This window comes from Blastopirellula retiformator, assembly GCF_007859755.1.
In the GTDB taxonomy this organism is placed as follows: Bacteria; Planctomycetota; Planctomycetia; order Pirellulales; family Pirellulaceae; genus Blastopirellula; species Blastopirellula retiformator.
The window spans coordinates 633,909-1,050,701 of sequence record NZ_SJPF01000003.1 but is presented as its reverse complement, the minus strand read 5'-3'; the positions used below and the strand labels follow the sequence as shown (position 1 = coordinate 1,050,701).

General features: G+C 59.3%; 335 protein-coding genes, 8 tRNA genes, 3 rRNA genes and 1 pseudogene. 176 read left to right on the top strand and 171 right to left on the bottom strand.

Annotated elements, in window-relative coordinates; all coding sequences use genetic code 11:
- The first annotated feature begins 252 nt into the window (after window positions 1–252).
- A complete protein-coding gene (locus Enr8_RS16025; protein WP_146433295.1) occupies window positions 253–990 on the top strand; it encodes a hypothetical protein in 738 nt (245 codons plus the stop codon).
- A gap of 28 nt (window positions 991–1,018) precedes the next feature.
- Here the strand turns inward: Enr8_RS16025 and Enr8_RS16020 are convergent, their stop codons facing one another.
- On the bottom strand, window positions 1,019–2,599 hold the full coding sequence (locus Enr8_RS16020; RefSeq protein ID WP_146433293.1) for a S10 family peptidase: 1,581 nt from the start codon (window positions 2,597–2,599) through the stop codon (window positions 1,019–1,021).
- A 549-nt stretch (window positions 2,600–3,148) separates the two neighbouring features.
- Between Enr8_RS16020 and Enr8_RS16015 the strand changes: the two genes are divergently transcribed.
- Window positions 3,149–3,544, top strand: coding sequence for a beta-lactamase family protein (locus tag Enr8_RS16015; protein WP_246120102.1), 396 nt, complete (start codon window positions 3,149–3,151; stop codon window positions 3,542–3,544).
- 175 nt (window positions 3,545–3,719) lie between these two features.
- The gene (locus tag Enr8_RS16010) at window positions 3,720–4,652 is read left to right on the top strand and encodes a hypothetical protein (RefSeq protein WP_146433290.1); all 933 of its coding nucleotides are present in this window, start codon (window positions 3,720–3,722) and stop codon (window positions 4,650–4,652) included.
- 27 nt (window positions 4,653–4,679) lie between these two features.
- Here Enr8_RS16010 and Enr8_RS16005 read toward each other — a convergent pair whose 3' ends face one another.
- From Enr8_RS16005 to Enr8_RS15995, 3 genes are all read right to left on the bottom strand, one after another.
- A complete protein-coding gene (locus Enr8_RS16005) occupies window positions 4,680–7,772 on the bottom strand; it encodes a protein kinase domain-containing protein (protein WP_146433288.1) in 3,093 nt (1,030 codons plus the stop codon).
- Window positions 7,773–7,945: 173 nt separating this feature from the next.
- Window positions 7,946–8,182, bottom strand: coding sequence for a hypothetical protein (locus Enr8_RS16000; RefSeq protein ID WP_146433286.1), 237 nt, complete (start codon window positions 8,180–8,182; stop codon window positions 7,946–7,948).
- A gap of 27 nt (window positions 8,183–8,209) precedes the next feature.
- Window positions 8,210–8,653, bottom strand: coding sequence for a hypothetical protein (locus Enr8_RS15995; protein WP_146433284.1), 444 nt, complete (start codon window positions 8,651–8,653; stop codon window positions 8,210–8,212).
- Between the two features lie 368 nt (window positions 8,654–9,021).
- Here Enr8_RS15995 and Enr8_RS15990 point away from each other — a divergent pair, with 368 nt between their 5' ends.
- Together Enr8_RS15990 and Enr8_RS25835 are read left to right on the top strand one after the other, a co-directional pair.
- Window positions 9,022–10,155, top strand: coding sequence for an aminotransferase class V-fold PLP-dependent enzyme (locus tag Enr8_RS15990; protein WP_146433282.1), 1,134 nt, complete (start codon window positions 9,022–9,024; stop codon window positions 10,153–10,155).
- A gap of 129 nt (window positions 10,156–10,284) precedes the next feature.
- Window positions 10,285–10,767, top strand: a complete 483-nt coding sequence (locus Enr8_RS25835) for a sulfatase family protein (protein ID WP_222434875.1) — start codon at window positions 10,285–10,287, stop codon at window positions 10,765–10,767.
- A gap of 12 nt (window positions 10,768–10,779) precedes the next feature.
- On the opposite strand, the gene Enr8_RS15980 is transcribed toward Enr8_RS25835, so the two are convergent.
- Window positions 10,780–11,538 (bottom strand): class I SAM-dependent methyltransferase, encoded by a 759-nt coding sequence (locus Enr8_RS15980; RefSeq protein WP_146433279.1) that lies wholly within the window; start codon window positions 11,536–11,538, stop codon window positions 10,780–10,782.
- A gap of 337 nt (window positions 11,539–11,875) precedes the next feature.
- On the opposite strand from Enr8_RS15980, the gene Enr8_RS15975 reads away from it, so the two are divergent.
- The 3 genes from Enr8_RS15975 to lepB are packed head-to-tail and all read left to right on the top strand — an operon-like array spanning window position 11,876 to window position 13,784.
- A complete protein-coding gene (locus tag Enr8_RS15975; protein WP_186767689.1) occupies window positions 11,876–12,943 on the top strand; it encodes a radical SAM protein in 1,068 nt (355 codons plus the stop codon).
- A gap of 9 nt (window positions 12,944–12,952) precedes the next feature.
- On the top strand, window positions 12,953–13,219 hold the full coding sequence (locus Enr8_RS15970) for a hypothetical protein (RefSeq protein ID WP_146433275.1): 267 nt from the start codon (window positions 12,953–12,955) through the stop codon (window positions 13,217–13,219).
- Entirely contained in the window at window positions 13,188–13,784 is a 597-nt protein-coding gene (gene lepB / locus Enr8_RS15965) for a signal peptidase I (RefSeq protein ID WP_146433272.1), read from the top strand. The genes Enr8_RS15970 and lepB overlap by 32 nt, the downstream gene beginning before the upstream one ends.
- A gap of 27 nt (window positions 13,785–13,811) precedes the next feature.
- On the opposite strand, the gene Enr8_RS15960 is transcribed toward lepB, so the two are convergent.
- From Enr8_RS15960 to Enr8_RS15930, 7 genes are all read right to left on the bottom strand, one after another.
- Window positions 13,812–14,024, bottom strand: a complete 213-nt coding sequence (locus tag Enr8_RS15960) for a hypothetical protein (protein ID WP_146433270.1) — start codon at window positions 14,022–14,024, stop codon at window positions 13,812–13,814.
- A gap of 210 nt (window positions 14,025–14,234) precedes the next feature.
- Window positions 14,235–14,309 (bottom strand) — tRNA-Pro (locus Enr8_RS15955).
- A gap of 84 nt (window positions 14,310–14,393) precedes the next feature.
- The gene (locus tag Enr8_RS15950) at window positions 14,394–15,392 is read right to left on the bottom strand and encodes a ParB/RepB/Spo0J family partition protein (protein ID WP_246120101.1); all 999 of its coding nucleotides are present in this window, start codon (window positions 15,390–15,392) and stop codon (window positions 14,394–14,396) included.
- Entirely contained in the window at window positions 15,385–16,131 is a 747-nt protein-coding gene (locus Enr8_RS15945; RefSeq protein WP_146433268.1) for a ParA family protein, read from the bottom strand. Before Enr8_RS15945 ends, Enr8_RS15950 begins: the two co-directional genes overlap by 8 nt.
- Window positions 16,132–16,385: 254 nt before the next feature.
- A complete protein-coding gene (locus Enr8_RS15940) occupies window positions 16,386–17,723 on the bottom strand; it encodes a DUF1015 domain-containing protein (RefSeq protein WP_146433266.1) in 1,338 nt (445 codons plus the stop codon).
- Between the two features lie 143 nt (window positions 17,724–17,866).
- The gene (gene ahcY / locus Enr8_RS15935) at window positions 17,867–19,228 is read right to left on the bottom strand and encodes an adenosylhomocysteinase (protein ID WP_186767688.1); all 1,362 of its coding nucleotides are present in this window, start codon (window positions 19,226–19,228) and stop codon (window positions 17,867–17,869) included.
- 148 nt (window positions 19,229–19,376) lie between these two features.
- The gene (locus tag Enr8_RS15930; protein ID WP_146433261.1) at window positions 19,377–20,042 is read right to left on the bottom strand and encodes a phosphoribosylanthranilate isomerase; all 666 of its coding nucleotides are present in this window, start codon (window positions 20,040–20,042) and stop codon (window positions 19,377–19,379) included.
- A 179-nt stretch (window positions 20,043–20,221) separates the two neighbouring features.
- Between Enr8_RS15930 and Enr8_RS15925 the strand changes: the two genes are divergently transcribed.
- The 4 genes from Enr8_RS15925 to Enr8_RS15910 all read left to right on the top strand — a co-directional run bounded on the left by Enr8_RS15925 (window position 20,222) and on the right by Enr8_RS15910 (window position 25,817).
- Window positions 20,222–21,577, top strand: coding sequence for a hypothetical protein (locus tag Enr8_RS15925; protein ID WP_146433259.1), 1,356 nt, complete (start codon window positions 20,222–20,224; stop codon window positions 21,575–21,577).
- A gap of 150 nt (window positions 21,578–21,727) precedes the next feature.
- Window positions 21,728–23,176 carry an ExeA family protein gene (locus Enr8_RS15920; RefSeq protein ID WP_146433257.1) on the top strand — a complete coding sequence of 483 codons (1,449 nt, stop codon included), beginning with the start codon at window positions 21,728–21,730 and terminating at the stop codon, window positions 23,174–23,176.
- Window positions 23,177–23,196: 20 nt separating this feature from the next.
- Window positions 23,197–24,825 carry an SMC family protein gene (locus tag Enr8_RS15915; RefSeq protein WP_146433254.1) on the top strand — a complete coding sequence of 543 codons (1,629 nt, stop codon included), beginning with the start codon at window positions 23,197–23,199 and terminating at the stop codon, window positions 24,823–24,825.
- A gap of 41 nt (window positions 24,826–24,866) precedes the next feature.
- Window positions 24,867–25,817: an SDR family oxidoreductase gene (locus Enr8_RS15910; protein ID WP_146433252.1), complete on the top strand. Its 951-nt coding sequence runs from the start codon at window positions 24,867–24,869 to the stop codon at window positions 25,815–25,817.
- Here the strand turns inward: Enr8_RS15910 and Enr8_RS15905 are convergent.
- Window positions 25,784–27,100 carry an MFS transporter gene (locus Enr8_RS15905; RefSeq protein ID WP_146433250.1) on the bottom strand — a complete coding sequence of 439 codons (1,317 nt, stop codon included), beginning with the start codon at window positions 27,098–27,100 and terminating at the stop codon, window positions 25,784–25,786. The genes Enr8_RS15910 and Enr8_RS15905 overlap by 34 nt on opposite strands.
- A 105-nt stretch (window positions 27,101–27,205) precedes the next feature.
- Between Enr8_RS15905 and Enr8_RS15900 the strand changes: the two genes are divergently transcribed.
- From Enr8_RS15900 to acs, 4 genes are all read left to right on the top strand, one after another.
- Window positions 27,206–27,967, top strand: coding sequence for a polyprenol monophosphomannose synthase (locus Enr8_RS15900; RefSeq protein ID WP_246120100.1), 762 nt, complete (start codon window positions 27,206–27,208; stop codon window positions 27,965–27,967).
- 962 nt (window positions 27,968–28,929) lie between these two features.
- Window positions 28,930–30,168 (top strand): DUF6807 family protein, encoded by a 1,239-nt coding sequence (locus tag Enr8_RS15895; RefSeq protein ID WP_146433248.1) that lies wholly within the window; start codon window positions 28,930–28,932, stop codon window positions 30,166–30,168.
- Window positions 30,169–30,175: 7 nt separating this feature from the next.
- A complete protein-coding gene (locus tag Enr8_RS15890) occupies window positions 30,176–30,895 on the top strand; it encodes a 3-keto-disaccharide hydrolase (protein ID WP_146433246.1) in 720 nt (239 codons plus the stop codon).
- A gap of 247 nt (window positions 30,896–31,142) precedes the next feature.
- On the top strand, window positions 31,143–33,098 hold the full coding sequence (gene acs / locus Enr8_RS15885) for an acetate--CoA ligase (RefSeq protein WP_146433244.1): 1,956 nt from the start codon (window positions 31,143–31,145) through the stop codon (window positions 33,096–33,098).
- A 9-nt stretch (window positions 33,099–33,107) separates the two neighbouring features.
- On the opposite strand, the gene Enr8_RS15880 is transcribed toward acs, so the two are convergent.
- The 6 genes from Enr8_RS15880 to Enr8_RS15855 all read right to left on the bottom strand — a co-directional run bounded on the left by Enr8_RS15880 (window position 33,108) and on the right by Enr8_RS15855 (window position 40,626).
- Window positions 33,108–35,261: a type ISP restriction/modification enzyme gene (locus Enr8_RS15880; protein WP_186767687.1), complete on the bottom strand. Its 2,154-nt coding sequence runs from the start codon at window positions 35,259–35,261 to the stop codon at window positions 33,108–33,110.
- Between the two features lie 23 nt (window positions 35,262–35,284).
- Complete coding sequence (locus Enr8_RS15875) at window positions 35,285–35,998, bottom strand: hypothetical protein (RefSeq protein WP_146433240.1); 714 nt, start codon at window positions 35,996–35,998, stop codon at window positions 35,285–35,287.
- 142 nt (window positions 35,999–36,140) lie between these two features.
- Window positions 36,141–36,248: ribosomal RNA gene (rrf, locus tag Enr8_RS15870) — 5S ribosomal RNA — on the bottom strand.
- Between the two features lie 213 nt (window positions 36,249–36,461).
- A 23S ribosomal RNA gene (locus Enr8_RS15865) occupies window positions 36,462–39,338 on the bottom strand.
- A 684-nt stretch (window positions 39,339–40,022) separates the two neighbouring features.
- Window positions 40,023–40,460 carry a DUF1349 domain-containing protein gene (locus Enr8_RS15860; RefSeq protein WP_146433238.1) on the bottom strand — a complete coding sequence of 146 codons (438 nt, stop codon included), beginning with the start codon at window positions 40,458–40,460 and terminating at the stop codon, window positions 40,023–40,025.
- A complete protein-coding gene (locus Enr8_RS15855) occupies window positions 40,390–40,626 on the bottom strand; it encodes a hypothetical protein (protein WP_146433236.1) in 237 nt (78 codons plus the stop codon). The genes Enr8_RS15860 and Enr8_RS15855 overlap by 71 nt, the downstream gene beginning before the upstream one ends.
- A 179-nt stretch (window positions 40,627–40,805) precedes the next feature.
- Between Enr8_RS15855 and mfd the strand changes: the two genes are divergently transcribed.
- From mfd to Enr8_RS15840, 3 genes are all read left to right on the top strand, one after another.
- Window positions 40,806–44,039: a transcription-repair coupling factor gene (gene mfd, locus Enr8_RS15850; protein ID WP_146433233.1), complete on the top strand. Its 3,234-nt coding sequence runs from the start codon at window positions 40,806–40,808 to the stop codon at window positions 44,037–44,039.
- A 100-nt stretch (window positions 44,040–44,139) separates the two neighbouring features.
- On the top strand, window positions 44,140–45,873 hold the full coding sequence (locus Enr8_RS15845; RefSeq protein WP_146433231.1) for a peptidylprolyl isomerase: 1,734 nt from the start codon (window positions 44,140–44,142) through the stop codon (window positions 45,871–45,873).
- A 236-nt stretch (window positions 45,874–46,109) separates the two neighbouring features.
- Complete coding sequence (locus Enr8_RS15840; protein WP_146433229.1) at window positions 46,110–47,399, top strand: citrate synthase; 1,290 nt, start codon at window positions 46,110–46,112, stop codon at window positions 47,397–47,399.
- Between the two features lie 96 nt (window positions 47,400–47,495).
- Here the strand turns inward: Enr8_RS15840 and Enr8_RS15835 are convergent, their stop codons facing one another.
- The 5 genes from Enr8_RS15835 to Enr8_RS15815 all read right to left on the bottom strand — a co-directional run bounded on the left by Enr8_RS15835 (window position 47,496) and on the right by Enr8_RS15815 (window position 51,746).
- Complete coding sequence (locus Enr8_RS15835; protein WP_146433227.1) at window positions 47,496–47,690, bottom strand: hypothetical protein; 195 nt, start codon at window positions 47,688–47,690, stop codon at window positions 47,496–47,498.
- A gap of 190 nt (window positions 47,691–47,880) precedes the next feature.
- Window positions 47,881–49,191 carry a Gfo/Idh/MocA family protein gene (locus Enr8_RS15830; protein WP_146433225.1) on the bottom strand — a complete coding sequence of 437 codons (1,311 nt, stop codon included), beginning with the start codon at window positions 49,189–49,191 and terminating at the stop codon, window positions 47,881–47,883.
- Between the two features lie 131 nt (window positions 49,192–49,322).
- Window positions 49,323–50,411 (bottom strand): M14 family metallopeptidase, encoded by a 1,089-nt coding sequence (locus Enr8_RS15825; RefSeq protein WP_146433223.1) that lies wholly within the window; start codon window positions 50,409–50,411, stop codon window positions 49,323–49,325.
- 5 nt (window positions 50,412–50,416) lie between these two features.
- Window positions 50,417–50,938 carry a cation transporter gene (locus Enr8_RS15820; protein WP_146433221.1) on the bottom strand — a complete coding sequence of 174 codons (522 nt, stop codon included), beginning with the start codon at window positions 50,936–50,938 and terminating at the stop codon, window positions 50,417–50,419.
- 100 nt (window positions 50,939–51,038) lie between these two features.
- On the bottom strand, window positions 51,039–51,746 hold the full coding sequence (locus Enr8_RS15815) for a metallophosphoesterase (protein ID WP_146433219.1): 708 nt from the start codon (window positions 51,744–51,746) through the stop codon (window positions 51,039–51,041).
- Between the two features lie 270 nt (window positions 51,747–52,016).
- Here Enr8_RS15815 and Enr8_RS15810 point away from each other — a divergent pair, with 270 nt between their 5' ends.
- Both Enr8_RS15810 and Enr8_RS15805 read left to right on the top strand, forming a co-directional pair.
- Entirely contained in the window at window positions 52,017–53,051 is a 1,035-nt protein-coding gene (locus tag Enr8_RS15810; protein WP_186767686.1) for a WD40 repeat domain-containing protein, read from the top strand.
- A gap of 54 nt (window positions 53,052–53,105) precedes the next feature.
- Window positions 53,106–58,316, top strand: a complete 5,211-nt coding sequence (locus Enr8_RS15805) for an SdrD B-like domain-containing protein (protein ID WP_146433215.1) — start codon at window positions 53,106–53,108, stop codon at window positions 58,314–58,316.
- A gap of 64 nt (window positions 58,317–58,380) precedes the next feature.
- Here Enr8_RS15805 and Enr8_RS25505 read toward each other — a convergent pair whose 3' ends face one another.
- From Enr8_RS25505 to Enr8_RS15790, 4 genes are all read right to left on the bottom strand, one after another.
- Window positions 58,381–58,551 (bottom strand): hypothetical protein, encoded by a 171-nt coding sequence (locus Enr8_RS25505; protein ID WP_186767685.1) that lies wholly within the window; start codon window positions 58,549–58,551, stop codon window positions 58,381–58,383.
- 97 nt (window positions 58,552–58,648) lie between these two features.
- Entirely contained in the window at window positions 58,649–59,296 is a 648-nt protein-coding gene (locus Enr8_RS15800; RefSeq protein ID WP_146433212.1) for a hypothetical protein, read from the bottom strand.
- Window positions 59,297–59,388: 92 nt separating this feature from the next.
- Entirely contained in the window at window positions 59,389–59,913 is a 525-nt protein-coding gene (locus tag Enr8_RS15795) for a DUF1109 family protein (protein ID WP_146433211.1), read from the bottom strand.
- 78 nt (window positions 59,914–59,991) lie between these two features.
- Window positions 59,992–61,272 (bottom strand): CCA tRNA nucleotidyltransferase, encoded by a 1,281-nt coding sequence (locus Enr8_RS15790; RefSeq protein ID WP_146433209.1) that lies wholly within the window; start codon window positions 61,270–61,272, stop codon window positions 59,992–59,994.
- A gap of 108 nt (window positions 61,273–61,380) precedes the next feature.
- Here Enr8_RS15790 and Enr8_RS15785 point away from each other — a divergent pair, with 108 nt between their 5' ends.
- The 4 genes from Enr8_RS15785 (at window position 61,381) to Enr8_RS15770 (ending at window position 63,342) form a co-directional block, all read left to right on the top strand.
- On the top strand, window positions 61,381–61,716 hold the full coding sequence (locus tag Enr8_RS15785; protein ID WP_146433207.1) for a rhodanese-like domain-containing protein: 336 nt from the start codon (window positions 61,381–61,383) through the stop codon (window positions 61,714–61,716).
- Window positions 61,717–61,929: 213 nt separating this feature from the next.
- A tRNA-Leu gene (locus tag Enr8_RS15780) sits at window positions 61,930–62,015 on the top strand.
- A gap of 187 nt (window positions 62,016–62,202) precedes the next feature.
- The gene (locus Enr8_RS15775; RefSeq protein WP_146433205.1) at window positions 62,203–62,643 is read left to right on the top strand and encodes a hypothetical protein; all 441 of its coding nucleotides are present in this window, start codon (window positions 62,203–62,205) and stop codon (window positions 62,641–62,643) included.
- 219 nt (window positions 62,644–62,862) lie between these two features.
- Window positions 62,863–63,342, top strand: a complete 480-nt coding sequence (locus tag Enr8_RS15770; protein ID WP_146433203.1) for a hypothetical protein — start codon at window positions 62,863–62,865, stop codon at window positions 63,340–63,342.
- Between the two features lie 89 nt (window positions 63,343–63,431).
- On the opposite strand, the gene Enr8_RS15765 is transcribed toward Enr8_RS15770, so the two are convergent.
- The 4 genes from Enr8_RS15765 to Enr8_RS15750 form a co-directional block, all read right to left on the bottom strand.
- Window positions 63,432–66,695: an efflux RND transporter permease subunit gene (locus tag Enr8_RS15765; protein WP_146433200.1), complete on the bottom strand. Its 3,264-nt coding sequence runs from the start codon at window positions 66,693–66,695 to the stop codon at window positions 63,432–63,434.
- A gap of 5 nt (window positions 66,696–66,700) precedes the next feature.
- Window positions 66,701–68,143 carry an efflux RND transporter periplasmic adaptor subunit gene (locus tag Enr8_RS15760; RefSeq protein WP_146433198.1) on the bottom strand — a complete coding sequence of 481 codons (1,443 nt, stop codon included), beginning with the start codon at window positions 68,141–68,143 and terminating at the stop codon, window positions 66,701–66,703.
- A gap of 1 nt (window position 68,144) precedes the next feature.
- Window positions 68,145–68,831: a CerR family C-terminal domain-containing protein gene (locus Enr8_RS15755; protein WP_146433196.1), complete on the bottom strand. Its 687-nt coding sequence runs from the start codon at window positions 68,829–68,831 to the stop codon at window positions 68,145–68,147.
- A 175-nt stretch (window positions 68,832–69,006) separates the two neighbouring features.
- Complete coding sequence (locus tag Enr8_RS15750; protein WP_246120099.1) at window positions 69,007–70,296, bottom strand: outer membrane protein assembly factor BamB family protein; 1,290 nt, start codon at window positions 70,294–70,296, stop codon at window positions 69,007–69,009.
- Window positions 70,297–70,546: 250 nt separating this feature from the next.
- Between Enr8_RS15750 and Enr8_RS15745 the strand changes: the two genes are divergently transcribed.
- On the top strand, window positions 70,547–74,092 hold the full coding sequence (locus Enr8_RS15745) for a PVC-type heme-binding CxxCH protein (protein ID WP_146433194.1): 3,546 nt from the start codon (window positions 70,547–70,549) through the stop codon (window positions 74,090–74,092).
- Window positions 74,093–74,412: 320 nt separating this feature from the next.
- Entirely contained in the window at window positions 74,413–75,228 is an 816-nt protein-coding gene (locus tag Enr8_RS15740) for a transglutaminase-like domain-containing protein (protein ID WP_146433192.1), read from the top strand.
- Between the two features lie 47 nt (window positions 75,229–75,275).
- On the opposite strand, the gene Enr8_RS15735 is transcribed toward Enr8_RS15740, so the two are convergent.
- Entirely contained in the window at window positions 75,276–76,922 is a 1,647-nt protein-coding gene (locus Enr8_RS15735; RefSeq protein WP_186767684.1) for an alpha/beta hydrolase, read from the bottom strand.
- Window positions 76,923–77,237: 315 nt separating this feature from the next.
- Here Enr8_RS15735 and Enr8_RS15730 point away from each other — a divergent pair, with 315 nt between their 5' ends.
- The gene (locus Enr8_RS15730; protein ID WP_146433187.1) at window positions 77,238–85,442 is read left to right on the top strand and encodes a tetratricopeptide repeat protein; all 8,205 of its coding nucleotides are present in this window, start codon (window positions 77,238–77,240) and stop codon (window positions 85,440–85,442) included.
- A 233-nt stretch (window positions 85,443–85,675) separates the two neighbouring features.
- Here Enr8_RS15730 and Enr8_RS15725 read toward each other — a convergent pair whose 3' ends face one another.
- From Enr8_RS15725 to Enr8_RS15715, 3 genes are read right to left on the bottom strand one after another with little or no spacing between them, the layout of a single operon-like run.
- The gene (locus Enr8_RS15725; protein ID WP_146433185.1) at window positions 85,676–86,812 is read right to left on the bottom strand and encodes a hypothetical protein; all 1,137 of its coding nucleotides are present in this window, start codon (window positions 86,810–86,812) and stop codon (window positions 85,676–85,678) included.
- On the bottom strand, window positions 86,802–87,314 hold the full coding sequence (locus Enr8_RS15720) for an anti-sigma factor family protein (protein WP_146433183.1): 513 nt from the start codon (window positions 87,312–87,314) through the stop codon (window positions 86,802–86,804). Before Enr8_RS15720 ends, Enr8_RS15725 begins: the two co-directional genes overlap by 11 nt.
- An 11-nt stretch (window positions 87,315–87,325) precedes the next feature.
- Complete coding sequence (locus Enr8_RS15715; protein ID WP_146433181.1) at window positions 87,326–87,970, bottom strand: RNA polymerase sigma factor; 645 nt, start codon at window positions 87,968–87,970, stop codon at window positions 87,326–87,328.
- 684 nt (window positions 87,971–88,654) lie between these two features.
- Between Enr8_RS15715 and Enr8_RS15710 the strand changes: the two genes are divergently transcribed.
- From Enr8_RS15710 to Enr8_RS15700, 3 genes are all read left to right on the top strand, one after another.
- Window positions 88,655–90,325 (top strand): DUF1549 domain-containing protein, encoded by a 1,671-nt coding sequence (locus Enr8_RS15710; protein ID WP_146433179.1) that lies wholly within the window; start codon window positions 88,655–88,657, stop codon window positions 90,323–90,325.
- Window positions 90,326–90,418: 93 nt separating this feature from the next.
- Window positions 90,419–91,666, top strand: a complete 1,248-nt coding sequence (locus Enr8_RS15705; RefSeq protein WP_146433387.1) for a DUF1501 domain-containing protein — start codon at window positions 90,419–90,421, stop codon at window positions 91,664–91,666.
- Window positions 91,667–91,883: 217 nt separating this feature from the next.
- Window positions 91,884–92,312: a universal stress protein gene (locus tag Enr8_RS15700; RefSeq protein ID WP_146433176.1), complete on the top strand. Its 429-nt coding sequence runs from the start codon at window positions 91,884–91,886 to the stop codon at window positions 92,310–92,312.
- 41 nt (window positions 92,313–92,353) lie between these two features.
- On the opposite strand, the gene Enr8_RS15695 is transcribed toward Enr8_RS15700, so the two are convergent.
- The 3 genes from Enr8_RS15695 to Enr8_RS15685 all read right to left on the bottom strand — a co-directional run bounded on the left by Enr8_RS15695 (window position 92,354) and on the right by Enr8_RS15685 (window position 94,421).
- The gene (locus tag Enr8_RS15695; protein ID WP_146433174.1) at window positions 92,354–93,025 is read right to left on the bottom strand and encodes a DUF1559 family PulG-like putative transporter; all 672 of its coding nucleotides are present in this window, start codon (window positions 93,023–93,025) and stop codon (window positions 92,354–92,356) included.
- Between the two features lie 142 nt (window positions 93,026–93,167).
- Window positions 93,168–93,626, bottom strand: coding sequence for a DUF1559 family PulG-like putative transporter (locus Enr8_RS15690; protein WP_146433172.1), 459 nt, complete (start codon window positions 93,624–93,626; stop codon window positions 93,168–93,170).
- A 36-nt stretch (window positions 93,627–93,662) separates the two neighbouring features.
- Window positions 93,663–94,421 (bottom strand): DUF1559 family PulG-like putative transporter, encoded by a 759-nt coding sequence (locus tag Enr8_RS15685; RefSeq protein WP_146433170.1) that lies wholly within the window; start codon window positions 94,419–94,421, stop codon window positions 93,663–93,665.
- Window positions 94,422–94,630: 209 nt separating this feature from the next.
- Between Enr8_RS15685 and Enr8_RS15680 the strand changes: the two genes are divergently transcribed.
- Together Enr8_RS15680 and Enr8_RS15675 are read left to right on the top strand one after the other, a co-directional pair.
- Complete coding sequence (locus Enr8_RS15680) at window positions 94,631–95,239, top strand: RNA polymerase sigma factor (RefSeq protein WP_146433168.1); 609 nt, start codon at window positions 94,631–94,633, stop codon at window positions 95,237–95,239.
- Window positions 95,232–95,909: a hypothetical protein gene (locus Enr8_RS15675; protein WP_146433166.1), complete on the top strand. Its 678-nt coding sequence runs from the start codon at window positions 95,232–95,234 to the stop codon at window positions 95,907–95,909. The genes Enr8_RS15680 and Enr8_RS15675 overlap by 8 nt, the downstream gene beginning before the upstream one ends.
- An 8-nt stretch (window positions 95,910–95,917) precedes the next feature.
- Here the strand turns inward: Enr8_RS15675 and Enr8_RS15670 are convergent, their stop codons facing one another.
- The 5 genes from Enr8_RS15670 to Enr8_RS15650 form a co-directional block, all read right to left on the bottom strand.
- The gene (locus tag Enr8_RS15670; RefSeq protein WP_146433164.1) at window positions 95,918–97,063 is read right to left on the bottom strand and encodes a GNAT family N-acetyltransferase; all 1,146 of its coding nucleotides are present in this window, start codon (window positions 97,061–97,063) and stop codon (window positions 95,918–95,920) included.
- A 358-nt stretch (window positions 97,064–97,421) separates the two neighbouring features.
- A complete protein-coding gene (gene rimI / locus Enr8_RS15665) occupies window positions 97,422–97,937 on the bottom strand; it encodes a ribosomal protein S18-alanine N-acetyltransferase (protein ID WP_246120098.1) in 516 nt (171 codons plus the stop codon).
- A 160-nt stretch (window positions 97,938–98,097) separates the two neighbouring features.
- Window positions 98,098–104,454, bottom strand: coding sequence for a hypothetical protein (locus Enr8_RS15660; RefSeq protein ID WP_146433162.1), 6,357 nt, complete (start codon window positions 104,452–104,454; stop codon window positions 98,098–98,100).
- A gap of 1 nt (window position 104,455) precedes the next feature.
- Window positions 104,456–107,800, bottom strand: coding sequence for a hypothetical protein (locus tag Enr8_RS15655; RefSeq protein ID WP_146433160.1), 3,345 nt, complete (start codon window positions 107,798–107,800; stop codon window positions 104,456–104,458).
- Window positions 107,801–108,389: 589 nt separating this feature from the next.
- Window positions 108,390–108,821 (bottom strand): response regulator, encoded by a 432-nt coding sequence (locus tag Enr8_RS15650; RefSeq protein ID WP_186767682.1) that lies wholly within the window; start codon window positions 108,819–108,821, stop codon window positions 108,390–108,392.
- A 232-nt stretch (window positions 108,822–109,053) separates the two neighbouring features.
- On the opposite strand from Enr8_RS15650, the gene Enr8_RS15645 reads away from it, so the two are divergent.
- From Enr8_RS15645 to Enr8_RS15635, 4 genes are all read left to right on the top strand, one after another.
- Window positions 109,054–110,121 (top strand): tetratricopeptide repeat protein, encoded by a 1,068-nt coding sequence (locus tag Enr8_RS15645; protein ID WP_186767681.1) that lies wholly within the window; start codon window positions 109,054–109,056, stop codon window positions 110,119–110,121.
- 472 nt (window positions 110,122–110,593) lie between these two features.
- Complete coding sequence (gene fusA, locus Enr8_RS15640; protein ID WP_146433154.1) at window positions 110,594–112,681, top strand: elongation factor G; 2,088 nt, start codon at window positions 110,594–110,596, stop codon at window positions 112,679–112,681.
- A 169-nt stretch (window positions 112,682–112,850) separates the two neighbouring features.
- On the top strand, window positions 112,851–113,417 hold the full coding sequence (locus Enr8_RS25500; protein WP_186767680.1) for a hypothetical protein: 567 nt from the start codon (window positions 112,851–112,853) through the stop codon (window positions 113,415–113,417).
- A gap of 14 nt (window positions 113,418–113,431) precedes the next feature.
- The gene (locus Enr8_RS15635) at window positions 113,432–114,022 is read left to right on the top strand and encodes a 5-formyltetrahydrofolate cyclo-ligase (RefSeq protein WP_186767679.1); all 591 of its coding nucleotides are present in this window, start codon (window positions 113,432–113,434) and stop codon (window positions 114,020–114,022) included.
- Here the strand turns inward: Enr8_RS15635 and Enr8_RS15630 are convergent.
- Complete coding sequence (locus tag Enr8_RS15630; protein WP_246120115.1) at window positions 114,019–114,921, bottom strand: cysteine peptidase family C39 domain-containing protein; 903 nt, start codon at window positions 114,919–114,921, stop codon at window positions 114,019–114,021. The two genes, Enr8_RS15635 and Enr8_RS15630, sit on opposite strands and share 4 nt — an antisense overlap.
- Window positions 114,922–115,308: 387 nt before the next feature.
- Window positions 115,309–115,740 carry a chorismate mutase gene (aroH, locus tag Enr8_RS15625; protein ID WP_146433148.1) on the bottom strand — a complete coding sequence of 144 codons (432 nt, stop codon included), beginning with the start codon at window positions 115,738–115,740 and terminating at the stop codon, window positions 115,309–115,311.
- Window positions 115,741–116,234: 494 nt separating this feature from the next.
- Here aroH and Enr8_RS15620 point away from each other — a divergent pair.
- Window positions 116,235–117,745, top strand: a 16S ribosomal RNA gene (locus Enr8_RS15620).
- A gap of 202 nt (window positions 117,746–117,947) precedes the next feature.
- On the opposite strand, the gene Enr8_RS15615 is transcribed toward Enr8_RS15620, so the two are convergent.
- A complete protein-coding gene (locus tag Enr8_RS15615; protein WP_146433146.1) occupies window positions 117,948–118,697 on the bottom strand; it encodes an AraC family transcriptional regulator in 750 nt (249 codons plus the stop codon).
- Between the two features lie 221 nt (window positions 118,698–118,918).
- Between Enr8_RS15615 and panB the strand changes: the two genes are divergently transcribed.
- The 3 genes from panB to lysA all read left to right on the top strand — a co-directional run bounded on the left by panB (window position 118,919) and on the right by lysA (window position 123,226).
- Entirely contained in the window at window positions 118,919–119,728 is an 810-nt protein-coding gene (panB, locus tag Enr8_RS15610; RefSeq protein ID WP_146433143.1) for a 3-methyl-2-oxobutanoate hydroxymethyltransferase, read from the top strand.
- Between the two features lie 56 nt (window positions 119,729–119,784).
- Window positions 119,785–121,845, top strand: a complete 2,061-nt coding sequence (locus tag Enr8_RS15605) for a thioredoxin domain-containing protein (RefSeq protein WP_146433141.1) — start codon at window positions 119,785–119,787, stop codon at window positions 121,843–121,845.
- Between the two features lie 109 nt (window positions 121,846–121,954).
- Complete coding sequence (gene lysA, locus Enr8_RS15600; protein ID WP_146433139.1) at window positions 121,955–123,226, top strand: diaminopimelate decarboxylase; 1,272 nt, start codon at window positions 121,955–121,957, stop codon at window positions 123,224–123,226.
- A 183-nt stretch (window positions 123,227–123,409) separates the two neighbouring features.
- On the opposite strand, the gene Enr8_RS15595 is transcribed toward lysA, so the two are convergent.
- A complete protein-coding gene (locus Enr8_RS15595) occupies window positions 123,410–124,270 on the bottom strand; it encodes an HAD-IIA family hydrolase (protein WP_146433137.1) in 861 nt (286 codons plus the stop codon).
- Between the two features lie 440 nt (window positions 124,271–124,710).
- On the opposite strand from Enr8_RS15595, the gene nadA reads away from it, so the two are divergent.
- The 4 genes from nadA to Enr8_RS15575 all read left to right on the top strand — a co-directional run bounded on the left by nadA (window position 124,711) and on the right by Enr8_RS15575 (window position 129,852).
- Window positions 124,711–125,847, top strand: a complete 1,137-nt coding sequence (gene nadA / locus Enr8_RS15590) for a quinolinate synthase NadA (protein ID WP_146433135.1) — start codon at window positions 124,711–124,713, stop codon at window positions 125,845–125,847.
- A 207-nt stretch (window positions 125,848–126,054) separates the two neighbouring features.
- The gene (locus tag Enr8_RS15585) at window positions 126,055–127,182 is read left to right on the top strand and encodes an HlyD family secretion protein (RefSeq protein ID WP_146433133.1); all 1,128 of its coding nucleotides are present in this window, start codon (window positions 126,055–126,057) and stop codon (window positions 127,180–127,182) included.
- 4 nt (window positions 127,183–127,186) lie between these two features.
- On the top strand, window positions 127,187–129,394 hold the full coding sequence (locus Enr8_RS15580) for an ABC transporter permease (RefSeq protein ID WP_146433131.1): 2,208 nt from the start codon (window positions 127,187–127,189) through the stop codon (window positions 129,392–129,394).
- 182 nt (window positions 129,395–129,576) lie between these two features.
- Window positions 129,577–129,852 (top strand): hypothetical protein, encoded by a 276-nt coding sequence (locus Enr8_RS15575; RefSeq protein WP_146433129.1) that lies wholly within the window; start codon window positions 129,577–129,579, stop codon window positions 129,850–129,852.
- Window positions 129,853–129,909: 57 nt separating this feature from the next.
- Here Enr8_RS15575 and Enr8_RS15570 read toward each other — a convergent pair whose 3' ends face one another.
- The 8 genes from Enr8_RS15570 to Enr8_RS15535 all read right to left on the bottom strand — a co-directional run bounded on the left by Enr8_RS15570 (window position 129,910) and on the right by Enr8_RS15535 (window position 135,932).
- Complete coding sequence (locus tag Enr8_RS15570) at window positions 129,910–130,545, bottom strand: putative metallopeptidase (protein WP_246120097.1); 636 nt, start codon at window positions 130,543–130,545, stop codon at window positions 129,910–129,912.
- 158 nt (window positions 130,546–130,703) lie between these two features.
- On the bottom strand, window positions 130,704–131,351 hold the full coding sequence (locus tag Enr8_RS15565; protein ID WP_146433124.1) for a bL17 family ribosomal protein: 648 nt from the start codon (window positions 131,349–131,351) through the stop codon (window positions 130,704–130,706).
- 62 nt (window positions 131,352–131,413) lie between these two features.
- Window positions 131,414–132,400: a DNA-directed RNA polymerase subunit alpha gene (locus tag Enr8_RS15560; protein ID WP_146433122.1), complete on the bottom strand. Its 987-nt coding sequence runs from the start codon at window positions 132,398–132,400 to the stop codon at window positions 131,414–131,416.
- Between the two features lie 61 nt (window positions 132,401–132,461).
- Window positions 132,462–132,842, bottom strand: coding sequence for a 30S ribosomal protein S11 (gene rpsK / locus Enr8_RS15555; protein WP_146433121.1), 381 nt, complete (start codon window positions 132,840–132,842; stop codon window positions 132,462–132,464).
- 75 nt (window positions 132,843–132,917) lie between these two features.
- Window positions 132,918–133,289, bottom strand: coding sequence for a 30S ribosomal protein S13 (gene rpsM, locus Enr8_RS15550; RefSeq protein ID WP_146433383.1), 372 nt, complete (start codon window positions 133,287–133,289; stop codon window positions 132,918–132,920).
- Window positions 133,290–133,455: 166 nt separating this feature from the next.
- The gene (gene rpmJ / locus Enr8_RS15545) at window positions 133,456–133,569 is read right to left on the bottom strand and encodes a 50S ribosomal protein L36 (RefSeq protein ID WP_002655270.1); all 114 of its coding nucleotides are present in this window, start codon (window positions 133,567–133,569) and stop codon (window positions 133,456–133,458) included.
- A 213-nt stretch (window positions 133,570–133,782) separates the two neighbouring features.
- The gene (locus Enr8_RS15540) at window positions 133,783–135,201 is read right to left on the bottom strand and encodes a sulfatase-like hydrolase/transferase (protein WP_146433119.1); all 1,419 of its coding nucleotides are present in this window, start codon (window positions 135,199–135,201) and stop codon (window positions 133,783–133,785) included.
- Window positions 135,202–135,335: 134 nt separating this feature from the next.
- Window positions 135,336–135,932 carry a peptidylprolyl isomerase gene (locus Enr8_RS15535; RefSeq protein WP_146433116.1) on the bottom strand — a complete coding sequence of 199 codons (597 nt, stop codon included), beginning with the start codon at window positions 135,930–135,932 and terminating at the stop codon, window positions 135,336–135,338.
- Between the two features lie 292 nt (window positions 135,933–136,224).
- Here Enr8_RS15535 and Enr8_RS15530 point away from each other — a divergent pair, with 292 nt between their 5' ends.
- On the top strand, window positions 136,225–138,279 hold the full coding sequence (locus tag Enr8_RS15530) for a DUF1559 family PulG-like putative transporter (protein ID WP_146433114.1): 2,055 nt from the start codon (window positions 136,225–136,227) through the stop codon (window positions 138,277–138,279).
- 184 nt (window positions 138,280–138,463) lie between these two features.
- Here Enr8_RS15530 and Enr8_RS15525 read toward each other — a convergent pair whose 3' ends face one another.
- Entirely contained in the window at window positions 138,464–139,615 is a 1,152-nt protein-coding gene (locus Enr8_RS15525; RefSeq protein WP_186767677.1) for an LptF/LptG family permease, read from the bottom strand.
- A 310-nt stretch (window positions 139,616–139,925) separates the two neighbouring features.
- On the opposite strand from Enr8_RS15525, the gene Enr8_RS25495 reads away from it, so the two are divergent.
- The 20 genes from Enr8_RS25495 to Enr8_RS15425 all read left to right on the top strand — a co-directional run bounded on the left by Enr8_RS25495 (window position 139,926) and on the right by Enr8_RS15425 (window position 167,883).
- Entirely contained in the window at window positions 139,926–140,507 is a 582-nt protein-coding gene (locus Enr8_RS25495; RefSeq protein ID WP_186767676.1) for a ComF family protein, read from the top strand.
- Between the two features lie 85 nt (window positions 140,508–140,592).
- Window positions 140,593–141,567, top strand: a complete 975-nt coding sequence (locus tag Enr8_RS15515) for a DUF502 domain-containing protein (protein ID WP_146433108.1) — start codon at window positions 140,593–140,595, stop codon at window positions 141,565–141,567.
- Between the two features lie 156 nt (window positions 141,568–141,723).
- Window positions 141,724–142,650 (top strand): hydroxymethylbilane synthase, encoded by a 927-nt coding sequence (gene hemC, locus Enr8_RS15510; protein ID WP_146433107.1) that lies wholly within the window; start codon window positions 141,724–141,726, stop codon window positions 142,648–142,650.
- A gap of 326 nt (window positions 142,651–142,976) precedes the next feature.
- Window positions 142,977–143,744, top strand: coding sequence for a flagellar hook-basal body protein (locus tag Enr8_RS15505; RefSeq protein ID WP_146433105.1), 768 nt, complete (start codon window positions 142,977–142,979; stop codon window positions 143,742–143,744).
- A gap of 36 nt (window positions 143,745–143,780) precedes the next feature.
- Window positions 143,781–144,581 carry a flagellar basal-body rod protein FlgG gene (gene flgG / locus Enr8_RS15500; RefSeq protein ID WP_146433102.1) on the top strand — a complete coding sequence of 267 codons (801 nt, stop codon included), beginning with the start codon at window positions 143,781–143,783 and terminating at the stop codon, window positions 144,579–144,581.
- A gap of 30 nt (window positions 144,582–144,611) precedes the next feature.
- Complete coding sequence (gene flgA, locus Enr8_RS15495; RefSeq protein WP_146433100.1) at window positions 144,612–145,478, top strand: flagellar basal body P-ring formation chaperone FlgA; 867 nt, start codon at window positions 144,612–144,614, stop codon at window positions 145,476–145,478.
- Window positions 145,475–146,170 carry a flagellar basal body L-ring protein FlgH gene (locus tag Enr8_RS15490; RefSeq protein WP_146433098.1) on the top strand — a complete coding sequence of 232 codons (696 nt, stop codon included), beginning with the start codon at window positions 145,475–145,477 and terminating at the stop codon, window positions 146,168–146,170. The genes flgA and Enr8_RS15490 overlap by 4 nt, the downstream gene beginning before the upstream one ends.
- 14 nt (window positions 146,171–146,184) lie before the next feature.
- Window positions 146,185–147,333, top strand: coding sequence for a flagellar basal body P-ring protein FlgI (locus Enr8_RS15485; protein WP_186767675.1), 1,149 nt, complete (start codon window positions 146,185–146,187; stop codon window positions 147,331–147,333).
- A gap of 21 nt (window positions 147,334–147,354) precedes the next feature.
- Window positions 147,355–147,774 (top strand): rod-binding protein, encoded by a 420-nt coding sequence (locus Enr8_RS15480; protein ID WP_146433094.1) that lies wholly within the window; start codon window positions 147,355–147,357, stop codon window positions 147,772–147,774.
- A gap of 41 nt (window positions 147,775–147,815) precedes the next feature.
- Window positions 147,816–148,352, top strand: a complete 537-nt coding sequence (flgN, locus tag Enr8_RS15475; RefSeq protein WP_146433092.1) for a flagellar export chaperone FlgN — start codon at window positions 147,816–147,818, stop codon at window positions 148,350–148,352.
- 30 nt (window positions 148,353–148,382) lie between these two features.
- Entirely contained in the window at window positions 148,383–150,086 is a 1,704-nt protein-coding gene (flgK, locus tag Enr8_RS15470) for a flagellar hook-associated protein FlgK (RefSeq protein WP_146433090.1), read from the top strand.
- 125 nt (window positions 150,087–150,211) lie between these two features.
- Window positions 150,212–153,943, top strand: coding sequence for a flagellar hook-associated protein FlgL (gene flgL / locus Enr8_RS15465; RefSeq protein ID WP_146433088.1), 3,732 nt, complete (start codon window positions 150,212–150,214; stop codon window positions 153,941–153,943).
- Between the two features lie 282 nt (window positions 153,944–154,225).
- Entirely contained in the window at window positions 154,226–154,666 is a 441-nt protein-coding gene (gene fliW, locus Enr8_RS15460; RefSeq protein WP_146433086.1) for a flagellar assembly protein FliW, read from the top strand.
- A 246-nt stretch (window positions 154,667–154,912) separates the two neighbouring features.
- On the top strand, window positions 154,913–155,134 hold the full coding sequence (gene csrA / locus Enr8_RS15455) for a carbon storage regulator CsrA (protein ID WP_105339260.1): 222 nt from the start codon (window positions 154,913–154,915) through the stop codon (window positions 155,132–155,134).
- A gap of 517 nt (window positions 155,135–155,651) precedes the next feature.
- Complete coding sequence (locus Enr8_RS15450) at window positions 155,652–159,536, top strand: flagellin N-terminal helical domain-containing protein (RefSeq protein ID WP_146433084.1); 3,885 nt, start codon at window positions 155,652–155,654, stop codon at window positions 159,534–159,536.
- 198 nt (window positions 159,537–159,734) lie between these two features.
- Window positions 159,735–163,517, top strand: a complete 3,783-nt coding sequence (fliD, locus tag Enr8_RS15445) for a flagellar filament capping protein FliD (RefSeq protein WP_146433082.1) — start codon at window positions 159,735–159,737, stop codon at window positions 163,515–163,517.
- A gap of 96 nt (window positions 163,518–163,613) precedes the next feature.
- Entirely contained in the window at window positions 163,614–164,150 is a 537-nt protein-coding gene (locus Enr8_RS15440; RefSeq protein ID WP_146433080.1) for a flagellar export chaperone FliS, read from the top strand.
- Window positions 164,151–164,325: 175 nt separating this feature from the next.
- Window positions 164,326–165,186, top strand: a complete 861-nt coding sequence (locus Enr8_RS15435; RefSeq protein ID WP_146433078.1) for an MqnA/MqnD/SBP family protein — start codon at window positions 164,326–164,328, stop codon at window positions 165,184–165,186.
- 283 nt (window positions 165,187–165,469) lie between these two features.
- A complete protein-coding gene (locus Enr8_RS15430; RefSeq protein ID WP_146433076.1) occupies window positions 165,470–166,696 on the top strand; it encodes a M20 metallopeptidase family protein in 1,227 nt (408 codons plus the stop codon).
- Between the two features lie 50 nt (window positions 166,697–166,746).
- Window positions 166,747–167,883: a carboxylate-amine ligase gene (locus Enr8_RS15425; protein WP_146433074.1), complete on the top strand. Its 1,137-nt coding sequence runs from the start codon at window positions 166,747–166,749 to the stop codon at window positions 167,881–167,883.
- Window positions 167,884–167,897: 14 nt separating this feature from the next.
- On the opposite strand, the gene Enr8_RS15420 is transcribed toward Enr8_RS15425, so the two are convergent.
- The 14 genes from Enr8_RS15420 to Enr8_RS15355 form a co-directional block, all read right to left on the bottom strand.
- Window positions 167,898–168,494: a thioredoxin family protein gene (locus tag Enr8_RS15420; RefSeq protein ID WP_146433072.1), complete on the bottom strand. Its 597-nt coding sequence runs from the start codon at window positions 168,492–168,494 to the stop codon at window positions 167,898–167,900.
- 183 nt (window positions 168,495–168,677) lie between these two features.
- Complete coding sequence (locus Enr8_RS15415; protein WP_146433069.1) at window positions 168,678–169,463, bottom strand: TatD family hydrolase; 786 nt, start codon at window positions 169,461–169,463, stop codon at window positions 168,678–168,680.
- 17 nt (window positions 169,464–169,480) lie between these two features.
- Complete coding sequence (locus tag Enr8_RS15410) at window positions 169,481–169,915, bottom strand: hypothetical protein (protein WP_146433067.1); 435 nt, start codon at window positions 169,913–169,915, stop codon at window positions 169,481–169,483.
- Between the two features lie 19 nt (window positions 169,916–169,934).
- A complete protein-coding gene (locus Enr8_RS15405; protein ID WP_146433064.1) occupies window positions 169,935–171,674 on the bottom strand; it encodes an NADH-quinone oxidoreductase subunit N in 1,740 nt (579 codons plus the stop codon).
- Between the two features lie 18 nt (window positions 171,675–171,692).
- On the bottom strand, window positions 171,693–173,513 hold the full coding sequence (locus Enr8_RS15400; RefSeq protein WP_246120096.1) for a complex I subunit 4 family protein: 1,821 nt from the start codon (window positions 173,511–173,513) through the stop codon (window positions 171,693–171,695).
- Between the two features lie 54 nt (window positions 173,514–173,567).
- Entirely contained in the window at window positions 173,568–176,072 is a 2,505-nt protein-coding gene (locus Enr8_RS15395; RefSeq protein WP_146433062.1) for an NADH-quinone oxidoreductase subunit 5 family protein, read from the bottom strand.
- Window positions 176,072–176,407 carry an NADH-quinone oxidoreductase subunit NuoK gene (gene nuoK / locus Enr8_RS15390; RefSeq protein ID WP_146433059.1) on the bottom strand — a complete coding sequence of 112 codons (336 nt, stop codon included), beginning with the start codon at window positions 176,405–176,407 and terminating at the stop codon, window positions 176,072–176,074. Before nuoK ends, Enr8_RS15395 begins: the two co-directional genes overlap by 1 nt.
- Complete coding sequence (locus Enr8_RS15385) at window positions 176,407–177,138, bottom strand: NADH-quinone oxidoreductase subunit J family protein (protein ID WP_146433056.1); 732 nt, start codon at window positions 177,136–177,138, stop codon at window positions 176,407–176,409. The genes nuoK and Enr8_RS15385 overlap by 1 nt, the downstream gene beginning before the upstream one ends.
- Entirely contained in the window at window positions 177,135–178,439 is a 1,305-nt protein-coding gene (gene nuoH / locus Enr8_RS15380) for an NADH-quinone oxidoreductase subunit NuoH (protein WP_146433054.1), read from the bottom strand. Before nuoH ends, Enr8_RS15385 begins: the two co-directional genes overlap by 4 nt.
- 141 nt (window positions 178,440–178,580) lie before the next feature.
- On the bottom strand, window positions 178,581–179,786 hold the full coding sequence (locus Enr8_RS15375; RefSeq protein ID WP_146433051.1) for an NADH-quinone oxidoreductase subunit D: 1,206 nt from the start codon (window positions 179,784–179,786) through the stop codon (window positions 178,581–178,583).
- A gap of 54 nt (window positions 179,787–179,840) precedes the next feature.
- Window positions 179,841–180,368, bottom strand: coding sequence for an NADH-quinone oxidoreductase subunit C (locus Enr8_RS15370; RefSeq protein ID WP_146433049.1), 528 nt, complete (start codon window positions 180,366–180,368; stop codon window positions 179,841–179,843).
- Between the two features lie 45 nt (window positions 180,369–180,413).
- Window positions 180,414–181,043, bottom strand: coding sequence for an NADH-quinone oxidoreductase subunit A (locus Enr8_RS26630; protein ID WP_146433047.1), 630 nt, complete (start codon window positions 181,041–181,043; stop codon window positions 180,414–180,416).
- A gap of 210 nt (window positions 181,044–181,253) precedes the next feature.
- Window positions 181,254–181,697: a DUF2203 domain-containing protein gene (locus Enr8_RS15360; protein ID WP_146433045.1), complete on the bottom strand. Its 444-nt coding sequence runs from the start codon at window positions 181,695–181,697 to the stop codon at window positions 181,254–181,256.
- A gap of 116 nt (window positions 181,698–181,813) precedes the next feature.
- Complete coding sequence (locus tag Enr8_RS15355; RefSeq protein WP_146433043.1) at window positions 181,814–182,341, bottom strand: NuoI/complex I 23 kDa subunit family protein; 528 nt, start codon at window positions 182,339–182,341, stop codon at window positions 181,814–181,816.
- A gap of 612 nt (window positions 182,342–182,953) precedes the next feature.
- Here Enr8_RS15355 and csrA (Enr8_RS15350) point away from each other — a divergent pair.
- The 5 genes from csrA (Enr8_RS15350) (at window position 182,954) to Enr8_RS15330 (ending at window position 186,124) form a co-directional block, all read left to right on the top strand.
- On the top strand, window positions 182,954–183,163 hold the full coding sequence (gene csrA / locus Enr8_RS15350) for a carbon storage regulator CsrA (RefSeq protein ID WP_146433040.1): 210 nt from the start codon (window positions 182,954–182,956) through the stop codon (window positions 183,161–183,163).
- 168 nt (window positions 183,164–183,331) lie between these two features.
- Window positions 183,332–183,404 (top strand) — tRNA-Glu (locus Enr8_RS15345).
- 106 nt (window positions 183,405–183,510) lie between these two features.
- Window positions 183,511–184,530, top strand: a complete 1,020-nt coding sequence (locus Enr8_RS15340; RefSeq protein ID WP_146433038.1) for a ferrochelatase — start codon at window positions 183,511–183,513, stop codon at window positions 184,528–184,530.
- 22 nt (window positions 184,531–184,552) lie between these two features.
- Window positions 184,553–185,515, top strand: coding sequence for an aldo/keto reductase (locus tag Enr8_RS15335; RefSeq protein WP_146433036.1), 963 nt, complete (start codon window positions 184,553–184,555; stop codon window positions 185,513–185,515).
- A 12-nt stretch (window positions 185,516–185,527) separates the two neighbouring features.
- Entirely contained in the window at window positions 185,528–186,124 is a 597-nt protein-coding gene (locus Enr8_RS15330; RefSeq protein ID WP_146433034.1) for a pyroglutamyl-peptidase I family protein, read from the top strand.
- A gap of 27 nt (window positions 186,125–186,151) precedes the next feature.
- Here the strand turns inward: Enr8_RS15330 and Enr8_RS15325 are convergent, their stop codons facing one another.
- The 3 genes from Enr8_RS15325 to Enr8_RS15315 form a co-directional block, all read right to left on the bottom strand.
- A complete protein-coding gene (locus Enr8_RS15325) occupies window positions 186,152–187,960 on the bottom strand; it encodes a methyl-accepting chemotaxis protein (protein WP_186767674.1) in 1,809 nt (602 codons plus the stop codon).
- A 609-nt stretch (window positions 187,961–188,569) separates the two neighbouring features.
- A complete protein-coding gene (rpiB, locus tag Enr8_RS15320; RefSeq protein ID WP_146433031.1) occupies window positions 188,570–189,040 on the bottom strand; it encodes a ribose 5-phosphate isomerase B in 471 nt (156 codons plus the stop codon).
- Window positions 189,041–189,069: 29 nt separating this feature from the next.
- Complete coding sequence (locus tag Enr8_RS15315) at window positions 189,070–190,212, bottom strand: L-threonylcarbamoyladenylate synthase (protein ID WP_146433029.1); 1,143 nt, start codon at window positions 190,210–190,212, stop codon at window positions 189,070–189,072.
- A gap of 165 nt (window positions 190,213–190,377) precedes the next feature.
- Between Enr8_RS15315 and Enr8_RS15310 the strand changes: the two genes are divergently transcribed.
- From Enr8_RS15310 to Enr8_RS15290, 5 genes are all read left to right on the top strand, one after another.
- A complete protein-coding gene (locus tag Enr8_RS15310) occupies window positions 190,378–191,307 on the top strand; it encodes an NHL repeat-containing protein (protein WP_146433027.1) in 930 nt (309 codons plus the stop codon).
- Window positions 191,308–191,482: 175 nt separating this feature from the next.
- A complete protein-coding gene (locus tag Enr8_RS15305) occupies window positions 191,483–194,566 on the top strand; it encodes a VWA domain-containing protein (RefSeq protein WP_146433025.1) in 3,084 nt (1,027 codons plus the stop codon).
- Window positions 194,567–194,629: 63 nt separating this feature from the next.
- A complete protein-coding gene (locus tag Enr8_RS15300) occupies window positions 194,630–195,664 on the top strand; it encodes an AAA family ATPase (protein ID WP_146433023.1) in 1,035 nt (344 codons plus the stop codon).
- 65 nt (window positions 195,665–195,729) lie between these two features.
- Window positions 195,730–196,635, top strand: coding sequence for a DUF58 domain-containing protein (locus tag Enr8_RS15295; protein WP_146433021.1), 906 nt, complete (start codon window positions 195,730–195,732; stop codon window positions 196,633–196,635).
- Complete coding sequence (locus Enr8_RS15290; RefSeq protein WP_146433019.1) at window positions 196,635–198,605, top strand: vWA domain-containing protein; 1,971 nt, start codon at window positions 196,635–196,637, stop codon at window positions 198,603–198,605. Before Enr8_RS15295 ends, Enr8_RS15290 begins: the two co-directional genes overlap by 1 nt.
- An 82-nt stretch (window positions 198,606–198,687) precedes the next feature.
- Here the strand turns inward: Enr8_RS15290 and Enr8_RS15285 are convergent, their stop codons facing one another.
- The 3 genes from Enr8_RS15285 to Enr8_RS15275 form a co-directional block, all read right to left on the bottom strand.
- Window positions 198,688–199,884, bottom strand: coding sequence for a metallophosphoesterase (locus Enr8_RS15285; protein ID WP_146433017.1), 1,197 nt, complete (start codon window positions 199,882–199,884; stop codon window positions 198,688–198,690).
- Between the two features lie 93 nt (window positions 199,885–199,977).
- Complete coding sequence (locus Enr8_RS15280; protein ID WP_246120095.1) at window positions 199,978–201,705, bottom strand: hybrid sensor histidine kinase/response regulator; 1,728 nt, start codon at window positions 201,703–201,705, stop codon at window positions 199,978–199,980.
- 176 nt (window positions 201,706–201,881) lie between these two features.
- Window positions 201,882–202,889 (bottom strand): hypothetical protein, encoded by a 1,008-nt coding sequence (locus Enr8_RS15275; RefSeq protein ID WP_146433015.1) that lies wholly within the window; start codon window positions 202,887–202,889, stop codon window positions 201,882–201,884.
- A 424-nt stretch (window positions 202,890–203,313) separates the two neighbouring features.
- Here Enr8_RS15275 and Enr8_RS15270 point away from each other — a divergent pair, with 424 nt between their 5' ends.
- The 6 genes from Enr8_RS15270 (at window position 203,314) to Enr8_RS15245 (ending at window position 209,608) form a co-directional block, all read left to right on the top strand.
- Entirely contained in the window at window positions 203,314–204,177 is an 864-nt protein-coding gene (locus Enr8_RS15270) for a hypothetical protein (protein ID WP_146433013.1), read from the top strand.
- 161 nt (window positions 204,178–204,338) lie between these two features.
- Window positions 204,339–206,597, top strand: coding sequence for an FAD-dependent oxidoreductase (locus Enr8_RS15265; RefSeq protein ID WP_246120112.1), 2,259 nt, complete (start codon window positions 204,339–204,341; stop codon window positions 206,595–206,597).
- A complete protein-coding gene (locus Enr8_RS15260) occupies window positions 206,598–208,289 on the top strand; it encodes an FMN-binding protein (RefSeq protein WP_146433011.1) in 1,692 nt (563 codons plus the stop codon).
- A gap of 27 nt (window positions 208,290–208,316) precedes the next feature.
- A complete protein-coding gene (locus Enr8_RS15255; RefSeq protein WP_146433009.1) occupies window positions 208,317–208,613 on the top strand; it encodes a hypothetical protein in 297 nt (98 codons plus the stop codon).
- 199 nt (window positions 208,614–208,812) lie between these two features.
- The gene (locus Enr8_RS15250) at window positions 208,813–208,998 is read left to right on the top strand and encodes a hypothetical protein (protein ID WP_146433008.1); all 186 of its coding nucleotides are present in this window, start codon (window positions 208,813–208,815) and stop codon (window positions 208,996–208,998) included.
- A gap of 91 nt (window positions 208,999–209,089) precedes the next feature.
- On the top strand, window positions 209,090–209,608 hold the full coding sequence (locus Enr8_RS15245; protein ID WP_146433006.1) for a PH domain-containing protein: 519 nt from the start codon (window positions 209,090–209,092) through the stop codon (window positions 209,606–209,608).
- On the opposite strand, the gene Enr8_RS15240 is transcribed toward Enr8_RS15245, so the two are convergent.
- Window positions 209,605–210,087 (bottom strand): YfcE family phosphodiesterase, encoded by a 483-nt coding sequence (locus tag Enr8_RS15240; protein WP_146433004.1) that lies wholly within the window; start codon window positions 210,085–210,087, stop codon window positions 209,605–209,607. The genes Enr8_RS15245 and Enr8_RS15240 overlap by 4 nt on opposite strands.
- Window positions 210,088–210,122: 35 nt before the next feature.
- Between Enr8_RS15240 and Enr8_RS15235 the strand changes: the two genes are divergently transcribed.
- On the top strand, window positions 210,123–210,905 hold the full coding sequence (locus Enr8_RS15235) for a lysophospholipid acyltransferase family protein (protein WP_186767673.1): 783 nt from the start codon (window positions 210,123–210,125) through the stop codon (window positions 210,903–210,905).
- On the opposite strand, the gene Enr8_RS15230 is transcribed toward Enr8_RS15235, so the two are convergent.
- From Enr8_RS15230 to Enr8_RS15220, 3 genes are all read right to left on the bottom strand, one after another.
- Window positions 210,902–211,321, bottom strand: a complete 420-nt coding sequence (locus Enr8_RS15230; protein ID WP_146433000.1) for a hypothetical protein — start codon at window positions 211,319–211,321, stop codon at window positions 210,902–210,904. The two genes, Enr8_RS15235 and Enr8_RS15230, sit on opposite strands and share 4 nt — an antisense overlap.
- A 56-nt stretch (window positions 211,322–211,377) precedes the next feature.
- A complete protein-coding gene (locus Enr8_RS15225) occupies window positions 211,378–212,448 on the bottom strand; it encodes a DUF1559 domain-containing protein (RefSeq protein WP_146432998.1) in 1,071 nt (356 codons plus the stop codon).
- A gap of 112 nt (window positions 212,449–212,560) precedes the next feature.
- Window positions 212,561–213,676, bottom strand: coding sequence for an ATP-grasp domain-containing protein (locus Enr8_RS15220; protein ID WP_146432996.1), 1,116 nt, complete (start codon window positions 213,674–213,676; stop codon window positions 212,561–212,563).
- A 357-nt stretch (window positions 213,677–214,033) separates the two neighbouring features.
- Between Enr8_RS15220 and Enr8_RS15215 the strand changes: the two genes are divergently transcribed.
- The 4 genes from Enr8_RS15215 to Enr8_RS15200 all read left to right on the top strand — a co-directional run bounded on the left by Enr8_RS15215 (window position 214,034) and on the right by Enr8_RS15200 (window position 217,856).
- Window positions 214,034–215,701: a VWA domain-containing protein gene (locus Enr8_RS15215; RefSeq protein ID WP_186767672.1), complete on the top strand. Its 1,668-nt coding sequence runs from the start codon at window positions 214,034–214,036 to the stop codon at window positions 215,699–215,701.
- Between the two features lie 276 nt (window positions 215,702–215,977).
- Window positions 215,978–216,475 carry a formaldehyde-activating enzyme gene (gene fae, locus Enr8_RS15210; RefSeq protein ID WP_146432992.1) on the top strand — a complete coding sequence of 166 codons (498 nt, stop codon included), beginning with the start codon at window positions 215,978–215,980 and terminating at the stop codon, window positions 216,473–216,475.
- Window positions 216,476–216,566: 91 nt separating this feature from the next.
- The gene (locus tag Enr8_RS15205) at window positions 216,567–217,433 is read left to right on the top strand and encodes an NAD(P)-dependent methylenetetrahydromethanopterin dehydrogenase (protein ID WP_146432990.1); all 867 of its coding nucleotides are present in this window, start codon (window positions 216,567–216,569) and stop codon (window positions 217,431–217,433) included.
- A gap of 162 nt (window positions 217,434–217,595) precedes the next feature.
- Window positions 217,596–217,856: a hypothetical protein gene (locus Enr8_RS15200; RefSeq protein ID WP_146432988.1), complete on the top strand. Its 261-nt coding sequence runs from the start codon at window positions 217,596–217,598 to the stop codon at window positions 217,854–217,856.
- A 264-nt stretch (window positions 217,857–218,120) separates the two neighbouring features.
- Here the strand turns inward: Enr8_RS15200 and Enr8_RS15195 are convergent, their stop codons facing one another.
- From Enr8_RS15195 to Enr8_RS15155, 9 genes are all read right to left on the bottom strand, one after another.
- On the bottom strand, window positions 218,121–219,746 hold the full coding sequence (locus Enr8_RS15195) for a BamA/OMP85 family outer membrane protein (RefSeq protein ID WP_146432986.1): 1,626 nt from the start codon (window positions 219,744–219,746) through the stop codon (window positions 218,121–218,123).
- A gap of 60 nt (window positions 219,747–219,806) precedes the next feature.
- Window positions 219,807–221,348: a BamA/OMP85 family outer membrane protein gene (locus Enr8_RS15190; RefSeq protein ID WP_146432984.1), complete on the bottom strand. Its 1,542-nt coding sequence runs from the start codon at window positions 221,346–221,348 to the stop codon at window positions 219,807–219,809.
- 201 nt (window positions 221,349–221,549) lie between these two features.
- On the bottom strand, window positions 221,550–222,266 hold the full coding sequence (locus tag Enr8_RS15185) for an arginyltransferase (protein WP_146432982.1): 717 nt from the start codon (window positions 222,264–222,266) through the stop codon (window positions 221,550–221,552).
- Window positions 222,267–222,304: 38 nt separating this feature from the next.
- Window positions 222,305–223,738 carry a replicative DNA helicase gene (gene dnaB, locus Enr8_RS15180; RefSeq protein WP_146432980.1) on the bottom strand — a complete coding sequence of 478 codons (1,434 nt, stop codon included), beginning with the start codon at window positions 223,736–223,738 and terminating at the stop codon, window positions 222,305–222,307.
- A gap of 250 nt (window positions 223,739–223,988) precedes the next feature.
- The gene (gene rplI / locus Enr8_RS15175; protein WP_146432978.1) at window positions 223,989–224,519 is read right to left on the bottom strand and encodes a 50S ribosomal protein L9; all 531 of its coding nucleotides are present in this window, start codon (window positions 224,517–224,519) and stop codon (window positions 223,989–223,991) included.
- Window positions 224,520–224,606: 87 nt separating this feature from the next.
- Window positions 224,607–225,104, bottom strand: a complete 498-nt coding sequence (gene ssb / locus Enr8_RS15170; RefSeq protein WP_146432976.1) for a single-stranded DNA-binding protein — start codon at window positions 225,102–225,104, stop codon at window positions 224,607–224,609.
- Window positions 225,105–225,224: 120 nt separating this feature from the next.
- On the bottom strand, window positions 225,225–225,632 hold the full coding sequence (rpsF, locus tag Enr8_RS15165) for a 30S ribosomal protein S6 (RefSeq protein WP_146432974.1): 408 nt from the start codon (window positions 225,630–225,632) through the stop codon (window positions 225,225–225,227).
- Window positions 225,633–225,680: 48 nt separating this feature from the next.
- Window positions 225,681–226,235, bottom strand: a complete 555-nt coding sequence (gene pth / locus Enr8_RS15160; RefSeq protein WP_146432972.1) for an aminoacyl-tRNA hydrolase — start codon at window positions 226,233–226,235, stop codon at window positions 225,681–225,683.
- Between the two features lie 30 nt (window positions 226,236–226,265).
- Window positions 226,266–226,538, bottom strand: coding sequence for a hypothetical protein (locus Enr8_RS15155; protein WP_146432970.1), 273 nt, complete (start codon window positions 226,536–226,538; stop codon window positions 226,266–226,268).
- Window positions 226,539–226,898: 360 nt separating this feature from the next.
- Here Enr8_RS15155 and Enr8_RS15150 point away from each other — a divergent pair, with 360 nt between their 5' ends.
- On the top strand, window positions 226,899–227,876 hold the full coding sequence (locus Enr8_RS15150; RefSeq protein ID WP_146432968.1) for a DUF1559 domain-containing protein: 978 nt from the start codon (window positions 226,899–226,901) through the stop codon (window positions 227,874–227,876).
- 390 nt (window positions 227,877–228,266) lie between these two features.
- Here the strand turns inward: Enr8_RS15150 and Enr8_RS15145 are convergent, their stop codons facing one another.
- The 3 genes from Enr8_RS15145 to pilM all read right to left on the bottom strand — a co-directional run bounded on the left by Enr8_RS15145 (window position 228,267) and on the right by pilM (window position 234,445).
- The gene (locus Enr8_RS15145) at window positions 228,267–230,444 is read right to left on the bottom strand and encodes a hypothetical protein (RefSeq protein ID WP_146432966.1); all 2,178 of its coding nucleotides are present in this window, start codon (window positions 230,442–230,444) and stop codon (window positions 228,267–228,269) included.
- 113 nt (window positions 230,445–230,557) lie between these two features.
- Window positions 230,558–232,144 (bottom strand): hypothetical protein, encoded by a 1,587-nt coding sequence (locus tag Enr8_RS25490; RefSeq protein ID WP_186767671.1) that lies wholly within the window; start codon window positions 232,142–232,144, stop codon window positions 230,558–230,560.
- Window positions 232,145–232,147: 3 nt separating this feature from the next.
- Entirely contained in the window at window positions 232,148–234,445 is a 2,298-nt protein-coding gene (gene pilM, locus Enr8_RS15130; protein WP_146432964.1) for a pilus assembly protein PilM, read from the bottom strand.
- Between the two features lie 487 nt (window positions 234,446–234,932).
- Between pilM and Enr8_RS15125 the strand changes: the two genes are divergently transcribed.
- From Enr8_RS15125 to Enr8_RS15115, 3 genes are read left to right on the top strand one after another with little or no spacing between them, the layout of a single operon-like run.
- Complete coding sequence (locus tag Enr8_RS15125) at window positions 234,933–237,743, top strand: glycoside hydrolase family 38 N-terminal domain-containing protein (RefSeq protein ID WP_146432963.1); 2,811 nt, start codon at window positions 234,933–234,935, stop codon at window positions 237,741–237,743.
- A gap of 6 nt (window positions 237,744–237,749) precedes the next feature.
- Window positions 237,750–238,406 (top strand): (d)CMP kinase, encoded by a 657-nt coding sequence (cmk, locus tag Enr8_RS15120; RefSeq protein WP_146432961.1) that lies wholly within the window; start codon window positions 237,750–237,752, stop codon window positions 238,404–238,406.
- A gap of 1 nt (window position 238,407) precedes the next feature.
- Complete coding sequence (locus Enr8_RS15115; RefSeq protein WP_146432959.1) at window positions 238,408–239,070, top strand: lysophospholipid acyltransferase family protein; 663 nt, start codon at window positions 238,408–238,410, stop codon at window positions 239,068–239,070.
- A 6-nt stretch (window positions 239,071–239,076) separates the two neighbouring features.
- On the opposite strand, the gene Enr8_RS15110 is transcribed toward Enr8_RS15115, so the two are convergent.
- The 4 genes from Enr8_RS15110 to Enr8_RS15095 form a co-directional block, all read right to left on the bottom strand.
- Window positions 239,077–240,138 (bottom strand): suppressor of fused domain protein, encoded by a 1,062-nt coding sequence (locus tag Enr8_RS15110; protein ID WP_146432957.1) that lies wholly within the window; start codon window positions 240,136–240,138, stop codon window positions 239,077–239,079.
- Between the two features lie 22 nt (window positions 240,139–240,160).
- Window positions 240,161–240,682 carry an adenine phosphoribosyltransferase gene (locus tag Enr8_RS15105; RefSeq protein ID WP_146432955.1) on the bottom strand — a complete coding sequence of 174 codons (522 nt, stop codon included), beginning with the start codon at window positions 240,680–240,682 and terminating at the stop codon, window positions 240,161–240,163.
- Window positions 240,683–240,792: 110 nt separating this feature from the next.
- The gene (locus Enr8_RS15100) at window positions 240,793–241,683 is read right to left on the bottom strand and encodes a sigma-70 family RNA polymerase sigma factor (protein WP_146432953.1); all 891 of its coding nucleotides are present in this window, start codon (window positions 241,681–241,683) and stop codon (window positions 240,793–240,795) included.
- Window positions 241,684–241,916: 233 nt separating this feature from the next.
- Window positions 241,917–243,701, bottom strand: coding sequence for a 30S ribosomal protein S1 (locus tag Enr8_RS15095; RefSeq protein ID WP_146432951.1), 1,785 nt, complete (start codon window positions 243,699–243,701; stop codon window positions 241,917–241,919).
- Window positions 243,702–244,050: 349 nt separating this feature from the next.
- Here Enr8_RS15095 and Enr8_RS15090 point away from each other — a divergent pair, with 349 nt between their 5' ends.
- Entirely contained in the window at window positions 244,051–245,208 is a 1,158-nt protein-coding gene (locus tag Enr8_RS15090) for a hypothetical protein (protein WP_146432949.1), read from the top strand.
- Between the two features lie 86 nt (window positions 245,209–245,294).
- Here the strand turns inward: Enr8_RS15090 and Enr8_RS15085 are convergent, their stop codons facing one another.
- The 5 genes from Enr8_RS15085 to Enr8_RS15065 form a co-directional block, all read right to left on the bottom strand.
- Window positions 245,295–245,714, bottom strand: a complete 420-nt coding sequence (locus tag Enr8_RS15085) for a DUF4198 domain-containing protein (protein ID WP_146432947.1) — start codon at window positions 245,712–245,714, stop codon at window positions 245,295–245,297.
- 12 nt (window positions 245,715–245,726) lie between these two features.
- Window positions 245,727–246,728, bottom strand: a complete 1,002-nt coding sequence (locus Enr8_RS15080) for a DUF1559 domain-containing protein (protein ID WP_146432945.1) — start codon at window positions 246,726–246,728, stop codon at window positions 245,727–245,729.
- 653 nt (window positions 246,729–247,381) lie between these two features.
- On the bottom strand, window positions 247,382–248,452 hold the full coding sequence (locus Enr8_RS15075) for a DUF1559 domain-containing protein (protein ID WP_146432943.1): 1,071 nt from the start codon (window positions 248,450–248,452) through the stop codon (window positions 247,382–247,384).
- Window positions 248,453–248,834: 382 nt separating this feature from the next.
- A complete protein-coding gene (locus Enr8_RS15070; protein ID WP_146432940.1) occupies window positions 248,835–249,299 on the bottom strand; it encodes a hypothetical protein in 465 nt (154 codons plus the stop codon).
- A 24-nt stretch (window positions 249,300–249,323) separates the two neighbouring features.
- Window positions 249,324–250,178: a hypothetical protein gene (locus Enr8_RS15065; protein WP_146432938.1), complete on the bottom strand. Its 855-nt coding sequence runs from the start codon at window positions 250,176–250,178 to the stop codon at window positions 249,324–249,326.
- Between the two features lie 543 nt (window positions 250,179–250,721).
- Here Enr8_RS15065 and Enr8_RS15060 point away from each other — a divergent pair.
- Both Enr8_RS15060 and Enr8_RS15055 read left to right on the top strand, forming a co-directional pair.
- Entirely contained in the window at window positions 250,722–251,675 is a 954-nt protein-coding gene (locus Enr8_RS15060; protein ID WP_146432936.1) for a DUF1559 family PulG-like putative transporter, read from the top strand.
- 315 nt (window positions 251,676–251,990) lie between these two features.
- Entirely contained in the window at window positions 251,991–252,371 is a 381-nt protein-coding gene (locus Enr8_RS15055) for a hypothetical protein (RefSeq protein WP_146432934.1), read from the top strand.
- A 64-nt stretch (window positions 252,372–252,435) separates the two neighbouring features.
- Here Enr8_RS15055 and Enr8_RS15050 read toward each other — a convergent pair whose 3' ends face one another.
- From Enr8_RS15050 to Enr8_RS15040, 3 genes and pseudogenes are all read right to left on the bottom strand, one after another.
- Entirely contained in the window at window positions 252,436–253,209 is a 774-nt protein-coding gene (locus Enr8_RS15050) for an alpha/beta fold hydrolase (protein WP_146432932.1), read from the bottom strand.
- 15 nt (window positions 253,210–253,224) lie between these two features.
- Entirely contained in the window at window positions 253,225–254,367 is a 1,143-nt protein-coding gene (locus tag Enr8_RS15045; protein WP_146432930.1) for an LLM class flavin-dependent oxidoreductase, read from the bottom strand.
- 120 nt (window positions 254,368–254,487) lie between these two features.
- Window positions 254,488–254,709: pseudogene (locus tag Enr8_RS15040) on the bottom strand (DUF1559 family PulG-like putative transporter); the annotation flags it as partial.
- A 376-nt stretch (window positions 254,710–255,085) separates the two neighbouring features.
- Between Enr8_RS15040 and Enr8_RS15035 the strand changes: the two are divergent.
- Entirely contained in the window at window positions 255,086–255,892 is an 807-nt protein-coding gene (locus Enr8_RS15035; protein ID WP_146432928.1) for a hypothetical protein, read from the top strand.
- A 148-nt stretch (window positions 255,893–256,040) separates the two neighbouring features.
- On the opposite strand, the gene Enr8_RS15030 is transcribed toward Enr8_RS15035, so the two are convergent.
- Window positions 256,041–257,216 carry a glycosyltransferase family 4 protein gene (locus tag Enr8_RS15030; RefSeq protein WP_186767670.1) on the bottom strand — a complete coding sequence of 392 codons (1,176 nt, stop codon included), beginning with the start codon at window positions 257,214–257,216 and terminating at the stop codon, window positions 256,041–256,043.
- Between the two features lie 5 nt (window positions 257,217–257,221).
- Window positions 257,222–257,755, bottom strand: coding sequence for a hypoxanthine phosphoribosyltransferase (gene hpt / locus Enr8_RS15025; RefSeq protein WP_146432924.1), 534 nt, complete (start codon window positions 257,753–257,755; stop codon window positions 257,222–257,224).
- A 119-nt stretch (window positions 257,756–257,874) separates the two neighbouring features.
- Between hpt and Enr8_RS15020 the strand changes: the two genes are divergently transcribed.
- From Enr8_RS15020 to Enr8_RS15010, 3 genes are all read left to right on the top strand, one after another.
- The gene (locus Enr8_RS15020; protein ID WP_146432922.1) at window positions 257,875–258,630 is read left to right on the top strand and encodes an alpha/beta hydrolase-fold protein; all 756 of its coding nucleotides are present in this window, start codon (window positions 257,875–257,877) and stop codon (window positions 258,628–258,630) included.
- A gap of 81 nt (window positions 258,631–258,711) precedes the next feature.
- Window positions 258,712–259,815 carry a glycosyltransferase gene (locus tag Enr8_RS15015; RefSeq protein ID WP_146432920.1) on the top strand — a complete coding sequence of 368 codons (1,104 nt, stop codon included), beginning with the start codon at window positions 258,712–258,714 and terminating at the stop codon, window positions 259,813–259,815.
- 103 nt (window positions 259,816–259,918) lie between these two features.
- Window positions 259,919–260,842, top strand: coding sequence for a hypothetical protein (locus tag Enr8_RS15010; protein WP_146432918.1), 924 nt, complete (start codon window positions 259,919–259,921; stop codon window positions 260,840–260,842).
- A gap of 47 nt (window positions 260,843–260,889) precedes the next feature.
- Here the strand turns inward: Enr8_RS15010 and ggt are convergent, their stop codons facing one another.
- Complete coding sequence (ggt, locus tag Enr8_RS15005; protein WP_146432916.1) at window positions 260,890–262,584, bottom strand: gamma-glutamyltransferase; 1,695 nt, start codon at window positions 262,582–262,584, stop codon at window positions 260,890–260,892.
- A 256-nt stretch (window positions 262,585–262,840) separates the two neighbouring features.
- Between ggt and Enr8_RS15000 the strand changes: the two genes are divergently transcribed.
- The 4 genes from Enr8_RS15000 to Enr8_RS14985 all read left to right on the top strand — a co-directional run bounded on the left by Enr8_RS15000 (window position 262,841) and on the right by Enr8_RS14985 (window position 265,968).
- The gene (locus Enr8_RS15000) at window positions 262,841–263,389 is read left to right on the top strand and encodes a hypothetical protein (RefSeq protein ID WP_146432914.1); all 549 of its coding nucleotides are present in this window, start codon (window positions 262,841–262,843) and stop codon (window positions 263,387–263,389) included.
- A 157-nt stretch (window positions 263,390–263,546) separates the two neighbouring features.
- Complete coding sequence (gene thiS, locus Enr8_RS14995) at window positions 263,547–263,747, top strand: sulfur carrier protein ThiS (RefSeq protein ID WP_146432912.1); 201 nt, start codon at window positions 263,547–263,549, stop codon at window positions 263,745–263,747.
- Entirely contained in the window at window positions 263,747–264,613 is an 867-nt protein-coding gene (locus tag Enr8_RS14990) for a thiazole synthase (protein ID WP_146432910.1), read from the top strand. Before thiS ends, Enr8_RS14990 begins: the two co-directional genes overlap by 1 nt.
- 167 nt (window positions 264,614–264,780) lie before the next feature.
- A complete protein-coding gene (locus Enr8_RS14985) occupies window positions 264,781–265,968 on the top strand; it encodes an FIST signal transduction protein (RefSeq protein ID WP_146432908.1) in 1,188 nt (395 codons plus the stop codon).
- Here the strand turns inward: Enr8_RS14985 and Enr8_RS14980 are convergent.
- On the bottom strand, window positions 265,965–267,629 hold the full coding sequence (locus Enr8_RS14980; RefSeq protein WP_146432906.1) for a DUF2339 domain-containing protein: 1,665 nt from the start codon (window positions 267,627–267,629) through the stop codon (window positions 265,965–265,967). The genes Enr8_RS14985 and Enr8_RS14980 overlap by 4 nt on opposite strands.
- Complete coding sequence (locus tag Enr8_RS14975) at window positions 267,626–268,420, bottom strand: hypothetical protein (protein WP_146432904.1); 795 nt, start codon at window positions 268,418–268,420, stop codon at window positions 267,626–267,628. Before Enr8_RS14975 ends, Enr8_RS14980 begins: the two co-directional genes overlap by 4 nt.
- A gap of 194 nt (window positions 268,421–268,614) precedes the next feature.
- Between Enr8_RS14975 and Enr8_RS14970 the strand changes: the two genes are divergently transcribed.
- Entirely contained in the window at window positions 268,615–271,647 is a 3,033-nt protein-coding gene (locus Enr8_RS14970; RefSeq protein ID WP_146432902.1) for a vitamin B12-dependent ribonucleotide reductase, read from the top strand.
- 281 nt (window positions 271,648–271,928) lie between these two features.
- Here the strand turns inward: Enr8_RS14970 and ahr are convergent, their stop codons facing one another.
- From ahr to Enr8_RS14950, 4 genes are all read right to left on the bottom strand, one after another.
- Window positions 271,929–272,951, bottom strand: coding sequence for an NADPH-dependent aldehyde reductase Ahr (gene ahr, locus Enr8_RS14965; protein WP_146432899.1), 1,023 nt, complete (start codon window positions 272,949–272,951; stop codon window positions 271,929–271,931).
- Between the two features lie 105 nt (window positions 272,952–273,056).
- Window positions 273,057–274,391: a DUF1552 domain-containing protein gene (locus tag Enr8_RS14960; protein ID WP_146432897.1), complete on the bottom strand. Its 1,335-nt coding sequence runs from the start codon at window positions 274,389–274,391 to the stop codon at window positions 273,057–273,059.
- A complete protein-coding gene (locus tag Enr8_RS14955) occupies window positions 274,388–276,310 on the bottom strand; it encodes a DUF1588 domain-containing protein (RefSeq protein WP_186767668.1) in 1,923 nt (640 codons plus the stop codon). The genes Enr8_RS14960 and Enr8_RS14955 overlap by 4 nt, the downstream gene beginning before the upstream one ends.
- 265 nt (window positions 276,311–276,575) lie before the next feature.
- On the bottom strand, window positions 276,576–278,219 hold the full coding sequence (locus Enr8_RS14950; RefSeq protein ID WP_146432892.1) for a serine/threonine-protein kinase: 1,644 nt from the start codon (window positions 278,217–278,219) through the stop codon (window positions 276,576–276,578).
- Between the two features lie 418 nt (window positions 278,220–278,637).
- Between Enr8_RS14950 and Enr8_RS14945 the strand changes: the two genes are divergently transcribed.
- From Enr8_RS14945 to Enr8_RS14915, 7 genes are all read left to right on the top strand, one after another.
- The gene (locus Enr8_RS14945; protein WP_146432890.1) at window positions 278,638–279,729 is read left to right on the top strand and encodes a KpsF/GutQ family sugar-phosphate isomerase; all 1,092 of its coding nucleotides are present in this window, start codon (window positions 278,638–278,640) and stop codon (window positions 279,727–279,729) included.
- On the top strand, window positions 279,730–280,245 hold the full coding sequence (locus tag Enr8_RS14940; protein ID WP_146432888.1) for a KdsC family phosphatase: 516 nt from the start codon (window positions 279,730–279,732) through the stop codon (window positions 280,243–280,245).
- Window positions 280,246–280,307: 62 nt separating this feature from the next.
- Complete coding sequence (locus Enr8_RS14935) at window positions 280,308–283,370, top strand: hypothetical protein (RefSeq protein ID WP_146432886.1); 3,063 nt, start codon at window positions 280,308–280,310, stop codon at window positions 283,368–283,370.
- A gap of 173 nt (window positions 283,371–283,543) precedes the next feature.
- A complete protein-coding gene (locus Enr8_RS14930) occupies window positions 283,544–283,939 on the top strand; it encodes a hypothetical protein (RefSeq protein WP_146432883.1) in 396 nt (131 codons plus the stop codon).
- Between the two features lie 247 nt (window positions 283,940–284,186).
- The gene (locus tag Enr8_RS14925; RefSeq protein WP_246120093.1) at window positions 284,187–284,924 is read left to right on the top strand and encodes a GntR family transcriptional regulator; all 738 of its coding nucleotides are present in this window, start codon (window positions 284,187–284,189) and stop codon (window positions 284,922–284,924) included.
- A 14-nt stretch (window positions 284,925–284,938) separates the two neighbouring features.
- The gene (locus Enr8_RS14920; RefSeq protein WP_146432879.1) at window positions 284,939–287,815 is read left to right on the top strand and encodes a DUF1553 domain-containing protein; all 2,877 of its coding nucleotides are present in this window, start codon (window positions 284,939–284,941) and stop codon (window positions 287,813–287,815) included.
- A 26-nt stretch (window positions 287,816–287,841) separates the two neighbouring features.
- Entirely contained in the window at window positions 287,842–289,263 is a 1,422-nt protein-coding gene (locus tag Enr8_RS14915) for a DUF1501 domain-containing protein (protein ID WP_146432877.1), read from the top strand.
- Window positions 289,264–289,304: 41 nt separating this feature from the next.
- Here Enr8_RS14915 and Enr8_RS14910 read toward each other — a convergent pair whose 3' ends face one another.
- Entirely contained in the window at window positions 289,305–290,012 is a 708-nt protein-coding gene (locus Enr8_RS14910) for a sugar phosphate isomerase/epimerase family protein (RefSeq protein ID WP_246120092.1), read from the bottom strand.
- Between the two features lie 425 nt (window positions 290,013–290,437).
- Here Enr8_RS14910 and sppA point away from each other — a divergent pair, with 425 nt between their 5' ends.
- Window positions 290,438–291,487, top strand: coding sequence for a signal peptide peptidase SppA (gene sppA / locus Enr8_RS14905; protein WP_146432874.1), 1,050 nt, complete (start codon window positions 290,438–290,440; stop codon window positions 291,485–291,487).
- A gap of 149 nt (window positions 291,488–291,636) precedes the next feature.
- Here sppA and Enr8_RS14900 read toward each other — a convergent pair whose 3' ends face one another.
- Entirely contained in the window at window positions 291,637–292,950 is a 1,314-nt protein-coding gene (locus Enr8_RS14900) for a BBP7 family outer membrane beta-barrel protein (protein ID WP_186767667.1), read from the bottom strand.
- 501 nt (window positions 292,951–293,451) lie between these two features.
- Here Enr8_RS14900 and Enr8_RS14895 point away from each other — a divergent pair.
- The 10 genes from Enr8_RS14895 (at window position 293,452) to Enr8_RS14850 (ending at window position 304,918) form a co-directional block, all read left to right on the top strand.
- A complete protein-coding gene (locus Enr8_RS14895) occupies window positions 293,452–295,632 on the top strand; it encodes a hypothetical protein (RefSeq protein ID WP_222434874.1) in 2,181 nt (726 codons plus the stop codon).
- 281 nt (window positions 295,633–295,913) lie between these two features.
- The gene (gene hpf / locus Enr8_RS14890; RefSeq protein WP_146432867.1) at window positions 295,914–296,261 is read left to right on the top strand and encodes a ribosome hibernation-promoting factor, HPF/YfiA family; all 348 of its coding nucleotides are present in this window, start codon (window positions 295,914–295,916) and stop codon (window positions 296,259–296,261) included.
- A 73-nt stretch (window positions 296,262–296,334) separates the two neighbouring features.
- On the top strand, window positions 296,335–296,811 hold the full coding sequence (locus Enr8_RS14885; RefSeq protein ID WP_146432865.1) for a PTS sugar transporter subunit IIA: 477 nt from the start codon (window positions 296,335–296,337) through the stop codon (window positions 296,809–296,811).
- Between the two features lie 124 nt (window positions 296,812–296,935).
- Window positions 296,936–297,238 carry an HPr family phosphocarrier protein gene (locus Enr8_RS14880; RefSeq protein WP_146432863.1) on the top strand — a complete coding sequence of 101 codons (303 nt, stop codon included), beginning with the start codon at window positions 296,936–296,938 and terminating at the stop codon, window positions 297,236–297,238.
- Window positions 297,239–297,252: 14 nt separating this feature from the next.
- Window positions 297,253–299,001 (top strand): phosphoenolpyruvate--protein phosphotransferase, encoded by a 1,749-nt coding sequence (ptsP, locus tag Enr8_RS14875; protein WP_146432861.1) that lies wholly within the window; start codon window positions 297,253–297,255, stop codon window positions 298,999–299,001.
- A 492-nt stretch (window positions 299,002–299,493) separates the two neighbouring features.
- Window positions 299,494–301,245, top strand: coding sequence for an Rne/Rng family ribonuclease (locus Enr8_RS14870; RefSeq protein WP_146432859.1), 1,752 nt, complete (start codon window positions 299,494–299,496; stop codon window positions 301,243–301,245).
- A 206-nt stretch (window positions 301,246–301,451) separates the two neighbouring features.
- The gene (gene rplU / locus Enr8_RS14865; protein WP_146432856.1) at window positions 301,452–301,766 is read left to right on the top strand and encodes a 50S ribosomal protein L21; all 315 of its coding nucleotides are present in this window, start codon (window positions 301,452–301,454) and stop codon (window positions 301,764–301,766) included.
- A 299-nt stretch (window positions 301,767–302,065) separates the two neighbouring features.
- Complete coding sequence (locus tag Enr8_RS14860; RefSeq protein WP_146432854.1) at window positions 302,066–302,638, top strand: flavodoxin family protein; 573 nt, start codon at window positions 302,066–302,068, stop codon at window positions 302,636–302,638.
- Window positions 302,638–303,756: a YcxB family protein gene (locus Enr8_RS14855; RefSeq protein ID WP_146432852.1), complete on the top strand. Its 1,119-nt coding sequence runs from the start codon at window positions 302,638–302,640 to the stop codon at window positions 303,754–303,756. The genes Enr8_RS14860 and Enr8_RS14855 overlap by 1 nt, the downstream gene beginning before the upstream one ends.
- A 49-nt stretch (window positions 303,757–303,805) precedes the next feature.
- Window positions 303,806–304,918 (top strand): YcxB family protein, encoded by a 1,113-nt coding sequence (locus Enr8_RS14850; RefSeq protein WP_146432850.1) that lies wholly within the window; start codon window positions 303,806–303,808, stop codon window positions 304,916–304,918.
- A gap of 82 nt (window positions 304,919–305,000) precedes the next feature.
- Here Enr8_RS14850 and Enr8_RS14845 read toward each other — a convergent pair whose 3' ends face one another.
- Window positions 305,001–307,184, bottom strand: a complete 2,184-nt coding sequence (locus Enr8_RS14845) for a glutamine synthetase III (RefSeq protein ID WP_146433371.1) — start codon at window positions 307,182–307,184, stop codon at window positions 305,001–305,003.
- A gap of 326 nt (window positions 307,185–307,510) precedes the next feature.
- Entirely contained in the window at window positions 307,511–308,356 is an 846-nt protein-coding gene (locus tag Enr8_RS14840; RefSeq protein WP_146432848.1) for an outer membrane beta-barrel protein, read from the bottom strand.
- Between the two features lie 311 nt (window positions 308,357–308,667).
- Here Enr8_RS14840 and Enr8_RS14835 point away from each other — a divergent pair, with 311 nt between their 5' ends.
- The 10 genes from Enr8_RS14835 to Enr8_RS14790 all read left to right on the top strand — a co-directional run bounded on the left by Enr8_RS14835 (window position 308,668) and on the right by Enr8_RS14790 (window position 318,674).
- Window positions 308,668–309,240: a ClpP family protease gene (locus tag Enr8_RS14835; protein WP_246120090.1), complete on the top strand. Its 573-nt coding sequence runs from the start codon at window positions 308,668–308,670 to the stop codon at window positions 309,238–309,240.
- Window positions 309,241–309,298: 58 nt separating this feature from the next.
- Window positions 309,299–309,889, top strand: a complete 591-nt coding sequence (gene clpP, locus Enr8_RS14830) for an ATP-dependent Clp endopeptidase proteolytic subunit ClpP (protein ID WP_146432843.1) — start codon at window positions 309,299–309,301, stop codon at window positions 309,887–309,889.
- Window positions 309,890–310,016: 127 nt separating this feature from the next.
- Window positions 310,017–311,189: a tetratricopeptide repeat protein gene (locus Enr8_RS14825; protein WP_222434873.1), complete on the top strand. Its 1,173-nt coding sequence runs from the start codon at window positions 310,017–310,019 to the stop codon at window positions 311,187–311,189.
- A 291-nt stretch (window positions 311,190–311,480) separates the two neighbouring features.
- Window positions 311,481–312,359 (top strand): serine/threonine-protein kinase, encoded by an 879-nt coding sequence (locus tag Enr8_RS14820; protein WP_146432839.1) that lies wholly within the window; start codon window positions 311,481–311,483, stop codon window positions 312,357–312,359.
- Window positions 312,360–312,482: 123 nt separating this feature from the next.
- Entirely contained in the window at window positions 312,483–312,680 is a 198-nt protein-coding gene (locus Enr8_RS14815; protein ID WP_146432837.1) for a small basic protein, read from the top strand.
- Window positions 312,681–312,839: 159 nt separating this feature from the next.
- A complete protein-coding gene (locus Enr8_RS14810; protein ID WP_146432835.1) occupies window positions 312,840–314,111 on the top strand; it encodes a nickel-dependent lactate racemase family protein in 1,272 nt (423 codons plus the stop codon).
- Window positions 314,112–314,227: 116 nt separating this feature from the next.
- The gene (gene epmA / locus Enr8_RS14805) at window positions 314,228–315,217 is read left to right on the top strand and encodes an EF-P lysine aminoacylase EpmA (RefSeq protein WP_146432833.1); all 990 of its coding nucleotides are present in this window, start codon (window positions 314,228–314,230) and stop codon (window positions 315,215–315,217) included.
- A 226-nt stretch (window positions 315,218–315,443) separates the two neighbouring features.
- Window positions 315,444–316,295, top strand: a complete 852-nt coding sequence (locus Enr8_RS14800; protein WP_146432831.1) for a hypothetical protein — start codon at window positions 315,444–315,446, stop codon at window positions 316,293–316,295.
- A gap of 108 nt (window positions 316,296–316,403) precedes the next feature.
- Window positions 316,404–317,828: a class II fumarate hydratase gene (locus tag Enr8_RS14795; protein WP_146432829.1), complete on the top strand. Its 1,425-nt coding sequence runs from the start codon at window positions 316,404–316,406 to the stop codon at window positions 317,826–317,828.
- 84 nt (window positions 317,829–317,912) lie between these two features.
- Window positions 317,913–318,674, top strand: coding sequence for a hypothetical protein (locus Enr8_RS14790; protein WP_146432826.1), 762 nt, complete (start codon window positions 317,913–317,915; stop codon window positions 318,672–318,674).
- A 104-nt stretch (window positions 318,675–318,778) separates the two neighbouring features.
- Here Enr8_RS14790 and Enr8_RS14785 read toward each other — a convergent pair whose 3' ends face one another.
- The 3 genes from Enr8_RS14785 to Enr8_RS14775 all read right to left on the bottom strand — a co-directional run bounded on the left by Enr8_RS14785 (window position 318,779) and on the right by Enr8_RS14775 (window position 323,967).
- Window positions 318,779–319,240 carry a hypothetical protein gene (locus Enr8_RS14785; protein ID WP_146432824.1) on the bottom strand — a complete coding sequence of 154 codons (462 nt, stop codon included), beginning with the start codon at window positions 319,238–319,240 and terminating at the stop codon, window positions 318,779–318,781.
- A gap of 141 nt (window positions 319,241–319,381) precedes the next feature.
- The gene (locus Enr8_RS14780) at window positions 319,382–319,801 is read right to left on the bottom strand and encodes a DUF423 domain-containing protein (RefSeq protein WP_146432822.1); all 420 of its coding nucleotides are present in this window, start codon (window positions 319,799–319,801) and stop codon (window positions 319,382–319,384) included.
- A 143-nt stretch (window positions 319,802–319,944) separates the two neighbouring features.
- Window positions 319,945–323,967, bottom strand: a complete 4,023-nt coding sequence (locus Enr8_RS14775; RefSeq protein WP_186767666.1) for a general secretion pathway protein GspD — start codon at window positions 323,965–323,967, stop codon at window positions 319,945–319,947.
- Between the two features lie 870 nt (window positions 323,968–324,837).
- Here Enr8_RS14775 and Enr8_RS14770 point away from each other — a divergent pair.
- The 9 genes from Enr8_RS14770 (at window position 324,838) to cysN (ending at window position 337,506) form a co-directional block, all read left to right on the top strand.
- Window positions 324,838–327,297, top strand: coding sequence for an arylsulfatase (locus Enr8_RS14770; protein ID WP_246120089.1), 2,460 nt, complete (start codon window positions 324,838–324,840; stop codon window positions 327,295–327,297).
- Between the two features lie 227 nt (window positions 327,298–327,524).
- Window positions 327,525–328,484 (top strand): response regulator, encoded by a 960-nt coding sequence (locus Enr8_RS14765; protein WP_146432818.1) that lies wholly within the window; start codon window positions 327,525–327,527, stop codon window positions 328,482–328,484.
- A 3-nt stretch (window positions 328,485–328,487) separates the two neighbouring features.
- Window positions 328,488–331,217 carry a hybrid sensor histidine kinase/response regulator gene (locus Enr8_RS14760; RefSeq protein ID WP_146432816.1) on the top strand — a complete coding sequence of 910 codons (2,730 nt, stop codon included), beginning with the start codon at window positions 328,488–328,490 and terminating at the stop codon, window positions 331,215–331,217.
- A gap of 3 nt (window positions 331,218–331,220) precedes the next feature.
- Complete coding sequence (locus tag Enr8_RS14755; RefSeq protein WP_146432814.1) at window positions 331,221–331,697, top strand: chemotaxis protein CheW; 477 nt, start codon at window positions 331,221–331,223, stop codon at window positions 331,695–331,697.
- Window positions 331,698–331,753: 56 nt separating this feature from the next.
- Window positions 331,754–332,878 (top strand): protein-glutamate methylesterase/protein-glutamine glutaminase, encoded by a 1,125-nt coding sequence (locus tag Enr8_RS14750; RefSeq protein ID WP_146432812.1) that lies wholly within the window; start codon window positions 331,754–331,756, stop codon window positions 332,876–332,878.
- 6 nt (window positions 332,879–332,884) lie between these two features.
- The gene (locus tag Enr8_RS14745; RefSeq protein WP_146432810.1) at window positions 332,885–333,769 is read left to right on the top strand and encodes a CheR family methyltransferase; all 885 of its coding nucleotides are present in this window, start codon (window positions 332,885–332,887) and stop codon (window positions 333,767–333,769) included.
- Between the two features lie 162 nt (window positions 333,770–333,931).
- Window positions 333,932–334,420: a hypothetical protein gene (locus Enr8_RS14740; protein ID WP_146432808.1), complete on the top strand. Its 489-nt coding sequence runs from the start codon at window positions 333,932–333,934 to the stop codon at window positions 334,418–334,420.
- A 146-nt stretch (window positions 334,421–334,566) separates the two neighbouring features.
- Window positions 334,567–335,475 carry a sulfate adenylyltransferase subunit CysD gene (gene cysD, locus Enr8_RS14735; protein ID WP_146433367.1) on the top strand — a complete coding sequence of 303 codons (909 nt, stop codon included), beginning with the start codon at window positions 334,567–334,569 and terminating at the stop codon, window positions 335,473–335,475.
- 102 nt (window positions 335,476–335,577) lie between these two features.
- Window positions 335,578–337,506, top strand: a complete 1,929-nt coding sequence (cysN, locus tag Enr8_RS14730; RefSeq protein WP_146432806.1) for a sulfate adenylyltransferase subunit CysN — start codon at window positions 335,578–335,580, stop codon at window positions 337,504–337,506.
- Window positions 337,507–337,916: 410 nt separating this feature from the next.
- Here cysN and Enr8_RS14725 read toward each other — a convergent pair whose 3' ends face one another.
- Together Enr8_RS14725 and Enr8_RS14720 are read right to left on the bottom strand one after the other, a co-directional pair.
- The gene (locus tag Enr8_RS14725; protein WP_186767665.1) at window positions 337,917–338,375 is read right to left on the bottom strand and encodes a YbaN family protein; all 459 of its coding nucleotides are present in this window, start codon (window positions 338,373–338,375) and stop codon (window positions 337,917–337,919) included.
- Window positions 338,376–338,558: 183 nt separating this feature from the next.
- On the bottom strand, window positions 338,559–338,843 hold the full coding sequence (locus Enr8_RS14720; RefSeq protein ID WP_146432802.1) for a hypothetical protein: 285 nt from the start codon (window positions 338,841–338,843) through the stop codon (window positions 338,559–338,561).
- Between Enr8_RS14720 and Enr8_RS14715 the strand changes: the two genes are divergently transcribed.
- The 5 genes from Enr8_RS14715 to Enr8_RS14695 all read left to right on the top strand — a co-directional run bounded on the left by Enr8_RS14715 (window position 338,842) and on the right by Enr8_RS14695 (window position 345,361).
- Window positions 338,842–339,195 (top strand): hypothetical protein, encoded by a 354-nt coding sequence (locus Enr8_RS14715; protein ID WP_146432800.1) that lies wholly within the window; start codon window positions 338,842–338,844, stop codon window positions 339,193–339,195. The genes Enr8_RS14720 and Enr8_RS14715 overlap by 2 nt on opposite strands.
- Before the next feature lie 182 nt (window positions 339,196–339,377).
- Window positions 339,378–340,574, top strand: a complete 1,197-nt coding sequence (locus tag Enr8_RS14710; RefSeq protein WP_146432798.1) for a DUF3419 family protein — start codon at window positions 339,378–339,380, stop codon at window positions 340,572–340,574.
- Window positions 340,575–340,851: 277 nt separating this feature from the next.
- Complete coding sequence (locus Enr8_RS14705; RefSeq protein ID WP_146432796.1) at window positions 340,852–341,586, top strand: class I SAM-dependent methyltransferase; 735 nt, start codon at window positions 340,852–340,854, stop codon at window positions 341,584–341,586.
- 539 nt (window positions 341,587–342,125) lie between these two features.
- Window positions 342,126–343,406, top strand: a complete 1,281-nt coding sequence (locus tag Enr8_RS14700) for an AAA family ATPase (RefSeq protein WP_246120087.1) — start codon at window positions 342,126–342,128, stop codon at window positions 343,404–343,406.
- A gap of 734 nt (window positions 343,407–344,140) precedes the next feature.
- Window positions 344,141–345,361 carry an IS256 family transposase gene (locus tag Enr8_RS14695; RefSeq protein WP_146432794.1) on the top strand — a complete coding sequence of 407 codons (1,221 nt, stop codon included), beginning with the start codon at window positions 344,141–344,143 and terminating at the stop codon, window positions 345,359–345,361.
- A 168-nt stretch (window positions 345,362–345,529) separates the two neighbouring features.
- Here the strand turns inward: Enr8_RS14695 and map are convergent, their stop codons facing one another.
- From map to Enr8_RS14495, 40 genes are all read right to left on the bottom strand, one after another.
- Window positions 345,530–346,309 (bottom strand): type I methionyl aminopeptidase, encoded by a 780-nt coding sequence (gene map / locus Enr8_RS14690; protein WP_146432792.1) that lies wholly within the window; start codon window positions 346,307–346,309, stop codon window positions 345,530–345,532.
- A 61-nt stretch (window positions 346,310–346,370) separates the two neighbouring features.
- On the bottom strand, window positions 346,371–346,961 hold the full coding sequence (locus tag Enr8_RS14685; RefSeq protein ID WP_186767664.1) for an adenylate kinase: 591 nt from the start codon (window positions 346,959–346,961) through the stop codon (window positions 346,371–346,373).
- A gap of 104 nt (window positions 346,962–347,065) precedes the next feature.
- Complete coding sequence (secY, locus tag Enr8_RS14680) at window positions 347,066–348,436, bottom strand: preprotein translocase subunit SecY (RefSeq protein ID WP_146432788.1); 1,371 nt, start codon at window positions 348,434–348,436, stop codon at window positions 347,066–347,068.
- A 120-nt stretch (window positions 348,437–348,556) separates the two neighbouring features.
- Window positions 348,557–349,054, bottom strand: a complete 498-nt coding sequence (gene rplO, locus Enr8_RS14675) for a 50S ribosomal protein L15 (protein ID WP_146432786.1) — start codon at window positions 349,052–349,054, stop codon at window positions 348,557–348,559.
- Window positions 349,054–349,560, bottom strand: coding sequence for a 30S ribosomal protein S5 (gene rpsE, locus Enr8_RS14670; RefSeq protein WP_146432784.1), 507 nt, complete (start codon window positions 349,558–349,560; stop codon window positions 349,054–349,056). The genes rplO and rpsE overlap by 1 nt, the downstream gene beginning before the upstream one ends.
- 59 nt (window positions 349,561–349,619) lie before the next feature.
- On the bottom strand, window positions 349,620–349,985 hold the full coding sequence (rplR, locus tag Enr8_RS14665; protein ID WP_146432782.1) for a 50S ribosomal protein L18: 366 nt from the start codon (window positions 349,983–349,985) through the stop codon (window positions 349,620–349,622).
- 63 nt (window positions 349,986–350,048) lie between these two features.
- Window positions 350,049–350,594 (bottom strand): 50S ribosomal protein L6, encoded by a 546-nt coding sequence (gene rplF, locus Enr8_RS14660; protein WP_146432779.1) that lies wholly within the window; start codon window positions 350,592–350,594, stop codon window positions 350,049–350,051.
- A gap of 85 nt (window positions 350,595–350,679) precedes the next feature.
- A complete protein-coding gene (gene rpsH / locus Enr8_RS14655; RefSeq protein WP_146432777.1) occupies window positions 350,680–351,075 on the bottom strand; it encodes a 30S ribosomal protein S8 in 396 nt (131 codons plus the stop codon).
- A 16-nt stretch (window positions 351,076–351,091) separates the two neighbouring features.
- On the bottom strand, window positions 351,092–351,277 hold the full coding sequence (locus Enr8_RS14650; RefSeq protein WP_002655461.1) for a type Z 30S ribosomal protein S14: 186 nt from the start codon (window positions 351,275–351,277) through the stop codon (window positions 351,092–351,094).
- A gap of 48 nt (window positions 351,278–351,325) precedes the next feature.
- The gene (gene rplE, locus Enr8_RS14645; RefSeq protein WP_146432775.1) at window positions 351,326–351,916 is read right to left on the bottom strand and encodes a 50S ribosomal protein L5; all 591 of its coding nucleotides are present in this window, start codon (window positions 351,914–351,916) and stop codon (window positions 351,326–351,328) included.
- A gap of 93 nt (window positions 351,917–352,009) precedes the next feature.
- Window positions 352,010–352,375 carry a 50S ribosomal protein L24 gene (gene rplX / locus Enr8_RS14640; protein WP_146432774.1) on the bottom strand — a complete coding sequence of 122 codons (366 nt, stop codon included), beginning with the start codon at window positions 352,373–352,375 and terminating at the stop codon, window positions 352,010–352,012.
- Entirely contained in the window at window positions 352,375–352,743 is a 369-nt protein-coding gene (gene rplN, locus Enr8_RS14635; RefSeq protein ID WP_146432773.1) for a 50S ribosomal protein L14, read from the bottom strand. Before rplN ends, rplX begins: the two co-directional genes overlap by 1 nt.
- 45 nt (window positions 352,744–352,788) lie before the next feature.
- Window positions 352,789–353,100 carry a 30S ribosomal protein S17 gene (gene rpsQ / locus Enr8_RS14630; RefSeq protein WP_146432770.1) on the bottom strand — a complete coding sequence of 104 codons (312 nt, stop codon included), beginning with the start codon at window positions 353,098–353,100 and terminating at the stop codon, window positions 352,789–352,791.
- A 39-nt stretch (window positions 353,101–353,139) separates the two neighbouring features.
- Window positions 353,140–353,346 carry a 50S ribosomal protein L29 gene (rpmC, locus tag Enr8_RS14625; RefSeq protein ID WP_146432767.1) on the bottom strand — a complete coding sequence of 69 codons (207 nt, stop codon included), beginning with the start codon at window positions 353,344–353,346 and terminating at the stop codon, window positions 353,140–353,142.
- A gap of 51 nt (window positions 353,347–353,397) precedes the next feature.
- Window positions 353,398–353,829 (bottom strand): 50S ribosomal protein L16, encoded by a 432-nt coding sequence (gene rplP, locus Enr8_RS14620; protein ID WP_261342468.1) that lies wholly within the window; start codon window positions 353,827–353,829, stop codon window positions 353,398–353,400.
- Entirely contained in the window at window positions 353,777–354,499 is a 723-nt protein-coding gene (rpsC, locus tag Enr8_RS14615; protein ID WP_146432762.1) for a 30S ribosomal protein S3, read from the bottom strand. Before rpsC ends, rplP begins: the two co-directional genes overlap by 53 nt.
- Before the next feature lie 40 nt (window positions 354,500–354,539).
- Complete coding sequence (gene rplV / locus Enr8_RS14610) at window positions 354,540–354,893, bottom strand: 50S ribosomal protein L22 (RefSeq protein ID WP_146432760.1); 354 nt, start codon at window positions 354,891–354,893, stop codon at window positions 354,540–354,542.
- A 52-nt stretch (window positions 354,894–354,945) separates the two neighbouring features.
- Window positions 354,946–355,218, bottom strand: coding sequence for a 30S ribosomal protein S19 (gene rpsS, locus Enr8_RS14605; protein ID WP_146432758.1), 273 nt, complete (start codon window positions 355,216–355,218; stop codon window positions 354,946–354,948).
- A 52-nt stretch (window positions 355,219–355,270) separates the two neighbouring features.
- Window positions 355,271–356,131 (bottom strand): 50S ribosomal protein L2, encoded by an 861-nt coding sequence (gene rplB, locus Enr8_RS14600; RefSeq protein WP_146432756.1) that lies wholly within the window; start codon window positions 356,129–356,131, stop codon window positions 355,271–355,273.
- A 62-nt stretch (window positions 356,132–356,193) separates the two neighbouring features.
- Window positions 356,194–356,505 carry a 50S ribosomal protein L23 gene (gene rplW / locus Enr8_RS14595; protein ID WP_146432754.1) on the bottom strand — a complete coding sequence of 104 codons (312 nt, stop codon included), beginning with the start codon at window positions 356,503–356,505 and terminating at the stop codon, window positions 356,194–356,196.
- 48 nt (window positions 356,506–356,553) lie between these two features.
- Window positions 356,554–357,201 carry a 50S ribosomal protein L4 gene (gene rplD, locus Enr8_RS14590; RefSeq protein WP_146432752.1) on the bottom strand — a complete coding sequence of 216 codons (648 nt, stop codon included), beginning with the start codon at window positions 357,199–357,201 and terminating at the stop codon, window positions 356,554–356,556.
- Between the two features lie 67 nt (window positions 357,202–357,268).
- Entirely contained in the window at window positions 357,269–357,922 is a 654-nt protein-coding gene (gene rplC, locus Enr8_RS14585; RefSeq protein WP_246120110.1) for a 50S ribosomal protein L3, read from the bottom strand.
- Window positions 357,923–358,077: 155 nt separating this feature from the next.
- Window positions 358,078–358,395: a 30S ribosomal protein S10 gene (gene rpsJ, locus Enr8_RS14580; protein WP_146432748.1), complete on the bottom strand. Its 318-nt coding sequence runs from the start codon at window positions 358,393–358,395 to the stop codon at window positions 358,078–358,080.
- Window positions 358,396–358,645: 250 nt separating this feature from the next.
- Window positions 358,646–360,727 (bottom strand): elongation factor G, encoded by a 2,082-nt coding sequence (gene fusA, locus Enr8_RS14575; protein WP_146432746.1) that lies wholly within the window; start codon window positions 360,725–360,727, stop codon window positions 358,646–358,648.
- Between the two features lie 301 nt (window positions 360,728–361,028).
- Entirely contained in the window at window positions 361,029–361,499 is a 471-nt protein-coding gene (gene rpsG / locus Enr8_RS14570) for a 30S ribosomal protein S7 (RefSeq protein WP_146432744.1), read from the bottom strand.
- 37 nt (window positions 361,500–361,536) lie between these two features.
- The gene (gene rpsL / locus Enr8_RS14565; protein WP_002655479.1) at window positions 361,537–361,905 is read right to left on the bottom strand and encodes a 30S ribosomal protein S12; all 369 of its coding nucleotides are present in this window, start codon (window positions 361,903–361,905) and stop codon (window positions 361,537–361,539) included.
- 310 nt (window positions 361,906–362,215) lie between these two features.
- Window positions 362,216–366,637, bottom strand: coding sequence for a DNA-directed RNA polymerase subunit beta' (gene rpoC, locus Enr8_RS14560; protein ID WP_146432742.1), 4,422 nt, complete (start codon window positions 366,635–366,637; stop codon window positions 362,216–362,218).
- A gap of 97 nt (window positions 366,638–366,734) precedes the next feature.
- The gene (rpoB, locus tag Enr8_RS14555) at window positions 366,735–370,478 is read right to left on the bottom strand and encodes a DNA-directed RNA polymerase subunit beta (protein WP_146432740.1); all 3,744 of its coding nucleotides are present in this window, start codon (window positions 370,476–370,478) and stop codon (window positions 366,735–366,737) included.
- 394 nt (window positions 370,479–370,872) lie between these two features.
- Entirely contained in the window at window positions 370,873–371,280 is a 408-nt protein-coding gene (gene rplL / locus Enr8_RS14550) for a 50S ribosomal protein L7/L12 (RefSeq protein ID WP_146432738.1), read from the bottom strand.
- Window positions 371,281–371,402: 122 nt separating this feature from the next.
- Entirely contained in the window at window positions 371,403–371,924 is a 522-nt protein-coding gene (gene rplJ / locus Enr8_RS14545; RefSeq protein WP_146432736.1) for a 50S ribosomal protein L10, read from the bottom strand.
- A gap of 55 nt (window positions 371,925–371,979) precedes the next feature.
- A complete protein-coding gene (gene rplA / locus Enr8_RS14540; protein ID WP_146432733.1) occupies window positions 371,980–372,657 on the bottom strand; it encodes a 50S ribosomal protein L1 in 678 nt (225 codons plus the stop codon).
- A gap of 78 nt (window positions 372,658–372,735) precedes the next feature.
- Window positions 372,736–373,161, bottom strand: coding sequence for a 50S ribosomal protein L11 (rplK, locus tag Enr8_RS14535; RefSeq protein WP_146432730.1), 426 nt, complete (start codon window positions 373,159–373,161; stop codon window positions 372,736–372,738).
- 150 nt (window positions 373,162–373,311) lie between these two features.
- Window positions 373,312–374,172 carry a transcription termination/antitermination protein NusG gene (gene nusG, locus Enr8_RS25830; protein WP_246120085.1) on the bottom strand — a complete coding sequence of 287 codons (861 nt, stop codon included), beginning with the start codon at window positions 374,170–374,172 and terminating at the stop codon, window positions 373,312–373,314.
- Between the two features lie 27 nt (window positions 374,173–374,199).
- On the bottom strand, window positions 374,200–374,655 hold the full coding sequence (gene secE, locus Enr8_RS14525) for a preprotein translocase subunit SecE (protein WP_146432728.1): 456 nt from the start codon (window positions 374,653–374,655) through the stop codon (window positions 374,200–374,202).
- A gap of 113 nt (window positions 374,656–374,768) precedes the next feature.
- Window positions 374,769–374,841 (bottom strand) — tRNA-Trp (locus tag Enr8_RS14520).
- 62 nt (window positions 374,842–374,903) lie between these two features.
- A complete protein-coding gene (gene tuf, locus Enr8_RS14515; protein ID WP_146432725.1) occupies window positions 374,904–376,100 on the bottom strand; it encodes an elongation factor Tu in 1,197 nt (398 codons plus the stop codon).
- 72 nt (window positions 376,101–376,172) lie between these two features.
- Window positions 376,173–376,244, bottom strand: a tRNA-Thr gene (locus Enr8_RS14510).
- An 84-nt stretch (window positions 376,245–376,328) separates the two neighbouring features.
- Window positions 376,329–376,399 (bottom strand) — tRNA-Gly (locus Enr8_RS14505).
- A gap of 116 nt (window positions 376,400–376,515) precedes the next feature.
- Window positions 376,516–376,597, bottom strand: a tRNA-Tyr gene (locus Enr8_RS14500).
- A 111-nt stretch (window positions 376,598–376,708) separates the two neighbouring features.
- Window positions 376,709–376,781: transfer RNA gene (locus Enr8_RS14495), tRNA-Thr, on the bottom strand.
- Window positions 376,782–377,272: 491 nt separating this feature from the next.
- On the opposite strand from Enr8_RS14495, the gene Enr8_RS14490 reads away from it, so the two are divergent.
- Window positions 377,273–377,686 carry a hypothetical protein gene (locus tag Enr8_RS14490; RefSeq protein WP_186767663.1) on the top strand — a complete coding sequence of 138 codons (414 nt, stop codon included), beginning with the start codon at window positions 377,273–377,275 and terminating at the stop codon, window positions 377,684–377,686.
- A gap of 91 nt (window positions 377,687–377,777) precedes the next feature.
- On the opposite strand, the gene Enr8_RS14485 is transcribed toward Enr8_RS14490, so the two are convergent.
- Entirely contained in the window at window positions 377,778–379,448 is a 1,671-nt protein-coding gene (locus tag Enr8_RS14485; protein ID WP_146432721.1) for a sigma-70 family RNA polymerase sigma factor, read from the bottom strand.
- 539 nt (window positions 379,449–379,987) lie between these two features.
- Between Enr8_RS14485 and Enr8_RS14480 the strand changes: the two genes are divergently transcribed.
- On the top strand, window positions 379,988–381,400 hold the full coding sequence (locus Enr8_RS14480) for a hypothetical protein (RefSeq protein WP_146432719.1): 1,413 nt from the start codon (window positions 379,988–379,990) through the stop codon (window positions 381,398–381,400).
- 5 nt (window positions 381,401–381,405) lie between these two features.
- On the opposite strand, the gene Enr8_RS14475 is transcribed toward Enr8_RS14480, so the two are convergent.
- A complete protein-coding gene (locus Enr8_RS14475; RefSeq protein WP_146432718.1) occupies window positions 381,406–381,972 on the bottom strand; it encodes a hypothetical protein in 567 nt (188 codons plus the stop codon).
- 516 nt (window positions 381,973–382,488) lie between these two features.
- On the opposite strand from Enr8_RS14475, the gene Enr8_RS14470 reads away from it, so the two are divergent.
- Together Enr8_RS14470 and Enr8_RS14465 are read left to right on the top strand one after the other, a co-directional pair.
- Window positions 382,489–383,664, top strand: coding sequence for a hypothetical protein (locus Enr8_RS14470; protein ID WP_146432716.1), 1,176 nt, complete (start codon window positions 382,489–382,491; stop codon window positions 383,662–383,664).
- Between the two features lie 131 nt (window positions 383,665–383,795).
- A complete protein-coding gene (locus Enr8_RS14465; RefSeq protein ID WP_146432714.1) occupies window positions 383,796–384,815 on the top strand; it encodes an ROK family protein in 1,020 nt (339 codons plus the stop codon).
- 12 nt (window positions 384,816–384,827) lie between these two features.
- On the opposite strand, the gene Enr8_RS14460 is transcribed toward Enr8_RS14465, so the two are convergent.
- A complete protein-coding gene (locus Enr8_RS14460; protein ID WP_146432712.1) occupies window positions 384,828–385,259 on the bottom strand; it encodes a hypothetical protein in 432 nt (143 codons plus the stop codon).
- 73 nt (window positions 385,260–385,332) lie between these two features.
- Between Enr8_RS14460 and Enr8_RS14455 the strand changes: the two genes are divergently transcribed.
- From Enr8_RS14455 to scpB, 6 genes are all read left to right on the top strand, one after another.
- Window positions 385,333–385,941: a hypothetical protein gene (locus tag Enr8_RS14455; RefSeq protein ID WP_146432710.1), complete on the top strand. Its 609-nt coding sequence runs from the start codon at window positions 385,333–385,335 to the stop codon at window positions 385,939–385,941.
- On the top strand, window positions 385,919–386,359 hold the full coding sequence (locus Enr8_RS14450) for a hypothetical protein (protein ID WP_146432708.1): 441 nt from the start codon (window positions 385,919–385,921) through the stop codon (window positions 386,357–386,359). The genes Enr8_RS14455 and Enr8_RS14450 overlap by 23 nt, the downstream gene beginning before the upstream one ends.
- Before the next feature lie 74 nt (window positions 386,360–386,433).
- The gene (locus tag Enr8_RS14445) at window positions 386,434–387,474 is read left to right on the top strand and encodes a site-2 protease family protein (RefSeq protein WP_146432706.1); all 1,041 of its coding nucleotides are present in this window, start codon (window positions 386,434–386,436) and stop codon (window positions 387,472–387,474) included.
- A gap of 31 nt (window positions 387,475–387,505) precedes the next feature.
- Window positions 387,506–388,165: a hypothetical protein gene (locus Enr8_RS14440; RefSeq protein ID WP_146432704.1), complete on the top strand. Its 660-nt coding sequence runs from the start codon at window positions 387,506–387,508 to the stop codon at window positions 388,163–388,165.
- Window positions 388,166–388,207: 42 nt separating this feature from the next.
- Window positions 388,208–389,059 carry a sugar phosphate isomerase/epimerase family protein gene (locus tag Enr8_RS14435; RefSeq protein ID WP_146432702.1) on the top strand — a complete coding sequence of 284 codons (852 nt, stop codon included), beginning with the start codon at window positions 388,208–388,210 and terminating at the stop codon, window positions 389,057–389,059.
- 7 nt (window positions 389,060–389,066) lie between these two features.
- Window positions 389,067–389,828: an SMC-Scp complex subunit ScpB gene (gene scpB / locus Enr8_RS14430; protein ID WP_146432700.1), complete on the top strand. Its 762-nt coding sequence runs from the start codon at window positions 389,067–389,069 to the stop codon at window positions 389,826–389,828.
- A 115-nt stretch (window positions 389,829–389,943) separates the two neighbouring features.
- Here scpB and Enr8_RS14425 read toward each other — a convergent pair whose 3' ends face one another.
- Window positions 389,944–390,246, bottom strand: coding sequence for a type II toxin-antitoxin system RelE/ParE family toxin (locus tag Enr8_RS14425; protein WP_146432698.1), 303 nt, complete (start codon window positions 390,244–390,246; stop codon window positions 389,944–389,946).
- A gap of 117 nt (window positions 390,247–390,363) precedes the next feature.
- Entirely contained in the window at window positions 390,364–390,492 is a 129-nt protein-coding gene (locus Enr8_RS14420) for a ribbon-helix-helix domain-containing protein (RefSeq protein WP_146432696.1), read from the bottom strand.
- Between the two features lie 220 nt (window positions 390,493–390,712).
- On the opposite strand from Enr8_RS14420, the gene Enr8_RS14415 reads away from it, so the two are divergent.
- The 12 genes from Enr8_RS14415 to Enr8_RS14360 all read left to right on the top strand — a co-directional run bounded on the left by Enr8_RS14415 (window position 390,713) and on the right by Enr8_RS14360 (window position 403,441).
- Window positions 390,713–392,821: a hypothetical protein gene (locus tag Enr8_RS14415; RefSeq protein ID WP_146432694.1), complete on the top strand. Its 2,109-nt coding sequence runs from the start codon at window positions 390,713–390,715 to the stop codon at window positions 392,819–392,821.
- A 129-nt stretch (window positions 392,822–392,950) separates the two neighbouring features.
- The gene (locus tag Enr8_RS14410) at window positions 392,951–393,940 is read left to right on the top strand and encodes a prolipoprotein diacylglyceryl transferase (protein ID WP_146432692.1); all 990 of its coding nucleotides are present in this window, start codon (window positions 392,951–392,953) and stop codon (window positions 393,938–393,940) included.
- A gap of 75 nt (window positions 393,941–394,015) precedes the next feature.
- Complete coding sequence (locus tag Enr8_RS14405) at window positions 394,016–394,615, top strand: anthranilate synthase component II (RefSeq protein WP_146432690.1); 600 nt, start codon at window positions 394,016–394,018, stop codon at window positions 394,613–394,615.
- A 7-nt stretch (window positions 394,616–394,622) separates the two neighbouring features.
- On the top strand, window positions 394,623–395,828 hold the full coding sequence (locus tag Enr8_RS14400; protein WP_146432688.1) for a molybdopterin molybdotransferase MoeA: 1,206 nt from the start codon (window positions 394,623–394,625) through the stop codon (window positions 395,826–395,828).
- A 122-nt stretch (window positions 395,829–395,950) separates the two neighbouring features.
- On the top strand, window positions 395,951–396,388 hold the full coding sequence (locus Enr8_RS14395; protein WP_146432686.1) for an ester cyclase: 438 nt from the start codon (window positions 395,951–395,953) through the stop codon (window positions 396,386–396,388).
- A gap of 106 nt (window positions 396,389–396,494) precedes the next feature.
- A complete protein-coding gene (gene lnt / locus Enr8_RS14390) occupies window positions 396,495–398,213 on the top strand; it encodes an apolipoprotein N-acyltransferase (RefSeq protein WP_186767662.1) in 1,719 nt (572 codons plus the stop codon).
- Between the two features lie 418 nt (window positions 398,214–398,631).
- Window positions 398,632–399,456, top strand: a complete 825-nt coding sequence (locus Enr8_RS14385; RefSeq protein ID WP_146432682.1) for a coiled-coil domain-containing protein — start codon at window positions 398,632–398,634, stop codon at window positions 399,454–399,456.
- Complete coding sequence (locus Enr8_RS14380; protein WP_146432680.1) at window positions 399,434–399,646, top strand: hypothetical protein; 213 nt, start codon at window positions 399,434–399,436, stop codon at window positions 399,644–399,646. Before Enr8_RS14385 ends, Enr8_RS14380 begins: the two co-directional genes overlap by 23 nt.
- Window positions 399,647–399,741: 95 nt before the next feature.
- The gene (locus Enr8_RS14375; RefSeq protein ID WP_146432678.1) at window positions 399,742–400,761 is read left to right on the top strand and encodes a rod shape-determining protein; all 1,020 of its coding nucleotides are present in this window, start codon (window positions 399,742–399,744) and stop codon (window positions 400,759–400,761) included.
- A gap of 136 nt (window positions 400,762–400,897) precedes the next feature.
- The gene (locus Enr8_RS14370) at window positions 400,898–401,335 is read left to right on the top strand and encodes a universal stress protein (protein ID WP_146432676.1); all 438 of its coding nucleotides are present in this window, start codon (window positions 400,898–400,900) and stop codon (window positions 401,333–401,335) included.
- A gap of 50 nt (window positions 401,336–401,385) precedes the next feature.
- Entirely contained in the window at window positions 401,386–401,856 is a 471-nt protein-coding gene (locus Enr8_RS14365; protein ID WP_186767661.1) for a hemerythrin domain-containing protein, read from the top strand.
- 106 nt (window positions 401,857–401,962) lie between these two features.
- Complete coding sequence (locus Enr8_RS14360; RefSeq protein WP_146432672.1) at window positions 401,963–403,441, top strand: chemotaxis protein CheW; 1,479 nt, start codon at window positions 401,963–401,965, stop codon at window positions 403,439–403,441.
- 66 nt (window positions 403,442–403,507) lie between these two features.
- Here the strand turns inward: Enr8_RS14360 and Enr8_RS14355 are convergent, their stop codons facing one another.
- The gene (locus Enr8_RS14355; RefSeq protein ID WP_146432670.1) at window positions 403,508–403,945 is read right to left on the bottom strand and encodes a response regulator; all 438 of its coding nucleotides are present in this window, start codon (window positions 403,943–403,945) and stop codon (window positions 403,508–403,510) included.
- A 203-nt stretch (window positions 403,946–404,148) separates the two neighbouring features.
- Between Enr8_RS14355 and Enr8_RS14350 the strand changes: the two genes are divergently transcribed.
- Together Enr8_RS14350 and Enr8_RS14345 are read left to right on the top strand one after the other, a co-directional pair.
- A complete protein-coding gene (locus Enr8_RS14350) occupies window positions 404,149–407,214 on the top strand; it encodes a YCF48-related protein (RefSeq protein WP_146432668.1) in 3,066 nt (1,021 codons plus the stop codon).
- A 17-nt stretch (window positions 407,215–407,231) separates the two neighbouring features.
- Window positions 407,232–408,188, top strand: a complete 957-nt coding sequence (locus tag Enr8_RS14345) for a ribonuclease H family protein (protein ID WP_146432665.1) — start codon at window positions 407,232–407,234, stop codon at window positions 408,186–408,188.
- 7 nt (window positions 408,189–408,195) lie between these two features.
- Here Enr8_RS14345 and Enr8_RS14340 read toward each other — a convergent pair whose 3' ends face one another.
- Together Enr8_RS14340 and Enr8_RS14335 are read right to left on the bottom strand one after the other, a co-directional pair.
- Window positions 408,196–409,680, bottom strand: coding sequence for an oligosaccharide flippase family protein (locus tag Enr8_RS14340; protein WP_146432663.1), 1,485 nt, complete (start codon window positions 409,678–409,680; stop codon window positions 408,196–408,198).
- The gene (locus tag Enr8_RS14335) at window positions 409,680–410,537 is read right to left on the bottom strand and encodes a glycosyltransferase family 2 protein (RefSeq protein ID WP_146432661.1); all 858 of its coding nucleotides are present in this window, start codon (window positions 410,535–410,537) and stop codon (window positions 409,680–409,682) included. The genes Enr8_RS14340 and Enr8_RS14335 overlap by 1 nt, the downstream gene beginning before the upstream one ends.
- A 125-nt stretch (window positions 410,538–410,662) precedes the next feature.
- Here Enr8_RS14335 and Enr8_RS14330 point away from each other — a divergent pair, with 125 nt between their 5' ends.
- The 7 genes from Enr8_RS14330 to Enr8_RS14300 all read left to right on the top strand — a co-directional run bounded on the left by Enr8_RS14330 (window position 410,663) and on the right by Enr8_RS14300 (window position 416,576).
- Window positions 410,663–411,478: a carbon-nitrogen hydrolase family protein gene (locus Enr8_RS14330; RefSeq protein WP_146432659.1), complete on the top strand. Its 816-nt coding sequence runs from the start codon at window positions 410,663–410,665 to the stop codon at window positions 411,476–411,478.
- 630 nt (window positions 411,479–412,108) lie between these two features.
- Window positions 412,109–412,828: a 2-amino-4-hydroxy-6-hydroxymethyldihydropteridine diphosphokinase gene (folK, locus tag Enr8_RS14325; RefSeq protein WP_146432656.1), complete on the top strand. Its 720-nt coding sequence runs from the start codon at window positions 412,109–412,111 to the stop codon at window positions 412,826–412,828.
- 12 nt (window positions 412,829–412,840) lie between these two features.
- Window positions 412,841–413,722: a pantoate--beta-alanine ligase gene (panC, locus tag Enr8_RS14320; RefSeq protein WP_146432654.1), complete on the top strand. Its 882-nt coding sequence runs from the start codon at window positions 412,841–412,843 to the stop codon at window positions 413,720–413,722.
- Window positions 413,723–413,758: 36 nt separating this feature from the next.
- Entirely contained in the window at window positions 413,759–415,108 is a 1,350-nt protein-coding gene (locus tag Enr8_RS14315) for a prolipoprotein diacylglyceryl transferase family protein (RefSeq protein ID WP_146432652.1), read from the top strand.
- A 35-nt stretch (window positions 415,109–415,143) separates the two neighbouring features.
- Entirely contained in the window at window positions 415,144–415,509 is a 366-nt protein-coding gene (locus Enr8_RS14310) for a cupin domain-containing protein (RefSeq protein WP_146432650.1), read from the top strand.
- 181 nt (window positions 415,510–415,690) lie between these two features.
- On the top strand, window positions 415,691–416,263 hold the full coding sequence (locus Enr8_RS14305) for an RNA polymerase sigma factor (RefSeq protein WP_146432648.1): 573 nt from the start codon (window positions 415,691–415,693) through the stop codon (window positions 416,261–416,263).
- A gap of 112 nt (window positions 416,264–416,375) precedes the next feature.
- On the top strand, window positions 416,376–416,576 hold the full coding sequence (locus Enr8_RS14300) for a CDGSH iron-sulfur domain-containing protein (protein ID WP_146432645.1): 201 nt from the start codon (window positions 416,376–416,378) through the stop codon (window positions 416,574–416,576).
- Window positions 416,577–416,793 lie beyond the last annotated feature (217 nt).

Here is a 416,793-nt window from a genome sequence, read left to right as displayed (position 1 = left end):
AGCGTTTTTCTGATAGCAGTAGCGTTTCTGGCGTTGGTGAGGCAAGCTGGTCAAGGCGACCGAAGCAGGCGAATCCTCAAGATTCGTCGATGCAGGTCAACGCCGACCAGCGCGGCCACAACCAGCCACAACGATACAGATGGAGGAAAACCGCTCTAAGGCCCGGCTCGCCAAGAAAAACGATTGACTTTCCCGCCGTTGGTTGCCCTAATGGCCACACCGCCCCCCTCTCCAGAGAAGCGAGTTAGCGCCATGCATGAGACGTTCCCATCCCCTTCGATCGCCTTCCGCATACCTGGCGTTTGGGCGCATCCCGGCGAGCTAATCGAGCGATTGCCAGAGGGATTTCGTCTGACGCCGGATTCGATGTTCTTGCCTGACGGGACCAGCGTCGAGTTCATCCCGATGCCGCCCGATGATCGCTTCGCTCAGATCTTCGCCTCTTCTTATCGCGAGACGCCGACGGCGGAGGAGATGGAAACCGTCTCTCGTTACTCGGTCAATGTGGGGCTCAAAGGACCAGGCGGATCGCTCGAGGCGGCGCAAAAGATGATGGAGTGCGCCACCGCGATCATCGATGCAGGGGGTGCAGGCGTCTTCATCGACAATTGCGCTTTGGCTCATGGCGGCCGCGACTGGATCGAGATGACGGCCGCCGGTAACTCCGACGCACTCAGCTTCGCCTATGTCTCAATCATCCGTGGCGAGAGCGAGGCCCACACCATGGGGATGCACGCACTCGGTTATCCCGACCTGCAGATGTCGCTATCCGACATCAACGAGAACGGGGACGAGATTATCGAACTGCTGCGTTACGTCTGCCGCGGCGACAAGCCGATCGAAGTCGGGCACTTGATCGCCGATCTCAAGGGCTTTCGCTTGCAAGTTGTCGAGAACACGAGCGATGACTTTCCGCCCGACAGCCCGATGCACAATCCGTTCGGTCGGCTGCGGTTGGTCAACCTGCAAGACATCGCCGACAGCAACTAGTCGTCGGCGACGCTGCGAACGCGATCCTCTACTCGTATCGCGCCGGGGTTCCTTCCTTCGGCAGCGACGCTTTGATGAACTCCCGGATGTCGTCGTTCGCCAGCTCGATGTCTTCCGAACGCAGATACATCATGTGTCCGCCGCGATAGCCTTTATAGCTCAGGCGATCTTTCATCCGGCCGCTCGGATCCAAGTGCCACATCGTGTATTTGGCGTCAAAATACGTGCAGGCGCCGTCGTAGTAGCCAGACTGGATCATCACCTTCAAGTACGGGTTCATCGCCATCGCTTGCCGCAGGTTCTCGCCGGTGCGATCGCCATTGCGATCCCAACGCCCAACCGGGCCAAACATGTTGTATTTGACGTCGGTTTTGAACTTCAGTTCGTTGGGGAAGTACCAGTTGACGGCCGGGGTGAACGAGTGGAGCCACGACGCCAGTTCGGCGTTGAAATCGGGAGAGTTTCCGGCGTCCTGACGATCGATTCCTTTGTAGCGTGAATCCAACCGCCCGATCGTTTGCCCTTCGTCACGCAGCAGCTCTTTCCAAAAGAAGTTGGTCGGCACATCCAGATTGTGCTGGGCGACGACCGCTTCGCTGAGGCCCGAGTACTTCGCGTACGTCTTGATCGCTTCTTGGCGATCGTCGTCGCTCGCCCACGCGCCGCGGGTCATCGTCGGCAGCAGTTTGTCGATCGTAAACTTCTCGGCCTGTTCCAGCACTTCCAGCAAGTCTTGCTGCTGCAGCTTCTTCGACAGCTTGTTGTGGTACCAGGCGGTCGCCGCGTAGTAGGGCAAACGATTCGCGGCGCCGACCGGGCCTTCGCGATCGATCCCCAGGTCCGTCGGCGAGACCAGGATCACGCCGTTCAGATACATCCACTGGCTATCCTGCAGCTTGTACGCCAACCCCGACACCCGCGTCGTGCCGTAGCTTTCGCCGATCAGATACTTGGGCGACTGCCAGCGATTGACACGTGTGACGAACGTGTTGATCCATTCCGCCAGGTAAGAAATGTCTTGATTGACGCCAAAGAACTGGCTGGCGTTTACCTTTTCGCCTACCACCCGCGAATAGCCGGTGTTGACCGGATTGACGTAGACGATGTCGGCGACGTCCAAGATCGAGTGCGGGTTCTCATGCAGGCCATACGGCTGAACGGGGTAACCTTCGTCATCGATATTGATCATCCGCGGCCCGGTGTAGGCCAAGTGCATCCAAACCGAAGCCGAACCCGGTCCGCCGTTGAACGAAATCAACAGCGGCCGACGCTCGGCATCTTCGACATCGGTGCGGCGATAGTAGGTGTAGAACAACGTCGCGATCGGCTTCCCCTCGCCATCCCAAACCGGCAGCGTGCCGACGGTCGCCTCGTACGGAATCTTCTCTCCCTTGACCGTAACTTCATGCTGGGTGACGACGCGAGTCTCGACCGGGATCGAACGTCCGGCATCTTCCAGCTTCAGCGTCGTCGTCTCTTCTTTGACGCCGTCGGCCGGCGCCTCGTCTTTCGCCCAGCCAGCTTGCGGAGAGCCGAGGACCAGTTGGATCGTCAAGACAAACGGAATGCCGAGCCAGAGGCGCGACGGCGACGTACGAAAACGCGGCATGGGAGAGATTCCTGTGGGCGGAGAAAGGCTGCGGCTACCTTCCGTATTATAATTGCCGCTCTTGGCGAGACAGCGGTCGTCCCATTGTTATCTATTCTCTGTTTTTCCCTTGCGCATCTTTGCAATGGCCGACGGGGCCACTTTGACCAAAAGCACGCTCATTTTTCCCTAGAATTATCGCGAGACTCTTCGTCCGATCGACTTGCGACGACGTTTTTGGGGAGTTGAGAATGAACGCTCCCCCTTCCAATCGGTCGCCTGTGCGACTCCCGCCTATCTCGAAAGCTACTCCAATGCATCGTCGTCAAATCCTCAAGTGGAGCCTAGTCATGGGAATGAGCGGGCGTCTCTTCGCCGCCGTTCAGCCGCGTGGAATCGACGAAGCGGACAAGATCTTGACGAAAGCGACGACCAGCGGCCAGGTTAACTCGGCGACCCTGCATGTGGTCCGCAAGGGAAATACCTTTACCCGGGCGTACGGCGCCGATACGACCGCCGACTCGATGTATCTGCTCGGCGCAAGGACTTGGCAAGTTCTCGCTTGCCGAGATGGTTCCCAGTCAAACCGAATTCGCCGCGCCAGAAGCGGGGCGCGGCGACCCGACCGCCAAGACTTGGGACTGGAACAGTCTCTACTGGCGCAAACTTGGTTCGCCGTGGGGCACGACGCATTGTTCGGCGCCCGACACGGCCAGATTGATGCGGTCGAATCAAAACGGCGCCGGGATCAAGTCGCGCGGCCTTGGGTTCGACGTTGGAACTACACTTGGGGGCGTAGGATGCTCGGAAGAAACGTTTGGGCACTCTGGCTCGACCGGGACGCTGGCCTGGGCCGATCCCGACACTGAAACGATCTTCGTCGCGCTTACCTCGCTTCCGGCTCGCGCCGTCACGCCGCATCCCCGGCAGTTGGTTTCTGAGCAAGTCGCTGGCGACCGAGGCTAAAGCGCAAGTCCCTGCCCAAGCCGCCTGGACCCCGCAGATCGCCTGCGGTACGACTCAAACGCAGGCTTTCATACCCAGAACGGCTCTTCACTCAAGTCACGCTTGCAGCAAGGTCGATGGAACCAATGCTATCGACTTGAACGATCTAGCGCATATTCTTGAAGGCGGCTGTTCCATGGCGAGACCGATTTCGACAACTTGCTGGCTGATGTCTCTGCTAACGCTGCTATCCCTGGCAAGCGTGACGGCTGCGCAAGAGTTCTCGACGTCCGATACCAACGTCGGCTACATCGATTCAGCCTTCCCCGGTTCGCAACTTCGTTTCCGGTTCGATTCGGCCTACGACAACCCAACGCCTGACCGCGCCGAGTTCTTTTACCGTGCGTCGACCGCGGCAACCGGCGCACCGATCTCGCCTGCCGAAACCAACGTCGACTATCAAGAGTTCTGGACCTATCTAGAGCTGGCGGTCGCTTCCAACGTCTCCCTCTTCATCGATGCGCCGGTACGCATGGTCAACCCTGACATCTCCGCAAACACCGCCGGCTTCAGTGATCTGCAGGTGGGCGTTAAAGGCATACTGCTAGAAAGCGAATGCGACATCCTCACCGGCCAGATACGGGTCTACGCGCCGACCGGCGACGGTTCGCGGAAACTTGGCACAAGCCATGCGACCATTGAGCCTGCGTTGTTATACGCTCGCCGCCTTGGTCCGCAGACGATGCTCGAAAGCGAGTTCCGCGTCTGGACGCCGCTGGAGTCGACGGTCGTTCCGCAAGGGCGCTTCTCGGGTCCGATCCTGCGATACGGCGTCGGAGTGGGGCACGATCTGTTTCAGTTCTCGTCGCCCTGCGGATGCGAGACGAAGAAGCTGACGGCCGTCACCGAGTTCGTTGGCTGGTCAATCCTCGACGGCTTGGCGACTGTGCCTGCGACGCCGACCATGGCGACGATCATCGACGTCGATGGCGATACGATCGTCAACGGCAAGTTTGGCCTCCGCTACACGCAATCGCGCCATAGCGTCTACGTCGGCTACGGTCGCGCACTAACGGGCGACGTCTGGTACCACGATATCTTGCGAGCCGAATACGCGATTCGTTTCTAGCAGCCTGTTGAGAAAATCAACGGACTGCTAGTCATCCACGGTCGATCGCTCGGCCAGCAGTTGCTGGAATTCTGCTTGATCTTGCAGCGGCAGGAACGCCTCGGCGAGCGTCTCTCCCACCTGCAGCGAATCGAGCGGGTCGCCTAGTTCCCACGCCTTTCTTAGCTGGGCGACGGCGTTTTCTCGCAGTGCATCGGCAGAGAGCGCATCTTGCGCGTTCGGCGATGACGACTCTCGCTCTTGCAGCAGCAAAGCGCCGCTGGCCAGCCACTTTGCGGCCTGCAGTCGCGCCGCCGGATCATCAGGGAACGCCTGAAGATAGGCTTCGATCATCGTCATCATTGACGCGACGTCGCCGCTGGCCTGGTTCGATTTGACGGCCAGCACGAAGTCGTTACGCAAGCTCTGCGCGAACTCGTCGTTCTGGGTATTGGTCACAAAGGCCTTGATATGCAGCGGCAGCGCCTCATCTAACAGCGACTGAACTTCCGCCGGCTTCTTCTGGATATGAAACACCAAGGCGCGGTTGTACTTAGAATTACCGAGCCGCAGCCCATATCCGGCGTGATCGGGGTACTCGTCCGACAGCTGCGCCAGGATCGTCTCAGATCGCTTGAAGTAGTCGGCCGCCTGATCGAGTTCCCGCTGCCGTCCGGCGAGCGCTCCTCGGCTGTTCAAAGTGTTGGCAAGCTCGCTCTTGAGATGTACATACCGAGGGAACTGAATGACGAGACTCTCCAGCAGTTCAACCGCGTTCTCGTTCGCCATAACGGCGGCCGGCAAATCTCCCAATGAGGCCAACGTGTTGGAGAGATTGTTCTGGAAGATCGCCAGGTCTTCCTGCTCTTCGGGGCTCAGATCACCGCCGGCATGCAGCGTTACCGCTTCGCCAATCCGGTCGCGTGCCTCTTCCAGTCGCTCGGTCTTTTTCAACAGATTGCCGTAGTTGTTCAGCGTCCGGCCAAGATCGAGTCGTAGCTTGTCGTGGTCGACCGCCGTTTCGTCCTCAACGAGGCGCCGCAGTTTTTCAATCGCCGCCTGGTAGTCTTGCTCGGCGGCGGGCGATTCTCCATATTCGTCGAGCAACATACCGCGGTTGTAGAGCGCGCGGGCCAAACCATACTGGTCGGTCTCTTCGTTGCCCGCGGTCGACGTATTCGCCTCTTGAATCGCAACCGCCTTGTTGACCGCCTCGAGCGCTCCGTCGATGTCCCGCGGATTGAGCAGGACCGACAACCAGATGTAGCTTTCGGCAAGTTGGCGGCGATGCTTCGGGGCGGTCGGCTCTTCCGTCTGCAGATCGGTCAACAACTCAATAGAGGTCGCAAAGGCCTCTTCGGCGGAATCGAACTCGCCCAGTTGGCGAAAGAGGTTGCCCATCGATTGATGCAATACCGCCGTTTGATGACGTAGCCCGCTGTCGTTCGGCCGCTGTTGCACAAACCGCGTATAAAATTCGGTCGCTTTGGCGAGCAGCTCTTGCCGTCGCGTTTCGGCCCGGGGCACGTCGGCCAGCAACTTCGCCTGCTCCGCCATTTCGTTGACCGCCAACCGGGCGACGTCCAGCATCTCGGTCGCCTGTTCGCGTTCGGCGGCGACCAGCGTCCCTTGCTGCCGTGTGGTGGCGGCGAAGTAGAGCGTCGACGTTCCAAAAATCAACAGCGACGCGGCGAGTCCGGCCGACAGGGTCGCGATCAGCGGGCGACGTTTGCACCACCGGGCGATCCGTTGCCCTCGCGTCAAACGCCGGGCGAGAATTGGCTCGCCCCGCAGATACCGCCCCAGATCATCGGCCAGTTCTCCGGCCGATGCGTAGCGACGCTCGGGACTTTTGTCGAGGCACTTCATGCAGATCGTTTCGATATCGGTGTCGGCCAAGCGCGAGATCGAACGGAGCGATGGCGGTTCTTGCGTGCAGATCTGCGACAGCAGGCTAACGACGTTCTCACCGCTGAACGGAACGCGGGCCGCGATCAGCTCATACAAGATCGCCCCCAGCGAATAGACGTCTGACAATGGACCAACCTGCGACATGTTGCCGGACGCTTGCTCGGGCGACATGTAGGCAGGCGTACCCAGCAGCTGCCCCGTTCCGGTCAATTCCGATCGACCATCGAGCACCTTCGAAAGGCCGAAGTCGGTGATGCGGGGATTGCCATCTTCATCGATCAGAATGTTGGCAGGCTTAAGATCGCGATGAATGATCCCTTTGCTATGCGCGTACTGGATCGCGGAGGCGAGCGTGCGAATAATGTCGGCCGCCCCGCGGGTGCTGAGCGTCGAACTCCGCATCCGTTGGAACAGACTCTCGCCCGGGATGAAGGCCATCGTAAAAAAGTGATGGCCCATTTGCTGCCCGACATCGAAGATCGGCACGATGTTGGGATGATCGAGCCGAGCGGCCGCTTCCGCCTCGGTCTTGAAACGCTGAATCTCCTCTTGCCCCGCCAGTTGACCGCTGAGAATCATCTTGAGCGCCACGATCCGGTTGGCGTCGATCTGGCGAGCCCGAAACACCACCCCCATTCCGCCGCGGGCAATCACGTTCAGCAGCTCATAGCGACCGAACTGGGTGCCGCTCGCCAACAGCGGCTGACTGGCCAGCTCGCGTTCGTAATTGGAGTCGGCCGGCAGCGTCTCGTTAGCTTCGTTCGCTGCAGCGTTTTGCGGGGCGATAGTTTGATCGAGCAAGTTAAACAGCGCCAGACTGACGTCGGCCTGAAGTTCCGGATAGCGGACGGCCAGCGAGTCGTACCGCGGCGGCTCGCTCACTTGGCGGCGATGTTGGACGTCAATTTTCAGGAGCGCTACCAGCAGTCGCTTGCGCGTCTCTCCATCGACCCGTCCAAGATACTCCGCGATGTCAGGTCGCCGACCAATGCCCCACTGTTCCGCAAACTCTTGGCGGATGGCGTCGACCAACCGTTGTTTTGAATCAGAACCATCGTTGGCGGAGGAGAGGGTCGCGTCGCTCACTTCAATCAAGTCCTTCCACTCCGGCGCCGGAAGCGCCGAATTGGTTCCGCGCCCATCATCAGGCGGCGAAATCAAATCAGGAGAACGACTTCCCGGATCGACCAGAGTCGGCGACGAATAAAGTGGGGGAGGTTTATTCGACAAGGAGTCTCCCTGGCCTGCCAGCGAGGGAGAGTAAACAGTCGCCTAGGATTATAGAGCAGCAGTTGACGAAAAAAAGCGTCAAACCCGTTCGCCGCCAACAAGATGGCGGCGATTTTTTCTCGGGCAATCTATCTCTCTTTTTTCTTGCGCTGTCTCAACGGATCCGCTACTTCTTAATCCACAGCCAGCCACTGCAAAACGAATTGCGCATAGGCGTTCCAGATCTCGGGAAAGCGGGTCACGTTCGGAATGTGATTCACCTCCAGCAAATGCGGCTGTCCGTCGGGCGAAACGATATAGTCATTCGCCGCGATCTCGAGTCCGAACGCTTGGGCGACGCGCTGCGTATCTCGTACCAATCGTGGATCAGGCTTGATAATCTCCGCCGTCGGATGATGTATCGATTTCAACCAACCGTCCCCCTCCAGCTTGATCTGCTAGAATTGATCGCCGATGACGACGACCCGCACCGCGCCTCCGGCCAGAAACGGTTCGACAATCGACGACTCATCGGCTTGCCAGTCGCCGCTAAACTCCTGTTTATTTTCGCCACAGTGCCAATCCCCCCACTTGGCGACATGGTTCGATTCTGCGAAATAGGTCGCACCGGCCGAGGCAAAACCACGCGCAGGAGCAGCGAACTCCGAAAACCGCAGCGCCCGAACCAGGCACGGCAGTTTCAAGCGACAGTCCATCATCGCTTTCGCATTAGGCAAGCAAGGGCCTCCCCACACCGCGAGCCCTGCAATGAGATCATGGTCGTGTTCAAAGATGCCGTGGAACACCACCTTAGAAACGGCCGTCATCCCGAATCCGCTCGACGCGTCGACCAACAGGCGGCCCTGTTGAACGACGATCTTCGGCAGCATTTCATGGGCCACGACCGCTCCCGGAACCTGGGACAAGAAATACGCGTTCTGAGGCGCATCGAGACCAATAAAACAGATTCGACCTGACATCATCGCAACCTTAGGAAGGAAAGTCTTAAACGGCGCCGTCCGCCCCCGTTTGCTTGGCGGCCGCGCAAAATTTTGCACTCGTATTACCGACAGTTACGGCTGTTAGGGGGTTCAGGCAAAACCGCAGATGCGACCCTCCCATCGTTCAAGCGAAAATTGATCGCAACCCAGTTTTCTTCTATCTCGCCCCTACTCCGCGCCATGGGCCGAAACTGATTCAATGGGTTCGCCGTGCTAGCTGCCCGGCGAGTCGAACGAATCGAATCTTTGCAACCGCAACGGCCCAATTGATGCCTGACTTTCTGCTCGATCCTGACGTCATCTTTCTCAACCATGGCTCGTTTGGCGCTTGCCCGCGAGCCGTGTTCGACGAGTACGTCCGTTGGCAACGGGAACTAGAGCGACAGCCAGTTCGTTTCTTGCAGCGAGAGCTTCCGCCCCTGTTGGCTGACGCGCGACAGTTAGTTGGGGAATATCTTGGCGCACGATCGCACGAGATCGTCTTCGTCCCCAATCCAACCTTCGCCGCCAACACGATCGCCCGCTCGCTTGCTTTGGGACCGGGCGATGAGGTCCTGCTGACCGACCATGAATATGGCGCGTGTCAATTTGCGTTTGACTTCGCCGCGAAGCAAAAAGGGTTCCGCGTCGTCCAACAGCCGATCACGCTGCCGGTCGAATCGAACGAAGCGATCGTCGAACAGTTCTGGCAGGGAGTCACCCCCAACACCAAGCTGATCTTCATCAGTCAGATCACCTCGCCCACAGCGCTGACTTTGCCGGTCGCCCAAATCTGCCAGCGAGCCCGGGATGCGGGAATCTTGACGATGGTCGATGGCGCCCACGCACCGGGCCAGATCGACGTCAATTTGACCGAGATCGGCGCCGACTTCTACACGGCGACCTGCCACAAATGGATGTGCGCCCCCAAAGGCTCTGGCATCTTCTACGTCCGTGAAGATCGCCAGGCGATGATCGATCCGCTGATCGTCGGCTGGGGCTGGGGCCCCAACAAAACGTTCCATCGCGAGAACGAGTTCATCGAACATCATGAGTGGCTGGGCACCTACGACCCGGCCGCGTACCTGGCCGTTCCGGCGGCGATCGCCTGGCAACGAGAACAAGTCACGCCGGAGGTTCGTCAGCGGTCGCAAGACTTGGTGCGCCAGGCGGTCGAACTGGCGTCGCAAATTGAGGGGATTGAGCGAGTGCATCCTGACGAGTTCTTCCGTCAGATGGGGCTGATCGACGTCACGGCACGCTGCACAGATACCGACGCGCTGAAGTCGCGGCTGCACGACGAATTTCGAATCGAGATCCCAGTGATTCGCTGGCAGGATCGCGTCTTCATCCGAGTATCGGCGCATGCGTATACGAAGCGAAAGGATATCGAAGCGCTGGTGCAAGCGATCCAAGTGATCTAGCGGACCGGCGGATCCGTGGCGGCGCGATCGGCGAAGTTTGCACCCCATGCGGGCGGATACTAAACTCTGGCATTATCCCTCCCAATTTCCGCTGAGCCAAATGCCCTACCGATCTCGGGCTATAGCACCATGAAACGTCAAATTCTCGCGACCGTGGTCGGTCTGTTGGCCTGCGCCGGTTCCCCCGCCTTTGCGGTCGAGCAGCGTCCCAACGTCATCGTCATCGTCACCGACGATCAGGGCTTCAGCGACGCCGGCTTTCAGGGATGTCGCGAGATACCGACGCCTCATATCGATGCGCTCGCGCAATCAGGTGTGATCTTTGACGCCGGCTACGTGACTCATCCCTACTGCAGTCCCAGCCGGGCTGGTTTGCTTTCGGGACGCTACCAACAGCGATTCGGCCACGAGTGCAATCCTAACGGCAAAGAGATCGACGACCTTGCTAGCACCCGCCCCGAAAAAGCGAAACAGCTGGCCGACATGATCAAGAAATGGGATGCGGAAAACATCGCTCCCATCTGGCTCGACCCGCATGGCCCGAATGTCCGCAAGGAAGAAGCGGCCCGCACGCAGGCTGTTAATGCGGCGAGCCAAGGGGAGAAGAAGTAGTGGTAGCGACTACTACGGCGTCGCGTTCTGATTCCGCGGACGGCACACAAACCAGGCTTGGCTGCTGAACCAACCTCCTAAGAATCCGATGGGGGAGAAGAGAGTCCGTTCGATTTTCAAGTGGTTGCGAACTATCTGCCGCATCGCCCGCCAGTTGAACCCATAGTGCGAATGCGACGTACCGTAGACCGGACGATCGAACTCAGTCGACTTATTGGCGAAGATCATTCGTAGCGAATCGCGAAACGCGTACTTCTCGTAGTGGCGATAGTCGCTCAGGCCCCGCCAAGCCGCCATTCGCCGAACCGCCGACTTAAGCACAAACGTCGGCCCGATCTCGATCGGAACGCTAATGATCACCTTGCCCGTCGGAGCGACCAGGCGAGCCAAATCGCTCAGCACGATTTCGACGCTCGGCGCCGGGCAATGCTCCAGCGTTTCCATACAGGTCACGACCGAGTAGGCGCCCGCGTGACGCTCTTCGGCGAGATCGCTGATTTCATAAAACGAGAGGTTAGGAATCGACGCCAGTCGTTTTCGGCAGTCGACGATTTGCTCGACCGCGATATCCGCGCCGGCTCCTTCTTCGATTTGGTTGGAGGCCATCCCCAGAAACGTTCCGTCGCCGCAACCGTAGTCGAGCAACTTGGGAACCGACGACCCAACAAGATCTAGCCCTACGCGAAATCGGGACCGATGACTCCACGCGATAATCCCGCTCTTGCAATCGAGTTGCTTACGGTAGTAGTGACCATCGGAAATGGCGTCCACGAACTCTCCCTTGTGCGGGCCGAATCGGCGTTGCGGGAATCGAAACCGTCTACTTTATCAGACCAACTTTGGGCGAACAATCGCCGAAACGTCGTGCTGAACGGCTGAGTATGACCATCGACCGACTCAGAAAAAACCCATCCAATGGCGATCATGCGATGCGCAATGCATCAGCATTTCTATCGTAGCGGAGCGACGGCGAGAGTTCGCCCCATACTTGTTCGATCAAGGGCGCAAGATGCTTGCCCAAACCGCGACTTCCAGGATAATACACCTACCAAGGGGGAACGCACGCCAGCCTTTGGCGGAACCAATCCAGCGGGAAGGAGCAACGCAAATGCACGCAAAATTCGGCCTAACGCTGGTCGTCAATCACGCGTGCAACCTTCGTTGCTCGTACTGTTATACCGGCGCAAAAATCAAACGCCCGATGTCGGCGGGCGTCGGACGACAGGGGATCGACCGAGCCCTGTGTTCGATCCGCCGGGACGGAGCGATCGAACTCGCCTTCTTCGGGGGCGAGCCGTTGATCGAAGCGGAGCTGATCCTCGATCTGGTGCAATATGCTCGCGTGGCGACCGAAGAGCGGGGCGTGCAACTATCGCTCAGCATGACGACCAACGGAACGATCGACTCGCCGGCCGCTTGGCAGGTAATGACGCTGCCCGATCTGCATTTAGCGATCAGCCACGATGGTTTGCCGAACGTGCATGACGCCAAGCGTCTGACGGTCGATGGAACGCCTAGTTCGCAGCGCGTCGAAACAATGATGGCGCGACTGCGTGACGTGGGCAAAGAATTCAACGTCGTCATGGTGGTGGAGCCAAGCAACGTCGATTCGCTCTCCGCCGGTATGCAGCACCTTTATTCGCTCGGCGTCCGCCAATTCGATCCGTCGCTCAATCTGTGGACGACCTGGAATCAAGCCGATGGCGAGCGTTTGCAAACCGCGATTGCCGGCGCCGCTGACTTTTGGGCGTCGCGACTTCCCGACATCAGCGTCAGTTGGTTCGACGAAAAAGTAGTGCGGGCCTCCGGCGTGCCGATTTCCGACACAGCCCGCTGCGGATTTGGCCATGCCGAGATCGCGGTCGCTCCGGCGGGCAACCTTTATCCCTGCGAGCGTCTCGTTGGCGCCGATGAGCCTGACAATCCGATGCGGCTCTCCGGCGATGTTCACAGCGGCGACGATTTCCTCGACCGCCCTTCCCTACCGGGTATGCAGATCGCCGAGTGTACCCCCTGCGTCTTGCAATCAATTTGCAACACCAAGATCTGCCGCTGCAGCAACTACATTCGAACCGGTGACGTTAATCGCCCGGATCGCTTGCTCTGCCTGTTAGATCAGGCCTCTAGTCGCGAAACAAACCGCGTCCTACAGACGCATGTACTCACCACTTCGTAAGGTGCACCGATGGACGAAAAACCGACCGACGACAAGTCGCTAGCAGACCTGCCGCCTGTTGCTGAGACTTTGCCGCCATCCACGCCGCTGAAGAGCCGCGCCGTCGATGCGATACTGTTTATCATCGCTGGGGCCGGCGCCCTGGTACTGCTGGGGGGAACCTTGACTCCCTGCATGGGAGCGACCCGGTCAGCCAAGCTGAAGTGGGAAGAGCGACAAATGCAAATCGAACAAGCGGTCCGTGATGCTGAAGCCAGCCAGTCCGAAACCGAATAACGACGCGCCCGCCGGCAAACGTTACGCCGCCGCGGGTCGCAAAATGCTGCGCTATGTGGAGCGCGGTTTGGCGATCTTTGGCGCCATCGTCGGGTTCTACTGGCTGACGATGGATTACGCCGTCGTCATCTCGCCGTCGATGGCGCCGACGCTAGTCGGGACCAATCCGGACGACGGCGATCGCGTGATTACCGAGAAGGTCACCCGCTGGTTTCGCCGCCCGCGCCGCTGGGAAGTGATCACGTTCATCTCCGACATCGGCGACAAGCGAATGAAACGGGTCGTCGCCCTGCCGGGCGAAACGGTCCAAATGGACCGCTCCGGCGAACTGCTGGTCGACGGCAAACCGGTCGAATTTCCGCCGTCGCTCGACCTCAAGTATCTGAAGTTCGGCAACCTGGTCGACGGCCATCCAATCCCCTGCGGCGACGGCTATTATGTGCTGGGGGACGACCTCAAAGATTCCGACGACAGCCGCTTCAACGGGCCAGTACCGCCGCAGCGGATTGTCGGCCGGGCCTGGTTGATTGTCGGGCCGACGGATCGATTTGGTTGGGTGCGGTAGCGATACGCTGGGTATCACGCCGCCCCCTCAAAGCTCATCCGCCGCAAACACGCACAGATATCCCGCGGGTCCAAATGTGGTCAGGTGACCGAACATTTCTTCGTCCTCTTCTAAGATATCGGTGTAGTCGCCCGGTTTGAGCCATTGCAAATGCACGGTCGGGTCGTTTGGCTTGGCGTAGCGGACGATTTGGCATCGCGAGGGGGGATGTTGGAAGAGAGGTTTGAGATCGTAGGGCATGAGATATCCGAGGGGAGAAGAGATAGCGCGACGTTGTTGGTCTATGTGATGCTACTCGAAGAAGTGAGTAGAAAGGAGAACAGTAGACCGAGTAGAGTGGGAGAAAGCTGAGCGGCTAGATTTCGAGACAGCCCCGGCAATTTCGGCCGAGACCCCTTTCTTTCTACTGCTCTACTTTCTCCCCTCTACTCTCTACTTGCCGAAGGCAAGTCGGGGTGACAGGATTCGAACCTGCGACCCTCTGCTCCCAAAGCAGATGCGCTAGCCAGGCTGCGCTACACCCCGAGTTAGTCCCCGATCTTATCCGCCGAGCGGGAACCTGGCAATGACACGTACGCTATACATCCTTACACAAGCCGGCACGTTTTTCTAGCCGGCTTTCCGCAGTTCGGTCGCCCCGCCCAGCAAATGGTCCCGAATCCGGTCGAATTCGTCGTTCCCCTTGAAGTGCAACACAATCTTGCCGCCGCGGGCCGATTGCTTGATGTCGACCTTGGTCCCCAGGGCCATCCGGAACTCCTGCTCCAGCGAGGCGACCTGGTCGCTGACCACGCGCCCCTTTTTGACCGGCACCTTGATCGTGGCCGGGCCGTCGCTGGCGTGAATATAATCCTGGACCGCCTCTTCGGCGCCACGGACGCTCCAGCCCTCTGCAAAGATCCGCCGGGCGAACTCGACCTGGATTCCTTCTTCCCCCAGCGGCAGCAGCGCCCGGGCATGTCCGGCGGTCAGTTCACCGGTCATCACGGCGGTCATTACCGGCTCCGGCAGTTCGAGCAGACGCAGCAGGTTCGCCACGGTCGAGCGATCGACGCCGATCCGCTCGGCAAGTTCCGATTGGGTGCAGCCGTTCTCGTGCAGGTACCGCTCGAACGACATCGCCTTTTCAATCGCGTTCAGGTCTTTCCGCTGCAGGTTCTCCACGATCGCCAACTCGGCCACCGTCTGGTCGTCCGCCTCGAAGACGCGAACCGGCACTTCGTCCCAACCGGCGACGATCGCGGCCCGCAGACGACGTTCGCCCGAGATCAACTGGTAACGCCCGTCCACCTGGCGAACGGCGATCGGCTGCAGCATGTCATGCTGCTGGAGGCTTTGCGCCAGCTCGGCGATCTCTTCGTCGTTGAACTCTTGCCGCGGTTGGTACGGGTTGGCGTCGATCTCTTCGACCGGCAGCTTCAATAGCCGCTCGCCGCCAACCTCGGCCGGGGCCGCTGGAGCCTCAGCCGCTGGCTGTTCCTGATGGTCGGGGTTGTAGACGCGCGGCGAGCCCGCTTCGATCGGGGCTTCCATCGGAGCGCCATTCTCATCCATCGGCCCGCCCAACAGGGCCGCCAACCCACGTCCCAGCCGTTTTTGCTTAGTCACGCTCCAACACCTCCATGCATAGTTCAATGTAAGCCCGCGCTCCTCGTGAGCGGGGCGCATGATCAAGGACCGAACAACCGTGGCTGGGCGCCTCGCTAACGAGCACGTCCCGGGGCACCACGGTGTCGAAAACCACTTCGCCGAAAAAGTCGCGGACCTCGTCCTCGACCTCGGCGGTCAATTCCAATCGTGGATCGTGCATCGTCAGCACGATCCCGCCAAACGCCAATCGGTCCGGCTTCTTTTGCATGACGCTGCGGATCACCTGGATCATCTGCGTCAGACCTTCCATCGCGAAGTACTCGCACTGGATCGGCATCAGCACCTCGGTCGAAGCCGAGAGGGCCGTTTGCGTAAGCTTGCCGACCGACGGGGGACAGTCGATCAGGACGAAGTCGTAGCCCGCCATGCCGCGCTCCAGATGAGACTCCAGCACGGCAGCCTGCGGCTGATCGTCCGACGCCAACGTTTCGACATCCTGGAAGCTGCGGCTGCCCGGCAACAGGTCGAGCCCAGGAAGCGCCGTCGGCTGGATCGCTTCCCGCAGCGACTGCTGCAGGACCAGCGGATGCCGGTCGGTCGGCGTCAGGCTCAATCCGGTCGTCGCATTACACTGCGGATCGAGATCAATCAGCAACGTCTTCTGGGCAGACTTGGCCAGCGCCACGGCCAAGTTAATGGCGGTGGTCGTCTTGCCGACGCCTCCCTTCTGATTCGCGATGCAGATGATTCGAGCCACAGGTCCCCTCACGTTCGGTCGCTCACCGCCACTTGGCGATGTGCGGTTGGAGATTCTAGCGAGGAAGCGCGCAAACGCGGAATGTCATTTCCCCCGTGAAAAACGGAAATCGGCATGTTTCACGTGAAACGGAGATCCGGCACGATTTCGCCTGTTTCACGTGAAACGCCCAAATTACGCAAAAAGGGCGTCCCGAACATTTGCCCGGCACGCCCTTGTGTTGGTCGCGTTTCACGTGAAACGGTGACGATTGGCTAGGAGCTTGACGTCTTGGCAAGCGGATTGAAGACCAGCCCGCTGAGCAGCTTCGGATAGAAGTAGGTGCTCTTGGCGGGCATCCGTTCGCCATGTTCGCTGATGCTGCGAATGTGATCGATCGTCGCCGGCATGACGATCGCCGCCAACGGATAGGGCTGACCGCCGTTGTCGGGATCTCCCTTTTCGATCCCTTCCTCCACTTCGCTCACCAAGTGCACGTAGTTGGCTTTCGGCAGATCCTTGGCGCCCAGCAAGTTCTCAATCACCAACCCGTGCAGGATCGAAACGCCCAGTCCTTGCCAGTCCTCGCTATGCTCAGCGGCGATCTCGGCCATCTTGGTCATGCCCGCTTCGTTGATCGTCGCCATCACCCAGGTGTTGTCGATCGGACAGTAGAAACCGATCTGCCCCTGGTTGTCGGCGGTGGCGATGTCGGTCCAGATCATGTCGGCCTGCTCGGCGCCTTGCCCGGCCAGGGCGACGTCAAAGTAGTCGCCCAGCTTGGCGACCAGGTCACTGGAGCTCATCGCGGGCAGACCGCGAAACATCCGATGCGTCGGCAGGACGATCATTCCGTCGTCGCTCATGCTGACCAGCATCGTCATCACGTAGTTGGCCGGATGGCCCGCGGTCAGTTCGCCCGACTCGGCCAATTGGTCTTTGTAATTGCAGGCGGTCTCAAACCGGTGATGCCCGTCGGCGACATACATCGGGGCGTCGGCGATCGCGGTGGCGACCTGCGAGATGATCGGCAAATCGGTCACCGGCCACAGACGATGCACGACTCCCAGGTGATCGGTCGCGACCAGCGGCGTCTTATCGATCACGTAGTCGTCGAGCAGTTTCTGGGTCTGATTGCCCGGATCGGGATAGAGGCCGAAGATCTGGCTCAGGTTGGTTTTGGTCGCGTTGAACAACTTCAGGCGATCCGCCTTGGCCGACGAGTGGGTTTCCTCGTGTGGGTAGATGTTCCCTTCGCCAAAGCGAACCAGCTTCACCCCGGCCATAAAGCCGTGGCGGACGTACTTGGTTCCTGCCGCTTCAAACTCTTGGTGATAGACGTAGATCGCCGGGTCGGCTTCTTGCGAGAGAACCCCTTCGCGGATCCAGGTCTTCAAAAAGCGCTCGGCTCGGTGGTAGCGATCGTTGGCGTCGTCGTCCCCGGGCTCTTCGCGGTTCAGGATCAGCCGCACCGCGTTGGCCGGATGCTTTTTGTACAACTCATCCTGTAGCTCGGGACCGATCACATCGTAGGGCGGTGCGACGACGTCGCTGAGCGAGCCGACGTGGCCCAGGTCGTAGCGGAGTCCGCGAATTGCTTGAATCTCTGGCATTCGATGCTTACTCGTCTCAGTGCGGTGAAAACAAATCTGTGCGATAAGAACAAAAAAGGGGGCCGCGAACTATACGTCGCAGCCCCCAAGCCTATCTCAGGTCAACCTGCCCAGCCGATCTGGGCAAGGCCGATCGATTCGATTTAGTAGCGGTAGTGATCCGGCTTGTAAGGACCTTCGACCGGCACGCCGATGTAGTCGGCCTGGGTTTGGGTCATTTTGGTCAGCTTCACGCCGAGCTTGTCGAGGTGCAACCGGGCGACTTCTTCGTCCAGGTGCTTCGGCAAGACATGGACGCCGATCGGGTAGCTGTCGGAGTTCTGCCACAGTTCGAGCTGAGCAATCACCTGATTGGTGAACGAACTCGACATGACGAACGACGGGTGACCGGTCGCACAACCGAGGTTAACCAGGCGGCCTTCAGCCAGAACCAGGATCGAGTGACCGTCGGCGAAGGTGAAGCGATCGAGCGGACCGCCCGGCACCGAATCAGGCTTGATGGTGTCGCGGGTGATGCCCGGCGTCTTCAGCAGGTAGGCCATGTCGATCTCGAGATCGAAGTGACCGATATTGCAGACGATCGCGTCATTCTTCATCTGCTCCATGTGGGCGCCGGTGATGATGTCGCGGTTGCCGGTGGTGGTGACGAAGATATCGCCTTCGGCGACCGAATCTTCGACCGTCGTGACCTCGAAACCTTCCATCGCGGCCTGCAGGGCGTTGATCGGATCGATTTCGGTGACGATCACGCGGGCGCCAAAGCCACGCATCGACTGGGCGCAACCCTTGCCGACATCGCCGTAGCCGCAGACGACCACGACCTTACCGGCGACCATGATGTCGGTCGCACGCTTGATGCCGTCGGCCAGCGATTCGCGGCAACCGTACAAGTTGTCGAACTTGCTCTTGGTAACCGAGTCGTTGACGTTGATGGCGGGCATCTTCAGCTCGCCCTTCTTGAACATGTGGTAGAGACGGTGCACGCCGGTCGTGGTTTCTTCCGACAGGCCGCGGATCCCTTCGCATAGTTCCGGGTACTTCTGGTGAACCATGACGGTCAAGTCGCCGCCGTCGTCCAGGATCATGTTCAGCGGCTTACCGTCGGGGAAGATGATCGTCTGCTCAATGCACCAGTCGAACTCTTCGTCGGTTTCGCCCTTCCAGGCATAGACCGGCACGCCACGTTCGGCGACCGCCGCGGCGGCGTGATCTTGAGTCGAGAAAATGTTGCAGCTGCTCCAGGTCACCTCGGCGCCCAGTTCGATCAGCGTCTCGATCAAGACCGCGGTCTGGACCGTCATGTGAAGGCAACCGGCGATGCGGGCGCCCTTCAGCGGCTTGTCCTTGCCATACCGTTCGCGGAGCGCCATCAAACCGGGCATTTCGACCTCGGCCAGCTGGATCTCTTTTCGTCCCCACGCGGCCAAGCTAATGTCTTTGACTTTGTAGGGGAGCTTTTCAACTTGCGACACGGAGACGTCTCCTTCTTTGAATTGGTAAAACATGTGCGGCTATTCTTCGTTACACCGCAAAGCGAGCGGCTTGCGCAACGGCGCCGCGTACCCCGGTTACCTGGGGAATAGTTAAATGTAGCCAATCTTTAGTAAGTCCGTAAATGCCCGAACGCTAGCAAAGCCGGGTTTTACAGGGCTTTTACTCGCCCATCGCGATCTTCACATTTGCACAATAACTTGCCGCCAGTTGCAGATCTTTCCTGCCGGGCTCGCTCTCGACGCCACTGGCGGTATCGACCGCGGTCGGCCGCACTTGAGCAATCGCGGCCGAAACATTGTCGGGCGTCAGCCCCCCAGCCAGAACTAGACATTCGCAATTGAGCCACTGAGGCCAATCGACCAACGCATTCCAATCGGCGGTCTTCCCCGTGCCGCCATACGCGCTGGCCTGAAATCCGTCGATCAAAATCGCCGCCGGACGGCAGCCGAGATCGCCGCACCGCGAAAGGAACTGGGCGATCTCCACTTTCCAATCAGGGCCGCAGCGGAAGGCCTTTAAGATCGGCGGTGCGCCAAGTTGCCGCAGCCGAGCCAAATACTCGGGCGGCTCGTCCCCATGCAGCTGCACCCAGTCGAGCGATAATTTTTTGGCGACGGCGGCGACGTCCACCACATCGGCGTTGACGAATAGCCCCACCGCGGCGACTTCACTCGGGATCGCCTGGCGAACGTCCGGCGCGATTTCGGCTGAGAGGAACCGTTTGCTCTGGGGATAGAAATTCAGTCCGAGCGCATCGGCGCCGGCGGCGATCATCGCCTGGGCGTCTTGGACGGAGGTGATTCCACATATCTTGCGCTGAAACAACGAGCGACTCCGGCGGCTGCGGTGCGAGTTTCGAATTCCTCTATTTTACCCGGGCGATTTCGAAGTGCGAACCAACCGATTCCGATGGAGCGCAAGCGACTGGGCGCCGATGAATAGACAACGGCGTATTGTTGGCATGGACAGCTAGCATCCGCCAGCCCCAAGGATGGAGTGAGAACGTGGAAGACTCGGCGACGCAACCAGCCCGATCCAACGCAGGGAGTCGCGCCTACGCATTTGTCGTAACGGCGTTGGCGGTGATCGCGATCGGTCTCTACTTCTGTCGAACGCCGGTCGAGTCGGTCGTTGCCGAACTGGAAGTTCTTGTCTCGGCCGATCTGCCGGATGAAACGTCGCTTCTGAATGTCGTCGAGCAGGCCAAGACCAAGACGTTGTCGGATGACGGGTTGTCGCGGGTCGCCGAACAGACCAAAGAGGCGGACTCCACCCTCACCGTCGACCAGCTGCGACAGCGGATTGAGATTGCGATCACCCCCCGCGCTGGCGGCCATCACGCCGACGTCACTATTGCGACCACCGCCCCCACCACCGCCGCGGCGATCTCGCTGGCCCAACAGATCGGCGCAGCCTATCAACACGAGCTTGACCAGCATGCCGACGACCAGGCCAACCTGATTGGCGACGCGGCGATTCAGCTCGATCAATCGGCCCGCAGCGTCTTGGTCCAGTCGCAGCAGAATCTGGACGAGTTCGTTCAACAATATGGAGACGTCATCACCGGTCGCCAACCGCAGGTCGACGTCCAAGCCCCGGTCATCGAAGAGAATCTGCAGTGGCAAGAACTACAGCAACAGATCTCGGACCAAAAGTCGGAGCTGTCGGTCTTGCTGTCGCAGCGGACCGAAGAGCACCCGATTGTGATCAACGTGAAAGCGCAGATCACGGCGCTGGAAGCGCAGCTGACGCAAGTGCCGCGGTTCGCCGATCCCCCTCCTTCGGTCGAAGGCGCCCAACTGCCGCCGGTCAATGTCGAAAAGCTGAAGTCGGAACATGAACGTTTGAAGCAGGCGGTCGTGCAGGCTCGGATGTCGCTGCAATCGGTTGGCGGCAAACATCAGATCGCCGCCGACGGCCATCGCTTCTATACGTCGATCCAGGCGACCCCCGACAAGTCGGCGCACATCGTCGGCATGATTGGCGGCAACTTTCCGCTGCCGCGGGTCGGCATGTTGCTGGCGGTGGCGACGCTGCTGGGAGGCTTCGCCGCCCTTTGCGTTCCGACCGCCGATCAAGAGGCGATCCTGGTCAGCTCCGACGAAATCGCCGCGGCGGCCGGTGTGGCGATCGCCGCCGAGTTGCCGCTGGCCGGGGGACCGCAGTTGCCGCGCAAGCGAACGGCCACGCGCACGCTGGCGCGGTTTGCCATCGTCGCTAGCGAGTACTCGCTGGTAGCGCTGGTCGGATTGATCCTGGTGGCGTTGTTGGTCGATCCCGAGTTCACGCGGACCTTCACGCATGAGCCGTTCACGGCGATTTACAACGCGCAAGACCAACTTTGGAAGTTTGCAAACTAGCGAAGCCTTAGCAGATTCCGACTTGGTCGCGGTGGAGATCGACCCCTGTTTTTGCCGATGCTTGAAATGCACCCTGCGCAGCGCAAATCACTTCGACGACTTGGCTTGCAGTCGGCCATCAAGACCTGCACAGCCTAGGAAAAATAAGCAATGTACGAAACGTTCTATCAACTAACGCGGCGCCCTTTTCCTGCGGCCGCCGATGCCGCCTATTATTTTCCGTCAGCCGCGGCCGAAGCGGCCCGTAGCACGATGCGCCGTTGCCTGCATCGTGGCGAAGGCCCCGCCCTGCTGATCGGCGGACCGGGACTCGGCAAGTCGTTGTTGATGAAGGTGCTGGCCAAAGATCTGCAGTCGCAGCGACATATCTCGTTCCTGCAGTGCGGTCGAGTCTGCTCGCGTCGCGCTCTCCTGCAGGCATTGCTGTACGACCTGGGCCTCCCTTACCGTGGTCTGGAAGAAGGCGAGCTGCGTCTGTCGCTGGTCGATTTCCTCCATTCGTCCGAAGACGATCGCGAAGGGCTGATCATCTTTATTGACGAAGCCGACGCGCTGCCGACTCGCCTGCTCGACGAACTCCGCCTGCTGACCAACATCTCGCACAAGGGCGAATCGCTAGTCAGCCTGGCCTTGGCAGGCGGCATGATGATGGAAGAACGATTCGCCTCGCCGCGACTCACTTCGCTGAACCAGCGCGTCGCCGCACGCTGCTACTTGGAGACCTTCTCGAAAGCCGAGACCTCCGAGTTCATCCAATACCAGTTGGAAGAAGCCGGCGCCCAGCAGGTCGTCTTTTCGGACGAAGCGCTCGAGGCGGTCAGCCATGTCGCCAGCGGCGTTCCCCGCTTGATCAACCAGCTGTGCGATCACGTGTTGGTGCTGGCGTCGCTTGGCTCGCACAAACGAATTGACGCCAGCGGCATCGAAGAAGCGTGGGCCGACCTGCAGCAGATGCCGGGACCGTGGTCGACCAGCCAGCAAGAGTTCAACGCCCCCAAGAGCGAAGAGGGCGTGCTTGAATTCGGTTCGCTCGATGATGAGCTAGAGCCGCCGCAATCGGTCAAGTTCCCCTCGCGCATCACCGCCCCGCCGAAGCACAAGCGGGACGCGCCCGATGAAGACGCCGCCGCGACCTTGCGGATCGACGCGAACGAAGCCGACTTCGAGCCCCACGCGAACCTGACGCCGGAAGCGGAGCTTGAGTTCGAGAGCGCCTTCAAGAATCCGTTCGCAGAATCGTTCGACGCCGAAGAGGTGATCCTCGATCGTTACGCCACCCTCAGCGACGCCCGCGACGTGCTGAAGCAGGTCCATAGCCGCGAAGGGGTCGAGATCGCGTCGCTGCTAGAACCGGCGCCGGTGGTGATTCAGTCGAACCACGACTTGGTCGCGGCGGTCGACGTCGTCATGCCGCCGTATGCCAAAGACGAAGAGATCGTCTCGCGTCATGTCGCCGCGGCGCCAACCGGGCAGCCGACTCCGGCCGACGACCGCGACATTCTGATTATCGAAGAGCATGAATCCGATCCAGCCCCGGCCCGCAGCCGTCGGCGCGACTTCCGTCGGCTCTTCAGCAACCTTCGTCGCGAACACGCCTAAGGTAGCCGAGGCCTTAAACCATGTCGAAAATGCTCGACGCGTTGAAACGTCTGCAAGAGCAGGGCGCCGCCCCTGCGTCGACGCCGACGATCAACAACACCGTCGGCCAGGTCGACGCGGTTCGCGAAGTGGCGGCGGCGGTAGATCAGGCCGTCGCCGAGACCGAGCAGCGTCTCCGCGATGAGTATCAGCGGCAAATCGACGAGCGCGATCAGCAACTGGCCGAGCAGCGTAAGCGGCTCGAAGCGGAACTTGGCGCCGAGAAAACCCGCCTGCAAGAGCAACTCGCTCAGCTCGAGTCACAACTCGCGTCACACCAGGATGACGCCACCGCCCACGAAGAATTGCAGACCGAACTGCAGGCCGAGCTTGAGCGTCACCAGGCCGAGTCTGTCCAACGTCGCCAGGAAGACGAAGCTCGCTTTCGGAAAAAGCAGCAGGCGCTCGAAGCGAAACTGCAAGAGTTCGACCTGGCGCGACAGCAACTGACCATCGACGCCACCCGCCTCTCCGAACAACTCTCGGCCAAAGAGGCCGAACTGCAAGAGGTGCAACAGGCGATCCAAGCCGCGCCGACCGTCGATGAGCAAACGTTGCGGGCCAGCCTGAGCGACGAGCTAAGCAAACAGGCCGAAGAGTTCGCTCGCAAAGAAGCCGAGCTGAACGAGGCCCTCGCCGAGGCTCGCCAGACGGTCGAAACCCAACAGCAAGATCTGACCGAAGCCCGCCGTTCGCTGGAGAGCCACGAAAACGATCTGGCCGAGGTCGTTCGCCTGCGAGCCGCAGAAAAAGCGCAGCTCGAACAGGCTCGCCGCGCCGCCGACGCCAAAGCGGAAGCGGCCGAAGTCGCCGCCGCATCGGCCCGCGCAGCCGCTGCTCAAGCGAGCGCATCTCCGGCCAACGCTGCCGAGATCGCCCGCCCCGCGGAACCAAGCGAAGAACCTCACAGCGAAGCGACCCCGCCGCCTGTCCGCGACGCGAAGATCCCGATGCTGCTGCGTCCGTCGTTCACATCGGCGGTTCCCCGTCCCCATCTCTGCTCCTACGAAGAGCAGACCAAGGCCGATCTCCAAGATGCGCGAATCAGCGAACGTTACGAGCGACTTGCGCAGCCGACCAGCAAACCGACGTCGACGTTGTTTCTGTCGGCCGATGGGGGCGATGACGCGCACCAGGCCGGTTTCCACACGGCGCTGGCCGTCGCCAGCAAAAATCGCCGCGTCTTGGTGATCGACGGCGACGTGCATGGCAAGCAGCTTTCGCACCGGCTCGGACTGCGCGATTCGCTCGGGTTTTACGAGGTGATCCGCCGCGAGACGAAATTGTCCGAACGGGTCGTCGGCCTGCAATGCGGCGAAATTGACTTTCTGCCCGCAGGACGTAGCCTCTATACGGTGTCGCGCAGCGACCTCGAATCGGCCCAGGCGGTCTGGCAAGAGTTCAGCGAGATCTGGCCGCTCGTCATCCTGGTGGGGGAACACCCTGGCGCCGTTTCGACGGAACTGTACGCCGTCTTGTGCCAGTCGATCTACTTGACGGCTTGTTTGGGACGCGCCACAAAAGATGACGTGAAGGCGGCCTCGAAACGGATCGCCTCGATCGGCGGTCGCATCGAAGCGGCGGTCGCGATGAACGCCAAGTTGAAGTAACCCTTCGCCTGGCTGTCCCACATCCAACCTAGCAGCAAGACATGGCCAAGTATCTCGTTACCGGCGGCGCTGGTTTTATCGGATCGCACATCGTCGACGCGTTGGTCGCTCGCGGCGACGAGGTCCGCGTCATCGACAACCTCAGCACCGGCAAACGCAGCAATCTCGATCCGGTCGCCGATAAGATCGACTTTGTCGAAGGGTGCCTGACCGACAGCGCCGTCGTCGCCAAAGCGGTCCATGGCGTCGACGTGATCTTCCACCAGGCGGCCCTCGCTTCGGTACCGCTCAGCGTCGAACGTCCGCTCGACACCCACGCCCACTGCGTGACCGCCACCGTCAACCTGCTCAACGAAGCCCGCCAGGCGAACGTCCGCCGCGTGATCTACGCCGCGTCCAGCAGCGCCTATGGCGACGCCCCCACGCTCGCCAAACGCGAGACCGATCTCCCCAATCCGCTCTCCCCCTACGCCGCCGCCAAGCTCTCGGCCGAGTACTATCTGCAGGCCTTCTACCACACCTACGGCATCGAGACGGTCGGCCTCCGCTACTTCAACGTCTTCGGTCCGCGGCAAGATCCTGACAGCCCCTACTCGGCCGTCATCCCGATCTTCATCACGCTGCTGCTTCGCGACCAGCGCCCCGTCATTTACGGCGATGGCGAGCAATCGCGCGACTTTACCTTCGTCAAGAATGTCGCCCTGGCCAATCTCTCGGCCGCCAGCGCCGATGGCGTCGCCGGTCGCATTATCAACGTCGCTAACGGCCGCAGCACGTCGCTGTTGCGTCTGATCGAACTGTTGAATCGCGAACTCGGCACCGACGTCCAGCCCAAGCATGATCCGCCCCGAATCGGCGACGTCCGCGACAGCATGGCCGATAATACCCTGGCCCGCACGCTGCTCAACTATGAAGTCGAGATCGACTTCGAGACCGGCCTGCAAATGTCGATCGATTACTACCGGCAGTTGGTCGCTTCTCGTTCGGTCTGATCCGCTTCCGGATCGGCTATGGGCGCCGGCTCGATCGTTGGCGCCGTTTCCTCTTCGAGTTCGACGGCAAACTCTTCCCCAATCTCTTTGCGTCCCAGCGCCGCGTACAGAATCGTCGTCAGCGTAAAGGTGGCCGCCAGCGTCAGAAACATCGTCGGATAGCCCGGCAGGCCCTGCTCGTCGGCCCCGGTCACGATCGCCCCTTCCAGCGGATAGCCAACCAGCGAGCCAAAGTCGAGCGACGCCAACATCAAGTTGGTCCCCGTTCCGCGATACCGCCGCGGAAAGACCGTCGCTCCGCCAGCCACGACCGCCGGAAACAGAAACGCGTGCGCCGCGCCGCCAAAGACCGCCGGAAGCGGCAACATCCAATACGTCGTGACCGGCAAATAGGCGAGCATCGACAACACCAAACAGCTCATCCCCACGATCACCGTATTCTTCACGCCATAGCGATCGGTAAATTGCCGCGTCGCAATTCGCACGGTAAACGCGGTTACCGCATAGGCGAGAAAGAAATAGCGGATCTGGTTGATCTCCAGCGAGACGGCGAAGCTCCGCAAAAAAACCTGTGGCATCAACACGCCCCCGCCAACCACCATTCCCATCAGCAGCAACCAGCCCGGATGAAACTTGCGGACTAGCGTCGATAGCGGCGGATGCTCGTGTTGCGGGGCTCGTAGATCGCCGCGGGTCGCCAGGTAGGCGAGCAGCATCGAGGCGGCGAACATCGCCCCCGCGACATAGAACATCCCCTGGATCTGCCCAAAGGTGACCTCGCTCCCCTGGAAGATCCAGTCGCCGGTCGCCGGTCCGATCGCCGTGCCGATGAAGCCGGACGAACCAAGCACGCCAATCATCTCGGCCGTTCTGCCAGGCGGCGCTTTCAGTGAGACCGACGTTAGCGACGCGCTAAACGCCCCGGCCACGCTAATCATCATCCCGATCCGTAGCAGGAAAATCCAAGCCGAATCGAGACGCGCCACCGTCAGGTGCAATAGCACAAACAACGTGAGCGCAAACAGCGAGCAGAGCCACACCGTCCGCGGCCCAAGTCGATCGATCAGCCGCCCTTGCAGAAAGCGACCCAGCAATCCGCCGATCATCCCACAGCCAGTCACCAGCCCCAATTGATACGGGCCGCCGCCGAGATAGTCGATGAAATCGGCGTACCGAAACAAGCTGCTCATCCCGATGATCAACGCCAAATTGGCGCCGTAACCGAGCCAGAAGTCGCGATTGTAAGGATTTTCGGTAGAAAATTTGTCGCTTGTCGCGGACATGCAATCGTAAAGGTTGGTAAACAGGGGGGCCAATTCCAGCTATTATACGAGCTTGCCTCCCGTGACCAGCGGGCCAACTATCCCTTGTGGCGTCTCCTACCTCGCATGTCGAACGACCGCTCCCCTGCTCCTACCGTGCTGATTGCGGTCGCCACCTTCAACGAGATCGACAATCTGCCGCTGTTGGTGGCAGAGATCTTGGAAGCCGTTCCCGACGCCGACATCCTGGTCGTCGACGACGATTCCCCCGACGGAACTGGTCGGTGGTGCCAAGAGTTTGCCGCAACCGAGTCGCGTCTGTCTTGTCTGCATCGGTCACGTGGGGCGGGACTTGGAACCGCAGTGATCGCGGCGATGCGTTACGCGGTCGAGCAAGAATATGACCTCATGGTCAACCTCGACGCCGACTTCAGCCACACGCCGCAAAAAATCGTTGATCTACTCGCGGTCGCCAAAACGAGTGATGTCGACGTCGCGGTCGGCTCGCGTTACGTTCCCAGCGGCGGGGTCTACGGCTGGCCGCTGCATCGTCGGCTGATGAGCCGCGGCATCAACCTCTATACTCGAGTACTGCTACGACTCCCAGTTCGCGACTGCAGTGGGTCATTTCGTTGTTACCGCGTGGCGACGCTCGCCCGGCTCGACTTCGATCAGATCATCTCGAAAGGGTATTCCTTTTTTGAAGAGATCCTGTGGCGGCTCCGCCTGGCAGGGGCAACCTTTCGCGAGGTTCCTTACGTCTATGTAGAACGAGAACGGGGCTACTCGAAGATCAACTGGCGCGAAGCGGTGAAGGCCCTCTACCTGATCGCTCGGCTTGGGCTCGGCTCGATCTTCGGCTCGGCCCCCAGACAGTCGGCGCAATAGCCCCGCAGGCCGATCGCCACAGCAGGCGTCACCCCCTTCTTTTGGGTTGACTTTTTGCTCGCGACTATGGTATAAATCTGTCCAGGCATGCCGTAGGTTTACTCCTGCGCGCGAACTGCACTCGCTTGCGTTTCGCCGGTCCGTGGAGACGGGCTGAGAACTTGCCGCCGGGCGCCTTCGATCCTCGCTGGGAAGGGATCAAGCAGAAGCCCAACCGATCAACTCGCCATTTACGGTGAGAAATTGATCGCCGCGTGCGTCGCCCCGAAGACGTTACCTGCTGGAATGTACGCGCGAGGCAAATTGGCGGCGATTTCTGCGATCGTGACCGCAAGTCGAACACAACAACGCAAGTCGTTTTAAAACAAGACGTTATGACGCAATTATCGGCGACCGATCACCGCCGCAGAAAAAAAGGTGTGCGGTCCAGTCCACTACGTCGCGGAAAAAAAGAAACGGTCCGGTCCAGTCCAAAACTAACCCAAGACGCAAGCCGAGGGAATGCGGTCTCCCTCGATGAACGCTCGAGAAAAAACAAGAACGAGATGGTCCAGTTCCTAATCGAGCCGCTCAAAAAACGAAACAGTCCGGTCCAGTCGGCAATCCACTCGTAGGGTGCGTCGGGACGCACCACGAACCTGCCCAACCGCTCGTTTCGCCCTCGCGTGGCAACGCAACGCCGCACTTCGTTGCGTTGCCACGCGAGAATGGCACTTCGCCAACCGGCAGGATCTCGGTGCGTCCCGACGCACCCTACGAAAAAAATCCGCGCTACGGTCCGGTCCCACGACCCAACAATAGTCATTCCCCACACCCCACTTTAACAATTCCAACAATTCCGCCCCCACAACTGGGGTTCCCGGCCCTTGATTGAGCCTCGCTCCCAGGTTGTTTACCGACTGGCGGCGCCTTAATCTGAAGGGGAATATCCCGCCAAACCTTTCCCCCCAAGAGGTTTCCTGATGCTCCGTTGGCCAATTGCCATCGCGTTTTCGCTGCTGGTCTGCACAGCAGCTGTCGCCGCGCCGCTGAACCTACAAATCACCGCGTCCGACAAGGACGAGATCAACGTCCCGGTCACCGTCGCCGTTGCCAAGTCGATCGCCGGAGACGCCAAGGTCGCCACCATCGCTTTGTCAAACGGAACCGAAGTGGTCGGCCAGCTGACCGCCCCGAGTCTGCTTTCAATAGCGGACGCCGAGAAGGATCGCGAATTGACCTTCGTCCTGCCCGAGTTGGCCTCTGGCGCCGAGTTCAAAGGCGCCGTCGATTTTGGCGACAGCTCCGGCGGCGAGCAGTTTGAATGGAAAGATGAGCCAGGCAAATCGCTCGACTTGCTCTACGGCGACAAACCGGTCCTGCGTTACATGTACGAAGCGCTCGACGAATCGTCGAAGGAACGCCGCAACGAGACGTTCAAGGTTTATCACCACGTCTTTGACCTGGATGGCGAGAATCTGCTGACCAAAGGCCCCGGCGGTCTCTTCCAACATCATCGCGGGCTGTTTTACGGCTTCAATCGGATCAGCTACACCGATGATGGCAAGAAGCAAAACGCCGACGTCTGGCACTGCAACAACGGTGAGTCGCAAGCGCATATCGAGGTCGTCAGCAGCCAGGCCGGTCCGGTCCTGGGTCGTCAGCTGCTGAAAATCGAGTGGCGTGGTCGCAACGGCGAAGCGTTCGCCACCGAACTGCGTGAGCTGACGGTCTATCACACCCCGAAGGGACGCCTGATCGAGTTCGCCTCGCGACTCGACAGCCAAGTCGAAGACCTGAAGCTGGACGGCGATCCGCAGCACGCCGGTTTCCAGTTCCGGGCAACGCAGCATGTGCCTGACAATACCGCCAAAAAGACGTTCTACATTCGTCCCGACGGCAAAGGAAAGCCAGGTGCGTTCCGCAATTGGCCCGGCCAACAAGAGCATGTCGACCTGCCGTGGAACGTGCTTGTCTTCGAGGCGTTCGGCAAGACCTACTCGACCTGCTATCTCGATCGCCCGAGCAACCCCAAACCAGCTCGCTTCAGCGAACGCGATTATGGACGCTTTGGATCCTACTTTGCGACCGACGTTCCCCAGGACAAGCCGCTGGAGGTCAACTACCGCGTCTACGTGACCGAAGGGGAGATCTCGCCGGAAGCGATCGCCGAGTCGTCCGCCAGTTTCAATCAACCGCCGCAGGTTTCGATCGTTGAGTAAGACTTCGATGCGCAAGCAAATGGGCAAATTCGCTGCGCGTTTCCCGATGGGGATTATGGCGCTCGTCTTGTTGTCGACGAGCGTCTGCTGGGCCTCTCCGTTCGATAGCGGGCCAGACCAATCGGAAACGCAACTCTTCAACCAGCGCGACCTGCAGGGATGGCGTCCGGCAATCTGTTGCGACGCCGAGCGGCTTACTCCGGCGGAGCGCGAGCTGCTGTCGGATCTGGCCGCGCAAGATATGAACGTTCACTGGCAAGCCGCCTTCGGCATCTTGCAGTACGACGGGCGCGGCAAGCCGATCGAAACCGAGCGCCAGTTCGGCCCTTGCATCTTGTCCTTCCAATGGAAGTGCGATCCCTGTTCGACGGCGACGATTGGTTTGCCGGGCGACTGGAGCGTGGTCATTGGCGACGCCCATAGCGATGGCGCCGACGAGCGTCGATCATCGGGCGCGATCTACTGCGGTTGTCGCCGCATGGTCGAACCGCTTCGCTGCACCGATCAACCGCTGGGCGAGTGGAACCACATGACGATTCGCGTTCGCCAGCATCAGATCGACGTCTGGCTCAACGGCTGTCGCATCGCGATCGCCGACAACATCAAGCTGAACGAACAAGGTTCGATCACCATCGACGGAGGCCCGGCGCCCCTCTACTTGCGCCACGTAACGCTTCAGTCGCTGGAAGACCACCCTTCGCGTGAGTCAAAAACTCAACTCCCCTAGCTGCCGGTTGTTTTTTCAACCGGCAGCTAGATCGCAGGGATGCGATCTCAACATAGCGCCGCAAGGCGATATGTTGCGAGCCGTGAAGAGCTTTGCTCTGAACTTGGCGAGGTCGAAAAATGCCACGAGGGCGTTTTTTAACAGGCAAGTAAGGTTCGTTGACGGCCCTAGACTGCGCATCTAAAATTGGCTCCTTCCCCTTAGTTTTAAATTTAGAGATGCTTTTCATCTCGCGGAAAGACTGCTAATGGCAAATGAAACGTCAGGTCGCATCGACAATGTGATGCAAGAGGCCCGTGTATTTCCTCCGACCCCGGAATTCCAGGCCAAAGCCGCCATTAGCTCGATGGAGCAATATCAGCAGATGTGGGACGAGGCGAAGGCCGATCCCCCCGCATTCTGGGACGAAATTGCTAAGACCGACCTTCATTGGTTTGAGCCGTATCGCAAGACCTTGGAGTGGAACGAGCCGTTCGCCAAGTGGTTTGTCGACGGAAAAACGAACGCGTCGTACAACTGCTTGGATCGTCATCTGACGACGGAGCGCCGCGACAAGCCCGCGATCATCTGGGAAGGGGAGCCCGGCGACACGCGGACGCTTACCTACGCCGAGTTGCACAGCGAAGTCTGCCGCTTCGCCAACGGGCTGAAGAGCCTGGGCATTCAGCAAGGAGACGTCGTCTCGATCTACATGCCGATGACGCCGGAACTGGCGATCGCGATGCTGGCGTGTGCCCGGATTGGCGCGATTCACTCGGTGATCTTCGCCGGGTTCTCGGCCGAAGCGATCGCCGATCGCAACCATGACGCCAGCGCTCGCTTGATGCTGACCTCCGATGGCGCTTGGCGTCGCGGGAAAGAACTGTCGCTAAAGGCGACCGTCGATGAAGCGCTGGCCAAATCGCCGACCGTGGAAAAGTGCGTGGTGCTGAAGCGCATCGGCAACGATATCAACATGCAGGACGGCCGCGACATCTGGTGGCACGACCTGATCGAAAGCGTCAATGACGATTGCCTGGCTGAACCGTTCGACAGCGAGACCCCGCTGTTTATCCTCTACACCAGCGGATCGACCGGCAAGCCGAAGGGGATCAAGCACACCACCGCAGGCTACAACCTGTACGCCAAGAAGACGTTTGAATGGGTCTTTGATCATCGCGAAGACGACATCTATTGGTGCACCGCCGACTGCGGCTGGATCACCGGTCACAGCTATGTCGTCTATGGCCCGATGGCCGCTGGCGCGACTTGCGTAATGTACGAAGGCGCCCCGAACTTCCCCGACGAAGGTCGCTTCTGGGAACTGATCGAGAAGTACAAAGTCACGATTCTGTATACCGCTCCGACGGCGATTCGCGCCTTCATCAAATGGGGCGATGAGTGGGTCGACAAGCACGACATTTCTAGCCTGCGACTGCTGGGAACCGTCGGCGAAGGGATCAACCCAGAAGCTTGGATGTGGTACCACGAGAAGATTGGCGCGGGTCGCTGCCCGATCGTCGATACCTGGTGGCAAACCGAAACTGGGGGCATCATGATGTCTCCGCTGCCGGGCGCCATTCCGACCAAACCGGGCAGCTGCACCAAGCCGCTTCCCGGCATTATCCCCGGCATTTTCGACGAGAACAACGAACTCTGCGAGAAGAACCAAGGGGGCAAGCTGACGATCACCCATCCGTGGCCCGGCATGCTCCGCGGCATCTGGGGTGACGAAGCTCGCTACAAACAACAGTACTGGAGCAGCGTTCCGCACTGCTACCTAGCTGGCGACAATGCCCGCATTGATGACGACGGCTACTACTGGATCATGGGCCGGATCGACGACGTGATCAACGTCTCGGGCCATCGCCTGTCGACGATCGAAGTTGAAAGCGCTCTGGTTTCGCATCCCAACGTCGCCGAGTCGGCCGTGGTTGGTCGCCCGCACGACATCAAAGGTCAGGCGATCGCCGCCTTCGTCACGCTTCGCGACGCCGAGCCGAGCGACGAACTGAAAGCCGACCTGAAGCTGCACGTCCGCAAAGAGATCGGCGCCCTGGCGGCGCCGGACGACATTCGCTTTACCGCGGTGTTGCCGAAGACCCGTAGCGGCAAAATCATGCGACGTTTGCTGCGGGATATCGCCTCGGGCAAAGAGGTGGCTGGCGATACGTCGACATTGGAAGATCTCGCTTCGCTCGCCAAACTGCGCGACGAAGACTAAGGCGATCGATTAATCGAGTGGGCGGCCGTCGCGATCGACCATCGCGGCGGCCCATCCGCCTGACTGGGCAATCGCCGCATCAATCTGCTGACGCGTCTCGATCGTCGCCTTGGTGGCGGCGATGATTCGCCGGTAGGTTGCGACCTCCGCCGCCGACAGTTCGTAGCCCCGACGATCCTTCAGCCACTTCTCCAGCACCTGGTGCACGCCAAAGCGATATTTCCATAACAACGGCGACGCCTCCGCGATTCTTCGGTTTTTGCCGACCAGAATCTGCCCATCGCGATACTTGGGGTAACCCCGGTCAACGACAACCGCCCCGTCGCCATCGCTGGCCGGGTCGTCGTTGGGCAGGTGCAGATGGAAAAGCCGCTCGCCGCATGCGATCAACTTTTCCGCGAGCGACCATTGGCTAGGCCAGAAGAGCCGCGGGAATTCGATTCGCAATTGATCGGCATACCGCTCGCGATAGTCAGTTGCATGAAACAACGCGTAGATCAGCGCCGCCCAGGTTCGCGTGTCGATGACGTCACGCTTCCATCGCTTTCGGTGGATACCTAACAGTTCAGCCCGCAGATTGCTTTGATCGGAGATCGCCAGCGGCAAGATCGACTCATTGCCACGATTGTCGCTACGCAAGACGCCGTCGAGCGTGATCGCATTGGTAACGCCGAAGTAGTTGCACTCTTGCCCGGCAGGCATTTGCCGCCGCACGATCAGGCCGATCGTGTCGCCCGAGGCGAGAGAACGCATGATCTCACCCCGCGGCCAGTCGATCATCTCCGGCGTCCAGTAAATCCATCGATAGTCGAATGGGCGGTAGAGACAACGCATCGGCCGAGATTGCCAGTCAGTATCGGCCCGCAGCGCTGCCCGCGCTGCGGCGAGCTTCCAAGAGCGAGTATCGCCCGGGGGATACTTCCGGCCGCGACTGCTGGCAAAGTACCGGCGGCGCAGTACGTCATCCGACAGCTGATCATCGCGAAACTCACCAATCCGCGCAAGCAGTTCATCACGATCATGGTCAATGACGATCTTGTCCCGCGCGGTCACAACCGCGGAGGCGAACTTGTCGAATAGCTCGAGAATCGGGAGCCCACGCTCATACTCGCTGGCCCGAGCTTCGTCCCGAGCCAGAAAGAAGTAGTGCGGAGGCGAGACTTGGATTTTGTGGCGGGCGAGTTCGGCGATCGGTTGCTCGGACAACCACGCGAGCTTTGCCGTTCGAGAACCCCAGAGATCGCCGCGGTGAACGCTCGCCAGCGTCTCCCCTTCCCCGAACTTGGAGAACAACCCGATTGCGACGCCCTGCTCGATGGCGAAGACGTTCTCGTCATCGAGCGCCGCTGCGCTTTTTTCCCGCTTTTTGACGTTGCCATGCAGATCGACAATCTGAATCTGGTCAAAGCCGCGGAGCAGTTCCCATCGCATGCCGCGGAAGGTGGGATTGTCGAGATATCCGTGATTGGTCAGAAAACCGAGGACGCCGAAGCCGCTTCGATCAAGATGCCACTGGGCCAGCCGAAAGAACTGGACGTAGTCGTCATGCAGCCACAGCTTCTTTTCCCCCAGGGGCTGGCCATCGACGGCGTAGTAGTTTCGACCAGGCTGCCCGCCGCCGGTCATCAGCGATTTGAGCCAATCGCCCCGCTGGACGGTCGCCGCCAGATAGGGAGGATTGCCGATGATGGCGGAGAACCGCTCGTCGCGGTGCCACGTTTCCTCAGCGAGGGCATCGCCGACGCGAATCTGCAGCTGGGACGGGTCAACATCGGCGACGCCGGTTTCGCTCAAGACGGAGAGCAACCGCCATCGGGCCTCGGCGACTGCTTCCGCAAAGAGCTCGCAACCGTGCAACCGGGGCAAGATCCGCTCGCGCACCAAGGTGGGCCACGCCGATTTCCCCCCGACCTCACAGATATTTCGATAGATTTGCCGTAGCGCAGCTTCGAGAAACACGCCATCGCCGCAGGCAGGATCGAGAATCGATCCGGGCAGCGACTCGTCGGCCAAACCACTGCCAAGACCAAACTCGGATCGCAATGAGTGATCGACGGCCCGAACCATCGCCGCCGCAACTTCTGGCGGCGTGTAGTAGACGCCATGCCGCCGACGCGACGCCTCGTCGGTTTGCGCTAACCGCGATTCAAAATTACTGCCCACGGACAACGCCACGCTGCCGGGCACTACTTCATCGGGGGAAGCGATGGCTCGTCACCCAGGTTGAGCTCGAAGTCTTTCCCTTCCTTTTTCAGCGTGACCCCGACGATTTCGTCGTCATCGTCAAACATGACTTCCAATTGGCCGCGTCCTTTGTCGCCGACAATGTCGTAGATGTACAGATTCGGGTCATCCTCGGAGATGGAGTCGCCCAAATTCATCTCACATTTCTCGATCTCGCCGATCTCCTGCCGAATCGACGGGTTGTTGTCGATCAGTTCGGTCACTTCGGGATCGGTCGTCCAGTCGTCCTTCAACATTTCCGGATCAAACGTCAGCTCCCACTCTTCGTCCCCTTTGTGCAACACAATCTTCTCGACGTCGTCACCCGCCTCGTGGACGTAGAGCGAACCGCTCCCCTTGTCGCCGCTGACATCAAAGACGAACACGTCATCTCCGGCCGACATCGACCCGGACCAATTGATCGAGCACGAGGAAACGTCGCCGATCTCCTGCCGAAGGGTCTCGTCTCCCTCCACCGCCGTGGCAATCATTTCGGCGCGTTGATTCATGGCCCACTGCATAAGACCGCCGCAACAGCCGCAGACAAGCAAGAACGGAGCAAACACCGCAGCGACAATGCACCCACCAATCCCAAAGATCCAGCCAGCGCCGCTCGACTTCTTTCTCGGCGGTTGCGCATAGGGGTCATTCACGGTGAAGCGATCGTCATTGCTCATGAGAATCTCGGAGGTCGCGGGAGAGGTACAACTACTCCGAAGAGTATAGCGGGCAACACTTTCCATCGCGAAGGGAAACTTGCCCCCCAGCGCACAAAAAAAGCCCCAACCGATTTGGTTGGGGCTTTGGAAGTGTAAATAAATCCGGCGATACCTACTTTCGCGCTTTTGGCACTATCATCGGCTCGAAAAGCTTGACGGCTGTGTTCGGAATGGGAACAGGTATGACCTTTTCGATATGGTCACCGGAAAAGGCTTGCACCAACGTGTGGGCTGATGCGAGCCTGATGACTCATGGCAAACGGCGGACCGAGTGATCGGTCCGCAGCGTAGTGGCCACAAGTCGCCTGCCTGAAGCATTGAAGCTTCTTCAATCGAGCTCACCCGAAGGTCGAGCTTAAGCAAGCGACGAATTGATTTTTATAGAGAACGCAAATTCTCGAGTGAAAAGCGTTGAATATAAGTGGTCAAGCTTTCGTCCGTTAGTACTGGTTAGCTGAACACATTACTGTGCTTACACATCCAGCCTATCAACCTGGTCGTCTTCCAGGGGACTCTCGCACTAAAGTGCTTACGAATTCTCATCTTGGAGCGGGCTTCACGCTTAGATGCTTTCAGCGTTTATCCTTTCCGACCATAGCTATCCAGCCGTGCCACTGGCATGACAACTGGGACACCAGAGGGTCGTCCTTCCAAATCCTCTCGTACTAAAGAAGAACCTCCTCAAAATTCGTACGCCCACAGCAGATAGGGACCGACCTGTCTCACGACGGTCTGAACCCAGCTCACGTACCACTTTAATCGGCGAACAGCCGAACCCTTGGGAGCTTCTACACCCCCAGGATGTGATGAGCCGACATCGAGGTGCCAAACCGCATCGCCGCTATGGACGCTCGGATGCGATAAGCCTGTTATCCCCGGAGTACCTTTTATCTGATGAGCGATAGCCCTTCCATACGGGACTACCGGATCACTATGACCTACTTTCGTACCTGCTCGACCGATAAGTCTCGCAGTCAAGCACCCTTCTACCATTGCGCTCTTTGCCTGATGGCCAACCAGGCTGAGGGTACCATTGCACTCCTCCGTTACTCTTTGGGAGGAGACCGCCCCAGTCAAACTGCCCAACTGACACTGTTCCCTGTCCGGATTCACGGATATTCAGGGTTAGAGCTAAAACATATTCAGGGTGGTATTTCAAGGACGGCTCCTTCGACGCTGGCGCGCCGAGATCAAAGCCTCCCACCTATCCTACACAGAACATATCTCAGACCAATATCAGCCTACAGTAAAGGTTCACGGGGTCTTTCCGTCTAACTGCGGGTATGTGGCATCTTCACCACAACTACAATTTCACCGGGTCAGTGGTTGAGACAGTGCTCCAGTCGTTACGCCTTTCATGCAGGTCGGAACTTACCCGACAAGGAACTTCGCTACCTTAGGACCGTCATAGTTACGGCCGCCGTTTACCGGGGCTTCGGTCGCGAGCTTTCACCCTCTTCCTTAACCTACCGGCACCGGGCAGGCGTCAGACCCTATACATCCTCTTGCGAGTTAGCAGGGTCCTGTGTTTTTGATAAACAGTCGCCAGAGCCGATTTTCTGTGGCCTCCAACAGCGTGAACCGTCAGAGGCACCCCTTATCGCGAACTTACGGGGTCATTTTGCAGAGTTCCTTAACCACTGTTCTCCCGAGCGCCTTGGTCTACTCGACCTACCTACCTGTGTCAGTTTTAGTACGGTTAAAACGCCTTCAACCCTTAGAAGCTTTTCTTGGACGTCCTGCTAATGATTACCTCAAAAAGAGTCAGATCGACAGCTTGTATTCCGGGAGCGGATTTTCCAATCTCCCCAACTTGCTGCAAATCACGGGCTGATCCACCAGCCCGATCACAGTTCGGACGCCGTCCCTCCATCGGTCCAACGTTCTAGCGCAGGAATATTAACCTGCTATCCATCGTCTACGCCTTTCGGCCTCGACTAAGGCACCGGCTAACCCTGGGCGGAATTGCCTTCCCCAGGAAACCTTAGGTATTCGGCGAACAGGATTCTCACCTGTTTAATCGTTACTCATTCCGGCATAATCACCCGATAGCCCCAACACCGCTCCTTTCGGTACGGCTCGTATCTGACTATCGGCGCTCTCCTACCACTTTCGTCCGCTGCTTCGGTGAAACGCTTACTCCCGATCATTATCGGCGCAGAATTACTCGACCAGTAAGCTGTTACGCACTTTTTAAATGGTGGCTGCTTCTAAGCCAACATCCTGGTTGTCACAGTAATTCAACCTCCTTAGTGACTGAGCGTTTCTTCGGGACCTTAGCAGACGGTCTGGGTTGTTTCCCTCTCGACCACGAAGCTTATCCCCCGTGGACTGACTCCTGAGATAGTCGCACCGGTATTCGGAGTTTGGTCCGACAGGGTACCCCGGGAAGGGGCCCCAAATCGATTCAGTCTCTCTACCCCCGGTACGTAGTGGCTCAAGGCTAGCCCTAAAGCTATTTCGGAGAGAACGAGATATCTCCAAGTTTGATTAGACTTTCACTCCTCCCCACAAGTCATCCCCTCGGTTTTCAACCCAAGTGGGTTCGGTCCTCCACGCGGTATAACCCGCGCTTCAACCTGCTCATGGGTAGATCACTTGGTTTCGCGTCTACAGCCTACGACTAACGCCCTATTCAGACTCGGTTTCCCTCTGGCTTCAGTCCGGAAGACTTTAACCTGCCGCAGACCGTAACTCGCCGGATCATTATGCAAAAGGCACGCCGTCACCCAATAATCGGGCTCCGACCGCTTGTAAGCGTATGGTTTCAGGTTCACATACCTCCCCTAGCAGGGGTTCTTCTCATCTTTCAGTCGCCATACTGAGTTCACTATCGGTTATCAGAGAGTATTTAGCCTTACGGGATGGTCCCCGTGGATTCAGTCCAGGTTTCACGTGCCTGAACCTACTCAGGTATCTCTCGGGAGGCGAATCACCTTTCGTTTACCGGGCTGTCACCGTCTGTGGCCGACCTTTCCATGTCGTTCAACTAGTTGTTCGCTTTGTAACTCCCATGTGAGAGACCCTACAACCCCGTGGGGAAAATCCCCACGGTTTGGGCTATTTCGCTTTCGCTCGCCGCTACTGACGAAATCGAGTTTTCTTTCTCTTCCTCCAGGTACTGAGATGTTTCAGTTCTCTGGGTTAGCCACTTACACCTATGTATTCAGTGCAAGTCATTCAGGAATCCCGGGATCAACGTTCGTTTGACAACTCCCCCAGGCTTATCGCAGTCTTCCACGCCCTTCATCGCCTTCTGATACCAAGACATCCCCCATACGCCCTTAATAGCTTGACCACAAATATTCAAAGCTTTCCGCCGTAAATATTCGCTTTAGCTACCGGACCTACTGGTACGCCGACGCCTCGCGGCGGCGACGCCAATTAGATATCCGATCCGTTTTAACGATATTTTTCGCTCGAGAATTTCACCTTAAGTGATCCCCAGCTTGTAGAACTGGGGACCCGGTTACTTTTGCATTCTCTATAATTCTCACGTTTGCCTAGCAGCCGCAAACCAACCAAACGACCCTGCTCTCGCAAAGCCCGTCAAGCTGACCGCAAACCACGTTCGCAAACGTGATGAATGCCATCTACTTCATTTGCCAAATTGTCAAAGATCGCTTTTGTCGCCTCTCCAGTTTGGAGCAGCGTCTCCCTGTTAAGGTATTGCCCTCAACGAGAAGAAAGGAATTTACGGGATCCCTGACCCAGTGTCAAACGGGGGCAGCGCCGAAATCAGAAAGTGGATCGAAAAGATCCACCGCCAGAGCAGGTAAGATACGCGATACACCCCTGTTTTCTCGGGGTTTTCCGCGAATCGCGTTTTGTGAAAATTTTTGGAAGATCGGCCCCTTTCGAAGCCACGCCGTCGCTACCTCGCATGGCGCGAGCGCGGAATTTGGGGGTCGAAATCGAACCTTTTCCAGCCGCCCGCACCAAGTCGCGCGCTTTGTAATACGGGCAGCCGAGGGAATTGGTTCTATATGGCCGCAGCGCCCAGCAAATAGAAGTCGCTGACCGTCGCCGAGAACTCGGTCTTGGTCGAGTTGAGCGCGAAAACGCCGACTTTGAGGTCCTGCAGAAACGGCATTCGCAGCGATGTATGGCGACGCCATTGGGTTCCGTCGTCGCCAATCCACAGAAATACCCGATCCGCACGGCGTTCTAGCCGCAGCCACATTGGCTGACCGTTCCAGGCCAGGTTGAAACCACCCGCCAGCTTTCCCTGCTCGTACAGCTCGGCCGAAGCGAAGGTCGCTTTCGCTTCTCCGACGGCCGATCGAGTCCAGCGAAGGAAGTTCTGCTCGTCTTGCGAGACGAGCAGGCCGGCAGCGACGTAACTCGACTTAATCGTCCCTGTTTTCTCGGCGTGAATCGAGGATCTGAAGTTCGACGACGAAATCCCCTTTGACGTCACGCATTACGCGAGGCGCCGAGGTGTCGCCAATAATCGGGTTCAGATTGTGAATCCCTGGCGGAACGTGAAAGTCGAGCTTCCCCTGGTTCTGTTCAACCGGACAATCTCCCTTCGGGTCGACCAATTCGCCCCAATCGGCGACATCCGCCTTGAGTAGTGTCGTCATGCCAAGTGCCCACGCCAAGCCGACCAGCAATTGCCATCTGCGCATCGCAAAACCCCTTTCACGCCATCCGAAACGAACCGAAAACTCGCCAGATTGCAACGCCATTGGGGGGCAGGAGGCGAAATTTGGTTCGGACTTGGCGAGCGGGGCCTGGGAAACGTAAAATTTCGCTCAATCGCATGGCAACTGGGACCACCCTAGAATCGGCGGCCGCACAACTGCGTAGCCTGCCGCAAGGACTCGCTGAAAGAACGGAGTTCCGCGAACTCGTCACTCAAGTCGCCGCCGGGCGGAAGGGGACGATCGAGGGAGTCTGGGGTTCAGCGTGCGCGCTAGTTGCCGCGGCCGCCCAAATCGACGCTGCCGGCCCGATGTTGGTCGTCTGTCCGACGCTGGCCAATATCGATGACGTCTACGATGCCTTGCGAACATTTACCGAAGCTTCGGTCGTGCAATTTCCCGCGTGGGAATCGGATCGCAGCGAGCGTCTGCTGCACGACGAGATTTACGGACGTCGACTTCGCGTTTTAAAGCAGCTGACGCATGGTCCGCCGCCCAAGTTCATCGTCACCAGTATCGAGAGCCTGCTGCAGCCGGTTCCGAGCGCCGCAAACGTTTCAGCCAATAGTCGCCGCGTCGTCGCCGGCGATCAGCTGGACCTGGAAGAGCTTGCCCAATGGCTGGTGCGGCATAAATTCCATTCGACCAGCGCCGTCGAGTTGCCCGGCGAATTCTCGCTGCGCGGCGGAATTCTCGACGTTTTCGCCCCGGATTGGGAACAACCGGCCCGCATCGAACTATTCGGCGACGAGGTCGAATCGATTCGCCAGTTTGAGATCGAGACGCAGCGAAGTCTGCATCCGCTCGACTCGGCCGAAATCACCGTGCTGCGGTACGGGAAAGGGCAGACCGGACACTTTTCCGATTACCTGCCAAGCGCCTCGGTCTGCGTATTGATCGAGCTGGAACGGATCAAGGAATCGGCCGAGCAATATCTCGATCGCCTGGAACGGGTCGAAGACAAGTTCGGCTTACCGGAGACGATGCAAAAGCTGCAGCCGCTGGGCACGCTAAGCCTGTCGAGCGTCGCAAGCGGGCATCTCGACGCGAGTTTGACGCTTCACTTTGAGTCCGTCGAACAGTTCAGCGGCGAGATCGAACGCGTGCGCGGCGAGCTCGAAGCGCTGAGCACCGGGCAAGACGTCTACATCATCTGCCAGACCGAAGCGGAGATTGAACGCCTGCAGGAGATCTTCCAGGGAGGCGAACTGCAGCAAAGCGGGCGACTCCACTTTTCGCTGGGCCGGATGCCGCAAGGCTTTCGCTATCGCGAAGAGAGCGTCGTGCTGGTCAGCGGCGATCAGTTGTTCCATCGCGTGCGTCGCCAACGCCCGGCGACGCGCAAACTGGGAAAGGTGATCGACAGCTTCCTCGATTTGCGGAGCGGCGACCTGGTCGTTCACCTTGCGCATGGCATCGGCCGTTACCGCGGCCTGAAGATGATCGAGAAGCAGCGGCAGGTCGAAGAGCATCTCGAGATCGAGTTTCACGGCGGGACCAAAGTTTACGTTCCGGCCTCCAAAGTCGACCTGGTTCAGAAGTATGTCGGTGGGTCGAAGACCCGCCCACCGTTGGCCAAAATCGGCGGCGTTACTTGGCAGAAACAGAAGAAGGCGGTCGAACAGGCGGTGCACGACCTGGCCGGCGAACTGCTGGAAGTGCAGGCGATGCGCCGTAGCCGCCCAGGCATCGCTTTCTCGGCCGATACGCTCTGGCAGCGGGAGTTCGACCTCTCGTTCCCTTACGAAGAGACCGAAGATCAATTGGCGGCGATCGGCAATATCAAGTTCGATATGGAACAGCCGCGACCGATGGACCGGCTGCTGTGCGGCGACGTCGGTTTCGGCAAGACCGAAGTCGCCATGCGGGGCGCGTTTAAGGCGGTCGACAATGGCTATCAGGTGGCCATTCTGGTGCCTACCACGATCCTGGCCGAGCAGCATTACAAGAGCCTGCGGCAGCGAATGGCGGAGTTTCCGTTTACGATTGCCCGGCTCAGCCGCTTCGCCTCGGCAGCCGAGCAGCGTGACGTCGTTCGCGGGCTGAAGGAAGGCTCGGTCGACATTGTGGTCGGTACGCATCGCTTGGCGTCCAAAGACGTCCGTTTCCAAAACCTGGGGCTGGTGATCATCGACGAAGAGCAGCGATTCGGCGTCGAAATCAAGGAGAAGCTCAAACAACTGCGGACCACCGTCGACGTGCTGACGATGACGGCGACGCCAATTCCTCGCACGTTGCATATGTCGCTGGTTGGCGTGCGGGATATCTCGAACCTGGAAACGGCGCCGCAGGATCGTGTCGCGGTCGAAACGAAGGTTTCTCGCTGGGGAGACGAACTGATTCGCCATGCAGTGCTGCGCGAGTTGTCGCGGGGCGGGCAGGTTTATTTCGTCCACAATCGAGTGCAAGACATCCAACTGGTCGCCGCCAAACTGAAGCGAATCGTCCCCGAAGCGAAGATCGGCATCGGCCACGGTCAGATGCCGGAAGGGGCGCTTGAGCAGGTGATGGTCGATTTCGTTGAAGGGAAATTCGACCTGCTGCTAGCGACGACGATCGTCGAAAGCGGGCTCGACATTCCCAACGCCAACACGATCTTCGTCGACGAGGCGGATCGGTACGGCCTGGCTGACTTGCATCAATTACGGGGTCGCGTCGGGCGGTACAAGCATCGGGCCTATTGCTACTTGCTGCTGCAACCGGGTCGGCATCTGAGCCCGGTCGCGGCAAAGCGGCTGCACGCGATTGAGGAGTTCAGCCACATGGGTGCTGGATTCGCGATCTCGATGCGGGACTTGGAAATCCGTGGCGCCGGCAATATCCTCGGCACCCAGCAAAGCGGCCACATCGCGATGGTTGGGTACGAACTCTACTGTCAGCTCTTAGAAAAGGCGGTGCGACGGATGAAGCGAATGCCGCCGCAGATTTCAATCGACGTCGACGTCGATCTGCCGGGCTCCGCCTTTTTGCCGGACACCTACATCAGCGACATGCGGCAGAAAATCGATCTCTATCGCCGCATGACCCGGGTTGCTAGCGACACCGACATTGCAAACCTGAAGGAAGAAATGCTCGACCGCTTTGGGCCGTTCCCTGATCCAGTCGAGCGGATGCTGCGCCTGACGGAGATCAAGCTCGACGCCGCATTTTGGCAGATCAACGCGATCTTCTTGGAGGACGACTACCTTGTCTTTCAGTACTCGGATCGAGGCCGCGTCGAACAGCTAGCAAAGCTACATGGTCGCAATTTCCGAATCGTTGACGACAAAAGCGTTTACGTCCCACTGAAGACGAGCGACGCGGACGCAGACGCTATCATCAACACGGCGAAATCTATCTTGCAGCCCAGTTGATCTCTCTCTATTATCGCGCCCCCTCAATAGATTCGACTACTGAGGATTTGTTGCCAGCCAAACTCGCTCGGGCCCGTTATTTGCCTGGACGGAGGGTTCCTTGATCCGCCGCAGCTCGATTTCCATCTTCCTCGTGACGTTCGTCGTGACGACGTTCGGTTCGCTTCCGTGGTGCGCCAAGTCGGCGCAACTTCATGCGCAGATGAGCGGCTTACGTTCTTGGCTTCCCTGGAGCGGCAAGTCGACGACCGAAACGACGCCGACTGATCCTTTTAAGAACCGCGGAGGAAGTGCGCCCGACTACCGCGTCGCCGATGCGCAAGGCGCTGCCCAAACGCCAGCGCCAACAACGACGCCGCTTCCCTATCCCAGCAATCCCTACGCTGCGCCCGGTTACACGCAACAACCGAGTCGCCGCGCCGTAACGACGCAAATCGGCGACCAGCCGACCAGCAGCGTCCCGGCTGCCAATGGAACGACGCAACCTTGGCGTCCCGATCAATACCAACAAGCGGCATCGGCCTGGGGCCAACAACAACCACCGCAAGCGGCCGCCACGACTCCGCCGACGCAGTCAGGCTATCAACCTTGGCAGCGCACTGCAGCGCCCAGCGCTACGCCAAGTCAGTATGGCGGCGCCAATCCGTATGCGCCGCCAAGCGGCTATCCAACCGCCGGCGGTTCTCCCAATAGCAATTATTCGACCGGCAACTATGCCCCGCCGGTCGCCAATGGTTATTCCGCGACCAACAACGTCGCCCCCCCGGCAACCCCCGCGTATCCCCAGGGGCCGCCGATGCAGGCTCCCCCGGTTGCTGCCGACGACAAGCTGTTTAAGCCGGCCCGCATCGTCGCGCTCGTCGGCGGACAGCCGATCTTGGCGGGTGATATCCTCGGACCGGTCAACCAGGCGATCGCCAAGCGCGTCGCTCAATTGCCCGAAGAGCAGCAGGCCCAAGTCACCGAAGAGATCTTGGAAGAACAGCGTCAGCTGGCCCTGCGCGAACTGCTGCCCAACATGATCGACACCAAGATGGTCTATCTCGATTTCATCCGAACCATCCCGCAAGACAAGCTGACCGAGATGCAGGCGCACCTCGACACGCAGTACGCCGAGTACCAGATGGAAAGCGATCTAAAGCAATACGGCGTCCAGACGCCGGCCGAGCTCGATATCGCATTGCGAAAAGAAGGGTCGTCGCTGGAGAAGAAGAAACGGCTATTCCTGGAACAAATTATCGCGCAGCAGCAGTTGCGTACGCACGTCAAACCTGACACCGAAGTGACCCACCGGCAAATGCTCGACTTTTACCATGAGCATGCTGCGGAATACGAACGCCCCGCCCGGGCTCGCTGGGAGCAGCTGATGGTCCGGTTCGACAAATTCAACACCAAAGGCGAGGCCGAGCAGGCAATCGCCGATATGGGCAATCAGGTGCTGCGCGGGGCCCCGCTCGACGCCGTAGCCAAGAAGCACTCGCAGGGCTTTCGAGCTTCTGACGGGGGGCAATATGACTGGACTACCCGCGACAGCCTGAAAAACGAAACGATCGACAGGGCGATTTTTTCGCTGCCGCCCAACCGGCTAAGTCAGATTATCGAGTCGCCGGAAGGGTATCACATTGTGCGAGTTCTGGAGCGGGAAGAGGACTCGATGAAGCCGTTCCGCGACGCGCAACTAGAAATTAAAGAAAAGATTCGAAACGAGCGAGCTAACCAAGCCCAACGCGAGTACATCACCGGCGTTCGCAAACGGACCACGGTTTGGACGATCTTTGACGAGGAAAAGTCTTCCCAGACCGCAACGTCCCCTTCACCGGAATCGCGACGCTAGGCCCTGCAGCACAAGCCGGGCTAATATCTCTTTCGCCGGTCTTCCCTCCTCGTCTCGAACGTGCGAGGGATGTAGAATTGGCGGTAGTGCGGTTATCTGCGGGGGCGAATTGCGCCTTCGGCTATTTTGCCGACCGCATCCATCGGGTAGAGTATTTCTCACCCCATGCTTTCACATCCATGCGACCCGACCTTCGGACGTCGCACGTCGCTTTTGATGACGAAGAGGAGCCGTCGATGACTGAGGTCGCCCATCTACGCGTACGCGATGCCGAGATCGAATTGCCGATCGTCGAGGGGTCGGAGCACGAAACCGCCGTCGACATCGGTAAGTTGCGAGCTGCAACCGGTTTCATCACGCTGGATGACGGTTACGTCAATACCGGCTCCACCACTAGCAACATCACCTATCTGGACGGCGAGAAGGGAATTCTGCGGTATCGCGGCTATCCGATCGAACAGCTCGCCAGCAACTGCGACTTTGTCGAGGTCATGTACCTGCTGATCTACGGCGAATTGCCGACCGAGCAGGAAATTATGGACTTCCGCAAGTCGATCCGCCGGCACACGATGCTGCACGAAGACATGCGGTCATTCTACAACGGCTTCCCCCGCGACGCCCATCCGATGGCGATTCTCAGCTCGGTGGTCAGCGCGCTTTCGACCTTCTATCAAGACTCGCTCAACCCGCACGATCCGCGTCAGGTCGAGGTCTCGATTCACCGGTTGTTGGCCAAATTGCCGACGATCGCCGCCTACAGCTTCAAGAAGTCGGTCGGTCAGCCGTTCGTCTATCCGCAAAACGACCTGTCGTACTGCGAGAACTTCCTGCAGATGATGTTCGCCGTTCCGAGCGAACCGTTCCACGTCGATCCCGACTTCGTCAGCGCACTCAATCTGCTGCTGATCGTTCACGCCGACCACGAGCAAAACTGCAGCACGTCGACCGTTCGCATGGTCGGCTCTTCGGACGCCAACCTGTTTGCGTCGATCTCGGCCGGCATCAGCGCCTTGTGGGGCCCGCTACATGGCGGCGCCAACGAAGCGGTCGTCTCGATGCTCGAGAAGATCATCGCCGACGGCAAGGACGTCGAAAAGTACGTCAAGCTGGCCAAAGACAAGACCAGCAAGTTCCGCCTGATGGGCTTCGGTCACCGCGTTTACAAGAACTTCGATCCGCGGGCCACGATCATCAAGAAGGCGTGCGATACGCTACTCTCGAAGCTGGAAATCAAGGATCCGATCTTTGAGGTCGCCCAGCGTCTGGAAGAAGTCGCTCTGAACGACGAGTACTTCATCGAACGGAAGCTCTACCCGAACGTCGACTTCTATTCTGGCGTCATCTACCGTGCGATCGGCATTCCGGTCCAGATGTTCACGGTGCTGTTCGCCATCGGACGTCTGCCGGGCTGGATCGCTCACTGGAAAGAAATGCAAGGCTCGCCGACCAAGCGGATCTGCCGTCCGCGTCAGGTCTATACCGGCGAAACCGAACGCGACTTCGTCCCGCTGGAGAAACGGGGCTAGTCGAGCGGAGCGCTCCATTTCCAAACGCAAGAACGCCAAGCGATTGATCGCTTGGCGTTCTCTTTTTCTTGGCCCTGACGAAGCGTCGGCTTGCGTTTATTCGTCGCTAGCCGCAGCGCCGCCGACCGCCAGAATCACCACCCCCAAGGCGATGACGCCAAGCCGAATGCCGATTCCGGGAATCGTACCCCACATGTCGACCCAGCTCAGCAAGATAAACTCCATGCCGATCATGTTCAGCAGGAAAGACCCTGCCCCCAAAAGGATCAGCGTACCACCCCAACCACCCATGGTTAAATTTCCCCCGAAATGAAGAAGCGAGTGCGTTCTAAGAATTGCTTCGCTACGCCCTCACGACATACCAGAGAGGGGGTGAGCGATGAAGCCAACTTACACTCTCCTTTTCCTAATGACAAACAAAAAAAGGCCGCAGCGCGCATTTCCGCTGCGGCCGTCGAATTCGTACAAATTGACCGATCGCTTACAGCGTCCAGCCCTTGCGATATTCCTTGTGGATCAGGTCTTGTGCAAGCGAATTGTTGTTGGTCACCTTCAGGTTCTTGGCGTCCCATTCGACGACGTCGCCGCTGCGGTAGGCGACCGTCCCCAGCAGCACCGCTTCGCTGAGGGCGCCTGAGTAGTCGAAGTTGCAGGTGGTCGGCCCGCCGGTGCGGATCGCCTGCAGCCATTCGTTGTGGTGCCCGATCGAGCCCGGGATCGTCTGCTCGGGCGCCTCAAAGTCGACCAGTTCGCCATCTTTGAAAACGAAGTGCTGACCGTAGTTCGACAGGACCATCCCCTTGTCGCCGACGAACAGTTGGCCGCCGCCCCAATTGAACGGATTGCCCGACTTGTCTTTCAGCTTCGATAGTTCGTCCGGACGCTTGACTCCGTCATACCAGGTCAGGTGGACCGGCGGCTTTTCACCGCGAGCCGGGTACTGATAGTCGGCGATGCACCACATCGGGCAGCCGACCGGATCGACTTCCGGCCCCTCGGCTGAGACCTTCTCGGGATGCTTCAAATCGAGCGCCCAGTGGACCAGGTCGACGTAATGGCAAGCCATATCGCCAAACGTACCGGTGCCGTAATCCCAGAACCGCCGCCAGTTCGCCGGATGGACGCCGGTGCTGTAGGGACGCTCGGGCGCACAACCCAGGAACAGATCCCAGTTGAGCGACTTCGGCGGCTCTTGGCCAAACGAATACTTGCCGTCTCCCCAGCCTTTGCCGACCCAGACATGGACGCGGGTCACATCGCCAATGATGCCGCTATTGAGCAGTTCGACGACGCGACGATAGTTGTCGGTCGCGTGGATCTGGGTACCCATCTGGGTTGCCAACTTGTTTTCCTTCGCCAGGTCCGAGACGACCCGCGATTCGTATACCGTGTGGGAGAGCGGTTTTTCGCAATAGGCGTGCTTTTTCATCCGCAGCGCCATGGCGGTCGCCGGGGCGTGGGCGTGATCGGCGGTGCTGACCACGACGGCGTCGATGTTGTCCTCCTCCTTCTCCAGCATCACGCGATAATCGGCGTAACCTTTGGCACCTGGGAAACGCTTGGTCCCCTGCTCCAGAAAGTTGGAATCGATGTCGGCCAAGGCGACGAAGTTTTCACCCGAGCAACCCGATAGGTTAGCGCTGGCGCGATTGGCGACGCCAATGCCGGCCAAGTTCAGTTTCTCGTTGGGCGATTTCGATTCGGCGGCGGGAAGTTGCGAGTAGAAACCGATACCAGATGCGGCGGCCGAGGCGGCGACCAGGAAGCGACGGCGAGAAGTTCGCAGCGACATGTCGTGTGACTCCGAGGTGGGAAAGGAAGCGGAACTCCCCAATTGAATCAGAGTTCTTAACACGATGCAAAAGTGCGCACAGACTTACTACGATCGGGCAATGATCGTATCAGAAGTCGCCCGATTTCCCCCTACTCTTGTAGGTGAGCGATCGCCGACTCACACAGCGCCAAGCCGCGGGCCAACGTCTTCTGTCGCCAGGCCATCCGCGCCGGACAGAACGCTTCGGCGGCGTTTCGCTTGGCAGTTTGAAAGGCCGCCGAGGCCGGATCGCCCCAGTGATGCGCCTGATTTTCGGCTCGTAGCGCCCTGAGTACGCGGGTAGGCGAGTATGTGCCAAACTCGGCGCAGTAGTATGCGTAGTCGACGTCTTCCGCCTGTTCGGCGCACCAGAGCCCAAAATCTCCACGGGCTTCGTAGGCGATGGCGTTTTCCTGCTCTCGGTTGTAACTGGCTCCCCCGAGCGCCTTCCCCACGTTCTGCCGCCAGGGACTGTCGTTGCCGGCCGCTGAGAGCAGCGTTAGCTCTCCCCACCGCCCCAGTCCCGTATGGATGTCCAAATGGATCACTCGCTGGGTTTGGCCCAGCCAGGCTTTCCAGTGAGGCGTGAGCAACTGCTGGGTTTCGCTGGGCCCTTTGCCTCCGTAGAACAGGCCGCGGGGAAACTCATACTGACCGCCAGCGATCGCCTGTTTGACCTGCGTCATGCCATAGCGCATCAGAATTGCGGCGGCGCGGAGCGCAAAGAAGTCGAAACCGCCTGGCGGCGATTCGGGATTCAGCAGCGCGTCAAGTTTTTCATACAGCGGCGGAGCGCCGCGACGCTCTTCTCCACGCCGTAGGAAAGAGCGATTCAGATCGATGTTCTCCGCTTCACCGCGCCGAAGATGAGCGAAACCGTACGGATTGAGGGCGTGCACCAGCACGACGCGGATCTTGGGCTCAATGCCGCTGGCAAGTTGGCGCCTCATCCAACCGAGTTGAATCGCGGCCCCCAGCGGAGCCTCTAAGCCGTGCAAGCCGCTGGAAAGAATCAAACAGTCGCTCGCGTCACGATCCCCCAGCGTCAGCAGGTCGATCGAGAGCGACTCTCCCGCCGGGCCGTGCGACTCGATGGTATGGGATTCGAGCTCGCCGGACAATTTCTCGGCAACGGAGAGAAACTCACCACGCGACTCCTGATAGTCGCGCGGAAACCACAGCTCCGTCGAGTGGCTCACCCGACTTACTGCTTCACTTTGACTTGGAAACCCGCCTCCAGCAACGAGGCGACGACATCCTCGGCTTCAAAGTTTCCTTCGACCACCATCGTCGATTGGTTCGGCTTGGCGGTGTCAGCGGTGACGCCGTCGACGCGATCGACCGCTTCCTTGATCGCCTTGGTGCAAGCGCCACAGCAGTTGTGCAGGCCAGTCAGTTCCAGGCGTTTGACGGCGCCGGCCTTCACGCCCGAGTCGTCCTTCATTGTCAGATCTTCGTTATCGGTCACGGCATGAAAGCCGGCCGCGGCGATCGCATCGATGGCGGCTTGGGCCGATTTGTCGTCGCTGGCGGTCACCACCGCTTTCCCCTCTTTGGCGGTCACGGCGACTTTCGCCCCCGGTACATCTTTGACTGCCGCCTGAACCGCTTTGACGCATTTGCCGCAGCAGAGATGCATATTTGTCAGCGTGACGGTCGTCGCGGCATGAGCGGCGGACGAAAACAAGGCGAACGAAAAAAGGAGGGCGAGCGTGATGCGTAACATCGATTGTCTCCGATCGAGCGGGGGAAAACGGCAGGTTTCAGCGAATCACCCAATTCTAGCACTTGCTCGGGCCCGGCGGCAAAAGGAAAACGGGGGCGAGCTATTCGGCCTGGTGGGCCGAGACCGCCTCGGCCAGGGCAGGCTCGTCCGCTTCTCGCATTTGCCCAAATCGGCTCGCTTGCCAGAAATGCCGATCGTTGACATCGATCGCGGTCAGCCAACCGTTTCTCCAACAAGCGGTATCGATGCCTTGAATACAGCCGAGATTCAGGACTTCGCCGTCACGCTGTTCGGTATGGCCGACGAATAGCGTCTTGCCGGAATAGTGACACTCGTGGGCATCCGGCTCCAACACCTTCCAGCGGAGAACGTACGGAGGCTGCCGGTTCATCGTCAAGTCAGGCTCTGCATTGGCGTGCGAGAAAATGCAGTTCTCGGTCTCATAATAGGGACGTGAACGGTAGATGAACGCCAGGTGGTCGGAGGGGATATCGGAAATCTTCCCACCCAGACGATAAGAACTGAGCGTCCGGGCGCCGCCACAATTTTCCCAATAGCGGCATGTTTTTTCGCAGGTGAGACTCGCCAGCAACATCTCCTCGTGATTGCCGAGCAAATGGACCAGGTTCGTTTGCGACTCTAGCTCGATCAGTCGCTCGATCGTGGATTTCACGTCCCAGCCTTGATCGACGTAGTCGCCTAGCACCACCACCGTATCGTCCAGCGTCGGCTGGACCATGTCCAACACCGCGTCCAGCGCATGCACGCAGCCATGAATGTCGCCGATTGCGATGGTTCGTGCTGGCATGACGGTACCCCTTGTTCGGGAATCTCAAAACGGATCTCGATAACTCACCTATCGGTTGATCGACCCTCGTTGCAGCGGCTTCCAAGCTAGCAGCTTCGTAATGGTTACGAAACGTATGACCATCAAGATCCGATTAATGTGCACTTCTTCCGCCAGAAGGATATTTTCGCACATTCCGTTGCGGACTCGATCTCTCTTTCGCCGATAGAAGATCAAGGATTGCGCCATGACATGCGCGCAGAGAAGTTCGCCTTTAGAGGGATGGGAAAGATGAGCATCGATCGCGTTCCGTCTACGGTTGTCTTGGCCGCCACATTGCTAGCGGCTTGGATCGTAGGCGTCGCTCAGGCGCAAGAACCGTCCGCCAAACTCGACCGCACCATTCAACTTCGTCCCGAACCGGGCCGACTTCACCCGCCGGTGATCTCCGACATCTCGATCCACCCGGCCGGCGCGATCTTCGCCGCCGCGGGAGACGACCACATCGTCCGAATTTTTGAGATGGAGTCGGGCAACGAACTCTACCGTCTGGAAGATCATCGCGACTGGGTTCGGGCTGTGAAGTTCTCGCCCGATGGAGCGACCCTCGCCACCGCCGGCAATGATCGCCGCATCATTCTGTGGGATGTCCAACGTCGCGCTCAACTCCGCTCGATGGGCGAATTTCCGTACGCGGTCGCCGATCTGGCGTTTAACAAGGCGGGCACCATGCTGGCGATCGTCGGCTTTGGCCCGACCATCGCGATTCATGATCCGATCACCGGCGAAAAAATCCATGAGCTGGAAGCTCCGATCAACGACATGCGATGCGTCAGTTTTTCGCACGATGGGGCGATCGTCGCCGCCGCCGGTCGCAACGGCGTGATTCGCACGTGGGACGCCCAAACCGGACAGATGCTGGGTGAAGTCAAAGCTCACCGCCAACGGACTCATTCGCTGGTTTTCACGAGCGATTCGTCGCATCTGATCTCATGCAGCGAAGATCGGATGATCAAGATCATTGATCTCGGCCAAGGCAAGGAAGTCGCTCAAATGTCGAGCGCCCCGGCCAAAGTCATGGCTCTGACGCTGATCGACGACAACACGTTGATTTCCGCCGGCAGCGACAATCGCCTGCGGTTGTGGGATATGACCACGCACCAAGAAATCGCTCGCCTCGAAGGGCATTCGGGCAGCGTCACTTCGATCGACGTCTACAACGACACGATCGTTTCTGGCGGCTTCGACACCACGGTTCGCATCTGGAAGATCGAATCGGGGGAACGAACCGCACTCACCCCCCAGGGCAGCTTGTTCACGAAATAGGTTCGACGATTGCGGCAGGGATGTCGTGATAGTACGCACGCATGGAGGCGCTAAATGCTTCGCCGAATGTTTAACTCGCTTTTGAAGGGCCGCAAACGTAGCGGCCCCGCTCGACCTGCACTTCGCGGCAGCAGCATCGAAACTCTCGAAGATCGCCGCGTCTTTGACGCCGACCCGATCCAAATTGGCGCCACCTACACGGAAGAAGACGCCTCGGGCGGCGACGACCATGGCGATACCTTCCGCATTACGTTCTCCGGCGGCGCCGACGGAACGGAATTGAAGCGGATCATCATCGACGGCGACCAGATCGGCAACTTCGGGAATCTCCCGGGTTTAAGCGCCGGCGATACTTTCTTCGACATCGCTGCCGGCGGACTCGGAGCCGACGGCTTCTTTCCATTCAAGTTGATCTCGGCCGACGGCATTGACGGCTATACGGTAACCGTCGTTGACGGCGGTACACGCCTGCAGATCGACTTTGAAGGATTTCACGCGGGCGAAGAGTTCGTCTTTGAAATCGATGTCGACGAAGTCATCGTCTACGATCCGAATAATCCCGGCAACGTCCTGATCGACCCGATCGCCTCGGGCGCCGAAGTTCAAGGGACGCAGTTCATCGCCGATTTCTCGGCCGAGCATTATCACGATACGACGATCACGACGACGTTTGTCGACGCCTATGATCCGTTGTTGAACGCCTCGGGGCTGAATCTTCCGTCCGACAATGCGACCGGACATCGCGACCGGACCGACGGCGCCTTTGGCAACGGCGTTCAGCAACCGTTGCCGATCACGATCTCGGGACGCGTCTACCATGACGTCAACCTGAACCTGAATCAAGACGCGGGCGAAGTTGGTCTGTCGGGCGTCACGCTCTCGCTGTGGACGAAAGTTAACGGCGTCTACGTCGACACCGGATATACGACCACGACCAACGCCCAAGGCGATTACGAGTTCGGAGCGAACCTGAACCTTCAGCCCGGCACTTATCAAATTCGCGAAACCCAGCCCTCCGGCTACTTCAGCGTCGGCGCAATTCCGGGTACTGTCGCCGGGAATGCCATCGGCTCGACCCTCGCCAGCACGAAGGATTGGCTGACCGAGGTCACGATCGTCGACGGCGGAACCGCGGCGATTAACTACGACTTCGCCGAAGCGCTGCCAGCCTCGATCAGCGGTTATGTCTATCACGACCGCGATAACGATGGCGTCAAGGAAGCGGGCGAAGAGGGGATCGAAGGCGTCACGATGACCATTACCGGAGTCGACGTCGACGGGGTTACCCACACCTTCAATGTGACGACCAACTCGGTTGGTTACTACGAAGCGACGATGCTGCCGCCGGGCATCTATACGGTGGTCGAAGCGGTCCAGCCGGCCTCGTACATTGACGGCATCGATGCGGCGGGCACGGTCAACGGCTCGTTGATGGGGGGCGCGGTCAATCCGGGCGATCAGATCCTGAACGTCCTGCTGTTGGGCGGCGAATCTGGCATCAACTACAACTTTGGCGAAATCAAGCCGGCGTCGATCAGCGGCTCGGTCCACCTGACCGACCGCGACGGCAATTGCTATGACGGCGTCACGATCATCACGCCGCCGATTGAAGGGGTCAAAATTGAGCTGTTGGACGACGCCGGCAATGTGCTAGCGACGACCTACACCGACGCCAACGGCCAGTACTCGTTTGCCGACCTGCTGCCGGGTACCTACCAGATTCGCGAATACACGCCGGACGGCCTGATCGACGGCGGCGACCATGTCGGTACGGTCAACGGCGCCAGCAACGGCGCGAACTCGGAAAACGACCTGCTTTCCAACATCGTCCTGCTTTCCGGCGACGACGGCGTCAAATACGACTTCTGCGAGCACGAAGCGGCCACGATCGGCGGTTATGTCTACCACGACCGTGACAACGACGGCGTCAAGGAGTCGGGCGAAGAAGGGATCGCCGGCGTCACCGTGATCCTGCTTGACGGCAATGGCGTGCAGGTCGGCACAACGACGACCGCTGCCGACGGCTCGTACAACTTCACGGGCCTGAGCGCTGGCGACTACAAAATCGTCGAAACCCAGCCGGGCGCCTACATCGACGGTCTCGATACGGCGGGTACGATCGGCGGTTTGATCGTCGGCGCCGCGACCAACCCGGGCGACAACATCACGTCGATCGAGTTGAAGTGGGGCGATGACGGCATCAACTTTAACTTTGGCGAAATTAAGCCGGTCAGCATCAGCGGGTACGTTTACCACGATCTCGATAACGACGGGCTGAAAGAGGCCGGAGAAGATGGCATCGCCGGCGTTACCGTTCAGGCGATCAATTCGATAACCAACGAGACGTTCACGGTCACCACCAATGACCAAGGCTACTACGAAGTGGTCGGTCTGCCGCCGGGCACCTATCGCATCATCGAAACCCAGCCGATCATCTACACCGACGGCAAAGACGCCGCCGGTACGGTTGGCGGATCGACTCGCGGTACCGCGACTAACCCGGGTGACGAAATCGCCGCGATTGGCCTAGTCAGCGGCGACACCGGCATTAACTACAACTTCGGCGAAATCTTGCCGGGCTCGATCTCCGGCAAGGTCCACCTGACGGACAAGTATGGCGATTGCTTCAGCGACGAAGCCTATAACTCGCCGCTGGAAGGGGTCATCGTTCGCCTGTACGACGCGGCTGGCAACCTGCTGGAAGAAACGTTGACCGACGCCAATGGCGACTACACGTTCGACGGCCTGCTGCCGGGTACCTACACCGTTGTCGAAATCACGCCAGCCGGCCTGATCGATGGCGGCGACCACGTCGGCAAGATCGATGGCGTTGCGGTCGGTCAACGCACGGCCAACGACACATTGTCGTCGATCATTATTCGCTCTGGCGACCACGGCGTGAACTATGACTTCTGCGAACATGAGCCGGCCAAGCTGAGCGGGTTCGTCTATCACGACCGGAACAACGACGGCGTGATGGATCCGGGCGAAGAGGGAATCGGCGGCGCGATCGTCTATCTGTACGATAGCAGCGGCGCCCTGGTCGGCACGCAAACGACCGCAGCTGACGGAACCTACATGTTCTCGAATCTCCGTGCCGACACCTACCGCATCGTCGAACAACAGCCCAATGGCTTCCTTGATGGTATCGATGCCGCAGGCACGATTGGCGGCGCGACGACCGGTACCGCCACCAACCCGGGCGACGAGATCAAAGAAGTGACGTTGCTTTGGGGCGATGAAGGCGTCAACTACAAGTTTGGCGAAGTGAAGCCAGGCAGCATCGGCGGTTTCGTCTGGTCCGATACGGACGACGACTGCCTGTTTGACGCCGACGAAAATCCGATTTCCAGCGTCACCATCAAGTTGCTGGACGCCGCCGGAAACGTCATCGCCACGACGACGACCGACGCCAACGGACATTACTTGTTCGATAACCTGTTGCCTGGCCAGTACACGGTGGTCGAAACCCAGCCGGTCGGTTACTTCCAGGGACATCAGATGGACCTGAACGGCCTGGCCGACGACTCGGTCCAGGACACGATCTCTCGGATCAACATCACGTCGGGACTGGATCTCGATAACCACAACTTCTGCGAACTGCCTCCGGCGACGATCTCCGGCTACGTCTACCAAGACGGCGCCACGTTCACCACCGACGACGGAAACCTGCCGGCCGACGCTCTGTCGCAGCGCGATGGCACTCGCACGCCGGACGACACGCCGATCGCTGGCGTGATGCTGGAACTGCGGGACGGCATCACCGGCTTGCCGATCATGGGGAATGACCCGCGCATTCTCGGCGGGACGTACGGCAGCGGCCCAATTCGGGTCGTCACCGACGCCAACGGCTACTACCAGTTCGCTGGTTTGGAATCCGGGTTTTACTCGGTCTTCCAGATTCATCCAGAAGGTTATGTCGACGGTAACGACGTCGCCGGCACCACCGCGGGCGTCGCGTTCAATCAAGGGAATGTCGTCAACGTCGGTACGCTGATGGTCGACCCGCTGAACGACATGATCGCGTTGATCGACTTGCCGGTCGGCGCCCACTCGCAAGAGAACAACTTCAGCGAACTGAAGGCGCAGAACATTCCGACTCCGTTGCCGCCGGTTCCGCCGGCGCCAGTCGGTACGCTACCTCCGCTGGTGATTCCGGTCGCTCCGCCGCCGGCCCAGATCATTCCGCCTGAAGCGCTCTTCATTGTCCAGCCGCTGCTGCAAGGCTATAGCGGCGGCGCCACCGGCGTGACCTGGCACTTGAGCGTCGTCAACGCTGGTCTGCCGCGAAGCAAGGACCAGATCGCGTTCATCGAACCGAACGTCTGGTTCACCGCCGCCAGTGAGTCGATTCTGCCGTGGGAAGGCAACGAATTCCTGCAGGCCGAATGGAAGCTGCAATTGCAGTCGGCCGGCGACAACGACGCCGAAGAGATCCTGACCAAGGTGTTCGGCATGCCGGGCGCTCGACCGGTTTCGGGCGACTTTAACGGCGACGGCGTCACCGACTTCGGCATTTACTACAAGGGCCACTGGTACATCGACGTCAACGGCAACGGCGTCTGGGACGAAGGGGACCTGTGGGCCAAGCTCGGCTACGACGGCGACATCCCGGTCGTTGGCGACTGGGATGGTGACGGTAAGGACGATATCGGCATCTACGGGAAGGCTTGGCCGGGAGACCCGCGAGCGGTCGCCAGCGATCCAGGCCTGCCGGTGCCGAACAACGTCTCAACCGGCATCTCGAAAAACCTGCCGCCGAAACCGGATGAAGCGACCCTCGGCAGCCGCGTCATGAAACTGACGTCAACCGGCAAGGTCCGCTCGGACTTGATCGACCACGTCTTCCACTTCGGCACCGCCGGCAACTATCCGGTGGTGGGCGACTGGGACGGCGACGGTATCCAGACGATCGGCATCTTCCAAGATGGCGAATGGCGCCTGGACGAAGACGGCAACGGTCGCTGGGACGACGAAGTCGACTCCCGCGTCAAATATGGCGATAAGGGAGACGTTCCGGTGGTTGGCGACTGGAACGGCGACGGTATCGACGAGATCGGCATCTTCCGCGACGGGAAGTGGACGCTCGACCACGACAACAACCGTTACCTCGACGAGACCGACAAAGTCTTCACGCTCGGCGAAGCGGGCGACCATCCGGCGGTCGGCGACTGGGACGGCGACGGCTACGACGAAGTCGGCGTCTACCACGCGATGTCAGGAGAAGCCCGCGTCAGCGAAGTGCCTGGACCCGCAAAACGGTAAGCAATTGGGTGGCCCGGCCAGTCAGGTAAGACTGGCCGGGTTGCATTTGCAACAAGATGTTGGACTAGCTCGCTTTCAGCTTCTCCACTTCGGCCTTGGCCGCCGCCAATTCTTCTTCAAACTTGGCGGTTTCGCTCGGATCATCGGCTTGCTCTCGGGAGCCAGCCAATTGCTGCGTCAGTTTCTGGATCTTCTTGTTCAGAACTTCGAGTCGTTTCTTCGCCTTTTTATCCATTATTGCGTCCAGGGCCTGCGAGATGAGAATTCCTACACCCCAGTGTAGCGGCAATCGCCAGCGGACGGGAGTGTCGCGACAGCGATCGGAAGAACGCTTATAGCATGGATCGCAGGGCCTGCATTGCGGCGATCGATTCCATTCCTTGTAGCCCGAAGCATTCGTAAAGCAGCATGATCGCGTTGTTGAAGTTGCCGGTCGTCAGCTCTTTGCGAATCTGCATCGCTTTGGCGACGATCTCGGGGTCTTCCAGATATCGCTGCGAAAATACGGTCGCACATTGTTCGCCGCGGTGCGAGTCGATCTGCAGCAGTTCGGCCAATACGCGTCCCGCTTGGGATACGTCGCCACTTTGAATGGCCTGCATAAAGAGCTGAAAATTGGCAGGCGACTGCGGGGCCGGCAAGCTCAGCATTGGGGCTGATCCGTCGTTCTGCAGCGACGGGGGCGTCGATTCAAAAGAGAAAGTCGTCTCGGCCGCCGCTACTACTGGATCGCCGTTTTGATACGGGGCCTCCGTTTCAATACTAGGTACGTCCGCCGGCAGACTCGAGATCATCTGATTTACATGTACCAGCCGTGCGCCGATTTGATCGTAGATTGTCTCGATATCGCTAAGAAACGACTCACCCCGGGCATCGGCCAGGATGTCTTCTTCGTTCTCTACGATGCGTTGACGAAGCCGCGCGGCGAGTTCGTCGCGGGCATGTTTTAAGATCGCTAGGGCGTCACGTGGTGGGTTCATGGCGAAGAGCTAAGCGGAGGGAGGAATTGCCAGTAACGTCGGCCTGCTTCCCTGCTGCGGCGCAATCTCCACCTTAGTCGAACCGACGCCCGCTACGAATCATTTTCCGCTGCAGAGGGGGCCGGTAATTCGGGTTGTTCGGTTTGTACCGCCTCTTCGTCCGCTTTGGGGACGCGTTCCGCGATTTTCAATGCCCCACCCATCAACACGACCGAGACCGCCAGGGCCGCGTTTAGCGACAACCACATTCGTTCATTCTGGCGAAATCGAGCCGCGTTTTCGCTGCGCCCGACCAACATGCTGGCGATGTAAAAGACCACCATCGCCACCAACATTTTGACGCCGATCACCGGATGATAGTACTTCTGCGGGAAGTCGTATTTGGTCGCGATCAGCACTACGTTGATAATTCCGCTCACCAACAGCAGAAACGCACAAATCATCACCCACTTCATCCACCGGGCGCGGACGCCTGCCTTGAGCAGTTCTTTCTGCTCGTCCGCCAGCGGATCGGCGGACGGCGCCAGGGCGAATCGGGCGTAGACGGCGCCACCCACCATAATGGTCGCCGGAACGATGTGGGCCCAACGGAGCAGCAAGTCGATCGCAAAAGTCATGAAGTCGCCTCGGGTGCGGAAAAACAGATACGTGCCAGGGGACGACGCTATGATAGCCGCTCGGCCGCGATTGGCCACCTACGCCGGGCGCCAATCTCGGGCAAGGGCAAGCGCCTCGTCCAACGTCGCGATCTGACCGTCTAGTTGCGCGTCGCGGATCGCCTCGAGCATCCCCTGGAAATGCGGGCCCGGTTTCAGCCCGGCCCGGATCAAATCGTCGCCGGTCGCCACCGGCGGCGGATTGAGCCGCTCGACCGACCAGGCCAGTCGCTCAGCGGCAAATTCAAGGTGCAGCTCCGACTCCCCGCGAGCCAGGGTGGTCGCCGTCGCCAGGTTCATCAGCTTCTCGATCCGAGGGTCAATCAACAGACGCTGCAAACGGGGCCATGGCAGGTCTTTCGCACTACGCAACAGATCGACATGCCGCAATAGCCACTGCAGATCTTTCGTTTCGTCGTTGGTCAATTTCCACCGGAGGCAGATTTCGCTAAGCAGCGGAACCGGCTTCCGTGGATCAATCATCGCCAAGTCGCGGGCGGCCGGGTATCGCAACAATGCCGCCAAAGCGGTGGCGAAGTCGTTTCCCGGCAAGCATTGCAGCGAACGTAACGTTTCGGTCCATCGAGGTGCGTGATCCAAAATCGGGATGATCTCGGGCAAGACCACCTGAAACAGCCACGAGTCGCGCAATAGCACTACCGCTTCAACTCGCCGCGGCGAAGTGAGCATCTTCCGCATTTCGACCGCAATCCGCTCCGCACTGACGACGGCGATGTTTTCGGCATGCCGCTGAATCGCCCGGAGCGTGTTCATCTCAAGATCGAACTGGAAGGTCGACGAGAATCGGATCGCCCGTAACATCCGCAGTTTGTCTTCGGCGAAACGCTCGTTCGGGTCGCCAATGGCTCGCACCAATCGCTGCCGCAAATCGACTCGCCCGCCGACGTAGTCGTAGATCACCTCGGCGTCGGGATCGTAAAAAATGCCGTTGATGGTGAAATCGCGGCGTTTGGCGTCTTCGGCGGCGGAGGTGAAGCGGACATCGTCAGGGCGGCGACCATCGCTATAGCCGAGATCCTCGCGAAATGTCGCTACTTCAATCTGGCCACGGCGTTTGCCCCCCTGGACCGTAATCACGCCAAACGAGGCGCCGATCGCCAGCGTCCGTTTTTCTCCAAAGATCTCCTGCACGCAGCTGGGGGGCGCGTCGGTCGCTACATCAAAGTCTTTCGGCTCGCGTCCCAGCAGCATGTCCCGCACGCAACCGCCGGCCCACAGCGCTTGATGGCCGTGGCTTTTTAATTGGCGGACGACTTCAATCGAGAAATCACGGGCGGCGTTGGTCGAGTGTGCGTTCATTACGTGACGATTTTATCAAGCCGCGGCCGGGACTGGACGCCCCTTGGCCAATCCGGCTACGATCGAAGAGTCTCTATTTTGACGAAAAACTTAGGAGCTAATCGACCGATGTCCGACGCACCGATCGAAATTTCTGTGCACGAAGTGAAAAATCTGCTCGATTCCGGCGACAAATTTCTGCTGCTCGATTGCCGCCAGGAGAACGAATACGACTTCGCGAAGATCGAAGGCGCCGTTCTGATCCCGATGAACGAGCTGCCAGAGCGGATTGCCGAGCTCGAGCCGTACCGCGAAACGCCGCTGGTGGTCCATTGTCATCTGGGCGGTCGCAGCCTGCGAGTGACCCACTGGTTGCGGCAAAACGGGTTCGCTCAAGCCCAAAACATGACCGGCGGAATCACCCAGTGGAGCCAGGAAATCGACGATTCGGTGCCGACCTACTAACAGGTGACCGGCGGCAAAGCCAAGGTTCGCCCGCAAAATCGGCCTATTCGGCCATCCGCTAGCGGAACTTCCGCCGCGAACCCGATTCTGTGGGTAGGGGTCCTTTTCGCCAAACGATCCTCGATTATAATTCACCTCTTGCCAATGGCTCGCTTGAGCCAAGTAAAGCGAATTGCGGCCCGATGAGCCATGGCTCAACAGCCCCAATCAGCTGCCGAAGTGGCGGAACTGGCAGACGCGCTAGGTTCAGGTCCTAGTGGGATTAATTTCCCGTGGAGGTTCGAGTCCTCTCTTCGGCACTTCCGTCAGGCGTGCGGTAGCCGTAAGGCCCGCAACGCCAGAGCCTTTCAGGCGTGGAAGTGCCTGGCGGCACAAAATAGCCCCGATTCTTCGGGGCTTTGTTTGTTGCTGGTTTTATAGCCTTGGCTCTTTTTGCCGGATGTCAAGCCGGCGGGGCTTGGACTATTCAAAAATGAGGGGGTAGGAATGGACTTTCGCGAGCCGATCGACGTTAACCGCGCTGCGGAAATCATCGGGTGCAAATCGAATTATGTTCGCGTATTATTCGACGCAGGCAGGCTAGACGGAAAAAAGCTAACCGACCGCGCGATCCTCATAGAGCGGCAATCCGCAATCGCGCACGCGAAAGATTTTGCAAAGTCGGCGGGGCGGCCCCGATCGGCAAAGCCGAACACACGGCTACGCGCGACTCTTCCTCCGTTGAAAGATCCGATAGGCACGCCAGAAGCGGCGGAGATTCTAGGCTGTTCGGTCGACAATGTGTGCAAGATGCTCCAGGCGGGCCGCATGATTGGCTACAAGCTGAGCCTTCAAGGGTGGGCGATCGAACGCCGCGAAGTGCTTAAACACGTCCCCGCCGAAGTCGTAGGCCGACCGCGCGGCGGGACGCCTAGAGCGTTTTTCTGATAGCTGTAGCGTTTCTGGCGTTGGTGAGGCAAGCTGGTCAAGGCGACCGAAGCAGGCGAATCCTCAAGATTCGTCGATGCAGGTCAACGCCGACCAGCGCGGCCGCAACCAGCCACAACGATACAGATGGAGGAAAACCGCTCTAAGAAGTAGCCCAGCGATTGCTATGGCAGTTTTGCGCGTGTAGACTTTTCCGCCGGTCAGTGAAGGGGCGCCTAGATGATTCTTAAACTATCGCTGCGGCTGCCGTCCTGCGGCTGGGAAGTCGACGAAGTCTGTTATCACATTTTGACTCTTTGCGTTGGCATAGCAATTGGCTGCCACGATTCTGGTGCGGGTGGTTTGGGAGGCGTTCATGGCGTCCTCTCCGTCGACTCGCAACCAGCCCCGGTGGGCACCCGCGTTCGATTTCGTCATCGGACCGATCCCAACACAGCGTTTTTTGCGATCGTCGACGCACGCGGCGGCTACGCCTATCAGCCGCCAAGCCAAGCGCCGCTCAAAGCGGGCGAATACGAAATCGCCATTGAACCGGTTACCAAGATCATTACCACCGACGATTCTGGACTCTCCATATCGCGAGCGATCCCGGGAGCGCCGAAGTCGTATGGAAAATTCTCCAACCTATCGAAGAGCGGCCTCGCAACGACCTTGAACGACGGCAAGGTGGAATACGACATCCAAATTACGTCGAGATAACAGAATCGAGCTCTCAACGTTTACCAACAAAAAAGCGACCTCCAAGAAGGAGGTCGCTTTTTGATGACGCTTTTCACTTGGCGAATGCTTTAGTCTAAATCCGCCGCAACCAACTCTTCGCGCTGCACCGGGGGCAGCTCTTCCAGATCGTCCTCGTCCTCTTCCTCTTGGTGCAGCCGCTGACCGCCCAGATAGGCGTAGATCAGGTACAACACCGGCACCAAGTACAGGACCAGGAAGGTGGACGCCATCAGGCCGAAACAGAGGCTAACCGCCATCGGGATCAGCACTTGGGCCTGTAGCGAGGTTTCAAACAGCAGCGGCGTCAAACCGGCGATCGTGGTGATCGACGTCAACAACACCGGGCGGAAACGACGCCGGCCGGTATCCATCAGCGCGTCATACAGCGTCAGTCCGTCACGCAGACGATGATTGATAAAGTCGACCAGCACGATGGAGTCGTTCACCACCACGCCGCACAGCGCCACCAGGCCAAAGAAACTGAACAACGTCAGTTCGAGCCCCAGCAACAGGTGCCCGGCGATGGCGCCAATTAGGCCGAACGGAATGGCGATCATCACGATCAGCGGCTGAAAGTACGAATTGAACTCGATCGTCAGCAACACATACATCGCCATCATTGCGACTAGCGTACCGATCAATAAGCTGCCGAGCGACTCGCTCTGCTGCTCCTTCTGCCCTTCCCAGCGGATCGAAACGCCCGGGTATTTCTTCAGCAGTTCCGGCACATATTCCGTTTTCAGGTTTTCGATGATCGCGTTGGAGTTGGCCAGTCGCTGGTTGACGTTGGCCGACACGGTAATCGAGCGTTTCTGATCCAAACGATTGATCTCGCTCAATGGGCGCACGATTTCGACGTGCGCTAGTTCGGTGATTGGTCGCTCCGAACCATCGCCGGTACGAATCCGAATCTGATCGAATTCGGCCAGCGAGCGGCGATCTTCGCGAGGATAGCGAACCATTAGCTTCACTTCGTGACGACCACGTTGCAGACGCATCACTTCGTCGCCGTAGTAGGTGGCGCGAATCGTCTCGGCCAGGTCCCGTTCGCTGACGTTCATCGCTTTGGCGTTTTCCTTCATCCGCAAGCGAAGCTCCATCTTGCCGGGGGACGAATCGTCTTCGATATCATAGACGCCGGCCGATTTGGCCAACTCCGCTTTCACCTCTTCGACCGCTTCCTCAAGCCGCGACATGTTGCTTGGAGTCGTCAGCAGCTTGAACTCGATCTGCTTGCCGCCGGGGCCAATTTCCTGCGAGTCGAACACCAGCGAATCCGAACCGACAATCGCGCCAGTCGCTTCCCGCCACTCATCGACAATTTGCGTACTGCTGACCGATCGCAAACCGGGCGACGTCAAGCGCACAACGACCGAACCCAGATGGCTGCCGAACTGATCGGTCGTCTGGCCAGGTCCCTGTCGCAGTTGGGCGAACCCCACATTTCGGCGAATCAGCTGAACGACCGTCTCGCCCCCCTCTTCGTGCTTCGCATTGACCTCGCGAATCGCGGCCTCGATCTGTTGGGTCGCTTCGTCGGCCAGTGACGCCGGCGTTCCGTCCGGAAAGGCGACATTGGCGACAATCGTCTTGCTGTCGAGCGAGGGCATCAAATTAAGCGGTACAAACCCGGCATAGACCACCGAGATCGAAACCGCCAGAATCGCGACCGCCAAGGTCACGACCGTTACCGGATTGCCTAGCGAAAACCGCAGCCCAGGTTGATAAATTCGCTCGACAAACCAATCGAGCCGCGCTGAAGCGAACTCTCCCACCTTGTTGATTACGGCGCCAATCGGTCGAAACGGATAGGCGAAGAAGTCGATCATATTGTTGAATGGGTCGTCCGAGTCGTCCCCATGCGCCAAGTGACAGGGAAGAATAAACGCCGCTTCCAACAGCGAGATCACCAGAATCGCAATCATCGCCAGCGGCATCACCGCCATGAACTTGCCCATTACGCCGGCGACAAAGAACATCGGCACAAAGGCCAACACCGTGGTCGCAATAGACATCGCCACGGACGGCAACACTTCGGCCGTCCCGTCAATCGCCGCCCGATGAAAGCTCTTCCCCATTTCGCGGTGGGCGTAGATATTCTCGCCGATGACGATCGCGTCGTCGACGACGATGCCCAGCGCCATCAGAAAGGAGAACATCGTCAGCATGTTGAGCGTTTCGCCGAAGTAGAGCAAAGTCGCACAAGCCCCGAGCATCGAGATCGGAATCCCCATCGAGACCCAGAACGCCAGTCGCGTGTTCATAAACAGCGCCAGGATGATCAACACCAAGACCAACCCTTGCCAACCATTGCTAGTCAGCGTGTTCAAACGATCGCTGACTTCCTCCGACTGATCTCCCCACGTCACCAGGCTAAAGCCTTCCGGCACCAGATCGGTTCGCTCTTTGACGAACTGTTTAACCTCGTCGGTGATGACAATCAGGTCCTCTTGCGCGGTGCGATTGACCGAGATCGCGATCGTCGGCCGCCCATCAACGCGCTGGAATGATGTGACGTCGTCAAAGTCGTCGCGAACCGTCCCCAGATCGCCGACTGACAGCACCACGCCGTCCACCGTTTTGATCAGCGGCAGCTTGGCGATTTCTCGGCCGATATCGCGTTTATTTTCTCCCCGGACGAGAACCTCCTGCGATGCCGTGCGAATCAGACCGCCGGGCATTTCCAGGTTTTCGTCCCGAACGATCTGCGAAACCTGCTTAAGCGTCAGGCCAAAGCGGCGCAGAGTATCTTCCGCGATTTCGATATCAATCTGGTAGTCCTTGGCGCCAGAAAGCTCCGCCTGCGAAACGTTCGGCAGGGCCAGCAGTTCGACGCGAATCTCTTCGGCCAGATCGCGCAAGCGCCATTCAAGCTCGGGACTCGGCTGGTCCGTTTCGGGGCCAAGCACGCCGACGGTGATCGCCGACTCGCGGAGCGTAATCTGCTGCACTTCGGGGTCTTCGGCCAACAGCGGAAAACTCGGTATTCGCTCAACATCGCCGCGGACTTCGTTCAACACCCGCTGGGCGTCGACATCGGCGTTCAGTTCCAGAATGACCGCGCCATAATCGTTGTTGGCGACCGACGTCATCTTTTTGATGCCGACGGTATCCTTGACCGCCTCTTCGATCTTCTCGCAAATGCCGCTCTCGACTTCCTCAGGACTTGCTCCTGGATAAGGAACGGTCACCAGCACGATTTCCAGTTCAAACTCTGGAAAGGTCTCGCGACGCAGCGTGACGAAACTGATCAAGCCGACCAGAATCACGCAGATCATGATCATGTTCATCGCGGGCGTATTGCGAATCGCCCAGCGGACTAAATCTCGCATTTCGCTTAGCCTTCCACTTTCACCGGGAGACCGACTTGGGGATATCCCATCGGCGTAATCACGATCTGATCGTCATCGCGCAGATCAGCGTTCTCACCATTGATGAGGGCGAATTCGTCTTCAATCACTAACACGTCGACATGCTCAATCGCCAACTTGCCGTCTCGCACCAGCCACAACACGAACTGCGGCCGCGAATGATCGGCAGACGCTTGCGCCTTGGCGACTTGCTCTGGCGACATCGACTCTCTTAGCGCCTGAGCCGAGTAGAGCGACAGCGCCGATTCCGGCACCCGCCAGATCGGCATGTCAGGCTGCACCTTCACTTCAACGTCGACGAACATCCCACGCAACAGCGCCGACGGCCCGCGGGCCTTCACCAGTTCGCCATCAAGCCGCACCTGGTCGGGGTTGGAAACGCGGATCAATACCGGCGCCGTCCGAGTTCGTTCGTCGAGCCCCAGCCCGTCAAAGCGAGACAGCACGCCATCCCATTGATAATGACGGCCTCCCAGTTCGTAAGAAATCGTGACCGGCGCCTGCGGCAGGCGATAATCTTCCGAACCACGAGCCGCGAGCGGATCAACCGTTTTTCCGATCTGCTTCCGCCACAGCCACGAAAGTTCATCCATCCGCAGACTGCAGCGAACTTCGGCGGCGCTGGTGTCTTCGATCCTGTACAGTTGGGAGCCGACCGGCACATACGAATCTTGCTCGACCGCGTCGTCGATAATCACACCGTTGACCGGTGAAACGACCTTCGTATGTTCATAGTCCAGCCTGGCTTGTTCTAGTCGCGCTTGGGCCAATTCTTTCGCACGTTCTAAACCTTGCTTGCGGGTCGTCAAGCTGCGGACCTGGTTTTCCAGCTGCAGCAATTGATTCTGGGCGGTGATCATCGCCTGCTGTTCGTCTTCTACCTGAGACGGGGTGGTCGCGTTGCGGGCCAGCAATTGCTCCATCCGCTGCACCTGCTTCATTTGCAGATCGACGTTCCGCTTCGACAACACGATCAACTCTTGCGTGTTCTCGATCTCGACGTCTGATTCGCGAATTGCGACATCGGCCTGCTCGACCTCTTTGCTTAACCGCTCCACTTCCAGCGCGTATTTGCGCGGGTCGATCTCTAGCAGCGGCTGCCCTTTGGCGACATAGGCGCCCGCACGAAGTGCGTCGTCGCGAAAGGTAATGCGGCCGTCGACTTCCGACGACAGATTGATTTCTCGGTAGGGAACGACCACGCCGTCGACGTGAAAGGTCAACCCTTCCTCGCTCTTGACGATCGGGGCGGTCGCGACCATTAGCAGCGGACGCTCTACGTCTTGCTTCTTCGGCGGCTGACGCATCTTGACGATCGCGGTGATGATCCCCACCGCCACGGCGATAATGATCAACGGGGTGAGTACCCGTGCCGCGGTCGATCCTGGCGAACTCGATTGTTCACTCATCTCAAAGTCTTCCCTTTGCACTCGGTTCCGCCGAATCAGACGCCAACGTCTGACGCTCAAGCGGTTCGCCCCACCCGCCATGTTCTAGCGCGGTCAGGACGAATCGGTAGATGTATTCTGCTAAATCTTCCGTGCCAAAATGTTCGTCCAGCGTCTCCTGAGGGACCAGCATCCGCAGTACCGGCTGATTGAACCGATAAAACAAGCACTGCCCAATCATGCTGAACGCCAACTGATTCAGGCGATACTCAGGCACGTTCGGCCCGACGATTTCCTGCATGATCGACATCAGCAACTTGTGGTGCGGCCGAAAAAACTCTTCGACCAGTTCTTCCACCACGCCGGTCGGCTGCGAGAACTCGCGCATCATCAGCCGGTGGTGGAAGTTGGTGTCGGTTTTCGACTGCATCCGCAGCATTGAGACCCGAACGAAGTCCCGCAGCCGATTCTCAGGCGGTTCTTCGGGCGCCCATTTCGGCAGCGGATAATCCTCATGGGCTCTCAGGTGAGCCTGCTTAAACACCGCCGAATAGAGCTTCTTCTTGTCTCCAAAGTAGTAATTGACGGCGGCCAGGTTCACGCCCGCTTTTGCGCATATATCGCGAATCGTGGCTGCCCGAAATCCCTTTTCAGAGAACTCTTCGAGCGCCGCGGCTAAGATCTTGCTGGTTGGATCGTCGATTGCCACTTAACAGCTCCGCAAATGGTATCCTTCCTAAGTAAAACAAGTGTATGAAACAATTGTTTCGGAAAAAACGTCAACTGGGCAAGATTTACCGATTTATCACCAGAAACCACGAAAAAAGGCCCGGATAAGCCGGGCCTTCTGGTTGGCGTGAAAAGAGACAGCGTCAATTTGACATCTATTTCTGGGTCAAATCGTAGATCATCAGCTTGTCCTGTTCTCGCAGGTAGAGCTTACCATCCGCCACCACTGGGTGGGCCCAGCTTTCACGCTCTTGATATTCCGGCATGAACTTCCCCTTCAGGACGTACTCCTTGGGGGTCGCTTCAACCAGAGCCAACTCGCCCGATTGGTAGCGGAAGATGAAGTTGCCGTCGGCGTAGAGGACCGCGGCCGAGCCTTTTCCTTCGCCCCGGAAGTTGCCCCCCCACTGCACTTCGCCCGTCTTCATCTCGATGCAGATCGGGAAGCCCTCGTTGTGCTTGGTGCCGGCGTAGATGTAGTCCCCCAGCTTCACCATGCCGCCATGGTGATTCTGGAACGTCTTCGGCTCGAGGAAGTAAACCTCTTCCGCACGCACGTTGCCCGAGCGGGCCCGCGACAACTTGACCAGACCGGCGCCGGTCTGATAGCCCGACGAGGCGAAAACGTAGTCGCCATCGACGATCGGGGTCGGAATCACCGCCACGTCATTGGCGACGGCGTTGTAGTTGTAGAGGAACTTCCCATCTTTGGCCCGCACGCCGACCAACCCCTTGCCGGTCATCTGGACATACTGCTTCACGCCGCCGCCGGTTCCGATAACGATTGACGAATAGCCGGCTTCGGCTTTCCCTTTTTCGCCCAACTGCGCGCCGCGAGTCGCCCAGACTTCTTTGCCCGTTTTCTTGTTCAAAGCCAGCATCAGGGCCTGTTCGGCGCCAGGCGTGCAGATCACCAGATTACCGTCGATCAGCGGCGATTCGGCGAATCCCCAGGCCGGCCGCTTGGCGCCATATTCCTTTTCAAAGCTCCGCCGCCAGACGCCGCGGCCACTCTTGCGATCGAGAGACGCGACCGTGCCGTCCGACATCACCACGTACAGAAAATCGCCGTCAATCGTCGGCGTCGATCGCGATCCGCCGTAACCGTGTTCTGGCACCGATTCGGTAACCGGCGTCTTCCACGCAATCTGCTGCGTGTTCAAATCAACCGCGACCACCCCTTGGGCTTTGTCGAAGTTTCCCGTCGTGTAGAGCATATTGTCGACGATCGAGACGCTGGCGTAGCCGCCCCCCAATCCTTCGACCATCCCCAGCAACTTCGGCTGCGCCGAATCCCAGTTCGGCAGCAAGCCGGTCGAGGTCGCTTTCCCTTCGCGCTCGGGACCGCGCCACTGCAGCCAGTTCGGGTCTTCTGGTTTGGCGCCCCAAGCGGTCGAGCCAAGTAGCGTTAGCGCAGCGAGCGCCAAAATGCGAGCCGTTGTCATGCATGATCTCCCAAGCAGGCAGAGAAATGGTCGGTGTGAAACAGGCGGCAATGTCAGGATTCTCTCGAAAATTATCGAGGCGTTGTGAGTCTAAGCCGCGCAAGCGGCGGTGGCAAGCTTGCTTCGCCGAGGGACTACGCGTAAAAAATCTACGGAGATCAGATGTTTTTCACGATTGCATCTCGCTTTCGCCCCCTTAACAATCGAACGAAGCTAGATCCTGCCCCCTCACTTGCCGCGGTTGTCGCTCATGCCCTGCCTCTTCCGGCGTCTGTTGTCACTCATCTTAGTCGGCTCGCTCACCTCCGTTCTGTTGGCTGACGGCCCGTTCGTTCCCCGCCGGCAGTCGGCCCTTCCCGGCCCTCCCCTCTCGCCAGAAGAAGCGGCCGCCAAGATGACCGTACCGCCCGGCTTTTCGGTCGAAGTGGTCGCCGCCGAGCCTGACCTGGTAAATCCGGTCGCAATGGCGTTTGACGACCAGGGACGAATCTGGGTGACCGAATCGCTGGAGTATCCGCGACACTCGCCCGGTCCCGGTCGCGACCGCGTTAAGGTGCTGGAAGATACCGATGGAGACGGCAAGGTCGACAAAACGACGATTTTCGCCGATGGCTTGAACATTCCCTCCGGCATCGCCGTCGGTTATGGAGGCGTCTGGGTCGCCAACGCGCCTGACATTCTGTTCCTGCAAGACACAGACGGCGACCTGAAAGCGGACAAGCGAAGGGTGGTCGTCACCGGTTTTGGTCGCCGCGACACGCATGAGCTTCCCAATTCGCTGACCTGGGGTCCCGACGGCGCCCTTTACGGTCTCAACGGCGTCTTCAATCCGTCGCATGTCGAGCAAAACGGCAAGACGTTCGATTTCACCTGCGCGATGTTTCGGATCGATCCTCGTACTGATGAGTTCTCTCTCTTCTGCGAAGGGACCAGCAATCCCTGGGGGATCGCGTTCGATCCGGAAGGAAGCGCTTTCGTCAGCGCCTGCGTCATCGATCACCTCTGGCATCTGACCGAGACCGGTTACTACCACCGCCAAGGCGGGCCCTATCCGCCGTTCACCTGGAAGATCGAGTCGATCGTCAACCACAAACATCAAATGGCCGCCTATTGCGGTATCGAGTACTTTGACAGCGACGCCTATCCGCCGAAGTATCGCGATCGTCTTTACATGGGCAATATCCATGGCGCCTGTATCAACGTCGACGAAGTGACCCGCGACGGTTCGACCTACTTGGGCAACCCGCACCCCGACTTCCTGACCGCCAACGACGTCTGGCACATGCCGGTCGATCAAAAGATTGGCCCCGACGGTTGCCTCTACATACTCGACTGGTACGACCGGTACCACTGCTACCAAGACGCGATGGCCCGCCCGGCAGACGTCGATCGGCTGAAAGGCCGGCTCTACCGGATTCGGTACAAAGACGCCCCGCGAGCCGAGCCGTTTGACTTGGCCAAGGAAGAAGATGAAGAATTAATCGAGCGGCTCTCTAGCAGCAACCGTTTTTATCGCGACCGCGCTCAGCGGCTGCTGAGCGAACGAGAACCGTCTGCTTATGACATGCTGACCAAGCTTGCCGTCGATCCAACCGCCCCGCGAAAAACGCGTCTGCATGCGATTTGGGCCGTCGCTGGCTACCAATGTCCCGGCGATGGCTTTCTGATCGAACTGGTCGACGACCCTGATCCGACCATCCGAGCCTGGGGAATTCGGATCGCCGGCAACTTCCAGGTTGCCAGCGAAGTCTTGCGGGCAAAGATCATTACCGCGGCCAGCGATCCCAGTCCCGACGTTCAGCTTCAAGCGGTGATCGCCGCTGGCAAGATCCACAAGATCCCAGCCATGCCGACATTACTAACCGCACTGGCCGCCGCCGGCGACGACAAATTGATTCCCCATATCGTCTGGCAAAACCTTCATCCGCTGCTGGAAACCGACAGCGGTCAGCTGTTCGAATTGCTTCAAGATCGCAACCTGGCCACCAATCCAAACGTCGCCGCACTGCTCCCCCGCGTCATCGATCGCATCTTGGCGGCGCCCAATGTCGAGACCGACAGCATCATCCAATTGGTCAAACTGGTCGCTGAGACGCCGAAGCTCCACTCTGCCCTAATTAGCTCACTAGCGACGCTCGCTGCTCGCGTCCAATCGGGCGAAATCAGCGGCGATCGATTGGCCGCGATTCGGTCGCAGTTGGAACCGGTCCTGCAACCGATCCTCGCCGCTGGCGATAAACACCCCGCCTACTTCGACGCCGCGCTGCTGGCGGTCACCTGGAAGAACGCTCAGGCCCAAGCCGCCGTTCGCGCCGCCTATCGAAGTGGCGACACTCCGGATGACAAGCGTTCCGCAGCACTCGCCGCATTGGTGGCGTTTGGCGATGATCAGATCGTTCCGGCAGTTCGCGACGTATTACTCTCTAAGCCCCCAACCTCCCAGCAGCTGCAGGCCGATTCAATCGCCGCCTTGGGCAAACTCGATCAGCCGCAAGTCGCCACCATGCTGCTGGACGCGTATCCGCAGCTTCCCAGCGACCTGCAACCGAAGGCGCTTGAGGTCCTCACGCAGCGAGTCGACTGGAGCACGCAACTGCTAGCCGCCGTCGCCGCCGAGAAAATCGCCAAAGAGGCGCTCAACATCAACCAGGTCGGCCGGCTACAGGAAAGCCCCGATAGCGAAGTTGTCGCCAAGTCGATCCAAGTCTGGGGACAGATCCGCACCAAGCGCAATCCGGAGCGAGAACTGGTGATCGCCGATATGCGGCGTTTGCTCCGCAGTCGCGATGGTGATCCTCACGCCGGCGCCGCCGCGTTTCAAAAATTGTGCGGACAATGCCACAAGATCTATGGCCAAGGCCAGGAAGTCGGTCCCGATATCACCACCAACGGCCGCGGTTCGTTTGAACAACTTCTCTCCAGCGTCTTTGATCCCAGTTTGGTAATCGGACCTGACTACCAAGGCCGTCTGGTCCTAACCGCGGATGGGCGCACTCTGACGGGCCTGATGGTCGAAGACAACGAGCAACGGGTCGTGTTGAAACTGCAAGGTGGCAAACTCGAAACGATTCCCCGCGACGATGTCGAGGCGATCCGCGTCAGCCAATTGTCGCTGATGCCAGAAGGGCTCGAAAAACAACTGAGCGAGCAAGAGCTGATCGACCTGTTCGCCTACCTCTCGCTGACTCGCCCGCCCAGCGATCCCAATGCCGAGTTCATCCCTGGCGCCCAAGCGATCGACGTCGATCAGCTGCATCTTCCGGCGTCGCTCACCAACGAATTGGCTACCGCCCAGCTTTCCAGCAACGCTACCAAGCTTGGCAAAGGCGCCCGGGGCGAAGCCGGCGATCTCGCTTACCTACCCAACAAGCGAAGCTTCCTGAAAAACTCACAGTGGCATGAAGTCGGCGTTGGCGGCGGCGCCGATCTGGGGATCGTTTCCGAAAGCGATCCAGTCTACTACCAGGCCACGTGGGAAACGCCCGTCGCGATCAACCTGATCACCCTCTCTGGCGCCTATCCCAATCAGCCGCAAGCGGACGCCGCCTGGAAGATCGAAGTCCGCAGCGGCGGCGATTGGCGCGTGCTCGACCGCGGCGTTGGCGGTTGGTATGACCATGGTCGCTACGTCTGGGGCGCCCCGGGCACAGCCGCGACCACGATCGACGGCTTCCGCGTCAGTCTCTTTAGCCGCGATGACCAAACGCCGCTCCGCAGCGTCCACTTCCGTGGCGAGGAAGGGGTCTCCTGGTTCATCGGCAATGCTCCCGCTGATGTGGAAATCACTTCCGATTAGTAGCCTCTAGATCGAGTGTGGGGAAAACGGCTGCAACCTCCACCTGACCTCCGCCTAGTCACTTTCCTTCGGGATTCGCGTTCTTGTCTGCTTTCGCGGGTGATCGACCGTTGATCCGTGACCGTTGTCAACTTTCTTTTTGGCGGCAGAACCCGTTGTATTTCGCCCGAGAACGACTCCTTTCGGAATCTGCCCAGATTCTCGGCGAATGTGCAGATATCAACGTTACAATGCGCCCTACCCCTCCTTCCGGCGACCATCGACAATCGCTGGACCTCATTAGCGCGGCCGCCGCAAGGCATTTCCCCCCAAGGCAAACCATGCTAATTCAAGTTGGCTACGAGATTGCGTTTCAACTTCCGCAGCCCGCGCCGATGCTGCTGATGCTTTACTTGCATCCGACGCGCGAACTGACGACTCGACGATTCGACTGTCTGCAGGCGACCCCCAATTTGCCGATTCAGGAGTATTACGACTCGTTCGGCAACCGGTGCGGGCGGATCGTCGCGCCGGCAGATCGCCTGACGTTTCGCAATCAAGCGCTCGTCGAAGATTGCGGCTTGCCCGACCTGCAGGCTCCGCAAGCGACGCAGGCCCAGGTGCAAGACCTGCCGTCCGACGTGCTGATCTACTTACTGCCAAGTCGCTATTGTGAAGTCGACAGCGAATTGAAGGACCTGGCCTGGAATCTCTTTGGTGCGACGCCGCCCGGTTGGGCGCGAGTGCAGGCGATCTGCGACTACGTTCATCAGCATATTCGCTTCGACTATATGCAGGCGCGGGCCAATCGAACGGCGTTCGAAGCCTATCGCGAACGGGTTGGCGTCTGCCGCGACTTCATGCACTTGGCGGTTACCTTCTGTCGCAACTGCAACATCCCGGCTCGCTACTGCACCGGCTATTTAGGGGACATCGGCGTGCCGGACGATCCGGCGCCCATGGACTTTAGCGCCTGGTTCGAGGCCTATCTGGGCGGCCAATGGTACGCCTTTGACGCACGACACAACCAACCCCGGATTGGTCGCGTCCTGATGGCCCGCGGTCGAGACGCTGCCGATGTCGCGCTGACGACCACGTTTGGCGTCAGCGAACTGGCGTCGTTCCGCGTCTGGGCGGACGAAGTGGCCCCAGCCTAAATCAACGCGGCACTGGTCCAGCGGCGTGATCGATTACGAAAGACGCGTTACCGCGTCGCGGCTCCACCGGCGTCTGCGATTCCGGAGCCTGGCTCAAACACCCAGTACATCCCGCCGGGTCCGGAGGCTGATTTCAGATATCGTCGCTGCGAGGCCGGGGTCGGCTGGTGCAGTAGCGTGAAGATGTCGCTGATGATCGAATCGTTGTCGCCGTAGTAGGCGTGGCCGATCAGGCTGGTGTCGATCGCCGAGACGTCGATCGTATCGACGCCTGGCACGATGACGATCTCGGGGCGGACGTCGCCGGCCCGGGGATAACCATTCACATTTTTCGACGCCAGCAGCGCCAAGTCGTTTGCCGATGCGTATAACGTGACCTGGTTGGAGGCCCGGACGATGTTCGGGGCGATGTCCTCTTTGAAAACCTGGGCGTCGACGTCGGGCGCCGCGAGCACGACCTGGTTGAACAGCTTCGTTTCTTCTTTCATCTCGGCGGCGATCTCTTCCAGCGCCGCTCCCATCGCCCGGTTACCCATGCTGTGGGCGATCAAGTTGATCGAATCGGCGTTGCTATTCTGGGCGACCTTCAGCAAGAACTCTTTGAGGTGTGAGACCGTCCAGAGCGAATTGTCCCGGTCGGTCGCATAGCCCAGCAGGTCGGCCTGTGACGGCCAGCTATAGAACATCGGCACGCCAGTAAACTTCAGGTCGTACGCCATCTGAGCGGTACGTCGAGCGGCGTCTTCAAACGAAACGTTGTAGCCATGGACGAAAATCAGCACCTCGTGGCGCGGCGATTGGGCGACCATTTCGCGCAGATCGGCAAAGAACGCCTCTTCGTCTTTTGAGAGGACCTCCAGCAACACGACATGCTTTTCGGGACGTTCGGTCAGTTCTAGCTTCAGGATCGACGGAGCTTCCAATTGGCCAACTTCGTGCACTTCGGGAATGCTGATGTGACAGGCCCCATACTGCAGTTCGCCGCGGCCGCCGCTAAACATCGCACTGCCGCTGCCTAGCGCTCGCAATTCTTTTTGATAGTCGAGCCCAGCGTCGCGGGCGACAAACAGCCCCAAGCAAATGGCGACGATCGCTAGCACGCCACCGATCCGGGCCATCTGGTATTTCCACATCAGGCCAAACAGCAAGAGACCGCCGAGCGCCAATCCAATCGCCGGATAGAAGTGCCCGACAATGCCGGCGCCCAGCGCCAGCTCGCGATCGGTGCCGTACAGGACCTCGACCACTTCGTAGCCAGGCGTGTCATCGGGGACGCTCTCAGCCGCCATCATGGGCGCCATCATCGGCTGCGGCATAGTCGCCGCCTCGGCGGCTGCAACCGCTTCCGCTTCGGCGGCGGCGACTTGCAGCGGAGGCCGAGCTCCCGTGCTGGCCGGCGCCCGCATCATCCGCGAACTTGCGCCGGGGGCGGCTTCGGGCTGGGCCATCGATCGCATCCTCATCGGAGCGACCTCCATTTCGTCGGAAGCAATACGCGCTTCGATTTTTTCGCGGGGAACGTCGACTTCGGCCGGCTCGACGACTGGTTGGGCGAGTGGCTCGGTCGGCGCACCTTGCGGCGCATCGTCCGGCACCGAGGCCGTTTCTTCTTCGCCAGAGCCGGCGCAGCCCACGACCAATATCGCCATCAGGCAGGCAAAAACGCCCCAACTTGCGGAAAATCGTCGATCCATGACGCTTCGTTCCTTCTTCACTGTCTCGCTTGGCGTACCCTTCAGACAAGGGCCCGGGGGGACGATCATAGAGGCTTCCCCCTCCCCTGGCCAGATGAATTGGGCAAGAGTCGTCCGCCGGCGGTAACGCCAGTTCGCGTCAGTACTTAGCTGCCAAACGGAATTCTCCGAAACCCGCGCCAGTTGCTGGGAGAATTCGTAGATTTCAACTACGATCAGAAAACCGCCGCCCCCCCATGCTCGTCTTATTGGCGGAACCACTTTTCTCGTACACAACTGCGTGCGCTCCATTCGCTGCGTATTAGGGAACCCACTATGCGACGCTGGACTCTCTGCCCTGCTCTTTGGTTGCTGCTACTCTCGCCGACCCTACTGCTGGCCCAAAATGATGGGGCCGAAGACAACGAGGCCAACGCCGCCCCGGCGGCCGAAACCGGCCCCGTCAATCAATCAAGCCTCCTCTCGGTCCCCAAGCCGGTTCGCGAGGCGATGCAAGATCGCCAGTACGACAAAGCGATCGCCGCCATCGACCAGGCGATCGCCGACAAGCAGGGAGACGCCGCTTACCTGACCTATCTGAAAGGCCGGGCCTACTTCTTCGCTAACAAGTACAAAGAGTCGATCGCGGTCATGACCGAATTGACCAAGCGGTTCCCCGATAGCGATTGGACGCGGAAAGCCCGGTTTGCGATCGGTGTGGCCCATGCTCGCGCCGGCGATTACCGAACCGCCGAACTTGCCTATCAGGCCGAGGCCGAGTACCTGATCTCGCTGCAGCGGAAAGAAGAGATCGCGGCGATCTATCTCGAATTCGCCGACGCCTTCTACGCTCCCAAGGCCGACAACAAACAGCCCGACTACCAGCGAGCCCTCGCCTTCTATCAAAAAGCGGCCGAAATCGGCCCGATGAAGGAAACCGCTACCCGGATTCGGTTGCAGATCGCCCGCTGTTACAAGCAGATGAACAACCTCGGCCAGGCGATCAACCTCTACCAGGCTTTCCTGAAAGCGAACGAAGACGACGGCCTGTTGCTGCCGGCTCGCTACGAACTGGGCGAAACCTACCTGGCGGCAGGCAACCAAGTCGAGTCGCGCCGCACCTGGGAAGATCTACTTTCCCTCAATGGGACCGCCAAATCGCCTCTGATTCCGCTCGCCTCGTTCCGCATATCTGAGACGTATGGCCTGCCCAATCCCAACAACAAAGATGACCTGGAACTTGGCGTCGCCGCCCTGAAGAAGTTTCTGACGACCTACCCCGATCACAAGAACGTGGCGTCCGCCCACCTGCGAATCGTCCAGAGCTATCTGCATCAAGGTCGGACCGAAGACGCACTTGCCGCGATCGATGAATTTCTAGCCCAGGACGATCTAGCCAAGACCAACCAGTACGCGTCAGCCCAATATCTGAAAGGCTTGGCCCTGGCGCGACAGAAGAAATTTGAAGAAGCGATCGCCGCCTGGCGCACCTATCTGCAACAGCACCCAACCCACGGAAATTGGAGCGAAGCGCAGCGGCAGATCATCAACGCCGAGTATGCCAAGGGTAAGGATGCGATGGAGCGGGAAGATTACGACGCCGCTCGCGCCGCGTGGGGTGAGTTTCTGGTGAAGTATCCGATTGACGAACGCAATCGGGGCATCCAGAACGACTTCGCCGAAATGCTCTATCGGCAGAAAAAGTACGACGAGGCGATCACCGCCTGGCGCCAGGTCGTCTCGAAGTATCCCCGGACCAATGAAGCTTCGATCGCCCAATACCGCGTCGGCCTGACCTTGGCCGAGGATCTGAATCGCCTGGCCGATGCGATGGAAGAGTACAAGAAGCTGAACTGGGGCTCGCAGGCCGGAGCGGCGCAGCAGCAGATCGCGCTATTGTCGAACAAATCACTGTCGATCAGCACCGTTCGCGTCTACCGCAGCAACGAAACGCCCAAGATCGGCCTGAAAACCCGCAACCTGGAATCGGTCGACGTGCAGATCTACAAGGTCGATCTCGAAACCTACTTCCGCAAGATGCATCTGGCGACCGGCGTCGAATCGCTCGATATCGCGTTGATCGATCCCGATTCGCAGCTAGAGCACAAGGTTGCGGACTACGAGAAATATCGGCTCTTTTCGACCCAGGTCGACGTGCCGCTGCCCGGTGATGACAAGCCGACCGCCGGCGTCATGGCGATCACCGTCAGCGGCAAGACGCAGGAAGCGACCACGCTGGTCCTGCAGAGCGATCTCGACATGATCGTGAAAAGCTCGCGGGACGAGGTCTTCATCTTCACGCAGAATATGCGAACCGGCAAACCGTGGCCTGGCGTCAAGCTGTTGCTCTCCAACGGCAGCGAAGTCTTCGCCGAGGTCGAGACAGGCGAAGATGGCGTCTACCAGGCCAATCGCAAAGAACTACGTGATCCGGCCGACCTGCGAGTCTTTGCGATCGCCGATGGTCACATCGCGTCAAGCGTCGTCAATTTGAACGGTTTGGGCGTCGCTCAGGGATTGGCTCGCGCCGGCTACCTGTACACCGATCGTCCCGCCTATCGCCCCGGCCAGTTGGTTCACCTGAAGGGGATCATCCGCGACGCCGTCAATGACATCTACGTCGTGCCCGAGAATCGCGACTACAAGCTGGAGGTCTTCGACGGCCGCAATCGCCTGGTGATGGAAGAAGAGATCAAGCTGAGCGACTACGGCTCGTTCCAATCGCACTTGCTGCTGCCGACCGGCGCGGCGCTGGGCAACTACCGGATGGTCGTCTCGGCGGACAAAGTAAGGTACGAAGGATCGTTCGTGGTCCACGAGTACCAGCTCCCCTCCGTCTTTCTGACGGTCGAATCCGATCGCAAGGTTTATTATCGGGGAGAGAAGATCACCGGCGCCATCAAGGCCGCCTACTACTATGGCGCCCCGGTCGAAGGCGCCGAGATCAGCTACGCCCTCAATGGCGACCGGATGTTCACCGCCACGACCGACGACAAGGGAGAAGTGAAGTTCGAGTTCGAGACCCGCGACTTCCGCCAATCGCAAACGCTGAACCTGGCGGTCCAACTGCCGGCCCACTCAACCTCGACCACGCATCCCTTCTTGCTGTCGACGCAGGGCTTCACGATCACGGCCAAGACGGTTCGCCCGGTCTATCTGGCTGGCGAGACGTTTGAAGTCGACGCTACGGTTAACGACGCCGAAGGGAAACCGATCGCCCAGGACCTGACGCTGAAGGTTTTCCAGTTGCTCGACGCCAAGGGCGCCAGCGGCAAACAAGAGAAGCTGGTCGAAGAGTTCGCCGTCAAGAGTGACGAGAAGACCGGCGTCGTCCGCAAGACGCTCCAGCTTCCCGACGGGGGCGACTATCGCGTTCGCCTGGAAGGAACCGACCGGTTTGACAACATTGTCTCGGGTCAGGTCGCTGTAAGAATCTCGGGCGAAGAAGACAAGATTCGCCTCCGCATTTTGGCCGATCGGCACACGCTGAAGGCGGGCGAAAAAGCGACGGTGAAAGTTCACTGGCGCGAACGCCCGGCCTTGGCGCTGTTGACGCTGGAAGGGGCCAAGATCTTGGAGTATCGCCTGGTACAGCTGAAGAAGGGGGACAACGAGATCGCGATCGACGTCGACTCGAAACTGGCCCCCAACTTCCAGATGTCGCTGGCGGTGATGATCGATCCGACCAAAGAACAATCGCTTGAAGAGGCGCCGGTTCGCTTTCACACCGCGACCAGCCCGTTCCAGGTCGAACGTGATCTGCAAATCGCGATGAGGATCCTCGGTGACAACCACAAGCCGGGTGACAAGATCGAGCTGGAAGTCACGACAACCAACGCCGCCGGACAACCCGTTCCCGCCGAGCTGAGCGTGGCGATGGTCGAGAAGGCGCTCTTGGAGCGTTTCCCGGAGCGAGTTGCGGCGATCGAGAAATTCTTCGGTGGGGCTTCCCGGACCTTCGCGATGCGAACCTCGGCGACGATCGAGTTCTGCTATCACCCCCAAACCAGCTCCATCGACCGACTGCTGTTGGCCGAAGAGGAACGCCTGGAGACGCTGGCCCGCGAAGAAGAAACGCTGTCGGAACTAAGCGACCGCGACTTTGACGGCATCGCCCTGAACGGCCGAGCCGGCGGAGCCCGTTTTGCGGCTCCACAGTCTGGCGCCATGGGGGGCTTCGGCGGCGGTGGAGGCGGATTCGGAGGCGGCGGTTTCTTTGGCGGCGGCAACAACGCCCCGCCACCGGCGGCCAGTCAGCCGGCCCGCGACTACGGCGCCTATCCGCAGCAGCAAATGGCCCAGAGTCGCCAGATGGCGGGCGACGGCCAAGCCCCGCTAGACGAAAGTTCGCTTCGCCGCAAACGCGAAGCGGACGAAAAGAACCGGTACGACTACTATTTTGAATCGGACCGCCAATTGAATCGGCTCGCCTATGACTCCAACTGGATGATGCAGGCCGACAATTGGAAAGTTCTTGGCGCCCAGCGTGAAGTCCAGATGTTGGGCATTGACGGGCGTTTCTCGAACCTCAACTTCGCGACCGAACTGGGTAAGAACTGGGGCGCAAGCGCCGCCGGAGATCGCCTGAAAAAGGCGGCCGCCAATGGCGAGCGGATCTTGATCGGCATTCCAGCCCAGGAGACCGGCTTCTGGGATCCCGCCGTCATGACCGACAAGAAGGGAAAAGCGAAGATCGAGATCACGCTGCCCGAACGTTCGACCGCCTGGCAGCTGAAATCACGCGGGGTGACGGTCGATACCCTCGCCGGTCAGGCCGAAACCGAACTGGCGGTCAGCAAGTCGCTGTTTGGCGAATTGCGTACGGCGGCCGCATTTGTCGATGGCGACTCGGCCCAGATCCCGGTCACGGTTCATAACGACCTGATCGACGAGGGAGAAATCACCGTCACGCTGAAGACGACGATCGGCGCCAAGTCGCAAACCGAGACCAAGACGCTAAAGGTCGAAAAGAAGGGAATCGTCGATCTCGCCTTCCCGGTCCGCTTCGCCCTGCCGGTCGCTGGTAAGGACGACGCCGAACCGGGCGCCGAGATTGAGTTCTCGCTGACCGTCTCAGCCGGCGAGACGACCGACCAGCAATTGGCTTTGGCCCCGCTGCTGCCCGCCGGCATGCCGGTCTATGCGATCGCCACCGGCACATCGGCCAGCAGCACTTCGGCTTTCGTTCAGCGTCCAGAAAAGATGCCCTGGAGCAGCCCGCGAATGCAGATCGTGATCGGCCCGACCGTACAACAAACGCTGTTCGACGTGCTGCACACGGCGCCGACGCTGCGTCAATTGGACAACCAACGCTTCGCCACCGGCATCGACACCAACACCAGCGATCTGATGGCGGCGTTGGCGCTGCAACAGCTGATGAGTAAAGGACGCGACGCATCGAACCCACAGATGCAATCGCTCGACGAGGCGATCCGCCGCAACCTGCGCTCGATCGTGGCGACGCAAAAAGACGATGGCTCGTGGAACTGGGCCGGTCCTTCCGGATCCAGCAACGCCTATACTTCGTCGCGAGCGATGTGGGCATTGTCGCTGGCGAAGAACGCTGGTTACCCCGTCGACAAGGCGGTCTTCGATCGCGGGCTCAACTTTCTGAAGAACCAGCTAACGCAATTGGCGGTCGGCGATTACGAAAGCCGTGCTGTGCTGCTGCATGCGGTAACCAAAGCGGGCCACGAAGACTTCCCGCTCGCCAACCAACTCTACCGCAATCGCAATTCCCTTTCCAACGCCGGGTTGGCGTACTTGGCCCTGACCTTCGCCGAAATGAACCGCAAAGAAACGGCTGGCGAAATCATCGCGTTGGCCAAGCAGAAGCTCGGAGGGGGCGGCGTCTCGCCGATGTCGTGGAACTCGGCGGAGGTCGAAACTCGTGGGCTCTACGCGTTGTGCCAGTACAAGCTCTCGCCGCAGCAGGAAGAGCTGCGCAAGGAAGTTGAGTGGCTGATGCAGCATCGCTGCGGGGCTCGCTGGGCGCCCGAGAAAGCGGTCGGCCCGATCATGCTGGCGGTCTGCGGCTACAACGCCACCAAGCAGTTGGCCGCCGACGCTTATGACCTGACGGTGATCGTCAACGACAAACCGCTAAAGACGCTGAAGTTTGACGCCGAGTCGACCACGCAAACGTTGGAAGTGCCGGTCGACATGCTGACCAACAAAGAAAAAGAAACCGTTCGTTTCGAGCTCAACGGCCGCGGCGAGTTCTCCTACGAATGCGTGTTGGCCGGCTTCGTCGCCGCCGACAAGCTGGAGAGCACCGCCAACAACTGGCGAGTCCGTCGCTACTACACGCCTGCCCCGATCGAATTTGACGGCCGCCCGGTTTCGCGTGGATTCGGCCTCGTAACCGGCAACTACTCCAGCTTCCGCAATGACATGACGCAGTTGCCGGTCGCGAAGAAGGGGCACGTTTCGCTCGAAATGTGGCGGAACAACGTCCCTGGCAATTCTCGCGATCAGCAGATGCCTTACCTGATCGCCTTCGAGCCGCTCCCCTCCGGCGTTCGCGTCGACGAAAAGTCGGTCCGCGGCAGCTTCGAACGTTTCGAGGTCCAGCCAGGCGGCATCCTCTTCTATCTCGGCGGCAACCGCGGCCTGGGGCGCGTCGAGTTTGACGTGATCGGCTCGATCCCCGGTGACTATCAAGGGCTGCCGACGATCCTCCGCGACGCCTATCACTTGGACGACATGGTCGTCGCCAAGTCGCAGCCGCTGAAGGTGCTTCCCCTGGGTGGCAAGAGCGAAGACAAGTATCGGCTGACCCCGCTCGAACTGTACGAGCTGGGCCGGTTGAAGTTTGAAAAGCATGACTACGAAGGCGCCCATGGCCATCTGACCGAGCTATTCAGCAACTGGAATCTGCAGACCAACTACTTCCAGCAAACGGTCCGGATGCTGCTCGATATCAGCCTGGCGCAAGGCAAATCGGCCGAAGCGGTGCGTTACTTCGAGATCGTGATCGAGAAGTATCCTGAGCTGGAGATTCCGTTCGCCAAGCTGATGAAAATTGGCAAAGCGTACCACGAGATCGGCGAGTACGAGCGGGCCTACCTGGTCTACCGGGCGACGGTCGAAGCCAGCTTTATGGTCGAAAGCCAGGTCGCCGGCTTCCTGCAGGATCAAAGCGAGTTCCTCCGCAGCGTCGAGGTGATGACCGCCCTGCTGCAGAATTCGCCGCCAGAACCGTACGTGGCGACCGCCGAGTACGCTCTGGCCCAGCAGGTCTTCTCCAAGGCCCCCAATGCGGCTCAGGACCCGCAGCTGAAAGAGAAGAACATCAACCGGGTGACGCTGGTCCGGCGTTCGCTGGGGATGCTCGAGAACTTCCTGACCTCCAATCCGGAAGATCCTTCGGCCGACCAGGCCGCCTTCTCGTTGGCGACCGGCTTGATTGAGCTCGACGCTTATCAACAGGCGATTTCGGTCTGCGGCGACTACACCCGCCGCTACGCCGACAGCAATTTCCTCAGCAGCTACTGGTACATCACCGGTTTCTGCCACTTTGCTCTCGGACAGCACGAGAAGGCCCTGGAGATGTGCGAGCAGGTCGCCGAGTACAAACGCCCCGCGACCCTCTCCGGCAGTCGTCAGCTGGCCGAGGAGAACAAGTGGCGAGCCGTCTACATCATGGGGCAGATCCACCATGCCTTGGGTCAGGCCGCTGCCGCGATCGCCGACTACGAGAAGGTGAAGGATCGCTTTGTCGACGCCGCTCAGTCGATCGACTACTTCCTGCACAAGCGGATTGCGCTCGACGACGTTTCGACCTTCACGCCGGATGAGGCGGCCAAGGTGAAGCTCGAGTTCCGCAATATCGCGGCTTGCGACGTCAACGTTTACCGCATCGACCTGATGAAGTTCGGCCTGCTACGCCGCAACTTGCAGCAGATCACCAAGATTAACCTGGCCGGCATTCGCCCCTACCACGAAGAGAAAGTGGAGTTGGGCGATGGCAAGGACTATCGGGATCGGACGAAAGAGGTGAACCTGCCGCTCAAAGAGGAAGGCGCCTACCTGGTCGTCTGCCGTGGCGATAACCTGCATGCCAGCGGCCTGGTGTTGATCTCGCCGCTGAAGGTCGAAGTGCAGGAAGAGGTCGATTCGGGCCGCGTCCGAGCGACGATTCGTAACGTCAAAACCGACGCCTACGTCGCCGACGTGCACGTCAAAGTGATCGGCTCCGCCAATGACGAGTTCGTCTCGGGCGACACCGACCTCCGTGGCGTCTTTGTGGCCGACGGCATTCAGGGGCGGACGACGATCCTGGCCGAAGCGGAAGCGGGCGAATACGCCTTCTACCGCGGCGAGAAGTCGCTCGGCAACGCCCCTGTTCCGACTTCCCAACAGCAGGCGCCCAACGCAGCCTACGGCGGCAAGGGAATGAGCAACAAGGCGAAGCTCAACGATGAGTTGCTTAAGGGGATCCGAGCTGGCAACGAAATGATCCAGCAAGAGCAGCGGATGAACCTGGACAACTTCTACCGCAACAATGTGAAAGAAGGGATCCAGAACTTCAAGTTCTAGAGCGTTTTTCTGATAGCTGTAGCGTTTCTGGCGTTGGTGAGGCAAGCTGGTCAAGGCGCCCGAAGCAGGCGAATCCTCAAGATTCGTCGATGCAGGTCAACGCCGACCAGCGCGGCCGCAACCAGCCAGAACGATACATATGGAGGAAAACCGCTCTAAGGGGCCGTCGCTATAAGAGAACGAAAAAGGCCGATGCTTGTGCATCGGCCTTTTTTTGATAGAGCGTGGCCTAGCTAGTTCGATTCGCTGGTCGCCGGCTGTTCTTCAGCTGGCGTCATGGGGCGATTTTCGTCGCCCCGTCGGCGGTCTCCGCCACGATCGTCTTGACCACGCGGACCTCCACGGCCGCCCGGTCCATTCCAATCGCCCCGGCGGCTCGGCCCATTGCCGTCGCCACGCGGTCCTCCCGGTCCTCCCGGTCCTCCCGGTCCTCCCGGTCCTCCCGGACCTCCCGGTCCACCGGGCCCGCCAGGTCGACCGCCGCCAAAGAAGTTAAACATCAGGTGGCGCGAGTATTCCTCGCGCAACTCCTTGTCGAATTCCTCTTTGGGCAATGTCGCCAAGTGACTGCGACGTTCGGCCGGCAGCTTTTCAAAGTACTTGCGGACATCCTCTTCGCTGGCGTTTTCCAACATCTGCGAGTGGAACGCGCGGAAGATCAATTGTCGCAAAATTTCTCGTTGACCGTCGATCGGCAGCTTCTCGATTAGGTCTCGGGTCTTCGGAGTCAAATCGGCCATCAGGCGACGGATGTCTTGCGGCCCCGGCAAGGGAGCGTCTTCCTGACGGTCAAAGTTCATCTTGCTCCAAACCCAGAACAACTGCTGCTCTTCGGGGCGTTCCTCGAGTCGGGCCCGCAACCGCGAATTTTCGCTGAGCTGCGCGTCCATGTATCTTTCGATCGGCTCGCGATTGGTCTTCATGAAATCGACGAGCCAACTCCAGATTTTGGGCATGTCTTGCGGACTGGCGTCGTGCAGCGCATCACGCATCATTCCGAACCGGCGGCGGCGCGACTCTTCTTCCAGTTCCGACTTGATCACCACGACCCGTTTGTCGATCGGCAGCTTTTCAATTTCGGCCCGCTTGACCGGATCGAGCGACTTGAGCCACTCATAATAACGGTTCATTACGTCGCGCAGCTCCTGGCCGTCATCGCGGGTCTCCAGGGCCGTATGGATCTCCAGGCAATGCTCACGGCCGTCGTCCGACAGTCGCTCCCATCGCTGCTGGCTGGCCATTAGCTCTTCCTTTTCGGCCTGCGACATCTGCTCGATTCGCTGCCGACGTTCGGCAAGGTCTTCTCCCTGGGCAAAGCTGGCCCCGGCAAGCAGCAAACAGGTCGAAAGCGCAAATCGCCTAAGCGCCATCATCCACCTCCGAGACGAACAGTCCCTCGTTGCGAAGCTGTTCGAGGAACTCGACCTCGTCGACCTTCTGGTACTTGTCCATGTTTTCGATCAGCGGCAGTTCCGTCAGCAGTTGCTGGTTTTCGCTGCTGGCTGAATAGCTGATCCAGCCGAACCCGGCGACCGCCGCCACCAGTGAAGCGGCCAAAGTAATCGCCAGCACCCGCCATTTGCGCGATTGTTGCTGATCCTGAATCGTTTCGAGCTCTTGCGAAGCGGCGACTGAGATCATTTCGACCGTGGTATGCACGAACGATTCGCTCGCTTCGACGCGGGGGAGCGTATCGAGCATATCCCAGGCGCGCTCCAGCCGCTGCAGCCGCTGACGATAGTCGAAGTCGTCGGCCAGGCGAGCTTCGACGGCGATGCGATCGTCGTCGGTCAACTCTCCGTCGAGATAGGCGACAAGCTGCTGCTCGGCGTCATCGACAGGTACCAAATTGTCGTTGTTCGGCGTACTCATATGACTGGCGCTCATTCGGCTGGCGGTCGCGCCCCTTGCTCCAGGTACGGTTCCAACGCCACTTTCAAATTGGCCCGGGCCCGCGAGAGCAGAGACTTAATCGCTTCAACCGACATCCCCATGGTGGTCGCGATATCGGCGTAACTCATTTCCTCAAATTTCGACAACAATACCGCCATTCGCTGGCGGTCGTTCAGCGTTTCCATCGCCAGGCGGACGACTTCGCCCATCTCGGCCCGGTCGATCACCCGCGCCGGCATCTGCCCGCTGGCCGCTTTGGCGATCCGTTCGAGCGGATTGGCCGGGCCTAGTCCCCCCTCATCGCCGCCGTCGATGTGGATCTCTTTGCGACGAGCCATACTGCGGCGAGCGTTGCTGGCGACGTTATTGGCGATCGTGTACAGCCAGGTCGAAAACTTCGAGCCCGGCTTGTACGACTTGCGCGATCGGTAGACCCGCAGAAAAACCTCCTGGGCCAGGTCTTCGGCCTGGTCGCGGCGCCCCATCAAATGGTGCATCAGGTTAATCAGCCGGTTTTGATAGCGCAGCATCAACTCCTCGAACGCGGCCGCATTGTCGTCGCGCACCTCAAGCATGAGCCGGACGTCCGGATCTTGCAGTTCGTAACGTTTGGCGGTCGATTCAGTAATCGACAAGCGGCGCTCCTGGCCTGTTCGGCGGTAGTTTCGATGACGTTTGGGTAGAGACGGTCGACCGGAGGCCAGCGCTGGGCCGGCCTGATCTATATCTCGACTATTGTAACCCCAGGGGCGTCGAGAAGTTTTCACGGGGCAAGAATTATTTGGAACGCGTCTTAGTTTGGCACGCCTATTGCATCTATGTCAGGTGTTCCAAGGATGAGAAGAGGCCAAGTCGATAGGGTCGGGACAGAGAAGAGGATTCCTATCAAGGGGCCGGCGTTGTGAAGAGGCGATCCGGTCCATAGAGCGAAAAACCTTACTGTTTAACGCTTTATGGCTTTCTTTGGGACATGGAAGAGGCAAACGGAAGCTGCTGAGGCGCAGTTTTCGCTTTCAACAAACTAGGCGGGCTGATCAACTTGGTCAGCCCGCCTGTTTTATTTTGCGTGCATCAAAATTGCACACTGCTCGATTTTGCAACACCCTCGTCTGCATCACTCCGCCTAAAAAACCCACACCACTGAGTGGTACACAGGGGCCATTTCCATCTTTTCTCTGCAATTTCTGAGTACCAACTGTTAAACTGAACGCTGTTGGTTTATAGATCGCTTGCTCGTTGGCGAAGATTGAGACGCTCGTCTCAAACTACGACACGACTGAACCTCCACTTTTCCCATCAGCAACTCAAGGCATTACCCCATGGCGACTTTTTCTCGTATCGGCCTGGCTATCTGTCTCATGGTCGGCTGGGTCAGCATTTCGATGGCCGCTCGGTCTTCAGATGACTACGGCATTCCGCAGGTCGCCGAGATCAACGAACAAATCAGCCTGGTGTGGAAGGACTACGGCATTAAGCCGGCGCCGGAAGCCCAAGATTTCGAGTGGGTCCGTCGCGTCTACCTCGACATCATCGGTCGCGTCCCGTCGGTCGCCGAGCTGGAAGAGTTCCAGCGCGATCGCAGCAAGGACCGAAAAAAGAACCTGGTCGAGAAACTGCTGAACGATTCGACCTATACCGAAGAATATGCCCGCAACTGGACCACCATCTGGACCAATGTCCTGATCGGTCGAAACGGCGGCCTGGACAACAACTCGCAGATCAACCGCGAAGGAATGCAAAAGTACCTTCGCGACAGCTTCGCCCGCAACAAACCGTACGATCAGATGGTCCGCGAGATCGTCACCGCCGAAGGCGCCAACGCGCCGGGTATGCCGGGCTTCAACGGGGCCGTCAACTTTTACATGGACAAGCTGGCCGAGGATGGCGTCCAGGCGACCGCCAAGACCGCCCAGATCTTCCTTGGCGTTCAGGTGCAGTGCACCCAGTGCCACAACCACCCGTTCAACAGCTGGAAGCAAGACAAGTTCTGGGAACTGAACGCCTTCTTCCGTCAAACCCGCGCTCGTCGTAATCGCGGCATGGAAGCGAACAACGGCAACGGCATGGCGATGAGCCTGGCCAACGTCGACTTCCGCGGCGAAAGCGGCAACCCGTCCCAAGCCGAAGTTTACTACGAACTTCGCAACGGACTGATGGAAGTCGCCTACCCGGTCTTCATCGACGGCACCAACATCGACCCCAACGGCATGGTTTCGCAGGTCAACCGCCGCGAAGAGCTGTCGAAGTTCATCAACGACTCGCGTGAAATGCAGGAAGCGATCGTCAATCGAACCTGGAGCCATTTCTTCGGGCATGGCTTCACCAAGCCGATCGACGACATGGGGCCCCACAACCGCCCGTCGCACCCCGAGTTGATGACCTACCTGGGCGAAGAGTTCCGCGGATCCAGCTTCAACATGAAAGAGCTGATCAAGTGGATCACGCTGAGCCAGGCGTATGGCCTGTCGAGCAAGATCACCAAGGGGAACGAAGTGGATGACCCGACGATCGGCGAAACGCCGAAGTTTAGCCACTTCTACCTGCGTCAGATGGACGCCGAACAGCTGTACGAATCGCTGATCGTCGCCACCCAGGCTCACAAGACCCGGGCTGACTATGCCGAGCAAGAACGAATGAAGAGCATGTGGATGCAGCAGTTCACCATCGCTTTCGGCACCGATGAAGGGGACGAATCAACCACCTTCAACGGCACCATTCCGCAGGCCTTGATGATGTTCAACGGCGACCTGATTCGGGAAGCGACCAGCATCAAGCCGGGCAGCTTCATCGCCACACTGGCCGCCAATGGCGACGACGGCAAAGAAGCGATCCGCCACTTGTACATGGCAACCGTCGCGCGCCGTCCGACCAAGACCGAAATGCAAGCGGCCGGCGTCCTGGTCGCCAGCCATAAAGGAAACGTCGCCGCCGCGCTGCAAGACGTTTTCTGGGCCCTGCTCAACAGCAACGAGTTCATCCTCAACCACTAAAGGCGAGTGGGCCGATGCCCTCGCTTTTCCGATACATTCCTAGCTAACAATGCGAATTCAGTAAAGGTAATACACATGTCCATTCCCACCGGGATGTCGCGTCGTCACTTTATGAAGCATATGGCGGGCGCTTCGGCCATGGTCGCTCCGGCGATGATGATGGGCCAATCGATCCGCGCTCACGCCGCGGATCTCACCAGCCGCGGCAAGAGCTGCATCTTGCTTTGGATGGGTGGCGGGCCAAGCACCATGGATATCTGGGACCTCAAGCCGGGCCAAACCACCGGCGGTCCGTTCCGTCCGATTTCGACCGCCGGCGATCTGCAGATCACCGAGCACATGCCGAAGACCGCCAAGGTCATGAACAACCTGTCGGTCGTTCGCTCGATGAGCACCCGCGAAGCCGATCACGGCCGCGGTCGCTACTACATGCACACCGGTTACGTCCCGAACCCGAACATCGAGCACCCAGGCTACGGTTCGGTCATCGCTCACGAGCTGTTCGACCAACGTCCTTACTTGGAAATCCCGCCGTTCGTTTCGGTCGGCGGCGGTAGCGTGGGGCCGGGCTTCCTGGGCATGACTTGGGCGCCGTTCACCGTCAGCAGCAACGGTCAGGTTCGCAATCTGAAGATGCAAGGCATGAGCGACCAAACGCTCGGCAAGCGTCTCGAGATGCTGAAGCTGGTCGAGAATGGTTTCATCAGCCAACGTCGTGGGCCGGCCGCCGAAGATCACGCCAAGATCTTGAACAAGACGGTCAACCTGATGACCAGCGAGCAGATGAAGGCCTTCCGCGTCAACGAAGAGCCCGACGCGATGAAAGAGATGTACGGCGCCAACGGCTTCGGCCAGGGTTGCTTGCTCGCTCGTCGTCTCGTCGAAGCGGGCGTGCCATTCATCGAAGTCGATCTGGGCGGCTGGGACAACCACGCCAACATCTTCAACACCTTGTCCGACAACAAGCTGCCGGTCATGGACCAGGCGATGTCGGCCCTGGTGACCGACCTCGAACAGCGCGGTCTGCTGCAAGACACCACCATCGTCTGGATGGGCGAATTCAGCCGCACCCCGCGGATCAACGGCAACACCGGCCGTGACCACTGGGCCCGCAGCTGGAGCACCGTCGTCGGCGGCGGCGGCATCAACGGCGGCATCGCGGTTGGCGAAACGAGCGCCGACGGTACCCGCGTCGAGACCGAACCATACTCGGCCGAAGACCTGATGGCGACCGTGTGCCGAGCGATGGGCATTTCACTCGAAACGACCTTCACAAGCAAGAACGGCCGTCCGATGAAAATCGCCAACGGCGGTAAGGTGATCAAGGAATTGGTCAGCTAGCCACACTACGGAAGCACGCGGCCGATCGTTTTCCGACGAAAACCTTCGGCTGCAAGCGCACATGGACGGATGGCGCTGCAAAAACGCCCCACGAGCCAGCATTGCAATTTGCAACCAGCCGGCGTCTTTTCCGGACGCCGGCTTTTTTTCTGCGCCTACTTCGGGGTAAAATCTAGGTGAGGGATATTACTTTGCTGGACGCATCAAGGAGCTTCTCATGACCTGGCTCACACACCCGCCGATTGTTGTGCCGTATGACTTTTCCGCGGAATCGAAGGAAGCGGTAGGCCGGGCCATTGGTCTGCTGGGCGATCCCAGCGGAGTCCACGTCGTCCATGTGCTGGGAGAGTTGTCCCCCGCCGAACCTGGCGAAATGTGGAACACGGTCGATCATGCGACCCGCACCAAACACGCCACTGACGCGATCACTAAAGAGCTTGGCGCCGAGGTCACAATCCGGGTCCTCTTTGGCGACGCCGGCCACCAGATTACCGAGTACGCCGATCAGGTCGACGCCAAACTGATTATCATGCCGTCCCACGGACGCAGCGGCATCCTGCGGGTGTTGCTTGGCTCGGTCGCTGACCGCGTCGTTCGGTTGGCGCACTGCCCGGTGTTGGTGCTGCGGCCCGAGAAGAAGAGCTAGCGGCCGCCTTCGATCAGACAGCCGCTACGGTGTAAGACTTGCTAGTCCTCAACAGGTTTGGGCAACCAGTCATTTCGCTGCCGCTTGTCCTCAAGCTGAGTGATCTCGACGTCCCCGTTGGCCAGCACGACCATGACCCGCGGGTAGGGGGCGTTTTCAAACATCTTGCCGTTGACGAAGTCGTTCGCCAAAATATCTTCCGGCTGATACCAAGGAACCGGATTGCTGTAGTCAGCGACCACCATGGCGACGGCGTTTGGCTCCGAAGCAGGCGGATCGGAAACGATCATCTTATAAGTCGTCAGCGAATCGTCGTTGAAACCGCGCAGCGGATCTTCGTAGCTGAAGAGGGGCATCTCGCAAAGCGACTTGTTCTGAGTGCTATTCCATGGCTGCTCCCAATCGTACTCGTCGTACAGATATCCTTGGAACAAGAACGGAAGCAACAACGTGCGCCACGAGTGCATCGGTTTCCCCTCTGCATCGGCAACGTACGCCGGCGGAAACTCGCCATACTTGCCGTGATAGTCACTGAGTGCGATTGCAATCGATTTCAAATTGTTTCGCGACACAGCCTCGCGGGCTTGCCACACCGATCTTTCCCACAAATAGCCCGCACCGCCGCAAAACAACAACCCGACAACAACAATTCCGAGCACGATCGGAAGCACCGCGCGTCCGCGCCGAGCCTTGACCACCAGGACATGACGCATCAATGTAAGACTCCCATCTATGATATTTCGCCTCAACTGTTCAGTAACTGCCCGATCTAATCCCCGGCGTCACGCGTCATCCACGGTTTCGCAGATTTCACGTCATCCGTATCAATCAACTCCATCGAAGTATCTCCCATCATCACCCACGCCTTGGCGTCGGGGCGTTCTCCATCAATTCTCCCGCTAGAAACTGTTGCGGGGTTAGGTCGTCTGGCTCGGTCCAGATGACCGGTTTACCGAAGTTTTCAGCAACAATTGCCGTCGCGTCCAATCCATCGGCTGCATCGGCAAACTTGCGTGAGGTCGCCACTGGATCAAGCAGGGCGCCAGGTCCGGCGATCACCTGATAGGTGGTCGTCTCGCCACCTTTGTCGTCGATACGGGGATTCGAGTAGGCGTCTGGCCGCTGCGACATCAACAAGCGATTGTTGGAGCCATCCCACGGTTCATCGAAATCGTACTGGTCGTACAGGTTTCCCTCAAACGGCAAAATCAGCATCCGCCACGAATGCATCGGCTTGCCGTTTTCATCCGCGATGTACGGAGCGGGAAGCTCGCCATAGGTATCGTGGTAATTGTGCAGGGCGAGACCGATCACCTTGAGACGCCCGCGCCTCCCCGTCGCCGATCGGCGTTAATAAGCTCCCACCGCCTCTCTACCGTCGCGCGTCGACATTCCCTTTAGCGTCTCCGGATCGGTCGTTTCCCCCATGAATCTGACCGCACCATCCCCCAACAAGACTTGCGTACCGCCGACGAGACCATGTTTGAACGGTATGCCTTGCGCAAAATCTTCCACGCTCGTATCAGAAGGCTGCAGCCACGGAACCATGACGCCGGTGTTTTCAACCACCAGGATCGTGTTGGAAATGCCGTCTGTAACCTCGCGAAACTTGCTGCCCCGCTCGGGATTCATCGCCGTGGCGTCGCTGATTACGGCTTGGTAGGACGTCCCCCCCTCCCCAGGGCTCTCAACCGTAGGATCGATATAGACGTCCGGGATCTGCGACAACAGCAGGCGGTTGCTGGGACTGTCCCACGGTTCGTTGAAATCATATTGGCTGTAGATCTGCGGGTAGCCCAGGAAAGGCAGAATCAAAACCCGCCACGAGTGCATCGGCTCCCCATTCTTGTCATTGATAGCCGAGGCCGGAAGCGTGCCGTAGGTATCGTGATAGTTGTGCAGCGCCAAGCCAATCTGTTTCATGTTGTTCATCGACGACATCCGCCGCGCGGCGGCCCGGGCCTGCTGAACCGCCGGAAGCAGCAGCGCGACCAAAACTCCACCGCACATCAGCAGCACGACGAGCACGACGACCAGCACGATAATGACCACCGGCAAGGCCGATTTTCCAGAGCGACGAACGAGACGGGACGAGACCAATCGCGACATAAATCATTTCCTAGCGGCGAGATAAGGTATTAACGCCAGAAATCATACCACACAGCAGAGGGGAAGAAAACTATTTCTTGGAGGGGTCTGGATTGCTGAAAACTACCAGAGGAGAAACAATAAAAGGTATCCATCGGGCTCGCAGGGCGCTATCCCTAGATAGACGGTCAGCTCTGGCCCGAGAATCCCACCTATCGCCATCCCGCCGCATGACTACGACGCCTGACCGACCACCGACCGACGGCGAATTGCTGACCGCCGTTTTGTCCGGTCAGCGGGAAAAATTTGCCGAAATCGTCCGACGGTACCAGACTCCGCTGCTGCGTCTGGCGATGAGCCGACTCGGACGCCAGCAAGAAGCGGAAGACGCCGTCCAGCAGACGTTCTTGAACGCCTTTCGGTGGCTCGACACGTACGACTCACGCTACAGCTTTCGGACGTGGCTCTGGACGATTCTGATCAACAACTGTAATCGGCTGCACCAGAAGAGCGCCCGGCGGGCTGAGCACGAATGGGGTGACCCGCCGCTGATCGCTTCGCAGGCCGATGAAACGGCCGCCGATCCCCTTGCGGCGATGATCTTGGCCGAGCGTCGCAAACATGTCCGCCAATTGCTGTCCGATTTAACGCCGTCGCAGGCCGAGGCGGTCCGTTTGCGGTTCTTTGGCCAGATGAAATTTCAAGAGATAGCCGACTCGCTCGGATGCAGTTTGCCGGCCGCCAAGGCCCGCGTTCGTAAGGGAATGATTCGTTTGACCGAGCTGCTGACGGCCGCCGCGATTGACGCCGGCCCGGCTGGAGAGCCCACCCATGAATAGCCGTTCGAATACCCTCCGCCTGGCGACCTGCGACGAGGTTTTCGAGATCCTCACCCGAGCGCCATTTCCGACCGGCGACGCGGAAGTTGACGACTCCGTCGAGCGGCATCTCCACTGCTGCCACGACTGCCGGCGTCTGGCCGAAGCGCTCGGCCCGGCCACCAGCCAACTGGCCGAAACGTTACCGGCCGAAGCGGACCAGTTGCCGCAAGTCGACGGAGATTTCTGGCGCAACGCCGAAGTCAATTGGACCAACCAGTCGGTCGGGGCGACGCCAGACCGTTCGCCGCTGCTCAACATCGCCATTCCGGTCGCGGCGGTGCTGACGGCGCTGCTGGTGGCGATTACCTTCTGGGGTTCGCAGACTACGCCGCCTCGCGGCTCTGTGCCGTCACTGGCCAACGTGAAGCTCGACGCCCAGCGTTATTTGGCCAACCTATCGTTGCCGGCGGCCTGCCAACCCAACCCCGGATCGCGATCGCCGGAGATGGTTGTCCAGGCAGTTGCGACGCTGCCGAGCCCGGCACTGGCTGACCTCACCTGCTGCAGCAAGTGCCATCACCCCAGTACCGACGCCGACTCTCAGCCAGCCCATTCTTCGGCGACAAAGTCGTCTCCGGCGGCAATTGCCGCGGTGACCAATAGCTGCCTGGCGTGCCACGCGCAGTAGGCGCGATGCTACGAATCCACGGTCTGCTGTGCCCGGGTTAGATTCGCTTTGCGGATTGGACGACCGTTTTTCCACCAGTGGGTCAGCCGCAGCATCTGGCTTTTCGGCTCGAACGATGGATAGTGAGTCACGTGGCCAATCGGAGCCAAGCGAGTCATCCAGCGTCGCTTGGCATGCAGTGATCCGGCCCCCAGGTCGATCAGGCGATCTCCGCGCTCGCAACTATCTTCGATCGTCATGGCCGTAACGACCGAGCCGATGCCGAGCTCATGCGTCTCCGGCATGCTGCCCCGGCGCAATCCGTAGACGTCGCCGCTGCGATGATAGTTGTACAAGAAAGCGGCGGGACGACCATCGAAGTAGATCAGGCATAGATCCAACATGCCCAGTTCGGCAGCGGCCTTGTGGGTCTCGCGAAAAAAGCCGCTGACGTCGGGGTGCGATAGCGTGTTGCCGGTCAGGGCCGACCCCTGCCAGCTGGAAAGGGCGATATGGTACGCCTGGCCGAAGAGATCCCAGCGAGGATCTCCGTCTCCGGCCGCGGTTCCGGCGGGTCGATATCGCGTCATCTCCACCCTTCCCTGGCGGCTTAGGCGACGGTTCTTGCGACGGATTTCGCTGCGGAACTTTGGGCTGCGGGTCGCGAGATACTTGTCCCAAGTGGCGGGGAGATCGACCAGCGACGTTTCATTCCAGACGCCGCGATGCGGAACAAGCCCGCCGCCCGACATGGCGCTGAACGATTGGTCCTCTTCCAGGTCATCAACCGAGATCCAGCGGAGGTCGAAGAGATCCCAGTCGCGCGGCGTTTCGCGGATATGGCGACAAGCGGCGGTCAGCACCTTCTGACGATCGACGCCCAGTGGGCCGTAGTAGCTTCCCCATTCCGACAGCGGATAGGTCAAAACTCGGACGGCTCCTAGTCGGGTCGACTCACTGACGACCGTCAGCGGCACGATGCCGATAACCTGCTCTGACTCGAGCACGATGAGGACGCGCAACTTCTGGTCGCGGCCAAAATGCCGCCAGTAGATGCGCAGCCAATCGAGCGTCTGAAAGAAGTTTGCGTACGGGGTCTCTAGCCACAATTTCCGCCAATTGGCGCGGATTGTCGCTACTGCCTCGATTTCATTGATTTCGACAACGCGGAGCATGGGTCGGCGACCAGACAAGTACAGGCAGTTCCTACTACTAGCCTACGCTCAGATTCGCCACGACTAAGGGATGCCGCCAAGCGAATTGGGGGTTTTCGCCCACAATGACCGGCGCAATCGCCACGGGCGGCAAATCGCATACAACCAGCGCCGCTCTCCCACCAAAGGTCGATCATCAAGAAAAGAGAAGAGACGCACCGGGGCGATGCGTCTCTTCATCGGTGAATTGGAGCTGGATGCGGCGACTAGAGCGGTGTTCCTCCATCTGTATCGTTCTGGCTGGTTGCGGCCGCGCTGGTCGGCGTTGACCAGCTTGCCTCACTAACGCCAGAAACGCTACTGCTATCAGAAAAACGCTCTAACCGGCCAGTCGCGCGATCGGCGAGGCGGCTTCGGTCTCGACCGGCTGCTGGAACCGATACTGCATCAGGTAGGCGTCTTCGGTCGTGTCTTCGTAGAAATCACGCAGAACCGAGATCGCACGAAATCCTTCCTTGCGGAAGAAAAGCTGGGCGTCGAGATTGGTCTCGCGTACCTCCAGCAAAATCTGCGAGCGGCGATGGGGCGACAACTTGCTGGCCAACTTGCTGACCATTTGCGAGCCGATCGCCATCCGGCGGCAATTCGGGTCGACGGCGAAGTTCATCACATGCAGACGCGTGCGATGCAACTGATAGATCATGAAGCCGACGATTCGCTCGTCATGCTCAGCGACCATGCCGATGCAATTGCGCTGACGAAGGCATTGAATGAAATCGTCTTCCCCCCACGGAAACTCGAAGCTGGCTCGTTCAATTTGCAACACCTCCGCCATGTCGCGGCGGATCATCCAGCGAATATGAACCTGCAGTTCGCGTAGTCCTGAGAGGATCATTCCGGCCTCCTTCCATGTTAGCCAGCAGAATCAGAAGAGGATGGCGTTCATCCCGCAATCAAATTTGAGCAGGTATGTTAAACGATCGCCCGACATCCGCCAAGATGAAGTATCGGCCCAGTTGCGAACGCAACGTTGCGATATTCTCCGCAAAGTCGTGCTAGCGACGAGATTTATGGACGCTACGTTCTAATTTGCCCAGGAAAGATCTTCCCGAATCGCCGTTTCCATTGCGCGTGAGACGAAGCGGAGCAGCGCCGAAAACGAACGCCGCCGCCACGATCCAACCAACAAACGCAGGCTGCAAAAAAAGCCCCCACGTAATTCCCGCAGCTGCTCCCAATGCATGCGGCCACCGCGACATCCAAGCCGCCGAAAGCTCCCAAAGTTCTGGACGCCGCCAGAAAAGCGTCAGCATCAACAGCGACGCTAGCACGCCGCCGCCAACTAGCAAGGGTCGCCGCCATTGAAGATTCCAAGCCGTCTTCTTCCAGCTCAATCGCACCACATCCCCTTTGCCATAGAGTACGTCGCTCCAGGCTTCGTCATGGGTCTGGGGAGAAAGTCCCGCTTGGGCGACCTCGGCTTCCATCCGGCTTAGCTCATCGCCCGAGGTGAGATCGCGGAAATATTGCGGCGGGTCGAAACGCTCTCCCTGAACCTCTTTCAGCAAGCGCGCGAGCGCGTGCCAGGCGTCGTCCGCCGCCTGCAGCCGGCATTCTTTCCACGCGACGACTTCGGCCGCCGTTGCGTCGCTATCGCGAATCCCTCGCTTCCAGCGTCGCCACGCTTCGACAAATCGATCGGTGCGCCACTCGATGACGGTCAATGGGGTGAAGTCGCTCTCGAGCCCGCGCTGGCTTTCAATCCGCCACAGCGGCGTCGGCGTGGTCGTGCGAGAATCGAACGTGATCACCTGCAATCCGCCAGCGGAAAGCGACGCCGCCTCGGCGACATACGACGTGACCAGTTCTTGCGGCAGCGAACGAGACAACAGCGGAACGGTCACCAGGCCCTCTTCCCCCGTCTCAGCGATGACGACCTTGCCTTCGATCGCCGTCGACAACAGCTTGGCGCCATGCGGCAAGCGGAATGTGAAATTATCGCTGCCTTCCGGCGACAGATAGATCGTCGACGTCGTCAAACACTTCGAGTCATCGGCCACCTTCACATCGTGCCGCAGCGCCGCAATCCGCGGCGTTTCCTCGGTCGGCAACAGGCCGACGACGCGGCACTCATAGCTTCCCGAGAGGGACTGATAAACCTGACTGCCAGGCGGAACATGCATGGCGAACCAGCTATCAGGAAATGCGACCGACTGCAGTTCGCGCGTTCTCCAAACGATCTGCTGCGAGTTAAAGGACCGCGGAACCGCGACATATTGCGGCGGGAACTGGCCAAGCAAGCGAACGGGGCGAATCACCAGGTCGCCAATACTGGGCGTTTCGACATCGGCCGCCAGGCTCAGTTGAAATTCGTCGGGCAGCGGACGCAAGGGGCGCAGTTGCCAGATGACGCCGTTGGCGCCAAGCGATCGCTGCGTAACGTCAAAGCCGATCAGTGATGTTGACTTCAAGCGGTAATTGGCCGGGGCGAGAAACTCGATCAGATCGGGCGCCGTTCGTTTCAGCCGTAGTCGACAGTCAACGCGAACGGTCCACCCTTCGTCACCTCCCTTGGCCGACAACAACATTTCGCCGCCCATTTCCACGTTGTGGCGGCGGATCGTCAGTTGCATCACGCCGGCGGGGTCGAGCACGCGAAAACTGCCGTACGATTGTCCCTGATCCGACTCCAACGGCGGGGCCGCTTCGCTGGCGGCGGTGTCGAACATCGGCGGACCGATTTCGGGCAACCGCCGCAAACGGACGTCGGGGTCATGGGAGATGTGCAGGTACGAAGAATCGATCTGGGCACCAATCACACGCGGCAACTTAACCTCGAGTGCGGCCGCCAGATCAGTCGCAAAGTGCCCGCCGATCCGGATCTCGGCCAGCGAGCGCAGCGGCGTCGCAAAAAACATCGACAGCCGCGAGGTCGGCTCGTCATACTGCCAACTGACGTTTCGCACCACGCCATCGGCGATGAACGCGACGTCGTCGACCGACCAGCCCTGCGTCATTTCTAACGACAACGAGGAAACGTCGCCGGTTAGCGTTTCCAGTTGCAAATCCATGCGGTAGTCAGAACGGAGCGAGCCGACATGCACAAATTCGTTCGCCGTGATAAACAGCTTCGAGGCGATCGGCGTCACGTCGACAATCGAGGGCGTGGTCGATTCGCCGCTTAAGTCAAACGCGCGGCGTAGGCCATCGATCGGCGCCGGCCAGGCGTCGACAAACTCCGGCGTCTTCACCGTCATCAAGCTACTCGCTTCTTTTCGCCAGACGGTTTCGGCGCTGATGGGCGCAGCGATCGCCGTCCAGCGCTGCTTCGTTTCGGCGTCCGACACCGCAACCTGCGGAATATCAAACGCTCCCACGCCGGTTGACTCGTCGAGCGAAAACGAAAGCTCCAGCGCCGCCGGTTCGTCAACCGCAGGCTGGAACGTCGCGACCAATTCGTTTCCGTCGACCTCGATCGACACGCCAGGAGACTTCACTTGGTTCCAACGCAAACGTGGATCGAACATCACGCGGCACGTCTTGATTTCGCCGCTGATCGGCGTCAGTTCCAGACGCGTGATCAGCGTTGGCGAAGGTTGCCCCAGTTGGAATAAATCGACCTGCCGAGCATGAAATCGTCCGTCATTCGAGTCGGCGTTAGGCGCCCAGCCGATTTCGCGCACCGCACCGAGCGGAATGCTCGTGAAAGTCGAGAGCGATTGAAACGGGAGGGGACGCCCATTCGCGAGAATCTCTGCGACCGGCTTGCTGGCGATCGACTCGTAACGCAACTCAGCGTTCAAACAGCGAGGCGTTTTCCAAGCGACGTTTTGATCGGCCGGTAGCTGGGCGACGATCTTCACCCGATGCTCTCCCGCATCGTCCAACGTGAGCGTCAACTCCTTTTGTTCGGCGAAGTCCGCCATCGACACCGGGATTTCGTCGACCAAGACCGACTGCAAGCCCGCCACAAATTCCTCACCCAGCGGCAACGTGAACGTCGCGCCGTTAACCGCCGAGCGGACGTCAAACAACCCAGCGGCGCTGAACGTTTCGGACATGCTGGCCGTCGGCGGCGAAACCCGCCAGGAAGCGGCCGTCACGTCGACCGCCAACGGTGTGTAGATTGGATTTTTTGAGGCCGAAAAGAGATAGTCGTACAGCGGCTGCGGCAGATAGACGTCGCCGGTCGGCTCTTTCTCTTCGTCAATTGGTATCCAGATCGGATAGGTGATCGGCTCCGTTTTTCCGACCGCCGGTTGCTGCGCCCAAGCCGCGTCGCTTGGCGAGAGCAAGGCCAGCACAAACAGCAGACCCGCCGCGGTTCGCACGCTGCGTGAGTCTTCTTCGTCCACTTCCCGCCAGGCCGACGCGAACCAATGAAACGCGCATCCGGCGATGAGCCCCTGGAAGACTCCCGCGGTCAGGGGCGCCAACGTCGTCGGCAACAGGATCGCCGCCAAGCCAACCGCCAGCGCGGCAATCAACAGCCCAATCCGCCAACGCGGGATCAACCAACCCGCGAGGAACGAAATTCCAAGCATTACGTACCCCAACGCGATGAGCTGCTGCGGATCAATCGCCCAGACAGTCGACGTTTCGCCAGGTAGCTCCATCATCTGACGGCGGACATCGATCTTCGATCCGGCGTACAAGCCATGGAGCAGCATGCTACGCAGGTGCCGCGGAAGAGACGGCTCCCAGGTAAAGAACGTCAACTGCGACGTTCCGGCGTGCGATGTCGATTGCAGGATGTCGAAATTGGTGACTGGCCGCTGCAAGTCGAACGGCCCCATTAGCGGAAACCGGGGTGCGGCGGTTTCGTAACGGATTGAGCAAACCTGCGGCTGCGCCGATCCAGGCAACTCGAGGGCGAACTCATCTTCTCCCAGTTTCTTTTCGGCTGCCAGCTGTCCATCAAGCTGCACCGACAGCAGTCGACAGCCGGGAGGAAAACGAAACTTCAGCAAACCGAAATCAGGGGCGATCAACCGATACTCGGCGTCCACCAGCACACAGTCGCGTCGCAGTTCAAAACGAAACTCGGCCAAATCGGCATACGGATCAAGCGCGACCGGCTTGGCGTTGATCGAAATCGTGGGGCCGCCCCCCAATTCGTCGCTCACCCGCGATACGTCGATCGCCCGATAGCGAAACTGGCGTTTCTGCCGGGCATCTTCGTCCGGCGTCATGTTGGAATAGATCGGCGACAACGGAAACGTTTCTCCCACCGTCAACTGCCAATCCTGCGGCGCCGCAACATCCAGCTGGTTCGTTTGAGCTGCAATCTGCGGCGTCGACAACAAGATGGGAGCAGCCCCGCCCGAGATTGGGCGGATAAGATCGGTCGACAGCGTAGCAGGCAGCTTCGTTCCCGACGGCAAACGAAGTTGGTAGGCGGCCAGCTCCGACTGTTCGCCCCCTTGAATCGGTAGCGGAACGCAAACTACGTCCGCCCCGTCGTTCAACCTCCAGGTGCGCAGTTCCTTCGCCGCTTCGGTCGCGTGCAGCAAGATTGGTTCGTTGAAATCTCCGGCGCCATCGATTTCGATTTCAATCCGCTCCTTCATCTCGTCATCGCGAAGCAGGACGCCGCACAAGATCCCCACCTGGTAGCCGCCCCGTTTCGGCACGGTCAACACAACTGGATCGCCGTAGCGGGGGGTCCGTGACGCAAACGCCAGCGAGCCAACCGGAGCTTCCGCAGGCAATAATGCCTTCGCCGCCTCCGTCATGCCGTCCGCGTCGATCAGCAGTTCGGCCGACTCTGGCGAGGGGCGCAGTTCGATCGTCTCGTCGGCCGAAACCCGAATCCAATCGGCCTGCAGATCGCCCGCTGGCTGGATCGGCTTCAACTTGCGGGTGTCGTAACCAATTTCAGTTTCGCGACGGGGACGAGAACTGCGTGCGTTGATCGTCACCGACTCTTGCGGCGAAACGGGGCGTTTCAGCCTCACGTTCAATTGACCGTCATCGTCCATATACCATCGATCCAGCATTTCCTTGGCCGCTGGATCGGTCGTCAGCGAGTCGATATTCCAGCCCGGGAGCACGTCAAACTGCAAGTCGAGCGTCTCCCCTTCACTCGCCGAAACGACCACCTTCGCATTGGCGACGATCTTCGTCGGACTAATTTTGACGACGTTCCCTTGGCGATAATGGAGTCGCGGCTCGATCCGGGACAGCGAAAAATCGATCGCCGCCGTTGGCGAAAACAGGACGAACTGCGTCTTTTTCTGCTGCGACGCGCCTGACTGCAGGACGCCTCGCTTGGCCTGCCGTACGTCCAAAGCCGTCATCCGCCAGACGTCGTCGAGCGAAACCGTCAGCTCTCCCTCTTGCCACATCGCCGAATCAACCGACATGAGCGGCGCCCGTAACGAGACGGACGTTTTTTCTAGCGGTACAACGCCGGTAATCTGGAACTCGCAAAGCCGATCGTCATTCTCGGGCAATCGAATCGTCAAGCGACGCTTTCCCGCTTCGTTCGGAGGAGACTGCTCCCAAGCGACCGACTGACGACGCCGCTCGGAATCGAACAGCGCCACATCACCCAAGATAAGCCGCGCATCGCTGGTCAATTCAAACTTACGGAGCGGCTCGGCGGTCGAAGCGCAAATCAACCGGGTCATCACTTCGACGCTTGACGGGGTCACCTGGTATTCGGCGTGCTGAGCGACATGCACCGGCGACGCGCTATCGGCTTCACGACGATCAAGAATTCGAAACTCGACCTGTCCCAGTGAGTCGGGCAACAAGAGCCATTCGCTCGGGCCCTCTGCCGACGCGATTTCTTGCACGATACCGATATCGGCCTGAACTTGCTGTTCGGGCGTCAATTGCAGCCGCAAACTTGCCGAGCCTGCTGGCGGAAGTCGCAGAGCAAACTCTCCCAATTCGTCCGCGACCGCTCGCCACCGCATCTTTGGTTCGGGCTGCGACGCCCAAATGCCGACTTCCCCGTCGCTGACGCCGGGACGAGCAATGTCGGTCCGATTGGAAATCGCAATCGGCGCAAGCGTCTCTAGCGGCGAGAACTCCAGGTTCGTCCCTTGAAACGAAACGAACTGCTGCGGCTGCCCAAAGTCTTGCCGGGCCAGCGCCAGGTCGAACGTCGCTTCGCCTTCGATCATCGTCTCGGTGACGCGACCGACCAATTCCGCTTTGCGAATGCGGGCGACATCGCTGGGTCCACCTCGAGAATCGCGGATCGCTTGCACCGCAGCTTCAAAGTCGCTCAGTCGAATCACCGGCGCGTAAATGAACCCGTTGCGGGGCCAAATTTTCTCCTGTCCGACCGGCACGTAGAGACGCCGGTATTCGATCGGCGGAACTGCGTCATCAGCGAAGGCCCAACCGCTACCGGCGACCGCCGCGATCAGCATCAACATGAAGAGCATCAGGCGCCGCATGTTACGCCTCCGCCGAAGACGACTTCAGCAAAGCGGAACCAGCTTGCGTCGACACCGGCTCGGCCGATTCCGGCGACAAGGCCCGCACCTGCGACTCCGATCCGGTCCGGCGAACCACGGTCCGCGCCGGACGGCGCGTTCCAAGCGCAAAGTACAGGACAATCGAGAACAGACTACAGGCCAATCCAATCGCCGCCATGCCGCCCAACAAGACGGCATGATGTGGATAGAAGATCGCCATGGCGGCCGTGGCGGCGACCAGTACGCCAATCACCGTCGCCCGCCGCATCTGCGGCAAGTAGAACAGGCCCAGCCCGAGCGCTAACGCGATCCCGCCAAACGCCCCCATCAAGGTGCGGCGGCGAACAAACCAGGGATCGATCGCTTTCGGAGCGCCGATCGAGCTGTAGAGATACTGGCTCATACCAGGCGGAAATGAGCTTTGCTCGCTGGCGTTCGCCCAACTCTCGAGATTCTTCTGATTCAGTCGTTCGATCGGCAAGTAACTCAGACCTTCCCATTCCCACAACATCTCTTCGGTCAAACCTGGCGCCGACAAGCAAAACCAATCGCTCGGACAGGCCAGCTGATAATAGACCGGCTCCAGATAGACCGCCTCTTCCAAGACCGGCGGCTCGAGCGGCTCGCCCGTGGTGAGTCCGGCGCCCTTGATCTCGAACCAAACCTCCAGCGTGTCCATCGCCGTGGTCCGCGAGAGCTCGGTCGGCTCGATCTGCAACGTCACCCGCCCACTGTCGTCATTCTCGATCCGCCGCGAGTTCCAATTGGCTTCAAACAATTCCGCCCCTGCGGGAAGCTGCAGCGTCAGCGTCGGCTGGCGCGTTTGCAGCAGGAAACAGGCCCGCGTCCGTCGCTGGTCGGACGTCAACGCGTCTTGGATCCAGCAGCGTTTCACCCGCGTCCGCAAGTCGCCGACTCCGCCGGGGCGCTTCGAGAACTCCAGCGTCACCGCGGTCGGCGCGGCGTTCTGCCCGGTCGCCACCGACTCTAACTGCAGCAGCACGTTAGGGCTGTCGCTTGGCACTTCGCCCCAGGCCGGATCGGGCGCCACGACGTTGATGCCCGACTGGGACGAGATCGTCAGTTCGGTTGGCCGCACGACCATTTTGATCGGGCCAGCCAAGCTTGGCTCGGTCGCTAGCCAGACCAGTGGGATTGTGGTTATCATCGGCGCCATCTCGCCAGAGCTGGCGAGCGCCGCCCCTGGCGAACTCACCTTGTACTCGATCGTCAACTCCGCCTCGGTCGGTTCGCCCAGCACATCGATCCGCAGGGCCGATTCGGTTACGTCCGGCGGCGATTGAAGCTGCGCGTAGCCCACCTCTTCGCCGTCGAGACGAATCACCAGATCGGCGAGCGCCGAGCGAGGCGCACCATGCAACAACAAATTGCCGATGCCGCCGTAGAAGGCGTGGATCCTGAACGTCTGCACCACCTGGCAACGTGAGTCGGGCGGGCTCGACTCCAGCGAGCGGAGCGGCGGTTCAATATCGATCGCCGCGCGCGGCGTCACAAACAGCTGTTGATCGATTTGCTCCAGTCCCAGGCGCAACGGCTGCATCCGCTCGGTCGGATTCATCCGTAAATGCACCCTTTGGACGCCGACGTTTTCTTCGTGGGCCAAGACATCCAATTGATACGGCGAGTCGGCGCTAAAGTCAGGCGACGCCTTCAAATTGGGCGCTGTAAAAATCGTCAGCGAGGCGGCCGCCGGCTTGGCGACTTGCGGACGGATGATCGGCAGCGAGACGCCCCCCAAATCGTCCAAATCAAGCGGGAAGGTCGCAGTAAACGAGACCCGGGCCAACCGAGCGGCGGAAGTCGAGCGATCGGTTTCGCCGCTGAGCAGCGGCGCCAGCCACTGACCATCGACCACCTCGGCTTGCGCCCAATCGACGTCGCTCTCTTTGAATTTGACGACGTTCTTCCAGCCATGCAGGTCGAAGGTGATTGGCTCGCTATACGACTTGGGAACCGAGAAGACGAAATCGGCGTCCACCTGAACGTCTTCTTCGTTGATCACCAGCTGATACGAGGCGCTGGTCGCCTGCAAGGTTGGCTGGTTAGTGGTCGCTTTGATTTCGATTTCCGCAGGCTGTGCGGCGTACGAAAACGCGGCCCGTTGGTCCATTCCATCGCCAACCACTTCGCGGCGATAGTTTCGCATACTCCAACTGGCGATCACGTTTTCACTGTAATTCAGGCGCAGTTGCCCTTCCTGCTCTTTGGCTTGCGTAACGTCAAAAATGCCCGCAGTGATCCGATTCTCCTTGGCGTCGGCGACCCCAACTTGACGCGTCTTTAGCTCGACCTCGCGCGTCGGCAGCTTGTTCGCAAATTCGACGCGGACGTAACGCTGTTCGACGCCATCTCCGTCGGGCAGAAATACCTCACGAAGCTGATAGTCGACCGTTTGCGAAGGGGGCAGCCATTCGGCATCATTCGTGATCCGAATATCAAATGACTCGATTGGCGCCCCGTTCAGCGACGTCACCTGCAAATTGGCCGTCGTCTTCAACTGCAGGTCGTCTTCAATGGTGGCGACGATGTCGCCGATCGCCCGCAAGATCGGGGCGTCGTCCTGTATTGCGCGCCGCGTCGGGCTCCAGGTCATCTGCAGCGTGCTGCCGCCCGAGGTTTCGACCGTCACCAATGTATGCTCATCGGTCTGGTCGGTTGCGGTGACCAAGGCGCTCCCCGCAGCGGCGCCAATGGCGTTGCTCGACGCCGAGGCGACAACGCCTGCCGGAAGGGTCAAGTTCAACTGGAATTTTGAGGCGGACGAAACGTTCAGGCTAAAGCGGGTTTCGTCGCCATTGGTTTCGGTTCGAACGGCCGCCTTCAGATGGACCTCTACCGGATGGGTTTCTTCCTCCGCTTCATTCCGCATCCACAGGAAGTACTTGCCGGTACTGGGATCAGGCTCGCCATAGCAGCGAGAACCGTCTGAAGTCGTCGGCAATTCGCGGATCGCCGCCCCGGCCAGGCCTAGCGAAGCCTTGGTCCAACCTTTCTCGAGCAGCTCAAAGTGATAGGTGAGATCAAGTTCGACGTATCCGTCTTTCGCGCCGCCGACGACCTCGACCCGCTTCAACGAATACTTGGGAGGACTGGTGGTCCCATCGCTGGTCCGAATCTCGTCAAACCATTTCCGAAACTCCTCGTAAGAAGCCTCTGGGACGAATCGATACTCTCCCTTGTCGTCTTGCAGATAGAAGAGGGTCGAGCCGTTGTCTTCGACCGTGGCCCGCGACGCGCCCGATGGCGGCGTCATCTGCGCTGCGACGATCCGCACGCACAAGAAGCACGCGATGGCTGCAATCATGGCGGCCAGCTTGGCGCACGACGGCCTAGCGGGTGGTCGAAACATGGACGTTCGGAATTCTACGAAAAGCGAGGAGATCACTGCGGCGTCGAGACAAGCGTGGAAAAAGACGCCTCATTTAATCTATTCAGAACCGCCCCGCATGGCCCCACGAATCTCGCTGAGTCAGCGAAACGATACAGAAACCCCTGACGACTAGCTAGATTATAGCAGTTGGGGCGTTGAGGGCGATCTTCCGGCAGGCGGCGACGGCGAAAAAAGAGCGACCACCGCCCCCTACAGATGCTAGAAGCCTAGCAGTCCGCGCAGCAGAAAGCGACGACCGCTGGGGTCGCCGCTTTCGGCATTTTTGTCGGTTTACCTCGAAAGGCGCTCCGGCGGACGGATCACTTCTTGCGGTGACGAATCTTCGCACGCATGCGACGCTTCTTACGACCGATTTTCCGCCGACCTTTTCCTGTCTTCTTCGTTCCCACGAACTTCTCCGAACGTCTCGGGACGCTAAGGGCCCCGCTTCAAAACTTAATGTTGAGTCGAAGGAGGATAGGATATCAAACCTCCCACCCTCTTATCAACCACCTAAAGCCGTTTACCAAGGAGAAGTCTCATCAAGGGAACGCTCTAGCAGGGCGATCACCGCGGCTGGATCATACGGTTTCTGCAGGAAAAACCGGGCTCCGTTGCGTCGCGCAGTGCGAACGATATCGGCTTGATCCATGCCGCTGATCACGATAATTGGCACTTGGTAGGTCGCCTGAGCGTCAGCCAACTCTTCGCAAATGTCGAGGCCATTGGCGTCTGGCAGGTCAATGTCCAGCAAAACGGCCGAGATTTGTTCGCTGGCAGCGTACCGCCGACATTCGTCACCCAGCCCGGTATCGAGCGTCTCAAACCCATTTTTTCGCAAGATCAGCGACAGCACCTCGCGTTGCGACCAGTCGTCGTCGCAAATCAGTACGCGACCTCGGGATCCACCACACTCAGAAACTGGATCGAGCTCGGGGGTGCTCTCCATAATCATCGTCACTACCTCCATTGTGCGCACTTTCACGATGCTCAACGCTACCCCACGGACATTTGGTGTCAAAAGGAAACGGTTGCGAAAAAGAAACATCCTCGTCCCCGTTTCGCCTCAAAGTCGCCCCATTCGTTGCAATCATCGCCATCCAGCTGGATCGCACCCGCTATGCGCGTTACTTTGGAAGATAGAAGTTCTTTCGCCGTCGCACTTTATCTCAGCCCCGGATGTAAACATGCGCGCACTCCTTTTGATTCTCACCATCGCCGTTTCGCTCACTTGCGCTGCCCCTTCTTCGCTGCGGGCCGACGACGCTCCGCAGATCAACGAGCTTGTCCGCACCGCCTCAGGCCTGGTGAAATCGGCGAAAGGGGAAGAAGAATTCGCCGCCATAATTAGCGTCTGCGACGAAGCCGAGACGCTGGAGTTGCCGAGTGAACACGCGCAATACTTCACCCAGCTAAAAGCCTGGGCGCACAACAAACGGGGCGAAGCGCTCGCCGACAAGGCGGCCCAGGCCAGCGATCCGGCCGAGATGGCAAAGCTCGACCAGGCGGCGCTCGCCGATTTCGACGCCGCCGTCAAACTCCAACCGAAAATGGCTTCCGCCGTCCACAATCGCGCCGTCAGTCTAGCCGCCGCTGGGAAAAGCGACGAGGCCCTCGAAGACTTTAACTTGGCCATTGAGCTGAATCCCAAGTACGCCAACGCCTGGTTTAACCGGGGCGAACTCAACTATCAGGCCGGGCGGGTCCGTCAGGCGATTTCCGACTACAACCGGGCGATCCAGCTGAAGTCGACCGACCCTGGGGCCTTCAACAGCCGCGGAAATGCCCAATATCTGGCCGAAAACTACCAGGCCGCGCTCGCCGACTTCGGCCAGGCGATCCGCCTGGCGCCGCAGGATCCGCTCGGGTACGCCAATCGAGCCGACGCCTACAGCGACCTCGGCTATTGGGACCGGGCGATCCGCGATTACCGCCAGGCCTTGCAACTCGATTCGGAGTCGGCTCGCGTCAAACAGGGCCTGGCTTGGGTGCTGGCCACCTGTCCGCAGGCCGATCTGCGCAACCCAGAACAGGCGATGCAGTTCGCAGCCGAAGCGGCGGCTCAGCTCGAATCGCCCGACGCGCGGTACCTGGACACGGTCGCGGCGGCCCAGGCCAACCTGGGACAATTCGACGAGGCGGCCCAGACCGCTGAACAGGCGAAAGCAATCGCCACCGAGCCGCACGCAGAGCAAATTGACGCTCGCATCAAGCTCTATAAATCTCAGCAGCCATTTCGCGAACCTTCCCGGTAATTACCGCTTCTAAGTAAAAAGTGAATGAATTTCGTCTACCCGGACGGCAGGTTCTTGGCTAGACTTTGCGGAACAGATGGGGATAATGGAAGGATGGATGCCATTGCCCTTCACCACGCTTGACGAACGGCGACATCCCTATCTAAAGCCGTAGTTCTGAAGCACTTACGATTTTGCGAGACGCGATTCCTATGTTTTCCATCGTGGAAACTCGACTGCCAAAACGCCGCCCGATCACGGTCGGTCCAGGAATTCGCGCCTAGCCCGGCGTTTGACATGCGCTGCCAACGGACGGCACAAGTGACCTAGTCCGTTTCGCCCAATCCATTAAGATTGTCTCGCGCAGGTCTATACGCTACGGCTCCGTCCCTAGGGACCTCTCTCTCCCGACCTGCGTCGGAACCCACGATTTCAGAGCGCTCGCGCTTCCGTTGTTTTCCTTCAACCTCGACCTTTTTTGAACTCCTTTACTATGAACCTCGCCAAACTGCGAAACATCGGTATTTCCGCTCACATCGACTCTGGAAAAACGACCCTAAGTGAGCGCATCCTGTTCTACAGCGGCCGTATCCACAAGATCGAAGACGTCCGCGGCGGCGGCGACGGCGCGACCATGGACCACATGGAGCTCGAAAAAGAACGTGGTATCACGATCACCAGCGCCGCGACCAGCGTCGAGTGGAAGGGTCACCCGATCAACCTGATCGACACCCCTGGCCACGTCGACTTCACCGTCGAAGTGGAGCGTAGCCTCCGCGTGCTCGACGGCGCCATTCTGGTCCTCTGCTCGGTCGGCGGCGTTCAAGCCCAATCGCTGACCGTCGATCGCCAGATGAAGCGATACAAGGTTCCGCGCTTGGCGTTCATCAACAAGATGGACCGTACCGGCGCCAACCCCGATAAGGTTGTGCAGCAGATGCGCGACAAGCTGGGCGTCGACGCGATTCCGTTCCAGATTCCGATCGGGCTGGAAGACAAGCTGGAAGGCGTCGTCGACCTGGTCGAAATGAAGGCCTACTACAACGAAGGCTCGCAGGGCGAAATCGTCAAGGAAGCCGAAATTCCGGCCGACCTGATGGACAAAGCCCAGGAAGCCCGTCAGCACATGCTTGAATCGCTCTCGCTTTACAGCGACGAGTTGATGGAACTGCTGCTGGCCGAAGAAGAAGTGCCGACCGACCTGATTCACAAGGTCACCCACGACGCGGTGATCGGCCTGAACATCACGCCGGTTTTCATGGGCTCGGCCTACAAAAACAAGTGCGTGCAGCCGCTGTTGGATGCGGTCACTCGTTACCTGCCGTCGCCGCTGGAAATCCAGTACAAGGCGAAGGACGTCGAGGACCCGAACAAGCTGATCCCGCTCTCTTGCGATGACGACAAGCCGTTTGTCGGCATGGCCTTCAAGATCGTCGAAGATCCGTACGGCCAGTTGACCTTCATGCGGATTTACCAAGGCAAGATCGAGAAGGGCAAAGGCTACGTCAACCAACGTACCGGCAAGACCGACCGCTTCGCCCGTATCGTGCGGATGCACTCCGACAAGCGTGAAGAAATCGACTCCGCTGGCGCCGGCGACATCGTCGCGGTGATGGGCGTCGATTGCGCCTCAGGCGATACCTACGCCTCGGAACGGAACTACTGCTCGCTGGAAAGCATCTTCGTGCCGATCCCGGTCATCAAGATCTCGGTCGCTCCGAAGAGCCGCGACGACAGCGACAAATTGAGCAAGGCTCTGCTCCGCTTCCGCAAAGAGGATCCGACGTTCCACGTCTTCACCGACGAAGAAACGAACGAAACGATCATCGCGGGCATGGGTGAATTGCACCTGGACGTTTACGTCGAACGCATCCGCCGCGAGTACAAGGTGGAAGTGGTCACCGGCCCGCCGAAGGTTTCGTACCGCGAAGCCCCGAGCAAGGCGGTCGAGTTCAACCACAAGCACAAGAAGCAGACGGGTGGTTCCGGTCAATACGGCCACATCGTCGGCTCGATGGAACCGCAGGAAGACGGCGGCGAAGAATTCATCTTCGAAGACAAGATTTCGCAGGGTCGCATTCCGAAGGAATACATCCCGGCGATCCAGAAGGGCTTTGAAGACGTCCTGGCCAAAGGCCCGGTCGCTGAATTCCCGGTCGTCGGCCTGAAGGTAACTTTGACCGACGGTTCGTACCACGACGTCGACTCGTCCGAAATGGCGTTCCGCGTTTGTGCCCAAGGCTGCTTCCGTGAGAACTTCATGAAGATGAAGCCCGCGTTGCTGGAACCGATCATGAAGGTCGAAATCGAAGTGCCCGAAAACTTCCAGGGTCCGGTGACCGGCGACGTCATTGCTCGTCGCGGCATGGTGACCAACACCGAAACCAACGCCGACACGACGGTTATCACCGCCGAACTGCCGTTGGCCGGAATGTTCGGTTACGCCACGGTCCTGCGTAGCATGACGCAGGGTCAGGGCACCTTCAGCATGGAATTCGAAGCGTACAAGCCGACGCCGTCGAACATCCAGGAAGAAGTCGTCGCCGAACGCAAGAAGGAAAAAGAAGCCAACGCGAAGTAGTCTTCGCCACGGCCTTCCTAATACGAAGAAGCCCTGCTCGCCCCGTGCGAGCGGGGCTTTTTTCTTTTTCTCACCCCCGTCGCCGCTTGCTCGCGACACCGCTCGATATCGATTACGCTACTAGCAAGGATGAATCGAACCCCTGCCTTCCTTCCATGAGCGAATCTGCGTGGCGACCATTTGCAGCAATTGCGGAGAAGAGCTGATCGGCGCCGTCAATCGTTGCTGGCGGTGCGGCCGAGAGTTTGAAGTCGACGCGTTGGCCGACATGCCGCCTGTGCGGCGATCCCCCGTCTTGCGCGAGTACCTGCGTGAAAACTCCGCTTCGCCCGCAGATGGCGAACCAATCGTCGCGACGACGACGCCAGAAGAGGCCGAAGGCGAGATTGTGACCGCCGAGATCGCGGAGAAGCCGCCAGCGCCGCTCAAGCTCGACTCCCCCTTCCAAGCGACGAAAGAATCCGCGACGGACGCACGTCCGATCCCCTGGACCGGCATCGGGCTTTGCCTGGGCGGACTGGGTGCGATGCTCTGCCTGGTCACAATTTTCGGCGTCCCGTTTGCCATTGCCGGGATCGGCCTCTTGATTTGGCGAGCGGGTTCGATTCCAGGCCGCCACGTCTGGCTCCTGTTGCTGCTGATCATCCTGCTGCTACTGGTCGGCTCTTTCCGCACGAGCATCGCCTTGCACGACCATTTTTTTGGTCGCCCTTTGTTTCCGTCGTTCGTTCCTTAACGCCCACTACCGCCGTGCCTTCTGCGTCTCCCAGCAAGTCGACCCTACGCCAGCAGCACTTAGCCGCACGTAACGCCCTGAAAGACCGCCCTGAGCGGAGCAAGCGGATCGCGATCCGGCTCTCGGATTGGGACGCGTTTCGCCAGGCCGAGACGATACTCTGCTACGTCGCCGCGCGTAGCGAAGTCGATACGCGCCCGATACTGCCCGAGTTGCTTTCAACCGGCAAGCGGCTGGTCGTTGCCTACTGCATCGACGACGAACAGCTAGGCCTATTTCATTTAACCGACCTCAGCGAACTCGCGTCTGGTCGCTTCGGAATTCTAGAACCTAAGGCTGAACTTCGAGATTCGCGACGGATTGCCCCAGCAGTGATCGACTTGGCCATTCTGCCGGGCGCGGTCCTCGACCTTCGCGGCAATCGTATCGGCTATGGCAAAGGATACTTCGATCGCCTGCTTGCAGAACTGGCGCCGGAGACGGAAAGATGCGCACTCGCGTTCGAATGTCAACTTGTCGATGACGTGCCGACGGAGCCGCACGACCTGCCAGTCGACACGCTGATCACCGAGAATCGCCTGATCGATTGCCGCGCGTTCCGCTAGCGGATGACGTACAGGTCGCGCAGATTGTCGCCGATCAAACCTGCGTGGCTCTCCCCCTTTTCAGTCAGGTAGAGCGCCTTGCCTTGCCACAGACGCTCCAGCGACTCGCGCGGCCAGACTTCGATACCGATCGCCGGGTTCGGGTCAGCGATCAAGACCTGGTCATCATTGATCACCCCCAGGCAGATCACCGAGTGCATCGTCCCCGGCGTCCAACCTTCTTCGAGCTCGATCCCGTGCGAATTGCCAAACGACTCCCACTGCTGGATGCCAACCTGGATCAAGACCGGGCGATCGAGCTGGGCAAGCTGATCGAAGCTGATTTTGTCGGCCGAAACGTCGAGCCCTGAGCCTGTGGTTTTCAGCTTCAGGCCGCGATAAACCCCTTTCCAGGAAGTCCCCTTCCGCGTGAAGCAGAGTTCGGCCATCTCCTGCTCCGATGCTGGCAGACCATACTGCCCGAGCAACGTCGCCGCACAAGCGGCGGAGCAGGTCTTCTGAGTCGTTTGAAAGCAGATGCCGTCGCGGCTCCACAAATCGCCGCATTGCGGCGCGGCGCCAAGAACCAAGTAGACCGACGAAAAACCGCCAACGCACAGCATGGCCCCCATCGGCAATGCCCGACGCGCCCCTTGTTCTTTCAGTCGATTCGAGACAATCGCCGCCATCACGGCCGCGCCCATCGGAAACCAATTCCCCAGCACCATCAAGGAAGAAAACGGAAGCCACTTCGCCATGACCTCGTTATCCCACAAGAACCACGCGTAGCCTGCGATCGCCAACACCACGACCGCCGCCGCGATGTCCAGAACGAGCGGCGTCCACTGCCTGGAGAGCGACCGCACCGCGAAAAACGCGGTCAAAGAGAGCCAAGTGACAATCGCGTAGGCGATGTACATATCGGTCACGGCATCGTCTCCTTGTAGAACTGGCAATCCTTGCCCACGCAGTGATCCGAAATCACGGATTGGACTGCGAATTAAATCAAGATGATTTCTTTGTAAATATATCGTTAATTATAGGCAGCTTCAATCCAAGAATAAAACGAGACGGTCATAAGTTGCGATAATTTCAGGCAACTGCCTTATCAGGAATCACAGTACTGCGTCCCGAACAGGCAATACTGGGCATTACGCACTCAGTTAAGAATGGGTTGCGATTTGCGTGCCAAAGAAAAGCCAGAATCTTGAGGGGCACGCTAGCAGGCTTGGCCCGAAAACAGACCTAAACTACAACCAAATAAGAACTTGCATTCACATCAATGCAGTCACATCCCCCGCAACGCGCTACTTCACGTTTGACATCTGGGCGTCGATCCAAGCCTCGAGAGACTTCCAATCGACTGGTGGAAGATCAGAAAGGTCGGGTCGCAGTCGAACCGCCTCCTTAATGTAGACGTGCCGAATCTCCTTCTGACACTTAGCAGTGTTCCAGTGGAGCATGATCCGAATACAGAGCGGTAGAGACCCAGGTACGCTGATTTCATGGGTACAGATCAGCGGAACATCCATCCAGCCGAGCTGCCGAGCGGCCAGCGCGGGGAACTCGGCGTTCAAATCGCTGGTCACAGTGAAGATCGCGCTGCCAACATCCCGCCCTTCAATGCCGTTCTGGCGAATCATCAGAGCTAATAGTTCACGCGTCGCGCGTAGGATCTCGTCACGATCATTGTGATCGACGGTAGTGGCGCCGCGGACGCCTCGGCAGGCAATCGACATACAAATACGCTTTGGCAAATAGAGGATCGGAACAAGGGTCAAGCATAACCATGAATTGGACCGCATGAAAGCCGCTGAGAGGGACGAAACAAGCGAGGCAAATGGACCACTTTGCGAAAATCTTCAGCCCCGAAAACCCTGTATTTCTAGGGTTTTGCGGCTTCCATTCACGAAATCTTCCCGAAATGGCTTTGGGCCCGTTGACGCCCACCGCCATTCCGATAGGATAGACCGTCTCACTTGAAGGCAATGGCCACGGCAGTGAGAAACACAAAACCGAGAGACAACGTTTCTCGGACATTGATCTTTGACAATTTGGTTGTGACCTCTGTTGAGTTCGGCGTGAGGCTGTGCTTCGCAGAACTGTTCCTCGGAACAGCTTTGTAGAAGCAAATCACAATGAACTTGAATTTGAATTGTTTTGCAAAGAGCAGTTCAAACACTTTAATTTTGCTCATATGCGTGACGCTTCGGCCGACCGCTAAAGCATATAACAATTGAAGGGTTTGATTCTGGCTCAGAATGAACGTTGGCGGCATGGATTAGGCATGCAAGTCGCGCGAGAATCAAGGAAGCTTGCTTCCGAGAGGACAGCGGCGAAAGGGAGAGTAACAGGTAGTTTATCTGCCCTCGGGTTCGGGATAGCGTCGGGAAACTGGCGGTAATACCGAATAACATCTACGGATCAAAGTTCCGGCGCCCGGGGATGAGACTGCTTACTATTAGCTTGTTGGTGGGGTAATGGCCTACCAAGGCTACGATGGTTAGCGGGCGTGAGAGCGTGGCCCGTCTCACTGGGACTGAGATACTGCCCAGACACCTACGGGTGGCTGCAGTCGAGAATCTTCGGCAATGGGCGCAAGCCTGACCGAGCGATGCCGCGTGCGGGATTAAGGCCTTCGGGTTGTAAACCGCTGTCAGAGGGGAAGAAATTTTGACTGATCCTCAGAGGAAGGACGGGCTAAGTTCGTGCCAGCAGCCGCGGTAAGACGAACCGTCCGAACGTTATTCGGAATTACTGGGCTTAAAGGGTGCGTAGGCGGCTCTACAAGTCAGGTGTGAAATCCCACGGCTCAACCGTGGAACTGCGCCTGAAACTGTAGAGCTTGAGGGAGATAGGGGTGAGCGGAACTGATGGTGGAGCGGTGAAATGCGTTGATATCATCAGGAACACCGGCGGCGAAGGCGGCTCACTGGGTCTCTACTGACGCTGAGGCACGAAAGCTAGGGGAGCGAACGGGATTAGATACCCCGGTAGTCCTAGCTGTAAACGATGAGCACTGGATCGAGGGGACTCCCACATCTTCTCGGTCGTAGCGAAAGTGTTAAGTGCTCCGCCTGGGGAGTATGGTCGCAAGGCTGAAACTCAAAGAAATTGACGGGGGCTCACACAAGCGGTGGAGGATGTGGCTTAATTCGAGGCTACGCGAAGAACCTTATCCTAGTCTTGACATGCTTAAGAATCTTCCTGAAAGGGAAGAGTGCTCTTCGGAGAGCTTTTGCACAGGTGCTGCATGGCTGTCGTCAGCTCGTGTCGTGAGATGTCGGGTTAAGTCCCTTAACGAGCGAAACCCCTATCTCTAGTTGCCAGCGAGTAATGTCGGGGACTCTAGAGAGACTGCCGGTGTGAAACCGGAGGAAGGCGGGGATGACGTCAAGTCCTCATGGCCTTTATGACTAGGGCTGCACACGTCCTACAATGGTGCGAACAAAGGGACGCGAACTCGCGAGAGTAAGCAAATCCCAGAAAACGCGCCTCAGTTCGGATTGCAGGCTGCAACTCGCCTGCATGAAGCCGGAATCGCTAGTAATCGCGGGTCAGCATACCGCGGTGAATATGTTCCTGAGCCTTGTACACACCGCCCGTCAAGCCACGAAAGTGGGGTGCACGCGAAGTCGCTAAGCTAACTCGCAAGAGAGGCAGGCGCCGAACGTGAACTCCGCGATTGGGACTAAGTCGTAACAAGGTAGCCGTAGGGGAACCTGCGGCTGGATCACCTCCTTTCTAAGGAAAACTGGTGAACGACATGGAAGACTCACACTTCCTTCTAGATGCGAGTAATCGCGACTAGACGTATCACCTTGGGACAGTCTCACTCAACTCAGCTTGGTCACAACCATTTTTATACGAAACGGACGATAGAGAAATCTATCGTCCGTTTTTTGCATGCGCTGATCACAGCTCGCGCAAACAGCGAGTTCCAAGACTAACCGCCGCGCTGATAACTCCGCCGATATTCCAGCGGAGTCATTCCCATATGATTGCGGAACTGACGACTAAAGGTGCTCTGATCCGAAAATTCGTTCGCCTTCGCGATCTGCTGAATCGAGTGATCAGAATTTGCCAGGTCGTGGGCCGCGGCGTTCAGTCGTGTGCGAATCTTGAAGTCCCGGGCACTCATTCCGAACACCGCCTGAAATTTGCGATTCAGTTGCCGCGTCGATAGCTGCGCCCTTTCTGCAATTTCTTCGATCGTCGCCTTGGCGCCGGCCGACGTTCGCATGAACTCGACCACATCCTCCAGTTCCGATGCAGGCGCCGCCCAGCGCTGCCCTTCCTTGTAGCTACGAATTACTCCCGCGACGCCGATAATCTCGTCGCCATGCTCGCTGTAGACCGGCATCTTGCTGGTGATATGCCAATCGAGAATCTTCGTCTCGTCGTAGAAAACTTCGACCCGGTTGCGAATCTGCTGGCCTGTCTCCATGACATAGCAATCATCGGCTCGGTACTTTTCGGCGATCTCCTTGGGGAAAAACTCCCAATCGTAGGCGCCGATCAGCTCTTTCTCATCCGAGGCTCCCAAGCGGCGAACCAGCTGCCGATTCGCCCAGATCATGCGGCTTTCTCGATTCTTCGTAAAGAAGAAGACGTCTGGCAGCGCGTCATACAGATTTTGCAGCTGATGCCGGGTCCCCATCCGCTCGAAAAACTGCCTCTGAAGTTCGGTGGACATCGCCGCCTCTTGATGAGTGCCGCCAGAATTGGAGAAGACAAAGTTGTCTGCTATGGCGAATTATGCACGATTCAGGGCCACCGAAAAGCGACCCGCCAAAAGTGGGCGTTCTCGTCCAACCGCAGTCGCGACAGCGGTTGCCCGATTTGGGCGCTGCGGCGACAATTGAGGTGAATACGGCGCTTCTCGCCGCAAGTCCTTAGATAGAAGATTGGCCGCCAATGTCCTCGCACAAACAAGCCTCGGACCGCATCACCGTCCCCAAATTTGTCGCAATGAAACGGGACGGCAAGAAACTTTCGATGCTCACCGCCTACGACTACACCATGGCGCAGCTGCTCGACGAAGCAGGTGTAGACTCGATCCTGGTTGGCGATAGCCTCTCGATGGTCGTTCAAGGACATGACACCACGCTGCCGGTCACCCTCGACGAGATGATCTATCACGCCAAGATGGTTGCCCGGGCGGTGAAACGAGCCCTGGTGATCGTCGATCTGCCGTTTCCCAGCTTTCACCTCGGCGTTTACAGCGCCATCGAAGCGGCGGGCCGCGTCTTGAAAGAAACCGGCGCCCAAGCGGTCAAACTGGAAGGGGGCGTCGAGCAAGCGGAAGTAATCGCCGGGCTCGTCTCCGCAGGAATCCCGGTCATGGCTCACGTCGGACTTCGCCCCCAACTGGTGATGCAAATGGGTGGCTACAAAGTACAACGCGACGAAGAACAGCTGATGGCCGACGCCATGGCCGCCCAAAACGCCGGGGCCTTCGGCATGGTGCTGGAGTGTGTTCCGCGTTCATCGGCCGAAAAAATCTCGGCCGAACTGTCGATTCCTACCATCGGTATCGGCGCTGGCGTCGGCTGCGACGGCCAGGTGCTGGTCGTCAACGACATGCTGGGCCTGACCGGCGGCTATGTGCCGAAGTTCGTCAAAGCGTACGCCGATCTTCGCGGGCAAATCTCGACCGCCGCCAAACAATACTGCGAAGAAGTCCGCAGCGGCGCCTTTCCGGCGGAAGCCCAAAGTTTCAAATAATCGCCGCCGCAATCGGTTCCCTTTCTTTCGCGTCCACCGCCCCGCCGGAGATCACCATGGCGAATCGCCTGGCCAATGAGTCGAGTCCCTACCTGCTGCAACATGCCGCCAACCCAGTCCATTGGCGTCCGTGGGATGCGGCCGCTTTGGAGGAGGCGGTCGAAGCGGACAAGCCGATCTTTCTGTCGATTGGCTATTCGGCGTGTCATTGGTGTCACGTCATGGAGCACGAAAGCTTCGAGAACCCGGCGATCGCGGACTACCTGAACGAGCACTTCATCTCGATCAAGGTCGACCGCGAAGAGCGTCCCGATCTTGATCAGATCTACATGAACGCCGTCCAGATGCTGACCGGCCGCGGCGGTTGGCCGATGTCGGTCTTTCTAACGCCGCAGCTGAAACCGTTCTTCGGCGGCACCTACTGGCCGCCAACATCCAAGGCAGGCATGCCTGGCTTCGACCAAGTGTTGCGGGCGGTGATGGACGCCTGGCAAAACCGCCGGGCGATTGCGCTCGAACAATCCGACAAATTCGCCGAACGCCTGCAAGAGATTGGACAGGCCGAAGACTCCGGCGAAGCGATCGGCCTCGAACTGCTCGATCAGGCGTACAAGTACCTCGAATCGGTCTATGACTTCAACCACGGCGGTTTCGGCGGAGCGCCGAAGTTTCCGCACACCATGGATCTGGCGGTTTGCCTGCGTTACAGTCGCCGTAAGCCTGACAGCCGCGCACTGGAGATCGTGACGCACAACCTCGACCAAATGGCTCGGGGCGGTATCTACGATCATCTCGGCGGCGGCTTCGCGCGGTATTCAGTCGATGCCGAGTGGCTCGTTCCCCACTTCGAAAAAATGCTCTACGACAATGCGCTGCTCGTCGGCATCTATGTCGACGCCTATCGCGCGACCGATCGGGAAGATTTTGCTCGTGTTGCCCGCGAAACTTGCGACTATGTCATTCACTATCTGACCGACGAATCGGGCGGCTTTCACAGCGCCGAGGACGCCGACAGCGAAGGGGTCGAGGGGAAGTTCTACGTCTGGAATCGTGACGAGATCGTCTCTGCCCTCGGCGAAGTCCGCGGCTATCGCTTCTGCGAAATCTACGACGTCAGCGAGTCCGGCAACTTCGAGGGGCACAACATCCTGAACCTGCCGCAGTCGATTGAAGCTTGGACCGCCGCCAAGGGAGTAAACGCAATCGAGCTGCGCGAGGAGCTCGGCGCCGATCGTGCGAAGCTACTACGAATTCGAGACGATCGTATTCGCCCCAGTAAGGACGACAAGGTTCTCGTCAGCTGGAACGGCCTGATGATCGAGAGCCTGGCTCAGGCGGCCGGTGCGCTTGCCGAGCCGAAGTATCTCGCCGCAGCCGAAAAGGCGGCCGACTTCCTGTTCGATACCATGATCGACGAGCGGGGACGCCTCCTTCATTCCTATCGCCAGGGCGTTGCTAAATTAGCCGCCTACTTAGACGACTACGCGAATCTGGCCAATGCCTGCGTCTCGCTTTACGAAGCGACGTTTGACGATCGTTGGCTCGACCGAGCGATCGACCTGACGAACCTGATGATCCGCCACTTTGCCGATCCGGCAGGGGGCGGCTTCTACTTCACGGCCGATGATCATGAACAACTGATCGCACGCAACAAAGACCTGTATGACAACAGCGTCCCCAGCGGCAACTCGATGGCGGCGGTCGTCTTGCTGCGGCTGGCCGCGCTATTGGGCAACACCGACCTGCTGGACGAAGCGCTAACGGCGATGCGGGTTGCAGCGCCGTTGATGAAAAAGCATCCAACTGCCACCGGGCAAATGCTGACGGCGGTTGATCGCTATGTCGGCCCGGCCCGCGAAGTAGTGGTCTTGGGCCATCCGACGTCGGGCGACACGCAAACATTTCTGACAGAATACCGCCGCAGCTACTCCCCCAACAGCGTCATCGCCTGCGTTTCGCCGACCGAGATGCCGGAGGAAGACGCTCCATTGGCGCCGATTTTCGCAGGCAAGATGCCGCTGCCGGATGCCGACGGCACCGTCTACGTCTGCGAAAACTTCGCCTGTCAGCGGCCGGTGATCGCCAAGGACGCGATCGGCGAACTTGGGGCCAGCTAAGCCGCGAACCGCCGCACATGGGGCGTGTCCCGATCGTGGATCGTCCCTTAAAATAGGCGATTCGACACAACCCTTACTTCCTTCTTTGACCCCGATAGGGTAGCCAACCATGCCGACCGTGCCGCATTTCCAAACGTTTCGCACCGAAATCTCCGGGGTCTCCGTTGTGGATTTGGCGGCGAAATACGGCACGCCGACCTTCGTTTATGACGCGGCGAAAATTGTCGAGCGAATCAACGACCTCCGCAAGTTCGACGTCATCCGCTATGCCCAAAAGGCCTGCTCGAACCTAGCGATCCTCGATCTGGTTCGCCGCAACGACGTGCTGGTCGACGCGGTCAGCGCTGGCGAAATCCGCCGAGCCCTTGCCGCTGGCTACGTCCCCAAGGGGGAACCGGCGCCAATCGTCTACACCGCCGACATCTTTGATCGCGAAGCGCTGGAGTTGTGCGTCGAGCATGGTCTGCATGTGAACTGCGGTTCGCCCGACATGATCGCACAATTGGGCCAAGCGGCGCCCGGCAGCGAGATCACGCTGCGGATCAACCCTGGCTTCGGTCATGGCCATAGCCAAAAGACCAACACCGGCGGCCAACAATCAAAGCACGGCATCTGGCACGAACAGCTGAACGACTGCCTGCTGATCGCCGACCAACATGGCGTACGCGTCACCGGCCTGCACATGCACATCGGCTCCGGCACCGACCTGGAGCACCTGGCCCAAGTCTGCGGCGCCATGGAAAAGGCGGCGCTGGAAGTGGGCCGCACCATCACCACGATCAGCGCTGGGGGCGGGTTGCCGATTCCGTACAACGAGTCGCAGTCGTATGTTGATCTTGATCAGTACTTTGAACTCTGGAACGACGTCCGCAATCGCCTGCAAGACGCGTTCGGGCATGATATCTCGCTCGAGATCGAACCGGGCCGCTACCTCTCGGCCGAAGCAGGCTATCTGCTGGCCGAAATTCGCGCCATCAAATCGATGGGCGATAACAAGTTCTACGTCGTCGACGCGGGCTTCAACAATCTGGCTCGTCCGATCCTGTACGGCTCATATCATCCGATGTCGATCGCGCTGGCCAGCGGCGAAGCCGAAGAGCGTCCGCATGTCGACGTCGTCGTCGGCGGTCCGCTCTGTGAGTCAGGCGACATCTTCACGCAAACCGAAGGGGGCTTCGTCGGCACCCGCAGCTTACCTGCGGCGTCGATTGGAGACTTCCTGGTGATCGAGTGCGCCGGAGCGTATGGCTCGGTAATGGGCTCGAACTACAACTCGAAGCCGCTCGCCGCCGAGGTGATGATCCAAGACGGTCAAATCCACCTGATCCGCGAACGCCAGTCGTTTGAAAACATGATCGCTGGCGAGCACATCCCGCGCTAGTCATCATCGTCGGTTAGCCCAGATAGCTCCCGCTATCTGGGCCGACAAAGTCGGCCGGAGGCATCAATCCGCGGCCCGCCAAAAAACGGAACATCGCCACTCCATTTGGCAACGCACAAAGTCGATCCCCTACGCCGCCCCGATAGAAAAGAAGAGCTATCAGGGGCGCCCCAAAACGCTCGCTTACATACTCCGCGAAGCGGCGTACATCATCCGTTCGTTCTCTTCCATCGCATGCGGCATGATGCCATGATCCCACGCGGGCAGCATCGTATCGTTCTCGATGTCTTCGATCAAATCGGCGACTGAGTTGATCACGCGATCTGGGCGGAACGCATATGACGACAGGTCTTCGGCTCGCGAACCGCCGCTGAGCGTTAACGTGGCGTAGTAACCCATCTGCACAGCGCCCAGGATGTCGGTCTCCATCGTGTCGCCGATCATGACCGTTTCCCACGATCGAACTCCCAGTTCCCACTGCGCCGAACGCATCATCACCGGGCTTGGCTTGCCGACGCTGAAGGCCTGCTTGCCGGTCGCCTTTTCGATAAACGAAACGGTCGCGCCACAGCCGCTGCGGGTGCCGTTCTTGGTCGGGCAGTTGGGGTCCAAGTTGGTCGCAATCAACTGCGCGCCATCCAGCACCATCTGCACCGCGGCATCCAACATCTCCAGCGTGATCGAACGAGCTTCGCCTACCACCACGTAGTCAGGCGCGTGATCGACGATCGCATAGCCATTGCGGTGAAGCGCGTTGTGCAAGCCACCTTCGCCAATCACAAACGCCGTTCCGCCTGGCTTCTGTTTCGCCAGAAAGCGGGCGGTCGCCATCGCGCAGGTGAAGATCCGCTCTTCTTCGACGTCGATCCCCATGCGGTTCAGCTTGGCCGAAACGTCGCGGCGAGTTCGCTGACTGTTATTGGTCAGGAATAAAAAAGGGATCTGCTTCTTTTTCAGTGTGGCGATAAAGCGGTCCGCGCCGTCAATCAGCTGACTGCCGCGGTAAATCACGCCATCCATGTCAATCAAAAATCCAAGGCTCATCTTGCTCATTCCTTGTTAAGTCGAACCATCAAACAAAAGGTCGGACCAGACTACGTTAGGCAATTGACATGCCAATTCGACAAGGCGACCGCTCTCCACCTAAACACCATCTAACGGATTGGTTTAAGTGAGAATCCTGGGCACTGCCTAATTCCTGCGCAGGTGTGACGGCGTCGAGTACCACGTTGCGCTTTCACTCGCTAGCAGCGCGAATCGTGTCTTATGTCCGGCAATCTTGCGTTTCATTGCGCTTTGGCGACGTTGTTGTGCCGACTTACGTCGATCCGCCTACTAAAAAAACGACGAACTAACACGGAACTTCCCGCAGCGTTTTCTGACAGGTACTGCGGCGGAAAGCCCCGCACCTACAGCCAACCGCCGCTGAGGGGTATAATTTGCTGTTTCCTCCCCATTTTCTCGGCAGTACAGCAGATAGCGCCATGACCACGACGCTTCAGACCCCCGCATTCGATTTCGCTCCTTACCGTTCGCTTAGCAACGAAGAGCTGACTGAGCGGATCAATGCGGTCCGCAGCAAGCAAGGCAGCCGTCTGCTGATTTTGGGGCATCATTACCAGCAGGACGAAGTAATCGCGCTGGCCGACCTGCGCGGCGACAGTTATCAACTGAGCAAGATGGCGGCCGAGAGCGGCGACTGTCGCAACATCGTCTTCTGCGGCGTTCACTTCATGGCCGAGACCGCCGACATTTTGGCTAACCGGCCCGAGAAAGTCGCCGAGCGCAATGGTCACCGCGTCGACGTCATCTTGCCGGACATGGCGGCCGGTTGCTCGATGGCCGACATGGCGGCGATCGAACAAGTCGAAAACGCCTGGGAGGATCTCGGCGAACTGATCGATACCGAAGACATCACGCCGGTCACGTACATCAACTCGGCCGCCAGTCTCAAATCGTTCGTCGGCAAGCATGGCGGTATCGTCTGCACGTCGAGCAACGCCGCTTCGGTTTTGAAATGGGCGTTCGAGCGGACCAGCCGCGTTCTGTTCTTCCCAGATCAACACCTGGGGCGCAACACCGCGCTGACGATGGGAATCACGAACGATCAGATGCCGGTCTGGAATCCCTATGATTCGGAACTTGGCGGCAACACCGAAGAAGCGATCCAGAACTCGAAAGTAATCCTCTGGAAAGGTCACTGCAGCGTTCATCAGATGTTCAAGAAGGAACATGTCGCCGCGTTTCGTCGCGACTATCCCGGGATCCAGATCTTGGTTCATCCCGAGTGCATGCAGGAAGTCAACGAGATCGCCGACGTCTCGGGCTCGACCGGCAAGATCATCGAGACGGTCAAGAATGCTCCGGCTGGCACCAAGTGGGCGATCGGCACCGAACTGCACCTGGTCAATCGCCTGAAACAGGAACATCCCGAGCAAGAGATTCACTTCCTGTCGCCGGTCGTCTGCATGTGCGCCACGATGTATCGCATCGACCTGGCCCATCTTTGCTGGAGCCTCGAGAATCTCGACGCTGGTAGCCCGGTCAACGTCGTCCGCGTCGATGACGAAACGGCCCAGTGGTCGCGGACCGCTTTGGAGCGGATGCTGAGCGTCAAATAGGCCTCTCGTTGCGGCCCAGGCAGCCAGCCGAGTAAAATTCGTACAATCGGTACGACGCATATCCCTTCGAGGTGAGAATTGCGGCGCGCTTCTGTTGCGCCATTTCAAGCCGGGGGCGGCAAGGGAACAGGTGTTAGAGTTGCCGACGTTTACTCCTGTCGATCTTTGAATCGATTTGCAACGATCACTTTCCTCGCGGATGTCGCTATGTCGTCTCGCATCGCCCTGATCGCCGTGCTGATCCTCATCTTTGGATCGCTGTTGGCTTACAGCCAATTGCGGCACGAACCGCTGAAAGTCTCGGGCTATATCGAGGCCGAAGATATCCGTCTCGGCTCGCGCGTCGGCGGACGAATCGCCGAAGTGCTGGCCGAGGAAGGGGACCTGGTCAAGCAAGGGCAGGTGCTCGTTCGCCTGGAACCGTTCGATCTGAACGAACAACTGGCCGCCGCAAAAGCCGAACAGGACGACCAGCAGGCGCTGCTCAACAAGCTGCAGGCAGGCTACCGCGCCGAAGAGATCGCTCAAGCCAAAGCGCAGGTTGACGAACTTTCGGCTCGACTCCAGATGCTGGTCAATGGTCCGCGGCAGCAAGAGATCGACGCCGCCCGGGCCGAATTGAAGATGGCCTCGTCGCAATTGGAACTGGCCCAGGCCAACTACAAGCGCGAGAAGGAGGTGTTCGAGAAGGGCGCCGGCACGCAGGAGAAGTTCGATCGGGTCTCGGATCTGCTGCGCGAGGCGGAAAGCAATTCGGTCATTCGCGAGAGCACCTTGTCGCTGTTGGTCGAAGGAACTCGCCAGGAAGAAATCGCCCAGGCCCGTGCAGCGCTCGCTCGAGCGAGCGAAGAGTTCAACCTGCGGAAATCGGGCTATCGCGATGAAGAGATCGCCCAGGCCAAAGCGGCCGTCGCCGCGGCAACGGCCAACGTCGCTGCGATCGAGACGAGAATTGGCGAGCTGAATATTACCGCCCCGACCGATGCGATCGTCGAAGCGCTCGAGCTGGAGCCGGGCGACTTGATGCCGCCCAACGCCCCGATGCTGACGTTGATCGATCCGAAGAAGTTGTGGGTGCGGGCCTACGTTCCAGAAAACCATCTCAATATCCAGCTGGGTCAAAAGCTGCCGATCACCGTCGACAGCTATGACGAACAGTTTGCCGGGGAAATCACATTCATCGCTCGCAACGCCGAGTTCACACCCAACAACGTACAAACGCCGGAGGAACGCTCGAAGCAGGTCTTCCGCATCAAGGTGACGCTGCTCGACGGACGCGATAAGCTGCGCAGCGGAATGGCCGCCGACGTCTGGCTCGAGCCGCAAGGAAAGTAGCGCGATGAGCGAGCCCGTTATCCGAGTCGAGGGACTTTCTCGCACGTTCGGCGATCTGGTCGCCGTCGATGACGTCAGTTTCGACGTCCAGCGGGGCGCCATCTTCGGATTACTCGGCCCTAACGGCAGCGGCAAGTCGACGATCATTCGGATGTTGTGCGGCGTGCTTGAGCCGTCGGCAGGCGACGCGTCGGTCCTGGGCTTCGACGTTCGCACTCAGCCTGAGGAGATCAAACGTCGCATCGGCTACATGTCGCAGAAGTTCAGTCTGTACGGCGACCTGTCGGTGCGGGAGAACCTCGACTTCTACGGGCGAATCTATGGCCTGCCTGACCTGCGCCTGACCGAGCGTCGCCAAGCGGTGCTTGATCTGACGGGTCTGGAAGATCGCATCGACCAACTGGCGGGAACGCTCTCGGGCGGTTGGAAGCAACGGCTGGCGCTCGCCTGTGCTTTGATTCATGAACCGGACGTGCTGTTTCTGGACGAGCCGACCGCCGGGATCGATCCGGTCGCGCGGCGGCAGTTGTGGGATCTGTTGTTTGAACTGGCCGCCCAGGGGGTGACGCTGTTCGTGACGACCCACTACATGGACGAAGCGGAACGTTGCACCGACGTCGGCTATATCTTCATGTCGAAGCTGCTGGTGCTCGGTCGCGGCGAAGAGCTGAAACAACTGCCTGACGTGACGCCTATGGGAACCAAGCGGCTGGAGATCGACGCCCATAATCCCTCGGCCGGGCTGACCAAACTGGCCCACGTGCCGCAGGTGCATGACGCGACGCTGTTTGGCGAGATGATCCACGCGCTGGTTGACGAGTCGTACACCCACCAGCAGTTGGCCGACGACCTGGAGACGGCCGTCGACAAGTTGCCGATCCGCGAGATCGAACCGACGCTGGAGGATGTCTTCGTCACGCTGACCAAGAAGGCGGAAGAGCGCCGCGACAATGGCGAACCGGCGCAAACGGTTCGCCTGGAGTCGGCCCGCGAGGTTGCCGAAGAGATGGAGGCGCCCTCCCCCGCTCCGCCTCGCCAGCACAAATCGACGCTCACCGGCCATTCGACCGATGGCCTGCTGGCGATCTTCGTCAAAGAGATGTCGCACATTCGCCGCCAACCGAGCACCCTCTTCTTCATGTTCGTCGTGCCGGTGATGCAGATCTTGATCTTCGGCTACGCGATCGACATTCAAATTGAAAACATCCCGATGGTGGTCTACGACCTCGATGGTCGCCAAGACAGCCAGCGGCTGATCGACGCCCTGGTCAACACCCGCAAGCTGAAGCTGATCGACCGCGTCTATGATGAAGATAGTTTTCATCGCTCGCTCACTTCGGGCCGCGCCAAGGTGGGCGTTAGGATCCCACCCAACTACAGCGACAGCCTGGCCCAAGGACGTCAGGCGCAGGTCCAAGTGTTGATCGACGGCAGCGACTCACAAGTGGCGACCACCGCCCAAAACGCGGTCGCGCTGCTTGGTCTCAACCTTTCGATCGGTCGGGCGAAAAACAGTGCAGGCGAAGTTCAGCGGGCGCCGGCTCGCGATCAATGGGGCGAGCTGGCCCTGCCGATCGACATCCGGCCGCGCTTGCTGTACAACCCCGACCTGGAAAGCGCCCGGTTCTTTGTGCCGGGGCTGGTCGGCATCATCCTGCAGTTGGTGACGCTCTTTCTGACCGCCTTCGCCATCGTTCGGGAGCGCGAGCTGGGAACGCTCGAGCAGTTGTTCGTCACGCCGGTCGGCCGGGCGGGCCTCGTGCTCGGTAAGTTGATTCCCTACTCGATCATCGGCCTGGTCGAAATGCTGCTGGTGCTGACCGTCATGGTCTATGTCTTCGGCGTGCCGATCCGGGGCAACCTGTTTTTGCTGACGGTGCTGTCGGCACTGTTTATCGTCTGCTCGCTTGGCCTGGGACTGCTGGTCTCGACGCTGGCCAAGACGCAGGTCGCGGCGCTGCAGTTTTCGTTTCTGATCATGCTGCCGTCGGTCCTCCTGTCGGGATTCATGTTCCCCCGCAGCGAAATGCCGTTGCCGATCTACCTGGTGACGTTCGCCATCCCGGTCACCTACTTCATCGAAATCCTCCGGGGCATCGTCCTGCGCAACGCCGACTTCGTCGATCTGATTCCCTCGATCGCCGGATTGTCGATCTGCTGCTTCGTGATCCTCTCCCTGTCGATTGCGCGTTTCAGGAAGCAGCTGGACTAGCGGACTGGACCACTGGCGCACATTTTTTTCGTGCCCACCATGCTCTTATCCCGTCTGCGGGAGAAGAGCGTGTCTTCGGTGGACAGGACTGGACTATTCGCGTCCATTTTTTTTCGCGTCCGACGCCCAAGCTGGCAATTTAGGCGGCTTAAGTAACCGACTGGACCGGACGATTCGCTTTCTTGCTTGGTAGTGGACTCGACCGCAACGTTTTTTTCGCGGCCAACGCCCAAGTTGGCAACTTAGGTAGTTTTGAGAACGGACTGGACTGGACGATTCGTTTTTTCACGCGTCGTGGACTGGACCGCGACATTTTTCTCGCTGGCGGAGTCGCCGGATACGCATCCACCAATCCCGATCAACTGGACTGGACCGAGCGCGTTTTTTTGATCACGGAGTGGACTCCATGCCGCCGTTTTCTTGGGGCAACCAACCGCGGCCGCCTGCCCTCTCCTTAACGACCTTGTAGTCGACAGCAATTCCGTGCGCTTTGTCAAGCAAATCGGTCAGAGCGACTAACCCGTTTTCCGCCGCCGCGTTTTCTTCTTCGGTTTCGGCGGAGCTTTGCCTACCAACTCCAATTTCGGCCGCGGGATTTTGATACCGTAGACGCGGCCGAATTGTTGGTGGAGTTGGGCGAAATTGAGTTCGAGAAACTGGTAGTGCGTACGGAGCGGGGCTGTCATTAGGTACTTGTTGGCCAGCACCCCCATTTGCTCGTCGTATTCTTTTTGCGAGTGGGAGTGAGCGTAGCAGCGACCGGGCAAACGACGGATGTCGCCGTCGAACTTGGGACTGACGTGCCACAGTTCGTGGAAGATGGTGATCATCTTCTCTTCGAATACCATGTCCATGAACCGCGGCAGGTAGAACGTAAGGATGTAGAGCATCTCGCGTCCCTTGTCGTCGGTCAGACGCTGCACGCGGTACGTGTGCCCGCGACGGACGGTGGTGGTGGCGCCCCCTTCAAAACGCATCGGCGTGAGCGACGCGAAGATCCCATATTGCACATCTTTGCGAGCCTGGGCGACGGCGACCGCCATCCGGCTGAGATTGATATGTTTCAGCTCGGGAGTGCGGGCGACCATGTCGGCGACCAGCTGGCGCATGTGCCATGAGAAGTCGAACCCCGGCAGGGAGTTTCGCTTCACCGGAGAGAGCGCTCGTCGGCGAGAAGAGCCAGCTGCAGGCATGCGAGAATCGTCCGTCCATGAAAAAAGCCGTTACACTCCACGTGCGGGAGTATAACGGCTTTGGTTTGTCCAAGGCAAAGCGAATTGCGGTCAAAAAAATGACCGGGATGATTCGCTTACTCGGCCGCGGCGGCTTCGCCTTCAAACGCCGGGCGTTCGGCCGCTTCGCTGGTGCGATCGCGATCGTTGCCGACGAATTCGATGATCGCGCGGGTACCGGCGTCACCCAAGCGCGGCGTAGCCAGACGCAGGATGCGGGTATAACCGCCATCGCGATCTTCAAACTTCGGGGCGATCACGTCGAACAGGATGTCGACAGCTTGGTGGTTGCCAAGCATCGAGACGCAACGACGACGGGCAGCCAAGGCGGGCGCCTGGGCGTTGTTCCACTCGACGTAGGCTTCGCTCTTGCGCCACTCTTTGTAAGCCGGGTTCACCTTGCCGCTGCCATCGTATTTGGCTTCCGAGGTCGCCAGCTTTTCCGCAGCGCGGATGTGTGGCAACGCCTTGCGAGCGATGGTGATCACCTTCTCGATGTAGGGGCGAATTTCTTTCGCCTTCGAGATCGTGGTGACGATGCGGCCTTTGACCTTCGGCACGTTACGTCCGGCGTCAGGCGTGTCGGACGGGAGATACTCGTAACCTGATTCGTTCACGTCGTCGCTACGAAGCGAGAGGAGCAGGCTGCTCGCCATGTTCCGCATCATCGCTTTGCGGTGCGGGGACGAACGTCCGAGAACTCGGCCTTTTTTTCGATGTCGCATGGTACTAACGTCTTATGAAACTAACCGTGTGAATTGCAAATTACGGTCGTTGAGGGCGTTGACTAACGAGGCGCCGAGGTAACTCGCATTCCCAAGTGCAGGCCGAGCTCTTTCAGCTTTTCCTTCACTTCGGTCAGCGTCGTTTCGCCAAAGTTACGAACTTCCATCAACTGATCTTCGGTACGGCGAACCAGGTCGCGGACCGTATTGATATTTTCCGATTCCAAGCAGTTGCTGGCCCGCACCGACAGGTGCATTTCGGCCAAGCTCATGTTCAGCTTCGATTCAAGCACCGGATCCAGGCCGCTCGCCTGAGTGCGGCTGGGGATGCTGATCTTCGAGCCGAGTTCGTTGTATTGAACGAACGGGTTGAGGTGCTTGCGAAGGATCTTCGCCGCTTCGACCAACGCGTATTCCGGATGAATCGAACCGTCGGTCCAGATTTCCAGGGTCAGCTTGTCGTAGTTCGTCTTCTGACCGACGCGGGTTTCTTCCACTTCGTAGCGAACACGGGTCACCGGGCTATAGACGGCGTCGACCGGGATGATCCCAATTTCGTGCTCAGCGGTGCTGTGCTCGGTCGCCGGAATATAACCGCGGCCCGATTCGACGACCATTTCCATCATGAACGGAATGTCGCCGGTGATCGTGCAGAGGGGAATGTCTTTGTTGATGATCTCGACTTCCGGGTCGCACTGAATGTCGGCGCCGGTAATCTCACAGGGCCCCTGCTTTTCGATCGTGATGACCTTGGTCATCTCGGAGTGCTTTTTGACGACGATCGCCTTGGTGTTGAGGACGATCTCGGTCATGTCTTCGACCACGCCGGGGATCGAGGTGAACTCGTGCTGAGCCCCACGAACCTTAATCTGCGTAACCGCGGCGCCTTCCAGGCTCGACAGCAGGATGCGTCGCAGGCTATTGCCGATCGTCACGCCAAAACCGCGTTCAAACGGCTCGGCGATAAACTTGCCGTAGTTGGACGACAGGGTTTCGGCTTCGCAATTAACGACGCTCGGCAACTCCAAACCGCGCCAGCGAATATGCATTGATTCTCTCCGTTCGACGAACTTCGAAACAGCTGTGGGGGGAAAGCGGGAAACGCGACGACTAGACGCGGCGTTTCTTCGGCGGACGGCAACCGTTGTGCGGAATCGGCGTGCAGTCTTCGATCGAACGGACGTTCAGACCGGCGGCGGCCAACGCGGTGATCGCACTTTCGCGCCCCGAACCCGGGCCCTTCACGCGAACTTCGACTTCCTTCACACCGAACTTCAGCGCCTTTTCGGCGGCCTGCTGCGCGGCACATTGGCCGGCGAACGGGGTGCTCTTGCGGCTTCCCTTGAAACCGCAAGTACCGGCGCTCGCCCAGCAGAGCGAATCCCCTTTGGCGTCGGTAATCGTCACTTGCGTGTTGTTGAAGGTCGCTTTGACATGCACGACCGCCTGCAATACGTTGCGACGAATTTTCTTCTTGGTTGTCTTGGCCACTGCGCCAATCTCCTGATGTGTGGATGCTCGCTTGATCCAGGTCCGCCTGAAATGGAAGCCGACCTGCCTGCCAGATTAGCGCAGGTCCTTCACGCCCTTCTTGCCGGCGACCGTCTTCTTCGGCCCCTTGCGAGTACGGGCATTGGTGCTGGTTCGCTGTCCGCGAACCGGCAGACCGCGGCGATGACGCAAGCCGCGATAGCAAACAATGCGATTCAAACGCTGAATGTTTTGCGAGATTTGGCGGCGGAGCGGACCTTCAACGGTGTATTCCGTTTCCAGCAAACCGGCAATTCTGCTGAGCTCATCTTCGTGCAGCTCGCCAGCTTTGCGTTCTTGCGAAATGCCAACCTTTACACACAGCTCACGCGCGGTGTGCGGTCCAACGCCGTACAAGTACGTCAGCGAAATCCAGGTCGGTTTGTCGTTCGGAATGTCGACACCCATCAAACGGGGCATAACTCTACTCCTACCAAGACGCCGTGGCGTCGAATTACTCTATGTGCGGAAAATTGTACGGTTTAGGTGCGACAGACAGGTCACAAAGCGGGTTTCCTTGCGGAAGCCTCGTGACCGGCAGGTCCATGCGCCATTCAGAGGCGGACCTTGCGGCCTAGCCCTGGCGTTGCTTGTGGCGGGGATTCTCGCAGATCACGAAAATCCGGCCGCGGCGGCGGACTACTTTGCACTTGTCGCAGATGCGTTTTACGCTGGCTCGAACTTTCATCGCCTACAGCTTCCAATCAATGCTTATGGTGGAAGCGAGCCAGTATAACGCTCTTGGCGATTGGCTTGCAAGGCCTCCCAGCAGGAAAACGAAGCGGAAAGTCTACCCCAATTTTGAGCCGCTTCCCAGATCATTCCGCTGGGCGATTGGGACCAGCTTCTGGGGCGCTTTTCCCAGTATTTCTCGGCTTTTCACCGCTGCCCAGGCGGCTGACTACAGCCAATCGCCATACGGTTTCTTTAGATCAAGCTGGTCGCCGAGCTCCGCTTGCAGGCCGATCAATTGCTGCAAAAGGGCCGAAATTCTCTCCCGCTGCTCCGGTTTTGCCGCCAAATCTTGCTGCTCTTGCGGATCGTCCGTCAGATGAAACAGCTTCAATTTTGCAATCGTCGGGTAGAGGATCAATTTGTAGCCATCGGCGGTGATCATTCGCTGTTTATTCAGGTAGGCGCCATAAATCGCGTCGTATTGGACCTCTCGCTCGCCGGCAATCACCGGCAACAGGCTGCGAAATTCGACATGCTCCGGCTTTTCGACCCCTGCGACCTCCAGGGCGGTCGCCATCACATCCTGCAGATAGACCGGCACTTCGCACACTTTACCTTGCGGCAAACCGGGTCCGGCGACGATCAACGGCACCCGCACGCTATGGTCGTACATGTTCTGCTTGCCGAGCAGACCGTGGTGTCCGCAGGCCAATCCATGGTCGGCCGTGAAGAAGACATAAGTATTGTCGGCTTTACCGGTCGCCTTGAGGGCGTCGAGAATCCGCCCGACCTGAACGTCCATGTGCTCGATGATCGCGTAGTACTCGCTGCGATGAACCTGAATCGAGTGCCGGGTGCGGGGAAACGGGGCTAATTTCTCGTCCCGCAAGCCTTTGCCGGCGCCCATCGCCTCTTTTTCAGGGTATTCCGGCATAAAGTCGGCCGGCACGTCGGTCTTGCTGACCGGGTAGCGATCGACATATTCCTGTGGCGATTGCCGCGGATCATGCACGGCATTGAAGGCCAAGTACATGAAGAACGGCTTTTCCTGCTTGGCAGCCGTTTCCAGGAAGCCAATCGCGTCATCGGCGACCACTTCGCTCCAATGCTTACCGCCGGCCCAGAAACCGCCGAACTGAGGATCGGACGGCGACCATCTGTCGGAACCATCCGCTTGGGGACGGTTGTAGCCAGCTTCCGTCTGGTTGGGCATGCCGCCGCGAATGTGGGCGCTGGTGGCGAACGCCTTGTCGGCCTTGGCCGGCACATGCCACTTGCCGGTCATGTAGGTGTCGTAGCCGGCGGCCTTCATGTATTCGGACCAAAATCGCCCGGCGACTCGCTCTTGGTCGGCCGATTTGTAGACCTTCTCGGCGTTCCAGACAAATCGCCCGGTGTTAAGCATCGTGCGGCTGGCGACGCAAACGGCCCCGCTCCACGACCCCATGTTGTAGGCGTGGGTAAACCGCGTTCCCTGTTTGGCCAACTGGTCGATGTTGGGGGTTTGCACCATCGGATGCCCGTAGGCGCCGACGCATTCGTAGCTGTAATCGTCTGCGAACAGAAAGACGATGTTCGGCTTTTCGGCGGCGGAAGCCAGCGAAACGGCCAGCAACAGGAAGCAAAGCGAGGCGAATCGACGCATGATCAACTCTCTTCAGGCGGGAGTCCACAGGGGAGTCCTCCTTTATAACCGCCAGACCGGGTGGGGGGCAAAAAGAAAACGCCGGCAAGGACCGGCGTTTTCCAGTGGAAATCGAATTTTGTCGTATCGGCGGGTTATTTGACCACGCCGCAGTCAGCGATGGTGACCGTCGCGCGGGGCTTGCCGTTTTGCGTACCGTACGATTCGACCTTCTTCACCACGTCCATCCCTTGCAGGACGCGGCCGAAGACGACGTGGCGACCATCGAGCCAGTCCGTTTTGACCGTGGTGATGAAGAACTGCGAGCCATTGGTGTTGGGGCCCGAGTTGGCCATGCTCAAGACACCGGCGCCATCGTGGGTGTACTTGAAGTTCTCGTCGGCGAACTTGGCGCCGTAGATGCTTTCGCCGCCGGTGCCGTTGCCGTTGGTGAAGTCCCCGCCTTGCAGCATGAACTGCGGAATGATGCGGTGAAAGGTGCTTCCTTTGTAGGAGAGCGGAACGCCAGAACGCCCCTTCCCTTTTTCGCCGGTGCAGAGGGCGCGGAAGTTGGCCGCGGTCTTCGGCACGTCTTCGCCGAACAGGCCGATCACGATCCGGCCGGCCGGTTTGCCGTCGATCGCAATATCAAAGTAGACCTTTTCGGTTACTTTTCCCTGCGAGGCCGGGGCAGCCAGCAAAGAGGTAGCGGACAGAACCGAGAACGCAGCAATCATCGCCAAACGCAACATGAACAGCTCCGGGGAGAAAGTGTGTGGTGATTTTCAGGCAGACCTACATTTTGCCTCTTTCCTCCAAATACCGCCAGACGAACCCGCCAGGTCACTGCGTAAAGATCTCGGTAAACAAGCTAACCCGCTTCGCCCATTCGCCTCTACCTCTCCCAAAGTGAACGCTGCCCGGCGATAAATGAGGAAACGGTAAAGATCGTGAGAATTTCCGTTGACGACGGTCAGCCTCAACTGGGTGATCGCCTAGAATCGGCCTTGGTATGCACGCTTCGCAAGGTGACCGAGCTTGAACATGATCCCGCTTTCTCCCCGTCCGTACTTCGTTTTATTGCTTCTGTTGGCTTTGCTGCACGGCGGTTGTAGCTGCAGTTCCGACGCCGAGCGCCGGATGAATGCCGTCTCATTCAGCCGCTCGTCGGATGATGAAGAGGAAGAAGAAACGCCCCCGCCGAAAACCCCGGCCCCCAAACCGAAGGCGGCCAATCCGCCCAAGAAACCAGCCGCCGAAACGAAGAAACCAGCCCCCACGACCAAACAGCCGGCGACCGCCGAAGCGATGCCGGCCGAAACCACCCCGGCCATCGATCCCAAATATGCCGGGCGGCGAGAGCGAATTGAACGGCTGGCGCAAAATCCACCAGCCGACAAAGCGGCCGAAGCGCAAGCCAAGCTCGAAATCATCGGCGAGGCCTTGGCCGACATGATTACCGATAAGGGAGAGATCCCGGGCGCCGTCCGCAAAGACTCGCGCGGCAATACGCTGCTCGGTTGGCGGATCGATCTACTACCATATCTCGGCTACCAAGATCTGTATGACCAGTTCGCCCTCGATAAGCCGTGGAACGATAAACAAAACCTGGCCCTGGCGAAGAAGATTCCGGCCGTCTATCAATCGCCGGAACGCCGCGACGAAGCGACCAACTTTTTGATGGCGTTTGGGCCGACGTGTGCCGCCCGGGCTTCTTCGCCAACCAGTCTCGAGACGGTCGGGCGCCGCTCGCTGGGCACGATCCCGCTGGTCGTCGAAGCGGATGACGCGATGTCGGTCAGCTGGGTCAAACCGTTCGATCTCGAGTTCAATCCGGCCGCCCCGCGGGAAGGGATGGGGCAGCTCCGCAACGGTTCGATCTATGTCATCACCGCCGATGGCGAGACGCACCTGGTTCCCGCCTCGGTTACGCCGACCGAGATGACCGACTTCTTCGTCTTGGCCAACGGGTTTGACATTCGCAAGGTTGGCGCCGACTCGGCCGCTACCGCTCCGACTAATGTCGCCGCAGCTCCCACGATGCCTGACCCAGGCCAGGTCGCCGCGAGCACGCCGGTCAAGATGACGCCAACGCGACAAGCGCCGGCCGGAGACTTGGGTCCTGCGTTGGGCTCGAAAGAATCTCTGGGCGTGCAGAAGTTGCCGATTCCCGATCCGAAGTTGACCGAGATCGCCGAGACGCGGATTCGGGAGATCTTCTCCAACGAATTCCGGGTCGCCGACTCGGATAATCGCCAGGCCGAACTCGCCAAGATGCTGGTCGACTCCGGCAAGAAGCTGGGTGACGATCCGGTGCAGCAGTTCGCGATGTACTCGTTGGCGTACCAGATGGCGCAAAAAGGGAAAGCCCCCGCGACGGCCAAAGACGCCTTTGACGCGCTCAACAGCCAGTTCGAGTTCGACACCGTCAATCAACAGCTGCAGTTGCTCCGGTTCGCTTCGCAAAATGTCGCTCGTATTCCGCCGCAGCGGAAAGAGGAATTCAAGCAGTTGGCGATCCAGATCTGGCAGGTCTCCTACGATCGCAACAACTTCAAAGCGATCGACGAACTATTCACGATTATCGAAACGTTCGCCCGTTCGCAAAACGACGGCGCCATGGTGCAGCGGATCGCCGCCCTCCGCGACGAAGTGACCGAAGCGCGGAAAGTTTACTCCGACATCGAGGCGCAGTTTCTCTCGCTAGAGCGGCCCTCGTTCAACCCGGACGGCAACTTGCTGGTAGGTCGCTATCTCTGTCTGCATCGCAATCAGTGGGACAAGGGACTGCCGTTCCTGGCCAAATCGAGCAATCAAAATCTGAAGGACGCCGCGTTGCTGGAGCTCGAAATCCCGACAACGCCGACGCTGCAGGCCGAAATTGGCGACATGTGGTGGAAAGCGACTTCCGGCTTCAACCCGCTCGAGAAAAAGCGGATCCAACGCCGCGCCGCCCAGTGGTACCAGACCGCGATCGGCGGATTGCCCAACAACATCGAACGGATCAAGACGCAGCGGAACCTGGAAGAGTTCAAGAAGCTCTACCCGAACGAAAAGATCCCGCCGCTCACCGCGAATGCGGAGACTGCCCGGCGATAACATGGCGTTGAAGCTGGAACAGACAACCGGACTAGCTGCCTGTTGAAAAATGCCCTCGTGGCATTTTCCAACCTTGCCAGGCTCAGAGCATAGCTCTTCGCGGCTCGCAAAATAACGACTTATGTCGCTATTTTGGGATCGCGTCCCTGCGATCCAGCAGCCCGTTGAGAAAATCAACGGACTGCTAGGCCCGCATCGCTTCGGACATGTACGTCGCAAACGGCACAAAGACCATCAGCGGAAACCAGGCCGCCAGCGCCGGGCTGATCATGTAGTTGGCGCCCATGCCGCGACTGGCCATCGTCACTGCGAAAAAGAGGACCACCACTGCGCCGCACAAGCCGATCGCCACAAACACGTTGCGATTGTCGTTCTTCAAAACTAGCGGCAATCCCAACAGCAGCAGCGTCATATCGAGAAACGGCTGCGTCAGCCGGCTGTGTATTTCGACCCGCACGTCGGCGCCAAAGTCGAGCGAGCGATTGCGGAGCGCCGAGACCAGCGCCCAGGTCGAGGCGCTATTGCGCCATTCGCGACTCGCGGTCAGTTGCTCGAACGTCAGTTCGCTGACGACAAAGCATTGATTCGGCGCCAGCCACGCGTTGTCCTTCGGCATCATCACAAAGACGCGATCCTCCCGATCGAGCAGTGACGGGATTTCGGCCAGGTTTTCGGGCTCGGTGACGTTGTCAAGCAAGTAGCCGCTGGGGCGATCTCCTTCGGCCGGTTTGAAGAAAGCATTTTCGGCGTTCAACTTGGCGCCCATCCCCGCCTGCGACCGCGGCAGCCGAAACTTGGGGCCTTCGATCCGCATCTCGTTGGCGAAGGTATGATTACCGCTGATCAGCACGTCGGTCAGGTTGTCGTATTTCGGTTGCATCTGCTTGGCCGATTGGCCCAGCCAATCCTGGGCGTTGCGGCTGAGAGCGTCGGAGTATTCCGGCACCACGAATTCCCGGTTCAAAGCGCCCAGCACCGCGATCACCGCCACCGCGATAATCACCGGGCGGACGATTCGCTCTTTGGTAATGCCGGCCGCCATCAGCGCGGTCATTTCGTTGTGCCGCTGTAGCCAGGTGACGGTGAACATCGCCGCAATCAGCGTCAGAATGCCCCCGGTCATGTTGAAGAAGGTAAAAATCCGCGGCGTGTAATAGTCGATCAAGATCGGAAACGCGCCCCGTCCCGTTTCTTCGCCGTACCGCAGGAACTCGTCTAGGTTGTTGAACGAATCGATCACGACGTACAGCCCAGTAAAGCTGACGAAGAAGATCAGGAACGACTTAACGAACTGCAGCAGCAGATAGCGGTCGATGATGTACACGGCCGGAATCATCTCGACAGAGGTGACGGGATCGAAGCGGAAATCGCCAGAGACTATACCGCGAAGGCGATTTTTCCCAAAGGTGAATCGGACCACTCCTTCCCCTATAATGGGCGGCATGTCAACGACGCACACCGCAACCAACTGGCGAACACTCGCAAGCTGGGCAATCTCGCCTTGGCGACGATTGCTGCTGCCGGCTGCGTGTCCACTTTGTCTTTCCGCCGTAGAGGCGACTGCGGGAAATGCGGCGCCCTGCTGTATGACCTGCCGCCAGCAGCTTCTTGAAGCGGCCATTCGCTGCTCGCGCTGCGGAAATCGCTTGCCTCCAGGGCACGTACCGGGCGCCGACGGTTGTGACTTCTGTCGCCAACGGCGCCTAAAATGGGAAGGCGTGATTCCGCTGGGGGATCACGCCGGCTTATTGCAGCACGCGATCATCGCCGCCAAACAGGCAGGCGGCGCTCCCGTCTGCGCAGCAGTAGCCGATCTATTGGCGGATCAAGTCGCCGCCACCGAGTGGCTGGGACCAATTGATCTGGTCGTACCGGTACCGATTTACTGGATGCGGAAAATTCGTCGTGGATTCAATCCTGCTCAGCGCCTGGGCGAAGCGATTGCCAAGCGTCTGAATGTGAAATTTCGTCCCCAGGCGCTAAAAATTTCGCGAAGGATGCGTAAGCAGTCCGAGCTGCGCATCACCGCTCGTCGAGCGAACGTGCGGGACGGTTTTCGGGTGAAAACGCCCCATTTGCTGGCCGGACGCTCCGTTTTGCTGGTCGACGACGTGATGACCAGCGGCGCGACGGCCAGCGAGATAACCAGTAAAATGCGTAAAAGCGGCGCCGATCGCGTAATCGTAGCGGTCGCCGCACGTGCGCCACTCGGCGAAACAGGAAACTAACGTTTCCGAATCACTCGACAGCCGGCCGACAGTCGAAGAATCTCGTGCAGCACCGCGCACTGCTAGCAAACCCCTGCAGTTAGATATGAATTCGGAAGAGCAACCCAAAAAACCGAGCGGCATCCAATCCTTCCGCCGCGCACTGTTGCGCGGTCTCGGTCTGGTTGCGCCTCCGCTGCTGACGATCTTGATCCTGATCTGGGTCTTATCGTCGGTTCAGAACTACGTGCTGACTCCGGTCGAGGCGACCGCGCGTTACTTCGTTTCGATGGCGATCCGCGACGTGCATCGGACGATGCCGGACGCGCAGCCAGGCGATGAGACCGCGATGCTGCACAACACCGTCTACCATCAAACGCCCAACGGCGATTGGATTCCGGCTTCGGTCTACAATCTGGTCGATCAGAACCTGCACGATCAGCCGCTCCCTTACTCGGGCGCCGCGTTCTACCAGGAATATGTGCAACTGCGCTTCTTGCGTCGCCAGATCACGATCCCCGCCCTCCTCTGCATCTTTGTGCTGCTGCTTTACTTCTCCGGCAAGTTCGTCGCGATCGGAGTCGGCCGGATCTTGTGGACCGCGTCCGAACGACAAATTCTGCACCGGTTGCCGATCGTGCGCAACGTCTATTCTTCCGTAAAGCAGGTGACCGACTTCCTGCTCAATGAGCGGGAGCTGGAGTTCACGCGGATCGTGGCGGTCGAATACCCGCGAAAGGGAATCTGGTCGCTCGGCTTCGTCACCAGCGAGAGCCTCCTCGATATTCGTAGCGTCGCCAACGAACCGGTGATGACCGTCTTGATCCCCACATCGCCGATGCCGGCGACCGGATTTACGGTCAACGTCAAGAAAAGTGAGACGGTCGACCTGAACATCACGCTGGACCAGGCGCTACAATTTATCGTCAGCTGCGGCGTGGTCGTCCCCGACCATCAAATGACCCGGGAAATGGCCAGTCGCATCGCTACGCAGATCGCCGAAGAGAAGGCGCACGCCGAAGCGGAGCAGAACGGCAAGCCCCATGCGGTGAGCGACTCACCCCCGTTCGTGCAGAAATAGCCCCCACCTTTTGGGCGTAAGTCTCGCTAAGCTTCGCTTGTTACGCTATTCTATCGGGGGATACGAGAATCACGACTCGTAGGGCATCTGGCTGGAAAGGGCAAGTTTCCGCCGATACCTCTTACAGAACGGCCCTCCTCAGACTCCTCAAGACCTATGCCAGCTATACGGATTGGAACGCGAGGCAGTCAACTCGCACAATGGCAAGCCAACTGGGTTGCCGATCAGCTTCGCGCCGGCGGAGCGGAAGTCGAAATCATCCAGATCGCCACCCAAGGTGACGTCACGAAAGGCCCCCTCGACTCGATCGGCGGACGGGGCGTCTTTACGACCGAAATTCAGGCGGCCCTGCTCGACAACCGCATCGACGTCGCCGTCCACAGTCTCAAAGATCTGCCGACCGAAGCGGTCGCGGGCCTACGACTGACGGCGGTGCCCGAACGTGCGGCCGATGGCGACGTCCTGATCTCGCCCAAGGCGTCGGACGTCCTCAGCCTGCCGAACGAGGCGATCATCGGTACCGGCAGCATGCGCCGCAAAGCGCAACTGTTACACCTGCGATCCGATCTGCAGATCCGCGACATCCGCGGCAATCTCGACACCCGGCTCCGCAAACTGGACGACGGTCACTATGACGCGATCATCCTGGCCGAAGCGGGCCTCCGCCGGCTTGAGATGTACGAACGGATCCGCCACGTCATTCCGAAGACGCAGATGCTGCCGGCCGTTGGCCAAGGAGCGCTAGGTCTGGAGATTCGTGAGAACGACATGGTCTCGGCCGACGTGCTAGCGCCGCTCAATCACGCTCCGTCCCACTACTCGGTCTTGGCCGAGCGTTCGATGCTTCGCAACTTGCGAGGCGGATGCCTGGCGCCGGTCGGCGCTTGGGGACGGATCGACGATGCCAAGCAGTTGCTGTTTCTCGATGGCGTCGTCGTCAGCGGCGACGGCCACCACAAGATCACCGCCTCGGCCTGCGGACCGCCCAATCGCGCCGAAGACATTGGCCGTCAGGTCGCCGACCAACTGGCGATCCAAGGCGCCGAACGACTGATCGCCTTCGCCCGAGCAACCGGCGGTTAGTCGCCTTGGCGCCATGTTCTTATCGCGTCTTCGCGAGAAGAACATGGCGCCAAGTGATCAGCACTTGATCCAACCGGCAAACAACGTCGCTACCGGCAACTCTTTCCGCTAGCGTTCCGCAATCCCTGCGTGTTCGGCAATTTCTGCGCGACGTTCTGGTCGCACCTTCGCGAGCGGCCGATTCAATTCCGTTCGTCGTATCTCTCGTTATTTGCAGCACTTGCGAGCTTCGCTCCGTTTCTTCCGCCAACTGACGCAAGTTTCGGCACGCCCCTTGCATTAGTTGAGCGACGCCTGGGGGGGCGAATCATGGATGAGACGCACAAATGCCATACGGCCTATACATCGCCGCGGAAGGCGCCCAAGCCCAAGCCCAACGGGTCGAAGTGCTCGCAAACAACATCGCGAACGTCGACACGGCGGGCTTCAAGCGCGATCTAGCCGTTCTCCAGGCTCGTTATTCCCAGGCCATTGAGGACGGCAAAGACTATCCCAACTCTGGCTCGATCAACGATGTCGGCGGCGGCGTCTACGTCAGCGAACGGGTCACCGACTACGCTCGCGGCACGCTGCGAGGCACCAACATGCCGACCGACCTGGCGATCGAAGGGGAAGGCTTCTTCCAGATCCTGATCGACGGGCAAAAGTATCTGACTCGCGCCGGCGACTTCACCTTCACCGCCGAAGGCAATCTGGTCACCGCTTCGGGCAACCCGGTGCTCGACACGCAAGGCGAGCCAATCCAGGTTGATCCCGAAGCTTTGGCCCGCCACGTGGGCGACTACTTCGACACCAACGGTTTCGTCACCGTTGGCGGCGACGTCGTCCCGCTGTCGATGGTCAAACCCGCTTCGCTAAGCGACTTGGCCAAGTATGGCGACACCGCCTTTTATCCGCTGGCCGGCGTGCAGGAGTTGGAAATAGACGAACGTCAGACCCGTCCCGGATTTCTGGAAGGCTCCGGCGTCAATTCGATCACCGAAATGATGACCATGATCGAAGCCCAACGCGCCTACGAAGCGAACGTCAACCTGATCAAAAACCACGACGAGATGCTCGGAAACCTGGTAAACCGCGTACTCCGCCAAGGCTAACCGCCGGCGTTTTTCCCCTTGGATTAAGTAACGACCATGAGCGTTCAAACCCTCTACACCGCCGCCACTGGGATGCAGTCGCTGCAGACCAAGCTCGACGTGATCTCCAATAACCTGGCGAACGTCAACACGACCGCCTTCAAGAAGGATCGCGCGAACTTCGAGGATCTGTTCTACGACAACCGCGTCTTGCCGGGCCAGCTCGACAGCACGTCGAACCCGACGCCGACCGGCACCGCCATCGGTTTGGGCGTTCGCGTTTCCAGCACGCAGACCGACTTCCAGCAAGGCGCCTTCCGCGAAACCAACCGCTCGCTCGACTGGACAATTCGCGGCCAAGGCTTTTTCCAAGTCCTCGACCCGAGCGGCCAGACCTTCTACACCCGGGCCGGCAACTTCTCGATCAACGCCAATGGCGAAATCGTCACCGGTTCGGCCGGCATCGGTCGTCCGCTGGAACCGTCGATCGTGATTCCTCCCGACGCGACCGCGATCGAAGTTTCGTCCGACGGCATCGTTTCGGTACAGCGTCCTGGCCTGCAGACCTTGGAAGAAGTGGGACAGATTCAGCTGGCCAACTTCATTAACCCGGAAGGCCTGTTGAAGCTGGGCGATAACCTCTACGCCGAAACGAACGCTTCGAGCGCGGCGATCATCAGCAACCCCAACCTCGACGGTTTCGGCGGTATCGAGAAAGGCTTCCTCGAAGCCTCGAACGTCGAACCGGTCCAGGAACTGGTCGACCTGATCACCACCCAACGCTCGTTTGAACTCAATTCGCAAACCGTCCAGGCGGGCGACCAGATCCTGCAGTTGATCACGAACCTGCGTCGTTAATCGTTTGCCACTTACCGGACACGGAAACCCATGCTTCGTACCCTCGCCACTTTCGCTCTGCTGCTAACGGGCCTGACCGGCGCCGCGCACGGCTACGACGTCGTCCTCCGCCGCGAAGCGGTGGTCGTCGACTCGATCGTTCGCCTGGGCGATCTGGCCGACGTCGCCGGCCCGTCGCAGCGATACGTGCAAGAGCTGGAGCAGTTGGAATTGTTCCCCGCCCCCAGCGCCGCCCGCTCTCGCTTCGTCACCATCAACGATATCCGCGCCCAACTCAGCGCTCGCGGGTTTAAGGACGCCGACCTGTACTTCACCGGCGCCAGTCGCACGCGCATCGTTCGCACCAGCGGCGACGCTCCGGTTCGCGAAACGATTCGCCAAGCCGCCGACGCAACCTCGATCCAGCAAACCGTCTGGAACGGCGGTCCGCTGGCCGAAGGCGAACAACTGGTCGTCCATACCGTTCGCCCGATTCGTCGCGGCGAAGTGATCCAAGCGACCGACCTGACCGTGCAACCGCTGAACCTAGTGCGGACCAACGGCAACTACGAAACCCGCATCGAATCGCTGATCGGCAAACAAGCGGTTCGTTCGCTGCCGGCCGAGCGTCCGATCGAAGCGGGCTGGGTGCAAGAGCCGATCGTCATTCGTCAAAACGACGTCGTCACCGTCATGGTCAAGATTGGCGGCCTGGTGATTCGCCGCGATGCGATCGCCGCCGGCGACGCCAGCGTTGGTCAACTGCTGAACGTTCAAGCGATCTCACCCGATTCGCGCCGCGGTCAGGAACGAGGCGAAATGTTCCAGGTTCGTGCAATCGGCCACGGTCAGGCCATCACGCTCAATAGCGACGAACATCACGTCACCGCTACCGCCCCGAAAGGAGCCCAACAATGAACCGTACCGCGATCCTACTTTCACTGCTGCTGACCGCCGGCGTCGCTTCGCTGGCCGCCGCTCAAGGCCCAACCTCGAGCCTGGCTCAGCGTAGCCTACCGGGCGTCCCCAACGGACAAGGCGAACAAGTCGAAGGCGCCATCCGCGACCTGAGCTGGCTCTACCGCGAATTGCCCCCGCCGCGCAAGATTCAGGTCCAGGACATCGTCCACATTCGCGTTGACGAAGCGGCCGAAATGGAGTCGGAAGGCCAACTGAATCGGCGGAAACAGTCGAACTTCAACGCGATCCTGTCGAACTGGGTTCACCTCGAAAACCTGAAGGCGATCGTGCCGGACGCCCAAAACGAGGGCTCGCCCCAGATCACCGGTCAGCTCAACAGCAACAATCGCTCGCAAGGCACCTTGGAAACGCTCGAAGAAGTCCGGTTTCGCGTCGCGGCGACCGTGCTCGAGATCTTGCCCAACGGCACGCTGAAGCTGGAAGCCCAAAAAGAGATCGAGGTCAACAACGAGGTCTGGACCTACTACCTGCGAGGCATCTGCCGCGTCGAAGACATCGATCCGAACAACGTCGTGCTGAGCGAACGCCTGGCGAACCTGAGCATCACCAAGCGTGAATCAGGCAACGTCCGCGACTCGTATCGCCGCGGCTGGTTGTTGCTGATGTGGGACGAATGGAAGTGGTTCTAAGCAAGGAAACGAACATGATCGCATCCGCCATGAAACCCGTTCGCCTCTTGTCGCTGGTCGTCGTCGCCGCGTTTGCGGCCGTCGCCCATGCTCAGCCGCAAACGCAACCGCCGGTCGCCCCGCCGCAGCCGCTGGTCGCCGAACGTTTTCAAATCACGCAGCCGCTGTCGACCTTCGTCCGCGTCAAAGGCCAGGAAGAAAACTTCCTGCAAGGGATTGGCCTAGTGGTCGGTCTGAAAGGGACCGGCGACAAGCAGCTGACCCCGACCCACAAGGCGTTGTCGCTGGTGCTGAAGCACCTGGGCAGCAACTCCGGTTCGGGCCCCGAGGGCGAATACCTGCCGGAAGCGCTGAAGACCGTTACCAACACCGCCCTAGTGATCGTGCAGGCTCGGGTGCCGGCCGAAGGCGCCGACGAAGGGGACATGATCGACTGCGAAGTCAGCTCGCTCGGCGCGAAGAGCCTGGAAGGCGGATCGCTGGCGATCAGCACGCTGCAAGGCCCCAATCCACACGACAAAACGGTCTGGGCGATGGCCTCCGGCAACCTCGAAACGTTCAGCAAAGCGGTGCCGACCAACGCTCGCATCAGTTCGGGCTGCCGAATCGAGCGGTCGATTCGCAACACGTTCGTCTCGAAAGACAACAAGGTCTACCTGGTGCTGAACGACGGGCACAAAGATTGGCAGATGGCCCAAGAGGTCGTCTTCAGCATCAGCAACCTGCTGCAAGTCGGACAAGGCTCGTCGGCCGGGACGCAAATCGCCCGGGCGCTTGATCAAAAGACGATCGAAGTGCAGATCCCGCCGCAGTATCAATCGGATCCGGTCTTTTTCGTCTCGATCCTGATGGACACGCCGATCGTCGACAAGCAATTGAATAACAAGGTGGTGATCAACAAGGCCCGCGGCGTGATCGTGGTCGGCTCGGACGTCGAAATCGGCCCCGACGTCGTCACCCACAACGGCATCAAGATCGAAACGATCGATCCGGAATCGAACAAGTTTGTGCCGGTCAATACGCAGCCCGCCTATGCGACCCGGCTGAAAGATCTGGTCGACGCCCTGAACACGCTGAAAGTTCCGGCCGAGGACGTGATCGACATCATCGTGGCGATCCACGCTCAAGGCAAACTGTATGGCGAACTGGTTTTTGTGAACTAACGATCGCCGGAAAGAAAAATCATGGTTAGCAACGTCAACGCCGATCCGAATGTCACCGCTCCCAACGCCAAGAACTTGGAAGTTCGGGAAAAGTTCGATCAGTTCGTCGGCGAGACGCTGTTTGGCCAGATGTTGAAGTCGATGCGGAAGTCGGTCGGCAAGCCCGCCTATTTTCATGGCGGTCGCGGCGAAGAGGTCTTCCAATCGCAACTCGATCAACTGCTGGTTGAAAAACTGTCTGAGGCGAGCGCCCAGGAGCTGTCAGGTCCCATGTTCGAGCAATTCATGTCGCAACAAAATTTGAGCGCCGAACCGAATGCGAGCAGCAGCTCTAGCGATTCGTCGCAACGTCCCCCGCACTGGAAACAGGTCAGCTTGTTGCAGGCCGTTCAAACGTTAGACGATCAACCGAGCGCTCCGCTGTTGGACGCTTTGGCGTAAACCCCCCTTCCCTCGCCTGCCGCTAGAGTAAGGTTCTCGTTATGTCTTTTACGCCCATAGACGACGTGTCGGAAGCGTCGACCGTCGACTGGGAAGCGTCCACCGCCGAAGTTCTGCAAGAACTGACCAGCGTCCAGGACGAACTGATCAAAGTGCTCGGCACCAAGCGCAGCCAGATGGTCGCTCGGGATATCCCCGGCATGGAGGCGACCCAACAGCGCGAGTTGGAGCTGATCAAGCGGCTCGAGCAACTTCGCGATGTGCGGCACAACCTGCTGACCTCGGCCGAACAACACGGGTTGCCCAGCGATAGCATTGCGTCGCTAGCCGAGATGGCTGATGGCGACGAAGGCGAGAAGCTGCGCGAGATAGCCAGTTCGGCGAAGGATCGGATGCGGACCATCCAGAACGAGACCCTGGTTAACTTCGTGCTAGCCCAGCGTTCCGTCCTGCATTTGTCGCAGATTTTGCAGATCATCGCGACCGGCGGCAAACTTCAGCCGATTTATGAACAGGAGAACTCCGCGCACCAATACTCGGCGCAACAAGGAGGAACTCTTGTGGACCACGAGGCGTAACGCCGCAAGGTCCCGGGAGAAAAGTCAAGGATGACTCTTTACACATCTCTACAACAAACGAAAAACGCGCTGCTTGCCGCGCAAATCGGCATTCAGGTGACCGGCAATAATATTGCCAACGTCAATACGCCTGATTATTTGCGCGAACGGGTCATCTATACTCCTGCGCCGACGCAGAAGTACGGCGGCTTGCTGCTGGGCATGGGGGTCCAGGTCGAAGGGGTCGTCCAGCAAGTCGACAAGTTTCTTGAAGAGCGTCTGCGCAACTCGATCAGCGATCTGGCCAACGGCGAAACGCAGGAAAACGTCTATCTTCAGCTCGAGGCCTTGGTTGGCGAACTGAGCAATACCGACATCAGCACCTCGCTCAACGATTTCTTGGGCAGCATCAACGACATCTTGAACCAGCCGGAAGATGTCGGCGTCCGCAACCTGTCGGTGCTCCGCGGTCAAACGCTAGCTAATGATATTAGCAGCATGTACAACCGTGCGCAAGAAATTCACACCGACTTGAACAAGCAAGTCAACCAAGCGGCCGACGACATCAACAGTCTGCTGAATGAAATTGCCGAACTGAACGTCAAGATCACCAATCTCGAGGCGGGACCGGTCACCAAGAGCGACGCTATCGGTCTCCGCGATCAACGACAACGGAAGCTGACCCAGCTGGCCGAAATCATCGACATCAAAGGGGTCGAACAGGAAAACGGTTCGATTTCGGTCTTCCTGGGAGGCGAATACCTGGTGATCGACGGCATCGCCCGTCAGGTCGAGACCAAGACGGTCGCCGAAGATGGGTTGAGCATCGCCAAGATGACGCTCGCAGGGACCGACTCGCCGATTCAGGTCAATTCAGGCAAGCTCAAAGGTTTGCTCACCTCGCGCGACGACATCGTCGGCGATTTCCTGAACAACCTGGACGACTTCGCACAGACGTTAATCTTCGAGTTCAACCGCGTCTTTTCCAGCGGTCAGGGAGAGTCGGGCTACCAGACGATGACCAGCGAGTTCTTCGTCGCCGAAGAGTCGATCGACGAGCCGCTGGATCAGGCCGGCCTGACCTACACGCCGGTCAACGGCTCGTTCACCGTCCACACGCTCAACACGGCGACCGGGCTTACCGAGACCGAAAACATCGCGGTCAAACTGAACGGCTTGTCCGACGATACCACGCTGCAAGACGTCGCCGACGCGATCAATGACATTGACGGCTTAAGCGCTTCGATTTCGCTCGATGGACATCTGCAAATTGATAGCGACTCGCCTGACATTGAATTCGCCTTTGGCAACGATACCAGCGGAGCGCTGGCCGCCCTGGGACTCGGCACGTTCTTCACCGGAACCACGGCCCGCACGATCGGCGTGCATGACGCCGTTTCGACCGATCCCTCGAAGTTCGCCGCCAGCAAAGGCGGGATTGGGGCCGACACCGACAATGCGGTCGAACTCGCCAGTTTTCTCGATCGCCCGCTCGATACCAAAGGGGGGCGAACGATTGAAAACGAGTATGAAACCTTGGTCGGCGATGTGACCCAGTCGGCCTCGGTCGCCAAGTCGGTCGCCGAAGGATACCGCGTCTTCAAGGAAACGCTCGATGGCCAAAAGCTGGGCCTCAGCGGCGTCAGCCTGGACGAAGAAGCGGTCAACTTGATTACCTACCAGCGGCAGTTTCAAGCGGCGTCGCGATTGATTTCGGTCATCGACGAACTGCTGGAAGTGCTGGTCAACCTATAACGAAACACAAGATGAAGTCGCGGTAACGACAGATTGAAGCGCAACCGATCGGTTCTCGTTGACCGGCGGCGCCCGAACGTACGCAACCATCATTTTTCCCTCGCGCTGGAAACAGCGCTACCGCCATGACCCGAATCGTACCGGTCCCGACAACCCGCGTTAGCGACGGCAACCTGCAGGCGCGTCTGCTGTCGCAGCTAGCGGCGAGCCAGGCCAACCTGTTCAGCCTTCAGAACCAGCTCAGCACCGGGCGACGGTTACTGGCGCCCAGCGATGACGCTCCGGCGGCGATTCGCGGCATCACGCTGCAGTCGCTGATCGAGCGCAAGACGCAGATCAGCGTCAACCTGACGACCAGTCAATCGTATCTTTCGGCGACCGATACGGCGATGGCCGGCGCCGCCGACCTACTGTCGGAAATGCGCGGCTTGGCGGTCACGATGGTTGACTCGACGGCGACCGATAGCGAAGTCGCCGCCGCCAGCCAGTCGTTTCAAAACGCGCTGCAGCAGTTCCTGGATATCGGCAACCGCCAATTCCGCGGTCGTTATCTGTTTGGCGGCTCGAACACGACGACCACCCCGTTTACGATCGAGAATGGACTCGTCACCTACCACGGCAATACCAACAGTCTCAACAGCTTTGCTGATACTGACCTGCTGTTCGACACCACCGTCAATGGCGATACGGCGTTTGGCGCGATCTCGCCGGAGGTGAAAACGAAGGTCGATCTCAATCCCGTTTTGACGCTCGATACGAAACTGTCCGATCTCCGCGGCGGCGCTGGCGTCACCAAAGGAAGCTTTGTCATCTCGGACGGAACGATTCCGGTCAAGATCGACATCAGCTCGGCGGAAACGATCGGGGACGTGATCGGCCTGATCGAACGAAATCCGCCCCCCGGACGTCAAATCTCGGCTCGGATCGACAACAACGGCTTGGTAATCGACATCGACGACGCCGGCGGCGGAAACCTGACGATTCGCGAAGAAGGGGGAAGTCGCGTCGCCGCCCAGTTGGGCATCCTGAAAACCAACGGCAATGGCGTCAACCCGATCGAAGGCGCCGACCTCGATCCGATCATCACCAAGTCGACCAAGCTGGCCGACCTGCTCGGTGCGCGAGCCCAAGCGCTCGTCTCATACGCCGGCTCGAACAACGACATCATCCTGAACGCCCTGAACAATGGCGCCGAAGCGAACGGGGTGACGCTTAACCTGGTAAACGACGACTTGCTGCAAGCCAAGCCGGGACTGACCCGCGGCAACGAAGTGGTCAACTTCGCCGAAGACCTACAGCGGGCCCAAACGACGCTCAACCTCGATGGCGCCGGCAACAGTCTGCTGCTGACCGCCAACTCGACCGACGGCAGTCTCGATCGCGTCAGCATCAATTTCGACTCCTCGGGCGATATTGGCGACGCCGCGGTGATTGGTCCCACGACCACCATCAACGGCATCAAGACGATCACCGTGCAGATCGACGACACTGACGAAACGACGCTGCAAACGCTCACCGACGCCTTTTTGGCCGATGGGCGGTTTTCAGTCGGTTTTGATGGATCGACTGGCGAAACCTACAATCCGGCCAGCGCCGTACTCGCCACCAACAGCGCGAACACCTATACCACGACCGTGTCGGACGTCGGCGTCAAAGCCCGAGCCGCCGTTCCACTATCAGGCGGCAACAACGACTTGATTTTGACCGCCAATCAGGCCGGCTTTGACTTCAACAACGTCAACATTGTGATCGACGCCTCGGACGACATTGGCGACGCCGCAACGGCCACCTATAGCGACGACGGTACGACGCGCACCCTAACGCTGGCTGTCGACGACAGCGATGAGACGTCGCTGCAGACGTTAATGAACGCCATTATCGCCGAGGGGACCTTCTCGGTGCGCCCCGACAGTTCTAACGGCAATACGTTCAATCCCGCGTCGTTCGTCTCGGCCACCGACGACGGCCCGATCGGCAACACCGGCAACAGCGGCGGCGACGAGAACGCGATCTTCGTACGGGTTGATGCGGATCGCACTACCGCCAATCATCTGGTTGAGGCGCTCAATGACGACGCCAATTTCAGCGAACTCTACTCAGCCGAAATCGACTACCACGACTCGATCTCCGACTTTCAGAGCGGCACTGGCGTCATCGACACGACGGTCACCGGGACGTTTCTAGGGGGAAGCGGCGCCAACTTTGACGCCGAATCGGGTCTGCAGATCACCAATGGGGAACAGACGCAAGTCGTGACGCTGGAAGAGGCGGAAACGGTCGAGGACCTGCTCAATATCCTCAATGGGGCGGGACTGGGGCTTCTGGCCGAAATCAACACCGCCGGCAGCGGCATCAATCTGCGTTCGGTGGTCAGCGGCGGCGATTTCAGCATCGGCGAGAATGGGGGCACAACCGCCTCGCAGTTGGGCCTGCGCACCTTCAGCGAGTCGACGCTACTCAGTTCGCTCAACCATGGCCTGGGAGTCAATTCGACCGACGGAACCGACTTCACGATTACTCGCAATGATGGGCAGCAACTGGAAATTGACGTTTCTAGCGCCAAGACGATCGGCGACGTTCTCAACCTGATCAATAATCATCCTGACAACCAGGATGGCAGCCCGATCGTCGCCAAACTGGCCGACTTCGGCAACGGCATCGAGTTGATCGACGACAATCCCCAGGGAGTCGGACGTCTGACCATCGAGCGCGAGACGCTTAGCCACGCGGTCATCGATCTCGGCCTGATGCCGGAAGGAGAATTGGTCACGACCGTCTCCGATTCGCCAACCGCCACGCAAGCGGCGGCGACGGTCGAGTTTGCGCCCCCTGGCGATGCGAACAACGCGATCGAAATCAAGGCCGTTCTGCCGGGCACGACGTTCAATAACGTCCAGGTCGAGTTCGTCAACTCCACCGCCTCCGGCGATCAGGCGATCGTCAACTACGATCCGACCACCAAAAAGCTGACGATCGACGTCGATCCGGCGGCGACCACCGCCAATACGGTCGTTGCGGCGATCAACGCCGACGGCATCTTCAGCGCCGATCTCTCGCTCGAAAACGATCCGACCAACAACGGCACGGGACTAGTCGCCGACGTTGGCGTGTTGGCGTCGACCAACGGCGGCACGCCGGTCGCCGACGCCGAGCCTGCCACGGCCGCCGTTGCGTTTGCAACGCCGGAAGACGTAAATACCGCCTTCTCGCTGCAGTCGCTCTATCCAGGCACGCGACACAATGACGTCGAGATCATTTTCACCGATACGCTGGTCTCCGGCGACCCAACCGCCGTCTATAACTCGGGCGCGAAAACGCTGACCGTTTCGATCGACGCCGGCGTCACGACGACCACCGAGATCATCAACGCGATCAACCTGGAAGGGACGTTTCAGGCCGAACTCGACCGGAGCGTCGATACGACCAATGACGGCAGCGGAACCGTGTCGGCGACCGGCGCGGTTGGCACAACCTCCGGCGGCACCGCCGAAGTCCTGGCCGGCAAGGACGTCAATCTGCGGGAGACCAAAAGCGTCTTCAATACGCTGATTAAGCTGAACGAATCGATCGTCGCCCGCGACTATGTGCAGATCAGCCGCCTGGTCGATTCGCTGGACGCCGACCTGGAGCGGCTCAGCTTCACGCGCGGCGAGCTTGGCGCCCGCTCGCAAAACGTCGATCTGCTGAAAACGCGGCTCGATGACGACATGATCGAACTGCAGGCGAACCTGTCGGACGAGATCGAGGTCGACTTTGTCGAAGCGGCATCTAACTTTGCGGCGCAACAGGCCTCTTACCAGGCTTCGCTGCAGACGATCGGCCAGATCTATCAGTTGTCGCTGCTCGACTATATCTAGCTGCCTGTTGAAAAATGCCCTCGTGGCATTTTCCAACCTCACCAGGCTCAGAGCATAGCTCTTCGCGGCTCGCATCCGTGCGATCACGCAGTCCGTCAAGAAAATCAACGGACTGCTAAGTCGAGCGATGCGATAGTAAATGCGGTCAACAGCGTTCTGCGCTGGATGTTCGGATTTTATGGATTCGCCTCCTTCCGGCAGCCGATAATTCGGAATGTTAGGAATTGGATCGCCGCAAGGGCGAAATGCCAGCAATGCATCACTGATCGAGACGTTTCGACCATGGATATCTATACTGCTCGCTTCGGAAAGCTGGAAATCGCGGATGAAGAGGTCATCTTGTTCGCGGACGGTTTGATTGGTTTCGAGAACCTGGTCAACTGGATTCTGCTGTCGGACGAACAGTCGGAAGATCTCGGCTGGCTTCAGTCGCTCCAGCAGCCGGAAGTGGCGCTGGCGGTAGTCAGCCCCCGCCGTTTCGCCCCCGAATACCGGGTGCGGATGGAAAAAGAAGAGTCCTCGCCGTTGCGATTGACGGCCGATGACGAAGTCTTTGTGCTGACCATCGTCAGCAAACATGACGACTCTCTGACGATTAATCTGCGAGCGCCGGTCGTAATCAATCTGACCAAGCAACTTGGTCTTCAAATCGTGACGACCGACGAACAGCCGCTGCAGTACGAAATCCAGAGCGAGCCGTCGGTCTATCGCAAAAGCGCCTAGTTCGGTCGAATCTGCAGACCAAGGATGGCGGTACATTCGTTTCCGCCGACAGAAGTCGACCCTTATGGCGGATATTGATTGGCGACCGATCAAAGGCCGATAGATGCTACAGCGGCCGGCGCCGCGACAGCGATGCTATCCCCACGCGGGACCGCTAGCTGACTACCGCTTAGAAGTAAACGCCCTACCGCTGGCTGGCGTCGCCGCCAATCGGAATAGAACAGCGCACCGAGGAAGGAGCCTGATATGCTCGTCTTGTCGAGGCATCGTGACGAAAGCATCATGATCGGCGATAACATCGTGATCACGATCGTCGATATTCGCGGCGACAAAGTCCGTCTAGGGATCGCCGCCCCGCAAGATATCCCCGTTCACCGCCAAGAGGTGTACGAGGCGATTCAACGCGAGAATCAACAAGCGGCTCGGCTGCAGCCGAACGAAGCCGCCGCTCTCCGTAAGACGAAGTAGTTCCGCGCAGCGGCGCCGCTACGATCGATCCCGCCTGATCGTCTTACCTATCGTAAACCGCTCTATGGCGCCTGGCCCGGCGCCTTTCTTTGTCGCGGCTGCGACCTCTTTTCTCCGCCCAGAAAATCGCAATCTGCGCCTGCGGCTAGGCGCAACGACACGGTGCTGAACAACGGAAAACGTCGAAATTCGACGCCCTGTACCGGTCGTAACGCTTGGGACTATTACGTTCTCTCGTCCCACCAGGAAAACTTCGTCAATCACCTAAAGCGTAAAACTGCGAGTGTCGATAGTCCTCGATAGATGATCGTGCATAGGATCGGTCGAGCGCTGGCGAGAAATCCTTTCACCAGGGCGAAGCGGCAGGATGACCTGCAGGGGCAGGAAGCCTCCTGAAATGACAATTAGAAAGGTGTGAATTGGGCTGCGTTCGCAGCCGACCGTTCCGATCAGTTTTGTTCCCCAGGCGTCGGACGGGCTCCAAAGCAGTCCCTGGATTTAGGAGGGGTGACTCCCAATGACCCGCATCAATACAAACGTTAGTTCGCTCGTCGCTCAAAAGAACTTGGGCCGCTCCAACTCGGACCTCAACACCACGCTCACGCGTTTGAGCACCGGTCTCCGCATCAACAGCGGTAAAGACGATCCGGCCGGTTTGATCGCCAGCGAATCGCTCCGTAGCGATATCACCAGCGTCGAAAAGGCGATCACCAATAGCGAACGAGCCAACCAGCTGATCGCCACCGCGGACAGCGCTCTTGGTCAGGTGAGCTCGCTGCTCAACGACATTCGCGGCCTGATCTCGGAAGCCGCCAATACCGGCGCCCTCAGCGATGACCAGATCGCGGCGAATCAGCTGCAGATCGACTCCTCGCTCGAAGCGATCGACCGTATCGCCCAGGTCACCTCGTTCCAAGGCAAGCGTCTGCTGGACGGTAACCTCGACTTCATCACCCAGAACGTCAACAGCTCGGCGATCGAAGGTCTGCGTATCGATCAGGCCAACTTCGGCACGCAAAGCTCGATCGGCGTCGCGGTCAACGTCGTCAAGCAGGCGACCCGCGCTGAACTGAACTACGGCTTCGGCGCCGTCGCCGACAACCTGGTTCTGGAAATCGGCGGCGCCAACGGTACCGAAGCGTTCAACTTCGCCAAGGGTTCGACGATCGAAGAAATCGCTTCGGCCGTGAACCTGGTCTCGGACGCCACCGGCGTGGAAGCGCTCGTCGAAACCGCCGCCACCAAGGGTGAGCTGACCGTCAGCAGCTTCGGCACCGACAACGACATCGTCCTGACCGCGAATGACGCTGGTTTTGAAGCCGGCGACGTTCGTTTGAAATACACCGAAGGCACCTCGACCACGACGTCGGCCAGCTTCACCGCTCCGGTCGGCGACGAACCGGCCAAGCTGGAAGTGACGCTGGGCGTTTCGGCCTATGAAGTCGCTTCGTTGGTCGTCGACACCGCGGGCGAAAACAACGCCTTCTCGATCACCGCCAATGACGCTGGGGCCGACTACAACGACATCAGCGTCGTGTTCGCCGATGGCGCCCAGCTCGGCGACGAATCGGCTTCGTACGACGCTTCGACCAAGACGTTGACGATCACCAAGAACGCTGCGTCGAACGCCGACTCGATCGTCAACGCGATCAACAACGCGACCGAACGTACCGCCGCCTCGTTCACCACTTCCGGCGCCGCGAACGCCTCGCTGACGGTGACCTCGAAGCTGCTCGGCGCCGACACCAACGCGGTCGGCATCGAATACACCGCCGGCGCCACGGCAGGTAGCGAAGTCGTCACTTTCGACGAGACGAACAACAAGCTCGTTATTCAGATCGACAGCGGCAACTCGACCGGTACGCAGGTTCGCGACGCGATCAACGCCCAAGTCGGCGACCTGTTCTCGGCCGCTTACGCGACTGGTAATGACGGTTCTGGCGCCGCCGCTACAGCCGATATCGCCGGTAGCTCGACCTTCGCCGGCGGCACGACGACCGAACGCTCCAACGCGTCGGTCTTGATCGGCAACGGCAGCACCAACGCCAATGCTCAGATTCACGTTCGCGCCCTCGCCGGCGGCGAGTCGGTTGACGGCGTCCAGGTCATTTACTCGACCGCAGGCGGTGTGTTGGCCGGTGCTGAAACGGCCACCTACGACGCCAACGCCGGCACCCTGACCGTTCAGGTCAACGCCGCGTCGACCGCCAACCAGGTGATCACGGCCATCGACGCGTTGACGCAGTTCGACGCTTCGACCGCCCTGGGAAGCGATGGTACCGGTACCATTCAAGTCGGCGACACGACCGGCACCACGCTGTTTGTCGGCGGCGACCGTCGTAAGGTTTCCGAGCTGTTCACCGCGGCCGTCACCGAAACGACTGGCTACGGCGCCGGCGCCGGCGCCGTTACTGCGACCGGCACCTACGCTGGCGGCGCGACCGCGGGCGGCGTGGATGGCGGCGACATCATCGCCACCTCCAACGACGTCATCGCGGCCATCAACGCCGCTGTCGGCAACGACAAGGTCACCGCCTCGCTGTCGGTCGGCAACGACGGTCACGATACGGTTACCGCGTTCACCGACTACGCCTACAACGGCGTCGCCGAGCAGAACACGTCGCTGCAGTTCCTGGCTCCGGAAGATTCGCCGAACATTCGTTACGTCTCCAACGCCGGCACCGGTCTGAGCATCGACACGACGACTGATCCCCGCGTGGAAGGTCTGTCGCAGACGATCATTCAGAACTCGGACGCCAACGGCACCTTCACCATCCGAGCCAAACTGCAAGGCACGGAATACGACGGCTACACCGTCAACATCCAGGACGACACCGTCCTGACCGGCGGCGACGAATACGTCTTGCTCGATCGCGAGAACAAGACGTTGAACATCTACGTCTCGGAAGGCGTTTCGACCGCCGACGACGTGGTGAAAGCTCTCAACAACGACGAGTACGTCAGCGACTTCTTCGAAGCCGAACACTTCGGAACGAGCACCGGCACCGACGTTATCGATAGCATCTCGACGAAACTGTCGGTTCCGGAAACGACCAGCGGCGGCCTGCAAAACGAAGGCACCCTGATCGTCAATCTGGAAACGGACGAAGATGGCAACATCCTGACGACCGCGAACGACCTGATCGCCTTCTTCGACGATCCGAGCGAGTTCATCTCGGACCCCGGCGAAGCGGCCACGACCTTGGCTTACCTCCAAGAACGCGGCATCAGCGTCACCAACGTCAGCGGTAGCGACGGCAGCGGCGTCCTGGAAGTGACCGACGAGGACATCACGTTCGCCACCAGCGGCACCGTCCTGGAAGACGCCCAAGCGGCGGGTACGACCTTCGCCGTCAACGGTTCGACCGCCCAACTGTCCTTCACCGCGATCAACTCCGGCGAAGAGTATGACGACGTGACGGTTCAGTTCGTCAACGACGCCACGGTTACGGCCGGCGTCGACGAACGTGGCGAATATGACGCCGCCTCGAAGACGTTGACGTTCTACATCGAAGAAGGCGTTTCGTCGGCTGACGACATCAAAGCGGCCCTGGACGGCGACGCCGACCTGAGCCTCGTGTTCAGCGTCACCTCCGGCGGCGCCGGCGTCGTCACCACCGACGATACCGCGACCTTGACCGGTGGCGTGGTCGACAACGGCTCGTCCGATGGCGCCGCGTTGCTTGGCAACTCGGACCTGGAAAACCTGGGCCTGACGTTCCAAGCCACTCGCTTCGGTTCGGACTCGTTCGTCAGCGTGAAGGCCCTCAGCGGCAGCTTCAGCCTGACCGATCAGGACGGCAACGAAGGGGTCGATCGCGTGACCGGTACCGACGTCGATGTTCGCATCAACGGTATCCAAGCGATCGGCGACGGCCTGAAAGCCTCGATCAACACGTCCTCGCTCGACTTGAGCTTCTCGATCGGCGAGAACGTGACCGACGACTCCGAATTTGAATTCGAGATCGTCGGCGGCGGCGCCTTGTTCCAACTCGGCCCCGACGTGGTCAGCAACCAGCAGGCCCGCCTTGGCATCCAGAGCGTTAGCACCGCCACCCTGGGCGGCGTCAGCGGTCGCTTGTTTGAGCTTCGCTCGGGCGGCAACAAGAGCCTGACGGCCGACGTTGGCGGAGCCGCGAAGGTGGTGGACGAAGTCATCGGCGTGGTGACCTCGCTCCGCGGTCGACTGGGCGCCTTCCAGAAGACGACCTTGGACTCCAACATCTTCTCGTTGAACGACACCCTGGCGAACCTGACCGAAGCCGAAAGCTCGATCCGCGACGCCGACTTCGCCACCGAATCGGCCAAACTGACGCGAGCTCAGATTCTCGTTCAGTCGGGTACCTCGGTGTTGGGTATCGCCAACCAGAACCCGCAAAACGTCCTCAGCCTGCTGCGTTAAGCGACAGCCTGAGACGCGAAACCACGAAAGCCTCCGCCAACCTGGCGGAGGCTTTTTTTATGCGCAATCCGCAAGCTTCTCTAATCGGAATAAGCTGGAGATCTTACCGCCGCGAGGTCGATATCTGATGATGACGCTATCTGTCTTCGACCTTAACGCAGGCCGCGCGGGCCGCCTGAGAAAGCGACAATTTCCCCTATGGCAGGGATTAGCAGCACCACTGGTCTGATTTCCGGCATCAACATTGTTGAGACGGTTACGCAGCTGCTCCAGGTCGAGGCCCGTCCGCGCGATCTGCTCATCTCCCGCACGCAGACCGTCACCGATCAACAGGGCGCCCTGAGCAAGGTCACCGCTTCGGTCCTTAGCTTGCAGTTTTCCGCCCAAGCGCTGGGCAAGACGGCCGTTTTTAACGCCCGCACGGCCCAAACCAGCAATTCCAGCGCCCTGACCGCGACCGTGACCGGCACCCCGCGCGTCGGCACGACGCAGGTGACGCCAGTTCGTCTGGCGCAGTCCCAGCAATACCTCAGCTCCGGCGTTTCGTCGCTCGACGAAGCGTTAAGCGCCGGTTCGATTTCGTTTAGCTCAAGCCCACGACTGGACAAGGGGCTCGACCTGAACCGGCTGAATGGCGGCGAAGGGGTCGCGTCTGGCAAGATTCGCATTACCGACCGCGCCGGCGATACGGCGACCATTGATCTCTCGTATGCGACGACGATTGACGACGTGCTGAATGCGATCAACAGCAACGACGATATCGATATCACCGCCACGATCGAGGGAGACCAGATCAAACTGACCGACAACACCGGTCAAACGACCAACAATCTGGTCGTCAAAGAGGTCTCCGGCGGATCGACTGCCGCCGACCTGGGGCTGCGCGACGTCAACGTCGCTGACAATTCGTACTTGGGCAACGACATTTTCTCGCTCCACTCCGGCACCAAGCTGTCGGCGCTGCGCGATGGGGCCGGCATTCGCCTGAGCAGCGATCTGGACGACCTGTCGATTACGTTCCGCGACGGCACCACGCGCAGCATCGGGCTTCGTCAGACCGCGCAGCCGGAAGCCGCCGCCGCCGCGTCGACGCCGACGACCGACCCCAAGTTCAGCATCACGGCCAACAGCGCCGGCGACACGTTCGATGGCGTCTCGGTCATCTTCCAAGACAATGGGTCGGTCACCCAAGGTGGGGAAACGGTCGTTTACGACGAACTGGGAAAAACGATCACGATTCAGATCGACGAAGGCTCGACGACCGCCGCCGACATTATTAGCGCGATCAACAACGACGCCGCCGCCAGCGTCCACTTCACCGCCGCAACGCTAGACGGCGGAACCGGCGACGGCCTGATTGACGAGATCGACACCGCGATTTCCAGCGGGGGCGTGGCCCTAGCGACGGCCGAAACTACGGCCGCCAACGCAAACGCCAGCATCGAGATCAGCGCCATCACCGCCGGCAGCGACTACGACGATGTAGAAATCTTGTTCGTCGATGACCCCGGCGTCAGCAAGGGAAGCGAAACGGTCGTCTACGACGACAGCGATCCCGGCAACAAGACGCTCACCGTTCATATCAAGGCAGGCGAATCGACCGCCAACGACGTGATCTCGGCGATCAATGGCGATCCGACCGTCAGCCCCCTCTTCTCGGCCGCCAATGCCGGCACGAGCACTGGCGCCGGTTTGGTCGACGTTACCGATACTGGCACAACCAGCGGCGGCACGGCCAATTCGATCGGCATCTCCACCGCCCAGGCGGTCGACAGCGTCGTCCAGCTGACCGCCAAACAATTGGGGGGCGACTACGACAACGTCACGCTCCGCTATGTCGATGACCCAGGCGTCACTGCCGGCAGCGAAGTGGTCGAGTACGACGACAGCGACCCCGACAACATCACGCTGACCGTGCGCGTGCAGCAAGGCGTTACCACCGCCGACGATGTGATCACGGCGATTAACAACAATGCGACCACCTCGGCCCGGTTTACCGCTGCGACCGCAACCGGCGGCAGCGGCAATCGCATCGTCGACGTCGACAGCACCGCGGTCACTTCCGGCGGAGCGGCTCGCGAAGAACGTTCGCCGCAGACCTTGGGCGACCTACTGACGATCTTCAACGAGATCGATCCGACCCGGCTGCAAGCGCAACTTTCGGCGGATGGGGACCATATCGAACTGATCGATCTGTCGACCGATCTCGGCGGCTCGTTCTCGGTCAGCAGCATTGGCGACGGCCACGCAGCCGAAGATCTCGGAATCGCCCTCTCAACCACCAGCGATACGATCTCCAGCGGTCGCTACATTGGCGGACTCAACTCGAAGCTGATCAGTTCGCTCAACGGCGGGCAGGGTTTCACGATCGGCTCGATCGACGTGACCGACCGCAGTGGCGCCACAGCGACCATTGACTTGTCGAGCGCTGAAACGGTGCAAGACATCTTGAACGCGTTCGACGATTCGGGATTGGGGATCGAAGCCTCGTACAATTCGGCCGGAAACGGCATCACCCTCGAAGACACGACCGGGCAATTCTACAGCAACTTCATCATCGCAGACGCCGACGGCACGAACTCGGCGACGCAGCTGAATATCGCGTCCGCTTCGTCCCAGACGAAAGTTGAATCGGGTTCGCTGCACTTCCAACATATCAGCGAAAACACGGAACTTGACTCGCTTCACGGCGGCGAGGGAATCAGTCGCGGCCGGTTTATCATTCGGGACACTTCCGGCGGCGCCCGGGTGATTGACCTCACCCTGCCCGAGTTCCAAACGGTCGGCGACTTGCTGAACGCGATTAACAGCCAGACCGGCGTCAAGGTGAAGGCCGAGATCAACGAAACCGGCGACGGGCTAAAGATCACGGACTTGGCTAACGGCGATGGCGATCTGCGAATTCTCGACTCGGGTTCGACCGGCACGGCGACGTCACTGGGCCTGGTCGGCGTCGGCGCAGTCGCGGATGGCGAAACGCGGCAAAGCCTGAGCGGTTCGTTCAACAAGACGGTCGAGATCGAAGCGGGCGACACGATCAACGATTTGATCACCAAGATCAACGATCTCGACGCCGGCTTTTCGGCCAACGTGTTTGACTACGGCGCCGGTTCTGGGCGGTATCGCATTTCGCTGACCTCCGACAATACCGGCAGCGGCGGCGCTTTTCAGATCGATGGGTCCAACTCGCAGTTTGATTTCAGCGAAACGGTCCGCGGACAAGACGCGTTGCTCCTATTCGGATCGAACTCGAACGGCTCGACCGGCATCCTGACCACGTCATCGACCAATACGTTTGGCGGCGTCGTCGAAGGGATTAGCGTTACGATCAAAGAGGCGACCAATTCGCCGATCAATATTAACGTTTCCGAATCGGACTCGGCGCTTGTTTCCGCCGCTGACTCCTTCGTGACGCAATACAATGCGTTGGTCGATCTGATGGACGATTACACCGCCTTTAACGAATCGGACAGCTCGACCGGCGTCTTATTCGGCACCAATGAAGCGAATCGGATTGATTCCGAACTGAGTGAGATCCTGACGAAACGCTTTCCTGGACTGGGCGACGTGCAATCGCTTGCGCAGCTCGGCTTTAACTACAACGACACCGGCAAACTGTCGCTCGACACGGCCAAGTTGCAACAGAAATTCGCCGAAGACCCCGAAGCGGTCGAAGAGTTCTTTCTGAAAGAGCAGACCATCGGTGGAGAGACGAAGAAGCTCGGTTTCGCACAGCAATTCGACGATCTGATGGAGTCATTCGCCGGCGCCAACAGTTCGCTGTTGATCAGTCGCATCGAAGCGCTGCAGAACAAGATCGACTTGAACCAGGAGCGGATCGACACCTGGAACGAAAAGCTTGAGCGTCGCCAAGAGATTTTGTTGAACCAATTCTATGATTTGGAATCGACGTTGGCGAATATCCAGGCCAACACGCAGTACCTGTCGGCGATTCAGCCAATTACGATCCCAGAAAGCTAGTCGCGGAAAATCGCACAAAGCCGGGCCCGCCAGCGTCCGATAGATAAAGCAACGCCCAGTAACCCCAACTTCTTGATATCTAACCCGGCAGAGTTCATGTTCGAATACGGCGCAACCAACTCCTATCTCGAAACGGAAGTCCTGACGGCGACCCCGCAAAAGCTTCAATTGATGCTGATCGGCGGCGCCATTCGCTTCGCTCAACAGGCCAAGCACCTGAAGGACGAGGGGCAGGACGAGGCCGCTTGGGAAGCGCTGCTGCGTTGCCGCGGAATCATCACCGAGATTCTGATCAACATCCGCCCGCAGATTACGCCGCTAGCAGGCCAGGTCGCCGGCGTCTATCTCTATCTGTTTCGCGAACTGTCGGACATCCAGATCTCGAATCAGTACGAAAAGATCCTGTCGCTGATTCCGGTATTGGAAGAAGAACGGGATACCTGGAGCCAGTTGTGTGAAGCGATGCCCGAGGCGCCCGAAATGCCTCGTGAAGAGGTGAAGGAGATCACCGTCTCCAACTCGCAACCGCTGCCCGAAAGTGGTCACCAGGGTGGAACGAGCTGGGGCCCGCACTCCCCGCCCGCCGGCGACTACGCCTCGGGACATGGTTCCGGCTTCTCGCTGGACGCCTAATTCTGGGGAATCTCCCGGCTCGAAATCGCCAAAACAGGTTGCGCCTGCTCGCAACCTGCGGTTGTCTCGATAAGGTCGCCTATCTTCCCCCTGTGCCCCGGTTGCGTAGGTCGGGCAGATCGGCGACGATTGAGAGATTGCCCTGCACTTAGCGATTTGACCCGGAGGTTTTCCCTTGTCCACCTCGACTCAACTGATTCGCGTCGGCCATAGTCCTGATCCCGATGACGCCTTCATGTTCTATGCGCTCGCCGCGGATAAGATCGACACCGGCGAATACCGTTTCGAGCACGAACTGGTCGACATCGAGACTCTCAACCGTCGCGCTTTTGAGGGTGAGCTGGAGCTGACCGCGATCAGCATTCACGCCTACGCGCATCTGTATGACAAGTACGCGATCTGCTCGTGCGGCGCCAGCATGGGGGACAACTACGGCCCCATGGTCGTCGCCAAAGAGGCCTGCTCGCTGGAAGACCTGAAGTCGAAGACGATCGCCGTGCCAGGGACGCTGACCTCCGCCTTTTTGGCTCTGCGTCTCTGTCTGGACGCCGACTTCAAGCATGTCGTCGTGCCGTTTGACCAGATCATCGAATCGGTCGCCGCCGGCGAGTACGAAGGGCAAAAGCTCGACGCCGGCCTGATCATTCACGAAGGGCAGCTGACCTTCGGTCGTGAGCAACTGCAGCTGATCGTCGATCTCGGCGTTTGGTGGCACGACCTGACCGACGGCTTGCCGCTGCCGCTGGGCGCCAATGGCATTCGCAAGGATCTCGGCGAAGAGAACATTCGCGAAGTGACCCGTCTGCTGAAAGAAAGCATCGTCTTCGGGCTCGATCATCGCCAGGAAGCGCTCGACTACGCGCTGCAGTTCGGTCGCGGGCTAGACAACCAACTGGCCGACAAGTTCGTCGGAATGTACGTCAACGACTGGACGGTCGACTTTGGCGAAAAAGGCCGCGAGTCGGTCCGCCTGTTCCTTCGCAAGGGTTACGAAGCAGGCGTTATCCCGACGCTGATCGAACCTGAGTTCGTCTAGAGCGGTTTTCCTCCATCTGTATCGTTCTGGCTGGTTGCGGCCGCCTTGACCAGCTTGCCTCACTAACGCCAGAAACGCTACCGCTATCAGAAAAACGCTCTAGGCGGCAATTCACGCTGGGGCGATCTGTTCCCAACAATCCGCTGAAACGGTAAAAAGGCTCCTTCGGGAGCCTTTTTTTTTGCCTGGTTTGTCGCGATTACAGCGGACCAAAACGCCCCCAAAATGCTACCGTAAATCAGGATAGATTAACTTTTCCTGACCTGTCGCGTACTCTTTAGACATGATCGAACGAACCTGGCAATCCGAACTCGCGGCGTTGATCGCGGCCCAAGAGCCGAAGTGGATCGACTTCCGCCGACGGCTGCATCAAAACCCCGAGCCCTCTGGTCACGAGTATCACACCAGCCTGGCGATTTACCAGGAGTTGAACTCGCTAGGGATTGATCTGCGCATGGGGCCCGAGGGGCGCGGCGTGCTGGCCGAATGGCATACGCCGCACGCCGAGGCGCTGCCAGAGGCGATCGCCGTTCGCGGCGATATCGACGGTCTGCGAATCCAGGATCAAAAAGACATTCCTTACCGCAGCCAATGCCCCGGCCTGATGCATGCCTGCGGGCATGACGCGCACGCGACGATGGCGCTATGGGCGACGGCCCTGATCGTCGAACTCGATCGCATGGGCGCCCTCCCCTGGCCGGTGCGTTTGCGAACGATTTTCCAACCGGCGGAAGAAACCTGCGTCGGCGCGTCGGAAATGATTTCGGTCGGCGCCTTGAAAGAAGTGCGTGAGATCTACGCGACCCACGTCGATCCGATGTTGCCGACCGGGCGAATCGGCTTACGGGTCGGAGCGCTGACCGCCAGTTGCGATGCGGTAAGGATCTTGATCCATGGCCTAGGCGGCCACGGCGCCCGACCGCATGAGTCGCGCGATCCGATCGCGGCGGCCGCCCAGTTGATCAACGCGTTGTACCTGTCGATCCCCCGCGTGACCGACAGCCAGGACGCCGTCGTCCTCTCCTTTGGGCGAATTTACGGTGGTGAAAACCTGAACGTCATTCCCGAACAAGTTGAACTGCTCGGCACGCTGCGCACGCTCGATCGCGACGTCCGGCAACGGACCATCGACCACATGCACCGCGTCATCGAAGGGGTTGAGCGAGCGACCGACACCTCGATCGCCATTCATTTTGACGTCGGCACTGGCGCCGTCATCAACGAGGCCAAGCCGATCTCGCACTTGAAAACGGCGATCGTCGAGTCATTCGGTCACGAGGCGATATATGAGATTCCTCGAGCCAGCATGGGAGGCGAAGATTTTGCATTCTATCTCGAACATGTGCCTGGCGCGATGGCGCGACTTGGCTGTCGTTCTCCATCGCTCGACGTCGCGCCGCTACTACACAGCCCCCTGTTTGATATCGACGAAGCGGTCCTGGCGATCGGCGCACGGACGTTGGCCAGTACCGTCATTCATGCGTTCGAACCCCACGAACCGCATCGCTGATCGCATCCGCCGCCCCTTCCTTCGCTGCCCGCTTGAGGAATCGCCCCGCCATGAGCAAGCTAGTTTTCACGTCCAACGAGGCGTTTACCGTCGGCATCGAATTGGAACTGGGCATCGTCGACAACCAGACGATGGCTTTGGCGAACTCGGTCCAACGGTTGATCGAAGTCGCCCCGCCGGAAGTTGCCTCGCGGATCAAACCGGAGCTGATGCAGTGCTGCTTGGAAATCAACACCGAGATCTGCCTGACCATCGATCAGGCCGAAGGGGATCTCCGCCGCAACCTGGCCGCGGTTCAGGCGCTGACTGACCAACACGGTCTCCGACTCTGGTGGGGATCGACGCATCCGTTCTCGCACTGGTCCGAACAACAGGTAACGCAGACCGAGCGCTACCTGAACCTGGTCGAATTGCTACAAGAGATGGCCCGCCGCCTGGTTACCAATGGGCTGCATGTGCATGTTGGCGTCGAATCGGGCGATAAGGCGGTGATGATCTGCGATCGCATCATGCAGTACTTGCCGGTGCTGCTCGCCCTGTCGACCAGCAGTCCCTTTTGGGAAAACCACGATACCGGCCTCGCTTCGCATCGCAGCAAGATCATGGAAGGTTTGCCGACCGCGGGCCTGCCTCCTTTGATGCGCAACTGGAGCGAGTACGTCTGGCTGGTCAACCACATGGTCGACACTGGATTCATCAATACGATTCGCGAAATCTGGTGGGACGTTCGCCCGCATCATAACTTCGGCACGGTTGAAGTCCGCGTCTGCGACATGCCGGGCAACCTGGACGACGCGATGACGATCTCGGCGGTGATCCAGTGCCTGGTCAAACATCTCTCGGACGAGATTGACCATGGCGCCTACCAACACGATTGCCACCCCATGATGGTCCGCCAAAACAAATGGCGGGCCTGCCGCTTCGGCTCGAACGCACAACTGGTCAACTCGTACACTTACGAAGTGGAGTCGGTCAGCCAAATCGTGGCGCGGCTCATCGAGCGGCTTATGCCGTCGGCGATAGAACTAGGCTGCGAAGATTACTTGCGACGTGCGCAAGAAATTGCCGACCGACCCACGTGGGCCGATCGGCAACGATTGATTTTTCAGGAAACCGGCGATCCGACCGAAATCGTGCGGCGAATGACCGAACAATCCCGCGTCGAAACGTCAGCAGCCGCTGAATAGCCCCCCTACAGGCCTTACTGGTTGATGCCCTGCGGCTTGAAATACTCGGGCTCGGCGCCAGGAATCCATTTGATGTTGCAGCCGAGGCTGGGCGTTTGATCGTCGCTTGGCTGTTCGCCGGCCAACACGGTATCGACCGCTTTGCGGAGATCTTCGCCGGTCACGGCGATGTCGCCGCCAGGACGACTGGCGTCAAACTGCCCACGATAGGCGAGCTTCTGATCTTTGTCGAAAACGTAGAAGTCGGGCGTGCAGGCCGCTTTGTACGCCTTGGCGACGGCTTGCGTTTCATCATAGAGATAGGGGAACGCGTAACCACGCTCTTCCGCTTCGGCGACCATCTTCTCTGGCGAGTCGGCCGGATAGTTGGCGACATCGTTCGGGCTGATCGCGACGACAGCGGCGCCTTTGGCCTGGTACTCGCGACCAAACGTGGCCAGGTCATCGGCCAGGTGCTTGACGAAGGGGCAATGGTTGCACATGAAAATGACAACCAGCGCAGGAGCGCCGGCAAAATCGCCAAGCGAGACGGTCTTTCCGTCGACGTTGACGAGCGAAAAATCGGGGGCTGGCGTGCCAAGCGGCAACATGGTGCTCTCGGTTTTGACCATGGGTCAGTCTCTCCTCTGCGGTATCTTGTGACTGGCGACGTTTGCGCTATTGTAGCGCAATCGGCGCACGCCGGAAACCAACCACCCACGCCGACGACTACCTGCCTGTTGAAAAATGCCATCGTGGCATTTTCCAACCTCGCCAGGCTCAGAGCGCAGCTCTTCGAGAAAATCAACGGACTGCTACGCCTTGCCGACGCGATGGAACAGCCGATACGCGTTTTCTGTGGCCAGTTTCACAAACTCGTCGAGCGATTCGCCTCGCGCGGCGGCGACGCAGGCGGCCGTATGCGCGACATACGCCGGCTCGTTGGGGCGTTTACCCCGGACCGGTTCTGGACTGAGATAAGGCGAATCGGTTTCGATCAAGATCCGATCTTTCGGTACCATCGCCGCCACTTCCCGCAGGTCGCCGCTCTTTTTGAAGGTGACCATCCCGGCGAAGCTGATGTACATGTCCAGCTCTAGACATTGCTGCAGCAGCGCCGGTTCGCCGGTAAACGAGTGCATGACGCCTCGCAGCGGCGCTCGCTTGGCCGCCTCTTGCAACATCGTCACAATGTCGTCGCCGCAATCCCGCATGTGGACGATGAACGGAAAGTCGCGCTCTTGCGACAGCCGCAAATGCCGATCGAAATAATCTTGCTGCAAGTCGAACGGAGCGTAGTCCCAATAGCGATCGAGCCCCGTCTCCCCCAACGCGACAACCCGGGGATGATCCAGCATCGCGACGATCCGCTCCCAATCGCCAGGCTGCACTTCAGCGCAGTTGTTGGGCTGGATGCCGACGGTGGCGCAAATCTCCGGGAAACGCTCAGCGAGTTCGATCGCTTGTTGACTATCGTCGGCAGTCGTGCCGACGACCAGCATTCTTTCGACCCCGGCTTCTTTCGCCCGGGCGACAACATCGTCTATCTGCGTCAGCAGCGCTTCGTCAAACAGATGCGCATGCGTATCGAACAAACTCATCGGCAATCCACTCTTCATTACGAGGCGGCCAAATCGGCGGCCGCCTCTTCCAGGTTCTTTAGATGTCCCTTCGCCATGCCAAGCGCTTCTTCGGCCAGTTCGCGGGCCGGCGGCTCGTTGGGCATGACCGCGGCCAGATCATCAAGCCGCTCGACAAACCCTTGCTGAAACTGCTGCGTGCGCTTCACCAAATATTCGACCGACAGATCATGCAGGCTGGTGAACTCCATCGGAAATTGGCCCAGCGGCAGGTCCAATCCTAACGGCTCTAACTGGGCCACGATCTTGTCGACCAGGTACTTGTGATCGCTCGCCAGTTGCCGGAGCACATCCACCGCCTCTTCATCTTCATACCCGACCCACGGCCGCGTAAAGCGGAGATAGGCAGGGAGCGAGTGTCGATGCAGCGCTGCGAGTTGATTCAACAGCTGTGCGGTAGACGAAGAAAACATGCGACGACGATTTCCGCGGTTAGGTCAAAATGTGCGACACGGCCTCGAGCAGCCACGCGTTGAGGAAGTCCCAATTGAACATGAGCAACACCAGCGGAGCGGTCACTAGCGCCAAGTAGCCGTTTTGGATCATGCCGATCGGCTTTTGCATCGGCGCGGTCTCGTCCGACTCGCCATCGATCGTCATCACCTTGGCGATTCGCAGGTAGTAAAACAAACTGATCGCCGTGTTCAAACCGCCAGCGACCAGCAGCAGCATCAGAAAGGGATACGACGTCTGGTTCCAAGCCTGGGCGATCGCCGCAAAGATGGCGAATTTGCCGATGAACCCCGCCAGCGGCGGCAAGCCGATCAAGCTGACCAAGATCAACGTCAAGCAGATCGCCAGCGTCGGGCTGCGCCGCAACATCCCGGCGTAGTCTTTGATCTCGTCGCTACCGACCGCCTCGCGGACGAACGCGACCGCCGCAAAGGCGCCGAGGTTCATGAACAGATAGATCACCGCATAGAGCGCCAGATAGGCGATCGCCTGGCGGGCGGAGTCCTGACTCACTTCCGCAACCGCGATCGCCGCCGGAACCGCCATCATCATGTACCCGGCATGGGCAATCGTCGAATAAGCGAGCAGCCGCTTGATGTTCGTCTGCGCGTACGCGGCCAGATTGCCAAACGTGCAGGTCGCCACCGCGATCACCGCGACTAGCAAGCAGACAAACTTGCGAGCCGGCGCCAGCGTTTCCGTTGGCTTGGCATCGTCGGCTTGCTTGGCGTCGACAAAATTGACCAGTTGCACTTCCGACGGATCGGTCACAACCTGCTCCACTGCCGGCTTGTCTTGCCTGGCGACTTGCTCGGGCTGGGCAGGCAAAGTGGTGAAGCCAATCGCTACCCGCACCAGCAGCGCCAGGGCCGCCGCTTTCGAGGCGACCGACAGAAATGCATTCACCTCCGAAGTCGCCCCTTCAAACACGTCGGGACACCAGAAGTGGAACGGGAACGCCGATAACTTGAACGACAAACCAACGCCTAGCATCAAACCGCCGAGCGCCAGCACCAAGATCTCGGAACTGCCGGAATCGGCGGCGAGCACTTCGCTGAGCCGCGTCGCCATCGTCGGCAGATGGGCCGAGTTTAGCACGCCGCACAACAGGCTGATCCCGTACAGCATGACGCCTGCGGCTCCGGCGCCGTAGACGGCATACTTGAGCGCCGCCTCCGACGCTTTTCGGTTGCGCCGCTGCAGCGCGACCATGACGTACGACGGGACGCTCGCCATTTCGACCCCCATGAAGACCATGATCATGTGGTTCGAGGCGACCATCATGAACATGCCGAGAGTTGAACCTAGCGCCAGTACGACAAAGTCGGTGCTGTCGTACTTCGCCGCCAGGCGAGTGACTTTCGTCAGCACAAAGAAGAGGAGCAAGAAGAAGAGCAACAGCGTTTTAATCGCGATCGCAAACCCATCATGCGTCAGCATGCCGGTAAAAAGTTCCGTCGGCTGAAGATCCCCCATCGCGACTGGAGTTGTCGCCCCCTCAGCATTTACCGCCCAAGGTTGAAACGGACGGAGCGCGATCAACGCCGCGACCACGCCGACGATCGCCAGCCAGACCGCGTCGATCTTTTCCAAGACCGGCAACATGCGGCAGAGCAAAATCAGCAAGATCGCGAACGTCAACGTCAACTCGGCGCCAATCAGAGGCAAGCTCTGCTGGAGCGTGTCGATTCGGAGTTGCTCGATCAGTTGATAAAACATGCAGGCTCGGCCTTGTCCTTAAATCTCGCCCTTGGCAGCGACGACGTCGGCCGCTTGTTGGTCCAATCTGGGCGCTACAGCCGCAGCGGTCTTCTCTTGTTCGGCTCGCTCTTGTTGCAGCCGCGGGATCTTCGTCTCTTTGGTCCACGTGGCGAGGTCTTGCACTTGGGCGTCGACCGTGGCGTCCATGTAGCGGAACACGGTGTTTGGCAGCACGCCAAACAAGATGGCAAGCACACAGAGCGGCACAGCAATCGCCATCTCGCGAAGATTGATCTCGGTGAGCGCTTCTTCGTGCTTCCCCTTGTACTCTGGTCCCAGGTAGACCCGCTGCACAGCCCACAGGATATAGCCGGCGGTCAAGATCACAACAAAGGCGCCGGCGACGGCGAGCAACGCGCTGAACTTCCAAACCGAAAGGACGACGAACGCCTCGCCGATAAAACCGCACAGCCCCGGCAACCCGAGCCCGGCGAAGAAGAGGATGATCGCCATCGACGTGTAAACCGGCATCTTGCCGAAGAGCCCGCCGAATTGGTTGAGGTCGCGATGATGGACGCGGTCATAAATGACGCCCACCATAAAGAACATGCCGGCCGAGCTGATGCCATGCCCAATCATCTGGAACAAGGCGCCTTTGACGCCCATGTTCCACGAGACCGGATCGCCAACGACCGTCGCGCTCCACACGCCCAGCCCCAGCACCACATAGCCCATGTGACTGACCGAACTGTAAGCGACCATCCGCTTGAAGTCGGACTGCGCGAGCGCCGCAAAGGCGCCGTAGATCATGCTCAGCACGCCGATTGAGCAAACAACCCAAGCCAGGTCATAGCCGGCGTCAGGACAGATCGGATAGCAAATCCGAATGATCCCGTAGCCCCCCATCTTCAGCAGCACGCCGGCCAGAATCATGGAGATCGGCGTCGGGGCTTCGACATGCGCATCCGGCAACCAGGTATGGAATGGCGCCGACGGCAATTTGATCGCAAAGCCGATAAACAGCAGCACGAACGCCCACCACTGCAGCGACTGACCAAAGAAGGCCTCTCGATCGAACAGTTCGGTATGCTGCCCCATTTGCTGAAGGGCGAGGATGTTGAACGTATGGACGGGCGTTTCTTGGGCGGCGATCAGTTCCTGATACTTGGTCGCGGCGGCCAAATGCTCTACCGGCGAGCCGATCTGCTCGACTCCGGCCAAGCGAACGCGGCTGTCGACCAATTGCTGCGGCGTGAGTTGCCGGAGATCGCTATTGAAGAAGATCATCAAAATGGCGACCAGCATCAGCACGCTGCCGAAGAGCGTGTAGAGAAAGAACTTGATCGCCGCGTATTCTTTGCGTGGGCCGCCCCAGACGCCAATCAAGAAGTACATCGGCAGCAGCATCACTTCCCAGAAGATATAGAACAGGAAGAAGTCGAGCGAGATAAAGACGCCCATCATTCCGCCCAGCAGCACCAGGTAGAGGACGCAGTAGCCTTTAACATGTTTGTCGATCGTCCAACTGGCGCCCATGGCAAGCGCGCTGATCAGCGCGGTCAGCACCACCAGCGGAAAGCTGATGCCGTCGAAGCCGAGGAAGTAGTCAATGTTGAACGTCGGAATCCAGGGGAGGCTGACGACGTTCTGCATGCCGGCTTGCTGGATGTCGAACGCGATCGTCTCGTTACCGCCGAACGTCATCCCCAACAGCACGCCGCCCAACAGCACCATCGTCGCCAAGAGGGTCGCGTAACGGATCACGTTCTTCCGATCGCCGGGAATAAACGCAATCAGCGCAGCGGCGGCCAACGGAAAGAATATCAGCGCCGACATCGAGAAAGTGACGAGATCCATAATTCCAGTTCCCGCGGCGATAAAACCTCGGACCAGGCTGCCTTACGTAAACGATTAGCGAGCGAAACCGTATGACCAAAAACTCATCAGCACAAACAACGCCAGCGTGCCGACCACGATAAACATCACGTACTGCCGCAAGCTGCCAGTCTGCAGGCCGCGGAGCGAACTACCGGTGGCGTACGTCTTGGCCGCGAGCCAATTGACGGCGCCATCGACCGCTTGGCGATCGACCCAATACTCGCCGACGCGGGCCAGTTGCCGCACCGACCAAGCGAGACCATTCAGGAAACGGTCAATGCACTGCGTATCAAACCAGGCGGCGCAAGCCGCGATTCCTTTCGCCGGTCGCACAAACAGCAGCTCGTACGCTTCGTCAAACCACCACTTGTGTACCAAAAACTTGTAAATCGGGGCGAACGCCTTGCGGGCGTCGACCGGATCAAGCGACTTCCACAAATACATCAGCGTCGCCAAAAAGATGCCCGTCATCGCGGCGCCAAACGCCATCAGGCCGACCGGCGTGCGGATCTCCTCAGCGTGACTCTTCGACTCATGCAGCCAGACGTAACCGCCGTCCAGACTCGCCATATCCGACCAAAGCCCGACCGGGCGTGCTTGTTCGATCAGGTTCGCTAGTCCATAGTTGCCGAAGATGGGCCACGCGACCGCGACCGCCATGACCGATAATACGATCAGCGGCACATACATCACCTTGGGCGATTCGTGGGCATGGTCGTAGCGATGTTCGTCACGCGGCTCTCCGGCAAAGGTCAGGTACCACATCCGGAACATGTAAAACGCGGTCACCGCCGCGCCGCCGGTCGCCGCATAAAAGAAGACCGAACCCCACAGCGGATTGGCCGAGCGGAACAAGTACGCCTGCTCCAGCATCAGGTCTTTGGAGTAGTAGCCGGAGAAGCCGAACGGAATCCCCAGCGCCGACGGCACGCCGACGCCAGCGATCGCCAGACAACCGATCAGCATCGTGTAGGCGGTGTACGGCATTTTCTTTCGCAGGCCGCCCATCGCCGTCATCTCGTTGGTATGGACGGCGTGAATGACTGAGCCGGAGCACATAAAGAGCAAGCTCTTAAAGAACGCATGCGTCACCAGGTGCATCACCCCAGCTGCCCAACCACCCAGGCCCAGCGCGAGCATCATGTAGCCGAGTTGGCTGACGGTCGAATAGGCCAGCACCCGCTTGATGTCGGTCGCAACGATCGCAATCGAGCCGCCAATGAGCAGCGTCACACAGCCAATCACCGCGATCATCAGCAACACCTCGGGCGCGAAGACCGGATAAAACCGGGCGACCAAAAAGACGCCGGCCGCAACCATCGTCGCCGAGTGGACCAGCGCCGAGACAGGAGTCGGGCCTTCCATCGCATCGGGCAACCAGACATGCAGCGGGAACTGGGCGCTCTTTCCAATACATCCGCAAAAAATGCCAATTCCGGCGACCACCAACAACCAATAGCCGTAACGCGTCGCATCCCCTTCCGCTTTGCCGTCCCGCCACAATGGGACTTGCGAAAGGATATCGCTCTGCAGTTGGTCGGTTGTCGTCCCCGGCTGGGCCGTCGCGATCAACTCTTCGACTTTCCCCTTCGCCCCCTGCAGCACCATTCCGTCCGGCACCACTAACCCGTGCAGACCATCTTCCCCGGCAGGCCGCAATAGCGAGAACAAACCATATTCGTTCGGCTCGAGCGTGCCGTTTTCGTTTCGATCGACGTCGCCAAAGTTGAAAGTCGCTAGGCTCGCCCAGATCGCCATCAGGCCGATCAGCATGCCGAAGTCGCCGACGCGATTGACGATGAACGCTTTGTTTGCCGCGGTCGATGCAGAGTGTCGTTCGACGTAAAAGCCAATCAGAAAATAGCTGCAGGCCCCGACCAACTCCCAGAAGACGAAGGTCATCGCGATATTGCCCGAGATGACCAGCCCCAACATGCTGAAGCAAAAGAGGGACAGATACTGGAAGAACCGGGGATAGCGGCCCGGGCGTTTCAAATGATCGCCATCGGAAAGCGTTACCTCGTGATCGGTCACCTCATGCAGTTCTTCGTGCATGTAGCCGGCCGCGTAGAAATGAATGCAAGTCGCGATGAAGGTCACGACGCAAAACATCACGATCGTCAGAGCGTCGATGTAATAATTGATCGCGACTTCAGCACCGTAGAAGCGCCCCAGCGAATACCAATGCCCCGTGTAGACCGGCGGAATGAAGTGCGGATCGACCCCGTCGTCGTCATGCGGGTGAGCATGTCCGTGGTCGCCGTCGTGCATCGCTACAAGCTGCGCCGCCCCTGGGGAAACGACGGCTTGAGACTCTTCATGAGCGGCATGATGCGCCGATGGCGGAGCGTGACTGGTCACCCAGATAGCGCCTGCCGTCAGCGAACACATCGCCGCCGCCGCGATCGCGCCGGTCGCGATGTACGAGCCGAGTTGATCGAGCCGCTTGCCGAACAAGAAAATCACGACGAACGAAACTAGCGGAAACAAGACCGCTAGTCCGAGCAGAATCGGCAGACTGTCTTCAGGAGTCAGCATCAGCCCTTCAACTCGTTCGCCTTGTCGACGTCGATGGTGGAATGGTTGTTGTAATAGTTCAGCGCGATCGCCAATGCGACCGCCGCTTCAGCCGCCGCCAACACGATGACGAACAGCGCCAGCAGACTTCCTTCCAGACCCAGATTCTCCTCACGGAAGTACGGACTAGCGAACGCCACGAAGTTGACGTTGGCGCCATTGAGGATCAGCTCAACGCCCATCAGCACGCCCAGCGTATTCCGTTTCGTCGCCATACAGACGGCGCCGATCGCAAATAGGAACGCGCCAACCGCCAGGAAGTGGGAAAGCCCCACCGGCTCCGTCAAAAAGTCCATCAATGTCCTCCTTCGCCAGTGGGCGAGACCGATCGCTTCGACCGCGCCAGATAGGCGGCCCCGATCAGCACGACCAGCAAGTGAACCGAGACGATTTCGAATGGCAGCAAGTAGCCAGCGTAACCGGGCGAGTCGAGCTCGGGCTGGTCCGCCCGCACGCCGACCAATCCCAAGCCAACCTGCGAGGTTAACCCAGGCTGGCCATATTTCAGCTTCGCCAATAGCGGGCGCAGTCTCGCTTCCTCTTCCGGCGTCAGTTCGGTCCGATTGTCGGCCGCCATCGCCGCGATGATTTCTTCTTCGGCGGCGGTTACTTCGGCTTGCAACTGAGCCTGGTAGTTGCTGGTCCGCCAAGCCGGCACGCTAAAGGCGATTTGCGTCAGTAGCGCCAGTAGCGAACCGCCGACGATGAGCGCCAAGATCCAGTCGCCCGCCTTTGTTTTCATGCTGATGAACGCCTGCTGTGCGGTCAGCATCACGCCAAAGATCAACAGCACGACCGTTCCGCCGACGTAAATCATCAGCTGCATCGCGCCCACAAAATGGGCGCCGGTCAAGAAGATCAATCCACTGGTCGCCGCCAAGCTGATCACCAGGAAGAACGCCATCCGAACGACGTTATTCGAGACCACCATCGCCAGAGCAAATCCGCAAGCGGCGAACGAGACCAGGTAGAAAAAGACCGTATGCCAATTGATGGCGGCCGACAGCAGCAAGGGAAGGTTCGTCATCGGGCCTCCTCCTGCGCGCGAGTCGATTTCGCAGCGACGCGATCCGCCGCATCTATATCATCTGAGACCTGGGCCTCTTGTTGCGGGCCCCCTTCGACGGCCGAGTTCAACTCATACGCTTCGGTCGCCAGGCGTTTCTCAAGTCGCTGCATCCGGTCATCGATATCTTGCACCCACCCTTCGCGAACGTCGGCGCGAGCCTGCATCGGCAAGACGTCATTCAGGAAAGGCAGATGCGCGGCGGTCCAGATCAGCGAACCGACAAAACAAAACGCCGCGATCGGCACGCAATACTTCAGGCACATCGTAATGACTTGGTCGATCCGCAAGCGGGGAAGCGTCCACCGCACCCACATCATCACCAACACGCCGATCGAGGCCTTCAGCATGAAGTTGCCCAGGCCAACCAAGTTAGCGAGCGTCTCGAGCGGGAAGTTTCCTTCTGGTACCCAGAAGAAGATCGGGATCGGTCCGTTCCAACCGCCAAAGAACAAAATGGCGGCCAGCCCGCTGACCAGGAACATCGAGCCATATTCGGCCATGAAGAACAAGCTCCAGCGAATGCCCGAGTATTCGGTCAAAAAGCCGGCGACCAATTCGCTTTCCGCTTCGGCCAGGTCGAACGGGGCCCGATTCACGCTGGCGATGCCACAGGTGAAATAAACCCAAAACAAGATCATGCAAAAGGGATCGTGGAAGAACAGCCAGTTGCTAAACAGGCCAGCCTGCTGATCGCCGATCGTCACCAGGTCCATCGTTCCGGCGATCATCACCGGCACCACCACACAGATCCCCAGCGGCACTTCGTAGCTGACGACCTGAGCCGCTTGCCGCATCCCGCCAAAAAGCGACCATTTCGATCCGGATCCATAGCCAGCCAGAATCACGCCGAACACTTCCAGTCCGAGCACGGCCAAGATGAAAAAGAGCCCGATGTTCAGTCGTACGCCGACCCAATCGCTGGCGAACGGCAACGCCATGAACGCCGCAAAACTGGCGGTGAGCGAAATATAAGGCGCCAACTTGAACAGCAACGAGTCGGCGTCGGTTGGCATCAAGTCTTCTTTGCCGAGCAACTTGATCCCGTCAGCCAACGTTTGCAGCCAGCCGAACTTGCCGCCGGTGCGGGTCGGGCCGAGTCGATCTTGAATACGACCGGCCACCTTCCGCTCGAGCCAGATGAAGACGACCGCGCCGACGGCGATCACGTGCAACAGCAAGATCGCCTGAATCACCGCCGCAACGAGCCAGCCAACCCAATCCCAACCCTCTGGAAGCCAGGTTGAAAAATAGTCGGCCATGGGAATCGCGATCCGTCGGTTCGAGCGTACTGTTTGGGGAAGGAAAGCGGGCAGTCGTTTGCAGCGGTTATCATACCGCTCGTTGCGGACAATCGAAACCAGCTACAAGGGGAAAATCATCGCCAACACACGGCTTTTCGCCTAGCGATCGATCTCTCCCATCACAATATCCAACGACCCCACGATCGCCGGAACGTCGGCGATCAAACAACCGCGGATCAGTTCGGGCGCGACCGACAGATTGCTGAAGCAACTGCTGCGGGCACGCGCGCGACGCGGGATCGGCCCGGTTCCGTCACTGACGATGTAAAAACCCATCTGCCCGCGAGGGCACTCCGTCTCGAGATACGCCTCTCCTTTCGGGAGCTTGGTCGACAACTTGATTGGCGTTCCCCAATCCCCGGTCGACAGGCTGTACTTTTCGATCCCCTGGCGTATTAAGCTGATCGCCTGGATCACTTCCAGCATTCGGACATAGAACCGATGCCAACAATCCCCCAAAACCGCTTCGGCCGGAACCGGCGGGTATTCATGATCGCGGGGATAGCTGCCGTTCTTTTCGACAATCACCTCAAAGGCGTAGTCGGCGTAGAGCGACGTATACCGAGTCTCGCCATCGCGGCGCAAATCATAGTCGACGCCTGATCCGCGCAGAACCGGACCCGAACAACCATAGTCAATCGCCATTTCGGCCGACAGCAAGCCGATATTGGCGGCTCGCTTGACGAAGATGGCGTTGGTCGTCAGCAACGCGTGATAATCAAGAATCACCGGCTCAAATTGATCGAGAAACGCCGTCAGCTTCTGCAGCCAACCGGGCGGCAAGTCCGCCGTCGCGCCGCCGGGCGTCAAATAACTGTAGGTGAGCCGAGCGCCGCACGCATCCTCCAACAGATCGAGAATCTTCTCACGTTCGCGGAAGGCGTACAGGAACGGACTGAACGTGCCGAGATCGAGCCCGTAGGTTCCCATGCCGACCAGATGACTGGCGATTCGGTTTAGTTCGGCGATGATCACCCGCAGATGCCGGGCCTTCTCAGGCAGGTCATAGTCGAGCAACTTCTCGACCGTCAGCGCCCAGCCGAGATTCATGTTCATACCGGCCAGATAGTCCATCCGGTCGGTGTACGGGATCCATTGCCGCGGCGTCAGGTTCTCGCCGATTTTCTCCGCGCAGCGATGCAAGTAGCCGATGTGAGGCGTCGCCTCCGAAACGATCTCGCCATCGGTGCGCAGCACCAGCCGCAACACGCCGTGCGTGCTGGGATGTTGCGGGCCCATATTGACCAGCATTTCGTCCGTGCGGACGTCCAGTTCAACAATGCCGGATTGTGGCGCCGTGGCCATAACCGCTTCGCTCCACTTTCGTTTTCTTCGCCGCCAACAAGCGCCGCTTTCGCTTTAGCGCCCGCGAATACCGTGATACTCCAGCGGCATTTCGTAATCTTTTCGCAGCGGGTGACCAACCCAATCCTCGGGGCACAAAATCCGCTGCAGATTGGGATGCCCCGTAAACCACACGCCCGACAAATCGTACGCTTCCCGCTCGTGCCAATCGGCGGTGCTCCAGACGCCGGAGACGCTCGGCAATTCGGGCAATTGCCCTGCGACGTCGTCCTTCCACCGCGGCAGCATCACTTTGACGACTAGCGTCCGCTTGCTGGGAATACTGGAAAGGTGATAGACCACTTCCAAGTGCGGCGCCCACCCAGCTTTGCTTGCCTTCCCATCGAGATCGCAGTAGTCGACCACCGAAATCGAGTTGCAGTAGTTAAACCGCAAGTCATCCCTATCGCGCAGATAGCGACAAAGCTCGGTCAGTCCGTCGGGCGTCACCTCGACCCAGGGATCGATCGCATCGGACTCAACGCGCGTGACGCAGTCGCCAAATCGCTGCTGCAGCCGCTCTAGCACTTGTTTTTGACTCATGATGTTTGCTCGTCTAGTTTTCGCCTCAAGGCCGTTCGCCGGGCGCTAGCGCGAATGGGTCATCGCCTGTGACCGCGACGCCGAGGTGCGAACCGCCTCGTCCGGCCCTGCCCGCGCCTCGGGCGTCATCGCCCGCACCCAGTCGAGATCGCCCCGTTTCCAGACATAGGCGAACCCAACCATCAGGATGGCGAAGAAAATACCGATGTCGGCCAGACAGGTCCAAAGCAGCGAATCGGCGCCCCGGTGCACCATTCCTGGCGAAACCGCTCCGGTGGCGACTTCATTATTCAGCGACTCGGGCAGGCCAAACTCGCGATGCAATCCAATCACCGCCGGCGAGAGGGTCGCCGGCCCCTCAGCGCTTTCAATCACGACCGGCTGCCCGGGATCGGACAACTGCGCCGACTTTCCAAACACGACCGCCCACGGAAAGAAGAACGCCACTTCGACGTCAAAAATGATGAACAGCAGCGCCACGACGTAGAACCGCAGATCGAACTGCACGAAGCTGGACCCGATGGTCGGCTCGCCGCATTCGTAGATCTCGCCTTTCTCTTCACTGGGATTGTTGGGACGGAGGAACATGCCCAACACGATGTTGAAGAGCACAAACCCCATACCGACGCCGCCGAACAACAGCAGATAGCCGACAATCGTCGTAGAGAGCGTCATTACCAATCCCGCGAGGCGAAAACCTATTTGCTTCGCCGGCAGCGCCCATCACTGCGACCCACTGGCCGGAGAGATCACCCTGAACGGCAGAAGCAACTCAACCCGGATTGTAGAACTACCGGGATTCAATGCAACTAGCCGAAGCTGGCGAGCGGCGATTTCGCTCGGCGAATTCAGGACTTCGCGAGCCTCAGAAGCCTCGAGCAGCCTTTAGTCTTGAAAGGCGCAATCCGACGTAATCGGCTGACGGCCAGCAAAGCCAGCATCCATGTCGTGCCAGTGCGAAACGGTCGGCTCACCCAACTTCCAGCAGAGAAAGACCGAGCGACCGTTAATCACCGCCGGAAAATCAACCAGCCCTTCGGGACCGCTCTTCGGCTCGACGCCCAGTTCGCGCAGCTCTTCGACGTAGTTCTGCAAACGATCCGAGTCGCTCTGCAGCTCATCCTTCACCAGACGCAGCTCTTCCGCGTAAACGCGCGGAGCGCTGTCGTAATTGGCGCGATGCTCCAGGTCGACGATCCGTTCACGGCGCGAAATCACATCGCGCGAGAGCTCAACGATATCGGCCACGATCGCCGAAACGAGCGGCAACATCGCATTCGCTTGTTCGACAGAAAAGACACGAACCGACGGCACGGAAGATGAAGTCATCAAATAACCTGATCGCTGTTCGAGAGAAGACTGACTAACCCAAGTCTAAGCCTCGCTTCGCTCCTTGAAAAGCGACCTGCAGCGGATTCTTGAGCGACAGTCCCAAGGTAACGATTTTATTGATTAGGACCGCTATGCACTGGCTCTACGATCACCTTCGACTCGGCGACCGCCGTGGGATTGAGCGAGCTGCGTCCCCAGGCAATTTCTACCGGCAAGCGGGAGAAATCAACAATGGCGCCGTCGCGGCTATAACTGCTTAGGTCGAGGGTCCCACCCATGAAAATACAGTCGACCGGACAAGGCTCGACGCAAAGTGCGCAAAACATGCACTTTGTGTAGTCGATCGTAAACCCGGTCACGGCGAAGCCTTTCGCCCCTTCAACACGCTCTTTCCCGATGTAGATGCAGTCGACCGGGCAAGCTTTCGCACATTGATCGCAGGCAATGCACGTGGTGAGGTCGAATCGATGGAAGCCACGATACCGCGGCGAGACCGCCACCGGCAGCTCCGGGTATTCGAAGTGCTCGGTAAACGCCTTACGATCTTTGTTGTAAGTGCTGAACCAGTAACGAATTGTAATGGCCAAGCCCTGGGCGACCGTGACCACCGCCGCATAGACGTTGCGCAGCCAAGTCAACATGGCGCAGGCACCTCCTAATCCAACGATTTTGCAGAGCGCGCCCTCAAGATATCGCCATTGCGGTCGACTGTCACGCCAGGAGCGACCTCAACATAACGACCGATAGGCGCCGTTTAATTCGCAGGCAAAGCAGATTTCATAATCTAGCAAATCCACGCAAGTTCAAATATGCCAATCACTTAGCAGTCTTCCACCTAGACAACTGGGGCAATTTAAAGAAACGCGGGAACCTGTGCCAAATGTGCATTTCCCCGGAAAAAGATTCCAGGATTTCCTCAGATTGGGCGAACGTCTTCGCTTGACGACACACTTTTAGCACGTAGAGTGAAGGGGAAGCGTGTATGCGCACAGGCCGTGCGACGCCTGAGAAGATCGCCTTGGCGCCCGTTGAATTACGGCCCTCACGGTTTGAAATCGGCTGATCGGAATTCGCTAGATTTGAATTCCCTTTGTTTCCTTTTTCATCAACCGGGGCTGACCTCAGCAGGTCTCCCAACGATTCAGGTAATTTAACGCAGTCGGGTTTGCCCATCAAGCGTCCGACAAAACCCAGTCGCCAAAAAATCGTTCCCTCCCCCGGCGTAACAACTGGCGACAGTGGAGAAGTAGGAAATGTTGGTTCTCTCAAGGAAAAAGAACGAGAGTATTGTCATTAACAATGACATTACGATCGTGGTCGTGGAAATTCGCGGCGACAAGGTACGCTTGGGCGTGGAAGCTCCCAAAGAAGTCCCGGTGCATCGCCGCGAAGTTTATGACGCGATTCTTCGTAACGAGTCTCAGGAAAAAGCGGGCGCTGATTCGCCCAGCACTGAAGGCTAGTTGAAGGATCGAAGCGTCTTAATTTCCGCTGCGATACTGCACTAGGTGCCGTACTTTTTCCTGTTTCTTGGTGAACCAAACGCTTTTTCCCGTATCTACCCCAGATAACGCGCTCCCCCGCCTTCACACAATCGGGATCAGACGCTATTTTAGAGCTTTTCACCTAGGGGCCCCATCGTCTAGTGGCCTAGGACTCCGGCCTTTCACGCCGGCAACACGGGTTCGAACCCCGTTGGGGTCACTCAAAAAAATAGCCCCTCTCCATGAGAGGGGCTATTTTTTTGCGCGTTGCGGCTACAACTCTTAGTCAACGAAATCAGCTTCCCTCGTAGCCCCCCCGTAAGATCATGAAATACGACGCCCTGCTCGTTCAGTCGTTCGGCGGCCCGGAAGGCCCCGACGACGTCATTCCTTTTCTGGAAAACGTCCTCCGCGGTCGCAACGTTCCCCGCGAGCGAATGCTCGAAGTCGCCGAACACTACCAGCATTTCGGCGGCGTCAGTCCGATCAACCAGCAGAACCGCGACCTGATCGCGGCATTGGAAGTCGAACTGAAAGAGCATGGCGTCGACCTGCCGATCTACTGGGGCAACCGCAACTGGACGCCCTACCTGGTCGACACGCTGCAGCAAATGAAAGCGGATGGCGTCGGCCACGCGCTGGTGTTCGTCACGTCGGTCTTCAGTTCTTACTCCGGCTGTCGGCAATATCGCGAAGACACCGCTAAGGCCCAGGCCGAAATTGGCGAAGACGCCCCGCGGTGCGACAAGATCCGCACCTACTTCAATCACCCCGGCTTCATCGAAACGATGACCGAGTGCGTCAACGAGTCGCTCGCCCAGATCCCGGCCGAGCGGCGCGACGCCGCCGAACTGGTCTTCACCGCGCACAGCATTCCGCTCGGCATGTCGGAGAACTGCAACTACGTCAAACAGCTGGAAGAAAGCTGCCGCCTGGTGAGCGAAGCGACCGGCCACGCCAAGTGGCGGCTGGTCTACCAAAGCCGCAGCGGCCCGCCGACGCAACCTTGGCTGGAACCGGACGTTTGCGATGTGATCCGCGACTTGGCGAAGGCGGGCGCCAGCGACGTCATCGTCTCGCCGATCGGTTTTATCTCGGATCACATGGAAGTGCTGTTCGATCTCGATACCGAAGCGAAAGACACGGCCGCCGAGGTCGGGCTCAACTTCATTCGCAGCGGCACCGCCGGCGTTCGCCCCCGCTTTGTCCAGATGATCCGGGAGTTGATCGAGGAACGCTTGAACGCTGACCAGCCCAAGCTGGCAGTCGGTACAATGGGACCATCGCACGACTTTTGCCCGGCTGATTGCTGCCTGTACACGCCGCAGCGGCCACGTCCCGCCTAACCTCAACCCTGGCAACGCGAACATGGAACGCCGACAGATCGCCGACACTTCGCTGCAGGTCTCCCCCGCGGCGCTTGGCTGCTGGCCGCTGACTGGCATGACCAGCCCAGGCGTCACCGAAGCGGACAGTCGGGCGACAGTCGCCGCGGCGCTCGACCTGGGCATCAACTTCTTCGATACCGCCTTCGCCTATGGCGCCGAAGGCGAAAGCGAACGGTATATCGCCGAGGTGATCGCCGAGCGCCGTGATGAATATGTGATCGCGACCAAGGCTGGCCTGCACTGGGAAAACGGCAAGCAACATCGCGACGCTCGGCCCGAGACGATTCGCCGCGAAGCGGCCGAGAGCCTTCGCCGCCTGAACACCGACCGTGTCGAAATTCTCTACCTGCATGCCCTAGATCGCAGCACGCCGATCGCCGAAACCGCGGCTGCCTTTCGCGAACTGCAAGAGCAAGGTCTGACCGTAGCGGTAGGCGTCTCCAACCTCACGCTTGCCGAAACGATCGAGTTTCATCAGGTCTGCCCGATCCAGATCATTCAGCCGCCGTACAACATGCTGTTCCGCGGGGCCGAAGTCGACCTGATCCCCTGGTGTCGTGAACAGAATATCGCGGTCGCCTGCTACTGGCCGCTGATGAAAGGCCTGCTGGCCGGCAAGATGACGCTTGATCAAACGTTCGAGCCGCATGACAGCCGTCCCAAATACCCTTGTTTTCAAGGGGAAGAGTACGCCAAGAACCTGGAACTGGTCGAGAAACTGCGTGCCATGGCCGAGCGCATGGGACGGACCGTTTCGCAGTTGGTCATTCGCTGGACCCTGAACCAGCCAGGCGTGACCGCTGCGCTGTGCGGCGCCAAACGGGTCGACCAACTGCAAGACAACGCAGGCGCCCTCGACTGGGAAATCACGCTGGCCGAAGAGGCGGAAATCGCCGTCATGCTTCGCGAGCGCGGCGCCCCTTACGTCGTCGCCACCGAGTAAAACGAGACACCCATGAAACGCATCCTGGTGACCGGCTTCGAGCCATTCGGCGAACTGGCGACCAACTGCACCGAACTGGCGCTCCGCGAACTTACGCTGTCCGAGCTTGCCCCCGACTACGAAGTCGAGCAGCGGATCCTGCCGGTTGAATATGTCGCCGCGCATGCGCAATTGGCCGATCTCTATCGCGAGAAGTCGTACGCCGCGACGCTCCACTTCGGCCAGTCGAGCAAAGCTCGCAACGCCGAGTTCGAGATGTTCGCCATCAACTGGAAACAAGTCGGCGCCGCCGAGCCAGGACCGCTCGATTACGAAGGCCCCCAGGCATTTCGCACCCAGCTTGACCATCCCAGCTGGCAAGCGTCGCTGCAGGCGGCCGACATCTGCGGCGACATCAGCTTTCACGCCGGCACGTATCTCTGCAACGCCGTCTATTACTGGAGCCTGCAGCAGAGCGAGCAGATTGGCAACCCAGGACACGCCCTCTTCGTCCACGTGCCCCTCGCCGCCGAACAAGACGGCAGCGCCTCGGGCGATTGGCCGGTCGCCAAGATCCAGAAGATGATGGCGACGACTTTTTGTTGGCTGGCCGATCAAGCGTCCAAGTAGGGCACAGTTTGCCCTACGTCCGAAGCTTTAGACCTGGAACTGCTCCACCAGCGACTGCAATCGCTGCGAGATGCCGGCGAGTTGATTGCTTGAAGTCTTCGTGCGCCCCGCATCTTCCGAAACCCGTTGAGCGCCTCGGTCGACCGAGACGACGTTTCGCGAAATCTCCTCGCCCGCGGTGGCCGATTCGTCAACCGCCTTCGAGACCTGACGAGCGGCCGAGCTTGATTGAGCGACATTCTTGGCGATCTCTTGGGTCGCGGTCGACTGCTGCTCAATCGCCGCGGCGACATCTCGAGAGATCTGACTGAGATTGCCGACCACCTTACGAATCGCTTCAATCGATTCGACCGAATTGTTAGAGGCGTTCTGAATCCCATTAACGCGAGTACGAATCCCTTCGGTCGCGTTGGCCGTTTGGCGAGCCAGTTGCTTGACTTCTTCGGCGACGACGGCGAACCCCTTACCAGCCTCACCGGCTCGCGCCGCTTCGATCGTCGCGTTTAACGCCAACAGGTTGGTCTGCTCGGCAATATCCTGAATCAGCTCGACGACCTTGCCGATCTCGTTGGCCGCATCGCCCAACTCGCTCAACTCGCGGCGACTTCCTTCCGCCAATTGGTTCGCTTCGCCGGCGACGTGACTAGCCTGCTTGATGTTTTGGGCGATTTGATTGACGCTAATCGACATCTCCTCGACCGCGCTGGCGACCGAATCCAAATTGCCCGACATTTGGTTGGCTGAGGCGGCGATGGTCCGGACGTTGGCGGACATCTCTTCGGAGGCGCCGGCAGCCGAGGTCGACTGTGATTTCGTATCGTCAGAAATCGACGCCATGTTGTCGGCGGTCTCATTCATTTCGTTGGCCGAGCGAGCAATTTCGCCGGCGTTAGTCGCCAGTTCCGTCATCGCCGTTCGCAACTGTTTCATCACCGTATTGAGCGAGTTGGTCATCGCTCCGATTTCGTCCTGCGACTCAACTTGCAGTTGTTGACGCAAGTCTCCCTCGGCGACCAGATTCAACACGGTCATCACCTTGCGAATCGGCCCAATAATCGAACGGCTCAACGAGGTCGCAATTATCACCCCCAACACGACAGCGACGACGCTGACGCCGCCTACAATCGCCAGCGCCGTTTGGTTGGCGGTCTGCAATTGCGGACCCAACTTGTCTTGCTCGCCGGTGATTTCCCCTTTCAACTCGGTCGCCTTCGCCGCCACGGCTGGGCCAATCACATCCAGGCTATCCGCCATCAGTTGGCGTTCGCTCTTCAGCGCTTCCGCCATCGTGGCGTACGCGGCAGCATACAACTGCGCCGACTTCTCCGACTTGGCTAGCAATGCCCGGCGGTTCGGGTCTTGTATTTCCGTATCGAGCTTTTCCAATTGACTTGCCATTTTAGCGAGCAATTGAGTTGTGCTTTGGTGGTGCTCCGGCAGCGCCGAGTCGAGATACTTGTAGACTCCCAAACGAACGTCCATCAGGGTGTTCAAGACCTCGCCGGCTGCGGCGGCCGCTTCCGCGTCACCGTCGACTTGTGCCGAGTTCATGATTTCAATCATGTAGCTGGAAATCTGCGGGCCCTGTACATCCAGAACGTCGCGCTGCTCCGAATCGCGGAGACGGCGGTTGGCGATCACTTGCTCGAAAGAAGCGTCGTACTCGCTGATCAAAGCGGAGATTTCGTCAACAATCTCTCGTCGTTCGGGTCTCTCGATTCGCGATTTCGCGTCGGCCAGCTGTTGGGTGATTTCACCCAAACGATCGCCATATTTCTTGATATCCACGTCGCGACCATAGATATCGAAGTTCTTCACTGCAAATCGCGTCTGCATCATACAGCTTTGAAGGTCAGCGCAAAAATTAGAATCACGCGCCAGTTTTCGATACTGGGAAAAACCGGTCGTGGCGCCGCTAAGTGCATTCCAAGACACAGCCGAGCCGATGACCATCAGCAACAATACGGACGCAAATCCCAAGATCGTCTTCTTGGTCAAACTTAGTCGATTTAGCATCATCTCCCCAATCTCTCCATAACTAGCAGCTGTCAGATTGTTTATTTGTGCACGCCACGTTGCTCCGCAGGACGGAATTCAACGGCTTTCGCAATAATAGGTTGCCGCTGGATTACGACTGGCGACTCTCGCGAAATTAGCCACGATATGAGAATTGCACGCAAAACGAGACGGGATGGTGGAAGGCAGACCACCCTTTCCTGGGGACCAATAGGCAAAGATCGGCCACTAGAAAATCGGCGGCTTCCCGCATGGATCTTTAACCCCTCAGATGAAGGGCCCATTAGAATCGGCCCAATCGAACTTTGAGCGCGAAGAGCCTGTTGAAAAATGCCATCGTGGCATTTTTCAACAGGCTCTTCGGGGCTCGCAAAATAACGACTTACGTCGCTATTTTGGGATCGCAGGAATGCGAGAATAGTGCCAACGCTACGGCGCCTTCTGCTCTTGCTGCTGGTGCAGGCGCTTCTCAAACTCGCAGATCTTTTCAATCCGGCGAGCGTGACGGCCACCCTCGAACTCGGTCGTCAGCCAGATTTCGACCATGCGATCGATCAGGCGTTCGCCCAACATGTCGGCGGACAGGCACAAGACGTTGACGTTGTTGTGACGACGGCTCATCTCGGCCGTGAGATCGTCGTGGCATGTGGCGGCGCGGACGCCAGGCACCTTGTTGGCGACGATCGCCATACCGATACCGCTGCCGCAAATCAGAACGCCGCGGTCCACCTCGCCGGTGGCGACGCTTTGACTGACTGTCGCCGCGATATCGGGATAGTCGACGCTTCCGCAGTCAAAAGCGCCGACATCGTGCACTTCGTGCCCAAGTCGCTTCAGTAACTCAATAATGCTATGACGAACGGCGACGCCGCGATGGTCGCTGCCAATGGCGATGCGCATGGTTCTCTAACCCTCCCCTTTGCAAGACCTCAGGAGGTCGCCGGCAAATGATCAAGATCAATCGCTCTTACGCGAGCGATGATTTCCGCCTCGATCTGGTCGGCGCACTGTTGGTAGACGACTTCGGGATGACCAATCGGGTCGGCCACGTCAAACCCGTCCAAGCATAAATTGTGTGTGTAGTCCGCCGCATCGGGCCACTGTGCCATTATCGCGTCTCGGTGGCTGCCAGTCATCGTCAGAATTAAATCGGCGTGCTCAACCAAGCGATCGCTGAGCGGCTGACTGGCGTGCCCCGACAGGTCGAGCCCGCGATCTCCCATAACTTTGATGGCCTCTGGCGCCGCCCGTCCGCCGGGGAAGGCGGCCAAACCCGCCGAGGCGACGATAAAGCCGCGCCCATCCAGCTCTTCGATCTTGCAATCGAAACGCTCGGCGGCGTGCTTTTGCATCAACACTTCGGCCATGGGACTACGACAGGTATTGCCGGTGCAGACGAATACGACGCAGTAGCTGCTGAGACGCTTCAAAACTTTCTCCGAGACGACGCCAGAACGCAAAACCTCTACCTTGTTGCCGACCACGCGGACGACCGTCGACGGCTGAGCGTAGCGACACTTGCCGCAGTCTAACACCAAACCCAGGGCATCGCCCAGCGCGTCGGTCACCTCGCCCCCCCGAACGGCGTCGGGTTGGCCCGAGCGATTGGCGCTGGTCAGGGCCAGGGGCCCCGGCAACAGCCGCATCGCTTCTTGAATTAGGTCATGCGAAGGAATCCGCAGTCCGACAAAGCCGCTGGGGGAAACCGACGGAATGACGCTCGGCGGCAGGCTTTGCACCACGCTGCGCGAATCATCGCAGGGTAACACCAACGTGACCGGACCCGGCCAACAACGCATCGCCAATCGCTTCATCAGCGGCGTCGCCTGCGGGACGTAATCGGTCAATTCGTCCTTGCTGCGAATCGCCAACGCGAATGGTTGATTTTTCGGACGCCCTTTCGCTTCCATCAGGCGGTCGATCGCCCCACCGTTGAGCGCCGAGACGGCGACGCCGTACACGGTTTCGGTCGGAAAGGCGACGATTTGCCCTTCGGCGAGGGACTGAACCGCACGGTGAATGACGTCGCGACGGTCTTCGGCCGCCTTTACGTCGATAACCCGAACTGTCATGCTCGCCGCTTGCGCTCCGCTAGGGGCTTACTTGCCCGAAGTTATTGTCTAGCCAAAAGTTAACTATACGGAATTGCTGCCGCGCTCCACAAGTGGAAGCCCCAAATCGGCAATATTGTGGCCGAACCGTTGCCCTTATCCCCCTTTTCGCGAAATAATAGGCGGATGTTTCGCAAATTGCTCCTATTCTGTTCGCTTCTCTGGCTGCTCGGCGGTTGCGTCCCCCGTTTGGATTCACCCGGCGGTTTGGAGACCGTTTGGGGCGAGCGAGGCATCTCCAACGGCAAGTTTGAAAAGCCGCGGGCCGTCGCCATCGACGCCGACGACCGCTTGTACATCGTCGATATGACGGCCCGGATCCAGGTTTTTGACCGGGACGGGACTTTCTTGCGTGCCTGGCAAATTCCGGAATATTATCGCGGTCGACCCTCAGGCTTGTCGTTCAATAAGGCGGGCGACCTGCTGATCGCCGACACGCACTACAACCGGATGCTGGTTTACACCGCTGACGGCCGCAAACTAGACGAGCAGACGATCGGCGGCGTCGAAGGACATGGCCCTGGTGAGTTCGGATTTGTGACCGACGCCGTGCAGGACTCGCAAGGAAATTACTACATCGGCGAATATGGCCAATTCGACCGCATTCAAAAATTTAGCCCAGATGGCGAATATTTGTTTGAATGGGGAGGACACGGTAGCGAGCCGGGACAGTTCGTTCGCCCGCAGAATATCGCCATCGACGCCGAGGACCGCATCTGGGTCGCCGACGCTTGCAACCACCGGATTCAGGTCTTTGACGCGACCGGCGATCAGGCGGTGCTGGTCAAAATGTGGGGAATCCAAGGCGAAGAGCCTGGACAGTTGAGCTATCCGTACGACTTGGTCCTCGACGGCGAGGGTCACGTCTACGTGATCGAGTTCGGCAACCATCGTTTACAGAAGTTCACTCTTGATGGCGAGAGCCTGGGCGTGTGGGGAGGCAACGGCCGCGAACCGGGTCAACTGTTTTGCCCTTGGGCGCTGGCCCTCGACAGTCAGGGGCGCGTGCATGTAGTCGACTCCAACAATCATCGGGTACAGCGGGTCGCGTTGTAATCGACAGAATTTCCCAAAGTACGTAACGGCTATCGCTTTACGATTTTCCAAGCGGTACCATAGAGGGAACAAGCGACCACCTTTTCCGGAATCTCCTACGGCGCTGCTGCAACGTTTTTTCGTCTGAAGCAGTTTCGTACCCTTCGTCACCTTTTCCCTGCCAAGCGGGCGCACCATGTTCGGGATCGACATCGCGTTCAACAAACCGGCTTGGCTGTGGCTATTGGCGACGCTGCCGCTGCTTTGGTATTTCAGCTTCCGCAGTCTGGCGGGGCTGGGCCCCGTCCGCCGCTTGATGGCGCTCGGCCTGCGGTCGGCGGTCTTGGTGATGCTGATCTGCGCCCTGGCCGAAGCGCAGTTTCTGCGCGTCAATCATCGCCTGACGGTGATCTACGTGCTGGACCAGTCGCTCAGCATTCCCGAAGAGCAGCGGGCCGCGATGGCGCAATACGTCGCCAAGGAAGTCAAAAAACACCGCCAACCGGCGCGCGGCGATCGGGCGGGCGTGATCGTCTTTGGCCGCGAAGGGGCGATCGAAGTTCCGCCCTACGAAGATGACGTGCCAATTGGACGTCGCCGCCTGATCGGATTGGACCATATCAAGCTCGACGCAACCAACCTGGAGGCGGCCTTAAAGCTGGCGCAAGCTTCGTTCTCGGAAGATGAAGCGAAACGGATCGTCGTCGTCACCGATGGCAATCAGACGCTCGGCGATGCGCAGCCGATCGCTCGTTCGCTGGCCGCAGCCGGAATCGGACTCGACGTGGCGCCGATCGAGTTGTCAAGCCGATCGGAAGTCGCCGTCGAAAAGGTGACGATCCCCGACGACATTCGGAAAGGAGAGCCGATTCGGACTTCGGTTGTGATCAACAACATGACCGAGCCGACGCCTGACAACGACGGCGTCGTCCGGGGCAAGCTGGTCGTCTCTCGCAAGGCGGGCAAGATCAAAGAGGAACTTGCCGAACAGGAGGTCGTCTTACCGCCGGGCAAGAAGGTGCTTACTTTCGAGCAGGTGATCGATCGCCCCGACTTCTACACCTTCGAGGCGGAGTTCTTCCCCGAAGACCGTACTGACGACTCGATGACGCAGAACAACGCCGCGACCGCGTTCACGCATGTCCGCGGCAAGGGCAATATTCTGTTGATCGAGGATTGGACCACTCCTGGCGAATACGACACGCTGGTCGAACGGTTGCGGCTGAACAACCTGGAGGTCGACGTGATGCCGACCAACGAGTTGTTCACCACGCTGGCCGAACTGCAGCGCTACGACTGCGTCATCTTGGCGGGCACGCCTCGCTCGAGCGGAGCCGAAGCCGGCGATCTGGCCAGCTTTAGCGATCAGCAGATTGACGTGCTGGTCCGCAACACACAGCAGATGGGCTGTGGGCTGGTAATGCTCGGCGGGCCACAGGCGTTTGGCGCCGGCGGCTGGGCCAATACCGAACTCGAAAAAGCGATGCCGGTCGACTTTACGATCAAAGACGCGAAGGTCGTTCCGGTTGGCGCGCTGGCGATGTTGATGCACGCCTCGGAACTGCCGCAAGGCAACTACTGGCAAAAGGTAATCGGTCGCGAAGCGCTGCAGGCGCTCGGAAACTCTGACTATTGCGGCTTGATTCATTACGGCAACACCGACCAATGGCTCTGGTCCAGCAACGGCAACGGGCTGATTCGCGTGGGCCCCAATCGCGCCGGTATGCTCGCCAAGATGTCGCGAATGACGCCGGGCGACATGCCGCAGTTCGAACCGTCGATGAAGATGGCGCTGCGGGCCTTCAACCAGTTGCCCCCCAATGAAGTCGCCATCAAACACATGATTATCATCAGTGACGGCGACCCCTCACCTGCCAATCCGTTGACGCTCGGCGCGATTTCCAAAGCCGGGATCAAGGTCACGACCGTCGCCATCGGCACCCATGGACCGGCGAACAGCCAGGAGCTGAAGAAAATCGCCAAGGCGACCGGCGGCAAGTACTACGAAGTGACCAACCCCAAGGCGCTGCCGCGCATCTATCAGCGCGAAGCCCGCCGCATTGCGCAACCCTTGGTCAAAGATCATCCCGGCATGGTTCCGCTCGGTCGCTACCCGCATGAGATCACGACTGGCGCCGACGGCTTCCCTTCGTTCGACGGCTACGTGATGACGTCGGTCAAAAACAACCCGCTGGTCGACGTCGCGCTGATCGCCCCCGATCCAGCGCAGCATCCAGAGAACGCCACGCTGCTGGCCAGTTGGACGTATGGCTTAGGACGCAGCGTCGTCTTTACCAGCGATTCCGGACACCGCTGGACGAACCAGTGGACCGGCTGGGACGGGTACGACAAGTTCTATACGCAGATGATTCGCTGGGCGATGCGTCCCAGCGGCAACGAGGGGAAATTCACGATCGCCAGCGAAGCGAAGGACGGCAAGGTTCGCGTCGTCGTCACTGCGATCGGCGAGGATGACGAATACCTGAACTTTCTGAACATCTCCGGAAACGCCGTCGATCCGCGGATGGAGACGCGCGACTTTCGTCTGGAACAGGTGGCGCCGGGCCGCTACATCGGCGAGTTCGATTCCGATGAGTCGGGCAGCTATTTCCTGTCGCTCGTACCGGGCCCCGGCCAGGCCCCACTTCGCTCTGGGGTGAATGTCCCCTACTCGGCTGAATTTCGCCAGCAATTTACCAATCGCAATCTGCTGGAGTCGCTGGCCGATCTAGAACCAGCCGGGGGCGAAAAAGGGGCGATGATTGAAGGCAAAATGGCCCTGGGCCGCGTCGACGACCTGCTCGAGGTCGATACCTTCCGACATAATCTGGCCAAAGCGATCAGCAGTCAGCCGATTTGGCCCCTGTTGGTGGTAATCTGTGCGATCGCTTTTTTTCACGACGTTTTCATCCGCCGGGTTACGATAGGATTACAGTGGCTGAGCCCGGCGATTAAGTATGTCGGCCGCCTGTTTGGCTTCGGCAAAGAAGTCAAACAAGACGATCGGCTCGAACGGCTGCGGATGAGCAAGGAGAAGGTCGCCTCCGACATTGATCAGCGGCGGGCCAGCACTCGATTTGAATCGGACGACGCCGCTGCGGAATCAGGCGACGCCGTGGCCGACGAACTGTCGACCAGCGGCCCCAAGCTCGAACGCCGCGTTCAACCCAAACAGCAAGCGACCGAGAGCGAAGAAGACAACTACACGTCACGGTTGCTGAAAGCGAAGCAAAAGGCCCGCAAGCAGCAGGGACGCGGCGATCAGCCGCCGCAAGAATAACGCGGACGATACGAACTCCCATCCAGATAGACTCGTCATCCAATCACCCGTGAGGAATGCGACATGAGCGTCGGCGAGACGATGCAACAACAGGCGGAAGAATTCCGCAATCGGTACAACGCAGTGCGAGAGCAAATCGGTCGCGTCATCGTCGGGCACGACGAGATCATTCATGGCGTGCTGACCTGCATGTTCGTCGGCGGTCACTGCCTGCTGGAAGGTGTGCCAGGTCTCGGCAAAACCCTCTTGGTGCGGACGCTCGCCCAGACGCTCGATCTGCCGTTCAATCGCATCCAGTACACGCCTGACTTGATGCCGGCAGATATTTTGGGGACCAACATGGTGATGGAAACCCCCGAAGGTCGCCGCGTGTTCGAGTTCCAAAAAGGTCCGATCTTCACGCAGATCTGCCTGGCGGACGAAATCAACCGCGCCACGCCCAAGACGCAATCGGCGATGCTCGAAACGATGCAGGAATTCTGCGTCACCGTCGGCGGCACGCGGTACGAACTGAAGAAGCCGTTCTTCGTGCTCGCGACGCAAAACCCGATCGAACAAGAGGGAACCTACCCGCTGCCCGAAGCGCAGCTCGACCGTTTCTTCTTCAAGCTGGTCGTCGGTTACTCCACGGCGGAAGATCTGGCGACGATCATCGATCGGACCACCAAGGGAACGTTCGCCGAGCCGGAAAAGGTGATGGACGGCGAAGAGATCATGAAGTGGCAGAAGCTGATCCGCGAAGTGATCCTAGCCAAGCATGTGCAGGACTACATCGTGCGGCTGACGCTGGCCACCCATCCCGATGGGCCGATGGCCTTGCCGGTCACCAACCAATACCTACGCTGGGGTTCGAGCCCGCGTGGCGCCCAAACGTTGGCGCTGGCTGCGAAGGTGCGTGCCTTGCTCGATGGCCGCTACAACGTCAGCTTCGAGGACGTTCGCCGCGTCTACCTGCCGACGATGCGCCATCGCGTGATTCTGAACTTCGAAGCCCAAGCCGAAGGACTCGATACCGATCACGTCCTGCTCGAGATCCTCGAAAAACTTCCGGAGAAGAGCGACGACGAGCCGGTTACCGCCCGGGTCGTCAGCAGCTAGTCGCGGCGTTACCTCGCTTCGCCATTCCTGGACGCTGATTCTCGCTAAGGACGCTACGAACGCGTATGCCTGCCACGACCATATCGCCCGCCGATCTTCTATCTCCCAAGATGCTGGCCCAGCTTGAACGGCTCGAGCTGGTCAGTCGGAAGATCTTTCGTGGACGGATGAAAGGAGAACGCCGCAGCAAACGGAAAGGGCAGAGCGTCGAGTTCGCCGACTTTCGCAATTACGTGCATGGCGACGACCTCCGCTTCATCGACTGGAACACGTTCGCGCGGCTCGATAAGCTCTTCTTGAAGCTCTTCCTGGAAGAGGAAGACCTCCACTTTTTCACGCTGATCGACGCCAGCACATCAATGGACTTCGGCGAACCGACCAAGCTCTACTTCGCCAAGCAGATGGCGGCGGCGCTCGGCTACATCGGTCTCTGCCGAGCCGATCGCGTTAGAATCGAAACGTTTGGCACGCCGATTCGCAAACCCGGCCCTGTCCTGCGTGGACGCCATAGCTTGATGCGGATGCTCGACTATGTGCACCAGATCGAGCCGGGCGAAAACGTCTCATTGCTCGAAGCGGTCAAATCGTTCTGCTTGCGAAATCAAGGCAAGGGCGTTCTGGTCCTAATCACCGACCTGATGGACAAGTCCGGCTACGAGGCGGCGTTCCGCTTTCTGACCGCACAGCAGATGGACGTCTACGTGATCCATACGCTTTCGCCGGTCGAACTGAATCCAGAAGATCAGCTGAAAGGGGATCTGCGATTGGTCGACGCCGAGGATGAAGACGCCGCCGAAATCACCGTCAGCCGGCCGCTGCTAGAGAAGTACCGCAAGACGCTCAACGCCTTTGTCGAAGGCGCCCGGTCGTTCTGCACCAAACGCGGCATGACCTACATGCTGGCCAACACCGACATGCCGGTTGATCAAGTCGTCTCCTCGTATCTGCGACAGAGAGGACTGGTGCGTTAATGTTTCTTCCGACGCTAGGTTGGTTGGGCTGGACGTTGCTGGCGATTGTGCCGGCGGCGATCGTCGCCCTTTACTTCCTGAAACTTCGCCGGCAGCCGCTCGAAGTGCCCAGTACCTATCTCTGGAGCCGCACGATCGAGGACCTGCACGTCAACAGTCTCTGGCAGCGTCTACGGCAAAGCATTCTGCTTTTTCTTCAGTTGCTGTTCGTGTTGCTGTTGATTCTGGCGGCGCTGCGGCCTGGCATGCAGGGGCAAAAGCTAATCGGGGATCGCTTCGTTTTTTTGATCGACAACTCGGCCAGCATGGCCGCCGAAGATGTCCCTGACGCCAAGAACCGCCTCGAAGAATCGAAGCGACGCATCGCGGAGATGATCGACCAGATGCAGTCAGGCGACGTCGCGATGCTGGTCAGCTTTGCCGATCGCGCCAAGATCGAGCAGGCCTTTACCGACGACCGCCGGATCTTGCAGCGGAAACTGACCGCCATCGAGCCAACCAATCGGGTCAGCAACATCAGCGAAGCGCTCCGCGTCGCATCAGGCTTGGCCAATCCGGGCCAATCGGCCTTCAGCGAAGGGGACGCAGGCGTGGCCGACGCCAAACCGGCGACGCTCTATATCTTCAGCGACGGCCGCTTTCCGGCGATTACCGATTTCACCTTTGGCAACCTGGCGCCAATTTACGTGCCGATTGGCGATCCGTTGACCGGCAACGTCGGCATCGTCGCCTTCAACACGCAGCGCAATCCGGACCGCAATGATGAGCTGCAAGCGTATGCCCGCATCGAACGAGTCGGGGACGCTCCGGACGAAGTGGTCGCGAACCTTTACTACAACGACGATTTGCTCGACGCCCAAACGGTCAAGCTGCCGGCCGAAGGCGCCGCGGGGATTCAGTTTGAGCTGGGAACGCTCGACGCCGGCAAGTTGCGTCTGACGCTCGACGTTGATGATGTGCTGAAAGCCGATAACGTCGCCTACGCCGCGATCAATCCGCCCCGCAAAGCGAACGTGTTGATGGTTAGTACGGGGAACGATTACTTCCGCCTGGCGATGGCGACCGAGGCGATCACGCGTCTGGCCCGCGTGACGACAGTCGACCCCAGCTATCTGCAAGAAGATCAATACAAACAAGAAGCGGCGACCGGCGTCTACGATCTGATCATCTACGACAACTGCGTCCCTGAAGACATGCCTGAGTCGAGCACCCTCTTTTTGGGCGTCGTTCCTCCTGGCGACAATTGGAAGCTAGGGGAAGAGGTGACCGTGCCGCAGGTGATCGATATCGCCCATTCGCACCCGATGATGAACTTCATCGAAATGACCAACGTCATGATCGGCTACGCCACTCCCGTGGAAGTGCAGGGTGGAACCACGCTGATTGATTCGCAGCATGGCCCGCTGTTGGCGATCGCCCCCCGCAAAGGTTTTGAAGATGCGGTCCTTGGCTTTCAGTTTATGATCGAGAAAGATGGTTCGACCTTTTACAACACCGAATGGCCGAAACGCCAGAGCTTTCCGGTGTTTGTGAAAAACGTGGTTGAGTATCTTGGCGACGTCCGCCAAGGCGCGGCCGACCTGTCAGTTCGCCCTGGGGTGCCGATAGAACTGCGCACTTCGACGCCGGTCGAAGAAGTCTCGGTAACGCCGCCAACCGGTCGGGTACGCGAGATCGGCCGCGAAGGGAAAAACCTGTTCAGCTTCAGCGAAACCGATCAGCTGGGGACCTACGATGTCCGCGAAGGGAACGGTCCCGACGTCACGCAAAGCTTCTCGGTGAACATTTTCGACTCGCAGGAAACGAACACTCTGCCCGCCGAGGCGATCGCCACCGACTGGGGCGAACCGATCGAAGGGCAAAGCAGCTGGGAGCCAGTTCGCGTCGACTTCTGGAAATGGATCGTCGCCGCCGCAATCGTGGTGCTGCTGGTCGAATGGTGGATCTATAACCGGCGGGTTTACTTGTAGTCGGCTTCGACATTCCGCCAGACGGAACACGAGCCCGCAGCGCCAGCGAGGCAGTGCGTTCGCAAGTAAAAGGCGAGTCTATCTAAGCCTTGCGGCGCAAAATCAGCCGCGTAATCTCCGGCTGACAACGAATCCGCAGTGGGAACGTTCCACACAGCCCACGCGAGACGTGCACCAGAGTCGGCTGTTCATAGAAGATGCCGCTGGCGTAGCGGACGCCATAGCGACTGGGACTGATCATCGGGCCGATCACCGGCAAGCGGATCTGGCCGCCATGATTGTGGCCCGCTAGCACGAGGTCAAAGTCGTGATCGGCGGCGAAGTGCAAACGGTCGGGCGTGTGGGCGATCAGCAAGCGAAAGAGTCGATCTCCATTGTGCTCAAGGGGGCACTGCTCGACATCTTTCACGGTCGACATCCAAGGCGCCTCATCGCCGGCCAAGACAATCGGCGTGTCGCGAATCGTCTTTTCGATCCATCGCCCCCCCAGGTCAATCAGGCCCAGCCGCTTTAGTTCATCGCGAGCCGGCTGCACCTGGGCGAGACGCGTGTCATGATTTCCCAGCACAAAGTGAACCCCATCCGGCGCCGTCAGCTTGCCCAAGGTCGACTCGCTCCAGCCGATGCAGACGTCCTTGTCGAAGATATCGCCGCTGATGACGATCATCTCGGATTGCAGCGCATTGGCCCGCTCCATGACGTGCTGGTAGAAAGGGGGCAAAAATTCGCCGGTCAGGTGCAAGTCGGAGAGATGCGTGATCGTATACCCTTCCAGCGCCGCCGGCAGCCGCGGCAGGAAGAGCTCCTTTTCGGTGACGACGTACTCCAGAATCTGATTGCCCGGGAAACGATAGGCGAACTGTATCTTGGGGATCGCGAGTTCTTCGATTGGGACTTCACGAACCAGGTCGACCGCGCCGATCTGCTTGCTCTGGAAATAGCCAGCTGCATGACGTTCGTCCAAGCGGTGCTGCACCCACAGCCCAAAGGCGATCACCAGGGCCGTCCAGCAAGCCCAAAAGTAGAGCAAGGGAAACTGGTACCAGATTTCGCTGCCGGCCCAATCAAGAGTGGGGGCAAAAATAAAGTAAGCGACGTAGGCGAGCGGTACGACGCCGGTCGTTAACACAATCGCCAGCTCGAACCAGTCGATCACCGTTTGCTTCCAGGGAAGCGAGTGAACGTAGCAATGGATGCGCGACCACAGAGCCAGGTGCCCCGCCAAGGCCAACAGAATCAACAGCCAGGCGAGCGGAGAGGGATCAAGCGGCGAAGACATGGTGCATTTTGTCGCAGGGTTGTGGCGGCCAAAGTCGCCGGACAACAGAAACCCCGCAGAGGGAAGCCTTCGCCCGCCAAGTCGCCAGGCAGGTTATTGCGAGGCGGTCTGAGCCTGATCGGCGTACGCTTCGATAATCCGTTCGACGGTTGCCAGCAAGTCGTCCAGGCGGAACGGCTTGTACAAGACCGCGTTGGGCAACAGGCCGGTCTGACGAGCTTTCACGATCGAGTGTCCCGGATCATAGCCAAACCCAGTCATCAAGATCATCGGAACCGGGGTGACGATATCCTTCAGCCGCTGATACAGGCGGTTGCCTGACATGTCGGGCAGGTGAACGTCGCAGATGATCGCATCGTAACCGGCGCCATGCAGTCCGGCTCGGACCATGCAGAGCGCTTCGGCCCCGTCATGGGCCGTTTCGATATCGCAGCCGTAGCGATCGAGCAAAGCGTGAGCGGCGCTGCGTACCGATTCGTCCTCGTCGACTACCAACACCCGGGCGCCACGCAGACGCGGACGTACCTCGGCCTGAACCGAAGCGGGTACCGCTTTGCTGGGCGTCATCCGCTCGCCCACCTTCTGGATGACGCGCTTGATGTCGCGGCCGTTTTGAATGATGCGGCGGACACGATCGACCACTTCTTCATCGTGGCCAATGTAACGCTCCATGACGTTGACGGCGTCGTTCAGGATTTCGTCCACTGGCAGCGCGACGGCGCTGTGGATCGCTTCGACGCTCGCCTGGGCGGTATTGGCTTGCTGGGCCGACAACAATTCGAGCGTGTTCAGCGCCAGGGCCAGGTCGCGGCAGAAGATTTCGAGGAACTGCAGGTCGCTCTCGGTGAAGGCCCGCGGTTCGGGGCTTTCGACATTGAACGAACCGATCACCGCGTCGTGCAGAATCAGCGGCACGGTCAGCGAACTTTTCGCTCCCTTAAAACCTTCCAGGTAGAGCGGGTCAGACTGGGTGTCCTCACACAGGTAGCTCTTGCCGGTCGACGCGACGAAGCCGGTCACGCCGTTGTTGGTCGATTGGGCGTACAGTTCGCGTTCGGCCGCTTCTTTATCAATGCCGACCGACAGGAGCGGGACCAGCTCTCCGGTCCGTTGATCGAGGACGCGGATTTCGATGACGTCGAAATTGAGCAGGTCTTTGGTGTAGTGCAGGATATTCGACTTGAGCAGTTCGATCCGCTCCGAGACCTCCATATTGAAGATCTCTTCGGTCGTCAGGTCGGCCAGTTCGATGCCGGCTTTGTGAATCGCTTCCAGCTTCTGCCGCTGCAGCACTTCTTCGGTGACGTCGCGGATCGTGACGATCAGGTTCTTGGGTGACGCGTTCGGGTTGAGAACCGGAGCGGCGTGAACCTGATAGTACTGATTGTCTTCGGTTCGCAGCGTTGACGTGCTGGGACGACCCGACGTCAGAGCGGTATGGAACGGGCAGAAATCGGGGCCGAGGATTTCGGGACTGTTGAGGGCGCCATAAAAATTACGGCCGACTACGTCATCGCAACCGGCCCAGCGCTGCAAACAGCTGTTCGCCCAGAGTACGGTATTGTCGCGATCGAGCATCGCAACCCCGTCGGGCATCCCTTCCAAGATTCGCTCGTTCTGCAGAAGGTTGCCGATACGAGAGGAATCTTCGAAATAATCGGTACAGATGTAGACCCCGTCAAATTCATGATTCTTCAACAGGGCGAAAGTGCGGAGCGGCGTCTGCACTTCCGTAATGTCGTAGTCGGTGCGCAATTGCTCTAGAACCGAGTGTTGCCCACCTGGTGCGCACAAACAGAGGATCTTGGGCTTACCAGCCAACCCGCATTACTCCTACCGAAACACCTTGACGTTGTAATTATAAGGTCGGTTAAATTTGAAACAACGTCATCGCCTGGGCGTTTCCCCTTCATACTAAGGTCGGAAGCGACGCCCGCAAACCTGAGAGCGCTTTGCCTGACGGTTAGAATCGGAAAAGTCTTCCGTCGCCTGGAGTGCTAGTGATCGGCGGTCGCTTCCATCGCGCCGGCGTCAAACTGCAAGCACAGCTCCTCCAGCGAAAGGTCGGGCTGAAAGTGCTGGAACACCTTACCGCCCAGAAAGCCGCCTCTAAACTCTTGCTCTGGCGGCAAGACCGACACAGCGACATCTTGCAGCAGCGCTGGCCCAACTCGCAGCGCCGCGACCCGCCCTTTGCGAACCGGCAATTCTTGCTTTTCCAGCACGACAACGCCCCCTTCTTCCGGCGTGTATTGGACGCCAGCACTTTGGGCCATATTTGCGGTCAGAATGATTTCTTTTCCGTTTGGATTCCACGTGAAAATTTGTGGATTGTCTTGATCCAAAACCGCGGCAACACGCGGCTTATCGTTTTGCAAGAAGATGGGAAGCCGATCTTGGTTGGCCAATCGCTCGAACCGAGCCAGCCGGCCGAGCCGTCGAGAGAGGAGTTCCAGCGGCCCAATAACCGCTTGATCCTCCTCCAAAAACTCGCCCCGAATCTTTGCGTAACGCTGGTCCAAATTCACCATATCTTCACGCAACTGGACCGTGCGCGTCGTCAGGGTCGCCAACAACTGCGCTTGCTGCATCAACAATTCGCGGACGTTGGGCAGTGCGGCCAGCTTCTTGGGCTCGACGGCGTCGCCGGCGCTAGTCGCCATTTTGCGAAGTCGGCCGATTTCCTGCGCCAGCTCTTTCTCTTGATCGCTGCCGACCGCATGCTCCTTCAAACGCTTCCCCAGCCGATCAATGGCGGCCAAAGTCGCTTGCTGCCGTTTCCAATTCCGGGCGTTATCTTCCCGCGCCAGGTCGACCTGGCGCTGAACAAAACTGAGTTGCTGCTCCAACGAATCGAGCTGCCGCAGTTCAGGCGCGAGATCGGTTTCGCACGGCAAGATCCAGCGACGTCCGTATTTGACGAGTCCCTGCTGCTCAAACAGAGCCTCCGTCTCCTCTTGCGCCGGCAAGGGAGCGACCGAAGTCAGCAGAATGGCGATCGCCAAAGATCGAGAAAATCGCAGCAACGCGCAGCCCTGAATGGACAGTGAAGTGATGAGAGCCTTCCATGATGCCGTAGTTAAGGGAAAAACGCAAACACTTGGACAGTTGTTTACATGATGATTCGTTGCAACCCTGTGGCGAGAAAACGACGCTCGCAAACCGCGGCCGTGGCGAAAACGCACCATTGGCCCAAACGCGGGCTCAAACCCAATGGCCGCAAGTCTCTATAAAACATGCACTTGCGCCCTGCCTTGCGGTTTTCTTTGGCTTTTGGCCCGGCGGATGCAATTGAGGATTGCTGTCGCCTGAAACTTCCTCCCTTCCCCCAGGCATGCAGCGGTTGGTTGCGAGAGCCCTTGTCCCCTCGGGCTCTCGCAACCCTTTTTTCCTTGCCCATCACATCGCCGAAGCGGAAGAACCACCTCCATGCACTCACGAGACCAAGTTCAACTTGCGGCCCTGCTGGCCACCCACGCTCCGATTCAAATCCGCTCGATGAAGCAGATCTCGGCCAAGGGGCTCGAACAATACTGGACCAACTCCAAGGCGCGACTCGATCGCTGGGGCCGGTTACTCAAAGATCATTCTGAAAGCGTCAAAAACGCAACGGCCGCCGACCTGCCCCGCCACTGGGAGACGATTCGGCCGGTACTGGAAGAGATTTTGATCAGCGACGTGCTGACCCGGATCTGGACGTCGCTTTGCATCGCTTTCGACAAAATCCATCGCTCCGAGACCGCCGAAGCGACCGTCCGGAGCGTATTTATCGGACACCTGGAAGCCCGCAACCGGGCGCTTAACCTGATGGTTTACGGACGAGGCCTCGACGCCGACCTGGCGGTCAAACTCAATCGTCTCCGCCGCCGGACCGAACGCTGGACCGATATGTTATTGGGCTATGTGGCGGTTGCGACGGACGTCCGCAACATGGGCTTCGACAATGATCGCGTGCAAGAATTCTGTCGCGACATTCGCGAACAGGCTCGCGCTGGATCGCACAGCGCCGGCTGGCCGCTGCTCCTCTCCTCGGCCCTCGACGCCTTCCGCACCAGCACCATCGACTCTCCCGCCCATCCCCAATTCAATCAGCAGATCGCTGCGGCCATCATGTCCTGCTTTGGGCCGGAACTTTTCGATTCAACCGGCGTAATTCGCCCCCTGTGGGAACTGCGAATCTCCAATTACGCCGATGACACGCAGACGATGGTCGAACAACTTCTGTCGCTGGAATCTCCCGATGCGGCCGTTCCAATCCACTTGGGCTCCGATCACCCTTCCCCCCGCTTCTAGCGAAAAGAAGTGCAATAGAAGCACGAAAATTGGCAACAGAAGTTTCTTAGGGCGGGATATCAGTGTAAAATCCGGGACTGGGCTGTGAATTTTCACACCCAGTCTAATTCGTCGATACCCCACCAGCCCGCCCTTCATCTGGAGCATCTGTCGTGCGCCGACTGCTTCCCCTACTCTTGCTGCTCGCCTTCGCCGCCCCACTGTGGGGACAATCAGTTCTCGTCGAAGCCGAAAGCTTCGCCCAACCGGGCGGCTGGAAACTCGACACCCAGTTCATTCGCGAGATGGGTTCGCCCTATCTGCTCGCACATGGACTTGGCGATCCGGTCGCTGACGCCACCGCCAAGGTGACCTTCCCCGAAACGGGTGAATACAAGGTCTTCGTTCGCACCAAGGATTGGGTCGCCCGCTGGAACGCGCCTGGTACGCCCGGCCGATTTCAGTTGCTGGTCAATGGCCAACCGCTGCAGGAAACCTTCGGCACCAAAGGCGCCGATTGGAACTGGCAAGCAGGGGGCAGCGTGAAGATCGACTCGAAAGAAGTCGAACTGGCGCTGCATGACCTGACCGGTTTCGACGGTCGCTGCGATGCGATCCTGTTTACCAAAGACGACGCGACGCCGCCGAACGAAGGCAAGATCCTATCGGCCTGGCGTCGCGATTTGCTCGGCCTGGAAGAGAAGCCGACCGAGAAGGGCGGCTACGACCTGGTGGTGGTCGGCGGCGGTTACTCTGGGATGGGCGCGGCGCTCTCGGCGGCTCGCATGGGCTGCAAAGTGGCGCTGATTCAAGATCGCCCGGTGCTTGGGGGTAATGGTTCCAGCGAAGTCCGCGTCTGGGCGATGGGTAACATCCGTCGCGGCAAGTACCCGCGGATCGGCGAAATCGTCGAAGAGTTCTCGGACCAAGCGAAGAAGTCGCCAGGCACGTACGAAGAGTTTGGCGACGACAAGAAAGAAGCGATCGTCGAGGCCGAGAAAAACATCGATCTGTTTCTGAATCACCACGCCTTCAAAGTCGAGATGGACGGCGAAAAGAAGATCGCTGCCGTCTATGCCTTCGATACCCGCACCAGTGAAGAAAAGCGTTTCACCAGCCAGTTGTTCGTCGACTGCACCGGCCACGGCACGATCGGCTATCTCGCCGGCGCCGACTTCGATATGGCCGAAAAAGGTCGCATGGGCATGAGCAACATGTGGGCCTGGGCCGAAGCGGACGAAGAACGCAAGTTTCCGGAAACGCCCTGGGCGCTTGACCTGTCGATGAAAGACTTTCCTTACCCCCGCGACCACCATGGTCAGTGGTTCTGGGAAAGCGGTTTTGACAAAGATCCGCTCGGCGACGCCGAAGGGATCCGCGACTGGAACCTGCGGGCGGTCTACGGCGCCTTCAACGCGATGAAGAACAAGGACGGCGCCGACAAACACGAGTCGGCCTATCTGACCTGGATGGCCTATGTCGGCGGACCGCGCGAATCGCGTCTGCTGCGAGGCGACGTCGTCTTGAATCAAGATGACATCGTCGCCAAACGAGACTTCACCGACGGTTGCGTTCCCAGCACCTGGTCGATCGATTTGCACTATCCAAAGAAGCAATTTGCCGAAAAGTTCCCCGACAACCCGTTCATCTCCATCGCCGTCCACGACCGGCGGGTCGATCGCAACTTCGGCTACCCGGTGCCGTATCGCTGCTTCTACTCGCGGAACATCGACAACCTCTTCATGGCCGGCCGCTGCATCAGCGTCGATCACGAAGCGCTCGGCACGGTCCGCGTGATGAAGACCTGCGGCATGATGGGCGAAGTGGTCGGCAAGGCGGCCAGCTTGTGCGCAACCTACGACTGCACGCCGCGGGAAGTCTACGAGCGCTACTGGCCCGAAATGGACCAACTGCTCAAACTTCCCGGCAAAGCTCGCCGCGCTGACCTGGATGACGAAATCGAAATCCCCGCCAACGTTCCGTTACTAGCCGGTCCGTATGGTCCGCCGACCGGTTTGGATCCCGCCAAGTTAGCTGGAACGGTCGTCGACGACACCGAAGCGGAGCGGATTGGCAAATGGACCGAAGGCGCTGGCCTGAAAGGGTACGTCGGCTACGGCTATCTCTACGCCGGCGGCGACAGCGGCGGAGCGGTTCGCTTTGCCGTCGAAGCGCCGGAAGCAGGCCTGTACGACATTCACTTCGCCTACCAGCCGCACGAGAACCGGGGCAAGACCGTGCCGGTCGTCGTCGAGACGAAAAACCAGCGACTAGAAAAGAAGATCAACCAGCAAGCGGTTCCGCCGATTGAGGGTGGCTTCATCTCGCTGGGCGAATTGAATCTCGACAAGGGAGAGGTCGTGACGGTCATCGTCGCGACCGCCGGCGCCGGCGGAAACGTCCATGCCGACGCGGTTCAAATCGTCCCCGTCAAGAAGTAGATGACCGATCCGCAACTGCGACGCCCGGCCTGGCGACCTTTCGTCCACGCCGGGCGAGTGCTGATTCTGGTCGCGATCGCGCTGATCATTCATCTAGCCGCCACTCTGCATGCGCCGGACGAAAGTGGTCCTTCGCCCACGGTCGATATCGCCGTCACAAAGCAGCTGTTCGAAACCGCTGATCGTCTTGCTGAAGGAGACGTCGTGCTCGACGCCGCCGGACAAACGCTGGGGCGCGTCATTCAGACTTCTCCGGCAGGCGACCAGGCGATCGGTTTCTCGGGGCCGACCAATGTTCTGCTTGGCTTCTCGTCCGACGAAAAAATCGTCGGCATGGCGATTCTCTCGAGCCGCGATACCCGCGAGCATGTGGCGGCGATTGAGCGTGAAGGAAAGTTCCTCGACAGCCTAGACGGCCTGACCCGGGAAGAGGTACTCGCGCGAACCGACTTTGACGCCGTCTCCGGCGCGACGCTCACCAGCCTGGCGATGATCGAAGCGGTCCAGCGAACTCTTGGCGGCGTCCAAAGATCGCTGAAGTTTCCAGAGCCGCCTCGGATCGAGGTTGTTCGGAAACTTTACCCGGACGCTGAGTCGCTCGCAGAGGATCCCCACTACCCTGCCCTCCTAAATGTGCAAGACGCAAGCGGCGCCCAGATCGGCAAGCTGCTGCGAACCTCGCCGGCGGCCGACAACGTGGTCGGCTACCAAGGTCCGACCGACATGCTGATTGGGCTGGACAACGACGACAAAGTGACCGGCTTGGCCCTTTCGCATAGCTACGACAACGAGCCATACGTCGACTACGTGCGGACCGACGACTATTTTCTGGGCCTGCTCAACGGCCAATCGCTAGCGGAGTTGGCGAAGGAACATCTCGAATCGCTGCAGATCGAGGGGGTCTCGGGGGCAACGATGACGAGCCAGGCAGCGGCGATTGGCGTTTATCTTGCCGCAGCTGAGCGGATCAAAGCTTATCAAGAAGCGAAGAATTCTCGTGAGCAAGCCTCGCTGATTCAGTTCCGCCAGCGCGACTACATCACCATTGCCGTCGTGGTCATCGGCGTACTGCTCGCTTTCAGCCCATGGCGTGGCAAACCATGGGCGCGGATTCCGTTTCAGATATTGGTGCTGGTCTATCTCGGCTTTGCCAATGGGGACTTTGTTTCGCAGGCGCTGCTGGTCGGTTGGGCGCAAAATGGCGTGCCGTGGAAATCGGCGTTTGGGTTGGTGCTGTTGGTTGCCGCAGCATTGGCGCTGCCGACCTTTACCCGGACCAACGTTTATTGCAGCCATCTTTGCCCACATGGCGCGGTGCAGCAATGGACCAAACGGCGGATCAAGTGGCAGTGGAAACCGTCCACAAAGACGCTACCTTGGCTCAAAGCGATTCCCAGCGTCTTACTCGCGTGGGTCGTGCTGGTCGCGGCGGCCCGTTGGTCGTTTAGCCTGGTCGATATCGAACCGTTTGACGCCTACGTCTGGCATATCGCCGGCTGGGGGACGATTGCGGTCGCCGTGGTTGGGCTGATCGCTTCCCTCTTCACCCCAATGGCCTACTGCCGCTTCGGCTGTCCGACTGGCGCCCTGCTCGACTACGTTCGCTACAATGGAAAGAGCGAATTCTGGACGCGGCGCGATTGGGTCGCCGTTGGCCTGGTGGCGCTGGGCGCGGTGGCGCTGTTGTTCTAAAGACCAAGACGAAATCAGGAGGAGACCGTGGCGCGCAAAGGAGGCGAGTGGCCGCTGCATGCGATCTATCTCGGCGCGATTCTACTATTGGCCGGCATCACGCTGAAATCGGTCGAGTCGTTCACGCTGACGCCGACGGCGACGCGGCTGCTATCGCGACATGCCGGCCCTTCGACTGACACGACCGAGGGCGCCATCCAGAGCATCATTGTCGAAAATACCGATCAGCGGCATATGATCCGCCCTCGCGGCTGGGTCGGGTGGTGTCTCCTTTCGGCAGGCGCCGTGTTGGTCGTGCATGGCGTCATCTTGAAAGTGCGATAGCGGACGGTGGTAACGGCGACTACCACTTCCACCAGTCGATCTCTGTTTCAGATCTTGCGTAATTTGACGGCTGCGCCGCGAATTCTTCCCGAATCGGGCCTGTTATTGGCCCCATTCGTCTCGCCATGGCGGCAAGATCTCCCCGAGAATTGCGAATAGTCTCGCAGAACAACATGCGTCAAACACCAAGGAACCACTGATGAACCCACTCTCTCTATTGCTGATCGGCGCCGGTTGCGTTGTCGAGGTATTGGGCGTCCTGTTTTGCGTCGTCAATGCTGGCGAAGCGGGCATCAATATGCCGCTGCTGATTGGCGTGATTCTATTCGGCTCGATGCTCTCGGTCGGCGGCGTCTTCTGGCACATCATGGCCAAGCGGATGTAGCCGCCGCGGCGAATCTACTGGTCGATCGCTGGGGAGTTCTGATAAACTAGGCGGATTGAATCGCCACCTCCCCCGCGTAGAAAGGTCGCCCGTGTCTCAGGCCATCGCCGGAGTCGCCCCGAGTGCGAAGTCGGAAACGACCGTCATGACCGTCTGGCCGTCCAACGGCGCGTCGCGACTGGGCCGTTTTCTCGGCCGTTTGTACCTAATCGAGTCGGGCGTTGGTTTCCTGACCGTCGGCAATCTGCTGGCGCTTGCAACCAGCCCCATCGGCGCTGCGATCTATCTATGGCACGCTGCGCCGGGCGTTGGCGCCCATTATCGCTTGACGAATCGTCGCGTGATCATCGAGCAGGGACTCAACGGCAAACCCGATCGCTGGGTCGATCTCGACCGTTTCAATCGGATCGAAATCGACGTCCAACCAGGCCAAGCCTGGTATCACGCTGGCGACATGATCTTCTACCTCGACAATGTCGAGACTTTCCGCCTGAGCGGAGTCAGTCGCCCCGATGCGTTTCGCGCCGCCTGCTTGAAGGGACGGCAAACCTACGTCGGCGTTCGCGAAGCATTGCAGCGAGAAGCGCAGCTTGCTCGCGGCGGCAATTAAACCGGCACAATATTGACTTCCAGCGCCGGCAGGTCGACGATAGCGATTGTGTGGCGACTTGCGCGGTACAAAGCGCCTGGATTGAGCACGTGCGTCTGACCGACGGTATAGCTAGCAACTTTGTGCGTATGCCCATGGCAGACTAGGTCGTAGGCGCCGCAGTTGATCGTTTGTGCGAGCCGGGCTTCCTCGTGACCATGCAGGAAAGCGATTTTCCGCCCTGCCAGCGTCAGGCTGCCAAACAGGCCGTGGAAGGTATGCCCGGCGGTCTTACAGTCGGCCGAGAGGGTCTCAGCGTCGTAATCGACATTGCCGACGACATAGTGGGTCGGCCAGGACGAAAACAGGTCGATAATCGCCGCGGCGCCTATGTCGCCGCAATGGATGACCTGGTCGACCTCAAACGACTCGAGCATCCGAATCGCGTCGCGAGTGAACTCGACCTGACCGTGCGTATCGCTCACAATTCCTATTTGCATCCATTGTTTCCCTGATTCGAACCGGAAGAACCGCGTTGTCACGCGATATCCTTTCTGCGATTTTTCTGACGGCGCTGTTGGCGGTTCCCACGTTGTGGTGGCTGGCCAACTGGTCGCGGCGGGTCTACACGTTTCCGCGATATGTGCTGGCGTGCGTAAACGTGGTGCTGTCGCGTTGCTATTGGCGGACGTCGATTGCGGCGAACCTGCCGATCCCGATCGGCCAAGGCGCCGTGTTGATCGCCAACCATCGTAGCAGCGCCGACCCATTCTTCATTCAAGTCGCCGCCCATCGCGTCGTCCACTGGATGGTCGCCAAAGAATATGTCGAACATCCTGCTTTGGCCTGGTTTTTACGACAAACCGGCGCAATCGGCACAAATCGCGGCGGGCGCGACACCAAGGCGATCCGCGCCGCGATTGAACTGCTCAGCGCCGGCGAGTTAGTGGGCGTTTTGCCAGAAGGGCGGATCAATATGACCGACCAGTTGATGCTCCCTTTTCGCCCCGGCGCGGCGATGATCGCCCAGCATGCCGGCGTCCCGATCATACCGATCTATATCGAGGGAGCGCCGTACGATCGGTCCCCCGCCAGCCCGTTTCTGATGCCGGCACATGTGATCGTAGAAGTTGGCGAGCCGATCGATACCTCGACCGGCACGCCGCAGGAGATCATGGAACAGGCGACTCGCGCAATCGCCCATCTCGCCGGCCGTGACGACTTCGAGCCGCAATTGGCCGGGCGAGATTGGAAACCGACCCGGGCCGACCTGGAGAAGGCGATGGCCGACGCCAAACAGCGAAAGTGGACGCGCTAGTCGGTCTCTAGTTCAAACTTCAGATCCTTGGCGCCGCCATTGCCGACGGTCGCGGTCAGCTTGGAATCGACGTTGTATCGCAGCGGAATGTAGTTGACCTCTCGCTTGGGCGCGTCGGCGCCATACATCGCCACGGCAGTCGCGTCGGGCGTTTCTTCGCGAATCGCGGAGATCTCGACGCGGTATTCGCCCGGCATCGCTTCCCCTTGGCATTTGCCAGCGTCGACGTCGAAGCTGAAAAACTCGCCGTCGGTTCGTCGCAAATAGATCGTCCCGTCGGGCAGCGGATTTCCGTCAAGCGTCACTTCTCCGGCGACCGGCACTTTGGCGTCGCCAGCCGGCGTACAGCCAAGCGAACTTAGCGTCAGGATCAAACCGCCGACCAGGGCGCATGCGCACAGCTTTCTCGCATTCATGGGCAAGTTCCTTCCAGGAATAATGGGGGGGATGCAATCGACGTTTCGTGCGACCGTTACGTTCCCGAAAGGACCAAGCCGTCATCGCGGGTCACCAGCTTCGCGACTTCTTCCAACGCCATCGTTTCGGTGGCGAAATGCACCGATCCATCCACGTACAGCAACTGCAGACCGCCTGGATGGGCGCTGTTGAGTGGGATGTTGTTGCCGAAGTTGTGACAAACGCCGGTCGACATGCAGGTGCCTGATCCATTGTCCCAGCCAATCTTTTGGTTCAGCTTGTAGCGTACGGTCGTTTGATTGAACGTCCGGGCGTCACCGCCGGGATAATAGTTGGGAGGGCGACGATCGTTGTTGTCGCCATGCCCGCCAATGAAGTAACCGTGCGGCTGACCTCCCCGCCAGGTGACCTTAGAACCATCGCGGGTCGTGAGAAAGTCGCCATGTTCGCCAACAATCGCGACATTGCTCGTTCCATCCTGAACCGACGCCATCGTCAACTTGCCAAAGGGAAACAACATCCCGCCGCCGCTGACGATCCCGCCCGAGCAGCAACCTTCGACCCCCGACGCGCCGGCGTTGGTTCGGTTCTCGGTGTATCCGGGGATCAAACCATCAATCGCGCCGGAGATGCCGACATACGACGGAGACGTGACGTCGCCGGTGACGCCCGAGCTAAACGTGCCAGGATTGTCAGCGACCGCATCGTACGGCGCCGAGGGACAAACATAGGTTTCGATATTGGCGCCTTTCATCGCGTCGACATTGTTCACATTGCCCCAACCCGAGTTGCCCATGTTGAATTGAAACTTGGCGTGCAGGTTCCCCTGCTCGACGCCGGGCAATAGGAACACCAACCACGAAGGCCCATAGCCGCCGCCGCTGTCGCGATTTCCGAACGGACGTTGATCGTCCGAACTTCCCGGCGGGAAGCGGTTGTATGTGTCATGGAAGTTGTGCAGCGCCAGCCCCAGCTGCCGCATGTTGTTGGTACAGCTCGCACGCCGGGCCGCTTCCCGGGCCTGTTGCACCGCCGGCAGCAGCAATGCGATCAGGACGCCGATGATGGCAATTACCACGAGTAGTTCGACCAGCGTGAACCCGGCCTGATATCTACGGATACGCATAAGACACCCCTCGAGAAGTATTTAAAGACAGCAAAGGGAGCTAGATGCCTCAAGATATCACGTAAGGCGCAAACAAGTCCACAAAAAAGTTTTTACGAGCTTATTTTTTCTTTCACGGTCTTTTATGGCAGAGGAGATGGCGAATTTGGCCAGCTTGACGGGCGAGCTGACGAGCCAAGTGACCTGGAGAAACAGCTGAATCAAGGAGCGTCAGAACCGGCGACGACTGGATAAGCACAGCGCCTACCATCGGGACGTCGGCGATCGTAGCGCCAGTGGCGCAAATCGCCGCTGCCAGCTGTTCCGTCCAAACGAAGTCGACGGGCGCATAGACGAACAGTTTCCCTCGCACGTCGACCGGATGATCGATTGGCGTTGCGTTTTCACCTCGCCACTCTGGTAGCCAAGCCGACAGGTGCAATCGCATGACATCGACTGGCAACAATTCCATCGCCGCCGTGAATCGCGGGTTGATCTCCAGCGGCCAGAGTTCCCCATCGCTCAGAATAAAGTCGACGCCAAACAGCCCGCTTAGCGCCGTCGATGCGACAAGATAATTGGCTAGGCGCTCAAGCGTCGCTTGGTGGGTATCGGCAAGGGAAATTGGACCAACGGAGCCTGCATACTGATACGGCTGGGGCGCCTTCCATTTTCGCCCAAACAATTGACGCGTGGCGCCCAGGAAATGGGCCCGACCATCAATCGCCACAAACGCCGCCCCGTAGGCTTGTCCCCGCAACAACCGCTGATAAACGACCTCCTCCGTTTCCACCGGTTGACGAAACGGGCCGATACTCAAACCGCCGGCGGTCTTCCGCGGTTTGACGATCCAATGTCCTGCCCGGGGCGGCTCAAGCTGCGTCTCGGGAAACGGAAAACCAGCCAAACGCAAAGTTTGCTGTAGCGTCAGCGGATCACGGATCGCCGCTAGGGCAGGGGCGGGAACGCCTAACAGCGGACGCACATCGGCCGCGGCTTCGATGATCTCGGGATGGTTCTCAAGACCACCGACATACATCCAGTGGGTCGCGTCGGTCGCCGCCAACCAGGCGGGAATTTCGGCTGGATAATCGGCCAATTGCATCGCCGGCGCCATCTGGCGGAGATCGGCGTCGGCAAATTGATCGGCGGCAAGCGCTGCAGCGCCGCTACGTTGCAAACAGGCAACAGCAGCCCGACAACTGCAGCCAACCACGGCGATTCGCTGGGGCAGATTAGGGGACGTCATCAGTGGGTCGCGCCGATTTTTGGGAATTTTTTTCTAAGAGCCGACCCCAAGTTTTTTTTCAAGCTATGGTTTCCATTGGGCTAGGACACACTGTTTCCATTTCGACGGTACTTTTCTGATTTTCCCATTTCATGCGGACGGCTTCGGCCAAACGCTGCTATATCGCGACCAGTCCGCATGAAGCGACCGGTCGCAAATCTCTCCCCACAAAATTGTCCATGATACCCGCGTCAGCGTCGATTGGTCGGCGGCTGCGCCTATTCGCCCAACCACTGCAGGAGAGTCGAAATGTCGTCCCGTCGTAGAGATCGAGAAATCCCAACCCAAGTACGCTCCGCGGCAAGACGCGGGGTAATTGTGGTTCTATCCGCTGTGCTGATGATCGTGATGATGGGTTTCATCGCGCTGAGCGTCGACGTCGGTTACATGTTCACGATGCAATCGCAACTCCAGCGTTCGGTAGACGCTGCGGCGCTGGCCGGCGCCGGATCGCTGATCGAAGGCGAAGAAGTCGCCACCGCTAGCGTGCACGAGTATCTGACGCACAATCCGGTCGGTCTCCAATGGAAAGAGTTTACTGACGGCAACACCGCCAGCAACGTCGATCTCTTTCTGAACAAGTATGGCGAAGGGCTCGAACTTTCGATCGGTGAGTGGAACGCCACGACCGAACAAGTTGAACCGGCCGAAGACAGTCCGTCGACCGTCTCTGTTCGCATGTCCTACGAGAACATGCCCTTCTTCTTTGGTCACCTGCTCGGCCGCGACTCGTTTGATATCTCCGCAGAATCGATCGCAACCTATCAAAGCCGCGACATCATGCTGGTGCTCGACTTGTCAGGCTCGATGAACAACGACAGCGAATTCAACGCGATCAACAAGCTCGGCTTTGATCACGTCTACTCCAACGGACAGCAGATGTACGCGGATCTTGGCTATCCGGTTTACGGCGATCTGACGTTTGATCCGCAATATGCGAAAGCGGAAGGTCCCGCGCCCGGCTCCGAAGGTCAGGCACAGACTTCGGTCACCTACCGCGGTCCATCGGCCGTCGTCACGTCGAGCAAGGGAATCAGCAAGATTACGGTCCGGACCAGCAATGGGTACACCTACAATTACTACCCAGGCGGAGCAACCAACTACACGGCCAATCCGAATCGCGAGATCCGCTACGTCAGGGTTACCAGCGGTAAGAACCCAGACAACTCGGACCAAGTCCATTCGTTTGACTTTGACGGCAATCGCGTCTCCACGATTCGCAACGCCCTTGGTCTGAACAACGTCGCCTATCCCTACCCGCAAGGGAGCTGGAACGACTACATCAACTATTGCTTGGGCGCCGGCCAAAACAACAACGCCGGCTATCGCTACCGCTTCGGCTATTTCAACTGGATTAACTATCTGTTGGAACGGCGGTATTCGTACAACGCCACGCCTGACCTGTGGAAAGTGAGCGCTCAGCCGGTGACGGCGGTGAAGAACTCGGTCGACCTGTTTATTCACTTCATGCAGGAAGGGGATGGACGCGATCGGATCGGCTTGGCGGTCTATAACGCCCCCAATGGCGACGGCTTGCTTGAGTCGACGCTGACCGAGAACCTGCCGTTTATCATGGCCCAGTCGCGGCAACGTCAGGCCGGCCACTATCACAACTACACGAACATCGGCGGCGGCATGACCGTCGCCCGTGAAGAGTTGCAAGCTCGCGCCCGGGTCGGCGCCGTGAAGATGATGGTGCTGCTGACCGACGGTCAGGCGAACTGGGTTAACGGCGGAACCAACAGTTCTGGCGCCAAACAGTATGTGCTCGACGAAGCGTATCTCTGTGCGGAGCAAAACATTAAGATCCTGACGATTAGTCTTGGCGCCGGGGCGGACAAGAACCTGATGGATCAAGTCGCCGAGATCACAAAAGGGGTCCATTTCAATGTTCCCGGCGGTCAAACCGTCGAGGAATACACCGATGACCTCACCGAGATCTTCCGCCAGGTAGCTGGCCACCGCCCCCTGAAACTGGTGAAGTAACCCGCACCAGCCCACCTTTCCCGTTTCCTGCCTCGTGTGGACCGCCGCATGGCCCTTGCCGTGCGGCGGTCTTTTCTTTACGCCCCGCCGCAGGCGGCGGGGCCATGGTTGCAATCGCGTCGGGGTTTGATAAGTTTTTCTGAACGGCATTGGGCCCGTATCGCGCTCTAACATTGCGAATGTGCGCTGCCAGGGGCGCCGCCCCCCAACCTTTCCTCCATGCGGCGCCCAGTTCGGGACGCTCCATCCAATCTTCACTTTCGGGAGAAACTACGCATGTCGATGTTCATTGGCGAAGCGCTCGCTGGCAAGGGCAACGAAATCGCTCATATCGATCTCATGATCGGCTCCAAGACGGGCCCCGTTGGCGCCGCGTTCGCCAGCGCTTTGGCGACCCAAACCGCCGGGCACTCGAATCTGCTCGCCGTGCTGGAGCCGAACCTGCTGGTCAAACCGGCCACCGTCACCATCACCAAGGTGACTATTAAGGGCGCCAAGCAAGCGACTCAGATGTTTGGCCCGGCTCAAGCCGCCGTCGCCAAGGCGGTCGCCGATTCGGTCGAAGCCGGCATCATCCCCAAAGATCAGTGCGAAGACTTGGTCATCGTCTGCGGCGTGTTCATTCACTGGGACGCAGCCGACGACAAGAAAATCTTCGACTACAACTACGAAGCGACCAAGCAGTCGATCGCTAACGCCATGGGCGCCAAGCCGACGGTCGACGAAGTTCTGGCCGGTAAAGAAAAAGCGGCCCACCCGTTCCGCGGCTTCTAGTCGCCCAGCGACAAACTCGCTCTTTCGACAACTTCCGAAAACCGTCCTACCGCAGGGCGGTTTTCTTTTTTTAACTACGTAAGTCGCGCTCATGTCCACCGCCAAAGTCTTGTTGCAGCTCGATCCCGATCCGCAAGTCAGCACCTTCGACAGCGTTGTCGCCGTCGACGCCGGCGTCGATCAACTCTTTCGACATGGCGGCGTTACCGCCGATCAGGTTCGCGGACTGGTCTATGGTTTGATCTTCACGCGATCGCCGGCCGAGCTGAAGAACTCGGCGATTTTTGTCGGCGGCGGCGACGTCCCGCAGGCCGAGACCCTGCTGAAAGAAGCCACCAGCAGCTTTTTCGGGCCGATGCGGGTTTCGATCTTGTTTGACCCCAACGGCGCCAACACGACCGCCGCCGCAGCCGTCATCGCCGCCGGCCGCCATCTGCCGCTCGATGGCGCCGAAGCGCTGGTTCTGGCGGGTACCGGCCCAGTCGGTCAACGGGCCGCACGTCTGCTGGCGCGACAAGGGGCTCGCGTCCGAGTCGCTTCGCGCAAACTCGACAAGGCGACGGCAGTCTGTGACGCTCTAAAAGCCGACATCCCCGACGGTACGTTCCTGCCGCTGGCCGTCAGTGACGACGCCGGTCTGGCGGACGCCCTGCAAGGCGCCGCCGTCGTCATCGCCGCCGGAGCCGCCAACGTGCAGTTGGCCAGCGAACCGTCGCTGCGCAGCGCGAGTGACTTGAAGGTGCTGATCGACCTGAATGCCGCCCCACCGGTTGGCTTGGAAGGAGTCGATCCGATGGACAAAGCGAAAGAGCGGGACGGCCGGATCTGCTACGGCGCCATTGGCGTTGGCGGGACCAAGATGAAGATCCACAAGCAGGCGCTGGTCCGAATCTTTGAGCAGAACGATCTCGTCCTGAACGCGGAAGAGATCTACGAGATCGGCTGCGGCCTGGAATAGCGTTACAGCGAAATAATCCGCACGACCGCTATCACGCGAGCAAGCGGTCGAAAAAGGGGACCACCAGGCGATCCCTGGTCAGTCCAGCAGCGCCGAAATGCCGATGCTACGCGAAAGAGTCGCAGCGGTGCGACAATTCCTTTTGCAGCAGGGCCCCGTTCTATGATCCGTATATTGTTGGCGTCGCTGACGCTTTGCCTGGCCATGGCGACGATCGCCGAGGCCGCTCCGCCGTCGTACTTGATTCTGACGCCGCAAAAGTCGAACGCCGCTCCCTTCTATGGCCACTACTACCACGGCTGGGGCTACTCGGTCAGCACGCCTGCTTACAGCTACGGCTACTTCGGCGCCTGCTCAGCCCGCGACACCTGGTCGGGACATACCGGGTACCACAACGAATACTTCGAGTGGCGAACTTACTAGAGCGGTTTTCTTCAATCTTTAGCGTTCTGGCTGGTTGCGGCCGCGCTGGTCGGCGTTGACCAGCTTGCCTCACCAACGCCAGAAACGCTACAGCTATCAGAAAAACGCTCGAACTCCCCTTTGCAAAAAGCCCTCCTGGCTTTTTGCAAACTCGCCAAGTTCAGAGCGTAGCTCTTCACGGCTCGCAAAATAACGACTGACGTCGCCATTTTGGGATCGCATCTCCCTGCGGTCCGTCAGCCCGTCGAGAATATCAACGGACTGCTAACGAGCGTAACCGATGAAGAAGCTGAAGACCTGCGTACGGTCGCTGTCAGCTTTGTTGACCGGGAAGGCGAAGTCGAGCGCGATCGGAGCTTGACCAAGAGCCGGCACCGAAATGCGAAGTCCGAAACCAGGCGCAATGTCAAACTCGTCCCACGGTAGCTTCACCGACTCTTGAACGGTACCGACGTCGGTGAAGATCACCCCTTTCAGCATGTCGTCCGCCGTGATCGGAAACATATATTCCACCGACCCCAGTACGCGGAACGGACCACCGGTATAGACGCCCCCTTGGACAGGACCGATGCCGCGGAAATCGAAACCACGCAAGGTCGAGTAACCGCCCGCAAAGTAGTTCTCAAAGATCGGCGTATCCGATCCGGAGAACCCGGCCCGGCCCGAGAAGCCAAGCGTATGGCGGCCAGAACCGTCGGCGCGTTCTCGCAGCAGGAAGTAGCGACGCATGTCGACTTCGGCTCGCGGGAAGCTGAAAGTGCCGAACGCTTGTTCAAAGCTGAATTCGACCAGGTGCCCTTCGGTCGGAGCGAACGGCTGGTCGCGCGTATCGTGCGTCACCGTCAGCTGACCGCTGAACAGGTCGTGGCTGCCGATCGCTTCGTTCAGATCGGCCGAGGCGTTAGTGCTCGGATCCGAGATATCGACGTTTTCCAATCGCAGATTGGCGCCGACCGACAAGTCGGGAGTCAGGCGATAACCAAAGCCGATCCGGCCGCCAACGCGGTTTTCGTTCCAGTCGCGGTAGATGCGGTCAAAGTAGTAACCGCTCAGGTTCATGCTGATGTTCGTGCGGAACAGGTACGGCTCGGTGAAGGTCGCCATGTAGCGCTGCACCTGGGTACCTGGCAAAGCTTCCAATCGGAACCCCTGCCCTGCCCCGCGGAAGGCGCGGCCATTCCAGACGTCGTCCCAGCTGGTCGGCACCGCCGCGTAGTCGAAGTTGCGTTCGTCGACGACGATTGAGCCAGTCACGCCCGCATCCGAGTTGACTCCGACGCCAAACTGAAAGCGACCGGTTTGCGCCTCTTGGGCGTTCACCAGAATGTCGGCCGTGCGGCCCGGCAAGAATGGTTGGCGGCCCGGGTCATAGACCGGGTCGGGCCCATAGATCTGATCGGGGCCAAGCGGCGGATTGTAAATCGGCGCGCCACCCAAAGGGCGACCGACCGAGGCCGGCGGCGGCAATGTCGGCGCCTGGACGTAGCCGTTGGCGACCGCCTGATCATAAGCGTTCGGATCGTAGGTTGGGGCGCCGACGACCGTCGATTGCGGCGCAGCGACTTGTCCGGCGACCGAAGCTTGCGGAAGCGGCGGAGCCGTATATTGAGCCTGTTGAATCGGCGCGCCCGAGGCAGGCATTCCGCCGCGGTATTGGTTGGCGTTGCCCGGCGACGTTTGCCGCGTCGCGCTGTTGTCGGCGGGAAGTGCGGCGTCTTGCGCACGAACGATCGGCGGTTTGCCGACGGCGACCACAGAACGGTCCGCCCCAGGGCCCGTCGAAAACGTCGAGGGAATCGCCGCGACCTGTGCGCCCGGAGTGGTGCAGCCAACGGCCGCAAACAGGGCCGATAGCAGCGCCAGGCTTGTAAGTTTCCAGCTATCTCGCACGAAGGAATCCTTCTCGACCGGGGGGGGAGGTCGCCAATATCAATGTCGCAAGCTTCAAGGTTACCAAGGCGCCGCGGCAGGGTTTGCCGAGTACCGAGACGGACGCAGGTTTTCCGGAGCAATCCGCTGCCCCATCTGCACGGCCGGCATCCGCGGCTGAGACATCTGAGGCTGACCATGGTAGGCCGGTTGAACCGCTGGTCCCGGGCTTTGTCCGCGATACGTCGGAGACTGCTCGCCGCCACGTTTGTCGGCGATGTCGCTAACTTCCGGCGGTTTCACTTGAATCGTCGGCTTGATGCCGCGGTGCGGTTCGTTGACGAACAGCTGCGACGAGACCAAACGGCGTTCGCTATCGCGAATCTTGCGGATGTCGATAATGTCGCCCGGCACTAGGTCCAAACGATTCAAGACGACGTCGCGCTGCGTGTGCGGGTACTCGCCATCGATGTTCACATCGATGCGGCCAACGCGATACTGCTCTCCTTCGCGAATGTCGTAAACCAGGTCAATCTGACCCGGCTCTTCCAAAAAGCGAGGTTCGGCTTGCACGTCCGCGTGGATGTATCCCTGGGCGCCATATAGGTCGGTCAGCGCCGCGAGGTCTGAGTTCATTTTCTTTTGGTCGAAGTACTGCCCCTGCAGCAGCTTCACCTGGGTCCCAAGTTGGTCTTCGGTGAACTTGGTCTGCCCAACGAACGACACGTTACGCACTTCGTACCGCATCCCCTCGTCCACGACGAACGTGATGTCGACCCACAGTCCCGATTCCGAGTACTCCATGATCCGGTTGATCTGAGCCTGGAAGTAGCCAAGCCCGCGGTAGTACGAAGTCAACGCTTCGACGTCCGCTTCGACCTGGTCCATGTCGACTTTGCCCCGGATGTAATAGAGGAAGCCAGGCTTCGATTTGACTTGCGTCTTCAAGCGGCCGTCGCTGGCGATGGTATTGCCGACGAAACTGGTCGACAGGACGCGGGCCAGCGGACCTTCATGCACCATGAAGGCAACGCCGGTATCGTCCTGCTCTAGGCCTTCGGCGATCGTGACCGTCGCCATGCCATGCCCGCGGGTTCGATAGTATTCTTCGATGCGACGGCGAGCGTCTTCGACGACAAACCGATTAAGGGCGCCGCCGACTTCCAGCCCTGATTTTTTTAGCAGGGCCTTTTCGGTCGCCGACTCGTTGCCAAGGAACTTGACGTAGCGAATCGACGGCCGCTCAAACACCTGGAACGTCACGACGACGCCTTGCGCTGATTGTTGCGTCAAGATCTTGACGTCGCGAAACAGTCCTGATTCGGCCAATTTGCGGACATCGGACTGGATCATTTCTGGATCGAATTCGCGATCCGCACGAGAGCGAATCATCGAGCGAATCTTCGCTTCCTGCGTGCTGTTGTTGCCGGTGATTCGCAGATCGACGATCAACGGTCGCGTCGGAATGGCGCCTGGTTCGGCAGGCGGCGGCGTCAACAGAGCCGGATCAAAGCTGCGAGGATCAAGACCTTGGGCGAGACTGGTTTCGCAACTTGCGACAAGCAGCGAAAGACCGCACCCGATGCTGAGTGCGAAAGCGGCTATTAGGCGGCAATTTAACACAATATCGTCCTTGAATTCTGGCCCACCGCGCGATCCGTGCGCGGCGTTAGGCGCTATAGCCTAAGTAAGCGGTTGGGTAGAGATACTGAATGAGCGACGCCAGGGCAATACGGATTCGGCTCTGTTTGCGCAACTATCAGCAATGCGATACGATACGCGACGGTTGTCGAATCGGTTCGACATGTTTCGACGCTAGAAGTGCTAGCGATCCGAGAACTCGCTCCATACGCCGGCAATCCGTCGTTGATGCGGCAGAAACGACGCCTTGTAGTTCATGTGGGGCGACTCCGCGATGTAGAAACCAAGGTATAGATAGCGGCGATCGGTCTCGCGACAAAATTCCCACTGCTTCAAGACGGAATAGGTTCCCAGCGACAAACCGCTCTCACTCGGGTCGTAGCAACAGTAAACCGCGGAAAGCGAATCATCCCCCAGGTCGGCCGTCGCCGCCGCCACCAAACGATTCTCCAAATAGTAGCCGAACTCGACCGTCTCGCAGCAGGACTGCACCAGGAACTCGTGATACTGCTGGGCGCTGATCGCCCCCTGGTTCTCGTCGGCCAAACCTCGCTCTGACTTATGTAGGTTGTAGATGCGAGCATGCTCGTCGTCGGCGATCGGCGCACCCACGCTCATCCTCAGCCGGGCGTCCCCTTTTGCTAGCACGCGTCGATGGCGACGTCGCGGCTCAAACTTTTTCACGTCGAGCCGAATCGGCTCACACGCCCGACAAGCGCGACAGCAGACATGATAGAGATAAACGCCAGCCCGCCGCGCGCCCTGCGAGAGCGCCAGATCAAGGTCGCCGCCCGACATCGCAGTCAACGGATAGTAGAGCGGCAGCCGGGCCTGACGTCCCGGTAAATAGGGGCACCGCTCTTCGTGATCCCAAACCTTGAATCCGAGGATCTGATCCATGCCGGCGCTCGTGGTTCGCCTTCGCCGAATGATTCGGCTTAAAATTCGCCCCCGCCGTTGAAGGCGGAGAAATCGTCCGGCTCGCGCTCGAACGCGTTTTCAAAGCGGGTAAAGTCTCGGAGCCAGGTCAGTTGCACTTCGCCCACCGGCCCATTACGCTGTTTGCCGATAATGATTTCGGCCTTGCCGGCGAACTGATCGCGTTCCTCTCCATGATGATAGTATTCTTCGCGGTGCACGAACATCACAACGTCGGCATCTTGTTCGATCGCCCCCGATTCGCGGAGGTGACTCAACTTCGGCCGGTTGTCCTTCGAAGCTTCCGCTTGGCGATTCAGCTGCGCCAGGCACAAGATCGGCACGTCCATTTCACGCGCCATCCCCTTCAAACGTCGGGCGATCTTGGCGACCTGTTCCTGACGAGGATCGCTCGAATTGTCCGGCTCAATCAGCTGCAAATAGTCGATCACAATCAAGCCCAACCGTCCGTGACGCCGCTTAATGCGCCGGGCGCCGGCCGCGATCTGCGACACCGTCCGCGAGGGGGAGTCGTCGACGAACAGCGGCGACTCGGCGACCAGGGCTGATTTCTCAACCAACCGGCGGCGATCCTCTTGCGAGATCGTCCCATTTCGCAGGCGATGACCGTTAACCTTTGCAACCGAACAGAGCAAACGATCGCAAAGTTCAATCGCTCCCATTTCAAGGCTGATAAACAGCACCGGCGTCTTGTCATTCACCGCGACGTTTTCGGCGATGTTCATCGCGAACGCCGTTTTTCCCATCGACGGACGAGCCGCCAGAATCAGCAGTTCCGAGCCATGGAACCCGCCGGTCATGCCGTCGAGATCGGTGTAGCCAGTTGCGACGCCATCTTCCAGGTGTTCGCCGCGAAGTCGAGCGTCGATACGCTCCATCGACGCGGTGACGATGTCGCTCATGTTCGCCATCGAGGTCGAACTGCGGGTATCGGTGATCGCAAAGATCTTTTCTTCCGCCCGGCTCACTAGGCGATCTGACTTGTCGTTCTCCTCATAGGCGTCGCGGAGGATATCGGTCGCGGCCCCAATGAGATTGCGGTTGATCGCCTTGGCGGCGACGATTTGGGCGTAGTGCTCGGCGTGAGCGGCATTGGGGACGCTATTGAGCACCTTGGCCAAGTAGGCGGCGCCGCCGATGAACTCGTAGTCGCCGTCCGCTTTCAGTTGCTCGGCCAACAGCGTCAGGTCGATCTTGCGACCGCTGTCGTGCAAACGAACCATATGTTCGTACAGCTTCTTATTGCCCTCGTCGTAGAAGTCGTCGGGGCGGACGATCATTACCACTTCGTCGGCGCAATCGGGCAGCAGGAAGATGCTGCCAAGCACTCCCATTTCCGCTTCCAGGTTGCACGGCGGCTGCCGATCGAAAATCTCGCTGGCTGGCGGCTTATCGCGATCCGCCCTATCGACGCGGTTGAATTTCGTCTTCATGAGAACCTTCCCTGATATAACTCGTCGATCCGGCGCGACCAATCGTCGCGGGATCAATCATACTTGGGCGATCTTCGTCGGCAATCAAGCGACGGAAAGAGCCGACCAAGTCGCGTCGTAAGTCGAACGGGCGCAATGTCCAGACGCTAGCGACCTGCGCGTGGAAAAACTGTCGAAAAAAAGAGCCGTCCTTTGCGGGACGGCTCTTGATGAATCGCTTCTTCGGCTCGACGGATCGCCCTATCGGCAACTATTCGTCGCCGGTGACGGTCGGAACGACCCACACCTTCAATTCCGATTCGATTTCGGCGTGCAGGTGGATCTTGACCGTGTAGAGGCCGAGTTCCTTCAGCGGGCCTTCCAGGCGAACCTGATCGGCGGTAATCGTGAAGTTCTGCTCCTTCAAAGCCGAAACGATTTCGGCCGGACCGACGCTGCCGTAGAGGTGGCCTTCGTCGTTGGCGTTCGCTTCGATCGTGACGCTCTGGCGGTTCAGCAGGTCAGCGATGGCGCGAAGACCGGCCAGACGCGACTTTTCGATCTCCAACAGCTTGGCGCGGTGCTTCTCGACCATCCGCTTGTGGTGCGGGGTGGCGATCGTCGCCAAGCCTTGCGGAATCAGGTAGTTGTTGGCGTAGCCCGGACGGACTTCGACAACGTCGCCTTGCTTGCCCAGGTGGTCCACCGATTGGATCAGCAGCAATTCGATACCGCCGTGCTTCCCTTTGGGGAGACGCTTCCAAACACGTTCGCTATGCTTTTCGGCACGAATGCTCGCCATGATCGAAGTTCCTCTTGCTTGTCACTTTGCCCGGCGAACCGCGTTCGGGGCGTCTGTACGTTGAATGTAAGGTTGATTTGTCGTGATTTAGAACGGGATGTCGTCCGACGAACCGCCGAACGAATCGTAATCGTCGCCGCCGCCGTAGCTGTCTCCGCCGCCGCCGCCACCACCACCGCCGCCACGATTGGGCGCCGATTGTTGCGGTTGACGACGTTGACCGCCGCCGCCCGCGGGACCGCCTTGTCCGCCGCCGCTACGGCCGCCGAGCATCTGCATCTTTTCACCAACGACGCGAAGCTTCGATCGCTTTTGTCCGTCGGTTTCCCAACTGTCGAGCTTCAAGCGTCCCTCGACCAACACTGGTGAGCCTTTGCTGAGGTATTCGCCAGCGATCTCCGCCGTCCGGCCCCAGAGCGTCACGTCGACAAACGTCGTTTCGTCGATCCATTCGCCCGATGCGGTCTTGCGGCGATCGTTAACGGCCAACCCGATTTCGGCGACGGCCGATCCGCTCTGGATATAGCGAACTTCGATGTCGCGGGTCAGGTTGCCGACCAGAATCACCCGGTTGTAACTCGCCATGTGTTGATCTCCCTTGTACTTTGTTGGCCGTCAACGCCACTCACCAGTGAACGTTTGTCAACCAACAGCCTACCAAATTGGCGCGCCTCGTGCGACTTACCGTCTTGCAAAAAGCGGGACTTATTCGCCTTCGGCCGCAGCGCCAGCCGCAGCCGGTTCGCCTTCGCCAGCTTCTTCGCCTTCGGGCGCCGCTTCCGCTTCGCCGGTGGCGTGGGCGATCAACATTTCGCTGATCCGCGGATCATGCTTCACAAACATGAAGCGGACGAAGTTGTCGTTGATGTTGCACTGGTAGGTCAGCTCGGTCAGCTTGGTGCTTTCCAGGCTGAAATAGGTCAGCCAGTAGGTACCCTTGCGATGACCGTTGATCGGGTAGGCCAGACGTTGCTCGACCCACATCCGGCTCACCAAGAGTTCGCCGCCGAGTTTCTCGACATATTCCTGAATCTGGCCAGCGACGCCGCCCGGATCGCGGGCATAGCGGTTGGAATCCAGGATAAACAGCCCTTCATAAACGTTGGCCGCCAAGGTCGATCTCCTAAACGTAATTTGAGTTGTTGCTAACCGAAGTCGGCGTTAGTTGTATTGGTTCATGCAGTATGTGAGGTCGTGAGCGATCCAATCCGCTATCGCGTTTTTGGCGCGATCGAGCGTAAAGTCGATCTCGGCCCGCTCTTGGGGAGCAAATTTCCCCAGGACGAAATTGGAAACGTCTCGTCCTTGGGGCAACGGCCCAATGCCAATCCGTAACCGGGGCACTTCGTCCGTCCCCAATTTGCGAAGAATGTCAGCCAGACCTTTTTGGCCGCCGGCCGAACCTCCGCCGCGAAACCTCAGCGTGCCGACGGGCAAGTTGAAGTCATCGCAAACGACCAGCACCGACTCGCAGGGCGTCTTGAAAAAATCAAAGGCGGCCCGGACGCTTGTCCCGCTGTTGTTCATATAGGTGTGAGGATAGAGAAGAACCATCTTCTCCGTTCCCACGCCAAGTTCGACGATGTTTCCGTTGAACTTGGCTCTTGGCGTAACCCCAGAGTCGGCGGCGATCCGATCGAGCGCCTCAAATCCGACGTTATGCCGTGTCTTATCGTATTTAGGCCCGGGATTCCCCAGCCCCACAATCAATTTCATGCCTCGCCCAGACTCGGCTTGCCAGCCAGCTTAGCGATAAAAGTCGATGTGTTGGACTTCCAGGCCGTAGGTGTCCCACTGGATGTCGCGCATTACCACGGCGCCGGTGGCGTCGCCAGCCAGTTCAACGTTCTTCACCTTGTGGCGAACGATCGCGGCAAATTCTTCGGCACACACTTCCAGCGAAACCGACTCTTGTCCGTTGCCGTACAGTACGGCCGGGATCTTGCCAGCGTTACGCAGGCGACGGTTGTTAAGCTTGCCCGTCAGCTCACGCTTTTTAACGTTCAGCACTTCGGCCATCGGAACCCTCGAAACTCGATAGTCTTGTATGGATGTTCCGCCGAATTGAACAGCCTCGGCGGAGTCAGTTGCTTCTCTTGCGACTCTGGGGAGAATCGGAAACAGGTTATTTTGCCAGATGTTTTGGGGTTTACAAGCCCAAACAAGCCGTCCGCGTGGGAAATCGCAGCCAGGCCGCTGGCTTGCCCCTTTCGCCCCTAAGTGGTTACCACACCGCAGGATAAGGGCGAAACCCGGACTTTCCGGCTACTTTTTTCAAAACTTTGCTCCCCGAGCGTCGGTTCATTTGCCAAGAACCATAGGCGTGGATACGCTAGATGAGAAGCGCCGAATCGTTACACCACATTGAGGGGGATTCTGTTGAGCCGACGCGGCCGAGCAGGCTTTACGCTGGTCGAGCTTTTGGTCGTGATCGCGATCATTGCGATCCTGATTGCGCTGCTGCTGCCGGCCGTCCAAATGGCTCGCGAAGCGGCGCGACGGATGCAGTGCACCAACCAGCTGAAACAAATCGGCTTGGCCTGGCACAATCACCACGATACCTTCCGCTTTCTGCCGACCGGCGGCTATACCGCCAACGTCCACCCGACCTTTACTGGCGGCCGCCCGGAAGTGGGCGAGCGCCAGGCGGCAGGTTGGGCGTTTCAGATCCTTCCCTATCTCGAGCAGCAAGCGATTCACCAAGGCGCCGGTGGAACGACCACTTTGGAGCAATCCTCCAACGCCATCGCCGGCGTCATCCCCGGCTACTACTGCCCTTCCCGCCGATCCCCCTACGCCAAGTCGGAAACTAACGACTGGTTCTGCCGAGTCGACGCCGCCGGCAACTATCTGCCGCGGTCTTTCGCCAAGCAGGAGCATGGCCTAGTCGACTACGCCGCCGCCAATGCCGAAGGAACTGGCGTGTTGGCCCGGCCCTGGTCGGGAACGTTCAGTTGCTCGTCGTCGATGATGCCCAGCGTCAAGCGAACGCTGCTACGAATGGGAGACGCGACCGACGGCACCTCCAATACGCTGGTCGCCGCCGAAAAGAAGGCGAATCGCTCGATTGTCGCCAGCCCATCGGATCGCGAACAAGGAGACAGCGCCGGCTATGTTTCGGGCTGGGACGGCTCGGGGTCATCACTCACGTTCGATACGGTTCGGTCAACGACGCTTGATCCGCGGCCCGACGAACTCGACACCGATGGCCAGCAGCGTTTCGGCTCGTCCCATCCCGGCGGATTCACGTCGCTACTGCTCGACGGCAGCGTCCGCTTTCTCCCCTTCACGATCGACATGGACGCCTTCGCGAATCTAGGCAATCGCAGCGACGGCAACCCGGTTTCGCTCGATTAGAGCGGTTTTCCTCCATCTGTATCGTTGTGGCTGGTTGCGGCCGCGCTGGTCGGCGTTGACCTGCATCGACGAATCTTGAGGATTCGCCTGCTTCGGTCGCCTTGACCAGCTTGCCTCACCAAAGCCAGAAACACTACAGCTATCAGAAAAACGCTCTAGTCCGCTGCCGGCCGCCGATTCACGAAGCATAGCCTGCGCGATCGTCCGATCAATCGCTCTCGCCGTGGCGGAGTCTCCACGCTGGGTTCGATCGTTGCTGATAAATTGCGGACGCTTTTCGCTGGCTCGCGCTGCGGGCTACTATTGGGCTCGCGTAGCGCAAAAAAAGAGCGCCGCCCAGATGGACGACGCTCCGAATCGCATTGACATTCACGCTATGACGCGTGGAAGTTACTCCCGCATGCGGCCGCGTCTGCGACCGCCGCCTTCCATTCCTTCCGGCCCTTCGCCACCATAGCCATACGGATCGTCGCCAGAGCTTCGTCGTTTCTTGACCTCCGGCGGCGTGAAGTCGAACAGGGCAAAGTCGGTTCGATCCTTCAGCTCCTTATGAATCTTGATGTTGCCCCGGGCGTCCATCACCAGGATCTCGCCAGGGCTAACCAGAGCCTCGTTCACGGCAGGGTCACGATATCTCCCCGGCAGCCCTTCGCCGCCACGGATATCGAGCACCACCGCGCTGGTGTTCAGCTGGTAGTCTTCTTCCTTGTCGAACATCAGCGTGCCTGGATTGAGCACCCACATGTCCTCTTCTTCGTTGACCGAGTCGCCCCGTTCGAGCGTCAGTTTCTTGGAAGCCAAGATCCCTTCCGCTTCGTCCCACGCGACGCCCAGCACGGTCGCCTTCGCATCGCGTTTGCTCATCAGCACGCCGCCTTGCGAGCGGGCTTCGCGCCCCGCAGCCACGCTTCCGGCAATCACGGACGTATCAATCGGCGTCTTCACCACCGGGCTAGGTTCCGAGTACTCGGTTTCCAGACGCGAAGCCTTGCTCAGCTTGACCGGGTCATTGCCCGCTTCCTGCTTCTTGAGCGCGACGCGTTCCAATGTTTCGCGGCTCAAGGTCATCGAAGCCGGGGCCAACCCCTGGCCTTGGCCGCCGGGCATACCTGCCATTTGACCGCCTCGGCCAGCTCCCTGCGGAATAGCGGGATTGTTCGGGTCTTCCAGCCAGAGATTGACCTGATATTGGTATTCGGTGTTCGGCTTCACGGTGATGTCGTAGAAGCGGAACATTTTCTCTTTCGAGTAGCCGGCCGTCGCGCCGCCCATGCCGCCCCCTTCATACATCATGCCGCCGCCGGGCATTCCGCCGCCACGACCAGTGCGGCCTCCACGCCCCGGACGCCCGCCGGGCATCATTCCGCCGCCAGGCCCCATCATGCCGGGGTATCCGCCCCCTTCTCCCATGCCAGGCATGCCCATTCCGCCGGGGCCGCCGGTACCAAAACCGCCCGGCATGAAGGTGGAGTCCGCGGTAATCTCCGGAATTTGCGGTTGCACCGGCTTACCATCCTCCGTCTCCATCCCAGCCATACCGGGATAGCCGCCGCCGGGCATGCCAGGATAGCCTTCGCCATTCATCCCGTTCTGCATCGGCGACCATTTCGGCACTTCCGAGTGCCGAGCATAATCGGCCGGATCGACCAACAGCATCGGGGCGATCGGAAAGGTGAGCAGCGGGTGGGCGTATTCCGGCGGAATCACTTCCTCAGGACGGAAGGCCCATTTCATCGCATCGGCGAACGCCATCTGGGGAACCAGATCTTTGTATTCGCTCCACGTGCCGTCGGGCAGCCGTTCGCGGCGACGAACGCCAAAACCGATGTACTTCGGCACATCACGCTGCGGATCATATCCAGTCGCATCCAGCAGCGCCGCATCATATTCATCCCACTGCTTTTCGAGCGGAATCTTGCCGACCAGCGCCACAAAGTTTTTCCATTCGATCCGAGTCCCCGCGGTCGCGCGAGCCGGGCCAAATCGCTTCTGCTGCTCCGGAGTCATGACCGGCGGCGGATCTTTCTGCTGCGGCCCGCCCGGTCCGCCATAGCCCATTCCTGGGAAGCCGCCTTCTCCGCCATAGCCGCCGGGATAGGCCCCTTCCATCATTCCAGAACCGGCCCCTCCGCCGGCAAAAGCGTTGCCCAATCGCTGGTCGTCATAGACGAAAGGTGCGCCCCCGGGGATCGCCTCCAGATTCTCCAGCGCCAGGATCTTCGGATCGGTGCGCTTCTGAATCGACTGATACATCGGCGGGCCAAATTCGGACATCGCGGCATAGTTGCTGATGTTGATCGGGTTTTGGGCATGCTCGGCCCGCTGTTCGTAGATCGGCTCGGTCCAGCGTTTCTTTTCGACCGGCGACCATTCCGATTCGTTAATGTTGGCGCTGGCGCGATCGGCGACTTGCTTGACTTGGTCCGGCGTAACGGTGATACCTTCGCGCTGCGCGCCGAAGTAGATAAACGTCACGACCAACAACACCGCGATGGCGAAGACGATCTTTTCAACGTGCAAGATCAACTTCGATTTCATGCCGCCGTTTTGTAAGTCTAGCTTCTGCATGTCGTAGTTCCCTCACCTTTATGGGAAGCAGCTTCCCGCATGTTCCGTAATTTGTCGCTCGCCACGTGGGCGCGTGTTCTCTGTTCCAATCCAAGCGTCCAACCGCTTGACGACTACCGCATGGCGGTTTCGTTGCCGTCGAGGCCATCTTCCGACTCGCTTTCGTCGGTGATTCCCAACAACTCTTTGTTCACGGGATTGTAGATATAGACAATGCCGTAAACTTCGATCGGCACGTCGTACCGATTGTCGACCTTCTGCTGACCGCCGCCGGGCATCCCAGGACCGCCATCGAATCCACCCTCAAAGCCGCCGGGCATGCCGCCGGCGAATCCGCCCATGCCACCCATACCGCCACTGGCGCCGGTCGTCGGGTTCAGACGCAGCTGACGCACTTCCAGCATCAGGTCGGCGTTACCGCATTCGACCAACAGCTTGTCAATTTTGCGTTGATCGATGGTGATCCGCATGCGAACCGGCAACCGCTTGGCGACCGCCAGATAATAACCTTCTTCTGTGGGGGACGTCATCGCCGTCTTCAGCGTTTCGGCGTCGATCTTCTTGTAGTCCTTGTCGACATAGCGGAACATCGCGGGATCGACCGGCGCCATGGCGCCACCCATGCCCATTCCGTCCATGCCCATTCCGTCCATTCCCATGCCATCCATCCCCATACCGTCCATCCCCATCATCTCGGGATCCATGCCATCCATGCCCATTCCGTCCATCCCTATGCCATCCATTCCCATACCCATTCCGTCCATTCCCATCTCCATGCCGTCTTCGCCGGCAGCGGCGATCATCGGAGGAAGTTCGAGTTGGATACGCTGGTTGGCGACCCCTTTGCCAAGCTCAATCGCTTCGATGCGTTTGATGGCGGCGAGGTGATGTTCGGTCGTGTCGCCGTTGACCGCCTTGATGATCCGCATCAGGTTTTCCAAGACCCACAGGTCTTCCTGAGCGTAGAGCACTTCTCGCGGCGTGGGACGATTGTTCGGACGCTTCGACCAATCGAAGCTCTTCGCTTGAATCATCTGCTGATTCGCGGAATCCCAGAGCACGACGGGACGCTCCTTGACGCCGACGCCCGGATTGGCGCCACCCATCGGCCCCATTCCTTCCATGGCGAAATCGCCGCCACCGCCAGCGAAGCCGCCGGCAAAACCACCGCCGCCGCCCGCATTTTCGGCCACGTTCCATTCGGCGCCGATTTTCTCGGCCAGCTTCGGCAATTCTTCTTTGATGTAGTCGCGGTAGACTTCGCAGAGCTGCGTCGTCAAACCGGTACGTCCCTTTACCAATTCTTCATCCGGCACCGCTTCGATTGGGTGGTTCTGCAGTACCGAGTTGACCGTCGCCGCAAAGTCGATCCGACCGGCGTTCAGCTCCTTCGGCCAGACCAATTCCTTTTGCTGCGACTCCCACTGATATTGCCAGCTCTTGGCGATATCTTCGCGATAGCGATTGAGCCACCCTTCCATGCCGGCGGCGAATTTTTCGTTCGGGTGCTCTTCGGTCGAAGCGATCTGCTGGGCCGAGTTCCGTTTCGATTCGATCTCCGATTTCTGCTTCGCCAGATCGGCGTCAATCGTCATTGACGCGTAAAACCAGACGCCCAGCGAGGCCACCAACACGAGCCCGGTCAAAACCCAGAAGCCGTATTTCTTCATCGCGGCGAGAAAGACACGCATTTGATCCATGGCTTAAAATCCCTCCTCGGCGGCAGCAGCGGCCGCAGCAGCTTCCGCCGCGGCTTCAGCTTCTAGTTTCTTGTTTTCGATACGCTTGCTCACTGGCGTTTCCTGCCAGCAGAACTGGACGGTGAACTCGTAAACCTTGACGGGGATCTTGGGCGGAACGATTTCCCCCGCGGCGCCCATCGGGTTCACGCCGCCCATCGGGGCCATCATGCCGGCTTCGCCGTTCATGCCCATCGTGGCCGGATCGTAGTCGGGATTGTCGACCTGAACGGTCCGCGGAACCGAGTCGAGCACGATCACAGGGTGCGAAATCCCCAGTTCCTTCATGCTGACTTCGATCATCTGACCGCTGCCGTCGTCCAGCATGATCGAGCCCGACTCAAGCTGATGGATCAGCGTATTACGAACATACTGCGGCCCCGAATTCTGACGGGCCTTGGTGCTGTTGTGGAAGTGCTTTCCTTTCAGCTGGATCACCCAGCCGCTTTCGGTCGGCCCGGCCAACGCGTCAACGATTTCGCCGTTCTCGTCGACCATCTCCATCGCCTCTTCCCCTTCGGCCGGAGTAATTTCCTCCTCCATCGAAGCGTCAGGCGCGGCGGCCGGCGTCATCGGGTTAGCAGCGCCAGGCTCGGCGCCTTCTTCGACAGGAGCGGCGCCCTTTTCGTCCAAGTCTTCCGCAGTCAGACCCACTTCGGCCGCTTCGTCCAGGCGTTTGCTGTTATCGACTGTTTGGCGATAACGTTCGCGCAGCGATACGGTGTACCAGAAGCTGACGTCGGGGTAATACTTCGATTCGACGCTGTCGATGTACAGGAACGGCCGTTCTTCGATCGGCATCTTCCACAGCTCTTCCGGCTTCCCTTCATAGGTCGGCAGCGAGGCGGTGACCGCTCGCAGCAACTCCGGCCAGAGGCGACGGTTCTCTTCGTTGCCAACCACGTAGTTGCCGATCGCCCGCAGGTTCTCGGCGTCGGTCATATATTGATCGTCAGTCGACTTGTGCGAACTGCTCTGCTGCTCAACCCATTTTACGGCACTAATGGCCTGAGCAAACTTCTCCGGATCGGCTGTGTTCCAGGCCTTCCAGTGGAAAAAGAAGTTGACCGTGCAGGCCAATAGCAGCGCGGCGACCGCCGCGACCGCCCACGGCTTCTTTTCGCGGATCAGTCGGTCGACCAAGATTTCCTGCGGCAGCAGGTTGGTCTGCAGGCACGACTTCCGCTGCCCCTGCAAGCACATGCCGTAGCAGGTGGCGAACGACATGATGTTGTCGCGGAACGCCGCCGACGAGGTGACTTCAGAACCTGACAGCTTTTGAAAGCCGTCGATTTCGACCGCTTCGTAGCCGAGGTTCTTGGCCAGGTACGAGACCAGACCGGGCAGCTTCATCGCGTTGCCAACCGGCACGATCCGCGAGATCTTCGCCTTACGGTCGAGGGTCTGGAAAAAGCCGATCGAACGCTGGATGTCGGTCACCAGTTCGTTGAACTTCGGCCGCATCGACTGGAAAATCAGCTTGGCGTCGTCCGCTTCGCGGGCATGACGCTTCAAGTGCTCGGCCTTGGCGAAGGTCAGCTTCAGGTCTCTGGTCAGCTGCTTCGTAAAGTGGTTACCGCCGATCGGCAAGCTACGCTGCCAGACGCGGAAACCATTGGTGATGACCAGATCGGTCGTCTCGGTTCCCATCGAGAGGATCACGTACGACTCAGGCTGATTGGCCGGGTCATATTCTTCTTTGGTCGGATTGGCGGTCAGTAGGTCATGCGCGACGAAGTTGTACAGCGCGACCGGCGTCAGCTGCACGAAGTCGACGTCGATCCCGGCGTCCAAAAACGGCTGCAGCGAGCGGAAAACCTGGTCCCGCTTCATCGCGAAGATGCCGATTTCGGTCTCCAGCGAGATCCCTTCTTCGACATGGGCGCCCGGCATCGGCTGATAATCCCAAACCACTTCGTCGAGCGGGAACGGGATCTGCTGCTTCGCTTCGTACTTGACGATGTCGGGAATGCGTTTCGCTTCGACCGGCGGCGCCTTGAAGAAACGAGCCAGACCGGCCTGCCCCGGCACCGAGATCGCAACTTTGTCGTTCTTCAGTTCGTTGCGCGACAGAAACTCTTTCAGCGCATCGCGAATCATCTGCTCCGGATTGGTGTCCGGCAGCGTCAACAGCTTTGGATATTCGATGTAATCGAAGGCGTCGGCAACCAGCCAAAAACCATCATCATGCACCGTGCATCGGAGCGCCTTGATCGCGGCATGCCCGATATCAATGCTCCAAACGCCTTTCCCAGCAGCCATGTTGGGTCCTCAATTCACTCGAAATTTGCGCAGAAACTGAGCGGTAATATAGCGAAGTCGAGCAGAGATTTCCCCTGCACCACAGAAAAGCCAGCCGCCGCGTGCTGATCGCGAAAAGTATTTAGGTAGAACGGAAGATGAGAACTGACGCCGCAGCAGACCTGGGCGGCAGCTTGATTTATTCTAATGCGGGCGAACCTGAAGTGTCAATGAATTTGCGGGGGGCAGAAAACGCAGCAAACCACTACTACAAAATAACTTACGACACAAAACCCTACTCCCGCCATTCGAATTTTTAAGAATTTGCGTGCTGCCTAAGGCTGCATTTCAGCTTCGCAGTTCGTGCTGTAACACGTTTAACGACAATAACTTCTGACAAATCATGGCCTAACGGTGGATGTCGCCCACCGCCGCGTCTCGGCTATAATGCCGACACGTCCGCCCCGGATTTGCCGCATCACCACCCTGCCCAAGAGCCGCCTCGTTGATGTATCAAGAAGTCTACATCCTGATCCCCTGCCACAGTTTCGAGGACTTTCCGACGCATCATCGCGGAGACGAAGCGGCGAGCCTACTTGCCTGCTGGTCGGCGATCTGGCGTCCTGAACTGATCGCCGGGACCGGAAAAATGCCGCAATGGGCCCGCATCGACTCGCCGCCGGACACCCTGGATGAGCGTCTGCTGCTGATCCCGCTGGTCAGCGAAAAGGATATGCAGGCCGGATTTTCTCGCCGGGCCAAAGAATCGGGCGCCAAGGTGATCCGCAAAATGGTCAATCGCGACGAAGCGATCGCCGCCGCGCTGGAAGGCCTCGAAAACCCCGACAGCCTGGAAGAGGATCTCGCCGCAGACTTTGTCGCCCTCGGTTACTGCTACTTGCAGACCGAACTACTGACGCGGCAGATGCGTTACTCCAGCAATTTGGACGAGGTCTATTTCAGCGAAAAGCTGGTCGCCGCCGCCCAGTCGGCCGTGATCGGCGAGACCGAAGCGGCTCGCGTGCTGCTGCAAACCTGCTTCGACGTTCTCGCCGAAGAACGAAACAGCTTCTATCCGGTCGACTCCTACTTTCTGGACCTGACCCTCTGCGCGTCAACAACGCTGACCGCCCTGGCGAAGGAACTGGAAAACGGGCAGCCGACCAACGTCGTCGCCAGCGGCGAAGTGATCGAGCAGCTTGCTCAGTCGCAGCCCGAGACGGCTGCGAAGCTGCGAGAAAAGTTACAAGCGAAACAGTGCGGCCTGATTGGCGGCGAATACCGCGAAGGCCCGCTACCGCTGTACGATCCAGAAACGCTGCTGGCCAACTTCCGGCAAGGCATCTCGGCGTACGAAAAACATGTAGGGTATCGCCCGACCATCTTCGGCCGCCGCCGCTTCGGCCTTTCCTCGTTTCTGCCGCAAGTGCTGAAGAGCCTTGGTTTTCACGGGGCGATCCACGCCACGATGGACGACGGCAAGTTCACCCACTCGAACCAGACCAAGGTTTCGTGGCAAGGAAATGACGGCTGCAAGATCGACGCCATCGCCCGACCGCCGCTCGACGCCAGCACGCCTGACAGCTTCATCGCCCTGTTTCAACGGCTGGGCGAAGCGATGGACTCGGACCATGTGGCGACGATCTGCTTCGCCCACTGGCCCGGCAATGTCTCTCCCTGGTACGAAGACCTCCGCCGCATCGCCCGCTATTCGAGCGGACTGGGTAGTTTCATGACGGTCGAGCGTTATTTCGCCGAGACCGAACTTCCCCCGTATCACGACACGTTCAAAGACGCACGTTACAACTCGCCCTATCACAAGCAAGCGGTTATTCGCCGCCAGGCGGGCCCTGTTTCTGCGCATCGCGATCGAGCGGTCGACAACGCCAAGTTTGATGCGGCCAATAGCGTCGAGGCGGTCACCGCCCTGGTTACCGGTCATGCTGGCCCAAGCCATGATCCACATCGCAGTTGGGCAGAGCCGGCCGAAGGGTCGACTGCCGAATCCAATGCCGATTCAATCGTGGAAGGCGCGCTGACCAACTTCGCCGCGAAATTGCCGCGTCGCGACGATCCCCCGTCCCCTGCCCTGCTGATCGCCAATCCGATTAGCTTTACTGCGGTCGGCGGCAGCGAGACCGATCAACTTGATTCGCTCCCCGGCGGAAAAGCGACGTTGATCGCGGCGGAAGACAAGAGTGGCCGCCACGCGGTTTGGGAGGCTCCGGCGTGCGGCTACGCCTGGCTGCCCGCTGGCGGATCCTCGCCGAGCGGCAAGACGCAAACGATGATCAAAGATGGCGTCTTGCGCAATGAATATATGGAGGTTCATTTCGATCCGATCACCGGCGCCCTGCAATCGATCTACGACTACAAGAGCCGCGGCAATCGCTTCTCGCAACAGTTGGCGTTGCGACTCCCGGGAGAACGCCCGGCGACCGGTGCTCGCTATGTCGATCCGGATGAAACCGCCGTTTACTCGATCATGGCGGCCGACTCGATCGACATCGTCACCAACACTTCCGCCGCCGGAAAAATCAAAATCGCCGGCCGCTTGATTAACACGGCTGGTCACGCGCTCGCCCAGTTCGAGCAGGTCTACACCTTGTGGCGATCAAGTCGCGTGCTAGAAATCGACATCCACCTGACGCCACACGAAGAGCCGAAGATGGAGGCCTGGAACTCCTACTTCTGTGCCCGATTCGCGTGGAGCGACGGTTCGGCGTTTTTGTATCGCGACCAACACTGGCAACGCCGCCGGGTCGACTCGAAGCGGATTGAAGCCCCCAACTACATCGAGGTCGAAAATGGCAAAGCCCGCACTCAGGTGCTGACCGGCGGCCTGCCGTTTCACCAGCACGTGCGCGGGCGGATGCTCGACACGATCTTGATTCCTCGCGGCGAAACGGCTCGCACGTTCAAACTCGGCATCGGCATCGACCTGCCGTATCCTCTGCAAGACGCGCGGCGCCTGACTTACTCGCCGCCGCCGCGACTCGAGAACGCCCCTTCTCCGACGCCTGGCGACACTTCCTGGGCGCTGCATCTGGACGCGAAAAACGTCATCATAACGGCGCTTGATCCGCTGACCTCGGGCGAGGCGGTCATCGGCTTCTCGGTGCGGCTGCTAGAGACCGAAGGACGCCCGGCCAAGGGAAAACTCCGCTGTTTCCGCAATGTCGGCAAAGCGGTTTTAAAGGAGTTCAACGGCGAAGCGACCGGCGGCGCGCTGACCAACGGCGATCGCGTCGAATTCGAACTGCAAGCCGGCCAGTGGCGGCAGATCGACGTCTATTGGGATGAACAGACGAAGGGCTAACAGGGAATGATCGTCACCATCGACGGGCCAGCCGGCGCCGGCAAGAGCTCGATCTCGCGGCAAGTCGCTCAGCGGCTGGGCTTTGAGTTTCTCGATACCGGCGCGATGTACCGCGCGGTCGCGTGGGCGGTGTTGCGAAACGACCGAGAGCTGACTGACGAAACGGCCGTCGCCGAAGTCGCCAACCAGATCGGCATCGATCTCTCTGGCGGGCGAGTGCTAGTCGACGGCGTCGACGCGACCGACGACATCCGTTCGCCCGAAGTGACCCAAGCGACGCGTTTCGCTGCGTCGAATACCGCCGTACGGATGCACTTGGTCGGACTACAGCAACAGTTTGGCCGCGAGAAAGACCTGGTCACCGAAGGCCGCGATCAAGGGACGGTCGTCTTTCCGCATGCCGAATGCAAGATCTTTCTGACCGCATCGCCGGAAGAACGAGCTCGCCGCCGCGTGGCGGATCTGGCGACGCGGGGCGTTGCCGCCGAGTTTGACGACATCCTGGCGCAACAGAATCGCCGCGACGAGGAAGACTCGAGCCGCGAAGTTGGCCCGCTGCGAAAAGCGGACGACGCGGTCGAGTTGTGCACCGACGGGATGACGCCCGACGAAGTGATCCAGCGGTTGATCGACATCGTGCAACAGCGACAGGCCGCCCTCTGACATGAGCAAAGAAGCAGCGCAGCACAAACGCTCGTTCCTGAAGCGAATTTGGTACGACACGTTGCGGGTAACGTCGCGACTGGCCGGCGTCTGCCTTTTCCGGATCCGCGTCTACGGCCGCGAAAACTGGCCGACCGAAGGAGGCGGGCTCGTCTGCCCGAACCACCAGAGCTTTCTCGATCCGCTGCTGGTCGGGCTGACGTGCGATCGCCGACTCAATTTTCTGGCCCGCGGCACGCTGTTCAAATTCCTACCGTTGCGGATGCTGATCAGCTCGCTGGATGCGATCCCAGTCGATCGCGAAGGTTCCGGCCTGGCAGGGCTAAAGGAAACGCTGAAGCGTCTGAAGCGGGGTGAATTGGTTCTGATCTTCCCCGAAGGAACCCGCACCCGCGACGGCGAACTCCAGCCGCTCAAAGGGGGCTTCATTCCGATGGCGCGTCGCGGCGGCGTGCCAATCGTCCCCGTAGCGATCGACGGCGCGTTTGACGCCTGGCCGCGAACCGCCACACTGCCGCGCCGCAGCGTGATCCACATCCGCATCGCACCACCGATTTCCACAGAGATGCTGCAGACGCTTTGCGATGAAGAGTTGCTGGCGGAACTCGATCGACGGATTGCGGATGCGTTCGCCGCGATTCGAGCGAGCCGGGCTTTGGCGTAGGCGCCGCTACTCCACCGGATCGCGTTTTAGAGAAAGCGGGGCAGGGGAGGCTTCTAGTTTTTCCAGCAGCGTCTGCGTTCCGCGGTTTTCGGCCAGCTTTTGTTCAGCGGCGGTAATTGGGATCAGAAACAGGAAGCGAGGCTGCTCGCCGGCGACTTGGGGGAGTCCAACGTTCGGCAAGAAACTGGCCGTTTCGGCGATCGCCAGGTGCGTAAACTGCGGGGCGACGCCAGCGAAGGCCTCGGTCGGAATCGTGTGTGCATGATCAAAATGGGTTGCGTAACGCCAGGGATAGCGGGCCAAGCCTGACAGTGCCCGGCAGACTTCCTCGTCGGCTTCCGAGGTATCGCCAATCATTCCCAATTCGATGCGACGCGACTTGGCGTCGTCGTCATCCGGTTCGGCGCCCGGCATCGGCAAGATCGCCATGCCGGCGGTCGCCATGAAACTACGCCCCTCGTTGCTGGAGAGCGTAATCGCCAGCGGCGGCCACTTCCCTTGATCGGCGGCGAAGTAACGCATCGTGCCGACATGGAGCGACTCGTAGCTTTTGAGCGTTCCCTCTTGGATCTGACGCCACGAGTCTTCGCTCCAGTCGCGCAAGAATTCGTCTTCCTGGGCAAACCGCGTCAGCAACACATTCTCTGAGGTCAGCGGCCAGGCCACCGACGTTTCGTTCTTACAGCCCAAGGCAAAGCCAGGGAAGCGATTCGCCGGGCCCCATGACGGCATGATCGCGACGATCTTTTCCAAGTGCCACACCGCGACGCTTTGCTGATCCAGACTCCAGCGTACATCCCAGTTGTCTGGCTCCAGATCTTGAATTAGGCCGGCCTCGTTGATCTCGGCATGGGGCAACCGTGGCGGCAGCGCGGCCCGCATTTGCTCTTCGACCTGAGCGGCGTCTCGCTCGCTATAGTTGCCGACCCAAAGCGCATGCATCTGCTTCGGCGCTTGCGGCGGGAAGACGTAGAGATAGATGCTCTCGTTGTCGCCATCAACTTCCAGGATGGCGACTTGGGTTTCGAACAAGTTCGGCTGTTCGCGAAGGATCACCGATTCCTGCATCCGGGCCTCTCCCGACAGCGGACTAGTATTTGATCAGGCTGAAGCATTCGTGCGGAGCAACCTTGGCGGCGCCGTCCAGAAAGCCCAGCTCGATCAGAAAGCAGCAACCAGCGACGGTGGCGCCGATCTTTTCGACCAGGTTCGCACAAGCCTTGATCGTACCCCCGGTCGCCAGCAGGTCGTCGACCAGCAAGACGTTCTGACCAGCCGAGACGCCGTCGATGTGGATCTCCAGCGTGTCGGTACCGTACTCCAGTTCGTACTCGAAGGAGTGCGTGTCGAACGGCAGCTTGCCGGGCTTACGAACCGGCACGAAGCCGACTCCCAACTTCAGCGCCAGCGGGGCGGCGAAGATGAACCCGCGGGCTTCGGCCGCGACGATCACATCGATCCCTTTTCCCTCGTACTGCGCCGCCATTTGGTCGATCACGGCGCCAAACGCCTGCGGATCGGCGAGCAGGGGAGTGATGTCTTTGAACAGAATCCCTTCCTTCGGAAAGTTGGGGATGTCGCGAATGTAAGCTTCGAGTTGGATAGCGTTCATCGAGTCTCGCTGCGCGCAAAAAAAACCACCTGAATGACTAGCGCTCAGGTGGTGAATATACGCGGTTTATCGAAGCGGCGAAAGCCAGGGCCGGCGAACCGCCAATAGGACTAGCGGCGAACCAGGCGGCGGCGGAACGGGCCTTCCAGCTCTCGTTCGCGAGGATCTTGCAGCCCTTCGGCCAACTTGCCGAGCGCCTCGGTCTCGATCTGGCGAACCCGTTCTCGCGTCAGACCGAGCTTCTCGCCGATCTCTTTCAGCGTATGCGGCGTCATCCCTTCCAGGCCGAAACGCATCCGCAGGACCGTCGCCTCGCGACCGTCCATCGTTTTGAGCATCTGCATGACGTTCTTCAGATCGTCATGTTCGACCATCTCGTCTTCGGGGTTCTTCAGACGCTCGTCCATCACCATCTCACCCAGCGACCAGCCGCTGTCGGCCTGATCGGTTTGCGGGGTCGAGTTGTAGATCTTGATCGCCTTCTTGATGATCGGCAGCTTCTTCTTCGGCAGGCCCAAGACGCGTGCGACCTCTTCGGGGGTCGGCGTACGGCCGAGTTCTTCGGTCAAGCGGTTGGTCGCACGGCGCCACTTCGACAGCAATTCGACCATATAGGCCGGAATGCGAATCGTCTTGGCGCAGTTGATCAGGGCCCGCTTGATCGATTGCTTGATCCAATAGCTGGCGTACGTGCTGAAGCGGGTTCCCATCGCGGGATCAAAACCTTCGACCGCACGCAACAGGCCGAGATTGCCTTCTTCGATCAGATCCTGCAGGCCGAGTCCCTTGCCGGTATATCCCCGGGCAATGTTGACTACCAGGCGCAGATTTGCCCGAACCATGCGGTCTCGCGCGTTGACGTCCCCTTCGCCGATCATGCGGGCCAACTCTTTCTCATCCTTGGCGGAGAGCAGAGCGGTCTCGTTGATCTCGCGAAGGTACGTCTCCAGCGGGCTCTGGACCGATTCTTCCTTGATCTCTTTTTTCGTATTCGTCGCCATATCGTCCGATAGCTCACGGTGCGGGGGAGGGCGTTGCTGGCACTTACGGATGCTATCGTCGATATCGAACGGGAATCTCAACTCCAGGGCAAAACGGCGCAGGTGGATCGGATGTGCGGGCGGTTCCGGCAGGCGCAAAAAAAACGACCCCAACGATTGACTCGTTGGGGTCGTGCAGGTTTTAGCGATTTTCGCCGTCAATGATGGCGATAGGCTATCCGGATGCTCCGGTTTTAGCCTTCTTCCGATTCGCTGCTGGTGCCAAACAGCGGGCCCGACGAACCGAGACCACCCTTCAGCTCTTGCTGTTCCTTTTCGGTGGTCGCTTCGGCGGCGGCGGCGGCGGCTTCGTCTTCAGCAGCCCACTGAACGCGTTTCCGCGACAGGCCGATCTTCCGCTCGTCGGTGTCGACGCGAAGGATCTTCACCTCGATGTCGTCGCCAACTTTGACGACGTCTTCGGGGTTCTCGACCTTTTCGTCGGCCAATTCCGAAATGTGGAGCAGGCCTTCCAAGCCATCTTCCAATCCGACGAAGACGCCGAAGTTGGTGATCTTGGTGACCTTACCTTTGACCAGCTGGTTCGGCTGGTACTTGTCCGGAATGCTGCTGGCCCACGGATCGAGATCCATTTGCTTCAGTCCGAGCGCGATGCGGCGACGGTCTTCTTCGATGTTGAGGACCTTGCATTCCACTTCCTGGCCCTTTTCCAGCATTTCGCTCGGGTGACCAATCTTGCGGGTCCACGACATGTCGGAAACGTGCAGCAGGCCGTCGATGCCTTCTTCCAGTTCGACAAAGGCGCCGTAATTGGTAAGGTTGCGAACCTTGCCCTTGACGACCGATTCGACCGGATAGCGATCCTTGATATTTTCCCAAGGATTCGACTGGGTCTGCTTCATGCCAAGCGAGATTTCTTGCTTCTCTTTGTTGATGCCCAACACGACGACGTCGATTTCGTCGCCAATGTTGACCACTTCGCTCGGGTGGCTGATGCGTTTGGTCCACGACATTTCGCTAATGTGAACCAGACCTTCGATGCCTTCTTCCAGCTTGACGAAGGCGCCGTAGCTCATCACGTTGACGACCTGGCCGCGAACCTTGGCGCCGACCGGGTACTTCTCTTCAACGCCATCCCACGGGCTCGGCTGCATCTGCTTCATGCCGAGGGCGATCTTCTGACGTTCGTGATCGATGTTCAGGATCTGAACTTCGACTTCGTCGTCGATCTTCACCACTTCGGTCGGGTGGCCGATGCGGCCCCAGCTCATGTCGGTGATGTGCAACAGACCATCGATGCCGCCCAGGTCGACGAACGCGCCGAAGTCGGCAATGTTCTTGACCACGCCCTTGCGACGTTGGCCAACTTCCAACTCTTGCAGCAGCGAATCGCGATCCTTCTGACGCTTCTTTTCGATCAGCGAGCGACGGCTGACGACAATGTTGCGGCGTTCTTCGTCGATCTTCAGAACTTCGCACTCGACCTTCTTGCCGATATAGTCGGCAATGTCGGACGGACGGCGAATATCGACCTGGCTGGCCGGCAGGAAGACATTGACCCCAATGTCGACCAACAGACCGCCCTTGATTTTGCGGACGACGGTACCCTCGACCACAGCGCCTTCCTGGATGGTGGACATCGTCGCGTCCCATTCCAGAATCTTCAGCGCCTTCTTACGGCTGAGGGTGATCATGCCGTGCGGGTCGTCGGTACGACCGAACTCGTCTTCGATATCCTCGACGAGAACTTTGATCGTTTCGCCAACCTTCGGCTCGTCGTCTTCTTCGTCCCACTCGTCGCGCGGAATGCTACCTTCGCTCTTGCCGCCGACGTCGACCAGCACGTATTCCTCGTCGACCCGCAGAATGGTCCCGTCGACGATTTTATTCAGCTCTACAGCTTCTTCTTCTTCAAACGTCCCGAAGACGTTGGTTTCAGCGTCTTGTACCCAGTTATCGATCAGCGACGTCAGCGTATCGTCGCTATCCAGATTGCGAATTAGGTTACGATTTACCATGAATTAAAGAGAAACACCTAGCCAGAAACCAGCGGACGACCCAGCCAGCCGCTCGTTCGGCTCCAAAAGTTAAGAAACGTCATCCCCGACGTGAGGCGGCGCCGCACGGCGCCTTACCCACCGTCAACAATCGGGCGAGAACAGGAAAAATTAGCAAATTTGTCAAGTCCAATCAACCGCGCTACCCCCTCCCAGGCTGCGAATCCGAATCAGTCAGCAACAAGATAGATAATCTACACCCGCTTTTGTGGCCTGCCGAACCGCCTGACTGCCGCAGGCTCCCCAATTTTCTCGCAAGTTTTCGTCACGCGCCGTAGAATCGGGCCAGTAGCCCAGAGGAGCCGGCAGCATGAAAACCACGATGCGCGAGGGGAACAATTTCCCGCAATTGGTGGAGGTCGCTAGTCAGCTTCCGGATTTCCCGTGGGAAGCCGAGCTGGCCGTCCTTTTCGAACCGGGCTACGAAGGCCCTTTTCCGTCCGACGAAAAGATCGAAGCAGCGGCCGTCCAGCAATCCCCCGCATATCTGGCAGACCACGCTGGTCTGCTGGCGGTCGCCCGTCAGCTACTAAAAAAACGCTGTGAGAATTGGGTCCCAGAAACGGCGGAAACATGGCAAGCCGAATCGGGCGGGCGATTTCAGTCAGTGCGGCAATTGTCTCGCGTATTCGCCTGGTCAGCGCATCATGCTGAACGGACTGGCGACCTTTCGCTTGCCGTCAAGGAAATCGAGTACGGCTTCCTCTTGGCGACCGCCAATCGCAAAGGGGGACTGATCGTCGACTATCTCGTTTCGGCCGGAATTGAAGGGGTTGGACTGAATGCCCTTCGCAAGATGCGGCGAAAGCTATCGCTGGAAACGCAACGATCGCTGCCAGATTACCTAGATGCCTACGAGAAGTCCCGCGAACCGTACGACGTCATCTATGAGCGTGACCGACAGTGGGAATTGGAGAATGGCGTCGAAGAGGAAGAGTGGGACGAAAACTGGCTGAAACAGGAAGAGTTCGCAGATCTTACGAAAGAAGAGCGCGACGAAATCGCCGCCCAAGTTGAAGCGCACCGTCAACGTTTTGCGCAACTGACTCCAGAAGAACAATCGCAAGCGCGCCGCAATAGTTTCGCAGGCGCCGATCTCCGCTCTCTCGCGATGCTCCGGCTGCTTCGCATCGAATTAGCCCTTCTCGTTTACCAGGCAGAGCAGGGGAGCTTGCCCAACCACCTTGACCAACTAACGCCAAACTACCTGGCCAGCGTCCCACCCGATCCGCATGGTGGTGGCGACTATCGATATCGTGGGCAAGGCAAGGGCTACCTCTTGTACGGTCTGAACGAACACCAGATCGACTGCGGCGGCAAACGGGGCGGCCTCTTATCGGTCCATGGCGGAGCGGCCGATTTCTTCCTCGACTACCTGGACTTCAGCGACGAACCGCAGCCAACCAATTTTTTCAGCCGAATGCTGTCACGCATTCGCAGCGGATGGCGTTCGCTCGTTCACGCGTAGGATGGGCGGCCAAGAAACGAAAAACCGCCCGATGAATGATCGGGCGGTCTTCTGAGTGACAAGCGGACTCAAGCGAATCCCCAGCGTTACCTTCCCTTCAGGTCGAACGTATACTCGTTCGGCCCGGCCTTGGTGACCTCGGCCGGGATGCTCGCGGTCTGATCTGCGTATTTGCGGGGCAGAACGTTCGCTGGCGCGTCGGCATCGATCACCATGAAGGTAACAGCATGCTGGCCGAGTACGGCGCCATCAGCGTCGCCGGCATATCGCAGCGTAAACTTTCCTTCCGCATCGGTCCCGCCGCGCGAGACGCGGCCTTCCGTCGCCGGCGTAAAAACGACGGTCACGTTCTCGACCGGTTTACCGTTAACGGTCACCACCCCGGTCACCGGGGCCAGTTCTGGATGATTGGCTGCCGGGCCACATCCTCCCGCCAAACCGATCAAGATCATGCAACCAAGCAACACACGCCGGTTCAAGCGGCCTTCTTTCTCGTTCTCTGACATTGCCCGTTCCTCTTAATATTCGCCAATGACGTTGCCGTCGGCGATTTTCGCCAAGTTGTAGAGAGTGTTCGCATTGGTCGTTTCGCTTAGGAAGTGAACCGAAGCATCGGCGAATAATGAGTTGCAACCGCCTGGGTGATTGCTGCCCGGCGTCCAGGCATACGGTTTTTTCGTATCAACGCCCGATTCAATCCGCGTCGAGTTGATCTGCAAGTCCATCGCCAACCAAAACGTATTGGTCCAGGTTCCCCAATACGGTCCGTAGTTGGTGGAGGATTTAATCATCCGGGTTTCGCACAGCAGCAGCGAGTTGCTCGTGCCATCGACGATGTCGCGGATCTTGCTCGAACCGTTGATCCCAAAAGCCGGTCGCAAGCTTGAGTTGTTATCCGCGGAACCCCACAGCAGTTTCGAGTTGTCGGAGTTATCTTCCCACGTGTACGTGATCGCCCCGTAGCTGGTGCGATAGTAGTTAATCGTGTAGTAGTGACCCGAGGTCGAAGTGCTGGTGCCGGCCTGATCGCCCGGATCGGAGGGACAAGCGAATACATCGAGATGCACACCCTTGATCGCGCTCATGTTGCTCGCCGCGTCGGCCGCGACCGGATCGGTCATGTCGGAGTGAGCCGAAAGCCCAACCGGATAGCGAAAGTCAATCTGATCGTACAGATTGCCCTGTTCCAGAAACGGCAGGATCATCAGCTGAAACGTCGTGTTCCGGACATTGCCGTCCCAGTTTTGCGACGCCGGAATCACATCGCAGTAGCGGCATCCCGGGTTAATAACCGCCGGCGGAAACGCCCCGTGCGTGTCATGATAGGTGTGCAGCGCCAAACCATGCTGCTTCAGGTTGTTGGTGCACTGCATTCGCCGAGCCGCCTCGCGGGCCTGTTGCACGGCCGGCAATAGCAGCGCGATCAATACGCCGATAATTGCGATCACGACCAGCAATTCGACCAGCGTGAAGCCAGACAAGCGTGTAAGCCGCCCACGCCCTAGATTCCTCTTCTCCATGATTTCTCCTCGCCCAGAATGAGCGTCCGCGCGGCCGCTCAACAGATAAAAGTGGATAACCAAAACACCGAAAGTCAGGGAAAACCGCACAGCAACCAGATTGGATGGCGGCATTGTGCTATTTTTAACCACTAAGCGGTGCTTAGCATCCCCCATAAACACACAGAATCGCGAAAAACTCAAGAAATCTATGTTCTCTGACCAAATGCGACACAACCCATGCTTGGCGGTTTATCGATTTGGGCCTGCTTCGCTACTCACTCGCCCTGCCGCGTGGCGAGATAGCGCTCCGAGCGGGAGACGGAGAGAGAGAAAGCGAGTGCCAGAAGGGGAGGCGAGAGTCGCCGAACAATGCCCAGGTTCGCCAGTGCGACGAACCGGAGGACTACCACAACAACAAAAAAAAGAGCCGAACGTTGCCGCTCGGCTCCTTGGATCCCTGAAAGCGTTTTCGGTCAACGGCCAGGTTCCGGCGGGGCTTCCGTCATGCTGGCGTCGGTGGTGTCGACGGTCGATTCCGGCTTCTTTTCGCCGCACCCAAGGACCAGGCAAATCGTAAGCATCAAAACAAAGGACGCGAGGTAGCGCATATCAATTCCTTGCAACGCGAGGTGTCGCTGACAAACAAAACAAACTCGAAACGGCAAATGACGCTATTGGTCGAATCCGCGGGCGTGACGATCTGCGACGGCGTTCAAGCACAGGTAGGTGCCGTAGTCCATCGTTTCGGTGATCGTACGAACCGACGCGTCCCCCAGCAGGCTATTGCAGATGCCGGAGTGGAAGCTGCCCGGCCCTTGCCAGTCGTTGTTGATGTGCCGATAGGCGATGTACGACGGGGTGAAGTAGTACGGATTGCTGCCCGTTTTATTGAACCAGCCGTCAGCCGTTGCCGCCGTACCAGTTGGGTCCGCGTAAGGTGCGCGGCGGCTAAGTCCGGCAAAGCCCGTGAAGACGTAGGCGGGGCGAACCACCGCTTCGGCAGTCGGCAACCGTGGGATGCCAGTGCCCCCTTTCATCCGATCACCGCCGTTCTTGTACCCGCTGCCATTGGTTTCGGAGACGACGATCGTATTGCTGGTCCCGTCCACAAAGCTGGCGAACCGCGTCTTCCGACCAATCGTAAAGGCGCCGGAGAAATCATTGGCCGAAGTCGACGACGAAAAGCCAGACAGTCCCTGGCTGGTTAGCGTCGCGTCGCTGATGCCGGCGGTCGTCCACCAGTGATACCCTTCCGAGCCGATGTAGTTGGTGATTGAAACGCCGTTGGTTTGCGAGGTATCCATCGGCGTGCCGTCCGAAGGACAGAGCAACACCGAGGCGACCGGAGCCCCTTGCAGGTTACCAAGACTACCGGGCAGCGTTTGATTCCAAGCGGGCGCGGCAAAGTTAAACTGATCGTGCAGCGCTCCTTGCTCCAGTTGCGGCAAGATCAGCGAGATCCAGGTATAGCAGCGCGTCGCCTGAGGGTTGCCGTTTCCGTCACCCAAGATCGCCAGCGGCGGGAACTCTTTGAACGTGTCGGCGTAGTTGTGGAGGGCCAGGCCAATCTGTTTCAGGTTATTGACGCATTGCGTTCGCCGCGCTGACTCGCGAGCTTGCTGAACCGCCGGCAACAGCAGCGCAATCAACACGCCGATGATAGCGATGACAACCAACAGTTCGACCAACGTGAAACCGGCGCGGCCGCTAAGATGGCGGCGGCGAAAATTGACGATGCTCATGATTCTCTCCAGGATTGGTCGAGAAAATCGACCGACAAGATGATGGGAAAATGACGGGCGACCAGAAGCGCCAAGATCAAAGACGGGACTTGAAAGAGTGGACCGAGAACCAGCACAATTCGTGTCGCTCGCAAGTCCCAATCAACGGCGGACTTGGCCCTGCACAAATGCACTGAACTCTCTAACAGAAGAAAGTACCCGCCTCTCCCCTGCTTTGCCATCTAAATATTACAAAAAAATCATTTTTTCGCAGTTTCGGCCTATTCAGAAATACGAACGCCCTCGCATCGGTCCGGCGCTGACACGTCAAGGAGAGAATCTTCTACGCCCTAAATAACTCGGAAGACGACATTAAGGACGATCGAATTCCCATCGGCCAAGCTCAGGCCTCGGCAAAAAACATCAATGCTTGTTGATACGAGACAAGCACGATGGCGAATCCGGCCTTTCCCGGCCAGAGTCGCTTCGATCGATGGGCAAGAAGCGCGTCTGCTAATTCTTGGCGGGAAGCCATTCCGGAAGTTGTCGCTGCGCTGCCGAAATGATCGAAGATTCGGGAGCCGCCCCCTTCGTAGCCTCCTTCTTGGAGCACCCGGGCCGACGGTATATAGGTGCGGACGTCATTCGAGTAAGCGGCGACCCACAATTTGCCCGAAGGCGTCAGGCTCTTCAGACGCACCGAATAGTCAACCGTCACTTCACCTCCAAGAAAGACGATCGCTAGGTCGTCGCCCAGCGTCCAGCTTTGCACCGGGTAGTCGAGCGCGGTCGGGATCGCCTGGCCGGCTTCGATTCGCTGGACGTACTTCGACGCGTAAAAACCATCGATGCCGCTCGCCTTCGCCATCGATCGGGCGCATGGGCGCCTTCATCAAGCGGACGACCTCGTCCCGGATCGCCTGACCGTATTGCTGTGCGAATTCGAGTTTCCGCGCGGCTGCGGATTTTGGTCGCCGCCGCAACCAATGATGACCAGCGCAACGGCGCCGGGATATTCCCGTTCCAGATACTGGGCGCCATAACCGGCCCAGTCGCCAATAAACGCCGGCGTCGTTCCAATCGTCGTGCAATGACATGCGTAGCCGACAATCGCCGAGCGGACTTTGTCGTCCGCATCGCAAACGGTTAGCAGCGGCAGTTGATGATCGGACGGTCCACCGCCAGCGCGACGATTGGCGGCAAAACCAACTTCGCGAATTGCAAACTCGAGCCGCGCGGGCAATCGATCGTCGATCGCTTGGCTCGCCGCTTTGACAAGCGCTGAGACTAGCTCACCGGTATCGCGATCAATCGCCTGTTGCCGCTGGTGCGGGATCGACTGCGAGGCGAGATTCGGTAAGACGCCGCTGAGCATCGGCGCGTAGTGCGTATGCGTCGAACAAATCGCTAACCGCGCCCGGGGAAGTTGATACTTCGCTCTCAATTGCTGGGCGACCCGATCGCTTGTCTCCGCCGAGACGCCGCAGTTATTGACCATCATCAACACCATGGGCGACTCCTCTTTGTCGCCGATCGAAACAGCGCGGGCATAGAGCGGCTGAATCGTCTCGGAGACTTCCTTCAAACCGCGCGAGGCATAGCCAGACAACATGACGGGATAGTCGGGAGTGATCTCTACCTTCGCCGTACCAACCAAGTAAGGCAGGTCAGCGGCACGCAAGCCTGCGGCAAAGGTGATCGAGAGCAGAACGCCAAGCGTAAGGACACACCGAATTCGGTGAGACATAGCAACGGACTCGTTGTGGAAGGGAAGGCGGAAGGCCAGGGGAGAATCCCCGCTTCTTGGGAAATCGATTGCAGTCAGAAGGCGGGCGAGATCCACATTTTTGGTGCCGACTGCGGCGATCCGCGACCACTTTTTACGGTGATCAACTCTTGGTTCGATCACCGAGACATTTCGCCACGTTTACCCCGGAAAAACAGGGTTAAAGCGATGACAGACAAGCCCTCCTTTAGGGCTCTCTATTAGCAGAAAGAATACCGCCATGTGAAATATCGAAGCCTGTCAGCGCAAATATTCATGGACTTCGCTAGTTTTCGATTGATAGCCTAGGTAAATGGCTTGGCGCACGAGTTCAGCGGATTCGAACTCGCCAAACTTTGCAGCACTAAGCGGGATCTAACGGAGGGATGTCCAGCAAAACGACTTCGACTCCCGGCCCCGCACTTCGCTGCGAATGTGTTGCGACTTTATTGTTCTTCAGAAAACGCTTGACGTTTTTGATGAGAACAAAGCGCGGTTTATTCTCTTCTTTCATAGTGGTGATTTATGAACACTTCAATCAACTTTTCCCATGTGCGGCGCCGACGCGGTTTTACGCTGGTCGAACTCTTGGTGGTGATCGCCATCATCGGCGTTTTAATTGCGCTGCTGCTTCCCGCGGTTCAGCAGGCGCGGGAAGCGGCTCGCCGCATGCAATGCACTAACCAGATGCGCCAAGTCGCCCTGGCGATGCACAACTTCCACGACACCTACGGCGAACTGCCGCCGGGAAGCCAAGGAAACAATCTCTGGGGCCGCGACTCTTATTCGTACTACTGCTTCATCTTGCCGTTCATCGAAGAAACGGCGATGTACGATCAAATCGACTTCACCAACAAGATCAATGGCGTGCCCGGATGGGGCGGTCAGGCCCGCATTGCTTTGCTCGACACGATGATCTGCCCGTCGGACGACACCAACATTCAGGAAGAAGGCATCCTGGAATGGCAAAACTCGTTGCAAAACTACGTCGTTTGCTACGGCGACTCGAACTATAACTCCGGCACGCCCTGGAGTGCGGTTGACGGCTACACCGGAACCGCCGGCATGTTCGTACCCGAAAAGCGAGCCAAACTGCGTGACGCCACCGACGGTCTGTCGAACACGCTACTGGTGTCGGAAATCATCACGCCGACGCAGCAGGACATCTGGAGCGCGATGGGGCGTACGCAAGTTGCAATGGGCGCCGGTTTCACGACTTACCTGACGCCGAACGCCGATGCGAATGATCGCAGCAATCGCTGCCATACGAACCTCGGCGGCGCGCTCGGCGCCAAGTGCACCGCGCATGCCGACTGGGACTGGGGCGCCAACGTGATCGCTCCCCGCAGCTGGCATACCGGCGGCGTCAACGCGGCCCTCTCGGACGGGTCGGTCCGGTTTATCGCCGACACGATCAACGTCACCACGTTTCGTAATCTTGGCGCCCGCAGCGACGGCCAAGTTCTCGGCGAATACTAACTGCCGGTTGAAAAATGCCATCGTGGCATTTTTCAACCTCGCCAGGCTCAGAGCATAGCTCTTCGCGGCTCGCAAAATAACGACTTACGTCGTTATTTTGCGAGCGCATCCGTGCGATCACGCAGTCCGTCGAGAAAATCAACGGACTGCTAAACCTCATAACCGCCCTAAGAGCGGGAATCGAATCTACGCTTCCCGCCGAACTTCGAGGAGACGCCTCCGATGGTGATCACCCCTGCGCACATGTTGTCGATATGCCTCTCCGCATGCCTGCTTCTCGTTTCCGTCGGGTGCGGCGGAGACGGAAAAATGGAGGTGCAAGGAGTCGCAACCTTTAATGGTCAGCCGATTGAGAAAGGCTACGTTGAACTAGCTCCGGTCGGCGGCGTCGGCCAATTCGCCAGCGCCGATATCCAGGACGGCAAGTTCACGCTACGGACCAGCCCTGGTCTGCGGCAAGTGAAAATTACCGCCCAACGAAAAATTGGTGAGACGGCCCCGACCGAACGGATTCCGAACCCCGAGCCGATCTACTTTCAGTATCTGCCGGCCGAATTTAACTCGGCCTCGCAGTTGCAAAAAGATATCCAGGGGGGAACGCTGACGCTCGACTTGGAAGGAGACGAACTGCAGCCGCAAAAACTTTCCGGCAGCGACCTGCAGCGAAAGACGCGACAAGGCGCGACAAGGCGCTAAATAAACCGCGTGGCCGCGTCGCTCTCCAATCGAGAATCAGAGAGCGGCGTGGCCTTTTTTTGCGTTACTTCATCAGCAGTGCGGCCGTTTCGTCGCATTTCTCCCACGGCACGCCATGACCGCACTCTTCGAGAATTTCCAGCGTTGCATTGGGAAGCTGCTGGGCGTAGTACTCACCATGCGGCAGCGGAATCATCTTGTCATGCCGCCCCCAGACCAGCGTCGTCGGCTGCGTCACCCGATGCAGATGACGGGGCAGCTTCGGATCGTGCAGGTACGGGTTCCAACCAACCCGGGCCGTCGCCTCTCGGGCGCGTAGCCACATCAGCATTTGCGAATCGTCAGGATTGCGGGGAGTCGTCTGCAGTGCCGGCGGGCTTTCCGGATCAAAAAAGATCAGCTCGCGCAGCTTGTTGAAGTCGTCGATAAACAGTTCGCCCATCGGCGCCCCTTCGACATACAATCCGGCCGCAGCGATCATTCCCAAACGACTGATCAGTTCCGGACGAAGAATCGCCAGCTCGACTGCGATCCAGGCGCCAAGCGAGTAGCCGATCACCGGTACGCCGCTAAGCTGCAGTTCGGCGAACAGATCGACATAGTGCCACGCCATATCATGGATGTCGAGAATGTCGTTCAGCCCTTCGCTGAGCGCAAAACCGGGATGGGCCGGCACGTAGACGGTGTACTGCTCAGCCAGTTTCTCCATAAACGGAATCGGCTCGGTCTCGCCCCCGGCCGAGTGCAGATAGACCAGCGGCGGGCCTTCGCCCAGGGTCATCAACTGCGTCTTCTTGCCGCCGACATGAAGAAAACGGTGCTGCGGTTTCGCTGGCATAGTCATTCCTGAAAATCAGATTTGGCCGATCGCGCGCAGTTTCGGCATCACTTGTTCGGCAAAGAGGGACATATTCTTGCAAGCCAACTCGTGCGGCAAGGTTCCTAGTTGAAACAGCCCCAACAGATTGCCGACGCCGAGTTGGTGGATGTAGGTCTGCAGCTTTTCTCGAACCGTCTCGGGACTGCCGACGATCGCGTAGCCGCCTCGCTCGATATCGTCGCGGGTTTGGCAAACGGTCATAAACTGCTGCAGCCCGCGCTGAATCCCGGCGATCGAACGTGCGCTGGTATACCCCGGCGGAAAAATCACCAGGCCTTTCAGCAAGTTACGGACGAAGTACCACAGATGCTCTTCGTATTCTTCCCACGCCTGGGCGTCGGTCTCGGCCACGTAGATCGGCAACAACCACCCCAATTGCTCGGGATCGGCGGTGTAGCCGTTTTTCTCACAGGCGTCGCGGAACATGTCAAAATTCCGCTGGAAGAAGTCGAGGTGAAAGTAGGGAATCCCCATGTAAGCGTAACGCCGCTCGGCGACGAACTGAATCGTTTCGCGACTGCCGGCGCCAGGGATCCAGATCGGCGGGTGAGGCTGCTGAACCGGACGCGGCCAGGGATTCACGTACCGCAGCTTCCAATGCTGGCCGTAGTGCTCAAACGGGCCTTCTTCCGTCCAACAGCGGAGAACCAGATCAAACGCTTCGCGATACATGCTGCGGGCATGCGTCGGATTGAGCGAAAAGCTGAAGTATTCCGGCCCGCCGCCGACGACCAGCCCCGCGATCAATCGACCGCCGCTGATGCAGTCGAGCATCGCAAACTCTTCGGCCACGCGCGTCGGCGGGTTGTAGAAGGGGAGGGCGTTGCCGACGACAGCGATCTTCACTCGCTTGGTCTGCCGCGCTAAGATCGAGGCCATCAGATTGGGACTGGGCATCGTCCCATAGGCGTTCTGATGATGCTCGTTAACGCAAACGCCGTCAAAGCCCAATTGATCAGCCAGGACCAATTGATCGAGATAGTCGTTGTACAACTTTCCGCCATGCAGCGGATCGTACAACGAATTTGGAATCGTCGTCCAAGCGCTGTCGTACCGCTCCGCAAAGTCGGCGGGGAGTCGATCCCACGGCATCAGGTGAAAGGCGAAGAATTTCATAACGGCAACCTGCTACCAATCCATTCTAGCAAGTGAAGGCTGCCGTCCACCTTCGCCGATACGCCGCACGTCCGCAAGAGTCCTTGCTCTTGCGGAGCCGCAAATCGGGTTGTCGCCAACCGGATTGATCGCCGCAGGGGGCAAGGCATCAAAAGTGTCATGGTAGTTAGGCAGCGCGAGCCCAATTTGCTTCAGGTTGTTGCTGCATTGCATCCGCCGAGCCGCTTCGCGGGCCTGCTGGACCGCCGGCAACAACAAAGCGATCAACACGCCGATAATCGCAATGACCACCAACAATTCGACCAATGTAAAGCCAAACCGAAAACCACGACCGGAAGCCATAACCATCTACCTCGACGAGAAGAATTGTAGTTAGAACGAGAACCACACCCCCCTACACCGGGGACACAGCAGCCCCTTGGCCAACAATCCAATCGGATTTATATAAACTTTTCTTTCTGAGCGGTCAGGTTCGTAATCGGGTCGATTGAGCATCTCGTGTCGTCGATCAGGAGAAATTGGGGGGCCAACGGCACAGACAGACCACTTTGCCGAGTACAAACCTGCGTGAGCCACGCTTCAAGATTTACCAGTGGTTTGCTGGTCGCTCAAAAAGCCCCGCTTTTTCTCGATATTGGCTTTTCGCTGGCCTCCCCGTTATCTTGAAGGGTCGATTCGGTCCCTTCTCAAATTCCTTTCCCGCCGCAGGTGTTCCTCCATGCTCCGTACCATCCCTTGGCTAACAGTCGCTCTGTTGCTCTCGGTCAGCAGTGCCGTTTTGGCTCAGAACAAAGAACGCCAGAAGTTTACGCTCCAAGGGGAAATCGTCGGGATGCGGGGGCCGCTCCTTCAAGCCAAAGCCGCCGATGGCACTCCTTGGCTGCTCAAAGTCGAAATCAAACCTGAGGATATGCAACTGACCGGCACCGCCGAAAAAGGGTGGGTCGCTCCCGGCATGTTCGTCAGCTTCACCGGCAAGTTTGACGGTCGCGGAAACTCCCAAGAGCCGATTGCTGAGATGACCGTCTTCACCCCGCGTGAAGGAACGCCGCTGGGCGTGACCGAAGAAGCGTCGCTGGGCGGCTTGGGCAATTTGTTTGGGGGCGGAGATGACGGCGGCAGCAAACCGCGTAAAAAAGCGGCCGACGAGATTTCGACCTACCTAGTTAACGGACGCGTCGCCGGCGTTTCGCGGGACGGCAAGTTGAACGTCATCGCCGGCGGAACTCGGCTGACAGTTGAGTTGGCCGAAGAAGCCGAAGTGAAGGTCTCGGTCTCCGATCCGCGTCTGATTCGCCCCGGCGACAAGTTTGAAGCGGATGGTTGGTACTATCAGAAAGGGCAGGGGATCGTCTCTGGCAAGTTCCTGGTCGAAGCCCAGCCGTTCACCGCTCCGGAAGATCCCAAGATGGCCCGCATCCGGGCTCGCGAAGAAGCGGAACGTGCCCGCCGCGGCGAGATGAAGAAAGACGAAGGAGCGCCCGCCGCCGAAGGCGAAGGGGCAGCCCAGCCGGAAGCGGAGTAGGTTTCACCACTGGCGTAGGTTGGGTGCAGCGCAGCGAAACCCAACAATGCGTTTGCAAGCGGAAGGTGGGTTGCGCAAGCGATTCATTACTTTCTGAGAATCGCGAGGCGCTGTGCGCTTGCTCCACCCACCCTTACGTGAAGCGCATCTAGCTCACGTGACGCTTCGCTTCACGTAGCTTCGCAAACAACTCTCGATGCCTGGTCGCGGCAGCGGCCAGGCTATATTTTTCGGTCACCTCGGCCCGAGCCGCCGCGCCCAACTGAGCGGCCGCCGCCGGTTGATGCAGGACGTTGACAATCTCTTCTTGCAATGCCTGCACGTTGTCGACCGGAAAGAGCAGCCCGTTGCGGCCCGACTCGACCAACTGCCGATTGCCGCGGATGTCGGTCACAATCGCCGGCAAGCCGGCCGCCATCGCTTCTAATAGTGAGAGCGACATTCCCTCTTCGTGCGACGGCAGCAAAAAGAGATCGGCCGCATCGAGCAAGTCCGAAACGTCGTCAAAGACGCCTGGCAGGAAGATGCGATCCTGCAGGCCAAGCGAATTGATTCTCTCGCGCAATTCCGCCTCTTGTGGTCCTTCGCCGACCAGCATCAGCTTGGCGTCCGGAAATCGCTGCAAGACGAACCGCCACGCCTCGATCGCGGTGATCAACCCTTTCTTGGGATGCAAGCGACCGGTGTAGACGGCCAGCGGCATGTCGTTGTTAAGCGAGAAAGAGGGCTGCGCACTTTGCAGCGCCATCCGGGCATCAAACCGCCGCTGCTTGGTACGGTCTGGCGGAATCGCGACGCCGTTGGGGATGAAGTGCAGCCGGTCCGGATCATATCCGGCGGCAAGCAGCTCTTCCATGATTGCCGGACTTGGCGCCACGACGGCATCCGCCTGATGACAGACGCCGCGTATCCGCAGGCCAAAGTTCGCTTCGTCCTGCCAGCGACAGTCGCCGGTCTCCCCGCCTCCTTCGGCGCGCAAAATGATCGGCGTCGACGTCTTCTTCAGCCGCTCAACGGCCATGTAGGCGCTATGCTTCAGCATCGAAACGTAGACCGCGTCCAGCTCGGCTTGATGCTGCTGCAGGTATTTGCCCAGCGACATCATGTACCGCAGCGTCCCCCAGCCGCGCAGTTGCGGGTTGGGCAGGCGAAAAATCGGGATCTCGCGATGGACGATGCGCTCTGGCCAGTTTCGATGCCAGCGGGCGGTCACAATCCGCACGTCGACCGATTGCCGACGCAGCTCTTGGGCCAGCTTGGCCATCACCATCTCGGCGCCGCCGACCATCGGCCAAAACCGCCGCGTCACCAGCGCGACGCGCATGCCGCTCATTGCGCCCCGGCGGCGATCTCGTCCGGATCGAGCGCCGCCACAAAAGGTAGATTGCGATAGTGGTCGTCGTAATCGAGCCCGTACCCAACGACAAACTCGTTCGGAATATCAAACGCCGAGTAGTCGGGGCAATACTCTACCTCGCAGCGTCCGACCTTGGTCAACAACACCATCGAGCGAACCGAAGCGGCGCCACACGTATGCATCCGCCGGACCAGCTCGTCCAGCGTTCGGCCGGTGTCAAAGATGTCGTCCAACAGCAGCACGTCGCAACCTTCGACCGCCGGCATCAAGTCGATGTTGACGACTAGCTCACCGGGGGAAGTCGCTTCGCCGCGATAGCTGCGGGCCTGCAGCACGCCAACCCGCAGCGGCATTTCCAACTGGCGGATCAGGTCGGCCAGCAGCACCACGCTGCCGGTCAGCACGCCGAGCACCGTCAGCGGGCGACCGTCGTATTGCTGGTTGAGCTGGGCCGCCAAATCGCGGACGCCGGCTTCCAATTGCGACTGGGAGATCAGAGTGCGCACGATTGATTACAATATGCCGAAGTAAGGACCATCTGGGCCGCAACCGCCGCGACCGGTCGCTATTGTAAGCGAGCCGCTCCCAAACAGTAACGCCCTTAAGAGCGCAAAGCCCTCTCCCCATGACGACCGACATCGGAAATTGGAGCGAAACGACGATCGCCGGGCATCCCTGCTTTCTGTTTGAGCCCCAGCAGCGAAATCCGCACGGCTACGTCGCGATTTACCTGCATGGCGTCCATCTGGGCCGGCTGCAAGACAAAGTGGAGTTCGTCTCACAACTGGAGAAATATGGCCTGCCGGTCATCGCGCCGGTGACGCTCCGCAGCTGGTGGACCGATCGCATTTGCCCCGAATTTGACTCGGCAATCTCGGCTCAGCAACATTTGCTCGACAATGTTCTGCCGTTTGTCGCTGCAAAATATGACGCCGCACCGCCGCAGATCGGCCTGTTCGGCACCAGCATGGGAGGGCAGGGGGCGCTCCGTCTGGCTTACAAATTTCCAGACAAGTTTCCGGTCGTCGCCGCGATCAGCCCGGCGATCGACTATCAAGAGCGGATGCGTCGCGACGACGAAGATCCCCTCTGGCAGCAGTACGAGACGGCCGAAGCGGCCCGGCAAGACACCGCGACGCTCCACATCCATCCGCTCAACTGGCCGCGGCATCAGTTCTTTTGCTGCTGTCCCGAGGACGCCGACTGGTGGGAAAGTTCCGAGCGATTGCGGATGAAGCTCTACTCGCTGGGGGTGCCGCACACGTGCGAACTCGAAGTCTGCGGCGGCGGGCACGGGTTTCCCTACTACGGCAAAATGGCGGCCCGGGTGATCGAATTTCTCCACGAGAGTCTCGAGACAGAACGCCGCCGCGTTGTCTGAAACCACGTGCTGGTGGGCCCCCTTTGTCGACGATTGTGATATCGTAGAGCAAACGCGAAGAAGAACAGGAAAGCCTGCTGCATGAAGCGACTGCTGCTGATCATTCCCACGCTCGACCGAGGGGGCGCCGAAAAACAACTGACGATGCTGGCGACCGGCTTGCCGCGCGCTCAGTTCGACGTGCATGTTTGTCTGTTGACCCGCAGCGGTCCGCTGGAGGAAACGCTCCGCGCGCAAGACATTCCGATCGTCGAGATCCGCAAGCGTCGCAAACTCGATCCGCTCGCCTATCTGCGGCTAAAAAAAGAGATCAAACGCCTGGCGCCCGACATCGTCCATACCTGGATTTTCGCCGCCAACGCTTACGGTCGATCGGCCGCCCAAGCGGTCAAGGTTCCCCATATTATCTGCGGCGAACGTTGCGTCGATCCTTGGAAACAAGGGTACGAAATTGCGATCGATCGCTACCTCGATCGCAAGACCGACAAGATCGCCGTCAACAGCAGCGGCATCGAGCAGTTCTATGTCGAGAAAGGACGCGACCCGAAAAAGTTCGTCGTGATCCCCAACGGCATCGATGCAACTCCCCCGCCGGCGCCACTGAGCCGCGAGCAATTGCTGCGGCAGTTGGATCTTCCTTATGATTCGCGGCTGTTGGTCGCCGTCGGTCGGCTCTGGCCGCAAAAGCGGTTAAAAGATCTGATCTGGTCGATCGACATCCTGAACCGAATACGCAGCGACGTCCACTTGCTGATCATTGGCGACGGCCCGCAGCGCGATCGTCTGAAGAAGTTCGCCCGCCAGGCCAACACCGAAGGCTCGGTCCACTTCCTGGGCGCTCGCAATGACGTTCCGCAAATCATGGCGCACGCCGACTGCTTCCTGCTAGCCAGCGGTTACGAAGGGCAATCGAACGCCCTGATGGAAGCGATGGTCGCCGGCGTTCCGGCTATCGTCAGCGACATCCCCGGCAATCGCGATCTGGTGGTTTCGGAGAAAACCGGTTTTCTGGTCCCGTTGGGGCAACGGGCTGAGTACTCTCGCTACACGAACATCGTTTTGGAAGACGACGACCTCCGCCGCCGCCTTGGGCAGGCTGCCCAGGAGCGGATCGCGGCCGAATTCTCGATTCCGCAGATGATCCAGCGGCATATCGACCTCTATGACGAGGTTGCGTCCACTTGACCCCCGCCAAAGGTGGATTCCACTCAATTGCGGCGCCAGGGGGTATTTCAAGTTACACTAGTGAAATTGTTTCTGCATTGAGTTAAGGACGTGGGAGAGCTAGATGCTCATCGCCAATTGCCCGCACTGTAACGACCCGATCCGCATTCCCGGCGCCGCCGACAGTTCGTCGCGCGTCCGCTGCCCCTGGTGCGAAGAGACCTATCTGCTGGCCGACGTCTTTGAGCATCTGCCGCCGCTGGTCGATGTGCTGGAAGGTCCCGGCAGCCAAGGCGAGATCTCGGTCGATAGCGACGCCGACGAATACCAACTGGCCGGAGCGCCAACCGCCCCCGACTTCAACTTCAAGGAATCAAGCGGAACCGGCGCCAGCTCTCCACCGCCCATGGCCCGCGTCGAAGGACGTTCCGCCTCGACGGCGCGTCGCCCGGGCAAGTCAGGCTCGAACCCCGCCTGGGAAGCGTTCAAGGTAGTTGGCGGCGGCGTCTTTGGGATTGTCATCGCGATGTTCGCGGTGATGTGGATCTCCGGCGACGACAAGTTCCATATCGTGCAGTACATCCCGTCGTTCGCCTACTTTACGGTGCCGCAAGAGTTGTGGACCGAAGAAATGAAAACGGCGGCCGGCAGCAAGGACGAAGAAGCTTCCCCCGGCGAAGCGGAGCCGGCCGAGCCCAAAATCAATACCGAACCGGTGAAGCTCGACGAACCGGCCCCCGATGCCGAAGATGGCCAAGTCAGCAAAGCGGTCGACGACGGCATGAGCAGCCTGAGCGCCGCTTTCAACGAAGCGAAGAACCGCGGCGAGAAACCGGCTCCGGACTTGGGCAAGTCGGACTACGTTCCGCCGCCCGAACCGCCGGTCGTAGTGAAGCCGAGCCCCAAAGTCGACAAACAGGTCGCCGGAGAACTGGCGAAGCTGACCGACGAGATCGGCCCGATCGGCGCCCAGTTGCCCGCCAAAGAAGAACCAGAGCCGCCGAAGCGCCGCGAGCAGAATATTTCGCTGGCGCCGGAAGATAAGTAGGCATGGCGAGGTTGAAAAATGCCACGATGGCATTTTTCAACAGGCAGTTAGTATCCAGCCGCGCCGCCATCGGGTCGGCGGCGATCGAGGCCACCCTCCAAATGCCCGCTCTTGGCGTCAACGACGATCACTTCGGCGGTCCCTTGCTTGTTGTTCCGGTAGAGCTCGTGCCCCATGTCGCGAAGGATGGCGAGCGTATCGGGCGAGAAGCCTTGGTGCTCGTACATGATCCGCGACGGCAACCACTGGTGATGGATCCGCCCGGCGTCAACCGCTTCCTGGGCGTTCATCTTGTGGTCGACCACATTCAAAATCGTTTGCAGGACGGTATTGATGATCGTGCGACCGCCGGGACTGCCGGTCACCATGAACAGCTCGCCATCTTTGGCGATGATCGTCGGCGACATGCTCGAAAGCATCCGCTTTTGCGGCAGCGCCAAATTCGGTTTGGTGCCGATCAAACCACCCGCTGTCGTCAGACCGGGGCCTGCATTAAAGTCCCCCATCTCGTTGTTCAAGATAAAGCCGGCCCCCGGCACGGTGATCGCCGAGCCATAGGCGTATTCGAGCGTGTAGGTCATCGAGACCGCGTTGCGATCGGCGTCGACCACCGAAAAGTGAGTCGTCTCGTCGCTTTCATACGCCCACTCGAAACTCTCCGGCGTCGAGACGGACGCCTTCGACTCGTCAATCGTTTTGCGCAACTCGGCGGCATGCTCCTTCGAGATCAGCTCTTTGACCGGCATGTCGGGATTGAAGTCAGGATCGCCCAGGTGCTGCGCCCGATCGGCGTAGCTGCGGCGCATCGCTTCGGCCATGCGGTGCAGGTTCAGGGCCGAGCCTGATCCGGCGGATCGAATATCGTATCCTTCCAGGATGTTCAGCATTTCGATCACGCCGACGCCGCCCGAACTGGGCGGGGGCATACCGATCACGTCATACCCGCGATATTTACCGGTTAGCGGTTGGCACTGCTGGGCGGCGTAGCCCTTCATATCTTCCAGCGTGATCAGACCGCCGTTGGCCTCCATTTCTTTGACCAACAGTTCGGCCGTTTCCCCTTCGTAAAAACCGGCCGGTCCTTGATCACGAATTCTCTCGAGCGTCTTCGCCAGATCGGGCTGTTTCAGAACATCGCCAGCCAGGTACGGCTCTCCATTCTTGGTGAACTGCGCGAGCGACGCGGGGTACTTCTTGAAACGATCAATTTCCCCTTTCAGCGTCCGCTCGAGTCCATCTCCCACCACAAACCCGTCGGCCGCCAGAAGAACCGCCGGTTCGACCAGGCGTTTCCAAGGGAGCTTGCCGTGCGTTTTCCAAGCCAGGTACAGCCCAGCGACCGTCCCCGGCACACCGACCGCCTTGTGGCTTTCGTGGTGCCGCTGGTAGTCGTATTCCCCGTTTTCGTTTAGCCACATCTCGGGGTGCGCGGCGGCCGGCGCCTTTTCACGAAAGTTAAACGCCGTCGGCTCTCCCTCGGCCGGACGAAAGACCAAGAACCCGCCGCCGCCGATGTTGCCGGCGGTCGGATGAGTCACCGCCATGGCAAACGCGGTCGCCACCGCCGCATCAACGGCGTTGCCCCCTTCCTGCATCACATCGGCGCCCACTTGCGACGCGATAGCGCTTTGCGAAACGACCATCGCGTTTCGGACCCGCGTCGGATCATTCCCCCCGAGCGCACTCCAAGTCAGATTCAGCAGCAATAACAAAGAGAGCGGCAGCACAGCACGTCGCAACATCGGGCGATACTTTCCGGTAGATAATTGAGTCAGCCAGGGGGGCTTGGAGAGTGGAAAACGGGGATGAGGGGTTCCCTTTATCATACTCCCCCACTGCGGATTTCACGGCCGTGGCCTGCGAATTTTGCGATTCTGGCGTTCTCTCTGGCGTCGTTTGTCGAAAAACCCTACGATTGACTGAGACTCGGGTCGCCGCAGCGCCAGCACCGGCGACTTCCGCTGCCCCCCCTGATATCGACAACAGGACCTCCTCGTTATGCGTAGATCACGTCTTTCCGGCATTTGGATCGGTTTCGCTATGGGCGGTTTGTGCGGCGTCGCCGCGATCGCCGGCGTTTTGCTGTCGCGTCCGACCAACGCCGTCCTCGAGATTCCCGTTCAAGCCAGCGCCACGCGGACCGACACCATGGCCGCCGCGACCGGCGATATCGACTCCAGCGCCGACGGACTCTTCACGCTCGACTTTTTGACCGGCGACCTGCAGTGCTACGTCATTAACACCCGCAATCAGCAGGCCGCCCCCAGCGTGTTTCGCGCCAACGCGATGGGCGATCTGCAGATCGATCCGACCAGCAAGCCGCAGTTCATGCTGCTGGTCGGCAAGGCGATGTTCCAGGGAGGCCGGACCGTCAACGCTCGCCCCGCCAACTCGGTCGTGTACGTGATCGACTCGACCAGCGGCAACTTTGTCGGCTACGGCATTCCGTGGCAGGAAAATCAGGCTTCGCGCGGCGCCCCGCAGAGTGGCGCCTTGATTCCGATCACCCGGGGCTCGGCCCGCAACGCGATGATCCGCGAACCGTAAACTGGCTTCGCAAGATTCCAAAAAACCGAAGCCCCGCGTCCTTTTCGCGGGGTTTTTCATGCGCTGGCCGCATCCTCAGGCGGTGGTTGTCGATCTTTTCCCCTCCCCCGTACAATAAACGATCGATCCCCCCTGATTTCCGCTTTGTAAGTACGACATGAAGATTCGCGTAAACGCCGCCGACCATGAAGCGCCCCCCGAGGCGACTGTGGCCGACCTGATCGCCCAGCTCGGGATGAACCCCAAGTTTGTTGCGGTCGAATTGAATCAGCAGCTCGCTCCCCGCAAACGTCACGCCGAGATCCGGCTGACCGAAGGGGACGAGGTCGAAATCGTCACGCTGGTAGGAGGGGGTTAATGAGCGTCGTCACTACGCCGCAGTTCGATCAGCCGCTCAAGATCGGCACGCACGTCTTGAAGTCTCGTTTGATCGTCGGGACCGGCAAGTACGAAACGTTTGAGGTAATGCAGCAGGCGCTGGAGCTCTCTGGCTCTGACTGCCTGACCGTCGCCGTTCGCCGCGAACGCTTGTACGATCCGCATGGCCGCAACATCCTCGACTACATCGATCTCGACCGCTACACGCTGCTCCCCAACACGGCCGGCTGCTACAACGCACGCGATGCGGTTCGCACGGCACGACTGGGACGCGAGATCCTGGAAGGGCTCGAGAACCCCGGCGCCGACTGGGTAAAGCTGGAATGCCTGGCCGATACCAAGACGCTGCTGCCGCATCCGGTCGAAACGCTGATCGCTTGCGAAGAGCTGGTCAAAGATGGCTTTCAAGTCCTCTGTTACACGACCGACGATCCGGTTATCGCCCGGCGATTGAAAGACCTGGGCGCCGCGGCTGTGATGCCAGCCGGCAGTCCAATCGGGTCAGGGCAGGGGATCCTCAACCCGAACAACATCCGGATTTGTCTGGAATACCTGAAGGATGGTGATCCCGACTTTCCGGTGATTGTCGACGCCGGCGTTGGCGCCGCCAGTGACGTGGCCGTGGCGATGGAGCTGGGAGTTGATGGCGTGCTGCTGAACACGGCAATTGCCCATGCCGAAGATCCGCTTCGCATGGCGGTCGCCATGAAGTGCGGCATCGAAGCAGGCCGCATGTCGCACTTGGCCGGACGCATCCCGAAACGGCTCTACGCGTCGGCCAGCAGCCCCGAAGAAGGCGTCATCGGCCAGAAACCAGCGCCCCGCTGGGAAGCGGCGCACGACTAAGTACCGCTCAATTTTTTTGGTGCCATGCTCTTACGGCGTCTTCGACGGAAGAGCATGTCTTCGATGCGGTATCCAGGAAAAAGGCATGCTCATCTCGCGTGTGACGCGATAAGAGCATGGCACCAAGGATTTTTACCTAGCGCATAACCGCTGCTGCGAAAGAACGCATGACCACGTCCAAACCAAAATTCGCCGCGGCTCTGTCAACGCACGATACGACCGAAGAGGCGATTGCCGAGGTTGCACGCAAGGCGCTCGATCAACTTTCGGCGCCGGTCGACCTGGCGTTCGTCTTTGTCTCGCCGCAACATGCCGAGCACCTTGAGACGATCGCTGCGCAGCTCTGCAACCTGCTGGGTACTGAAAACCTGTTCGGCAGCACTGGCGAAGCGATCGTCGGCGTCGGTCAAGAGATCGAACATGCCCCGGCGATCTCGCTCTGGCTGGCTCACTTGCCCGGCGTCGAGATCACGCCGATGCATCTCGAGTTCCAGCGCACGCCCGATGGCGGATCGTTCACCGGCTGGAATGGCGATCTGCCGCTGCAGTGGCCCAGCGACGCGTCGCTGATCCTGCTGGGCGAACCGTTCAGCTTTCCGGCCGACGCGCTGCTTGCCCGGATGAACGAAGACCAGCCCGGCGTACCGATCATCGGCGGCATGGCGAGCGGCGGACACGCCCCCGGCGAGAACCTGCTGATTCATGGCGCGGAGGTCAAAAAAACGGGCGCGACCGCGATCTACCTGCATGGCGCCGTGCGGATTCGCACCGTCGTGTCGCAAGGTTGCCGCCCGATCGGACAGCCGATGGTGATCACCAAGAGCGAGCGAAACGAAATCCATCTGCTGGGCGGCCGCCCGCCGCTCGACGTGATCCGCGAGATCTTCGCTACCCTGCCGACCAGCGATCAGCAGCTGGTCAACCAAGGCCTGCAGATTGGCCAAGTGGTCGACGAATATCGCGACAAGTTCGAGCCGGGCGACTTCATCGTCCGCAACGTGATCGGCGTCAACCAAGAGAGCGGCGGGATCTCGGTCGGCGACTATGTCCGCCCCGGACAAACAATCCAATTCCACGTTCGCGACGAACACTCGGCCGACGCCGACCTGAAACAACTATTGGCGAAAGAAGCGCCCGGCACGCCGCTGGGCGCGTTGGTCTTCACCTGCAACGGCCGCGGCACCCGACTTTTCTCCACGCCCGACCACGACGCCGCCTGCGTCCAAGCGGCCTGCGGCGACATCCCGGCGGCCGGGATCTTTGCGATGGGAGAGATCGGCCCGATCGGCGGGCAGAATTTTATGCATGGGTTTACGGCGAGTCTGGCGCTTTTTGAGGAAACTCCCGCCTCTTAAGCTTGGCTGATGACCTCGTCGGAAGCCCCGTGTTGCTCACCTTCCTCTTCCACCCGCTCTGGCGTCCAAATCAGCGGCAAGATCGCAATCGTCAAGATCACCGCTTGCCCAATCACCGCCGACGCGATGATCTTTTTGTCGGCGATTCCCGGCGCCAGGTATTGCTTGGTCGGCAACTCATACAGAGCGTTATTAACACATGCCAACAACAACGCCGTCGGGACCGTCGCAAACAGGGCCAACCGGCGGATCCGTGGGTTGGGCGTATCGAACGCGACCATCGGTAGGATCGCGCCGATCGTCGCCAGCAGCGCCATTCTGGGGTAAATCGAAAACCAGAATTGACTCATCTCGACGAGGCTCCCCAAAAACAAAATCACCGCGAAGAGGAAAAACCAAACTCGCATCCGATACCGAAAGTCGGTCATGGCTTCGTTTCGCACAACGGCTCGCATCCCGTGATGCACCGCCACCGTCAGTAAGAACTGAAGTATGGCCAGCGGAAACCAGTGTTGCCCCAGAAACAAACGGTTGGGCTCACCCACCATCCGTTCGACGACGAACAACCAAAGTATCGCGAGTGCGACGCTTACAAGCACGCGTCGCCAATGCTCGCCTGCATCGGTAGTCGCCAATATCGCCAACAGGCTGACAGTCGCGAGCGTCATTGTTCTGGCCAGCGGGAAATAGACGTACGCGCCCAGGTCCATCGGGTCGATAAGCATGCACAACACGAACACCGCAGCCACCAGTAGACCAATGGCGATCGCATACCGCCAGTTTTGCCTCTTGGTGGACAGAGCGCCTCCTGCACCGCCAAACAACAGTGGCCCAAACCCAATCGTCGTCAGGGCCAGTTGAATCACCAGGCAAAAGTTCCAGTCCCACGTCGTTATTCCGACTCGGCCCGACGTCGCCCACACAAGGGTCATCTGACACAAGTATCCAACGCCCAGCGTCGCCGCCAGACCGACGAACACCACCAACCAGCGCATCGGCCGCGATCGCCACTGGATCGCCAGCGACGGCGCCAGTCCCGCCAGAGCCCCGCCGCCGCAGAGAATGACAAAGATGGTAGCGCCGTGGGTGACCGTCTCGTAACTGGTCCAGCGCATGCGGACGAACAACGGCCTGGCGCCCGCCGACAATAACGCGACGATCGAGACGATCGCCATCAGCGTCAACAGCGAGAAATGCGATCGCGGCTCGGTCCGATCTCGGCGAATCAGCGAAAACAGAAGTCCCACTGTCCCGGCCAAGACGGCGATCAGCGTCGCCTGCAACAGGAGCGACACAAAAACATACGTCATTTGAAACGTGAAAGCACCCGTCTCGGTGTAGACCCCAAAGCAAAAAAAGACAGCCGCTGTCGCCATCGCAAACGCACTGAAACCGTACCGCCTTCGCCACGAAATCCCCGCAAGCGACAACACGATCCCGGCGAAATTGGCCAGCGAACTGATCGCGGCGAACGTCATCACCAGTCGATCCAGGCCCTGAAAATGCAAACCGACCGAACTGACGCAAACCAGTCCGATCGCCAACGCCTGTAGAAAGAGCCCCCAACAAAGCTTCAGCGTGATCGCCTCGGCGCGCGGGTCGATTTCAGCCGGCGGAGCGGCTGGTTCCATCTCTTCGTCAACAAACTCGGTGCTAATCATGGCTCTTGTTGTAACACGTCAGCTGCCGGAGGCGGCGTTTTTTGAAGCGGCGATCTGGTTGGCGCCAGCGTAATTGGCGCCAAGGTCAGCGAAACGGCGGCCGCCTGAACGCCGACGAAGAGGACGGCATCCCAGTATTCCATCACGTTCTCGTTGGGGACCAGCCAGTCGTGCAGCCAAAGAATCCCCAGCGACATCAAGATCGACTGCGGCAATCCGGCGACCAGCAGCAAGATCCGCAGCGCCCTGCGACGTAGCGCCAGCGCCTGCAGTGGACCAATCACCGCCACGGCGTTCATCAGGGCGACCGTGGAGAAGCTGGCCGCCCGGCTGTTGGCCCAATCCTCCCAACCAACGTCGAGCGTCGCCGCGACGCCTCGCACGATCCCCATTCCGACCCCCACCGCCGTCACGACCAAGATCAGCGTTAGCAGCGAAAAGTGCCGCTTTCTTATCGCAGCAGCACAGGAGAACTGCGCAACGATTGCACTGGCAAACGCGACCAAGGTGTACTGCAGTGAAATGAGCAGCAGCCACAAATGAAGATCGTTCCCCGAAAGCGTCTCCCAGAAATAGAGGGTAATGAACGATGTCGCCAACAACATCGCCAGGCTGACCGGCAAACGAATCGCCAGCGAGAGCATCGGCAGCGCCACCAGCACTCCCATCAGGCTAATCGACGCAAATGAGCCGGCGTAGATCAACAGGATCCCGATCACTAAACCGGGTCGAGCCAGCCAAGCGACCAAGAAAAGCAGCCCCCAGACGGCCGCCATCAGCGCAATCGACAAGGCCAATCGTCACGACGCCACTTGTGTAACCTGCGGAAATGGATCAGCCGTCGCTGATTCGTTGGCATCCATTGGGTCTGACACGCCTACCCCACTTACCCAAACAACTCGAAACCGGGTCCAAATCGCCAAATACACTACATATTGTGTTGCCAAACCACCAAAAACACCACATATTGAACATGGAGCCACTTATGATTCGTCCGACACAAAGCCCCTCAACACCGCCAGAAACCGAGATTCCGACGCCGCTGAAGGTCTCCGCCAGCTTCTGCCCGGCCGAGGCGGCGACGCCGTACGACGCGTTCTCGTGGGTCCGTCGCGACGCGGTCATTCCATCGGCGGACGGACCAGCGATCTTCGAGCAACCGGGCGTCGAGTTTCCCGAGCACTGGAGCCAGACGGCCGTCAACATTGTCGCCAGTAAATACTTCTTTGGCGAGCAAAGAACGGCCGGACGCGAAAATAGTCTCCGCCAACTGGTTGACCGGGTCGTGCGCACGATCGCCGACTGGGGCGTTGCGGACGGTTATCTCAGCCCCGAGGGAGGTGAGATCTTCTATCGCGACCTGGCCTGGCTTTGTCTCGATCAGGCCGCCGCGTTTAACTCGCCCGTTTGGTTCAACGTCGGCTTGAATCAGGCCTATGGCGTCACCGGCGATCGCGCGGTCTGGCGGTGGAATCCGGAGGTTGGCGCGGCGACCTGCGACGCCGACGCCTACGTCTTTCCACAAGCTTCGGCCTGCTTTATCCAAGGGGTGCAGGACGACATGCAGTCGATCATGTCGCTGGCCGCTTCGGAGGCGATGTTGTTCAAATACGGCAGCGGTTCCGGCACCGACCTGTCGACGCTTCGCTCGCGCCGCGAGCTTCTCTCAGGCGGCGGCAAACCGTCGGGGCCCCTCTCATTCATGCGGGTCTACGACCAGGTCGCCGGCGTCGTCAAATCAGGCGGCAAGACGCGTCGCGCCGCGAAGATGCAATCGCTGAAAGTCGAACATCCCGACATTCTCGACTTCATCCAGTGCAAAGCGAAAGAAGAGGCGAAGGCCCGCATCTTGATCGAGCATGGAGGTTACGACGCCGACTTCAATGGCGAAGCGTACAACTCGGTCCTCTTCCAGAACGCCAACCTTTCAGTGCGGATCAGCGACGCGTTCATGAAAGCGGTAGAACAAGATGCCGAGTGGCGAACGCACTGGATCACCAAGCCAGAAAACGCAGGCCCCTCCTACCCTGCCCGCGACCTACTGCGACAAATGGCCGAGTCGGCGTGGCAATGCGGCGACCCCGGCGTGCAGTACGACACCACGATCAACCGCTGGCATACTTGCCCCGAGTCAGGCCGAATCAACGCCAGTAATCCCTGTTCGGAATATATGTTTCTGGACGACTCGGCGTGCAACTTGGCCAGCTTGAACCTGATGCGGTTTCGCTGTGGCGACGGTTCGCTTGACGCGCCTCGGTTCGCGGCCGCCTGTCGGCTCGTTTTCCTCGCCCAAGAGATCTTGGTCGACCGTGCCGGATACCCCACGCAAACCATCGCCGAGAACAGCCATCGCTTTCGCCCACTTGGTTTAGGTTACACCAATCTTGGTTCGCTGCTGATGGCCAGCGGTCTGCCGTACGACAGCGATTCGGCGCGCGGCACGTGCGCCGCCATCACGGCGATCTTGCAAGGCGCGGCGCTACGAACCAGCAGCGAAATCGCCGCCGCTCGGGGCGCGTTCGCCGGCTTTGCCGACAATCGCGCCGCCATGTTAGCCGTTATCGATAAGCACGCGGCGGCGCTCGATCAGGTGCAACACGCGCCCACTGCGCTGCTGCAATACGCCAAGGCGCTCTGGAGCGAAGTGCAGACAGCCGGACAGCGTGACGGCTACCGCAACGCCCAGGCGACTGTCCTGGCTCCGACCGGTACGATCAGCTTCTTCATGGACTGCGACACGACCGGGATTGAACCGGAACTCGCCCTGATCAAGACGAAACGCCTGGCCGGCGGCGGATCGCTGCAGTTGGTCAACCGGACGGTCCAACAAGGCCTTACCGCGCTCGGCTATTCGCCGCCGCAAGTCGACGCCATCACGCAACACCTGCACGAAACAGGCTGCTTGGAAGGAACGCCAGAGCTGCGCGAAACCGACCTGCCGGCGTTCGACTGTGCGTTTCCCGCCCAGCCGGGCGGACGGTTTATCGCGTGGAAGGCGCATATGGCGATGATGGCCGCGGCGCAACCGTTTTTGTCCGGCGCTATCTCCAAAACGGTCAACCTGCCCGAGGACGCCACGCCAGACGATATCGCCGACGCGTATGTCTGGGGCTGGAAGCTGGGGCTCAAATCGCTTTCGATCTATCGCGACAATTCCAAGTGCAGTCAACCGCTTTCCAGCGGGACGAGCGCGTCGCCTGTAGAACGTCCGCCAGAGCCAAGTCGCGAACATTTGCCCGACACGCGGCGCTCGCTGACGCACAAGTTCAACGTCGCCGGACACGAAGGTTACTTGACCGTTGGTCTCTATCCCGATGGTCGCCCCGGCGAGTTGTTCATCACGATGGCGAAGGAAGGAAGTACGATCGGCGGACTGGTCGATTGCTTTGGCATCGCTTGTTCGATCGCGCTGCAGTATGGCGTTCCGCTTGACGTACTTTCGCGCAAATTTTCGCACGTGCGGTTCGAACCGATGGGCGTCACGTCAAGCAGAGAAACGCCAATTGCCGCAAGCGTGGTCGATTACATTTTCCAATGGCTAGCCAAACGATTTCCGAGCGGGTATGGTAACGGCTTCGTGGAAACGAAGCTTGCGGACGCATCGCCAACTGAAGACGATGCGTCGTTAACGAAGCATGATTTGCAGCAGTGGTCCGGCGCCAAGATGAACGCCGGTCAACATGGTCAGGGAAAGGCCGATAGGAGCGAAATCGCGCCGGCTAGGGAGTTGCCGGCGTTTCACCCGAGGGCAAGGAACGCGGATGCCGACCCAGTGGATGGGACCAACACGGCGCCGCAAATTGACCAGGAAATAGCCAAAACAAAGGGGGGCCAGCCGTGGCTCGTCGATCGAATCGAAGCCGCTCAGCGATCGCTCGCTGAGCAAGGTAAGTTCGGAAGACCCAGCGCGGACTCGCCTTCAGACGCTCCTATTTGTGATCGTTGCGGCAGCTTGACGGTTCCTAGCGGAACTTGCTATGTCTGCCGTAACTGCGGGAATAGCTTGGGATGCTCGTAATGGAGTTGTGGGCAATCGTCCCGACCCAAAAAGTTCGTCAAGCGTGAATGAGAACGTACGCGTTTTTCGGTCCGTCTAGGCAAGGGAAACGACGCCTCGAGCATTCCACGCAAAAAATTAGCGGATGTCGCCGGAATGCAGTCCCGACGACATCCGTTTTTTTATGCGTTCTTCAAAATAGGCCGTCATCGTTAGCGGCCGGTGAAGCGAGCGTGTGCTTTTTCCCTATTTCCACGCTCGTTTGGGGATAACTTGTCGCAATCCCGTCGACGGCCGTGGCGTTAGCCCGCAAGGTCGTTTTCCAACACGATGCGATACCGGGCCTTCCCCGCCTTCAAGTGCTCCAAGGCGTCGTTGACCTTCGACATGGGGAACGTCTCGATCTGCGGCGAGATCTCATGACGGGCGCAAAAGTCCAACATCTTGGCGATCGTCGTGGGGCTGCCGATTGGCGAACCGCCGATCGAACGCTGCGGCATGATCAGCGCCATCGCTGAGACAGGAATCGGATCGAGCACCGCGCCGACCAGCAGCAGCTTACCCTTGGGCGCCAAGGTATCCAGAATCACCGGCCAATCGAGCGATACGTTGACCGTCGACAGCACAAAGTCGAGCGAGCCTTTCAGCTTGCCCATCGCGTCGGAGTCGCGCGAATTGACGACGTTGTGAGCGCCCAACTTCTTCGCTTCTTCTCGCTTGGAATCGCTCGAGGTAAACGCGGTCACCTCGCAGCCCCATTTGTTGGCGAACTGCAGCGCCATGTGACCCAGCCCGCCAATGCCGATGACGCCGATCCGATGCGTCGGCAGCACGCCATACTGCAACATCGGGTTGAAGACGGTCACGCCGCCGCAGAAGAGCGGCCCCACGTCGGCTGCCGAGAGAGCGTCAGGAAGCGGCACCACAAACTGCCAATCGCAGCGAACCTTATCGGCGAATCCGCCATGATGCCCAACGATCGTCGCCGCCGAATCGGAGCAAAGATTGTGGTCGCCGCCCAGGCAATGCGAACAAGACATGCAGCTGCCCGACTGCCAACCAACGCCAACCCGCTGGCCAATTTTCAGCCCTTTGACCTGCGAGCCCATCTTGACGATGGCGCCCGACGCTTCATGACCAGGCACCAGCGGAAAGGCCGACATGCCCCACTCGTTTTCGATCATCGACAAATCGGAGTGGCAGATGCCGCAATGCGTAACGGCGACTTCGACTTGGTTGTCCGCCAGCGGACCGGCGTCATATTCAAACGGCTCCAGCGGCGCTCCCGCTTTCGGCGCGGCATAGGCATGGACGACTTCACTCATGACTCGTTCCCCCGGATCCTTGGTATGCGAAACTCGCGCAAGCGCAGTCGCCTGCGTCGCTGAATTATCGCACACGTTTCTAGAGAGAACTACGCCCGACTTCGACTAGGCGAGCAGACCCTCAATCGGACCGGAAGAGTCGGCGAAGTGGGTAGCCGGCGAACCGATCGCCTGCAACATCGTCAGCAGCAGGTTCGACATCGGATTGTCGCGCGTCGCGGCGATGTGCTGTCCCTGCTTCAAGCGTCCGCCGGCATTGCCGCCGACCAGCAGCGGCAAGTCATGCGGGTTGTGCGAATTGCCGTCGCGCAAGCCGGAGCCGAACAGCACGACGCTATTGTCGAGCACATTGCTTTCCCCTTCCGGAGTCGCCTTCAGCTTTTCGAGCAGATAGGCGTACTGGGCGACGTGCCACTTGGCGATCAGTTCGTACTGCGCCAGTTTTTCTTCTTTCCCCTGGTGATGCGACAGCTCATGATGCGAGCCTTCGACCCCATCCAGAAACGCGAAGTTGATCGAACTGACCGAGTTGCCGAACATGAACGTGCATACGCGGGTAATGTCGGCTTCAAACGCCAGAGCGATCATGTCGAGCATCAACCGGGTTCGCTCGGCGTGATTCTTCGGATCGCTGACCGGCGCGGTTCGGCTGGCGAAATCGACCTTCGACTTCCAGGTATTCTGTGACTTCGACTCGACCATCTCCAGCCGTTTTTCGAGCGAACGAACCGACTCTAGATATTGATCCAAGCGATGCCGATCGGTTTCTCCCAGTTGCTTGCGCAGCGAGTTCGACTCTTCGCTGACCCGATCTAACAGCGGGCGATTCGAGCGGCCGTCCGACTTTCCGCTGGCGATCATCGTCATCCGGTCAAACGCCAACCGCGGATTGATCTCTTTGGCGAGCGGTTGCGTCGGCGTTCGCCACGAAACGTGCGAACCGTAGACGCGGGTATAACCGACCGTTCCGTCGACGCCAGAACTCACCGGCTCGGTTCCCAGTTCCATCGACGGCAGCGGCGTGTACTTGCTCAACAGATCGGCGGCGACCTGATCGGCCGAGATCCCGCCGCTGTTCAGATTGACGCCGGTCGTCTTGGTGATCGTGGCGCCAGTCAACCAGGCGGCGTCTTTCACATAGTGACCATCGCCGGTGTTGGTCGCTTCGTGCCACAGGCCGGAGACAACCGACACGTCGTCTTTGATGCCTGCCAGCGGTTCCAGCTGACGCGGCAGCGAATAGCCGGCGCCCTGCTCTTTCGGCGTCCAGACTTCTTGCCGCACGCCGTTCGGGAAGAAGAGCGCAGCGAATCGACGGGGCGTCTCTTGTCCGGCGTCGCCGGCAAATGCCGGGCCCATCGCTTCTAGCCAAGGAAGCGCCAAAGCGGCCGCTCCGGCGCCACGCAGCATGGTACGACGATTGATTCTGGGCGTCTTCATTGACTGATTCTCTTATTACGAAAGGGCTCGCTGGTCACAATGGCGAGCACCAAATCTTGGGAACGATAGTCGTTGGCCTGCAGCTGCTCGACGATCGACTCGACCGTGGCGACGTCGCCCGACTCCAAACCGCGGGCCAATGCATAGCCGAGCATCTTTTGCGTCAGCTGGCGAATAAATTGCTCTTTGTTTTCCAGCAGGTACTTCTTGAGCCCCGCCTGACCGTCGATCTTCACGCCGCCAGGCAGCTGGGCCACCGGATCGATCTTCCCGCCGGAGTCTTTGTCGCGCCAGCGGCCGATCTCATCAAAGTTCTCTAGGGCGAAGCCAATCGGATCGATGCGGTTGTGGCAAGTCGCACAGGCCGGATTGTCGCGATGCTGTTGCAGGCGAACTCGTAGCGTCTGCGCAGCGGCCGCTTCTTTCGACTCTTCCAGCGGCGGCACATTGGCTGGCGGCGGCGGAAGCTCGACGCCGAGCAATTTATCCAACACCCAGACGCCCCGCAGCACTGGACTGCTGCGGCGTGGATACGAGGCGATCGCCATCACGCCGCCGGCCCCTAAGACGCCGCCGCGAGCGCGATATTCTTCCGGCAACTTGTAACGCTGCAGACGCTGATTGAAGTCCCCTTCGATCTTCTTGCGATCGAGCTTGTACATGCTACAGAGTTCGGCATTCAGGAACGTCCAGTCGGAATCGATCAACGAGAGCAGGCTGTCGTTCTCCTTCAGCATCGATTCGAAGACGTAGATCGGCTGATCCCGTAGCGAAGCGACATGCTGGTCCTTCACCCATTTGTGCAGTTCGGCGTCGACCTGCTTCGTCTTCCCCAGGTCGGCCGTGCCGAGCCACTGACCAACAAACTGCGTCAGCGAATCGTTGAGACGGGTCCCGCGCTCTTGGATCATCCGCAGCGCCTGCCGCTTCAACTCTTCCGGATCTTGGAGCTTCCCGGCATCGGCCGCTTTACGCAGCTCTTGATCGGGCATCGTCGCCCACAGGAAGTAGCTAAGCCGCACAGCCAGCTCATGATCAGTCAGCGGAACCGACTTGTTCGGCTCGCTCGGGGCCTCTTCGATCAAGAAGAGAAACTTGGGCGAGATCAACACGCCGCGCATCGCGTAAAAGCAGGCCCCGTCAAAGTCGAGCCCGTCGGCTCGGGCTTCGTCGTAGGTTTGCAGGATCGCGGCCAGTTCCGCTTCGGTCGGTGGTCGCCGGTAAGCCGCCGCGGCGAACTTCTTCAAGTTCCGCTTCGCCGCTTCTTGCTCGGGCAGCTTGTCGCTGGGACGCTCCCGCAACAAGCGACCGCGCGAACGTGAATCGTGCGCCGCATAGTCCAGCGCGGCGACCGCCGCTTCGACATACTTCTCAGCATGGATCGGCGAAATGATCAGCGTCTCGGCGGCGTTGTTAAAACCTTCGCCCCCGGCCGAGTCTTGCGGCAACCCATGTCCGGCGTCAAAGTGGGCGCCCAACAAATCGCGAATTGTGTTTGAGTACTCATGCACCGCCATCCGGCGGAACATCGGCGGGCCGGCAAGCTCGCCTTGCTGACGAACGGCGTCGCGGGTCGATGCTTTGATCCAGTCGACTAGTTGCAGCCGGGCCTGCTCGTCCATCGGCTCGGCGTCGTCGGGCGGCATCGAATGATCGGCCAGTCGCTGACGCACCTTCATCCACTCGTCGAACTGCCGCCCCATCGCCGTAGAGTCGGTAAAGTGATTCAGCGAGAAGCCCCCTTCTCCCTCATCGCCGCTATGGCAATCGGCACACGACGTCTCCAGCAGTTTTTGCGCGGCGGCGAAATCAATCGCCGGGGTTTCGTCCGCATTCACTTGACCAGCGCAGAGCGTCAGGCAGATCGCGCTAATCAGGGCGACCAAACGAGCGACAGGCGGGACGTGAGTGCGGAGCATCGGCATTCAGAGCGACTTTGGCCGCGCACCGAGCAAGTAGTTGCTGGTCGCGACGAGGTAGGGAGGGAAAGAGCGAACGTAAAGGGAAGTTCGCGGGTGGGCATCTATCTATTGTCGATACGCGCCGGTCTGCGTCAATAGATTTGCGACCGTTCCACCAGGGGGGATGCCCGCCGTTAGCCGCAACCAGCTTTCGAGTTACGCTAAACGTCAATCGCCGTAAACTCGCCGCCGTTTCGGCGACGCTTGGCAGGTCGCCGATGGTTTACATCGTACCGAGCGTCTCCAGGCCTTGCCGGGCGACCTGGACTTCATCATAGAGCTGCGGATTCTCGTCATACAGCGAGATAATCCTGCGATAGATCAGGCGGGCCTGATCCCGATTTCCTGCCTGGACCGCCTTTTCGGCCAGACCAAGATGTTTGTCGACCGAGGTGATTTCTTCCCGTTTGCGGACCACCTTCTCGGTTCGCAGCTTCTCCAGCTCTTGCTGGGCAATCAGGTAGTACGGGCGCTCTTCCGGCGAGTCGGCGTCGAGCTGGGCGACCATTCGGTCGTATTTGGACCATGCGTCTAGCTCACTCCCAAGCAACGCCAGCTTTCGGGCATCGGCCAACATCTCTTCGCCGTCGTTGCTGTAGTCTTTGCCGATCCGCTCTTTGTGTCGCAAGCGGGCTTCGGCGTCCATGATCCAAACCTTGTCGACGTAGGCCTGGGCTTCGGCGGCGTGCGGACTGTCGGGATATTTCTCCAGCAGCGGCAAAAGATAGGTCTCTTCGGCGATCTTCCAATCGGTCGATTCTTCCGACTGCATCAACCTGGCGCCCCGGTCGAAGAGTTGCTGCTGCGACATCGGCAGAAACGCATACCCGATCGCGCCGATCACCAGCAGCAAACAAAGCACGAGAAACCACGGCCGTTCGTAGATCGGACCGGCCGGGCCTTTCGCTTTTTTCTGCTTCAGCAACCGCTTGGCGTCTTCTTTGGCGACGCCGGTTTCGATATTGCTGTTTCGTCCGGCGTTGCCGACGACCGCATGTTCCAGCGAGCTGGTCCCGGCCGCAACGGCCGAGCGCGTCTCACGCAGCGCCGACGCAACCGCGTCCATCGAGGCGGTCCGTTTGGCTGGATCGACTTCGATCATTTGCATGATCAAGCGATCGAGCCAGATCGGACAGTCGAGCGCAAGCGTCGCGATCCGCGGTGGCGGCGTCGCAAAGCGATCCAACTTGGCGGCGTCCGTTTCCCCTTCGGCTAGCGGAAACGGGACGCGTCCCGAAAGGCCGCGGTACATGATGCAACCGAGCGAGAAAATGTCGGTGCGGGCGTCCGGGTTCCCCGCGGGGTCGAACTGCTCGGGCGCCAGGTAGAGTTGATTTTCGAGCGAGGGTTCAGCGACCGGTTCTTTTCGCCAGGCGACGCCAGCCCAGAAGTTCGTCAGTTTTACTTCCAGCGGCAGATCAGGGTGCTTTAGCCCTTCGCCCGAGAGCAAGACGCAGCACGGATTGAGACGCAAATGACATACGCCGCGGACATGCGCGAACTCCATGCCGGCGCATACCTGCTGGGCGATATCGAGCACGACGCCCCAGATCATCGACATTCGATCGTCCATGTACTGGGCGAACGATTCCCCTTCGACCAGTTCCATCGCCAAAAACGCGATCGACTCGTCGATGCCGGCGCCATAACAGCGGACGATGTTGGGATGGTTCAGTTTGCGGAGCAGTTCGCTGCGCGCTTGCAGTTGCTTACGACCAACCGGATCGGCGGCATACCGAGCCGGCAAGATTTGGATCGCGGCCTGACGGTGTTGCTTGAGATGGACGGCGCGAAAAATCTCGGTGTCGTGGCGACGGTCGAGGCGGTTCTCCAGCGCGAAGGGACCTAGGCGAGACAGAGTTACCATTCGTTTTCTTCAACCTCTTCTCTCCGGTCTTCGGAGAGTCTCATTGCGCTTTATTGGCAACATTGAGGCATCGCGGGGTGGCCCCCTTTGCGATCCGTCGCAAGCCGATGCCGGATGTACAGTATCAAGCTGGGAATTTAGCTGACAGCGGCCTTAACGCTACCAGTTGGACGCCGCAACTAGTTCTATCGTTGCGAAATTCGGGCCAAATCCTCCAAATTGGAGAATTCTATCACTTACACCACATTTTATGCCCAAATTGGTGCTGGCAAGCGCCTCGATTTGAGAACCGCGTCTCAGGGTGAGACACGCTTCGACGTTGCCCTGTTCGCAGAACCTCAATAGAATCAACCCGCTCAACTCCGCGCAGGTAGCGGAGGATTCGAGAAAATCCCCTAAAACTCGTTGGGAAATTGCCATGGATGGCGCCGCCCTACGACTGACGGCCGAGACTCCTCAAGAGGAGATCCTCCGGTTCGGTCGGACCATCATTCAACAAGAAGCCACCGCGCTGACCTCCATCGCCGAGCGACTGGACGCTCGGTTTTGCGAGGCGCTCGGCTTGGTCATGCAATGCCCCGGCGACGTGATCGTCACTGGTATGGGCAAAGCGGGCCTGATCGGCCAGAAGATTGCCGCGACGTTCGCGTCGACCGGCACGCCGAGTCACTTTCTGCACCCGGCCGAAGCGATCCACGGCGACCTGGGACGCGTCGATCAACACGACGTCGCCCTCATTTTTTCGCAAAGCGGCGAGACCGAAGAAGTCGTGCGGCTGCTTCCCTCGCTGAAGTCGCTCGGCGCCCGAATCGTGGCGGTCACTGCTAACGAAAGAAACACGCTAGCTCGCGCCGCGCAGGTCGTGCTGCCGCTCGGCCCGATCGTCGAAGCCGGCACCAATCGCCTGGCGCCCAGTACCAGCACCGCGGCCATGTTGGCGATCGGCGATGCGCTCGCGCTAACGTGCAGTTGGCAGCGAGGTTTTCGCCCGGAAGATTTTGCCCGTTATCATCCCGGCGGAAGTCTGGGCCGGAAACTGGCGTTGGTCGACGAAGTGATGCGGCCACTGTCCGAATGTCGCGTCGCTCGCTGTGATCAAACGGTCCGCGACGTTTTTGTCGGCGCCTGTCGCCCAGGTCGCCGCACCGGCGCCATCATGCTGGTAGACGCCGATGGCAAGCTGGAAGGTTTATTCACCGACAGCGACCTGGCTCGCATTTTTGAAACGGGTCAAACCGAGTTGCTCGATCATCCGATCTCCAGCGTGATGACGCATTCGCCCAAGACGGTCGTCAGCGGCGTTCGCGTGCAAGCGGCACTGGTCGAAATCGCCAAGCTAAAAATCAGCGAGTTGCCGGTCATCAACGCCGATGGCCAGCCAATTGGCATGATGGACATTACCGACCTCGTCGAGGCGCCATCGTCCGATTGCAGCGAAGAGACGTTGCGGCGCAAGCCGGGCGCCCCCTGGACCGTTCCTTTTCCGAACCAGAACGGGGGAACTGCGTAAATGAAACTGGAAGAACGCTGCAAGTCGATTGAGTTTATCGTGTCGGACGTCGATGGCGTCCTGACCGATGGTGGCGTACTACTCGATAACGAAGGGATCGAAGCGAAGCAGTATCACATTCGCGACGGTCTGGGGATCAAGGTCTGGCGCAAGGCAGGCTTTCGGTTCGGCATCATCACCGGCCGCAATTCGCAAACCGTTCGCCTTCGCTCGTCGGAACTTGGCATCGACGTCGTTCGCCAAGGGGTCGACGACAAGTTGACCGTCGCCAACGATTTCCTCAAACACTTCGGACTAAACCCGCAGCAGCTGGCCTACATCGGCGACGACCTACCTGACTTGCCGGTCGTCCGGATCGCCGGCCTGGGCGTGGCGGTCAATGACGCCGCGGCCGAGCTTCGCGAAGCGGCGCACTTTGTGACGACCGCGCCCGGCGGACGTGGCGCCGTTCGCGAACTGGTAGAACTCATCCTGAAAGCACAAGGGCGCTGGGCCGACATCGTACGCAGTTTCTGATCGACCGTGATCGATCAACTTCATCCTCACCACTCCCATCAACGGAACCCGGCGACAGCGCGATGTTGAATAAGCTCAAGCGAATCGCCATCAGTCTTGCCGTCGTGGTCGGCGCGTACGTGTTGTACGCCGTCGCGGTCGTTCCGTGGATTGAGCCGCATCTCGGCCGCGTTGGCCCGGGCGTCGACCCCTGGGCGACGCCCGACATCGTCGGCCAGCAAAAGGCGTTTCTCGCCAACTTCTTTCCCCAAGAATCGTGGCAGTTGGGAACGACGAAGGTCTTGGAAAGCAAGCGCATGATGCTATTGATGCGTGATTTCAAAGAGCTGGGAGTCGACGACAAAGGGAATAAGCAACCGAATCGCCTGAAGCTGGAACCAGTCACGATCTTGGTTTTTGCGACCGACGATCGCCAGGAACGACTCGACGAACCGCCGCTAATCCTGGAAGGGGAAGAGGCGATCCTCAACTTCAGCGAGTTGAATCTCTCATTCGGCAAAATTGGCGACCTGAATGGCGGAACGCTGGCCGGCGACGTCACCATCCGCCGGGCGCCGTCGACGCCGACAGCCCGCAACGGGATCGACATCAAAACCCGCGACGTCGAGATGCACCCTGGCTGGATCGAAACCAAGGCGCCGATTCAATTTCGCTATGGCGGCTCTTCCGGCAGCGGCCGGCATCTGATCGCCAAGCTCGACGAGTCCTCCAGTAAGCCGGGGAAAACGCCCTCGGCGATTGGCGGCCTGCAGTCGCTGCAGCTGAACCATGTCGATCGCGTTTTGATCGCCACGCAGGGAGGCCTGAACGATCCGATCGGACCAAGCCAGCCGAGGCGGCAGGAAGACTCAGCCCCGCTCGAAATCACCTGCAATGGACCGTTCCTGTTTGACGCGGCGCACAAGATCGCCAGCTTTCGCGAACGCGTCGTCGTCACCCGGCCGACCGAAGCGACGACGCCTGACCAACTGCGGGGCGATCTGATCGAGGTTTACTTTACCGAAGACGAAGCTCCCAAGGTCGCCCAGGCCAACGCCCCGACGAATGCGCCATCGAGCGACGAATCGAAATCGATGGGGAAGCTGAAAGTGCAGCGTCTGGTCGCGGTCGGCGCTCCGGCGACGCTCAACGCACCCAGCGCCGGCGCCCGAGCGACCGCCAAGCAGTTTATCTACGACGTGCTGCGTCGCCGCATCGAAGCGAGCGGCGATCAAAATACGGAACTCGCCAAAGACCAGTGGGTCGTCCGCTCGCCCAACGTGCAATACGAAATGGCCGAGAACAGTCGCGACCTGGGACGTCTGTGGGCGGCTGGCCCCGGAACCTTCACCGGCCAGCTGGGCAAGAATCAACGCTCGGGCGACGTCATCCGCGTCGGCTGGCGCGACCAACTACGGGTCGAACCGAACGACGCCGGCGAACACGTGATGACCCTCGCCGGCGACGTTTCGGCAGGCGTCGATGGCCGCGGACAAATCCAAGCCGACAACCTTTACATCTGGATTCGCTCTCTCAGCATCCCCGGCAAGCGGGACAAGCAACTGCTGGCCGATCGCATGCACGCCAACGGCAAAGTCGACATTCGCTCGCCGCAGCTCAACGGACAAACGAAAGAGCTGAAAGCCTGGTTCCAATATCCAGAGCTGAACGCCGCGAAAAACCTCGACCAACCGAGCGAGCAAGCGGTCTCGCTCGTCCGTCCAGGCGCAAACGTGGTTTCCCCTTCGCCGCCCTCCGGTTCGGGAATGAACGTTTCTCTAAATCGCGGCCAACAACCGCAGATGCTGCCGCCAATCGCCTTCAATGGTCAAGCGGCCGAGAGCGATGAGCCGAAGACGAAGTTCGACATGCATGGCGATCTGATTCAGCTCGTCTTCATGCGAATGGGCGAACGGATGCTGGTCGAGAACGCCACGATCTCGGGCCAGGTCGAAGTCAAAGAGACCCTCTCGACCGAGCCGAACAAACCGCCGCTGGTCGTCACCGGCGACGTGATTCAAATCGAGCACGCCTCGTCGCCGAACGCTTACGCCCATGTCGTCGGCGCGCCCGGAATGATCTCGGGACGCGGCATCCAACTGTTCAGCAATCACCTGCAAATGGATCAGGCCCAAAACCGGGTCTTTTCGCAAGGTCCCGGCGAGTTAATGTTGCCGATGGATCGCGACTTTGAAGGACGCAAACTGGCCCTCCCCGAGATCTACACGGTCACCTGGCAAGGGAGCCTGGAGGTGATCGGCGATCGAATCATTTTTGATCGCAACATTGCGGTCCGCGGACGACCGATGCAGTTCCAGAAAGGGCAGTTGGGCCTGGTCACGGAACAACGCCAGCTCAACGCCGGTCGGATGGAAGTGGTGCTCGATCAGCCGATCGACTTCCGCCAACTTGGCAATAGCCGCAACCCCAGCGTCCGCCGCATCGAATGCAAACAAGGCTTTAACGCCTACAATCCGACGGTCGAACTTGGCAAGCTGATTAGCATCGATGAGATGCGGGCCGACAACCTGAGCATCGATCAGATCAACGGCGATATCGTCGTCAGCGGGGCCGGCGCCGCCCGGAGTACGCGGATCGGCTTTCAAGGTTTTGACGCCGCCATGCAAAAGGGGCCCTCCCCTGCTCCGGCCAGCGGTCAGTTGACGTTCGTCGAAGTCAACTTCCGCCAAGGCGTGATGGGCAACATCCATCGCCGCCAGATCTCGTTCCGCGATGTGCATCCGGCGATTTACGGACCGGTCGCCAACTGGGGCGACTCGATCGCTCCCAACTCGCTGCAAGGCCTGCGAGAAAACGATGTTGAGCTCGCCTGCGAAGAGCTGACGATCGCGCAGCTTCCCTCGCCCAGCGGTCCTTCGCAGGCGGTTGAATTGATCGCCAGCGGCAACGCCAACATTCGCGGGCGACTCTACTCGGCGACCGGCGAGCGGTTCACCTATTCCAACGAGAAACAGATGATCGTGCTGCATGGCAGCGGTCGCTCGGTCGCTCAGCTGTCGTATCAGCAGCAACTCGGCGTCCCGCGGCAAACGGCCGCGGCGGGGACGATTCACTTCTGGCCGAAAGAACATCGCTTCGAGGCGAGCAACGGTCGCTCGATCGAAGTCTCGAACCTGCCTAAATAGCCCCCCCGACGCGCTTATCGAGATCAGCAGATCATTCGCGCCGAAAGGGGTGATAAATGTTCGGGAATTCCACCGCCTGCGTGGGCTATTTCACTTTCTTCTCCGATCGATTGCGCTGATAACTTACAGGGTCGTCTATTCTTTCCACGTTTGGATTCCGGGAGCCAAAGCCAATGTCAGAAACGCCGAACAGTGCGGAACCGATCGAGAGCTCGCCCACCCCGCCGCGTCGCAACCTGATTGCCACCGTGGGCAAGATTGCCCTCTACTCCTTTCTGGCGTTAAGCTGCGGCACTCTGTTCGCCGCGCAGTATGTACCGGAGGTCGCCACAGCCCTTTCCCTCATACTGCCCGAAGAAGAGCCGCACAGTTGCTCCTCGCTGCAGCGTGGATCATGTTGCCTGGCGACTGCCTACCCTGAGCCAAGCTGCTGCCCCAGCAGTGGCGGATGCCCCGCTGCCCGCGAAGAGCCGAGCGAGATGATCATCGCCGCCGTTGAGCTACAGCTAGCGGCCGAACTACAGGTAGCGACGGTCGAGCAGCCCCCCATTCCGCCGGTCGTCGACTAGTAGAAACCGCTTTCAGCTCGATCGCGTAAGATAAAAAAGAGACGGACCCTATCAGGTCGCGTCTCTTTTTTGTATGCAATTCTTATCTGTTCGCTATTCACCGGCCGATGATTCGCCCCTAAATGAAAAGGGCGAATCGTTGATTTTTCAGAAAAAGATTGATCTGCGGCCTTCGATTATATAAAATCTCGCTTGGTTGTCATCGATCCTTCGATGCAACTGCACCTTTGAAAGTAAGAGAACTACCGTGGCAAGCGCAAACGAAGTTCAGCATGGCGCCCGTCGACAGAAACTGGTGGGTGATATTCTGCTTGTGCTGTTTGAGGGGAAGTTCGCCCCCGGACAGCGTCTTCGTTTGGAACATCTGGCCGAGCAGTTTGAAGTCAGCGTCACTCCGGTTCGTGAAGCGCTGGTCGAATTGGCCGGCATCGGCGTCGTCGAGCTACAGCCGAATCGCGGCGCCGTGCTCCGTCCGTTTGGTCCGCGCCAGGTCGAAGAGATCTGCCAGGTTCGCCGTATCCTGGAATGCGAAGCGGCGCGCAGCGTCTGCGGGCGGATTGCGCCGTTCGAGTTGGAACTGCTCGAATCGCAGTTCGCCGAACTCGACTCGGCCAAACGCAACAAGCGCTGGTCGCAAAAAACGCGCGAGCAAGATACGCAGTTGCACGAATTGATCGCCGATCGCTGCGGCAGCGAACGCCTGGCGTATGAGCTTGGCCGCTATAAGGTGCTGATCCGCACGCTGCGCGATGCCCGCCATATGCATCGCTCGACGCGCGACAACTATGCCGAAATGAACGAGAACGCCGAACACCTGGAGATCGTCCGCGCCATCCAAGCGAACGATCCCGATCGCGCCGCCAAGGCGATGGCCTACCACATCGAGAAATCGATCGAGGTCATTAACGCCGACTTGTTCGATCCCAAACAGATTGCCGCTGATCGCCGCGAGTCCTTCCTAACCAATCCCACCGTTTCCTCCTGAGGAGCGAATCGTCCGTGAAACTCCCACCTATTTTCTTCACGACGCTGATTGCCCTGCCCCTCCTTCCCTCCCTCCTCACTGCTGCTAAAAACGAATCGCCTGTCGACTTTCAGCAGCAGATCGCCCCCCTCCTCTCGCAGCGCTGCGTCTCGTGCCACTCTCCCAACATCAAAAAGGGAGAACTCTCGCTGGCCACGCCCGACGATATGCTCGACAGCGGCTTCGTCCTTCCCGGCGACGTCGATGGCAGCTATCTGTTGGAAGTCATCGTTGGCCATGACGAGAAGCCCGCGGCAATGCCTAAAGATGGCGAACCGCTCACCGAAGCCGAAGTCGCTTTACTGAAACGCTGGGTCGAGCAAGGCGCCGCGTGGCCGGAAGGGCTCGTGATTCGCGAAGCCTCCAAGGCGGACAAGTCGTGGTGGTCGCTGCAACCGATCGCTCAGGTCGATCCGCCGGAAGTCGCCGACGCGCCCGACGCCTGGCGGAAAAACCCGATCGATCGTTTCGTCTGGGCGAAGCTGGCCGCCGCGAACCTAAAACCGAACTCCCACGCTGATCGCCGCACGCTGATTCGCCGGGCAACCTTCGATCTAACCGGCCTACCTCCGACGCCAGCGGAAGTCGACGCGTTTGTCGCTGATGATTCGCCCGACGCCTATCCACAGCTGATCGACCGTCTGCTCGCTTCGCCCCGCTATGGCGAACGTTGGGGTCGACATTGGCTCGACGTGATTCGCTTTGGCGAGAGTCGCGGCTTCGAGCGGAACCAGATCATCACCAACTTGTGGCCCTTTCGCGATTACGTCATTCGCTCGATCAACGAAGATAAGCCGTTCGATCAATTCATTCGCGAACACCTCGCTGGCGACGTGATCGCGCCCAACACGCCCAACGTTGAGATTGGCGCGGCGTTTCTGGTCGCCGGTCCGTACGACGACGTCGGCAATCAAGATCCGGTGCAGGCCGCTCAAATCCGGGCGAACACGATCGACGAGATGATTCGCGCTTCCAGCGAAGCGTTTCTCGGCCTGACCGTCGGCTGCGCCCGCTGTCACGATCACAAGTTTGATGCGATCTCGCAAAAAGATTATTACGGACTGTATGCGACCTTCGCCGGCGTCAAACATGGCGAGCGGGCCGTCGCCACCGAGTCCGAGCGGAACGAGCGAGCCGCACGGCTGAAAGACCTGCAAACGCAACAAGCCGAGTTAACCCGCCAGCGCGATGACATCGAGAATTTCTCCATTGCCCGCGGCGAAGCGAAGACAGAGCACTACCAGCAGCTTTGGTCGCGACCTGCGATCTCGCGTCAGTCGACCGAAGAACGCTTTCCGCCGATCACCGCCAAAATGGTACGCCTGGTCGTCGAAGGTCAGGAGAAAAACCCAAACGCTAACAGCGGCTATCGAATCGATGAGTTTGAAATCTGGACTGCCGAGGAAAAGTCTCAGAACGTCGCGCTCTCCTCGACTGGCGCCACCGCCGACGGCAAGTCGCGTCAAGCCGGCGACTTTGACGGCGCCTATAGCCCGACGCTCACCATCGATGGCAAGTTTGGCGCCCGCTGGCTCGCCTCTGGTCCCGAATTGACGATCACCCTGTCCGAGCCGCAATCGATCGATCGGATCCTGTTCTCCAGTGATCGCCCTGGCGCTGCGGCCGATCATGGAGTCGCCAACTTCGTCAGCGAGTACCGCATTCTCGTCTCGACCGATGGCGACGCCTGGACCGAAGTCGCCAACTCGCATGATCGCCAACCTGTCAACGAGGCCCATCGCCGCAAACGTCTACTGGCCGCCGAACTAACCGACGACGACCACGCCCAAAGGGCGGAACTTGGCAAGCAGTTGGCCGAAGTTAACAAGGCGATCAGCCAGGTTCCGCCGCTGCCGGTCTGGTGGGTTGGCTCACGCATCGCCGCCAATGGACCGTTTCATTTGTTCCTAGGAGGCAGCCCCGAGCGAAAAGGAGAGACGGTCACGCCAGGCAGTCTCTCCGGCCTCTCAGAAACGGCGCCATCATACGAACTTCCGGCCGAAGCCGCCGAGTCCGAGCGACGGCTGAAGCTGGCCGATTGGATCGTCGATTCGCAGAATCCGCTGCCGCAGCGAGTCTTGGCCAACCGCATCTGGCAACACCATTTTGGAACCGGCATCGTCGCCACCCCCAATGACTTTGGCTACATGGGTAGCGAGCCGTCGCATCCAGAGCTGCTCGATTGGCTCGCCCAACAGTTGGCCGACAATGGATGGAAGCTGAAACCGCTGCATCGGCAGATCATGCTCAGCCAGGCCTATCAGCAATCGAGCAAGCATCGCGCCGCTGCCGCCAAGGTCGACGGTGATGCCCGACTATTGTGGCGTTATCCGCCGCGGCGATTGTCGGCCGAAGAAGTCCGCGACGTCGTGCTGCAGATCTCCGGTCAGATGAACCTGAAAATGGGCGGACCGGGCTTTCGGCTCTACCAGTACTTGCAAGACAACGTGGCGACCTACGTGCCGCTCGACGAACATGACGCGTCGACCTATCGCCGCGCCGTCTATCATCACAACGCCCGAGCGGCCCGCACCGACCTGATGACCGAGTTCGATAGTCCTGACTGCGCCTTCTCGGCGCCTCGCCGGGATGAGACGACGACGCCGCTGCAGGCGCTGACGATGCTCAATCACGACTTCACCCTCGACATGGCGCAGTTTCTGGCCGAACGCCTGCAGAAAGAAGCGGGCGACGATCCACAGGCACAAGTCGAACGGGCCTACGCCCTTTGTTATGGCCGCCAGCCGACCGAAGCGGAAACCAAAGCCTGCGTGGCGCTCTCCGCCGAACATGGCCTGCCCGCGCTGTGCCGCGTGTTGCTGAACACTAGCGAACTGATCTACCTCCACTAGTCACCTCCCACGCCTAGAGAAGAACGATGAGCGCCTACGCCGAACTTTCGCGACGCGGTTTCCTGGGGAATATCGTGACCGGGCTCTCCGGAGTCGGGATGATCGACTTGCTGTCGCGCACCTCGCAGGCCAGCGAAACGAAGCCGCAGACGCCGCACTTCGCCCCAAAGGCGAAGCGGGTGCTGCAGATATTCTGTCCTGGCGCTGCGTCGCACATGGACCTGTGGGACTACAAACCATCGCTAGAAAAGATGGCCGGCAAACCGCTCCCCGGCGAAGAAGACTTTCTCTCGTTCCAAGGGAAAAATGGCAACCTGATGCCGAGCCCGTGGGCCTTTCAAGAGAGTGGCGAGTGCGGCAAGCCGATCACGACGATGTTGCCGCATCTGGCGCAGCACGCCGACGACATCGCCTTCATCCATTCGATGCACAGCAAAACCAACACGCACGGCCCTGGCTGCGTCTTCATGAACACCGGACACACCAGCGAAGGATTCCCAAGCGCTGGCGCCTGGCTCAGCCACGCCCTGGGAAGTGCGAACCAGAACCTGCCGACCTACGTGGCGATTCCCGATGTCCGGGGCGAACCGCCCAACGGCAAGGCGAACTGGTCGAACGGCTTTTTGCCGGCTCGGCATCAGGCAATCGTCATGAGCGATCAACAGCCGATCCGCAACCTGGCCCGGCCCGACCGGATCGCGGCCGCGGAAGACGCCGCCTCGCGAGCGTTGGTCGCGAAGTTGAATCGCGAGTTCGCCGAGCAGCACGCCGCCGAGACCGACCTGCAGGCTCGCGTCGCCGCGTACGAACTAGCGGCTCGGATGCAATTGTCGGCGCCTGAGGTATCCAACCTGGCGAGCGAAACCGCCGCAACGCACCAGCGTTACGGCACAACCGACAAGAATCCGCTCAAAGCGGCCTATGCCCGCAATTGCTTGTTGTCGCGACGATTGCTGGAACGAGGCGTTCGCTACGTCAATTTGTATTGTGCGTCACGCGCCTCCGGCGTTGATGGCCTGTTGAACTGGGACGCTCACAAAACGCTGAAGCCTGATTACGAGCGGCATTGTCCGATTCTCGATCAGCCAACCGCGGCGCTGCTGACCGACTTGAAACAGTCGGGCCTGCTCGAAGATACGCTGGTCCTTTGGACGACCGAGTTCGGCCGGATGCCGACGCACCAGCACGGCACGACCGGACGGGATCACAATCCAGACGGCTTCACCTGCTGGATGATGGGCGCCGGGGTCAAAGGAGGCGTCAGCTACGGCGCGACCGACGAGTTCGGTCGCCGCGCCGAAGTCGATCCCACCACCGTCTGGGACTTCTACGCCACGGTGCTGCATCTGCTCGGCATTGATCACGAGAAGCTAACGATGTACCACAACGGGCTCGATCGCCGGTTGACCGATGTACATGGGCACGTGATCCAAGAAATCCTGGCGTAGAATCGAGCAATCGCTGGCGCCATTTTTGTCGGTCGCAGAATTTACAGCAAGCTTTCCATCAACAACCGCATTTTCCGCATCTCGGCCATTTGGTCGACTTCCGGCAGCGGGGGCATGTGGATGGTGAGGGCGCGGTTGTAGTTGACCGATTCGAGCTGCGAGATCACTTTGCCGAATTCGATTTCGCCTTGGCCGACGCGAACCTGCATTTGGTTCTTGGTCGAGTCGCGCAAGTAGACGTGGCGGACGTATCCGAGGATCTTTTCGTAGTTGGCCGGGCTATCTTCGCGGCAGGTGAAGTGGCTGGGGTCGAGCGTCACGCCGAGCCCCTTCACGTTGTCACACAGCACCTTGATCGTATCGGCGTCTTGCGACAAGCAGCCGACGTGGGTGTGCATGCTGACGACGATTCCTTCGACCGCTGCGATGGCGACCAATTCGCGGAGATGCTCGACCTCTTCATTGAACGGGGTACCGAATTCGCCCGACGGGACGGTCAGCGACGAAACCTTGACCGCTTTGGCGAGCTTGCAGATCGCCTCGAACTGGCGATAGTGCTCTTCCTTTTTGGCGTCGATCAGGATGCGAAAGTTCGAGATATTCAGCCGCTGGGTGTCGCGGCAAACTTCGAGCGCCGCTTCCGGATCATTCGCGACCAGGCTCGGCTTCAGGTGCTTGCTCGTCTCACTGATCGTCAGGTCGACGTTGCTGAATTCGAGATCGACAAGCTTTTCCATGCACTCACGCATGGGAAGATCTGGAAAACACTCGCTTGAAGCGGAGACGAACACGAGAAGCTCCTTCCGGTCGAAAACATCCGCGACGCCCACAGAACGTCGCCAATAACGCCTAATATGCCCATATCGCCGCCAGGACCCAGCGGGGAAGCGAGAAGCTTACCGAGCACCGCGACCGAGGACAACAGCAACGTTTTTCCAGCGTCGCTAGCACAATTAGCGCGAGAATGGTCGCGCTCCGGCGAATTGCTTCCAGCCGTCAAAATCCTAAAATATGGCGTAGTCGTCGTCCATGGGGAGCCTAATGGGGCGGGACGGCGACCACTTTCCCTCGTACGCGTAACCCGCGGCTTATTCTTCATGCGTTCACTGCATGGATCCAAAGCGATGCGGGCGGCAGCAGCCGTCCCGCCTGATCTCACATAAAAGGTAATTCGATGGACAACGGACAAACTCCTCCCGCCCCGCAACCAATCGTCATTAAGCAAGGGGGCGGCTGGGCTATTCGCATCATCGCCTTTCTCGGCTGGATGGGTCTGATTTTCGCTGGCCTAATCATCCTCGTACAGTTGGCCGCCACCGCGCAGTACTTCAACGAAGAAGATGGCGTCACCGAAAAGTTCTATTCGGGCGACAAGCTCGCCTCGGACAAGATCGCCCTGATCCGGGTCGAAGGCCTGATCATGCAAGGGGAAGGGTACATCCGCAATCAGATCGAATTGGCCCAAAAGGATAAGGACGTCAAAGCCGTCGTCCTGCGGGTCGACTCTCCCGGCGGCTCGGTCAGCGCCTCGGACTACATTTATCACCACCTGAACGAATTGCGGGAAGAACGCGAGATCCCGCTGGTCGTCAGCATGGGCTCGTCCGCCACCAGCGGCGGTTACTACGTGGCGATGGCGGTTGGTGACGAAAAAGACGTCATCTACGCCGAGCCGACGACGATCACCGGCTCGATCGGCGTGATCATTCCGCACTACGACATCACCGGCTTGCTCGAAGAGTATCACATCAAAGATGACTCGATCGCCAGCCACGAGCGGAAGCAGATGCTCAGCATGACCCGTACGATGACGCCGGACCAGCGCGACCTGGTGCAAGGCCTGGTCAACGACATGTTCACCCGCTTTAAGGACGTGGTCAAAACGGGGCGTCCCGCCTACGTCGAAGATCCGGAGAAGCTGAACGAACTGGCGACCGGCGAGATTTACATGGCCGATCAGGCGGTTGATCTCGGCCTAGTCGACAAGATCGGGTTTGTCGAAGCGGCGATCGGCCGGGCCGCTGAACTGGCCGACCTGGACGTCAAGAAAACCCGCGTCGTCTCCTACACCAAGCCGACGTCGCTCTTCAGCCTCGGCTCGGCAACCGCCGCCAGCCCGACGCAGTCGCTGATGAAGGCGGTGATCGACACGACTTCGCCCAAGGCGTACTACCTCGACTCAAGCCTGCCGGCGCTGACCGCCGGGATGGCCGCGGCGCAGTAACTGCGACTCACGCCCGCCGAAAAACAGAAAGCTCCCTTGCCGCCGGCAAGGGAGCTTTTTTCGTTCTTGCCAGGGCAAGAAAAGGAAAAAGCCGCCTCGCTGCTGCGAGACGGCTTTTTGAAGGATGACATGCTTCGACGTTGGCTGGCTTACCAGACGAATTGTCCGCCGAGGTAACCGCCGTGCAGGATGACGTCGCCGTTGGAGGGCGTGCTGGCGACGATCCCCAGGTCCTCGAAGTTTTGCGGAATCTGCTCGGTGGCCAGGGCGACGCCCGAGACGCCGACCACGCGGTAGCCGATGTTCATCGAGAATCGCTTGGTTACCTGATACTCGGCGCCCAGGTCCAACTCGCCCAGGAAGCTGACGCGACCCTTGCTGCCGGAGACGTTGTACGCCCGACCGTTGTTGGGGCTCATCGCGTTGTCGATGTAGGCGGTTCCGAGGTTACCGTACATGACCGAGTTCTGCGAAATCGCATTGCCGTAGGCGCCAAACTTCGTCTTGGCGTAGAAGTTCCAGCAGTTCCAGTTGTAGTTCATGATCATGCCGAGCTGGGCGCCGATCAGGTTGTTGTCGACGTCGATGTTGTAATGCAGCTCGTCATCGGTTCCGGTGAAGTTATAGTCGCTCGGGTCAGTCGAGAACGAGAAGGCTTCGCGGAACTTGAAGTAACGCAGACCGGCCAAGGCGCCGAACTGGAAGCAGCCGCCGCCGCAGCGGTTGGTATACAACGTCGGATCCTGAAACACATTCAATTCGATGTTGTAGAAGTCGTAGCTACGCTGCAGACGGTGAGCCTGGGCGTTGTTGTAGTAAGCGTCGACGTTGCTGCCGTTGTAGCTCAAACCCTGAAAGTTGGTGTCCAGCGGGGTGTCGAGGGCGCCAACCAAACCGGCGTTGGTGACGGTGTGCTCATTGGTACCGCGAACGGCCCAGTAGTCGACTTCCCACGCCCAGTTGCTGCATGCGAACGTACGACCGAAGCGAAGTTCGTATCCGGCGTTCCAACCCATCGCCGCCGCTTCCGAACCCATCACGCGAGCGCTGAAGTCGCCGCCGTCATTCGATAGCCAGACTTCGTTGCCGCGATCTTTCGTCATCGCCAGGGCGCCGGCGTAGGCGAACCAGGTCGGGCAGAAGCAATCTTGGAAGCACTCGTCATAGCAGCTGCCGGTCGAGCAATCGCCGGCGCCGTACATCTCGGCCGAAGGAGCGAGCAAGCCGGGCTCCAGCGACTCGGCGTACATCTTGTCCGCCGGCGGGACCTTGGGGGCCGGGGCGTCTTCGGTCAACGAGACGGGGTGATTGTCTTGTCGCCACAGTTGGGCCGGGCTTTTCTCGGGGGCGAAATAGCTCGGGCGATCCAGCGAACTGGGCTGATCGAGATTGACGGGCGCCGCAAACAAACCGGACGCCGAAAGCGTCAGCGCCAGCGCGGCTGGAAATCGAGAAACCAACATCTCCGGAACTCCTTCAATTTTTTGGCCCACACGCCGCCTCCATATTGCAGTCATGTATTCCGTTGGCCGTATGTCAGGTGGAGTCGGACATCCGTTCCGAACAAGCTGACGAGGGCAAGGCAACTCCGTCAGCCACTATGCGACACGTCGCTCCATGCGACCTCCGCCATAAGCAAGCATCGACGTCGCTAGCAGCAGTTCATCGTCGTTTTTGCCTGGGGCCGAAAAAAAACTGGACGCCGCAACGTGCTAGCTGGAACAGACGGCAAATCCCGATCCCCAGTCCGATCCGCCAAGCCGCAAACTTTGCACAACCTGCACAGCAATTAGAGTGGAAGTGTCCCACCCGCCCGCAAGTCGGAGGATAGGACACGCCGGCGGTTCGTCAACTTTTTCCCGCTTTTTTCTCTGGGGACGTACGAAACCGACTCTCCCACCGCACTATTACTGACGGCAAGCGAGTTTTTCCCCTCTGACGGCTTGAAAGATCAAACAATGGCGATGCGACTTACCTTACGTGTCCTGCTGGCCTACATGCACGGCATTCTTAGCGAAGAAGACGCCACGGAGATGGACAAAAAGGTCGCCGAAAGCGAGTTCGCCCAAAAGCTGATCACCCACATCCGCACCCGGGTTATGCGCAAAGAGCTGTCAGCCCTGGCGGTCGAAGGGGACGGGATCGGCCGCGACGCCAACAGCGTGGCCGAGTACCTGGATCACAAGCTCGATCCGCAACAGGTCGCCCAGCTCGAAATGCTCTGCTTCGAGTCGGATCGTCACTTGGCCGAAGTCGCCTCGGCCCATCAAATTTTGACGATGGTGCTGGGTACGCCGGCCCACGTCTCCTCCTCGATGCGGAAACGGGCGTATGGGCTGCTGGGGAACTCGGCGCTGTTGCAAACGGACTCGTCGACCGACCTCAATCAGGTTCTGACTCCGGACGACCAGCGTTGGAATACGACCGACGACCTACCGGCCGATAACGAGGAAGAGGACGAACAACACCTGGCGACGGCGGAACTGCCGGTTGCGATGGTGATTCAGTATGAAGAAGAGAATGACGTCGAAGAGCCGGAAGACGAGGACGAAGAAGAACTGGCGACGGCCAGCAGCGGCGGCATCCCGAAATGGCTCAGCTTCGCCGCCGTCGTGGTGCTCGCACTGACGGCCGGCTGGTTGATTGCGGCCAGCGGTTGGATCGCTCCGCCAGCGTGGCTGACCGGCAAAGCCGAGCAAGTCGCCGGCGCCACGACCGGAGAAACCCCGGCCGCCGGAGCAGCGAACGGCGAACAACCGCCAAGCGAGAACGCAACCCCGACCCAGCCGGACCGCGGCGACATCTCGCGCGACAATATCAACTCGCTTGACGACATTTCGGCCGAGAACGAGCCGATGCCGCAAACTCCGCTCAGCGGACAGCAACCAACCACGCCCCCCAATACTCCGACTGCCGCCACACCGCCAGCGATGCCTGATCCTGGCACAACCCGATCACCGGCAGCCGACCAGCCATTTCCATCCGCGCCCGGCGGCGCGCCTGGCGCGATGCCCGCAGCGCCCCAAAATCCGGAAACCATTATCCCCGATCAGCTCGAACCGGGCCGCCGCGGCGTTTTCCTGATCCATGACATTCAAACCAATACCTATGCCGCCCCGCCGCGCGGCGCTACGTTGAAACCGCTACAACGCCTGATCGTCGCCCCCGGCGGCTACTTCGCCACGAGCGACGAAAACGCCGTCGCGATGATCGTCGTCGGTCCTGCCGACCTGCTGCAGACGCCGGATGGCCGGGTGATGGTCAACCATGGACAACTCTCCCTTCCGGCATCGGAGAAGCCGGTCACGCTGGAAGTGGTCGGAGGCCCGCAAGTCACCATCCAGAACATTGCCGAAGGGGGCGAAGTCAACGTCGAGATTGACCGCTTTATGTCGTCCGACATGCCGCCGCAGTCGCAAGGCTGGCTGAAAATCTTCTGCGCCGGGCAGTGCGACGTTACGGTCGCCGACGTTACCCTTTCGATGCTGCCGCAGGACGAATTGATCATGTACACCGACGAACGGCCGCCAGTCCTGAAGCATCGCCAACTGGCGCCTTCCTGGAGCGTCCTGTATCCATCTCCGGCAGCCGATTTCGTTCGGCTCAAACTGGATGAAGCGGCCCAGCAAGGGGTCGATCCACTGAAAGCGCTACAGCGAATCGCCGAGTCCAACGCCTCGCCGGGGGTTCGCAGCGAAGCGATGCGGCTATCGGCCGAAGCGGGTCAGGTTGGCCCGCTCGTCCAATCGTTCCACGATCCGACGCTTAGCCAGTTTTGGTCGGCCCACTATCGCGATCTGGCCGAGCTTTGGTCGCGGGCCGAACCGAAAGAAAAGCCGCAAATCGTCGCCGCGCTACACGACCTGAATCCTCAATTCGGCGACGCGTTGGTCAATATGCTCGACTCCTACTGGTGGGATACGCTCAATCAGCAAGAGGCGAGCGAGTTGATCGTGAACCTCGGCCACCACGAAGCGGCGATGCGATTGTTCGCTTTCGAGCGACTGCAGCGAATGACCGGATACACGCTGTTGTACCGGCCAGACATGACCGAGGCGGAACGGGAAGGACCGATCTCGCGATGGTGGGGACGGATGAGCGCCGGGCAGCTAGCTGGGCGAACGGTCGAAAGAATGCCTAAATAATTGAGGAAAATCGACTACGGCAGCCCGCAAAGCGCAAATCCGACATCTAGAAGCCGAACCCTCCCCTAGGACTGTTTGGGGCCACTTGCGGTCCAGATCGCCGCCGCGGAACTTACCTCGCTTCCCTGTTTCCTACGCCTAGCCCGGTTGAATGGGCTTTGTCACGACGCATAATTGTCGATAGAATATCCCGTTTCCATCTAACTGAAGCCTCTCCAATAGAGAGCCCTGATTCCATGGAACCAGGGCTCTCAGGAACCCGTTTCGAAGGAGTTTTCGTCGTGCAAGTCAACATCTCCACGCGACATGGCCATTTGAGCACCGACTCGCAAGAGACGATTTCCGAAAAGGTAATGAAGCTGACCCGCTTGTTTGAACGCATCACTTCGGTCGACGTTACGGTCGACCTGGAGCACAGCGACAAGCCGGGCGTGGAATTGCGCGTGACGGCCGAACGAACGGCCGATTTCGTCGCTCATGACAGCTGCTCGAGCCTTCTCGGCGCACTGGATAACGCAATCCACAAGATGGAACAGCAACTCCGCAAACACAAAGAACGGCTGAAAGATCACCGCGGCCCCGGTCTGAAAGACCAAGCCGCCGCTAGCAGCCCCGATTCCGAAGCCTAAATACACGCACCGTCGGAGCCCGACTGCCGCTCGAATTGCAGTCGCCAAGCCGATCCGAGGAAAGGAACGAAACGTGAAGTTTGCTGACTTCATTTGCGTAAATGGGATCAAACCCGAGATCGCCGCCCAAGACAAAGAAGGGGTCATCCGCGAACTCGCGGAGAGCCTGGTCGCCGCTGGCGCCATCCAAGCCGAGAACGTCGACGGCATCATTAAAGCGATCATGAAGCGGGAAGAGCTGGGCAGCACGGGCATCGGCCGCGGCATCGCCGTTCCGCATACCAAGCACCCGAGCGTCGAAACGCTGGTCGGCACCGTCGGCGTAAGCTCCGAAGGGGTCGAGTTCAGCAGCCTGGACGGAGAGAAAGTTCATCTCTTCTTCCTGCTGGTATCGCCGCCGGATCGCCCTGGCGATCACCTGCGGGCGCTCGAAAACATCTCGCGCCAGCTGCGGGACGACATGTTCTGCAAATTCCTGAAGCAGTCGAAGACGATCCCGGACATCCAACAACTGCTGGAAGAAGCGGATAACAACCAATTCGGCTCGTAAGCTCGACGCCGGGCGTCTTCTCAGCGAAGACGCCGCGGCAAGCGAAAGCCCTTGCCAGCGGTATGCAAGCGATGATGATCGACTGGGCCGCCGCCGGTTCCCGCTATAATTTTCTGTTGGCGAAATGACCCACCAGCAAGCGACTCGACGAGTTGAAATCAAGAATCGGCAGGGACTCCATGCGCGTCCCGCGGATGCATTCGTCAAATTAGCGAATCAGTTTCAATCGGAGATTGAAATTGAACGCGACACGCTGCGTGTTAGCGGGAAAAGCATCCTTGACCTGCTGACTCTGGTCGCCGAACAAGGGGTGCAACTGACCATTATCGCAAGCGGCCCCGACGCAGAGGCTGCGGTCGACGCCTTGGCAGCGCTGGTCGATTCGTTCGTCGAAGAGGACGAACAGCCTGACACTCAACCTGACTGAACCCGCTCGGTCCCATGCGTATCCTTCAAGGTATCGCCGTTTCGCAAGGAGTCGCCATCGGCGAGGCCGTCGTCATTGACGACAAAGGGTATCGCATTCCTCGCCGATTCATCGCTCGCGGCGCCGTCGACGCCGAGATGAGCCGCCTGGAAGCCGCCTTTGCCGCCGTCGGCGCTCAGATTGAGCAAAGCCGCGTCGAGATCGCCGGCGAGATCGGCCAGCAATATGGCGCCATTTTCTCGGCCCACCTGCAGATGTTGCAGGACGCCAAGCTCCGCACTGAGATCGACCATCTGGTCAAACAGCGGCATTACTCGGCCGAATACGCGGTCACACGGGCGCTGGGCAAGTACAGCAAGTTCTTCGAACAGCTCCCCAACGCTTACCTTCGCGAACGGGCCAACGACGTTCATGACATCGAACGCCGCCTGATGACCCAGCTAATTGGCAATCGCCGCGAAGCGCTCGAAGAGATCAAATCGCCGGCCGTCGTGCTGGCCAACAACCTGACCCCCAGCGAAACCGCCAATCTCAACCGTGAGATGGTGCTCGGTTTTGTGACCGAAGTCGGCGGCCCCGGTGGACATACGGCGATCGTGGCCGAAGCGCTCGAAATTCCGGCCGTGGTCGGAGTTGGCGACTTTTTGAACGACATCTCCGGGGGCGACCTGGTGATCATCGACGGCGACCAAGGCCGGGTGATCTTCAACCCCGACGACGAGACGATCGCGCGTTACGAGCAAGAGGTCGAAGAACACCGCTCGCTGGCGGCCCGGCTCGATTTGCTCCGCGATTTGCCGGCCGAACTGCTCAGCGGCGAGCACATCAACCTCTACGCCAACATTGAATTCCCTCACGAGGTCGACGCCTGCCAGCAACGCGGCGCCGAAGGGATCGGGCTCTACCGGACCGAATTCCTCTACCTGGGGCAAGACCAGGAGCCAACCGAGGAGGATCACTACCAGGTTTACGCCAAGGTAGTTCAAGACATGGGGGGCTCCCCGATCGTGATCCGCACGCTCGACTTGGGCGCCGACAAGATTGCCCGCGGCGTCGGCGAGAGCCGCGTCGCCGAGTCGAACCCCTTCCTGGGACTTCGCAGCATCCGGCTGTCGCTTCGCAATATCTCGTTATTCCGTACGCAGTTACGAGCGATCTTGCGAGCGAGCATGCTAGGGGAAATCCATGTGATGTTCCCCCTGGTCAGCACCCTGCACGAATTGCGGCAGGCGAAAATGCTGCTGACCGATATTATGGAAGACCTGGACGAAGAGGGGATTCCGTACGACCGAAACCTGAAAATCGGCATGATGGTCGAAGTCCCATCTTCGGTGATCATGCTCGATCATTTCGCCAAGGAGGTCGATTTTATCAGCATTGGCACGAACGACCTGGTCCAGTACACCCTGGCGGTCGATCGTAGCAACAAAGAAGTAGCGGCGTTATACAACAACTGCGACCCAGCAGTCCTCCGTTTGATCGAAATGACGGTCCGTCTGGCGAAAGAAGCCGACATCAAGACGACCCTTTGCGGCCAAATGGGGGGAAATCCAATCTATGCCATGTTGCTGATTGGGCTCGGTTTGCGTAGTTTAAGTATCACGCCGAGCGCCATTCCCGAGATCAAGAAGGTGTGCCGAAGCGTTTCTCTCGCCCAATGCGAGGAAGTCGCCCGCCGCGTCCGGGAAATGGAAAACGCCCGAGAAATCAAACGCTACCTGCGTGAGGAAGTCCGCAGGGCCGTACCCGAATTATTGATGTAATGCGGACCCTTATTCCGCGATAACCGAACACATAACACTTAGTTTCACGACCACTGGACGCAGATAGAGAGTAACGACGTAGCGGGAGACAATGCACCGCCAGGCAGACCGACGCGACCTTTTTCGCGAATCTGGGCCAGTCCCTGAAAACGACGCCCATCGATCATGACGCCAAACAGCCGACTCTGAGATCCTCGCGACCCGATCGGGCGATTTCTGTAGATGAAACGCCGCCGTCGTCGCGCCCCAAGAGGCCTTTTGACGCCGCTTTGCAGTAGCCGAACGACAGACAACCCCGCTGAATCGACGTCGCAGTGCGACCGTCGCAGCCGCCCCTTCATGCTGGCTGCCGACTGCCGCGCGACGTTTTGCTGCCGCTTCCGTCGCTACTCCAACCGCGCCGCTCCCTACAGCGGCTGCAGGCCGATTCTAATCGGCTCTCTTTTTCTGCGCAGAAGGTCGGTCGTGAAACGCAACACACGAAAGACCAGAATGAAGAAGGAAATGCTGATCAACGTATCGCAACCGGAAGAATGCCGGATTGCGATCGTCGAGGACGGAATCCTCGAAGAGTTCTATCTCGAGCGGACCAGCCAAGACAACTACGTCGGCAACATCTACAAAGGAGTCGTGGTCAACCTCGAACCGAGCATTCAGGCCGCCTTCGTCGACTTCGGCGTCGGCAAGAACGGCTTCCTTCACATCAGCGACGTCGAACCGCAATACTTCCGCCAGGGCGGCTACGATCCGGCCGAACAGCTCGACGACGACTTCGGCGGCAGCTACGGCGGCGCCTCGGCGGCCGACTTCAGCGACGACGATGAAAAAGAGAGCGGCGACGACGGCGATGATTCGTCCGACGACGAGGCTCAGGCCGAAGGAGAAGAAGGGGACGCCCCGCCGAAAGCTCCGCAACCGCGAGGTCGCGGCCAACGTCGCCCGCAGCGTCGCCAACGCCCCGGCATGCGTCCGCGCGTCAAACCGCCGATCCAAGAAATCTTCAAGCGCGGCGACGAAGTCCTCGTCCAAGTCATCAAAGAAGGGATCGGCAGCAAAGGCCCGACCCTGTCGACCTACATCAGCATCCCGGGCCGCTACCTGGTATTGATGCCCGCTTTGGGCCGCGTCGGCGTTTCCCGCAAGATCGAAGACGATCAGGTTCGCCGCCGCTTGCGTTCGACCCTGCTCGAGCTGAACCCGCCCAAGGGGCTCGGCTTTATCGTCCGCACCGCTGGGCAAGAGCGAAACAAGAAAGAGCTGTCGCGCGACATGGCTTACCTGTTGCGGCTCTGGAAGGTGATCGTCCGCCGACTGAAGAACTCGGTCGGGCCGTGCGACATCTACGAAGAAAGCGACATGATCATCCGGACGATTCGCGACATCTTCTCGTCCGACGTCGATTCGATCTACGTCGACAGCGAATCGGCCTATGAGCGGGCCAAAGAGTTCCTGCAGTTGGTGATGCCGCGGCACGTCAATCGCCTGAAAAAATACGAGAGCAAAGACCCGCTCTTCCACAAGTATCGCCTGGACGAGGAAATCGCCCGGATCAATCAGCGCGAAGTTCCGCTCCGCCGCGGCGGTTCGATCGTGATCGATCAGAGCGAGGCCTTGGTGGCGATCGACGTCAACAGCGGCAACTTCCGCTATGACGGCACCGCCGAAGAAGCCGCCTACCAACTGAACATGATGGCCGCCAAAGAAATCGCCCGCCAACTGCGACTGCGAGACCTGGGCGGCGTGGTGGTCAACGACTTCATCGACATGCGCCGCGAAAAGCACCGCCGCAACGTCGAGCGGGCTCTGCGCGACTCGGTCAAACGCGACCGGGCCCGGACCAAGATCCTGAAGACCAGCCCGTTTGGTCTGATCGAGATGACCCGCCAGCGGATTCGTCCCAGCCTGAAGCGGAGCGTCTTCAAGGATTGCCCCTGCTGCAAAGGCCGCGGCGTGGTCAAATCGGCCGAGAGCATGGCGATCGAAGTGGTCCGCATGTTGCTGGCCGCCGCCCACCACGATGGGGCGTCGCACGTCACGATTCGGGTCAATGACGAAGTCGCGACCTACCTGAACAACAAGAAACGCCGCGAACTGGCCCGGATCGAGGAAGATACCAACATCGTGGTTCAGATCTACGGCAGCGAGTCGTTCTATCCAGAGCACCTGGAGGTCGAATGCGTCGACGCCGACGGCCGCCGTCTCCACTTTGACGACCGCCCCAGCGGCAACGGATCGCGCCACTAGGCGGAACCCCCTAAATCCTGGGGGCATAACGATTTACCCCGCCGCGTGCAGAATTTGCCGCGGTGGGCGACTGAGGGCCTCGACAAGCGGCCCCGATTTTCATATCTTTGAAGGTTTCCCTAAACGAGTTTGGCCGTCCTAGGTAGTCGTCCAAATTCGTCATCACCATACAAATCACTGATTTGGCAAGTTCTCAGGTTCCGGCCATGTACGCGATTATCAAAGAAGACGGCAAGCAGATCAAAGTTGAAGAAGGCCAGGAACTCCGTCTGGACTACCGTGCTGACGTCACCGCCGGCGACGAATTGACCTTTGGGTCGGTTCTGTGCGTCTCGGGCGATGACGGCGTGAAGCTCGGCAAGCCGGTCCTCGACGGCGCCTCGGTCACGGCCGAAGTCGTCGGCGTCGTCCAAGGCCCGAAGCTGGTCATCCAGAAGTTCCGTCGCCGCAAGAACTCGCGTCGCAAGACGGGTCATCGCCAGCTCTACACCAAAGTCAAAATCGGCAAGATCTCGGTCTAAGCCGGTCGACGGCTCGCTTCCGCCAAGCGACCGACAAACAGACATTCGCAAAACGCCAAAGTCAAAATCGACTTTGGCGTTTTGCATGCGCACTTGCGTACGCACCGCTCTCTTTCCCGGCAACGAATTCGGCGCAGGTTCCGCTTTGCGGACCAAGCCACTGCTCGGTCTCCTGGCACAGCCCAACGACGATTCCCCGGTCTGCGCACACTGCAGACCCGCAGGCAGATTGGTTGACTAGGGCTGTCGGCTGCTCGAAGATAGCCATGACTTTGTTCGCGATTCTGGAGACCCGGCGTATGTGCAAGATTCTCGTCCTCTACCACAGCAACAGCGGCAACACCGCCAAGATGGCGCACGAGGTCGCCAGCGGCGCCAAGGAAGTGACCGGCGCCGCGGTCCGCTTACTGCCGATCGAAGAGGCGACTAGCGGCGATCTCGACTGGTGCGAAGGGATCGCGCTGGGCAGCCCGACCAACTACGGCACCGTCAGTTGGCAGATGAAAAAGTGGTGGGATGAGCAGCCGATCGAAAACTGGGGAAAGCGCGACGGACGAATCGGCTGCGCGTTCAGCTCGGCCGCGTCGTGGGGCGGCGGACAAGAGCTGACTTGCATGACGCTAAACACGATTCTGATCAACTACGGCTATCTCGTCTTCGGCGTAACCGACCTGACCGGCCCGCAACATACGCTCCACTACGGCGCCATCCAAGCCGGCGAACCCCGCCAAGACAAAGAGATCGCCGGCTGCCGCCGTTTAGGCCGCCGCCTGGCCGAATGGGTCGCCGTCTTTTTCCACGGGCGACATGACCTGCATCCGCTGGAGCAAGGATATGATCGGTTTGGCCATTTGAAATCAGGCGACGCGTGATGAGTAGTGGAGCAGGGGAGAACCCGTTCGCGTCGCCAACAGTCGAGCATGATGGCGTCGCACCGACCGGCGACGCGATCCTGGCCGAAGGAACCTTTACGCAGCGCGATTTGAAGGCGACTTATCGTGCGCTCGTCTACAACTGGCGAATCACCGCCATTCTTGCGACCGTCTCGCTCGTCGTTTTCGCCGGGCTGTTAAATCCGTTGTCGGGTAGATACTGGGCCGTGGGGACGGTGGTCTATCCGCTCTTCTGCTTGCTGCCGTTGGCGGTCGTGCTCGAGGTTTTGTTCTACGTCAAAACGTACTGGCGAACGCAGAATGCGGAACTGGCGAAAGAGCCGGAGCCGCAGCGGATCGTGCTGGACGAGCAAGGGATTCACTTTCAATCGTCTCGCATGAAGTCGCTCCTCCCCTGGACGCGGTTTTCTCGGCTGCAAGCGCGGTCGCGGATATTGGTGATCGTGGCCCGGCCGTTTGGCTTCATCTCGCTGCCGGCTCACTACTTTGAAAGCCGCGATGCGTTTCGCGCCGCAAAGCGGCTGATCATCGAGCAGTTGGCGCTCGCCAGAACGGCGCCGCCGCCAGAGATCACTTCGGACGAGCAATATGTTGACGCCGAAATCCCCGGCGCCATCTCCTGCGCCGGAACCCTGACGCAGCGCGAGTTCTACGCCACGTGCTGGTTGATGGTCCGCCGCGCGCTTCTGATTAACTTCGTGGTGATCGGCGGAGTGTTCGGGTTTTCGCTCTACGTCGCCGTGGTCGAACTGGCCGCCAATCGGCCGCAAAACCTGTATATCTCGGTGATGCTGTTGATCGGGGCGGCCCTCTCATCGATCCGCTGGATCCGCTACTATCTCGGCATCCGGCGAACCTATCGCGACATCACCAGCCGCATCCGCACGCGGTGGACGATCACCGACGAAAAGCTGTCGGCCGTCTCCGAAACCTTCACCCTGAACATTGCCTGGGACGAAATCAACCGCGTCGTCTTCCGCGACGACATGCTGCTGCTGGTCTACCAGAAGACGCAAGGCTTTACCTTGCCGCGGCGGTTCTTCCAGAATGAGGAAGACTGGCGGCAGGTAGTTGAGTGGGCGCGAAAGTTGCACTAACCGAGCGGGAGACGGCATCGCTCTCTTGCCAATAGGATCAACCGACGCTATGACGACGCACCCAAATCCTTTCCAATCGCCATGCGAATCGGGCGAAGCGATACCTGCCGATGCTCCCCTGGTCGTCGATGGAACGATTACCTCTCGTGACGCATTCGCAGCGTATCTTCTCTTCATGCTCAACGGAAAAAACCTCGCCGCGATCTTAATCGTCTTGGCGATGGGAACGCCCCTGTTGATGCACGGCTGGAATCTCAACGAAGCGTTGCGGGCGCTGATCGCCAACGCCGAAATCGGAATTTGTGGCGTCGTCCTGGCCATCCTGTACTACTTCGTTTCGCCCCACTGGCGCCTGGTTCGTAGGCAACTTCGAGAAACCTCCTCTTACCAACGGTTGACGATCGGTGAGACTGGGATCCTCTGCGAATCGGAGAATTCGGCAATCCAATATCCCTGGTCGCAAATCTCAAGGTGGCGCAGCAATCGCAAGGTCCTGCTGATTCCGACGACAACCGCCCAACTGCTCATCGTTCCGGCCCACTTCTTTGAGAGCGAAGCCGCCTATCGCGAAGCCAAGAGCCGAATTCAACGAGGCGTCCAATTCGCCGCTTCGGCGCCATCGCCAGAATCACTGCCCGAGACGACGCCATCCCAAGACTCGAGCAATCCGGAGATCATCATCGCTTCCGGAGAAAACACCTGGGGCGAGCTTCTCCTCTGCTATTGGCATCTCCTCTGGCTGCCAATCGCCCTCTTCATCGCGATCTTCACGGCCCATGCTACGGCTGGTCTCCTGCTCAGCGTGCTGTTGTTGTTCTTGGTCAACCCGCAACCGTACATTCCCATCGCGGGATTGCTGCTCCTGGTCACGGGAATGTTGGGCGTCTTGGCGGCGCTCTATCTGCATGCGATCCACCGCTACTACAACGCACACGTCGCCGGGGTAATGCGACGCTGGAAAATCACCGGCGAATCGCTCAATGAATCGACGCCGATTGAGCGGTCACGCATTCCGTGGAATGACATCACCAAGCTAACGGAATCGGAAACGCGTTTGACCTTCATTCAGCATCGACACGCCCACTGCCTTGCTCGGCGATTCTTTCAGAATGAGGAAGACTGGCGACAGGTAGTCGAATGGGCGCGACAGTCGCAGCTATAAACGATTCGCTGGGCACAACAAAAAAACCGGCCGCAGGTTTCCCCACGGCCGGCTATTGGTTTATCTCAGGCAAGCGAATCGCTTACTTGATGAACAGCATTTCCTGGTAGGTCGGCAACGGCCACAGGTCGTCGGCGACGTAATCTTCCAGTTCGTCGGCCGCTTCGCGGACCACCAGCATCGCCGGCAGAACGTCGCTGCAGAAGAACTTGATCTCGCCTTCCATGCCGCCATCCGGATCGGCGGCGAGCTTTTCTTCCAAGTCGCAGACGCCGTCTTGCAGCGCCTTGACCAGGCTGGTGACCTTGTCGAGCGTCTTGGTGTCGAACTCGTAACCGAGCATCTTCAGGTTCGCACAGGTCGAAGCAAGTTCGTTCTGGTAGCGAACGGCAGCCGGGAAGATCATCGTGCGGGACATCTCGATCGTCAGGGCCGCTTCGACCTTGATCGTGTTGACGTACTGCTCCATGTAGATTTCGCAGCGGCTTTCCAGTTCACGTTCCGACAGAACGTTGTACTTGGAAAACAGCTCTTTGACCGATTCGTCTTGCAGGAACGGCAGGGCGTCGGCGGTCGTCTTCAGGTTCAGCAAACCGCGCTGTTCAGCTTCCGCGTGCCATTCGTCCGAGTAGCCGTCGCCGTTGAAGACGATCGTGCCGTGCTCGGTCATGATTTCGGTCAGCAACTTCTGCAGTTCCGAATTGAGCTTCGACGAGTCGCCGCCGGTCGCTTCTTCCAAGCGAGTGGCGCAGTAGTCGAGCGATTCGGCGACGATGGTGTTCATCGCGACCAACGGCCCGGCGATCGACATGCTCGAACCGACCGCACGGAACTCAAACCGGTTGCCGGTAAAGGCGAACGGGCTGGTGCGGTTACGGTCGCCAGCGTCTTTCGGCAGCGGCGGCAGGGTATCGACGCCGACGGTCAGCGTCCCCTTCGGAATCGAGCTGTTCGCACCACCCTCTTTGATCTGATCAAAGACGTCGGTCAGCTGATCGCCCAGGAAGATCGAGATGATCGCCGGAGGAGCTTCGTTGGCGCCCAAGCGGTGATCGTTGCTGGCCGAAGCGACGACGGCACGCAGCAAGCCCTGGAACTTGTGCACGGCGCGGATGACCGCGGCGCAGAAGAGCAGGAACTGAGCGTTTTCGTGCGGGGTGTCGCCCGGATCAAGCAGGTTGCCCTGAGTCTTGCTACCCATCGACCAGTTGACGTGCTTACCCGAACCGTTGACGCCGGCAAACGGCTTTTCGTGGGTCAGGCAGGTCATGCCGTACTTCTCGGCGACGCGACGCAGGGTCAGCATGATCAGTTGCTGATGATCGGTCGCAACGTTGGCGAACTCGAAGAGCGGGGCGATTTCGTACTGGCCCGGGGCAACTTCGTTGTGGCGGGTCTTGATCGGCACGCCCAGCTTGAACAGTTCGCGTTCGGCTTCCAGCATGAACGCGAGCACGCGATCCGGAATGGCGCCGAAGTAGTGATCGTCAAACTCTTGGCCCTTCGGCGGCTTGGCGCCAAACAGCGTGCGACCGGCGTTGAGCAGGTCAGGACGGGCGAAGAAGAAGTTGCGGTCGATCAGGAAGTATTCCTGTTCCGGACCGGCGGTCGAGGAGACCAGGGCGCCGTCGGTGTGACCGAACAAGTTCAGGATGCGCTGGGCCTGAGCGTTGAGGGCCTGCATCGAGCGGAGAACCGGGGTCTTCTTGTCGAGCGCTTCGCCGGTCCACGAGACGAACGCGGTCGGGATGCAAAGCGTCGTGCCGTTGTCGTTTTCCAGAATGTAGGCCGGGCTGGTCACGTCCCAGATGGTGTAACCGCGGGCTTCAAACGTGGCGCGGATGCCGCCGCTGGGGAAGCTGGAGCCGTCCGGTTCGCCCTGGATCAGCTGGCTGCCGCTGAATTCGGCGATGGCGCTACCTTCGCCATCCGGCGTCAGGAAGCTGTCGTGCTTTTCGGCCGTAGCGCCGGTCAGCGGATAGAAGACGTGAGCGTAGTGGGTAGCGCCCTTTTCGATCGCCCAGTCCTTCAAGGCCGAAGCGACGATGTCGGCGATCGACGAATCGAGCTTTTCGCCCGTTTCGATCGTCTTCAGCACCGACTTGAAAACTGGCTTGGGCAGACGGGCCTTCATTTCGGCCTTGCTGAAGACGTTGGCGCAGAAGAGCTCTTGCGTCGGCGTCTCGATGAAATTCATGGGAGGATTGCTCGGCTTGTAATTGGTGACCGCCGAAATTGCCGACATCCGGGGCGATCCGCCGACCATTACGGAGTTGCCCGCAACTGCGAAGCTGCCGTTGCCTTTTTCTTTTGACGTGCTGCTCACTACAAATAGCCTTAAAAAAGAGAGAGAGGGTTTGGGGCTACGCAAAAACGATTGAGGGGCGCGACCCGCAGTCGATTTCGCCTGAAATTTGAACCGGCATTTCTCCGCTCGTCGAGCAGTGAACTGCCAATTTCTTTTAAGTCGCCAAGAAAGAGCAAATTTTGCGCCAGATCTAGCAGCTCTGTTTTTCCCGAGAATTAGACGAAGCGATCCCCTGCTACGCCAATCTTGCGCGCAGCTTGTGCTTAGAAATGCCGCATTCGTACCTAGCGCGTATAGCTCCAGCGGCTACCGCCGAATCGATATTCAATCCCGGTAGTAAACGAGAAATTGTGCGTCGTCGGGATGCTTCCCGAGCCAGTCGCGATGTTGTCCATCAGTTCGCAGCGAAAAGCGAGCCAAGGGCGAAAAAAATGTTTCAAACCGATCCCAATGGGGATCGAGAAGTTCGATTGGTCCCGATTCACCCCGTTCACATCGTCGTAGCCATAGTACGTCGCCCCCAGGCCCAACGTCGCGTAAGGCCGCCAGGTCGAATCGCCCCACGGATAGTAAAGCAGGTTCGTATCAAACATCATCAGTTGCGCGCTGCCGTCGATCAGCGGATTCTCTTCGTACCGCAACTTGCCATCTCCGAACGCGAACCGGACCTCGGTTCCCCAGTAGTGGTCAAAGTCGTAGCCGAGCCGAAAGCCCTGCAGCAGCGTACTTTGCAGGCGAATATCGTCGCGGGACAGGTCGTTCGTTTCGACTACCCCAAATAGATAGTCAAAGTGATAGGGCCGGTTTCGCCAACTCGTTCCGTACAGCGGCTTCCCCACCCCCTGATGTCGCGCCGGGTCGTCCGGATGCGAGTGATAGAAGCCAAAACGTTCGTAAATCGCCTGCCGTGGGACGCCCCCTTCATGCACCCAGGGGGGAACGGCGGCGCCTTGCGGCATCGTGCGAAAACTGCCGAATTGGGAGTAGTCATGACCTTGGGGGTCGAACGCAGCGTCGCCCGTGGGGACAGGCTCCGCCGCAGGCGGCTCTTGCTGAGCGCGCAAAATGCCCGGGACGAGCAGGGTCGTCATCGTGAGGAAAACGGCGGCGATCGGCGAGCTTCGGCGCATGGACCTTCGTTTCTTGATCAAAAGGGCGGGGGATTGTGATAATTCCTCGGCCAGCCGTCAAGATGAAGTAGGTAGAACAGATAAGAAGAGACTACCGATTACGCTGCTGATAGCTGTGAAAATGCGCAAACTGTCAAGGGATCTGGGGGGGACCTACGGTTGTCTTGCGTCGCAACTTCGAGAAAATAAAAGCAGAACCCCGGCGCTCGTGTCGATCGGCGGGGAGCGACCCGTCTCTAGAGAAGGATCTTTGCGCAATGAACACGCCGTTTTCGGATTTTCGCTCCCCATCGGCAATGGCCTATGCTGAAATGCAACGCCAGCGCCAGATGACTCTCGGCGACTTGCTGTTGGAAAACCGGATCGTCTTTCTGCAAGGCGAGATTTACGACGGCAACGCCAACGAACTGGTGATGAAGCTGCTGTATCTGCAAAGCGAAAATCGCCGGAAGCCGGTCCACTTTTACATCAACTCGCCCGGCGGCAGCGTCACTTCGACGATGGCCATCTACGACACGATGCAAGTGATCTCTTGCCCGGTGTCGACCTACTGCGTCGGTCTGGCCGCTTCGGGCGGCGCCGTTCTGTTGGCTGGCGGCGAAGCGGGCAAGCGGTTCATTCTGCCGCACGCCAAAGTAATGATTCACCAACCGCATGGCGGCGTCGGCGGCCAGGTTTCGGACATCGAAATCCAAGCGGACGAAATCATCAAGACGCGCGACGTGCTAAACCACGTTCTCGCTTCGCACTGCAACCAGGATGTCGAGAAGATCGCCAAAGATACCGATCGCGACTTCTACATGGACGCTGAAGCCGCGAAGGCCTATCGCATCGTTGACGAAATCTTGACCAAGCCGCCCGGCGAAATCGTAGACGACGAATAACAAGTACTTGCAACTGCCGCGGCTTTAAACCAGTCATCTTGAACGGAGTTTCCTTACGATGCCCTTGATTCCTTACGTCGTCGAGAAAAGCGGTCGCGAAGAGCGCGTCTACGACGTCTATAGCCGGCTGCTGAAAGATCGCATCATCTTCCTGGGCACCCAGGTCAATGATGATATGGCCAACTGCATCGTCGCCCAGATGCTGTTCCTGCAGTCGGAAGATCCGGCCGCCGACATCAATCTGTACGTCAACTCGCCCGGCGGCAGCGTCAGCGCCGGTTTGGCGATTTACGACACCATGCAGTTCATCACCTGCGACGTCGCCACCTACTGCATCGGTCAGGCCGCCTCGATGGGCGCGGTGCTGCTGACCGCCGGCGCCACTGGCAAGCGCCACGCTTTGCCCAACGCCCGCGTGATGATTCACCAACCGCTGGCCGGCATGCAAGGTACCGCCGAAGAAATCTTGATTCACGCGACCGAGTTCAAGCGGATTAAACAACGCCTGAACGAGATCCTGATCAAGCACACCGGTCACACCATCGACCGGATCGAAAAGGACACCGATCGCGACCGTTTCATGTCGGCCGAAGAGTCGCGTGATTACGGCCTGATCGATCACGTCATCGAAAAGATGCCGGGCAAGTAAGGCTTACAGGTTCCGCGTGGCGCTGCTGGCTTGCCCAGCAGTGCGAACCTGGTACCAATCGCCCACTGCCGGACAAGCCAGCAGTGCCACCCGCCAAAGAGCTTGAATGGCCGACGTAGTTTGCACTATGACGCAACAGCACGACGCCGCGGCGACATTTTCGGGTCGCCGCGTGGCGTTTCTTGGCAAGTTGGCTGGAATGTCGCGCAAAGACGCTGCAGCGCTGTTGGCCGTCGCCGGCGCTAAAGCGGTCGAACGCGCGACTGCGGACATCGACATCTTGGTGATTGGCGAAAACGACCTGCCGATCTTCGGCGAGATCGATTTCCCTTCCCGCTCCATTCAACGGGCGGCCGCCGACGGCCGCATCGAGATCATGCAAGAGACGACCCTATGGGAACGGCTCGGCCTGCTCGAAACCCAACAGCGCATCCAACGTCTCTACACGCCGGCGATGCTGGCCGATCTGCTCGGCGTCTCCAAGGCGATCATCCGCCGTTGGCATCGCCGCGGCTTGATCCGCCCCGTCCGGGAAGTACGCAAGCTTCCCTACTACGACATCCGCGAAGTCGCCGCCGCGCAAAAACTGGCGCAGCTGCTCGCCTCCGGCGCCTCGGCCGATCACATCGAAAAGCAACTCGCTGCGCTGCAAAGCCTGTCGAGCTGCGTCGATCGTCCGCTCGAGCAGCTTTCGATCATCGTCGAAGGCCGCAACGTGCTGCTGCGCCAAGGGGAAGGCCTGGTCGAACCGGGCGGGCAGATGCGGATCGACTTCGAGAAGCTCGAGCCCGACTGGCTGCCGGAACTGACCGAATCAACGCCGAGCAAGCGCCGCCGCTCTCCCGAAGAGCTGGTCGACCTGGCCGCCGAGTACGAAGACGCCGGGCAGTTTGACGCCGCGGTCGAAGCGCTGGAAGCGGCGGCGGCCGATCTGGCCGAGTCGGCCGAGCTTTACTTCCAACTGGCCGAGCTCTATTACCGCAGCGGCAAAGCGGAACTGGCGATCGAACGGTACGCCGCCGCGATCGACTTGGAGCCCGACTTTGTCGAAGCTCGCAGCAATCTCGCCTGCACGCTGGTCGAGTTGGAAAAGCTGGACGAAGCGATCGCCCAGTTTCAGGCCGCCATCGCGATCTATCCTGACTACTTCGACGCCCAGTACCACTTGGCCCGACTGCTCGATCAGATGGGCCGCCAACAAGAAGCGCTCCCGCACTGGGAAGCCTGCCGCTTTCTGGCCCCCGACGACGCCCTGCAAGACGAAGCGGCCGAACGATTGGCCGGCTCCGTCGATCCCTAGGACTCGTTGGGCGTGTGCCACTTGGCGCCATGCCATGCTCTTATCGCGTCTTCGCGAGAAGAGCATGTCTTCAAAGCGTATTGCCAGGACCAAGTCATGCCCCCGCTTCGTTTCTAGCAACCCCGCCTAGTCAATTCCGACCGGCTCATTCTTGCCCTAACCCAATTCCCCACTTAAAGTGGTAAGTGGAACAGAGTTTAGGCGCACGGGCGGCCATGCCAGCGGTCGCACCCCCCGGGCGCTATGCCTTCGTCGCTTTCATGCGACGTCTTCGAGGATACCAGGCCCCCGATGAAGCTACTGGATAGGTTGGCTGCACTCTTCAAGTCAAGTCGCCTCGATATTCCTTCGCGGTTTGAACGCATTCGCGAGTCGATCACCGGCACGATGAGTGAATTCATGGTCGTGCGCGAACACTCGACCGGGCGGATCTACGGGCTGAAGATCCTTGACAAAGAAAAGCAGGAGTTCTTCGACTCCCGATTTCACGGGATGAAACGCCCCTGTGAGGGGGAAATTGCCTGCTCGATGAAGCACACCCACATCGCCGAGGCGTACGAATATGGCCTGCTGACCACCGGCCAACAGTACGTCTTGATGGAAATGGTCGACGGCCGCGGTCTGCAGGCGATGTGCAACGACCACGACCCGCACCTGGAAGGGGAACAGCTGAATCTGATCCGGCAAATGGCCGACGCCCTGATTTACGTCCACGAGCAGGGCTACATCCACCGCGACATCTGCAGCCGCAATTTTATCGTCGCCCGCGACGGCAAAAGCGTGAAATTGATCGATTTTGGGCTGACCCTGCCCGCCAAGCCCGAGTTCATGGCGGCCGGCAACCGGACCGGCACCCCCAACTACATGTCCCCCGAGATCGTCCGCCGCCGACCCACCGACCAGCGATGCGACATCTTTGCATTTGGCGTAACTGCTTACCGCCTATGCTGTTACGAACTCCCCTGGAACGCCGCAACTGGCACCGGAAAGGATGCCCTGCAGCACGATACCGTTCCTCCGCGGGATATTACCAAGGTCCGCCCGTACATCGATCCGCGGCTGGCGAAGGCGATTCATGCCTGCCTGAAGGTCAATCCGAAGGATCGGCCTCAAACGATGCGGGATTTTCTGTCGATGATTTCTGGCATCAAAGAGATCGATACGCGGTAACGCGTTTGGGGCAATTGGCCCTTGCTCACCGGGCCGAAATCGATAAACTGAGTAGTTTCCACGCGACCAATTTACGGCTCTAGAAGATACTTCGGGCCGTTTCCCAATACCGGAGATAGAACCGTGACCATCGACAAAAGCCTGAAAGTAAAGCGAGGCGGTATTTCGACTCGCAGCGTTTTGACCCGCGTCGAACGCCTGGAAAAGATGCGTGCCGACGGAAAATTTGATCCCGAAAGCGATTCGCCGATCGGGATTCCGAAGACCCGCGTCGTCAAAATCTCGATGAAGAAAAAGAAGAAGACCAAGGAAGAAGGCTAGTCCTCACCTGGATATCTTTCTGCAATACACGAAAAGCCTGGGCCCCAATCGGCCCGGGCTTTTTTTGTGCGCCTAGCGAAATGTGGTAGATTTCTTTGTGACGCTGTGACGTTGCCCAACTCACCGCCCTCGCTTCCCTCGCCCAGGAAATCGCCCCGTATGAAGGTCAAGTTGGAGTATGGTCGCGTCGGCTTGGAGGCTGACATTCCTGACAACGGCAAAGTCCGCACGCTCGCTTGCAAAGATGCCCCGCCGCTGCCCGACCCGCATGCCGCGCTGTTGGAGGTGTTGGCTCGGCCGAACGGGACGGCGCCGCTGTTTGAGCTTGCCCAGGGGAAAAAGGATGCCTGCATCGTGATCTGCGACATCACGCGTCCGGTCCCGAATGAGATGATCCTGCGGCCAACGCTCGAACTGCTGGAAGCGGCCGGCATCCCCCGCGACAAGATCACGATCCTCAATGCGACCGGGCTTCATCGGCCCAACCACGGCCAAGAGTTGATCGAGATGGTCGGCCAGTACATCGTCGATCATTACCGCATCGAAAATCACTTTGGCGAAAACCGGGACGAACACGTCCACCTGGGCGAAAGTCCCAACGGCGTGCCAATCTGGATCGATCGCCGCTATGTCGAAGCCGATCTCAAAATCACCGTCGGTTTGATTGAGCCCCACTTCATGGCTGGCTTCTCGGGCGGGCGAAAACTAATCTGCCCCGGCATCGCTCATATCGACACGATCCGCGCCTGGCATTCCCCTCGCTTCCTGGAACATGAAAACGCCACGATGGGCTGCCTGGTCGATAACCCGGTTCATTTCGAGAACACGGCAATTGCCCGAACCGCCGGCTGCGACTTCATCATCAACGTGGTGATCGACGCGCATCGTCGCCCGCTGAGATTGGTCGCCGGCGACATGATCGCCGCGTTTGAAGAAGGGGTCGAGTTCGTCCGCAGCGTCGTCGTCGATACGATGGACGAGCCTGCCGACATCGTCGTCACCAGCAGCGCCGGCTATCCGCTCGACACCACCTTCTACCAGTCGGTCAAAGCGATGGTCGCCGCCGCCAAGGTGGTCAAGAAGGGCGGCACCATCATCGTCGCCGCCAGCCTGACCGAAGGGATCGGCAGCCCGCCGTTTACGTCTCTGTTTAGTCAGTACGAAAACCTGGACGACTTCATGACGGCGATCCTTGATCCTGACTGCTTCACCATGGATCAGTGGCAACTGGAAGAACTGGCCAAAGCGGCCCGCCAGGCGAAGATCGTCATGGTGTCGGATGGAATCCCGGCCAAGCAACTGAGCCAGATGTTTGTCGAGCCGGCCAAGAGCGTCGAAGCGGCGATTGAAGACGCGATTGCAGAACATGGCGCCGAAGCGTCCATCGCGGTGATTCCCAAAGGACCGTATGTGCTGGCCCAACTGGCGTAGGAAGTTCTCTTACGCGTGCCACTGCTGGCTCGTCCAGCAGTGGAGCCCTGGCACCAACTTCGCACTGCTGGACGAGCCAGCAGTGGCACACGTTTTTACGCAACGTTTTAACTTCGATGACGACCGATGACACCGCCGATTGGCGTCCTACCTGTTCCTTAGAAATGCTCCGTGCTCGTAGCAAACTGCTGCAGCAGATTCGGCAGTTTTTTTTGTCTCGCGACTTTCTGGAAGTCGAGACGCCGCTGCTGTCACACGACAGCGTGATCGATCGTCATTTGGATCCGCTTGGCGTGACGCTGTTTCGTGATCCGCGTTCGCCCGACGTCGGCGAGCAGGTCTGGCTACAAACTTCGCCCGAGTTCGGGATGAAGCGGTTATTGGCCGCGGGGGCACAGAAGATCTTTCAGCTCTGCAAGGCGTTTCGCGGGGGGGAAGTCGGCGAGCGGCACAACGTGGAGTTCACGATGCTCGAGTGGTATCGCGTCGGCGACAATTACGCGGCCGGACGTCAACTGCTGGCCGATCTGGCAAGTGAAATACTTGGCAGTTCCGTCGAGATGCTTACCTACGCCGACGCCTTTGCCCAGCATGTCGGCGTTGATCCGCTTACGGCCAGCGGCGAGGAACTGCTCACGGCCGCCAAAAAGCGTCAGATCGAGATGCCTGATTCGTACGACGGCTCAGACCGCGACCTCTTGCTCGAGCTGCTACTCTCGGAACTGGTCGAGCCGCATCTCGGCAAAACCTCGCCGACAATCTTGTACGACTACCCCGCATCCCAGGCCGCGCTGGCCGAAGTCAGTGACGGCAATCCACCGGTCGCCGAGAGATTTGAGCTTTATGTGCGCGGCATTGAGCTGGCCAATGGCTATCATGAACTGCTCGACCCGCAGGCACTTGTTACGCGCAACCAGACCAACAACCAGGCCCGCACTGGTGATGGCAAGTATCCACTGCCGGAAGAGAGTCGCCTGTTGGCGGCGATGCGGCATGGTTTGCCGGCTTGCAGCGGCACGGCGCTCGGCGTTGATCGGTTGTTGATGGTGAAGACCGGCGCAACGACGATGGACGACGTGCAGGCCTTTCCGATTGAGCGAGCCTAAGCGAACTCGAATTGTAGCGAAACCCAACAATGCACTTGCAAGCCAACCAAGGTGGGTTGCGCAAGCGAGTCACGTTTTCCAGAATCGCTGCCTTGGATTCGCTCGCTCCATCCACCCTACAACAGATACTTTTCTCGATCACCACCCTGCTGGACAAGCGAGCAGTGGCACACGACAACTTGATTCTTAACCACGTTCCTTCTTTCACTTCCAAAGGCTTGTCGTCATGAAACGCGTTCCGATCACCTCGCGAGAGTACAAGGTGATGCTCGATGCGAACAAGTTCGCCGACCTGGAGGAAGCGGTGATGGACTTTTGGGTCGACCTTTGTTTCTTCGCCCATGGCAACTCGCGCGATGCGACGCGCTCGGCGCCGCTGCACTTGAAAAAAGAGCGGGACATCGTCTATCTCGATTCGCCCGAGCGCGAATTGGCCCGGCATTATGGGTACATCTTGCGGCGTCGTCAAACCAGCGGCGAAAAGCAAGCCGAGTACACGCTCAAACTGCGCGACTCCGATCGCTACGTGTCGGCGGGCGGGCACATTCACCCGGACGACAAGGTGCTGAAAAAAACAAAGTTTGAAGAAGATCTGATCCTGCTTCCCAGCAACCTCGGTCGTTCGCTGGTGCAGCACAGCCGCTTTTCGCACAGCGGCGTCGCCCAGGTTCGCAGCAAACGAAAGACGCCGGAGAACGTATCTGACGCGGCTCGCCTGTTCCCGGGCCTGAAGGAACTTCCCTGGAGCGAAAAGAAGCGCAAACGGATCCCTCTGTGCGTGGTCAACGACTTCCATCCGCACGAGTGGGTCTTCGGCGGGGCCGAGCTCGTCTTTGGTGAGAAAAAAAAGGAAAGCGTCCACGCCGAAGTCGCCGTGATTCTGTGGACCGATGGCTCGGCCGGCAAACCACTCGCCGCGGAGTTCTCGTTCCGCTACCAGCACAAGCGCGAGCAGTACCCGGCCGTCGCCGCCGAAATGGCGAAAGATTTTTTCGAGGCGCTTCCGCAGCTTTCGGCCTGGGTTAAGCCGACCTCGCCCACCAAGACGGCGATCGCCTACGGTGCGGTCGCCGACTAAGCTGCGGCCGGTTTTCCCCTTCGGCTCGTGGCGGTAAGATGACGGGATTGAGGCCGGGTTTCTCCGTCGCTCGGCGCCAATTTCCCCAACTTCTGGAAATCTGCAGCCATGTCCGAATTCCGCATCGAAAAAGACTCGATGGGCGACGTCCAAGTCCCCGCCAACGCGTACTACGGCGCCCAGACGCAGCGAGCCGTCGAGAACTTTCCGATCTCGGGCTGGACGCTTCCCCCGGCGCTGATCCATGCGATGGGCTGGGTCAAGCATGCTTGTGCGGTCGCCAACCGTGATCTCGGCAAGCTGACCGGCACCGGCAAAAACCCGCTCTCCGACGAGCAGGTCACGGCGCTATTGGACGCGGCGATTGAAGTTCGCGAAGGGAAGCTTGACGGCGAGTTCCCGATCGACGTCTTCCAGACCGGGTCGGGCACGTCGAGCAACATGAACGTCAACGAGGTGATCAGCAACCGCGCGATCGAGATCCTGGGCGGCGATCGCTTCGACCAGAAGAAGCCGGTCCACCCCAACGACCACGTCAACATGGGGCAAAGCACCAACGACACCTTCCCGACGGCGATCCATGTCGCGGTCGCGATGCAGATCGAAAACAACCTGCTGCCGGCGCTCGAAAAGCTGCACGAGTCGCTCGCCAAAAAGGCGATGGAGTGGGACAAGATCATCAAGATCGGACGCACCCACTTGATGGACGCCACGCCGCTACGGCTGGGTCAAGAGTTCGGCGGCTTCGCGCGTCAGATTGAACTCTCGATCGAGCGGGCTCGCGTCGCCCAAGACGCCGTGCTGGAACTGCCGGTTGGCGGCACCGCGGTCGGCACCGGGATCAACACCCATCCCGAATTCGCCAAGCGGGTCGCGGCCGAACTCGCCTCCGGCACCGGCATCCCGTTTATCGAAGCGGTCAATCACTTTGAAGCCAACGCCCAGCGTGACGGCCTGGTGCAGTGCCATGGCATCTTGAAGACGATCGCCAACACGCTGTTCAACGTCTCCAACAACATTCGCTGGCTCGGCAGCGGCCCGCGGTGCGGCTTCTACGAAGTGGCGCTCCCCAGCCGTCAGCCTGGCAGCTCGATCATGCCGGGCAAGGTCAATCCGGTGATGTGCGAAAGCATGATGCAGGTTTGTGCCAAGGTGATCGGCAACGACGGCGCGATCACCATGAGCGGCGCCGCCGGCGGCAACTTCCAGCTCAACATCATGATGCCGGTGATGGGGCAAACCACGCTGGAAAGCATCCATCTGCTCGCCAACAGCTGCGACGCCTTCGTCGAGTTCTGCAGCGACGGACTGGAAGCGAACGAAGAGGCCTGCAACGCGTCGGTCGAAGAGAGCCTGTCGATGTGCACCAGCCTGAACCCGCTGATCGGTTACGACAAAGCGGCCAAGATGGCCAAAGACGCGTTCAAGTCGGGCAAGACGATTCGCGAGCTAGCCAAAGAGCAGGGGGAAATCGCCGAAGACGACCTGAACACGGCGCTCGATCCGTGGCGAATGACCTTCCCACACGAATAATCGTTACGCCCCTTCATTTGCCGAACCAAACGTCCCGACATACGGTAATGAGTAGAACTACTCGCCGTTTCGGGACGTTTTTTTATGCATGCAGTGCGCAGCCTGACCGCCATCGTGACGCTAATGCTAGCGGTCAGCCCCGCCTGCGCCGAGCCAAACGCGTTTCTGTCTGGCGTCGTCCGGTGGATCACGCTCGAGAACATCCCCTCCACCTACAGCGACGAGCGGAAATGGGGCGGGCAGAAGGCGTTTACCCAAGGGGTGAAGTTCCGCGGCAGCTTTAAGAACTTCAAGATCGAGCGCGATAAGAAACCGGTCAATCATGGGACCTGGAAACGCTATCACGTAAAAGTCGTCGATCCGCGCAACGATGTCCAAGTGTCGGTCGAGTCGATCGAGGTTCTGGGAGATAAGATCAAAACCCGGCTGAACGTCACCATCCAAGCGACCGCCGAGGCGGAACTGCAAGAGTGGAACCGCGGAGTTCGCCTGATGGGCGTCTCGGGGGTCGCCGACGCTACGATTCAGATGAAGCTCGACGCCGAGACCAAGGTCCGCTGGAATACGCTTGGCCTGTTGGTCAGCGGAGAGCTAGAGCCGCAAGTCACCGCCGCCGACCTGACGCTGCTTCATTTTGAACTGCAGCGCGTCGGCAAGGCGAACGGCCAGCTGATCGAAAAGCTAGGGCACGAACTGAAAGACGAAGTGGCCGAAAAGGTCGAGAACTACGAGCCGAAGCTGGTCGAGAAAGCGAACAAGGCGCTCGACAAAGAGATCGCCAAGGGACGGTTCAAGATCGACCTGGAAGAATGGGTTCGAGCCCAGTTTTCGTCTGCGAAGAAGTAAGGCCGCCGTGTGCCTGGCGCCATGCATTGAAGACATGCTCTTCCGCCGAAGACGTAGTAAGAGCATGGCACAGGTTTCTTCGCAGTGGCGCCCGTCAGAACCGCCTACTCCGCTGAATCTTCCTGCGTTGGCGGAATCTCTTCGGACATCAGCGGCGGCTTCACCAGTCGGGCGCCCAGTGCCGCCATCGGTAGATACAGCAACAGATCGACATAGCCGAACCAAGCGGGGTGCGGGATCTCTCCCAGGTTCATGATCCCGCAGACCATGGTTGCGGCGCCAACCAGCAGCGCCGCGGTATAGCGAAACGGCCGGGCGATCGAAGCCGCCACCCAACCGCCAATAAAGTTGTGTCCGGCATGCGCCGCCAGGGCGAACAGGAATGCGCCGAGTGGCAAACCGCCGATAAATTCGGCGACCGCCGCTTCGTCGCCCCAGTCCATTCCTTCTGGCGGAATGTAAAACACCAGCGACGCCATCACGACCAGCAGGTTCACCAGCGAGCCAACCAGGAACCCGGCGAAGACGCCGATGATGATCCAGAAGATTGTTTTTCCGTTCAGCATGGGGCTGACTCGCTGTTGGAAAAAAGTGAATAACGGCGTGATTGCTGGTTTGTCCTGCTGTGGAAACCTGGTACCTGTACCGCACTGCTGGACAAGCCAGCAGTGGCACCCGTTAAGAGCAATCGCCCCACAGCATTTCTCTTATTCTTCATCCATCCCGTGGGGCCGAGCTTGCAGTCCTGCAATCAACAACGCCCCCCAGCCGATCATGTAAGTCGTGCCGCCGATCGGGACCAGCATCACCAGCGAATCGTTCTGCGTGAACGCCATGAAGTAGAGGCCGCCGGAGAAGAGGACGACGCCGATCACAAAGCAGAGGGCGGCGATCGAAGCGGCGATTCGTCCGCGATCGCTAGCAAGCAAGAGAACGCCGACGCCAATCAGCGCCGTGGCGTGAAACATCTGGTAGCGGACGCCGATCTCCAGGCGTTCGACCGAGGGTTGAATGTCGGCGACCCCCATCTCTTTGAGGTGCGACTTGAGTGCGTGATCCCCCATCGCCCCGGCTGCGACGCCGGTCAAACCGCAAATCGCCGCCAACACCAGTACCAGTTTCGCCATGTTTCCGCCCTTATTCGAGGTAAACTGCCTTTCGCTCAGTATACGTCAATTTAGGTGGGCGCAAAAAGACGCCGCCGCAGTCGCACTACAAGAGTGCGACTAACGGCGGCCGGAGGTCACGCTGCTTAGTAAATCGAGTTCGGCTAGTTGCCAATGTCGCCCAAGCCGAGTTTTTCTTCTTCTTCCTCTTGAATGATGATTCGCGGAGTCACCATCATCATGAGGCTTTGCGTCGAGCGGCCGATACCAACGTTGCGGAACAAACGGTTGATGTAAGGCAGTTTGCTCACAACCGGCACGCCCGCTTCGCGGCGTTCTTCGCTGAGACGCTTGATGCCGCCGAGCAACACCGTACCGCCGTCCGGCACGCTGACCGTCGTGGTCACGGTGATGATCGAGAATTCCGGCTGCTGAACCGTGGTACCGGTCGACTGCGCTTCTTCTGCGTCGGTGGTGCTGCCGCCGTCGGCCGCATCCGGGTCGACCACGCTCGAATCGGTACGCGAAGTCGTGGTTCCCTCGAAGGTGAACTCTGCGACATCGCCGATCTGGCTGAACATCGGAATCAACGTCAAGCGAACGAAGCGACGATCGGCCGAGACGACCGCTTGCACCGTCAGTGAGGTTCCTTCGTTCAGAACCACGATGACCGGCTGCTGAGCCGCCGCGAAGTCGCCGACCACCGGCGTCACGCTGGTGACGAACGGTCGCTGCGTCGAGTCCGTCACGAAGGCGGTCTGACCATTGAACAAGGTCACCTTCGGAGCCTGCATCACGTTCGACCGCAAGTCGCTCTGGGCGGCCTGCATGACGAAGAACGCTTCGATGTCGCTGAGCATGGCGAAGCCGAAGCTACCGCCGATCGAACCGGCCGCGGCCCCGAGACCGCCAATGGCGGGCACCGTATTGCCGAAGCTGTTCTGCGAGAACGACAGGTCGAGGTCCGAGGTCGGGTTACCTTCTTGGTCCAAACCGATGGTGATCGACGGGCTACCGTCGCTACCGCGGTTGGTGCCGATGCCTTGCGTGTTGTCTTTGATGTCGAGATCGAAGTCGATACCGATACGTTCAAAGAAGTTGTCATTGAGGGTGATGAAGCGAACTTCGATCGTCACCTGCAAATCTTGCAGACGACGCAGCTGCTCCAGCAGGTCCGCGATCTTGTCGTGGACTTCCTGCGTCTGGCTAACGACCAGGCTCAGGTTGGTTTGGAACGGCTGCACGGCGCCCGGACCACCCAACTCTTCCCACGATTCCGGTTCGATGGTCGTGGTGATCAGCTGGATGAGCGAGTCAAAGTCAGGCTGAACGCCGCCACCCATGCCGCCCGGTCCGCCCATCGACGGGAAACCGAAGTTTCCGCCGTTCGGCACGCCCGACTGCACCTGGCCGCTTCCGCCCATGCCCGGGATAATCCCCGGCGGCAAGTTTTGCCCCAGGACAGAACCGCCCGGAGCGGGACCGCCGCCGGCGAAGGTCGACAGACCGTTGGGGGCCGGTAGCGATTGGACGCCGCCGTAACCGATCGTTTCGTAAGCCGATTTCAAGGCGCCCGCCAAACCAAGGTTGTAGCTGGGCATGAAGTTCGGAATCGGGATGACCAGGTCGGCCACCTGATAGGTCTGTTGGATCATCTTGCGGCTGCGGAACGACTCGCCGGTGATCTTCAGGGCTTCCCCTTCGATCACATAGGCCAGACGCAGCGGCTGCAGGATGTGCAACAAGGCGCTTTCCAGGCGAACCGGCGTGTTCATGTTGATGGTGATTTCGTGGCTCGGGGTGACCCCTTCGCTACGCAAGCCCGCTTCATCGATGATGATGTTGATCCCGACGACGCTGGCCAGCGTGTCGACGACCGTTTGCAGCGGCTGCTTGTTGAACTTCAAATCGACCGGCAGCTTCAAGGCCGCTCGGATCCGCTTTTCGTCTTCGCTCATCTGCATGGCGCGAGCGTCATACTTCTTGCGCGATTCGGTCAGATCCTTCCACTGCTGCGGATCGGAGAAGGTGATCGGATTGTTGTCGTCATACGGGATGGCGGCGATGTCGGCGTTGGTCAAAGCCTGCCAGACGCCCGCTTCCTTCTGATCTTTCACCAGCATGTTCATGTACATGCGGCGAGCGGTGGTCGCTTTCCAGAGCATGTTCTGGACGATCGGCTCGTTCGGGGCGATTTCGCGGGCCTGGCGAGCCAGCACTTCCGCTTCTTCCCAGCGAAGCTGATCCATCAGTTCGTTGAACTGATCGGTAATCTTGACCAGGCGACCTTCCACTTCGATGTGGTGCTGGCGGCTTTGCGCGATCGACTCGTCAATCGCACGGTTTTGCTCGTCCAGCTCGATCTGAGCCCGGTTGATTTCGATGAAGTTCTTCAGACCGTCGGTGCTGCGATCCACGCGAGCGAGCAACTGGTCTTTGACCTTGGCGTCCAGGGCCGATTCAGCGACGCGAACCCGCAGCTTTTCGAGCAGCTCCAAGGCGCCCTTCGGATCCGATTCACGCATCCGGTCAGCGGCCGACTGTTCGCGAGTCACCTCGGCGAAGAGTTGACGCTGCAGAACTTGTTGTTCGGCGTCGACGGCGTCCAGCGGCGACGGGGCGCTGCTGGTCTGTTGGATCTCGGCGCCGACCGGCTGCGTGCTGTAACGCAGGTAGTCTTGCAGACGCTGACGGCTTTGCGGATCCAAAGCGAGCTGGTGATTCCAGGCCGCTTCAAACATCTGGCGAGCCCGAACCTTGTCGCCCATTCGCAACGCTTGTTCGCCATCGGCCAGCAGACGGAAGCCCGGGCTATCGCCGCCGGCGTTCCACTGAGCGTTGGCTCCACCGATCGGCATGTTGGCGCCGGCCGGAACGTTTCGCGAATCGTCGAATTCAGGCTGATAGATGCTCTGCGAACCAGCGAAGCCGGCCGTCTGTTCGCCCGAAGCCTGACGAACTCCGCCGCGAGCGCGGTCGAGTTCCAGCATCATGATTTCGGGACGCAAGTCGCCGGCGACGTATTCGCGAGGATTGACGCGAATCGTCTTGGCTTGTTCAAAGTACATTTCGGCGGCGGCCATGTTGCCCCCGTCCATCGCGGCCTTGGCCTGAGCCAGAACGGCCTGCTGTTGATCGTGAGCCGAAGCCCCCGCAGGCACATTGGCCGGCGGCAGGTTGCGAGTCGGAGCGGCGCCCAAACCTTGCGAGCGGCGGGCGATTTCACCCTTCAGCTGATCCGGCGTGAAGCGGGCCTGGCTGTAGTCGCCGCCGAGTTGTTCGGCCTGGCGAATCAGCCGTTCGGCGTCGCTCAGTTGATCGTAGGCGATCAAACCGGCCGCTTGTTCCAGCATGACGGCGGCGAACATCTTGCCCGATTCCGGTCCCGGAGGATTCCGATAAATGGCTTGGGTGCGACGAATCAGGTCGTCGATTTTCTCCGGTGAGTCTTGCCCCGAGGGAAAGATGACTCCGGTGTTGCGAGCTTGTTCGACCAGACGATGAGCGACCGCCATGTTGCTGCGAGCCAGTTCGCGGCGAGCGTCCAGCATCAAGCGTTTGGCGGCGTCGGTGCCTGAACCTTGGAAGGCGGTCGGAGCCAACTGCTGGGCGTAAGGATTATTGGCCGTTGCAGGCGAAGCGACCGGCGGCGTACGCTGCGGGCCGGCTTGCGGCATCAGCATGCTCGGCTGAATGCCGGCCGTGATCAGGTCTTCGCGAAGCCGCTCAACGTCGTAGGCGCCTTGCGGCAACTTGACGTTCAGCTTGGCGGCCTTGTGGAACAGTTCGACCGCGGCGAGCGATTGCCCATTCGCCAAAGCGGTGCGAGCCTGCCCGATCAAGGTTTCCGCTTCTAGCTGCGGATTGCCTCGCATGGCGGCGGTCAGTTCGTTTTGCCCCGGCAGTTTGGCGACCCGCATCTGCTCGAGCGCGGCTTTCGCCTTTTCGGGCGTATCGCGAAATTTGTCATACAGAGGATCGTTCGGCGCTTGGAACTGCGAAGCGCTGTTGATCAGCGTCTCGGCCTGCTCCAGATCGCCGCGTCGCATCGCCTGACGAGCATCGCGAAGCATGTCTTGCTGTTTTTGCAAGTCGGCCATATTGCCGAAATCTTGCGCCTGGACGGTCGACCACATCAGTGCGGTCGCGACCAGACAGTACGTCAACGATTTCACGGCGGAATTCAACGCGACTCTCCTTGTCTGATTGAAATGATTGGGGCGTACAGCCGCCCGCCAAATCATCTGAGGAATTCCATTTCTCATAGGTTTGTCTCACGCCCCCCAACTGCGACTCGCCCATTGCCATCATGGCGCTGGACCAGTCGGACCAATTCCCACCTTCGTCAAGCCGCTACGCATCTCGACGACCGACGGAAAATTCCGTGCGGGTCTTTGGTTGCGGTGGGTTAAATACGGATTTACTCAAACCACGTCAAGCTCACCCTGCGCACAATCGCAGGAAAATTGCAGGACAGTCTTGCATGGTCGCTAGCAAACTCGACCGCCAGATTTTGGCGCCCAAAAGTTCGCGGCAGGTAAATACCGAGAATTGGACATCCGCCGCAAGGCCAGTTTTGAGAAAATTTTTCCTCCGGCGAAATTTCTGCGGGATGCGTATTACCTCCAGAATCGAATGTCCGGCCTCAATCTACCCAGTTTGAACCGGGCCTCCGCGAACATCACAATGTTCGTTTGAGCGTTGTTTCGTTTCTTCCTCTCTGAGATTGATCCCTATGCGGCGCATTTCGCTGATCCTTTCGCTGCTGTTCCTGATCGTCACCACGCTTAGCTGCCTGTTGAAAAATGCCCTCGTGGCATTTTTCAACCTCGCCAGGCTCAGAGCGTAGCTCTTCGCGGCTCGCAAAATAACGACTTATGTCGCTATTTTGGGATCGCATCCATGCGATCACGCAGTCCGTCGAGAAAATCAACGGACTGTTAGCGCTCAGGCGCTCGATCCGGCGCAAGACGATCAAGCGCATCGCACGGCGCCGGTTCAATATGACGTCGATTTTTCAATCGTCGTGACGCCTCCATACCACACGCACAAGATGCATGTCTGGGTCCCAGTTCCGCAATCCAGCGCCGGACAAGAAGTCGGCGAGAGCGCCTGGTCGACCTTTCCGCAGGAAGTGCAGGCCAACGATTCATGTCGAGCCGAAATACGGAAACAAGTTCGCCTACTTCGAGTTCGCCGATCCGCACGGAGCGCAAATCATCCGCCATCAGTTTCAGGCCAAGGTCTGGCAACTCGATTGGAAACTGCAGCCGCAGCAACTGACTGACGTCACGTCATGGCCGGCGTCGTTCGACAAGTATCGCCAAGGCGAATCGCAGGCGGTGGTCGTCAACGATCAGTTCCGCGAACTGGCGGCACAAGTCGTTCCCGAAGGCGAAGATCCGTTGACCACGATGGGCTCGATCATGGACTACGTGATTCGCGACTTCCAATACGATCATGGCGACCCTGGCTCCTGCAAACCCAAGGAACCGACTATCAATTGGTTCCCGCCGCCAGCCGCGCCGTGCCGGTTGTGCGAACCGCTTACATCGAGGCCGATGGCGTGCCGCTGCCGGAGCCTGACCCGGCCGATCGCCAGGTGGTTCATCCGATTAAAGACCGGCAGACGCTCGCCCCGTACGCCCAATAAACCGAAACGGGGCAGGGCGGGGCAAAACGTGCATTTCGCCCCAGTTTTGGGTAGACTAGATCGATCCTGCCCCGCAACCCACAATGCACGCCCCATGAACGCCCGCCTGATTTTCACTGCGCTGCTGCTGGTTCTCGTTTCTCAATGCGTCAGCCGCGCCGATCGCCGGCCCAACGTGGTGATCTTTCTGGCCGACGACCAAGGCTGGGGCGATCTCAGTCTGCATGGCAACCAGAACCTGGCGACCCCCAACATCGATCAGATCGCCAAGCAAGGGGCGTCGTTTGATTACTTCTATGTCTGTGCTTTGTGCGCTCCGACGCGGGCCGAGTTTCTGACCGGCCGCTTCCACGCTCGCGGCGGCGTACGCGGCGTGTCGACCGGGCGAGAACGCCTGAACGCCGACGAGCAAACGTTCGCCACCTCGTTCAAAGACGCCGGCTATGCGACTGCGGCGTTCGGCAAATGGCACAACGGCATGCAGTTCCCCTATCACCCCAACGCCCGCGGGTTTGAACAGTTCGTCGGGTTCTGCTCGGGTCACTGGGGCAATTACTTCGATCCGCTGTTGGAAGAGAACAACGAGTTGATCCGCGGCGAGGGCTTCATCATCGACGACCTCACCAACCGGGCGATCAAGTTCATCGAAAAAAACCAGGACGAGCCGTTCCTCTGTTATCTCCCCTACAACACGCCTCACTCACCGATGCAGGCGCCGGACAAGTTTTACGCCAAGTTTGACGGCGTCGAACCAGAGATGCGCAATCGCGATCCGAGGAAAGAAGACCTCGACATGACCCGCGCCGCCTTGGCGATGGTCGAAAACATCGACTGGAACGTCGGCCGCGTGCTGCAGAAACTGGACGAGTTGCAGCTGAGCGACGACACCATCGTCGTCTACTTTAGCGACAATGGTCCCAATAGCTGGCGTTGGAACGGCGACATGAAGGGACGCAAAGGCTCGACCGACGAAGGAGGCGTTCGCTCTCCCTTGTTCATTCGCTGGCCCGGCAAGATCGCCGCCGGCCTGCAGATCGAAACAGTCGCCGGCGCCATTGATCTTGGTCCGACCCTGGCCGAACTGGCCGGCGTCAAGTTCGAGCCGAAAAAGCCGCTTGACGGCCGCAGCCTGGCGCCGCTGCTGTTGGGAAGCCGAGATACGCCCAGTTGGGCCAATCGTTATCTCTTCTCGATCCCGATCCACAAGTGGCGGAACGTCAGCGTCCGTTCGCAGCGGTTTCGCCTAGACGCTGGCGGTCATCTCTACGATATCGGGGGTGACGTTGGACAGCGGAAAGACGTCGCTGCGCAGCACCCGCAACAGGTCGCCGCGATGAAGCGAGCCGCCGATCAATTTCGGGCCGAGATTCGGGAGCAAATGGAAGCGGAAGACCGCCCTTTCACCGTCGGCTATGCCGCCAACACGCAGTTGCCGGCCCGCGACGGCAAACCGCATGGCAATATTCAGCGCAGCGCCCGGGCTCCCAATTGCTCCTATTTCACCGGTTGGAAGACTGCGGACGATAAAATAACCTGGGACGTCGAGATCGGTCAGGCCGGCAAATACAAGCCGATCGTCTACTACGCGGCCCCCCAAGAAGTAGTCGGTACGACGCTTCAGCTCCGCTGCGGCGATGCGACGACCCGCGGCAAGATCACCGCCGCCAATGATCCGCCCAGCTATGGCCCCGAGCGCGATCACGCGTCGCGCGGCAGCGAATCCCCCGTAAAAGACTTCGTTCCGCTGTCATTAGGGGTGATCGAGTTGCCGCAGGGAACCGGCGAGTTGAGCCTGTCTGCGGCCAAGATTGGCGCGGCCGGCGGCCCTGAAATTCGCCTGCTGCTGCTCCGCCGCGTCAAATAGCGCTCGCGGTTGTCCGCCAACATCAATTTTCTCGCGGTCTTTCTCGTGACCGCCACGGTCGTTCGAATCGTCACGACTGCGCGCGCTTTCGCGCCCCCCCCAAATATCCATTGCGTTGCAAGTTGAAAAAGGGGGTCTATATTTCTGCAGCCTCCTAAACAGCGATCAATGTCCTAACCAGCGATCAATGTCGGTTTCTACCAACGGGGCAGAACTTGGAGAACGGCATGGACCCGAACCAGCGACGAATCCTACATATCGATGACGATCCCAGCATCACGCGACTCATGCGTGCGCGGCTGAAGCGTCATGACTATTTCACCGACGAACTGAACGACCCAACCTGCTGGCGGGGCGCGCTGGTCAACGGCGGCTACCGCGTCGTACTGCTTGACGTCGAAATGCCGCAGATGAACGGCCTCGAAGTTGTGCAGCAGATCAAGCGGTTCGACATCGGCATCGCGGTGATCATGTTCACCAGCAAGCTGAAGATGAGCATCGTGCTCGAGGCGCTGGGCTATGGAGCGGAGTTCTGCTTCTTCAAGCCGGCCGAAGACCTACAGCCAATCATCGACGCGTTTGACGCTTCATTTAACCGGATCACGCATTGGCATCAAGCCGCTTCTTTCGCCGCGCAGCAACTCCGCATCGAACAGAAGACCTACCAGATCAAGCACAAGAGCGAGCCAGTCTCCGACACCTCCGTGGCTGGGCAATTTCCGCCGGGCTTTGAATGGAGCGCCTTTGAGAACTACCTGCTCAAACGAGGCGCCATTTCGCCGCAACTGCTCGAGCTGGCTCGGGCCGCCTTCAATCGCAGCGTCAAACCGATTGGCCAAATCGCGCTCCACCACCGCTACATCAGCGTTGCCGACCTGATGCAGGTCCTGCAGCGCCAAACCGAAACGCAGACCCGCTTTGGCGATACCGCGGTCGAGTTCGGCTTTTTGACCAACGAACAGGTCGAAGAGCTGCTCAATCGCCAAAAACATCTGTCCATTACCCCGCAAGAGGCGATTTACACCGTCGGCGCCGTGACGCCGGCCCACCTGAGTCGCTACCTCGCAGACTTCCTTCGCGATATCGAGGCGGCCGAGACGCCTTCCGCGTCCCCCGCCGACGTGATTCCGACAGTTTCTCAATTGACCAAGACGTTTCCGTCCCACCCGGTCCAGGAGCTTAGCTAGAGCATGTACGAAGACAATGAACTAGTTGCCGAGTTCGTGATTGAATCGAACGAACATCTCGCGAGCGTCGAATCGCAGTTACTGGCGATCGAAGCGGCGGGCGAAAGCGTTGACGTCGATCTGGTCAACACCGTCTTCCGTGCGATCCATTCGATCAAAGGGGCGGCGGGCTTCCTCGGCTTGCACAACATCAACGACCTGTCGCACAGCCTCGAGAACGTCCTCAACAAGCTCCGCAACCTAGAGCTTGTGCCGAACTCGGCGATGATCGACGTCATGCTCCGCGCTTCCGATCAGCTCCGCTCGATGATCAACAACGTCGAAGCCTCGGACCAGGAAAAGATCGCCGACGCCGTCAAACAACTCGACGACATCGCCGCCGGCGTCACTCCCACTCCGGCCGCGCCCGCCGCTGTGGCGGAAGTGGCTGAACCGGTCGCTGTCGAACCGACTCCGGCCGAAGCCGCCGCGCCGGTCGCCGAGCCGACTCCCGAACAAGCGCCGGCCGCCGAGCCCGAGACTCCGGCTCCGGCCGCTGCAGCGCCCGCCGCGGTGACGCCGCCGGCGCCGAAACCGGCCGTCGACGAACATCGCTCGGAAGGAGCGACCAACATCGAGGCGAACATTCGCGTTCCGGTCAGCGTGCTCGATCGCCTGATGAACCTGACCGGCGAACTGGTGCTGTGCCGCAACCAGGTATTGCAAGCGATCTCCAGCAAAAATGACTCCGGTCTGGAAGCGGTCGCTTCGGGCCTGGACCAGGTGACCAGCGAACTGCAAGACGCGGTCATGCAGACCCGCATGCAGCCGATCGGCCAGGTCTTCAACCGCTTTATCCGCGTCGTTCGCGATCTCGGCGCCAAACTCGGCAAAGAAAGCAACCTGCAAATCGACGGCAAGGAAGTGGAAGTCGACAAGTCGATCATCGAAGCGATCGGCGATCCGATGACCCACTTGATCCGCAACTCGATGGATCACGGTCTCGAGACGCCCGATCAACGCGTCGCCGCCGGCAAGCCGCCGGCCGGCAAGATCAACCTTCGCGCCTATCACCAGGCGGGCAAGGTCCGCATCGATATCCAAGACGACGGCAAGGGGATCAACCCGGCGGTCTTGCGAGAGAAAGCGGTCAGCAAGGGAGTCATCACGCAGGATCAAGCGGATCAGATGAATGACCGCGATGCGGTTCGCTTGATCTTCCACGCTGGATTCTCGACGGCTGAAAAGCTGACCGACGTCAGCGGCCGCGGCGTCGGCATGGACGTCGTCCGCAGCAACATCGAAAAGCTCGGCGGCACCGTCGACGTCGAATCGACGATCGGCAAAGGAACCAACATTCAAATCACGCTGCCGCTCACCCTGGCGATCATTCCATCGTTGATCGTCGAGACCTGCGGCAACCGCTTCGCCATTCCGCAAGCGAACATATCGGAACTGGTCCGCATTCGGGCCGATGACGAACAACGCCTGACCCGCGTCAAAGGCGCCGAAATGCTTCGCCTCCGCGGCTCGCTGTTGCCGATCGTCCGGATGAAACAAATCCTCAACCTCAGCTGCGAAGAATCGGTCCAGGCCAACAGCAGCAGCATCATCGTCGTCGAAACGGGCCGCGCTCGTTACGGCCTGGCGGTCGACGGGCTGCACGACTCTGAAGAAATCGTGGTCAAACCGCTGGGACGGCAATTGCGCAGCTGCAAGTCGCTGTCGGGAGCTACGATCCTGGGTGACGGTCATATCGCGCTGATTTTGGACGTCGCTGGCATTGGCGCCGAGGCCAAACTAGACCTGACCGACCAAAGCGATCTGGAAGCCCGCCGCATCGAAGAAGACCTGCACGCCGGCGAAGAATCGCAATCGCTGCTGATGTTCACCAACCATCCGCAAGAGAACTTCGCAATTCCGATGGGCGTCGTACTTCGCGTCGAGCGAATCCGGACCGATCAAATCGATTCGGTCGGAGGACTCGAAGTGCTGCAGTATCGCGGCTCGTCGCTGCCGGTCATGCGACTGGAAAACAACATCAACGCTCGTCCGGCGCCGACCGACATCGAAAGCGTGTTCGTCGTGATCTTCGACATCAACGGCTACGAAGTCGGCTTGATCGTGCCGAAGCTGAAAGACATTCAAAAAGTGGCGATGAACATCGACTCGACGACGTTCCGCGAAATCGGCGTCTGCGGCTCGTTTGTGCATGACGGCCATGCGACGCGGCTGCTCGACATCTTCAAGATCGTCGAGAAGCATCGTCCCGAGTGGTTCCAACATCACAAGGAAGCGGCCGATTCTCGCGATCACGATCCGATTGTCCTGCTGGCCGAAGACTCCGACTTCTTCCGCCGCCAGGTTCGCGGCTTCCTCGAAGAGGCGGGATTCCAGGTCGTCGACGCCGAAGATGGCCAGGTCGCTTGGGAAATCTTGCAGGCCGGCGAATATCATTTCGACCTGATCGTGACCGATATCGAAATGCCGCGAATGAACGGCTTCGAGTTGTCTCGCAAGGTTCGCGCCTCGAGCCAATGGGGAACCATGCCGATCGTCGCTCTGACTTCGCTCGCTTCCGACGAACATCGTCGCGAAGGACAAGAAGCCGGGATCGACGATTACCAAATCAAAATGGATCGCGAACGCCTATTATCCGCGGTCGCGAAGTTGACGCAGACCGATCTCGAAACCATTCGGCGAGAAGCGATGCGGTCTGAAAGTGCTCGAGAACTGACTACGGCAGGAGTGTAAGCGATGTCTGGCAATGAGAAGAAAAGCGTCATTTCGGGCGAGCAACAGTTCGTCACCTTTTACCTGGGCGAATTGCTGATGGCGATTCCGATCGCACACGTCCAAGAGATCAATCGTCAGTTGGACTGTACGCCGGTTCCGCAGGCTCCTCCCTACGTCTGCGGCGTCGTCAATCTGCGTGGTGAGGTCGTCACGGTGGTCGAACCGCGACACATCCTGCATCTGCCAGACGGCGAGCATACCCGCGAGAGCCGCAACCTGATTATCAATTCGCATGGCGAATCGGTCGGGATCATCGTCGACAAGGTGTCGGACATCCTGACGCTGACCGACGAAGACCTGACGCCGCCGCCGGCGAACCTGAAAGGGATCGAAGGTCGCTTCTTCGTCGGCGTGCATCAACGTGACGAAGATGTCGTCGTGCTGCTGCACATCGACGAAATGTTGAACGAAACGAGCGAATACGCGGCCATGGCATAGCCCATCCGTGATCCGTCGGCGCCCACCATGCGACCAGGGAGGATTGAAGGAAGAAAATGAGCGAGGAAGATCGCATTCGCGTATTGGTTGTCGACGACTCCGCATTGTATCGCAAGTTGGTTCGCGACATCCTTGCGCAGATTCCGCAGATCGAAGTGGTCGGCATCGCCGCCGACGGTCGCATTGCGCTTGAGAAGATCGAGTACTTTCAACCCGATCTGATCACGCTCGACGTCGAAATGCCGACAATCGACGGACTGGGCGTGCTGAAAGATCTGAAACGTTTCGCCAACCCGCCTGGCGTGATCATGCTGAGCGCCTTTACCGGCGCCGGCGCCGAAGCCACCATGGCCGCTCTGCAGTTGGGAGCGTTTGACTTCGTTCTGAAGCCGGCCGGCGCTAGCGTCGAACAAAGTACGGCGATGCTGACCCAAACGTTAGGTGAAAAGGTGTCGACCTATTTGCGGCGGGTCGTTCATTCGCCGCGGCCGGTCCCCGCCGGCGCGACCGCCAAAGCGCCCGCTCCACCGGCGGATGAGCCCGCTATACCAATCCATCCCGCGTCGCTGGCGTCGTCACGCGACCTGAATTTCCCCCTACCGATCGAATCGGTCGCCATCGGGATCTCGACCGGCGGCCCGCCTGCGTTAACTTCGCAGTTGCCGAACCTGCCGGCCGATTTTCCGGTCCCCGTGTTCGTCGTCCAGCATATGCCGCCGCTGTTCACCAAGTCGCTGGCCGAAGATCTCAATCGTCGTTGCAAGTTAGACGTGGTCGAAGCGAGCAACGGCATGGAGGTTGGTCCCGGTACGATCTATATCGCCCCCGGCGGCCATCAGATGAAAGTCATCCGTAAGGGAGTGAAGACTCACATCAACGTCAACGAGGATCCGCACGAACGAAACTGCCGACCTTCGGTCGACTATCTGTTTCGCTCGATCTCGCGGGTCTACGGCGGGTCGACGCTGGGGGTCATCATGACCGGCATGGGAGACGACGGCACCATCGGTTGCCAATTGCTCAAGCGTCTGGGCGCCAACATTATCGCTCAAAATGAAGAAAGCTCGGTCGTCTACGGCATGCCCCGCAGCATTGTCGAAGCGAATCTAGTCGATTTGATATGTCCACTTAATGACGTTGGACGGGAAATCGTCAATTGCGTCAAACGGAGTAGGGGATAGGGAAATATGACGCCTCAAGACATCGACGCCGTCTGCGGCCTGGTCTACGACCTGTGCGGGATTGCGCTCGACAATTCGAAGGATTACCTGATCGAGAGTCGGCTGGCCGAACTCATGAAACGAGAAGGTTGCGCCAACTACGTCGAATTCGCGCAGCACGCTCGCAGTTCGCTGGGAGATTTGAAGAAGGAAGTCATCAACGCGATCACGACTCGCGAAACGCTCTTCTTTCGCGATAAATCGCCGTTTGAAGCGCTGATGCACAAAGCGGCTCCGGAACTGGTCGACGAAAAATCGAAACACGCCTACGATCGCCGCATCCGCATCTGGTCGGCCGCCTGCAGCACCGGACAAGAGCCGTACAGCATCGCGATGACGCTGATGGAAACGTTGCCCGACTATCGCAACTGGAACATCTCGATCCTGGCGACCGACATCTCGGACGACGCAATCGAGCGGGCCAGCCGCGGGTTTTATCCGCCGCTGGAAACGTCGCGCGGACTCGAACCGCGCTACCTGGGCAAGTACTTCTCGCCGCAAGACGGCGGGCACCGGATCAAAGACGAAGTTCGCGCGCTCGTCTCGTTCGAGAAAGTGAACCTGCTGCAGAGCTTCGCGCATCTCGGTCGCTTCGACATCATCTTCTGCCGCAACGCGATCATTTACTTCAATCCCGAAGACCGCAAGCGAACGTACCTGAACCTGGCGAATCAGCTGACCGACAATGGCTACTTCTTTGTCGGTTCGTCTGAATCGCTGATGGACCTGGGACCACGCTTCCAACCGCAACACCACTGCCGCTCGGTCTTCTACCAACCGAACCGCCAGCTCCCCGACTTCATCCTGGCGAACAAAGTAGCCGCGACGAAGCCCACGGCCAGCGCCTTCTAACTATTTGTCTTCCGCCGTGTGCCACTGCTGGCTCGTCCAGCAGCGGCACACGTTTTTGGAACGCGACCAATTTCTCCCTGCTAGCAGTTTCGCTCTTTGGCCACTGGCCCAATCGGCGTAAAATCGACGCACTCTCACGATCATCCAAGGAAGGATTTCGTCATGCGCGTCGCCTCACTCATTAGCTCGGTCTTCCTCTTCACGCTGCTGTTCGCCACCACCATGGCTCAGGAGCCGCTCCTCTCGCCACCGTCTGGGGGAGAGCAACCCACGGCCGAAGACCTGAGCGAGATCGCCAAAATCCGCGCGGCGCTGGGGCCCGAGTTCCGCGTTGCGTCGCAGGCGTTCGCCGCCGATTTGCCGGCCAGCGAAATTGCCGAACCGAAAACGCCGGCCGCGATCGACGCAAGTTCTCCGGCGAGCAGCATTTACGAGCAAACGACCAAGCCCTCCGTCGAACGGGCGATTCGCCTGGCGAAACAGGCCGAACATGACCTCAGGATCCTCGCCTCCGATCCCTCCGTCTCCCAGTATTCCACCGAAGAACTCGAGCGTCTGACCGCAGCGGCCGAAAAATGCCGGAAGCTAGCGGAAGAGCTGGAGAGCCTGACCCTGGAAGCACGGACCGGTCGATCGACGCAACGCAAGTAATTCCCCGAATTTACGAATTTCGCTGCCGACAGTCGCAACCGGCCGGCATTGTTCGTATCCTCGTCTGGCGCTATAATCCGGAATTCGTAACTATTTATGATCGTTCCCTTTGTGACGATTTTAGCGTCTTGCGAGCAATCTACGGCATGTCGGGCTACAACATCACTCACTTGCGTCAGTTGGAAGCGGAGAGCATTCACATCATTCGTGAAGTCGCCGCCGAGTTCGAAAATCCGGTCATGCTCTATTCGATCGGCAAAGACTCGTCGGTGATGGTGCAACTGGCGCTCAAGGCGTTCTATCCCGCCAAGCCCCCGTTCCCGCTGATGCACGTCGACACGACCTGGAAATTCAAAGAGATGATCGAGTTCCGCGAGTCGTACGCTCGCGAGGAACTCGGCCTCGACCTGATCGTCCACATCAACGAAGAAGGTCGCCAGGTCGGGATCGACCCGTTTGAAGACAGCGTCAAACATACCGACCTGATGAAGACCGCCTCGCTGAAGCAGGCGCTCGACAAGTACAAGTTTGACGCGGCGTTCGGCGGCGCTCGCCGCGACGAAGAAAAGTCGCGGGCCAAAGAGCGGGTCTTCTCGTTCCGCGACAAAAACCACCGCTGGGACCCCAAGAACCAACGTCCCGAGCTCTGGAACCTCTACAACACCAAGGTCAACAAAGGGGAAAGCATCCGCGTTTTCCCGCTGTCGAACTGGACCGAACTCGACGTCTGGCAATACATCCATCTCGAGCAGATCCCGATCGTCCCCCTTTACTACTCGGCCAAGCGGCCGGTCGTCTGGCGGAACGACATGTGGATCATGATCGACGACGACCGCTTTGTGCTGCAGCCAGGCGAAAAGATCGAAGAGAAGATGGTCCGCTTCCGCACGCTCGGTTGTTATCCGCTGACCGGCGCCGTCGAATCGGAAGCGACCACGCTGCCCGACATCATCCAAGAGATGTTGCTGACCACGACGTCGGAACGTCAGGGGCGCGCGATCGACAAGGATCAAGGCGCCTCGATGGAAAAGAAGAAGATCGAAGGTTACTTCTAACGCGGCTCGGCGCTTGCCGCGCCAAACCGCGATTCTCCCTGCAAAACGCTTGATTTTCCCGAGAAAACTCGGGGTTCGACGACTAGCCCAACGCAAATACCCATGTCGCACCAATCCGATCTGATCGCCACCGACATCAACGCCTATCTCGCCCAGCACGAGCGGAAAGAATTGCTCCGCTTCATCACGTGCGGCAGCGTCGACGACGGCAAAAGCACCCTGATCGGCAAACTGCTGATCGAGGCCAAAGCGACCTACGAAGATCAGCTGGCCGCCATCGAACGCGACTCGGTCGTCCATGGCACGGTTAGCGGCGAGTTGGACCCGGCCCTTTTGATGGACGGGCTCAAAGAAGAGCGCGAACAAGGGATCACGATCGACGTTGCGTATCGGTATTTCTCGACCGCCAAGCGTAAGTTCATCATCGCCGACACCCCCGGTCACGAACAATACACCCGCAACATGGCGACCGGCGCTTCGACCGCCGACCTGGCGATCATCTTGATCGACGCCCGCCATGGCGTGATGACGCAAACCAAACGGCACAGCTTCATCACGTCGCTGCTCGGCATCAAGCACATCGTCGTCGCGATCAACAAGATGGACCTGGTCGACTACAGCCAGGAAGTGTTCGAGCAGATCAAGTCGGACTATGTCGAGTTCGCCGCGAAGATGGCGGCCGACGACGTCCACTTCATTCCGCTGTCGGCCTTGATGGGAGACAACCTCGTCGCTCCCAGCGAAAAGATGCCGTGGTACGAGGGGAGCACGCTGATGCACCTCTTAGAGAACGTCTACATCGGCTCGGACCGCAACCTGCAGGACTTCCGCTTTCCGGTGCAGTTGGTCAATCGCCCTCACTTGGACTTCCGCGGCTTCTGCGGCACGGTCGCCTCCGGCGCCATTCGCCCCGGCGAAGAAGTAATGTCGCTGCCGTCGAAAAAGACGAGCCGCGTCAAGTCGATCGTCACGATGGATGGCGAAATCGAAGAAGCTTGCCCGCCGCTGTCGGTCACGATCACGCTGGAAGACGAAATCGACGTCAGCCGCGGCAACATGCTGGTTCGCCCCGGCAATCAGCCGCTGGTCGACGACCGCTTTGATGCGATGGTCGTCTGGATGGATGACGATCCGATGGTTCCCGGCAAAGAATACCTGGTCAAGCATACCGCGATCACCACGCCTGGCACGATTTCGACGCTGCGGTACCAGATCGACGTCAACACGCTGCATCGCCAAGACGCCCCAACCTTGCGATTGAACGAAATCGGCCGCTGCGAAGTTCGCCTAAACCGCCCGATCGCGTTTGATCCGTACCCGAAAAACCGGACTACCGGCGCCTTCATCGTGATCGACCGGATCACCAACCGCACCGTCGCCGCCGGCATGATCATCGATCGCCAAGAGAAGAAGGTCGCCCATTGGGATGACGAGCCTTCGCTGTCGCCGACCGGCGAAGGCATCCAGAGCGTCACTTCGAAGCAGCGTGAGGCCCGCTTCGGCCAAAAGCCGACCACCTTGCTGCTGACCGGTCTGACCGGCGCCGGCAAGACGACGATCGCCTACGCCTTGGAGCGCCGCCTGTTTGACGAAGGCCGCGCCTGCGTTGTGCTCGATGGGCAGAACCTCCGCAGCGGCGTCAGCAAAGACCTCGGCTTCACCGCCGAAGAACGTTCCGAAAACCTCCGCCGCGGCAGCGAAATCGCCAGCCTGATGAATAGCGCCGGTTTGATCTGCATCTGCGCCTTCACCGCTCCGAACGAAGACGTTCGCCAGAAAGCGGCCGAAGTGGTTGGCGCCGAACAATTCCTGGTCGTTCACCTGACCGCCCCGATCGAAGTCTGCCGCCAACGCGACGACGGCGGGCTCTACGAGAAAGCGGACTCCGGCGAAATCGCCAACTTCCCCGGCGTCAGCTACGAGTTCGAAGCTCCCGCCAATCCCGACCTGGTCCTGCCAACCGACCAGCTGGAAGTCACCGAATCGGTCGACCAGATCATCGCCCTACTGAAAGATCGCAAGATCATCTAAGACGGCTAGCAGTCCGTTGATTTTCTCAACGGGCTGCTGGATCGCAGGGATGCGATCCCAAAATAGCGACGTAAGTCGTTATTTTGCAAGCCGCGAAGAGCGATGCTCTGAGCCTGGCGAGGTTGGAAAATGCCACGAGGGCATTTTTCAACAGGCAGCTAGAGAAACAGCTTCAACGACAAAGGGGGTTAGCCCAGATTGCTCCGCTATCTGGGCCGACGAAGTCGGCAGGAAGCATCACCCCGCGGCTGGAATAACTCCGGCCGTTTTTCTTGCGCCGCGCCAACGAAGTACCCAACCGCCGCCAATCTTCTCACCGCGGGCAGATGCTTCCTGGCGACGCTGTCGCCCCCGAAAGCAGAGCTTTCGCGGCTAACCATGATCCCGGCGTGCCCCTCTTCTCTACCCCTTCACTTCACTTCCGGCAACTTCGCCACCACGACAATGCCGATCGTCGACACCCCGGCGATCATCACCATCACCAGCGGCTGCGGTTGGGTGATCGCCAGCGTGGCGGTAACGCAGATGCCGACCAGCAGCATCGCCTTGATCTTCACATGGCGGCGGACGCCCCGGTGCTCGTTCCAGTCGCGCAAGATCGGCCCGACCAGGCGGTTGCGTAAGATTCGCTCGTTCAGCCAGGGAGAACTGCGGGCCGCGAAGTAGCTTGCCAACAACAGAAACGGAGTACACGGCAACACCGGCAAGATCGCCCCCAACACGCCCAAAGTCAGAAACAACACCGCCGACGCCACAAAGATTACGCGCCGCAGTCCATGCACCTTTTCCGGCGGCCGCGGCGGCGTCGAGAGCGGAGCAGCCGCGTGAATCCTCAGTCGCCGTTTGGTCGTCGTCTTGATGGTCGCCATCCACAATCCTCCCCAAGGGCCGCTCTCTATTTGCAACTCTACCCCAGCAACATCAGAAAGCGGCCTAGTCAGCCTATCGACCATCTGGGGGAAAACCTACACGTTTGGGTGAAACGAAACAATTGCTAGCATTATTCCGATTCGACGCCCCCAGAAAACGCTCCCTTCCGGCGAGGGGGTTTGTTAAGCTGGGGGCTCGATATCGCTGCTATACTCCTCAGGAACGCCCATGCTCGGAATCATCGTCGGAATCGCCACCTTTTTGTTGGGCCTGAAAGGCTTCACGCAATCAGGTCTTCCGCTGACGCGAGAGAAAACATCACCGGCGTGACCGCCAAGGTAATTGGGGTCATTTGCTGCCTGCTGGGGGTGCTTTTCGTCGTGGAAGCGACGTTCGGCTTCCTCTTTTTCGCTTTCGGGAGCCAACGCTAATCCACCCTTTACTTTCACCCAGACGATCAGGCCCATGCTCGCAATCTTGCTCGGCGTTCTCTTCTTCTCGATCGGCTTCCGCGCGTTCACCAAAGCGGGACTACCGCTCGCCCCCGGCCTGCAGCTGAAAGGGATCGGCGCCAAAATCCTCGGCCTCTGCTGCTGCCTACTCGGCTGCGTAATCGTGGGATTCGTCTTTTACGCAAACCTGATGATGGCGCAGACGTCGACCCAGCTGATTGAGGATTGCAGAACCGCTAAAAGGGCAACCGCCCAACTCGGCTTTCACGCAAACTTCATCGAAAACGCCCGCCGTGATCGACTCTCGCGATCAATCGTCACGACTTTCCTTTTGCCTAGCCCTTCCATCGCGGAAAACCCCACGTAAATCTTACGTAACAGGCAGGAATTCTGGGTGGTTTACGGCGTCTCGCGACTTGTTGCGGCCCTCCTTTGTTCGGTAGAATGAGGCTTCGTTTTCCAGCGCCATTCCCCTCCTAAAGGGAACGGCTGTCGTACACGCGGCAGTTGCCATCGGCGGATTGGGCGGCATCTCGCACGGAATAAAACATGGCGCTCTTGAACTGGGTCCGGGGACGCGTTTTCAACCTGGTCCATCAAAATAACCTCGTTTACAACACCTGCTGGGAAGACCCGCGACTCGATCGCGTGGCCCTCGATCTCGAGCCGCACCACAACGTGATGGTCATCACGTCGGCTGGCTGCAACGCGCTCGATTACGCTCTGGCAGGCGCCAATCACGTTTACGCGGTCGACATGAACCCGCGTCAAAACGCCCTGCTCGACCTCAAAAAGGCGGCGATTCGCGAACTGGAGTACGAAGACTTCTTCGCCATGTTCGGCACCGGCCGCCTGACCAATTTCCGGCAGGTCTACGAACATAAGCTGCGGCAGGCGCTGCCCGAATGGTCGCAGTCGTACTGGAATCGCAAGATCCGCTACTTCCGCCCCCGCAAGAACCGCAGCTTCTACTTCCGCGGCACCAGCGGCTCGTTCGCTCGCGCGATGAACATCTACGTCGACCGGGTGCTGCGTCTCCGCCCGCTGGTCCTTGAGCTGCTCGACGCCAAGTCGATCGACGAACAAAAGGAACTGTACGAACAAATCCACACCCGCCTCTGGACCAAGTCGCTGAAGTTCGCCATGAGCCGCGACACCACCTGGTCGCTGGTCGGTGTGCCCCGCGCTCAGCGTGAATATCTCGAACAGCACTACGAAAACGGGATCGTCGATTTCGTCCAAGAGAACATGCGGGCAGTCTTCGCCGAACTGCCGATCCACGACAACTACTTCTGGCGGGTCTACGTCACCGGCGAATACACGCAATCCTGCTGCCCCGAGTACCTGAAGCCTGAGAACTTCCAGCGGCTCAAAGACGACGTCATCCATCGCGTCAGCACGCACACCGATTCGGTCGAGCACTTCCTCCGCAAGCATGACGGCACGCCGATTCATCGCCTGGTGTTGCTCGATCACATGGACTGGCTCACCGGTTCGCTCTATCCGTACCTCGTCTCCGAATGGCAGGCGATCCTGGATACCTCCCGGGAACATGGCGCCCGGGTCCTGTGGCGCAGCGGCGGCATGGATACCCAATTCGTCAACGAAGTGCCGGTCGTCGTCGATGGCCAAAAACGGCAAGTTGGCGAGATGCTGCAGTACAACGACGAAGTCGCCGACCAGCTGCACCCGAAAGATCGCGTCCACACCTACGGCGCCTTCCGCATCGCCGACCTGGCCGCCTAACAGTCCGTTGATTTTCTCAACGGGCTGCTGGATCGCGGGGATGCGATCCCAAAATAGCGACGTAAGTCGTTATTTTGCGAGCCGCGAAGAGTTATGCTCTGAGCCTGGCGAGGTCGAAAAATGCCACGAGGGCATTTTTCAACAGACAGCTAAGTATTGGGCCGCCTAACGTGTGCTACTGCTGGCTTGCCCAGCAGTGCGAAGCGAGTACCAGGTCCCCACTGCTGGACAAGCCAGCAGTGCCACCCAGTAACAACGTAGATTCGACCGAGCCGCCATGGGCATCGCCTCCGACCTCAAAGTTCTCTATCACCTGGCGGTCAAACCGGTCCGCGGCGACAGCCACGCCGAACGGCTCGAAAGCTTCTACGGCGGCCAGGCCGAAGCGTACGACGACTTTCGCAAACGCCTGTTGCAAGGTCGCGAAGAGATGTACGGCGCCCTCGAGCTGCCCAAGGATGGCGTCTGGGTCGATATGGGTGGCGGAACCGGATCAAACCTGGAATACCGCGGCGACGCCATCCCGGCAATGAAGAGCGTCTATGTGGTTGATCTCGCCGGCAGCCTGTTGCAGGTCTGCGACGAGCGGATCAAAGCCCGCGGCTGGGACGGAGTCGCCAAGACGGTCGAAGCCGACGCCACCAAGTTCACACCGGAAGAAGGCCAAGCCGACGTCGTCACCTTCTCCTACTCGCTGACGATGATCCCCGACTGGTTCGCCGCGATCGACAACGCCCTGCGAATCCTGAAGCCGGGCGGCCTGATCGGCGTCGTCGACTTCTACGTCAGCCGCAAGTACCCGCACGAAGGCCGCACCAAACACGGCTGGTTCAATCGCAACTTCTGGCCCGTCTGGTTCAGCTCCGACAACGTCCACCCCTCGGCCGACCACCTGCCCTATCTCCAGCGCCAGTTCGACACGGTCAAGCTCGAAGAACGCCGCGCCAAAGTCCCCTACCTCCCACTAGTCCGCACCCCGTACTACTACTTCGTCGGCCGCAAACCCGCGTAAGCAAATTAGGGCAGAAAGCGGCCAAAACCACCTCCGGCGTAGGGTCCGCTGTGCGGACCAACTTCCCACCGGGTGCCACTGGCCTTCAGCCAGTGCTCTTTATGATCGAAGTGACGCGGTTGAAGTACGGAGCTGGATATCGATTCACGGAAGACACTGGCTGAAGGCCAGTGGCACCCAGCGGCTCGACCCAGCCTACCCAGGGCCTACGAAGCGTCAAAAAAGGCTTGCAAAACTGCCTGGTATTTCGTACACTACACCCCTCAACGTTGCGGGCGTCTGATCAATCGCCCGGAACGCCAAAATTCTTCGCGCCCTGCATGGCGGCAAGGCGAATTTTCCAAGCACGCAGGTCGCTGATGGCCCTCCCTGCGCGCTGAGCGAACCAACTTCCCACCGGGCGCCACTGGCCGTCAGCCAGTGCTCTTCATGATCGAAGTGACGCGGTCGAAGTACGGAACTGGATACGGATTCACGGAAGACACTGGCTGAAGGCCAGTGGCACCCAGATTTTGTTTTCACAAACCAAGGGAAATCTCATGCGCCGAGCCCGAATTCAAAAGTTCCAAGCCCGGATGCGTCAGCTGCGGAAAGACCGCCGGGAGCAGCAAGAGGTCGAACAGATCACCGCCGAAATCGCGAAAGTGCAAAAAGAGATTGACGCACGGAGGGGAGTCGATTTTTTCACCGCCGATCAAGGTATCGTTCGCCTCGACGTTGGCGGCGGTGATGAGGCGAAAGAGACGCATCGCACGCTCTCGACTGCCGAAATGCTCGCCGAGAAAAAGCCGCAGGAGTGGCTCTTCCCGAATTTGCTCACCAAGAACGAACCGGCCGTGATCGTTGGGCCGAGCAAGACATTAAAGAGTTCGCTGGCGGTCGATCTCTGCGCGGCGCTCGCGACCGGCGGCAAGTTTTTGGGAGAGTTCGCCGCCGAGAAAGTGTTCCGCGTCGGTTTCGTCGGCGCCGACAACAAGCAGTCGCAACTCACCGACTTGGCGGTCCGGTGGAGCGCTGCCCGCGAGGAAAACCCGTCGCTCGACAACCTGCAGTGGTTCATGGCGGTCGAGGAGCCGGCAGCTCCGGAGCACCTCGAGAGCTTGCGAGAGTGGATCGAGAAGTTTCAGCTCGAAGTCGTCGTGATCGATCCGCTGCGTCTTGGCTCCACCAACAAACGCAAGCAGGCCGAAGGTATTGCTGCGCTCGTCGCATGCATTTCGAAAGCTGGCGCCACGCCGGTTCTCTGCGTGCAGACTCGCAAAGAAATGAAGCCCGGCAAGCTGGACGCGTCGATCTTGGCGGGCAGTCTCGACTTCGCCCAGCAGTGGTTATTGGTGAATCGCCGCGAAGCGTTTGAGTCGGGTAGCGGAAAGCACAAACTCTGGCTGTCGATCGGCGGCTACGCCGGGCAAGGTGGCGAGTGGGGCGTTGATATCGACGAAGGTTGTCTTTCCGACCAGGGCGGCCGCCGCTGGAATGTTTCCTTGCGCGAAGCGACCGAAATCGAAGCCGCCGCGAAGCGGCAGAAAGAAGACGTGAAATTCGAAAAGCTGGAATCCCAACTTCGCCGCGTCCTAATCGATGCTGGTGAAAACGGCCTCTGCAAATACAACATCCGCAGCAACAGCGGCATGAGCGGCAGCAAGTTCGGCCCGACCTGGGACCGGATGATGACGGCCGGGAAGATCGTCGAGATGCCGAAAGACCCCCATTCAACGCTCAAGCGATATACGTTGCCGCCGGAGAACGAAAAAAATGAAACGGAGCGGTCCAGTCGTAGGGTCCGCTGTGCGGACCACGAACCTGCTCAACAAGCATGAGCAACGGGCGCCAAATGACCGAGCCAGCAGGCTCTTGGTCCGCACAGCGGACCCTACGGGGATGGGGGCTCGAAAAAAACGTGCGCGGCGGTCCGGTCCGATCGACGTCGGCGAGCAAAAAAAAATGCAAACCATCGGTCCAGTCCATCGCAGAATGCGAACCGACATTCCGCGCCATGGTTAGATCGCCCCGGTGGGGCTGATGAAGATGCGGGCTGTTTGCCAATTCGGAAATTTTGGAACGTGGCGGTCCGGTTGGGGTTGTTTGCCAAACGGGCGTTGGGGCAGGCTCTTGGTCCGCACAGCGGACCCTACGGGGATGGGGGCTCAAAAAAAACGTGCACTGCGGTCCAGTCCCGATCGACGTCGGCCAGCAAAAAAATGCAAACCATCGGTCCAGTCCATCGCAGGATACGAACCGACAAACGGCGCCGCTAATAGATCGCCCCGATGGCGCTGATGAAGATGCGGGCGGTGTTTGGCAATTCGGAAATTTTGGAACGTGGCGGTCCGGTTGGGGTTGTTTGCCAAATGACCGATGTGGCAGGTTCTTGGTCCGCACAGCGGACCCTACGGGGATGGGGGATCAAAAAACGTGCGGGCTGTGGTCCGGTTTGTTGGCTTGCGGGCGGATTCGATAACGTCCTAAATATTGCGCACATTTGAAAGCCAGCCCTGGCTCTGGTATGGATTTGATTAGCAACATCAACCACCACCAGAACCAAGGACTGACCATGACGAATTTACCAGAAGAACGGACCAGCGAAGAGATCCGGGATGAGATTAAGATTGACGGCGACGCGGTGCGGGGGCATCTTGATGAGCTGGTCCGCTCAACCGTCGAGGAGACGTTGAATCAGATGCTCGACGCCGAAGCGGATCAGGTTTGCAAGGCGAAGCGGTACCAGCGTTCGCCCGACCGCGTCGACTCGCGAGCCGGGTCGTATTCGCGGAAGCTGCAGACGAAGGCGGGCGAAGTCTCGCTGAAGGTTCCGCGGCTGCGGAGCTTGCCGTTGGAAACGCAGATTACCGAACGCTACAAGCGGCGGGAATCGAGCGTCGAAGAGGCGCTCGTCGAGATGTACCTGGCAGGCGTGTCAGTGCGCCGCGTCGAAGACATCACCGAGGCTTTGTGGGGCACGCGAGTCAGCTCAAGCACCGTCAGCGAACTGAATCAGAAGATTTACGAGCGGATCGAAGCGTGGCGAAATCGGCCGCTGGAAGGCGAACATCCGTACGTGATGCTCGACGGCATCTGGCTGAAGCGCAGCTGGGGCGGCGAGGTGAAGAACGTGGCGATCTTAGTGGCGGTCGGCGTCGGCGCTGATGGTCATCGCGAGATTTTAGGGGTCGCGGAAGGGCTGAAGGAGGATACCGAAAGCTGGCGAACCTTTCTGCGGTACTTGAAAGAACGGGGACTGAAAGGGGTGCGGCTGATCACGAGCGACAAGTGCCTCGGCCTGGTCGAAGCGCTGGGAGAATTCTTCCCCGACGCCGCCTGGCAGCGGTGCATCGTCCACTTCTATCGCAACGTGCTGAAAGACGTACCGCGAGCGAAGTCAGGCGACGTCGCGGCGATGCTGAAGGCGGTTCACGCCCAAGAGGATCGCACGGCGGCGGAAGCGAAGGCGGAGCTGGTAATCGAGAAGCTGATCTCGCTCCGGCTGGGCGCCGCAGCAAAATGCTTCCGCGACGGCTACCAGGAAACGCTGGCGTACATGGCGTTCCCGCGAGAACACTGGACGCGGCTGCGGAGCAGCAACATGCTGGAGCGGATCATGAAAGAGATCCGGCGACGAACACGAGTCGTGGGAGCGTTCCCGGACGGCCAAAGCGCCCTGATGCTGGTAGCAGCCCGGCTGCGCCACATCGCCGGCACGCACTGGGGCACAAGGCGCTACCTCGACATGGACCGCCTGCACGAACTGGAGAAGAGGGAAGACGGCAAAGTTTAAAAAATTGTTTTTGCCGCGCGCGGCAAAAACAATTTTCCAGAGCCAGGCTGAAAATCAAATGTGCGCAACTTGACGGACGGTACCGCGGATTCCCTCGGCTTGCGCACTCGGGTTAGTGTCTGGTGTCAGGCCGCATTCCCTCGCTGGCGCGTCGGGCTACTATTCCGCCTACTGCGGGGCGCCGGTTAGGATCTCGACGCCATCGCTCGTTAGGGCCAGCGTGTGTTCGAAGTGGGCGCTGAGAGAGCCGTCGCAGGTGACGACCGTCCAGTGGTCTTTGGTGATCTTCGCTTCCCGTTTGCCGGCGTTGACCATCGGTTCGACCGCCAGGACCAAACCGGTTCGCAACGGGAAGTCGCCATCTTTGGCGAACCGTTTCGAGTAGTAGTTCGGCACTTGCGGCGCTTCGTGCATTTCGCGGCCGATGCCGTGGCCGACGAATTCGGTCACAACCGAGAAGTCGGCCGCTTCGACATACTCCTGCATCTCGCGAGCAACTTCGCTCCAGCGGCTCTTTTTCGGCAGCTGCTCGATCGCGATCTGCAGAGCGCCGGAGGTGACTTCGAGCAGTTTGGCGGCGACCGGCGAGATCGTGCCGACGGCGTGGGTCACCGCAGCGTCGCCGCACCAACCGCCGACCTTGCAGCCGGTATCGAGACTGACGATGTCCCCTTCGACCAGTTGGCGATCGCCGGGGATGCCGTGCACCACTTCCTCGTTGACCGAGACGCAGGTCACCGCGGGAAAGGGGGTCTTGCCGGGGTAGCCTTTGAAGAGCGAGAGGGCGTCATGCTGGGCGAAGACGTTTTCGATCGCGGCGTCGATTTCGCGGGTGGTGGCGCAGGGCTTGACCAAGACGGCGGCCGCCTGGTGAGCTTCCCAGACGACGAGGCCCGCTTTTCGCATGAGGCCAATTTCGCGCGACGATTTTAGAGTGATAGGAGGCATGACTTAGATCAAGTGAAGCGCTGTTCCAGTTAGACGCCGTTCCAACTAGGCCCAGATCCAATTAGACGCTGTCGCCCTTTTGTTTGGCGACGTCGTCGATGATCGCCTTGATGCGATCGAATACTTCGGTTGGCGTTCCCATGCCGTCGACGTGCCGCAGGATTCCCTTTTCCTGGTAGTAGTCCAGTAGCGGCGAGGTTCGCTCTTGATAGATCCGCATTCGTTTGCGAATCGTATCCGGCGTGTCGTCGACGCGACCTTCCTTCACCGAGCGATCAAGCAAGCGGCGGAATAGCTCTTCCTGGTTAACGTCCAGGGTGAGCACCAGGTCGAGGTCTTTGTTCTGCTGGTGAAGATATTCGTCAAGCGCCTTGGCTTGGCCGATCGTGCGAGGGAAGCCGTCGAGCAGACATCCGCGTTGACAATCGGCACGATCAAGACGCTCGCCGACGATCTGCACGACGATCGGATCGGGGACCAATTGGCCGTGATCCATGTGCAGCGAGGCGAGCTTGCCCAGCTCCGTCCCCTGCTTCTTCGCGTCCCGCAGCATGTCCCCAGTGGCGACGTGAGGAATGCTCAGATGCTCGACCAGGTTTTGAGACTGGGTGCCTTTGCCGACGCCAGGAGGTCCAATGAAAATTAACCGCATTATTGCATCATTGACGTGATCAACTCGGAGGCGGGCCGGGCGAGGCGCGGCGTACTAGGAAGGAGTCAGCAAGCGGGGAGCGGGCCAGGCCGGACTCCCCAAAACTACGCTTCCAACAAGCCCTTATAGTTTCTCATCACCAGGTGGCTGTCAATCTTTTGAACCAGATCGAACGCGACGCTGACCGCAATCAACAGGCCCGTACCGCCGTAGAAACTGGCGATCATCGGACTGACGCCCATACCGGAAGAGATAAGCGTAGGAATAATCGCAATCACCACCAGGAAGCTGGCTCCCACATAGGTGATGCGAACCATCACTTTTTCCAAATATTCGGCGGTTCGGCGACCGGGGCGATAGCCTGGGATAAACGAACCGAAGTTACGCAGGTTGTCGGAGACGTCCTTCGGATTGAAGGTAATCGCCGTCCAGAAGTAGCAGAAGAAGTAGATCATCACGATGTAGAAAAGGTTGTACAAGAATGACGATCCCTGACCGAAGCTGCGAGCCAGTTCGTCGAAGATCGAACGACCGGTCCAGCTGGCCAGCCCCTGGAAGATGATCTGCGGGAACATCAACAAGCTGCTGGCGAAAATGATCGGCATGACGCCCGCCTGATTGATGCGCAGCGGCAGGAACTGCTTGGTGCCGCCGTAGACCTTGCGGCCGCGAACATGCTTGGCGCTTTGCGTCGGGATCTTCCGTTGTGCCTGGGTGATGAAGACGACCCCGGCCACGACCAGCACAAAGAGGACCACCAAGGTGAGGATCGTTTCCAGCCCGTACTCGCCCGGCGAGAAGTTCGTCAGCTGCAGGGTGGAGTTTTCGAGCAGGTCGAGGCCAGCCATCGGCATTTGGGCGACAATTCCGGCCATGATCAACAAGCTGATGCCGTTGCCAATGCCGTATTCGTCGATCTGCTCGCCCAGCCACATCAGGAAGACGGTGCCGCAGGTCATGATCATGACTGCGACAAATTGCCAGCCGAGCGTTAATGTTGGATTATCGGGACTGACCCAGAATGCGGAGTTGACGATCGTGTCGCCGTCGGCCCCCGGGAGCAGCATCATGCGGACGTAGACGAAACTTTGAATCAAACAGAGTACGACGGTCGCGTATCTGGTGTATTCGTTGATCTTCTTGCGGCCGGTTTCCCCTTCCTTCTGCAGGTCTTCGATCGGCTTGTAGACCGTACCGAGTAGCTGGAAGATAATCGACGCCGAGATGTACGGCATGATCCCCAGACCGAAGATCGTCATCTGCTGCAGACTGCTGGCGCTGAAGACCGAGACCTGTTGCAGGAACTGCGAGAAGGTGTCGTTTTGCTCGGCCGATTGACGGGCGATCGCGGCGGCGTCAACCATCGGAAGCGTGATTTGCCAACCGACGCGATAGATCGCCAGTAGGAACAGTGTCAGCAGAATGCGCTTACGCAGTTCCGGCACGGTGAAAATGACGCGGATCTTTTCCCACATGGTCCCGTATCCAAATCGACGGAACCATGATCGGGAAAATATGTTTTCCGCCGTAGTTCCGTGCGAGGCAGTTGCAATGAAAGACAGCAGTATAGATCACCAACTACGGTTGGCGATAGATTACTTCTTCGCTTCGCGAGCCGCTTTCTTCTTTTCTTCCACAGGCGTTTTGCCCGGGATTATCACGCACGAGCCGCCGGCGCCTTCGATCTTTTCTTTCGCCGAGGCGCTGAAACGATGAGCCGAAACGGTCAGCTTCTTGGTCAGGTCGCCGTCGCCGAGCACTTTAAGCTCGTCATAACGACGCTTGGCCAAGCCCTTAGCGCGAAGGGTATCCGGCGTGACTTCATCGCCAGCGGCGAATTCGCGTTCGAGGTCGGCGATGTTGATCGCGACCACGTTGACGGCGAACTTGTTGAAGAAACCCCGTTTGGGAACCCGGCGAACGATCGGCATGCGACCGCCCTCGAAGATCGGGTTGCGCGAGTAACCGGCGCGGCTTTTGGCGCCCTTGTGACCGCGGCCCGAGGTCTTCCCGTGGCCCGAACCCGAACCGCGACCGATACGCTTACGTTTGCGGTTCTTTTGGATACCGCTGTGAACTTCGTTGAAATCCATTAGAGGGCGACTCCTCGCAAACGTTGAATGTCATCTCGAGTGCGCAACTGCTTCAGACCTTCGATCGTGGCTTTCACCAGAATGACCGGGTTGGTCGAGCCGAAGCTCTTCGTCAGAACGTCGTGGATACCGACCGCTTCGCAGACGGCGCGGACCGAAGCGCCCGCGATGATGCCGGTACCCGGACGAGCCGGAACCAAAACCACTTTGCCGGCGCCATAGCGACCGATCACTTTGTGCGGAATCGAGCCGTTGACGACGTTCACCGTTGAGAGGGAACGCTCGGCTTGCTTGACGGCCTTTTCGACCGACGGCGGAACTTCGTTCGCCTTGCCGTAGCCGCAGCCGACTTTGCCCTTGCCGTCGCCACAGACGACCATGGCGGCGAAGCTGAAGCGGCGACCGCCCTTAACCACGGCGGAGCAACGCTTGATCTTCACGACCTTTTCCACAAAGGCGCTTTGACGGCCTTGCTTGTCTCCGCGTTGTCGATTGTCTTTCGCCACGATTGGCTCCTTTTGTCCCCGACCCAATCGCCGGGGAGTCGATCAATATCTTGAATGATTTAGAACTGGAGTCCGCCTTCACGCGCGGCATCCGCCAGCGCGGCCAGGCGACCGATGTAACGAAAGTGTCCGCGATCGAAGCAGACCTGGGTGACGCCCGCGGCCTTGGCACGCTCGGCGATCGCCTTGCCGACGGTCGCGGCGGCGTCGCAGTTGCTGCCGGAAGCGTCGGAGCGAAGCTCTTTGTCGCGGGTCGACGCCGACGCCAGCGTCAGGCCTCGTTCGTCGTCGATCACCTGGCAGTAGATGTTCGCGTTGGCGCGGAAGACGCTCAGGCGGGGACGTTCGGCCGTACCACGCACCTTTTTGCGGTTGTGGCGACGACGACGCAGACGTTGCTTGTTGATGAACTTTTCGTGATTCACTTTACGCTACTCTCCTCGCTGGGCTCCGCTTTGGCAGCGGCCATACGATCATTAACGCGTTACTTACTTGGATGCGGCCTTACCAGGCTTCAACTTGACCTGTTCGCCCTGGTAGCGAACGCCCTTGCCCTTGTACGGCTCCGGCTTGCGGGCCGAGCGGCATTCGGCGGCGAACTGACCAACGCGCTGCTTGTCGATACCCTTGATCACCACGTGGGTTTGATCGGGGCAGCTGACGTCGAGATCCGACGGGATCTTCTTGTGAATCTCGTTGGCGTAGCCGACCCGCATCTGCAGGACGTCGCCGGCAATGGCCGCCAGGTAACCGACGCCCACGATCTCGAGACGCTTTTCGTAGCCTTTCGAGACCCCTTCCAGCATGTTGGCGACCAGGGCGCGGGTCAGACCATGAAAGGCCTTCGATTCGCGCGTATCGCCTTCAGCTGCGACGACCACTTCATTGGCGTCGGAATTGACGGTAACGGACACTTCCGGGCGGTGCTCGTAGGAGAGCTTGCCCAGCGGACCTTCAACGTTGATTACGCGGTCAGCGACCGAGATGGTCACTTTCTCCGGAATCGCAACGGGTTTTTTGCCGAGTCGTGACATCGGATGGATAATCCTGTTTCGTCAGTGGGCCGCGTCAGGGCGACGGGCCTGGTCTGATTTGAGCGTGTACCGGTTCGCGAATCGCTTACCAAACTTCACACAAAACTTCGCCGCCGACGTTCTTTTGTCGGGCTTCGCGATCGCTAATAACGCCTTGGCTGGTGCTAATCACGCTAATGCCGAGGCCATCCAGAACCGGAGCCAAGTCACGGCCCTTGCTGTAAATTCGGCGTCCCGGTTTGCTCACGCGACGGATCGTTTGGATCACGCGTTCGCCATTGGGGCCGTACTTCAGCTCCAACCGAATTTGGTTGGCGGGTTCGGATTCAACCACTTCCCAGTCCCAGATGTAGCCTTCGCGCTTCAGCACGTCGGCAACGCCTTGTTTGACTTTGGAAGCGGGCATCTCGACGTGCGGATGTTCCACGCGTACCGCGTTGCGGATGCGGGTCAGCATGTCGGCGATCGGGTCAGTCATCATCGTCTATGGTTCCCCTTTACCAGCTCGCCTTGCGTAGTCCAGGAATCAAGCCGCGGTCAGCCAACTTGCGGATGCAAATACGGCAGACCCCAAACTTGCGATAGACGGCGCGCGGCCGGCCGCACAGATTGCAACGCCGTTCGCTGCGCGAGGAGAACTTCGGCTCCCGCTTCGCTTTCGCGATTTTGGATTTGCTCGCCACGGTACTTTACCTGTGTGGATAAAAAGTATCTTGTTCGTTTCGGAAGTTTTAGCGACGCCCAGGCGCCTTCGACTTCTTTTTGACTTTACGCTTCGCGTCTTTCGAGAACGGAAGGCCCAGGAGCGTTAGCAGCTCCAAGGATTCGGCATCGGCCTTCGTCGAGCAGACGAAGGTGACGTCCATACCCTGCGGACGCGTGTATTTGTCCGGGTTCAATTCCGGGAACACCAGTTGTTCGCTGATGCCCATGGTGTAGTTGCCGTTGCCATCGAAGCATTTCGGGCTGATGCCGCGAAAGTCGCGAACCTGCGGAAGCGCCAGGCTGACCAGGCGATCCAGAAATTCGTACATCCGCTGACGACGCAAGGTGACCTTGCAGCCAATCGGCATCCCTTCGCGAAGGCGGAAGTTCGCGATGCTCTTGCGAGCGCGGCAAACCAACGGCTTTTGACCAGTGAATTCGGCCATGGCCGACACCGCTTCATCGACGTGCTTCTTTTCCGAAACTGCGGTGCCGACGCCCATGTTGACGACGATCTTTTGCAGACGCGGCAGCGAAAGTCGGTTTTGACGACCGAGCTTTTCGGCCAAGGCCGACAGCACTTCGTTTTCGTACTTTTCTTGTAAACGGGGTTTCATCGTTTACTCTTTCCCTCCGCGGTTGCGAAGGCACATGTATCAGTGATGAAATTAGCGATCTGTCCGCAGTTCGTGCGACGCGTCGCTACCGAACTAGTTGCTCTTGCGGGCCGGGGCGATTTCGCCCTGGTCGGCGTTGCACTTCTTGCAAACGCGAACCTTCACGCCGCTATCGAGCGTTTTGGCGCCCAAACGGGTACGCTTGCCGCAGGCGCTGCAGACGTACATGACGTTCGACATCTGAATCGGAGCTTCGCGAACCAGACGACCGCCTTGCGGGTTGCGTTGCGACGGCTTCACGTGCTTGTACATTTTATTGACGCCTTCGACGACCACTTTGCCGGCCGACGGAATGACCTTCAACACTTTGCCTTGGACCACTTTGTCGGCCCCTTGAGCGGGCTTCGAGCGGTATTCGCCAGCGATGATCTCAACGCGGTCATTTACCTTGATAAGCATTACAGCACCTCGTTGGCCAAGCTGACGATTCGCATGAACTTCTTTTCTCGCAGTTCGCGAGCGACAGCGCCGAAGATGCGGGTACCGCGAGGGTTGCCGTCCTTATCGACGATCACCACGGCGTTGCTGTCGAAACGGATATAGCTGCCGTCAGCGCGACGCGTCGGCTTTTTGACGCGAACGATCACGGCACGCACGACCGCCTTTTTCTTAACGTCGGCGCCGGCAATCACTTCTTTGACCGAGCAAATGATGACGTCGCCGAGTCCGGCCGTCCGCTTACGCGTACCGCCCAGAACCTTGATGCACATCACTTCCTTGGCGCCCGTGTTGTCAGCGACAGAAAGTCTGGTTTCTTGTTGGATCATGACTGTTTCGTCCTACTACCCGCAATTGTTGGCGGGAGACTTGCCTTACGATTCGGTCGCCAGGTTTTCGGCAGCTTGTTCGCGAGCGGCCTTCAGGGCGGCGACGTCGACTTCGCGGCTCTTTTCAACGATACGAACGAGCGCCCAACGCTTCGTCTTGGACAGCGGTCGGCTCTCGATAATCTCGACCAGGTCGCCCAGTCCCGACTCATTGTTTTCGTCGTGAACGTGGCAAACCATGCGGCGGGAGTAGTACTTGCCGTACAACGGGTGACGAAGACGACGAGTGATTTCGACGCGGCGCGTCTTATCCATCTTGTCGCTGGTCACTTTGCCGACCAAAACTTTCTTGGGCATCGTATCTATTCCGAAGCTGAGTGGTTGACGAACCGAGCGTTAGCTGGCCGACGCGGCGGCGCGAGCTCGTTCGTTTTGAATCGTTTTAATGCGGGCGATCAGGCGGCGGCGACGACGGAGCTCGGTCGGAGCGTCCAGGCGTTCGGTCTGAGCCTGCATCTTCAAGCGGAAGATCGACTCGGCCGCGTCCTTCAAGGTCGCAACCAGTTGGTCATCGCTCATTTCCCGCAGTTCGTTCGCGTTCATCGTTCAATCTCTGACGTTAGCTAGAGCCTAATTCCGCCTTCGCGGCGTTTACTATTTCGACTCAGCAGTGGTTACCAGGTCAGGACGCTTCCGCACAAAGCGGCAACGGACCGGCATCTTGTGAGCCACACGAGCCAGGCAAATACGAGCCTGCTCTTCAGTCACGCCCGACAGTTCGTAAAGAACCGTGCCAGGCTTCACGACAGCCGCCCAGTAATCAACTTCGCCCTTACCTTTACCCATCCGGGTTTCGAGGGGACGAGAGGTTACCGACTTCTGCGGGAACATACGAATAAACAGGCGACCGATACCGCGGACATATTGCTGGGCGGCGATACGACCGGCTTCGATCGTCGCGGCTTTGATATAACCCGCTTGCGTCGATTGAAGACCGAATTCGCCGAGCACCACCTTGTTACCGCGGGTGGCGTTACCTCTTATACGTCTTCTTTGACTTTTTCGGTACTTGACCCTCCGCGGCATTCGCGACATCGGAATCATCCCCTTCGTAAAAACCGTTGTTTATCCAAACCTGGACCCCAATGTGGCCCTGCGCCGTTTTCGCTTCGGTGAAGCCGTAATCGATCTTCGCACGGAGCGTCGACAACGGAATCGAGCCTTCGATCGCCTTCTCGCGACGCGCCATTTCGGCGCCGCCCAAGCGACCCGCCAGTTGGACCTTGATGCCCCTGGCGCCGGCTTCCATCGTCGATTCCAACGCACGTTTCATCGTGCGGCGGAAGCTCGAACGCTTCGCCAACTGATCTGCGATATCTTCCGCAACCAGTTGAGCACGCAGCTCGGGGCGGCCGATCTCTTCGATCTTCATGTTGATCCGGCGGCCGACGAGGTTTTGCAGCTCTTCCTGCAGCTTCTCGACTTCCTGACCCTTCTGACCGATGATCAGACCAGGTCGAGCCACGAACAACGTAACTTTGACTTCATCGCGGGTGCGGTCGATCTCGATGCGATCGATACCGGCGTTGCGATACTTCTGACGAATTTTTTCATCCGGGTGCCCGCCGATGAACTTGCGGATCTTCTGATCTTCGAGCAGAAGGTCCGAATAGTCCTTTTTGGACGCGAACCAGCGGCTTTTCCAGCCCTGCATCACGCCAGTACGGTAAGCGATCGGATTAACTTTTTGACCCATGCGTCAATATCCTGGCCGAACGACCAAGCGGCGAAACCGCTTAGACTTCGATCTCCTCCAAGGTGACGTGAATATGACAGGTACGCTTCAAAATCGGGTAAGCGGTTCCGCGAGCCCGGGGGCGGAAGCGTTTGATGATCGGTCCGCCGTCGACGCGGGTTTCCGCGACAATCAAGTTGTCTTGCTTCAGCGACTGCCCGCGATTCTGGCTGACGTCCTGAGCGTTACCCAGGGCGCTTTGAATCACCTTCTCCAGCATTCGGGCGCCGCGATGCGGCTGGTAACGCAGGATGTCGAGCGCCTCATCGGCAAACTTGCCCCGCACCAAGTCCGCCAACGGACGCACCTTGCGGGCGCTGATGCGAGCCAGCCGGTGGGATGCTTTAAATGCCATGACGATTCTCCGATAAAACTTCGCCTGATGCGAAGCTTGCACAGGGCTACTGTTACTTCTTCTTCTTGTCGGCGCCGTGACCGCGGAAAGTACGAGTCGGGCTGAACTCGCCCAACTTGTGACCAACCATATCTTCGCTCACATACACCTTTAGGTGCGCTTTGCCGTTATGGACCATGAACGTGTGCCCAATGAACTCCGGCACGATGGTGCAGGCGCGGGCCCAGGTCTTGATCGGGTCTTTGCGGCCAGTCTCTTCCATCTTCTGCACTTTGTAGTACAGCTTCGGTTCGACGTACGGGCCTTTTTTCTGGGATCGACTCATTTGTAGGTCTCGCTAGGCGATATCTGCTTTCGCAATCTGCACGACGGCTTGCTTACTTGATCAGTTTCAAGACGCCATACCGACGGGAACGACGGCGACGAATAATCGCCTTATTCGAAGCCTTCTTCTTGTGACGCGTATGGCCGCCCTTGGTCGGCTTACCTTGCGGCGTAACCGGATGGCGACCGCCCTTGGTTCGACCTTCACCACCACCGTGCGGGTGATCAACCGGGTTCATGGCGGTACCACGAACGTGCGGACGACGACCAAGCCAACGCTTACGACCCGCTTTTCCGAGAACGACCTTTTCGTGCTCGGGATTGCTGGTCTTGCCAATGGTGGCGCGGCAAGTAGAAGCGACGCGACGAATTTCGCCGCTGGGCAAAGCGAGCTGAGCCCAATCCGCTTCGTACGCCATCAAGGTGGCGCTGGAACCGGCGCTTCGGCAGAACGTGCCGCCGCTACCCGGAGCCAGTTCAATATTGTGAACGGCTGTGCCAGCCGGAATTTTGTTCAGCGGTAGGCAGTTGCCGACCGTCGGCGGAGCGTCAGGGCCGCTCATGACCGTTTGGCCCGCTTTCAGGCCATCGGGAGCGATGATGTAACGCTTTTCGCCATCGGCGTAGTGCAACAAGGCGATCCGGGCCGAACGATTCGGATCGTATTGGATCGAATCGACCTTGGCCGCTACTCCGTCCTTGGACCGACGGAAGTCGATCACGCGATAGCGACGCTTGTGGCCGCCGCCGCGGTGACGGGCGGTGATCTTACCTTGGTTATTGCGACCGCCGGTCTTCGTGATCCTACGAAGCAGGCTCTTTTCCGGCTGAGCGCCCTTCGTCAGTTCGGCGAAGTCGCTGACCGTGGCGTTACGGCGCCCAGCGGAGGTCGGCTTGTATTTGCGAATTCCCATTGTCTTTTATCTCTCAGGCTGATCAGGCGCTGCCGCGCCATGTCGCTCGTGATTGATCCGGTTTAGAAGAAGTCGATGCGGTGTTCCGAGTCCAACGTCACCAAAGCCTTCTTCCAGGCCTTCGTCATGCCGGTACGAAAACGGTACCGGCGAGTTTTTCCCTTACGCGTTTGCGTGTTGACCTTAGCGACCTTCACTTCAAACAAGGTTTCAACCGCTTGCTTGATGTCTTCTTTGGTCGCCTGCGGGCTAACTTCAAAGGCGTACTGATTATTTTCGCTCGAGCGCTGCACACCCTTTTCGGTGACGAGCGGACGAACGAGGACCTGATGCGGGTCCAGCGTCAGTTTCGAGTTGTTCGTGGTCGTAGCCATTGCGGCCTCTACGTGATAACGAAGCTAATTCGTTGCGTGTGACTAAAGTTACGCCTTCGCGGCTTTCGCCTGGGCGGCCTTTTCCTTGATCGCATCCAACGCGGACTTGGTGATGACCAAGCGCTTCGGCGTCAAGATCTTCAGGGCGTTCAACTCCGAAACCGGGCTGACCGTCACCTTTTCGATGTTGCGGGCGCTCTTGTAGACCTTTTCGTCCAAAGCGGGGATCGTGATCAGGGTCGATCCGCCGTAGACCTTCAAGGCCTTCAGCGTGTCGGCAACCTGCTTCGTCTTCACTTCGGACAGGGCAAATTCGTTCAGAACGACGACGCTGCCGCTTTGGATCTTCGAGGCGAAAGCCATGCGGGTCGCCAACTGCAACGCCTTACGATTCAAACGATACGAGTAATCGCGAGGACGCTTGGCGTGGATGTGACCACCGCCACGACGGACGCCGCTACGCTTGTGACCAGCACGAGCGTTACCGGTACCCTTCTGTCGATACATCTTCTTCGTCGAACCGGCGACTTCGCCGCGGGTCTTCGAGCGGTGCGTACCTTGACGCAGGTTCGCCTGGTACATGACGACCGCGTCGTGCAGCAACTGCTTGCTGATGCGCGGGGCGATGTCCGTCGACTCGATGTCGTACTTACCGACTTCTTTGCCAGCGGTATCAAAAATTGGCAAACTTGGCATGACTCGTGACTCTTTCGGGTTTCGCTCAATCGCGGCGGCCAACTAACCTAGCTGCCGGACCGGAAACTTAAACCATGTTCGTTGCTTTGACGACGACATAACCGCCGTTCGGACCAGGAGCAGCGCCGTAGACGAGAATCAGGTTGTTTTCTTCGTCCACTTTCACAACCTTGACGTTCCGCTGCGTGACCTTGGCGGCGCCATACTGACCCGACATCCGCAAACCTTTGAACGTCCGACTCGGGTAGGCGGAGCAACCGGTACCGCCGGTATGACGGTGAACCTTCTTCACGCCGTGGGTAGCACGCTGACCGGCGAAGTTGTGACGTTTCATCACGCCCGCATAACCGCGACCCTTGCTAGTGCCGACGATATCAACCGCCTTCACATCGGCCAGAACGCCGACCTTGACTTCTTGGCCCAGCTCAAAGCCTTCGACCGAACCACGAAGCTCACGGACAAACTTCTTCGGTTCGCAATCGGGCTTGGCCGCAGCTTCGACGCCGGCGGCGGCGAGCTTCTTGGCGCGCTTGCTGGAAAGAGGAGCGACTTGACCACGTTCGCTACGACTGGCCAGGCGGCGGGGCTTATCACCAAAACCCAACTGCACTGCTTCGTAGCCATCGCGCTCCTGCGTTTTCAGCTGGAGCACGTGACACGGACCTGCTTCGATGACCGTAACCGGGACGACGTTGCCAGATTCGTCAAAAACCTGGGTCATCCCGACCTTGCGGCCGAGTATGCCTTTTGTCATTTCTCGTATCTCTGTGTGGTCTGTCGCTTTGCCTACCAGGATCGACCGGACGGCCGATTACCCGAGAGGCTTCCAGCCATGCAGATACATCCGGGTAAAACTAGGAATGGGAACCGCCGCGACTATCGCGAGGTCGCCTTGATCTTAATATCAACGCCCGCCGGCAGATTCAGCTTATTCAAAGCTTCAATCGTCTTGGCGGTCGCCTGCACAATGTCGATCAGACGCTTGTGCGTGCGAATCTCAAACTGCTGACGAGCCTTCTTGTCAACGTGCGGGCCCGAGAGCACGGTGTAGCGCTCAATACGGGTCGGCAACGGAATCGGGCCGTGAACCTCCGAATGCGTTCGCTTGGCGGTATCTACGATTTCCAGAGCACTCTGATCGAGGATCGAGTGGTCGTAGGCTTCCATCCGAATGCGAATAACTTCTTGGGGCACGGAACCGTTTCCTTCGCTGCAAAAAGCTCGGCCAGATTTGGCGTCTCAGCCGAGTGAATCTCTCTTTGTGGACCCCAGCAAGTAACTGGGAAACCGCCAATCTTAGAAATTGCAAAGCCAGTCGTCAATGGGCCGCGCGAAAATTGGGGTTGAATTTCGTTCGAATTCCGAAATACCGCATCGCCAGTGGGGAAATCTCGTCGCTAGCGACCGCCATAGCCCACTCAAAACCGGTCGAAGCCGCCTAAAATCACATCAAAAACGTATTCGCCACTTCCTGCGGAGCCGCCGCGTATTTCAGCGGCTCCATCGAAGAACTGGCTCGCCCCTGGCTCAAACTACGCATCGCGCTCGAATATCCGAACAATTCGGCCAGCGGAGCGTGGGCGTCGATCAGGGCTTCGCCGTTGCGGGTTTCCGTTTTCGCGATTTCCCCTCGGCGTTTCATGATATCCCCGACGAAATCGCCGAGATGATCCTCCGGCGTGACGATTTGCAGCTTCATAATCGGCTCAAGCAGCACCGGCTTGGCCGCTCGCATCGCCTTTTCAAAGGCGTCTCCCGCCGCAATCGCAAATGCGGTGTCGTTGGAGCCGACTTCGGCGATTTCCGCGTCCAGAATCGTGATTTTGATGTCCCCCAGCGGAAATCCGCCGATCACGCCGCCGCCAGCGCCCCGCTGTTGCAGCTCTTCCATCGCCGCTTCGATCAGCGAGAAAGGAACCTTATCGGGGGGGCATTTCGTCATCACGACAACCGGTTGCGCCGGATTATCGACATGTTCCAGCTGAATCGTCAGCTTCGCGAACAGCTGCTGGCCGCCGACCACCCGGTGACATTCGCCGGTGACTTTCGCCGAGCCGCCGACCGTTTCGCGATAACTGACCCGCGGTTTGTGGACCTTCACGTCGAGCTTGAAATCTCGCAGCAGCTTGTGGCGAATCACCTCGAGGTGCAATTCCCCCATTCCGCTGATCACGGTCTGCCCGGTGTCCTTGCTTTCGGTCGCCCGGAACGTCGGGTCCTGGCGCTTCATCATCTCCAGCGTATCGGCCAGCTTGTCCTTTTCGGCCGACGATTCCGGCTCGATCGCCATCGAGATGACCGTTTCCGGAAACTCGATTGACTCGAGCAAAATCGGGGCTTTCGTATCGCAGAGCGTGTCGCCGGTGACCGAATGACGCAGGCCAATCACGCCGACAATGTCCCCTGCGCCGACTGATTCGACCTGGTCTTTGCGAGACGCCTGGATGTGCCACAGCTGGGCGCAGTTCTCTTTGATCTCTTGACCCGGATTCAGCAGACGCGAGTTCTGCTTGAGCATGCCCGAGTAAACCCGCACCCATGTCATGTCGCCATGCTTGGCAGGCAAGATCTTAAACACGAGTCCGCAGAACGGCTCGTCCGGATCAGGCGAACGCGTTTCTTTCGCGTCTTTCTTGGTGGGATTGGTTCCTTCGACCGGCGGCACGTCTTGCGGGCTCGGCAGGTAGTAGGTCACGCCGTCGAGCACCGGCTGCACCCCGATTCCATCGAGGGCCGAACCGCACAACACCGGCTGAATTTGGTGCGAGAGGGTCGCCTGACGCAATACGCTGCGAATCAGATCGGCCGGAATCGGCTCTTCGGCCAGGCTCAGCTCCATCAACTCTTCGCTGAGATCATAAAGCGGCTCGAGCATCTTTTCTCGCCACTCCTGGGCCCGCTGGAGCTGGTCTTCCGCAATGTCGGACAGCTTTATCGCCGGAGGCGAGACTTCGTTGTCGAAGGTGAGCTGCTTCATCTCGACCAGATCGATGATGCCGCGGAACGCTTCGGCCAGGTGGGGCGGACCAGCGCCGATCGGGATCTGGATCGCAACCGGGTTCGCTTTCAGACGATTGCGAATTTCGTCGAGCGTCCCTTCGAAGTTGGCGCCTTCACGGTCCATCTTGTTGATGAACGCGATTCGCGGAACCTTGTAGCGATTCGCCTGTCGCCAAACGGTTTCACTTTGCGCCTCAACCCCTTCGCGAGCGCTGAAGACGACGACGCCGCCGTCGAGCACCCGCAGGCAACGCTCAACCTCGGCCGTAAAGTCGACGTGGCCAGGCGTATCGATCAGGTTGACGACGTGATTGCGCCAGTGGAACGTCACGCACGCCGAATAGATCGTGATGCCGCGTTCGCGCTCTTCTTCGTCAAAGTCGGTCTCAGTCGTTCCCTTATCGACCGCGCCGACGCGATGCGACGTGCCGGAGTAATAGAGCATCCGCTCGGTCACCGTCGTCTTGCCGGCGTCGATGTGGGCGATCACCCCGATGTTTCGAATTGTCTCTAGCTTGCGGTTCATGTCTCGAAATCTCTGACCAACCCGGATCTTAGGTAATCGGTTATTCTCAACTTCGTCGCCGTCAGCGGCTACCCCACTGCGCGACCAAATGCCGCAAGGAGAATAGAGCACGCGTGACCGGGCGGATTGCTCCAAACAGCATCATCCGCGTCGCAGCAACGCTGAACTTGCGGACGCATTGTTGGGTTTCGCTGCGCTGCCACCAACCTACCAATGAAGCTGGACACGCGGAGACAGTGGAGAGCGCATAAAAAAACCGCACCGACATAGATCGGTGCGGTTTTCTTTGTTTTGGTCGCGACTACCAGGCAAAGTGAGCGAACGCCTTGTTCGCGTCGGCCATGCGGTGGACGTTTTCGCGGCGAGTGACCGCGGCGCCTTCGCGATTGTAGGCGGCGTACAGCTCGTCGGCCAACTTCAGGTGCGTCGGACGCCCCTTCTTGTCGCGGACGGCAAACAGCAACCAGCGAATGGCCAGCGATTGCTGACGGGTGCGGTTGACCTGCATCGGCACCTGATAAGCGGCGCCACCGACGCGCTTCGAGCGGACTTCGATATGCGGCTTGACGTTTTCGATCGCCTGGGTGAAGGCGTCCAACGGCTCGACTTCCGGCAACTTCTTTTTCAGTTCGTCAAGGGCGTCATAGAAGACGTTCTGCGCGACGGTCTTCTTGCCGTCGTACATCAGGCAGTTGATGAATTTGCTAACCAGCAGCGATCCGTATCGCGGATCGGGCTTCAAGGTATCGCGGCTGGCGGTAATCCGGGCCATGTTTCTTTCCTAAGCGTTTGTTCGAGTATGCGGAGCGTTAGCTCTTCTTAGCGCCGTAACGGCTGCGAGACTGCTTACGGCCGTTCACGCCCAGGGCGTCGAGCGAACCGCGGACGACTTGATAGCGAACGCCCGGCAAGTCGCGAACACGACCGCCGCGAACCAGCACGATCGAGTGTTCCTGCAGGCTATGGCCTTCGCCCGGAATGTACACGGTGACTTCTTTGCCGTTCGACAGACGAACGCGGCAAATCTTACGAAGAGCCGAGTTCGGCTTCTTCGGCGTCATGGTACGAACCTGGAGGCAAACGCCGCGCTTCTGCGGGCACTTTTCAAGGACCGGCGACTTCGAGAACTTGCGCTTCTTCTTACGCGGTCGCCGAATCAACTGGTTAATCGTAGGCATCGAAAGTCCGTATGGCTGCTGCTACTATTGGAGCAATTGAGTGCAGTGGAAACCAATCAAAATACCGGATCGAGAGCGACTGTCAAGCGGTAATCGCTTCGGCGAACCGGTCAAATAGAGAAACGCGGCGGTAATGGCGGTCGGTTCGGAAGAGAATTCCGGCAACACCGCCGTCGCTGCAAATCTTTACTGATTGGCAAATTGGGTAAACGCGACGTGCGGTCACCCCTGCTTGCTTGTCTTCATCTGGCGAATCGCCATTTCGCGGCGATTCGCACTTATTTTCTTGTGGCGAACTGAAAGCGGCCGGTCAGCCGTCCAGGTCTTCTTCACCACCACTGCCGCCACCCATCTCCGGCGACGGATCAAAGATCGTCGGCTCGGGCGAGGTCGGTCCCGGCTGTGGCGAGGGGGACGGCATTTCGGGGCCGCCGCCCAGCAGATTTTCGAGGGCCGACGGAGCGGCGCCGCCGCTGTTGCCTTCGTCCATCAGCAGCGGGAAGCTTTCTTCGCGGGTCTGTTCGCGACGGAAGTTCTGAGCCATTTCGGCCAACGCTTCCGGGTTGATGCGAACTTCGGCGTCCTGGAAGCTGCGGAAACCGGTACCAGCCGGGATCAAGTGACCCAGGATGACGTTTTCCTTCAGACCGACCAAGTGGTCGACCTTGCCCGCCAGAGCGGCTTCGGTCAGCACCTTCGTCGTTTCCTGGAAGCTCGCCGCCGAGATAAAGCTGGAGCTTTGAACGGCCGCCTTCGTGATCCCGAGCAACTGCGTCGACGCGGTCGCCGGTTTCGGCTTCGATCCCTTAGCAGGCTTGCCGCCAAGAGCTTCGATCTGGGCGTTCTCTTGCTCCAACGCGTCCTTCGGCACGATCATGCCTTCGCTGAACTGCTGGCTGTCGCCCGGGTCGCTCACCTTCAGGCACTTCGACAGATGATCGTTCGCCAGGCGGAACTCGATCTTGTCCATCACCAGCCCCGGCAGCAACGTGGTATCGCCCGGCTTATCGACCATCACCTTACGCAGCATGCGAGCGACGATGATTTCAATATGCTTGTCGTTGATTTCCACGCGCTGACTGCGGTACACGCCTTGGATCTCGTGAAGCAGGTACTGCTGCACCGCTTCTTCGCCCGAGATCCGCAGGATGTCGTGCGGAACCAGCGGCCCATCGATCAACGACTGACCGGCCCGGACGATGTCGCCCGAGTGAACCAGGAAGCGTTTACCGTGCGGAACCAAGTGCTCGCGTTCGACGCCAGCTTCGTTGCGGACGATGATCGTACGCTTGCCGCGTTTCTTTTCGCTGAGCAGTTCGACGGTACCGTCGATTTCGGCCATGACGGCCGGATCTTTCGGCTTGCGAGCCTCGAAAATTTCGGTGACTCGCGGCAGACCGCCGGTGATGTCCTTAATACCGCCCGATTCGCGGGGCGTATTGGCGATCACCGTACCGGCTTTGATCACGCGGCCTTCTTCAACTTCGATGTTCGCCTTTTCCGGCATGTAGTAAACGTCGAGCGGCTTGCCGTCTTCGTCTTCCACCACCAGTTGCGGATGGAGATCACCCTTGTGTTCGGTGATCGTGCGACGCGTCGTACCGCTGGTATCGCGTTCCAGACGCATCGTTTCGCCTTCGACGATGTCCTCGTACCGGACCTTGCCGCTCACTTCCGACAGAATCGGAATCGCATGCGGGTTCCAGGTGCAAAGGACGACGCCGGTGGCGACTTCCTGATCTTCTTCGACATCGAGGATGGCGCCGGTCGGAACCGGGTAGTTCTCGATCTCGCGCCCCTTGGCGTCAACGATCGCGATTTCGCCGTTGCGGGTCAGCACGACGTTCTTGCCTTCGTCGTTCTTCGCCAAACGCAAGCGGGTGAACCGGACGAAACCGCCGCGGTTGGTTCGCTTTTCGTGCTCTTCAGTGTCGGTAACAGCCACACCGCCGATGTGGAACGTACGCATCGTCAGCTGCGTACCCGGTTCACCAATCGACTGAGCGGCGATAATGCCGACCGCCATCCCTTCTTCGACCATCGAGCCCGACGACATGTCCATGCCGTAACAAGCTTTACAGGTACCGAGGAAGGCGTCGCAGGTCATCGGGCTGCGGACCTGAATTTTTTCGAGGCCGAGCTTTTCGATCCGGCGAGCGGTGTCGAGCGTGATCATTTCGTTTTCGCGAACGATCACTTCGTCGGTAATCGGATTGACGATGCTTTGGCGGCTGACGCGACCCTTGATCGCATCGGCCAAAGCGACTTCCACCTTTTCGCCGCGGTAGATGACCCCCTTGGTGATGCCTTGAGTCGTACCGCAGTCGTCCATCGTGATGACGACGTTCTGAGCGACGTCGGCCAACTTACGCGTCAGGTAACCGGAGTCGGCCGTCTTCAACGCCGTATCGGCCAGACCCTTACGGGCGCCGTGCGTCGAAGAGAAGTACTCGAGCACCGTCAAGCCTTCGCGGAAGTTCGACTTAATCGGGGTTTCGATGATTTCGCCGGACGGCTTGGCCATCAAACCACGCATACCGGAAAGCTGACGAATCTGTTCGGTACCACCACGAGCGCCGGAGTCGGCCATCAGGTACACCGGGTTGATGTAGCCATGACCGCCGCGGTCGTCATTCTTCATCACTTCCATCATCTCGGCGGTAATCTGTTCCCGAGCGTGAGTCCACGCGTCGAGCACCTGATTCTTCCGCTCTTTGTCGGTGATGATGCCGCGATCGTATTGCTTCTTAAACTTCAGCGCCTTCTTTTCGGCTTCGCCGATAATTTTCGGCTTCGTGTCCGGCGTCACCAGGTCGTCGGTGGCGAACGACAGACCGCTGCGGGTCGATTCGCGGAAACCGAGCTGGTTCATATCGTCGAGCAGTTCGATCGTCGCACGACGGCCCAGACGCTGGTAGCAGTCCGAAATGACCTTCGACAGTTCGCTCGATCCGAGCGAGTGGTTGTAGAAGTCCATGCCGTTGGGAAGCATCGAGTTGAACAGGATGCGGCCGAAGGTCGTTTCGACCAGGCTCCCCTGCTTCACGTCTTCCTCTTCCGACTTCAGCTTCTGACCTTCCGGCAGACGCACCTTGATCTTGGCGTGCAGATCGATGACGCCTTGACTGAAGGCGTAGTCGGCTTCGTCGGTCGACGTAAACGACATCCCTTCGCCCGGACGATTGGGGAGCGAAATCGTGATGAAGTTGCAACCCATAACCACGTCTTGCGACGGGCTCATGATCGGCTTGCCGTTGGATGGCGCGAAAATGTTGTTGGTCGACAACATCAGCGTGTGCGCTTCAACCTGAGCTTCGATCGACAGCGGCAAGTGCACCGCCATCTGGTCGCCGTCGAAGTCGGCGTTGAAGCCTTTGCAGACCAGCGGATGGAGGTGAATCGCGTTACCTTCGACCAGGGTCGGCTCGAACGCCTGGATACCCATGCGGTGGAGCGTCGGAGCGCGGTTGAGCATCACCGGGTGATTCTGGATCACCGATTCCAAGATGTCCCAGACTTCTTCGTCCTTCCGCTCGAGCATCTTCTTGGCGCTCTTGATCGTGTCGGCGTGACCGAGCACTTTCAGCTTGCGGATAATGAACGGTTGGTACAGCTCCAGGGCGATCTTCTTCGGCAGGCCGCATTGATGCAACTTCATCCGCGGACCAACCACGATCACACTACGAGCCGAGTAGTCGACGCGTTTGCCAAGCAGGTTTTCGCGGAAACGCCCCTGCTTACCCTTGATCATGTCGGTCAGCGACTTCAGCGGGCGATTGCTGCTGCCCAGCACCGGACGCTTACAACGGTTGTTGTCGAACAACGCGTCGACCGATTGCTGCAACATCCGCTTTTCGTTGCGAATGATGACTTCCGGCGCGTTCAGATCGACCAGCTTCCGCAGACGGTTGTTGCGGTTGATGATGCGGCGATAGAGGTCGTTCAAGTCGCTCGTGGCGAAGTTGCCCGAGTCGAGCAGAACGAGCGGACGCAGGTCGGGCGGAATGACCGGAATCACGTCCAGCACCATCCACTCCGGCTTGTTGTCGCTGTCGCGGATCGATTCGACGATCTTCAGGCGGTTGGTCAGGTCCTTCTTCTTTTGCTTCGACCCGGTCTCCTGCATCTCCTTGCGAAGATCGATCGACAGCTGAACCAGGTCGAGCGAACCCAGCAGCTTACGGACCGCCTCGGCGCCCATGTCCGCGTCGAACGAACCTTCGCCGTACTGCTCGCGAGCCTGACGGTATTCTTCTTCAGTCAGCGTCTGGAACTTGGCCAGCTCGGTCGTGCCCGGATCGATGACGACGTAGTCCTGGAAGTAGATCACCTTTTCCAGGCTCGAGGTCTTCATCGCCAACAGGTTACCCAGTCGGCTCGGCATCGCCTTGAAGAACCAGATATGGACGATCGGGGCGGCCAGTTCGATATGGCCCATCCGCTTGCGACGCACGCGACTGTGCGTGATTTTCACGCCGCAGCGATCGCAGATCATCCCTTTGTATTTCATACCGCGGTACTTGCCGCAAGAGCATTCCCAGTCCTTTTCCGGACCAAAGATGCGCTCGCAGAACAGGCCGTCCTTTTCGGGACGGTAGGTGCGGTAGTTGATCGTTTCCGGCTTCTTTACTTCGCCGAAAGACCAGCTGCGGATGTCGTGCGGCCGCGCCAGGCTGATCTTTACCGCGGTGTAGTCGTTAATCCGGTCATACGAGCCTTCGAGAATGCTCATGTGCCTGTGCTCCTTCATGTGATCGCCGCAAGCGGCGCTGAATAATTCAGGGGGGAGGCCGCTGCGGCATTTTGCAGCGGCCTACGACCGGACGTCATTACATGCGACGCTTTTCAAGCTGCATGTTCAAACCGAGACCACGAATTTCGTTGGTCAACACGTCGAAGCTGGCGGGCGTGCCGGCTTCCAGCGTGTTTTCTCCCTTGACCATCGCTTCGTAAATCTTCGTTCGCCCTTCGACGTCGTCGCTCTTGACGGTGAGCAGTTCCTGGAGGATGTACGCGGCGCCGTACGCTTCGAGCGCCCACACTTCCATTTCCCCGAAACGCTGACCGCCGAAGCGAGCCTTGCCGCCCAGCGGCTGCTGGGTAATGAGCGAGTAAGGACCCGTGCTGCGGGCATGCACCTTGTCGTCGACCAAGTGGTGCAGCTTCAACATGTAGATGTAGCCGACCGTGGTCTCTTGGTGCATCAGTTCCCCGGTGCGGCCGTCCTTCAGACGAATCTTGCCGTGCCGCGGAAGCCCCGCTTCTTCCAAACAGTTGTTGATGTCCTCTTCCGAGGCGCCGTCGAACACCGGCGTGATCGACTGGAAGCCGAGCTTGGCGCCCGCCCAACCCAAGTGCGTCTCGAGAATCTGACCGACGTTCATACGGCTAGGCACGCCCAGCGGATTGAGCATGATCTGGATCGGCGTACCATCGGGCAAAAACGGCATGTCTTCGACCGGCAGGATCTTCGCGATCACACCCTTGTTACCGTGGCGACCGGCCATTTTGTCGCCGACCGAAATGCAACGCTTGGTCGCGATGTAAACCTTGACCATCTGCAACACGCCGCTGCGAAGTTCGTCACCCCGCTTCATGCTGTTGAGCTGGCGATCGCGAACGTCCAGAGCCGCTTCGACCATCGGCCAGTTGGTGGCGTAGACTTCGCGAATCTGTTGGATCCGCTCATCGCTGCGCAGATGCTCGGTGATCTTCTTCAGGCGGAACTGCTGCGCTTGCTCGGCGACGAACTTCGGATCTTGATCCTGGGTCAGCGGCGTACCGTCGTCGTCCGTCAGGGTCTTGCCGAGGATCTTCTCGAACTCGGCGACCATGTCCGCGAACGCGGCCGAGATCTTCTCGTTCCCTTCGGTTTCGACATCCTTCAGACGCTTCTCGAAGGCCTTGCGTTCGTCGTCCGACAGGCTCATCCGGCGAGCGAACTTCTCGGTGTGGATCACGATCCCTTCGATACCCGAGGGAACTTCCAGCGAGTCGTTCTTGACGTCTTCACCAGCGCGACCGAAGATCGCGTGCAGCAGCTTTTCTTCCGGCGTAAGTTCGGTCTTCGACTTCGGCGAGACCTTACCAACCAGGATATCGCCCGGTTTGACGTACGTGCCGACCTGAACCACGCCCCCTTCGTCCAAGTTGCGAAGCATCTTTTCGCTGACGTTGGGAATATCGCGAGTGAAGTCTTCGCGGCCAAGTTTGGTTTCGCGAATCTCGACGTCGAACTCTTCGATGTGCAGCGACGTATAAACGTCCTGCTTCACCAGTTCTTCGCTGAGGATGATCGCGTCTTCGTAGTTGTAACCGTCGAACGACATGAAGCCGACCAGCACGTTACGACCCAAAGCCAACTGGCCGTTGTGGGTCGCGGCGCCGTCCGCAAGCACGGTACCAACCTCAACCTCTTGACCCATCTTGATGATCGGCGTCTGGTTCAAGCAGGTCCGTTCGTTGAGACCGACGAACTTACGCAACGTGTACTTGTCAGTCCGGCCCTCGGTCGTCTTGACGATGATCTGTTCGGCGTCGACGTACTCGATGACGCCAGCCCGCTTGGCCCGGATCATCATGCTCGAGTTGCGAGCGACTTCCGTTTCCAAACCGGTACCGACGATCGGCGGTTCGGCGATCAACAGCGGCACGGCTTGCCGCTGCATGTTGGAGCCCATGAGTGCGCGGTTCGCGTCGTCGTGTTCCAGGAACGGAATCAAGCTGGCCGAGACGCCGACCATCTGGCACGGCGCCACGTCGATGTACTGAACGGTCTTCGGATCGACCATTTCAAAGTCAGAGCGATAACGAGCGATGATCAAGTCGCCCAGCAGCGTTCCGGCGGCGTCAGTCGGCGTATCGGCCGGCGCAACGAAGGCGTCCGATTCCTCGTCGGCACGCAGCCAGACGATTTCCGATCCAATCTTGCCGTTCTCGATCTTGCGGTAGGGCGTAATCAGGAAGCCGTATTCGTCGACCGCCGAGTAAATCGCCAAGCTCGAGATCAGACCGATGTTCGTACCTTCCGGCGTTTCAATCGGGCAGATGCGGCCGTAGTGCGAGATGTGAACGTCGCGAACCTCGAAGCCGGCACGCTTACGATTCAAACCGCCCGGGCCGAGAGCCGACAGACGACGTTCGTGCGTCAGCATCGACAGCGGGTTGGTCTGGTCGACGACCTGCGACAGTTCGCCGCGGCCGAAGAAGTATTCGATCGCCGCCGAAATCGACTTCGGGTTGATCAGGTTGCGAGGCGTCATGTCCTCGGCGTCCTTCAGGCTCATCCGTTCCTGGACGGTACGGCGAAGCTTCAGGAAACCCTTGCGGAGTTCGTCGCACGCCAGCTCATCGATGGTCCGCAGACGGCGGTTACCGAGGTGGTCGATGTCGTCTTTGCGAGCCGTGCCGTCTCCTTCGAGAATCGACATCACGTACTTGATCGAGTTGATCAAGTCGCTCGGACGCAGGGTTTGCTCCCCTTCATTGACTTCGATCCCGAGCTTGCGGTTCATCCGGAAACGACCAACGCGGCCCAGACGGTACCGGTTGTCGTCGTAAAACTTTTCGTCGAACAGCGTTTTCGCCTTTTCCAGCTGCGGCGGGTTGCCCGGACGCAGACGTTGGTAGATGCGAAGCAACGCTTCTTCATGGCTCGAGGTGTTGTCTTCGGTCAGCGTGTTGAAGATGATCGGCGTCTTTGGAGCGTCCATCACTTCGATCGGGTCGGACAAGCCGACCGAGCAGATCAGCTCCGCGTTGTTGCGGCTGATCTTCTGGCCCGCTTCGACGATGATTTCGCCGCCGCGATCGCTGTCGATCGGGTAGACGATATCGTCGACGGCGATTTTGCCTTCGATCTTGGTGATGCTGCGACCATCCTTAACCTGCACGGTGGTCGTTTCATAAAAGGCGCGAATCAGCGAGGCGTCATCGCTTAGCGTCGGATCCATCGCTCGCAACAAGGTCGTCGCGGCGAACTTGCCGCTCTGGTCGATGCGGACCGTGAACGAATCCTTCTTGGTGATGTTGATCTCGATCCAGCTGCCCCGCTCCGGAATGATGCGGCAGCTCGGCAGGCGACGATCGGAAGTCGCCTCCGCTTCTTCGACGAAGTCGACGCCCGGGCTACGGTGCAACTGGCTCACCACGACGCGTTCGGCGCCGTTAATGATGAACTCGCCGCCACCCAACATGACCGGCATGTCGCCCAGATAGACTTCTTCTTCGATCGGCTCTTCCTTGTTCAGGCGAAGCCAGATGCGGAAGGGAAGACCATACGTCAAGCGAAGCTGCTTGCACTCTTGCGGCGTATAGCGCGGTTTTCCCAGCTCGTAACGAACGTAATCCAACTGGACCGTGCCGTCATAGCTTTGGATCGGGAAGATTTCGCGCAGCACGCTTTCGATGCCAATATCAGGATCTCTCGAATCGGAATCGGCTTCCTCTTGGAGAAATTTGATATAGCTGTGCGTTTGAATCGTCGTGAGATCGGGGGGCGACATATAAATCGACCCGCTACCAAAACGACGAACTTCCTTGGTTTCTAGACGTCGCTTGTACGATGTAGCCATAGGACGCTGCTACTCCTGGGCAAGTTCGGAGATCGAACGACTGCGCTGCTAGCACTGCGAGGCGCGAGAAAGAATTCTCGGCGCCAGACGTGCGAGCGAGCAAAGGGGGAGTGAAAGACGCACGCGTGGGCAAGAACTAGCCGATGGGCGGCAAAATACCCACACTGGGTAAGCCGCCCACGCGAGAACCGCTATTCCAATCCTGGAAGCGATCCCCTCCCTGCCATTCACTGCGCGCACCGCTCCCTGGGAACCGTCCATGCGCAGGAGAAAAGTAGAGAAACCGGTTAAATTCAAGACCACACCTCGCGACGTCGCCTCCTAGTATACGGTAGGCGACGTCGAAGTGAATACAGGGATTCCGTCAAATCAAAATCAGTGGTCGAAAAATCGACTACTTGATTTCGACTTCGGCGCCCGCATCGGTCAGCTCGGTCTTGACCTTTTCGGCATCTTCCTTCGAGACGCCTTCCTTGACCTTGCTCGGAACGCCTTCGGTCATTTCCTTGGCTTCCTTCAGGCCCAAGCCGGTGATGGCACGGATGGCCTTGATCACCGCAATCTTGTTGCCGCCGAAGCTGGTCATGATGACGTCGAACTCGGTCTGTACTTCGGCAGCTTCATCAGCCGGACCGGCCGGACCAGCCATGACAACGCCGCCGCCAGCGGCAGCTTCAATGCCGTGAGCGTCTTTCAGGTAGTTGCCCAGTTCGACCGCTTGCTTCAGGGTCAACGTGGCGATCTGATCGCCCAGGGACTTCAATTCTTCCGAGATTTCGATCGTGGCGGTTTCTTCGGACATCTTCGTGTCGATCCTTTCTCAACATGGGCCCAACCGGCGGTTGGGCGAAAAATCTATATTGTTTATTTCGTAACGGGTTTGGCGTAACAGCCGTGTGCGGACAGTTGGTCGACTCAGACGAGTTACTCGTCCCCTTCGCCCAGCTTTTTGACTTGACTGGCGAGCTTGGCGCCCGGGCCTTTGATCTGAGCGGCCAGGGTGCGTCCCGGACCCAGAATCTGACCCACCAGCAGGCTCAGCTGCTCGGCGCGGTTCGGCCACTTACTGACTTCGACCACCTTGTCGGCCGTCAAAGCCTCGCCGTCCATCACGCCACCCTTGGCCGTGAATTTCGGCATCTTCTTGTCTTCGTGCAGCTTGACGATCTCTTTCGCCAGGTCGACGATGTCTTCGCCGCCCCACACGACCGCCGCACTGCCTTCAATGTCGGTGAAGGCCGGACCGAGCGACGTGCCTTCGCAAGCACGACGGGCCAGGGTCTTCTTCACGACCAGCATGTTGATGTTTCGATCGCGAAAGGTGCGACGAACTTCGACGGTCTTGTTGGCGTCAAGCCCGGCGACGTCGACCACCAAGAGATCCGACACGCCGTCAAGACGATTGGAAATCTCTTTCGTCAACAACTCTTTTACGAATTTGCTCATGACTGTTCTGCTTTAAGTGAGGTCCACCACCCGGCGGACGACGGGAATGAACGGCTTACAGCGCGACGCGGACGCCAGGACTCATCGTCGCGGCAATCGCTACGCTCTTCACGTAAATGCCCTTCGCGGCGGCGGGCTTCATGCTAAGGATTTGATCCATGAACGCGCGGATGTTGTCGACCAGCTTCGCTTCGTCGAAGCTCATCTTGCCGACCACCGCGTGCACGATGCCGGTGGCGTCGTTGCGGAACTCGACTTTACCCGCCTTGTATTCTTTGACGACGCGAGCGACGTCCGGCGTGACCGTGCCGGCGCGCGGCGACGGCATCAAACCACGCGGACCAAGCACGCGACCAAGCGGACCGACCAGACCCATCATGTCCGGCGTCGCGATGCAGGCGTCGAAATCGAGCCAGCCATCTTTGATCTTCTTGGCCAGGTCTTCGGCGCCCACGGCGTCGGCGCCCGACTCTTCGGCCAGGCGAACATTGTCGCCCTTGGCGAAGACGACCACTCGCAGCTCTTTACCGATGCCGTGCGGCAACACAATGGCGCCGCGAACCAGCTGATCGGCTTGCTTGGGGTCGATGCCCAGACGCATGGCGCAGTCGACGGTTTGGTCGAACTTGGTGGTATTGAAGGTCTTCAACAGCTCAACCGCCTTGTCGAGCGGCATAACCTCTTCCGAGGTCTTTTCGGCAAGGGCGCGATAACGCTTCGAATGCTGTACCATCGTCGGACTCTTTGAATATCAGTACGGTGTGCTTGTGTATTGCCAATTGGGCGGGGGCGTTCTCGCCGCCGTCGCCGCTTATTCGGTGATTTCGATGCCCATGCTGCGAGCGGTACCGGCAATCATGCGGCGAGCATGTTCCAGGTCGCTGGCGTTCAGGTCATTCATCTTCTGCTTGCAGATCTCATTGACCTGGTCCATCGACACCTTGCCGACCTTGTCGACGTGGGGACGACCGGCGCCGCTGGCGATACCGGCAGCTTGCTTCAGCAACGCGGCGGCCGGCGGGCTCTTGCAAACGAACTCGAACGAGCGATCGTTGTAAACGCTGACGACGACCGGGATCGGCATCCCGTTGAATTCTTTGGTCTTGTCGTTGAACTGCGTCACGAATTGACCGAGGTTGACGCCGAACTTACCGAGCGACGTACCTACCGGAGGCGCCGGGGTGGCCTTGCCGCCGGGCACTTGAAATTTCGCTTGTCCAACCAGTTCCTTCGCCATGTCTCTTTTCCTCGGCGGCGAACGCAAGGCTCGCCGTGGATTACTGAATTACTTGGGTGTTCGGTGGGTCGAAAACGACAGTCCGACTGGGTCGCCAAGGGAGCGACGCGAGAGGCTGTAGGAATCGACAGGCCGACGACTCTCGATGGCTTACACCGGCTCCATTTGCCAGTGCTCCATCTCAACCGGAGTCGTCCGACCGAAGATGTTGATCATGACCGTCACACGGCCGTTCGTCTCGTCGATTCCTTCGACATCTCCTTCGAAGTTCTCGAAGGTTCCTTCAGTGATGCGAATATGATCGCCAAGCTTGAAGCGAATGTTGGTCTTGACCGGCTCTTCGCCTGCGTCTTCGCTTTCCGCCTTCTTCGTGATTCGCTCCACTTCATGCGCCAGCATGGGAGTCGGGCGGCCTGCGGCACCCGTAAAGTCGCCGATTCCGCCGGTCTCACGCACCAGGAACCAGGTGTCATCGTTGATCGCCATGTGGACGACGATGTAGCCTGGGTACAGCTTGCGCTTCGTGATTTTCTTTTTGCCGTTTTTGAATTCGACGATGTCCTCGGTGGGGACCATGACCTGATCAAAATACGGCTCGAGGCCCGCCATCTTCACGCGTCGCCAAAGGTTCGCACAGATCGACTTTTCGCGATTGCTCTGCACCTTCAGGATGTACCAGTCCATCTCACCGACTTCGGCAGAGTCTTCTTCCTCTTCCTCAATCAGTTCAAGCGGACCGCGATTGCGCTCTTTCTTTTTCCGAGCCGGCTTCGCCTCTTCGGCGACCGATTCTTCCGCGGCTTCTTCGCTCACCGCTTCTTCGGCGGCAGCAACTTCGTCCGCAGACGCCTCTTCCGAAGCGGTTTCTTCCGAAACAGCTTCTTCCGAAACCTCAGACTGCGATTCTTCCGGCTGCGGCGCGTCGGACGACTCAGCCGCTTCCGGCGCAGCGCCTTCGGCGGTTACGTCCTCAGCGGGCAGTTCGTTTTCGTTTTTCGACTCGTTTTCCACAGCTCGATCCCTTGGCCGGACGCCTTACTAGCTAAACGCGTAACGCAAAAACGCGATCCAGTGCTTCAGCACGTACTGCCAAAACACGTCGTACGCAAACAGTACGGCCGCCAGGGCGAACACAAACAGGATCACCACGGCGCTGGCCCGAATTAACTCAGCCCGCGTAGGCCAAGTCACTTTGTTCATTTCCGCTTCCACAGCAATCAAAAAGTCGGCGAAAACCGGCCAGTTGATCACTCGGTAAGCGATCCAAAACCCTGCGATCACCACCAAGGCAGGCAGGCCGACTTGCAGCCAACGCTCTTGCCCCTGGTTCCGCAACACGTCGAATAGTTGCCACCCCGCTACACCGACCAACGCCCAAATGGCGAGCATCGTCGCCTGACGAGCGGTCCGACCTTGCGAACGCTTGTAGCGTCCGGTCTGAGCCAACTCCTGGACGAAGTTTCCGGCGGAAGCGGCGGCCTTATCTTTTGCCATCGCTGCGTGACTCTCTTCCTAAAACGTCGCTGGCGGCGCCAAAGACGATGACTTGGTATTGACGGAACGTCGAATCGATCCGAGCCGAAACGACTGAAGATCAACCGACGAAGCAGGGGCGGAGGGAATCGAACTCTCAACCTCTGGTTTTGGAGACCAGCGCTCTGCCAATTGAGCTACGCCCCTAAAACTGCGGACGCCCGACCCATGTTTTCGGGCCGGGCGCCGCAAAATTTACTCTGTCTCGCTTAGGCGAGAATCTTCGTAACGACGCCCGAACCAACGGTGCGGCCGCCTTCGCGAATCGCGAAGCGAACGCCGTCGTCCATCGCGATCGGCTTGTGCAGCTCGACCTCAATGCGAACGTTGTCGCCCGGCATGCACATTTCGGCGCCGATCAGGTTGGCGGTACCAGTCACGTCGGTCGTACGGAAGTAGAACTGCGGGCGATAACCAGAGAAGAACGGGGTGTGACGACCGCCTTCTTCCTTCGACAAGCAGTAGATTTCCGCTTCAAACTTGGTGTGCGGGGTAATCGAACCCGGCTTGGCGAGCACCTGGCCGCGCGAAATGTCTTCACGCTTGACGCCGCGGAGCAAGCAGCCGACGTTGTCGCCCGCATAACCCTCTTGCAGGATCTTGTTGAACATTTCGATACCGGTGACCGTGGTCTTGGTCGGGGTATCGTTCAGGCCGATGATCGAAACTTCTTCACCAACCTTGACGACGCCGCGTTCGATACGACCGGTGGCGACGGTACCGCGACCTTCGATCGAGAAGACGTCTTCGATCGCCATCAGGAACGGCTTGTCAGCTTCGCGAGCCGGTTCCGGAATGTACGAGTCCAGGGCGTCCATCAGTTCCGAGATGCACTTGCTGGCATCCGGATCGGCCGGGCTGTTGTAAGCCGGCAGCGAAGCGCCGCGAATCACCGGACAATCGTCGCCGGGGAATTCGTACTTACTGAGCAGTTCGCGAACTTCCAGCTCGACGAGATCCAGCAGCTCTTCGTCGTCGACCAGGTCGCACTTGTTCAGGAAGACCACGATGTACGGCACGCCAACCTGACGAGCCAGCAGAACGTGCTCCTTCGTCTGCGGCATCGGACCGTCAGCAGCCGACACGACCAGAATCGCACCGTCCATCTGGGCGGCGCCGGTGATCATGTTCTTCACAAAGTCAGCGTGGCCCGGGCAGTCGATGTGAGCGTAGTGACGAGTGTCGGTTTCGTACTCGACGTGGGCGACCGCAATGGTCACGGTCTTCGTCGCGTCACGAACGGTACCGCCCTTGGCGATATCGGAGTACGCCTTGTTCTTCGCCAAACCCTTGGCCGCCTGGACGGCGAGGATGGCGCCGGTCGTGGTCGTTTTGCCATGGTCAATGTGGCCGATAGTGCCGACGTTGACGTGCGGCTTAGTTCTTTCAAATACGTCCTTGGCCATGTTCTTAGTCTTTCGTAATCCCCACTGAATCAGTGCAAACTTGGAGCAAGCGGAAATAAACAACTAGCGAAGAGCTGCTGATGGGACTTGAACCCATGACCTCTTCCTTACCAAGGAAGTGCTCTACCACTGAGCTACAGCAGCGACATACGCGGTGTGCGCATGTCCGCCACAGATATTCCGAACCGGACGACGGGTCCAATTCAGACTGCGGCTTGGCGCCGCCCAAGCGGGTGAAGGGAATCGAACCCTCGTCTTCAGCTTGGAAGGCTGTTGCTCTACCATTGAGCTACACCCGCGAATCGTCTCTTGCGACTATCGCCGCCGCAGTACGGCGCCGATCTTCGCCATTCTCACCTTTTTTGGTGTGGTTCCGCCAGCGGGCATAAGCCCCTTGGCGTCATTTTTTTACAAGTGGGGGGTACAGGATTCGAACCTGTGAAGGCATAGCCAACAGATTTACAGTCTGTCCCCTTTGACCGCTCGGGAAACCCCCCGCACTTATTCACTGCACCCCGCGTCCTTTTCGCCGCAAGTCTCACCTTACTGCGATCGCCCGCCCGAAGGCTGGCGCGGGTTCGCATGAGCACGAAAAGCCGCTTCGCGGAAGCTAGCGGTGGGAGTCGAACCCACAACCTGCTGATTACAAATCAGCTGCTCTGCCAATTGAGCTACGCCAGCCCGTTAGTCGGGCTATAATCGAAAACAGACTAATATAGCGAGTTGACCTGCCCCCGCAAGTCGCCTTCAGCCACTGGCCAGCAAAAAAACGAGAGGAAGTTTTCAACGACCCCAGAAAGCTTCCCTGACTTGCCAATAACAGGGGCTTTTCGCCCGTTTTAGCCCCACTTTCTACCAGACGAAATCTCGCCGTTAGAGGTTCATCCCCTCGCCCCGATTCGCAAATTTGGGTCAACGTTTGGCGCCAGCATGCCTGGTTCTTCGTTCAAGGGGCACTTGGCCGCGGGGGCCGCTTCGACTTTCCGCCAATCATGGCCGCCTACAACATTGGCAGCCGTGACGAAAGTCCATGAATATCTCGCGACATCACCGAAAAACACAGGCCACGACAGCGATAGATCTTATAAAAAACCAGGAAACGACGCTGCAAACAACTGGTTGCGGCGACTAGCAGTCCGTTGATTTTCTCGGCAGACTGCGTGATCGCACGGATGCGCTCGCAAAATAACGACTTACGTCGTTATTTTGCGAGCCGCGAAGAGCTATGCTCTGAGCCTGGCGACGTTGCCATCACCGCCTCCAAGGGCGAAATGCCGCTGGAAGCCGCCATGATTGATCTATCGTGCCGAGAAAACGGCGAGTCGTATTGCGGCAAGCTCGACGCCAGCGGCACAGTTCACCTTAGCGACGTGGCGACTGGCCAATACGCGGTGACCTTGCTACCGCCGGAAGGACCTCCGCCGCTGCCTGGCGTTCCGCTGGAAAAGCAGGAGCAACTTCCCTGGAAATTGCCGCGTAAAGTCCGTCGTCCAGAGACGACGCCGCTAACCGCGGAAGTCACCGAAGGGAGCAACGAGTTCACCTTTGACGTCAGTCAGGAGGACGTTGCGAGCCAGAAAAAATAGGCGTTTCCGCGATCGCAGGCGCAAAAAAAGAGCCCGAGACGATTATCTCGGGCTCTTTCAATTTTTTCACTTCGCCAACAGCGCGCCAGCGTTAGTTCACTTCCGGCAAATCGAGCTTCGCCTCTTGCGCGGCGACGCGCAACTTGTTGAGCGCTCGGGCTTCGATCTGGCGAATCCGCTCTTTGGTGACGCCCAGTTCGGCGCCCACTTCTTTGAGCGTTTGCGGCTCGTGATCGTGGTCCAGACCGTAGCGGCGGATGATGATTTTCTGCTCGCGTTCATCGAGCCGATTCAAGATCCCCTGGATCTGAACTTCACGTTGCTGCTGCAACGATTCTTGCTCGTACTGGTCGCTGCGATTATCGACCCGACCTTGGAACAGTTCGTCCAAACTGGTGCGAAATCGATCGCGATGTTTGAACTCGACCGGAATCGTACGAGCGAAGTTCTTCATGATCGCCCAGCTGCAGTACGTGCTGAACTTGTTACCGCGCGAATAGTCGAACTTTTCGACCGCTCGAATGAGCGACATGTTGCCGTCACTGACCAGTTCAAAAAACTCTTCGGCGGCGCCGAGGTGACGCTTGGCGATCGACACGACCAGACGCAGGTTCGACTGCACGATCTGGTTCTTCACTTCGACCGCGGCGTCGTACAGGCGTTCAATCTCGTCCATGACGCTCGCCTTAGCCTTGCTGGCTTCGACTTCGTCACGCAACTTGGCCGCTTTGAACTTCAGATAGTTAAACTTACGGAACAGGTGATATTCCTGCTCACGCGTCAACAGCGGAGCTTCGTACAGCGACGCTAGGTACGACGGCAAACCAGACGGCGGACGGGTCCGGCGAGTCGCCGTTTCCGCCACCGGCAGCGGGCCCAAGATCTCTTCTTCCATGCTCGCATCTTCAAACACTTCGTTGTAGATGCAGTCGAGCGGAAGCTCTTCGATGTGGGTCGCGCGAACTTCGTTCACCACGCGGTAAACGCTGTTCTTGGTTCGGTGATACCGCTCGGCCAAACGATCAACCGACGTGCCGTCGCGATAGGCCTGGAAGATTCCTTCCTTGGCGTCGTCGCTCAGCGGACCGGTCGAACGCGGGAAGACCGCGGTCTCCGAGTTCTTCTCGTCGTAGTTTTTCAGCGTGTAACGAATCGTCTCGACGCTGCGGCCCATGCGGGTCGCAATTCGCCGGGCAACTTCCGAAGGACCGCCGCCGGCGCGAGCCAGACGTCGGGCACGTTCGATGATTTCGTCCTTCTCCTCCTCCGTCAGCTGACTGAACTGACGGCCCCGTTCGATTCGGTCGGAGTTATTCCGCACAAACCGTTCGACGCTGCTTTTCAGAAAACCGACCCGCTTGCGTCCTTCAAACAGGAAGCGACGACTGACCAGCCCTTGAGCCCGCCAACGAGAAATCGTCTTGGTCGAAACGTTGAACTTGTGGCTCAATTCTTCGACGGTCAAGACCTCTTCGCCGGCCAGTTCCACCGGAATGTCGGCCGAATCGGACAGGTCTTCGACGAACAGCCGCAGGTCATGCTGCGTTTCGGCGCCTTCGACCGTTCCTTGCGGATTGTCATCCGGACGGAAGTCGGTAATGCGGAAAAAGAGATATTCGTACGGATAGGTCTTCTTCGGGTCGATTTCGCCCAGCAGGCGTTCGGCCCGATTGGCCTGATCCACTTTTTTATCGCGCGGCGCGAATCGGACCTGTTGGTCGCGAAAACGTCGCAAGCTTTCAGATTTGTAGTTCGTATTCACGTTGTCCCTCACTAGGTGAGCTGCCAACAGCGACAATCCCTGCGAATTACTCGCACGCGTTGGACTTTGGGGTGCAGCGTCCTTCCAGGACGCACGTCACTCAAGCACTGGGACTGAAAACCTGCGAAGCAGGGGCCTCTTTTCTGTCAAAATGCTCGTCGCCGCTAAAAAGACCAGGAATTCACGTCGTTTTTATTTGTGAACCCTGAGACTATTTACCAGCAAATTGTTCATTGGTTTATACGCAATCAAGTGGGAAAAGGTTGCGAAAATGTTCGCGTTTTTTTTCAAGTTCGCGGTTGGGATATGAGAATCCCCGGAAAAGCGGCGAGGAGATAGGAACCGTTAAACGATCGCCTGAATTAACTTTACGTCAAAAATCGGCTTCAGGATCGTGCGGTATATCACAGGCCGGTTTTCGTCAACTATTGGAGCAACCCCAACATCCGATCCAATCTGCTGGACTTGGGGGCCCGATTTTGACGATCCTACGGAAGAATCACTACTTTCTCTTAGCGCGTTCCCTGGGATTTCGTTACATGAACTTCGATGCACGAGCCGCACTATTCGTTTCGCTTTCCTTTTTCGCGCCGGGAATTTCCGTAGCGGCGGAGCAAAGCGTCGAATTGAAGGTCGGTCCTGCCGCCCAAAACCGTGTGTGCAAAGTGGTTATGGAGGTTGAGGGGACCGTTCGCGTAAATCCCGACGGAACCAAACTTCGCGAATTTCCGATGGCGCTGACCGGCACTCTTCAATATGACGAGCGTCTCTTGGGTTCGGATTCGCCGCTTGCGGCTGTCCGCAAGTACGACGAAGCCTGGGCGGACATGAAGCTCAACGGCCAGGATGAGCGGACGACGCTCCCTGCTTCCAAGACGCTGGTCGCCGCCGAGCTCGAAGGGGGCCGCCAAGAGTTGTACCTACCCGAGGGGCACTTCACCCGCGGCGAACTCGACCTGATCAACGTTCAGTGCAGCAGCTTGCTGACCGGGATCTTCCTGCCGAAAGGCAAAGTGAAGGTGGGGGAAAGCTGGACGTTTGAAAACGACCGCCTGGCCGAGCTCTTCCTGCTCGACGCCGTGTCGCAGAACGACATGAAGGCGAAATTGGTCCAGATTACCGAGACCCAGGCCAAGATGGAGCTAACCGGCACGATCGCCGGCGCCATTGGCGGGGTCGCCACCGACCTGTCAGTCAAAGCCAAGATCAACTTCAACCTGCAGTCGCAGACGATCGAGTGGGTCGCCGCCGCGATCGACGAAAACCGCGCCATCGCGCACAACGCTCCCGGCTTCAAAGTCAAAGCGGTCATTCGCATGCTATCGCAGCCGGTCGAAACGCCGGTTAGCGCTCTCTCGGACGCTCAATTGGCCAAGGTCGATCTAACCCCGAACGAAGGGAAGCTGCTGCTCGACTACGAGTCGAAAGAGGCTGGATTCGGACTGCTGCTCGAGCGCGACTGGACCATGATGAGCGAAACCGCCAAGCAGTCGGTTTTCCGTCTGGTGAAGCAGGGAGATCTGATCGCCCAGTGCAACGTCACCCGCATCAGCAACTTGAAGCCGGGCGAACAGATGACGCTGGAAGCGTTCCAGCAAGAAGTGCAGAAGTCGCTGGGTAAGAACTTCGGCGAGTTCGCCGACGCCTCGGAGAAGGTGACTTCGCACGGGCTGCGTCAGCTGCGCGTCACTGCTAACGGCGTCGCCGAAGGGATGCCGATCGAGTGGATCTACTACCTGTTCTCCGACGACTCGGGACGCCGTTATTCGATCGTCTTTACGCTCGAAACGAAACTGGCCGAGAAGTTCGCCGAAGGCGACCGCAACTTCGCCGCCGGCTTTGACATGTTGGCGCTGCCGGAACCGAAAACGACCGCCGCGTCGGAGGATTCCCAGGACGCAGCGACGGTCCGTTCGGCCAAGTCGCCCGAAACGAGCGTGCTGAAGAAGTAACGCCGCTAGGCGGAACTCTTCGGCAACTTCCGAGGAAACGGCGAAGGTTGGAGTGGCGGGAGAGGCTGCCCCGTCTCCTCTTCCCAACCATTCCGTTCTTCCTCGCTCGCATAGTAGCGAAGCCAAACATCCGGATCATCGTCCGGGGGTGCGCAATTGAACGACAGCGAGTGGGACGGCAAGTCGACCATCTTTTCGTACGACGTCAAAATGTCGCGTTTGACGATGCAGTACAACTGCCGATCGCTCAGGTGATCGGTGAAATCGAGATAGATGCCCTTCGACGCTAGCATCTGAATCGCGTCCCACAGCCGAGTATGAATCTCTTCGTCGGACAGCGACTCTGGATTGGGAAGCTCAATGGGCGGGGAAAACCACTCGCCCAGCGGCAAAATCGGAGCACGTTCCCAGGCCAGGATCGCGGTCAGAAATTCGTTCTCTATTTTTAACGGAACGCGTCCGTTATCCAGGCACGCGATTGACTCGTCGAAGTACGGCTCCAACTCGTCGCGCAGTTGCGCGTTGAGTAAGAGTTGATCAACTTCGTCAGGATGCGGGCGGCGAATTCTCACGTTGGAAAGGCCTTCTACAAATAGCCAGGCAAACTTCACTAAATGCGCTTCGTGTTGCACGTTCTCCATGACTTTAACAACAACGAATTTCGCTTCAAGATTTCGTGGCGGGTTGTCGGGGCAGATTTCGGGCAGTTCTGAAAACCAATCACGCGCGATCGGTATAATCCCGATAGCTTTCCCGTTACAACCGTTTTAACCCGGCGAGATTTGGCGTTTGATCAAAAGATTTCTGCGAGAATAACTGGACTTGCCGGAGCTAGCGGTCGAGGCCGACCCGATACGCATGGCGGCGTTCCGATTGGACGAAAATTCTTTCCCCCCCGTCCTTTGACTGCGGACCGTCATCACGCGGCCCGGCTCGCCCCCCCGCTATCGCAACATAGGGGGCTCGCGGCCGGGCTCGGATTGCGTAGCCCCGGCAAACCGCAGATCCTGGGTTGGCGATTGCTAGCCTCACGTCATACGATAGATAAGAGAGAGTTCACTGATCTCGCTCCCCAGGCAACCAGCGTTGTGCCCTACGTTCAGCCCACTCAACTAATCCGGCAGTTGCATCTCGCCCCGAATCAACTGGTGATGGCGGTCACCGGCGGCGGTAGCGAGGCGATCAGCAGTTTGCTGCAAGTGCCGGGCGCGTCGCAAACCTTGCTCGAGGCGATCGTCCCCTACTCCGGCGTCGCCCTGGCCGATTTGCTGAAGCGTCCGCCGGAACAATACTGCAGCGAAGCGACCGCCCGCGCGATGGCGGTCAGCGCGTTCTTGCGCGCTCGCAAGCTGTGGCACAAATCGGTCGCCGCCGGCGACGCCAGTGGCGAGCAACCCCCTTTGATGGGCATCGGCTGTACGGCGAGCATGAAGTCGCACCTGGCGAAAAAGGGGCCACATCGCGTCCATCTCGCAATTCAAACGCCCGAAGCGACCACGGTCGCCAACCTGGTGCTGACCAAGGAAGCCCGTACGCGAGACGAAGAAGAGAAGCTGACGGCCGAGTTGATCTTGGATCGGGTCGCCACCGCAGCCGGTTTGACCGAGACGATCCGCATCGGCCTGATGCCGGGCGAACAAGTCGACGAGACGGTCTATCGTGCCCAGCCAAGCTGGCGCGAGTTGCTGCAGGGCGACATTCGCGCCTGCATCGGTTCGGGCGAACCGGCGTCGCCGGCCGATCACTCGGGCGCCATCATGTCTGGGGCCTTTAATCCGCTGCATGAAGGGCACCTGGAAATGGCGGCCGTCGGCGAGCAGATCTTGGGACGTCGGGTCGACTATGAGATCTCGATCGAGAACGTCGAAAAGGCGCCGCTCGACTTCGGCGAGATGGCCGAACGCGTTGAACAGTATGAGCCGCCGCAGCGCTGTTGGTTGACGCGGGCTCCGACCTTTGTGGAAAAGGCGCGGATCTTTCCGGAAGCGACGTTTGTGGTGGGGGCCGACACGATCGTACGGATCGCGGACACCCGGTACTATCACGATTCCGAGAAAAAACGGGACGCCGCGATCCGAGAATTTAGCGAACAAAACTGTCGATTCCTGGTTTTTCCCCGGCAGGTGAAGGGGGAGTTTTTGACGCTGGATGAGATCGAACTTCCCACTCCTTTGCGCAGACTTTGCGATGGTGTCAGTCCCGATCTCTTCCGTGCCGATATTTCGTCCACCGAGATTCGTCGCCGGCTCAGCGAGTTCGGTTAATCCCAGTTCCGCCCTGAATTTTGACGATTGTGACACGGCGGGCGCTTGCCTATAGTAACTTTGTCCTTCTGGTTCCCTGGGCCGGTTGCGGACGACCGTATTGCAATCGCTTTTCTGGACGATCCCCCCCCGTGACGACTCCTCCCTTCTTCTTTGGCGTTGATGTTGGCGGCACCAACATCAAGCTCGGCCTGGTTGATGACGAAGGCCGCACGCTGGCCTACAAGAAGATCCCGACCGACGAACAACATGGTCCCGCCAATGCAATGCAACGGGTTGGGATCGAGTTGCATTCGATGCTCGCGGACGTCGGGCTGACGATGGGGGAAGTCGCTTCGATTGGGCTAGCGACGCCGGGCACGCTTGACTCGGCCAATGGCATTTTGCTCGCGGCGCACAATCTGCCGCACTGGTACAAGTTTCCGATCCGCCAGGCCCTGGAAGAAGAAACCGGTACGACCGTCGTCTTGGCCAATGACGCCAACGCCGCCGCGTTTGGCGAATACTGGCTCGGATCGGCCCGCGAGTTCAACACGATGGTCTTGTTGACGCTCGGCACCGGCGTTGGCGGCGGCATCATCGTCGACGGCACGCTGATCGAAGGGGACCATGGCTTCGGTTCCGAATGCGGCCATATCATCATCGACTACGACGAAGACGCTCGCGCAATTCCGACCGGTCAACGTGGTCACCTCGAAGCGTACGCCAGCGGCACGGCGATCGTTCAGCGGACGAAAGAAGCGATCGACGCCGGCGAGAAAAGCTCGATCACCGCGCGGCTGAACAATGGCGAAAAGCTGACGCCGCTGCTGGTCGCCGAAGAAGCGGAACGGGGGGACGAACTGTCGCTGTTCATCGTGATGGAAACGGCCCGCTATCTTGGCATCGGCGTCGTTTCGCTGATGCACACGATTGATCCTGGCGCCGTGGTGCTGGGCGGCGCGGTCAACTTCGGCGGCGTCGACTCGCCGCTAGGAACGATGTTTATCGAGCGCGTTCGCGAAGAAGTGAAGCGCCGCGCATTTCCGGTCCCCGCCAAGAAGACCGCGATTCGCTTCACCTCGCTCGGCGCTGACGCCGGCTATTTGGGCGCTGGCGGACTGGCGCGACAAGCTTATCTTCGCGACCATCAAACGCCGGTTACTTCTTAGCGGGCGCGACGCCTACTCTTCTAAGAAACGGAAGTGATAGAAACCGACCGCGTTGGTCTTCGGTTCCGGGATCGCTTCGCTGACGCCTTGGGCGATCGCGTTGCGCACCGACTCTAGTTCCGGTTCGTTCAGTTGGCTGCGGGTGAATTCCCGAATCCGCAAGATGATGCCGTTACGCAGGCGATGTTGTTTGTCGGCGAACTCCGCCTCGAACGCTTCGAGTTCATACTTCGGCATGATCACGTAGGCGTGAAAATCCAGCATGATCGTGCTGTTGGTTTTGTCCTGCGGAATCGTAATGTCGAACGAACCGAGATCAAACTCGGCCGGGTCGGTCGGCTTCGGCAGGTTTTCGACATCGCGGAACTGGATCGGCACCTCGCCGCAGCCAGTTGCTGCGAGAAGCCAACAGATCGTCGCGATCAAGATTGCGTGTCGAGTCATCGCTTTGCCCATTCCACCGTAAAACGCGCGGTACGTTACTAATGTAGGACGTCATTTGCGCGAGGCTTGGAAGATGAAACCGGCAAAATCGTTACAACCTGTCGTTTGCGGCAAATACAATTTCCCATCGCTCAATTGCGATCCATATTTCCAAGTCGACCTGCGCGACGTCTCTTCTCTCTTCTCTTATTTGCAAGACATCATGCTTGGCTTTTCCTTGCACAAACTGTTGTGGCTGATCGGCTGCTTGGCGGCCTTGGCTTCCGCCTTCGGCTGCGACTCGGATAGTTCCGGCGACGCCACCTTCGAACCCTGGATCGAAGAGAAGGTGAGCTGGGTAGAAATTGAGTTAGGCGATTTTTCGATCACCGTTCTGGCGGCCGATGATCCGACGCGGATGCCCGACCTGGACGAATACCAAGACAGCGTGGCGATTCACTTCAACCTGCACTGTCTGGTCGAACCGGACGACGAAGAAAAAGTGACGGAGTCACTGGAGACCAAGAAGGGGCGGCTATCGGACGAAGTGATCCGAACTTGCCGCAACGCTAACTTGATTGACCTGGCCGATCCCGAACTGCGACTGGTTCGCGCTCAACTGCGCGACTTTTCCGACGAATTGATTGGGCCTAGCCTGATTAAGAGGTTCGTATTTACCAATGTTGCGCTCGAACGTTATTAATCGCTTGCTGCTCGCCGCCTGCCTGATGACGGCGCTGGCGTCGGGGTGCGCCTCGGAAGAGCCGCTTGAGGTGGCGGAAGCGGAACAAGAGGAACTGCCGCCGATTGAAATGGAAATCGGCGACTTCCGCTTTCGCATGTCCGATCCTACCGCCGGTACGACCACCAAGTTCAACTTCACGCTGTATGGTCTGGTCGCGGCCGATCAGGCGGAGGACGCCAAACAGGCCCTCGCCAGTCGCGAGCAACGCCTCCGCGATCGCGTCTTGCGAACCGCCCGCGAAACGAGCGCCGTCGAGTTGGAAGACCCCGATCTCGACATGTTTCGCAAACGGATGTTGCTGGATGTGAATCGCGAGCTGGGCGAAAAGTACTTCCAAGAGCTCTATCTCGACCGCTATTGGGTCAAAACGCGGTAGTCAAGCCGCAGTCGGCGTCCGATTCGTGACGCCCATCACTCGCCGCGCGGCGCGAGTTTGCTAAGATGACAGGGATGACCGACCGCTCCCCCCCTGAACAGAACCCGTTTGAAACGACCGATTCGTACGAGTCGGCTACCGCTGCTGCGCCGGTTGTAACCGCATCGCCGTCGCCCACCAGTACGCCATCGCGGCCCGTCCGTCCGCGGCGCGTCGTCCTGCCGATCCTGCTGTTCGTCGCAACCTGCCTATCGACGTTCTTCGTCGGTTGGACGCGCTGGCAGCCGACGATGTTGCTGGGGGGAATGGTCGACGCCGATTTCGATCCGCTTTTGTCCGATCCGCTGGTCGAAGGGATTCGCATGGTGCTGCGAAGCGTCAGCGTCAGCGACGGATTGATCTATATGGCCTGCCTGCTGGCGATCTTGTTCGCCCACGAGATGGGTCACTTTCTAATGACGGTTCGCTACCGGATTCACGCCAGCTATCCCTACTTCATCCCGATTCCGATTTCTCCCATCGGCACGATGGGGGCGGTGATCGGCATGGATGGCCTGAAAGCGAATCGCAAGCAGCTGTTCGACATTGGCCTGGCTGGCCCTTTGGCCGGCTTGTTGGTCGCCATGCCGGTGCTGTACGTCGGCATCCACCAACTTGACCTGACCAAGACGGCGCCGTCGCCTTACTCGCTCGACATTCCGCTTGGACTGGCTTGGGCGATGGCTTGGTTCCAGGTGCCTGGCTATTCGTTGGGAGATCCGGTCGCCCAAGCGCAACTCAATCCCTACTTCATGGCAGGTTGGGTCGGATTGCTGGTTACCGGCTTGAACATGCTACCGATCAGTCAGCTCGACGGCGGTCATGTCTCTTATACGCTATTTGGCAAATGGTCGACTTACCTGGCGTGGGGCGTGATCATTGCGGCGGTGACCGCGATGGCGTTGGGCGCCGGTTGGACCTGGATATTGATGTTGATCCTGGTCCTGTTGATCGGCCCAGCGCATCCGCCGACCGCCGATGATACGGTCGCGATCGGTCCGCTTCGCTGGACGATGGGCTTTCTGTCGCTGTCGATTCCGATCCTCTGTTTCCCGCCGCAGGCGATCATCACGTAACGCCCCGTTTTCCTCCGGCCAGTAGTTACGCATGAATTACTTTGCCCACGGCCGACTCTTTCTTGATCGTCCCTACTTTCTGGCCGGCACCGCCGTGCCGGATTGGTTGAACGTCGTCGATCGCAAAATGCGGGCTCGCTCGAAGGGAGCATTGCCGCTGTGCGAAGCGGAGCCCCCCGAAACGGCCGAAGTGGCCCGCGGCATCGTTCAGCACCACAAGGACGACGACTGGTTCCATCGAACCAAGGCGTTTGGCGAATTATCTTGGCGGTTTACCGTCTGGATCCGGGATCAAGTTGGCGCCGATGACGGGCTTCGTCCCAGCTTTTTGGGGCACATCCTGGTCGAGCTGCTCTTGGACGCCGAGCTGACTCAGCGCAACCCCGTCCTCCTTTCCGCCTACTACGACGCCCTGGCGAAAGTCGAGCCGACGAAGGTTGAAACGGCCGTTAATGCGATCGCCACCCGGACCAGCGACCGGCTGGCCTGGTTCATTGAGCGGTTTCTGGAAGTCCGGTTCCTGGAAGACTATGCGGACGATGAAAAGCTGACTCTCCGCTTGAATCAGGTCCTCCAGCGCGTCAAACTACCGGCACTGCCTGGCAGCTTCGCTCCGCTGATTCCCACGATGCGAGCCGAGGTGGCGCAGCGCTATGACGACCTGCTTTCCCCCGAAGCTGACGCTTCGTAATCGATATGCCCCGTTGACTAGCCAAAGACTTGGAGATACCCCATGAAGTTCGGCATGAACCTGCTGTTGTGGTCCGGCGATCCCGATGAGAACCTGTTGCCGGTGATCGAAAGCCTGAAGGAAATGGGCTTTGACGGCGTTGAAATTCCACTCTTCAATCTCGATGTCGACAAGTGGGCCAAGTATGGCGAGAAGCTGAAGGCGATGGATCTCCGCTGCACCGCGGTGACGGTTCGCAACGAAGGGGACAACCCGATCAGCCCCGACGCCAAGGTGCGTGCGGAAGGGGTTCGCCTGAACAAGCAAACGCTCGATTGCTGCCAGGCGCTGGGCGCCGAGACGTTGGTTGGCCCGTATCACTCGGCGATTGGCCTATTCAGCGGCAACGGCCCGACCGAAGACGAATGGAAATGGGGCGTCGATTCGATAAGCCAGACCGCCGAGTACGCCGGCGAGGTCAACGTCATGCTGGGCGTCGAAGCGCTCAATCGGTTTGAAACCTACTTGCTGAACACGCATGCCGACTCGGCCCGCTTTGCACGTGAAGTGAATCACCCCAACTGCAAAGTGATGTACGACACGTTCCACTCCAACATCGAAGAAAAAGATATCGCCCAGGCGATCCGCGATTGCTCCGACGTGCTGCACCACGTCCATGTCTCGGAGAACGATCGCAGCACTCCCGGCCAAGGTCACATCGACTTCGCCACCAACTTCGACGCCCTGAAAGAAGTCGGCTACGACGGCTGGCTGGTGATTGAAGCGTTTGGTCTCGCCTTGCCTGAAATCGCTGCCGCGACGAAGATCTGGCGCAAGATGTTCTCGACCGAACTCGACCTGGCCCGCGAAGGCCTCGCCTTTATGAAGGGCGAAGTCGCCAAACGCTGGGGCTAACTCGCCAATGAGCAGCAGCGAACTTCCCCCTGACGATGACGACGACTTTGACGACGACCTGGACGAAGGGTTGTCGCTGGAGAAGCTGAGCGCCGCGTTCGCTGCTGCGATGGGGGGGGACGAACCGTACGAGGTTAGCGAAGAGGAAGCCCCTGCTGAGCCGACCGCCGAAGAAGAAGAGTCGTCCGAAGAAGCGGTCGCCCGGGTGCTGGCGACCGAAGAAGAGCCGGACGATTGCGAGCTATCGCCGCGCACCATTCTCGAGGCGATGCTGTTTGTCGGCAGTCCCGACAATTCTCCCTTGTCGGCCGAAAAAGGCGCTGCCCGGATGCGCGGCGTCGGCGTTGACGAAATCGCCGACATCGTCGAAGAGCTGAACCAGGCCTATCTCGAAGAAGGCTGCCCCTACGAGATCGTCTCGTCCGGCGGCGGTTTCCGAATGTCGCTGCGCGACGAGTTTGGCCGCCTGCGAGAAAAGTTCTATGGCAAAGTCCGCGAGGCGAAACTGTCGCAACCAGCAGTCGATGTGCTAGCCCTGGTCGCCTACAACCAAAACGTCACCCGCGAAGAAGTCGACCAACTACGCGGCAAACCGAGCGGCCCGCTACTGAATCAACTGGTTCGCCGCGAACTGCTGCAACTCGAGCGAAGCGGCAAAGGGAAAGAGAAGAAAAAAACGTACTCAACGACCGACCGCTTTCTGGAGATGTTCCGGCTCTCGTCGCTGGAAGACCTGCCGCAACCGTTGGGGTTGGATCTGGAGGACTAGCTGCCTGTTGAAAAATGCCATCGTGGCATTTTCCAACCTCGCCAGGCTCAGAGCATAGCTCTTCGCGGCTCGCATCCCTGCGATCCAGCAGCCCGTTCAGAAAATCAACGGACTGCTAGTCGTCGATGATCAAAGTCGCCTCTTGGTCTCGGGCGCCATGGAGGACGCGAAGGACAATCAACCCGTCATCTGTTGCTTGATCATAGATGGCGTATTGCTGGAAAGAAAACCAGCGGCTTTCGAGCCCATTTACAGTTTTACGGATCTCTCCGAGTTCTGGGTTTCTCGCTAGCAATTCAAATCGCCGTCCCGCCCCTTCGAGTAGCCGCTCTGCGGCAGAGACGCTCTTATCTGCGACGTAGGACCAGATCGTCCCCAAATCGTGACGCGCTGCAGAAGTGAGACGAACTTCTAACATTCGCTTGAATTACGTCTCGCGTTTTGAAGCTCTCTCCCTAGCTGGTCTGATCTCGTCCATATCGAATGGATGATGATCTCCGTTTTCAAGTTGCTTAATAGCAACTGCCAAGCGTTCTTACTCAAGTTCACGTTCGCTTAGCAACTGAAGTGCGGCATCGACGACTTTATCGGTCGACGCGAAAGCTCCCTTGGCGACTTGGCTTTCGACAAATTTCTGCTGTACCGGCGACAATTCGTCCGACACGGAATGCTCCCATCAAGGCTTTCACTCAGCTAATCCTATTCTAGCTTCCGTGAGACGGGCGGCCAAGTTTCCGCCACACGTGCTAGCACGCCCAGGAATTGATCTTGGCCGCCGCTGGGGAGTCGGTATACTCCGCCGCGCCTTATTTTCTCGCCCTGCGGCCGCGTGTGCGCCAGCAGTCGCGGGCGAACTGACCAAGTTGCAATTGAGGACAGCTGCAATGTCCACGGCGAAAACCAGATTTGTCGGCCTCGTTAGTTTCGCGATCGCCTCGACGTTTTGCTCTTATTCCCTGCGGGGTGAAGAGACGGCGTCCGATGCTGCGCCGACTCCGGTTCCCAGTACGTTTAACTCGCCAAGTCGCTTGCCTTCCCCGCCGGTCAGCGGCGAATCGGTCCTCCGTATCAAAACGCCGCTCAACAAATATCCCGATACGCGCAAGAAGTCGTCCTCAAGCGACGGACCACTGAAAATCTCTCGCGTAATCGATGGCGACGCTCCCAAACCCAAACCGACCCCGGTCGAAACGCCCCCGTCGGCCGCGCCGCAACCGGCTACTCCGGTGAAGCCGGCGCCACCCATCAAACCAGCGCCAACCTTGCCGCAGCCAAAGCCGGAACCGATCAAGCCGATGCCGGTCGTCCGTCAGCAGGAAGACCTGTCGAAGCTAACCGCCGGCCAATCCAAGCTGGCCGAGGTGATCCAATTATGGGGAGAGCCCCAAAGCCAGTCGATTGTCGACGGCCGCAAGCTGATGGTGTTCAACACGCGCGGCTTCGAGCGAGCCGAAGCGACCTTTCAAGACGACACGCTGGTGACCCTCTTCCTGGTGTTGAAGAAGCCGGCCCCCGCCCATCAAGTTCGTCAGCAATTGAAAATCATTGAAAGCGAAGAAGCGAAAGTTCACGACGAGTTTGGCGTGTTGCTCGGTTTGGTCTATCCCGAACGAGGCGCCTTGTTCAGCTATGCTCCGCAGGAACGTCAGTTCCTGGTCGAGAGCGTCGTGCTGCAGCGTCCCACAGCCGAGGCTTACCTGATTCGGGCTAAAGGCTATTCGCCGGATCGGATCGAAGCGAAGCTCGCCGACCTCGACGCCGCCGTGAAGCTGGAATCGTTCAATGCGTCGGCTTGGCACGAGATCGCCCTGCTGAAGCATCGTTTGGGGCAAATGCCTGCCGCCCTGTCGGCCGCACAAACCGCCGCTTCCGGCGCCGGCGCCAAGCCGGAGTACCGCCTGACGCGGGCCTTGATCCAAGCCGAGCTGGGCCAATACGACGACGCGCTGAGCGTCAGCAAGTCGATCGCCGAAAACGTCTCGCTGCCGAAGGAAGTTCGCGCTCGGGCCTATTGCCAATGGGGCGATCTGGTCGCTCGCGGACCGAGCCAAGACGTTCGCACCGCGCTAGCCCATCACCAAACCGCGATCAAATTGGCCGCCGAGGAAATCCGCAATCCGCTCGACGAAATTCGTCGCGCCGCAAAGCTGGTCTTGGTCGACGCTCACCTGGCGGTCGCCTCCGATTTGGCCGCCGGTCAGTGGCAGAACCGTGAAATGACGGTCCCCAAGTGGGTCGACAGCACCGACGCCTTTGTCGCCAACCTGGTCGAGAAAGAAGGATTCTCTCGCGAGCTGGAACTGAAGCGACTGCAAAAAGCGATCGCCGCCTACAACTACTTTGAATCGACCTACGACACCACCGAGTCGGTCGATGCAATCCTGAGCATCGGTCGCGAGTTATTGTCGCAAACCAAAGATCCTTCGTACCACGTTGTGGTCGAATGGGAAATGAGCCAGGCGTTGATGCAAGCCGCCACGATCGAACAAAACCGGGGCGAATTCGACGACGCGATGCGAATCGCCCGCGAGACCGCGGCGCTGTTGGATCATGCCACGCAGACGCGGCAGCTTTCGATCAGCGACCGGATGATGCTGGGCAACTTCTACTTTCGGGTCGGCGCGGCGCAGGTCGTCAGCCAAGGGGACCATGCGCAAGCCCTCGAGTGGTACGCCAACGCCGAAAAGCATTACACCCACCCCGACCTGGCCAACGTCGCGCCCGGTCAACGTGGCGAAGCGCTCGCCAGCATGGCGGTTTCGTACTGGGAATCAGGTCGCCTACCGCAGGGCCTGGCGTTGACCGAAAAAGGCGCCAGCCTCTTGCAGCAAGGGGTCGATGCCGGTGAGAACCAGTTGGAATCGCTGGTCGCTCCCTACGCCAATCTCGTGACGATGTACGAGAGCCAAGGGAACGCCGCCAAGCAAGCCGAATACGCCGGCAAGCTGGCCAAGTTACCCAAACCAGCGGGCGAAGAGACGCCGAAGCGCTAGGCGTCGTGCGGTCTGGCGGGGGGGGAATCTACTTTCGACCGCCCAAGCGATCCTTTATCATGAATCGGTCACTTCTTGGTCCGTCACCGTCGTTCCGCACCTCCATGGAATGAAGGCCCAGCTTCCGCCATGGTTTTTGAACACATCGAAAAGCTCAAACGGGAATACACCGACAAGTATGTCGTGGTGGACCACGATCGCCCCGAGCTAAAACGATTCGCCGCCATGACCGGCATCGTGCGTACGATCAATATGAGCGGCCGAGCCCTGGTCGAATTTGACGGGCTCAACAACACCGGCTGGTACGACATCAACGTCGACTTTCTGAAAGTGGTCAACCCGCCGAAGCCGAAACCAGTCGCCGAAAAGAAACCGGCCGCCAAGAAGCCAGCCCCTCCCAAGTCAGGCGCCAGCGCCGCCGATATCCTGGCCGCCGCGCGAGGTCAAAAAGGGGACGCGCCCGCCAAGCCAGCCCCCAAGAAGACAGCCGCTAGTACGAGCACGGCCGATATTCTGGCGGCCGCTCGCGCGAAGAAGGGGGAAAGCCCCGCTGCCAAAGGGGACGAACCAGCCGCCAAGCCGACTAGCACCGCCGACATCTTGGCCGCCGCCCGGGCCAAAAAGTCGACAGACCCACCGGCCAACAAGATGGGTGCATCCGACAAACCGGCCGCCGGCCCGATGAGTACCGCCGATATCCTGGCAGCGGCTCGGGCCAAGAAGTCGGACGCCGCGCCGGCCGAAAAGCCTGCCAGTGACGCGATGAGCACGGCAGACATCTTGGCGGCAGCCCGCGCGAAAAAGGGCGAATCCGGCGAAGCCCCGAAAGCCCCGCCTGCCGAGAAACCTGCCGCCGGTCCGATGAGCACCGCCGATATTCTGGCCGCTGCCCGCGGAAAAAAAACGGCGGAGAGCGAACCTGCAGCCAAGCCGTCGGCTCCTGCTGCGATGAGTACCGCCGACATTTTGGCGGCAGCCCGGGCCAAGAAGTCGGAACCGGAAACGCCTCCGCCCGCGGCAGAACCGCCGCCGGCCAAGAGCGAGCAGCCAGGCCAAGGCTCATTGCCGACAACAACGGACGAGATCCTCGCCTGGTGTCGCCAGCATGACGCGTCATAGGCGGTTTCAGCCGCTTGACGTAAAATGACAGTGGCTTTGTGCCGCAATCTTCCTTTTTGCTAGACCGATGCGCCCATGATCCTGTTGATCGACAACTACGATTCGTTCACCTACAACCTGGTCCAGCGGTTGGGTGAAATCGACCCCGAACTCGATCTCCGCGTCGTCCGCAACGACAAGATCACCGTCGAACAAATCGAAGAGTTCGGCCCGAGCCATCTGATCGTCTCTCCTGGACCTTGTACGCCGACTGAAGCCGGCATCTCGGTCGAGTCAATCCAGCGGCTGGCCGGCAAGTTGCCGATCTTGGGAGTCTGTCTGGGGCATCAATCGATGGGCCAGGCCTTTGGCGGCGTAATCGTGCGGGCCGAGCGGCTGATGCACGGCAAGACCGACGAAATTCATCACGACGACCGCGGGCTGTTCGCCGGCATGCCCAACCCGTTCATCGCGACTCGGTATCACAGCCTGGTGATTCGCCCGGACACGCTGCCGGAAGGCTTCGAGGTCACGGCCTGGAGCTTTCTCCCCAATGGCGAAAAAGAGATCATGGGAATCCGTCACCGCGAGTGGCCGATGGAAGGGCTACAGTTTCATCCCGAAAGCTTCCTCAGCCAGACCGGTACGCAGATGCTCGAGCGTTTTCTGAAAATGACCTCTCCGCAAACGGCCTAGAGTTGCGATGATCTCCATCACCGAAGCGCTGCAGCTGATCGATCAACACGCTGCGCAGCTACCGCCGCAGCAAGTGGCGGCGCTCACAGCGATTGGTTGTCTGCTGGCGGAAGAAGTTGCCAGCGACGTCGACTCGCCCCCGCACGACAAAGCGATGATGGACGGTTACGCCGTCGTCGCCGCCGACCTGGCCAGCGGCGTCGCCGAGTTGGAGGTAATCGAAGAAATCACCGCCGGCAACATGCCAACCAAAGCAGTCGCGCGATCGCAGGCAGCCCGAATCATGACCGGCGCCCCGATCCCCAGCGGCGCCGACGCCGTCGTGATGATCGAACAGACGCAGCCTCTAGAGAACAACCGCGTCCGGATCGAAGCGACCGGGATCGCCACCGGCAAAAACATCATGCCGAAAGCGAGTTCCCTGGCTTGCGGCGTCACCGTCTTGCCGAGCGGCAAGCGCCTGCGAGCGCTGGAAGTCGGCGTCTTGGCCGAGGTCGGACGAAGCGAAGTCTCCGTCGTTCCCCGACCCCGCGTCGCGGTATTGTCGACCGGCGACGAATTGGTCGACGTGACCGAGAAGCCGGGCCCGGGGCGCATTCGCAACAGCAATGGGCCGATGCTGTTGGCGCAGATCGCCGCAGCCGGCGGAGTTGCTGAAAACCTGGGGATTGCCCGCGACGTCCGCGAAGAGCTGACCGAGAAGATCGCCTGCGGACTAGAGGCCGATATCCTGGTTCTTTCCGGCGGGGTCTCGGCCGGCGTGCTCGACCTGGTTCCTTCAGTGCTGGCCCAGCAGCAGGTTACGCAGGTCTTCCATAAAGTCCACCTGAAACCTGGAAAACCAATCTGGTTCGGCAAGCGCGACGTCGACGGTAAGACAACGCTCGTCTTTGGTTTGCCGGGCAATCCGGTCGGCAGCTTGGTCTGCTTTGAACTGTTCGTGCGACGGGCGATCGGAATACTGGCCGGACTAACTTCCAACGAATTGCAATCGGCCGAGGTCACGCTGGCCGAGACGTTCACCCATCGCGGCGACCGTCCCACCATGTTTCCCGCACGTTGGGCGGACGCCACACAACAGACGGCGCTGCCGCTTGCCTGGAAGGGTTCGGCCGATTTGGCCGCCATGGCGTCGGCCGATCTTCTGCTCCAATTTCGGGCGGGGGACGCCGAATACCGGGCGGGGGATCGTCTGGCAGGTCTGATCCTGTAGTTCCCTCTACCTGAGGCTGGTGACGACCATCGCCATCAGTGGTAGAATGGGCGATCCTCAAGAAAATTGGCCACTTTGGGTCAACAGGCGAGGAAACTGAGGCTTCAGCAGGGCACATACACATGGATCAGATCAAGGCGCTCGCACGTCGGTGGTTTGAAGAAGTTTGGAACGATCGCCGCGACAAAGCGATTCAGGAGTTGGCCGCCGAAGATGCGGTGGCCCATCTGGAATCGGGCGTCTTGGTCAACGGCGCCGACATCTTCAAAGCGTTTCGTGACAATCTTGTAGCGGCCTTGCCCGACCTGCGAATCTGCGTCGAAGACGTCATGGCCGAAGGAAACGAGGCGGTCGTGCGGTGGACGTTCATCGGCAACCATCGTGGTGATGGTTTCGGCTTCAAGCCGACGGGGCGCGAGATTCATGCCCGTGGGCTGACTTGGTTTCGCTTTGAGAACGGCAAAATCGTCGAAGGCTGGGATAGCTGGAATCAGAGCGCGATGTTTCAGCGGATGATCGGCGATGACCCGGCGGCGGAAGTGGCGTTTCGCAAGCTCTAAGAAAGTCGAGCGGTCAACTCCGCGAAATCCGACATGGCCAGGCAGCGGCGAAGCGCCTATCTTATCTCTCTTTAGCCGCTTGCTTCTATTCGATGATGGCCGTCCCGTGAACGATCCAGACCCTACCTGCGCTCCCAACTCTGCATCACCGATGTCGCTGCGGTGCGTCGCCGGCTGGAGTCTGTTCAGTGCGATCGCACTCTACCTAGCGTTTCCGCCGGTCGGCTGGTGGCCGCTGGCCTGGATTGCTCCGGTTGGTTGGTTAACGCTCGTGCGGGTCGAACGCTTGCCCCGTCGCGCCGGCTTAACGATTTACGCGTCGGGCGCCATTTTTTGGCTGGCGTTGTTGTATGGCGTGGGCAACTCACACTGGGCGACGCGGGTCGGCGGCTGGCCGGTTCTCTGCGGCTATCTAGCGGTCTACACGCCGCTGTTCGTTTTCACTTGCCGCACCGCCGTCCATCGCTTTCGGATCCCGCTGACGTTGGCCGCCCCCATTTGCTGGGTTGGCTGGGAGTTTGTTCGCGCCCACTTTGCGACTGGGTTCGCTGTTGGTTTGCTCGGCCATTCCCAGGCAGGGCAGTTGCCGCTGATTCAGATCTCCAATCTAGTTGGGGCCTATGGCGTCAGCCTGGTCGTCATCGCGATCAGCGCTTCGCTGGTCGATGCTGGCGCGCTCGATCGCTGGATCCGGCCACAACCAACTTCGCCGGCGATCGGTTACCGCTTGGCGATGCTGATCGCGACGGCGCTGCTGGTGCTGCTCTCGCTGGAATATGGTCGTCGCCAACTTGCCCAAGTCGAGCCAGCGGCGGAAGAGTCGCTGCGGGCGGCGCTGATCCAGGGTTCGATCGACACTTCGTTTGACGATCCAACGCAGCCAGAGCGAACCTTCGAGCAATACGTCAAACTGACCGATCAGGCCACCCGCGACCAGGACGATCTCGACATCATCCTCTGGCCCGAAACGACCATGGGTAATCACCCGCTGATCGAAGTCGGTGACGTCGTCCCAGTTCCGCCAGACGCGCCAATCACGGCCGAGCAATATCGGGAACGGCTGCTGCTGTATCGCGAGGAATTCCAGTTGATGGTCGATGAGTTGGCCAATCGCCGCTGGCAGACGCCGCTGCTGCTGGGAACGTCCACTTTGCGGTACGGAGAGCAGGGAATGCAGGTCTTCAACTCCGGACTCTATGTGCCGCTCGACCAGGCGCAGCAAGTGCGCTACGACAAGACGCATCCGGTAATGTTTGGCGAGTACGTGCCGCTGGGGGACATCTTCCCCTGGATCTACCAACTGATGCCGATGGGCGGGGGCCTCACCCCAGGCGCCGGACCGGTGGCGATCGACGTGGGAGACAAGGTACGGCTGATTCCCTGCATCTGTTTTGAAAACACCGTGCCGCATCTGGTTCGTCGGCACGTGGTCGTGACGGCTGATCCGACCAAGACCGAGATTCTGGTCACGCTGACCAATGACGGCTGGTTTTGGGGATCGAGCGTGCTGGATCTCCATCTGATCTGCGGGCAGTTCCGCTCGGCCGAACTTCGCAAACCGATGCTGATCGCGGCGAATACCGGATTTTCGGCTTCTATCGATCGTAACGGTCGTCTGCTGGAGGTTGGACCGCGGCAGCAGACCAAGGTGATGGTCGTCGACGTTCCCCTTTCCACCGCCCCTCCCACCTTTTATCAACAATGGGGAGATCTGTTGGCAGGCGCCTGCGGTAGCCTGACGCTCCTTCTGATGGGGGTTGGCCTGGTTCTGGCCTGGCGAAACCGAAGCGCGACCAGTCCTTCTGGCGGGTCCGATCCGCAATAATGGGCTGTTTCCACTTTGCAGATCCGGCATTATCGAGCGGTCTGCCGTGATTGGGGGCAAGAAGCTTGAATATCGCCGACCGCAAGACTAGTTGTAATCTATAGTTATCACGAAATCGGACCCACTTTTTCGCGCCAGCGACGGGAAAATGGGGTTTCGGTGAAGTTGACGCGAAACTTCACCAGCGATTTTGTTGACACTCAAGAATGGCCACAATTATACTGGGCTTGCAACTTGCGTAATCTCCCCAACTTCCGCAGTGGTTATCCTCGTTTGGCATATGCTCTTGCGGCGGCTGTTGAACCTCGCAGGACAAGCTCTTCGGTCGTTGTTCCCTTCCACTTTTCGTAGCGCCTGCGGCGCGTCCCGAGGCTTTGCAGCTTTGGGTTTGGCGTGAGCCACAAAGGAGTCGAATTCGATGAACCTCATCGGCAAGATCTTCACGGTACTCATTTTCGTGATGAGCTTTGTGTTCATGGCGTTCTCGGTCGCGGTGTACGCCACGCACAAAAACTGGAAGGAACAGGCCCAGACGCTGACCACCACCAACCAGACGCTGACGGCCCGTCGGACCGAACTGGAAACGAAGCTGGCCGAAACGACCCAGATGCTGGAACAAGAACGGGCCGCCCGTCGCTATGCGTTGTCGGCCGTTCAGGTCCGCGCTTCGCAACTAGAACGTCAGCTCTCCACCTTGCAGGCCTCGCTGGATCAAAAGGTGAAGGAACTGGATCAGAAGGGCGCCGCGCTCGACCAAGCCAGCAAAGTCGCCGTTTCGGCCGAACAACGAAACACCGAGCTGGAAAACAAGCTGCAAACCGCCCAGCAAAATCGTGACGCAATGTTCGCCAACGTCGTCTCCACCAGCGATCGCGTCCAACAACTGCAAACCAACGAAGAACGCTTGAAAGAGCGTGAACAACAGTTGGCCGTTCAGGTTGGGAACATGAACCGCGTTCTGAACGCCAACGGCCTGACCGAATTCACCAACGTCGACGGCATTCCGCCGAAGTTGGATGGTCGCATCACCGCCGTCGGCGCCAACAACTTCGTCGAAGTTTCGCTCGGCAAGGATGACGGCATCAGCGTCGGCAACACCCTCGACATCTTCCGTGGCGACCAATATCTCGGACGCGTTATCATCAAGAAAGTGAGCCCGGATCGCTCGGTGGGAGAAATCCAACGCGAGTATCGTAAGGGCGAAGTTAAGAAGGGCGATTATGTCTCCACAAAGCTCGGGTAATCCCCCCAAACAAAAGGTCAACATCTACTCGATGATGCTGATCTTGTCGTTCATCGCCCTGCTGATCGGCGCGGTCCTGATGTACATGGAGCTGAGCCGCTTCGGTTCGTTCCCGCAGTGGAAGGTCTCGCAAGCCGCCCCGGCGATTTCGGTCTCTCTGCCGGCTGCCGGCCCCTCGGCGCTCGGCTAGATCGGCGCTGGCGCTGGCCGCCAAATTTCGTAAGCTATCGCGGCTGACCCAAATCGGGTCAGCCGCTTTTTTATTGCGCTGAAAGGATTCTCCGCATGATTCGGCTCTCGCGAGAAAACCTGGCGATCGACCTGGGCCCGGCCAATACGATCATCTGCCGCGGTGACGAAGGGGTCGTGCTCGACCAACCGACCGCCGCCGCCGTCCAAACCGCCACCGGCCGAATCTTGCACAACGGAGTCGCCGTCGGGCGACTCGCTCAAGCGCTGCGCGATCGGACGCCGAGCGAAGTCTCGATCGCCTATCCGCTAGCACATGGCAAAGTGGCCGATCCGGCTCTCTGCCAGGCGATGATGCGCCAGTTTTTGGCCAAGAGCCAGGCGCGGCGTTCGTTTCTCGGCCCCAGAGTCGTCTGCACCGTTCCCAGCGGCGCGACGATGGTCGAACGGGCAGCCTTGGTCGCCGCGATCCGTGGGGCCGGCGCGGCTTCGGTTGGCTTGATCTTGCGCAGCGTGGCGGCGGCGATTGGCGGCGGTTCGCCGGTGCTGGAAGCGACGGCCGCTTGCGTCTGCGAGATCGGCTCGACGCAAACCGACATCGCGGCCACCTGCTTGGGCGAAGTGTTGGCCGAACGCCGTCTGCCAATCGGCGGCGTCACGCTCGACCAGGCGATCGTCGATACGATTCGGGCCGATTTCAATCTGCGGATCGGTCGCAGCCAGGCCGAGACGATTCGCCTAGAGTATGGCGCCGCGTTTCCGCGCGACGAAGAGTTGGCGATCGAAATCCATGGCAGCGACGGCATCACCGGCGCTCCACGCACCGCCCAAATCACAACGCAACAACTGCGCGAAGCGATTCAGAAACCATTGGCGGAAATCGCATCGGGTATCCGCGAATTAATGCAGCCGCTAGCAGCGGAACTCGCCGGCGATCTGGCGCAACAAGGCGTGTTGCTCTGCGGAGGCATTTCCTTGACGCCGGGGATCGCTTCCTACTTCTCGCAAACGACGGGAGTTCCGTGCCGCGTCGCCAGCATGCCGCGCGAAGCGGCGGCGTTAGGCGCTGCGATCGTCGCCGGCGATTCGGATCGGTGGCGCGGAATTTTGCTTTAGAATCGTCCACGCTTCCTTTACCATTCTTGATGATGGCGAACGTTTCTGGAAGTGCGTCATTTTGACGCAGCGAATTCATCAATTCTCATGCTCCAACAGACGTACATTAATAGTAGAGAGACAAGGAGACGCAGCCATGAAAATGAACAAGATTCTCTTTCCGACCGACTTTTCCCATTGCGGCGACGCTGCAATGCGATTGGCCACCTCGATCGCCAAGGACTTTGGCGCAACGATCATCATCATCCACGTTGAAGAGCCCCCAACGTCATATGGCGGCGGCGAAATGTATTACGGAATGCTGGAGCCGTCGTTAGACGAAGTGAAGAAGATGCTGCACGAAGTTCGGCCGACCGACGCCGCAGTTCCCTGCGTGCATCGCTTGGTCGCCGGCGATCCGCCGCACGCGATCTTGAAGATGGCGGAAGAGGAGCAAGTCGATTTGATCGTCATGGGAACGCACGGACGGACAGGACTATTGCACTTACTAATGGGCAGTAACGCCGAAACGATCGTACGCAAGGCGAAATGCCCGGTGTTAACTTTCCGCCAACCTGACCAGGTTGCGGAATAGAAGTCGCTCGCCGCCGCCCCATCATGCGACGAGCAACAGGGAGGCGTAAGATGAACGGTAACTCCTACCTCAACTGTAGTGACGAAGGATTCCGTCACCACCTTCGTGAAGAGCATCGACAGCTTAACGAAGAACTCGACCAACTCAACGCTTGTTGCCTTGGTCAGCAAGAATGCGACGTGCAAACCGACTGGAACACGTTGCGTGATCGCGTCCATCGCCTGCGGGACAACATCGTCCATCACTTCCGCGAAGAGGAAGAAGGCTCGTGCCTGGACGAAGCGGTCGCCCGCAGACCGACCTTGGCGCCGGAAGCCCGCGAGATCGAGCGAGAGCACCCCGAACTGCTCACCGAGTTGGACGGGCTGATCAGTTGGCTCGATGACGAGCCGGTGGCCGAAGCGAGCTTACAGAGCGCCAAGCGGCGGCTGAACGTGTTCGCCGAGAACCTGCGACGTCATGAACTGCGCGAGGATGCGCTAATCCGCCGCGGCGTCGGCGCGTTCGGAGTGGATGACTAGCAAGAGCGACAGATTCGCCTTTGCTCCCTGAGCCGATCGTGACGGCCCTAGCATTTGGGCAGGTCTACAAACTTTTGTCGACCTGCTAGCACCGGAGCGTCGATGAGTGACGAAGGACACTTTACCCTTCGTCCTCTCGACCGACGGTATGCCGATGGCCAACATAAGTAACGTTCTGCTGCAACAAGAAATTCTGCTGGAAAGCGGAACCAACGAACTTGAAGTCCTCGTATTTCAAGTCGGCCGGTTCACTTTTGGGATCAACGTCGCCAAAGTGCGCGAAGTCTTGCCGCGTCCCGAAATGACCGCCCTGCCGCAGGCCCATCCTTCGGTTCTGGGCGTCTTCCAGTTGCGCAACAAGGTCGTACCCTGCGTTTCGCTTCGCGAGCACCTGCAGATCCAAGGAGACGCCGGCGAAGATCAGCAGGTCATCCTGACCGACTTCAACCAAATGCAGACGGCGTTCACCGTCGACGCGGTTGCCCGCATCCATCGGGTCAGCTGGGAAAAAATCATGGCCGTTCCGGCCGTGATGGCGACTGGCCGCATGCCGATCACCGCGGTTGGGCAAGTCGATGGCCAACTCGTCTCGATGCTCGACTTCGAGATGATCGCCGATCAGATCACCGAAAAAACCTTGCGGGAAGACGCCGTCGACAACCCGCACGAGTTGCCGCGCGAGCGACTGCGAATTGTCGTCGCCGACGACTCGGTCACCGTGCGTCAGGCGATGACGGCCATGCTGTCCGCCAGCGGCTACACGCAAATCCAGGCATTCGAGAATGGCAAGCTTTGTTGGGATTGGCTCGAATCCCAATGGCAGGCGAAACAAAAGCTGTCGCTGATCGCCGACCTGCTGATCAGCGATGTCGAGATGCCGCAGATCGACGGGTTCCACCTGACCAAACGAGTCAAAGATCATCCTGGTCTTTGCAAGTTGCCGGTACTCCTTTATTCGTCGATCGTCACGCCTGACAACGCCAAGAAAGGGGAAGCGGTCGGCGCCGACGCTCAGATTTCCAAACCGGAACTCCACCGCGTCGTCGCCATCGCCGACGAACTGATCCTTGGCCGCCCGGTGACTCCGGCGACCGGCAACCCTGTGCCACGCCCCGCTGCTCCTGCTCCCGCGCCTCAGCCGCCCAAACCGGCCGCCGCAGCGCCAGCTGCACGGCCAGCGCCTCCTCCAGCGCCAGCGGCGCCCCCGGCTCCGTCCCCAGTCGCACCGGCAGACCAGGAGGATTCCGCTTTCAACTCAAACCTTTTGAATACGTTTCGGATGGAGTTGAAAGAAAGAACCGAGGAACTCGGCGAATGGATCGTCGCCGAAACGCATGATCGGCGAGCGCTGCTGCGAACGCTTCACAGCGTCAAATCGGCCTCACAGGTCGTGCCGCTGCACGAAGTGAGCCAAGCCGTTCACCAGATGGAAGAAATCGCGCAGAATCAACAGCTCGAAGTGCCCGAGATCATCGGCTACCTCGCTCGACTAACTGACTGGCTGATCCTCCTGTCAATGAACCGCCAGCCGCTCGATGAGCTGTTGAAGCGCTGCCCCGATCTGGCGGCTTCGGCCGCTAACTAAACAAAAGGCGGGGCGACAAAATTTGTCGCCCCGCCTTTTTTTGATTCTTGATTTCGCGGACGTCGCTTAGGTCGCCGCCGCCCGCTTGCCGCGCAGGGCCGTTTGCCAACGGACGAAACGTTCCAGCTCTTGGTTGATCAGCTTGATCAGCTCCGATTTGTCGAGCGGTTTGAGCAGGAAGTCGGAGGCGCCGTTCTCGATCGCTTCGGTGACCCGGTCCCACGACGAATGACCGGTCAAAAAGATCACCTGCGTCCAGGCGTTACGACGCTTGGCGAAGATCAGCATCCCCATGCCATCGATTTCAGGCATTTCGATATCGCTGATCAACAGATCGCAGCAAATCTGATCCATCCACTGCTGCGCTTCGTGCGGATCGGTGAAGGCCCATAGATTTAAGCTGTCGCCAAAATTGGTCAACAACATCTGCTCCAGAAGACGCTTCATGGCAGGGTCGTCATCGACGACCACAACGTTAATTTTACGAACGGCAGGCGTGTTCATTACGGGTTACTCACCAAGTTGACAGAGTTATCAATAGTCAAGTGTAGGCCACAGTCAAACGCACAAACCTCGTTTCTTGCCGTAGTATTGTCCGCGAATCGTCACTGCAGCAACCGCTACAGTCAGTATGGCCCCGATTTCCGGCATCCTCTAAACTGGCGACGTTTTCTCTCATTCACCTGCTAGCACCTGAGAGTCCAAGGATGGGCATTTGCTACCGCCGAGCGCCAGGATTGTTCGCATCGATCGTCGCGATTTTTACCGCTGCGCCGCTTCTAGCGGCCGCCAACTATGCGGGCGACGCCACGCTGCATGACGTCCATTTCCAAACCCCCCACGTGGGGATGGCGGTTGGCGACCATGGCGTGATCTGGAGCACCCGCGACGCCGGGGCCAATTGGGCTCAGATCCCCTCTGGCGTTAGCGTCGAACTCCGCGCGATCACCTTTGCCGATGAAGATCGCGGCTGGATCGTCGGCGGACAAATCTCTCCCTACAGTCGCATTTCGCGCGGCGTGGTTTTGCGAACCATCGATGGCGGCCGCAACTGGCGCGAGATTCCCAATCTGGGAGTTCCCCGCTTACATGACATCGCCTTTGTCGACGCCAACCATGGCTATGCGATCGCCGATCCATCGCCGACCTATCCGACCGGCCTGTTTGAAACCCGCGATGGCGGCCGCAGTTGGCGTTCGAAGTTGGTCGAGAAGCCCCATCCCTGGCGCTCGCTGGCCTTGCTGCCCAGCGGCGGCGTGTTGCTGACGGCCGCCGATGGCGCGACCGCCTGGTTTGACGAAGGGGTTTATCGCGAATCGATTCCGGCCGACTCCAATCGCCGCACCTACCAGGTTGCGCTCGATCCGCTTGGCGCCACCGCGCTGGTTGGAGACGCCGGGCTGGTGATGTCCAGTAGCGACCGCGGCATCTCGTGGAACTTGCGCACCAGCCAACTGCCGGGCGCGATGGGACGTCAGTTTGACGCCCGCGGAGTTACGGTTCGCGGTCAGCACATCACCGTTGTCGGCTCGCCCGGTTCGGTCGTGCTGTCGTCACGTGACGGCGGCGAACATTGGGAAACGGCCGCTACCGGCTTTCGTCCCACGCTTACCGCGGTGACGTTCGCCGATGATCGACACGGTTGGGCGGTTGGATCGTTCGGCACGATCCTGGCGACCAACGACGGCGGCGCCAGTTGGTATGCGCAGCGTCGTGGCGGCGAACAGGCGGCTCTTTTCGCGGCCTACCGCAGCGGCCAGAAACTTCCTTGTGAAGCGTTCAGTCAACTCTCCGCCGCCGGCGGCTATCTGACGGCGGTCGAGATCATCGGCCGGCCCGAACAGAACTCTCCGCTTGAGCTGCAGTACGCCGATTGCGTCCGGGCGGCTTGCTTACAGCTTGGCATCTGCGACATCGACCAGGCCAGCAGCTTCCCGCTCCCCAGCGACAAGCTGGGCCTCGATGGCCGCGAAATTGTCAAGCGTTGGAATCAAGCGAACGACGGCGAGGCGCTGAAGCGAGCCGAGGAACGCTTGGTCCGCAAGCTGCGAACCTGGCGTCCACAGGTGGTGCTGACCGAGTACGCCGATCCCCGCGGTCTGGATGCGACCGGCTACCTGATCAATCAGATTGTGTTGTCGGCGGTCGAAAAAGCGGCCGACTCCAACGCCTATCCCGAACATCTTGAGTCGCTCCGTCTGGCGCCATGGCAAACCAAAAAGGTCTTCGCCTCGCTGCCGAAGGGAGTCGATGGCGCGATCACCATCACCACCTCGCAGATCGCGCCGCAACTAGCGATGTCGTTCAACGAACATGCCGCCGCCGCTCGCAGCTTGCTGGAAGAGGAAGCAACCCCGCCGCCGGCCTCGATTTCATTCGAGCTCAATCGGAACGCGTTGCCGAACGAATTTGGCGATCGCGATTTCTTCTCCGGCATTCCGCTCGACTCGGGCGGAGTCTCGCGGCGGGCCGAACGTCCGCTGGCGTCCAGCAATCTCGACGAACTTCGTCGCTTGGCGCAGCGTCGGCACAATGTACAGCGCATCGTTTCGACCGCTCGCTTGCGTCCCAATGGAGGCGCCGCGTGGCTGGCGCAGTTGGGCGACCTGACGAGCGACTTGCCTGGCGATACCGGCCCGCAAACGCTCTATCAACTGGCGATGCATCAGCATGAGTCTGGACATGGTCCGTTGGCCGCCGAGGTCCTGACGACCTTGATTGATCGCTTCCCCGAACATCCTCTGGCCGAGAAGGGAGTCGCCTGGCTGTTGACCTTCTACGGCAGTCGCGAAGTGGCCGACCGCTTCTCGGGCGAAGAGACGGCGCCCGACGCGGCGCCCTTGGCCGCCGAGTTTCGTCCGACCGCCGTAACCCCGGCCGCCGCCTTTTTGCCGACCGAAACGACGTCACGCCCTGGACTCCCTGCGGCTGGCCAGGCGGTCTCGATCGAACGCAACTTCTCTCGAACCGCCGCCAAGCTGGCCCAAGAGTACAACGTCAAGTTTCCGTATGTGATTGCCCAACCGGAAGTCGCGTTCACCGTCTCCCGGGCACTCAGCCAGGAAGGGACGGGCCGAACCTCTGAGAACTTACTGCATCGCCTGGTGGGCCGGGGAGAGAACGATCCGTGGTCGGCCTGCGCTCAGTCGGAATTCGTGCTGGGACGTAACGCCGGCATTCCGCCCAAGACGATCGCGATGTGCCTGCGGGTCATTTCGCCGCCGCAGTTGGATGGCCGGCTGGATGACGAAACGTGGCGTCACTGCAAACCGTTCGAGCTAGTCAGCCCCAACCGAGGCGATGGCCAATGGCCTGCGGCCGCCTTCTTTGCATACGACCAGGAGTATCTCTACTTCGCGATTCGCGCCAAGCATGCCCCAGGCTCCAACTACACCAACAAGCCAAGCGGTCCGCGCGAGCGCGACGCCGATCTCTCGAAGCGGGATCATGTCGAGATCTACTTCGACATCGATCGCGACTATGCGTCGTTCCACAAAATGTCGGTCGACTGGTGCGGCTGGACTCACGAGTCGAGCTTTGGCGATCCAACCTGGAATCCCAAGTGGTACGTCCAAGCGGACGACGCCGCCGGCGTTTGGACGGTGGAAGGCGCTATCCTGCTGACCGACTTGGCGAAGACGCCGCCTACCTCCGGCGATACCTGGGCATTGGGTCTACAGCGGATCGCCACCGGCAGCGGTTTTCAGTCGTGGACGATTCCGGCTCAGGCGGAAGTGCTGCCGGCCGGGTTCGGACTCCTCCGGTTTCAGTAGTCGGCGAGTGCAGACGCATGGCATGGTTAATCGGCGTTGATGAAGCGGGATACGGGCCCAATCTCGGCCCGCTGGTGATCGCCGCCACCGTCTGGCAAACGCCTGATTCAATCTCGGGCGAAGACCTGTATGAAGTGCTGTCCGAGGTGATCGCCGTCGCCAGAAAATCGTCCCGCGACCAGCGGCTGCTCGTCGCCGACTCGAAGAAGCTATTCACCGCCCAAAAGTCGCTTGCTCCGCTGGAGCGCGGCGTGCATTCCGCGGCAAGATTGCTGAAGCGCGACGCAAGCTCCTGGAGTTCGCTGCTCGCCAACATCGGTCAGGCCCCGCCCAAACGTCTCGCGTCGATACCGTGGTTCGCCGACTTTGACCGACCGCTGCCAGCCGCCGTTACTGCCGAGCAAGTCGACGACACCGCCGAGAAGCTGGACGACGCGCTGGCCAAGGCCGAGATTCGCCTTGTCGACGTTCGGGCAGCATTGCTGTTCGCCGGCGAATTCAACCAGCGACTAGCAACCGGCAACAAGAGCCGCGTTCTGTCGGAAACGACGCTTGGCCTGGTCAAAGACCTGTTGCCGAGCGAAGCCGGCGACGTGACGATCGTCTGCGACAAGCATGGCGGCCGCGATCGCTACGCGGGGCTACTGCAGGAAACGTGGGGCGATTTGCTGTTTGCGGTGCGCGAAGAGTCACGCAAGCGGAGCAGCTATGAGTGGCCAAGAGAGCAGGGGAGGGGAGTGATCGAGTTTCGCCAAGGAGGCGAATCGTTCCTGCCGGCGGCGCTCGCCTCGATGACCGCCAAGTACCTGCGTGAGCTGACCATGGAAGCGTTCAACGCCTTCTGGCGCGGTCATGATCCGCAGCTACGCCCCACGGCCGGTTATCCGGTCGACGCCAAATGCTTTCTGCAAGAGACGACGAAGCTGCGAAACCAGCTGCAGATCGACGACGACTTGCTCTGGCGACAGAAATAGCCGCGCGTCAGTCGCTGCGCATCCGCCGCCACAACCAGCGGACTTCGCCAATCGCGAGCGTGCAATAGGCCGCGACGCCAAACAGGATGGTAACCACCAGCGTTACGATCGGCGGCAGGCCGGCATATCGCGACAGCGCCAGTTGTATCCCAAACGTTAGGAGTCCCATTCCAATCGCCGCCAGGATCGACGGCGCAAGCGTTCGCGCCATTCGCCCGCTGTCGGCATTGCTGATCTTAAAGCAATACGCTAGGTAGATCGGCGCCACCAGCAACGTTCCCGCCGCGTAGGCGTTCGCCAGGCCAAACGTTACGGCCAGTTCCTCGTCCCACTGCCTGGCTACGGCGACAGCAATCGCATAACCGATCGAAAGCGTCACGCTGATCACCGCGGCGCCCAGCGCCAATCGCTTCGCTTGCCCAACGGCCGCTAGTAAGCTGCCGCAGATGTTGATCATACCTTGGGCCAGTGCGGCGAGCGCCATGATCGCCAGAATCAGCCCCGCCGTTTCCCACTCAGGCCCACCCAACACAACCATCGCCGTCGGTCCAACCACCGCCAAGCCGGCAGAGCAGGGCGCCAGGACAATCGCCGCGAAGCGGTAGAACTCGGCCGCCGTGTCGCGAAAGTGGTTCGTGTCGTCGCGGGTTGCGGCGAGCGCCGGCAACATCGCCGAGGCCAACGGTACGGTCGTCAGATAGACCGGCTTCATCATCTGGTTGTAGGCCTGGCTGTAAAAACCAAGCAATCGCTGGCCTGTTTCCGAATGCCCGACCAACAGCGCGAGCAATACCTTGTCCAGGTTTTGGGCTGCGGCGAACAGCAAGCCGCTTAACGTGTAATAGCCGCCAAAGTGAAGCAGTGGCCCGAGCGACGGATCACGCCGCGGCGCGTCAGGCCGCCAAGGCTCAATCCACCAGACGCCAGCGGTCAGTAGTAGCAGTTCGACATATTGCTGAGCGACCAGCGCCCAGATGCCGCCGTTAGCAAACGCGATCGCAATCGCGACGACGCCGGCGATCAGCTGCGCCGCAAACCGTGCGATCGCCAGTTCGCCCAGTCGCAGTCGCTTTTCGGCCATCGCTTGATGTTGGGTGTACATATTTGCGGCAAGTGCCGTCCCGGCCATCACCAGCGCCGGCCCAAGCACATCGGGCGCCGCGTAAAAGTAAGCGAGCGCCGGCGCGATGCCGGCCGCGACCAGCGTCAGTACGACGCCCGCCAAGATCTGCAGCCAAAACAGCGACGACGCTTGCGACTGCGACAGGTCGCGCTGCTGGACGGCGGCGACATTAAGGCCGAGCGGTCCGACGCTGCGCAACAACAACGTCACCGGCAAGATCATGCCGAGCAAACCAAACTGGCTGGGATCGACCAAGCGATAGAGGGCGGCCAGGACGAGGATCGATACGATCTGGCCCGCCAACTGCAGGCCGATGACCGCGCGGGCGCCGCGACGGACTTGTTGCGAAAGTTCGTCGGGCTGGTTCATTAGTATCGGATCACGCACCACAACGCGCGGAAGCCGTCGCGCCAACCAATCTTCTTCCCTTCGGCATAGGTGCGGGGGAAGTAGCGAATCGGCACCTCACGCAACTTTAGCCCTTTGATCCGCGACAACTTGGCGGTCAGCTCCGGCTCGATGCCGAAACGACGTTCCTTCAAGGTCGGACCGATCTCTTGAATAATCTCGCGACGGAAGACCTTGTAGCAGGTTTCCATGTCGGTCAGCAGAAAGTTGGTAAACAGGTTCGACCACCAGGTCAGTACCTTGTTCGGAAAGTAATGCCGCAGTCGCGGGACGTTGCGTGAGCCGGGAATGAAGCGACTGCCATAGACGACGTCAGCCCCTTCGGTGACGATCGGCTGCAGCAAGGCGCGGTAGTCGTCCGGCGAGTATTCGAGGTCGGCGTCTTGAATGATTACCGCATCGCCGGTCGCCTGGCAAAAGCCGGTTCGCAGCGCTGCGCCCTTTCCTTGATTCTGCTCGTGGAACAGGATCTTCAAGTCGGTCTGGTCACGCCAACTGTCGAGCAAATCGCGAGTGCCGTCGGTACTGCCGTCGTCGACCAGGATGATCTCGCAGCGAACGCCGCTGGCGCGTATCGCGGCGATCAACTTGGGCAACGTCTCAACTTCGTTATAGACCGGGACCACGACCGACAAGATAAAGTCGTCGGGCAAACGATAGATCGCCAACTGGCGACAGGCGGCGCGGCCGATCAATTGCGTCAGAAACTCAACCCGAACGTCTTCATTTTCGCAGATCGATTCGAGCAATTCGCGCACTTGGCCATTTTCGACCGGTGTCGAATCAGCCGCGGTAGGCGACTGGGGAGAGGTGCTCATGCGGCGCAGGCTTTCCTTCAGCGGTGTTCGGGGTTAACTGTAGTATAACATGCGATCGGGGTCTGGCACGTGCAGGAAACCGAGCCTCCCCCCTGATCCGCCCCCTTTTTTGAAGGAATCTGGCCATGTCTGATCCCTGGATCGCCGCCGCCGTGCAGATGAACGCCGGAGAGGACAAAGAGCGCAATCTGCAAACGGCCGAGCGGCTGATCGCCGAGGCCGCCCAGCAAGGGGCGAAGTTGATTGTGCTGCCAGAGCTGTTCAACTTTTTGGGGCGGCTAGAGGAGTTGGCGTCCCAGGCCGAGTCGCTCGACGGAGTCACCGCCACCCGCATGCGCGATGCCGCCCGCAAGCATGATATCTTCCTGGTGGCCGGCAGCTTCGCCGAGCGACGAGAAGCGGACGAGCGGGTCTACAACACGAGCCTCGTTTTTGACCCCCAGGGCGCCAGAATTGGCCTCTACCGCAAGATGCACCTGTTTGACGTCGACCTGCCGGATGTCCGCGTCCAGGAATCGAAGTACGTCGCCTCAGGCGAACTGCCGGTCGCCATCCGAACGCCGCTTGGCGGACTGGCGCAGGCGATTTGCTATGACTTACGGTTTCCCGAATTGCCCCGGAGCCTGGACCTGCAGGAGGTCGCTTGTCTGGCGCTGCCGGCGGCGTTTACGTCGAAGACCGGCGAGGCCCACTGGCAAGTCTTGCTTCGCGCCCGAGCGATTGAAAACCAAGTCTTTGTGATCGCCGCCAATCAACATGGCCAATACGTCAGCGGCATTCAATGCTACGGCCACTCGTTGATTGTCGATCCCTGGGGAACGGTATTAGCCGAAGCCGGCGGCGACGAAGAAACGGTCATCACCGCCGAGATCTCGCTCGAGAAGCTTCGCGAAGTTCGTCAGCACATGCCGACGTTTCAGCATCGACGCCTTCAACAATAGCGTCGGCAAAGGGGCGCAACTCAACATGATTTTGTGACAAGTTGAGTGCGCGTTTCTGATCCGCGATGCAAGTGGAGAGCACTTTTTTAAAGTCCTTCTCAGCGGCTTTCCTCGCTGTTCTTCGAGCGAACTGAATGCGAGAAAAAAAACATTCTCTTGGTTGCTTGACAATTCGTCCCGCCTCCAGAAAATAGTGCCTTGTGATGACTGAAACCCTTAGCGGATGTTGCTCGTTTTTCCTTTCGACTTGCTGCTTACCGACTCACTGGATCTCCTCAAAGTCGCTCTGACGCACCTGTCATCGCAGCTAAAAACACGACCTTCATTTTGGCGAAGCTGCGCGCTGACACAGGACGAAAGAAGAGAAAACTTCGCATCCAATTATTTGATGCTTACTTCAATTTTGCATTGCCCCGGCCGCGTCTGGCGAATGGATTCTCCGCTATAGGACGCAGTACTGCTGGTTGCAATATAGGGCGTGAAGGGCGACGACTGACGGGATCGACAGTCGACCTTTGTGTGGAACGGATGCCCCCTTTATGCTTTTTCTTTTGGCGGCGGCGATGCGCGAGCGCCGCATCGCGTTAGAATGGGAGTTTCCTCTTCTGACTTGGTCCGGAACAGCGGCGGATGCCAGACTCTTTGATTGCGTTGGGCGCCAACCTTGGCGATCGTCGACAGACGCTCGATAGCGCGATCGACATGCTGCGCAGCATCGACGGCGTCTCCGATCTCGTGGTCAGTCGCTACCATGGCACAGCGCCGATCGGCGGCCCGGATGGTCAGCCCGAGTTTCTCAACGCCGCCGCCCGCTTCAGCACGACGCTATCGGCCGAGCAAGTTCATGCCCGGCTGATCGCCATCGAAGAGGAACATGGTCGCGTGCGGGTCGAGCGGTGGGGCGCACGTCGGCTCGATCTCGACTTGCTGCTGTTCGATCAGCGCCAGATCATGACCGAAACGCTGGAAGCCCCTCACCCGCGGATGACCTTTCGCCGTTTTGTCTTGGAGCCCGCTGTCGAAGTCGCGGCCGACATGACGCATCCCATCTGCCAGCGCACGCTGGGCGAGTTGCTTACCCAGCTCGACGAAGGCGAACCAGTCGTGCGGATCGTCGCGCCGGAAGATGCCGACGTCGATCAGCTGATCGCTAGCGTGCGCCAAACGAGCGACTTTCCGCTAGAGTGCGCCAAAAACCAGGCGGCGATCGCCGCCGCGCAGTTGATCGTCTTCTGGCGGAGTTCGCCACTACAGATTCCGCACGGCCCTTACCTGCCGATTCCTACCGCCGACGCCAGCGCCGCGGCGACTGAAATTAGCGCGGCCATCGCCGCGATGTCGCCCACCTAAGTGAAGAGCCTGATGAGCAGTTCCGCTGACATGACCCCCGAGCTGATTCACTCGGTCAAAGAAATTCGAGCCAAGGTGCGTGCAGCGCAAAAGAGCGGCCTGACCGTCGGTTTTGTGCCGACCATGGGAGCTTTGCACGAAGGACACCTCAGCCTGGTTGGCCGGGCGGCAGCTGAATGCGACATCGCGGTCGTCAGCATCTTTGTCAACCCGACGCAGTTTGGTCCACAAGAAGACTTCGCCAAGTATCCACGGACGCTCGACGCCGACATGGAACTCTTGTCGCACTATCATCCCGTCTGGGTCTTCTGTCCTGAGGTTGACGAGATCTACCCGCCCGGCAGTTCAACCGTCGTGACGCCGCCGAACATCGCGCTGCCGCTGGAAGGGGAACATCGCCCGGGGCACTTCGCCGGCGTGACGACGATCGTGCTGAAGCTTTTGAACATTGTGCCGGCCGACATCGCCTACTTTGGCCAGAAAGATTACCAGCAAGCGGCGGTGATCCGGCAGATGGTGATCGACCTGGATGTGGCGACGCGGATCATCGTCTGTCCGATCGTGCGTGAAGAAGATGGCCTGGCGATGAGCAGCCGCAATCGATACCTCTCGCCGGAAGAGCGCACCGCCGCCCTTGCGATCTCGCGAGCATTAAGAATTGCGACCGAACGCCTGGAAGCGGGCGATCGCGACGCAACTTCGATCGCCGCCGGAATGCGGGCCGAGATGCAAGCGGCCGGGATTCGTGAGATTGATTACGCGGTTGTGGCAAACCCGCAGACGTTGGAAACGCTACAGACAGCGACCGATACAGTCGTTATCTTGATTGCTGCCCGCGTCGGCCAGACCCGCCTGATCGACAACTGCGTCGTGAGTCTCACGCCGACTCCCTAGCCTTTCCCTCCGCCGTCAGAACAGAGAGCCGGGCCCGTGCGTCAAACGCTGTTTCTCATTCCCCAAGAATTCTTCGGACTGCCGCTGGCCGGATTTGGCTGGCTGCTGATCGCCTGGACGATCGTCTCGATCATCCTGCTAGCAGCCTTGATTCGCCGCCAAGGGTGGAACAAGGAGACCTCCAGCTACCTGCCGATGATCATCATCGTGGCGGTTGTGATTGCGTTCGGTCTGCCGATGTTCGTTGCGCAGCATGGCGGGATACCGATTCGCGGCTATGGCGTGATGCTGCTAGCGGCGGTCGTGGCCGGGGTCAGCTTCGCTTCGCATCGCGCGCAGAAGATGGGTCTGAGTTCGGACGCGATCTACTCGCTGGCGTTCTGGATGTTCATCCCGGGCATTCTTGGCGCCCGCATCTTCTTTGTCGCCGAATACTGGGACGAGTTTTTCTATGTCGAGGGGAATCTGAAAGCGACCTTCTTCAACGCAATTAACTTCACCGAAGGGGGCCTGGTCGTTTATGGCTCGCTGATCGGCGGCGCGGTTGGGTTCGCCGCGTTCTGCTATCGCTACAAATTGCCCCCGCTGGCGCTGGCCGACTTGATTGCCCCCAGCTTGTTTCTGGGGCTTTGCCTGGGCCGAATCGGTTGCTTACTAAATGGCTGTTGCTATGGCGGCGTATGCGATCTTCCTTGGGCGATTCCGTTTCCCGAAGGCAGCCCTCCCTATCAGCGACAGCTTGAAAACGGCGAGTTTTTCGGCGTGCGGCTGACGCAAAACAATCGGGGCGACATCGCCGTCGGCAAGATCCGCAAAGACTCCCCCGCCCAAAGCGGCTTGCTGAACGTCGGCGACGTCATCGTGAAGATCAATGACGCCGAACCGGAAGCCGGCAAAGACAAACGCGGCGAACCGTACACGGCGATGATGGCGGCCAATCGCTTGATGCTTGACGCGTCGCGCAGCGGCGTCTTGCGACTCCAAAAATCAGACGGCACGATCGTCCGCATCTTGTTGCCCAAGTCGGCGACCTGGAGCGTTCCGGTTCATCCGACGCAGATCTACGCCAGCCTGAACGCCCTGATCCTGTTCTTCTTCGCCGCATACTACTATCCAACGCGCAAACATGACGGCGAGGTGATCGCCATTTCGCTTGGCATCTATGCGATCACGCGGTACCTGCTAGAGCTGATCCGAACGGACGAACTGTCGTTTGCCGGGACGGGTTTGACGATCTCGCAAAACGTCAGCATTGCGATCTTCACCCTCGCGTTGGTGACGCTGCTTTACCTGCGCCGTAGACCGCCGCATACGATTTGGCCGCTACCCAGCAGCAAACCGGTCGGCAACCAACCGGCCGGCGAGAGCGTCCCTTCCGCCAACTAACTTCACGCTGCCTTTTCCGTTTGGGAGATCTTGCCATGCCCCGTTTGATCGAGTCCCCCAGCGTGATCGCCGCCGCTGGCAACAAACCGAAAAAAATCGAAGAATTCATCGGCCGAGTTAATTCAGAAACCGCCGAGGTTAGCATTGCGCGGATGACCAGCCCCGGCGGCTGGGTCGAGCCAGGACAGACGCCCGAATTTGACGAGTATACCTTTGTTCTGGCGGGCGAATTACAAGTTGAGACGAAAGAGGGCGTCATAACCGTTCGATCCGGACAGGCCGTCATCGTCTCGGCGGGAGAGTGGGTTCGCTATAGCACCCCGTCGCCCGAAGGCGCCCAATACGTCGCGGTCTGTTTGCCGGCGTTTTCTCCTGACAACGTCCACCGCGACGGCGTCTGATCGCTGGCCGCGGCGGTCATCTCCTCGTAATGGCGACTGGTTTGGAATACGATGATCATTACGCGTATCGCCGCGTCATCAGGGCCTTAATGGGGCTTTTCGGAATACTCATTGGAGCGACGTACCCCGCTTCGCCATCCGCAAGCCTTCTCTCTTTCGACTCACTACCTGCGCACCGCTAGTGGACGATAGCCAGCTTATCGAGCAAATTCTCTCCGGCGACACGGCGTCGTACGCGCTGCTGGTGCGCAAATACCAAGACCGTCTCTTCCATACCCTGATCCACTACCTCGGCTCGCGCGAAGATGCCGAGGACGTAGTGCAAGAGTCGCTCGTTCAGGCTTACCTGAAGCTGGCGACCTTCCAGGGAAACAGCATGTTCTATACCTGGCTCTATCGGATCGCGTTTAACGTCGCCGTCAGCCATCGCCGCCGCCGTAAGCCGGTCTACTCGGTCGACCTGGGACGCGAACTGGCGGGCTGCGAACCGGTCGACGACGACGCCAGCCCCGAACAGCGCTTGCATCAAGATGAGAACGTCGCCCAGGTCCGCGCGGCGCTCGAAACGCTGAGCGAAGAACATCGCTCGGTGCTGGTCCTCCGCGAACTGGAGGGACTCGACTACGACCAGATTTCTGAGGTGCTCAATACCCCCATCGGCACCGTCCGTAGTCGATTGCATCGGGCTCGCGCCCAACTGCGTGACCATCTTCACTCTCTGATCCCAGAAGACCAACGCGAAATGTTGCCCTAACCGGCAGCCGCGTAATAATGGGTCGTCCCGCAGACAGTTCGTACCGTCTGCGGTAGAATTCAAGCGCATCAGGTCTGCTAGGAATAGACCTCCTCTAGCGAGAGTAGGGAACATGTCGGAAGCCAAGATTCGCATTCGTGATAACGGGCCGTTTCTCGTCGAAGGTCCAGTAACCCTGGAAGACGCCGAGGGCAACACCTACACCATCGACAAACCGGCGATCGCCCTGTGCCGCTGCGGCCAGTCGGCCAACCGTCCGTTTTGCGACGGCGCGCACAAGGGTTGCGGCTTCGAATCGAACGAACGGGCCTAGCAGTCCGTTGATTTTCTCGACGGACTGCGTGATCGCACGGATGCGATCCCAAAATAGCGACGCAAGTCGTTATTTTGCGAGCCGCGAAGAGCTACGCTCTGAGCTTGGCGAGGTTGAAAAATGCCACGAGGGCATTTTTCAACAGGCAGCTAGGTCGCGCCCAAAAGTCGACGATCGGTCGACAACTTATCCCCAACCTCAGCGACAACTTCACGCC

Excerpts from the sequence above, each read along its gene's own strand:
- Enr8_RS16025 (WP_146433295.1), top strand. The coding sequence starts at position 253 with ATGCATGAGACGTTCCCATCCCCTTCGATCGCCTTCCGCATACCTGGC.
- Enr8_RS16020 (WP_146433293.1), bottom strand. The coding sequence starts at position 2,599 with ATGCCGCGTTTTCGTACGTCGCCGTCGCGCCTCTGGCTCGGCATTCCG.
- Enr8_RS16015 (WP_246120102.1), top strand. The coding sequence starts at position 3,149 with ATGGTTCCCAGTCAAACCGAATTCGCCGCGCCAGAAGCGGGGCGCGGC.
- Enr8_RS16010 (WP_146433290.1), top strand. The coding sequence starts at position 3,720 with ATGGCGAGACCGATTTCGACAACTTGCTGGCTGATGTCTCTGCTAACG.
- Enr8_RS15990 (WP_146433282.1), top strand. The coding sequence starts at position 9,022 with ATGCCTGACTTTCTGCTCGATCCTGACGTCATCTTTCTCAACCATGGC.
- Enr8_RS25835 (WP_222434875.1), top strand. The coding sequence starts at position 10,285 with ATGAAACGTCAAATTCTCGCGACCGTGGTCGGTCTGTTGGCCTGCGCC.
- Enr8_RS15975 (WP_186767689.1), top strand. The coding sequence starts at position 11,876 with ATGCACGCAAAATTCGGCCTAACGCTGGTCGTCAATCACGCGTGCAAC.
- Enr8_RS15970 (WP_146433275.1), top strand. The coding sequence starts at position 12,953 with ATGGACGAAAAACCGACCGACGACAAGTCGCTAGCAGACCTGCCGCCT.
- lepB (WP_146433272.1), top strand. The coding sequence starts at position 13,188 with ATGCTGAAGCCAGCCAGTCCGAAACCGAATAACGACGCGCCCGCCGGC.
- Enr8_RS15960 (WP_146433270.1), bottom strand. The coding sequence starts at position 14,024 with ATGCCCTACGATCTCAAACCTCTCTTCCAACATCCCCCCTCGCGATGC.
- Enr8_RS15940 (WP_146433266.1), bottom strand. The coding sequence starts at position 17,723 with ATGCCAGAGATTCAAGCAATTCGCGGACTCCGCTACGACCTGGGCCAC.
- ahcY (WP_186767688.1), bottom strand. The coding sequence starts at position 19,228 with ATGTTTTACCAATTCAAAGAAGGAGACGTCTCCGTGTCGCAAGTTGAA.
- Enr8_RS15920 (WP_146433257.1), top strand. The coding sequence starts at position 21,728 with ATGTACGAAACGTTCTATCAACTAACGCGGCGCCCTTTTCCTGCGGCC.
- Enr8_RS15915 (WP_146433254.1), top strand. The coding sequence starts at position 23,197 with ATGTCGAAAATGCTCGACGCGTTGAAACGTCTGCAAGAGCAGGGCGCC.
- Enr8_RS15910 (WP_146433252.1), top strand. The coding sequence starts at position 24,867 with ATGGCCAAGTATCTCGTTACCGGCGGCGCTGGTTTTATCGGATCGCAC.
- Enr8_RS15905 (WP_146433250.1), bottom strand. The coding sequence starts at position 27,100 with ATGTCCGCGACAAGCGACAAATTTTCTACCGAAAATCCTTACAATCGC.
- Enr8_RS15900 (WP_246120100.1), top strand. The coding sequence starts at position 27,206 with ATGTCGAACGACCGCTCCCCTGCTCCTACCGTGCTGATTGCGGTCGCC.
- Enr8_RS15895 (WP_146433248.1), top strand. The coding sequence starts at position 28,930 with ATGCTCCGTTGGCCAATTGCCATCGCGTTTTCGCTGCTGGTCTGCACA.
- Enr8_RS15890 (WP_146433246.1), top strand. The coding sequence starts at position 30,176 with ATGCGCAAGCAAATGGGCAAATTCGCTGCGCGTTTCCCGATGGGGATT.
- acs (WP_146433244.1), top strand. The coding sequence starts at position 31,143 with ATGGCAAATGAAACGTCAGGTCGCATCGACAATGTGATGCAAGAGGCC.
- Enr8_RS15875 (WP_146433240.1), bottom strand. The coding sequence starts at position 35,998 with ATGAGCAATGACGATCGCTTCACCGTGAATGACCCCTATGCGCAACCG.
- Enr8_RS15855 (WP_146433236.1), bottom strand. The coding sequence starts at position 40,626 with ATGACGACACTACTCAAGGCGGATGTCGCCGATTGGGGCGAATTGGTC.
- mfd (WP_146433233.1), top strand. The coding sequence starts at position 40,806 with ATGGCAACTGGGACCACCCTAGAATCGGCGGCCGCACAACTGCGTAGC.
- Enr8_RS15840 (WP_146433229.1), top strand. The coding sequence starts at position 46,110 with ATGACTGAGGTCGCCCATCTACGCGTACGCGATGCCGAGATCGAATTG.
- Enr8_RS15835 (WP_146433227.1), bottom strand. The coding sequence starts at position 47,690 with ATGGGTGGTTGGGGTGGTACGCTGATCCTTTTGGGGGCAGGGTCTTTC.
- Enr8_RS15830 (WP_146433225.1), bottom strand. The coding sequence starts at position 49,191 with ATGTCGCTGCGAACTTCTCGCCGTCGCTTCCTGGTCGCCGCCTCGGCC.
- Enr8_RS15820 (WP_146433221.1), bottom strand. The coding sequence starts at position 50,938 with ATGTTACGCATCACGCTCGCCCTCCTTTTTTCGTTCGCCTTGTTTTCG.
- Enr8_RS15815 (WP_146433219.1), bottom strand. The coding sequence starts at position 51,746 with ATGCCAGCACGAACCATCGCAATCGGCGACATTCATGGCTGCGTGCAT.
- Enr8_RS15810 (WP_186767686.1), top strand. The coding sequence starts at position 52,017 with ATGAGCATCGATCGCGTTCCGTCTACGGTTGTCTTGGCCGCCACATTG.
- Enr8_RS15805 (WP_146433215.1), top strand. The coding sequence starts at position 53,106 with ATGCTTCGCCGAATGTTTAACTCGCTTTTGAAGGGCCGCAAACGTAGC.
- Enr8_RS25505 (WP_186767685.1), bottom strand. The coding sequence starts at position 58,551 with ATGGATAAAAAGGCGAAGAAACGACTCGAAGTTCTGAACAAGAAGATC.
- Enr8_RS15800 (WP_146433212.1), bottom strand. The coding sequence starts at position 59,296 with ATGAACCCACCACGTGACGCCCTAGCGATCTTAAAACATGCCCGCGAC.
- Enr8_RS15795 (WP_146433211.1), bottom strand. The coding sequence starts at position 59,913 with ATGACTTTTGCGATCGACTTGCTGCTCCGTTGGGCCCACATCGTTCCG.
- Enr8_RS15790 (WP_146433209.1), bottom strand. The coding sequence starts at position 61,272 with ATGAACGCACACTCGACCAACGCCGCCCGTGATTTCTCGATTGAAGTC.
- Enr8_RS15785 (WP_146433207.1), top strand. The coding sequence starts at position 61,381 with ATGTCCGACGCACCGATCGAAATTTCTGTGCACGAAGTGAAAAATCTG.
- Enr8_RS15775 (WP_146433205.1), top strand. The coding sequence starts at position 62,203 with ATGGACTTTCGCGAGCCGATCGACGTTAACCGCGCTGCGGAAATCATC.
- Enr8_RS15770 (WP_146433203.1), top strand. The coding sequence starts at position 62,863 with ATGATTCTTAAACTATCGCTGCGGCTGCCGTCCTGCGGCTGGGAAGTC.
- Enr8_RS15765 (WP_146433200.1), bottom strand. The coding sequence starts at position 66,695 with ATGCGAGATTTAGTCCGCTGGGCGATTCGCAATACGCCCGCGATGAAC.
- Enr8_RS15760 (WP_146433198.1), bottom strand. The coding sequence starts at position 68,143 with ATGAGTGAACAATCGAGTTCGCCAGGATCGACCGCGGCACGGGTACTC.
- Enr8_RS15750 (WP_246120099.1), bottom strand. The coding sequence starts at position 70,296 with ATGACAACGGCTCGCATTTTGGCGCTCGCTGCGCTAACGCTACTTGGC.
- Enr8_RS15745 (WP_146433194.1), top strand. The coding sequence starts at position 70,547 with ATGCCCTGCCTCTTCCGGCGTCTGTTGTCACTCATCTTAGTCGGCTCG.
- Enr8_RS15740 (WP_146433192.1), top strand. The coding sequence starts at position 74,413 with ATGCTAATTCAAGTTGGCTACGAGATTGCGTTTCAACTTCCGCAGCCC.
- Enr8_RS15735 (WP_186767684.1), bottom strand. The coding sequence starts at position 76,922 with ATGGATCGACGATTTTCCGCAAGTTGGGGCGTTTTTGCCTGCCTGATG.
- Enr8_RS15730 (WP_146433187.1), top strand. The coding sequence starts at position 77,238 with ATGCGACGCTGGACTCTCTGCCCTGCTCTTTGGTTGCTGCTACTCTCG.
- Enr8_RS15725 (WP_146433185.1), bottom strand. The coding sequence starts at position 86,812 with ATGGCGCTTAGGCGATTTGCGCTTTCGACCTGTTTGCTGCTTGCCGGG.
- Enr8_RS15720 (WP_146433183.1), bottom strand. The coding sequence starts at position 87,314 with ATGAGTACGCCGAACAACGACAATTTGGTACCTGTCGATGACGCCGAG.
- Enr8_RS15710 (WP_146433179.1), top strand. The coding sequence starts at position 88,655 with ATGGCGACTTTTTCTCGTATCGGCCTGGCTATCTGTCTCATGGTCGGC.
- Enr8_RS15705 (WP_146433387.1), top strand. The coding sequence starts at position 90,419 with ATGTCGCGTCGTCACTTTATGAAGCATATGGCGGGCGCTTCGGCCATG.
- Enr8_RS15700 (WP_146433176.1), top strand. The coding sequence starts at position 91,884 with ATGACCTGGCTCACACACCCGCCGATTGTTGTGCCGTATGACTTTTCC.
- Enr8_RS15695 (WP_146433174.1), bottom strand. The coding sequence starts at position 93,025 with ATGCGTCATGTCCTGGTGGTCAAGGCTCGGCGCGGACGCGCGGTGCTT.
- Enr8_RS15685 (WP_146433170.1), bottom strand. The coding sequence starts at position 94,421 with ATGTCGCGATTGGTCTCGTCCCGTCTCGTTCGTCGCTCTGGAAAATCG.
- Enr8_RS15680 (WP_146433168.1), top strand. The coding sequence starts at position 94,631 with ATGACTACGACGCCTGACCGACCACCGACCGACGGCGAATTGCTGACC.
- Enr8_RS15675 (WP_146433166.1), top strand. The coding sequence starts at position 95,232 with ATGAATAGCCGTTCGAATACCCTCCGCCTGGCGACCTGCGACGAGGTT.
- Enr8_RS15670 (WP_146433164.1), bottom strand. The coding sequence starts at position 97,063 with ATGCTCCGCGTTGTCGAAATCAATGAAATCGAGGCAGTAGCGACAATC.
- rimI (WP_246120098.1), bottom strand. The coding sequence starts at position 97,937 with ATGATCCTCTCAGGACTACGCGAACTGCAGGTTCATATTCGCTGGATG.
- Enr8_RS15660 (WP_146433162.1), bottom strand. The coding sequence starts at position 104,454 with ATGCGGCGCCTGATGCTCTTCATGTTGATGCTGATCGCGGCGGTCGCC.
- Enr8_RS15655 (WP_146433160.1), bottom strand. The coding sequence starts at position 107,800 with ATGATTGCAGCCATCGCGTGCTTCTTGTGCGTGCGGATCGTCGCAGCG.
- Enr8_RS15650 (WP_186767682.1), bottom strand. The coding sequence starts at position 108,821 with ATGATTATGGAGAGCACCCCCGAGCTCGATCCAGTTTCTGAGTGTGGT.
- Enr8_RS15645 (WP_186767681.1), top strand. The coding sequence starts at position 109,054 with ATGCGCGCACTCCTTTTGATTCTCACCATCGCCGTTTCGCTCACTTGC.
- fusA (WP_146433154.1), top strand. The coding sequence starts at position 110,594 with ATGAACCTCGCCAAACTGCGAAACATCGGTATTTCCGCTCACATCGAC.
- Enr8_RS15630 (WP_246120115.1), bottom strand. The coding sequence starts at position 114,921 with ATGTACATCGCCTACGCGATTGTCACTTGGCTCTCTTTGACCGCGTTT.
- aroH (WP_146433148.1), bottom strand. The coding sequence starts at position 115,740 with ATGTCGATTGCCTGCCGAGGCGTCCGCGGCGCCACTACCGTCGATCAC.
- Enr8_RS15615 (WP_146433146.1), bottom strand. The coding sequence starts at position 118,697 with ATGTCCACCGAACTTCAGAGGCAGTTTTTCGAGCGGATGGGGACCCGG.
- panB (WP_146433143.1), top strand. The coding sequence starts at position 118,919 with ATGTCCTCGCACAAACAAGCCTCGGACCGCATCACCGTCCCCAAATTT.
- Enr8_RS15605 (WP_146433141.1), top strand. The coding sequence starts at position 119,785 with ATGGCGAATCGCCTGGCCAATGAGTCGAGTCCCTACCTGCTGCAACAT.
- lysA (WP_146433139.1), top strand. The coding sequence starts at position 121,955 with ATGCCGACCGTGCCGCATTTCCAAACGTTTCGCACCGAAATCTCCGGG.
- Enr8_RS15595 (WP_146433137.1), bottom strand. The coding sequence starts at position 124,270 with ATGAGCCTTGGATTTTTGATTGACATGGATGGCGTGATTTACCGCGGC.
- nadA (WP_146433135.1), top strand. The coding sequence starts at position 124,711 with ATGACCACGACGCTTCAGACCCCCGCATTCGATTTCGCTCCTTACCGT.
- Enr8_RS15585 (WP_146433133.1), top strand. The coding sequence starts at position 126,055 with ATGTCGTCTCGCATCGCCCTGATCGCCGTGCTGATCCTCATCTTTGGA.
- Enr8_RS15580 (WP_146433131.1), top strand. The coding sequence starts at position 127,187 with ATGAGCGAGCCCGTTATCCGAGTCGAGGGACTTTCTCGCACGTTCGGC.
- Enr8_RS15565 (WP_146433124.1), bottom strand. The coding sequence starts at position 131,351 with ATGCGACATCGAAAAAAAGGCCGAGTTCTCGGACGTTCGTCCCCGCAC.
- Enr8_RS15560 (WP_146433122.1), bottom strand. The coding sequence starts at position 132,400 with ATGCATATTCGCTGGCGCGGTTTGGAGTTGCCGAGCGTCGTTAATTGC.
- rpsM (WP_146433383.1), bottom strand. The coding sequence starts at position 133,289 with ATGGGTGTCGACATTCCGAACGACAAACCGACCTGGATTTCGCTGACG.
- rpmJ (WP_002655270.1), bottom strand. The coding sequence starts at position 133,569 with ATGAAAGTTCGAGCCAGCGTAAAACGCATCTGCGACAAGTGCAAAGTA.
- Enr8_RS15540 (WP_146433119.1), bottom strand. The coding sequence starts at position 135,201 with ATGCGTCGATTCGCCTCGCTTTGCTTCCTGTTGCTGGCCGTTTCGCTG.
- Enr8_RS15535 (WP_146433116.1), bottom strand. The coding sequence starts at position 135,932 with ATGTTGCGTTTGGCGATGATTGCTGCGTTCTCGGTTCTGTCCGCTACC.
- Enr8_RS15530 (WP_146433114.1), top strand. The coding sequence starts at position 136,225 with ATGATCCCGCTTTCTCCCCGTCCGTACTTCGTTTTATTGCTTCTGTTG.
- Enr8_RS15525 (WP_186767677.1), bottom strand. The coding sequence starts at position 139,615 with ATGATTCCGGCCGTGTACATCATCGACCGCTATCTGCTGCTGCAGTTC.
- Enr8_RS15515 (WP_146433108.1), top strand. The coding sequence starts at position 140,593 with ATGAATTCGGAAGAGCAACCCAAAAAACCGAGCGGCATCCAATCCTTC.
- hemC (WP_146433107.1), top strand. The coding sequence starts at position 141,724 with ATGCCAGCTATACGGATTGGAACGCGAGGCAGTCAACTCGCACAATGG.
- Enr8_RS15505 (WP_146433105.1), top strand. The coding sequence starts at position 142,977 with ATGCCATACGGCCTATACATCGCCGCGGAAGGCGCCCAAGCCCAAGCC.
- flgG (WP_146433102.1), top strand. The coding sequence starts at position 143,781 with ATGAGCGTTCAAACCCTCTACACCGCCGCCACTGGGATGCAGTCGCTG.
- flgA (WP_146433100.1), top strand. The coding sequence starts at position 144,612 with ATGCTTCGTACCCTCGCCACTTTCGCTCTGCTGCTAACGGGCCTGACC.
- Enr8_RS15490 (WP_146433098.1), top strand. The coding sequence starts at position 145,475 with ATGAACCGTACCGCGATCCTACTTTCACTGCTGCTGACCGCCGGCGTC.
- Enr8_RS15485 (WP_186767675.1), top strand. The coding sequence starts at position 146,185 with ATGATCGCATCCGCCATGAAACCCGTTCGCCTCTTGTCGCTGGTCGTC.
- Enr8_RS15480 (WP_146433094.1), top strand. The coding sequence starts at position 147,355 with ATGGTTAGCAACGTCAACGCCGATCCGAATGTCACCGCTCCCAACGCC.
- flgN (WP_146433092.1), top strand. The coding sequence starts at position 147,816 with ATGTCTTTTACGCCCATAGACGACGTGTCGGAAGCGTCGACCGTCGAC.
- flgK (WP_146433090.1), top strand. The coding sequence starts at position 148,383 with ATGACTCTTTACACATCTCTACAACAAACGAAAAACGCGCTGCTTGCC.
- flgL (WP_146433088.1), top strand. The coding sequence starts at position 150,212 with ATGACCCGAATCGTACCGGTCCCGACAACCCGCGTTAGCGACGGCAAC.
- fliW (WP_146433086.1), top strand. The coding sequence starts at position 154,226 with ATGGATATCTATACTGCTCGCTTCGGAAAGCTGGAAATCGCGGATGAA.
- csrA (WP_105339260.1), top strand. The coding sequence starts at position 154,913 with ATGCTCGTCTTGTCGAGGCATCGTGACGAAAGCATCATGATCGGCGAT.
- Enr8_RS15450 (WP_146433084.1), top strand. The coding sequence starts at position 155,652 with ATGACCCGCATCAATACAAACGTTAGTTCGCTCGTCGCTCAAAAGAAC.
- fliD (WP_146433082.1), top strand. The coding sequence starts at position 159,735 with ATGGCAGGGATTAGCAGCACCACTGGTCTGATTTCCGGCATCAACATT.
- Enr8_RS15440 (WP_146433080.1), top strand. The coding sequence starts at position 163,614 with ATGTTCGAATACGGCGCAACCAACTCCTATCTCGAAACGGAAGTCCTG.
- Enr8_RS15430 (WP_146433076.1), top strand. The coding sequence starts at position 165,470 with ATGATCGAACGAACCTGGCAATCCGAACTCGCGGCGTTGATCGCGGCC.
- Enr8_RS15425 (WP_146433074.1), top strand. The coding sequence starts at position 166,747 with ATGAGCAAGCTAGTTTTCACGTCCAACGAGGCGTTTACCGTCGGCATC.
- Enr8_RS15420 (WP_146433072.1), bottom strand. The coding sequence starts at position 168,494 with ATGGTCAAAACCGAGAGCACCATGTTGCCGCTTGGCACGCCAGCCCCC.
- Enr8_RS15415 (WP_146433069.1), bottom strand. The coding sequence starts at position 169,463 with ATGAGTTTGTTCGATACGCATGCGCATCTGTTTGACGAAGCGCTGCTG.
- Enr8_RS15410 (WP_146433067.1), bottom strand. The coding sequence starts at position 169,915 with ATGTTTTCTTCGTCTACCGCACAGCTGTTGAATCAACTCGCAGCGCTG.
- Enr8_RS15405 (WP_146433064.1), bottom strand. The coding sequence starts at position 171,674 with ATGTTTTATCAACTGATCGAGCAACTCCGAATCGACACGCTCCAGCAG.
- Enr8_RS15400 (WP_246120096.1), bottom strand. The coding sequence starts at position 173,513 with ATGGATCTCGTCACTTTCTCGATGTCGGCGCTGATATTCTTTCCGTTG.
- Enr8_RS15395 (WP_146433062.1), bottom strand. The coding sequence starts at position 176,072 with ATGCTGACTCCTGAAGACAGTCTGCCGATTCTGCTCGGACTAGCGGTC.
- nuoK (WP_146433059.1), bottom strand. The coding sequence starts at position 176,407 with ATGGACTTTTTGACGGAGCCGGTGGGGCTTTCCCACTTCCTGGCGGTT.
- Enr8_RS15385 (WP_146433056.1), bottom strand. The coding sequence starts at position 177,138 with ATGACGAACCTTCCCTTGCTGCTGTCGGCCGCCATCAATTGGCATACG.
- nuoH (WP_146433054.1), bottom strand. The coding sequence starts at position 178,439 with ATGGCCGACTATTTTTCAACCTGGCTTCCAGAGGGTTGGGATTGGGTT.
- Enr8_RS15375 (WP_146433051.1), bottom strand. The coding sequence starts at position 179,786 with ATGGCCACGGCGCCACAATCCGGCATTGTTGAACTGGACGTCCGCACG.
- Enr8_RS15370 (WP_146433049.1), bottom strand. The coding sequence starts at position 180,368 with ATGAGTCAAAAACAAGTGCTAGAGCGGCTGCAGCAGCGATTTGGCGAC.
- Enr8_RS26630 (WP_146433047.1), bottom strand. The coding sequence starts at position 181,043 with ATGACGCTCTCTACGACGATTGTCGGCTATCTGCTGTTGTTCGGCGGC.
- Enr8_RS15360 (WP_146433045.1), bottom strand. The coding sequence starts at position 181,697 with ATGACTTCATCTTCCGTGCCGTCGGTTCGTGTCTTTTCTGTCGAACAA.
- Enr8_RS15355 (WP_146433043.1), bottom strand. The coding sequence starts at position 182,341 with ATGTTGACTTGGCTGCGCAACGTCTATGCGGCGGTGGTCACGGTCGCC.
- csrA (WP_146433040.1), top strand. The coding sequence starts at position 182,954 with ATGTTGGTTCTCTCAAGGAAAAAGAACGAGAGTATTGTCATTAACAAT.
- Enr8_RS15340 (WP_146433038.1), top strand. The coding sequence starts at position 183,511 with ATGAAATACGACGCCCTGCTCGTTCAGTCGTTCGGCGGCCCGGAAGGC.
- Enr8_RS15335 (WP_146433036.1), top strand. The coding sequence starts at position 184,553 with ATGGAACGCCGACAGATCGCCGACACTTCGCTGCAGGTCTCCCCCGCG.
- Enr8_RS15330 (WP_146433034.1), top strand. The coding sequence starts at position 185,528 with ATGAAACGCATCCTGGTGACCGGCTTCGAGCCATTCGGCGAACTGGCG.
- Enr8_RS15325 (WP_186767674.1), bottom strand. The coding sequence starts at position 187,960 with ATGCAGACGCGATTTGCAGTGAAGAACTTCGATATCTATGGTCGCGAC.
- rpiB (WP_146433031.1), bottom strand. The coding sequence starts at position 189,040 with ATGCGCATCGCCATTGGCAGCGACCATCGCGGCGTCGCCGTTCGTCAT.
- Enr8_RS15315 (WP_146433029.1), bottom strand. The coding sequence starts at position 190,212 with ATGACAGTTCGGGTTATCGACGTAAAGGCGGCCGAAGACCGTCGCGAC.
- Enr8_RS15310 (WP_146433027.1), top strand. The coding sequence starts at position 190,378 with ATGTTTCGCAAATTGCTCCTATTCTGTTCGCTTCTCTGGCTGCTCGGC.
- Enr8_RS15305 (WP_146433025.1), top strand. The coding sequence starts at position 191,483 with ATGTTCGGGATCGACATCGCGTTCAACAAACCGGCTTGGCTGTGGCTA.
- Enr8_RS15300 (WP_146433023.1), top strand. The coding sequence starts at position 194,630 with ATGAGCGTCGGCGAGACGATGCAACAACAGGCGGAAGAATTCCGCAAT.
- Enr8_RS15295 (WP_146433021.1), top strand. The coding sequence starts at position 195,730 with ATGCCTGCCACGACCATATCGCCCGCCGATCTTCTATCTCCCAAGATG.
- Enr8_RS15290 (WP_146433019.1), top strand. The coding sequence starts at position 196,635 with ATGTTTCTTCCGACGCTAGGTTGGTTGGGCTGGACGTTGCTGGCGATT.
- Enr8_RS15285 (WP_146433017.1), bottom strand. The coding sequence starts at position 199,884 with ATGTCTTCGCCGCTTGATCCCTCTCCGCTCGCCTGGCTGTTGATTCTG.
- Enr8_RS15270 (WP_146433013.1), top strand. The coding sequence starts at position 203,314 with ATGCACTCACGAGACCAAGTTCAACTTGCGGCCCTGCTGGCCACCCAC.
- Enr8_RS15260 (WP_146433011.1), top strand. The coding sequence starts at position 206,598 with ATGACCGATCCGCAACTGCGACGCCCGGCCTGGCGACCTTTCGTCCAC.
- Enr8_RS15250 (WP_146433008.1), top strand. The coding sequence starts at position 208,813 with ATGAACCCACTCTCTCTATTGCTGATCGGCGCCGGTTGCGTTGTCGAG.
- Enr8_RS15240 (WP_146433004.1), bottom strand. The coding sequence starts at position 210,087 with ATGCAAATAGGAATTGTGAGCGATACGCACGGTCAGGTCGAGTTCACT.
- Enr8_RS15230 (WP_146433000.1), bottom strand. The coding sequence starts at position 211,321 with ATGAATGCGAGAAAGCTGTGCGCATGCGCCCTGGTCGGCGGTTTGATC.
- Enr8_RS15225 (WP_146432998.1), bottom strand. The coding sequence starts at position 212,448 with ATGCGTATCCGTAGATATCAGGCCGGGTTCACGCTGGTCGAACTACTC.
- Enr8_RS15220 (WP_146432996.1), bottom strand. The coding sequence starts at position 213,676 with ATGACGTCCCCTAATCTGCCCCAGCGAATCGCCGTGGTTGGCTGCAGT.
- fae (WP_146432992.1), top strand. The coding sequence starts at position 215,978 with ATGTCGATGTTCATTGGCGAAGCGCTCGCTGGCAAGGGCAACGAAATC.
- Enr8_RS15205 (WP_146432990.1), top strand. The coding sequence starts at position 216,567 with ATGTCCACCGCCAAAGTCTTGTTGCAGCTCGATCCCGATCCGCAAGTC.
- Enr8_RS15200 (WP_146432988.1), top strand. The coding sequence starts at position 217,596 with ATGATCCGTATATTGTTGGCGTCGCTGACGCTTTGCCTGGCCATGGCG.
- Enr8_RS15185 (WP_146432982.1), bottom strand. The coding sequence starts at position 222,266 with ATGGATCAGATCCTCGGATTCAAGGTTTGGGATCACGAAGAGCGGTGC.
- dnaB (WP_146432980.1), bottom strand. The coding sequence starts at position 223,738 with ATGAAGACGAAATTCAACCGCGTCGATAGGGCGGATCGCGATAAGCCG.
- rplI (WP_146432978.1), bottom strand. The coding sequence starts at position 224,519 with ATGGCGAGCATTCGTGCCGAAAAGCATAGCGAACGTGTTTGGAAGCGT.
- ssb (WP_146432976.1), bottom strand. The coding sequence starts at position 225,104 with ATGGCGAGTTACAACCGGGTGATTCTGGTCGGCAACCTGACCCGCGAC.
- pth (WP_146432972.1), bottom strand. The coding sequence starts at position 226,235 with ATGAAATTGATTGTGGGGCTGGGGAATCCCGGGCCTAAATACGATAAG.
- Enr8_RS15155 (WP_146432970.1), bottom strand. The coding sequence starts at position 226,538 with ATGGCCGAAGTGCTGAACGTTAAAAAGCGTGAGCTGACGGGCAAGCTT.
- Enr8_RS15145 (WP_146432966.1), bottom strand. The coding sequence starts at position 230,444 with ATGCAGAAGCTAGACTTACAAAACGGCGGCATGAAATCGAAGTTGATC.
- Enr8_RS25490 (WP_186767671.1), bottom strand. The coding sequence starts at position 232,144 with ATGGATCAAATGCGTGTCTTTCTCGCCGCGATGAAGAAATACGGCTTC.
- pilM (WP_146432964.1), bottom strand. The coding sequence starts at position 234,445 with ATGGCTGCTGGGAAAGGCGTTTGGAGCATTGATATCGGGCATGCCGCG.
- Enr8_RS15125 (WP_146432963.1), top strand. The coding sequence starts at position 234,933 with ATGTATCAAGAAGTCTACATCCTGATCCCCTGCCACAGTTTCGAGGAC.
- cmk (WP_146432961.1), top strand. The coding sequence starts at position 237,750 with ATGATCGTCACCATCGACGGGCCAGCCGGCGCCGGCAAGAGCTCGATC.
- Enr8_RS15115 (WP_146432959.1), top strand. The coding sequence starts at position 238,408 with ATGAGCAAAGAAGCAGCGCAGCACAAACGCTCGTTCCTGAAGCGAATT.
- Enr8_RS15110 (WP_146432957.1), bottom strand. The coding sequence starts at position 240,138 with ATGCAGGAATCGGTGATCCTTCGCGAACAGCCGAACTTGTTCGAAACC.
- Enr8_RS15105 (WP_146432955.1), bottom strand. The coding sequence starts at position 240,682 with ATGAACGCTATCCAACTCGAAGCTTACATTCGCGACATCCCCAACTTT.
- Enr8_RS15100 (WP_146432953.1), bottom strand. The coding sequence starts at position 241,683 with ATGGCGACGAATACGAAAAAAGAGATCAAGGAAGAATCGGTCCAGAGC.
- Enr8_RS15095 (WP_146432951.1), bottom strand. The coding sequence starts at position 243,701 with ATGGTAAATCGTAACCTAATTCGCAATCTGGATAGCGACGATACGCTG.
- Enr8_RS15090 (WP_146432949.1), top strand. The coding sequence starts at position 244,051 with ATGAAAACCACGATGCGCGAGGGGAACAATTTCCCGCAATTGGTGGAG.
- Enr8_RS15085 (WP_146432947.1), bottom strand. The coding sequence starts at position 245,714 with ATGTCAGAGAACGAGAAAGAAGGCCGCTTGAACCGGCGTGTGTTGCTT.
- Enr8_RS15080 (WP_146432945.1), bottom strand. The coding sequence starts at position 246,728 with ATGGAGAAGAGGAATCTAGGGCGTGGGCGGCTTACACGCTTGTCTGGC.
- Enr8_RS15075 (WP_146432943.1), bottom strand. The coding sequence starts at position 248,452 with ATGAGCATCGTCAATTTTCGCCGCCGCCATCTTAGCGGCCGCGCCGGT.
- Enr8_RS15070 (WP_146432940.1), bottom strand. The coding sequence starts at position 249,299 with ATGGCGAAGGCGAGCGGCATCGATGGTTTTTACGCGTCGAAGTACGTC.
- Enr8_RS15065 (WP_146432938.1), bottom strand. The coding sequence starts at position 250,178 with ATGTCTCACCGAATTCGGTGTGTCCTTACGCTTGGCGTTCTGCTCTCG.
- Enr8_RS15060 (WP_146432936.1), top strand. The coding sequence starts at position 250,722 with ATGAACACTTCAATCAACTTTTCCCATGTGCGGCGCCGACGCGGTTTT.
- Enr8_RS15050 (WP_146432932.1), bottom strand. The coding sequence starts at position 253,209 with ATGCCAGCGAAACCGCAGCACCGTTTTCTTCATGTCGGCGGCAAGAAG.
- Enr8_RS15045 (WP_146432930.1), bottom strand. The coding sequence starts at position 254,367 with ATGAAATTCTTCGCCTTTCACCTGATGCCGTGGGATCGACTCCCCGCC.
- Enr8_RS15035 (WP_146432928.1), top strand. The coding sequence starts at position 255,086 with ATGCTCCGTACCATCCCTTGGCTAACAGTCGCTCTGTTGCTCTCGGTC.
- Enr8_RS15030 (WP_186767670.1), bottom strand. The coding sequence starts at position 257,216 with ATGCGCGTCGCGCTGGTGACGCGGCGGTTTTGGCCGATGGTCGGCGGC.
- Enr8_RS15020 (WP_146432922.1), top strand. The coding sequence starts at position 257,875 with ATGACGACCGACATCGGAAATTGGAGCGAAACGACGATCGCCGGGCAT.
- Enr8_RS15015 (WP_146432920.1), top strand. The coding sequence starts at position 258,712 with ATGAAGCGACTGCTGCTGATCATTCCCACGCTCGACCGAGGGGGCGCC.
- Enr8_RS15010 (WP_146432918.1), top strand. The coding sequence starts at position 259,919 with ATGCTCATCGCCAATTGCCCGCACTGTAACGACCCGATCCGCATTCCC.
- ggt (WP_146432916.1), bottom strand. The coding sequence starts at position 262,584 with ATGTTGCGACGTGCTGTGCTGCCGCTCTCTTTGTTATTGCTGCTGAAT.
- Enr8_RS15000 (WP_146432914.1), top strand. The coding sequence starts at position 262,841 with ATGCGTAGATCACGTCTTTCCGGCATTTGGATCGGTTTCGCTATGGGC.
- thiS (WP_146432912.1), top strand. The coding sequence starts at position 263,547 with ATGAAGATTCGCGTAAACGCCGCCGACCATGAAGCGCCCCCCGAGGCG.
- Enr8_RS14990 (WP_146432910.1), top strand. The coding sequence starts at position 263,747 with ATGAGCGTCGTCACTACGCCGCAGTTCGATCAGCCGCTCAAGATCGGC.
- Enr8_RS14985 (WP_146432908.1), top strand. The coding sequence starts at position 264,781 with ATGACCACGTCCAAACCAAAATTCGCCGCGGCTCTGTCAACGCACGAT.
- Enr8_RS14980 (WP_146432906.1), bottom strand. The coding sequence starts at position 267,629 with ATGATTAGCACCGAGTTTGTTGACGAAGAGATGGAACCAGCCGCTCCG.
- Enr8_RS14970 (WP_146432902.1), top strand. The coding sequence starts at position 268,615 with ATGATTCGTCCGACACAAAGCCCCTCAACACCGCCAGAAACCGAGATT.
- ahr (WP_146432899.1), bottom strand. The coding sequence starts at position 272,951 with ATGAGTGAAGTCGTCCATGCCTATGCCGCGCCGAAAGCGGGAGCGCCG.
- Enr8_RS14960 (WP_146432897.1), bottom strand. The coding sequence starts at position 274,391 with ATGAAGACGCCCAGAATCAATCGTCGTACCATGCTGCGTGGCGCCGGA.
- Enr8_RS14955 (WP_186767668.1), bottom strand. The coding sequence starts at position 276,310 with ATGCTCCGCACTCACGTCCCGCCTGTCGCTCGTTTGGTCGCCCTGATT.
- Enr8_RS14950 (WP_146432892.1), bottom strand. The coding sequence starts at position 278,219 with ATGGTAACTCTGTCTCGCCTAGGTCCCTTCGCGCTGGAGAACCGCCTC.
- Enr8_RS14945 (WP_146432890.1), top strand. The coding sequence starts at position 278,638 with ATGGATGGCGCCGCCCTACGACTGACGGCCGAGACTCCTCAAGAGGAG.
- Enr8_RS14940 (WP_146432888.1), top strand. The coding sequence starts at position 279,730 with ATGAAACTGGAAGAACGCTGCAAGTCGATTGAGTTTATCGTGTCGGAC.
- Enr8_RS14935 (WP_146432886.1), top strand. The coding sequence starts at position 280,308 with ATGTTGAATAAGCTCAAGCGAATCGCCATCAGTCTTGCCGTCGTGGTC.
- Enr8_RS14930 (WP_146432883.1), top strand. The coding sequence starts at position 283,544 with ATGTCAGAAACGCCGAACAGTGCGGAACCGATCGAGAGCTCGCCCACC.
- Enr8_RS14915 (WP_146432877.1), top strand. The coding sequence starts at position 287,842 with ATGAGCGCCTACGCCGAACTTTCGCGACGCGGTTTCCTGGGGAATATC.
- Enr8_RS14910 (WP_246120092.1), bottom strand. The coding sequence starts at position 290,012 with ATGCGTGAGTGCATGGAAAAGCTTGTCGATCTCGAATTCAGCAACGTC.
- sppA (WP_146432874.1), top strand. The coding sequence starts at position 290,438 with ATGGACAACGGACAAACTCCTCCCGCCCCGCAACCAATCGTCATTAAG.
- Enr8_RS14900 (WP_186767667.1), bottom strand. The coding sequence starts at position 292,950 with ATGTTGGTTTCTCGATTTCCAGCCGCGCTGGCGCTGACGCTTTCGGCG.
- Enr8_RS14895 (WP_222434874.1), top strand. The coding sequence starts at position 293,452 with ATGCGACTTACCTTACGTGTCCTGCTGGCCTACATGCACGGCATTCTT.
- Enr8_RS14880 (WP_146432863.1), top strand. The coding sequence starts at position 296,936 with ATGACCCACCAGCAAGCGACTCGACGAGTTGAAATCAAGAATCGGCAG.
- ptsP (WP_146432861.1), top strand. The coding sequence starts at position 297,253 with ATGCGTATCCTTCAAGGTATCGCCGTTTCGCAAGGAGTCGCCATCGGC.
- Enr8_RS14870 (WP_146432859.1), top strand. The coding sequence starts at position 299,494 with ATGAAGAAGGAAATGCTGATCAACGTATCGCAACCGGAAGAATGCCGG.
- rplU (WP_146432856.1), top strand. The coding sequence starts at position 301,452 with ATGTACGCGATTATCAAAGAAGACGGCAAGCAGATCAAAGTTGAAGAA.
- Enr8_RS14860 (WP_146432854.1), top strand. The coding sequence starts at position 302,066 with ATGTGCAAGATTCTCGTCCTCTACCACAGCAACAGCGGCAACACCGCC.
- Enr8_RS14855 (WP_146432852.1), top strand. The coding sequence starts at position 302,638 with ATGAGTAGTGGAGCAGGGGAGAACCCGTTCGCGTCGCCAACAGTCGAG.
- Enr8_RS14850 (WP_146432850.1), top strand. The coding sequence starts at position 303,806 with ATGACGACGCACCCAAATCCTTTCCAATCGCCATGCGAATCGGGCGAA.
- Enr8_RS14845 (WP_146433371.1), bottom strand. The coding sequence starts at position 307,184 with ATGGTCGGCGGATCGCCCCGGATGTCGGCAATTTCGGCGGTCACCAAT.
- Enr8_RS14840 (WP_146432848.1), bottom strand. The coding sequence starts at position 308,356 with ATGCGCCGAAGCTCGCCGATCGCCGCCGTTTTCCTCACGATGACGACC.
- Enr8_RS14835 (WP_246120090.1), top strand. The coding sequence starts at position 308,668 with ATGCAACGCCAGCGCCAGATGACTCTCGGCGACTTGCTGTTGGAAAAC.
- clpP (WP_146432843.1), top strand. The coding sequence starts at position 309,299 with ATGCCCTTGATTCCTTACGTCGTCGAGAAAAGCGGTCGCGAAGAGCGC.
- Enr8_RS14825 (WP_222434873.1), top strand. The coding sequence starts at position 310,017 with ATGACGCAACAGCACGACGCCGCGGCGACATTTTCGGGTCGCCGCGTG.
- Enr8_RS14820 (WP_146432839.1), top strand. The coding sequence starts at position 311,481 with ATGAAGCTACTGGATAGGTTGGCTGCACTCTTCAAGTCAAGTCGCCTC.
- Enr8_RS14810 (WP_146432835.1), top strand. The coding sequence starts at position 312,840 with ATGAAGGTCAAGTTGGAGTATGGTCGCGTCGGCTTGGAGGCTGACATT.
- epmA (WP_146432833.1), top strand. The coding sequence starts at position 314,228 with ATGACGACCGATGACACCGCCGATTGGCGTCCTACCTGTTCCTTAGAA.
- Enr8_RS14800 (WP_146432831.1), top strand. The coding sequence starts at position 315,444 with ATGAAACGCGTTCCGATCACCTCGCGAGAGTACAAGGTGATGCTCGAT.
- Enr8_RS14795 (WP_146432829.1), top strand. The coding sequence starts at position 316,404 with ATGTCCGAATTCCGCATCGAAAAAGACTCGATGGGCGACGTCCAAGTC.
- Enr8_RS14790 (WP_146432826.1), top strand. The coding sequence starts at position 317,913 with ATGCATGCAGTGCGCAGCCTGACCGCCATCGTGACGCTAATGCTAGCG.
- Enr8_RS14785 (WP_146432824.1), bottom strand. The coding sequence starts at position 319,240 with ATGCTGAACGGAAAAACAATCTTCTGGATCATCATCGGCGTCTTCGCC.
- Enr8_RS14780 (WP_146432822.1), bottom strand. The coding sequence starts at position 319,801 with ATGGCGAAACTGGTACTGGTGTTGGCGGCGATTTGCGGTTTGACCGGC.
- Enr8_RS14770 (WP_246120089.1), top strand. The coding sequence starts at position 324,838 with ATGTCTGGGTCCCAGTTCCGCAATCCAGCGCCGGACAAGAAGTCGGCG.
- Enr8_RS14765 (WP_146432818.1), top strand. The coding sequence starts at position 327,525 with ATGGACCCGAACCAGCGACGAATCCTACATATCGATGACGATCCCAGC.
- Enr8_RS14760 (WP_146432816.1), top strand. The coding sequence starts at position 328,488 with ATGTACGAAGACAATGAACTAGTTGCCGAGTTCGTGATTGAATCGAAC.
- Enr8_RS14755 (WP_146432814.1), top strand. The coding sequence starts at position 331,221 with ATGTCTGGCAATGAGAAGAAAAGCGTCATTTCGGGCGAGCAACAGTTC.
- Enr8_RS14750 (WP_146432812.1), top strand. The coding sequence starts at position 331,754 with ATGAGCGAGGAAGATCGCATTCGCGTATTGGTTGTCGACGACTCCGCA.
- Enr8_RS14745 (WP_146432810.1), top strand. The coding sequence starts at position 332,885 with ATGACGCCTCAAGACATCGACGCCGTCTGCGGCCTGGTCTACGACCTG.
- Enr8_RS14740 (WP_146432808.1), top strand. The coding sequence starts at position 333,932 with ATGCGCGTCGCCTCACTCATTAGCTCGGTCTTCCTCTTCACGCTGCTG.
- cysD (WP_146433367.1), top strand. The coding sequence starts at position 334,567 with ATGTCGGGCTACAACATCACTCACTTGCGTCAGTTGGAAGCGGAGAGC.
- cysN (WP_146432806.1), top strand. The coding sequence starts at position 335,578 with ATGTCGCACCAATCCGATCTGATCGCCACCGACATCAACGCCTATCTC.
- Enr8_RS14725 (WP_186767665.1), bottom strand. The coding sequence starts at position 338,375 with ATGGCGACCATCAAGACGACGACCAAACGGCGACTGAGGATTCACGCG.
- Enr8_RS14715 (WP_146432800.1), top strand. The coding sequence starts at position 338,842 with ATGCTCGCAATCTTGCTCGGCGTTCTCTTCTTCTCGATCGGCTTCCGC.
- Enr8_RS14720 (WP_146432802.1), bottom strand. The coding sequence starts at position 338,843 with ATGGGCCTGATCGTCTGGGTGAAAGTAAAGGGTGGATTAGCGTTGGCT.
- Enr8_RS14710 (WP_146432798.1), top strand. The coding sequence starts at position 339,378 with ATGGCGCTCTTGAACTGGGTCCGGGGACGCGTTTTCAACCTGGTCCAT.
- Enr8_RS14705 (WP_146432796.1), top strand. The coding sequence starts at position 340,852 with ATGGGCATCGCCTCCGACCTCAAAGTTCTCTATCACCTGGCGGTCAAA.
- Enr8_RS14700 (WP_246120087.1), top strand. The coding sequence starts at position 342,126 with ATGCGCCGAGCCCGAATTCAAAAGTTCCAAGCCCGGATGCGTCAGCTG.
- Enr8_RS14695 (WP_146432794.1), top strand. The coding sequence starts at position 344,141 with ATGACGAATTTACCAGAAGAACGGACCAGCGAAGAGATCCGGGATGAG.
- map (WP_146432792.1), bottom strand. The coding sequence starts at position 346,309 with ATGCCTCCTATCACTCTAAAATCGTCGCGCGAAATTGGCCTCATGCGA.
- Enr8_RS14685 (WP_186767664.1), bottom strand. The coding sequence starts at position 346,961 with ATGCGGTTAATTTTCATTGGACCTCCTGGCGTCGGCAAAGGCACCCAG.
- secY (WP_146432788.1), bottom strand. The coding sequence starts at position 348,436 with ATGTGGGAAAAGATCCGCGTCATTTTCACCGTGCCGGAACTGCGTAAG.
- rplO (WP_146432786.1), bottom strand. The coding sequence starts at position 349,054 with ATGGATTTCAACGAAGTTCACAGCGGTATCCAAAAGAACCGCAAACGT.
- rplF (WP_146432779.1), bottom strand. The coding sequence starts at position 350,594 with ATGTCACGACTCGGCAAAAAACCCGTTGCGATTCCGGAGAAAGTGACC.
- rpsH (WP_146432777.1), bottom strand. The coding sequence starts at position 351,075 with ATGATGACTGACCCGATCGCCGACATGCTGACCCGCATCCGCAACGCG.
- rplE (WP_146432775.1), bottom strand. The coding sequence starts at position 351,916 with ATGAAACCCCGTTTACAAGAAAAGTACGAAAACGAAGTGCTGTCGGCC.
- rplX (WP_146432774.1), bottom strand. The coding sequence starts at position 352,375 with ATGCTTATCAAGGTAAATGACCGCGTTGAGATCATCGCTGGCGAATAC.
- rplN (WP_146432773.1), bottom strand. The coding sequence starts at position 352,743 with ATGATCCAACAAGAAACCAGACTTTCTGTCGCTGACAACACGGGCGCC.
- rpsQ (WP_146432770.1), bottom strand. The coding sequence starts at position 353,100 with ATGCCCAAGAAAGTTTTGGTCGGCAAAGTGACCAGCGACAAGATGGAT.
- rpmC (WP_146432767.1), bottom strand. The coding sequence starts at position 353,346 with ATGAACGCGAACGAACTGCGGGAAATGAGCGATGACCAACTGGTTGCG.
- rplP (WP_261342468.1), bottom strand. The coding sequence starts at position 353,829 with ATGCCGCGGAGGGTCAAGTACCGAAAAAGTCAAAGAAGACGTATAAGA.
- rpsC (WP_146432762.1), bottom strand. The coding sequence starts at position 354,499 with ATGGGTCAAAAAGTTAATCCGATCGCTTACCGTACTGGCGTGATGCAG.
- rplV (WP_146432760.1), bottom strand. The coding sequence starts at position 354,893 with ATGGCATTTAAAGCATCCCACCGGCTGGCTCGCATCAGCGCCCGCAAG.
- rpsS (WP_146432758.1), bottom strand. The coding sequence starts at position 355,218 with ATGAGTCGATCCCAGAAAAAAGGCCCGTACGTCGAACCGAAGCTGTAC.
- rplB (WP_146432756.1), bottom strand. The coding sequence starts at position 356,131 with ATGGGAATTCGCAAATACAAGCCGACCTCCGCTGGGCGCCGTAACGCC.
- rplW (WP_146432754.1), bottom strand. The coding sequence starts at position 356,505 with ATGGCTACGACCACGAACAACTCGAAACTGACGCTGGACCCGCATCAG.
- rplD (WP_146432752.1), bottom strand. The coding sequence starts at position 357,201 with ATGCCAAGTTTGCCAATTTTTGATACCGCTGGCAAAGAAGTCGGTAAG.
- rplC (WP_246120110.1), bottom strand. The coding sequence starts at position 357,922 with ATGACCCAGGTTTTTGACGAATCTGGCAACGTCGTCCCGGTTACGGTC.
- fusA (WP_146432746.1), bottom strand. The coding sequence starts at position 360,727 with ATGAACCGCAAGCTAGAGACAATTCGAAACATCGGGGTGATCGCCCAC.
- rpsG (WP_146432744.1), bottom strand. The coding sequence starts at position 361,499 with ATGGCCCGGATTACCGCCAGCCGCGATACCTTGAAGCCCGATCCGCGA.
- rpsL (WP_002655479.1), bottom strand. The coding sequence starts at position 361,905 with ATGCCTACGATTAACCAGTTGATTCGGCGACCGCGTAAGAAGAAGCGC.
- rpoC (WP_146432742.1), bottom strand. The coding sequence starts at position 366,637 with ATGAGCATTCTCGAAGGCTCGTATGACCGGATTAACGACTACACCGCG.
- rpoB (WP_146432740.1), bottom strand. The coding sequence starts at position 370,478 with ATGGCTACATCGTACAAGCGACGTCTAGAAACCAAGGAAGTTCGTCGT.
- rplL (WP_146432738.1), bottom strand. The coding sequence starts at position 371,280 with ATGTCCGAAGAAACCGCCACGATCGAAATCTCGGAAGAATTGAAGTCC.
- rplJ (WP_146432736.1), bottom strand. The coding sequence starts at position 371,924 with ATGAGCAAATTCGTAAAAGAGTTGTTGACGAAAGAGATTTCCAATCGT.
- rplA (WP_146432733.1), bottom strand. The coding sequence starts at position 372,657 with ATGGTACAGCATTCGAAGCGTTATCGCGCCCTTGCCGAAAAGACCTCG.
- rplK (WP_146432730.1), bottom strand. The coding sequence starts at position 373,161 with ATGGCGAAGGAACTGGTTGGACAAGCGAAATTTCAAGTGCCCGGCGGC.
- secE (WP_146432728.1), bottom strand. The coding sequence starts at position 374,655 with ATGGCAAAAGATAAGGCCGCCGCTTCCGCCGGAAACTTCGTCCAGGAG.
- tuf (WP_146432725.1), bottom strand. The coding sequence starts at position 376,100 with ATGGCCAAGGACGTATTTGAAAGAACTAAGCCGCACGTCAACGTCGGC.
- Enr8_RS14490 (WP_186767663.1), top strand. The coding sequence starts at position 377,273 with ATGCGCTCGCAAAATAACGACTTACGTCGTTATTTTGCGAGCCGCGAA.
- Enr8_RS14480 (WP_146432719.1), top strand. The coding sequence starts at position 379,988 with ATGAACTTCGATGCACGAGCCGCACTATTCGTTTCGCTTTCCTTTTTC.
- Enr8_RS14460 (WP_146432712.1), bottom strand. The coding sequence starts at position 385,259 with ATGACTCGACACGCAATCTTGATCGCGACGATCTGTTGGCTTCTCGCA.
- Enr8_RS14455 (WP_146432710.1), top strand. The coding sequence starts at position 385,333 with ATGAAACCGGCAAAATCGTTACAACCTGTCGTTTGCGGCAAATACAAT.
- Enr8_RS14450 (WP_146432708.1), top strand. The coding sequence starts at position 385,919 with ATGTTGCGCTCGAACGTTATTAATCGCTTGCTGCTCGCCGCCTGCCTG.
- Enr8_RS14445 (WP_146432706.1), top strand. The coding sequence starts at position 386,434 with ATGACCGACCGCTCCCCCCCTGAACAGAACCCGTTTGAAACGACCGAT.
- Enr8_RS14440 (WP_146432704.1), top strand. The coding sequence starts at position 387,506 with ATGAATTACTTTGCCCACGGCCGACTCTTTCTTGATCGTCCCTACTTT.
- Enr8_RS14435 (WP_146432702.1), top strand. The coding sequence starts at position 388,208 with ATGAAGTTCGGCATGAACCTGCTGTTGTGGTCCGGCGATCCCGATGAG.
- scpB (WP_146432700.1), top strand. The coding sequence starts at position 389,067 with ATGAGCAGCAGCGAACTTCCCCCTGACGATGACGACGACTTTGACGAC.
- Enr8_RS14425 (WP_146432698.1), bottom strand. The coding sequence starts at position 390,246 with ATGTTAGAAGTTCGTCTCACTTCTGCAGCGCGTCACGATTTGGGGACG.
- Enr8_RS14415 (WP_146432694.1), top strand. The coding sequence starts at position 390,713 with ATGTCCACGGCGAAAACCAGATTTGTCGGCCTCGTTAGTTTCGCGATC.
- Enr8_RS14410 (WP_146432692.1), top strand. The coding sequence starts at position 392,951 with ATGGTTTTTGAACACATCGAAAAGCTCAAACGGGAATACACCGACAAG.
- Enr8_RS14405 (WP_146432690.1), top strand. The coding sequence starts at position 394,016 with ATGATCCTGTTGATCGACAACTACGATTCGTTCACCTACAACCTGGTC.
- Enr8_RS14400 (WP_146432688.1), top strand. The coding sequence starts at position 394,623 with ATGATCTCCATCACCGAAGCGCTGCAGCTGATCGATCAACACGCTGCG.
- Enr8_RS14395 (WP_146432686.1), top strand. The coding sequence starts at position 395,951 with ATGGATCAGATCAAGGCGCTCGCACGTCGGTGGTTTGAAGAAGTTTGG.
- Enr8_RS14385 (WP_146432682.1), top strand. The coding sequence starts at position 398,632 with ATGAACCTCATCGGCAAGATCTTCACGGTACTCATTTTCGTGATGAGC.
- Enr8_RS14380 (WP_146432680.1), top strand. The coding sequence starts at position 399,434 with ATGTCTCCACAAAGCTCGGGTAATCCCCCCAAACAAAAGGTCAACATC.
- Enr8_RS14375 (WP_146432678.1), top strand. The coding sequence starts at position 399,742 with ATGATTCGGCTCTCGCGAGAAAACCTGGCGATCGACCTGGGCCCGGCC.
- Enr8_RS14370 (WP_146432676.1), top strand. The coding sequence starts at position 400,898 with ATGAAAATGAACAAGATTCTCTTTCCGACCGACTTTTCCCATTGCGGC.
- Enr8_RS14365 (WP_186767661.1), top strand. The coding sequence starts at position 401,386 with ATGAACGGTAACTCCTACCTCAACTGTAGTGACGAAGGATTCCGTCAC.
- Enr8_RS14355 (WP_146432670.1), bottom strand. The coding sequence starts at position 403,945 with ATGAACACGCCTGCCGTTCGTAAAATTAACGTTGTGGTCGTCGATGAC.
- Enr8_RS14350 (WP_146432668.1), top strand. The coding sequence starts at position 404,149 with ATGGGCATTTGCTACCGCCGAGCGCCAGGATTGTTCGCATCGATCGTC.
- Enr8_RS14345 (WP_146432665.1), top strand. The coding sequence starts at position 407,232 with ATGGCATGGTTAATCGGCGTTGATGAAGCGGGATACGGGCCCAATCTC.
- Enr8_RS14340 (WP_146432663.1), bottom strand. The coding sequence starts at position 409,680 with ATGAACCAGCCCGACGAACTTTCGCAACAAGTCCGTCGCGGCGCCCGC.
- Enr8_RS14335 (WP_146432661.1), bottom strand. The coding sequence starts at position 410,537 with ATGAGCACCTCTCCCCAGTCGCCTACCGCGGCTGATTCGACACCGGTC.
- Enr8_RS14330 (WP_146432659.1), top strand. The coding sequence starts at position 410,663 with ATGTCTGATCCCTGGATCGCCGCCGCCGTGCAGATGAACGCCGGAGAG.
- folK (WP_146432656.1), top strand. The coding sequence starts at position 412,109 with ATGCCAGACTCTTTGATTGCGTTGGGCGCCAACCTTGGCGATCGTCGA.
- panC (WP_146432654.1), top strand. The coding sequence starts at position 412,841 with ATGAGCAGTTCCGCTGACATGACCCCCGAGCTGATTCACTCGGTCAAA.
- Enr8_RS14310 (WP_146432650.1), top strand. The coding sequence starts at position 415,144 with ATGCCCCGTTTGATCGAGTCCCCCAGCGTGATCGCCGCCGCTGGCAAC.
- Enr8_RS14300 (WP_146432645.1), top strand. The coding sequence starts at position 416,376 with ATGTCGGAAGCCAAGATTCGCATTCGTGATAACGGGCCGTTTCTCGTC.